The organism is Mycolicibacterium sediminis, from assembly GCF_010731735.1.
Lineage (GTDB): Bacteria > Actinomycetota > Actinomycetes > Mycobacteriales > Mycobacteriaceae > Mycobacterium > Mycobacterium sediminis.
The window spans coordinates 2,044,493-2,505,865 of record NZ_AP022588.1 but is presented as its reverse complement, the minus strand read 5'-3'; the positions used below and the strand labels follow the sequence as shown (position 1 = coordinate 2,505,865).

Below are 461,373 nucleotides of genomic sequence, written 5' to 3'. Positions count from 1 at the left end.
TCGCAGATGGATCGCGGCGCCTATCACAACGCGGACGTCCACGAACTCCTGCGCAGCACCATCATGATGTTCGGCGACCAGATCGGCCATCAGGGCAAGGGCAGGCCCATCACCCTGGTCAAGGACACCGATCGGTCTCTGCCCGAATTGCTCTGCTACCCAGGCGATCTCAATCAGGTGTGGACCAACCTGATCGACAACGCGATCCAGGCGATGAACGGCCACGGCACGCTGACGATCCGCACCGCCCGGGAGAACGAGGACATGATCCGCGTCGAGATCTGCGACGACGGTCCCGGCATCCCCGAGGACGTCATCGACCGCATCTTCACGCCGTTCTTCACCACCAAGCCGTTCGGCGAGGGCACCGGACTCGGCCTGGACCTGGCGTGGCGCATCGTCGTCGAGAAGCACCACGGCAACATGTCGGTGCAGAGCAAGCCGGGCGACACCCGGTTCATCGTGACGCTGCCGCTGCAGGCGCCCGCGCCGATCACGCCGACGCCCGGCGAACTGTCCGCCGCCGGTACGGAATAGCCACCGTCCGGGCACGGGTTGACCCGACCATGAGCACACCCAACCTCGGCAGTTTCGGCGTCTTCGGCCACTACGAGCAGTTCCGGGCGTTCGCGCCCCAGCAGTTCAGGGACATCGAGGCCCTGGGCTACGGCGCCCTCTGGGCCGGCGGATCGCCGCCCGCGGAACTGGACTGGGTCGGCCCGATCCTGGCGGCCACCGAGACGCTCCAGCTGGCCACCGGCATCGTGAACATCTGGACCGCCGCCGCAGGCCCCGTCGCCGAGTCGTTCCACCGCATCGAGAAGGAGTACCCGGGCCGGTTCCTGCTCGGCATCGGCGTCGGTCACCCCGAGGCGCACACGGAGTACAAGAAGCCCTACGACGCACTCACCGAGTACCTCGACGAACTCGACCGGTACGGCGTCCCGAAGGACCGGCGCGTCGTCGCCGCGCTCGGCCCGCAGGTCCTCAAGCTGTCCGCTCGCCGCAGCGCAGGGGCTCACCCCTACCTGACGACGCCCGAGCACACCGCCCAGGCGCGCGAACTCGTCGGCCCGGATGCCTTCATCGCCCCGGAGCACAAGGTGGTGCTGACCACCGACGCGGCGAAGGCCCGCGAGGTCGGCCGCAAGGCACTGGCGGTCTACCTCGGTCTGGCGAACTACGTGAACAACTGGAAGCGACTCGGTTTCACCGATGCCGACGTCGCCACGCCCGGCAGCGACGCACTGGTCGACGCGGTCGTCGCCCACGGCGCAGGCGAGGACGTCGCCGCACGCCTGAAGCAGCACCTCGAGGCGGGCGCGAACCACGTGCCGGTTCAGGTCCTCACCGCACCTGACAAGCTTGTCCCGGCGCTCACCGAACTCGCCGGGCCGTTGGGCCTGCGCTGACCCCGAAGGACAGACACATGACCGAATCGGTATCCCTCAAGCCAGACCTCGGCCGCTACGGCGTGTGGACGTTCGGAGCACCGAAGCCCGAGCACGCAGCCGAGATCGAGAAGCTGGGCTACGGCGCGGTCTGGGTCGGTGGCTCCCCCGCGGGTGACCTGAACTTCGTCGAACCTCTGCTCGAGGCGACCGAGACGCTGCAGGTCGCCACCGGCATCGTCAACGTCTGGACGGCCAAGGCCGAGGAGGTCGCCGAGGCCTACCACCGCGTCGAGGCCGCCTACCCCGGCCGGTTCCTGCTCGGCGTGGGCATCGGCCATCCCGAGCACACCGAGGAGTACCGCAAGCCCTACGACGTGCTGGTCGAGTACCTCGACGCGCTCGACGCCGCGAAGGTGCCGACCAGCCGGCGCGTCATCGCGGCACTCGGGCCGCAGGTGCTGAAACTGTCGGCACGCCGCAGCGCGGGCGCCCACCCGTACCTGACGACCCCCGAGCACACCGGTCAGGCGCGCAACATCCTGGGCAACTCGGTGTACCTGGCGCCGGAGCACAAGGTGGTCCTGACCACCGACGTCGACGAGGCCCGAGAGGTCGGCCGCGGTGCCGTCGATTTCTACCTGAACCTCAGCAACTACCTGAACAACTGGAAGCGGCTCGGCTTCACCGACGAGGACCTGGTGAAACCGGGCAGCGACAAGCTGATCGACGCCGTGGTCGCGCACGGCACGCCGGAGGCCGTGGCGGCCCGCCTGAACGAGCACCTCGGCTCGGGCGCCGATCACGTGACGATCCAGGTGCTCGGCGGTGAGGACCGGCTGATCCCGACGCTCACCGAACTCGCCGGGGCGCTGGGCCTGAACGACTAGGCGACCATGCGGCTGCTGGTCACCGGGGGCGCCGGTTTCATCGGCGCGAACTTCGTCCACGCGGCGGTCCGAGAGCGTCCGGACGCCGACGTGACGGTGCTCGACGCGCTGACCTACGCGGGCAGTAGGGAGTCGCTGGCCACCGTGGCCGCCGACGTCCGGGTGGTCGAGGGTGACGTCGCCGACGCCGCCCTCGTCGATCGTCTCGTCGGCGAGGCGGACGCCGTCGTGCACTTCGCGGCCGAGACGCACGTCGACAACGCACTCGCCGAGCCCGAGCCCTTCCTCCGGTCGAACGTCATCGGCACGTTCACCGTGCTGGAGGCGGTGCGCAGGCACGGGGTCCGGCTGCACCACGTCTCGACCGACGAGGTGTACGGCGACCTCGAGCTGGACGGTCAGGACCGCTTCACCGAGTCGACGCCGTACAACCCGTCGAGTCCGTACTCGGCCACCAAGGCCGCCTCCGACATGCTGGTCCGCGCGTGGGTCCGCTCGTACGGCGTGGCGGCGACGATCTCGAACTGTTCCAACAACTACGGACCGTTCCAGCACGTCGAGAAGTTCATCCCGCGGCAGATCACCAACGTCCTGACCGGACGGCGACCCAAGCTCTACGGTGCGGGCACGAACGTGCGGGACTGGATCCACGTCGAGGACCACAATCGCGCCGTCTGGCTCGTGCTCGAACGCGGCACGATCGGTCGGACCTACCTGATCGGCGCCGACGGTGAACGGGACAACCTCTCGGTGCTGAAGGACGTCCTGCGACTGATGGGACGTGACGAGGACGACTTCGACCACGTCCCCGACCGCGCCGGGCACGACGCGAGATACGCCATCGATTCCACGCCGCTGCGCGAGGAACTGCACTGGGCGCCCAAGCACACCGACTTCGAGACCGGCCTGGCCGAGACCATCGACTGGTACCGGGCCAACGAATCCTGGTGGCGGTCCATGAAGGACGGCGTCGAGGCCACCTACGCGGAGCGTGGCCGGTGACGTTCCGCGAGATGCGGATCCCCGGTGCCTGGGTGATCACGCCGGTCGTCCATCCCGATTCTCGCGGCGTCTTCTACGAGTGGTTCACCGACCGCGAGTTCACCGAGATGACCGGCCACCGCCTGGATCTGCACCAGGCCAACGTGTCGGTGTCCGCGGCCGGTGTGCTTCGCGGCCTGCACTTCTCCCGGCTGCCGCCGGGCCAGGCCAAGTACGTGACGTGTCTGCGCGGCGCGGTGTTCGACGTCGTCGTCGACGTCCGGGTCGGCTCGCCGACCTTCGGACAGTGGGACTCCGTCCTGCTCGACGATCAGGACCGCCGCTCGGTCTACCTGTCCGAGGGGCTCGCGCACGGTTTCCTCGCCATGGAGGACGAGTCGACGGTCGCCTACATGTGCTCCTCGGGGTACCAGCCCGACCGCGAGTTCGCCATTCGTGCCACCGATCCGGCGATCGCCGTCGACTGGCCGATCTCGGACGTCGCGCTCTCCGACCGCGACGCCGCGGCGCCACTGCTGGCCGACGTCCGGGCCGCCGAGCTGCTGCCCACGTGGGACGAGGCTCGGACGTTCACCGACGGCCTGCACTGATCCGGCGGATTGCCAGCACACTCACAGCTGGCGCATCGGTGCTGCTGGGAGGCGTGACGCCGGCTCGGCCGGTGCGTCCGCACGCAGACGCCGGTTGCTTACGGCGGCCGATGGGACTTGCATGACGAGTCGTGCCTGACATCGATCGTCGTCGCCTGCTGTCGCTGACGGGAATGGGCCTGCTCGCGGCCACCGTTCCCCTGCCCACCGCCTCCGCCGCACCTGCCGCACCTGCCGCACGGAAGTACGTGTTCCAAGACGAGTTCGACGGTCCGGCGGGGTCGGCACCCGACCCGTCGAAGTGGCTCGTCGCGAAGGCGCGCGAGTCGATGGAGGACCCCACGTTCTGGGAGCAGCCCGGCAACGTCGGCCAGTACCGCAACGACCGCCGCAACGTGTACGTCGACGGCAACTCGAACCTGGTGTTCCACGCGGCGAAGGACGGACCGACGTACTTCAGCGGCAAGGTGTTCAGCACGTTCTACGGCGGCATCGGCCACACGTGGGAGTCGCGCATCAAGCTCAACTGCCTGACGCCGGGCGCCTGGCCGGCCTGGTACCTCTCCAACGACAACCCCGTCAACGGCGGCGAGGTCGACATCATGGAGTGGTACGGCAACGGCAGCTGGGCACCGGGCACGGCCGTGCACGCCAAGCTCAACGGCGGCGAGCACGTCAGCCAGACGATCTCCGTCGACAATGCCTGGCACACCTGGCGCGTCACGTGGGACGACGCGGGCATGCGCTTCTGGAAGGACTACGTGGACGGCGCGCAGCCGTACTTCACCGTCGCGGCGGACTCGCTGCCCGACTGGCAGTTCAACGATCCGGGCTTCACGCTGTCACCGGTGCTCGACCTCGCGGTGGCCGGCTCCGGCGGTGGCGATCCCCGCGGCGGCACCTACCCGGCGGACATGCTCATCGACTACGTGCGCGTCTGGTAGGGGTTACTTCCCCCGGCGAGCGAGCGTGTCTGCGGGCGACACGCCGCAGAAGAACCGGAGTTCACGCACGCTCGGTGACGTAGAAGCGGTTGCCGTCGGTGTCACGGAAGCTGAACATGAGCGGGGCCGTCTCCCAGTCGAGGAGATCGCCCACCTCGAGCCCCTTCTCGGCCAACGCCGCGTGGGCGGCACGGGCGTCCGGCGTCAACAGTCGAATGCCGGTATCGATCCCGGCCGGTAGGTCGTCGCCGACCCGAACGAGAGCGATCCCGGCGCCGCCTGCAGGTGACGCGAGTTCGACCCAGCGGAAGCCGGGCTGCAGCTCGGCGTCGATCGTGGTGGTGAATCCACAGTCCTCGAACAGGGCCTTGGACCGGTCCTGATCGGTGACGGGCACGGCGACGCACTGGAGCCCCGTAAAGGTCGGATTGGTCATGTGAATGGTGACCGTCTGCGCCCACCGAACTCATCGTGTGGACGGCGACTCGGGCGACCAAGCAACCTTTCACCCGCCGTCGCCGATTCGAACCTAGGGCCCCGGCCGGGCGAACGGTCGCGTCCACGACGATTCCGACGAATGTCTTCGTTGTCGCCTACACCTCGCCGTGCCACGAGTTCGCTCAGCGGACTACCTTGCGGACACCCACGACGAATTACTAGGATTTCCTAGTATCTCCGAGGAGACGTCGCCGTCGAGAGGGTTCCACCATGACCACCACACAGAAGACCACCCACGTCCAGCACTACATCAACGGCCAGCGGACCGACGGTTCGTCCACCCGGACCGCCGACGTGTTCAACCCCAGCACCGGCGAGGTGCAGGCACAGGTGGTGCTCGCCTCGAACGCCGATGTCGATGCGGCCGTCGCGGTCGCCGTCGAGGCGCAGAAGGAGTGGGCGGCGTGGAACCCGCAGCGCCGGGCTCGCGTGTTCATGAAGTTCGTGGACCTGATCGGCCAGCACAAGCAGGAACTGGCCGAGCTGCTGTCCATCGAGCACGGCAAGACCGTCGAGGACGCGCACGGCGACATCCAGCGCGGCGTAGAGGTCATCGAGTTCGCGATCGGCATCCCGCACCTGCTCAAGGGCGAGTACACCGAGGGCGCGGGCACCGGGATCGACGTCTACTCGCTGCGCCAGCCGCTCGGCGTCGTCGCCGGGATCACCCCCTTCAACTTCCCCGCGATGATCCCGCTGTGGAAGGCCGGACCGGCACTCGCATGTGGCAACGCGTTCATCCTCAAGCCCTCCGAGCGTGACCCGTCGGTCCCGGTGCGGCTGGCCGAGTTGTTCGAGGAGGCGGGCCTGCCCAAGGGCGTCTTCCAGGTCGTGCAGGGTGACAAGGAGGCCGTCGACGCCATCCTCAACCACCCCGACATCCAGGCCGTCGGCTTCGTCGGCAGCTCCGACATCGCGCAGTACATCTACACGACCGCCGCCTCGAACGGCAAGCGCGCACAGTGCTTCGGCGGCGCCAAGAACCACATGGTGATCCTCCCGGACGCCGACCTCGACCAGGCCGTCGACGCCCTCATCGGCGCGGGCTACGGCAGCGCCGGCGAGCGCTGCATGGCCATCAGCGTCGCGGTTCCCGTGGGCGAGGAGACCGCAAACCGGTTGCGCGCTAAGCTGACCGACCGCGTGAACGAGTTGCGGGTCGGCCACAGCCTCGACCCGAAGGCCACTTACGGCCCGCTGGTCACCGAGGCGGCGCTCAACCGCGTGCGCAGCTACATCGACGCGGGCGTCGAGGCGGGCGCGGACATCGTGGTCGACGGCCGCGAGCGCGGTAGCGACGATCTGACCTTCGACGACCAGAGCCTCGAGGGTGGCTACTTCATCGGCCCCACCCTCTTCGATCACGTCACCACCGACATGAGCATCTACACCGACGAGATCTTCGGCCCGGTGCTGTGCATCGTGCGCGCCAAGGACTACGACGAAGCGCTGGCTCTGCCGTCCGAGCACGAATACGGCAATGGCGTCGCGATCTTCACCCGTGACGGCGACGCCGCCCGGGACTTCGTCGCCCGCGTCCAGGTCGGCATGGTCGGGGTCAACGTGCCGATCCCGGTTCCCGTGGCGTACCACACCTTCGGTGGCTGGAAGCGGTCAGGCTTCGGTGACCTCAACCAGCACGGACCGCACTCGGTGCTGTTCTACACCAAGACCAAGACCGTCACGCAGCGCTGGCCCTCGGGCATCAAGGATGGGGCCGAGTTCTCCATCCCCACGATGAAATAGGTCCGTGGACAACTACTTCGGGCTCGACGACGACGCGAGGGTCATCTCGGAGACCGCGGCCGAGTTCGCCATCAAGCGCATTGCGCCGCACGCGCTGGACTGGGATGCCACCAAGCACTTCCCCACCGACGTGCTGCGCGCTGCCGCCGAACTCGGCATGGCGGCCATCTACTGCCGGGAGGACGCCGGCGGCAGCGGCCTGACCCGTCTCGACGGCGTGCGGATCTTCGAACAGCTGTCGGTGGCCGATCCCACCGTGGCCGCCTTCCTGTCGATCCACAACATGTGCACGTGGATGGTCGACAGCTTCGGCACCGACGAGCAGCGCAAGACGCTGGTGCCCAAGCTCGCGTCGATGGAGCTGATCGCCAGCTACTGCCTGACCGAGCCGGGTGCGGGTTCCGACGCGAGCGCGTTGCGCACCCGCGCCGTCCGGGACGGCGACTTCTACGTCCTCGACGGGGTCAAGCAGTTCATCTCCGGCGCGGGCGTCTCCGACGTCTACGTCGTGATGGCACGCACCGGCGGCGACGGGCCCCGCGGAATCTCGGCCTTCGTCGTCGAGAAAGACACGCCCGGAGTCGGTTTCGGTGCCGAAGAGTACAAGATGGGCTGGAACGCCCAACCCACCGCGCAGGTGGTCTTCGACGGCGCCCGCATCCCCGCCGACGCGATGCTCGGCGGTCCCGAGGGCGAGGGCACCGGCTTCGGCATCGCGATGAGCGGCCTCAACGGCGGCCGGATCAACATCGCCGCCTGCTCGCTGGGCGGCGCGCAGGCCGCCTACGACAAGGCCGCCGCCTACGTCCGCGACCGCGAGGCGTTCGGCGGGTCACTGCTCGACGAGCCGACCATCCGCTTCACGCTGGCCGACATGGCGACCTTGCTCGAGGCGTCGCGAAACCTGTTGTGGAAGGCGGCATCCGCGCTCGACGCCGACCATCCCGACAAGGTCGAGCTGTGCGCCATGGCCAAACGCTACGTCACCGATTCCTGCTTCGCGGTCGCCGATCAGGCGCTGCAACTGCACGGCGGGTACGGGTACCTGACGGAGTACGGGCTCGAGAAGATCGTCCGCGATCTGCGGGTGCACCGCATCCTCGAGGGAACCAACGAAATCATGCGCGTGGTGATCGGACGGGCCGAGGCGGCCCGCGCCCGCGCGTCCTAACAACGGCTGGAGACATCGATGTCGACGATCGCATTCCTGGGACTGGGCAACATGGGCGGGCCGATGGCCGCCAACCTGGTCGCCGCCGGACACACCGTGCGGGGCTTCGACCCCGTGACGGCGCTCGCGCAGGCGGCAGAGGGCAAGGGCGCCAAGACGTTCGGCAGTGGCGCCGAGGCGGTCGCCGGTGCCGACGTCGTCATCACGTCACTGCCCAACGGCGGCATCGTGACGTCGGCCTACGCCGAGGCCCTGCCCGCCGCGACCCCGGGCGCGCTGTTCATCGACACGTCGACCATCTCGGTCGACGACGCCCGTCGCATCCACGACGACGCGGCCGCCGCCGGCTTCGAGCAGATCGACGCGCCCGTCTCCGGTGGGATCAAGGGCGCGACGGCAGGCACGCTGGCGTTCATGGTCGGCGGCGACGACTCCGCCGTCGAACGGGCCCGGCCGGTGCTGGATCCGATGGCGGGCAAGATCATCCACTGCGGCGCGTCGGGTGCTGGCCAGGCCGCCAAGCTGTGCAACAACATGGTGCTGGCGGTACAGCAGATCGCGATCGGCGAGGCCTTCGTGCTGGCCGAGAAGCTGGGACTGCCCGCGCAGTCGCTGTTCGACGTCATCACCGGCGCCACCGGCAACTGCTGGTCGGTGCACACGAACTGCCCGGTACCCGGCCCGGTTCCGACATCGCCCGCCAACGACGACTTCCGGCCCGGCTTCGCGACCGCACTGATGAACAAGGACCTCGGCTTGGCGATGGCCGCGGTGGAGTCGACCGGCTCCACCGCGCCGCTCGGCACGCACGCCGCCGAGATCTACGCCAGATTCAACGAGGACAACGCCGGCAAGGACTTCAGCGCCGTCATCGAGATGCTGCGCGAGGGCTAGCGGGTGAGCTGCGCGCGCCGGTGCATCAGCTCGCAGCCACCGACGAGCAGCCCGTCGTACCCCGTGCGCACCTCGACCGCTCCCGCATAGTCGGCACCCGCCGAGTAATCCGTGGTCACCACCATGGTGGTCAGCTTCGCCGACCGCGCCGCGCGGAACCCGCGCCCGGTGCCCGCCACCGCCAGCGCGCTCTCCGGCCCGATGCCCAGTTCCCACAGCACCTGCCCGTGCAGGTCCGGTTCGGCGGCGACGGTGCACAGGTCGTCGGGGGTCACCACGGTCTCGGCGATGCCGTCGCCGATCAACTGCCGCACCAGCGGCATCACCCACGACCGGGCGCCACGGCTGACCACCGCGACCGGTATGCCCGCGAAGTAGAGGCTGTTGACCAGGTCGTCGAGGCCGGCGCGGGGTGTGACGTCCCCTCCGAGTACGGCGGCCTCGAACAGGTCGTCCTTGGTGCGGTGGACGTGTGCGGCGATCTCGGCGCTCACCCTGCCGTATCCCCGCCGACGGAGTTCCGAGGCGATGCGCCGCTGCTCGTCGGCGATGCACACGAGGCGGGCGTACTCCGCCTCCGACCACGCGATGTCGAGGCCGTGCTCGGCGAACGCGGCGTTGAACGCGGCCCGCTGGCCCTGCCGTTCGAGGTCGGCCAGTGCACCGTCGAGGTCGAAGACCACGGCGCCCAGCGCCTCGGTCGCGGCGTCGGCGGGGCGGCCGGCATCCCACCAGAACGACCGCATCGCACACTCAACCGACATGGCCATCAGCGTGGCCTACGTCACACCTGCCGTCCTCCCCCATCCGGGGGATTGGGGTAGCGAGGCGCGTCTGCCGACTTGACCGAACGCGGCGTCGGCGAGCCCTATGGTGAGTCCCATGACGCCCGATCCGGTCCGGCTCGTGCTGGTCGACGACCACGAGATGGTCATCGAGGGTCTCAAGGCGATGCTCACCACGTTCGGCGATCGGGTCCGGGTGGTCGGTCAGGCGGTCGGCGCCGAACGGGCGCTGCCGGTCGTGGACGACCTGGACCCCGACATCGTGCTGTGCGACGTCCGCATGCAGGGCGCCAGCGGACTGGACCTCTGCGCGGAGTTGCGGACCAGGAACCCCGGCCGCAAGGTCGTGATGCTGTCGGTCTACGACGACGAGCAGTACCTCTTCCAGGCGCTACGGGTCGGTGCGTCCGGCTACCTGCTCAAGAGCATCAGCAGCGACGAGCTGGTGCGGCAACTCGAGTTCGTGCACCGTGGTGAGACGGCGATCGACCCCGTGATGGCGGCCCGCGCCGTCGATACCGCGGCCCGCCTGCAGCGCGACGAGTTCTGGCCCGGCGCCAGGCAGGGGCTGACGCAGCGCGAGAGCGAGATCTTGGCGTGCGTCGTCAACGGCCTGTCCAACAAGGGCATCGCGGGCAAGCTCGTGATCGGCGACGAGACCGTCAAGACGCACCTGCGGTCGATCTACCGCAAGCTCGGCGTCAGCGACCGTACCAGCGCCGCCGCCACGGCCCTGCGCGAGGGCATTTACCAGTGACCAGCGCCGAGGTCCTCACCGCCGACCGAGAACTGGCGCTGCTGCGCGAGCTGATCCAGGCCGCGTCGAGCGGACCGGGCGTCGAACCCCTCGCCGCGGCCGCAGCCCGGATGATCACCGCCGCCACCGGCACCGACGTCTGCTTCGTGCACGTCCTCGACGACACCGATCGCTCGCTGACCCTGACCGGCGCCACGCCGCCGTTCGACAGCCAGGCCGGCAAGATCCGCCTGCCGCTGGGGCAGGGGGTGTCGGGCTGGGTGGCCAGCCACCGCGAGCCCGTGGTGATCATCCACGACAAGGAATCCGACCCGCGCTACAAGCCCTTCGAGTCGCTGCGCGGCTCCGACTTCACGTCGATGGTGTCGGTGCCGATGGAGACCGATCCGGGCGGCCTGGTCGGCGTCCTCAACGTGCACACCGTCGAGCGACGCGAATTCACCAGGCGCGACGTCGAACTGCTGCTGGTCATCGGCAGGCTGATCGCCGGCGCGATGCATCAGGCCCGCCTGCACCGTCAGCTCGTCGCCCGGGAACGCGCGCACGAGAACTTCGTCGAGCAGGTGATCCAGGCCCAGGAGATCGAGCGGCGGAGGCTCGCCGGGGACATCCACGACGGGATCAGCCAGCGCCTCGTGACGCTGTCCTACCGGCTGGACGCCGCCAGCCGGGCGGTCGGCGACGACGTCGAGACCGCAGCCGAACAGATCGCTCTCGCACGCGAACTCGTCGCACTCACCCTCGGCGAGGCCCGCGCGGCGATCAGCGGCCTGCGGCCACCGGTGCTCGACGACCTCGGCCTCGCGGGCGGGCTGGCGAGCCTCGCGCGGTCCATCCCCCAGGTCATCGTCGACGTGGAGCTGGCCGACACCCGCCTGCCCGATCACGTCGAACTGGCGCTCTACCGCATCGCCCAGGAGTGCCTGCAGAACGTCGTCAAGCACGCCGAGGCGACCAACGCGCGCCTGACGTTCTCCATCAACGACGACGTCGCGCGGCTCGAGATCGAGGACAACGGACGGGGATTCGACCGGTTCGAAAACCCGCTCGGCGGCGACGAGATGGGTGGTTACGGACTGCTCTCGATGTCCGAGCGCGCCGAGATCGTCGGCGGCAGGCTCAACATCCGCTCCCGGCCCGGCTCTGGAACAACCGTGACGGCAACCATCCCCCTGCCGTCACCGTCGGCCGACTGACCGCTCAGGCGCCCAGCTTCGCGGCGCTCTCCGGACAGGAGTAGCGCAGCGCCACCCTGACCAGCACGTCGAGCTGGGAATCCTCGAGCTCACTGCCCATCTGCTGCAGCACGTCCACCACGTCCTGCACCGAATCGTTGAAGCTACCCTCGGCCATGATGCAGGCCAGGTCGATGACCTGACCGATCTGGTCGTCGCTGCCCACGACGCCCTGCGCGCGGATCTCGTCGAACGCCTCCGGCGGGATCGGTTGCGAGGCAACGGTCGTCGACGGCGGCGAGGTCCGCGTCGTCCGGGTGGGACTCGGCCGCTCCGACGTCGAGTAGGCGACGACGCCGGTCGGTGCCGTCGCCTCGCCGGACGTCGTGGTGGTGCAGCCCGCGGCGAACAGAGCCGCCGTCACCACCAGGCAGACGCGCATGTTCATGGGTGGAGCCTACTGTGGGCGCACCGAACGCTCAGAAGTCGCCGACGTGGTGGCGCAGCGACTCGATGGCCGCGGCCAGCATCCGCGACGACTCGTCGGAGATCCCGATGTCGGCGAACACCTCCTGGTTGAGCGTCACCGTCGCGTCCTCCACCGTCGAGCGACCGAGATCCGTCAGCCGCACCAGTGTGGTGCGGCCGTCGGTCGGGTGCGGGGTGCGCTCGACCAGGCCGTCGGCCTCGAGCCGCCGGATGGCGTGCGTGACGCTGGTGACGTGGACCTGGAGGCGGTCGGAGGCCTTCGTGATCGGAAGCGCGCCGGTGTGGGAGAACGCCAGGAGCCGCAGCAGCTCGAACCGCGAGAAGCTCAGATCGTAGGGCCGCAGCGCCGTCTCCACCCGGGCCAGCAGGATTTGGTGGGCCCGCATCACCGACGTCACCGCGACCATGCCGTCCGCGACGTCACCCCAGCCGGCCCGCTCCCAGTTCGCCCGCGCCAGTGCGATCGGATCGGGCTCAGCGTCCGGACGGTGGTGGCGCGCCACGGTCAGGTGGGCAGCGTCAGGATGCGTGGGCCGTCCTCGGTGACGGCGACCGTGTGCTCCCAGTGCGCGGCGCGGGAGCCGTCCGCGGTGACGACGGTCCACTCGTCGTCGAGGACCTCGGTGCGGGTGGTACCCAGGGTCAGCATCGGCTCGATGGCGAGCACCGAGCCCGGCGCCAGGTGCGGCCCGCGGCCGGGAGCACCCTCGTTGGGCAGGAACGGGTCCATGTGCATCTCGCGGCCGATGCCGTGGCCGCCGTAGCCGGAGACGATGCCGTACCTGCGGCCGTGCGCCGCCTCGGCGGCGTGGGTGCCGGCCTCGATGGCGTGTGAGACGTCGGTCAGGCGGTTGCCGGGGATCATCGCGGCGATGCCCGCCTCCATCGACAGACGGGTGGCCTCGGACAGCGCCGCATCGGCCGGGATCAGTTCCCCGACGCCGAACGTGAACGCGGAGTCACCGTGCCAGCCGTCGAGGATGGCGCCGCAGTCGATGGACACCAGGTCGCCGACGGCGAGGACGTCGTCGTCGGAGGGGATGCCGTGGACCACGCGGTCGTTGACCGAGGAGCAGATGCTGGCGGGGAATCCGTGGTAGCCGAGGAACGAGGGGATCCCGCCACCGTCGCGGATGACGGCTTCGGCGACGGCGTCGAGTTCCAGGGTGGACATCCCGGGCGACGCGACGGTCCGTACCGCCTTCAGCGCGGCGGCGACGAGAGCGCCCGCCGCGGCCATCGCGTCGAGTTCACCGTCGGAACGTTGCGCGACGACCTTGCGCCCCCGCAGTCCGGACAGGCCGATCATCGACTACCTTCCGAGCGCCTGCAGGGCGCGGGCGAACACTTCGTCGAGACTGCCGATCGCGTCGACGGTCTTGAGTTCGGCGGAGTAGTGGTCGAGCAGCGGTGCCGTCTCGTCGCGGTAGACCTTCATCCGGTTGAGGATGACCTCGTCGGTGTCGTCGGCGCGGCCACGGCTCTTGAGACGGCTGAGCAGCTCGTCCTCGGAGACCCGGAACTCCAGCACGGCATCGAGCTTGAGGTCGCGCTTGGCGAGGATGTCGCCCAGCGCCTCGGCCTGCTCGACCGACCGCGGGTAGCCGTCGAGGATGAACCCCGAGGCGGCGTCGGCGTCGTCCAGCCGGTCGTCGACCAGCGCGTTCGTGAGCGTCGCGGGCACCAGGTCACCGGCGTCGAGGTACTTCTTGGCCTCGAGTCCCAGCTCGGTCTCGTTCGTGATGTTGTGCCGGAACAGGTCGCCGGTCGAGATGTGCGGCACGCCGAGCTTCTCGGCCAGCTTCTCGGCCTGCGTGCCCTTGCCCGCGCCCGGCGGCCCCAACAGGACGATTCTCACTTCAGGAACCCTTCGTAGTTGCGCTGCATCAGCTGGCTCTCGATCTGCTTCACCGTGTCCAGGCCGACGCCCACCATGATGAGCACCGCGGTGCCACCGAACGGCAGGTTCTGTACGGATCCCGAGTTGCCCATCTCGAGGAAGAGGTTGGGCAGGACGGCGACGACGCCGAGGTAGATCGAGCCGGGCAGCGTGATGCGGCTCAACACGTAGCGCAGGTAGTCCGCGGTGGGCCTGCCGGGACGGATGCCGGGAATGAAGCCACCGAACTTCTTCATCTCGTCGGCACGCTCGTCGGGGTTGAAGGTGATCGACACGTAGAAGTACGTGAAGAACACGATCAGGCCGAAGTAGAGGGCGATGTAGACCGGGCTGGCGGGGTTCGTCAGGTAGTTCGCGACGAACCGGTCCCACCAACTCGTGTCGGGGCTACCGCTGCGGATCAGCTGGGTGACGAGCTGCGGCACGTAGATCAGCGACGACGCGAAGATCACGGGGATGACGCCCGCCTGGTTGACCTTCAGTGGCAGGTACGTCGAGGTGCCGCCGTACATCTTGCGGCCGACCATGCGCTTGGCGTACTGCACCGGGATGCGGCGTTGACCCTGCTCGACGAAGACGACCGCGATGATGATCATGAGCGCCGCGAACGCGACGAGCGCGAAGACCACGCCGCCGCGGCTCTCGAGGATGAGCTGGCCCTCGGCGGGAATGCGGGCGGCGATGCCGGCGAAGATCAGCAGCGACATGCCGTTGCCGATGCCGCGCTCGGTGACGAGTTCACCCATCCACATGACCAGCGAGGCGCCGGCGGTCAGCACCAGCACGATGACGGCCAGCGAGAAGATCGACGAGTCCTGGATGATGTCGAGGCTGCAGCCCTGCAGCAGTCCGCCGTTGGCGGCGAGAGCCACGATGGACGTGCCCTGCAGCAGTGCCAGCGCGACCGCAAGATAACGCGTGTACTGCGTCATCTTGGCCTGACCGGACTGGCCCTCCTTGCGTAGCTGCTCGAAGCGCGGGATCACCACGGTGAGCAGCTGCACGATGATGCTCGCGGTGATGTAGGGCATGACGCCCACCGCGAACACCGACAGCTGCAGCAGTGCGCCGCCGGAGAACAAGTTGATCAGCGAGTAGATCTGCGCCGAGTCGCCACCTTGGACCTGCTCGATGCACTTCTGCACGTTGGGGTAGTTCACGCCTGGGGACGGCAGCGTCGCGCCGGCCCGGTACAGAATGACGATTCCCAGAGTGAAGAGGATCTTGCGTCTGAGGTCGGCCGTCCGCAGCGATGAGATGAAAGCCGAAAGCACTCTTCCTCCTGCGCAGCCGAGTCCGTGCCGCGGCATGCAAATGTGGCTGGTCCGACCAGCGCGTTTGGGTTATGTCCTGCGCGATCTCGCCGCAAGCCGACAGCCTGCGACATCGCGTGTCAAACAGTCTACGAGAGTAACAGTTGCGATCCCCCCGGCCCGAATCCGCTGCGCGCTCGCAACCGCCTCCCAGTTTCGCAGCGTACAGTCGGCCACGTTCGTTACATCGGCTAAGTACATGGAGTGTGCGCGGTGGAGTCAGTCGCCATCACCGAACTCAGCGGCCCGATCCTCGGTGGGCTCCGGTGACCCGTTCCGACGCCGACAGCTGGGACCTCGGGTCCAGCGTCGGCGCCACCGCCACCATGGTGGCCGCCGCACGGGCACTGGCCTCGAAGGAACCCGATCCCCTCATCCAGGACCCCTTCGCGGAGCCCCTGGTGCGTGCGGTCGGCATCGACTTCTTCACCAGGCTGGTCGACGGTGAGATCACCACGGGCGACGCGGACGACGGGGGTGCCGCATCGCTGATGACCGGGATCATGGCCGTCCGGACCCGCTTCTTCGACGACTTCTTCCTCGACGAGTGCCGGGCCGGGACCCGGCAGGCCGTCATCCTGGCCTCCGGTCTCGACTCCCGGGCTTACCGCCTCGACTGGCCGGACGGCACCACGGTCTTCGAGATCGATCAGCCCCGGGTGATCGAGGCCAAGTCCGCCACGATGGCCGACCTCGGCGCGGTTCCGTCCTGCGACCTGCGCACCGTGGCGGTCGACCTGCGCGACGACTGGCCCGCTGCCCTGCGGGACGCCGGCTTCGACCCCGACGTCCCGACGGCATGGAGCGCCGAGGGCCTTTTGGTCTACCTGCCGCCCGAGGCCCAGGACCGGCTCTTCGACGACGTCACGGACCTGTCGGCCCCGGGCAGCGCCCTGGCCACCGAGTACCACCCGGACGGCGGCGCCGGCCTGGCCGACCGGGCGAGCGCCATGAACGACGTGTGGCGCGACCACGGTTTCACCGTCGACCTCGGCAACCTCTTCTACGGGGGCGAACGCACGCCCGTCGTCGACTACCTCACCGGCCACGGCTGGACCACGACCGCACGCACCCGCGCCGAGGTCTTCGCCCACTACGGGCGCACCTTCGTCGGCGGCGACCTGTTCGCCGCCATGGCCAACTCCACGGCGATCATCGCCACCAGGGCCTGACCACGTCACCGCGAACACCGAGGAGCACGACATGACCGCCACGACCGGACGCCACGACGGCGACACCTTGGACCTCGCCTCGAGCGTGGGCGCCACCGCGACGGCCGTCGCGGCCTCCCGCGCCGCCGCCTCCAAGGGTCCCGACGCCCTTCTCGCCGACCCGTGGGCCGAACCGCTGGTGCGCGCCGTCGGCATCGACCACTTCATCCGGGTCGCCGACGGGGAGTCGCTCGACGAGGACGATCCCCTGCTGAACCGCCGCGCGATGCAGGAGCAGATGGCCGTCCGCACGCGCTTCTTCGACGAGTTCTTCGTCAACGCGTCGCGTGACGGTGTCCTGCAGGCGGTCATCCTCGCGTCGGGTCTGGACACCCGCGCCTACCGGCTGCCCTGGCCGGCGGGCGCCGTGGTGTTCGAGGTCGACCAGCCCGAGGTCATCGAGTTCAAGACGCGCACCCTGTCCGGGCTCGGCGCCGAACCCGGCGCCCGGCACCACACCGTCCCGATCGACCTGCGCGAGGACTGGCCCGCCGCCCTGCGCGACGCCGGATTCGACCCGAGCCTGCCGACCGCCTGGATCGCCGAGGGCCTGCTGCCGTACCTGCCGCCCGAGGCGCAGGACCGGCTGTTCGACGAGATCACCGCTCTCTCGGCGCCGGGCAGCCGGCTCGCCACCGAGCACATGGACCTCGCCGGTCTGCCCGACGACTGGGCGGAGAAACTGACCGAACGGACCAAGCGCCTCGGTTCCGACATCGACCTGGCGCAGCTGTTCTATCTCGGTGAGCGCAACAGCGCAGCCGACTACCTCGCCGGGCACGGTTGGGGCGTGTCCGTGCGCACGGTCGACGAGGCGTACGCCTCCAACGGCTTCACCCGCCCCGACGACGAGTTGGCGTCCTTCGGCGCCAACTCCGGCTACCTGACCGCAACCCTGAGCTGAACGGAGTACGACGATGGCACGCACCGATGGAGACTCGTGGGATCTGGCGTCGAGCGTGGGCGCCACCGCGACGATGGTGGCCGCGCAACGCGCGCTGAGCCACCGCGAAGAGCTGATCGACGATCCGCACGCCGAGCCGTTGGTGCGGGCGGTCGGCGTCGACTTCTTCACCCGGATGCTCGACGGCGACCTCCGGTTCGAGGACGTCGACCCCCGATTCACCGCGCGCCTGGCCGCCGAGAGCATGGCGGTGCGGACCCGGTGGTTCGACCAGATGTTTCTCGACGCCGCGGCGAGCGGGGTGCGGCAGGCCGTCATCCTTGCGGCCGGGCTCGACGCGCGCGGCTTCCGGCTCCCCTGGCCCGACGGCACGGTCGTCTACGAAGTGGACCAGCCCGAGGTGATCGAGTTCAAGAAGTCGACGCTGGCCGGTCTCGGTGCCACCCCCACTGCGACGCACCGCACCGTCGCCATCGACCTGCGCGAGGACTGGCCGAAGGCATTGCGCGACAGCGGCTTCGACCCGAGTCAGCCCACGGCGTGGAGCGCCGAGGGGCTGCTGATCTACCTGCCGGGTGACGCTCAGGACCGGTTGTTCGACCTCATCACCGAGCTGTCGGCACCCGGCAGCAGCCTGGCGACCGAACAGGTCGACGACGTCGAGTCGTTCGTCGACACGCGCTCCAAGGAACTCACCGACCGGATGAAGGACCTCGGCTCCGACATCGAGATGAGCAGCCTGGTGTACGGCGGCGAGCGCAACGACGTCGTCCGGTACCTGACCGACAGGGGCTGGGCGGTGACGGCGTCACCGGCGCGCGAGGCCCACGCGGCCAACGGTTTCGAGTTCCCGGAGGATGGTCTGATGGCCGCGTTCGGGGACCTGAGCTACATCCGCGCGACCCTGGGCTCCTAGAACCGGTAGTCGCCCAGCCACAGGGCGGTCGCCCCGGTCAGCGACCGCTCGGTCTGGGCCCACGCCCCCGCGATCGACCGGCCCAGCAGCGCGCCCACCGCATCCGGCAATGACGCCGCCGCCGGTTGCGACGACGCCTTGGGCCGCAGCACGTCCAGGACCGACGATCCGGGCAGCGCGACGACCTTCACCTCGGCGTCCGCGTCGAAGCCGGCGAGCACCTTCGCCCGGTTCACGGCGGTCCGCAGGCCACCGAGTTCGTCGACCAGCCCACGGTCCTTCGCGTCGGCACCCGTCCACACCCGTCCCCGCGCGACGGCGTCGACCTCCTGCACCGACATGCCGCGACCGGCGGCGACCCGCTCGACGAAGTCGGCGTAGAACAGGTCGGCCTCGGCCTGCACCTGCGCGTGCTGATCGTCGGTGAAGGGCGCGTTGGGCGACCAGGCGTCGGCGTTCGCGTTGGTGCGCACCGAGTCCGAGCCGACGCCGAGGCGCTCCTTGAGGTCGCGGGCCACCAGCTTGCCGGTGACCACGCCGATCGAACCGGTGATGGTGCCGGCGTTGGCGACGATGGCGTCGGCGGCCATCGACACGTAGTAGCCGCCCGACGCGGCGACCGCGCCCATCGAGGCGACCACGGGCTTGCCGGCCGTGCGGAGCCGCTCGACCTCGCGCCAGATGGTCTCCGACCCGGTGACCGAACCGCCGGGGCTGTCGACGCGCAGGACGACAGCGGACACCGAGTCGTCGGCGCCCGCCTGCCGCAGTGCGGCGGCGATGGTGTCGCCACCGGCGCTCGACGTGCCGAACGGCGACAGCCCGGGACCACCGCGGCCGCTGACGATGGGACCGTGCAGGGTGACGACGGCGACGGTCGGCTTGGACTTCGACACGAGCCCGGGCAGCGACGGCGTCGACGGGCGCTGCGCACGGGCGTACCGCGACAGGTACAGCCGCGGCGTGGCGTCGGGATCGTCGGCGTCGGCGAGTTCACCGATGCGCGCGTACGCCTCGTCGCGGAATCCGATCCGGTCGACGAGCCTGCCGTCGACTGCTGCCTCCCGCAGCAGCGGTGCCGCGTCGGCCAGCGCGTCGACGTCCGCGACCTCGAGGTGCCGGGACCGGGCGATCGCCTCGAACACCTGGCCGCGCAGGCTCTCGATCAGGCGCGAGTCCGCCTCGCGGTGGGCGTCGGTGTACCCGGTCTGGGTGAAGGTGTTCGCCGCGGACTTGTACTCGCCCTTGGCCACGAACTGCGCCTGCACGCCAGCCTTGTCGAGTGCGTCGCGCAGGAACAGCGCGCTGGTCGCGAACCCGACCAGCCCGACCGTGCCCGACGGCTGCATCCACACCTCGCGGAACGCCGATGCGAGGTAGTACGACATCGTCCCGGGGTAGGTCTCGGCCCACGCCAGCGACGGCTTCTGCGCGCTGAACGCCTCGATGGCGTCACGCAGCTCCTGAACCGGTCCCGCCGCGGCGGCGGCGACCTGCACGCGGGCGATCAACCCGGACACCCGCTCGTCCTTCGCGGCACGGTGGATGGCGGCGACGGCTTCGCGCAGCAGGATCGGCCGGCCGCCCGACAGCAGGGCCAGCGGGTCGAAGCCGCCGGTCTCGTTGGGCACGGACTGCAGGTCGAGTTCCAGGACGCAGCCAGTGGGCACCCCGTGGTGGCGGGCGGTGTCGACCTTGCGGCCGAGTGCGCGGAGGTCGTCGGTTCCCGGGATGCCGGACAGGAGGCTGAACATGACGAAAGCCTACCGACGGCGCCGAGTGGCCAGTCGTCGCGCGTTTGCCGGCCGCCGCCGCCACGCACGTGGCCACTCGGCGGGGGCGCGGCACGAAAAGGGCCCCCGCCGAAGCGGGGGCCCTACACGCGCGATGGATCTACGAAGGAGGCCGGGGTCAGGCCTCGGTCGCCGATCCGCCTGCGGCCGTGATCTTCTCGCGGGCACTGCCACTGAACTTGTGGGCGGTGACGTCGACCTTGGCGGTCAGGTTGCCGTCGCCCAGCACCTTCACGAGCTTGTTCTTGCGAACGGCTCCCGAGGACACCAGATCGTCGATGCCGATGGTGCCGCCCTTGGGGAACAGCCGCTCGATGTCGGCGACGTTCACCACCTCGTACTCGGTACGGAAACGGTTCTTGAAGCCCTTGAGCTTCGGCAGCCGCATGTGGATCGGCATCTGGCCACCTTCGAACGTCACGGGGACGTTCTTGCGGGCCTTCGTGCCCTTGGTGCCGCGACCGGCGGTCTTGCCCTTGGAGCCCTCACCGCGGCCGAGACGCTGCTTCTTCGTCTTGGACCCGGCGGCGGGCTTCAGGTCGTGCAGCTTGATGACATCGCTCACGAGCTACGCCTCCTCAACTTCTACGAGGTGGTTCACCACGGCCAGCAGGCCGCGGGTCTGCGCGTTGTCCTCGCGGACCACGGTCTGGCGGATCTTCCGCAAGCCGAGGCTGCGCAGGCTCTCGCGCTGCTTCCAGCGGGCACCGACGGTGCCACGCGTCTGCGTGATCTTCAGTTCGGCCATGGCTATGCGCTTCCTTCACGTGCGGCCGACGCTGCGAGCGCGTCTGCCTCGCGGCGGGCCTTCAGCATGCTCGCCGGGGCGACGTCCTCGATGGACAGTCCGCGACGGGCTGCGACCTCTTCGGGCCGCTGAATCATCTTGAGCGCGGCGACCGTCGCGTGCACGACGTTGATCGCGTTGTCGCTACCGAGCGACTTGGCCAGGATGTCGTGCACGCCGGCGCATTCCAGCACCGCGCGGGCAGCACCGCCGGCGATGACGCCGGTACCGGGGCTGGCCGGACGGAGCATCACGACGCCTGCAGCGGCCTCGCCCTGCACCGGGTGGACGATGGTCCCGCCGATGAGCGGCACGCGGAAGAAGCCCTTGCGAGCCTCCTCGACGCCCTTGGCGATGGCGGCCGGAACTTCCTTGGCCTTGCCGTAGCCGACTCCGACCATGCCCTTGCCGTCACCGACGATGACGAGCGCGGTGAAGCTGAAGCGCCGACCACCCTTGACGACCTTCGACACGCGGTTGATCGCGACCACGCGCTCGAGGTAGTTGCTCTTGTCGCCGCCGTCACGTCCGCCGCGCCCACCGCGGTCGTCACGACGACCCCGGTTGTCGCCGCGACCGTCGCGGCCGCCGCCGCCGCCGCCACGGTTGTCGGACACACCGCCCCGGTTATCGGACGTAGCCGGACCGGCGCCGGCACCAGTTGCCTGCTCGGCCATCATGCAGTCCTTCCGTTTACTTCACTGAGAGTCTTCATCTAGAACTTGAGCCCGCCTTCTCGCGCGGCGTCAGCCAGCGCGGCGATGCGTCCGCCGTAGGTGTAGCCACCGCGGTCGAAGACCACGGTCTCGATGCCCGCGGCCTTGGCGCGCTCGGCGATGAGCTGTCCGACCCGCACGCTGTGGGCCTTCTTGTCACCGTCGACCGCACGCACGTCGGCCTCGATGGACGACGCTGCGGCCAGGGTCACGCCCTGCAGGTCGTCGACGAGCTGCACGTGGATGTGCCGCGAGGAGCGGTTGACCACCAGGCGCGGCGTCGTGTCGGTGCCGGCGACCTTCTTGCGCAGCCGGGCGTGCCTGCGGATGCGGGCGACCCGACGGGTCTGGGAGATGTTCTGCCCGACCGGCTTCCGCTTCTCGGTATCTGTGTTAGCAGCCATGTCTACTTACCTGTCTTTCCGACCTTGCGGCGGATCTGCTCACCCTCGTAGCGAACGCCCTTGCCCTTGTACGGGTCCGGGCGGCGCAGGCGACGGATGTTCGCCGAGATCTGACCGACCTTCTGCTTGTCGATTCCGGTGATCGAGAACTTCGTGGGCGTCTCCACCGCGAAGGTGATGCCCTCCGGAGCCTCGATCACGACGGGATGGCTGTATCCGAGCGCGAACTCGAGGGTGTTGCCCTTGAGCACGACGCGGTAGCCCACGCCGAAGATCTCCATCTTCGTGGTGTAACCCTCGGTCACACCGGTGATGAGGTTGGCGACCAGCGTGCGCGACAACCCGTGCAGCGAGCGGTTGCGCCGCTCGTCGTCGGGTCGTGCCACCACGATGGCGCCGTCATCGCTGCGCTCGACCGAGATCGGTTCTGCGACGGCGAGATCCAGCGTGCCCTTGGGGCCCTTGACCGAGACGTGCTGTCCCTCGATCGTGACGTCGACCCCGGACGGAACCAGGACCGGCTGCTTTCCAATGCGCGACATGTCTTCTTCCCCTACCAGACGTAGGCGAGGACTTCGCCGCCCACGCCTTGTCGAGCTGCCTGACGGTCGGTGAGTAGACCCGAGGACGTGGAGATGATCGCCACGCCCAGGCCACCCAGCACCCGGGGCAGGTTGGTGGACTTCGCGTACACCCGGAGACCGGGCTTGGAGACGCGGCGCAGGCCGGCGATGCTCCGTTCCCGGCTCGGGCCGTACTTCAACTGCACCACGAGGGCCTTGCCCACGCGGGCGTCCTCGGTGTGAAAGTCGGTGATGTAGCCCTCGGACTTCAGGATCTCGGCCATGTTCGCCTTGATCTTGCTGTGGGGCAACGTCACCTCGTCGTGGAACGCCGAGTTGGCGTTGCGCAGACGTGTCAAGAAGTCTGCAATCGGGTCAGTCATCGTCATGACAACCGGCTCACCTTCCTCGCGGCGGTTCCCTCAGTGTGTCTGTGGGGCCTGCCGCAATGCTGTTCTAAATGGTCTTTTGGCCTTGCCCGCGCAGGTCGCGCCGGCGGTATCGCTGGAGCTGGAGTTACCAGCTGGACTTCTGCACGCCCGGCAGTTCGCCGGCATGTGCCATCTCCCGCAGGCAGATTCGGCACAGGCCGAACTTGCGGAAGACCGCGTGCGGACGACCGCACCGGTTGCACCGGGTGTAACCCCGCACCTTGAACTTGGGCTTCTTGTTGGCCTTGTTGACCAGAGCCTTCTTTGCCATGCTCAGTTCTCCTTGAACGGGAAGCCGAGCGCACGCAGCAGCGCGCGGCCTTCGTCGTCGTTCGTCGCCGAGGTGACGACCGTGATGTCCATGCCACGCGGACGATCGATGCTGTCCACGTCGATCTCGTGGAACACGGACTGCTCGTTGAGCCCGAACGTGTAGTTGCCGTTGCCGTCGAACTGCTTGGGCGACAGGCCGCGGAAGTCGCGGATACGCGGGAGCGCGATCGACACCAGGCGATCCAGGAACTCCCACATGCGGTCGTTGCGCAGCGTGACGCGGGCACCGATCGGCATGCCCTCGCGAAGCTTGAACTGCGCGATCGACTTGCGGGCCTTGCGGATCTCCGGCTTCTGGCCGGTGATGAGCGCGAGGTCGGTGACGGCGCCGTTGATCAGCTTCGCGTCACGGGCGGCGTCGCCGACGCCCATGTTCACGACGACCTTGACCACGCCGGGGATCTGCATGACGTTGGCGTAGTTGAACTGCTCGTTGAGGGAGTTCTTGATCTCGTCGCGGTAGCGCTGCTTGAGCCGCGGCATGGTCTTCTCGGTGGTTTCTGCGGTAGTCATCTTCAGATGTCCTTGCCGTTCTTCTTCGACACCCGGACGTTCTTGCCGGTCTCTTCGTCACGGCGGTAGCCGATCCGGGTGGGGTTGCCGTCGGAGTCGACCACCATCACGTTGCTCACGTGGACGGGGGCTTCCTGCGTCACGATGCCGCCCGAGGACGCGCCACGCTCGTTCTGCGACACGGCGGTGTGCTTCTTGATCCGGTTGACGCCCTCGACGAGGACCTTCTCACGGTCGGGGTAGGCCACCAGGACCTTGCCCTTCGCGCCCTTGTCCTTGCCCGCGACGACCAGAACGGTGTCGCCCTTGTGCACCTTCATTTACAGCACCTCCGGGGCCAGCGAGACGATCTTCATGAACTTCTTCTCGCGCAGCTCGCGACCGACCGGCCCGAAGATGCGAGTGCCGCGCGGGTCGTTGTCGGGCTTGATGATGACGGCCGCGTTCTCGTCGAACTTGATGTAGCTGCCATCGGCACGGCGACGTTCCTTGACGGTGCGGACGATGACCGCCTTGACGACGTCGCCCTTCTTGACGTTGCCACCGGGGATGGCGTCCTTGACGGTCGCCACGATGATGTCGCCGATGCCGGCGTAGCGCCGACCCGACCCACCGAGCACCCGGATGCACAAGATCTCCTTGGCGCCCGTGTTGTCGGCGATCTTCACCCGCGATTCCTGCTGAATCACTCGATCTCCTCGATTACTAACACGCTTGACGCACGGTGAGCAGCACGAAGCAACTCGACGTACGCGATCTTCGTCGTCTCAAGAGCACGCAGGGCTGGCTTCGGATGAGCGATACTGCGAAGTGCTACATCCAGTGGTCAGCCGAGGTCTGCCCAAGGCAACCCCTACATACTAGGTGAGCCCGCGCATCGAACCAAATCGCTGCTCAACCCCTTCGGCGGCCCCACCGGCGAGCGTGCGTGTCTGCGGGCGACACGCCGGTCGCGGACCCGACACTACGCACGCTCGGTGCCGCAGATCAGCCTACGACGCAGCGGAAACCGATGTGCGTGGTGGCGCTGTCCTGCGACTGCGCTGAGCGGGCGGCGGGTCGATAGCGATGGCAGTACTCCGGCGCGCACAGGTGCGAGCCACCCTTCAGCGTCTGGCTCACCGAGGGATCCGGCTCGTGACTCGGAGTGCAACAACCCTCCGCTCCTGCCCGCCGGTGCCCTCCCGAGTACAGAGTCGTCGTCCACTCCCACACGTTCCCGATCATGTCGAGCAGGCCGAACGCGTTCGGCGGAAACGTCCCCACCGGTGACGTTCCCGTCCATCCGAGCGCACCGTCGTTGCGGTACGGGAACCGGCCCTGCCAGGTGTTGGCCATCAGCACGCCCCCCGGCGCCACCTCGTCCCCCCACGCGTAGACGGTGCCGGTGCCGCCGCCGGCCGCGTACTCCCACTCCGCCTCGGTCGGCAGGCGGCGACCAGCCCAGCTCGCGTACGCCGCGGCGTCCGGGTACGCCACCTGCACCACGGGGTGGTCCGCGCGGTCTCGAACGTCGACGCCACCGTCGGGGCCGAACGGGAGCCGCCACTGGGCGCCCGGCGACCAGTCCCACCACTGCCGCCAGTCGGCGAGGTCGACGGGGCCCTCCGACGGCCGGAACACCAGCGAGCCCGGGATCAAATCACGTTCTGGCACACCGGGATACGAGAGAGGGTCGAGCGGCCGCTCCGCCACGGTGACGTACCCGGTGTCGGCGACGAAGGCCGCGAACTGGGCGTTGGTGACCGGATGACGCTCGATGGCGAACCCCCGCACCGTGACCTCGTGGACGGGCGACTCGTCGGGATAGAAGCGCGTCGACCCCATCCGCAGCACGCCGCCGGGCAGGTCGACCAGGTCACTCGGCACGTCGACGCTCAGGGGATCCGGACCTCGAAGTCGCCGGTCAGTACGTCACTGGCGGCGTCCAGTTCGTCGACGCCCGCCGGCGCCTCGACGTGCACGACGACCAGGTAGTCCGCGGTGTTGGTCCACACGTGCGCGAGGCGGTCGTAGAAGGAGACGGCGTTCTGCGGGGAGTTCGACCAGGCGCCCATGAGCTTCTGCCCGCTGTAGTCGCATAGTTCGCCGGGCAGGACGCTGACGCTGCTGATCGACGACTTCGCCATCACCTCGTCGGCGTAGCGGCGGAACGCTGCGTCGGCGCCGAGGTCGGTGGGCGCGATCGTGATGGTGGCGGTCATGCCCTTCGGTCCGGCCAGCGTGCCGGCGACGGCGTCGGTGCCCTCGGTGGAAGTCCACCCCTCGGGGACGGCGAGGACGATCTGCGGCGCGGTCGCGTCGTCGATGGCCGCGACGAACCCGGCGGGCGGCCGGGGATCCGGGGTGCACGTGACCGTGCCGGCCGGCACCGGTGCGCGGCTGGTCTCGAGGATGCCGGGCGCGCCGGGCGTTCCCGTCGCCGACGTCGTCGGATCGGCCTCCGATCGGGTCGGGGCCGCGGTCACCGCCTCCTCCTCCACCGAGGTTCCGGGCGGGGCCGCCACCGAGACGCCGTCGTCGGTGCGCACGCACGCCGATGTCGCGAGCGCCGCCGCGACGGCCATTGCCGCTGCGACGATGCGTACGGCGTTCATCGGGCCTCCATTGGCGCTGGTGAGACGACCACTCTAGCGAGCCCACGGCCACGGGTCGGCGATTCGCGCATCGCGGCGGTGGGTCAGCCCGCGCCGGGGTCCGTCCCCGGCTCGTTGACGCGGTACAGGCGCCAGGTGGGTTGACTGTCGCCGTCGTTGGGGATCTCGAGTTCGAGGGTGGCGACGTCGGCGCCCGTCTCGTACAGCGTGGGGTAGCGCGTGTTGAGCGCATCCGACTGCCCACGCCCCTCGGGTGGGACCGCCAGCAGGTACCGCACGCCCTCCCCCACCGGATCGTTGAGCAGCTCGGTGAAGTCGGGGTCGGACGGCACCACGAAGGTCTTCGGCTTCGTCGAGGCCGCGACCACCGCGAAGCCGTACACGGTGTCGACGATCACCGAGGACTCCGGCAGGTCGAGCCCGTCGAGGTAACGGGCGATCTCGCGCTCGGTGGAGAAGCTCGCCGCGATGCGCCGCTCCACGGCACTGCGGTCGGACAACCCGCCGACGTCCGGCGCCAGCACCGCCGCGAGCGCGTACTCCTGTGGCGCGAACCTGGGCAACGTCATCGCGTAGGCGGCCGCCGGGACCGTCACCGCGAAGACCAGCGCGGCGCAGCCGTATGCCAACCAGGGCCGTCGCGCCGGAACGGGGTCGACCGTCGGCGGCGAGTACTTCCCGCGCCGCTTGGGCCGGGCGAAGCCGCGCTCGGGCACCGCCAGCATCGCCAGGCACGCACCCATCGGGATCGCCGCGATGTAGAAGCGCAGGAATCCGAACGTCGAACCGGATGCGTAGCTGTAGGTCTGGAAGGCCAGCACCGCGCCGAAGAGTGCGAGCGGCACCACAAGCGTCGGCCAGTAGGGCCGGCGGAGGCGGACGACGCCGGCCCACACGGCCAGCGGGATCAGCGTCGGCGCCAGCAGCGTGATGCAGGTCGCGGCGAACACCAGGCCGCCGCCGAAGTCGTCGACCGGTTGACCGGTCTGCGCGAGGATGGCCGAATTGCCGTACTGAGAAGTGAACTGCGCGAACAGCTCTCCGGTGATGAGCCAGCTGGTCACCGCCCACCCGAGGAACGCCGCGAGCCCCGGACCGCTGACGAGCAGCAGGTTGAGGATGGCCCGCTTCCGCCGCGGCTCGGCCGTCGCACGCCGGTAGGTCGTGATGCCGACGACGATGCCCGCGGCGAAGATGCACGCCACCGCGTCGTAGCGGGTCAGGTAGGACAGGCCCATCGCGACGCCGCCGGCGGCGATGAGGTGGTGCACGTCGTCGTCGATCATCCACGAGATCAGGCGGCGCACGGCCCAGGTGACGAAGAACAGGAACGGCGCCTCGCTCATGCCGTTGGACCCGTAGAAGACGATCATCGGGTTCAATGCGAACAGCGCGGTGATGGCCACCACGTAGCCGCGCGGCAGGCCGCGGTCGGTGCCCATCGACATCACCTGCACCACGGCGCCGGACATGAACACCGCCGACATGATCGATCCGGCGAATGCCCTGTCGGCCAGCGCGGGCCACAGCGGGCTGAGGGTGATCGGCGGGATCTGAAGCATCGCGGTGAGCGGGGTGAAGATGAACCCGATGGCGGCGAGATGCGGGTCGCGGCTGAACAACACGCTCTGCGCCGCGGACACCCGGGACAGCGAGTCGCCGAGGATGAAGCCGTGCCGCACCTGCAGCCAGTAGCCGACCGCCAGGTACACCGCGAGCGTCCCGACATAGGCCAGCGTCTTGAGCCGGCGGTCCGACAGGCGCGTCACGTCGGTTCGTCGTCCTCGTCGTCGGGCCGCTCGGACAGACCGTGGAACGTCTTCTCCCAGTACGACGGCTGACGGATCAGCTGGTAGGTCCCCTTCGCGGCGGCGATGCTCATCATCAGCCAGAACAGCGGCACGGTCAGCGCCGCGACCAGCAGGTCGGGCCGGTCGTCCTCGCGGATGGAGATCAGGTTCATGTACAGCGTCGCGAAGTTCCCGAAGATGAGTGCGACGAGCGCGGGAAAGTAGATGTACCAGGGGAAGACGGCGCCGATCACCTCGGGCTGGCCGAGGAACCAGCTCGCGGTGATCAGCCAGAACGCCAGGTTCAGCACCGCGATGATCGGCGTGCCCGCCAGCACCAGGTTGAACCGGATGAAGCTGCGCCACCCGATGGTCCGCACCAGTTCCCGCGGCCGCCGCATGTGCACCAGCCACGTCTGCAGGTAGCCCTTGTACCAGCGCGACCGCTGCCGGATCCAGTTGATCGGATCGCTGTTGGCCTCCTCCAGCGTCACCGATTCGAGGACCGCGGTGCGGTAGCCCGACCCGGCGATCCGCAGCCCGAGGTCGGCGTCCTCGGTGACGTTGTACGGATCCCACGACCCGATCTTGTCCAGGACCGGGTGCTTGAGGTGATTGGAGGTGCCGCCCAACGGGATCGGCGACTCGGTGCTCATGAGCCCGGGTAGCAGGTAGCCGAACCACAGCCCGTATTCCGCGGTGAACCAGCCGGTCAGCAGATTCTGGCCACCGTTGTGGTACGCCAGTTTCGCCTGGATGCACGCGACGTCATCGGGCAGTTCGGCGAACGCGGCGACCACCCGTCGCAGCTGCAGGGGCTCGGGCAGGTCCTCGGCGTCGTAGATCGTGATGATCTCGCCGGTGGCGAAGTGCAGTCCGTAGTTGCACGCCTTCGGTTTGGTGCGCGGTTCGGCGGGCGGCACCAGCAGGATCGTGATCGCGGCGGCTTCCTTGCAGCGTCGCGCGGCCCGGATCGTGACGTCGTCGTCGGCCTCGAGGAGCAGGAGGACCTGCAGCTTCTCCCTGGGATATTCGAGCGCCGCCATGGCGTTGATCAGGTCGTCGACGACCTCGGGCTCGTTGTAGGCGGGCACCAGGATCGTGTACGGCGGCAGGTCCGCGTCGGGGATGGCCCGGGCCTGCTCGTCGGTGACGACGATGGGCCGCGACTCCAGTCCCCGACGGAAGACGTACACGCGGTCGGCCATCGTGCATACGTAGCCGAGGGTGCAGATGCCGATCAGCACGACGACCGTGCCCATGGGCGACCAGATGCCGAACCCGATGACGACGGCGAGGGCGATCCCGACCGCGGCCTTCTGCCACCCCATGATCGGGATGGCCGCCGACCGCAGGGGGTCGTCGTCGCGCAGCGCGTTGATCGACCGGTGCAGCGCGCGGTCCTGCTCGGCCTCGGTGAGCGAGTCGACGGCGTAGGTCACGGCGCGAGCCCGAGGGGTTGCAGCTGCGCGGCGACCAGACCGCGGCCGAACACCGTCAGCAGTTCGGCGTCCTTGAACTCGGGGTTGGTGTCGTCGACCGCGGAATTGCCACGGAACAGCACGGTGACGAGGGTGTTGAGCGTGGACAGCAGCGCACCCGAGGGTTGCGGGAACGGCGCGTCGTCCTCGTGGTTGTCGACGGTGAAGACGAGCACGCGTTGCGCGCGGTCGGCGTTTCGCCACGTCCACTGCAGCATGTTCCACGTGACGAGCAGCTTGTCGTCGACGCCCGAGATCAGCTCACCCGTAACGCCGTAGCCGAGGTCGACGCGCCGCACCTGGCTCAGTCGGGTCGCGGTGACGTCGTAGAGCACCTTGGCGGGGTAGACGAAGAACGAGAACGCCCGGTTGGTGTAGACGTTGTCGACCACCACCGTGCGCGGTCGACTCAGCTTGTCCCACCGGGGGTTTCCGACGTCGGCGACCATGCGCTCCCGGGTCAGCATGGCGGCCTTGCCGTGGAGTCGCTTGACCCACGGGTACTCCTCGGCGCCGGTGGATTCCCACCCGGCGGGTGCGGCCAGCGGCCCGGTGATCTGCAGCGCGTCGAACTGCTGGACCGGCGGGCTGCCCTGGGCGGGGAGCTTCACCAGCGTGAGGACGACGGTGACCACGACGAGAACCGGCAGCACCGACAGCACCTGCTTGGCGGCCAGCGGTTCGACCTTGCGGTCCAGTGGGCGCTTGGATCCGCCGCGGCGGGCCATCAGGAACATCGCCGTCGCGACCAGGACGATGGCGGTCAGCGACGGGACGATCTGATAGAGGAAGACCGGCGCCGAGTCGAAGAAGAAGTTCATCACCAGCAGGATCGCGAGACCGATGGTCCAGGCCGCCGCCGCCCCGATCCACGCCCGTCGGGAGGTCCGACCCACGGCGATGGCCGTCGCCGCCCCCGCGATGATGAGCGTGCCCGCCCCCGCGGCGAATCTGCTCCCGCCGAGCACGATGACCATGACCTGGTACGGCAGGGTGAACACCATCAGCATCAGGACCCAGACGCCGAGGAAGCGGCCCACCGGGCGCAGCCCGAACAGGAGTATCGCCGAGCTGATCACGAACACCCACATGCCGAGCAGGTCGAAGCGCAACAGGTGGAACCACATGCCGTAGCGCCGCATCAGGACACCGCACAGCAGTACGGCGAAGACGAGTCCCATGACGCCGACGATGACGTCGGTCTGGCGGTCGTGGATGGGAAGTTCCGTGCGCGGCCTGCGCGCGACGCCCTGTGCCGCGAGGATCCCGGCGAGCGGCACCATCCACACGTAGCCGTTGAGTCCTGCGCCTCGGGTCGTGTCGTACAGGCTGATCAATGACGGCCAGAACGCGATCAGCGTCAGCACCACGATCACCAGCCACCGCAGCGCGACACGGGTCGACGGACGGAGCAGGAACGCGGCGAAGGGGCCGGGTTCCTTCGCGGGCTCGGTGACCTCCGCGCTGATGGTCGTCGTCATCGCCGTCGCCTAGGCACTGCGCCTGCGGCGCAGGACGAGCCAGGCGAGGAGCGCCACCACGGCGGCCAGGCCGGCGCCCATGGCCACCAGCACCGTCGGGTTGGCGCCCGTCGCGACGAGCTGTCGGTCCGCCTCGGGGGTGGCGGCGTCGAAGCTCACGGGCGCACGGTCGGCGACGGCGATCAGTGCGTCGCCGTCCAGGTTCGCCCAGCGCCGCGGGTCCGCGTCCAGATACGCGAGCAGCGAGTCGAGCTGGTCCGCGGCCCCGTTGGACGTGGCGACCACGACGGTCCTGGACCCGTCGAAGACCGTCTGCAGCGAGCCGAACCGCAGGCCTGGATCGAGGGTCAGGGTGGTCGGGTCGCCGCCGCCGACGGGTTGGACGGCCAGTTCGGCGGAACCCCTGGTCGCGACCGGGAGCGCGAGACGGTCGTCCGACCAACCGTCGGCGGAGATCAGCAGGGCGGGCCCGGGCGCACCCGCGGCCTCGTCGAACGGCACCACCGTGGTGTCGAGCGGCAGGTTCGACAGCCGCTGCAGCCCCTCCATCAGGGTCACCGCGCGGGCGGTGTCGGCGAACGCGTCGGTCCCGATCCCGATGGTGGTCCGCGGCATCAGCGCCTGCGGCAGGCTCTGGAAGCCGCCCGGCACCGGGGTCGTCGCGGCGGCGCTCTGCACGGTGGTGGCGCCGTCGATGGTGAGCTTCACGGGTTGGAACTCCCCGCAGCGTCCGGTGTTTCCGCTGAGGTCGATCGCGACGTCGAGGTTGGTGTACCGGGTCAGCAGGTCGTTGGGGACGGTCACCCAGCGGTCGATCGCGCCGGAGGCCTCGATGGGCCAGCGGTCGACGGCCTGACCGCCGACCGAGGCGACGACCCGTCCCCCGACGCTGGCGGGCAGCGGCGTGTAGGCGCCCTTGAGGTGGACGCGCACGTCCTGGACCGGCCGACCCAACCGAGTCTGGTCCAGGCCGATCGACACCTGCGGTTCGAGCGCGGTGGCGTTCACGCCGGGCTGGCCGAGCTGACGGATGGTCGTCTCGTTACCGGGTAGCTGTGGGCTCGACTTGATGGGACCGGCTATGGCCTTGGACGCCAGCGCAAGCTGCGAGAGGTTGCTGCTCAGCAGACGCGACTGATTGGTCAGGTCGTTCCCGCCGCCGGTGATGAGCAGCGAGGGAACGCCCTCACCCTCCAGCGTCACCCCCGCAGCGGGTCCCTCGCGGATGACGATCTGGCGTTCGAACGGTTGCGACGGGCCGGTCGGCGACGTGGAGTCACCGGGGAGGGCGACGACGTCGACGTCGGTGCTCTGCTGCCCGTACCGGGCGACGACCGCGGTGGTGAGACGCACCGCGGCGTCGGACTCGGCCTGGGACGGCTGCTGCGGGACGAACAGCGTGAGCTTCTGCAGCACCGGCGGGAGGAAGTCGGCGACCACGGCCGGAGGCTGCTCGCGACCGACGAACGCGACCGCCGGCTGCGAAAGCCGCAGCGGCGAGTCGCTGTTCGACAGGCAGTACCCCTCGGGCGGCAGCAGCTGACTGCGCAGCAGGACCGTGACGGCGTTGCCCTCGATCTGGGCGCCGACGAGCGGGATCGAGATGGGCGTGCGGTCGGCGGGCAACTCGACGCGTGAGACGGTGCTGCTGCCCTGAGTCACGGTGAGGACGCCGGCGCGGACGTTCGGCGGCAACTCGACGACGGCGTCGAGTGCGGCGGGGGCCAGGCCGGCGGGCACCGGGAAGGTCAGGGTCTGCGTGCCCTGCAGGCCGTACATCTCGAGATCGCCCTCGACGCCGACGGCGGCGAGCCGCACCGTCGGTGCGTCCGCCGCGAGGCCGACGTCACCCGGCGCCGCGAGGGCCGGCGGAGCGATCGCGGGAAGCATCCCCACCACCGCGCCGGCGCAGACGATCGACATTGCTCGGCAAACGGTCGGAAGCTGTGCCCTCACGCCCCGGATGTTAATTGACGATGCAAGATCATTATTGGCTTCGCGGCATCCGTCTCCCGTGTCGGCGCCGACGACCCCGGAGAACACGAAAGCCCCCGCACGCTCGTGGCGTGCGGGGGCTCCGCGTCTGCGACCTTCTGCAAAGGTCGGTGTGCTACTTGGCCTTTTCGAGGACCTCGACGAGACGCCACCGCTTGGTGGCCGACAGGGGCCGGGTCTCCATCAGGGAGACGCGATCGCCGACGCCGGCGACGCCGTCCTCGTCGTGCGCCTTGACCTTCGTGGTGGTCCGGATGATCTTGCCGTAGAGCGGGTGGCTCTTGCGGTCTTCGAGTTCGACGACGATGGTCTTCTGCATCTTGTCGCTCACCACGTAGCCGATGCGGGTCTTGCGACGACCGCGGACCGTCTCGGTGCGCGGCGTGTGCTTGGGGCCGGCCTCCTTGTTGGTGGCCTCATTCTTGGTGTCAGCCATTACGAATCCTCACCTCCGGGTCCGGCGGCCAGACCCAACTCACGTTCACGCAGCACCGTGTAGACGCGCGCAATTTCCTGTCGCACGACACGCAGTCGACGATTGTTCGACAACTGGCCGGTGGCCATCTGGAACCGAAGGTTGAACAGCTCTTCCTTCGACTCACGCAGCTTTTCGTTCAGCTCGTCGTCGGTCAGCTCGCGCAGGTCACCAGGCGAAGTTCCCACTGCCATCAGAACTGCTCCTCTCTGGTCACGATGCGGGCCTTGATCGGCAACTTGTGGATCGCGCGGGTCAAGGCTTCGCGGGCGATCTTCTCGTCGGGGTAGCTCAGTTCGAAGAGCACGCGGCCCGGCTTGACGTTGGCGACCCACCACTCCGGCGAACCCTTGCCGGAACCCATGCGGGTCTCGGCGGGCTTCTTGGTCAGCGGGCGATCCGGGAAGATGTTGATCCACACCTTGCCGCCACGCTTGATGTGCCGGTTGATGGCGATACGAGCGGACTCGATCTGCCGGTTGGTGATGTAGGCATGGCCGAGGGCCTGGATGCCGTAGTCACCGAAGCTCACCGACGTACCGCCACTGGCGATGCCACGCTGCTGTGGATGGTGCTGCTTGCGGTGCTTGACCTTGCGGGGAATCAGCATGACTAGCTCTCCGTAGTGCTCTCGGCTGCGGGTGCCTCGGCAACCACAGCGTCGGTGGCGGGCGCCTCTTCGGTGGCCGCACGACCGGCCTCGGTGCTCGTCGCCGTGGTGCCCGAGGCGCCACTGCGGCGCGGACGGGTGGCACCGGTGGGACGCTCACGACGCGGACGATCGGCACCTGCCGGCGCGGCGGCGGCCAACTCACGCTTGCCACCGACGATGTCGCCCTTGTAGATCCACACCTTCACGCCGATGCGGCCGAAGGTGGTCTTGGCCTCGTAGAGGCCGTAGTCGATGTCGGCACGCAGGGTGTGCAGCGGCACGCGACCTTCGCGGTAGAACTCCGAGCGGCTCATCTCCGCACCGCCGAGGCGGCCCGAGCACTGCACTCGGATGCCCTTGACGTTCGGCTGACGCATCGCGGACTGGATCGCCTTGCGCATGGCACGGCGGAACGCGACGCGGTTGCTGAGCTGCTCGGCGACGCCCTGGGCGACGAGCTGCGCGACCGACTCCGGGCTCTTCACCTCGAGGATGTTGAGCTGGACCTGCTTCTTGGTCAGCTTCTCCAGGTCGGTGCGGATGCGGTCGGCCTCGGTGCCGCGGCGACCGATCACGATGCCGGGACGCGCGGTGTGGATGTCGACGCGGACCCGGTCACGGGTGCGCTCGATCTCGACGTCGGCGATGCCGGCGCGCTCGAGGCCCGTGGCCAGCAGCTTGCGGATGGCGACGTCTTCCTTGACGTAGTCCGCGTACTGCTTGTCGGCGTACCACCGGGACTTCCAGTCGGTGGTGATGCCGAGGCGGAAGCCGTGGGGGTTGATCTTTTGGCCCACTACTTCGAGCCTCCCTTCGCGTCAGACGCTTCGGTAGTCGTTGAACCGGCCTTGGAATCGGCCTTTGTTTCGGCCTTCTTGGCGGACGCCTTCTTGGACGGAGCAGTGGCGGCTGCCTTGCTGCCCTGAGCGCGGCGTGCGCGAGCGGCGGATGCCGAGGCGCCGCGGCTGCTGCCACCCTCGCGGGGCGGCCGGCTCTCCACGATCACCGTGATGTGGCTGGTGCGCTTGCGGATCCGGTAGGCACGCCCCTGGGCGCGCGGTCGGATGCGCTTGGCGGTCGGGCCCTCGTCGGCGTAGGCCGCGGCGACGACGAGCGTCGACGGGTCGAGGCCGTCGTTGTTCTGGGCGTTGGCCGCGGCACTGGCGATCACCTTGGCCACCGGCTCGCTGGCCCCCTGGGGCGCCCAGCGGAGGATGTCCAGCGCCTCGGCGACGGACTTGCCGCGGACCAGGTCGATGACCCGGCGGGCCTTCGACGCCGAGACGCGCACGAAGCGCGCCTTCGCCGTCGCGGACGGGAATTCGGTAACAGTGCTCATCGCCGCTTGCTCTTCCGGTCGTCCTTGATGTGACCCTTGAAGGTGCGCGTCGGGGCGAACTCGCCCAGCTTGTGCCCGACCATCGACTCGGTGACGAACACCGGCACGTGCTTGCGACCGTCGTGGACGGCGAAGGTGTGACCGATGAAGTCGGGGATGATGGTGGAACGACGCGACCAGGTCTTGATGACCTGCTTCGTGTTCTTGTCGTTCTGTACGTCGACCTTCTTCAGAAGATGGTCGTCGACGAACGGTCCCTTCTTGAGACTCCGTGGCATCGCTGGATACTCCTAGCGCTTGTTCTTGCCGGTGCGACGGCGGCGGACGATGAGCTTGTCGCTCGGCTTGTTCTTGCGGGTACGACCTTCGGGCTTGCCCCACGGGCTGACCGGGTGCCGGCCTCCGGAGGTCTTGCCCTCGCCGCCACCGTGCGGGTGGTCGACCGGGTTCATCACGACACCACGGACGGTCGGGCGCTTGCCCTTCCATCGCATGCGGCCGGCCTTGCCCCAGTTGATGTTCGCCTGTTCGGCGTTGCCGACCTCGCCGACGGTGGCGCGGCAGCGCACGTCGACGCGGCGGATCTCACCACTGGGCATGCGCAGCGTGGCGTAGGCGCCTTCCTTGCCGAGCAGCTGGATGCTGACGCCGGCCGAGCGACCGAGCTTGGCACCGCCGCCGGGACGCAACTCGACGGCGTGGATCACGGTGCCGGCGGGGATGTTGCGCAGCGGAAGGTTGTTGCCGGGCTTGATGTCGGCGTTGGCGCCCGACTCCACGACCGTGCCCTGACGCAGTCCCTCGGGGGCGATGATGTAGCGCTTCTCGCCGTCCAGGTAGTGCAGCAGCGCGATGTTCGCGGTGCGGTTGGGGTCGTACTCGATGTGCGCGACCTTGGCGTCGACGCCGTCCTTGTCGTGGCGACGGAAGTCGATGACGCGGTAGGCGCGCTTGTGGCCGCCACCCTTGTGCCGGGTGGTGATGCGACCGTGCGCATTACGACCGCCGGTGCTGTGCAGCGGGCGGATCAGCGACTTCTCCGGGGTGGTCCTGGTGATCTCGGCGAAGTCGGAGACGCTCGAACCGCGGCGACCGGGGGTCGTCGGCTTGTACTTGCGAATAGCCATTGCTTCTAAATCTCTCTAATCTCTAGCCCCCGGCCGATCAGGCCGGTGCTCCGAACAGATCGATCGGCTTGCTGCCGGCGGCCAAGGTGACGATGGCGCGCTTGGTGCCCTTCCGCTGGCCGTAACCGGTGCGGGTGCGCTTGCGCTTGCCCGGACGGTTGGCCGTGTTCACGGAATCGACCTTGACGGCGAAGATCTTCTCGACGGCGATCTTGATCTGCGTCTTGTTCGAGTCGGGGTGCACGATGAACGTGTACACGTTGTCCTCGATCAGGCCGTAGCTCTTCTCGGAGATGACCGGGGCCAGGATGATGTCGCGGGGATCGGTGACGTTCGCCATCAGGCCGATGCCTCCTCTTCCTTCTTGGCGTTCGCCGAGACGAAGGCGTTGAGCGCCTCGACGCTGAACACCACGTCGTCGGCGTCCAGGACGTCGTACGTGTTGAGCTGGTCCGGCGAGATGACGTGCACGCCAGGCAGATTGCGCACGCTCTTCGCGCCGACCTCGTCGCTGCGGCCGATGACGACGAGCACCTTGCGGCGGTCGCTGAGCGTGCCCAGGAACGTCTTGACGGCCTTGGTCGACGGGGTCTGCCCGCTGATCAGTTCGGTCACGGCGTGGATCCGCTCGTTGCGGGCCCGGTCCGAGAGCGCGCTGCGCAGGGCGGCGGCGATCATCTTCTTCGGGGTCCGCTGGCTGTAGTCACGCGGCTTCGGGCCGTGCACGACGCCACCGCCGGTGAACTGCGGTGCACGGGTCGAACCCTGACGGGCGCGGCCGGTGCCCTTCTGGCGGTACGGCTTCTTGCCACCGCCGGAGACCTCGGCGCGCGTCTTGGTCGAGTGCGTGCCCTGGCGCTTGGCGGCCAGCTGCGCGATGACGACCTGGTGCATGAGCGCCATGTTGGGCTCGACGTCGAACAGTTCGGCGGGCAGCTCGACGCTGCCGTCGGTCTTGCCGTCCGGCGTACGTACGTCGATCTTTGTCGATGCCATTACTTCTCACCTCGTTTGATCGCGGAGCGAACCACGACGAGTCCGCCATTGCGGCCGGGGATGGCGCCCTTGATCAGGATGACGCCGTTCTCCGCGTCGACCTTGTGCACCTTCAGGTTCTGCGTGGTGATGCGGTCGCTGCCCATGCGGCCGGACATGCGCGTGCCCTTGAAGACGCGACCGGGGGTGGAACACCCACCGATCGAGCCCGGGCGACGGTGCACGGCCTGCGCGCCGTGGCTGGCGCCCTGACCCTTGAAGCCGTGACGCTTCATGGTGCCCGCGAAGCCCTTGCCCTTGCTGGTGCCGGTCACGTCGACGAATGCGCCGTCGACGAAGATCTCGGCGGTCAGCTCCTGGCCGACCTCGTACTCGGCGGCCGCAGCCTCGTCCTCGAGCCGGAACTCGGCGAGGTGGCGGCGCGGGTTGACACCCGCGGCGGCGTACTGACCGGTGACCGGCTTGGTCACCTTGCGGGGGCTGATCTCACCGTAGGCGAGTTGGACGGCGCTGTAGCCGTCGCGCTCGGGGGTACGGATGCGGGTCACCACGTTGGGGCCGGCCTTGACGACCGTGACAGGAACGACCTTGTTGTTCTCGTCGAACACCTGCGTCATGCCCAGCTTGGTGCCCAGAATTCCTTTGCGTGCCATGGTTTCTGGATCTCCTACTGAATGTTGACGTCGACGCTCGCCGGCAGATCGATGCGCATGAGTGCGTCAACGGTCTTCGGCGTCGGGTCGAGGATGTCGATGAGGCGCTTGTGCGTACGCATCTCGAAGTGCTCCCGCGAGTCCTTGTACTTGTGCGGGGACCGGATGACGCAGTAGATGTTCTTCTCCGTCGGCAGCGGCACCGGGCCGACCACGCTGGCACCCGTGCGGGTGACCGTCTCGACGATCTTGCGCGCCGAGGCGTCGATCGCCTCGTGGTCGTAGGCCTTCAGCCTGATGCGGATCTTGTTTCCCGCCACGCTTCTCCTACCTCACTACTAACTGGCTTCCACGCCCTGGGCGTGAAAGACCTCTGATATTCGTGCGCATGCCCGCAGGTCTCCCTGCGATGCGCGCGCTGGCTGTGCCGCCGCTGTTTACGTATCTCTGGTTCACCGACCCCCGCGGTCGGGTGTGTCGCCCTCGCGCATACTCGATTGCGACTGATTTCGTCACGCTCGAGGTTGGGACCGGACGTGCCCCTAAGGGCACTGGTCGCATGCCGCCACCGGGCAGGCCCGAAGGGCACCGTCCCGGCTGAAGGCAACCCGAACAGTATGCCTCAGATGCGGGCGGGCACCAAATCCCCGGGCAAGGCCGCTGAGGGGCGCCCGACACGCGGCCGACCACTCAGAACTTACTCGGGAGTAAGGTCTGCGCGATGAGCAGCTCCCCCACCTACCGCGCCTGGCAGAGCCTGTCGACCAAGCCCATCGGCAGCCGACTGTTCTCCCTCGCCGCCATGGCACGCGTCCCGTACTTCGCCGCGGTCCTGCCGCACGTCGTCCGGATGGAGCCGGGACTGGCCGAGGTGACGATTCCGAAGTGGCCGATGATCCACAACCACCTGCACACCGTCCATGCCATCGCGTCCTGCAACGCCGCGGAGATGGCGATGGGGATGCTGATGGAGGCGACGGTGCCCACGACCCACCGCTGGATCCCGAAGGCGATGACCGTTCGGTACCTCGCCAAGGCGACCACGTCGCTGCGGGCGCGCGCCGAACTGGCCCCGCCCGACTTCGACGGCATCACCGAGGGCGTCGACGTCGTCGTGCCCGTCAGCGTCACCGACCGCAACGGCGTGGAGGTCGTGCATGCCGACATCACCACCTGGGTGTCGTCAAGAATCCAGTAGTTCGGGTGCGGATCGGGACCAGAAACCCCTACGACCCATTTCGTCCTGGCTGCCCGTCACTGGCTCCGCCGACACCGCCGGCTCCGCCGCGGCCAGGTGTGTTCTGGACTCCGGTCACATTTCCGCCGGTGCTGCCGCCCATACCTCCGTTACCGCCGATACCGGTCTCGCTCGTACCGCCCGTCCCACCGTTGCCTGCGATCGTGTAGGCGGAGCTGCTCTGGTTGACGGACTGGTTGTAGGTGCCGCCACCCGTGCCACCGACGCCGCCGTTGCCCGACACGCTGTCGCCGCCGGCTCCTCCGTCACCTGCGAACTGATCGAAGCCAGCGCCATCGGTGACCGAGATGCCACCGCCGGTGCCGCCCCTGCCACCGGTCCCGACTGTGCTGGAGCCGCCCTTACCGCCTCTTCCTCCTTGCGGTTGGAAGGAGGAACTGGTTGTCACGCGGCCGCCATCGCCGCCGTTCCCTCCGCCCATGTCGCCGGCGCCGCCCATGCCGCCATTGCCGCCCATCGGCTGGCCGGAAGAGCTGGTGTTGCTTCCGCCGTTGCCGCCGTTCCCGCCGACACCGCTCAAGCCCTGAACGCCGGGCTGTCCGGCAATGGCGCCGCTACCGGCGATTCCGGGACGACCGCCGGGGCCGGCATTGCCGCCGTTGCCACCGTCGTACGCAGGAGAATCTTTGTCGCCGCTGTCCAGGTTGGCGCCGTTGGCACCGTTGCCACCGTCACCACCCTCGCCACCGTCGCCGGCGTCTCCGCCGTTGCCTCGAACTCCGGTCAGCCCGTCGCCGCCGACCTGGCCTCCGATGCCGCCCGTGCCGGCAGCACCACCCTTGCCCGCATCCCCCGCGGCACCGCCGTTGCCACCGTTTCCGCCGTTGCCGCCCGTGCCGCCGATGTCCCCCTTGCCGCCCTGGGCGCCCGTGAAGATGCCGTCGTTGCCCTCCTCGCCCTTGGCGCCCTTGGCGCCGTCTCCACCGGCACCGCCGCTGCCCGCGTCGCCACCCCGACCGCCGTCACCGTTGAGTCCGGCGGCGCCCACCGAGCCGAGGAGTCCCGAGCTGCCGCCTGCGCCTGCGTTGCCACCAACGCCACCAGCACCGCCGCTGCCGCCGTCCTGCCCGGCTAGCCCGTCGCCGCGGGCGTTGGTGGACGACGCATCGCCACCGGAGCCGCCACTGCCTCCCGCGCCACCGATGCCGCCGGCGCCACCACGTCCACCGCTGCCGATGAGCGACCCGCCGGCGCCGCCGCGTCCGCCCGCACCTCCGCCGGTGCCGGGCCCTCCCGCCTGACCCGCGGAGCCGGCCGAGCCCTCGGCGCCCGCGCCACCGGCGCCTCCCGCGCCGCCATTGCCGATGAACAACCCACCGCGGCCGCCGTCGCCGCCGGCCAGGCCGGTGCCTGCGACCGCGTCACCGCCGTCACCGCCGGCTCCCAGCCATCCCGCGTTGCCACCGCTACCGCCGTTGGCACCCCGGCCACCGTTACCCATCAGCAGCCCACCGCTGCCCCCGTCGCATGCCGGTCCCGCACAGTCCGCTGCCGCGTCAGCACCGTTACCGATGAAGTTGCGGATGAACGCCGCGATCGGGTCGGGTTGCGTCGCGGCCGATCCGACGAACGCGGCGAACAGAGGATGGGACGCCGTCAGAGGCCTGGGCGCCACGGCAGAAGCCGAGTTCGCACCCGTCACCACCAGGCACAACGGGTCACACGACACCGGAGCCGAGGGCCCCGTCGACAGCGTCATCCGCTCGGCGCCGGACCCGTCCGCACCCGAATCAGCAAAGGCGATCAGCGGAGCGCCGATCATTCCGCCGACACCCAGCGCGACAGCCAACCCGCCCACACGACCGACATGCCACAAAGCACTCACAGAGATCTCCATCGTTAGCTACGGCAGGCAGCTCCCGACGCGTTGGGGTCAGTATCACTGACGCGAGACCCAGGCGAGCGCCATTGAGCGTCCATTAGGCCAGGTCGACGACACTCGACTCGTTGCCCCAGGGCTCGGCTCAGCGACGCAGATCGGCCCAGAAGTCGCACTGATGTACACGGGCGAAGTCGTCGGTGACCCGGACGGCGTCCGGCGCCAGCGACAGCCGCCGGCCGTCCTTCGCCTCCGGCCACGCGGGCAAGCCGTCCACCTCGGGCGAACCGGTCCGGACAAACGCGCTCCAGTAGTCGATCATATGGTCGCTCAGCACCTGCTGCGGCGGGGTGAGGGCCGGTGCACCGCCGACGTCGAACAGGTACCGCAGCTCCAGTGAATGGCTGGCGCCGACGGGGAACGGCAGGGTGCGGAACGGCGCGGGCATCGGCGGGTCCCGGTCGGTGAACTCGTAGGCGTGCACGGGAGCGTCGCGGCCGAGGTCGCCGACGATCCGCTCGTCGACACAGGTGAACTCGCCGTCGGTCACGGCCGCCGAGTACGCCAGCGGCGCACTGCCGCCGTACCGGTCCAGCGGGTAGCGGTCACCGACCGCCGCGGCGTCGGCGCCGAACGTCTGTGCCAGCACCCTGGGGTAGTCGCTCGCCGGCAGGGGCTGACCCCGTAGGTACTGCAACGCCATGAACAGAGTGAACTCGTCGCGGTTGCTGCCGATCAGGACCGGCACGCGCGCAGCGTCGCCCGCGGCGAAGGCCACCATCGGGTCGACGGGCAGGACGGACGTCCCAGTGACCGGTCCGCTGAGGGCGTCGTCGCCGATCCGGAAGTAGTCGACCGGATCCCGCAGCCGATTCACCGGCAGCGCGCGTAGGCAGGCTGCCGCCGTTGCGGGGTCGGCGCAGCCGACGTCACGGGCGTAGTCGACGCTGATCCGCTCGGCCCGGGCCAGCGGCAGCTGCGCCTGGCACGGGCCGCTCTGGATGATCGCGCCGCGGAACAGGTCTCGCGATCCGGGGGCGACGAGGTGGTCGCACACCGACATGCCACCGGCCGACTCCCCGGCGATGGTGACCCGGTCGGGGTCGCCCCCGAACTCCTCGATGTTGTCCCGCACCCAGCGCAGCGCCGCCTGCTGGTCGGCCAGGCCGTAGTTGCCCACCGCACCGGGCGCACCGAGCGCCGGGTGCGCGAGGAAGCCGAGCGCGCCGAGCCGGTAGTTGATGGTGACGACGACGACGTCGCCGCGGGTGGTCATCCACCGGGAGTCGTAGATCCCACTGCTGCCGTTGATGAAGGCGCCGCCGTGGATCCACACCATGACCGGGCGCTTCTCGTTCGACACGGGCGGCGTCCAGACGTTGAGGCGCAGGCAGTCCTCGTCGGTCTGCCTGCCCATCTCGAGGTCGCCGATGTCCTGGATGCAGCGCGGGCCGAGCCGGGTCGCGTCGCGTACGCCGCCCCACGACGCGGGCGGTGCGGGTGGCTCGAAGCGCAGCGGCCCGGTGGGCGGCGCGGCGTAGGGCAGCCCGCCGAAGAAGCGGTGGTCCGGTGCGACGACGCCGCGGACGGCACCGGTCGCGGTCGACACCACCGCCGGGTCCGCGGGAGCGGCGGGCGGGCTCGGCGCGGTGTCCGCGCCACCTCCGCAGCCGATGATCAGGACCAGGACGGCCAGCAGCGTGATGACGCCCCGGCCGATTCGCCGCGTCGTCGGGTGGGCCACGACCGCCGAGCCTAGTGGGAACCGGTGACGATCCGGGCAATCCGGCCACCGCGACCTCGCTCTCCCCCTAAACTCCGTTGACACCCGTCAATTAGCGAGCCCGCGAGCGAGGAACTGCCATGAGCACGCCCACCATGGACGACGCGGCCAAGGTCTTGGCCGACCCCACCGCCTATGCCGACGACGCCCGGCTGCACACCGCACTCACCCACCTGCGCGCAAACAATCCGGTTGCCTGGGTGGATAATCCGCCGTATCGCCCGTTCTGGGCGATCACCAAGCATGCCGACATCATGGCGATCGAGCGGGACAACGAGCTGTTCATCAGCGAGCCGCGGCCGCTGCTGTCGACCGCGGCGGCCGACGACTACGCCAAGGCGCAGCTCGACGCCGGGATGGGCTTGCGCACGCTGATCCACATGGACGATCCGCACCACCGCAAGGTGCGGGCGATCGGCTCCGACTGGTTCCGGCCGAAGGCGATGCGCGACCTCAAGGTGCGCGTCGACGAACTCGCGAAGCGCTACGTCGACCAGATGCGCGACATGGGCCCGGAATGCGACTTCGTCACCGACGTCGCCGTCCAGTTCCCGCTGTACGTGATCATGTCGCTACTCGGCCTGCCCGAGGAGGACTACGGCCGCATGCACATGCTGACCCAGGAGATGTTCGGCGGGGACGACGACGAGTACAAGCGCGGCACCACGCCCGAGGAGCAAATGGCGGTCCTGCTCGACTTCTTCGGCTACTTCGCCCAACTGACCGCCGCGCGGCGCGAAAAGCCCACCGGCGACCTCGCGTCCGCGATCGCCAACGGGCGCATCGACGGCGAGCCGATGTCGGAGGTCGACACCATGTCGTACTACGTCATCGTGGCCGCCGCCGGCCACGACACCACGAAGGACGCCATCTCCGGCGGACTGCACGCGCTGATCGAGAACCCGGGCGAACTCGACCGATTGCGCGCGGACCCGAGCCTGATGGGCACCGCGGTCGAGGAGATGATCCGGTGGTCGACGCCGGTCAAGGAGTTCATGCGCACCGCGACCGCGGACACGACCGTCCGCGGGGTCGACATCGCCAAGGGCGACTCGGTCTACCTGGCCTACGTGTCGGGCAACCGCGACGAGGAGATCTTCGACGATCCGTTCCGCTTCGACGTCGGGCGCGACCCGAACAAACACGTGGCCTTCGGCTACGGGGTGCACTTCTGCCTGGGAGCCGCCCTGGCGCGGATGGAGATGAACAGCCTCTTCACCGAGCTGGTGTCGCGGTGGGACTCGATCGAGCTGGCCGGCACGCCCGAGCTGAGTGCGACGACGTTCGTCGGCGGGCTCAAGCACCTGCCGATCCGCTACTCGCTCAGGTAGTTTCGTCCCGCCGCGAGTGGGTGGCGAGGTAGCCGTCGACGGCCACCTCGGCGATCTCGCGGTAGTCGAAGTCGGGCAACGTGCTGAGCTTGCCCAGCACGATCGGGCCCAGCAGCAGCGCTGCGGCGCGCGTGCGGTCCACCTCGCCGAGCTGTGCCTGCGCCTCGGCGCTGTCGAAGATCGCGTCGAACGGCGCTGCGTAGAGTTCGGCCACCCGCTCGCGCAGGGTCCGGACCTCCAGGCTCTCCGCCGACCTCTTGGCCGCCCCCCACGGCAGCTGCTCGAGGTCGCCCCCGAGCGCGAGCCACGACATCGCGGCCAGGCTCACGGGCACCTCGGCGATCAACTCCGCCTGCGCACGGACGGCCGAGACGAGTCGATCGCGCAGTGACCCGTCGTCGGCGGGGATCGGCGCGGGCGGGATCAGGGCGTGGAAGGCCGCTGCCAGTAGGTCGTTACCGCTCGGGAAGTGCCGGTAGAGGGTGGCGCGGGCGACGTTGGAGGCGCGCGTGACCGCGTCGACCGTCACGGCGCTGGGACCGCCGGCACTGAGTAGCGCCGTGGCAGCGTCGAGGAGGCGCGCCCGCGAGCGGGCGGGTCGGGGGTCGGTACGCCCTGCGGTCACCGGTGTCGTTCACCTCCACGCGAGAAACAAGACTGTTAGTCTCGTATCGAGACCAGCTGTCTTGAAAATAACGCATCTGTCGGACGGAGACTCTCGTGGCCGACACCCTCCCCCGGCAAGATCAGCCTACCGACGCCGCGATGGCCGCCCTGACGTCGCGCTCGCGACTGTGGCTCCTGATCGTCGCCTGCCTCGACGTCAGCATCGTCGTGTCCTCGATGATCGCCCTCAACACCGCCCTGGGCGACATCGCCGTCGACACGTCGGCCACGCAGACGCAACTGACGTGGGTGGTCGACGGCTACACCCTGGTCCTCGCGTGTCTGCTGCTGCCCGCCGGTGCCATCGGCGACCGCTACGGCCGTCGCGGCGCCCTCCAGATCGGGCTGGCGATCTTCGCCGTCGCGTCGTTCGCCCCCATCGTCTTCGACAGTCCGCTGCAGATCATCGTGGCGCGAGCCGTCGCGGGTGCGGGTGCGGCGTTCGTCATGCCGGCCACGCTCTCGCTGCTGACCGCCGCCTACCCGAAGTCCGAGCGAAACAAGGCCGTCGGCATCTGGGCGGGCGTCGTCGGGTCCGGAGCGGTGCTGGGCTTCCTCGGATCGGGGCTGCTGCTCAAGTACTTCGAGTGGCAGTCCATCTTCTGGTCGTTCGGCGGCGCCGCGGCCGTGCTGTTCGCGTTGACGCTCACGGTGTCCTCGTCGCGTGACGAGAACGCCACCCCGCTCGACTGGCGTGGCGCAGTGCTGATCGGCGGGGCGGTCGCGATCTTCGTATTCGGCGTCGTGGAGGCGCCGGTGCGCGGGTGGGGCGATCCGCTGGTCTACGGCTGCATGCTCGCGGGCGTCGCCATGGCCGGGGCGTTCGCGATGGTCGAACTCCGCCGGCCACACCCCCTGCTGGACGTTCGGCTGTTCGGCAAGCCGGACTTCGCCACCGGGGCCGTCGGCATCACCCTGCTGTTCTTCGCCAACTTCGGCTTCTTCTTCGTCGTCATCCAGTACATCCAGCTGGTGATGGGCTACAGCGCGCTGACCACCGCACTGGCCATCGCACCACTGATCGGGCCGGTGCTGGTGCTCAGTGCGACGAACAACTGGTATCTGCCGCGCCTGGGGCTGCGCCTCGTGCTGACGGTGGGCCTGATCCTGATCGCCGCGGGGCTGATGTCGATGCGTCTGCTCGAGATCGACTCCTCCTACCTGCAGCTGGCGTGGCCGCTGCTGGTGATGAGCACCGGCATCGGATTGTGCACCGCACCAACGACGTCGGCGGTGATGGGTGCGGTGCCCGACGAGAAGCAGGGCGTCGCGTCGGCGGTCAACGACGCGACCCGGGAGATCGGCGCGGCACTGGGCATCGCGGTGGCGGGATCGATCCTGGCCGCGCGGTACGGCACCCTGCTCGGCCCCCGCCTGACCGACCTCCCCGAACAGGTGCGCGCCCCGGCGATGGACTCGCTCGCCCAGGCGCTGGCGGTCGCCGACCGGTTGGGCCCCTCGGGTGCGCGGCTCGCCGAGACCGCCCGGTCCGCGTTCCTCGAGTCCATGAACTCGTCGCTACTGGTGCTCGCCACGGTCATCACCGTGGCCGCCGTGCTGATCGGCCTGTGGGCGCCGGGACGCGATGGCAGGCAGTTGCGCCCTGTTCGCGCGCTGACTCGCGACCGACGGGCGGACCCCTCCGGTCGGCACCGCGCACCGTAGCGGCCCGGTCACTCGCCGACGAACTCCGCGGCCCGGTGCCCGATCATCACGATCGTCGCGTGCGGACCGCGGCTGGTGATGCTCGGCATGATCGACCCGTCGACCACCCACAGCCCGTCGACCCCGCGGACCCGACACCTCTCGTCGAGCGCCGAGGTGCCGTCGGTCCCCATCGGCACCGACCCGCACAGGTGCTGGGACGTCGACCAGAACGACTGTCGCGCTTCGTAACCCGTGCCCGCGAGGTCGTGGGCCAGGTCGGCTCCCGCCTCGAGCGCGGCGACGTCGGCGGGCTCGCCGTCGTAGCGGTGCTCGAGTAGCGGCGCGACGTCGGGGTCCGCCGAGACCAGGCTCAGGACGCCCCTGGCGCGGGGTCGAACCAGCGTCACACCGAGGTGCGGCCGGTCCTCCGGATCGTCGCCCGGCCCACCCGTCATCGCGCCGAACCCACAGGTGTACGGCCTGATCTCCACGTCGTCGGTGACGAGGACCGCCTCGAGTGGTGGCCGGCCGGGTGCGGCGGGCCAATCGACGGGGAGTACGAGTTCGGGGTGGTCGGCGAACCCGGTCCCGACCGGGAGGTCCACCGTCACCGGCACGCCGGCGGCAGCCAGCATGCCCGCCGGCCCCACGCCGGACAGCAGCAGCAGGTGCGCCGATCCGATTGCCCCGGCGGACAGCACGATTCGATCGGCGGTCAGCAGCCGGGCACCCTCGGGACCGACGCACTCGACACCGGTCGCACGGCCACCGTCGAAGCGCACCCGGGTGACCCGGGTGCGGTCGAGGACGGCGAGGTTGCCCCGGCCGGCGGCGCGGCCCAGGAACGCGCCACCCGGGCCCACCCGGGTCCCGTCGTCGATGTTGAGCGGTACCGCCCCGACTCCGGTCCCGACGGCGTCCTCGGCGGTCGAGCCGTTGAGGTCCTCGATCCACGGGAACCCGTGCCGACGGGTCGCCTCGATGAAAGCCCTTGCGCCCTCTTCGAAGTGGGTGACCCGGCGAATGGTCATCGGACCGTCGCCGCCGTGCAGCGGACCGCCGAAGTCACGGTCGGTCTCGACGGCGCGGAAGTGCGGGAGGACGTCCGACCAGCTCCAGCCGGGCACGTCCCACCCGTCGAAGTCCGCGGGCAGCCCGCGACAGAAGTAGCCGCCGTTGACGGCACCCGAGCCGCCCACCACGGCTCCGCGCACCAGCATGGCCGCCCGCGGCGGGTCCTGGGTCAGCGTCGTCCGGTAGTGCCGCACGACGGAACTGGCGGGGCCGATCGGCAGCCGCAGGCCGTCGTCGATCTGCGCCGACACCCGGGGATCGCCGGGTCCGGGACCGGATTCGACGACCACCACCGACCGGTCCGGGTCTGCGGAGAGCCGTTCGGCCAGAACGCATCCAGCGCTTCCCGCACCGACGATCAGGACGTCGGCGTGCGTGGGCCGCCGGCTCACGTCCGGATCTGCGGCTTCAGCGCGCCGAGGTGGCGTTCGCGCACGACACCGGTCCACAGGCCGAGACCGTAGGCGATGTCGTCGAGTCGCTTGAGCAGGAGGTAGCCGAGCAGGCCGACCCGGTGCGAGTCGTCCTCGGCGTTCGCGTGCCGCGTCGCCCAGTCGACGACGCCGTCGACGACGGCTGCCACAAGGACCACCTGGCGGCAGCGTTTGAATAGCACGGCGGCGAGCAGCGCCACCGGCCAGTAGTGCCGGCATATCGCGGACGCCAGCTGCAGCGCGGCGGCCCACAGGCCGTGCGCCGCGACGGCGGCGACCTCTCGGGGCTCGGTGTCCACCGAGCTGAGCGACTTCGCGATCCGGCGTCCGGTCAGCACTGCCACCGCCGTCGACGCGAGGTAGCCGAACCCGGAGCCCATCGCCAACAGGACCCACACCAGCAGCGTCCAGCCCGATATCACCAGCGGCGCGGTCTTGCCCGGGTGCCGCACCGACAGGGGCGCGGCGGACGACCCGTAGAACGCCTTGCGCAGGAACCAGTCCCGCAGATCCGTCCGGTGGTCGTGCCCGACGAGCGCGATGGGCTCATAGCGCAACCGGTCACCGGCCTCGATGAACCTCCAGCAGAGGTCGACGTCCTCCCCGGACTCCAGTGTCTCGTCGAACCCGCCCACCTCGAGCAGCGAACTCCTGCGGCAGATGATGGCAGCACTGGGCACGTAGGACACCTGGCCGAACGGAACGACCGGCGCCTCGCGCTGTCCGAGATCCAGCGACGAGCGGACTGCCTCGTACCTGGCCACCAGGTTGTCCGGTTCGTGCAGTGCGACGATGCGCGGCGCGACCATGGCGATCGCTGGGTCGCAGAAGTGTCCGAGCAGCGCCTCTAGCCAGCCGCGACGTGGCACCACGTCGGAGTCGAGGAAGGCGATCAACTCGGTGGTGCACGCCGCGAGACCGGTGTTGCGGGCGGCGGCGGGACCCCGGCTCTGGGCGTGCCGCAGCACCCTCACCTCGCATGGCGGGCCGTCGAAGTCCTGCATCCGGATCGGGACGGCCGAGCCGTCGTCCACCACGATCACGCACATGCCCCGAAGTGATCGGATGAGCCGCTGCACGCCGGAGACGTTGTCGCGCACGGGGATAACGACGGTGACGTCACGGTGCGAGGGACCCGTCGCGGGTCGCGGATGTGCCACGGTGGCATCGAGCAGGGTGCGCGCGAGCTGCGCACTCTGGGCGTCGCAGACCTCCAGCCGGCCGCCGCGCAGCATGGTCTGAGCCGCGGGCGCCAGGCGTAGCAACCGCGTCGGCGACCCGCCGAGCAGCGCCGCACCCTCCCCGAGCACCCTCACCCGACGGTCGACCTGAACCGCGAACCCGTCGGGCAGCCTCGGCCCCGTCACGCGAGCATCCCGCGGTGGTCCGGCGCCCAGGCGGCGATGCGACGGGTGGCTGCGTCCACCATCTCGGCGAACACGGCCAGGCCCTCCTCGGCCGTCGCCGTGGTGGGGTCACCCAGGACCCCGACCGGGCTGACCGCGGCGACCCCGCCGCGGCGCATCGTGGGGAGCAACTCGGCCAGCGGTGCGGCATTGCCGGCCACGCACTCGTCGAGGCGCACGTCCTCCGGCGAAAGGTGCAGCAGTAGGGACGTTTCGGTGCGTCCGGCGTGGGCGTCACCGCCACGGACGGTGCACGACGTCCACGCCACGTCGCGTCCCTCATGCCGAAGCAGCGACGTGGCGTCGGCCAGCGCCTCGACGTTGCCGCCGTGGCCGTTGACGAAGACCACGCGCGATGCCCACCGGCACGCGGACCGGCCGAACTCGACGAGCAGCAGGTGCAGGGCCGACGTCCCGATGGACACCGTCCCCGCAAACCCCTCGTGCTCACCGCTCGCGCCGTAGCTCACGGCGGGGGCCAGGGTCCAGTCGCCCGGGAGTCGTCCGGCGACCGTCCGGGACACGGCGGTGGCGATGCGGGTGTCGGTGTCCAGGGGAAGGTGTGGCCCGTGCTGCTCGATGGAGCCGACGGGGACGACCACGGCGGGAGCCAGGTCGCGGAGCTGTCTCGACGTCGAGATCCCAAGCTCACTGGGGTATGCCACCCGCCGATGGTAGGCCGAATTCACCTGCCGTGCGCCAGTTGTTGGTGTTTGCCCGGTATTCGACGCCGACGACCACTCCAGCGGCGCCGATTCCTTCACGTCCGTACCGTCAGCCACGTCCGCACCAGGGGGCCCAGGCCGTTCGTGCCCTGGCCGGGATCAGTCGTCGGCGCCCTCGGGACGTTCGGTGGGCACGCCGAGCGTCCTGGTGAAGCCGGCGGGTACCAGCACGTCGTCGGGGCACAGGTCGTGCACCGACGCCTTGCCCAACCCACGCAGCGCCGAGGCGATGCCGCCCTCCATCAGGTCGAGCACGTTCTCGACGCCGGGCTGCCCCTCGGCGGCGAGACCCCACAGGTACGCGCGGCCGATCATGACGGCGCGGGCACCCAGTGCGAGGGCCTTGACCACGTCGCTGCCGCGGCGGATGCCGCCGTCCAGCAACACCTCGACCTGCTCACCGACCGCCTCGGCGATCGCGGGAAGCGCACGGATCGACGCCGGCGTGCCGTCCAGGTTGTTGCCGCCGTGATTGGACACCGAGATCGCCGAAACACCCGCGTCCACGGCACGTTTCGCGTCGTCGACCCGGATCACGCCCTTCAGCATGAACGGACCGCCCCACATCTCGCGCAGCCACGCGACGTCCTCCCAGGTGGGAGGCGGGGTGCCCATCCACTCGCCGTAGGCCTGGAAGAACGGCGGTCCGGGTTCGCCCTTGGCGCCCTGGTTGGGCACCGCGAGGGTGGGCGGACGCATGGTCTTGGCCCACTGCAGGAACCAGCGCGGCTTGGTGACGACCTCGGGGCTCATCTTGACGATGGTCTTGAGGTCCATCTTCTCGGGAATCTTGGGGCTGCCCCAGTCCCGGCCGTGCGAGAAGCTCCAGTCGGTGGTGAGGATGAGGCCCACCGCACCGGCGGCGCGAGCGCGCTCGACGCGGGCGGTGATCGCATCGCGATCCCCGAGCCAGTAGATCTGGAAGAACAGCTTCGGGTTGGCGGCGATGACCTCTTCGATGGGCTTGCTCGCGAAGGACGAGAGCCCCATCGCGGTACCCCTGGCGGCGGCAGCGCGTGCGACGGCGACCTCGCCGTCGGGGTGCACGGCCTGCACGCCGGTCGGCGAGATCAGCACCGGCAGCGAAACGTCCTGTCCCATCACGGTCGTCGAGAGATCCCGCTTGTCGTGCGCACCGATCACGTGCGGCGCGAAGCCGATCTCACCGAAGGCCTCGACGTTGTCGGCGACCGTCAGTCCCTTCTCGCTCGCGGAGATCAGCGACGAGTAGGCGGACTTGGGCAGCCGCTTGCGCGCACGCTCCTGCGCGATGGAGACGGTTTCGAACCAGATGTCACGAGCCATGTCAGACGGGACTTTCGTTGCAGAACTTCTTCGGGGGGACGGTGAGCAGCTTGAGCGGGATCGGACCCTTGCGGCCGCCGGTGCGCGAGTGGTCGCCGCTGGGCTTGGGCTTGTCGCGCTCCAGGGCCAGCGCGGGCTCGCCGAAGCCCTCTACGCACTCGGGATCGGGTCCGTCCAGCGGCAGGCCGGTGAAGAACTTGGCGGCCATGCACCCGCCACGGCACGCGTCGTAGTGGCCGCAGCCCGTGCAGGCGCCCGCGGACTGCGGCTCGCGCAGCTCCGTGAACAGCTGAGAGTTCTGCCAGACGTCCTGAAATCCGTTGCTCGTCAGTATGTTTCCGGCGAGGAACTTGTCGTGGATCGCGAAGGGGCATGCGTAGACGTCGCCGATCGGGTCGATCAGGCACACCACGCGACCGGCACCGCACAGGTTCAGCCCCGCCAACGCACCGGGCTCGCCGAGGCCGGACAGGTGGAAGAACGAGTCGCCGGTGAGCACGCCCTCGCCGCGGGCCACCAGCCAGTCGTACAGCTGGACCTGCTGGGCGGCCGTGGGGTGCAGCTCGTCCCACACGTCGGCACCGCGACCGGAGGGACGCAGCCGGGTGATGCGCAGCGTCGCCCCGTAGGAGTCGGCGAGCGCCTTGAAGTCGTCGAGCTGGTCGACGTTGTGGCGGGTCACGACCACGGAGATCTTCGCGTCCCGGAAGCCGGCCTCGGCCAGGTTCTCCAGCGCCCGGATCGCCATCGCGAAGGAGCCAGGACCGCGCACCTCGTCGTTGACCTCGGCGGTGGCGCCGTCGAGCGAGATCTGGACGTCCACGTAGTCGCTGGCCGCCAGCTTTGCCGCCACCTCGGGGGTGATGCGCACGCCGTTGGTCGAGAACTTCACGCCGACGTGATGCTCGGTCGCGTAGTCCACCAGCTCCCAGAAGTCCGACCGCACAGTCGGTTCCCCGCCGCCGATGTTGACGTAGAACACCTGCATGCGCTCGAGTTCGTCGATGACGGCCTTGCACTGCTCGGTGGTCAGTTCGCGCGGATCGCGCTTCCCCGACGCGGACAGGCAGTGCACGCACGACAGGTTGCAGGCGTAGGTCAGTTCCCACGTCAGGCAGATCGGCGCGTCGAGGCCACGCTCGAACTGGTCGACGAGCCGCGGGACGGGCTGCATCGTGGTCATCGGATCTCCTTGCGTACCAGCATGTTGGACTTCACCAGGACACCGAGGGCGTGGACGTACGGCGCCTGCGCGTCGACGTCGACGCCGGCCGCACGCAGCGCGGATCTGGCGTCGGGGTGATCGCCGAGTGCGTCGACGACGTCGACGATCGTGCGGTTCTTGAGGAACGAGAGCTTGCGGGTGCCGAAGTGGTACAGCAGCGCACCGAACGGTTCCGGCCGGACCGACACCTGATGGTGCAGCCGCCAACCGAGGTCGGGGTCGAACGCCGCCGCACCGTCGGTGGCGGGCGCCGGCACGGTCAGTAGACCCCGCACATGCCGTCGATCGACACCTCTTCGACGAGGCTCTCGGTGACGAGTTCGTCCTGGGTGTCGATTTCCACGGGTGCCTGCTGAGCCTGCTCCATGATGTGTACCTTTCGCGTCGTGGGTCTCGACGATTGTGACCCAGGTCGCAAGAATATGGCATCGAGTGCCGAAACGGAAGGGTGAATCGATGGCGAGTCCGCACCCGCGACGGCACCCCGTCGCCGGTGACGTCGCGCCTCGCGTGGGCAGGCGCCGCTCGACCACCCAGGACCACATCGCCAACGTCGCGCTGGAGTTGTTCGCCGACCGCGGATTCGACGAGGTCAGCGTCGACGACGTCGCGCAGGCCGCCGGCATCGCGCGCCGCACCCTGTTCCGGTACTACCCGTCGAAGAACGCGATCCCGTGGGGTGACTTCGACTCACACCTCGACCACATGCGCGACCTGCTCGACGCCGTCCCCGCCGACGTGCCCGTGGGCACCGCCCTGCGGTCGACGCTGTTGGCGTTCAACGAGTTCGACGCCGCCGAGACCGCACGGCACCGGCAGCGGATGCGCGTCATCCTGGAGACCGACGCGCTGCAGGCGCACTCCATGACGATGTACGGCGGCTGGCGCTCGGTGATCGCCGCGTTCGTGGCGCGCCGGGTCGGGGCCGATCCGGCGGGCCTCGTCCCGCAGACGGTGGCGTGGACGATGCTCGGCGTCGCGCTGTCCGCGTACGGCGTCTGGCTGGGTGACGAGTCGGCGTCGCTGCCCGCCGCGTTGGGCGCCGCCTTCGACACCGTCGACGAGGGTCTCAGCCACCTCGAGGGGTGAATTTCCGATTGGGGCGTCGGAGTTCGGGCCCCGGCGGCGACGATGGGGGTGTGAGCGGCGAATCGGAGTTCTCGCCGGGGCGTTCGGACGCCCCGCGGGACCTGCTGGCGCTGTACGACGAGGCACTGCCGTCGGTGTACGGCTACTTCGTGCGGCGCTGCGGTGATCGCTCCACGGCCGAGGACCTGACCTCGGAGACCTTCCTGGCGGCGATGGACGCCGCGAGGAAGACCAGTCCGCCGACGATCACGGTGCCGTGGCTGATCGGCGTGGCACGGCACAAGCTCGCCGACCACTACCGGCGACGCAGCGATCGGTTCACCGTCCCGGTCGCCGAGGTGCCCGAACCCGTTCCGGGCGACGACTGGGACGCCGAACTCGACCGGATCGTGGCCGAGAGCGTGCTGGCCCGGCTGCCCGAGCACCACCGCACCGTGCTGGCGCTGCGGTACATGGACGACCACTCGGTGCCCGAGTGCGCCGAGCTGATCGGACGCACCGTGCACGCCACCGAGGCGCTGCTGGTGCGGGCGCGTCGCGCATTCAGGAACGAATACCCGGAAGGAGGGGCGTGATGAACGACGGACACGACCCGCTCGCCGTGCTACACGGCGGTGACCTTCCGGTCCATCCCGATCCCGACTTCGCCGCGCGCCTGCGCGCGCGACTGGAATCGGCTCTGTCACTACCGAATCGAACAGGAGACGTCGACATGAGTGGAACCGACACCGCACTCGCCGAACTCACCGGGAGCGCCACGGCGACCGTCCCGCGAGCGGCGATGCTGCCCTACCTGACCGTGGCCGACGCCCGCGCCGCGATCGACTGGTACGTCGACGCGCTGGGGGCGACCCGGATCGGCGACCCCATCACGATGGACGACGGCCGGATCGGTCACGCCGAGCTCGCACTGTCCGGCGGGGTGTTCTACCTCGCCGACGAGTTCCCGGAGAGCGGCCTGACCGCCCCGGCGACCCGGGCGGTATCGGTGAGCCTGATGCTCGCGGTGCCCGATACCGACGCCGCCCTGCGGCGAGCCGACGAGCGCGGCGCCACGGTGGAACGCGAACCGTACGAGGCGCACGGTTCGCGGACCGCGACCATCGTCGATCCCTTCGGGCACCGCTGGATGCTCAGCGGCCCGCAGGCGGGCGCCCCCGTACCGATCCAGCACGGCGACGTGGGGTTCGTGTCCGTGTGGACGCCCGACGCCGATCGTGCCGCCGCCTTCTACGGTCAGGTCCTCGGCTGGACGGTCGACCCCGACACCCGCGAGGTCACCAATGCCACGCAGCGGATCGGTCTGTTCTCCGTGGCGGGTGATCCGACGATGCTGTGCTGCTACGCCGTGTCCGACCTCGACGGTGCACGCCGGGCGATCGTCGATGCCGGCGGCCGGGTCGGGCGGACGACGGAATTCGACGTCGGCACCGTGCTGGACGCGACCGACCCCTCCGGCGCGCCGTTCGCGGTCGTCCGGCCCGCGCCGGGCACGCCCCGCCCTGCGCTCAACGGCAGTGGGCCGGGCGAGGTCTCGTACCTCACCTACCAGGTGCCGGACTCGTCGTCGTTCCGGGAGTTCTACTCCCGCACGCTGAACTGGACCTTCCAGCGGGGCCGCGTGGACGACGGCTGGGAGGTCGAGGGCACCCATCCGATGGCCGGCATCGCGGGCGGCTTCGACCGCAGCGTCGTCGTTCCGATGTGGACCGTGCCCGACGTCGAGGCAGCCGTCGAGCGGGTCCGCGCAGCGGGTGGCACCGTACTCGAGGAGCCGTCGCGGCAGTCCTACGGCATGTCCGCGCTGTGCATCGACGACCAGGGTTCGCGCTTCTACCTCGGTGAGGTCTAGGCGGGCAGGACCTCGGCGATCGGCGCGCCCTTGGCGATCTTGGCGCGGGCCTTCATGACCTTGCCGGGCATGCCGCCACCGACCACGCCCACCACGGCACCGTCCCGCTCGTAGTAGGCCAGGAACTTGCGGCCGTCGTCCTCGACGACGTGCACGACGTCGTCCGCCTCGGGTTCACCCAGGCACTGGATCTTGACGTCGAACTGGTCGCTCCAGAAGTAGGGCACCACGACGACGTCGGGGGCGTCACCACCCAGCATGGCGGGCACGATGACGCGGGCCTGCTCGGCCACATTGCTCCAATGTTCCACGCGCACCTGATGTCCGGAGGCGTCCTGCCAGGAGGCCACGTCGCCGATGGCCCACACGTTGGGGGCCGAGGTGCGGCCGTGCACGTCGCAGACGACGCCGTTGTCGACCTCGACGCCGCTGCCCTCGAGCCAGTCCGTGGACGGCCGCGAGCCGATGCCCACCACCACGGCGTCGGCGTCCAGTTCGGTGCCGTCGTTGAGCCGGACCTTCTCCACGCGGTCGGTGCCGGTGACGCCCTCGACGCCGACCCCGCAGCGCACGTCCACGCCCTCGGCGCGGTGCAGGCGTGCGACCAGGTCACCGATCCGAGTACCCAGCACCGACGCCAGCGGAGCGGGCTGCGGTTCGACGATCGTCACCTCGGCGCCCATCGTGCGCAGGCTCGCCGCCACCTCACAGCCGATGAAGCCCGCGCCGATGATCACCGCGCGCGAGATCGACCCGGCGTGTGCGCGCAGCGCGAGACTCTCGTCGAGGGTGCGCAGGACGAAGATGCCCGAGAGGTCGGGGAGCGACGGAATCCGTTTGGGCGTAAGGCCCGTGGCGATGACGAGTTCCTCGTAGTCGATCACGTCGCCGTTCGCGAGCGTCACGGTCTGCGCGGCGGTGTCCAGCGACGTGGCGCCCGAGCCGAGTCGCAGGGTGATGTCCTTCTCGGCGTAGAACTCGGCGGGCTTGAGCGTGACGTCGTCGGCCTCGGCGCGCAGCACCTCCTTGGAGAGCGGCGGCCGGTCATACGGCAGGTGTTCCTCGTCGCTGACGAGCGTGATGGGGCCGGTGTACTCGGCGCGACGCAGTTGTTCCGCGGTGCGCGCCGCGGCCAGACCGCCGCCCACGATGACGATGCCTCCACTGTTACCCACGTGGGCTTTCTTACACGATCGGCCCTCGGCGTCGGGCGGTACCCCGAGTCGGCCCGCTCAGGATCGGGCGCGCTCGATGATGTTCGACAGCACCACGATGCTCTCGCTGCGCTCGATGTCCGCACTGGCACGGATGCGTTCGAGCGCCTCCTCGAGATGGCGCATGTCGCGGGCCAGCACGTGCAGGATCGCGTCCGAGGTGCCGGTGACCGTTGCCGCGCTGACCACCTCGGGGATGTCGACCCAGGCGCGACGCAACTCGGTCGGGGCGATGGTGCCGTGGCAGTAGACCTGCACGTAGGCCTCGGTCCCCCAGCCGACCGCGTTGCGGTCGACCACCGTGGTGAAGCCGCGGATGACGCCGCTGTCCAGCATCCGGTCGACCCGCCGCTTGACCGCGGGCGCGGACAGGTTCACCCGCTCCCCGATCTCGGCGAAGGTGGCCCGCGCGTGCTCGGTCAGGGCGGCCAGGATCGCCTCGTCGGTCTCGTCCAACCGGTCCATTCGACTCTCCTCGGCGTTCGGCGCAACAGATCGCCGTCATCGTACCGCTGCTGCAACGGATCGATCATGGACGCGCAACGCGTGGTGATTGATTGCGCCGAAGCCACTCCATATCGTTCAGGCATGACGATCTCCGATGTCGCCGCGGCTCCAGTGCGGACCAGGACCGCCCGCCTGCGCCACTACGCGATGACGCCGCCGGTCCACTTCGCGGTCGAGTACGCGATCAACCCGTGGATGGACGTCTCGACGCCGGTGGACGCGGACCTGGCCGTGGCGCAGTGGGACGTCCTGCGCCGGACGTACGAGTCGCTGGGCCACACCGTCGACCTCGTGGAACCGGTCAGCGGACTGCCCGACATGGTGTACGCCGCGAACGGAGGTCTCGTCGTGGGCGGGACGGCGGTCGTCGCCCGGTTCGCCTACCCGCAGCGAGCCGGCGAGGCCGACGCCTACGACGCGTGGATGGTCGGCCGCGGCTACGCGCCCGTCCGCACCCGGCACGTCAACGAGGGCCAGGGCGACCTGCTGGTGGTGGGATCGATGGTGTTGGCGGGCTACGGCTTTCGCACCGAGCTGGCCGCACACGAGGAGATCGCCGACGCCGTCGGCATGCCGGTCGTCAGCCTGGAGCTGATCGATCCGCGCTTCTACCACCTCGACACGGCGCTGGCGGTCCTCGACGACACGACCATCGCCTACTACCCGCCCGCGTTCGGCGACGAGGCCCGCCGCCGAATCAGGACGGCGTTCCCCGACGCCATCGAGGTGGCGAGCGCCGACGCCTACGTACTCGGCCTCAACGTCGTGTCCGACGGCCTGCACGTCGTCCTGCCCGCCGCCGCCACCGGCCTCGCGGGGCAACTCTCCGACGCTGGCTTCGAGCCGATCGGCGTCGACCTGTCCGAACTCTTCAAGGGAGGCGGATCCGTCAAGTGCTGCACGCTGGAGGTGTACCCGTGACCATTCTCGAGACCGTGACCCACGTCCCGGACCACGGGCCGGGCATCGAGCCCGGACCGGTGACCGCAGCAGCGATCGCGCTGGACGACCGCCATGCCGCGCACAACTACTCGCCGCTGCCGGTCGTGGCCGAGTCCGCCGAGGGCGCGTGGATCACCGACGTCGAGGGGCGTCGCTACCTCGACTGCCTCGCCGCGTACTCCGCGGTGAACTTCGGGCACCGCAACCCCGAGGTGACGGCCGCCGCGCACGCCCAACTCGACGCGGTCACGCTCGTCAGCCGGGCCTTCCACTCCGACCGACTCGGACCGTTCTGCGCCGCGCTCGCCAGGCTGTGCGGCAAGGACATGGTGCTGCCCATGAACAGCGGCGCGGAGGCCGTCGAGAGCGCGCTCAAGGTGGCCCGCAAGTGGGGCACCGACGTGAAGGGCGTGCCCGCCGGCGAGGGCAACATCGTCGTGGCCCGGAACAACTTCCACGGCCGGACCACCACCATCATCAGCTTCTCCGACGACGAGACCGCCCGGCGCGGCTTCGGCCCGTACACGCCGGGCTTCCGGTCGGTGCCCTTCGGGGACGCGGACGCGCTCGCCGCGGCCATCGACGACCACACGGTCGCGGTGCTGCTCGAGCCCATCCAGGGCGAGGCGGGCATCGTCGTCCCGCCGCCGGACTTCCTGCCCCGGGTGCGCGCGCTGTGTACCGAACTCGACGTGCTGATGATCGCCGACGAGATCCAGTCTGGTCTCGCGCGGACCGGGCGCACCTTCGCCTGCGACCACTGGGACGTGGTGCCCGACGTCTACCTGCTCGGCAAGGCCCTCGGTGGTGGCGTGGTGCCGCTGTCGGCGGTGGTGGCCGACCGCGACGTGCTCGGTGTGCTGCACCCCGGCGAGCACGGCTCCACGTTCGGCGGCAACCCGCTGGCCGCAGCGGTCGGCACGACGGTGGTCGCGATGCTCGAGCGCGGCGAATATCAGCTGCGCGCAGGGCAACTCGGCGACCACCTGCACGCCCGGCTGCGCGAGCTGGTGGGGCACGGCGTCCTCGAGGTGCGCGGTCTCGGCCTGTGGGCGGGCGTCGACGTCGACCCGGCCATCGGGACCGGCAAGCAGGTCAGCACGCGGCTCGCCGCGCGCGGGGTCCTCGTCAAGGACACCCACGGCTCCACGCTGCGCTTCGCCCCACCCATCGTCATCACCGAGGAAGAGATCGACTGGGCGGTGAATGGTTTCGCTGCCGTATTGGCGGAATCGCGTTAGGTTTCACCTCTACCAACACTGCGCGTGCCGGGAGGCAACATGCCAACGCCGACGATTCCCATCAAGGAGCAGTTCCTCCGACGGAGGCCGATCGTCGGCGCCGCGGTGGCCCACGGTGCGTCCGCGGGCCTGAAGCGGACGATCGGCACGTTCCAGCTCACGATGTTCGGTGTCGGAGCGACCGTCGGCACGGGCATCTTCTTCGTCCTGGCCGACGCGGTTCCCGAGGCGGGCCCGGCGACCGTGCTGTCGTTCCTGATCGCCGGCCTCGCAGCGGGCCTCGCGGCCATCTGCTACGCGGAGATGGCCTCGGCGGTACCGGTTTCGGGCTCCACCTACTCCTACGCGTACACCACACTCGGCGAGTTCGTCGCGATGGGCGTCGCAGCGTGTCTGCTGCTGGAGTACGGCGTGTCCACCGCGGCGGTCGCCGTCGGCTGGAGTTCGTACCTCAACGTGCTGCTGGACAACCTCTTCCACGTGCAACTCCCGCAGGCCATCATCGCCGCGCCGTGGGACGACACACCCGGCATCGTCAACCTTCCCGCCATGGTGCTGGTGGCGCTGTGCGCACTGCTGCTGATCCGGGGCGCCAGCGAGTCCGCCGCCGTCAACACGGTGATGGTCATCATCAAGCTGGGCGTCCTGGCGATGTTCATCGGCGTCGCCGTCACCGCCTTCAACGCCGACAACTTCGCCAACTTCGCGCCGTTCGGCGCTGCCGGCGTGAGCGCCGCGGCGGGCGTCATCTTCTTCTCCTACATCGGCCTCGATGCGGTGTCGACGGCGGGCGACGAGGTGAAGGACCCGCAGAAGACCATGCCACGCGCCCTGATCGCCGCGCTGCTGACCGTGACCGCGTTCTACGTCATGGTGTCGATCGCCGCACTGGGGGCGCAGAAGTGGGAGCTGTTCGAGGGCCAGGACGCCGGTCTCGCACTGATCCTGGACGCGGTGACCGGAGCGAACTACTTCGGCACGGTCCTGGCGGCGGGCGCGGTCATCTCGATCTTCTCGGTCACCCTGGTGACGCTCTACGGTCAGACCCGCATCCTGTTCGCGATGGGTCGCGACGGCCTGCTGCCGTCGATCTTCGCGAAGGTCAACCCGCGCAGCATGACTCCGGTGAACAACACGGTCATCGTGTCGGTGATCGTGGCCCTGCTGGCCGGTTTCGTCCCGCTGGACTACCTCATCGACATGGTCTCGATCGGCACGCTGACCGCGTTCATCGTGGTGTCGATCGGCGTGATCATCCTGCGCGTCCGCGAACCCGATCTGCCGCGCGGCTTCAAGGTTCCGGGCTACCCCGTCACACCCGTCCTCTCGGTGCTCGCGTGCCTGTACATCCTGTACTTCCTGCACTGGTACACGTGGCTCGCGTTCGGTGCGTGGGTCGCAGTGGCGCTCATCTTCTACGTGGTGTGGGGCCGGCACCACAGCGCGCTCAACGACGGCGGTGACGGCGTCATCGAATCGGCGGCGCCGGGCGTCGACGTCGTCACGCCGCCGACGGAGGACAAGCCGTGACAGTCATCGTCGGCTACCTGGCGGGCAAGGGCGGGCGGTCGGCGCTGAACCTGGGCGTGGAGGCCGCACGGACGTTGCACGCGGCACTCGCGGTCGTGACCGTCGTACCCAAGCCGTGGACCACCCCGTCACAGGCCCGCATCGATGCCGAGTACGCGCAGTACGCCGACCGACTGGCGGCGGACTCGGCTGCCCAGGCGCGCGAGTGCATCGAGTCGATGGGCGCACCGCTCGAGGTCAGCTTCCACAAGTACGCGCACCGCTCCGCGTCGGGCGGTCTCGTCGAGGCCGTGCGCGACCTCGAGGCACAGGCCCTGGTGCTCGGGTCGGCGGCCGACGGCAGCCTGGGACAGGTGGTGATCGGCTCGACCGCTGACCGCCTGCTGCACTCGTCGCCGGTACCGCTCGCGATCAGCCCGCGCGGCTACCGGGGCTCGAAGTCGCACGGGCTCAGCAGGATCACGTGCGCCTACCCGGGGACGCCGGAGTCCCGGCACGTCGTGGAACGCGTGGCCGCCTTCGCCGCGGAACTCGCCATCCCGCTGCGGGTGGTCACGTTCGCGGTCCGCGGCCGCACGATGTACCCACCTGCGGCCGGCTTCCACGCCGAGGATCTGCTGCTGGACTCCTGGGCCGCCCAGGCCCGGGATGCGCTGGCGGAGTTGAAGACCAGCGGCCTCGTGAGCGCCGACGTCGACCTCCAGGTCGTCACCGGCAACGGATGGGACCAGGCGCTCGACGCCGCGGAGTGGCTCGACGGCGAACTGCTGGCCCTCGGCACCTCACCGCAGGGTGCGATCGCCCGGGTCTTCCTGGGCTCCAAGGGCACGAAGATCGTCCGGCACAGTCCCGTGCCGGTGCTGGTGCTGCCCAGCTAGTACTTGGCGGTCCCGCGATCGATCGCGATCTGGGATCCCGAGATCGTCATCGAGCCGTCGCCGGCGAGCCAGGAGACGACGTCGGAGACCTCCTCGGGAGTCATGAACTCCTTGAGCCCCCTCTTGCCGTCGTGGTTCTTCGGCTGGTACGGCATCGGCGAGAAGCTGTGCAGGAACTGCGGATACTTCGTGAACACCTCCATCATCGCCTCGGGCTCGACCATCGGCGTGCCGATCGAGTAGGGGTGGATGGAGTTGACCCGGATGCCGTACTCCCCCACCTCGATGGCGAGCGCGTTGGTGATGGCGACGAGCCCGTGCTTGGAGGCCGAGTAGTGGCCGTTGCCCGGTGTGGCCTTGGTGCCGGCCGACGAGCTGACGATGATGATCGAGCCACCGTTGTCGGCCTCGATCATCGCGGGCACGGCAGCGCGGATGGTGCGCCAGGTGCCGTTGAGATTGACGTCGATGACGCTGTCCCACTGCTCCTCGGACATCTCGAACATCCGTCCCCAGCTGAGGATTCCGGCGTTGGCGACGACGATGTCGAGGCGGCCGAACTGCTCGATGCCGTCGGCGACCACCTTCTGCTGAGCGGCGAGGTCGCGGATGTCGACCTCGCGGGCCAGCACCTTGCGCCCGACGGCCTCGACGGCGCTGACCGTCTGGGCGAGATCCTCCGGCGTCGCGTGCGGGTAGGTGACGGTGTCCGAGACCGGGGCGCACACGTCGATCGCGATGATGTCGGCACCCTCCTGCGCCAGACGCACCGCGTGCGCCCGGCCCTGCCCGCGGGCCGCGCCCGTGATGAATGCCACGCGTCCCTCGAGGGGTGCGTTCGATGCCGTCATTGCCGGTCCTTTCACGAGTCCGCGCTCAGGCTAGCAGCCGAACTGGAACGTGTTCTAGTATCGCCGCCCGGCCTGCTTGCTACAGGTCGGAGATGATCTGCTGGCGCTTGGCGGCGTACTCGCTCTCGGAGATCGCGCCGGTCGCCCGCAACGTCTCGAGTTCCTGCAACCGCTGCGAGGTCGACACGGACGGTGCGGCGTAGGGGTTGCCCGGCGGCGGGGCCGTGGCGGCCATCTGCGCCTGAGGTGGGGCCTGCCGGGCCGCCGCGCGGCGCACGACGTTCATGACCTGCTGGCGCACCGCGGGGTTGGAGCGGATGTCGATGGTCCCGTTCAGCGGCACGCCGTTGGCCTTGAGGATCGTCATGATCTCCATCAGCGGCCCGGCCTGGCCGGAGAGGTCGTAGGTCCGGTTGTCCTCCGCGAGGGTGAACTGAGCGGGCATCATGCCGTTCACCAGAGCGCTTCTGTTCCAGTCGATCTGGTAGGAGTTGGTCTGCGGGTCCACCAGGAGGACGAGCTTGCGACCGGTGATCAGCGGCAGGCGGGTCACCGAGGCGAGCACCGAGTCCTGGGTGTCGAACGGCACGAGACCGGGACCCTCGACGTGCAGGGAGAGCTTGACGAGCGGCTGGTCGTTGATTCGCGTACCGGTCTCGGTCATCCCGGTGACCTGCGCCAGCGCGAGCACGCCGCTGGCCTCCAGCATCGTCGTCTTGGCGGCGGCCCTGGCACCGTAGTTCGCCAGTGCCAACGCGATCAGGACGTCGAGCGCGGTGACGAGCAGGCCCACCCAGAACATCCACTTCATCAGCCTGTCCTCGCCCGTCGCGAAGAACACCGCGAGGAAGATCGGGCCGACCAGCCCGCCGCACAGCAGCACCATCAGCTGCGCCTTGACGTATCGCCACACCATCGCCCCACGCTCCTCGATCGAGTCGGTCACGGGCGACGCTATCGCTCCGGGCCCCTTACCGATCCCAAGATCGCAGGACCCGCTAGGACGACTGCTCCGGTGCGACGTCGACGATCACGAAGGTGAAGTTGTCCTCTGCTCCGTTGGCTCGGACGGTGTCGATGATCCGCGTGCACCAGTCGCCGACGTCGTCGGACCCGACCGCCTCCCGCAGTTCGTCGTCGGTCATGAAACCGCTGACACCGTCGGAACACAGCAGATAGCGGGCATCCCGCAGCGGAAGCCGGACCAGGTGCGGTCGCACCGGGGTCTGCTGTCCCAGCGACTGGGTGACGATGTTGGTGGGCCTGCCGTTGGTGTCGAAGACCGAGTCGTCGACCGACAGCTGGACGGCGTGGCCGTCGACGACCGTGTAGATCCGGCTGTCTCCCACGTTGAACGCGACGACCGCGTCGGCCAGGAAGCACAGGCCCGCGACCGTGGTGCCGAGGCCCAGCAGGTCGGTCTCCACCCCCACACCGCGAACCTGGTCGTTGACGTCGAGCAGCGCGTCGGAGACGTCCTCGTCGCTGCGCCACTCACGGTGGTTGGCCGAGATGACGTTCAGCGCAACGCGGCTCGCGATGTCGCCGCCCGCGTGGCCGCCCATCCCGTCGGCGACCGCGCAGACGAAGGGCGGTGCGGGCATGAAGCTCATCGTCACGAGGGAGCCGTCGTGGGTCTGGCACGACCAGCCGCCGACGAGGACGGCGTCCTCGTTGCGTCGGCGCCGCAATCCGACGTCGGTGAACGCGTGCACGGTGAACCGGGCCGCAACGCCGACATCCTCCGAGGTATCGCCCACGCCGTCCTCTCCACTGCGTTTGGTGTGCGCAGCGTATCCCGTACTCGGCGTGGAGAACGCAAAAGCGGCGCCCACCCGAAGGTGAGCGCCGCTCGTGCGGTGCTAGGTCAGATCCGACTTACTTGTGGATCTTGGTGACACGGCCGGCGCCGACGGTACGGCCACCCTCGCGAATCGCGAAACGCAGACCCTCGTCCATGGCGACGGGCTGGATCAGCTTGACGGAGATGTCGGTGTTGTCACCGGGCATCACCATCTCGGTGCCCTCGGGGAGGGTCACGACGCCGGTCACGTCCGTCGTACGGAAGTAGAACTGCGGGCGGTAGTTGTTGAAGAACGGCGTGTGACGACCACCCTCGTCCTTCGACAGGATGTAGACGCTGCCGTCGAACTCGGTGTGCGGCGTGGTGGTGCCGGGCTTCACGACGACCTGGCCGCGCTCGACGTCCTCGCGCTTGATGCCACGAACCAGCAGACCGACGTTGTCGCCGGCCTGACCCTGGTCGAGCAGCTTGCGGAACATCTCGACACCGGTGACGGTGGTCTTCGTGGTCGTCGTCTTGATGCCGACGATCTCCACTTCCTCGTTCACGTTGATCACGCCACGCTCGACGCGACCGGTGACGACGGTGCCACGGCCGGTGATCGTGAAGACGTCCTCGACGGGCATCAGGAACGGCTTGTCGGTCTCGCGAACCGGGTCCGGGATGGACTCGTCGACGGCCTCCATGAGCTTCTCGACGGACTCGACCCACTTCGGGTCACCCTCGAGCGCCTTGAGCGCCGACACCTGGATGACCGGGGCGTCCTCGTCGAACTCCTGAGCGGCCAGCAGTTCGCGGACCTCGAGCTCGACGAGCTCCAGCAGTTCTTCGTCGTCGACCATGTCCGACTTGTTCAGCGCCACCAGGATGTAGGGCACGCCGACCTGACGAGCCAGCAGCACGTGCTCACGCGTCTGCGGCATCGGGCCGTCGGTCGCGGCGACCACCAGGATTGCACCGTCCATCTGGGCGGCACCGGTGATCATGTTCTTGATGTAGTCCGCGTGACCGGGTGCGTCGACGTGCGCGTAGTGACGCTTGTCGGTCTGGTACTCCACGTGGGAGATGTTGATCGTGATGCCACGCGCACGTTCCTCGGGCGCATTGTCGATCTGGTCGAATGCGCGCGACTCGTTCAAATCGGGATACTTGTCGTGCAGCACCTTCGTGATTGCTGCCGTAAGCGTCGTCTTGCCGTGGTCAACGTGACCGATGGTCCCGATGTTGACGTGCGGCTTCGTCCGCTCGAACTTCGCCTTCGCCACTTCTGTGTCCTCCTGGACTAGTTGGTGCCTTGGTTAAGCAGTTGCTCTGGATGATTCCGTGTTCAGTTGTGTGGTCTGCGACGCTACCGGCTTGCGGCCGGCAACCTCCGCGGGGCTTACTGACCCGTTGCCTTCGCGATGATCTCCTTCGACACGTTCGCCGGAACTTCAGCGTACGAGGCGAACACCATGGAGTAGTTCGCCCGGCCCTGGGTCTTCGACCGGAGGTCGCCGACGTAGCCGAACATCTCGGACAGCGGCACCGTCGCCTTGACGACGCGCGCACCGCTGCGCTCCTCCATGGCCTGGATCTGGCCACGGCGGGAGTTCAGGTCGCCGATCACTTCACCCATGTAATCCTCGGGTGTGGTGACCTCGACGGCCATGACCGGCTCCAGGATGACGGGCTGCGCCTGGGCGGCAGCCTTCTTCAGGACCTGCGAACCGGCGATCTTGAAGGCCATCTCCGAGGAGTCGACGTCGTGGTACGCGCCGTCGATCAGGGTCAGCTTCAGGTTGACCAGCGGGTAGCCGGCCAGGACGCCGTACTGCATGGCGTCCTGCGCACCGGCATCCACCGACGGGATGTACTCGCGCGGGATGCGGCCACCGGTGACCTTGTTCTCGAACTCGTAGGTCGCGCCGTCCTCGCCGGAGAACGGTTCGATGCTGACGAGGACCTTCGCGAACTGGCCGGAGCCACCCGTCTGCTTCTTGTGGGTGAACTCGACCTTCTCGACGGCCCGCTTGATGGTCTCCTTGTAGGCGACCTGCGGCTTGCCGACGTTGGCCTCGACCTTGAACTCGCGACGCATGCGGTCGACGAGGATGTCGAGGTGGAGTTCGCCCATGCCGCCGATGACGGTCTGGCCGGTCTCGTCGTCCTGGTGGACCTTGAACGTCGGGTCTTCCTCGGCGAGCTTCTGGATCGCCAGGGACAGCTTCTCCTGGTCGCTCTTCGTCTTGGGCTCGATGGCGACCTCGATGACGGGGTCCGGGAAGGTCATCGACTCCAGCACGACCTGCTGCTGGGGATCGCTGAGGGTGTCACCGGTGGTGGTGTCCTTCAGCCCGATCACGGCGTAGATGTGACCGGCGGACGCGCGCTCGACCGGGTTCTCCTTGTTGGAGTGCATCTGGAACAGCTTGCCCAGACGCTCCTTCTTGCCCTTGGTCGCGTTGATGACCTGGCTGCCGGACTCGACCTGTCCCGAGTAGACGCGGACGTAGGTCAGCTTGCCGAAGAACGGGTGCGTCGCAACCTTGAACGCGAGGCCGGAGAACGGCTCGTCGGTGTTCGGCTTGCGGACGACCTCGACGTCCTCCTTGCCGGGCGCGTGCCCGACGGCGGCCGCGACGTCCAGCGGCGTGGGGAGGTAGTCGATGACGGCGTCGAGCATGGGCTGGACGCCCTTGTTCTTGAACGCGCTGCCACACAGCACCGGGTACGCCTCGGAGCTGACCGTCAACTTGCGGATGGCACCCTTGATCTCGTCGATCGTGAGTTCCTCGCCACCGAAGTACTTCTCCATGAGGGCGTCGTCGGTCTCGGCGACGGCCTCGAGCAGGCTGTTGCGGTACTCGTCGGCCTTCTCCTGGAGATCGGCCGGGATCTCGATGGTCTCGTAGGTCTCACCGAGCTTGGTCTCGCCGCGCCACACCTTGGCGTTCATCTCGACCAGGTCGATGATGCCCTCGAAGTCGCCCTCGGAGCCGATCGGCAGCTGGATCGGGATGACGTTCGCGCCGAGGCGGTCCTTCATCGTCTGGATCGAGAAGTAGAAGTCGGCGCCCAGCTTGTCCATCTTGTTGACGAAGCAGATGCGCGGCACGTCGTACTTGTCGGCCTGACGCCAGACCTGCTCGGACTGGGGCTCGACGCCCTCCTTGCCGTCGAAGACGGCGACGGCGCCGTCGAGGACGCGCAGGGAGCGCTCGACCTCGACGGTGAAGTCGACGTGTCCGGGGGTGTCGATGATGTTGATCTGGTTGCCATTCCAGAAGCAGGTGGTGGCAGCGGAGGTGATGGTGATACCCCGCTCCTGCTCCTGCTCCATCCAGTCCATCGTCGCTGCGCCGTCGTGAACCTCACCGATCTTGTAGCTGATACCGGTGTAGTAGAGGATTCGCTCGGTCGTCGTCGTCTTGCCGGCATCGATGTGCGCCATGATGCCGATGTTGCGGACCTTGGTGAGGTCGGTGAGCACGTCCTGTGCCACGGCTAAGTCCCACTCTTTCGCTTGCTCGTCGGGTGTTGCGGTGCGCCCGCGGTCTGCGACGTCCTACGTCGTAGCCGGGACGGCTTGGTCACCAGCGGTAGTGCGCGAAGGCCCGGTTCGCCTCGGCCATCTTGTGGACGTCCTCGCGACGCTTGACGGCGGCACCCAGGCCATTGCTGGCATCCAGGAGTTCGTTCGCCAGGCGCTCGACCATCGTCTTCTCGCGGCGCTGCTTGGAGAAACCGACCAACCAGCGCAGGGCGAGGGTGGTCGAACGCTCGGGCCGGACCTCGACGGGCACCTGGTAGGTGGCACCACCGACGCGACGGCTGCGGACCTCGAGGGCCGGCTTGACGTTGTCCATGGCGCGCTTCAGCGTGACCACGGGGTCGGTGCCGGTCTTCTCGCGAGCCTGTTCGAGCGCACCATAGACAATGCGTTCGGCGAGCGATTTCTTCCCGTCCAGCAGAACCTTGTTCACCAGCTGGGTGACGAGCTGCGATCCGTAGACCGGGTCGTTGACCAGCGGGCGCTTCGGCGCGGGCCCCTTGCGTGGCATTAGCTCTTCTCCTTCTTGGCGCCGTACTTGCTACGGGCCTGCTTGCGGGACTTGACACCCTGGGTGTCGAGCGAGCCGCGGATGATCTTGTACCGCACGCCGGGCAGGTCCTTCACGCGACCGCCACGAACCAGCACCATCGAGTGCTCCTGCAGGTTGTGTCCCTCGCCCGGGATGTAGGCGGTGACCTCGACCGCGCTGGTGAGCTTCACGCGCGCCACCTTGCGAAGTGCCGAGTTCGGCTTCTTCGGAGTGGTGGTGTATACGCGAGTGCACACACCGCGGCGCTGCGGGCTGCCCTTGAGGGCCGCGGTCTTGACCTTGGCGATCTTGTCGCGGCGGCCCTTGCGGACCAGCTGGTTGATGGTTGGCATGTACCGGCTTTCTGTGTTGCTCTGATCTGTCGCTGTGGTCTAGATAAGTCGTCGAACTGCGGTTTTCTCCCGCTCGCTTACCCCGCGACCGGGCGTGTCGCACGCGCCCGGACATCGGCCTGGCCGATGCATCGTGGACATGCGGATTGGCCCGGCTCGTAGTCCACCTGCGCGCGATCTTGGATCTGCAGGTGCCCACGCCAGGCACGAAGAACCACAATACCTGCCCGCGGCTACACAGGTCAAAGCGCCATCGTCGCAGGTGGTGAGGGCCGTTTCGGGAGCCGGCCCGATAGCGGCTCGGTGGCGGGGGCCAGGCTGGTCCAAGTATGCCGTCAGGCACGGCCTCGGTCCCGTCTGACGCGCCGGTGGGACTCAGCGACGCTCCATGCCGGCGGCCAGGCGCAGCACCATGTCGGTGAAGACGGCATCGGTGTCGATGTCGTCCATCACGCCCGTCATCTCCAGCAGCACGAAACCGTGCAGCGCCGACCAGAACTCCAGGGCGGAATAGAACGCGTTCTCACCGTCGAGGCCGTAGGACCCGAGCACCGCGATGACCGGCCCCGCGGCGGCCCGCGTGGCCGCGGTGTACTCGGGGTCGTCGCCGCCCAGCGGCATGCGGGTGAAGGCCGAGTAGCGGCCTGGGTGGTGGTGGGCGTAGCTGCGGTAGGCACTGGCCATGGAGACGACGGCGTCGTCGCGGGTGCGTCCGTCGCCGACCGTGTTCAACATGCCGATGATGTCGCCGATGACCCGCATCCGGACGGTTCTGCGCAGGTCGTCGAGGCTTTGCACGTGGTTGTAGAGCGACGGGCCCTTGGTCCCCAGCTGGGTGGCGAGCGCGTTGATGGTGAGCGAGTCCCATCCCTCGCGATCCAGGAAGGTGAGTGCCGCGTTGACGATGGCGTCCCGGCTGAGCTTCGTCGTGCGCGCCGGCGCCTTCGGTCGACCGCCCGCGGAGACCGCCTCCGAACGAGCTGCCATGTCCGTCTCGATTCCTCTACTGCGCATGCCGTCCGCGGGGTGCGTTGACGAATGACTCTAACCTCTGGCCGTGGCGGCGGTCAGGCCATCCGGTCGCGGCAGAGGTGGATCGCCGAAGTGTTGCCGCGGCGGCGGTCCGGCGACGTAGGCTGCGGAGACTCACGTGGACGGCAAGGGGTGCACCATGACGATCAGGACGCTGTGCGGTTCGCTGGCGGTGCTGCTGCCAGTCGCACTGCTCGTCGGGACGCCGACCGCCGCGGCGAAGAACGGTGACACCCACATCACCGGCCAGGGCATCAACCAGACTCTCGACTGCAACGAGTCGACGCTGATGGTGATGGGCACCGGCAACTACCTCACCGTCAAGGGATCCTGCTGGGCCATCGCGGTGCAGGGATCGTCCAACGTGATCGTGGCCGACAACGTCGTGAACGACATCACCGTCTACGGATCCGATCAGACCGTGTACTACAAGTCGGGTGATCCGGCGGTGATCGACCGCGGCCGCGAACTCGGCATGACCAATCGCATCGACCGCGTTCCCGCGTAGTCTGGCGGCGCGTCGACCTGGCGCGCAGAAGGTGACGAAGATGAACGACGAAGCGAGGGAACTCATGCCCGCGTACTCCCGGATCTCGATCGCGGCCATCGGCGTTGCCCTTGTCCTCGCCGGATGTGGATCGAACAGCAGCGATTCCAATGACCCCACCGCCACCGCGGGTTCGTCGGGCGCGCAGGTCGAGATCGGGAACACGATCAACTACGGCTCGTTCGGCACCACCGCCGACATCGACTGCGCAGACGGCAAGTCGCTCAACGTCGGCGGCTCCAACAACACGTTGACCATCAAGGGCACGTGCTCGAGCGTCAACATCGGCGGCGCCGACAACAAGGTGACCCTCGAGACGGTGGGCGACAGCCTCAGCGTCGTCGGCCTCAACAACACCGTCACCTACCGCGACGGCGACCCGAAGATCAACGACACCGGATCGGGCAACAAGGTCTCGAAGGGCTAGTCCCCTCGCCCCTTATCCGTCGAGCCTGCTGGGGGATCGCGATCCGGGCGGATTCGGCTATCTCACGGCAGTTTCGGTGACGGCCCTCGCTTCAGGCTCTCGCTTCAGGCCCGCGTGCCGTGCCGGCCCGCACCGTCGGCGAACCGGCGCGCACCGGCCAGTGACTCCGACGAGACCCGCGACAGGCTCGCGAACTCGACGTCGATCGCCTCGGCCTCCGACATGCCCCACTGCCCCATCATCGACAGCCGGTCGGCGCGCATGCAGAGCTGCGGCAGCGCAGCGAGTTCCGCGGCGAGCGCCTCGGCGGCGCTACGGGACTCGCCCGTCGGGACGACGCGGTTCGCGAGGCCGATGTCGAGGGCCTCGCGGGCATCGACCGCACGACCGGTGAGGATGAGGTCCATCGCTCGGCTGTGTCCGATCAGGCGTGGCAGGCGGACGGTGCCGCCATCGATCAGCGGTACGCCCCAGCGGCGGCAGAACACCCCGAACGTCGCGTCCTCCTCCATCACCCGCAGGTCGCACCACAGCGCGAGTTCCAGGCCACCCGCGACGGCGAAGCCGCTGACCGCGGCGATCACCGGCTTGGACAGCACCATCCGCGTCGGCCCCATCGGACCCGGCCCGGTGCGGTGCGCGGGGTTCACGTCCGGTGTGCCGAACGCCTTGAGATCGGCTCCCGCGCAGAACGTTCCGTTGTCGCCCCACAGCACCGCCACCGACGCCGACTCTTCCCGGTCGAACTCCTCGAACGCGGCGAACAACTCGGCGGCCGCGGGTCCATTGACGGCGTTGCGCGCGCCCGGCCGGTTCATCACGATGGTGGTCACCGCGCCGTTGCGCTCGACCCGTACGCCGCCCCTGCCAGGTTCTCCGGTCACTTCGTCTCCATCACTCGGGTGTCGTCGCGTCGCGCCACCAATTCGGCGGCGAAGTCGTGGTAGGCCGCCCGCAGCTCGGCGCCGGGCCAGCCCTCGGGCAGCAGTTCGTCGGGTAGCACTGGGTCGGTGAGGATGTGCCGCACCATGGCGGCGGCGGCAGCGAAGCGCCCGGGAACCGACGTGGCGGAACGCATCTCGTCGAGAAGCGCGGTACCGGTGCGGGACCACGACGGCAGGTCCCACAGCCGGGCGACGAGGTCGGCCGGGTCGGCGTCGCGCGCTGCGAGCACCCGCACCCGCGTTCGCAGCGGACCCGCGAGGTCGACGTCGAGGTTTGCCGGCCGCATCCACACGCCCTCGCGGAGCTCGCCGAAGCGCTTCTCGAACAGCGTCTGCCGCAGCGTCGCGCGCGTCCGCGCGTCGATCCCGACGCTGGTCACCACGAGCGTCGTCCACTCGCCGTCCCAACCGATCGCGCGGGGTTCCAGCGCGTCGTCCTGCCTGCGTTGGCGGGCGAGCAGGCGCTCCGAGAGCCGGTACCCGTCGGCGGACCGGACCAGGTCGCCCGCCCCCACCATCCGGGTCAGCGCCACCCGCAGCGTGGGTTCGCGGATGCCGAAGTCGCTCGTCAGGGCGATGAGATCACCGGCCGACGCCCATGCGGGGTGAGCACCGAGCAGCACGCTGAGGACCACCGACCGTGCGGTCATCCGCTCCGGCCCGGTGCGTTTCATCAGACCCCGGACGTCTGACGGCCCGCGTCACCGTAGGGCTCGTCGCGGTTGCGCACGGCCTGGCGGAAGCCGTGGTCGCGTGCCTGCGCGACGAAGTCGTGGCCCTCGGGAGTGTGTCGGGCCACGCCGTCGAACACGGTGCTCACCATGCGACTGGTCGCGACGCCCTGCTGCATCAGTGCGGTGTTCAACGCCAGCTTCGCCATGATGAGCTGGTTGACGGGCATCGCGGCGATGCGGTCGACCAGCCGTTCCGTGCGCTCGTCGAGGTCGGCGGCGTCGGGCGCCTCCACCGCGAGCCCCCACTCCGCGGCTTGGGCGCCCGAGAGGCAATCACCGGTGAAGAGAAGGCGTTTGGCGCGCTGATCGCCGAGGCGGTGTGCCCACAGGCCTGCGGCCGGGACGCCCCACACGCGCATGGGCGGGTAGCCGATCTTCGCGTCCGCGGCGATGATCACCTGGTCGGCGTGCAGCGCGATGTCGGTGCCGCCCGCCACGCAGTAGCCGTGGATCTTGGCGACCGTCGGCTTGTCGCAGTGCATGAGGCTCGAGAAGCCGCGGACGAACCGGCTCATCATCTGGTAGTCGATCATCGGGTCCCACGGCTGGTCGGGCAGATGGTTGACGCCCTGCGTCCTGCCCGAGAGCACGGTGTCGCGGTACGGGTTGCCGTTCCCCGCCGACGACGATCCCTCCGCGTAGGCCGACAGGTCGAACCCGGCGCAGAACCCCTCGCCGCGGCCCGAGACCAGGATGACGTGCACCCGCGGGTCGAGGTCGGCGCGCTCGACGAGCGCCGACAGCTCCAGCGGCGTGTCCGCGACGATTGCGTTGCCCTTCTCCGGGCGGTTGAACGTGATCCGCGCGACCCGGTCGGTGACCTCGTAGGTCATCGTCTTGAGGTCGTCGAAGTCGACGGGCCTGATCGCGTGCGTCATCGACCGACCCCGACCTCTCCCGCGAGCGTGCGTGTCTGCGGACGACACGCGGGTCCCGAGCGGGAGTTCGCGCACGCTCGCCGAAAGACGGTCATCCCTTCACCAACGCACGCTCGATGATCGGCGACAGGTCGAGCCCAGTCGGCAGCGTGCCGAACGCACCGCCCCACTGCCCGCCGAGCCTGCTGGCGAGGAAGGCCTCCGCGACCGCCGGGTGACCGTGCCGCACCAGCAGCGAGCCCTGCAGCGCCAGCGAGATGTCCTCGGCGATCTTGCGGCCGCGGTACTGAATGGTCTCGAGATCGTCGAGCTGCGGGCGCAGCGCCCCGACGTGAGCGTCCAGCCGCGGGTCGTGCCCGGCGGTCCGGCCCAATTCGTCGAACAGCACCTCGATGCACTCCGGACGGGTTGCCATGGCGCGCAACGTGTCCAGTGCGCTGACGTTGCCCGAGCCCTCCCAGATGCCCATCAGCGGAGCCTCGCGGTAGAGCCGCGGCATGCCGGACTCCTCGACGTAGCCGTTGCCGCCCAGGCACTCCATCGCCTCGGCGGCGTGGGGAGTCGCACGCTTGCAGACCCAGTACTTCGCGGCGGCCAGACCGATGCGCCGCAGCAGCGTCTCGCGCTCGTCGCCGCGCACCGCGTGGTCGGTGGCACCGGCCATCCGCATCGCCAGCATGGTCGCGGCCTCCGCTTCGATCGCGAGGTCGGCGAGCACGTTGCGCATCAGCGGCTGATCGATCAGGTACGCGCCGAACGCCTTTCGATGCTGGGCGTGGTGGATGGCGCGCGCGAGCCCGGTACGCATGCTAGTGGCGCTGCCGAGCGTGCAGTCCAGCCGAGTGAGGTTGACCATCTCGATGATCGTCGCGACGCCGCGGCCCTCCTCGCCGACGAGCCACGCCGTCGCGCCATCGTACTCGACCTCACTGGAGGCGTTCGCGTGGTTGCCGAGCTTGTCCTTGAGGCGCTGCAGGAACATCCGGTTGCGCGTGCCGTCCGGCAGGACGCGCGGCAGGAAGAAGCACGACAGTCCCCCGGGAGCTTGCGCCAGCACCAGGAACACGTCGCACATCGGCGCGGACGTGAACCACTTGTGGCCGCGCAGCGAATAGGTCCCGTCGCCGTTGGGCGTCGCCTCGGTGGTGCCGGCGCGGACGTCGGAACCGCCCTGCTTCTCCGTCATCGACATGCCCGCGGTCAGCCCCGCCTTGGTGGTGGGCACCTTGAGTTCCGGGTCGTACACCCGGCTGGTCAGCAACGGCTCGTACTGAACCGCCAGCTCGGGGTTCGCACGCAGCGCGGGCACCACGGCGTACGTCATCGAGATCGGGCAGACGTGGCCGGGTTCGGGAGTCCACACCGACGTCTTCGCGGCGCGCACCACGTGGGCGCCCGGGCGGTCGTCGGCCCACGGAGCCGCGTGCAGTCCGTGTCCCACCGCCACCGTCATCAGTTCGTGGTACGCCGGGTCGTACTCCACCTCGTCGATGCGGTGGCCGTACCGGTCGTGGGTGTGCAGCACCGGGCGGTTGCGGTCGGCGAGTTCACCCCAGCGCTGCGCCCGACGGCTCCCGGACAGCGCACCGAGTTCGGTGACCTCGTCGAGGCCCCACTCACCGCCCTCGCGGATCAACGCCTCGGTCAGGACGGCGGAGGTCGCCGGGTTGTAATCCTCCAGCAGCGGAACCTGGTTGGTGACGACGTGCGTATCGGCCATGGCCCACTGTTACATTTTTCCGACAGCTGCACAAGATGCGTAACACGGCCGCGTCGGCTCCATACTCGACCCATGAACGCCAACACCGCCGTGCCTGCAGCGTCGATGACTCTCGAGCACGAGGGGGTTCCGCCGGATCAGACCCTGGCAGGCGAGCCGACGACGGCATCGCAGACGCTGACCGAGATCGACGGCGTGGAGGTCGGCGTGTGGGAGATGACGCCGGGCACCATGAGCGACGTCGAGGCGGAGGAGGTCTTCGTCGTCCTGTCCGGGTCAGCCACCGTGGCGTTCGCCGACGACAGCCCGAGCCTGGACCTGCGCGCCGGCGACGTCGTCCGGCTGGCGACGGGCGCGCGGACGGTCTGGACCGTCACCGAGACCCTCCGGAAGGTCTACGTCACGGGCGCGTGAACGACGGCTGCGCCACGCGTCGAACCGGTTGATTCCGACCATCACCACGGCGGCGAACGCCCACCCGAGCAGGATGTCGACGACGTAGTGCTCCGCGGTGTACACCAGCGTGAATGCCATGACGAGGACGTAGGCGACGAGCAGGGGACGCCACATGGCGTTGACCCGGTGCCACAGGAACGCGGCTATTGCGGCGGTCATGCCGGCGTGCAGCGAGGGGATCGCGGCGACCAGGTTGACGCTGGCCTGCCCCTGGTCGATGAGCGCGGCCGCGCTGTGCAGGTTGAGGTTGCCCCAGCCGCGGGTGACGATGCGCTCGATCCACCCGTTGGCGCCGTCCTGCGAACTCTGCATGGCGCCCAGGATCCCGCCGTCCGGCACTCCCCGCGCCGAGCGGAACATGCACTGCGGCCCAGACGGGCCACCGGCCACGTCGTCCGCGGTGCACCGGGCCGCCGCCCACGGTGGCGCGGCCGGAATCAGCGCGTAGACGACGAGCGCCGCGAACGAGAGTCCGACGAACAGCTTCACGAACGCCTTCCACTCTTCCCGGTTGCGCAGCCACAGCACTGCCGCGACGACGTACGGGAGGATGAAGAACGACATGTAGACGGTGCTGATGACGACTTCCCACCACGGCGCGGCCGGCATCTTGAGGTGTTCCTGCAGCCACACCGTCGGCATGGTCCCGAAGAAGAGCAGCCGGTCGAGGTCGGCCTGCCAGTGCCACAGGGTCGGCCTGCCGATCAGGGTGGCCGCACCCCGGCTCAGGTCGTAGGCGACCAGCACGAGCGCGAACGGCAGCCAGTCCCGGATGACGTACAGCATGCGGCGGCCCTGACCGATGCTGCCCGCGAGCAGCCCGGTCGCGATATAGACGAGCAGCAGCTCTCGGTTGAAGGCGAAGCCCTCGGTCACGGTGCGATGGACGATGACGACGGCCCACGCCCCGACGGCGACCCACCGCAGTATCCGCAGCCGCCGGTCGCGCACCGTGGGGCGGTCGTCGGCGCTGATCGGGGTGATCGTCGCGTCGTCGGCAATCGCAGACACATGAGCCTTTCGGGACGGGAACGGCGTCGGCGGGTCCCCGTGTGGGGACCGGGTGCGCGACGCCAACCATCGCCGTTCCCTCGATCAGCCTAGTTAACCGTCCGGCCGCCTGCCCGCCGCACCGCGTTCACCTCTGAGAGCGTCCTCAGCCGACGTGGTCGCGCAGGAAGGCGATGTCGTCCTTGCGGCCCTCGTCGGACGTCTCGCAGATCACCGGCGCATCCGCTGCCCGCACCACGGCCACCAGCAGCTCGGGGTCGATCTGCCCGGTGCCGAAGTTGGCGTGCCGGTCGGCGCCCGACCCCGCGGCGTCGCGCGAGTCGTTGCAGTGCACGAGGTCGATCCGGCCGGTGATGGTCTTGATCCGCTCGACGGCGTCGACGAGCGCCTCGCCCGCCGCCCACGCGTGGCAGGTGTCGAGGCAGAACCCGATGCCCATGTCCCCGATGCGGTCCCACAGGCGCGCGATCGTGTCGAAGTGGCGGGCCATCGCGTGGTCACCGCCGGCGGTGTTCTCGAGGTACACGGGCACGTCGGTCTCGAGGTAGTCGAGCGCCTTCACCCAGCGCTCGAACCCCGCCTCCATGTCCTTGTCGTCGGCGTGCCCGCCGTGCACGATCACGGCGGTGGCGTCGATCGCCGATGCCGCGTCGCAGGTGTCCTGCAGGATCTTGCGCGACGGGATGCGGACCCGATTGTTGGCCGACGCGACGTTGATCAGATACGGGGCGTGCACGTACAGCGGGACCGACGCGGCCTTCAGCACATCGGCGTCCTCGCGCGGCTTGGGCTTCTTCCAGCTCTGCGGATCACCGAGGAAGAACTGGACCGCGTCCGCACCCTCCGCGGAGGCTGCGGACAGGGGGTCGTCACCGCGCACATGCGAACCGATCAACACGGTGCCAGTCTAGGGCGACTGTCCGACGCCGGACAGCACCGCGGCCACCATGTCACCACCTGTTGACATAGCTCTCGGCGTCCCCTAGCGTCCTAAGTCATCACTTGTTGACATGGCGCACCGCAGGAGGAGCCGGCCGTGAATCGAAGCACCGAGAGCAGGCTGCCCCTCCTGCAGCGCATCGGCGAGCACGCGATGGCAGCGCCGCGACGCTTCCTCGTGCTCGCCGCGCTGCTCACCGTCGCCGCCGGCATCGTCGGCCTGCCCGTCGTGACCAAGCTCTGCGCGTGCGGTTTCGAGGACCCCACCTCCGAATCGGCGCAGGCCTCGCAGCTGCTCGTCGACCGATTCGGCCAGGGCAGTGCCCAACTCCTCCTCGTGGTCACCGCCCCCGGCGGCTACCGCAGCGCGACGGGAGTCGCGACCCGCATCGTCGACGAACTCGAGCGCTCCCCTCACGTCGCCACCGTCACCTCCGCGTGGACTGCGCCGCCACCCGCGACGGCGGAATTGGTCAGCACCGACGGCCGGTCCGGTCTGATCGTCGCGGGCATCACGGGCGGCGAAAGCCGTTCACCGACGTACGCGCAGGATCTCGCCGACCAGCTGGCCGGCGACCGCAACGGCGTCAGCGTGCGGGCGGGCGGCTCGGCGATGGTCAACGCACAGATCACCGCGCAGTCCCAGCACGACCTGCTCGTCATGGAGTCACTCGCGATCCCACTGTCGTTCGTCGTCCTCGTCCTCGTCTTCGGGGGTCTGCTGACGGCGGCGGTGCCGGTCGCCGTCGGAGCCGTCTCCGTGATCGGCGCGATGGCCGTGCTCCGCGGCGTCGCGCTCGTCACCGACGTCTCCATCTTCGCGCTCAACCTCAGCGCCGCACTGGGTTTGGCATTGGCCATCGACTACACGCTCCTGATGATCAGCCGCTACCGCGACGAACTCGCCGACGGCGCCACCCGCGACGCGGCGCTGCTGCGCATGATGACGACGGCGGGTCGGACCGTGCTGTTCTCGGCCACCATCGTCGCCCTGTCGATGGCGATGATGGCAGTGTTCCCGATGCACTTCCTCAAGTCGTTCGCCTACGCGGGCGTCGCCACCGTGGCGTTCGCCGCCGCGGCCGCGCTGATCGTCACACCGGCGGCGCTGGCGCTCATCGGAGACCGGTTGGACGCGTACGACGTTCGCCGGTTGCTCGGCAGGAAGAAGGCCGCACGGCAACCGATCGAACGGACCTTCCTCTACCGCTGGACGACGGTGGTCTCCCGTCGCTCCATCCCGATCGGCCTCGCGGTCGTCGCGGCGATGCTGCTCCTCGGCGCGCCGTTCCTCGGGGTCACGTGGGGCTTCCCCGACGATCGCGTCTTGCCCTCCACCGCGTCGGCCCACCAGGTGGGCGATCAACTGCGCGAGAACTTCTCGAGCAACTCGGCCACCGCCGTCACCGTCGTCGTCCCCGACGCTTCCAGCCTGACACCGGCCGAGTTCGACCGCTATGCAGCCGACCTGTCCCGGGTGCCCGCCGTCGCCGACGTCTCACCTCCGACCATCACCGACGGCAGTGCCTTTCTGACCGTCACCAGCACGGCCCCACTGTTCTCCGACGAGTCCCAGGATCAGCTCGACGCGATCCACGAGGTCGCGGGTCCCGGCGGTCGCGCGGCCCTCCTCACCGGCACGGCCCAGGTCAACGCCGACAGCGTCGACGCCATCACGTCGCGGCTACCCGTGGTCCTCGGGCTCATCGCCGTGGTGATGTTCGTGCTGCTGTTCCTGCTCACCGGCAGCGTCGTCATCCCGCTGAAGGCGTTGGTGCTCAACACCTTGTCGCTGACCGCGGCGTTCGGTGCGATGGTGTGGATCTTCCAGGACGGCCACCTCGCCGGCCTCGGCACGACGAGCACCGGGACGCTGGTCGCCAACATCCCGGTCCTGTTGTTCTGCATCGCCTTCGGGCTGTCGATGGACTACGAGGTGTTCCTGGTGTCCCGCATCCGCGAGTACTGGCTCTCGTCGACCTCGACGGGATCGGCGCACGCCAGGAGCGACGAGGCGGTCGCGCTCGGCATCGCCCGCACCGGTCGCGTCGTCACCGCGGCCGCGGTCATCATGTCGATCTCGTTCGCGGCGCTGATCGCCGCGGAGGTGTCGTTCATGCGGATGTTCGGGCTCGGACTGACCCTGGCCGTCCTCGCCGACGCCACCCTCATCCGGATGGCGCTGATGCCGGCGTTCATGCACCTGATGGGCGAGTGGAACTGGTGGGCGCCGCGGCCACTGGTCCGACTCCACGCCCGGTTCGGGCTCGACCACGGCGACGGTCCCGACGGGCCTCGCTTCCACGGAGTTCACGACGACGTGACCTCGGCAACCACGGTGAAGGAGTGATCGATGAGCGTCATCGCAAGTGTCAGAGGCGAACTGCCGCCCAACCGCTACACCCAGGACGAGGTGACCGACACCCTGCTCGCCATGCCGGGCTACGGCGCGCACGCCGACGCCATCCGCAAGCTGCACCGCAGCGCCAAGGTCGACAGCAGGCACATGGTGCTGCCACTCGAGGACTACGCCGGCCTGACCGACTTCGGTAGCGCCAACGACGTGTTCATCGCGCACGCCGTCCGGCTGGGCGCCGCGGCTGTGCTGGGCGCGCTGGAGGACGCCGGGCTGCACCCCGCCGACGTCGACGTCATCTACACCACGACCGTGACAGGGCTGGCCGTGCCGACCCTCGACGCGCGCATCGCCGGCCTCATCGGGCTCCGCCCCGACGTGAAGCGCGTGCCGATGTTCGGCCTCGGCTGCGTCGCCGGCGCCGCCGGCATCGCGCGCCTGCACGACCACCTCCGCGGTGCACCGGACGGCGTCGCCGTCCTGCTCGCCGTCGAATTGTGTTCCCTGGTACCAAAGACGGACCCGTCCATGGCGACCGTCGTGGGTTCCAGCCTGTTCGGCGACGGGGCCGCGGCCGTGGTGGCCGTCGGCGATCGCCGCGCCGAGGCCATCGGCGCATCCGGCCCCGAGGTGCTCGACTCGCGCAGCCACCTCTACCCCGACTCGCAGCGCACCATGGGTTGGGACGTCGACGCGAGCGGCTTCCGCCTCGTGCTCTCACCGGACGTGCCAAGCGTCGTCGAGCGCTATCTCGGCGACGACGTCACCGGGTTCCTCGCGTCACACGACCTGACCATCGACGACGTCGGAGCGTGGGTCAGCCATCCCGGCGGCCCCAAGGTGATCGAAGCGATCACCGCGACACTCGGCCTCCCCGACGATGCCCTGGAGCTGACGTGGCGCTCGCTCGCCGAGGTGGGCAACCTGTCGTCGGCATCGGTGCTGCACGTGCTGCGCGACACGATGGCCAAGCGCCCGCCCGCGGGCAGTCCCGGGCTGATGATGGCGATGGGTCCCGGCTTCTGCTCCGAACTCGTCCTGCTGCGGTGGAGCTGACCGATGGCCTGGTATCTCGCATTCATCGCCGTCATCGCCGTCGAACGCGTCGCCGAACTCGTCGTCTCGAAACGCAATCTGGCGTGGACGACGGCGCGCGGCGGCACCGAGGTCGGCCTCGGGCACTACCCGGCGATGGTGGCCCTGCACGTCGCACTCCTCGTCGGATGCGTGGTCGAACCGCTGCTGCTCGACCGGCCCTTCCTGCCCGCGCTCGGCTGGCCGATGCTGGCCGTCGTCGGCGCCGCGCAGGTGCTGAGGTGGTGGTGCATCACGACTCTCGGCCCGCAGTGGAACACCCGCGTGGTCGTCGTACCCGGCGCGCCGCGGGTGACCGGTGGCCCGTACCGGTGGATCCCGCACCCCAACTACGTCGCCGTCGTCGTCGAGGGCATCGCACTACCGCTGGTGCACTCGGCGTGGCTGACGGCCGTGGCGTTCACGGTGCTGAACGCGCTGCTGCTGCGGACGCGGATCCGGGTGGAGAACCGCGCGCTGGCGAGCCTGTCGTGATCGACCTGCTGGTCGTCGGCGGCGGTCCGGCGGGCCTCGCGACGTCGCTGTACGCGGCGCGGGCGGGTCTCGAGGTGATCGTCGTCGAGAAGCGGCCGGGAACGCTGGATAAGGCGTGCGGCGAGGGCATGATGCCGCACACCCTGGCACACCTGGACCGTCTCGGCGTCGCCGTCGAGGGCAGGCCGCTGCGGGGCATCACCTACGTGTCCGGGGACCGTCGCGTCGACGCCGCGTTCCGCGCGGGCTCGGGCCGCGGGGTCCGGCGCACGACGCTGCACGCGGCGATGTCCGATGCCGCGCGGGAGGCGGGCGTGAAGTTCGAGTCGGGCGACGTCGGTGACGTCACCCAGGACGCCGACGGCGTTGCGGCCGGACGGTTTCGGGCACGGTACCTGGCGGCGGCCGACGGACTGCACTCCCCGATCCGCCGTGGACTCGGACTCGACCGACCGACCGGCGGACCCCGTCGCTGGGGCATCCGTCGGCACGTTCGGGTAGCGCCGTGGACCGACTCGGTGGAGGTGCACTGGGCAGCCGGCGCCGAGGCCTACGTGACCCCCGTCGCCGCGGATTGCGTGGGGGTGGCCGTCCTGTCCTCGAGCCGCGGCGGGTTCGACCGGCACCTGTCGGCGTTCAGCGAACTACGCGAGCGGATCGACGGGTTGGAGCACGGGCCCGACCGCGCCGCGGGCCCGCTGCGGCAGGGCGCCAGGTCGCGGGTGGCGGGCCGGGTGATGCTGGTCGGCGACGCCGCCGGCTACATCGACGCGTTGACCGGGGAGGGCATGGGCCTGGCGTTCGGGGCGGCGGAGGCGTTGGTGGACTGCGTCGTCGGAGGTCGGACCGCCGACTACGACCGCCGCTGGCGAGGGCTCACCCGTCGTTACCGCATGCTGACGGCCGGGCTGGTCGCGGCGACCGCCCACCCGCCGGTGCGATCGCGCCTCGTCCCCGCCGCCGCCGCCCTCCCCCGCGTGTTCTCCGCGGCGGTCAACCAGCTCGCCTATTAGGGTCGGCCCCCTTCTCCCGCGAGCAGACGTGAACTCCCCTCTTTCGCAGCCATCGAGGGGAGTTCACGTCTGCTCACCGAGGTTGAATCCCTTTGCGTTGCCGCAGGAGGTTGTCGATCCGACTAGCTGTACCGGGACATGACGTTGGTGTCAGGCGTGTCGGCTTGATGTAGGGAGAACCTCCGGGTGGGGTGTGGCTTGTCGAAGGCCCATCACCTATCCGGAGGTTCTCGTGTCCCACCGTAATGCCCGCACGACCTACCTAGGCCGACTGTTGATCGTCGAGCGGTTCCATGCGGGCTGGAACAAAGCCCACATCGCGTCGTCGATGGGTATTTCGCGCCAATGCGTGCACAAGTGGATCGACAGGTTCGACGCCGAGGGCGAGGCCGGACTGCACGATCGGTCCTCGCGGCCGCACACGACCCCCACTCGCACGCCCAACGCAGTGGAGGCCCAGATCGTCGCGTTGCGTCGGGCTCAGCGGATGGGCCCCGATGGCATCGGCGCCGAACTGTGCGTGCCGGCACGCACGGTGTCACGGGTCCTGGCCCGTCACGACGTCCCGCACCTGGCGATGTGTGACCCGATGACCGGTGACCTCATCCGCGCCTCGAAGCTGACCGCGGTGCGCTATGAACGCACACGGCCCGGTGAGCTGGTGCACATGGACGTGAAGAAGTTGGGCCGCATACCCGACGGCGGCGGGTGGCGTGCTCATGGTCGAGGGTGCGCACCGGATCGAGAACGCAAGCGAGGCAACGGGTTCGACTTCGTGCACTCACTCGTCGATGATTACTCGCGGCTGGCGTACTCCGAGGTCCTAGCCGACGAGAAGGGATTGACGTCCGCAGCGTTCCTGAGCCGTGCGGCAGCCTACTTCCGCACTAAGGGCATCCCCACGATCGACTGCCTCATGACCGACAACGCCTGGGCCTACCGCTACTCACTTCGCGAGGTGTGCGCCGAGATGGGAACCCGCCAGATCTTCATCAAACCGCACTGCCCATGGCAGAACGGCAAGGTCGAACGGCTCAACCGCACGCTGCAAACCGAATGGGCCTACCGCCAGGTCTTCACCAGCAACACCGACCGTGCCGCAGCCCTTGCACCGTGGCTCGAGTACTACAACACTCGACGACGTCACAGCGCACTCGACGGCCTCCCACCGATCAGCCGGCTGACACCAACCTCATGACTCGGTACAACTAGCCAGTTCCCACGGATGTACGCGGACGTCGTCCACGACGATCGGAACAGTGGTCCACCCGCGTTCCTTCAACCGCTCCACCTTGAGGCGGTCACGCTTCCATGCAAGTGGATTCGCATGCCACTCCATCGAGTCGTATTCGGCAACGAGTTTCGCGTCCTCCCAGGCGAAGTCCACTCGCCATAGGTCGCCGCAGTGGTCGACGATCTCGTATTGCAGTTCGGGGAGCGGCAACCCGTGGTCGATGAACACCAGCCTGGCTTCACTTTCCATCGGCGATTCCGCTCGACCGTCCGCGTATTGCAGAAGTTCTCGTACGGCGACGATCCCACGCCGTCCCCCTTGCTCCTCGAGCGCAGCAGTGAGTTCGTCCCTCGACACGCCCACCCGCAGTGCCGCGTCCAACGTGGCGAGTGCGCGCGGCCGACGTAACGTGCGCGCGACCTCTACGGCCGTCCATGCCGGCGCGGTGACCAGTCGCGTGTTCACCCGTCGAAGCGGTGCGCCGGCCCGCTGGTGAACCATCACCTCGATACTCGGACGCATTCGGATCCCTGGGTCGAGGACGTGAAGGCGTCGATCACGTTCGGTGTCGAAGCCCCAGATGTTGGCGGCGGTACCGAGGCACGGCACCAGGGCGTGGCCCGTCGCCAGGGTCAGCGCCGTAAGCCGGACCTCAACGTCTGGTTCCGTCAGCGAATAGACCCCGCGGCAGACCCGCCGGATCAGTCCTGTGCGGACGTGAGTGTCGATGGTCTTGCGCGACATCAGCGTCAGCAGCTGAGCCGTCGTCGCCGCCCCGCCGGCGTCCGCGATCAGGTCGTGGATGAACATGCCACGAGAGTGCCGCGCCAGGCTGCTCACCGACAGCCCTTGCCGGACCACCTGTGGATAACTCACCACAATGACCGGCGAGCAGACGTCAACTTCCCTGGATGAGGGGTATCGAGGGGAGTTCACGTCTGCTCGCCGGGGGAGGTGGCTCGCCGAGAGAAGGCAACCCGCAACCCCCCACACAACGAGAGGGGCCCCCACCCGAGGGTGGGGGCCCAACTCGTCGTGCTGACTAGCGGTAGTCGCTGAATCCGTAGTCGTCCAGCGGCACGGCCTGACCAGAACTCTGGCCGAAGTCCGGGCTGTAGTACTGATCCTCGTAGGACGGGATCGTGTACGCCGCAGCGCGGGCTTCCTCGGTGGGCTGCACCTGGATGTCGCGGTACCGGTTGATGCCGGTACCGGCCGGGATCAGCTTGCCGATGATCACGTTCTCCTTCAGACCCAGCAGCTTGTCGCTGCGGCAGTTGATCGCCGCATCGGTCAAGACACGCGTGGTCTCCTGGAACGACGCCGCCGACAGCCACGAATCGGTCGCGAGCGACGCCTTCGTGATGCCCATCAGCACCGGACGGCCGGCGGCGGGTTCGCCACCCTCCGCGACGACGCGACGGTTGGCGGACTCGAACTCCGCACGCTCGGTCAGCGAGCCGGGTAGGAACTCCGTCGAACCCGAATCGATGATCGTGACGCGACGCAGCATCTGCCGAACGATGACCTCGATGTGCTTGTCGTGGATCGACACGCCCTGGGCACGGTAGACGTCCTGCACCTCGTTGACGAGGTGCTGCTGGACGCTCCGCTGACCCTGCACGCGCAGAACCTCGTGCGGGTTGGCCGAGCCCTCCATGAGCTGCTGGCCGACCACGACGTGATCGTTGTCGGAGAGCAGACGCTCCTCGCCGTCGTCGTGCTTGAACGACTTCAGGCGCTGGCGACGAGAGATCTTGTCGTAGACCACTTCTTCGCTACCGTCGTCCGGCACGATCGTGATCTTGTAGAACTTCTCGCTCTCCTCCAGGCGGACCCGTCCGGACAGGTCCGCGATCGGCGCAGTGTTGCGCGGCACGCGGGCCTCGAACAGTTCCTGGACGCGGGGCAGACCACCGACGATGTCGGCACCACCCGTGACGCCACCCTGGTGGAAGGTACGCATCGTCAGCTGCGTGCCGGGCTCACCGATGGACTGTGCGGCGACGATGCCGACGGCCTCGCCGATGTCGACCAGCTTGCCGGTCGCCATCGAACGTCCGTAGCACATCGCGCACACGCCACTGGGGCTTGCACACGTCAGCACCGAGCGCACCCGCACCTGCGAGATGCCCGCCGCCAGCAGTTCGTCGATCGCCGGATCGCCGAGGTCGTGTCCACGCTGGACGACGACGTTGCCGTTCGCGTCGACCGCATCGCTGGCCAACGTGCGGGCGAACGCCGCGGTCTCCACGTGCGGATCCCGAATGAGGGCGCCGGTCGTGGTGTCCACCTCGGCGAGCGTGACGGCGATGCCGCGCTCGGTGTCGCAGTCGTCCTCGCGGACGATGACGTCCTGGCTGACGTCCACCAGACGACGGGTCAGGTAACCCGAGTCCGCCGTACGAAGTGCGGTGTCGGCCAGACCCTTACGGGCACCGTGCGTGTTGATGAAGTACTCCAGAACCGTCAGGCCCTCGCGGAACGAGGACTTGATCGGACGCGGGATGAACTCACCCTTGGGGTTGGTGACCAGACCCTTCATGCCCGCGAGCGTGCGGGTCTGGGTCAGGTTGCCCGTGGCGCCGGACTTCACGATCGTGATGATCGGGTTGTCCTCGGGGTAGTACTCCTCCAGGGCCTTGCCGACCTCTTCGGTGGCCCGCTGCCAAATCTTCACCAGTTCGCCGTTGCGCTCGTCCTTGTTCAGACCACCGCGCTGGTACTGCTTCTCGATCCGTTCGGCTTCCTGCTCGTGCCGCTCGAGGATGTTCTCCTTCTCCGGCGGCACCAGAACGTCCGCCATCGACACGGTGACACCCGAACGCGTGGCCCAGTGGAAGCCGGCGTCCTTGAGCTTGTCGACGGTCTGCGCCACGACGATCATCGGGTAGCGCTCGGCCAGGTCGTTGATGATCCGGGCCTGGACCTTCTTGTGCATCTGCTCGTCGACGAACGCGTACCCGCGGGGCAGCAGCTCGTTGAACAGCACGCGACCGAGGGTGGTGTGAGCCATCCACGCATCGCCGAACTTCCAGCCCGCGTCGCCGAACAGCTCGGCTTCGCGTGCGGCCGGCGGACGCAGGTGGGTCAGACGCACCTTGATCTTCGCGCGCACGGACAGCGTGCCGAGATCGACGGCCATCTGTGCCTCGGCGGCCGAGCTGAAGACGCCCTCCTCCGGCTGATCCTTGGCGGCGGGCTTGTATTCGCCCTTGTCGCCGGGGATCTCGGTGGTGAGGAAGTACAGACCGGTCACCATGTCCAGACGCGGCATGGCGAGGGGCTTGCCCGACGCCGGCGACAGGATGTTGTTCGAGGACAGCATCAGGATGCGTGCCTCGGCCTGCGCCTCCGCCGACAGCGGAAGGTGCACGGCCATCTGGTCGCCGTCGAAGTCGGCGTTGAACGCCTCACAGACCAGCGGGTGCAGCTGGATGGCCTTGCCCTCCACCAGCTGCGGCTCGAAGGCCTGGATGCCCAGACGGTGCAGCGTTGGTGCGCGGTTCAGCAGCACCGGGTGCTCGGAAATGACCTCTTCGAGGACATCCCACACCTGGGGACGCTGACGCTCGACCATGCGCTTGGCGCTCTTGATGTTCTGCGCGTGGTTCAGGTCGACGAGACGCTTCATCACGAACGGCTTGAACAGCTCGAGTGCCATCAGCTTCGGCAGACCGCACTGGTGCAGCTTGAGCTGCGGGCCGACGACGATGACCGAGCGGCCCGAGTAGTCGACGCGCTTGCCGAGCAGGTTCTGACGGAACCGGCCCTGCTTGCCCTTCAGCAGATCGGACAGCGACTTGAGCGGGCGGTTGCCCGGTCCGGTGACCGGACGGCCGCGGCGGCCGTTGTCGAACAGTGCGTCGACCGACTCCTGCAGCATCCGCTTCTCGTTGTTGACGATGATCTCGGGGGCACCGAGGTCGATCAGCCTCTTGAGACGGTTGTTCCGGTTGATGACGCGGCGGTACAGGTCGTTGAGATCGGAGGTCGCGAAGCGGCCACCGTCCAGCTGGACCATCGGGCGCAGCTCCGGCGGGATCACCGGGACGGCGTCGAGCACCATGCCCATCGGGGAGTTGGCGTTCATCTGGAACGCGGCGACGACCTTCAGACGCTTGAGGGCGCGAAGCTTCTTCTGGCCCTTGCCGTTCTTGATGGTGTCGCGCAGCGACTCCGCCTCGGCGTCGATGTCGAAGTTCTCGATGAGCTTCTTGATCGACTCCGCACCCATGGCGCCGGTGAAGTACTCGCCGTAGCGATCCTGCAGCTCGCGGTAGAGCACCTCGTCGACGATGAGCTGCTTGACGGCCAGCTTGGTGAACGTCGTCCAGATCTCGTCGAGCCGGTCCAGCTCGCGCTGAGTGCGGTCGCGCAGTTGACGCATCTCGCGCTCGCCACTGTCACGGACCTTGCGGCGGACGTCGGACTTGGCGCCCTCCTTCTCCAGCTCCGCGAGGTCGTTCTCGAGCTTCTGCGAACGCTCGGCGAGGTCCAGATCACGCTGGTCCTCGACGGCCTTCTTCTCGACGACCATCTCGGCCTCGAGGGTCGACAGCTCGTTGTGCCGCATCTCGGTGTCGACGCCGACGATGACGTAGGCCGCGAAGTAGATGATCTTCTCGAGATCCTTCGGGGCCAGGTCGAGCAGGTAGCCCAGACGCGACGGAACGCCCTTGAAGTACCAGATGTGCGTGACGGGTGCGGCCAGCTCGATGTGGCCCATCCGCTCACGACGCACCTTGGCGCGAGTCACCTCGACGCCGCAGCGCTCACAGACGATGCCCTTGAAGCGGACGCGCTTGTACTTGCCGCAGTAGCACTCCCAGTCCCGGGTGGGGCCGAAGATCTTCTCGCAGAAGAGTCCGTCCTTCTCGGGCTTGAGCGTGCGGTAGTTGATGGTCTCCGGCTTCTTGACCTCGCCGAAGGACCAGTTGCGGATGTCGTCCGCGGTCGCGAGACCGATGCGGAGTTCATCGAAGAAGTTGACGTCTAGCACGTAACTCCCTTTCCCCTTGCGGGATTTTGGATCAAATTACTAATGACGGCTGGCCGGAGGCGCTTAAGCAAGGTCCTCGACCGACGGTGACTCGTTGCGAGACAGGTTGATTCCCAGGTTCGCGGCAGCGCGTTCCAGGTCCTCGTCGTCGGTGTCGCGCATCTCGATCGCAGTGCCCTCGCTGGAGAGCACCTCGACGTTGAGGCAGAGCGACTGCAGCTCCTTGAGCAGCACCTTGAACGACTCGGGGATGCCCGGCTCGGGGATGTTCTCGCCCTTGACGATCGCCTCGTAGACCTTGACGCGACCGACGGTGTCGTCGGACTTGATCGTCAAGAGCTCCTGCAGCGTGTACGCCGCGCCGTAGGCCTGCATGGCCCAGCACTCCATCTCACCGAATCGCTGACCACCGAACTGCGCCTTACCACCCAGCGGCTGCTGCGTGATCATCGAGTACGGACCGGTGGAGCGGGCGTGGATCTTGTCGTCGACCAAGTGGTGCAGCTTCAGGATGTACATGTAGCCGACCGTCACCGGGTACGGGAACGGTTCACCACTGCGTCCGTCGAACAGCTCCGACTTGCCCTCGGCGTTGACCATGACGTCGCCGTCGCGGTTGGGCAGCGTCGAGCCCAGCAGGCCCTCCAGCTCACCCTCGCGCGCACCGTCGAACACGGGCGTGGAGACGATGCTGTCCGGCTCCGACGTCAGGAGGTTCTCGGGCAGGTTCTTGGCCCACTCCGGAGTTCCCTGTGCGACGTCGATGTTCCAGCCGGCCTTGGCCACCCAACCGAGGTGCGTCTCGAGGATCTGGCCGATGTTCATCCGTCGCGGCACACCGTGCGTGTTCAGGATGATGTCGACCGGCGTGCCGTCCGGCATGAACGGCATGTCCTCGATCGGCAGGATCTTGCCGATGACGCCCTTGTTGCCGTGGCGTCCGGCGAGCTTGTCGCCGTCGGAGATCTTGCGCTTCTGGGCCACGTAAACGCGGACCAGCTCGTTGACGCCGGCGGGCAGCTCGTCGTCGTCCTCGCGTGAGAACACGCGGACGCCGATGACCTTGCCGGACTCGCCGTGCGGAACCTTCAGCGAGGTGTCGCGCACTTCGCGCGCCTTCTCGCCGAAGATGGCGCGCAGCAGGCGCTCCTCGGGGGTCAGCTCCGTCTCGCCCTTGGGCGTGACCTTGCCGACCAGGATGTCGCCGTCACGGACCTCGGCGCCGATGCGGATGATGCCGCGCTCGTCGAGATCGGCCAGCACCTCGTCGGAGACGTTCGGGATGTCCCGGGTGATCTCCTCGGCGCCCAACTTGGTGTCGCGGGCATCGATCTCGTGCTCCTCGATGTGGATGGACGTGAGCACGTCCTCCTCCACCAGGCGCTGCGAGAGGATGATCGCGTCCTCGTAGTTGTGGCCCTCCCACGGCATGATCGCGACGAGCAGGTTCTTGCCCAGCGCCATCTCGCCGTTCTCGGTGCAGGGACCGTCGGCCAGCACCTGGCCGGACTCGACGCGCTGCCCGGCGTCCACGATCGGGCGCTGGTTGGCGCACGTGCCGTGGTTGGAGCGGGCGAACTTGCGCATCCGGTAGGTGTGCCGGCTGCCATCGTCGGCCATCACGGTGATGTAGTCGGCCGAAACCTCTTCCACCACACCGGACTTGCTGGAGACGACAACGTCACCGGCGTCGATCGCGGCACGCAGTTCCATGCCGGTGCCGACGAGCGGTGCCTCGCTGCGCACCAGCGGAACCGCCTGGCGCTGCATGTTGGCACCCATCAGGGCACGGTTGGCGTCGTCGTGCTCGAGGAACGGGATCATCGCGGTCGCGACCGACACCATCTGGCGCGGTGAGACGTCCATGAAGTCGACCTCGGCCGGCGTGACGTTCTCGACCTCGCCGCCCTTACGACGGACCAGGATGCGCTCCTCGGTGAAGCGACCCGTGTCGTCGATCGGCGAGTTGGCCTGCGCTACGACGTAGCGGTCCTCCTCGTCGGCGGTGAGGTGCAGGATCTCGTCGGTGACGACACCGTCGACGACCTTGCGGTACGGCGTCTCGATGAAGCCGAACGGGTTGACCCGCGCGTAGACCGACAGCGAGCCGATCAGGCCGATGTTCGGGCCTTCCGGCGTCTCGATCGGGCACATGCGGCCGTAGTGGCTCGAGTGCACGTCACGAACCTCGAGGCCGGCGCGCTCACGGGACAGACCACCGGGGCCCAGCGCCGACAGGCGGCGCTTGTGGGTCAGACCCGACAGCGGGTTGTTCTGGTCCATGAACTGGCTCAGCTGCGACGTCCCGAAGAACTCCTTGATCGCCGCCACGACGGGACGGATGTTGATCAGGGTCTGCGGGGTGATCGCCTCGACGTCCTGGGTGGTCATGCGCTCGCGAACCACGCGCTCCATGCGGGACAGGCCCACGCGGATCTGGTTCTGGATGAGCTCGCCCACGGTGCGCAGACGACGGTTGCCGAAGTGGTCGATGTCGTCCACCTCGACCGGGACCTCCACGCCGCCGGGGGCGGTCATGTAGGCGGCCTGCTCGGAGTTGACCTCGTGCAGACGGACCAGGTACTCGATCGTGGCGGCGATGTCCTCGGGCGTCAGCGTGGAGCTGGTGATCGGGACGCCGGGGTTCAGACCGAGCTTCTTGTTGACCTTGTAGCGGCCGACGCGGGCGAGGTCGTAGCGCTTCTCCTTGAAGAACAGGTTCTCCAGCAGGGTCTGCGCGGACTCCTTGGTCGGCGGCTCGCCCGGGCGCAGCTTCCGGTAGATGTCCAGCAGTGCCTCGTCGGGACCGGCGGTGCTGTCCTTCTCGAGGGTGGACATCATGATCTCGGAGAAGCCGAAGCGCTCGGTGATCTGCTCGCTGGTCCAGCCGAGCGCCTTCAGCAGCACGGTGACCGGCTGGCGACGCTTGCGGTCGATGCGGACGCCGACGGTGGCGCGCTTGTCGACGTCGAACTCGAGCCATGCGCCACGGCCGGGGATGACCTTCACGCTGGTGAGGTCGTTCTCGGTGGCCTTGTCCTTCGACTTGTCGAAGTACACGCCCGGCGAACGGACCAGCTGGCTCACCACGACACGCTCGGTGCCGTTGATGATGAAGGTGCCCTTCTCGGTCATCATCGGGAAGTCACCCATGAAGACCGTCTGGCTCTTGATCTCGCCGCTCTCGCTGTTCATGAACTCAGCGGTGACGAACAGGGGTGCCGCGTAGGTCTGGTCCTTCTCCTTGCAGTCGTCGACGGAGGCCTTGACCTCGTCGAAGCGCGGGTCGGAGAAGGTGAGCGACAGGTTCCCGGCGAAGTCCTCGATCGGGGACAGCTCTTCGAGAACCTCTTCGAGTCCGCCCTTGGGGTTGGGCTCGCCACGCTCGATGGCCTTCGCCCGCCAACCCTCGGATCCGATGAGCCACTCGAACGAGTCAGTCTGAACGTCGAGAAGCCCCGGAACCTCGAGAGGCTCGCGGAGCTTCGCGAAGGAGACTCGGTTGGGTGCTCCGGGAACGGAGTTGGTACCTACTGAATTGATCTGGCGAGAAGCCAAGATGCGTCCTTCCAGCACCTCATGCGACTGTTGGTGCCCGGGACCCGGGACCGCGGCCGCTATATCTGCATCGGTTCGGCCGGCTTCACCAGACCTCCCCGAGGCACGGCACGCGCCTAGATCACTGAGTAGAACTCAGACCAGGGGCACGGTGAGTGCGAGTGAGGTGGGCAGGATGCAGCCAGCGCAACGTCCAACAGTAGCGCAGGACGGAGTATTCCTCAACTAGCGCATGCGGCGGCGGACTAGGCGCTGGCTGGCGGCTAGGCACTGCTCTTCATCCTGGTCAATCATTGCTGCCCAACAGATTGGCCCGTTCTCTGCCGTCCGTCAAGGGATAGAGCCGTTATGGCTGTGGAGTGTCGCGAAGAGTTTCCTCCGGCGTAATCGCTCAGCATGGCCTCGGGGCTCACTGCGCTGGGCTTGTTCGACGACAGGCTCTCGAGCACGCCGAAGAAGCCGTTGGCGATCTGGTCGAAGAACGACAGCTGCACCGGCGCGACCGGCAGCACCTCGGCATACGCGACGCCGGCAGCGGTGGCCACGGGGATCGTCGACCCCGGTTCGCCGTAGAACCGGTCGGTGCGGGTGCCCTCGAACCAGTCGGTGATCCACCCCTGGGCCAGCACCTGCACGGCCTCGACGTTCTCGGGGGTCGAAAAACCGGTGGCCAGCGACACGATGACCTGGGCGAGCCCGAACACCGCCGTGCTCCGGAACGCATCCGAGTGCATGCCTCCGACCAGCCGCACACCGTTGAACTGACCCGGTCGCAGCGCCTCGAGCACCACGTTGGCGTCGCCGAACGTATTGAGGGCGGCCGGCTCCCCGGCGATGTGGAGGACCGGGATCCCGACCAGCTTCGGCAACGCCCGCTCGAGCGCGCCACCGGTCGCCGACGTGTCGAACAGCAGCACGCCGAGCAGATCGTCTCGCCGGTCCGCGGAGGCGTAGTCGGCGAAGTACCCGGCCGACCCCGCCGCCAGCTGCCCGCCCTCGGAGTGCCCGGCGATGACGAAGTCGTCGGGCAGCGTGCCCTCGTAACCGGCCGCGGCGGCACTGGCCGCCAGCGCGGTGCGCCGGCCCGTGCCGGGATCGCCGAGGAACAGCTTCGCGACCGCGGCGTGCATCTGGTCACCGTCGAGACTGCAGCCGTCGCAGGCGAAGAAGTTCCCCGTGATCGACGGCGCGACGACGATCGCGTTGTTCCGCTCGGCCAGTTCCGCCGCGGTCAGGTTGTAGAAGCTCGCGCGCGCCCCGAAGCCGTGCTGGAAGTAGATGAGCTTGTCGGGTTGCCCGCTGGTCGGGAAGTACCAGTCCGCGTCGGCGGTGTAGCCGTCGCCGCAGTCGAGTGGGAGCGTCGAGCGGCCTGCGCGCAGGTTGCTGCCCGCGGGGACCGTGGGTGGGCCCTCGATCAGTCGGTTGAAGAAGTCGAACACCGCGAAGAACAGCGTCCCGACGACGTTCGCCGGCGTCGGCAGCCCCGGTTGCGGCGCCGGGGTGGATTGCACCCGACCGACCTGCATCGTGCCCGCGTCCGTCACGGGGGCGGGCCGGTCGACGGCGGCTGACTCGCCGGCGGTGCTGTGAGCGACGGTGCTGTGAGCGACGGTGCTGATGGTCGGGACGGGCGCAGCGACGTCGGCGGCGGCGGACGGGGTGTCGAGAGAGGACCCGTGCACCACGGCGACCGTCGCGTCGACCGGCTGCCTCGCCTGCGTCACCACGGGCGCCGGGCGGACGCCGCGCTGCACGGCGGTCCGCTCCAGGCCGTCGGTCGGTGCGTCCACGGGATCGGCGACGACGCCCGGGGACACGTCCTCCGAGAGCCACGCCTTCGCCGTCGTGTCGGCATCGGTCATCGTGTCGTCGGTCACGGTGTCGTCCAATGCCGTGTTGCCTAAGGGCCGACGATCGTCCGGCTTGGTGAGGGGCGTCGAGGTTTCGCGCTCGCGCGTGATCCCGGAGAGACCCCGGGTCGACTCGGCGCCCTCGCGGCCGTTGCCGACGACGCTCGCTGGCTGGGAATCGGATTGTGACGCTTGGTCTTCGGACTTCCCCGACACCCCGACACTGGTCGGAGCATCGACTCCGGGCGACGACGTCACTCCGTCCGCGGTCGGGTCCGGAGTGGCGATCGCACTGCCCGCCCCGACGACCGCGCCCGTCATCAGCCCCGCAACGAGAACGCCCGCGCCCAACCACCGCGCCACCCGATCAGTCATCCGCGATACCCCCTCGACGACCCGAGGCTAACTTCCGGCAGGGCCTGTCGCGTCGACTTCGACGAAGCGCTCAGGCCTCGGGGGCCGGCGTCGCCCGGCCCCATCCCGATCGCTCGGTCAGCGCCTGCAGGAGCGGGTCGATGCGGTAGGGCAGCGGCGTGGTCAGCGCCAGCGTGGTGCTCGAGTGGGTGACGCCCCGCAGGGAGACGATGTGCTCGACCAGTCGCTGCAGTTCCGCGTGGGTGGAGGTGGCCACCCGCACCAGCAGGTCCTCCCGCCCGGTGGTCGCGTGCACCTCGAGGACCTCCGGGATGTCACCGAGCGTGTGCGCGATCGCCTGGAGTTCGCTCTGGTGGATCTCGAGGGCGACGAACGCCTGCACGGCGATGCCGACGGCGGCCAGGTCGATCTCCGGCCGGTAGCCGCGCAGCACCTTGGTGTCGGTGAGCCTGCGCAGCCGGGCCTGCACGGTGTTGCGCGCGATGCCGAGCGAGGACGCCAGTTCACCGATGCCGATTCGCGCGTCGCGCGACAGTGCGGACAGGAGTCGGGCGTCGAGCCGGTCGATGTTGAGCAATGCGGTCACCTCGTAACGTGATGGACATCACCATCTGACCACATTGCATAGTTGTCGGTCCCGCAGTTGAACACATTCGCCATCAGGCCGACCCTTGAGGCATCGAGATATGCAGCTCCACGCTGCAGGATGCGAGGTCCGGACACGTGAGCACCGTCGACGACACCCGGATGGCGCCGGCCGCGCCCGCCCATCCCGACGACCGGTACCGGGTCGATTCCGGCCCCGTCCTGCTGACCGGCGTCCAGGCGATCGCGCGACTGCTCGTCGAGCAGCACGACCGCGACCGCAGGCAGGGCATCCGGTCGGCGACGTTCGTGTCCGGCTACCAGGGCAGCCCGCTCGCCGGCCTCGACACCCTGCTCGCCGGCGTCCCGTGGCTGCGCTCCGAGCACGACGTGCGGCTGGTCCCCGGCCTCAACGAGGAACTCGCCGCGACGTCGGTCTGGGGCAGCCAGCTCGAACTACCGTCGGGCTCCCGGACGCACGACGGCGTCGTCGGCGTCTGGTACGGCAAGGGCCCCGGGCTGGACCGTGCGGGCGACGTCATGCGGCACATGTCGACCTACGGCACCCACCCGAAGGGCGGTGTCCTGGCGATCGTCGGTGACGACCCCGCCGCGAAGTCCTCCACGGTGCCCGCGGCCAGCGAACGCTCGTTGGCGGCTCTGAACATGCCCATCGTGTCCCCGCGCAACGCCGAGGAGATCGTCGCGTTCGGTCTGCACGCCGTCGCGCTGTCGCGGGCCTCCGGCTGCACCGTCGCGATGAAACTGGTGGCCGACGTCGCGGACGGCCTCTGGACGTTCGACGCCGACGTCCGGGGCCTGTCGATCACCGTGCCCCGGATCGACTGGCAGGGCACGCCCTGGACGTACCGGCAGCGCCTGATGGGCGCGCCGCCCGACAGCCTGCTGGCCGAAGCCGACCTCTACGGTCCGCGATGGGACATGGTGCGGGCGTTCACCGACGCCAACGACCTCGACCGCATCGAGGTGGACACCCCCGACGCCTGGCTCGGGATCGTCGCCGTCGGCCCCGCCTACGACGCGGTGCGCGGCGCGCTCTCCGACCTCGGACTCGACGAGGCGGCACTGCACCGGGCCGGTATCCGCATCCTGCGCGTCGGCATGCCCTTTCCCCTGGGCGAGAACAGGGTTCGCGACCTCGCGCGCGGCGTCGAGACCGTTCTCGTGGTGGAGGACAAGACCGCGTTCGTCGAATCACAGGTCAGGGACGCCCTGTACGGCACGGCGTCGACCCCGGACGTCCTGGGCAAGCGCGACCACGACGGGCGGCCGCTGATCCCGGCAGACGGCGAGCTGACCGCGGCCCGGCTGCTCGCGCCGCTGCGCCGGACCCTGCGCGGCCGGGTCGAGCTGGCCTCCCCCGCCCGCGGGCCGATACCGCTCGAGGTCCTGCCGACAACGCGGACGCCGTACTTCTGCTCCGGCTGCCCGCACAACCGGTCGACGGCCGTGCCCGCCGGATCGCTGGCCGGAGGAGGCATCGGATGCCACACTCTCGTGACGATGTCGGGCCGCACCGACTCCCAGGTCACCGGACTGACCCAGATGGGTGGCGAGGGCGCCCAGTGGATCGGGCAGGCTCCCTTCACCGACGTCTCGCACGTCTTCCAGAACGTCGGCGACGGCACCTACTTCCACTCCGGGCAGCTCGCCCTCCAGGCATGCATCGCGGCGGGGGTGAACATCACCTACAAGCTGCTGTTCAACGGCGCCGTGGCGATGACGGGCGCCCAGGACGCCCAGGGCGGGCTGTCGGTCCCCGCACTCACCCACAAGCTCGCCGCGGAGGGCGTCGCGCGGATCATCGTCTGCGCCGACGAACCGGAACGCCACACCGGTGCCCGGCTCGCCGCGGGAACGGCTGTCTGGCACCGCGACCGGCTCGACGAGGCGCAACGCCTGCTGCGGGACGTCCCGGGCGTCACCGTGCTCATCTACGACCAGCACTGCGCCGCGGACGCCCGACGCAAGCGCAAGCGCGGCGAGCTGCCGGTGCGCCGCACGCGCGTCGTCATCAACGAAGCCGTCTGCGAGGGATGCGGTGACTGCGGCGTGAAGTCGAACTGCCTGTCGGTGCAGCCGGTCGACACGGAGTTCGGCCGCAAGACCCGCATCGACCAGACCGGCTGCAACACCGACTACAGCTGCCTCGACGGAGAGTGCCCGTCGTTCGTCACCGTCGAGATCCCTGAAGATCCCGTCGCCTCGACGACGAAGACGCCGTCACCGCCCGCCGTCGCCGAACCCGAACTGCCGACGGTCGGGGGGTCGTTCAACGTCTTCCTCGCCGGAATCGGCGGCACCGGCATCGTGACGGTGAACCAAGTGCTGGGCACGGCGGCGCTGCGGGCCGGTCTGCACGTGCAGGGTCTGGACCAGACGGGGCTGAGCCAGAAGGCCGGACCGGTCACGTCGCACCTGCGGATCAGCCGGACACAAACGCCGACCTCCAACCGGATCGGCGCCGTCGCCGCCGACTGCGTTCTGGCGTTCGACCTGCTGACCGCCGCCGACGCGAAGAACGCTGCGGTCGCGGGCGCCGACCGCACCACGACCATCGCCTCGACCAGCCGCACCCCGACCGGCGAGATGGTGTACGACCCATCGGTCACCCATCCCGACGCCGGCCGGCTGCTGGACCGGCTCGCGGCGTCGTCGAGGAACGTCGTCACCATGGACGCGCTCGCGGCGGCTCAGACGCTGTTCGGCAACACCATGGTGGCCAACTTCCTGCTCGTCGGCGCGGCGTATCAGGCCGGTGCCCTGCCGATCCCGCGGCAGCACGTCCTGGACGCCATCGCGTTCAACGGTGCCGCGGTCACGGCGAATCAGGCCGCGTTCGAGTGGGGCCGCGTCGCGGTCGCCCATCCGACCGCGTTCGCCGCGGCGGTCACGCCGCCCGTCGCCAGGCCCGCCATGCTCGACCCCGACCATCCGCTTCTGCGCGCCTCAACGCTCACCGGCGAGACCGCCGACCTGGTGCGGCGACGCGCGGCGGAACTCATCGCCTACCAGGGTCCGCGGATCGCCGCGGAGTACGTCGCGACCGTCGAGTCCGCCTGGGCCGCCGAACGGCTCGTCGGCGAGGACACCGCCTACGGCGAGGCCGTGGCACGCGGGCTGTTCAAATTGACCGCCTATAAGGACGAGTACGAGGTCGCCCGACTGCTGACCGACCCCGCCTTCCTCGACACCGTGCGTGCCGAGGTGCCCGGCGGGACCGACCTCACCTACCGGCTGCACCCTCCGACCCTCAAGGCGCTCGGCCGCGACCGCAAGGTGGGCTTCGGCCCGAAGTCGCACGTGGCCCTGCGACTCCTGAAGCACGGCAGGCGGCTGCGCGGCACGGCCCTGGACCCGTTCGGTCACACGCGGATGCGGCGCCTGGAGCGGACGCTGCTGGCGCACTACCGTTCGCTGATCGAGGAGACGACGGGCGGTCTGAGCGCGGCGACCTACGACCGAGCCGTCGCGATCGCCGAGGCCGCCGACCTGGTCCGCGGCTACGAGGACGTGAAGCTGCGCAGCGTCGACCGCTACCGGGCGCGCCTGCTCGAACTCGGGGTGGACACCGGCCGGATCTGACGCGTCAGAAGGAGATCGGCGTCCGTGCGGCCGCGGGCTGGGGCGTGCGGGTGAGCCGTGCGGTGTCGATGCCCTTGACCGACGCCCTGTTCAGCAGTTCCTGGTAGAGCGCATCGCTGATCGTCGGGGTGCGGGTGAGCAGAAAGCCGGTGGAGCGCCCGGGATCGGTCACGATGGCCCAGCTGTAGTCGGGTGCGAGGTCGACGATCGAGTAGTTGCCCGGCGGAGTGGCCGAGGCCGGCCCGAAGAATGCGACGTTCAGCGCGTTGTTGGTGGCGTCGACGGGGAGCGCGGCGCCGACGATCCGCGACTGCGGACCGCCGTCGACGAAGTAGTTCCCGGAGTTCTCGACGCTGATCGACCCGTCCGGGTTGAGGCCGTAGACGGCCGTGGTGTTGACCAGACCCAGGGAGAAGAACTGCTTGATGCTGCCCACCTCATACCAGGTGCCGAGATAACGGTCCACGTCGACGATCGGCGGCGGGGCGAGGACCACGGCGGCGGTCTGACCGAGGACGAGGTACTGATCGGGCGCGCCGTAGATGCCGTACTGCGGATCGGTGGGGCCGTTGCCCGCGTAGAGGTCGTTGATCCAGCCGTTCGCCAGCGTGTAGACGGCCTGCGTGTTCCCCGGGGGCGACGGCTTGATGAAGAGCTGGCTGAAGAAGTCGATGATCGGCACACCGCCGATCAGGGAGTCGACGTGCGAGCCGTTCGCGAGCACGACGCCGACGAACTGATCCGGCCGCAGCGCCACCAGGTCGGTGCTGGTCCGCCCGTTGGCATTCCACGACTGTGGCGGAGCCGCGATCTGGTAGACGGGTGTGCCGCGCGCGTCCAGGTTGGCCAACGCGGTCGCGAACGTGCCGTTCGACGAGACGCCGTCGTACATGATCACGCCCAGCAGATCGTCGTCCGCCGACGAGACCGCAGCGGTGTAGAAGCCGCCCGCAGCGGCCGCCAGCCCGCCGCCCGCGGAGTGCCCGGTCAGGACGAACTTCTCGGGCAGCACGCCCTCGTAGCCTGCGGCCGCGGCGCTCTGGGTCAGCGCCACCCGATTCGGATCCGCGAAGAGCGCGGCGACGCCTCGCTGCATCGGGACGGCGCTCAGCGTGCATCCCTCGCACGTGAAGAACGGGAACGACGGGATGTTCGGCACCACCACGATGCTGTTCGTCTGCTGCGCCAGATCCTGGGCAAGGGCCGAATACCAGGACTTCGACCCCAGGAAGCCGTGCTGCAGAAGCATCACGCCCTGCGCGCGGACGGTGCCGTCGGGCTGGGTCGGGAAGTACCAGTCGGCCGCGGCGGAGTAGGTGGACGCACCGACCGGGACGTCGAGGCTCGAGCTGCCGACCTTGACGCCACTGACGATGCCGACCGACGACGTGCCCGGCATCGCCTGCGCCGGCACGCCGACGACGGGCGTCGGTGCGGGTGGCTCCGGCGCTGCCAGTCCGAAGGCAGACAGCAAGCTGGTCACCACCGTCGCCACCGGTCCGGGGGTTGGGCGCGCGGACTGGCCGGAGGCCGACGAGTCACGGGTGGTCGAGGCAACGGTCTGCACGACCGGAGTTGGCGCCGACGGCCCGTCGTTCTCGGCTGCCGAGGGCTCGGCGCGGCCGATGGGCTCCGACACGAGGCCCGAACCCGCCACGGCGAGCGACGGCTGCCGAGCCGGAACGGTCGTGGAACTCTGGCCGGGCGACGCGAAGCCGGCGGTCGACCCGGCCGTCGACAGTCCGCTCGACGGTCCGTCGGTTGCAGAGGTCGCACCGCGTCGAATCGTGACCCGGGTGGCACTCGTGGTGGTCGCCGGGCTGCCGATGCGCGTGGCGGGATTACTCGGACCCGAGCTGCCCGCGGCGCCTGCCGTCCCCGTCGACGGACCGGTCGACGGACCGGTCGACGCCGGCTGCGAATCCTGGGTCGACGGGGCCGACTGTCCCGACAGACCGGACTGAGCCGACTGGGCGGACGACGGTTGCGCTCCTTCGTCGGTGTCGGCGGCGGCAACGCCGCTGCCGGCGCCGAGTGCGATGCACGAGCCCGCCAGTGCAATCCACAGCCCGCGGACGAGTCTCGTCGAGGTCACCGCCGGACCCTAACCGGCCGAACACCTCGGTCGGCCGGAAATTGTCGCGAACGTAAGGAATCGGACATCAGATCGCTGCACCGGGGCGGCGGCCGCTGACCGTCTGCGACGCGGCGGTCACCCGGCACGTGACGTCCACGAGGCCCGCTGCCCGCATCACGTCACTGACCTCGTCGACGTCGAACAGTCGCAACGGCGCCAGCCTCGACGCCGCGACCTCCAGTCGTCGCACCGGCGCCGGTCCGCGCGCACACGTCGTCAGCACCGCGATCCGTCCGCCTGGCTTGAGCACGCGCAGCATCTCGCGCAGCGACCCGAACGGGTCGTCCATCAGATAGAGCGCGCCGTAGCAGCTGACCGCGTCGAAGCTGTTGTCGGCGAACGGAAGTCGAGCCCCGTCGCCCCGGACGTAGCCCAGCGGCGTCCCGGGCGGCGTGTCCCGGACCGCCTGGGCGAGCATCGTGGCGGAGCTGTCCATGCCGACCACCAGGCCGTCGGCGCCGACGTCGCCGACCAGGCTGCGGGTGGTGTTGCCGGGGCCGCACGCGACGTCGAGCACGGCGTCACCGGGCGACAGCGCGAGCAGGCGGCGCTTGAGCCGGTCCTCGTCGGCCGTGTTGCGCGCGGTGAAGCCGAAGAACAGCACGGGACGCCAGAGGCGCTCGTAGATGAGTGGCAGCAGCGTCGAGTTCATCACCCGCTGCGCCGTCGACGGTGGCACCCGTTCCTCGCCCATCACGTCGAGGTATCCGTCGACGAGCGTGGCGGGAGGCACCAGCAGCGCGCGCACGCGCGTCAGCGCCGCCGATGGATCGGCGTCGGCCATGTGCGGGGCGGTCAGGCCTCGCGCTGGACCGGGATCGCCGCGGTGGGAGCCTCGTCCTCCTGGCGGTGACGGGTGGTGGTGTCGTTCGACCCATTCGACCCGTTGGACCCGTTCGACGGATGCTGGTTGGTCCCGTCGAGGTCGGCGCGGATGGCTTCCTGCGCCGCGGGCGGCAGGGTGTGCAGGATGTCGCGCACGCGAGACTGACGGCGGCCGACGGCCTGACGCTCCGGCATGCCGGGGGTGGCCTGGATCTGCGGCGGCACGCCCTCGATCTCCTCGACGCCACCGTCGTGGTGACCGGCGTCGGCGAGCGCCTGCTCCTCGGCCATCGTGGACTCGTCCTTCTCCTCGGACATGCCGATGGGGCCGAGACGGCGACCGTTGAGGAATTGGCGCACGACGGGCTCGTCGGAGGTCAGGAGCACCTCGCGGGGACCGAACATCACCAGGTGCTTGCGGAACAGCATGCCCATGTTGTCGGGCACGGTGCGGGCGATGTTGATGTTGTGCGTGACGATCAGGATGGTGCAGTCGATCTGGGCATTGATGTCGATCAACAGCTGCGACAGGTACGCCGTACGCACGGGGTCCAGACCGGAGTCCGGCTCGTCGCAGAGGATGATCTGCGGGTCCAGCACCAGCGAGCGGGCCAGCCCGGCGCGCTTGCGCATACCGCCGGAGATCTCGCCCGGGAACTTCGTCTCGTCACCGGTCAGACCGACCAGGTCGAGCTTCTCCATCACGATCTGACGGATCTCGGATTCCTTCTTCTTCGTGTGCTCACGAAGCGGGAACGCGGTGTTGTCGTAGAGGCTCATGGAGCCGAAGAGCGCGCCGTCCTGGAACATGACGCCGAACAGCGTGCGGATCTCGTAGAGCTCCTTGGCGGAGCACTCGATGATGTTGGTGCCGTCGACGATGATCTTGCCGCGCTCGGGGCGCAGCAGGCCGATCAGGGACTTCAGGAACACCGACTTGCCGGTACCGGACGGACCCAGGAGAACGCTCACTTCGCCCGCGGGGATGTCGAAGGTGACGTCCTCCCAGATTCGCTGGGACCCGAAGGACTTGGTGAGACCCTCAACCTGAATACCGATGCCCACGCGTGCGACCCTTCCGCCAAATACCTACACCACACGGCACCTGCCTGTGGCTTGAGTCACTGTAGCCTACGGGCAAAGTCGCGGGAGCCTACGGGCAAAGTCGCGGGCACTTTTCCGCCGCCATCCCCATCCGGCCCCCCGAACGCGACTGTGGGGCCGATCCGTTTGCCAGATCGACCCCACAGTGCTGCGGCTCTCGCCGACGTGCTGCTCGGTCGGCTCGCGCCGACCAAAGCGGAACTACTTGACGGTGACCGATGCGCCGGCGGCCTCGAGCTTGGCCTTGGCGTCCTCGGCGGCGTCCTTGTTGACCTTCTCGAGCAGTGCCTTGGGGGCGCTGTCGACGAGGTCCTTGGCCTCCTTGAGGCCCAGGCCGGACACGATCTCGCGGACGACCTTGATGACGCCGATCTTCTTCTCGCCGGCACCCTCGAGGATGACGTCGAACTCCGACTGCTCCTCGGCGGCCTCGGCGGGCGCACCGGCGGGGCCGGCGGCGGCGACGGCCACGGGGGCGGCCGCGGTGACGTCGAAGGTCTCCTCGAACTGCTTCACGAACTCGGAGAGCTCGAGCAGGGTCATTTCCTTGAAGGCGTCGAGCAGATCATCGGTGCTGAGCTTGGCCATGTGAATGGTCCTTCCTTACTTGTGTGGTGCTTGTGATGGTGTGGGGAACTACTCGGCGGGGGCGGAGGATTCCGACCCGGCCTTCTTCTCTTGCAGAGCTGCGGCCAGACGGGCGATCTGGGACGCGGGCGCGACGAACAGCGCCGCGGCCTGCGACTGCTTGGCCTTCATGGCGCCGGCCAGCTTGGACAGCAGCACCTCGCGCGACTCGAGATCGGCGATGCGCTCGACCTCGGAGACGGTCAGCGCGCGACCGTCCATGTAGCCGCCCTTGATGACCAGGGCCTTGTGATCCTTGGCGAACTTCTTGATCGCCTTGGCGGCGTCGACCGGCTCGCCGGAGATGAACGCGATCGCGGTCGGTCCGGTGAACAGCTCGTCGAGGCCATCGACTCCGGCCTCGGTTGCCGCACGCTTCACCAAGGTGTTCTTGGCGACGGTGTAGGTCGTGGAGTTACCCAGCGACCTACGCAGCTCGGCAAGATTGGACACCGTCAGGCCGCGGTACTCGGTGACGACGGTGGCCGTCGCCTCCTTGAACTTCTCGGCGATGTCGGCGACCGCGGTGGCCTTGTCAGCGTTGGCCATGCTTGCCTCCTCGTGATTGGTGGACGTCCACCAACCGGCGGCCTCGAGGGGCGGAGGAGCCTGGAAACGAAAGAGCGCCCCGACACAGACAGGTCGGGGCGCGCATGAATACGTCTACCTCGTCCTCCTGCGTGGGCCGCCCGGACGAGTCCGGACCCTTCAACCGATTTCTCGGTGACCTACGGTCTTCGGTGGAACCTGGCCAGAGTAGCGGATCGGCGACCGATCAGCCAAAACGCGCCAGGGCAGCGGCCCCGACGAGGCCGGCATCGCCGCCGAGTTCGGCGGTCACCACCCGTAGGTCCCGGATGAAGGACAGCCCGGCGTAGGTGCGCAGCGCCTCGTGCAGCGGGTCGAACAGCAGTGGACCCGACTTCGCGACCCCGCCGCCGATCACGACGAGGTCGAGGTCGCAGACCGCGGCGACCGACGCGATCATGGCCGCCACGGCGGTCCCGCCGCGCCGGAACGCGCGCAGCGCGACGGCGTCACCGGCGTTGGCGGCGTCGGCGAGTTCCTTGGCATCGGCCTCGGGCGGGGCGTCCCACCCGTTGGCCCGGGCCCACCGGGCGAGGTGCGGGCCGGATGCGACGGTCTCGGCGCACCCGCGGCCACCGCACGTGCACGGTCCGCCGTCGGGGTCGACGACGACGTGTCCGACGTGGCCCGCGTTTCCGGTCCGGCCGTCGTAGGGCGCTCCGTCGAGCACCAGTCCCCCGCCGATGCCGGTGGAGACCACCATCCCGAGCAGGAACTCCGCGCCGATGGCCGCACCGCGCCACCGCTCGCCGAGCGCCATGCAGAGTCCGTCGCCGCCCAGCCTGACGAGGACTCCGGTGACGGCGCGCACCCGCTCGACGATCGGAAACCGCTGCCACGCGGTGATGTTGATGGGGCTGACCGTGCCGCCCGGCAGGTCGATCGGCCCGGCCGACGAGATGCCGACGCCATCGACCGTGCCGTCCGCCTCGCGCAGCGCCTCGCGGATCAGTGCCTCGGTGACGGCCCACACCGCCTCGGCGTCGGTGTCGGGTGTCGGCCGTTGCGCCCGGTGCACCAGCGTGCCGTCGGAGTCGACGAGGCCGACGGCGATCTTGGTGCCGCCGACGTCGACGGCGAGGGTGCTCATCAGTGCCGATGGGTGTTGTCGGGCTGGCGGGGATCGCCGGGATGCTCGTAGCCGGGTGCGAGGTCGACGAGGTCGGCTCGCCGGGCGTCGAGCCACAGCCGGAAGGCACGGCGCCGGGCGGACGCCAGCAGGTGCGCCGCGATGACGGTGCGCACGGCGTCGAGACTCGGCGGTGGGGCGGGCCGGTGCCAGCCGCCGGCGACGGTCACGGGCTCGACGAATCTGTGCGGATTGCGAACGTGGTAGGCGGCGACGGCGTCCTCGGACACCTCGACGTGGGCGGTGACGTGCTCGAACAGGTTGCGGGCCAACGGCTCTCGTAACACGTACGCCGCGACGCTGCCGATCTCGAGGCGTGCGGGGGTGTCGGGCAGCAGGTCGTCCTCGGTCGGTGCGCCGACGTCGTCGACGCCGCGCTCGGCCGCCTCCCGCGCGACGACGCGCTCGGTGACAAGCAGTTGGGTGAGCCAGCGTCGCAGCTGGCGCCCCTCGCTGGTGCCCGGCCGGGGCAGCGCCGACGCGAGCACCGAGGCCCGCAACTCGGTCTCGCGACGGTCGACCTCGGCGGTCGAGACGGACGTGCCGGCGACGGTGGCTACGACGTCGCTCATCGCACCGTCACCCTGACCGCGGGCGTGTAGATCAGGTGTCCGGCGCACGCGACGCGGACCAGCGCCCACCACTCGCCGGGTTCCACCCAGGCGGGCGGCGACACGTCGAACACGAGGTCGGCGCTACCGCGGGCGGGGAGTTCCGCGCCGACGGCGGCCGGCCCGATCCAGCCCCACGTGCCCCAGGGACTGATCAGGTGCGCCTCGAGGGACAGGTCGGCGGCGGCATCGGTCGCGACGGTGACGCGCAGCGCCGCGGAGTGGCCCGCGGCGACCTCGACGGGCTCGGGTTCGCCGGTCAGGCGCAGCATCTCATCGGTCGTCTCGCCGACGGTGACGACGCAGACGTCCTCGACCATCTGCCTCCAGGACGCGGGGATGTCCTCGTTGCCCGTGACGCACAGTTCGGCGCGTACCGGGTAGTGGCCGGGCGCGGCGTCGGCGGGCACGCCGATCGTCACCGCGGCCTCCAGGTGGTCGCCCGCGGGCAGGAGGAACGGCAGCTCGTCGGGGGACGCCGACCAGCCGGGCGGGCAGACGACACGGACCCGGCCGTGCAGCGTCGCGTCGGTGCAGTCGCTGGCGGCCGTGAGCCGCAGGTCGACCGGCGCACCGGGCGACACTGCGACGCGGTGCGGGTGCAGGTAGGCGACCGCGGGCAGTCCGCCCATCGGAGCGGGACCCCGGTTGTGCAGCCAGTAGCGGGCGTACAGGGGTTGTGCGACTTCGGCTTCCGGTCCGAGCGCCTCGGTCGACGCGCCCGTGACCGGAGGCAGGTTCAGCGTCGCGCGCACGGTGGCGATCTCATAGCCGTGCAGCCGGTCGCCGTCGGCGCGGTCGGTGGGCTGCTCGAGCAGGTCCAGTCGATCGTCGAGCGGTACCGACCGCAAGCCGGAGTGCACCGTCACCACCGCAGCCCGGCCGTGGGTTTCGACCAGCCGGATGGCGATGCCGTCGGCGGCCTCCACGTGCGCGGCGCTGCCGTGCGCGATCGGGTTCCCCGCCACCTTGCATGCCCCCAGGGCAACGCGTCGCGCGGGTTCGACACCCAGCAGGGAGCCCCACGGCGGCAACCCGCTGCCGCCGTGACTGCCCGCGACGGCCAGGAGCGGATGCGAGTACTCCGCACTGCGGGCGGGCAGGTCGGCGTCCCGCCAGTCGCCGTCCGCGGCGATCACCGCGTAGTCGAAGGCGTGCGTCCAGTGCTGCAGCTGAAAGTTCGAGCCGTCGGGCGCGGTACGGCGCGGCGGGTCGATCCAGGTGCCGGACGGCCAGCCGGTGCAGGACCGCATCAGCGAGGTGTGCAGCGTTCCGTCGGCGTCGACGGCGAAACTCGGGACGCCGCGGTTGAGGACGGCGATCGTGCGCGCATCGAACTCGTCGATGCCGTGCGGCGCGGACTGCTCGACGACGATCTCGGCATCGACGAGGTCCTCGACGACGGGTGCCACCGCGGCGCCGGTGCCCGCAGCGGCTGCGAGGATCAGGACCGGCAGCGCCGCGACGTCGCGCAGGTCGGCGTCGGGCACCCACCGGTCGGCGAGTGGTCTGCCGGACGGAACCCACACGCGGGCAGCGCCGTTCGCGTCGAGCTGGCGTCGGAGCTCCGACGCGTAGGCCGGATCCGCCGCCGCGAGGACGGCCGCGGTGAACGCGTTGGCGTCGGGTCCGCCGACGGCGATGCGGGCGTCGGGCAGGTTGGAGTCGACGGCGAGGTGGCCGTAGCGGGGTCTGTCGGCGCTGGAGCAGGTCGCCGTGACGCCGGCGCGGACCAGCGCGACGGCGAGATCCCGCACGGCGGGCGACGCGTCCTCCCCCGGCGGCGTCACCACCTCGGCCACCGAGATGGCCCTGACCGCATCCTGGACGCATACCCGCACCGCCGACGACGAGCCGAACCAGCCGTAGGCGGGGTTGTCCAGGGTGTGCGGGTGCGCGGCGGTGTCGACGGCGCGGCGGTGGTCCCCCTCGTGCAGCAGCCCGAAGCCGCGGCCGATCACGGCGTCACCGACCTCGCTGACGGGCATGGCGCCCGGGATCGGGCAGGGCCAGCGCAGCCGCAGCAGCCGGTCCTCGCCGGTGAACTCGTCGATCGTCGTCCGGCAGTCGACCCGGTCGACGCCGCGCCACAGCGTCAACGTCTGTGTGTACCTGAGCAGTTCGCCGATGCGACCGCGGACGGTCAGACGCTCGCCCAGCGCGCACCGCGCGGCGGTGACCTCGGCGGGGTGGTCCGACGAGCACACCACCGGTCCCTTGGGCAGCAGGTGCCAGGGTCCTTCACCGGCGTCGGGGTGGGCGGGGTACTCCTCGTACACCGCGAGTTCGTTGCCCACCCGACCCTCGGCGATGAGTTCGCGGCCGGTCGCCACCAGGGACGTGACACCGCCGCCACGCTCGGGGTCGGCTCGCAGCCGGTAGTGCTCGTTGCCGATGTCTGTGCCCGGCAGCGGCTCCCACTGTGCTGCCGCGCCGGTTCGCAGCCGGAAGGCGCGCCAGCCCAGTGACGGGACGTCGCGGGCGAGCCAGCTCACGGTGTGGCCACCGTGCTCGATCAGGGTCGGCAGGTCGGTACCGTCGCCGTCCGTCACCACGCCGGCGAAGGCGTCGTCGAGGTGGACCGTCACGACGTCGGTGCGGTTGTGCGCCAGCGGGTTCCACACCACGACGTCGCCGTCGACAGCGCTGGACAGCAGGCCCAGCGCGCCGTCGCGGCCGGCGCGACCGAGTTCCCACGCGTCCCGCCAGCTGGTCAGCAGGTCGAGGTACACCTGGTCGGACTCGGATCCGGTGATGGCGTCGTGGTGCGCGCCGTACGCCAACTGCACCCACGCCTTGGCGAGTGCGGCGTGCGGGTAGTGCGCGCCCGCAAGCAGACCCGCGAACACCGCGAAGCGCTCCGCCTCGAGCACCGCGTTCTCGGCGGCGCGGTTGGCCTGCTTGGTGTCGACGTAGGAGACGTCCTTGCCGGTATAGATCGGGTTCATGTCCCGGGTCTGCGGGGCGGGCGCGGCACCGCGCCCGTCGAGTTCGGTCCGGACGGCGGCGAAGAACTCGCTCGGCAGCGCGCACGTGAAGCGCGGCCAGGTGTAGCGGCCGTTCCAGTCCCGGTGGATCTCGGTGACCCACTTGTTCGGCGGGGTGTAGTCGGTGCCGACGGGCAGCAGCACGTTGCGCGTCAGCGCGACCTTCTTCAACCCGGTGAACAGGTCGTAGGTGGCGGCCTCCGCCTCGGCCAGCGACGCCGCGGAGTCCATCCACCAGCCCGCCGCGTAGTGCGCGGGCATGTAGTGGGTGAGCAGGCCGCGTCCCGACGGCGCGGTCCACTCGAACTCGCTGGCGAACTGCATCCGCTCGGGGTCGCCGTCGCCCGCCATCGGGCCCCACTGGTGGTGCGGTCCGCGTGCCCACGAACTCGACGTCAGGCCGGCATCGGCCGCCATGCCGGGGAACTGCGGGTCGTGTCCGAAGACGTCGAGCTGCCACGCGGTCTCCGGAGCCGCGCCCATCACGTCGCGCTGAAAACCGATGCCGTGGACGAAGTTACGAATGGCCGTCTCGGGGCTGGTGAGGTTGGTGTTCGGCTCGTTGTAGGTGCCGCCCATCACCTCGACGCGCCCCTCGGCGATCAGCCGACGCAGGTCGGCGCGGTCGGCCGGGACCGCATCCCAGTACGGCTTGAGGTAGTCGACCTCGGCGAGGACGAACTTGTACTCGGGTTCGCGGCGGGCCATCTCGAGGTGCGCGGCCACCAGGTCGAAGCCGTTGGTCTGCCGGCAGCGACCGGGCGGGTCCTCGGTCCAGACGCTGGTGTAGGCGGCCTGGGTGTTCCACCACACGGGGTCGTAGTGGAAGTGGCTGATCATGTGCATCGTCCAGCCGGGTTCGGCGTCGAAGAACGGGAATTCGGCCACGCGCCCGTCGACAGTCACCCGCGCGGGACGCGTGCGGCCCGGCGTCGGATCGGTCACGCGAACCGGCACCTCGAGGACACCGGCGCCGGTGACGACGTCACCCGACACCTCGAGGCCATCGCCCTCGAGCACCATCCCGGAGACGTCGACGCCGCCGGGCACGCGCACGCGCACCACCTGTCGCAGAGCGGTCTCCGGCCCCACGAACAGTTCGGTCGACTCCGCGGAGATGCTCTGTGCCACTTCGTCGACCATGACCGCACTGTACGTTCGCCGCCCCTCTCCCGCTCGCACTCCGGCCCATCCCGCGAGCAGACGTGAACTCCCCTCAATTGGCCGCAAACGGGGGAGTTCACGTCTGCTCGCCAGTACCGGATGGCGGTAATGCCCATGGGTGCAAGAATGACGACGCGGTCGACACGCGTCGGCCGGATCGGAGTCGGGTGATGCAGCGACCGCATCGGGTGGTGGTCCTCGTACTCGACGGGGCACTGCCGCTGGACGTCGGGATCCCGGCGGAGGTGTTCCACCCCGAGACGGGATTCGGCTACGAGGTGTCGGCCTGCGGGGTCACCGCCGGAACCGTGCCGTCCCATGGGAGCTTCGGCTACGCGGTCCCGCGCGGCCTGGAGGCGCTGGCCGACGCGGACACCGTCGTCGTCCCGGGGTACGCGCCGGCTGGTCGGCCGATTCCGGGGGAGGTGGGCGACGCGCTCCGGGGCGCCGAAGCGCGTGGCGCCCGCATCGCGTCGATCTGCTACGGCGCCTTCGCCCTCGCGGACGCCGGCCTCCTCGATGGCTTGCGGGCGACGACGCACTGGGATGCGGCGGAGGCGCTCGCGGAACGGTATCCGCGGATAACGGTCGAGCCGAACGTGCTCTTCGTCGACGAGGGGTCCATCCTCACCTCGGCGGGGGCTGCGGCCGGTCTCGACCTGTGTCTGCACATCGTTCGACGTGACCTCGGCGTGAGCGCGGCGACCGAGATCGCCCGCGGACTCGTCACCGCCCCCTATCGGACCGGCGGCCAGGCGCAGTACCTGCCGAAGGCGAGCTCGGCAGCCCACGGCGAGACCCTCGCCGCGACGCGCGAGTGGGCCATGTCGCGGCTGGACCGACAGCTCACGATCGCCGAACTCGCCGAGCACGCCAAGATGTCGCCCCGAACGTTCCTGCGCCGCTTCGCCGACGAGACCGGCAGTACGCCGCTGCAGTGGATCCTCCGCGCGCGTGTCGACACCGCACGCGAACTCCTGGAGAGCACGAAGCTGTCGGTCGACCGCATCGCGGACCAGGTCGGCCTGGGCACCGGTTCGAACCTGCGGCTGCACTTCCGACGTCTCCTCGACGTGTCCCCCTCCGAGTACCGGGCCACGTTCTCCGGGCGGAGCTGACCGGCTACGAGATGCGAGCGGGGAGCGAGACGGTGTCGCCCAGGACGTCGATCGCGACCTTGCCGCGAAGGGCGTACGACCGCCGGTTCTCCAGCAGCTCGTGCGCTTCGCCCATGCGAGCCAGCGGAAGGGTCGCGCCGATGACCGGCTTCACCAGACCGCGTTCCACCAGCGTGGTGAGCGCGTCCAGCTTCCCTTGGTTCTGCCGCGTGAAGACGAAGTGGTAGGCGGCGTTCCTACCCCACGCCTCGATGAGGTTCTGCGGCTGCGCGATGTCGACGATGCTGACGACGCGTCCGGAGTCGGCCAGCGTCAACGGGCTTCGCGTGAGCGCCTCCCCACCGATCGTGTCGAAGACGACGTCGACCCCCCTGCCCCGCGTCGTCTCGGCCACGGCGTCGACGTAGTCGGTCGACGTGTGGTCGATCGCCTCGTCTGCGCCGAGGGAGCGCACGAACTCGTGGTCGCCGGACCTCGCGGTGGTGATCACCTGTGCGCCGATCGCCCGTGCGATCTGGATCGCGATCGTGCCGACGCCACCCGCGCCGCCATGAATGAGGATCGTCTCCCCCACGGCCAGCCGGGCCCGGGTCACCAGGGACTCCCACACCGTTCCGCCGACGAGCGTCAGGCTCGCCGCCTCCAGGTGACTGACGTTCTCCGGCTTGCGGCCGATGAGGTCGACGTCGACGACGTGCTGCTCGGCGTACGAGCCGGGACCGCCGAAGATCCGGGGCGTGTAGTACACCGCGTCGCCGGCGCGGAACTCGGTCACGTGCGTGCCGACGTCCTCGACGACGCCGGAGACGTCGTGCCCGATGATCGCCGGCAGCGGCACCTGATCCGGATAGTCGCCGCGACGGATCTGAAAGTCGAGCGGGTTGACGGCGGTCGCGTGGACGCGCACCCGGACCTGGCGGGGGCCGACGTCCGGCACGGGGACGTCACGTAGCTCGAAGGCATCCACGCCTCCGAAGCGGGCGAGTACGACGGCCTTCATCAGATCGGTCAAGTCGGATCCCATCGGTGCGTTCGGTGCCCTCGCCGGGCGGTCCCTCCCAGTGTCGGGTGCACACCTGCCCCGTGCCAGTGGCGACAATGCCAACATCCGCGAGGATAGTGACACCTCCAGGTCCCCCCGTGAGCCCGCCCCCGTTGGCCCGTAATTCACGTCACGGACCGATGACGTGCCCCCGCGCCCGCGTGCCGGGTGGTCGGAAATCTGTCACAGTGGAGGAACTGTGAACGACCACGACACGACACCCCGACGGACGCCCCGGCGTCGCGATCCGCTGTCGCTCGGCTTCGAAGCGCACCGCGGATTGCTGTTGCTGCGCCTCCGGCTCCGTACCGCCGCGCACACCCGTCGCCACCGCACCTAGCGCACGGCGCGGGCCAACCGTTCGGCCACCGTCGCGACCGCGGCGGCCACCTCGTCCGGTTCCAAGACCTCGAAGTCCACACCGGGCATGGCAAGCCACGGCACCATCCGCATCGGATCGCTGGCACCGGTGGTGACGATGCAGGCATCCTCCCCGTCGGCCTCGATCTCCACCGATGCCGCCGAGAAGACACCGGCGATCACGTCCATCGGCGCCTGATACCGGATCCGTGCGACGTAGGGGTAGGCCGACGAGCTGATCGACCGCCGCACGTAGGTGGCCGCATCGGGCGCCTCGCGCGGCAGGAACGTGGTGCCGACCGCCCGAACGTCGGTCATCCGGTCCAGTCGCAGGCTCCGCCAGTCCTGCTTGTCGCGGTCGAACGCCATCAGGTACCAGCGCCGGCCGGTCGTGACCAGCTGGTACGGCTCGAGGCGCCTCTCGGTCCGGTTGCCCCGGACGTCCACGTACACCGCCGTCACGTGTTCGTGGTCACGGCTGGCCCGCGCGAGGGTCATCAGCACGTCGGGTTCGACGGGGGTGTCCTGCCCGCCGGACGTCAGTGTCACGGTCGCGTCGTGCACCGCCGACACCTGGGAGCGCAGCCGTGCCGGCATCACCTGGTCGAGCTTGGACAGCGCGCGCAGCGCCGACTCCCCCACGCCGGCGACGCTGCCACCGGCGGCGACCCGCAGGCAGACGGCCATCGCGACGGCTTCCTCCGGGTCGAGCAGCAGCGGCGGCAGCGCAGCCCCCGCGCCCAGTTGGTAGCCGCCGCCGTGCCCCTTGCTGGCGTGCACGGGGTAGCCGAGGTCGCGCAGGCGGTCGACGTCGCGGCGCACGCTGCGGCCCGTGACGCCGAGCCGCTCGGCGAGTTCCTGCCCCGACCACACGCGGCGGGACTGCAGCAGGCCGAGCAGGTGGAGGACGCGACTCGTCGTTTCGGACACGTCCACAGTCTTGCGCACTCTTAGGACCGAATCAGTCCTAAGCGAATGCGAGGGTCGTCCCATGACCAACGACCTCTCGGCGCACCTGGCCGAACAGCTCGACTTCCACTGGCGGGGCGCACTGCGGCCGCGCCTCGACGGTCTCACCGACGACGAGTACTTCTTCGAGCCGGTGCCGGACTGCTGGACCGTTCACCGGAGCGGCGCGATCGACTTCGCGTACCCCGAGCCGACGCCGCCGCCGTTCACCACCATCGCGTGGCGCCTGGCCCACGTCATCGTCGGAGTGCTGGCGGTGCGCGTGCACTCCCACTTCGGCGGTCCGCCCGCCGATTACGAGACGTGGGACTACGCCGTCGACGCCGACACGGCCCTGCGGCAACTCGACGACGCGTACGCGGGCTGGTTAGCCGGCGTGTGCGGCCTCGACGACGCCGATCTCGCCAGGCCTGTCGGACCGGCCGAGGGCCCGTGGGCTCGGGAGTCCATGTCGACGCTCGTCCTGCACATCAACCGCGAGGTGATCCACCATGGAGCCGAGATCTCTCTGCTCCGCGACCTGTACGCCCACACCACGAAGGGACACTGAGATGCCTGCCATGCCCCCACCCATCACCGACGAACGCGAGGGCCTCAAGGAGTACGTCGCCGCGCAGCAGTACGCGTTCCACGCGCTGGCGTTCGGCCTCACCGACGAGCAGGCGCGCAGCGCACCGTCGGTCAGCGCGCTGTCGATCGGCGGACTGATCAAGCACGTCACCAACTGTCAGCACGGCTGGATGGAGCGCGTCGCCGCCGCACCCGAACTCACCGCGGGCGACCAGCGGCCGATGAACGAGCAGAGTTCGGACTACGGCGACGAGTTCGTGATGCGCGACGACGAGACCCTCGCCGACGTGCTGGCGGCGTTCGACGCTCAGAACGCCGAGACCATCAGGCTGATCGAGACGACGGATCTCGCGGCGCCCGTGCCGGTTCCGCCCGGGGTGCCGTGGTTTCCGAAGAACGTCGGCGCCTGGTCGGTGCGCTGGGTGCTCTTCCACGTGATCGAGGAGTTGGCCCGCCACGCCGGCCAGGGCGACATCGTCCGCGAGACCATCGACGGCGCCACCCTCTACGAACTGCTGGCGGGCATCGAGGACTGGGAACCCACGCCGTGGCTGACGCCGTGGGGCAAGCAACCCGTCAGCGGGTAGAAAGGTCTGATGCTCGTCCGGACCGGCACTGCCCGCTGCGGGGACCCGGCCGACCCCGTCGACCTCTACTACGAGGACCTCGGCGACCCCAGCCGGCCCGCGGTGGTGCTCGTCATGGGTGTCGGTGCGCAACTCCCGATGTGGCCGGACGGCTTCTGTGACCTGTTGGTGCGCAGAGGCTTCCGCGTCATCCGGTTCGACCACCGCGATATCGGACTGTCGACCAAGCTGACGGGACGACGCGCCGACGGCTCGGTCTACGCACGCGTCGCCCGGTACGCGGTGGGGCGTGGCAGCCCCGTGCCGTACACGCTCGTCGACATGGCCGAGGACGTCCGCGGTCTGCTCGACCACCTGGGCATCGACGCCGCGCACGTGATCGGCGCGTCGATGGGCGGCATGATCGCGCAGATCCTGGCGGGCAGCCATCCCGAGCGGGTCCGCTCGCTGGGGCTGGTGATGACCAGCCCCAGCACGGCGTTCTCGTCGCTACCGCGTTGGCGCGTCATCAGATTGGCCTTCGACGCGCCGGGCCGCGACGCGCCGCGCGAGGCCAGGGTCGCCACCGAGGTGCGCAACATCGCAATCATCAACGGCCCCAACTTCCTGCCCACCGACGACCAGCTGCGCGAGCGCGTCGAAAGCCTCACCGCGCGCAGCGACTACCCGCAGGGCAGCCTCCGGCAGTTCGACGCGATCCTCGGCACCGGCAGCCTGGTCCGCTACGCCAGGCGGATCACCGCTCCGACGGTGGTCGTGCACGGCTCGAAGGATCCCATGGTGCGAATCCGCAACGGCCGCAACCTCGCCCGGATCATCGACGGCGCACGCTTCGTCGTGGTGGACGGCATGGGCCACGATCTGCCCGAACCGGTGTGGCGGCCGGTGGTCGAGGCGCTCGCGGAGAACTTCGTCGGCACCTAGCCGAGGATGCGCGCCAGCGCGTGGTCGACCACCGCGTCGACGTCGTCGCCGAGCCGGCCCGCGAGCCACTGTTCGACCAGTTGGCTCATCGCGCCGGTGAACAGCGCCGCACCGACGCGCGCCGAAACGGGGTCGACGTCGGGGTGCAGGCGGGCGTCCTCGTCGACGACGAGTTGGAACAGGACGGCCTGGGTGGCCGCCCGGCGCTCGGCCAGCACGGGGTTGGCGGGGGCGTCGGTGAACAGCAGTCGGCCGCGGCGCCGATCGGTGGAGCTGAACGTCAGCACCGCCACCATGCCCGCCCGGGACGTGCCGCGTGGGCTGCCGTCCGACGCGGCGACCGCGGCGTCGACGGCCTCGCCGAGGCCCCTGACGGTCACGTCGTAGGCGGCGCCGAGCAGTTCGTGGACGTCGGCGAAGCTCTCGTAGAAGTAGCGCGTGTTCAGACCGCACTCCCGGCACACGGAGCGCACCGACACCGCGGCCTCTCCACCGTCGCCGAAGAGCGCGAACGCCGCCTCGACGAGTAGCGCTCTGCGCTCGGCGCGACGGTCCACCAGCGGGACGCCCGCCCACCGCGTCGGAGTCGACATGGGAGAAGCGTACGACGATCGACGCCACTTCTGGCTACACACGTAGCCAGATCGTTGCTAAAGTGACAACAACCGTAGCCAGAATTGGGGAACGCCATGTTGTTGCCGCATCAGATGGTCGAGCAGTCGCTGCAGGGTCACTTCGATCGCACCGTCCGCAGGAACTACTTCCGCGGCATGGAGTTCGCGGGGCCGGCGGGCGATCCGGGCTGGTTCGGACCCGACAGCGCGACGTGGCACGTGCACTCGCACATGCCGTCGCTGATCTTCGGGCTCCAGTGCGCGGCGTACCTGGAACGCCTCGACCCGTCGATCTACTGGATGGGCGTGCACCACTCGCGCCTCGTCGAGCAATCCGAGGACCCCGCCGCCCCGCCGCGCATCGATCCGAAGGGCCTGGCCGTCCGTCTCGGCCACTCCATCGCGTTCTTCATCGGCACGGCCTACGGATCCACCGACACCGCCGAGCGGCTCGCACAGACGGTCCGCGCGATGCACCACACCATCAAGGGCGTGCGGCCCGACGGCGCGCGCTACGACGCCGACGATCCGGACTGGCTGCGCTGGAACTACGCGACGGTCGTGTGGGGGTTGGCCACCGCGCACGAGATGTATCACCCGCGGCCACTGCGGGGCCGCAAGCTGGACCGCTACTACGGCGAGTTCGTCCGCGTGGGTCACGCGCTCGGCGGCACCGACCTGCCGACCACCAAGGCCGACACCCACGACTGCCTGAAGTCCTACCTGCCGAAACTTGCGCTCACCCACGGCGCCGCCATGGCGACCGGCCACCACCTGCCGTTGCCGGAGAGCGTTGTCGACTGGGCCATCCGCGACACCATGCCCACCTGGGCCATGCAGTTGATAGGCCACCGCTCGCCGAACGTCGTCGAGCGCACTGCCCGTCGCACCGGGGTGTGGGCCGTCATCAACGGACTGGGCGCCGCGGCGGGGCCCATCCCCGAGTTTCGCGAGGCGCAGGCCCGGGTCGCCGGAGGGATCGACCCGGACCTGGCGCCGCATACGCTGCCGGGCTACGTGCTGGGCAGCGACCCGGCCCGCAGCCGCGCCCAGGTGGAGCACGAGTTCGCCTGACGCCGCCCCCTCGCCCCCGCGACCGCGAGCGCCCGATATTCGCGCCGAAACGGCATTCCCTGTCGTCAACCAGCGCCCTCCGCAACAGGGAATGCCGTTTCGCGCCAACCGAGGCGCCGCAGATGTGACGTGGTGCACACGAATTTTCCGCCTCTTCGACAGTTTTGAGAGACTGCAGTCATGACAACGACGAAGCACCGCGAGGGAGCGAAGCTGGACCGGGTGCCCCTGCCCGTCGAGGCTGCCCGCGTCGGCGCCACCGGGTGGCAGCTCACCCGGACCGGCGCGCGGGTCGTCAGCAACCTGGTCGGCCGCGGTTCCCTACAGCAGAAGATCGTGAAGCAGATCCCCCAGACGTTCTCCGATCTGGGGCCGACGTACGTGAAGCTGGGCCAGATCATCGCCTCGAGCCCCGGCGCGTTCGGCGAGGGGTTGAGCCGCGAGTTCCGCAGTCTGCTCGACCGCGTGCCGCCGGCGGACAAGGATCAGGTCCACGCACTGTTCAAGGAGGAGTTGGGCGACGACCCGGCGAACCTCTTCAAGCACTTCGACGACGAGCCGTTCGCGTCGGCGTCGATCGCGCAGGTGCACTACGCGACGCTGCACTCCGGCGAGGAGGTCGTGGTCAAGATTCAGCGGCCGGGCATCCGCCGCCGGGTCGCCGCCGACCTGCAGATCCTCAAGCGCGGGGCGCGGCTGGTCGAACTCGCGAAGATCGGTCAGCGGCTGTCGGCCCAGGACGTGGTGGCCGACTTCGCCGACAACCTCGCCGAGGAACTCGACTTCCGGCTCGAGGCGCAGTCGATGGACGCGTGGGTGGCGCACATGCACGCCTCGCCGCTGGGCAAGAACATTCGGGTGGCGCAGGTCTACTGGAATCTCACCAGCGAGCGCGTGCTCACGATGGAGCGCATCCAGGGCACCCGCATCGACGACGTCGCGACCATCCGCAAGAAGGGCTTCGACGGCACCGAGTTGGTCAAGGCGCTGCTGTTCAGCGTGTTCGAGGGCGGGCTGAAGCACGGCCTGTTCCACGGCGACCTGCACGCCGGCAACCTGTACGTCGACGACGACGGCAAGATCGTCTTCTTCGACTTCGGCATCATGGGTCGCGTCGATCCCCGAACCCGTTGGCTGCTACGCGAACTCGTCTACGCGCTGCTGGTCACGAAGGACCACGCCGCGGCTGGCAAGATCGTCGTCCTGATGGGCGCGGTCGGCACCATGAAGCCCGAGGCCGAAGCCGCCCGCGACCTCGAGAAGTTCGCCACGCCGCTGACCACCAAGTCGCTCGGCGACCTCGGATACGCCGAGATCGGCAAGCAGCTCTCGGCGCTGGCCGACGCCTACGACGTGAAGCTGCCGCGCGAGCTGGTGTTGATCGGCAAGCAGTTCCTCTACGTGGAGCGCTACATGAAGCTGCTCGCGCCGTCGTGGCAGATGATGAGCGACCCGCAGCTCACCGGCTACTTCGCCAACTTCATGGTCGACGTGAGTCGCGAGCACAAGGAACACGATCCCGACGAGTTGGAGGTCTGAGCGCGTGGACATCCGTGAGGGCGACGCCCCGGCCACCCAGGGCCTGACGATCCACTACGAGGACATGGGCGACGAGAACGATCCCGCCGTCCTGCTGATCATGGGACTCGGTGCGCAGCTGGTCTTCTGGCGCGAGGAGTTCTGTCAGAAGCTGGTCGACGACGGGTTGCGCGTCATCCGCTTCGACAACCGCGACGTCGGCCTCTCCGGCCGGGTCGACGGTCGGCGCACCCGGGGCTCGCAGGTGGGCAACATGGTGCGGTCCTTCCTGGGCGTGCGCAGCCCGTCGGTGTACCGGCTGGAGAACATGGCCGACGACGCCGCCGCGCTGCTCGACCACCTCGGGATCGACTGGGCGCACGTCGTCGGCGCGTCGATGGGCGGCATGATCGCGCAGGTGTTCGCTGCGCGGCACGCCAACCGGACGCGGGGCCTCGGCATCATCTTCTCGTCGAACAATCAGCCGTGCCTGCCGCCGCCCGGGCCGCAGCAGTTGCTGGCGGTCGTCACGGGCCCGTCGCCGGACTCGCCGCGAGACGTCATCATCGAGAACTCGATCAGGGTCACCCGGATCATCGGCAGCCCCGGCTACCCGGCGAGCGACGACCGGCTGCGGGCCGACGCGATCGCGTTCTACGACCGGGCGCACTACCCGCAGGGCATCGCGCGGCAGTTCAACGCGATCACCGGCAGCGGCAGCCTGCTGCACTACGACCGCCAGATCACCGCGCCGACCGTGGTCATCCACGGCAAGGCCGACAAGCTGATGCGTCCGTCGGGCGGCAAGGCCATCGCCAAGGCCATCCCGAATGCGCGGCTGGTGCTGTTCGACGGCATGGGTCACGAGCTGCCGGAACCGCTGTGGGACCCGATCGTTGCCGAACTTCGCAAGACGTTCGCCGAAGCCGGCTGAAATTCAGCAATTAGTGGCGGTCAGGGGCTCGGCGTAGAGTCACCAAGGACCGCAGCAGGGGCTCTGACGGGTCATCGCCGATCCTCCCGGCCCACTGAACTGCCAGAAAGGCACCAGGGACATGACCAAGAGCACCCGTAAGGGCGGCCTGAAGCCGCATTTCGAAGACGTACAGGCACACTACGACCTCTCCGACGAGTTCTTCCGGCTTTTCCTCGATCCGAGCCAGACCTACAGCTGCGCGTACTTCGAGCGCGACGACATGACGCTGGAAGAGGCGCAGCTCGCCAAAGTCGATCTCGCACTGGGCAAGCTGGGCCTCGAGCCCGGCATGACGCTTCTCGACGTCGGCTGCGGCTGGGGTTCGACCATGCTGCGCGCCATCGAGAAGTACGACGTCAACGTCGTCGGACTCACCCTCAGCAAGAACCAGGCCGCACACGTCGAGGAGCAGTTCGCCGCGGTGGACAGCCCGCGATCGAAGCGCGTTCTGCTGCAGGGTTGGGAGCAGTTCGACGAGCCGGTTGATCGCATCGTCTCGATCGGTGCGTTCGAGCACTTCGGCAAGGATCGCTGGGACGACTTCTTCGCCGCGTCCTACAAGGCGCTGCCGAACGACGGAGTCATGCTGCTGCACACCATCACTGCGCTGACGCTGCCGCAGATGACGGCCGCCGGCCTGCCGCTGACGATCTCGATCGCAAAGTTCGTGAAGTTCATCCTCACCGACATCTTCCCGGGCGGCTACCTGCCGACCACCGAGATGGCTGCCGAGTTCGCGACCCGCGGCGGCTTCGAGTTGACCCGCACCCAGTCGCTTCAGAAGCACTACGCCCGGACCCTCGATACCTGGTCCGCTGCCCTCGAGGCACACAGGGACGAGGCGATCGCCGTGCAGTCCGAGGAGATGTACGACAGGTACATGCACTACCTCACCGGTTGCGCGAAGGGCTTCCACGAGGGGTACATCGACGTCTGCCAGTTCACACTCGTCAAGTAGCCGCGATGCGGGTGAGCAACCGCCTCTTGGGTAGCCTGACCCCCAACGCACCGATGATCGATCCGGATCCCCCAGCCTCCTGGGGTGTCGGTGCCAGAACGGAAGGCGGTGTCCACCCATGACCGACTTGACGCCCCACTTTGCCGACGTCCAGACGCATTACGACCTGTCTGACGACTTCTACCGGCTGTTCCTCGACCCGACGCAGACGTACAGCTGCGCGTACTTCGAGCGCGACGACATGACGCTCGAGGAGGCCCAGCTCGCGAAGATCGACCTGTCGCTCGGCAAGCTCGACCTGCAACCCGGGATGACGTTGCTCGACGTCGGCTGCGGGTGGGGCGCGACACTGCTCCGGGCGGCGGAGAAGTACGACGTGAACGTCGTCGGCCTGACGCTGTCGGAGAACCAGTTCGCGCACGTCCAGGCCCGTTTCGACGCCGCGGCGGGGGCCCGCACCAAGCGGGTCCTGCTGCAGGGCTGGGAGCAGTTCGACGAGCCCGTCGACCGCATCGTGTCGATCGGGGCGTTCGAGCACTTCGGCGCCGACCGGTGGGTGCCGTTCTTCGAGATGGCCCACCGCGTGCTGCCCGACGACGGCGTGATGCTGCTGCACACCATCACCCGGCTGATGATGGACGAGGTCAAGGCACGCGGGATCCCGCTGAGCATGGACGTCGCCCGCTTCACGCTGTTCATCGCCCGGGAGATCTTCCCCGGCGGCCAGCTCCCCTCCATCGAGGACGCCGAGCGGCACGCGTCGGACGCCGGCTTCGCCGTGACGCGCGTGCAGTCACTGCAGTTGCACTACGCGCGCACGCTCGACCTGTGGGCCGAGGCGCTGGAGGCGCGCCGGGACGAGGCGATCGCCATCCAGTCCGTCGAGGTGTACGACCGGTACATGAAGTACCTCGTCGGGTGCGCCGACATGTTCCGCAGGGGCTACATCGACGTCAACCAGTTCACGTGCGTGAAGCAGCCGTCACACCAGTAACTGGACGTCACGCGAATTAGGGCTGAACACCGGGCGCGACTATCGTATGGCGCTAGTTGCGCATCACTAGGGGTTCCGACCCGTAGGGTGCGATCACAGCGAGATTCACAAGTGTTCGGTCGCGTTTGCGGCTGCCACCAGGAAGGCCAGTAGGAACTCATGCCCGAAAACTCAACCGGCATCAAGGACATGACGCCTCACTTCGAGGACATCCAGGCGCACTACGACCTGTCTGATGACTTCTTCGGCGTCTTCCAGGATCCGACCCGCAAGTACAGCTGCGCGTACTTCACCCGGCCCGAGGCGACGCTCTCCGAGGCCCAGATCGCGAACGTCGACCAGCACCTCGAGGCGCTCGACCTGAAGCCGGGCATGACCCTGCTCGAGGTCGGCTGCGGCTGGGGTCTGACGTTGCAGCGCGCGATGGAGAAGTACGACGTCAACGTCATCGGCCTCACGCTGTCCAAGAACCAGCAGGCCTACTGCAACGAGCTGCTGGGCAAGATCGACAGCGGCCGCAAGTTCGACGTGCGCCTCGAGGGCTGGGAGCAGTTCGGCAGCTCCGTCGACCGCATCGTGTCGATCGAGGCGTTCGAGCACTTCGGCTTCGACCGTTACGACGACTTCTTCAAGATGTGCTATGACGTGATGCCCGACGACGGCCGCATGACCCTCCAGAGCAGCGTCGGCTACCACCCGGACGACCTGCAGGCTCGCGGTAAGAAGCTGACGTTCGAGATGGCCCGCTTCATCAAGTTCATGATCACCGAGATCTTTCCCGGCGGTCGGCTTCCGTCCACCGACATGATGGTCGAGCGCGGCGAGAAGGCCGGCTTCACGGTCCCGTCGGCGCTGTCGCTGCGCAACCACTACATCAAGACCCTCGGCATCTGGGCCGGCCGCCTCGAGGCGCATAAGGACGAGGCCATCGCCGCGGCGGGCACCGAGAACTACGACCGCTACATGAAGTACCTGACCGGCGCCCAGTTCTACTTCGTCGACGAGTCCATCGACGTCAGCCTGGTCACCTACCTGAAGCCCGGCGCCGTCGCCTGACGGTGACGACGTGAAACGGCCCCGCACTCTCGAGTGCGGGGCCGTTCTCGTACGGGGATCGTCAGGCCGCGGCTTGCCCTGGGGTGCCGTCGTTGGTCGCGGCCTTCAGGGGCTGTGAAGTCGCCGGTTCGGATTGCTTACCCGCTACCGTATTCAGGCCGTTCGGCACGGCCGCGTCCTCGGTGCCGGAGCCACGCAGACCGCCTATCTCCTGGCCCGCATCGCCGGGCACCGAGAGGCCACTGCGCCCAACGGTAGCCTGCATCGACTGCCTGATGACGTTCGTCAACGGCTTCTTGGCCTGCAGCGTCGCCGTTGGGTTCCCGACGTCGGCGAGCGACGTCGTGGTTTCGGCGACGGAATCGGATGACCGGGCCGCACGGGCCGATCCGGTTGTTGCCGTTGGTGATTCACCGGCCGCCTGGTTGCCCTGCACGGGCTGCAGCGGCAGGTTCGGCGCGACTGCACCCTCGGGCGGGTTCAGCGGGGACAGGCTGGTGCCGCCACCGAGTGCGTTGTTGACGCCCTGGCCCACGGCGCCCACGAGGTCCAGGCCGACCTTCACGGGATTGAAGGTGAGCGGGTTGAACGGCAGGATCGACAGGGGCGTGGCGACACTCGGGTCGCCGCTGTAGTCGTAGCCGAGTTCGGCCAGTACGCGGTACGCCGGGGCGACGAGTTCGAGGACCGGCTTGATCAGCGGCCGCAGTCCCGACGGCACGGACCCGTAGATGAAGTCGGCGATCGGCAGCGACGTCGCCTGAATGACGACGTACTGGTTGCCATAGGAGTCCACCCGGCAGTTCACGCCGACGTTGCAGGCGATCGCGGCGGGCAGCGTCTCGGGGGTGTACCCGTAGGGCAGGGTCTCGGTCGGGCCGTTGCCGTTCGGCGTCAGGTAGAAGCCGTGCACCGTCTCGAGCGCGGCGACGGCGTTGAGCAGCGCGAAGGGATTGCCGAAGTAGCGCGGTGCGTCACCCACCGGGTCGAAGTGGAAGGACATCACGGTCTGCTTGACGAGGGGGTCCGGCGTCATGGGCGGCCCGAACGTGATGTCGAAATAGGGGATGAAACCGAGCGGGCTGAGCCGCGACCACAGGCCGCCGTCCGGTGTCTCGATGCCGCCGATGGTGACGATCTGGATGCGCTTCTTCTGCGCGTCGACCGGGATCGCCTTGATGTAGTCGTTGAGGACGTTGGAGACGACTGCCCCGCCCTGCGAGTAGCCGAAGACGACGATGTCGTCGGAGGTCTGCGTGAGGGCGTAGTCCAGTTGCTCCTGTAGGCCCACGGCGCCCTTGCCGACGGAGACGTCCCACTTGTCGCAGCCGTCCGGGCCGGACCGGCACCAGCCGGGGATGAAGGACAGCGGGAAGAAGGACGCCGGGTAGTTGATCCCCTGGAGCGTGGGGTCGGGCACGCCCTCTGCCACCGTCCCGCAGTTGAACGCGTTCGTGCACGCGGTGCCCTGCAGGTACCGGTTGCGGGCGTTCTCGAGGTAGTTGTTGACGATGTTTGCGTTGGGGGTGCCGGTGCCCTGGACGATCAGGCCGATGGCTCCGAAGGCGAGAGCGGCCGAGAAGGCCGATCCGATCAGCAGGACCACGGCACCAAGGAGGGAAAGGGTGGCGAGGTAGCCAGCCCTCAACGCTTTACGCATGCGTAGAACGATCACACAGCCGTGCCTTGATCGGTTGCTGGTTTCGCAAACCCGTTCCTGTGAGTTTCGGCGACGAGGCGGGCAGCACGAACGTTAGGCACGCGGACATTCGCCCAGCGCCGACGACCGCAACATCAGGTCGCCCAAAGCGACCCAAGCCGCTCCGTAGTAGCTGGGATAGCGCGCCTGCAGAGCTGCCGATTCATCGAGCGCCCTTGCGGAACCTGGACCGTCTCCAGCAGCAAGCAAGACGGCGGCCCGTGCGACGAGTGCGATGGGATGCTTCCATTCGACCGCGGCGGAACCGTCGAGATGACGGATCCCCACGGCTGACGGTTGCACGGAGAGCGGGATGCGCATGGCAGCGGCGAGTTCGCGGTCTTCGTGGGCGCATGATTCGGCGAGCCGGATCGGAACCCGCGCAGCGTCCAGGCCGAACTGGACCGGTGCCGATCCGTGCCCGACGGCACTGATCGCGTCTCCGTTCAACTCCGCCCAGTCGGGCGGCAGTGGCGCCTGCTGAATCAATCTCTCGATGACGCCACGGTTCCCCGTCGAGACGGTGCTCCACCGTGCGTCGAAACGGGCAAGCTCCTGCTCGGCCCGCGGGCTGAAGTAACTCGCGTTCACTTGCTGCGGGTGGGCCGTGGCCCAGTTGCCCGCGACCATGACGTACCCGTCCCCACCCGGTCTCGTCTCGCCGTCGAGCACCGCTGCCGCGAGACGTCTGCCGTGGGACGTCAGGTCGGGCGCCCCGAATCTGTCGCCGGCCAGGATGAGTGCGCGGGCCGCATCTAGATCTGCGTCACTTGCGCTGTTGGCGTCCGTCACACCGCCCTCGTACCAACGCCAGGCCAAGAGGCCGTCGGACCGCAAGAGATTGGTCTGTGTCCACGACCAGATCAGGCGAAAGTTGGGTTCGTCGTCGATGGCTGCAGCGATGAGCATCCCGTAGGCCTGTCCCTCACTTACGACGTCGCCGCCCTCGTCGATGCGGACGACGCGGCCGTCGGATGCCAGGTACTCGCGTAGGAAGCTGCGCCCGTGTTCCGTGGCGACCCCGGCGATGCCACTGTCGGGCGGTGACTCTTTCGCACCGTCCGCGTGTAGCCGCCATGCGGTGACCACCGCGACGAACACCACGACCACCAGTCCGGCGACGAGACCACGTCGCGTAGCCACTCGCGAGCCATCACCTCGATGCCTTCCTGTCTCGGCCGGTCTCGCGGGTGATCCCGAAGCGATGCTGCACCCCCCATCGTGCGATGTTGGTGACGGCCTCCCAGATGGTGCCGATGTCCATCTTCGAAGCCCCTAGCCGTCGTTCGACGAAGGTGATCGGCACTTCGACGACGACGCCTCCGAGTCGAATTGCGCGCCAGGCCATCTCGACCTGGAAGCCGTAGCCCCGGGAGTGGACGTCCGCGAAGTCGATGTCGGCCAAGACCTCACTACGGTAGGCGCGGTAACCCGAGGTGATGTCGTTGATCGGGGCACCCAGCGCGAGGCGGGCGTATGCGTTGGCGGTCTTCGAGAGCATCCGACGTCGTCGCGGCCAATTGACCGTTGCCCCTCCTGCCACGTACCGAGAGCCGATCGCGACGTGGGCTCCGCGAGAGATGGCGGTCAAGAGGCCCTCGAGTTGCTCCGGAGCGTGACTTCCGTCCGCATCCATCTCGACCACCACGTCGAAACCCTGGTCCAGCGCCCAGGCGAATCCCGCGAGGTACGCCGCGCCCAACCCCTCCTTGGCTGAACGGTGCAGGACGTGAACCTGCGACAGGCGCAGAGCGATTCGATCCGCGGCGGCACCGGTGCCGTCGGGGCTGTCGTCGTCCACGACGAGTACGTGGACGTCTGGGTTCGTGGACGTCGTGCGATCCACGATGAGAGCCACGTTGTCGATCTCGTTGTACGTCGGGATCACGACCACTGTCCGAGTCACGGGTCGACTCTCATGATGACGACGGCGTCGTTGGCCGACCCGAATTCGGCGACGGGCTCCGCGTGATCCAGTGCTTCGAACACCATGGGCATCGTCGCCTTGGACTCGGACACCAGGGTGACGCGGGACAAAGCCAGGTAGTCGATGGCCTGCCAGCTGCCGAGTCGTTGGGTGACTTCGGGGTCGCTGTCGACCTTGTAGACCCAGATGTTGCCGTGTCCATCGAAACCGGCGTTGTGCAGATCGAGCCACATCTCGCCTTCGGCGACGACGTTGGCGTCGTGGGGGACGTTGTCCCGCAGCCAGGCGGTCACCTGGCGCTGCGATGCGTCGGCGTCCACCGTCCACTGGTACTCGAGGGTGTTACTCCACCCGCTTCCGGCCACGGTGATGGCGACGCACCAGAAGACCACGACGGCCAACGATCCGGCAACGGCCGCTGCGGGTCGCCAGCGCTGACGTCGACGTCCGTCGGATCGCAGGGGAACGGTCGCCGGGCCGTCGGCGGTTCGCGTCCACATCCTGTCGCACAGTCCCGCCACTGCTAGTGCACAGAACGGGAGCATCGCCACGACGTACATCGAAGGCAGGTAACCCTGGCGCAGCAGCATCGCCGACTGGATTGCCAGGGCCAATACGATGGGACGGAGTCGACGATCTCCGACGAGCAACGCTGCCGCGACGAGTCCGCCGACCGGAAGCCAGGCATCCAGCGCTAGCCAGCTGTCGACCAATGTCCTTGCATCGCTTGATGCGTCGAACACGCTGCCGCTGCCCTTGCGCGCACTCAACTGCCAGTCGAGGGCACCGAGCAGGCTGACGTGTCCGGCGCCCGGCGTCAGCTCACTCTTGATGAGGGCGTACAGCGGGTACAGGGCCGCAGACATGGCGAGGACGAGACCGAAGGCAACCCAGACGAACTGACGGTTGTTCGAGCGGCGATAATTGGACCAGATTGCCAGCACGATCGCGGGTGCCAGTAGGAGCAGCGTCTCCTTGGTCAGAACCGCAACGGCAAAGCACAGCGCGGAGCCCACACCGGCACCCCACGCTCGCCTCGGCGACCACGCCAGCACCAGGCTTGCGAGTACCCACGGCATCGCCACGTTGTCGAGCAACGTCAATCGGCCGTAGTACATCGCCAGCGGGCTGAACAGGAACACCAGCACGGCGATGACCGCCCAGGATCGGCGCAGGCCCACCCGGCGGCCGAGCGCGTAGATCAAGAGACTCGTCGCGACTCGCGCCACGATCATGAACTCGCGCCCCGCCATGGTGCTCTGCTCGTTCCAGCGGTCCCACCCATCCGTGACCGTTGCCCACAACGACATCTGTATCCAGCCGAGCGGCGGATGGTCGTACCAGTACGTGTAGTGCGCCAGAGCGCCGAGGTTGGGAATCGCCCAGGCCTGGGCGAGGTACACGCCCTCGTCCTTGAAGCGGACCGGGTTGCCATAGACGTTGAAGGCCGTAGCGATCGAACACGTGACGATGATCGCCGCGCAGATCGCAGGTGTCCGCCACCGTGCCAATCGAGAGGTCCGGCCGGCCGGGCTAGGGGGCAGGGCGGCATCCCCGGGGCCCTCGCGTACTTCCAGAATGGTTGCCATCTAGCGGATCACGTCGTCCGAGCGATCCGGCCGGCAAGGGGTATTGCGACCGGTGCGGCGAGATCCATGTGATCGCCGACGTGTTCGGTCTTGTCCCAGCCGAGACGTCCACGCCAGTACCAGAGGAGCGCCTGCGCGGCCGCAAACGAGAGCACGAGCTGATAGGGCAGGAACGTGATGACGTAGACGACGTAGACGTTCCAGCCGATCCGACGATCGAAGGCTTTGCCGTAGTCGTGCAGGTACAGCATCTGGAGCGCCATGCCGAGCACCACGGGAATGGTGGGCACGCACAGCGCAACCGCCAGCGGCGCTGGCGACTTGATCCAGAACACGGTGAGCAGTGTCAGGGGCAGTATGGCGAGTGAGAACGTCTGGAAGAAGCTCATGCTGAGGATCCACAGCGCCACGAAGCGCTGACGTCTGGTCGGAAGAGCGCGCCAGTTGCCGGCGACGAAGCTCTGAATGAAACCGATGTTCCAGCGCCGCCGCTGCTTGATCAGCGTGCGCAGGCTCGGTGGGGTCTCCTCACGTGTCGTCAGCTTCGGATCGTAGAAGCTCAGTGTCTTCGCACCGTGGATGGCCGTTGCCCGCACGCCGAGTTCACAGTCTTCGGTGAGAGACATCGGCCATGCATCCGTCTTCACCAGCAGTTCCCGACGGAGGAAGACGGTGTTGCCTCCGAGCGGCATGAAACCGCGGTCGGACTGGTAGCGCATCTGAGAACTGAACCAGCGGGTGTACTCCAGCAGGTTGTGCCACGAGTACCACCGCGTGACGCCCATCAGCGTTCGTCTCCACCACGGGCCGTCCGGAAGCGGATCCATCAGTTGGATTCCGCCCTGGATGACCTCCACGTCGGGATGATCATGGAAGGCACGATCCACGGCGCGGAGAAGTCCCTCGGCGGCAAGGCTTTCCGCGTCGAGCACCGTGAACACGGTGAATTGCGACCGCAGGTACCAGAAGGCGAAGTTCAGCTGCTGCGGCTTGTTGGGCGGGCGCTTGCCCAAGGGATAGACCAGGACCTGGACGGGCCCTGGCGGAACCGCCGCAAGGAGGTCTCCCAGATGGGCGGTCAGATCGTCGGCCGCGATCGCCGCGAACATCTCGGACTGCTGCTCGTGCCGACTTCTATCAGCGGACATGCCGCCGTTGATTGCGGTCGCCGCGATGGCTGCCACCCGCATCGTGTCCGGGTCGTCGTCGTTGATCACCGCGAAGATCTGGTGGTTCGCGTGGTCCCTTTGCGTCCACGCCGTATTGAGCAACGTGGACGCCAGCACCGTGGTTTCATGGCGCGCCGGTATGAGAACCGCGATGGATTCCCGGTCTCGGTCATCGGGTTCGGCCAGTTCCAGATCGAACTCCCGCCCACCTTCTCGCTTCGCGTACATGAGGGTGACCAGGAACGACACGCTCATCACGAATGCCATCGTCGAGAACAGACAACACACCACGATCACGGAGATCTGCGCGTCGCCGATGAGCAGCACAGCCGTCAGTGTGGCAACAATCGTTGCTGAAAACGCGCCCGCCGCCTTGTGAGCACGAATTCTGCGGTCTTCGTCGCCATGCACCAGATGCTGGGCTCTCGTCACCGGTACCGGCGCCTCACCCGTGACATAGTTCGGCAAGTCCCACCCCAACCGTCAATTCCCGATCAAACAAAGGATTTCCCCCGCGATCAGGTCGTCCCGACTTCGACGGTGGGCAACCTGTGCTGAATTGATGCTATGGGTTGGGCGTCGATCTGTCCTGCCGAGACGGGAGGTTCTATCGACGTCCCGGAATGTTTGCGAGAATCAACGGACGGCGTCGATTGGCATCAATCGACTGCGGGGACTGCCATCGCGAAAGATTCGGCCCGGCGTCGCGACGATCGCCACACGTATCTGATCTTGTTCAGCCGCTGGCCATTTGGTCGATTAGCGCAACGGACGTGAAACCTAGTCAGGACGTAAGCTCGAAGGAGCAGTGTCCCTTAAGACGTTACGACACAGGGTATTTGATAGCCCTACGCCACCGGCACGTCGAGAATCGGCCGCGGGTCCTTGGCGCCTGGACCGTCGAAGTGCCACCACTCACCGGGGTACACCGCGAAACCGCCGGCCACCATCGCGTCTCGGAGCACCGCGCGGTTCGCCTGCTGTGCGGCGGTTACGCCGTCGGTCGCGTAGGCGAGGCTGCGCGGGGTGAAGTCGTCAAAGCCCGTGCCCATGTCGGCCGGCCAGCCGTAGTGTCCGTCGGCCATCGTCACGTCGACCGAGCGTCCGGCCTCGTGGCTGCGCGCGGACTCCGTCGGGCGGGCGACCCAGTTCGGGTTCGGCACGGCCTCGAACATCCGCACCTGAACGTCGTGCGGCCGGTAGCAGTCCCAGAACACCAGGACCTGACCCTGGGCGCGGAGTTGCCGTGCCGCCACGGCGAGGCCATCCGCGAGCGACTCGTGCACGAGGCACCGGGCGTCACTCGGATACAGCTGGATGCCGACGAAGTTGTCGGCTGTCGCGTAGCGCAGGTCGATGCGGGCGTCGGGCACCACGGACCTGACGTCGATGAGGCCCGCGGCCTGCGCCTGTGGTGACACCGGCGGTGGTTCGGCGGAGGCGGCCGGCACGGAGATCGTCGTGGCGCACAGGACACCGATGGACAGGAGGGCCCACGCGGCTCGCGACGTCACCGGACGATTCTCCCCCACGGCCGCCCAAACGACGATGCCCCCGCCACGCCGAGGCGTGAGCGGGGGCATCAGAGCCGTTGATGACCTACTGGTCAGTCTCGGCGAAGTTGCGCGTGATAGACGGGTCGACCGGGATGCCGGGGCCGGTGGTCGTCGAGACGACGACCTTCTTCAGGTAGCGACCCTTCGACGACGACGGCTTCGCGCGCAGGATCTCTTCGAGCGCGGCGCCGTAGTTCTCGGCCAGCTTGGTCTCGTCGAACGAGGCCTTGCCGATCACGAAGTGCAGGTTGGCCTGCTTGTCGACGCGGAAGTTGATCTTGCCGCCCTTGATGTCGTTGACGGCCTTGGTGACGTCGGGCGTCACGGTGCCGGTCTTCGGGTTGGGCATCAGGCCACGCGGGCCCAGGACGCGGGCGATCTTGCCGACCTTCGCCATCTGGTCCGGCGTCGCGATCGCGGCGTCGAAGTCCAGGAAGCCGCCCTGGATCTTCTCGATCAGGTCGTCGCTGCCCACCTCGTCGGCGCCGGCGGCCAGTGCGGCCTCGGCCTTCTCACCGACGGCGAACACGATGACGCGTGCGGTCTTGCCGGTGCCGTGCGGCAGGTTGACGGTGCCACGCACCATCTGATCTGCCTTGCGGGGGTCGACGCCGAGCCGGATGGCGACCTCGACGGTCGCGTCCTGCTTCTTCGACGACGTCTCCTTGGCCAGCTTGGTGGCCTCCAGCGGCGTGTACAGATTGTCGCGGTCCACCTTCTCGGCGGCTTCGCGGTATGCCTTGCTCGTCTTGCTCATGATCATTCCAATCGTTGTGTTGGAGCCGTGGTCAGCGGGCCGGAGCTGGCCCTCCCACGCCTTCTGTGGGTACTGCTACTCGTCGACCCCATGGGTCAGCGAGCTACTTGACCGTGATGCCCATCGACCGGGCGGTGCCGGCGATGATCTTCGCGGCCTGCTCGATGTCGTTGGCGTTCAGGTCTTCCTTCTTGGTCTCGGCGATCTCGCGCACCTGATCCCAGGTCACCGTGGCGACCTTGGTCTTGTGCGGCTCGCCGGAACCCTTCTGGACGCCTGCGGCCTTGAGCAGCAGGCGAGCGGCGGGCGGGGTCTTCAGGGCGAACGTGAAGCTGCGGTCCTCGTAGACGGTGATCTCCACGGGGATGACGTTGCCGCGCTGCGACTCGGTCGCGGCGTTGTACGCCTTGCAGAACTCCATGATGTTGACGCCGTGCTGACCGAGCGCCGGACCAACGGGCGGGGCGGGGTTGGCCGCACCGGCCTGGATCTGGAGCTTGATCAGCCCGGTGACCTTCTTCTTCGGGGGCATGCTGGGTGTTCCTTTTCTTCTCTGACTAAATCTTGGCGACCTGGGTGAAGGTCAACTCGACGGGCGTCTCGCGACCGAAGATGGAGACGAGCACCTTGAGCTTCTGCTGCTCGGCATTGACCTCGCTGATGGACGCGGGCAGCGTCGCGAACGGTCCGTCCATGACGGTGACCGATTCGCCGACCTCGAAGTCGACGAGGATCTCGGGACGCTCCAGCGTGGCTTCCGACGATGCGGCTCCACCTGCGGACGACCGTGCGGGCTTCTTCGCCGCGGCCGGGGGCAGGAGGAACTTGACGACGTCGTCGAGCGTCAACGGCGACGGCTTCGACGTGGCGCCGACGAAGCCGGTCACGCCGGGCGTGTTGCGCACCGCGCTCCACGACTCGTCGGTGAGATCCATGCGGACCAGGATGTAGCCCGGCAGCACCTTGCGGTTGACCTGCTTGCGGACGCCGTTCTTGATTTCGGTGACCTCTTCGATCGGCACCTCGACCTGGAAGATGTAGTCGCCGACGTCGAGGTTCTGGACGCGGGTCTCGAGGTTGGCCTTCACCTTGTTCTCGTAGCCGGCGTAGGAGTGGATCACGTACCAGTTGCCCGGCCGCCTCCGCAGGTCCTTCTTGAGCGTGACCGCGGGGTCTTCGTCCTCGTCGACGACGTCCTCGGCGGGCGTCTCGTCCGTCACGGGCGCCTCGTCGGCTCCCGCAGGTGCCTCGTCGTCCGTGGCGGTGTCTTCCGCCGGCGCGTCGTCCTCGGAGAGGTCTTCTTCTGCCTGCGCCTCGTCTTCGACGTCCGCGATCTCGGCTACGGCCTCAGCCGTCGACGACTCCAGGGATTCCGCAGTTCGGCTCGCGATCACCGTGGTGGGGTCCGCGGCCGCGATGCGCGCGTCGGACACATCCGAAGCCGAAGGCGTACCGCCCTCGAAGGAAGTCACGTGTCAGTCCTCTCTCAAAATCTCTACTCGTCGGCAGGCAGCGCAGGTCAGCCGAACACCATTCCGATGATCTTGGCGAAGCCGAGGTCGACTCCACCGATCAACGCCACCATGAATGCCAGGAAGATCAGCACCACGGTGGTGTAGCTGACCATCTGCTTGCGGTTGGGCCAGATGACCTTGCGAAGCTCGGCGACGACCTGCTTCAGGTAGTTGATGACGAAGGTGAACGGATTCCTGCTGGGCCCGTCCTTCTTCGTGGTCTTGGCCTTCTTGCCGTCACCGTTCTTGACCGGTCCGGCCTCGGTGGTCGCGACGCCGTTCCCGGTTCCGGCGCCTTCGGCGCGGGTCCGCTTGCCTGTGGGCCGCTGCGGCCGGGTCACCACGGCGCCGTGGCCGTTGGTGTCACCGTTGCCGCCGGACTTGTCGGTGCCGTCGCCTGCGGAGCCGGCACCGTCGCGCTCGTCGCTCACCGCATGCTCCCTCTATGTGTCATCGTGTGCCTCCGTGGTCACCTTCCAGTGTCCACGGTTTGTTCAGTTGAGCAGGGGCGACAGGACTTGAACCTGCAACCTGCGGTTTTGGAGACCGCTGCTCTGCCAGTTGAGCTACGCCCCTTCGAGAACGGCACTGATGGCAGAGCCTTCCCGCGGGCCCCACACAATTCGCGCGCCACCCGATCGGTCGATACGCAACCGGCGGACAGCGCGCTAAATTGGGCAAAACCCCGAGGACCGAGTGTACATCGGCCCAAGACTGAGTTGCTAATCCGCTTCCGGGGAGATCACCGGCGCCGCGGTCCGCATGACCTGGCCGGTCTCCGGATCCCACTTCATCGACACCGAGTTGTCGCCCTCGTGGCCCATCACCGTGGTGAAGGCCTCCATGACGAGCGTGCCCTCCGCGTCGGTGCACACGTTGCGGGTCACCACGATGTCGGCACCGAACCGCTCGTTGACCGACTCGATGTGCATGGTCCCGGTCAGGATGTCACCGACCTTGATCGGCCGGTGGAACAGGAACTTCTGGTCGACCTGGAGGATCTGCATCTGCGCGAGACCGATGTCGACGTTCTGGAAGAAGTGGTTCTGGATCATCATCGCAAATATCGAGGCGAACGTGAGCGGCGCAATGAGGGTGTCGTGACCCAGTTCTGCCGCCGAGGCCTCGTCGAACGAGGCCGGGTCGTCGGTCTTGATCGCCCTGGCGAACTGGCGGACCTGCTCGCGACCCACGACGAACGTGTCCGGATACTTCCAGACCATCCCGCGGATGTCCGTCTTGAGGGCCATGTCTATGCCAACTTCGCGGTGGCGACGGCGCGCCCGAAGATCTTCTTGCCCCCGGTCGTAGCGGAGATTGCGATCACGACCGACTTGGTCTCGGGGTCGACGGACTTCACCCGACCGCCGAAGACGATCTCGGCTCCGACGCCGTCGTTCGGGACGGGGACCACCGCGGTGAAGCGGACGTTGTACTCGGTGACCGCAGCAGGATCGCCGACCCACGAGGTCACGAAGCCGCCGCCGAGACCCATGGTGAGCATGCCGTGCGCAATGGCGGTGTCGAGGCCGACCTGCTTGGCGATCTCGTCGTCCCAGTGGATCGGGTTCAGGTCTCCGGAGACCCCGGCGTAGTTGACCAGGTCACCGCGCGTCAGCGGGATCACCCTCTCGGGAAGCTGGTCCCCTACCTTCACCGAATCGAACTCACGCAGTGCCATCGTCGAAACCCTCTGCTCCTATTTCGCCCGTCCGACCCGCGAGGGTCGTGAAGGACTCTTGAACGACATTCCCAGAAGAATTGCTGATGACGCTCTTCAACACGATCAGGTCGGTGCCGTGCGCCTGTCGGACGGCGTGCACGGAGACGTCGCAGTACAGCTTGTCGCCGGCGTAGATCGGCCGCAGGAACGTGAATTCCTGGTCCACCTGGACGATCTTGGCGTCCTTGATGCGGATGTTGGCGTCGGCGAAGAAAGCGGTCTGAGCCGTGTACCCGAAGATCGAGATGAAGGTCAGCGGCGCGGGCAACGCGTCGTGCCCCTGCCGGGCTGCGACGTCGGCGTCCTGGAAGACGGGATCGTCGTTCTTGACCGCGATCGCGTACTCGCGGATCTTCTCGCGTCCCACCTCGTAGTAGTCGGGGTAGCGGAAGTGCTTCCCGATGATGTCCGACGACAAAGCCACAGTTGATGAACCTAACCGGTCAGCCCCTGGGCCGAGCCCACGGGATGAACCGCTAGCGCGATTCCTTGTGCGGCTGGTGGTGGCCGCAGTTCGGGCAGAACTTCTTGATCTCGAGGCGATCGGGATCGTTCCGGCGGTTCTTCTTGGTGATGTAGTTGCGGTGCTTGCACACCTCGCAGGCCAAGGTGATCTTGGGCCGTACGTCGGTACTCGACGCCACGTCAGTGCCTCTTTCGATGTCTATTCACGGTTCATTGGAACTACTTGTAGCGGTGGGGGGACTCGATCCCCCGACCTCACGATTATGAGTCGTGCGCTCTAACCAGCTGAGCTACACCGCCGTGTCGAGGCGCCTGACCAGCAGCAGCGTCTCGAAGACGCGTCGCTCGCCCGGGTGTCCGCCGAGCCCCCTAACGGAATCGAACCGTTGACCTTTTCCTTACCATGGAAACGCTCTACCGACTGAGCTAAGGGGGCCTGACCCTCGACGTCGACGGCGTCGACTCGGTGGGCCTTGAAAAGGGTACAGTCTCGCCGTTTGCGACGCCAAACCGCTGCTCGCGGACCCACCCCGGGACCACCGTCGCGAGCCACCTGGGCTGCTCGGCGCCGGACGGCGGCCATAGTCTGGGCGCATGGCCGACGACCGTCTGTACTTCCGTCAACTGCTGTCCGGCCGCGACTTCGCGGCCGACGACGCGATCGCCCAGCAGATGCGCAACTTCTCCTATCTGATCGGTGACCGGGAGACCGGGGACTGTCTGGTGGTCGACCCGGCGTACGCCGCGGGCGAGCTGGCCGACATCGTGGAGTCCGACGGCATGCGCCTTTCGGGCGTGCTGGTCACCCACCACCATCCCGACCACGTCGGCGGGTCGATGATGGGCTTCGAGCTGAAGGGCCTCGCCGAACTGCTCGAACGGGTCAGCCTGCCCGTCCACGTCAACACCCACGAGGCGGACTGGGTCTCCCGGGTCACCGGCATCCCGCTCACCGATCTGACCGCCCACGAGCACGGCGACATGGTCGCCGTCGGCGACGTGGAGATCGAACTGCTGCACACACCCGGGCACACGCCCGGCAGCCAGTGCTTCCTGCTCGACGGACGCCTCGTCGCGGGCGACACCCTGTTCCTGGAGGGATGCGGCCGCACCGACTTCCCCGGCGGCAACGTCGACGACATGTACCGCAGCCTGCAGGCGCTCGCGAAGCTCCCCGGCGACCCGACCGTCTTCCCCGGGCACTGGTATTCCGCCGAGCCGAGTGCGGCGCTGTCGGACGTCCGTCGCGACAACTACGTCTACCGGGCCGGCAGCCTCGATCAGTGGCGGACGGTGATGGGCGGCTGACCCATGACCCGAAGTAGCGCGTCACGGGGGCACCTGCGCTATCGTCCCGATGCGCAGCGCTTCCTCGGGCGCGTGACGAGGAGGAACCTGCGATGACGACACCGACGACGCCGGCCGGCTGGTATCCCGACCCCGACGGGTCGGATGAGCAGCGGTACTGGGACGGCGACGCGTGGACCGAACGACGCCCGGCTGCAACCCCTTCCGAGTCCCCCAACGAAGACGAGCCGGCAGCGACGATTCCCCCGATCCCTCCTGGCGAGCCATCCGCGTTCGAACCTCCGACGTTCCAGTCGTTCGAGACGCCGACGTTCGAGGAGATCGCCTCCGGGGCGCTCTCGATGCCCGAGCCGCCACCGGCTGAGCCCGAACCCCCGGTCGCGGAGGCTCCGGCCGACGTTCGGGAGGACGACGCTCTGGAAGCCGAGGCCCTGAGCGCCGACGCCGCCGAACTGCAAGCCTCCGAGGCGGACACGCCCGCCGAGCCGTGGCCCGCGCAGCCGTCGTCGTCGGAGCACTCGCCGTCCGACCACGCACCGTCCGAGGAGACGCCTCGCTTCGCTCCGCAGTCCTTCACCTCGCAGCCCGAGGCGTCCGGAGTCCCGGGGTGGGGAACCACACCCACCGCCGGTCATGGCGCGTCGTTCGGCCGCGCTGACGCTCCCAACAATCGCCGGCTGCTCATCGGATATTTCGGGGCCGTGGGCGCCCTGCTGGTGGTCCTCGTCCTGATCCTGCTGTACGCCTTCGTCATTCGCGACGACGAATCGTCCTCGACGTCGTCGCCGGACCTGTCGACGCCGAGCGCCGAACCTGCACTCAGCGCGCCGTCGGAGACCTCCGCACCCATGGAGACCGAGGAGGCGCCGCCCGTCGAGGCCGGTGTCGCCGACGGTCCTCTCACCTTTGCGGTGACGGCGTCGGAGTTCCGCCCCACGGTCACCTCCACTGTCGACCGGGCGCTGGAGAAGCCGGCGGTCGGTCAGTTCGTCGTGGTCACCGTCGAGGTCGCCAACACCAGTCCGGACGTGCAGGACTTCGTGTCCGCACTTCAGGTCCTGAAGTCCGACGGCGTCCCGTTCCCTGCCGACGACCAGGCGTCCCAGTACGTAAGCGGCGGCGTCACGACGGTCGATCCGGGCGCGACGGTCCAGACCGCGATCGTGTTCGACGTACCGGTCGGGACCGTTCCGACGTCGGTCGAACTGCACGGTGCGCCGGGCACTCCCGGGGTCGACCTCCCGCTCTAACCGGGTGCGTCGACTCGTCGGACCCTCAGCAAACACGACGCACCGTGGCATACGATGCCGTCGGCGAAGTGGCTTCACTGATCGCCGAGAATCGACCACGTGGGGGCATTGTGGACCGGATGACGTCGACGTGGGCAGGACTCACCAGCCTCGGATCGCAGGGGTGGTTGGCGATCGCCGCGTGGGTGGCGCTGGTCGTGATCATCGCGATCGCCGTCTGGGCCAGTCGGGTGGTCGCCAAGAACCGGCAGCTCAAGGCGGACCAGATCCGGCCGCAGGTCGCGATGTTCATGGAGCCGCATGGATCGGACTGGCACGTCATCGAACTGGTGGTCCGCAACTTCGGGCAGACCGCGGCGCACGACGTCCGCTTCGACTTCCCGAACCCGCCGACGGTCGCGGTGTACGAGGACAACCCGTTCGACGGATCCCCGGAGGTCGCCGACCTCGACCTGCCCAGCGAACTGCCACTCCTCGCACCGGGACAGGAATGGCGAACGGTCTGGGATTCGGCGATCAGTCGTGAACAGCTCGGCGGCTCGATCCGCTCACGCTTCGACGGCACGTTGACCTACACCGATCGGGCGCGCCCCACCGACGGGAAGAAGTCCCGCGGCTGGAGCAAGCGCCAGACGTTCGAGTCGAAGGTGTGCCTGGACTGGGCGACGTTGCAGCCGGTGCAGCGGCTGGACCTGCTGACCAGTCACGATCTGGCCAAGCGCGAGAAGCAGAAGCTCGAGCTGCTGCGCACCGTCCTGACGTACTTCCACTACGCGTGCAAGGAGACCCGCCCGGACGTGTTCCGCGCGGAGATCGATCGCATGAAGCGCGCGATCGACGAGACGCAGGACCGCTGGCGCATGAGTCAGGCGGACGAGACCACGGAGCTGGAGCTGCCGTGGATCAAGGACGCCGACGCCGGTCGCCACCGCGTTCCCCTGCGCTGACCGTCGGGCGTCCCGGGACGCTCAGTAGCATCGCCTCGAACACCCGCCTACAGGGAGAGTCGATGAGCAGCCCCGTCACCTATGCACTGAACGAATCCGTTGCGACCATCACGCTGGACGACGGCAAGGTCAACGTGCTGTCGCCCGCGATGCAGCAGCACGTCAACGACGCACTCGACCAGGCCGAGCAGGCCGCGGCCGCCGGCGAGGTCAAGGCGGTCGTGCTGGCCGGGAACGACCGGGTGCTGAGCGCCGGCTTCGACCTGTCGGTGTTCAACTCCGGGGATGCCGCCGCGGCGCTGGGGATGCTGTCGGGTGGGTTTGAGCTGTCGATCCGGCTGCTGACGTTTCCCGTGCCGGTGGTCATCGCCGCGACCGGTCCGGCGATCGCGATGGGTTCGTTCATGCTGCTCAGCGGCGACCACCGGGTGGGGTCGCCGAGTTCGCGCTGCCAGGCCAACGAGGTCGCGATCGGCATGGTGCTGCCCATTTCGGCGATCGAGATCATGCGAATGCGTCTGACTCGAGCCGCTTTTCAGCGTGCCGTCGCCCTGGCCGCGGTGTTCTCCGGGGACGCCGCGGTGTCGGCCGGTTGGCTCGACGAGATCGTCGAGGACGGAAACGTGCTGGCCCGCGCACACGAGGTGGCCGCGGAATTCGCCGCGACGCTGCACGTGAAGGCGCACAGGGCGAGCAAGCTCAAGGCCCGCGACGACGGCCTCAAGGCGATCCGGGCCGGCATCGTGGGCCTGCCGGAGGAGTTCGGTAACAGCTAGTCGCCGACATGCGTGACGTTGTCGGCGGGCCGGATCGACAGCCCGGGGCCGCCGACATCTGCGTGACGGTCGTCCGCCAGGCGGATCGACGACCCTGACGCAGAACTCGCGGCCTGACGCCGGGCAGCCCACCCGCATTGTCGCTAACTGTCGCTCGAAGGCGGGCAGCCCGTCCCACTCCCGTCCACGCCGACGCCGACGCCGACGCGAGAAGCGAACCCTCTACCCCGCTTCGGCGTCGACGCGGGCTTCCAGCTCGTCGAGGACGCGCTTTAATTCACCGACCAGCCAACCGTCTTGGTGCTTCTGATAGACGGCGAGCAGGGACCGGTAGTACCAGAGGTGTTCGCGCGGGTCGTTCTCGCTGAACCGCTGCCAGACCGCCGGCCCGTTGGAACGGTGGTCGCGCAGGATCGCGCGAGCGTTGTCGAGCTTGTCCGCCAGTGAGACCAGCAGGGTCGCCTTGGACGCATATTCGAGGTGGTCGACGTAGGCCTGCTTGCGCTGCTTCCACGGCGGCTTGGGCACCTGGTCGGTGTCGCTGCACTCCTCGACGATGGTCGCCACGTCGTCGCCGAACTTCGAGCGGATCTCGGCCAGCGTGGGCGCCCCGCCCTGATCCTCGACGGCATCGTGCAGGAGGCCGGCGATTGCCTGGTCCTCCGTGCCGCCGCCCTCTATGACGAGACTCGACACCGACAGCAGGTGCCCTATGTACGGGATCCCGCTGCCCTTGCGTTCCTGGGTGCGGTGGAGTCGGGAGGCGTACGCAAGCGCCTCGTCGAAACGGCTGGACAGCTTCGGTGTGGTGGTCTCCGCTGGCATGTGCCCCCCTGTCTACTCGCTTGGCACGCCTTCACTGTGGCACAGCGGTCCGACATCGAAACCCCGCAGCGACGAACCGGCACCCCCTGTCGGACCGACGCCATAGGGTGGGAGCCGATGGGCCTCCACCTCCACCGCGCCGAGCGCACCGACGCACTCGCCTCCGGACTCGCACAACTCCTCGCAGAACCGCTGGACGATCCGTTCGCGATGGAACTGGTGCTTGTCCCCGCCCGCGGCGTGGAACGGTGGTTGTCCCAACGGTTGTCCCACGTCCTCGGCCGCGGTGATGGCGCCGACGGCGTGTGCGCGGGCGTGGAGTTCCGCAACCCGCGGTCACTGATCGCCGAACTCACCGGCACCGCCGACGACGATCCGTGGTCCCCGGACGCCATGGTGTGGCCGCTGCTCGAAGTCGTCGACGGCGCCCTCGACGAACCGTGGTGCCGGCCTCTGGCGCAGCATTTGGGGCACTTCGAGGACGGCGACGCCGAGAGAGAGTTGCGGCTGGGTCGCCGCTACGCGGTGGCACGTCGCATCGCCGGGCTGTTCGCGTCGTACGCCCGGCAGCGTCCGCAGCTGCTGGTCGACTGGCTGGACGGCGCACCCACCGGCCTACCCACCGACCTCGAGTGGCAACCGCCGCTCTGGCGCGAACTCGTCGCCCGCATCCCGGCCGATCCACCACACGTCCGGCACCGCGGCACACTCGCCAGCCTTCGGTCCGCTGCCAATCCGATTCTGCCGCAACGCCTCTCGATGTTCGGCCACACCCGGCTCCCGGCCACCGAGATCGAGTTGATCACCGCACTCGCCGTCCACCACGACCTGCACCTGTGGCTGCCGCACCCCAGCGACGAACTGTGGCGGTCGCTGTCCGGTATGCACGGCGCGGTCGAGCGACGCAAGGACGGCAGCCATCGCGTCGTGGGGCACCCGCTGCTGGCCACGCTCGGGCGCGACCTGCGCGAGTTGCAGCGCAGCCTGCCCGCGGACGTCGCCTCCGACGAGCACCTCCCCGGGACCACGCACGGCGACCACCTCCTCGGCTGGCTGCAGGCCGACATCGCCGCCAACGCCATTGCCACACAGGGCCGTACGCACACGACGGCCGACCGATCCGTGCAGGTGCACGCGTGTCACGGGCCTGCCCGCCAGGTCGACGTCCTGCGCGAGGTCCTGCTCGGACTGCTCGCCGACGACCCGACGTTGGAGCCGCGGGACATCCTGGTCATGTGCCCGGACATCGACACCTACGCCCCACTCATCAACGCCGACTTCGGCCTCGGTGACATGCTGCCGGGCGTGCATCCCGCGCACCGCCTGCGGATGCGGCTGGCCGACCGGGCACTGGTGCAGACCAACCCCCTGCTCGGCGTCGCGACGCAGCTGCTCGGCCTGGCGGGAAGTCGGGTGACGGCCAGCGAGGTGCTCAACTTCGCACAGTCCGCACCGGTGCGGGCGCGCTTCGACTTCACCGACGACGACCTCGAGGACATCACGCGCTGGGTGCGCCAGGCGAACATCCGGTGGGGTTTCGACCAGGAGCACCGCAAGCCCTACGGCGTCGACTTCGTCCACAACACATGGCGTTTCGGCATCGACCGCGTGCTCACTGGGGTGGCGATGTCCGACGACGCGCACGCCTGGATCGACTCGACTCTCCCCCTCGACGACGTCAGCAGCAACCGCGTCGAACTCGCCGGTCGCTTCGCCGAGTTCGTCGACCGCCTCCGGCGCACCGTCGACGCGCTCGACACCGCGCAACCGCTCCGCGCGTGGCTGGCCGCGATGTCGGACAGCATCGGCCTGCTGACCCGCACCGTCGACGCCGACGCGTGGCAGGTCGGCCAGATGGAGCGCGAGTTCGCCGACGTGCTCGCCGCCGCCGGAGCGCGCGCGGACACGGAGCTGCGACTGCCCGACGTCAAGGCGCTGCTCGAGCGCCGGCTGGCCGGCCGACCCACCCGTGCGAACTTCCGGACCGGCACGCTGACGGTGTGCACGATGGTTCCGATGCGCTCGGTGCCGCACCGCGTGGTCTGCCTGGTGGGTCTCGACGACGGGGTGTTCCCTCGCCGCGGCGTGATCGACGGCGACGACGTCCTGGGCCGTGCGCCGATGACCGGCGAGCGTGACTGGCGTTCGGAGGACCGGCAGCTGCTGCTCGACGCGATCGGCGCCGCCACCGAGAAGCTGGTGATCACCTACACCGGTGCCGACGCCAAGTCGGGCCAGGCCCGTCCACCCGCCGTCCCGCTGGCCGAACTCCTCGACGCGCTCGACCGGACCACGCCGCAGTCGGTCCGCGACGACATCGTGGTCCGACATCCCCTGCAGCCGTTCGACGTTCGCAACGTCGAACCCGGCCGGCTGGTTCCCGACGTGCCGTTCACCTTCGATCCGACCGTCCTCCGGGCTGCCCGCGCCGGCGTGGCCGATCGCACGCCGCCCACACCGTTCATCGACGGCCCCCTGCCGATGCCGCCACCGTCGGACGTCGAACTGGCCGACCTGATCGCGTTCTTCCGCGATCCGGTCAAGGGGTTCTTCCGCGAGCTGCAGTACACGCTGCCCTGGGACGTCGACGGCGTCGACGACGAGATGCCGGTCCATATCGATGCCCTGGAGGAGTGGGGCGTCGGCGACCGCATGCTCACCGACATGCTCCGCGGGATGACGCCCGAGGACGCCCGGAACGCCGAGTGGCGACGCGGCACGCTGCCGCCGGGCCGTCTCGGGTGGCGCAAGGCCACCGAACTCTGCGATCAGGCGCACCTGTTGGCCGCGGCGGCCATGCGGTACCGCAACGCGGCGGTGCGCGCGTTCGACGTCGACGTCGACCTCGGTGGGGGTCGACGGCTGACCGGCACGGTGTCCTCGGTGTTCGGCGACCGGATCGTGTCGGTGACCTATTCGAAGTTGGCGGGCAAGCAGAAACTGGCAACGTGGATTCCCCTGCTGGCGCTGTATGCCCGCGATCCGTCGACGGAGTGGTCGTCGGTGTGCATCGGCAGGCCGCGGCGTGGCAGCACACCCGCCGAAGAGGGTTTGGGCCGGCCCGACGACGCCCCCGTAGACCTGCTCAAGGATCTGGTGAAGATGTACGACGCGGGCAGGCGGGAACCCCTGCCGCTGCCCATCAAGACGTCCTACGCGTGGGCCGCCGCCCGCAACACCGGTCATGATCCGGAGGCGAAGGCGATGTTCGCGTGGCGGTCGAATAAGTTCCCCGGCGAGGAGGAGGACCCGGCTCAGGTTCGCGCCTGGGGTAGGGGCACCTGGCTCGAGGACCTGATGCAGCCCCTGCGACCCGGCGAAGAGTACGACGGCGAGACCAACCGCCTCGGCGCCTACTCCAGCCGGCTCTGGTCGCCCATGCTGCGCGCAGGTCAGGATCCCAGCTGATGACGCCCTTCGATCTGTGCGGCACGCTGCCGGCCCCGAACTCCACCACCGTGCTCGAGGCCAGCGCGGGCACCGGGAAGACGTTCGCGCTCGCGGGTCTGGTCACCCGTTACGTCGCCGAGGGCGTGGCGACGCTGGACCAGATGCTGCTGATCACCTTCGGCCGCGCGGCCACGCAGGAGCTGCGCGACCGGGTGCGTCGCCAGATGGCCGACGCAGCAGCCGCGTTCGACGATCCGTCGCGAATTGGCGACAACACGCTGCTGGCCTGCCTCATCGACGCCACCCCCGCCGAGTGCACCGAGCGCAGACAGCGACTGCGTGATGCGCTCGCCTCGTTCGACTCGGCGACGATCGCCACCACCCACCAGTTCTGCCAGCTGGTGTTGAAGTCGCTGGGAGTGGCCGGTGACTCCGACACCGGCGTCACGCTGGTGGAGAGCCTCACTGATCTGGTCACCGAGATCGTCGACGACCTCTACCTCGCGCACTTCGGCCAGGAGCGCGACGACCCGGCGCTGACCTACGGCGACGCGCTGAGCCTCGCGCGCGAGGTGGTGAACAACCCGGCGACGCAACTGCGGCCGCTGCATCCCGAGCCGGGAACACGAGCCGAGACCTGCATCCGCTTCGCCACCGACGTGCTCGCCGAAATCGAGATCCGCAAGCGGCGCATGGGGATCCTCGGCTACGACGACCTGCTGACCCGCCTCGCGAACGCGCTCGATGCGCCGGACTCCCCCGCTCGCACGCGGATGCACCAGCGCTGGCCGATCGTCATGGTCGACGAATTCCAGGACACCGACCTGGTGCAGTGGCAGGTGATCGACCGGGCGTTCAGCGGGCGGTCGACGCTGATCCTGATCGGCGATCCCAAGCAGGCGATCTACGCGTTCCGGGGCGGTGACATCGTCACCTACCTCGGCGCGGCGCAGAGCGCGGGCGCCCAGATGACGCTGGCTACCAACTGGCGCAGCGACGCCGCTCTGGTCGACCGGTTGCAGGCCGTCCTCAGGGGCGCCCAGCTTGGTGACCCCAGGATCGTCGTGCGCGACGTTCGGGCCGCGCACCAGGGCACCCGGCTGGCCGGTGCGCCGCACCCGGATCCGTTCAGGGTGCGGGTGGTGCAACGAGAGACGTTCGGCAAGAGGGGGATTCAGAACGTCCCCATCGACGACATCCGCAGGCACGTCGGGCGCGACCTCGCCAACGACGTCGCCACGCTGCTCGCCAGCGGCGCCACGTTCGACGGTCGCCGGATCGAGGCGCGTGACGTCGCGGTGATCGTCGAGACGCACAAGGACGCCCGCATCTGCCAGCAGGCGCTGGCGGCCGCCGACATCCCGTGCGTCTACACCGGCGACTCCGACATCTTCGAGTCCGCCGCGGCCGAGGACTGGCTCGCCCTGCTGGAGGCGTTCGACCAGCCCCACCGACCGGGTGTGGTCCGAGCCGCCGCCGCCACCATGTTCTTCGGCCACACCGCCGCCTCCCTGGTCGCCGGGGGCGACGAGCTGACCGACACGCTGTCGGACACGTTGCGAGAGTGGGCCGGTCACGCCCGCGAGCGCGGCGTCGCGGCGATCTTCGAGGCGGCGCAGCTGAGCGGGATGGCCGACCGCGTGCTGTCCTGGCCCGACGGCGAGCGGCACATGACCGACCTCGCGCACGTCACGCAGATGCTGCAGGACGTCGCACACCGCGACCGGTACACACTGCCGGCACTGCGCGACTGGCTGCGCGCCGAACGCGACGAGCGCGGTGACGGACGTACCGAGCGCAACCGCAGGCTCGACAGCGACGTGGCGGCGGTGCAGATCATGACCGTGTGGGTCAGCAAGGGCCTGCAGTACCCGATCGTGTACCTGCCGTTCGCCTTCAACCGCTGGGTGCCCGAAGACGAGAACGTCCTCTACCACGACGGCGACGTCCGGTGCCTGTACGTGGGCGGCAAGGACGGCCCCGACTACCACGCCGTCGCGAAGCAGGGTCGCGCCGAGAACGCAGGTGACGACAGCAGATTGACCTACGTCGCCCTGACCCGGGCGCAGGGGCAGGTCGTGGCGTGGTGGGCGCCGTCGGCGAACGAGTCCACCGGCGGCCTGTCCCGCATCCTGCGCGGCCGCGCCCCCGGTGACGCGGCCGTGCCCGACGTCTGTCTGCCCAGCAGGATCGGCGACGACGACGCGTGGGCACGGCTGCAGGCGTGGGCCGACGCGGGCGGGCCGGTGCTCGAGAAGTCGGTGCTCACCCCCGCGCCCAAGGCTCCGGTGCCGAAGCGGCCGACCGACCTCGGCGCACGGCACTTCCACCGTGGCATCGACACGTCGTGGCGGCGTACGTCGTACTCGGGTTTGATCCGCGTCGTCGAAAGCGCCAGCGTCAGCAGCGAACCAGAGACCGCGGAACTCGACGACGAGGCGTCCGCCGAGATCCCGCTGGCCCTGCCGCCCGCGGGCCCGTCCGTGCCGTCTCCGATGGCCGACCTGCCGACCGGCGCGAAGTTCGGCACCCTGGTGCACTCGGTGCTGGAGACCGCGGACCCCACGGCGGCCGATCTCGCCGTCGAACTGGAGGCGCAGATCCGGGAGCACCTGGTGTGGTGGCCGGTCGACGTGCCGCCCGACGACCTGGCCCGCGCACTCGTGCCGATGCACGACACGCCGCTCGGTCCGCTGGCGAACGATCTGACGCTGCGCGAGATCGGGTTGCCGGACCGCCTGCGCGAGTTGGACTTCGAGTTCCCTCTCGCCGGCGGCGACCTGCGGGCCGACGCGCCGGACGTCCGACTGCGCGACGTCGGCCGGCTGCTCACCGAGCACCTAGCGGCCGACGACCCGATGGCGTCGTACGCCGGCCGGCTGACCAGCGAGCCGCTGGGGAGCCAGACGCTGCGCGGGTACCTCAGCGGACAGATCGACGCGGTGCTGCGCGTCCCGGACGGCATGAGCCATCGCTACGTCGTCGTCGACTACAAGACCAACTGGCTCGGCGACGGCGACGAGCCGCTGACGGCCGCGGACTATGACCGGCCGCGGCTGATCGAGGCGATGCTGCACTCCGACTATCCGCTGCAGGCCCTGCTGTACAGCGTCGTGCTGCACCGGTTCCTGCGCTGGCGGCAGCGCGGCTACGACCCGGACCGCCACCTCGGCGGCATCCTCTACCTCTACGTCCGCGGCATGTGCGGTCAGGAGACGCCGGTGGTCAACGGCCATCGCGCCGGGGTGTTCGACTGGCAGCCGCCCGCGGCACTGATCGTCGCCATGTCCGAGCTGCTCGACGTGGGGAGGCTGGTCGCGTGACCGTCGTCGACGAGGCGCACTGGCGGCGTGCGGCCGGCGCGGCCGGTCTGCTGCGCGAGTTCAACGACGCCGGCGTGCTCGACGCCTCCGACGTCCTCGTCGCGCAGCGCGTGACCGCTCTCGCCGGCGAGGCCGATGAGCGGGTGGCGCTGGCAGCGGCACTGACCGTGCGCGCATTGCGCGGCGGGTCGGTGTGCCTGGAATTGGCCGGTGTCGCCGAGCAGGTCGACCTTCCCGAGCTGCCCTGGCCCGACGTCGACGGATGGTTGACCGCCGTGCGTGCGAGCCCTCTCGTCGACACCCCTCCGCACGTGCTGCGGCTGCGCGGTGACGCCATCTACCTCGACCGCTACTGGCGTGAGGAGCAGCAGGTGGCCGAGGACCTGCTGGCCATTGTGTCCGCCGATCCGACGACGGCGTCCGCCACCGACGTCGAGCGGCTGTTCCCGCCCGGCTACGCCGAACAGCGCGCCGCCGCCGAACTGGCTCTGCGGCAACGACTCACGGTCATCACGGGCGGGCCGGGCACCGGCAAGACGACGACGGTGGCGCGGCTGCTGGCCCTGCTGGCCGGCGACGCGCACGCCAAGGGTTCCCCGCCGCTGCGCATTGCGCTGGCCGCACCGACCGGCAAGGCCGCCGCCCGCCTGCAGGAGGCGGTCCGTGCCGAGATCGCCCAGCTCGACCTCGTCGACCAGCGGCGCATCGCGGGACTGCAGGCCACCACGATGCACCGGCTGCTCGGCAGCAGGCCGGACAACTCGTCGCGGTTCCGCCACCACCGCGGCAACCGCCTGCCGCACGACGTGGTGGTGGTCGACGAGACCTCGATGGTGTCGTTGACGATGATGGCGCGGCTGCTCGAGGCGGTGCGGCCGGAGGCGCGGCTGCTGCTGGTGGGCGACCCCGACCAGCTCGCGTCGGTGGATGCGGGTGCGGTGCTCGCCGACCTCGTCGACGGGCTCGGCGCGCGCGTCGACGTGCGCATCGCGGAGTTGAAGACGCCACACCGGTTCGGTGCGGCGATCGGCGCGCTGGCCCTGGCGATCCGGGACGGCGACGCGGACGCGGCGATCGACGTGCTGCGCGAGGGCGGTGAACACGTCGAGTGGATCGACGCGGAGGACCCGGGCCCGGCCCTGCGCGCGGTGTTGCTCCCTTCCGCAATGGATCTGCGCCGCGCGGCGATCCTCCGCGACGGCAAGGCGGCACTCGCCACGCTCGACGAGCACCGCCTGCTGTGCGCGCACCGGCGCGGCCCGCACGGGGTGGCGCACTGGAACCGGCAGGTCGAGCGGTGGCTGACGGATGCGACCGGTGAGCCGATCTGGGCGGCCTGGTACGCCGGCCGGCCGATCCTCGTCACCGCGAACGACTACGGGCTGGGGATCTACAACGGCGACGTCGGGGTGACGCTGATCGACGACGCCGGGCTCCGGGCCGTGGTCGCAGGCAGCGCGGCGCCGGTCGAGTTCGCGATCAGCCGGTTGGCCGACGTCGAGACGATGCACGCGATGACCATCCACAAGAGCCAGGGCAGCCAGGCCCGGGAGGTGACGGTGCTGATGCCGCCGGTCGACTCGCGGCTGCTGACCCGGGAGTTGTTCTACACGGCGGTGACCCGGGCGAAGGAGAAGGTCCGGGTGGTGGGGTCGGCCGACGAGGTGCGCGAGGCCATTTCGCGCCGGGCCGTGCGCGCCACCGGGCTAGCATCGAGGTTGAGATGAAGACCGCCATCGCCCTGCTGATCGCCGTCGCGCTGACCGCGTCCGAGATGCCGTCCGCCCACGGCGACCCGATGCCGACCCCGACCGAGCAGCTGATCGTCGTCACCGCGCCCACCGCGGATTCCGACGTCGGGAGGCTGGCGGCGTACGAGCGCACCGGACGTGAGTGGCGCCTAGTGCGCGGTCCGATCGACGCCGACCTCGGCGAACTCGGCGTGGGTGCTCCCGCCGACGACGTCTTCCGCACCCCGACGGGCACGTTCCCGCTGGGCCTGGCGTTCGGCCGCGAGCCGAATCCCGGTACGTCGCTGCCCTATACGCAGGTGACCGCGCAGGACTGGTGGGACGAGGACGTCGACTCCCCCACCTACAACACCATGGTCCGGTCGGATGAGATGCCCTCCGAGGACGCCGAGAACCTTTACACCTCGGGCCAGATGTACGACTATGCGGTGCTCGTCGAGCACAATCCGGAGCGCATCCCGGGCCGGTCGGCCGGGATCTTCCTGCACGTCACCGACGACGAGCCGACGTGGGGCTGTATCGCCGTCGAGCGCGACGAGATGCGTTCGCTGCTGCAGTGGCTGACGCCGTCGGCCAACCCGCGGATCACGATCGGCGTGGGTCCCGAGCCGGTGCCGCCTGCCGCGTAGGCGCTACAGGCGTCCGACGCCGCGCAGACCCTCGACGGTGTCGGCGAGCGTCTCCGCCGGGTCGCGCTGCACGATGCCGAGGTCCCGTTCGGCCGGTCCGTCGTCGGACGCCGGCATCTGGGTGTAGTACTGCATCGCCGCGGAGTCGATCGGGGTCTCGAACGGCAGCCGGTCTCCGATCACGTCGAACAGCCGGCCCAGCGCGCGCAGCCCGCTGTCGGGCACGGGGACCGCGACGAGGGGCCGGTTCGCGGCCTCGCCGATCAGCTTCGCGAGGCGGGCGACCGGCACGCGCTGGCCGCCGGCCATGTATCGGCGCGGCCCCTTGCCGGGTTCCAGCAGGGCGACGTGCAGGTCGGCGAGATCACGGACGTCGATCACGATCCAGGCGGCGCTGCGGCCGGGCACGCCGTACATCTTGACCGCGGCCTCGACGCCCTCGGCGGCCTCGCCGAACTGGTCTCCCGCGGGCGGGCCGAGCACCATGCCGGGATAGGAGATGCTGACGGGCGCGCCGGCGTCCTGCAGGCCGCGGGCGTAGGCCTCGACGACGGCCTTGGACTTGCCGTAGCCGTCGGAGCCACCGACCACGGGCAGGTCGGCGTGCAGGGTCTCCAGACCGGGCCGGAACAGTGCCGAGAAGCTCGAGACGTGCACGACGGGGTCGATGCCGGCCTTCACCGCGCCGCCGAGGACGTTGCGCGCGCCCTCCAGGTTGGTGAAGAGCATCTCGTCGGCACGTGCCGGATCGGTCGACACCATTGCGGCGCAATGGATCACGCCGTCGCAGCCCTCGAGTGCGGTCGCGGTGGTGGACGCGTCGGCGATGTCGCCGACGACGTGGTCGCCGATGTCCACGCCGATCCGCTCCGCACTGGTGCGCAGGCGGTCGGGGTTGCGGACGAGGAACCGCACCTGGTGGCCGGCGTCCTGCGCGGCCTTCGCGGTCCAGGCGCCGACGAAGCCCGTGCCACCGGTGACGAGTACGCGCAACGGACCCTCCCAGGTTCAGCGCACCGACCGACCGGCACGACGGGTGGAATGTATCGCACGCCCAACCGTCAGCGATTCGTCACGCGCTGCGGGTGTATGAGGCCCCAGCCGTGGGAACCTCGACATCATGATCGGACGCGTGGCATCACTGGTGGGTCAGGTCGGCGAGTCGCTGCTGTCGATCGTCGGCATCCGCAACGGCACCGAGGAACCGCGCCACAATAGCGAGCCTCTGGGCGACGGCGTCGAACTGCGCGAGTACGGCACGCGCATCGCCGCCGAGACCACGGTGACCGCAGTCGAGGCCGACGAGGAGGGCGCGCGCAGCGAGGGCTTCCGCCGGCTGGCGGGCTACATCTTCGGCAAGAACACCACGAGCGGCGACATCGCGATGACCGCGCCGGTGGTGCAGTCCCGCGAGGGCAAGAAGATCGCGATGACGGCGCCGGTCGCGCAGTCCGCGCAGGACGTGGAGGTCGGCACCGGCTGGGTGATCCGCTTCTTCATGCCCTCGAAGTGGACGCTCGAGACGCTGCCCAAGCCCGTCGACGAGCGGGTGCGTCTGGTCGAGGTTCCCGGGGAGACGTTCGCGGTGCTGAGGTTCAGCGGCGACCGCGGTCCGGACGCCGTCGCGAAGAAGACCGCCGAGCTGCTCGACGTGGTCAAGGCCTACGGGTTCGAGCCGTCCGGGGAGCCGGCGGCGTGGTTCTACGACCCGCCGTGGACCCTGCCGCCCCTGCGCCGCAACGAGATCGCCGTCCCGGTGGCGGTGTGACCTCGACCGTGCCTGCAACGTCCCATCCCACCCGTGCGGCCGTCGCCTGGCGCTGGGTGGCGCTGGTGCTGGCGTTGAGCCAGCTGGCGGCGCCCGCGGTGACGAGCGCGCTGGCGGGTGACTTCCTGGCGTCCGGTGCGACCAACCGGGCACTGATCACCCCCGCCGGGTACGCGTTCGGGCTGTGGGGCGTGATCACCGTCTTGAGCGCCGTCACGGCCGTCGTGATCGTGCGGTACGGCCTCGGATCCTGGTGGGAGACCGGGATTCTCATCGACATCTGCATCGTCTTCGTCGGCTTCAGCCTGTGGTTGGTCATTGCCGCGCAGAGCTGGCTGTGGGTCAGCGTCGTGGTGTTCGGCGTAATGGTCGGCGCGCTGGCGCACGTCATGCGCAAGCTGATCCGGCACCGCGACGATCTGACCTGCCCGTCGTGGGCGGCGACGCTGGCGACGGTGACCTTCGGGCTCTATCTCGGCTGGAGCAGCATCGCCTGGTTCGCGAACGTCGCGGCGGCCTTCCTCGACGAGGGCTGGTCCGCCGAGGGTTGGTGGTGGCAGTTCGTGGTGCTCGTCCTGGCGTCGGTGTCGGCGATCGGAGTGACGCTCATGCTCCGCGGCACCCTCGGCTACGTGGCGGGTGTGCTGTGGGCTCTCGTGGCGATCGCGGTCGGCGCAGCGCAGCGCGGCAGCCCGGTACTGGTGTCGACCGCGGCAGTCGCCGCGGTGGTCGTGGCGGTGGTGGCTGCGGTGACGTGGCAGCGGCTGGGCCGACGCGCGCGAATATCCCCTGCGACGGCGTGACGGACCCGGTTTCCGCAGATCACAAACCAAAGGTGACGATGCTAACAAGGTGCTTGCTATAGCTAGCACCAGCTTGCAGACTGATTCCACACGTACTCGGCAGCATCCCAAAGCAGGCGGCCGAGGCACCCAAGGAAGGGAATCGAATGTCTGTTACCAGCGGACCCATCAATCTCGTCAAGAGCGTCCTCGACCTGGGGGTCGGCGTCGTGAAGCAGATCCTCGGCGTCGTCCTGGGCAACGAGAAGCTCGAGGAGCAGGGCAAGGCCCAGCAGGACAAGGCCGAGGCTGAGAAGGACGTCGCCAAGAAGGAGGCGGAGGCGGAAGCCGCCCGCGCCGAGGCGAAGACCCAGGAAGCGCGCCAGAAGGCCGCCGAGAAGTCCTGATCTCCCTGGTCCCTGCGTAGACCGAACGCAGAGACAGCACGCGCAGACCGAGCGCAAAGACCGAAGCACTGAAGAGCAGCCACTCCCCCGGGTGGCTGCTCTTCTGCTTTTCCGCTACGGCTTGACGAGGTGCCTGCTGAGGATCGCCACCCGGTTGAACGCGTTGATGGCGGTGGCCACCCAGATGACGGCGGACAGCTCGTCGTCGCCGAGCACCTTCCTCGCCCGGCCGTACTCGCGCTCGGCGGTGTCGTGATCGGGCAGCGTCGTGGTGATCTCGGCGAGCCGCAGTGCCGCCTGTTCGCGTTCGCTGAACAGTTCGGTGTCCCGCCACACGGCGACGGTGGTCAGCTGCTTCTCGGTGACGCCCGCCGCGGCCGCCTTCCGGTGGTGGACGTCCAGGCAGGTCGGGCAGCCGTTGATCTGCGAGACGCGGACGTTGACCAGTTCGACGAGGCTCCGCTCGAGTCCCGCGTCCGTGGCGGTCTTGCCGACGGCCACCGAGGCGCCGACGAAGGCCTTGTAGGCGTCGGGGCTCTGCTTGTCGACGTGCACGTGCTCGATGTCCACCAGTAGCCTTTGGATCGTTGGAGTCGGACCCGATCGTACGCAGCCGGGAGGAGTGCCATGACGCTGACCGACAAGACCGGATCACCCGTGTCCGTGGTCCGCGAGGACGACGCCTTTGCGGTCATGGTCGACGAGAACGTCGTCGGGCGAACGTACTTCGTCGACCGCGACGGTCAGCGCGTCTTCTTCCACACCGAGGTCGACGCCGCCCACGGTGGCCGCGGCCTGTCGACCATCGTCATCGCAGAGGCGCTCGTGGCAACGCGGTCGGAGGGGCTGCGCATCGTGCCGGTGTGCCCGACGGTGGCGAGATACGTCACCGCCCATCCCGAGTTCGCCGACGTCGTGGACAAGCCGACCCGCGAGATCATGGCCTGGCTGCGGTCGACCGTCGAGACCTAGACCCCGGGCTACTAGGCGCGGGCGCGCGGCACCGGGTGGTCGGCGTCCCACTGGCGCTCGACGCGCTTGACCCGGTGGTGTTCGACCGCGACGAGGATCGCGCCCGCGGTCACCAGCGCGCCGGCGATCAGCCCGAGCGTCAGCTGCAGGTCCGTGCGGCCGTACGCCGTCGCGGCGACGAACCCGGCGATCATCGCCGTGCCGAGCATGATGAGCCCGAGGCCAGGTAGCCACAGCGTGTCGATGAACGACTCACCGGCGTGTGGCTGGCACGTGCGGGAGTGGTCGACGGGATCTCGATGTGCGCCCTTCATGGGTGTCTCCCTTCGAAGATTCCTCCACCGTACGCCGATTGTGAGCTACATCACATCTCCTCCTCCGGCGAGCGTGCGTGTTTGCGGGCGACACGCCGTCGACGGACCTGAGTTTGCGCACGCTCGCGAGTGAACCGGACCCCGAGACCGTCCCGAGCGGTGTCCCTCACCGGCGCGTCAACGACCGATGACGGCGCGCGCCCACCCATGGGCGCCGGCGAGGACGGCCCGCGCGCAACCCATCCGTACCCCCGATCGACACAGAACCGTGTCCACGTCGTGCGGTGCCGATTGGCACGTCGCCGCCATGGGGCGCGGTACCGTGATGCGCGGTTGACAACACAGCCATCCGGACCCGTCACGGCGGCGACGTCATCGTCCCCACCGAGAGCACTGCTCACCGACTCGGCCGACCCTCGTACGGTTGTGCCTGAATGACGGAGTCCCTTGGCTACCTACTCTGTGACGTCCGCGTCGCCAAGCCACGTCCTGTTGCCAGTGGAGGTGTCGCAGTGAGTCGCTTCACCGAAGCGATGTTCGCCAACGCGCTGTCCAGTCCTCGCGGCATGGTGACCGGCGAGCCCGATGCGCCGGTCCGGCACACTTGGGCCGAGGTCCACGAACGTGCCCGCAAGATCGCGGGCGGGCTGGCGAAGGCCGGCGTCGGCCACGGTGACGCCGTTGCCGTGCTTGCGGGCGCACCGGTCGAGATCGCACCGACGGCACAGGGCATCTGGATGCGCGGCGCGTCGCTGACGATGCTCCATCAGCCGACCCCCCGCACCAACCTCGAACGCTGGGCGGAGGAGACCACCGCCGTCATCGGGATGATCCGCGCTGCCGCCGTCGTCGTCTCCGACCCGTTCATGCCCGCCGCGCCGCTGCTCGAGCAGCTGGGCCTCAACGTGGTGACCATCGAAGACCTGCTGGCCGCCGACCCGATCGACCCGATCGACACCGACGAAGGCGACCTCGCGCTGCTACAGCTGACCTCCGGATCGACGGGTTCGCCGAAGGCCGTCCAGATCACGCACCGCAACGTGGTGTCCAACGCCGAGGCGATGTTCATCGGCGCGGACTTCGACCAAGAGACAGACGTCATCGTCAGCTGGCTGCCGTGCTTCCACGACATGGGTCTGACGGGCTACCTGACCGTGCCGATGTACTTCGGCGCCGAGCTGGTCAAGGTCACGCCGATGGACTTCCTGCGCGACACCCTGCTGTGGGCCCGGCTGATCGACAAGTACAAGGGCACCATGACCGCCGCCCCCAACTTTGCGTACACATTGTTCGCGAAGCGACTGCGCCGCCAGGCCACGCCGGGTCAGTTCGACCTGTCGAGCCTGCGGTGGGCGCTGTCGGGTTCCGAGCAGGTCGAACCCGCCGACGTCGAGGACCTGATCGAGGCGGGCGCACCGTTCGGATTGCGCCACGAGGCGATCGTCCCCGCGTACGGCATGGCGGAAACCACTGTGGGCGTGGCGTTTTCGGAGTCGGGCGGCGGCATGGTCATCGACGAGGTCGACGCCGACCTGCTGTCGGCGCTCCGTCGCGCAATCCCAGCCACCCGCGGCAACACCCGTCGCCTGGTGTCGCTCGGCAAGGTGCTCAAGGGCTTGGAGATCCGGGCCGTCGCGGACGACGGACGCATCCTGCCGCAGCGCGCAGTCGGCGTGCTGCAGGTGCGGGGCGAGCCGGTGACCTCCGGGTACATGACGATCGCGGGATTCGTTGCGGCACAGGACGAGCAGGGCTGGTACGACACCGGCGACCTCGGCTACCTCACCGAGACCGACCAGGTCGTGGTCTGCGGCCGGGTCAAGGACGTCATCATCATGGCCGGCCGCAACGTGTACCCCACCGACATCGAGCGCGCTGCCGCACGGGTCGACGGCGTGCGCGCGGGCTGCGCGGTGGCGGTGCGTCTCGACGCCGGTCAGTCGCGCGAGAGCTTCGCGGTCGCGGTCGAGTCCAAGGAGTACGAGAACCCCGACGAGGTGCGGCGCATCGAGAAGCAGGTGGCGCACGAGGTGGTCGCCGAGGTCGACGTCCGGCCGCGCAACGTCGTCGTCCTCGAACCCGGCATGATCCCCAAGACGCCGTCGGGCAAGCTCCGTCGTGCGCACGCCGTGCCGCTGGTCTCCTGATCGTGGGGTTTCCCGCCTCGACGTGCGCCGAGTAAGTTGGGCCGCCTGTGCACGTGTAGGAGGGCCATGGCCGAGTTCGACGGGCAGCCGGGCCGCGAGGCGCCGCCTGCCTGTGACGTCTCCGCCGAGCAGGCGCAGTCCGACGAGGTCGACCTGCACCAGGGCCTGAGCAGCCTGGCTCACGTGGTCGCCGACGCGCGCAGTGTCGAGGACCTGCTGTCCGACGTAGCCTCCTTCGCCGTTCAGGCCATCCCGGGTGTCGACGGCGCCGGGGTGACCCTCGTCGAGTTCGTCAGCGGTAGCCCGCGCGCGCACGCCTGGGCGGCCACCCCGGGGTTCGTGCGCGACATCGAGATCCTGCAGTACAACAAGCTGCAGGAGGGCCCGTGCATCACCTGCATGCAGACACGCCGGCCCGCGGTGAGCGGCTCCATCGGCAGCGACGACCGGTGGCCCCGGCTCCGCGGTTCGGTCGCCCGCATGGGCGTGCACTCGGTGCTGGCGCTGCCGATGTTGATCGGCGACAAGGTGATCGGCGCGATCAACTCCTACGCGTACGAGCGAGACGTCTTCGCCGAGCACGCGGTGCGCGTCGGGGAGCAGTTCGCGGCGCCCGCCGCGGTGTCGATCTACAACGCGCAGCTGCTCGCGACGGCGCGGGAGAGCACCGAACGGATGCGTCGTGCGCTCGAGAGCCGGACGGTGATCGACCAGGCCATCGGGATCGTCCGCAGCCGGTCGGGCATCGCCGCCGAGGACGCCTTCGAGCGGCTGACAAAGATCAGCCAGGCCGAGAACGTCAAGCTGCACGTCGTCGCCGAACGGCTGGTCGACGAGGCGGTGCGGAAGGCGCAGCTGCGTCAGGGTTCGGGGCCGCAGAACGCCGCCGACGTCGATGGACGAGACTGATGCCATGACGGAACCCGGTGCCACCACCCGCGTCGCGGTCTACCTCGACTTCGACAACATCGTCATCTCGCGGTACGACCAGGTGAACGGTCGCAGCTCCTTCATGAAGGACAAGTCGAAGGCGAAGGGCCTGCCGCCCGAGCGCCTGGAGCGCGCGACGGTCGACGTCGGCGCGATCATCGACTTCGCGTCGTCGTTCGGCACGCTGGTGCTCACCCGCGCCTATGCGGACTGGTCGGCCGGCGTCAACGCCGACTACCGGGGACAGCTCGTCGGCCGCGCCGTCGACCTCGTTCAGCTCTTTCCCGCCGCGGCGTACGGCAAGAACGGCGCCGACATCCGGCTCGCGGTCGACGCGGTCGAGGACATGTTCCGACTGCCCGATCTGACCCACGTGGTGATCGTCGCGGGCGACTCGGACTACATCGCCCTGGCGCAGCGCTGCAAGCGGCTCGGCCGGTACGTCGTCGGGATCGGCGTGGCCGGGTCGTCGAGCAAGTCGCTCGCCGCCGCGTGCGACGACTTCGTCATCTACGACGCGCTGCCCGGCGTCCCCGTGTTCGAACCCGATCCGGTGCCGGTCGAAGAACCCGACGAGACCGACGAGTCGGATGACGCCGAGAACCCGGACGAGCCGGCGGAGAAGACGCCGCGCAAGCGGGCCGCCCGGCGCAGCAGCAAGCCCGCCGGTCCGCCCGGGGAACCCGAGCAGCCCGACCCGCAGACCGCCGCGACCGGCCTGCTCAAGCGTGCGCTGCAGATCGGCCTGGAGAAGGACGACGTCGACTGGCTGCACAACTCGGCGGTCAAGGCGCAGATGAAGCGCATGGACCCGTCGTTCAGCGAGAAGTCGCTCGGCTTCCGGTCTTTCAGCGACTTCCTGCGCTCGCGTACCGACGTCGTCGACCTCGACGAGAGTTCGACGACGCGGCTGGTGAAGCTGAAGTAGTACCGCCTGGCGCCGAGACTACGGTTGTTGACGGATTTCTCGAGATATCCGTCAACGAGCGTAGTTTCGGCGTAACACAGCTAGGACTCCGGCACGTCCACGTCGAATGCGTTGAGCAGCACCGACACCAGGCTGTAGCAGCCGATCAGGTAGACGAGTTCCGCCGCCCCGTCCGCGCCGAACGCCTCGACAGCGGCCCGGTAGGTGGCCTCCGGCAGCGCCCCGCCGCGGCTCAGTGCGGCCGCCACGTCGTACGCGGCGCCTTCGTCTGCGGTGAGGTCGCCCGGACGCTGCCCCGCGACGATGGTGGCGATCTTGGCCGCGGTCAGGTCGGTGGCGGCGGCGACGCGTTCGTGGGCGTACAGCTCGTATCGCGCGCCGGCCGCGGCGCCGGTCACCAGAATCGCGACCTCGTGCGGCGCCTTCGGCAGCGTGGTGTGGTCCATCAGTGACTTCGTGAAGCGCCACGCCGGACCACCCCAGTCGGGGAAGTGCAGCATCGGGGCGAACGGGCCGACGAGTGCACCGTCGGCACGCTCCGACACGAACCCGTGCAGGTGCTCGTGGACGGTCTGAGCGATCTCGTCGTGGAGGGCCCGTTGGTCACCGGACATGCTCGCGGGCGGGATGGGCGGCAGACGCAGCATCGGCACTCTCCTCGTTCGATCGGATGACACTGGAAGTCACCCCGATCAGACCACGACCTGGAGTCAGGTGCTCGTCGGCTCGGGGCCTCTCGCCACCAGCTCCGCGGCGACGTCGACGAGCCGCGTGTTCGACTCCTGCGACAGCCGCTTCAACAGTTCGAAGGCGTGCAGCGCGTCGACGTCGAACCGTTCCATGATCATTCCCTTGGCCTGTCCGATGACGTCCCGGCTAGCCAACGCTGAGCGGAACTGCAGGTCCTTGTCGTCGGCGATCAGTGCGACGGCCGCCTGGGTGGCCAGCAACGCGGCCAGTGCCTCGGCGTCGGCGGTGAACACGTCGCGTTCTCCGGCGAACAGATTCAGGGCCCCCGCGCGGGAATTGTGGGTGTAGAGCCGGAAGGACAGCATGGCGTGCACCCCGGCGGCGATGGCGGATTCGGCGAACCGGGGCCACCGCGTCTCCTGGCTGAGGTCGTTGCTCACGGTCGCCACGTCGTCGAGCGCGGCGTCGAGGCAGGGTCCCTCCTGATAGCGGCGCTGCACGTCGTCGAGGTCGATGGCCACCTGGCTGGTGGCTGCGACCGACTCGAACACGTCGGCACCCGAGATGAGCAGCACGTCCGCGTAGTCGACACCCTCGATCAATTCGACGGCCGCAGTCGTCACCCGGGACAGCGTGGTGGCGATGTCGGTGGGCTTGCGGAACTGCGCGGTCAGTTCGGACATGGTGGCGCGCAGGCCGTCGGTGTATTCGTGATCGTTCACGGCGACTTCCTCTCGCTCGACGGGGCGAAGCGAAGGGGGTCGTCAGACAGAATCGCCGGGAGATTCGATGACTGCGTCCGCGAGACGCGACGCACGGCGGAATGCCGTTGCAGACAGTTTTCTACCCGAGCATTACTCGATCAAACCGTTTCGCGGGGTTCGCCGGTCACGTCACATGCCCGTAAGAAAGGCTGGGACGCCGAATTACCGCGCGGTGCGTTCGCGCGCCCACTCCGGGTCGCTGGGCATCAGCTCCGCCGCCGACGGATCGGTGGGCTGGACGCCGGAGTCATCCGAGTAGGGCTGCTCGAGCGCCCGCGCCACCGCGTTGCGGTAGGTGGTCAGCCCCTTGGCCGGTGGCGCGATGACGGTGTCGACGTCGCGATCACCCATCACCGAATCTGACTTGAGGGACGCGACGAGCGGTCGCACCAGGCCCGCGGGCATCGGGGTGAGCAGCGCGATGCCCCAGCTGACGATCGCCGGCGTGAGCCCCGGCACGGGGACGATGCGTCGCGGGGGCAGGCCGGCCACGTCTCCGAATTCGCGCAGCACGTCCGCGTAGCGCAGGACGTTGGGGCCGCCGATGTCCCAGGTACGCGACGTCGGCACGGAGGCGGTCGCCGCCTCGGTGAGGTAGTGCAGGACGTCGTCGACGGCGATGGGTTGCACCAGGTGACGCGACCACCTCGGCACGGGCAGCACCGGTGACACCTCGACGAGATGGCGGATCATCTCGAACGACGCCGAGCCTGCGCCGATGACGACACCTGCTTGTAGCGCAACGGTTTCGATGCCCGACGCGAGCAGTGTGTCCCCGACGCTCGAGCGCGACTCGAGGTGCTTGGAGAGGTGCCCACCCGAGGGGTGCAGGCCGCCCAGGTAGACCACCCGCCGGACGCCCGCCCGGCGCGCGGCCTCGACGGTGTTGGTCGCCGAATCGGCCTCTTCGGACTCGAAGTCCGACGAGGTGCCCATCGAGTGGACCAGGTAGTAGAGCACGTCCACGCCGGCGCAGGCGGCGTCCAGCGATTCGGGGTCGGCGAGATCGGCCCGCACGACGTCGACGTCGTCGCGCCACGGGACCGAGTCGAGATCGCGGGGGTCGCGCGCCATGGCCTTCACCCGGTGGCCCGCCGCCAGCAGACGCGGAATCAGCCGGCCACCCACGTAGCCCGTCGATCCGGTCACCAGGCACGTCAATCGGTTCTCGCTCATCCCTGAGTCTTCCCCTGATACGGAGAACCCGAACGTGACCCTCGTGACGTCGCGGTGACGAGCGGCTACGAGGCCCTGTCCCGAACCACCTCGCGCACCCGCGAGGCGGCCTCCACCGGATCCTCGTGCTCCCACACCCGCACGCTGACCCAACCTGCTTCGGCCAGCCGCTCGTCGGTGTTGCGGTCGCGCGCCCGGTTCCCCTCGACCTTGTCCCGCCAGAACTTCGCGTTCGACGCGGAGACGGTGTGGTGTTCGGGGCAGCCGTGCCAGAAGCAGCCGTCGAGGAAGACGGCGACCCTCGCCCGCGGGAACACGAGGTCGGCGGTGCGACGCAGCCCGGGAAGCGGTTTCGCGGCGACCCGGTAGCGCAATCCGAGCCGGTGGACTGCGGACCGCAACGCCAGTTCCGGCTTGGTGTCCCGGCTCTTGTTCGACTGCATCCGCGCTCGCGCCTCCGGCGACGACGCCCACGACTCGGCCATGCCTCCAGCGTACGAACGGCGCGCCGCCGGACCAGCCGCACGGCGCGAAATAGGATCGCGGGGTGCTCGCCTCCCCTCCCGACGCCAGGCCAGACGTCGGGTTCGAGCGGTTCCGCACCCGGGCCGGCGTCTACGAGCGGATCCTTAACCGCCGTGACGGCCGCACGGTCACCAGCACGCTCGCCCAGGCGCCCGACGAAGGCACCGGCCCCGCTGACGCCGACGACGCCGAACGGGCGTGGCTCCAGAGCACCACCCCGCCCGCCGTGACCGGTACGCGCCGAGCGGTCCGCACGATCGACCTGTTCGCCGGCTGCGGCGGTCTGTCGATCGGCCTCGCCGAAGCCGCCCGCGCCCTCAACCGCCCCTTCCGGCCGCTGCTCGCCGTCGACCTCGACGCCACGGCAGTGAGCACCTATGCGACCAACTTTCCCACTGCCGCCGCGCTGCGCACCGACGTCGAGCAGCTGCTGCCCGGCGACGTCGGCGCCGCGCTCACCCCCGCCGAACGCCTGCTGGCGAGACGGCACCGCGACGTCGACGTGCTCGTCGGCGGCCCACCGTGCCAGGGCCACAGCGACTTCAACAACCGCACCCGCCACGTCGACGACAAGAACGAGCTGTACCGCACCATGGTCCGCGCCGCCGAGGTGTTCACGCCGACGCACGTCCTGATCGAGAACGTCCCGGGTGCGATCAACGACCGCCGCGCGGTCGTGCAGCGCACCGCCGACGCCCTCACCCACCTCGGCTACACCGTCACCGTCGGCGTGGTGAACCTCGCCGAGATCGGCGTCCCACAGACCCGCCGCCGCCTCATCCTGATGGCCAGCCTGGCGCACTCCCTCACTCCCGCAGAGGTGGTCGACCGGCACCGCCGCGACACCCGGACCGTCGCCTGGGCGTTCCGCGACCTCGAGGACACCGATCCCACGACCCTCCTGGACGCGACGGCGAAGTCCGCACCCGACACCCGCCGCCGCATCGACCACCTCTTCGACCACGGCCGCTTCGAACTCCCCGACAGCCAGCGGCCCGCCTGTCACGCCGGCGGCGGGCACAGCTACAAGTCCATCTACGGCCGCCTCACATGGGACCGGCCCGCGCAGACCGTCACCACGGGCTTCTACAGCATGTGCATGGGACGCAACGTCCACCCGAGCAGGCGGCGCACCATCACCGCGCACGAAGCCGCACGGCTGCAATGCATTCCGGACTGGTTTTCCTTCGACGGCGTCCAGCGGCGCACCGCGCTGGCACGAATGATCGGCAACGCCGTGCCCTCGCGGCTCAGCTACGCCGTCGCGCTGGAGTGGCTGCGATGACGCTGACCGTCGCGGGACTGTTCGCCGGGATCGGCGGCCTCGAACTCGGCATGACAGCTGGCGGCCACCGCACCGCACTGCTGGTCGAGAACAATCCCGTCGCCGCGCACGTGCTGCGCCGCCGCTTCCCCGACACGCCGATCGAGAGCGACGTCCGCGACGTCGACGCGCTCCCCCGCGGCACCGACCTGCTCGTCGCCGGATTCCCCTGCCAGGACCTCAGCAGCGTCGGCCGCAAGGCCGGAATCACCGGTGCGCGAAGCAGTCTCGTCGGCGAGGCACTGCGACTCGCCCGGCGCTCCGACGTGCCGTGGCTGGTGCTGGAGAACGTGCCGTTCCTCATGTCGCTCAACGGGGGCGCGGCGCTGCGGCTGGTCACCGAATCGCTGACCGCGCTGGGCTACCGGTGGGCGTACCGCGTCGTCGACACCAACGCCTTCGGCCTGCCGCAGCGGCGCAACCGGTGGTACCTGGTGGCGAGCCGCGACGGCGACCCCCGCGACGTGCTGCTGGCCGACGACGCCGAGAGACCGGAAGCGATCGCCACCTACCCGGACGTCGCCTGCGGCTTCTACTGGACCGAGGGCACGAGGTCGTTCGGCTGGGCGGTCGACGCGGTTCCACCGATCAAGTGCGGGTCGTCGGTGGGGGTGGCGTCACCCCCGGCGATTCGGCTGCCGTCGGGCGAGTACGTGACCCCCGACATCCGGGATGCCGAACGGCTGCAGGGCTTTCCGAGCGACTGGACCGCCCCGGCCGACGAGGTCGCCAAAGGCGGTGAACGCTGGCGCATGGTGGGCAACTCGGTGAGCGTGCCGGTGGCCGCGTGGATCGGCCGACGTCTCGACGAGCCCGGACGCTACGACGCCGCTGACGACGAACCGTGGGCGGGACCCAGGTGGCCGCGGAAGGCGGCATGGGCCGACACCGATGGCGTCGTGTACGGGGCTGACGTGGGGCCGTGGCCGCAGTGGGCGGACAGGGTGCCGCTGGAGCACTTCCTGCAGCACCCCGGGAAGCCGCTCTCCGGCCGCGCGGCAACCGGCTTCATCAGCCGAACGCACAAGGGCAGCTTGCGTTTTCCGCCGGGCTTCGTCGACGAACTGACCGACTACGCCGCCGCGCGGTGACTCAGCGCCAGGCGAGGCGTTTCTTCCAGGTCCGTTCGTCACCCTCGACGCCGACCCAGGACCCGGCCGCGTAGTTGATGTGTTCCTTCACGCCCGTGCGGATGACGTCGAGCGACCCGTCGGGCAGCTCGTGGTAGGTGTCGCCGTAGCGCAGGTACTCGTTCGTCCCGCCGCCGGTCAGCGTCACCATCACCGTCAACGCATCTTCTCGGGTATCGAGTCGAGGGCGTGCAGGACGTGGACGGCGATCTCGCGCGCCTGGTCGTCGTCGAGCTTCGACTTGTCCTGGATGACGGCCTTGACGAGTTCGACTCGTCGTCCGTAGGGGGTCTTGAGGAGAACTGCGGACGCGGCCATCGGGATTCCTTAGATCGAGCATGTCAGCTCGAACCCGAGCTACTCGTACCCCCACCGTACGCTAGTTTTCCGTTGCGCGACCGTCACATTCGCGCGCGCTGCTCCCGGAGCAGAACGTGCGCCAGCAGTAGGTACTTCTCCGCGACAACCGACCACGACATCGTCGGCGCCAGCCGTCGACCCTCCGCCGCCATCTCGCCGGAAAGCCTTGGGTCGGTGAGGATCCGGCGCAGCGCCGTGGTCATCTCCTCAGGATCGTCGTGCGCGACCACGATTCCCGCGCCGCTGCCGAGGAGATCGACGGCATGCGGGAACGCCGTCGCGACGACGGGCCGGCCACTGGCGACGGCCTGCACGAGCACCCCGGAGGTGACCTGTTCGGTGGCGTCGTACGGCAGCACCACCGCGGCGCACGACTGGATCAGGGCGGCCAGCGACCCGCGGCCGAGGTAGTCGGGCTCGAAGGTGACCGCGCCGACGAGGCCGTCGCGCTTGACCTGGTCGAGCCGGGCCTCGCGGTAGGACTCGCCGTCGTCGGCGAGCGCACGGGGGTGGGTCCTGCCGGTGACGAGGTAGCGCGGCTGCCCCCGCAGCTCGCGCAGCGCGCCCATCGCGTGGATGACCCGCTCCACGCCCTTGCCCGGCCGCAGCAGTCCCCAGGTCAGCAGCGTGGGACGGCCGCCGCGCTTCAGTCCGGCGGCCGCGGTCAGCGTCACGCCGTGCGCGATCGTCGCGACCCGGCCGCGCCACAGGTCGTAGTGGGCGTGCAGTCGCTCGCCGACGGAGTCCGAGACCACGACCACCCGGTCGGCCATCGTCAGCACCGACTCGAAGACCGCCCGCTGGTGCGGGGTCGGCAGGCGCGGTACGGCGTGCGCGACGACGATCATGGGGACGGTGACGGCGCGCATCACCTCGACGAGGTCCTCGCCGTCCTCACCGCCGTAGATCCCGACGTCGTGGTGGATGATCACCACGTCGAACCGGTTCAACCGGTCGACGCAGGCCGCAATGGATTCCCTTGAGCCACCAGACAGTTCACCCACGATGCGTGCGTCGCCGCACTCCACGCCGTCGGCCACCCGCACCACGCTGACCTCCGAGCCGGCAGCGCTCAGAGCGTCGCACAGCGACTTGCTGAAGCTCGCGAGCCCGCAGAACGTCGGCGGAAAGGTGCCGAGCACGCCGACGGTGAGCGGGGTGGTTCCGCGCGGCCCGATGGCGGCGCGAGTGGGGACCTGGCTGAGGGAGGGTGCTGACAACGGGAGTCCTGACGCGCGAGCCGCGGAGTGTCCGGCTCGAGCGGTTGCTCACGAAGTACAGCGCTGAACTGCGCATTCATCCCGGACTGGTCAGTTTCCCAACCTCCCGACCATACACCCGCGGCGGCATCCGTCCGGGCCTCCCGCTGACCGTTTGGCCGGTATCGGCACGGGTAGCCGCCCGCTCGGACGGACACCGACACCAACGCGGGAGAGGACGAGATGCGCGCAGCAGTACTCGAGAAGGTGGGCGAGGCGCCCACGGTGATGGACTTCGACGAGCCCGACGGCGACGTCGTCGAGGTTCGGCTCGCAGGCCTCAATCCGGTGGACCTCGCGTTGGCGTCCGGGCAGCTCGGCGAGCCCGATGTGCCCAAGGTCGTCGGCAAGGAGGGCGTCGGCATCACCGCCGACGGCACCCGCGTCTACTTCGACTCGCCGCCCGCGCCGTTCGGCTCGTGGGCCACCCGCACCCGCGTCGACCCGGACAAGACCTACCCGGTGCCCGACGGCATCGACGATGACCTCGCCGTGGCGTGCGGCATCGCCGGCCTGGCCGCGTGGCTGCCGCTGACGCGGCACGCCGAGGTCACGTCGGATTCCCGGGTGCTGGTGCTGGGTGCGACGGGCGTGGTCGGCAAGATCGCCGTGCAGGCCGCGAAGGTCCTCGGCGCCGGTCGCGTCGTGGGCGCCGGCCGCAACTCGGACGAGCTGACCAAGGCCCGCGAGCTGGGTGCCGACGCCGTCGTTCAGCTCGGTGGCGACGACGACGCCGAGGCGCTGCGGTCCGAGGCCGGTGACGGCTACGACATCGTGATCGACCCCATCTACGGCGACCCGTTCCTCGCGGCGCTCGCGGCCTCGGCGGTCGGCGCCACGCTGATCACCATCGGTCAGGGCGCGGGCGGCGGGCCGGAGATCCCGTTCCGGGCGCTGGCCGGCCGCACCCACGTCGGCCACATGAACGACCTGATGCCGCCGGACGTGGTGCGGGCCGCCTATGCGGAACTCACCGGGCTGGCCGCCGAGGGTCGCATTCAGGTGGAGACCACCCGCTACCTGCTGGAGGAGGCGGACAAGGCGTGGCAGGCCCAGAACGACGGGCCGCACGTCAAGATCGGGGTGGCGACGTCGTGAGTGCCTACCCCGACTTCGACACGATGCCGATCGGCAGCCAGTGGCGTGCCGGCGCGGCCGGCTCGACTCGCGAGTCGACCGACCCCTACAGCGGCGACACCCTGGCCGAGATCCCGCAGGCCAACGAGGACGACCTGAACGAGGCCTACGAGACAGCGGTTGCTGCGCAACCGGATTGGGCCGATGCACCGCCGGCTGAGCGCGCCGGCGTGATGCGCGCGGCGGCCGACGTGATGGGCCGGCGCAAGGACGAGATCGTGCACTGGCTGGTGCATGAGACCGGCGGCACGATCGCCAAGGCCGAGCTGGAGTGGGGCCTGGTGCGGTCGGTGATGTGGGAGGCGGCGTCGATGCCGCACCACGTGGAGGGCCGCATCATGCCGAGCGACATCCCCGGCAAGGAGAGTCGCGTCTACCGCGAACCCGTCGGCGTCGTCGCGGTCATCTCGCCGTGGAACTTCCCGATGCAGCTGTCGAACCGGTCGGTGGCGCCGGCGCTGGCCGTCGGAAACGCCGTCGTGCTGAAACCTGCCGGCGACACGCCCATCACCGGAGGCCTGCTGCTCGCGCGCATCTTTGAGGAGGCGGGCCTCCCGCCGGGGTTGCTGTCGGTGACGGTCGGGTCGGGTTCCGACATCGGCGACGCCATCGTCGAGCACCCCGTCCCGCGGGTCGTCTCGTTCACCGGGTCGACACCGGTGGGCAAGGGCATCGCGGAGAAAGCCGGCCTGAAGCGGTTGGCGCTGGAACTGGGCGGCAACGGCCCATTGGCGGTGCTCGACGACGCCGACCTGCAGTTGGCCGTCGACGCCGCGGTGTACGGGTCGTACTTCCACCAGGGCCAGATCTGCATGATCGCCAACCGGACCATCGTGGACGCGAGCGTGCACGACGAGTTCCTCGGCCGCTTCGTCGACCGGGTGAAGGCGCTGACGGTCGGCGACCCGAGCGACCCGAAGACGCAGCTCGGGCCGGTGATCAACTCCTCGCAGCTCGAGGGCATCCAGGACAAGCTGAAGCGGTCCCGGGACGCCGGCGCGGAGCAGTTGCTCGGTGGCGACCCGTTCGGGCCGGCCGGGCTCTGCCTGCCGCCACACGTCGTGAGCGCGGGCAACGACGTCGCGACCGCACGCGAGGAGGTGTTCGGTCCCGTCATGACCGTCATCCGCGCCGACGACGAGGAGGACGCACTGCGGATCGCCAACGACACCGACTACGGGTTGTCCTCGGCGGTGTTCAGCCGCGACGTCAACCGTGCGGTGCGGTTCGGGCGCCGGATCCAGGCCGGGATGACGCACGTCAACGACTCTCCGGTCAACGACGACGCGAACACGGCGTTCGGCGGCGAGAAGGGCTCCGGCATCGGTCGTTTCGGGGGCCAGTGGGCGATCGACGAGTTCACCACCGATCACTGGGTGTCGGTGCAGCACACGCCGCGGGACTACGCGATCTGACGGCTGCGCCGCGCGCGGACACGGTGGGCGAAACCGCTCGCCGCGTACAGTCCGGACCATCGGCACCATTCAGGGCGCCGGAATCAGAGGCCAGTGATGACTGACAAGTCCCCGCGCCAAGGCATGACGAAGAAGTCCGACAAGTCCCTGAAGGAGAAGCGCGCCGACAAGCGCGCGAAGAACGACTCCGCGGCCACCTCCGACGTGGACGGACTCCGCAAGAAGCGCTGATCCGTTCAGAGAAGATGTCACCGACCGGCGGTCGTTGCCGGTCCGCGCGGTGATCACGTCTGACTGCCAATGTTGCGCTGCACCCGATTTGCTCGCAGCGAGGGTGACGGGCCGTAGAACGAAGATTCAGCCCGCCACCTGCGGAGCGCCGTCCGCGACACGCCATCCGCGGTAGTAGGCTCGGATCGCCTGATCAGTGAAGCAACTGCTGGTCGGCGCGACCATGATTCCTCGATGGCCAAGGTGGATGATGACCTCTTCAAACGACACGCAAGACTTCACGCCGAAGGCGGAGTCCGCGTGGCTCGCCAAGTCGGCGTCGCAGACGCGCGGATCGGACAAGAAGGAAGTCCAGTTCCACTACGACATCAGCAATGAGTTCTTCAAGCTGTGGCAGGACCCGAACCAGGTCTACAGCTGTGCATACTTCGAGAAGGACGACTACAACCTCGAGCAAGCGCAGATGGCGAAGATCGATCTGTCGCTCGGCAAGCTCGGCCTCGAGCCCGGCATGACCCTGCTCGACATCGGCTGCGGCTGGGGCGCCACGATCAACCGCGCCGTCGAGAAGTACGACGTCAACGTCATCGGCCTGACGCTCTCGGAGAACCAGAAGCAGCACATCGAGGAGCACTGGCTCGCCAACTACAAGGGCGACCGGACGATGGACGTGCGGCTGCAGCCGTGGGAGGACTTCAGCGGCCAGGTCGACCGCATCGTGTCGATCGGCGCCTTCGAGCACTTCGGCTTCAACAAGTACGACGACTACTTCAAGAACACCTTCGACTGGCTGCCCGACGACGGCGTACAGATGCTGCACACGATCACCATCCCCGAGGATACGGAGATCAAGGCCAAGGGCCTGCCGCTGACCATGTCGAAGGTCCGCTTCATCAAGTTCATCATGGACGAGATCTACCCCGGCGGTCGTCTGCCGCTGGCCTCGATGGTCACCGACCACGCGGTCAAGGCCGGGTACACCGTCACCCAGGAACAGCACCTGCAGCCCCACTACGTGAAGACGCTCGACACGTGGGCCGCGAACCTCGAGGCCAAGCAGGCCGAGGCCATCGAGATCACCAATGAGGAGATCTACGAGCGCTTCCTGAAGTACCTGAAGGGCTGCGCCGACCTGTTCCGCGAGGGCTACACCGACGTCGTCCAGTTCACCCTGCAGAAGGCATGACCCGCGTCTCGACGCGCTAGCACCACCACATCAACTAAATGGTCCGCAACACGGATGGAGGGCGGTCGGGGATGGCCAAGCCCATGCTGAACCCGTCGAAGGGCGGCGACTCGATGGAGCCGCACTTCGAAGAGGTACAGGCGCACTACGACCTGTCGGATGACTTCTTCGGGACCTTCCAGGACCCGTCCCGGACGTACAGCTGTGCGTACTTCGAGCGTGACGACATGACGCTCGAAGAAGCGCAGATGGCGAAGATCGATCTCGCGCTGGGCAAGCTGAACCTGCAGCCGGGCATGACGTTGCTCGACATCGGCTGCGGCTGGGGCTCGGTCATGCAGCGTGCTGTCGAGAAGTTCGACGTCAACGTGATCGGGCTGACGCTGAGTAAGAACCAGTGCAAGTTCGCCCAGGAACTGCTCGACGGGTTGGACACCGACCGGTCGCGGCGGGTGCTGCTGCGCGGGTGGGAGCAGTTCGACGAACGCGTCGACGCCATCATCAGCCTCGAGGCGATCGAGGCCTTCCCGCAGGAGCGCTACGCGCCGTTCTTCAAGGCGTGCAGCAGCTACCTGCCCAGCGGTGGCCACATGGTCATCCAGGCGATCCTCGGGCATCCGCTGAAGCGCTGGCCGGAGATGGGCATCCCGATCGTGATGTCCGACCTCAAGTTCATGCGGTTCATCGCCAAGGAGATCTTTCCCGGCGGTTCGGTGCCCAGCGACGACGACATCATCAACCTGTCGGCCGAGGCCGGGTTCACGCTGGAGCGCAACCACCTGCTCGACGAGCACTACGTGCGCACGCTCGACATGTGGGCCGAGGCGCTCGAGGCCGCTCACGACGCGGCGGTCGCCGCGACGTCGCAGGAGGTCTACGACCGGTACATGAAATACCTGGTCGGCTGCAGCGACTTCTTCAAGCGCGGCATCAGCCAGCTGGGTCAGTTCACGCTCGTCAAGGCGTAGTTCGGGCGCTCAACGGCTGGGGCTACCGGTCGCTGGGGTCCCCGCCGTGCGGCGGCCGTGTTGCTCGTGCCCGCCTCTGAGCGACAAGTCGCGACAACACGTCCATGTCGCGGCGCCCACGTCGTCAACGGGCACGGGCTGCCTTGCGGGTGACTATTTCCAGCCTCCGCCCTTGTCGCGACGTGTCGCTCAGAGGCGGGCACTACGTGTGTCATCTCCCGGCTGTACTCAACCCCCGCTGACGTGGCCTATGCGGCGGAGACGATCAGCGGGGCCATGAGCGGATTGGCCGGACTGGCAGCCGGGTTCGACGCCAGCGCCTCGAGCACGTAGTTCCACGTGATGGGGCTGACGGTCACGCCCAGGTGGCCGCCCAGGAAGCCCGGGTACTGGTCCTGCAGAACGATGTTCGTGACGTTCGGGCCGTCGAGGAACTGCCGCTCGTAGGGCGTCAGCACCTCGTCGTAGGTCGACACCAGCGTGGTGTAAATGGTGCCGGGCCGGGTGTCGCCGTCGCCGAAGACGAGTTCCTGGAACTGCGACGTGATGCTCTGCTGCTCGAGAGCCGGGAAGACCCTCCCCAGCACCCCGGAGAACAGCGGCCCGAACACCGGCAGCGTGAACGCGTACGCCAGGAAGTTGACGTCGGTGCCGTGGTTGCTCGGGGCGATGCCGATGAACTGCGACACCTTCGCGTTGCCACCGAGCACGTTGAGGTAGTAGGCCGGCAGCGTCCCGCCGCCCTGCGAGTGGCCGATCAGGATCACCTGTGGCGCACCGGTTTCGGCGAGCACCGTGTCGATCTCGTCGGACAGCTCCTGCGCCGACACGGCGATGTCGCCCAGTCCCCTGACGAAGAAGTTCGGGATGTAGCCGTTCCTGCCGTAGTCGAAGGTGTAGACCTTGTAGCCGGCGTTCGCGAGCACGGGCGCGCCGACGCTCCAGTTGAAGCCCGAGGGTTCCGCCGTGCCGTTGATCAGGATGATCGGCAACGGATGCTCGGGGGTGACGGTGATGCTCGGGTCGTTCGCACCCGCGGGCACGATGTTGGGGTTGAGCCACGCCAACGGTTCGAACACCCCGTAGTTCACCGGGAACGGCCCGGTCGACGTCAGGTTCAGGGGCGTGTCGGTCAGGACCTTGCTGACGTTCCCGGCGGCGTCGGCGATGGCCGAGACGGCGACGTACGGTCCCCCGCCGAGGAACTTCGGACCGAACCCGCGGGCGACCTCGACGGCGATGTTGTTGACGAAGGAGGCGCCGAACGCGGTGACGTCGACGGTGAGGCCGGTGAGCTGTCGGACCAGATGGCCCGGCTCGGGAATCGACGGGGTGGTCGCCAGGCGGATGGACGGCGCCGGGGACGCCGTGGGCAGCTGCGCGCCGCTCGACCCCGTCGTATCGGGTTGCACCGTAGACAGATTGGCGCGGGTCGATCCGGTGGTGAGGCCCCACGGCGACGTCGCGGTTCGTTGCGTCGTCGGCCGTGCCGTGGACGGGATGCTGATGAGCGTTGAGCGACCGCTGCGAGGCGTGTCGTCGGACCGGGTGGCCGAGATGCCGCCCTCGCGGCCGTTGCCGACGCGGGTGGTCGGCGTCGAGAGGCCCGTGGTGGGTCCACCCGTCCGCTCGGTGGAGCCGGACAGTCCCCCGATGCCCTGCAATGCTGCCGGGCCGGTACCCGCCGTGGGACCCAGGCCCGAGGTGGCCTTCGACTGCTCGCTGCTCGCTCCGGGCGCACCGGCGGTCGCCGCCGACGGGCCTTCGTCAGCCTGGGCGATCCCCGCGCCGAGGAGCAGCGCAGCCGCCGTCGAGCCCAGCAGGAATCCCGCATAGCCGACGGGACGTACTCGCACCGGTACGTCTCGCACGCGACACCAACCCTTCGTCTCGCCGACGCGACGCACCGACCCCCGGGCGGAATGATGGCATGCCTTCCGCCGCACGAGTGCGGTTTTGCCGACAGAGCCATCCTCCGGACGGCGATAGGCTTTCCACGGCGGAGGGGGACGACGTGTCGGACGCGTTTGAGGGGCCGGGCTCGGTGTCGGATCAGCATGGCGGGACCGACGTCATCGGGTCGACCGGTGGCAGTGGCGGCCGGGTCGCGGACACCGTCGTCAGCGTCCTGCTGATGCTCGCTCAGGTGGGGCTGTGGCCGATCGCCTTCATGCTGTTCATCGCGCTGCCGATGAGCATCGACAACTGCGCCTACGTCGACTGCGGTGACGAGGCGTGGATCGGCCGGGCGATGTGGACTGCCGTGGGGTCCATCCCCGTCGGCGTCTTCTTCGTCGGCCTGGCGATCTACTACCTCGCTCGGCGTCGGGTGGCATTCTGGGCGCCCCTGCTGGGTTGTGTCATCCAGCTGACGATGCTGTGGGGGGCGTACGCGATGGCCGACCTGGCGGGCCCGATCTGACGCCCGCGTGATCGACTACGCGGCCTTCTCCGGACTGAGCGGCGTCTACCTCGAGGACAGCTTCGTCCTCTCCATCGCCCAGGACGGCTCGTCGCTGACCTTCGCGCTGGACGCCGTGCTGACTCCCGACCATCCCGCGTACCACCCGCCGCGCGTCGGTGAGCACCACTGCTACGAACCCGGGACGCTGACCTTCCCGGCGGCCTCCCGGATCGACTGGCTGCGGCGGTCGACGACGTCCTCCACCGATGCCGCGGGCGAGACGGACCTGGGCAGCGTCGACGTGCTCCGGCGCGACGGTGAGTCCATTGTCGTCGAGGGCGACTGGGGCGAGGTCCACGTCGTCGGATCGGAGCCTCGCTTCAGCTCCGACGGGTGAGCCCGTTACACCGACCCGTACATCTCGAGGATGCCGCGGCGCGCCGCGTCCCACTGGGTGACGATGCGGTCGCGCACCCACTCCAGCGGGTTTGCATACGAGCGGAATTCGGCTTTCGCCGCACTGATCATGTCCGCGGTCACCTCGCCGGGACGGTCGGTGAACCTGCCGAGGAACTGCCACTTCTCCGCGCGCAGGCCGAACGCGTTCGCAGCGGCCAGCGCGCCGATCATGACGTTGACCTCGCCGTCGCGGATGGACTGATAGACCTGGATCTTGCAGTCCGCCGACCGGTAGTAGACGACGTGACGCTCTCTGCCGCCCTCGTCGGGCAGGTCGTCCACCTCGTCGAGGACGAACCCGCGCTCGGCGAGCACCGGCCCCACGATCACCTGGACGTCGGCGGCGAACGTCGACCTCACGGGACCTAGACCCGCAGGCGCTCGCGCAGCCGCTTGATCGGCCGGAAGTCATCGGGCACTGCGAGGCGGTGGATGGTGCTCAGCGTCGAGAAGTACTGCCGCGGAAGCGAAGCCGTCGCGTAGGGCAGGCCGTACTCCTCGCACAGCGCCCTGACCCGCAGGCTGATCTCGTGGTGCCGGTTGCTCGGCAGTTCGGGGAACAGGTGGTGCTCGATCTGGTAGCAGAGGCCGCCGGTGGAGAAGGCCAGCGCGCGGCCGGCGGTGAAGTTCGCGGCACCGAGCATCTGCCGGAGGTACCACTCGCCGCGGGTCTCGTTCTCGAGGACGGCCTCGTCGAACTTGTGTGCGCCGTCGGGGAAGTGCCCGCAGAGGATGACGACGTTGGTCCAGACGTTGCGCAGCACGTTGGCCGTGACGTTGGCGCCCAGGGTGCGGCGCCACCGTCGCCCGCTGAGCGCGGGCACGAGCACGTAGTCCTTACCCATCTGGCGGGCGATCTTGCGAATGAACACCCAGCGCTCTTCGGACTTGGCCTCCGGGCTCTCGACGCGGTCACGCTCGGAGTAGAAGTCGTGCAGGCCGATGCCCCACTCGAAACCCGCTGCCAGCAGGACGTTCCGCAGCGGCTGGAACAGATGTTGACGTTCCCAGGCCTGGTCACGGGTGACGCGCATGACACCGAAGCCGAGATCGTCGTCGACGCCGACGATGTTGCTGAACACGTGGTGGCGGTAGTTGTGCGAGTAGCGCCACTGTGCCGACGAGCCCACCTGGTCCCACTCCCAGGTCGTCGAGTGGATCTCGGGGTCGTTCATCCAGTCCCACTGGCCGTGGCTGATGTTATGGGCCAGCTCCATGTTCTCGACGGACTTGGCGTAGGCCAGCGCGAGGGTGCCGGCCCACCAGCCGCCGCGCGACCGGCTCCCGGCGATGACCACGCGGGCCGCCACGTCGAGCACGCGCTGGAAGGCGATGGCCCGCTTGATGTAGGCCGCGTCGTCGGCGCCGAGGGACTTCTCGACGTCGCGGCGGATCAGGTCGAGGTCGATTGCGAGGCGTTCGACGTCGTCGGAGCTGAGATGGGCGTATTCGGCGATGTCGGCGATGGCCATGGCGTCCTCGGTCCGTCGAGCGGGCGGTGGTGTCACCCCGGCAGCCGGGGCGTCGCCGATCACGGGGGTCCGGACGGCGACGCGCAACGGCGTTGGGCTCAGCCTACGGACGGCCGGTGTGAGCGGCAACGTGGCACGTCATGCGGTCAGCTCGGCCACCAGGTCGGGCAGGGGGACGGTCGCCAGGCCGATCGCGCCGTCGGCGATGCCGTACGGGATCACCAGGGTGTCGGCGTGGACGAGCGCTCCACAGGAGTAGACGACGTTGGGCACGTAGCCGTTCTGCTCGTCGGGCGCGGGGCTCAGCAGCGGGTGCCGCAGCCGGCCGATGACGGTGGTCGGGTCGTCGAGGTCGAGCAGGAGTGCGCCGATGCTGTAGGTGCGCATGGGGCCCACGCCGTGGGTGAGCACGAGCCAGCCGGCCTCGGTTTCGATTGGTGCGCCGCAGTTTCCGAGCTGCAGTGCCTCCCACGACTCGGTCGGCGTCTGGCACGGGGACGCGCTCGGCCACACCGACAGGTGGTCGGCGAACGCGACGGTGTTGTTCTCGCGGTCCGCGCGCGACATGGCCGCGTATAGGCCGCCGATCTTGCGGGGGAACAGCGCGAGACCCTTGTTGGCCGCGGCGGGTCCGACGAGTGGCCCCGAGGTGAACGACCTGAAGTCGGTGGTGGTCAGCAACTGCTGGCTGATGGTGGAGCCGCTGTAGGCGGTGTAGGTCGCGTAGTAGCTGACCGAGCCGTCGTCCTCGGTGAAGCGGACGAATCGGGCGTCCTCCATGCCCGCCCCCTCGGCAGCGATTGCCGGCCAGAGCACGCGCTCGGAAAGCTCTGTCTCGGAGTCGAACTCGACGGCGTAGAACCGTTCGGCGATGTCCCGGACCAGGGCGATGGTCTGCTCGGCGCGGTTACGGGTGGCCAGGCCCCTGCGGAGTTTGGCGAGCCGCTCCTCGAGTTGACCGTGCGTGAACCGGTCGCCGAGCGCGCGGAGGACGAAGTCGGCCACCTCACCGGCGCCCCGCACCCCGGCGAGCTCGGCACGGAAGACGGCCTTGTCCAGCGGCGCGGGCGTGGCGGCTGCGGTTCCGGCGAACGGACCGGCGACGTCGATGACGGCCCGGCCGGAGGCGTCCACGACGCCGCTGCGGAACCCGATGGTGGAGCGGTGCCCCTCCCCTATTCCACGGACGCTCATCGCGAAGCGCAGGCTGCCTGCGGGCACTCCCGCCTGGTCGGGGTGGGCGACGATGCTCGGGTTGCACAGTGCCGCACCCTCGATCGAGTACTCGCTGGTGAACGTGGCACCGAGCAGCAGCGTCCTTGCCGCGGAGAGGTCGCGATCGGGGTCGAGCCGGTCGGCGAGTTCACGGGCGTGCCGGGCGAATGTGCCGTTCAGGTCGCGGTGGCGTCCGTCGAAGCGGACCGCGAGGTCGCTCAGGGCGGCGTCCACGTCGTCGTCGCTGAGCGCGAGAATGCGCTTGAGCACGGCGCTGGCACGCGATTCCTGTTGCTCGAAGCCCTCCTGCCCGGGGACGAAGAGTTGGGTGATGACACGCGACGGGTCGGCTGCGACGCGCTGCGGGAGCCGCGTGGCGAGCGGGGACGTCCCCGAAGTCACAGTGGGACAGGGGTGTAACGGCGAGCCAGCTGCATGGTGGCCATCGCGGCGAGCGTCGACTCGGCGCCCTGATTCTGGTTGACACCGTCGGCGTGCAGCCCGTCGAAGCCGCCGCCGGTCGCCGGATCCCACATGGTCAGGCCGGCGTCGTTGGCGCCGTTGAACCAGGCCTGGGCGAGCAGGACGGTCTCGGGCCAGATGGACCGGGGATCTGCGTCGGCGGCACGGCCGCAGGCGGCGGCGATCGCGGCGATCTCAATGGGCTGCTGATCGAATCCGGGCTGGGCGTCGTCCGGTCCGCGTCCCCCCACCGGGGTGGGTGAGAGGTGTCCGTCGGAGGTCTCGTAGCCGACGAGCCACTCCAGCAGGTCCAGACCCCGGTCGCGCAGGTCGGCGCGTTCGAGTGCGACGCCGGCGGCGATCATCGCTTCGGCGAGAACGGCATTGGCGTAGGTGAGTCGGGGCTCGGGCCACGGCCAGGCCGCGTCTCCGGTGGGCGGGTCGAGGGTCGACACGTAGTCGGTGAGCAGTGCGACGGCAGCGCGGTGGCCGGGTTCGACGGTCAGCAGTTCGGCGGCGCCCACGGCGGCGAACGCCATCGCCCGCGGCCAGCGCGACCGCATCGCGGCGGCCCGGTCGAACTGGATGACCGCCAGCTTGCGGACCAGGCTGACGTCGCTGTGGGCGGCGGCGGTGCCCAGCGCCCAGAGGCAGCGACCCCAGTGGTCCTCGGTGGTGGGGAGGTCGGTCCAGTGCCCGCCGACGTCCATCCGGTTGCGGCAGGCGCCATTGAAGGACTGCGCGTCGTTGAGGAACCGCAGCGCCTTGCCGGCGAGCCCGTTCATCAGCCCGGTGGTGTCGGGCTCGATGGTCGCGACGACGAGGACGCGGGCCATGTCGTCGACGCAGTACCCGTGTTCGCGGCGCGGCACCGTCAGCAGCGCGTGCTCGAAGGTGCCCTTGTGGTCGGTGAGTGACAACAGGTGATCGAACGGGATCGCAGTCACGCCACTGCCGCCCGCGCCGAGAGGAGCCGTTGCGCCACGTCGACGTACGCCGCGGCGACCACCGGCCAGGCCATCGTCGGGGCGAGCTGTCGGGCCTCGTTGGCCATGGTCCCGGCGACCCGCGGGTCGGTGAGCAACTTGTTGAGGACGTTCACCAGTCCGGCCGCGTCGTCGTGGCCGACGACGGATCCTGCTCCGCCGCTGAGCAGTTCCGTCGCGTGCGGGAAGGCGGTCGCGACCACGGGCCGTCCGCTGGCCAGCGAGTCGACCAGTACGCCGGAGGTGACCTGGTCCTTGGAGTCGTAGGGAAGCACGACGGCCGCGGCGGTCTGGATCAGCGCGGTGACGGACTTGGGGCTCCGGTAGCGGGCGTCGAACGACACGCAGTCGGATACGCCGAGCCGCTCGGCCTGCTCGACCAGGCCCTCGCGGTAGGCCTCGCCTTGGCTGGCGAGGACCTTGGGGTGGGTCTGGCCGGCGATCAGGTACTGCGGACGTCCGGGCAGCTGCTTGAGCGACACCATCGCCTCGATGACCCGCTCGATGCCCTTGCCCGGGCCGATGAGACCCCAGGTCAGCAGGGTGGGCCGGCCGGAGCGCTTGAGCGCGGGGGTGGTGGGCAGGGCCGCACCGTGAGGAATGGTGACGACCTTGGCCGGGTCGACGGCGAAGCCGGAACGCAGCCTTTCCCGTGCCGTGTCGGACATGACGACCACCTGGTCGGCGAGGCGGACGACGTCCTCTAGGACCGAACGTTGATGCGGCGTCGGGTCTTTCAGGACTGTGTGGGCGACGACGATGGCCGGGACGGTCAGTCCGCGCATGATCTCGACGACCTCGTCGCCGTCGGTTCCGCCGTAGAGGCCGTACTCGTGCTGGATGATCGCGACGTCGTTGCGGTTCAGCAGGGCCGAGCAGGCCGCGATCGATGCCGGGGACCCGTTGACGAGGTGACCGACGACGCGGTCGTTCTGCGAGGGGGGTCCGTCCTCGATCTGCACCACGCCGACCTCGGCGCCCAGGTCGCCGAGGTTCACGGCGAGCGCGACGCTGAACGTCGCGAGTCCGCACAGCGTCGGAGGATGGGTGCTCAGGATGCCGAAGGTGGGCGTGCGCAGGAAGCGCTTCGCGGAGGCCGAATACTGCATGGGTCGAACGACGAATGGTGCGTTCATGGGTCATTCCCGACTGGGTGATTGCCACCGGCGAGTCCGGCGTGAGCAGTGGCTCGGCAGGTCGGCGTCGATGGCCACCTGGTCCGGACTGACTAGTTCCCAGACCCGAACGTTACACCATTTGCGCTGGTAGTGGGGCCGTCGTGGCGTTCAGGTAGCTAGAGACCGCCCGCGACGAGGTTGACCACCGAGGCCACGATCACCGATCCGAACACGTAGGACAGCAGGCCGTGCTTGAGCGCGGTGGCGCGCATCCGCGACGAAGTGAGGTTGGTGTCGGAGATCGCGAAGCTCATGCCGACGGTGTACGCGACATAGGCGAAGTCGCTGTAGCGCGGCGGGTCGTCGGTGTTGAAGTCGATGCCGCCGACGGGCTTCTCCTGGAAGTACACCTTGGCGTAGGTGAGCGCGAACAGCGTGTGCACGGCCAGCCAGGAGATGACGACGCTGCCGACGGCGACGGCGGCCACCCCGAGGTTGCCGTCCTTGGCCTTCGCGAGCAGCAGGCCGACGCCGACGAGGCTGACGAGCGCGCCGACGAGGATGAGCACGAAAACCGTGTCACGGCCGGGCTCCTCGTCCTCGGCGTGGGTGGCCGTCTCGTCGGGGCCGAAGGGCCACAGCACCACCCAGGTCCACACCAGGTAGGTCACGGCGAGCACGTCCCACCCGACCAGCAGCGAGAACCAGCCGTAGCCCCGGGCGACCCCGGCTGCGGCGGCGAGTAGACCGACCACGGTCGCGCCCGCGATGCGCACCGCGGGCGTGTGCATCCGCCGACGTGAGTCCATCGGTGAAGTCAATCAGGCGAGCCTGAGTCCTGCCTCGAGGCCGGTCTCGGCGGGTCTTCCGCACAACTCTCCGGCGACCAGCAGCGGGGCGTGGTTCGGGGGCGTACCCGCGAGTCACACGAGCCTCGTGCGCCCCTGGAAATCTTGGCGTGAACGAATCCGGAATGTTCCGCCTGACGAGCGAGTCGACGGAGCGCTGCTCCCGGTGGCGCACTGTCGGCGTCGACGGTTACCTTCGGATGGCAGGAGGGGCAGCACCATGACAGAGGCTTCGCGGGCGGAACCGGGGCGTTCGGTGAGTCCGAAGGACGTCTTCCAGAGGTCGAACATGCCGTCGCGTTGGGAGCGTTTCGCCGGCGTGGCGCCCAAGATCGACACTGACCGCGAGTTCCTGGCATTCGTGGCCGCGCGGCATAGGGGCGAGCCGCGACTGCCGCATCCCGATGATCTGGATATGCCTGCTGAACTCCGCATCAGGACGGGCGCCACTGCCCTCGCCTGGGTGTCTGCCGCGATCGTGGCGGTGGGCCTCACCGGCCAGCCCGCCCTCGCCATCCTGGGGGGAGCGCTCTTGGCGTGCGCGTTGGTGTTGCTACTGACGGTCACGTTGTCCGCGGGCGAGTCGATCAGTCGGTACCGGGACCTCCGCACCAGAGCGGTGGCCTATGAATCTCAGCTTCGGTCAGGGCAATTGAGTACCGCGGACTCGGACACGTTGAATCGGATGATCCTCTGCGACGAGGGGACGTTGTCGTATTGCGCGGCCAAGATCGCCTCCGAGATTGCCCGCGACCCCGGCTGGGCTACGGACTCGGCGGCGTTCCTTCCCATCGACCTCTGGGACGAACTCGCCGAGATCGGTGCGAGCGCCCGCCAGATCGCACTGGACCGGGAGGCGGCGGAGAAGCCCGAGGGTGGCCGGCTCCGCTCCGATCCCGACATTCGAGCGCTGATCACCGAGGCCAAGTCCGACCGCCGGACGGCGTTGTCCGCCCTCGCCGCTCGCGTCCACGGCTTCGCCGACTATCGCGATCGCATTCAGCGACTCTCCGCCCGGGACGTGCGCGACCGCGGCGCACTCGAGCGGGCGACGCGGCTTGCATCCGACGAGCAGGCGAGGGACCGCCTGACGTGACTGCTCGACCTGAGTTCGTGATTCTAGGGCGACCACCGTCGTCCGGCGTCGACATCCGCGACGATGTCCTCCGAGGCAATGCCCGTGTCGGGCAGGGTGGCCATGAGCGCCGCGTTGTCCACTCGAATCGCCATCGCGTTCAGGGACATTCCTTCCGCGCGCGACATTCGCTCCAGCCGGTCCATGACCGCGTCCGGAACGTTACGCAGGTACAGGTTTCGCATGCTTGACCGTACTTCCTCGTTCGCATGGTGTTGGCAGATGCGACAGACAACCACTCACGACGCCTGGTCCGGGTAGCTGCGCCAGGGCCGGGGGTCCGCGTCTCCTTCGTCGTAGTAGACCATCGCGTCGTCGAGGAGTCGCCGTCTGTAGCCGCGGCTCATGTCATCGATGGTCTTGAGTGCGTCGCCGGTGATATCTTGCCCGATTCCGCTGCGGGAGTGAGCGAATGGTACGAAGGCTCGCAGCAGGGCCGGCGCATCCAACGCAATTTCGAGCGGGACGTGCTCGTCGTGATACGGAAGACGCAAGATGTCGGAGATGCGGAACGTGCTCCACCGCAGCGGGTCACCGAACCCGGATTCGCATAGTTCCAGGAGGACGTCTCGGTAGTCGTCGTCCGCGAACGGAGCGCCCGCGGGCGTGGCGAAGAAGTCGTCGAGCAGCTCTGTCACGGCGTCCTCGTCCCAGTGGGGCTTCTCGTAAGCGACTCCTCCCTCCGGTAGCCGACTGATCATCCACCTGACGATGGGTGCGAAGTCGCGCCACTCCTTCGGCCGCCGGGCATATCTTTCGAATCGCAGGCCGTTCTCGATCCACGCTCGGGCATCGGCCGGGTCCATGTCCACGAAGGCAGTGTCCGATGGAGAAGGGACGACGACCGACTCCGACGGACCGGTGAGGAGCTGGAAGTCGATCACTGACGACAGACGGTTGTGGTCGAGCAGGACGGAAAGGATTAGTTCAGTCGCATCGGCGAGCGTGAGGCTGACGACGAGTTCGTCGCCATCACCGAGTACGTCCGTCCTGCGCATGACCCGACTCACCCTTGCGTGAGGCAGGCCGGCGATCCACCTGGGCAGACGGTCGTTCCGCGTCGATACCTCTCGGCGGCATCGTTCGCGCAGCGCGTCGTCGTCGACGAGCAGTTCTCCGAAAAGAGCGAGCAGTGCGGTGAGCTCACGGTACTTGCGCGCTATGAGGTTGCCGATGAACACCTCCAGTGAGCGCGTCTTCTCTGGCTCCTCCTTCGGATGGGGACCGGGTGAAGCCCAACTGATGCAATGACCGATCCCTCCCAAGAGGAGTTCTTTGGGCCCGGCCATGACCTCTCGAATCGTCGAGATCAGCAGGGCGTCGTCGGCGACCGGTCGGCGCCTGCGTGCTCGTTTCGCGTCTCGCCGGTCCTGCTTGGCGCTACGGCGCCTGCGTGCATCGCTCATGCCGCGGACGCTACCGAGGGGCGGTGACATCTCGGATCGAGTGCGCTACGGCGCGTAATCTGAGCGCCGTGACGGACCTAGCCGAAACGGCGGACCTGGTTTCTCGACTCCTCATCACCCACGGCCCCCTCGCCACCGACGAGATCGTGTCGAGACTGCGGGCCGACGGCGTGGCCGTCCCGGCTCCCGTCGTTCAGGTCGAAATGTTCGCTCCAGTAGGCGAGTTGGTCGACGGGCGGTGGGCATGGTTGCCGGCTGTCCTGGCCGGCCGTGTGTTCACCCACCGGCTGACTGCCGAGGAGCTGACCCACGACCTGCTAACTGTCAGCCCCGACTTGGATGCCATCACCCGCCTGTGCGAATACCCGCAGTACGAAGCGCTGGCAGACGGCACGCCTCTCAGGGTGGTGATGGACGACTACGACGACGACGACGTCCTGGACGAGCGAGGCATCCCGCCGACGATTTTCGGGGAGGGCGGGGCGCTTCTCTTGCCGTCGGGAGCCCTCAGCGAGATGGCGGTGAGCGTCGGCGACATCGTCGGCGTGCGGCTGTCGGATGCGGGCCTGGTCGTCGAGCGCGTGCCGGCGGTCGATACGTCGACTGACGTCGCAGCGACGTTGACCGCGGCACTCAATCCTGATAGCCCTACGTCCCCTGACAGTGCGGTGTGGACCATGTGCCTCGAGTCCCCGACGCTCTTCACGTCACCGCTGCCGCCGCTGGCCGACATCATCGCCGATGCTGGACTCCAACACGACGTCTCGTGCATCGCACCCCCCGGTTTCGACATTCCATCCTGGCGTTCAGGAGTTCAGAGCGAGTTCCTGGCCCAGCACTACGGCCTTGCCGTGTCAGACGCCGTCGCGCTACAAACCCTCGTCGGCGCCTGCGAGCAACTGGACGGCGCATTCGCGGCCGCGGACCTCCCCGACGGCGACTCCTTGCCGGATCTGGCCCATCAGGAGGACCTGGTGGATGTTGGGTCGGCACTCAGCAACCCCCTGCTTGCCGTGCTCGTCCTGGACGAGACCGTCGGCCACGGGGTTGACCCCGCAGCGTTGGCGCGTTTGGCAGAGATGCTCGAACCGCGGGTGAGCCGGGGTGCGAAGACCGCCTGTCGCTGGCTACGCGCCGCTGCGTTGGAACACATGGGTGACGTCGAGGACGCCGAGCGTGAGTACCTTGCTGCCGAGTCGATGGACACCGAGTTCTGGCCGACGCTGCTCGACCTGGCGCGGTTCGCCTCCGACCGGGGTGATGCGGAACGTGGCCTCGCTCTGCTTCGCCGAGCCGGCGCCGAGGAGGACGATCCGCTGTTTCAGCTGCTGCTCAAGCATCGAGCGACCCCACGTGCCGACGTCGGTCGCAACGACGCGTGCTGGTGCGGGTCCGGTCGGAAGTACAAGAAGTGTCACCTCGGCAACGATCAACTGCCGCTTCGTGATCGGGCTGCGTGGCTGTACTCCAAGGCCTGTCAGCATGTCTTCCACTCGCCGTGGACTGAGTTGCTGGACGAGGTGACCGACGTGCGCGGCGAGTACGACGATCCCGAGGCTTTGGAGCCGCCGAGCTTCGACGATCCCCTACCCATCGACGTCGTCCTCTTCGAGGGCGGCGCGTTCGGGGACTTCTTGGCCAAAAGGGGCGCTCTGCTCCCCGACGACGAACGTCTGTTGGCCGAGCAGTGGCTGCTCGTGGATCGTTCGGTGTTCGAGGTGGAGCAGGTGCATCGAGGCCGATCCGTCACCGTGCGCGACGTCCGGACCGGCGACGTCGACGAGGTGGCCGAGCGCGTGGCCAGTGGCCAGTTGAAGGCGGGTCAATTGATCTGCGCCCGCGTGCTTCCGATCGGTGACGGCGTTCAGTTCTTCGGCGGCATCGAACCCCTTGCCCTGCATGACCGCAACCCGTTGGTCGAGCTACTGGACTCCGAGCCCGACCCCGTGGAACTGGTGGAATTCCTGACCCGCAGGTTCGCTCCACCGACGCTGGTCAACACCGAGGGCGACCTGTTGATGATGTGTGAGGCGACGTTTCGGATCAAGGATGCGGCACGTCTCGTCACCGCGCTCGACGACGCCTTCGACCGCATCACCGCGGATGGCTCTCCGGTGTGGTGCGACCAGGTGACCAATCAGGGCATGGAACGCGTCCGCGCCACCATGACCGTCGACGCGGACACTCTCACCGTCACCACCAACAGCGAGGCACAGATGGACCGCGTGCTCGAGTCGCTGTCGCGACTGGACGCATCGCTGTCGCTCACGAGTGACACCCGCACGCCGCTCGACGATTTCCGGAAGCTGTCACCCACGACGCCCTCTACCGCGACCGAGCCCGACGATCCCGAGGTCGCCGCCGCACTCGACGTCGTCGTCCGCGGATACGAAGCCGCCTGGCTCGATCAACGCATTCCCGCGCTCGATGGCTACACGCCAAGGCAGGCCGCCGCCGATCCGACGCGACGCGGTGATGTCGTCAAACTGCTCGACGGCTTTCCCGGCCTCCCCGGCGGCATGAACGCCGACCGGCTGCGGACGGCGCTCGGGTTGTAGGCGCAATTCAAGGCAGGCCTCGGGGGTGTCCCGCGCATTCGTGGGCACGTGAAATCCGCCAGGATGATGTCCGAGCACATGACGGCGGGCATTCGACTCGAAGTATGGAGACCACCGTCGATGATGGGATCGGGGGAACGGCGAATGATCGAGAGCTACGAACGCTTGCTCAGACGTTTCATTGACGGGGAGATCACGCCCGACCAATTCGAGAACGACTACCTGACCGCGTTCAAGTCCGACCAAAACCAAGCCGTAGGTGCGTCGTTCGACATCCTGGACGAACTGTTCGCCGATGTCGACGCATACGTTGCCGACCCGCGCCTCAGGGGACTCACGGGTGGTCTGAGCGGTGAAGAATTGAGAGTCCGGGCTCGGTCCGCCTACATCCGCCTCTTCGGTTGAGCAACGCATCCCGTTCACAGGCGACGACTCTGGTCGAAGCGAGGCTGGAAACCGCGAGACGATGTCCGCACGGACGTGGCAGCGCGAGGGTCAATGGACGATGCCCCGAAGTCTCTGTCCGACAGACAGTGAATCGGTTGGTAGCGGAAGAGTTTCCCCGCCGCGACAGTGCACGCGCCGTGAGGTCACACCGGCGAGACGCGCAATCCCTCCATCGCGGCGCGCACGACGGCTTGGCGTTCGACGTCGCCGAAGGGCGTCGTGGCCAGGAAGTAGGTGCTGGGGCGGGTGCCGACAATGACCAGGACGAGATCGTCACCGGTGATGGCCGGGTCGGGGATGACGACGGAGATCGGTACCTCGATCGTGACGGTGGGGACGCCGTCGAGTCGACCAGGCTTCGGAGTCACCTCCCCCACGAACGGCGAAGCGCGCTCGTAGAGTTCGCTTTCGACGACGCACTTCAGCATCAGCCGTGCCTGATCGGTCAGGCTCATATCCTGGTCGACGTTGGTCACGCCGACGGTGAGTTGGCCGATCCAGGTCATGTCGGTCATGTCGCTGATCTCCGCCTCCAGCGATATCGCGTCGACCGAGTTCGGCACCCGGTGTTCGGCCTTCGGTTGCCACTCCGGCGCGACACTCCGGGGGAAGGACAACCCGCCCGCTGACACCGCGCCACTCTCCGGTACCTCACCGTCCGACACGCCCTGCGTGCATTCCCTGACGGGCTCGGCGCTAGGCGTCTGCGAGGCCACTGCGGGGTCCTCGGACGTCGGGTCCGCGTCGAGGACTCGCACCACCAGCACGATCGCGACCACGATCGCGGCGACCAGCGCCACGCCGACGGTGCCCAGGATGGCCAGTGTCCGACGCTGGTGGTCGGGCGCGGGATCGGTGGGCGGCACCGAGGATGGGTAGGGCTCACTGCCCGCGTCGGACGGCGGTGGTGCGGGACTCCAGTAGGCCGACGCTCCTGCCGCGTCGTATGCGGGCGGTTCCCCTAAGTACGGTTCGGAACCGTCGTCGCGTGACATCCCCATGCCCTCATTGTCACCCGCCTCCGCCATGTTTCCGAGCAGGCGTTCTGCGCCGCCACCTCGTCGCCGTGATGCACACTGCTCCAGACGAAGGGAGCCGGTCATGGCAGCGAGGTCGTTGATTGTCGGTGTGGCTGCGCTGCTCCTGACCGCGTGCGGCGACACCAATGGTGCGGCCGAGTCGTCGGAAGCCACGACGGCGCCCAGTGCGTCATCATCCGCGACGACGACGTCGGCGGCTCCGTCCACGGCGGCCAGCGGCCCGTCGGCGTGCGCGGACCTCGGCGGACGGGTCGGTCCCGACAAGGTGTGCACGGTGCACACCGAGACCGCCGGCTACACGATCGACATGAGCTTCCCGAGCGACTACCCGGACCAGCGGGCTGTGGCCGACGTCCTCACCCGTCAGCGTGACCAGTTCGTCGCGACCGTCACCGAGCCGCCCGTCAGTCCGATGCCGAAGGCGCTCGACATCACGTCCACCACGTATAGGTCGGGGAGTCCAGAGTCGGGCACTGCGAGCCTGGTGTTCCAGGAGTACGTCAACGTCGGTGGCGCGCATCCCGAGACGTACTACGACGCCATGAACTACGACCTCGCCGCGAAGGCGCCGATTACCTTCGACACCCTCTTCAAGGCCGGCTCGGATCCCGTGGCCGTCCTCGACCCGATCGTCGAGAACGACTTGAAGACCCGGCTGGAGGGCGCGCCCGTGGACGCCAACCCGCTCGGCGCGAAGATGTACGAGAACTTCGCATTGACCGACGACGCCGTGATCTTCTTCATCGGCCAGGGCATGTGGACCATCGAAGCCGCTGGTGCGCAGGACGTTTCGGTGCCGCGCAGTCAGCTCGCCGCGATCCTTGCCTAGCGTTGGGCGGCGGTCGCTCGTCGGACGGGACGCGTCGCCCGAATCCGTCAATGAACGTTGACGGGCGCGCGGCGGACACACCGTTACCGCCGCGTTCGGGGCTAAGCCCCTTAGCGGCGGCAAGGCACAGTCCCCCTTCCGCAAAGAGATCGAACGGTCAAGGCGGTCGCACCCACGATGGAAGGCTCCGATGACCAGGAACCCAGCTGACCTGCCAAATGTCTCCGCGTACGTCGACATCCTCGACCGGTTCATCGAGGGCTCGATGACCGCTACGGAATTCGAGGTCGCGTTCCTCGTACTGATGAAGTCCGAACGTCGCATTTTCGGACAGCCCGTCTACCCCATCCTCCAGGTGATGTTCGAGGACGCCGACGCCTACGTTGCTCAGCCGGAACTTAGAACCGGCCCGGATGATCTGGATGACGAGCAACTCCTCGGAAGTGCGCGACGCGCACGTGACGCACTCCGGAGTGTCGGCTTCGCCTGACGTGTGCGCGTGCTCACTTCTCTAGCCCCGAGATTCCCAACCGTCGCGCGAGGTCCGGCCCACCGACCTCGCGGATGAACTCGGGATCGCCGCACACGACGAGTTGGTCACGCGCACGGGACAATCCGACGTAGAGCCGTTCGCGGGAGCGTTCGAATTTGCTCTCCTCGTTGACGACGACGACCACCGCGCGACGCTCGAGGCCCTTGAACCCAAGGACGTGTCCGAAGAACACTTGGTCGTTGTCCCAGAACGTGTCCCAGTAGGCCTTATGCCCGCCCTTCTGGCGTTCGGTCTGCTCAGGATGCCGGCTGCCGGTGGTGAGGAGCGCGACGTCCTGGGGGCGCCAGCCCTCGTCGAGCAGGGCATCGATCTGGTCGTCGCCCGCGTCCATCGCCTCGTCGCGCCGGCACGGGATGAACGTGACCGCCGGCCCCTCGCCACCGAGGAAGCGCATCGGGTGGTCGACGAGCGGCTGAAAGGCGTTCGCGATCTGGCGGGTGTTGCGCAGGTTGTGGTCGAGGATCAGCGGGACCAACGGCACCGGCGGTGAGCCGTGCCGGTTGAAGACCCGCTGCCCCTCGTCGGAGAAGACGTAGATGCCGCCGTCGACGGGATCCTTGAGCGCGGCGAGCAGCGGGTCCCACCACGCGTCGGCGAAATCCTGCGCCTCGTCGACGACGATCGAGTCAAACCGCTGGCCGGTCGGCAGCTGGGCTGCAAGGTCGGCCATCTGCAGCGGCAGGTCCTGTTCCCAGAACTGCACGGTCTCGTCGTTGCGGAGCGCTTCATCGGGCCCGGCGGGCGCGCCCCACTTCTTGCCGAGGTCGTGAAACTCACCGACGTAGCCGGGTTGCTGGTTGCGCGGCCAGGTCGCGGCGATGCGTTCCAGGTAGGACGCCAACCCGTGGGAGTAGCAGACCAGCGCCACGCGTTGACCCCGCTGCGCGAGGCGACGGGCCTGCTCCATCGCGAGGAAGGTCTTGCCACTGCCGGCGCCGCCGCGGACCTCGACGCGGTTGAGCAGCCGGATTGCATCGAGGATGACCGCCTGGTGCTCGGTCAGGGCGTCGGCGGCGTCGTTGTTGATGAGGGCACGGGCGACGACGTCGCGCTGCGGCAAACCTCTGCCGCTCAACGCAGTTCGCAACTGGTCGATGCCGGCGTGGTCCAGGAGGGGCCGTTCGAGTTCCTGCCGGACCAGAATCTCTCGCAGCCGGTCGACGAGGTGCGGCAGGTCGGTGCGGTCGATGATCTTCCAGCGCGGGCAGTCGGGCAGGTCGAAGTCGGCCGGCAGTTCGGTGTGGGGCAAGACGACGACGTGGTCCCAGCGCTGCCGGCGCTGCGTCCAGCGTGGGTCCTTCTCGATGAAGTCGCGCAGCGCGTAGCAGGCCTCACGGGCCTGTCGGACCGGTTCGATCTGCTTGTCGCGACCGCCGCGCTTCTGCCACCACCCGTCGCCGTCGTGCCAGACGTCGCCGCCCTTGACCTCGAGGCACACGATCCCCGCCCCTTCGATGCCGACGACGAAGTCGACCTCGTGGTCCTTGAGGTGATCGGTGACGCGCTGACCGGGAACGAGCAGGTCGTTGGGCTCGAGCTGAGCGACCAACGCTTGCCAGGTGCTGCGCTCGGAGCTGTTGAGCCGCGGCGTCTCGGTGACGGTGATCGTCATCGGCGGCCGTCGGACGTCGACGTCATGTGTTCCCCCCAGAAGTTGACTTCGAAAGGAGGTTAACGCGTGGCACCGACGAATCGACTCCCCCGGCTCGACTCGTTAAGAGACCGAACCGTCGAGTGCGGTCGCGACTCGGCTGATCGATTCCGCACTCTTGTCGTCGGTGCGGTCGATCCCCTGCGCGGCCGCGACTATCTTTCGACCGGTTTCCTGTAGACGATCTACTGCGTTGAGCATCTCGGCGCGCATTGCATCGCAGTAAGCGACGACCGCTGGGCCCGTGGCGAATCCGCGGTTGCCGTCGCGGGCGGAGGCGCCCGAGTCGTACAGGTTGACGATCCGGGTTCGAGCTTCCTCGGCCTTGTCGTCGATGAGGCCACCCGAGGTCTTCACTTCTTCGGGGCGGATGTGGATGTCCGTCATGTCAGTCCTTCGGTGTAATCGAGACTGGACCCAGTGCACGCGTCCGCGCGCATCGGTCCCGGCGTCGAGGCATTCGAGTACTGGACGACGGCGGCCAACGCCACCGTGCCGAGAATGGCCACTCCCGCAATCGCCGCGCGCCTGAAGCGTCGCCTTCTATCGCTGCGCGCCATCAACGTTGCGACGCCAAGCGCTGCGCTCAGAACCAACGCTGAAAGTCCTGTTTGAAGATATCCGGTGGGTATCGGTAATTCACGGAGACAACGGTGGGCGGCGATCTGCTCATCGCGGTATACCAAGATGGCGAGGCACCCCGCGAGCGCCCACAGCGCGACGAACGCTGCCACCCAGCCGCCGACCGCCATGGCAGAAACAGCTCGCTCGCGCGACCGGTTCATGGCCCCTCATTGAGTAGAGCCATCGTCACGCAGTTGGGCAGCATCTCGGCGTCGAACCCGAGCGGATCCCCGGCGACGAGATTGGTCACGGGGAGTAAGAGCAGGATGGCTACTGCGAGTCCACCCCATGCGTGACGTCTAAGTGCGTCGCCCCCACGTTGCCGATTGGTTGAGAGGAGCAAGGCAACGAAGGCAATCGCCGCGATGCTCAGAAGGACCGCCGCAGAGACTGTCAGCCACCGTTCCAGTTCCGACGTGTCGAGTGCATTCTTGATACACGGATTGTCGACGATTGTCTGCATACGGTACTGGCCGATGCCGCTCACACCGGCGTAAGCCGCTGCACCTAGTGAAAGCGCAGCGAGGCCGACCCAACCGCCAACCGATTGCGGCGGCGTTCCACGTTGGCCCGAGTTAGTTGTCACCACGTCTGCTTTGGCCTCACTACGGTGATCTGCTGCCTTCCCTCATTCTGTTCGAGACTGGGCACACGGCCCTGCAGGCTCGAGCTTTGCGCGCCTGGAGTGTGTTGGGTGTAGAGGACTTCGCCGTCGGGCAGCACGCCCGTGACCAATGCGGCGTGATGAGCCTCCCCATCGGTCTCACCGACGCCAGGACCATCGGCGTAATCGAAGTACACGACGTCACCCGGCCGCGCGCCCGCGACGCCGACCTGCTCACCGCCGTTGCGGAGGAAGAACTCCTCTTGCGCTTCGGAGTTGAACCAGGACCTCGTGTGGCTGAGCCCCTCCACCTCGGGCACTTTCGGCAAATCGGGCGTATTCCACCCCCACTCTCCCGCCTTGCTTCGGCCCCACCCATTGTCGTCAAGGGTGGACTTGCCCTTGTAGTCGAGCCCGCCAGCTCGCAACGCCTGAGACACGAAATGGGCGCAGTTATTCGGGAAGATGTCATCACTCGTGTCGTCCCAGTGATCCTGGGCGTACTGGAGGGTTTCCAACGCGTTGTAGCCGCGATCCGACGAACTCAGTTGCTCCTTCACCGATTGGGGGATGCCTTCCAGACGGCTGAGTTCGAGCGGGACGGCCCTCATGAAATCCTGTTGCTGCTTGGCGGACAGAGCGTTCCACCACTCGGCCTGCTGCTGCGGCGTCAGCCCATCCGGAAGCTGGTTGCGCATCATCGAGAGCGCATCCTGCACTGCGCCCGCCTGCAATTCGAGCGCCCTACCCGTTGATGTGGTGTCGGGGTCCACTTTGAGATTATTTATGGCGGAGCGTCCAGCTTCGTCGGCCTGCGTGGCCGCTTCCACGGCATCGTCGATCATCCGCTGAGCGTCGTCTCGATAGAATTCGAGCAGCTCGACGTCGAGGCCCGCGGTGTCCGCCGGGAGATCAACCCGTCCGTCAGCAGACACGGTCAGACCCCTGTTGAGGGCAGATTCCACCGCTTGGTCACACTCGCGTTTCGCGACGTCGACAGCGTCTTGCAGGGTGTCGAGTGCGGACGCTGCGCCGCCATCGAGCAGCCCGGCGCTTCGGAACTTGTCCGCCAACGCCACCAGTTCACCACGTGCCAGCTCGCCGAGAGCATCGAACCAGTTGTCCTTGAGTTTCTGGACGCCGTTGGCGTGGATCTCGTCCGAGCTGTCGTCGTGCAGCACGGACGCTGACCGAAGGTCGACCGCAGCTTCATGCCAGAGGCCTGGCTGCGCTGCCCGCAGGTCCGCGAACACCACCACCGTGCCCCCTCGATCGACAGTCCGATCAAACTAGTTTAGGTGCCACTTTCCCTGCGACCTGCACCAGTTTGGAATGGTCGACGAATAGGGGCGCACCCGCTGGCGACCGGCGCTACCGCACCACGCGGTACCTCAGATGCGCGACCCCCGGCGCCTCGAGGACCCGCTCCAGCTCGAGGCGAGGGACGCCCGCCGCGAAGCCATCGAACAACCGCTCTCCCGCTCCCAGGATGACGGGGTTCACCTGGAGGTCGATCTCGTCGACGATCCCAGCATTGATCGCCTGCCGTGCGCAGGAGGCGCCGCCCGCGATGCTGATGGGCCGGTCCCCCGCTGCGTCGACGGCCTGGGCGTAGGCGACCTCGACGCCGTCGGTGACGAAGTGGAACGTCGTCCCCTTGAGCGCGATGGGGTCGCGGGCATGGTGGGTCAGCACGAACACCGGGCAGTGGTAGGGCGGCTCGTCACCCCACCAGCCGGTCCAGTCGGAGTCGCCCCAGTCGCCGCGGACGGGTCCGAACATGTTGCGGCCCATGATGGTCGCGCCCATGCCGTCGAGCATCTCCGAGACCACCTGGCGGTTGACGGGGTGGTCCGCGTCGGGGCCCATGTGCCAGGCGTGCAGCAGCTGTCCGCCGACGCCGAGCGGGTGCTCCTCGCTCTGGTCTGGGCCCGCGACGTAGCCGTCGGCCGAGATCGACATCGAGAGGTTGGTGCGCGGCATGTGTGCTCCGTTCAAAGTGATGACCTCGGGCAGACCCGGTCGAGGGGCAGAACTCATCGCCGCGCGAGCCTCCGGCAACCTTTACGCCTCGGCAATCTGTCAGAAATGCATTCCGGGAACCCCGGTGGCGGATGTACGTCCCGTCCCTTACGCGAACTGGGAGCACCACATGACACAACCTCTGGCAGAACACGCTGCCGCGACACTTGCCCGCGGCATCGGACGCAGGGGGTTCGCTCAGGCGGTGGCCGGAGTGGTCGCCGGCCTCGGTGTCGCCGGGACTGCGGCCTGCTCCTCCCGGGGAGATGGCGACAGCGGTACCCCGTCGCCGGGCGCTGCGGCACCAGGCGCGGGTCCGATTTTGCAGCCGGGTACCGGCACCAGATCCGGGGACCACTACCTGAGTTCCGAACCCGACCAGGTGCTGTGGGGCTACGTCCCGACAGTCGAGTCGCAGTCGGTGCTCCGCATGCAATCGGGGCGAACCGTCACGATCGACACGGTGTCCCATGAGGGAATTCTTGAGGATCAGGGCCGAAATCCCGTCGAGTACTTCGGCTCTCACGGCGTCGCCGAATCCGACGTGCTGCAAGATGCGGTGAACATCGCGTCCGGGTACAACCGCACGCCCCGCAACTTCGACGTCGACGGGCCGCACGTCGTCACCGGACCGATCTTCGTCGAAGGCGCCCAACCCGGCGACGTCCTCAAGATCGAGACCCTCGAGGCCACGCCTCGCGTGCCCTACGGCGTGGTGTCCAGCCGTCACGGCAAGGGTGCGCTCGGCGTGACCGCCCAGGGCGAGGCGCCGGCAGGGATCGGGCTCGACGAGGTCATGCCGCCCCGGTCGACCGATGGCCGGGACACGAAGGACCCGACCCGGTACGGCAACGTGTCCACCTTCACCGCCGTCGAGGACGGACACGGAGTCATGCCGTTCGGCACTGCAGCCGTTCGCTTTCCGCTGCGACCGTTCATGGGGATGATGGGCGTGGCGTATGCGAGCGCTCCCGGCCTGACGTCACCGAACGCCAATTCGATCCCGCCCACCCTGGGCGGCGGCAACATCGACATCGGATTGCTGGGACCGGGGTCGACGTTCTACCTGCCCGTGTTCGCCGACGGCGCGCTGTTCTACGTCGGAGACCCACACATGGCGATGGGTGACGGCGAAGTCGCGCTCACCGCCATGGAGGGGGCGTTGCGGGGCACGTTCCGGTTGACGGTCTGCAAGAAGGGCAGCGGCGACGCACCGTCGGTCGCCTTCATGTATCCGTTCGCCGAGAACCAGGACGTGTGGATCCCCATCGGACTGTCCGATCCCGACGGTGCGGTCAACGGCCAGGGCAGTGACCTGAACGCCGCGATGCGACGCGCAGTCGTCAACGCCTTGAACTTCCTCGAAGACGACCGCGGCATGGACCGCGCCACCGCCTACGCCTACCTCTCCGCCGCCGCAAACTTCTCCGTCAGCCAGGTGGTGGACAAGACCGTCGGCGTCCACGCACAGATCCCGAAGAGCCACTTCGCCTAACACCGGCGCAGAACCGACCCACTCGGGCCCACGCCTACCATCGAGACATGGACTATCGCAGCCTCGGCCGAACCGGCATCCAGGTCAGCCCCCTCTGCCTGGGAGCCATGATGTTCGGCGCCTGGGGTGAACCCGACCACGACGCGTCCATCGAGGTCATCCACCGCGCCCTGGACGCGGGCATCAACTTCATCGACACCGCCGACGTGTACTCCCAGGGCGAGTCGGAGGTCATCGTCGGCAAGGCCCTGGCCAACGGCAAGCGCGACGACGTGGTGCTGGCCACCAAGTTCCACGGGCAGATGGGCGTGCCGATGGGCGAGGTGGGCGACCCCAACCAGCGCGGCAACTCGCGGCGCTGGATCATCCGCGAGGTCGAGGAGAGCCTGCGCCGGCTGGACACCGACTGGATCGACCTCTACCAGGTGCACCGCCCCGACCTGGACACCGACGTCGAGGAGACGCTGTCCGCGCTGACCGACCTGCAACGCCAGGGCAAGATCCGCGCGTTCGGCTCGTCGACGTTCCCCGCCCACCAGATGGTGCAGGCGCAGTGGGTCAGTGAGCGACGAGGACTGGGACGCTTCGTCACCGAGCAGCCGCCGTACTCGCTGCTGGCCCGCGGCATCGAGGCCGACGTGCTGCCGGTGGCGCAGGAATACGGGATGGGCGTGCTGCCCTGGAGTCCGTTGGCCGGCGGCTGGCTCACCGGCGGGTACCGGAAGGGCAAGGAGCTGCCGGAGTCCAAGCGGCGGCAGCGGATGCCCGCACGCTACGACCTCGACAGCCCGGACGGCCAGCGCAAGCTCGACGCTGCGGACGCGCTCGGCGGGCTGGCCGACGACGCGGGACTGTCACTCGTCCACATGGCGCTGGCGTTCGTGATGCAGCATCCCGCGGTGACCGCGCCGATCATCGGTCCGCGGACGATGGAGCATCTGGAGTCGCAGCTCGGCGCCGCCGACGTCACGCTGTCGACCGACGTGCTCGACAGGATCGACGAGATCGTGCCGCCCGGCGTGACCATCTCGAGCGCCGACGCGGGCTACCAGCCGCCGTCGCTGACCGACCCGTTTCTGCGGCGCCGCCGCACCTCGTAGGGTCAGGCGGTCGGCGTCAACTCGAAGACGGGGATGACGCGGTCGGTCCGCTTCTCGTACTCGCCGAAGCCGGGTGCGAGTTCGATGATGCGCTCGTATACATCGGTCTTTCTTGATGCGTCGAGAACTATTGGAGACGCGCCGATTCTGGACGTCTCGCTCGCCGAGATACGTGCTTGCGTCAGTCCTACTTGTCGGTGCACGGTCGTACCATAAAAACAGCTCTAGAGCGGACGGCTGTACGGGTATCTGGCCCGCCGTCCCGGCAACCGCGCAGCCACTGCACGGTGCCCCAGAGGAAGAGCGGGGACGCCGCGAGCGTTCAAGCAGTGGACGCCGACGTGCGGCGCCGCAGGACGGTGAGAACGATGCCCAGTAACAGCCCCACCGATGCAGCCTTGCGTCGACGCTTGACCGAGTTGTGCGTCCACATCCCGTGCGGCGGGATTCGTGGGCCTATTCAGAGGCCCAGCCTTATGTTTCCCAAATTTCCCGTGCGATGGCAGTCTTGCCGCGACGAGGACTTCCCGGAGAAGTGGGAGGGACACGACGTCTCCCGGCATTACGACCTGTGCGTCATCTGCTTCCGGGCGACCGCAGGAGGTTGCTCCCGCTGGGCTTGGCTGGCGTGCAACGAATGTCGCGTCATCAACGAATCAATCGGCTGTCGTTGGGGTTTCCGCCCGTTTGCGCTCGGTCGTCACAGCCTCATGAACGGTATCGGCGTGCGCAATGGTTCTTCTGAAGAGCGACAGGCTGCGGCGCTGCAGCGGTTGGCCGAGTTCAGGAGGGGTGATCGGGACATCCGGAATTGGCGCCGGGTCGAGTACAGACGCATGGCGGCCAGCTTCGACCCACTGGCCGACGTGCCATTGGCAGCGTGGCAGCAGGAGTGGCCGCCGAGCGCCAGCGCATCGGCGGATGCGTTCGCACGACTTCTGGGCAACTGATGAGCCGTCGCAGCGCCCGTCCACGCAGCGTGCTCCCCCGGGGCCGGTGTCGACCGCGCTCAAACCAGAACACGCGCGCCCAGAGCGATGCAGGTATAAGGCAGGGAGGGTTTGACGGTGGAGGCGAACGAGACGTGGGGAGGGGTATCAAGGGAGGCCAAGACGTTCTCGCATTACTGGCCGAGGTGGTGGGAAGGCATCGACCGTCCCGATTTTCGCTTCCCGTCGTTCTCCATGCTCTTGGGGGAAGAACGACGGACCAGTGGAAATCCTGAACCGCGCGAACGCCGCGCTCCCCGAGAATGAACGGCGCCGTCCACTTGATGAGTCCGATAGATCGAAACTTGCGTTCGACACCACACAGTGGGATTGATGACGGCCCGGTACCGCACAGTGGGAGTCGCGAAGCGTCGAAGCGCCTGACCGCTACTGCTTTTCGACGCGCCGCCTGGCAATGACCTCGTCGAGATCGTCGCTGTATTCCACGACAGCGCCCGATTCGCCCTCGATCAACGTTGCCAATACCTCCACCTGATCGTAGATGCCGACGAGGCAGGCTTCGACTATGTACTCATGCGCGTTCCACACGCCGTCGCGCCATTGCTCTGCAGGAAGAGCGGAGCCCTCGGCATCGACCTCGGCGTACAACTCGTCGTAGGTCAACACAAGACCGTCGTGTCGGTACATCCGCACGATGGCGCCATCCTCCGCGACGGCTGCCGCGCGATCGATGGTCCCTTCTTTGTCTGTCATGCCAGTCCCCCTGTCGTAGTTCCGTGGCAACCCCTATGTGCCGTGGTCGATTATCGCGGTGGACACCGACACCAGTTGCCGCGTGCGTAGTGGGGACCGGCAGACTCGCGTGGGGCGTTCGGTACGCGGTCCTGAACTGAGAGCACTACGATCGCGCACCCAGGTGTTGGCCGGGCGTTTGCAACCTGCCGACGGTCGACCCGACCAGCACGCCCTGGCGCAAATCACGTTCACTCTCTGCGGCAGTGGGCGATCCTGCGATGGGGCCTTGGCCTAACACCTGCCTGCCTGCGTGCATTATCCCTTTGGCCGCGCAATCCGGGCACGGATCCTCGATCGATTATTGGTGCTTGCGTTCCCCTACCCGGTACTGATGCGTCCGCGTCCGCAATGGCGCGAAACTCACTTCCGGGTTGATCGACTTGAGTCTGCGCAGCTGTGCATCGACGTAGCGGTCAAGTTCATCTGAACGGGCATGGTTGAGCAACTCTCGGTAGACATAGGAGTTGGTCAGCGCCGCCGACGTACTCGTCGGGAGGGTTCCGCTCAGCAACGCGTCGAGACTGCGAAGAAAATTGCGGGTTGCGCCGAGGCTTACGCCGCGCCGGTCCGCGATCTCGTCGACGCGTAAACCCTGTTCGTGGAGCCGAAAGGTCGCCCCATGCGAGAGGCCGTCACCGCTCGCGCGGAGGATGCTCTCGATCTCGGCCCGCAACTCGGGGATCAATGCGCCAGCGGTCTCAATTTCATGCCCGTCGTGATCGAGCGCCGGAGTTCCACTCAGTTTTTGTTGCGAGTTGCCCAGCGGCTCCGACTGTGGCAAAGGGTTGCCGAGGAGCGGGACGGGGCCTGTCGGCTGGCGCGGACAACCGACGGAAACCAGACGGCAGGCGACCCCGGCGTGGTCGCTGAGCCGACCTAGATGATCGGAAGCGGACCAGTCACTCACCGCTTGCAGACCGATGTGTTGATTGGTGGCGATGTGGTCGATGTGCGGTCCATTGGGCAGCTCGCCACAGGTATGAATAGTCCAGTCCGCCAGAACTTCGCGCAGCCGATCTGCGACTGTTTGAGGTTGGCCTTTGCGCGGGATGCGCTGGTTGAAATCCCCGGCTATGACCGTCGGGATGTCGTTGCCCAAGGCGGGCAGAATTCGCTCGAGGTGATCGAGATAGTCGAGGTGCTCCGACCACGAGTGTGCGTTGCCACGTCCGGTATGGACGTGGGCGTCTCGCCAAGGGATGCAGACCCCAATGATGCGGATCGGTCCATCCTCGCCGATAGCGGTCGCCACTGCGAGCCGGCCGAGGGTCGCACCCTCCACACCGACGAAGTCCTCAGTCAGTGGATAGCGCGACCACACAATCACTTTTCGCCGGGATGGCTTTAAGGGGTAACCCCAGTCGGCGCCGGCATCCACGGTATAACCCTGTTCGGGTAGCAGTTCGCGAACTCCCTCCGTGACCACGATGAAGTCGAAGCCGGGTGCGGCGAGAGTCGCCGCGATTCGCGGGCCAGCGCCGCTGGCGGGGGTTCTCCACTCGGTGTTCCAAGTCGCAACCGTGATGTCCACGAAGACCGCCTCCCCGACGTACTGTCATTCTGACAGAAAGCCCGAGCGCCGGCGGTTCCCTCGATGGATAGGGCCGACAACGACTGCAGGAAACGTCGCGGCAAACTCATCCCGAGGTAGGCAATAGGTCGCGCTCCGCGAAGACCTCCGCTTAGCAGTTGTGTTCATCTGAGTGATACTGAAATAGGAGCGATGTTGCAGTTGTGTCGACACCTGCTTGCCACTCGTTGGCCCTGAATCGCGACCGCATATTGACCAGCAGCGCGGCACAAAACAGCCGAGTCGGACTCGACATGCCTACGGGCGCTCAGTGGCATTGCTCGACAGGCGGGCGGCATGAGCTGCTCGATTCACTTTGATCGACGAGATCGTGCCGCCGGGCGTCACGATCTCGAGCGCCGACGCGGGCTACCAGCCGCCCTCGCTGACCGACCAGTTCCTACGGCGCCCCCGCACCTCGGACGTCAGGCGTTCGGCGTCAACTCGAAGACGGGGATGACGCGGTCGGTCCGCTTCTCGTACTCGCCGAAGCCGGGTGCGAGTTCGACGATGCGTTCGTAGACGTTGTCTCGCTCCGCCTTCGGCAGTTCGTGTGCGACCATCTGCGTCGGCGAATCCGGTCCGATCTCAATGGTGACGGTGGGGTCGGCGCGCAGGTTGAACACCCAGGCGGGGCTGGCGTCGCGCCCGGCGGCCGAGCCGACGACGTAGACCTTGTCGTCGATGCCGAAGTAGCCGATCAGGTTCTCGCGTCGCACGCCACTCTTGGCGCCGGTCGAGGTCATGATCAGCAGCGGGAAGCCCTCGAACTGCCCACCCACCTTTCCGTCGTTGGCGCGGAACTCCGCGATGTTGCGTTCGTTGAACTCACGCTCTGAGGTCATCGGGTCGTCGTCGGACATGGAATCCATCGTGGCACGGACGGCGTCGCTCGAGGCGGGGTTCGGCGCGGCACTTGCCGGCGGCGTCGGGCGCTCGGACGCTGCCGGTCACTACAGTGACCGCAGGCCACACGGCAGGAGCGGCGGATGACATCGGTGGGCGCGTCGGCACGGCCGATCTCGACGTGGGCGCCGCTGCGGTCACCGGTCTACCGGGCGCTGTGGATCGCGCAGCTGGTGTCCAACCTCGGCACCTGGATGCAGACCGTCGGGGCGCAATGGATGCTCGTCGGCGATCCGCGCGCAGCGGTCCTGGTCCCCCTGGTGCAGACCGCGACGACCCTGCCGGTGGTGCTGCTCGCGCTGCCGTCGGGGGTGCTGGCCGACCTGGTCGACCGGCGCCGGCTGCTCATCGCCACGCAGGGAGCGATGGCCGCCGGCGTGGGCCTGCTCGCGACGCTGACGGGCTTCGGACTGACGACGCCGGCGGTGCTGCTGATGCTGCTGTTCGTCATCGGCTGCGGGCAGGCGTTGACGGCGCCGGCGTGGCAGGCGATCCAACCCGATCTCGTTCCCGCCGAACAGATTCCGGCTGCGGCCGCGCTGGGCAGCATGAGCCTCAACGGGGCGCGGGCGATCGGGCCGGCGATCGCGGGCGTGCTGGTGTCACTGTCGGGTCCGACGCTGGTGTTCGGCCTCAACGCGGTGTCGTTCATCGGGATCGTGTTCGTGCTCGTCTGGTGGCGCCGCCCGCCCGTCGTGAACGACTACCCGCCCGAGCGGGCGCTCGCGGCGCTCAGTGCGGGCGGACGGTTCATCCGCAGCTCGCCAATCGTGCGGCGGATCCTGCTGCGGGCGGCGCTGTTCATCGCGCCGGCGAGCGCGCTGTGGGGGCTGCTGCCGGTAATCGCGGCCAACCAGCTCGGTTTGTCGTCGTCGGGGTACGGGCTGCTGCTGGGTGCGCTCGGCCTGGGGGCGGTGATGGGGGCGTTCCTGCTGTCCCGGCTGCGGGCCCGGTTCGGGCAGAACGTCCTGCTGACGGTGGGGGCGGCGGGCTTCGCGGTGGCGACGCTGGTGTTGGCGCTGGTGCCGATCTTCGCTTCCGTGTTCGTGGGGCTGGTGGTCGGCGGAGCGTCGTGGCTGCTGTCACTGTCGACGCTGAACGCCTCGATGCAGCTGAGCCTGCCCGCGTGGGTGCGCGCTCGCGGGCTGTCGGTGTATCAGCTGATCTTCATGGGCGGGCAGGCATTCGGGTCGGTGGCGTGGGGCGTGGTCGCCGGGTCTTTCACGAGTTCGATCAGCCTCTTGGTGGCCGCGGGCCTGCTGGTGGTGTGCGGGCTTTCATCACTGTGGTGGCCGCTGCACGCGAAGACCAGCGACCTGGATCTGACGCACTCCGCGCACTGGCCGGAGCCGGCGCTGATCTTCGAACCCGAACCGCTGGACGGGCCGGTGCTGGTCATCACCGCGTACCGCGTCTTGCCGGAGAACGAGGAGGGATTCCTCGCGGCGATGGCGGTGCTCGGACGGTCCCGCCAGCGCACGGGTGCGTCGGAGTGGCGGCTGTTCCGCAGCATTGAGCACGAGTCGACGTTCGTGGAGACGTTCGTCGTGCGGTCCTGGGGCGAGCACATGCACCAGCACTACACGCGGTTGACGGGGCAGGACCGGTTGATCGAGGAGGCGGTGGAGCGACTCATCGACGGGGAGGCTGTGTCGGAGCACTATTTGGCGGTGCGGTGAAAAGATGCAAGTTCGGATCCATGCTTCCAGCTGCTTTATGACGGCAGGTCAGGCACCAACCGGTGACACAAGTGAGCCCGGGGCGTATGTCGGGCGGATCCTCGCAACGTCCAACGTTCTCCGCGAACCACGAATACCCACCGGTCCAGCCGACCCGCTGCGCGATCACCGAGGCCGCCATCGTCGGACACTCCCGCAAACAACGCCCGCACCGTCAGGCTCCTCGTCCAACCACGCTGAGGACGCCACCGGCGCCCGTTCGTACCGTGGCGGGAACTCCGGCTGCACCGCTGCGTTGTCCTCGGTATCGCGCAAGAGCCCCAGCCGCCGAGTGATCTCAATCTGCAACATCTTCGCCGACCGATACAACCCGCGGAATTCGGCCCAGCCCTTCACACTGATCCCCTTCGAATCGCAACGGTACTTACTTTCCGACCGGAATCACCTGCTCGCTCTTCGACCGCAACTGAAGGTCGCGCAGTCGGGACGCATCTGGTCGTCGAACCTGAACGAGTCGCCGGCGTGAACGTCAGCAAGGGGCGCCGAGAGCACAACCGACACGACCCGTCCCGCCCGGCCGCGACGTGACGCCGAGTCGCAGGTCTCAACGCGTACCGCAGAGATTATGGCGGTGACGAACGCGCCGACACTGCAACAGAAAGGCCGCAGCAGACCACAAGAGCGGAGTTCTGAGCGCCGAACCCACAGCGTCCTTAAGGCACAGATTGTCGACAACGAACTGCAGCCGCTAATGGCCGCGAACGCGGCCGCAACCACCGAGAGAGCGGAAGGTCGCCCCAGCCGCAGGAGGACCGAAACCACCCTTCCCCGCGGAACAGCCCGGCGGTTGTGGCGGTGGCGGAGGGATTTGAACCCTCGGCGTTTGCAAGTCCCAAGGCCCGATATCGCCTTAAGCAGGGGATTTACATTCTGTGACATACCGTCAGATAGCAGAGTTTTATGCTCCAGTGTGCCCAGAACGTGCCCACCGCTGACCTCACCCGGTTGCCGCGCATCCGCTGCTACCGCCCGACAGCGGCGGCCAAGCTGGCGCGGGCGGGGTCAGGCCGCCCTGACCTGGAAGCTAGTACTCGAACACAATTGGCATCAACGCACCTATGGTCAGGTCTGACGGTCATCTGTCGGCGCAACAGTCCCCTTACCGGCGAACTTATGGGCTCAAGACTCGATCGTCTCGTAGCGTGGACCCGTGCGAACCTTGGTGGGCGAAGGTCATCGTCAGATCGTGAAGGCGTTAGCGGCGCGAGTCGCCGCCGTGGCGGGTGGCGACACCGAGCTTCCGAGGATCGTTCTCTTGGAGGGCGCGTCGGGGTTGGGCAAGTCCCGGATCGTGCGCGAGTTGTACCGGGAGATGTGCACCAGCCTCGATCATCAAAAGTATTGGCCGGCGATTGACGAGTGGGGAGGCGTCGACGCGCAGTCGAGTGACCCTTTGCCGGGTCGCAAGCGCATCGGCCCCGACGTCGAACACTTCGTGTGGCCGGCAGGAGTCTTGCCGGGGTTCGCCTGGTGGCAACTGCAGTGCGAGCGGATGCAGGGTGGTGAGCTGGTCGACGTCGCAGCACAGGCCCGCGCCCAGATTGCGGCGCATTTGGTACCTATCGCTTTGGCGTCGCGGGAGGCAGCGTCGCTGAAGGAGAAGGCTGCTGCCAAGCGAGGCGATCTAGCAACCGCGACCAGGGAGGCCCTGAGCGAGGGCGGCATCGAGGCAGCCACTCGCGTTTTGGCCAGCTTCGACGTAGTGATTCCAGGTCTGGGTCTGGCCGCAAAGTGGGCCGTGCGCGGGGTCGCGCGGATCAAGGATCACTTCGACGAACGCGGTAACTTAAGCGCCGACGTCGACGTCGGCCACCGCGCAGACGAACAGCGCCGTTCGGTTAGCGCCGAACTGTCGGGGCTGCTTCGCGGGGTGGCTCACCGTGAGGTCCCTGCAGTCGTTGTGATCGAGGACCTGCACCTGATGGGCGGGGCGTTGGCTGAATTGCTCGACCTGCTATCGGTGGCCGATGCTGCACATCCCGTCGTGGTGATCGGGTCTGCGTGGCCACAGTCCAACGTATCGACGCCCTACACGCAGTGGCGATCGAGCGCAGCGACGAGCGGACGCGTGCAAGTCGTGGCGGTGCAGTACCTTGAACAGACAGACCTCGTCGAGTTGGTGCGTGCCTATGCGCCGAATACCAGCGACGAGGCGGCCGCCGAAGTCGCCGATCAATTCCCTAATCCCCTCTCACTCGAGGTGACGCTGAGCGATCGAAAGCTCCAAAACAGGATCGCAGAGAACGGCGGCGCGCTGCCGCAGGGCGCTCTGTCAGCGCGATCGACAAAACTCAAACATGTCTACCGGCATCAGTTCTGGCAGCTATCAGCGCAAGTCCAAGTCGCCTTGGCCGCCGCGGCAGGTGCGGCACCGGCACCTGGTTCGAGAGTGTGGCCGTTCGTGCGGGGTGTTGTCGCCGAGGCAGCTCAGCAATGCCCGGAACTAGAGGCCGGAGCGACCGACGTGATAGCCGGCATCGAACACGCTGCCGAGGACAACGTGTGGCTGGTGCCAAGCGGAGTCGCGGACAGCTTCCGCGAGGCCCTTCAGGCCCAAGTGGCTTACGAGCACTTTCAGGAGGTGCTAGCCGACGGCGAATCGACTACATTCCGCGACACGGTGGCAGAAGTCCTCGTCGCACGCGTGGACGCTGCCCGCGGTGAAGGTTACTCCCTCGACCCCTCCGAGGAATCCAGAATCCTAAGCCGCTGGCTCCTTGCAATCGAATCACCAAGGGACTCACGCGGCGCCCATCTCGCGGCCGCATTCCATGAGGCGCAGGATCTCGCAAGGACGTATCAGTTACGCGCGGCAATCAACATGCTGGCTCCTCGATTGCAGTCTGATCCGTCCAGTACCTCCAGGCACATCGCGGTAATGCGCACCGAACTCGCCGACTGGTACGAGCAGTTGGGTCTCAACGCTGAGGCACTCGCGACGCTGGACGCAATTGAGGTCGACGAGCGCCGCATCATGGGCGCAAATCACGTCGTAACCCTCGAGATCCAGCATCGACGGGCGCTCGCGCTCCGAGCCGCGGGACGGATTGAAGACGCCATTTCGGCCTACGAAGTACTCATCCCGCATTTGGTTGAAGTACTTGGCGACAGTCATGCGCTGACCGGCATCAGCCGCAACGGCCTAGCGGTCGTGTTGAGCGATGCCGGACGCTTTCACGAGGCCATTCCCGTCTATCAACGACTTCTCGAAACCCTGATTGCGGACCGCGGCTCGGAATGGCGCGGCGCGCTAGCGGTTCGCCAGAACCTTGCAAGTGCCTACGGGGAAGTTGGACAAGCGGAGAAGGCAGTGTCCGAGCTTGAGAAAGTCTTGTGCGGCTACCTCGCTACTCTCGGCCCCCGTCACATCGACACATTAGCTATACGCCACAATCTCGCTGGCGCCATCGCCAAAGCCGGCCGTATTGATGACGCTATTGCCGCATATCAACAACTCCTAGCCGACAAACTAGAAACTGTCGGCGAAGATCACGTCAGTACATTCTGGACCCGTCACATGCTCGCGCAGGTACTCCCAGAAGCGGGACGGATCGATGAAGCCATCATCGCCTTCGACGAACTTCTCGAAGACCGGACCCTATCGATGGGGGTCGACCACCCCACAAAGATGAGAGTTCGGAGCAACCTTGCCCGAGCGCTGAGGGCCAGCGGGCGCACTTCCCAGGCCATCGCCACCCTTGAGGGCTTGCTCCGCGATCAACGCCGAGTCCTGGGCCCCGACCATCCGGACACCCTTAAGACTCAAAGCCATCTCGACTCACTTAGGCAATCAGAGCCCAATCCCGAAATACCTCAGTAGTGTTGCGGCTCATGAACTCCGAGTCGTGCGCTGGGGGCCTACTAGAGAAGCAGCAAATCTGATCTTGCCCTTCCAGGCAGAGCCCGAGGCCTAGCGGGAAACCACTTGGGTCTTCACTGACGCGCAAGGATTCCGACAACTACATTACGATCATTGGTGACCGCTACCTACCTCAGCCGGGGCCGAGCCTGGGGTTGGCGTGCCGTCCAGTTCGAGCTTGGCGCGACATCGAATGAAGCGCACCCAGGTACCGCCACAAGCTAACAGATTCGGTGTAGACGTCACTGTCAGGCGCGATGATGGCAAGGTGGCGGAAATGCGAGGCCCCATCTTGCTCGGCGGGTATGCGGCGAAGCAGTGCCCGGTGCGGGTACAGAACGACTTCCTTCCGCGGTCGCCCACGATAACGTGGGAGCCCTCGCTAAAGGATCGGGCCCGGCTGGAGGCGGGGAGCGCGTTCGAAGTCAGCGTGTTCAAGAGACTTGTGGCGGTAACACCCGCAACCGTTGTGGTCGATTCTGGGCTGGGCAAGGACGAGGCGATCTCAAAGACCGTACAGGCGATGAAATCCGGTGCGCCCCTGATCCTGGGTGGGTGGCTGCCCGCTGACGTTGAAGGCGGCCGCACCGGCAAGCCCGACATCTTGGTCAACGTCGACAGCGGATATCTGCCTGCGGATGTGAAGAATCACCTAACCGTGAAAAGGGCGAGGGTGAAGGGCAGCGTTGTGTCGTCCCTGTCATCACCGGGGCGGTGGTTGACGTTGGCGGGCTGGACCCCGGGCACTACTACGAGGACGCCCTACAGTTGGCTCCTTACACACGCCTGCTCCAAGCGTGTGGTTATCACCCCGGACCCGGACACTTATGGGCCGCGGTGCTCGGCACCAACCGGCTCGAGGTGACACCGGACCAGACCGCCGACTTGGTGCTGGTCTGGCACGACCTCAACAATCCAGCGCGCGCGACTTTCTCCCGCAGCCGCGGCAACGCACGCCGGTCACTCCTGGAGCGCTACGACCACGAACATGGTTTCCGCTTGAAAGTCGCCCGCACCGCTCAGCGGATCGTTGGAGCCGCTGATGACCCGCAGCCGCTGGTCGATCCGGTTGGCAGGACGAATGCCGGAGATGCCCCTACGAGCATCGGTGCACCGAGCGGATGGGGCCGGATGACCCGTCGACTGCGATCAACTTCGGCGGACTCAACACGCGCGAGTGGCCATTTGGGCCCCTTCCCCAGGGATGGCAGGGGTGAGGGTTGGGGGCTGCATCCGACGTCCACGGGGGCCTACACGCGGCAGCTTGCCTCGGGAAATCACGCCTTCATTACCCATCCCCCAGCGTCGCACCCTCGGTCGGGTCCCGCGGCGACAGCTACGACAACGCCCTCGCCGAAACCGTCAATACCGTCTACAAACCGGACTCATCTACCGCGGCAAACCCTGACGCAGCGTCGACCATCTCGAACTAGCCACCGCGTCCTAGGCGTCCTAGTACAACCAGGAACGCCGGCACCAAGCCCTCGGCTACCAAAACCCAGCCGAGTACGAGACGGCCCTGACCGGCGCCCCACAACCCGCGAGCCAGCCAACCCCGGCCCTCGTACCCATTTAGGAACGAAACCCGGGGTACTTCATTACTTCATTGCTATGGATATTAGACAATGGACCATCAACAGGAAGGTCACACACATCATGGGAGAAGCTCACATCGTCGCCCCCGCCTCCGACAGAGAGGACCGTCGCCTTCTGCTGGTCGATGGCGATCAGACCCTCGGGCAACTCATCTACTACGTTTCCACAGGCCAGGTCGCCGAAGTGGTTCCTCATAAGGGGCCAGTTCACGACCGGCTCGTTCAGGAAGCTAAGGATCGTGGGCTGCTGCACGGCAAGGACATCCCCGACCACCTGCAGCACGACCAAGAACATCGCAGCCTGGGCTAGCACGGTCTTCGACCGCTGGGACGGCAGGGCCGCCGCTCACCGCCCGCACACTCTTTCGCACCGAATCTGCCACCTTCGAGGGCTTCACCCGCCCACAGGTGGGCCCCCTACCAACACAATGCTTTCCGGTCTTCGCGCTCTTATGGCGCCCCAAGTGACCGTCAGCCTTCGCCGTAAGCACCTTGTCGCACCACGTACACATGCCTTCCCGAAGCTCGGCGTCATCTTTCCTGCGGCGTGCATCCTTGGCACGGTCCCTCTCCCGGGCACGGTCAGCGACGAACCTCTTTGGTTGCATGCCATGCACGGCACGGATCATGGGGCAGGCCATAATCGAACCGGTACAGCGCAGTGGCCTCGGGGGAGTGCAAATGTTGGCGAGGATTTGCGTGCAGTGCCGTATGGGCACTGCGGTCACCGGTTCGGCCCGTGTGCTGCATGCGCTGTTTCGATGCCATCTTCAGCCTGTGCCTTGCGCCTCCTGGGGCGCCGCCTGCGTGGCTAGTTGGCCGATCCCCATCGGAGGCGACGGCGACACAGTCCGGCCCGAGGCTTTGAGCGCGCAGTCGCTGCGCGTTGCATGAGCCTCCGGCCCCCATCATCCCAAGTCGACCGAGCGGTCCGAACGCCGCTATCGCGATCGGGACGGCGGCACACTCGCACCGAACCTGAACTCGTATCAAAGACACGTGCCGCCAGTTGACCGCAGAAGCAAGCACACTCCCACCGTCGGACAAGAACCATAAGACAGTAGCCGCTGCGGCACGAATTGTTTGCTGTAGCAACATGACTTACGACGTTGCTCTCCATGAGCCGCAGTTGAGCTGCATGTTTGCGGAAGTCCAGGCAACCAATTACGGTTTCGCCGTGGCCAGGAGGTGGCCGCACTCACACTCGGGGGACAGAAACATGATCCAGAAGCTCATCGTGGCCTCGCTGCTCATAGGTGCGGCCGCTGTCGGGATTGCTCCCGTCGCGTCCGCAGAGCGTCCGTACAAGAACTGCACGGAGGCCCACGACGACGGGGCGTACGACATCCCGGAGAGCAGCGACGCCTACTGGGACGGCGGCGACCGCGACGGCGATGGCATTGCGTGTGAGTCCTGACTTAGTCGGTCCGGTCACGCCGAAATGGCGCGTCCGTCGGTCCTGCTTAGTCGGGGCCACCTTCGTGGCGGCGGTGGTAGCGGTTGCAATGGCAGCGCCGTCCCACGCGGATGACGACTACGAGTCGGACCAAAGCTTCAGTCGTGGGTTGGATTACGCAGGCGTGTTGTTCAACTTCAACCTGGAGAAGCGTCAGGGTCAGCGGTATTGCAGAGCCGTGGTGGACGGATCAGACACGCTCGATGCGACGTATGACCTTATGCGCGACGGCGCATACTCCTTCGACGTTGCGAATGGGATCAGCTCAGCTGCGATGGTGGCCTACTGCACGTGTTCGGTAATGGCGAGGCAGGGATTGGATGCCGATCCAATCCTCTGCAGGCCGTACGAACTCGCCTACCTACGCGAGAACGCTAACTAGGGGCTCAAGCTGAGGCCGTATAAGCGAGTTGCATTAATAACGTCATGGGCCCGCCAAGCTGTGGCGGGGTTCCTTGCAGTTGTTATTGGTCTTAGCATATCCCCTGTCTCACAAGCGGAACCGGCAGCCGTGACTGCAACGGTCCTCAAGGTCGTCGACGGCGACACCATTGACATCCGCGACGACATCAGGGGTCGACTGCGCGTACGAATCCTCGGGATCGACACCCCGGAGACCAAGAAGCCCGGTTATACGATCGGCTGTTGGGGGCCCGAAGCGACGCAGTTCGCCGAAGACACCATGGCCGGCAAGAGAGTGGCTCTGGTTCGCGATCCCTCGCAGGACGTGACCGATCGCTACGGGCGCACCTTGGGCTACCTGGTTCGCGCCGACGGGTGGGATTACTCCGTGAAAGCTGCACGTGCGGGGACGGCGAAGTCCTACGTTTACGACGGGAATCCGATCGCACAGTACGAGGCCATTCGTGCCGCCGAGACGGAGGCGCGATCGGCGCTTCGTGGCCTGTGGGGCCCGCCGTGCTTGGGAGACACCGGATCGAAGCGCCGATAGTGAGGTTGGATGAGGACTGTGCCACTCGGTCGGGGTCAGGACAATTAGACGGGTTTTAAAAAGCACATGGCGACAAGGTATTTCGCGAGCGGTGAGACGAAGCTGATCAGCTTTGAGGGTGATCCGATGAAGGACGCGAACGCACCGGCGAGGGTGTACACCCCGGACACCGGGTGGAAGGCCACGACGGACAACTACGCGATGTCCGTTGCCATCACTGGGGAATGGGACGAGATCGACTCCGTCGACGTGAAGGCTCAGATCGAGCGCATGGAAGCAAAACGGATGAAGCGCGGCGGCTGATGCGACCTCGAGCAGTCCAATTCGAGCCCACCCGGCACGACGATCTGACTGCGGAGAGGCCGATGCGGGCGATGAGCAAGCTGCTGATCGCGGCAGTGACAGTGGTCGTTGCCCTGGGCACTGCCGCGACAGCGTCGGCTGACGAAGCGGGCTTCGTCTCGTCGGTGGACTCGCTGAACTACTACGCGCTCGATTGCCCTGGGTGCGCCCAAGACGCCGTCGACGTGGGCTACCGGGCGTGCGCGGCGTTCAGCCGGGCCACCAGGCTGCCGTCCAGACCGTGATGGACTCCTACAACGGTCCGGGCCAGGACTTCGCCGAGTTCAACGCGCACCTGTTCGCGAGCTACGCGGCCTACGAGCTGTGCCCGGAGCATGCCGGGACGCTCGGGTCGATCTGAGACCGATCAGGAGCTTCTGACCAAGTGGCGCGCCTGCCACCAGGCGGGACGGTCCATGAGAAGCCGCCTACGGGCCAACTGCGATTGCGTACCGCGCGGCGAAGGGCGGTCGTCGAGGCGCAGCTACTAATTGCTCAAGCGGAAAATCGGTGGCTCGACCCCAAGGGCATTGGGATTACCATTTACGCATGGGTGGGCAGTTGCGCGTTGATCCGAACAAACTCCGAGGTGCAGCGACCACACAGGCTGACGTGGGAGCAAGCGTGAGCGGACTGCAATCCGGGTTTGCCATGGCCGCGGCCAGCGGCGGATTGCCCGGGCTTCAGACCGAGGAGGCCTGCCAGTTCGCCGGCTCGATACTCGACTCGGCCGCAGGTGCCGTTCACCAGGAGCTGACGACGCACGCGGACAAGCTGTCGTCGGCCGCCGATCGCTACCAGGAGATGGACGAGCAGCTGGGTCAGCGGCTCCGCAAGTTCAGTCAATGAGCCGTGATGAGACGGCAGGCCGTCAATGCCTGTGACCGTCCCCCAAGTGGAGGCATCTCGCCCCGAGGGTCTGACGCAATCGGCGACGGACGTCGGCCGGAAGGCGTCGGACCTTTCTGTGCAGATCGACAAGCAACGGTCGAACCTCGACGGCTTGCGGAACGGCTGGCACGGCGCGGCATCGGATGCCGCCATGCAGAAAGCGCAGCCGACCCTGCAGCGGATGCAGCAGATCCACGATGCGTTGAACCGCGCTCAAGCCGTTCTCCACGGTGGTGGTTCCGAGCTTGGCCAAACAAAGTCATCTCTGGTGCAGTCCGTGGCTCAGCTGAAGGGTCAGGGTTGGCAGGTCGGCGCGGACGGGACGGTGTCAGTTCGGCCGGGAAGCGCCCTCGACCAGTACGCCAAGGTCAGCCCCGCCAACGCGATGAGGCTGCAGCAGCTGGCCGCCTCGAACTCGCTGGGCGTCAAGGCATTGCTCGGGAACTTCGACACTGCAGACCGCCGGCTAAGTACAGGTCTGCGCAACGCCGTGAAAGGCCTCGACTTCGCGCCGGCCAACTTCGGATCCGGCGGGTTACCTGAAGCGCCCCCCAAGTGGGACGATGGCTCCCAAATCCCGGTGGGGAAGGACCCCAAAGAGGTCAACAAATGGTGGACATCCCTGACACCGGAGGAGCGCCAGGACCTGCTCCGCAAGTGGCCCGACAAATTGGGAAACTTGAATGGCATTCCGGTCGTGGACCGCAGCACTGCCAACGTCGCGATCATGAATCAGGACATCAACCGCCTCAGCGACGTCGCCGACGCTCGCGGAGTGACAGTGGACGAGGTCAAGGCTCACCCCGAGTTGTACGGCATGGCGGGGCCAATGATGGCCAGGTACAACAACGCCATCGAGGTGCGAAAGGGGCTGCAGCACGGCTTCGACGAGACGGGCGCGCCGACGTTCCTACAGGTGTACGAGCCAGCTGAGTTCGACGGGGACGGCAGGGCCGCCATTGCCATCGGCAATCCCGATGAAGCCGCTAACACAGCCGTCGTCGTTCCCGGGACCGGCAATAGCGTGGAATCAGGTTGGCTCAGCCAGGCCGACGCCACCGAACTATTCAAGGAGACTGTGGCTGCCGACCCCTCAAAGCCGACCTCGGTGGTTGCCTGGATGGGATACGACGCACCAGACGCGCTCTACGACCCGCGGGTCGGGACAACTGCACTCGCGCACCAGGGCGGAGAACTTCTCGCCGCAGACGTCAACGCCCTCAACGTAACCCACAGCGAGAAGATCGACGGACACACGACCGTGCTCGGCCACTCCTACGGGTCCACGACGGTGGCTGACGCTTCAGCCGGCTACGGGATGAACACCGACGACGTCGTCCTCGTTGGAAGCCCCGGCACAGACCTTGCGCACAGCGCCGCCGACTTCCACCTCAATCCGGGCGGGCATCTCTACGTCGGGGCGGCATCCAGCGATCCGGTTACCCAGCTCGGAAACATTCCGCAGATCCACGTCCCAGGAACCGATTTCACCGCCTCACTCGGCGACGACCCCGCGCAGGACGGGTACGGGTCCACTCGGTTCAAAGCCGAAGTTCCCGGGCTCACGACCCCGTGGGGCGATCACAGTGAGTACTACACACCCGGCGGCGAATCACTGTTCAGCATGTCCGACATCGTGTCCGGACACGGGGACGCGCTCGAGCACGACGGCATGACCGCACCCCACCGCGGTAGCAGCATCATCGGCGACCTCGGCGACGTCCTCGGAATTCCCTTTACCGACGACCCCGAGTTATATCGAGAAGGCACCACCGGTAACAAACATAAGTAAGACGGCCCCAGCTGACGTGAGAAAGTGACGATGAGCAAGCAGACCGCCCGCGTGACGACAGTTGCCGTGCTCGCGGCAGCACTACTTTCAGGATGTGGCGTTGTGAGCACAATGAAGAACGAAGGCGTCAAGAACCCGATAACCCCCGAGCAGTCGAAGGCACAAGTCATCGACGCCGCAAAGGAAGTCGTCAGCACCCTCGGCATCGAGGCCATCCGCCCAGCGTTCTGGCACGCCTCCTGCAACGACCAAGGCGAAGCACCATTCCGCGGCCAGATGAGAATCGGATACCCCCAAGCGGGAAGCTTCGAAGCATCCGACGCCGAGATCGCATCGATGGTCCAGCGCCTAGAGAGCAACGGATGGTCCAAGGCGCCTGACTTCCTCACGCATGGCACAGCCCTGCAGAAGAACGGGATAGTGGCGGTATTCAGCCCCCAGAACGTCAGCGTCCCAACCCGCAGCCTGGAATTCTTCGGCGAATGCAGTGACGTTACGACCTCCAAGGAAGCCGGCGGCGAGACCGAGATCGTAAGCCTGACACCCTGACACGTTCCCCTAGCCCGACGAACTGGTCATGACTGAACCGCTGCGTATTTTCGACGACGTCGAACGAACTGACTCGGCCCCCGCTTACGACACCGAGGACTCCTTCACCTTCCTCAACCGCGTCGCACGACCTTCATGGGCCAGAGTCCGCGAACTCACCGAACGATGGTTCGCCGACTACCCCGCTTCGGACCAATCCGACCTGCGCAGCCGGTTCTGGAAACCCGACGCCGCGCAGCACTACGGCGCCGGGTGGGAGTTGTACGTCTACACCCTCTACCGGAGCCTGGGCTACGAGGTGACCGTCCACCCAACGCTCCCCGACACCAAGAGGAAGCCAGACTTTCTGGTCACCCGCGACGGAATTAGTTCGTATGTCGAGTGCGTCGTCTTCCTCGCCGCCGGCGGATCGGGCAGCGGGCAGCGATCGTGGATCTTCGAATGCACCAATAAAGCGCGAGACCCCAACTTCGTGGTCAACATCGAGGTCCGCCGGGACGGAAGCGAACGCCCGAAAGCGGCCGAGATCATCAGACCGCTCGAGAAGTGGCTGTCATCTTTAGATCCCGACGAATTACAGCGACGAATCGACACGGGCCAGGCACCCCCCTACCTCAAACTCGATGTCCGAGGATGGTCAATCGAGTACGACGCCTGGCCAGTGAGACCCGAATGCCGGGGGGCAGGCGGACGGTTGATCGGCGCCTATCCAATGGTTCTCGGTGTTGGCGACGACGAGGTCCGACTCCGCGAGATCGTCAAGTACAAGGGAGCGCGGTATGGCTCGCCAGACAAGCCGTTAGTGATAGCCGTCCTCAATACCTCCGGATTCACCGACGAACGAGACATGACGGAGGCACTATTCGGCACGGAGGCGGTCGAATACATCCCAGGTCAGCGGGATTCAATCCGAACGGTCCGACAACGAGATGGTTACTGGCGGCAGGGCCCGAACAATCGTGGAACACGTGTCGCGGCAGTGCTCCTCGGACAGAACATCTCCCCCTGGCACATTACGCATGCGCTGCCAGAACTATGGCTGAACCCGTGGGCCGACAGACCGCTGATCGACACTCCCCCATTCGCCACACGCACCGCGCACGACACCGGACAGGTCTACTTACTGCGCGAGGCTACCGCCCCACCCAGCGCAGTCTTCGGACTAGACCCCGAATGGCCTCACTTCGACCGGTGACGGAACAGCACACCCGACATCAGGAAGCAAGGTCCCCACCGTCGACAGCCGCCACCATCAATCATGGCGCGCTCCTAGAGCGGGAGCAGGCCCGGTGCGGGTGTGGTGTCGTACCACTGGACATCCCCGACCACTGGATTGATGGCGTCAATGGGCGTTGCGCAGAGTCCCGACCGGCCGTTAACGCATTCAGCAGGAACCGGGGGGCGGCGATACGAATCAACCAGCCGTCACGAACGAACTGAACTTGCCGCCACTACACCGCGCAGGTATGACCCACCCACATTGGCGGCCTCAAGCGCCTTCCGCGCCGGCGGCGTGTGGCATTAGGCATTTCCCGTCGGTAGGCATCTGTGTTAGTTCACAGCGGTGACAGTCATCGACGACATCAAGACCGTGCTCGCCTCGACCGCGTACTACCTTCCGACGTCCTCGCCAGAGATGGCGGAGAGAGCAGCGGCCGTGAGATCGATGGCCACCAAGGTGCGGGCCTGGTTGCCACCCGAGCTTCAGATCGGCGACGAACTGGCCACTCTGAAGGTGGACGCCGGTGGCCAGAAGGGTGGCATCAGCCCCACGCCGTGGGTTCGAGTGTTCGCAGAGAGATACTCACCAAGCGCCACTCAGGGGTTCTATCGTGTGTACCTGTTCGCAGGCGACGGCTCACGGGTGTATCTGAGCTTGAACCAGGGCACAAGCGAGTTTCGATCGGGACACTTACGACTGATGTCCAGCACCGCGACGCTGCTGCAGCGATCCGAGGCGGCGCGCCAGTTCTTCGCTGGATGGTCGGGCGATCTTGTTCACGGCCTGCGCACCGACATAGATCTGGCGGTGTCGAGCCTCGACGTCGGCGTCCAACCCAAGAAGCGCGCCAGTAATTACGAGGCCGCCAAACGTCTTCGCGCTCGCCTACGACGTGGACATACCCACCACCGACGATCAGTTGAGGTCTGACCTCGGCCGGATGCTGGAGCTTCTCCGGCACCTTTACTACGCGGATTCGCAGCCCGACGGAGCGACCGGTACGGGCACCGCCATCGTGGCTCTGGCGCAACCTGGTGGCGGTAGCGGCGGTCAGGTGCCGGTGGCGGACAGCCGGTTCCGGAAGGCGATCGAGGACTACTCGATGAGGGTCATCATGGACCTGTACTGCGATACCAAGATGTGGGTTGTCAAGGACGTCAGTCGGTACAGCTCATGGGACATCGAACTCATTTCGAAGATCGAACCCATTTCGAAAGACGACGTGGCCGAAGTCGTCCATGTTGAGGTTAAGGGCACCGCATCCGCCGGTGCTTCTGTCTTCCTCACCAGGAACGAGGTGGTGGCGGCCCGCGAGTTTAGCCGCACCATTCTCGCCATCGTCCACGGCATCAAGGTCGTGAGTGACGCTGAGAAAAACCTGACGTGCAGCGGGGGCATGATCAAGATCCACGACCCGTGGGTGCCTGCCGACGAGCACCTTACGGTCAAGCAGTACAGCTATGACGTACCTCCAGGTGGAACGACCCAGCCCACGACGTGACGGCGCACCAATCCATGTCGCAGTCCCGGGCTATCATGACGCGTCTCGGCGATTATCCCGGCCCGGTCGAGCGCGTCGCGTAGGGCTTCGCGTTCGTCGTCGGCCGTGTCTGGTCAGACGCCGCGATGGTGTTGCGGTTTCCTAGGATGGCGCGGTGCCCAGCTTTCGCAACGTCTTGCCCGAACATGTTCTGCAGGCGGTCGAGATTCTCGATAGACCTGAGGGCGCTCAGTTGGCGCAATCGCTCGGATACCGGGCTGCGAGAGAGTTCCGGCTCGTTCACAAGGGGAAGTTCTACGACTCCAAGCCTGTCGTTGGAGTCGCGTACGGAGTGGCGAATAATGGCGAGTACCTCAGAAACACGCAGATCTCAGGTGGCGACACGGGTGGCGCAGCAACGATCCTGCACAATCTTGGCTTTTGGGTCGATAACGGTTTTCTTCACGGCCTAAAGGACTTGCGCGTTGATTCCACACATGGGAAGCCCGCGCCGTACCAGTACGTCGTTCTCCTCTGGGCGTTGGCGCGTGCGCGACGACGGGAGGAACGGCTCGTGCCGTTCAGCTCGGTGCGTGACGAACTAGCCGATCTGCTTGCCCCCTTCGCCATCGCGAGAACAAGGCCAGATCCCTCCATGCCATGGGCTGCTCTCAGTCGCAACGACTGGTGGGAACTGGTCGGTCCGGACGGGGCGACACCGATCAATGACGTAGCGGTCAAGCATTTCGATATTGCTGGCGGATTGGATGTGGGCATCTACAACACGGCTCAACTTGACTCATTCACTAAAGCCGCGATGGAAGTGATCGGCGGGCTGGTCGGCGTCGATGAGCGGTTCGCGGATTTGGTTGACCGTATCGGCCTGTCAGATCTGAGCGGCGATCCTCTGATCGCGGACGCCAACGGTGATCTGGTGGAGGACTTCCAGACCTCTGGCGGAAGCGCGCCGTCAGGGCGGGGCACCGTCATGCAAGACCCGGTGCGACGGGCTGCCATCGAGCGCCGCTCACTAGACGTGGCTCTGAAGTACTACGACAAAATCGGCGGGATCGACGCCGTCGAACTGGGCAAGCCATATGACATCAAAGTCACGGTCAACGGGATCGAACGCCACTGCGAAGTGAAAGGCAGTTTCTATGACCATCGACACCGTCATTTTGACGGTCAACGAAGTCATTCACGGTAACGACTACGCATTTGTTGATCTTGTCGTGGTGGATGGCATCGACCTCGTCACCGATGCTGAGACAGGCGCAGTGCACGGCGAAGGTGGCCGATGTCGCGTATGGACCGACTGGTCACCCGATCCGGCCGGGTTGCGGGCGACCAAGTTTGACTACTCGTTGCCCCCGACGAGGCAGCAGCCTTAAGAGAAGGCCGAGACCTTCGGGCCAGTCTCGTATGCTAATCGTTTCGAGGCATCCGGGTGTTAAGGCGGCGGACCGCCGCCTCTCGCGGGGTGCGCTCGACGTCGTTCACAGGTTGGAGATCGTCGTGTAGGCGCTGGTGTACCGGACTCCGTGCGCTTGGAACCAATCGGAGATGCACACGCGCTCAATCGACGTCGCTGTCTTGACTTGTATGTCCCCGTCTTGAATCCGCTGTCTCAGGAGTACGACGGGATCGTCGCCGCTGGTTCCTCCGAGGGCAGACAGCAGATCCTCGACATGCTCGGGTTCCACCCACAGGGCTGAGTGATATTCGTCGACGGGGTAATGGCCACCGTCGTGGCTGGTCAGCTCGAAACCATCCTCGCCGTACTGTGCATAGACAGAAAGTTTGTGGTCCTCTCCGCTGACCGGGTCGCCCTCCAAGACACCCCGATACAGGCAGGTCCCACGGCCAAAGGTAGGCACCGGCCGGTGATTCCCGGTACCTGTCTCTGTGTCCGCACTCTTCTCGTCCGCACTGTTTTTCTCCAGACTTCTTTGTGTCGCACTACCTTTCTCTGCGTCCGCGGGCAGATCTCTCTGCGGGAGTCGGATGGGACGGCGGACCTCCGGCTCCTCGGGAAGCTGCTCAACGGTGCCTAATGCGCCCTCGCAGAACCTGTCACAGCCGCAGGTAATTGACCCGAGGCTCACCCAACCTAGCGGGGCGGACGCGTCCTCACGGGCCGCGACCATGTGGGTCTTGTCCTTCCGCCGGATCGTCGCGAGTGCGTCATCCACCAGCGATTCCAGTGCGTAGCGCTTTAACAACGGCGCCGCGCCGGAAGAAAAATCCGCCTCCGTACGCCATACGCCAAACCTCATGTGTTCTCCCCTAACCTTGCCCATCCCTGCGGATCCCAGCAGAGCGAAGGACCTTTCCCTGCTAAATCTCCCCGATTCTTCGGCTCATGGATTCGGATGCTAGCTCGTACACAGGTTTGCTGCGAGCAGTTCGGGAGTCAGCCAGTCGCCCGGACTGTCCGGGGCACCTTCGGGTGGCGTAGCGGTCGCCGGCGCCCATTGGGCGACTGTTGCGGCATCAGCAGCTGCCGTTCGTCACTCCTCGATCTGCCGCCGGAGCCGGGATCACGATCGAGGAACTGCCTTGTCACTGCCATATCGAGCGCTGATGTATCGCTAGCGGTGACCGGGTAACCGAGAATGGTCTATTGACGATAGTGAGGCTATCCGTCCTGGGGTGTTCCACCGCGCAATCAAGCTAGCTTCGGCGCGCAAGGACTCCAGAGACCCGCGAGCATTGGGGTCCATCACGACTGAGGTGACGGAGCTACGACCCGTCGAGGCCGACGCTGACGGCGGGCAGTGCGCGACCAGATCAACCGATCACTCGACAAGAGCGACTCACGACAATCGTCTCCGGTCGTTGAGTTCTCAACCGGTAGAGCTAGGCCTTGCCATCGGGCGTGCGGGCTTGGCAATGTGGCGGATGGCACAGATCGGCTCTCCGTGGGTACCTTGAGGGGCTGCTGGCCTTCGGGTTCGAAGACATCGACAATGGATCTCCAGTCTCACTACTCGTTTGAAGAGAGAGGTAGTTTTTCCTTTGGTTGACGAGGCGCCGAGCAGGTACGAACTCATGTGGCCTGTGCTCCGGGCAATGAAGTTGGTAGACGATGCGGCGAGCCCGCGAGAAATAGAAAAGGCAGTACTCGCCCGCGAGAACTACAGCCCTGAGGCGGTGTCGGAGGCCCATAGTGGCGGCACGTCGAAGCTGTTCTACGAACTCAAATGGGCCATCACCGAACTGAAGAACAGAGGTCTGGTAGAGCGGATCGCTCACAGCAGGTGGCGTGTTACAGAACACGGTAGGCAGGCGACCCAACAGGAACACCTTGTTTTTGGAACCGGCCACGGCGCTGGTCCTGATGCCGCCTCGACGGATGAGGCAGCCGTCTGGAAGGCAAACTCGGATTCTGCTGACTTCGCCCGCGTCGACGGTTTCCTCACGCTTGCGCGTCCGGATGCCCCCATCATCGAAGGTGTCTCCCGCTCGATCCTGGAGGATTGCCTAGTCGGTGACGGCGCGGTGCTCACAAGCGATTCGATCTGGACGACCGGGAACCTCGCGGAACTGCACACGGCCTACGTTGACGGCGCCAACACGCCTGGGGCGTCTTTCAACGACGTCGTTGCGACCCTGCTCATCGACGTTTCGGACGCAGCGAGGCAACTCTTCGCCGAGGTGTTCCTTCTGAACGTCCTCCCGGTCAGCAACTTCAAGCAGGCCACCAAGATTAGCTACATAGAGGGAGTGCTTGCACCACTCGACACTCCCGTAGCGATACCGCCGAAGATCATAGAGGCGCTCGCGTACGCGATGTTCAACGGCGGACCCGCATTTAGCCTGCGCCGGTGGGCACAAATCTCGTTCCTCATTGAATTTGCCGAGTACTTCAAGCAGCAGGATCTGCAGACCCGGCAGAAGGCTGCGATCAAACCACTGGAGATGCGGCGGATCGTCCAGGATGCACCAGGGCATCCTGAACCCGCCCAGAGATATGCCCTTCTCTACCTGTTCCACCCACAATTCTTCCTCCCGATGGTCAACCCCAATCAGCGACGACTTCTGCGCGACAGTCTGTCAGGGAAGTACCTCGCCGGCGGCCCCACCGACGACGTGGATGTCGATCTGCGCCGTATCGACAACTCCGTCATCCATGAGGTCGGCGGCCCCGTCGACTACTACAGCGAACCTTGGCGCTCACGCTGGTTGGAAGTGAAGATCGAGGATGACAAGGTCGACGTCGAAGACTCTGGCCTAGCCGGGCACAGCGAGCGGGTTGCGATCTTCTACGGGGTTGCCGACATCATCAGCGACGGATCCTTCCACGATCCCGCGCGACTGCAGCAGGCGCTCAACCGTTGGAAGGCGAAGAAGAACCTCATCCTGCAGGGCGCGCCCGGCACCGGGAAGACCTGGCTTGCAAAGCGTCTCGCCTATGCGTTGATCGAATTCCAGTCCCACGGTGAGATCAGGTCAGTTCAGTTCCATCCGAACACCTCGTACGAGGACTTCGTCCGCGGGTGGCGCCCGACGATCGACGGCGAAGGGTCTGGAAAACTCAAGCTCACTGACGGCCCGCTAATTCAACACGCAGAACGCGCACGCCAAGAGCCCGACATTCCCCACGTGTTAATCATCGAGGAGATCAACCGCGGAAATCCAGCGCAGGCATTCGGCGAGATGCTCACCCTCATCGAGGCAACAAAGCGACACGAACGCGATGCCCTGACACTGTCTTACCCGCGCAGCAGGACCGAGCAGTACTGGTTGCCGGACAACCTCTACATCCTCGGCACGATGAACATCGCCGACCGATCCCTGGCACTCGTGGACTTCGCCCTACGTCGGCGGTTCGCGTTCGAAACCCTGGCGCCGGCCTTCACTTCAGCGTGGGAGACATATCTGAAGACGAAACTGCCACAGGATCAGGATCTAATCGCGGAGGTCCGGCAAAAGATCAATGCGCTCAACGACACAATCGCGACCGACCCATCCCTAGGCCCCGACTTTGTGATCGGCCATAGCTTCTTCACCCCGTTCGAGACCCAATCCTCGGGACGGGACTGGTTCGACGGCGTCATCGACTCCGAGATCGCACCACTGCTGCGTGAATACTGGTTCGACAACCGCGAACACGCCGACCAAACCGTCGCCGAATTGAAGGCCTGACACCGCACATGGTACTATCGGTCGGCCAGGGAAAGACCGAGATCCCTATCCGCAGCCTCTGGCTGCTGCTGATCTACGCCTCCGATCTGCTGTCGGGACTCCGCTCCACAGAACGCGAATCACTCATGGCTGACAGCCACGACGCTGACCTGATCGGCGCCATCGCGGACGTACTCGTCACCGAGGTCGAGCACCGCCTGCGTCAACAACTAAGCTTCCACTACCGAAGTACTTCAGCAGATCTGACCCGCGTGCGCGGACGGATCGACCACCTGCGTACCGGCACCGCACACCTGCTGGACCAGGGTCGCATAGCGTGCGTCTTCGACGAACTCACCGTGAACTCGCCGAGAAACCGCTTCGTTGCAGCGACATTGAGGCGAGCGGCGCGACTCGTCGAGTCCAAAGAGATCAGTCGACGCTGCGCGGCAGCGTCGTTCACCATGCAGCGCCTCGGAGTCAGCCCTCAAACGCCGTCACGGCCCGAGCTATCGAAAGACAGGCTCGGCCATCATGATTCACACGACCGCCGCATGCTCGACGCAGCACACCTAGTCAATGACATGGCCGTCCCGTTCCACGAACACGGCTCGCGCTCGATCACCAAGCTACTACGCGACGAAGGCAAATACCGCAAACTCTTCGAGAAAGCCGTCAAGGGATACTTCACCTACACGCTGCGACCTCACGGATGGACCGTCCACAATCCCGAACTGCACTGGCAGCACGGCGGAACCGGCAACGACCACGGCCTCCTCCCCGCCATGAAGACCGACGTGGTCCTGCTGGATCCAACGAAGCAACGCCGCATCGTGATTGAGGTCAAGTTCAAGGACGCCTTGGTCAACAATTACGCCGACAACACAACGATCCACTCCGGCTTCCTCTATCAGCTCTACGCCTACCTGAAGTCACAAGCCGGCCCTGCTGACGACGTAGCCGACCATGCTGAGGGGGTTCTGCTGTTCGTAGTTGCCAACGGGAGAGACCCCGTCAACGCGGTCTCGACCATTCAGGGACACCCCATTCGCTTCCTCTCGGTGGACATGACGGGCACGCCAAGCGACATACGTAACCGTTGGGACCTCTGCCTCGCGGAGGCAGGTACGACGACGTAGTCGCGCTCGAGCTGTGGGAACATTGCGAGCAGCCCCAGTCTTGCCATCGGCGAAAAGCCAGCCTGCTGCAGTCGAATCCGGCTCTGTTGCGGGTGTAGCTCCGCTCGGAGAATCGTCGATCCGCTCGCTTACAGGCGCTTGCCCTGAAAGGCGCTTGCCCGTCTACCGCCGGCGGCTTCAAGGGCGGGCTCAGGCTCAAGAGCCTTCGGTCAGACGGTTTACTGCGCGGTGTCAATCTCCGATGTGGTATCGATACGCTATGGGCCGCAGGCATTCTCGCTCTACGTTCCAAGGCATAACAAGCACCAACTCACCGCCTCTCGCGGTGGTAACTTCCTCATCAAGACCGATGTGTTTACGACTGCGAGCGCGTTGCCTGTGTCTCGGGTTCGTGCAGCTCGACTTCGTTGTAGGTCAGGATGATCTCGGATCCGTCGGAGGTGGTCCCTTTGACCTCGATCTTGATTACTTGACCGGCTCTTACAGCGCGGACGTCGTAGGACTCCGTGGCTCCGACATCGGTGGTCACGTAGTGCTGGGCTGCAAAGTACCGGCATACCAGGTGTACAGCTTGTTTCTCGATGGCTTTGTTCTCGGCAGCGGTCCGGCGTCTTGAAGGATGAACCCTGCGTGGGCGGCTGATCTCCCCGACGGCATCGAGTCTGTCCTGCACCTCAGAGCTGTCTGATGAGCGGCGCACCTGAGTTCTCCCGGTTGGAGCGGCGGCCTCATTCGCACCACACAGGTCCGCACCAAGTCCTGCCGCTCGCCCTACCGCTTGGGGACGCTGCACTCCGGCGATGAGCGCTTTAAGTTGTGCGCTTGGGCGGAACACCGGGGTAGTGGACTTGACCTTGACGGTTTCCCCGGTTCGCGGATCGCGCCCTGTACGGACCGTCTGACGGCGCTGCTCGAACACGCCGAACCCTGTGATGCCGACTCTGTCACCGCCGTGCACGACTCGGACGATCGTGTCGACAAAGTTTCCCAAAGCCGCGGCCGCTTCTAAACGATCCGTGCCCATGTTCCGCGCTAGCAGTTCCAAAAGGTCCGCCTGGTTCATTGTCTTTTCGAATCGGATCGGCCCGGAGATTTGCTGCCGCAGACAGTCAAAGCCATTCCCTATTGATCACTTTCGATGTCGGATCGTCGCCAGGCGACAGGTGACAGGTAGGTGACAGGTGACAGGTGACAGGTGACAGGTGACAGGTGGCGATACACAGTGGCGCGAGAGACGTCCAGCATCTTCGCAATGTCGACGGCCGCGATCCCCTTGTCGCGCAGGCTACGGGCCTTCGCGGCGTCCGCATCGCCGACCTTGCGCGGGCGTCCGCCCTTGCGCCCATTAGCAGCGGCTGCCGCGAGTCCAGCACGGGTCCGCTCGATCATGGTTTCGCGCTCCAACGAGGCGAACGCGGCCATGATCGTGATCATGGCCTTGCCCATTGGCCCATTGGTATGAAGTCCCTCGATCAGGCTGCGGAACCCGACGCCGCGTGAGGTTAACTCCTCAATGACGGCCAGCACGTGCTGAGTGTTGCGCCCCAGGGCGGTCAAGCTTCCAAACCGCCAGGATGTCGCCTTCGCAGGTGGTTGAGGCAGGCATCGAGCTGTGGGCGACTAGCGGGCGACCCGCTCACGCCGTGGTCGGTGAAAATCCGGGCGGCAGCGACGTTCTTGAGTGCGTCGAGTTGAAGCCGTGGGTCCTAGTCAGTGGTGCTCACCCGTGCGTAACCGATGACTGCCACGGCCGCCCCTGTCTCAAAATCTCATGCTGTCCGGCAGATGAATAGTAGTTATGAGACGGGTTTTCAAGACAGCCAGGTGATCGGTCCAGCATTGATTCGGGCCAGACCGTGCAAGCGCCGTCACGGTCTCATCAACCCATCGTTTTTGACACAGACCGTGATTTGGCCAGGGTTAGCTAAATATCAGAGAAATTGGCAAGCGTGGCTCGGAGCCAGATGTAGGCTGTTGGGGAAGGAACGTTCGGTCGACTACCCTCACCCCCTCAACAGAGTGTCAACTACAGGGTAAAGTCCCGTCTCGGGCGGGTTCCACGGCTTAAGTAAGTAATGGTCCAGCTTGACGCGCTTGATGGCGTCCGCCGCAATCTGTTCATCGGCGTACGCGGTCAGCATTATCCGGCGTGCGGCGGGAAATAACTCGATCGCCTGCTCAAGGAACTCGACGCCATCCATATGGGGCATCCGGTAGTCAACGATCAAAAGTGCGACGGTATCGCCGCGTAGTTCCAACTCTCGCAGCGCCTTGATAGCATCGTGTCCCGATTCGGCGCGGAGGACGCGGAATCTGTCGCCGTAGCGGCGCCGTAGGTCCCTGGCGAGGGCCATAGACACCGGGGAATCGTCATCTACGGTGAGGATAATAGGAAGAAGGCGCTCGGGGGCAGGTTCGCTCATGAACTCAAAGTATGCCCCGTTTTTCCTCCGAGGACGATCAGCCGTCGCGGGTTCGCAGCAGAGGGAATCATGGGTGGCATGTCTTGTCATGAGCAATCTCTTGCAGCACACAGGGGACCTACGAGCAAGTCGCGGAGATGTTTAAGGGTCAGCAGATCACTTTCGATGACCTGCTAGCCATCTGCCAAGAGCGTGTGGTCGACGCTCACGAACCAGTTCGCCATGAATACCTGCAATTACGGGATCAGTTCCAAACCTTGCGCCGGGCCAGCCGAGCGCGCATCTGGCCGGGTGAATGCGAGCCAGGCCAGCGCTCCGCTGTCGGCGTCGTTGAGCTTCCAGAACACCCGGCCTTGTGCGCTAAGACATTCGGCTGGGTGGCGGCGATCTTCAGTCCGATTTCGCGGGCCAGCTTTCTGAAGTCGGGAAGAGTGTCGAGGTAATTGGGAACACTGTCGAAGTAGTCGTGTGGCCGCCGCTCGCCACAAGCGTCGTCCATCAATCGCGTCCCTCCACTCCGGCGAAACCATTGCGCCGGTCTCCATACTCAGCCTGTGCGATCCACAGCCTCGAGACGATGAGCCGAAGACTCACACATTGCATCCAGAGCCCGGAGCTAATCACACCGAGTCGTCGTCGAGGTTTCGGTACAACGTCGTATGGCGAACCCCTACCTAGCAGTCCCTGAACCCCATTAGGGGATGCGAGGCGATGATGTGCGGCGGCTCTAGCTGCTAATCCGAGACTCACGGATTCAAGCGAATTTCCGGAGCTGGTTGCCCCCATCGATGTTTGGCAGCACGCCACTTACCGCAGTCGCCAGGGGCAGGTGTCACGGCTCCTGCGCCCAGGCACTAGTTTCCGCCAGTAGGGGTAGAGAGTCAGCAGTCCCGATCTCGTCGCTAGGCCGAAGTCGTCAGCCATATCCAGCGCTTGGTACAGCAGACGCCAACCCTCGCTCCCAAACAAGATCATCGCCTTTGCGGCATTGAATGCGAATCTGAACCCCATATCAGTGGAATATCCTGCGTCAGGAGGTCGACGCGAAAGTAGCCGCCGCGAATACGCCCCAGTTTCATGTTCTGCCAAAGCGCTCGAGTACGCTAATTTTGCTCCGACCGCTCGGTGTGCCGCATTGGACAGTATCGTGTAGAACCGTTCCAAATCCTCATGACCATCGTAGCGTTTGACAAACTTCTGGATGTAGGTCAACACGTTGATTGCCGGCTTTGGGCCATCAACTGTGAAACCCTTTGATGCGTAGGTGAAGTCGACTACTTTGGTATAAAGCAAATTTTGGGTCAGCCGTTCCCTACCCTCAGCGGGGCTTGATTCAATTCCGACCACCGTTTCGAGATTTGGTCCGCCTCATATAACACGCAGCCAACCTTCTCGATAAGTGCACGCGAGGTTATCGCTGCGGTCGTGACATTCCAGGAATTTAGGCTACGAATAGCGGTGTACGCGAGGTCTATGAAACGCCATGCGTGGGCGAGCCACCAAGCTAGGAGCTGCATGTGTACTACGGGGTAAACTATCGCGCTTAGGCGACCGACTTGCGGTAACCAAAGATCAACATGTCTGCAGCCCCGCCCGTTTGAGCATAATTTCGGCATCGGGCATGTCCGGAAGGTCTGCGGTGGGAACGGTCATACCGGCGGGTAGATGGTGCTCGCCGCGTTGCGGCGCCAAGCACGCCTCCGTGGTCGATGGCGGATGGAGTGCGCATTCGGAGTCGCTGGCCGAAACCGCGACGTCCTGACTGGGTGCCGATCCGCCGATACTCGATATGAGGCACCGCCTGAAGTATTTCTGCAACGAAGATTGATGGCGCCCACAGCTCCCGCTTGCAACTCGACATACGCGCCCCGGGTCTCCACCGCGAAGGTAAATCGGCCGCCCGCGATGAGTCAGATGGTTTTAACGCGCAGCCCGCCCTACCAGGCACACGCGCGGGCGTGTGGCGCGGCTGGCCGTCTTGGTCGCCGCGTCCTGAGTCAACAGCCACAACTCCGTCATCAGCCTGTTCGCCGAATCGGGGCCGAGAAATTCTCCTTTTCATTTCGTAGCCGACGGTTTCGTACTCACCTGGCGTGTCTTCGGCTGCGGGCAGCGCTAACAATGCTCAATTATGCGTTGTCTGTGAAGGGGGTCGAGTTGTCTGGGTTCCCATGCGATCGGCGATACTCGGCGCGCGATCCTGCTTCAATGCTCTCTAAGATCGCTCCGTAGGGCTTGGGTGGGCCGACTTCCACGGCCACCGCTGTCCTCGCCGCTAGCCCCGCCCGGTCCAGTGCGTCTCGGATCGCAGCAAGCTTGACCGAATCGGCCACGTTGTCGTCGCAGGCCATCCTCAACAACTCGCATGCCATCCGGTCGGCCGCTTCCTCAAGTCGTTGTCTCGCCTTGGCTTTCACCTGCGGGGCCTTGGCGCTGTGGAAGTCGCACACGGTGGTGCCGCGGACCCTCGGCACCGCTACAGCCAAGGTCCGAAGTTGACACCAGCTGGGGATCGCCTAGGCGACGAGCGAGCGGGAACGCGTTGTTGTCTAGGTCCCTTTCGTGCCAGAGGCTCCGCTTGTCAACTGGAAGAACGACATCGAGTCGAAGCGCCCAAGGGCTTCCGACTCTTGAGGACACCAGCAGTGCCTCAGCGTTCTCGAGTCACGGACGCAGTCTGAGCTGGCTTGGATGGTCATTCCTGTCCATCGACCACAACTGAGGTGCTTACTCCAGTTGGTGCTTTGGGCCTTCGGGTCGGGAGTACCAGCGCACCGTCATCAGATAAGGAAGCCGGTGCGGATGTATGACAGAACCTTCCGCCAATTGTCCCGTTGATTGGGCGCTCACCCATCCGCTCACTGATGCACGCCTTTCGAATAGCCCCTCGGGCGGTGTAGTCAATTGTTAGGAGGGCACCGTCCCAGTCGAATTGGTCGCGGGATTCGTCGCGGAACACCAGCGGTAAGCCTCGTTCGTCACATGCCTGTCGATGACGTCGCGCGTCCGCATTGGGGTCACGGGCATGGCGTGATTAGTCCTAACTGCGCGATGGTTGCGGCTTGTCGAACCGATTCAACAAATGCGCGTCGTGGGTATGTTGTCATTGGCAATGGATTCGAACGACGTAAACGACTTCGGGTAGGCGGACTTGCGAGCGCCACTGCGCAGTCGGTCGTACCTGTCCGGACGCGAAGTGTCATTGATCTCGACTTGCCCACTGGGCCAGACCATGCCAACCGTTTCCCAGTCACCGTGGTGCCATCGAGCGATGAACGGGTGGCCCTTGTGCGGGGGCGAGCCGTGGCACAAGGCCACCAGATTGGCGGTGTCTCTCGCGGTTGTAACGAGGTCTCTGGCCTAGCCGTCAACTTGGCAGGTCACGCTGTCGTTCGTGACGGTCGCGACCACAGCCGCTGTAGTGTTGACAGCTCAGTCAGAGGCCGTAGTCCCGTTCCCCGAGATTCACTTCCGCTTGCCTGAACCCGGCAGACCACCGTGCACCATCGAAGTAATGCGCGTGGGCAGTCGCTTTCCAGAGTCGGCCGCGGAGGGCTTGTACTCGTAGCGGTCGATTGGTTGCTGCCGACCGAGAATGGGCACCAAAGGTTCTTCCGGCGTGACACTCTCTCGTCGCCGTTTGCCTGTACCAGGCAATTTTCTCGAGCCCTTCCTGGCAGGTTGGTCGCGCTTACCTGCAGCTCTAACCCGAGCAAGGGTTGCATCGTCCACTTCCGCCAGCGTGCCTGCCTGCCTCGCCTGTTCGACAAGGCGCATGTTCTTTGCAGCCCCCTCCTCGGCAGCACGCCTGCGCTTGCTCTTGGTCCTCTTGCGCTCTTGATGCGTTTCCGGCACGGATGTTCTCCCCCCGATGTGTGCAATGACGGTTCAAATCCGGCACTACATTTGTCACACATTAGTTCTGCCGCTACTGACTGGAGTGGTGATCGTTATTTTCAGTGGCGCAATCGTTTCATGATCCCCGGAAATAGGTACTTAGTGCAATCCCCTAGTTGCGCCAAGAGGGCGTCACTGCTGAACCTTGCCAGCGTCGTGTACCGCTGGCGGGAGGGCCCCAGGTCAATCGCTTCAAAGGTGTTCTCGCTGCTCCTGCGTTTGATGCGGCGGCGCAATGGCGAGCCGAATGTCACCACCAAGTTGGTGTAAGGAATGCAGCAAGTGGGCAGTCAACTGGTCCATGACCACCGAGGAGGAGCAGGCCGCCAGACGCGCTCGCATTGCGCGAGGATACCCACTTCGCACAGCTCAGGATGCTAGAGGCGACTACTCCGGATCCCTTGTGTAGGGACCTCATACCGACCCCCGTACCCGGCAGCGAAGAAGTTGGCGGAGAACGGGGCGGGCCAAGCGCCACCAGGTACAGCAACTAGCCAGAGCCGAGGGGAGCGAAGAAGGCCGTCGGCGAGCGACAGTCTCCTATTGTTAACAGCGATGGAAACCACCGACGACTCCTTCACCTCGGCTTGGTCGAAGGCCCAGTTCCCGCCTGAGAACCGCGCCTTCGCTGAACGCTTCACCGCCGAGGTGGGCATTTCCAGATACCGCTACGTGCCCGCGTCAAAGCGGTACATCGCGGCGACCAGGCGCGACGGAACTGGCGAGCTGCGTATCTGGTGGGGTTACACCACCGGCTTCACCGAGGGAGAAGCCCGACGCATCGGCGCCGGTGCGGACGAGGTCCGAAAGAGCGCCACCCAGGGCTGGCTCGTCTCGCATCCAGAACACCGCGACCTAAGCCTGCGGCGCGGAAACGCCAGCACGAAGCAGCAGGACGCGCGACTGTGCCCCAATTGCTCTAGCTATCAGCTTTCGGTCACCGGGAAGTGCCCATCATGCGACGAGGACTAGCGGTCCTAGGCCTGCGCCGGCTGGAATGGGCCGTTGACCCAGCCCGCGACGACCGCGAGGCGACTGGGTCGATGCACCGCAAGGAAGCCGAACGGGTGGTCGAAGGCGACGGCTACAGCCGTGACCAGGTAGCGCTCCTCAGGTGGCGGGCCGGTGCAGGACACATCGAACGCAGTGACAGCGGCCGCCACGAAGCCCGCGGCGACCAACCGGGTCAACACGTCTTGTGCACCCTCCGAGACGCACAGCGGGACCGGGCCCACCGCCGTCCAGGTCGGCGGCCAGACGGACATGGGCCTCGCGGAGAGCTCACGGAGTCCGGTAGCGAGCACCTCGCCGGGTCGTTGGTCGCCCAGGAGCAAGTGGACGTCGACGTCGCCGTCGCCCTCAACCACAACGCGGGTCACCGCGGAGTCGAGAACTGCCGCGGTTGCAAGGTCGAAGGTGGTACGGCGGAGCCATTGCTGGGCTGGATCACCATCTTCGGAGCCATGGGCTCGCAGGTAGCTGTCAAACGGTGTCCGCCAGCGCACGCGGGCAGCCAGTGCGGAGGCGATCATCAGAAGAGTGTCGGCCGTGATGTCGAGCGGAGACTTCTCGATCAGCCCGCCGGTCTCGTCTGCTGCCCACCGATCAAGCGCTGCCTGATCAGGCAATGTCCCCATCACGCCCTCAGGTAACTCAGATGTCCAATCATCATGCAGCGGTGTGCCTTTACGCCGCCAGATGCCCAACGCGGCGGTGGTCGAAACACCCGCGCGCAGGACGTCGAGCAGTTCGAGCGCGTCCTGTCGAGCGGAGTCGGCCGGCCGCCCGAGTGCTGCGGTGAGGTCGGCTCGGGCTGGCTCGTCGGCCGCGGAAGCGAGTAGGGCAAGCAGCGGCCACAGACCCGCGGCCGAAAGGGCAAAGTCCTCGCCACCAAGGCGGGTGCATCACCGCGCGGAAAGCGCGTTCGCGGCCCGCACCACTGGGCTGAGTCCTGCTATTTCTGACTTCACGAAGGACATGGCGACATCATCGCATCGGTGGAGAGGCGCTCTTGCCGGGCACCGACTAATGCTGGCCGCTTCGTCATCCGAGCCACCCGCAATCGTGGGGTTGGCGTGCCGTCCAGTCGGAGCTTGGCGACGGCATCTTGTGAAGCTAGACAGTTTCACAATTGGGCACCGACACGGGGCGGCGTCGGGCGCTGGGCGTATTCCACGAACGCGTTCAGGGTGGCGACCAGTCGCATGTCATCAACGGTGCGGGCGCGGGCGTTGAGTAGATCTTCGGTGCAGGTGAGGTAGGCCAGGCAGCGGGCCCGGCTGACTGCGACGTTGAGGCGGTTCCGGGAGAACAGGAAGTCCGCGCTGCGGACCATGTCCGCCCCGGTCGAGGTGGCCATGCTGAAGAAAACGACAGCCGCTTCGCCGCCTTGGAACCGGTCGACGGTCCCGACGTGGATACCGGCGGTGCGCGGATCTGCGTCGAGTCGGTTTCTGATCGTGCGTACCTGGTCGTTATAGGGCGCGACGATCATGAAATCCTCGATCAACAAGGGGTTTTCGCGTCCTTCGAAGTTCACCCAGGGGGTCCCGATGAGGCGGGCGATCTCAGCGAAGATGAGTTCGGCCTCCTCGGTTGAGGAGGTGGCGTTTCCGTAGTGTCGGGCCGGCAGCCACCGCAATCCAGTGCCGGCGACGGTGTTCTGGCGCCCACAGTTCGGGTGGGAATCAAGTTTCCCTTCGTAGATTTCCGCGGAGATGAAGGCGCAGATGTCAGGGTGCATGCGGCGGGTCTGGGCGAGGAAGGATCCGCGGTCCCGGGGCAGGGTCACAGCGTCACCGAGCACGTGTTCCAGCACGCTGCGACCGCCACCACCGGGGTGGACCGCTTGCATCACCTGAGGCAGTTGAAGGGGGTCCCCGAGCAGGATGACATTTAGGGCTGACGTGGACGCGGCCAAGGCGTCGGCCAGTGCGAGTTGGCCGGCCTCGTCGATGAGCAGGACGTCTACCGGGGCGTCGCGCATCTTCTCGTTGGAGAACAGCCACGGCGTCCCGGCGAGCAGATTGAACCTCGGCTTGGCGGCGTCGGCGGCGTCGCCCCTGCGCATGCCGGGGACCTTCCGCGCGGACGGGGGGTGGCTGCGTAGTCCGCGGAGCTGGTCGAAATCGCCCTTCTCCTGGAACACGTTCACGACTTCGAACAGGAGGTTCTCGATGGCGCGGTGACTGAACGCGGTGACCCCGACACGTCGACCCGAGGTCACCAGGGCGTGGATCATGCGGGCGGCCCGGTAAGTCTTGCCGGTACCGGGCGGTCCCTGCACCGCGACGTAACCGCGGGCGAGTTGACCCGCCCACCCGACCATGTTGTCGACATCGTCGGAAAAGACCCCGGCGGGTGGTCCCCCGCCGGGGAGGAATCGGGGTAGGCGGCGTGCGAGAAGCGCCTCGGTGACGGGGTTGACGCCGCGGCCCTCCGACAGCCGAGTGGCGAAGTCGGACAACGCGAGTCGTTTGGTTTCGGTGGGTATCCAGCTGTGCAAGACCACCGAAGTGGGCCGGTGCCCCAGGGTCTGATTCTTAAGACCCCACTGCAGGTCCAGTTCGCCGGCGTCGCCTTCGAGGCGGTCGATCTTCGCGCGGTGCCACGAACCGTTGGGCAGCAGGTACAGGACGGTCTCGTCGCCGTGGCGGAAGCCGTCGACCCGTTGGGGCGGGAAGGTGAAACACAGCGCGGGATCGGAAAGCTCGTTGCCCTTGGCGCCGATACGTGGGCGCAATCCGACCTCGCGGAGACCGGTGATCGCCTCGCGGTCCTCAAGCAGGTCGGCGGTGTCCTGTTGGGCCTGAACCAGTTTCGGCATGAGGTAGGCCCACCACTCCGCAGTCCAGTAACCGAGCAGGTCACCGAGCAGATGTTCGGGGGTGCCCTCGGGGTGGGCGTGCCAGTGCGCGATCTGCTGACTGATCTCTGTGATGATCGGGCTGGGTTCCTCGCGCGGTGTCGGCCACGGCATCTCCGGGGGCCGCTGGGTGATCAGCCAATCGCGAAATGCCCTAGTAGCGCGGACGTCGTCCTCGTTGTATGCGGCGATCGCGTCTAGGTCGGACTGGTCGTGGTCGGTCATGAACGTCTCGTACCGGACGACCGCGCCGGCGCCCTCGTCGATGTCGTGGCTGCGCTCGTAGCCGGTCAGTTTCTCGAGATACTTCAAACCGTAGGATTCAGTGCCGACTTGAATGGCGTTGCGGGCCACCTGAAGCAGGTCCACGAACAGGTCGGCTTCCACCAGTCGCCCCAGGTCAGCTTCGGCGACGCCGCGGACTCGGGTCAGGCTCTGCAGGGCGGATCGCTCGGTGTGGTTGTAGTGATAGACGTGCATGTCAGGATGGCGGGTAAGGCGGTGCGTGAAGTAGTCGACGAGTGCGGTGACCGCAGCGGCTTCCCCGGCCAAGTCGTGCGCCCACCAGGCCCGGTACGCCCACTGGCCATCCTGATCTGACTCGATGAGTCCGAAGAGGAAGAAAAGGCCCGTGTCAGCCCGCCAGAACGGGTGCCCTTCAAAGTCGAGGAACACGTCGCCGACGTCGGGCCTCGGAAGCAGTCCGTAACCGCGCTCGTGATCCGGGTCGTGGGTGGATTCGATCATCGTGAACGGCGGCGGCGCGTCGGGGTCTAACTGGGCCGCGACCTGCAGACCCGCCTGCCGGACCAACCAATGCAGACGCTCGGGCCGAATTCCGCTGAGGTCGGCGCGGAGGCGGCCCAACAGCGCCAGCGTGTTGACGCCGCTGTCTGCCAGCGCGACGCGTTCGGGTTCGCGGATGCCGGGGACGTAGACCAATGAATCCTCCTCCCTCCACTGCGAGTCGCACCGCGCAGAGAATTCGCAGAAGTCGCAGTGCGCACACGGTTTCGGTGTCGTAGAGGCATCCGGCCCGGCGCCCACGGCCGCGGCGAGTTGAGTCCTCAGCCGCCGCCAGTAGGGTCGGAACTCGTTGACCCGCAAACTCTCCCGCTGACCCGATCCCAGCAGGACGTGCATGTCGGGGGGATCGACCCCGGTGAGGGCGGTGATGGCGTCGGCGTAGAAGCACAGTTGCAGGACGTGCCCCGGCTTCGCATCGGCGCGGGTCAACTTCGCATCGACCGGTTCCCAGGACACGGTCCCGTCGTCGTCCTGAACGCGCTCTAGGAAGTCCGCAATCCCGCGCACCCCGTCGTTGATGAACGGCATCTGATAGACCACGTCCCAACCATCGGCCATCGGGTTCCCCACGCGGTACACCCACGCTAAGAAGGTCTCACCGAGTCGCCGCTCCGGCACCGAGAACACTTTCTTGCCGAGGCGCTTGTATTCAAGGAGGCAGTCCTGCTCGTGGGCTTCGCCCTTCTTGCGCAGCAGCTCTGCAAACGACCCGAACGTCGGATCCGGTTCAGCTAGGTTACCGTCATCTACGCGGTTACGAAGCGTCAGGTAATGGGGGCAGTCGAGCCACGCGGTGATCTTCGACGGCGTGATCAGGCGTTCCCGCATCGGTACCCCTTTACCGTCGAAGACGTGCAGTGGTACCCGCTGTGACTGATGTCCAGTTTCCACGTCCTGGGCCCTGTGCGCGGCGACTCGGGGCCGCGTGTAGCCTTCAGCACGGGCGCCGCCCCCACCTTTGCAACCGACCGATTCAGCCTCAACAGCCGGTGGACGTCAAGGGCCAGCTGTCCGAACACTCCTGCGACCCGGCCCGGGTCGCAGCCAGCAACGTTGCAATCCGCCCCGACCATCACGTCAACCCCCATGTCAAGAGGTTAGCTGGCGGCCCTGACGGGTCGACGGGTCCGAGGGTGGCAGGACGATGGGTGAGCACACCGGACGCGGAGATTCGAGTATCCGTCCGCGTCGGTTTCTGACGCCAAGTCACCGATCCGTTGCCCGACAGCGGCGTGACGCCCAAGGTGGCATGCGGGTGCCTGGCGGGCGGGACGGGTCAGTTCAAAGCATCGCGGTTTTCGTCCAGTCGGTGCCGTCTCGACGACGCGCTGATCAGTCATCGTCTGGGTGCTCTGCCTCCAGTTCCCGGGAGACCCACAGGTCGCTGACGCAGACCTTCGCGGTGAGCGACCGCACCGGGATGCGCGGTTGCCGTTCGCTCATGTTCCGACGCATGCGAGTGATGCTCGGCCTTGGTCAAGAACACCGCGTGCGAGAGACACACCACGTGCAATGACTACCCGCGAGCGGTGGCAGCAGCGGGTCTACCGGGAGCCGCCAGTTTGCTCGTGGACAGTAGTGCTATCACGTCTCATGCCAAAGGTCGTCGGGCTGGCCTGGACGACCAGCCCGATTGACCGGACCCTAGTAATCCGCAGTTTAAGGCAGTGCGCACGCGGTGAAGCTCAGCGAGAGCGGTCGCAGGACATGGCCACGAGGTCCAACTTTTGTGCGAGGGCAGCACTAGCACGCCAGAAGCCAGGAGAACGTGACGCCACCACCAGCTCGGGGTACTCGATCAGAAGGGCGCTGTCGTGTCCATCGTGAGCTGCTGTCGCACCACCCAGTTATCGTTACTTACGTGCCGGCACCGGAGAACCGCAAGAAGAACAGCTACGGTGTGCGCCTCGTCCGAGGTCCCTTTCTCAAGCTGCCTCCCCACAAGGAGCACCTCGACGATGCCGACGCCTTCTTGGACTATGCAAGATCAGTGCGGGCGACCACCAACGCTCCTCTCGCCGCGGATTTCTTCAGCGGTGCGGGAGGGCTCAGCCACGGGCTGGAGCAGGCTGGTTTCAAGGTCGTCTTGGGAGCCGACCACGAACCGTTCGCCAACCGGACCCACGCGCATCATTTCGGCGGTATGTCCTTGGACTGGGACCTCTCCGATCCTGCAGTGGTCGCACAGGTCGGCGGACTTGTCCGCGACGCGCAAATCGATCTGATCGCAGGCGGGCCCCCCTGCCAGCCGTTCTCCAAGGCGGGTCGTTCGATGATCAGGTACCGCGTTCAGTCAGGCCTACGCGACCCGCACGACCAGCGCCGCGACCTGTGGCGGTCGTTCCTCGAGATCATTGACATTGCACGTCCCCGTGCCGTTTTGATGGAGAACGTGCCGGACATGGCGCTCGACCGTGAGATGTTCATCCTGCGCAGCATTGTGGAAGAACTTGAGCAAATGGGCTACTCCGTCGAGGAAGGTGTCGTCGATACTTGGCGCTACGGCGTACCCCAGTTTCGTCAGCGCCTCATTCTCGTTGCCCTGCAAGACAACACTCGATTTAAATGGCCTGAAGAAACCAAGAACAAGGTCACCGTCTGGAACGCAATTGGAGACCTTCCAGAAGTGGTAGGTGGATGGCGGCCTGAAGGCGGCGAAAACGGCTGGACCGAATATTCAGGACCGGACACCAACTTTCAGCGGGAGATGCGTAAAGGAGTTCCGACGGCTGACGCAAATAAAGTCTTCGACCACATCACGCGACCAGTCCGCGAAGATGACCGAGAAGCGTTCGAATCAATGACACATGCGACGAAGTATACCGATCTCAGCCAGGAACATCAGCGGTACCGCGGTGACATATTCGACGACAAGTACAACCGGCTGAACGAGAACGACTTCTCCCGAACGATCACGGCGCACATCGCGAAAGATGGCTACTGGTACATCCATCCGCGGCAGGCACGCACGATTACGGTCCGTGAGGCAGCGCGCCTACAGACCTTCCCAGACTATTTTCGATTCGATGGTCCGCCGTCAGCTGCGTTCCGGCAGATCGGCAACGCAGTGCCACCGAAAATTGGTCACGTCATGGGCAGGGCAATCATGGAGTCACTGGACGCCGCCGAAGACGCGGGGCCGTCCACCCGCGACATCGGGCAGCTACTCAATGATTGGATGCAACACAGTGAGCACGTGCGTGCGCTCCCGTGGCTTCGCTGGGTGGAGGATGAGCCGCCGACGCGGTGGTCGGTGATCGCGTCAGAAGAACTGCTTGACAGAGCTCCGACGTCCTTGATTAAACGCGTGTGGAAATTGCTGCTCGAGAATGGCGAACCCTGGAAGCTGTCGGCCGCGCAGCGAAGGGTGTTCGAGGAGGGTCTCCAGCTCTTCATTGAGAACACCGGACGCGAACAGCGGGCTGAGCGCGTTCTCGCGTTGGCGCTCCAAGCGGGCGGTGCACAGCAGGCGCTTGACGGATCGGCAGACGAGCTGCGACATACGTTCGGATTGGCAGACTCCGTAACCGATCTCGCGGTCCTCACGACTCCGACCGTCTCGTCGGAGGCGCCCGATGCCGGGGCTGAAGAGCCCGTTCTGGTCACCAAGGGAGTTCTGCGGGTGGCGAGTCGATTCCAAGGGAACGAAGTGGATCGTAAGAATCGGCTCACCGACGGGCGCCTAGCCGTTGCCCGGATGATCGGGTTCGGCGACTACTCGAGACGAGCCCACCTCGGTCTCATCGAGTTGGCGAACCGATGGTGTCGGCCGCAGAATCCTGAGTGCCCAGAGTGCCCTTTGCGGTTTCACTGCGAGGAGGGCAAGAAGAATCTGGAATTGCTGCCCACACTCTTTCAGACGAATTAGAGACCTAAGACCTTCGCGATTTTGGGGTCACTCTTGCGAAGTTCTGCAGCGATCTTTTTGAACGCGCCTATCTCGCCCGCATCCATGGCGGCGGCTTTCAGAGCGAGTCCGACGTCCAGTCCGGCTGAGAAGTTGTCGCTCACCGGACGATCCCGGTCACCCTTAGAGTTCGACGATTTACGATAGAGATCATCTGCGAGACTGCAGATTTCATTGATTGGTCGCTCAATCATTTGCCGAAGCTCACTGGGCACGGTGACCCTCATCTTCGCGACATTGATGTTGAATGCCTCGTCGAGGTCGGTATCGAACTCGAGGCTGGCTCGCGCCAATTTAGTATGCTCGTCAATGCTGCGGACTGCCGCCCATCCGCCCCACTGCACCAATCGTCCCGCGCGGTAGATGTAAAGACCCTGCTGCCGGTTCCATTTAAGCGGACCAGACATGCGGTCGAACTCTGCTTGAGAGCTGAACTGATCGCGGCCAGGCAAGACGTAACGGCGAAGGGTTACCACCCCGGACGCGTCCCCGTGCTCAATCTCGAATACTTGCTCCACCAGTTCCTGGGTGGCCTTCTCCGCCCGGGCAAATGGATCCCAGGGAATAAGCTTCTGCCCGTTGACTGTGATCACCAGAGGCCCTTGTCCGACCTCGCCGCTAAGAAACTTGTGAAACACCATTGCCAAGTGCTCCGCGGCCTTCTGTTGCAGAGTCTCGAAACGACGCCTCGCCCAGCCACCCGCTGAATTCTTCATCGGGACCACCCGATCGAGGTTTTCCCAGATGACTACGGTGCCTGGCCCATCTTCGAGTAAGTTTCGCGCCCGCTCCACGATTTCGTTACGAGCCGGCTCGATGATAAGCCAGTCGTCGAACTCAGCAATCAGATCGAGATCGAGTTGCCTCGTTTGAATGACTCGCCGACCGGCAGATGTTCGTGTTACCACCGTTAGGCAACGACCCTGCGACAACGACGCTGTCTTAAGGCCGAGACCGTACCGCCCAAGGTCACCAGACCCGTACCTCCGTCTACTGCCGAATCGCATGGCCTCCGTCAAACCGTTAAGGGTCATGCCTCGACCGTTGTCGGAAATGAAGACCCGCGAAGCTTCTCCATCGAATTCGATGACCACATTGACCTCAGTCGCCTCGGCAGTGATGCTGTTGTCGACGAGGTCGGCGATAGCCGAACTGAAGTCATAGCCGATGTCTCTCAGCGAATCCGTCAGGCGAGCGGCCGACGGAGTCACGCATGAAATGCGTCTTGTCACTTCATACCCCCTCATTGTTAACGACCAGGGTCTCACGAACCTCTGACACTATGGGTTTGACCCGCCGAAGGACTGGTTCGTTCCATCCAAAGTTTGCGAATCGCCTCGGCAGCAGTCGCCGGATCCTCATGCTCCCAGACATGCAGTGAGATCCACCCGAGATCCGCTAGCTGCCGGTCCTTGCGCCGGTCACGCTCAACATTTGCGTCGAGCTTCGACGCCCACCAAGCTGAATTATTCTTTGGCGACGTGCCGTGGTGCGGGCAGCGATGCCAGAAGCAACCGTCGACGAACACGGCTACCTTGGCTCTAGTCAACGCGATGTCGGGGGTGCCGGGGAGCGGCCGCAAGTTCACTCGAAATCGTAGCCCCAGTCTGTGCAGTTCACGGCGGAGTGCCAGCTCGATCGCCGTGTCGCGGCGGGGCATGGACTGCATTTGTTTGCGTACCACCTGATTGAGTGGAGGCGGCCGCCGAGCGGCTTGACGCTTACTTATCGGCATGCAACTCCCAGCCAGGTGAGTACCGAATTCATGTCCGGCTCGCGCTAGCCTAAACCGGAGCCCCTCGACACGGCTTTGGGACTTCACCCCATCACCCAGCGTTGGACCGGGCTCAACCGACACAAAGCCCCCTATCACCCCATCGCTCCATTCCAGACCGGATCTACTTCGATTTGATGAAAAGCGTGGTGGGATTGCAATGTTCTATCGCCGCTCTCGTTGCCCGACGACGCGCCCCCAGAGGCTTGGGCATGCGGGAACGGGATGTGTAACTAGGCAACTGCCGAACGGCTCAGCGGGCTAACGCTGCAGGGCGTCAACGGCGAGGACGCCGACACGGCCTCGCTCGGCGGGCTCGGAGCTGGTCCGAATTGCTGCACGTCGCACCCCCTTGTTTCCTCCCAACGCAGCATCACCGATCACCGCGGGAAGACCAATTTTGGTGGCGGCCTCACTCCGTGAGCTAAGCTTGAACTGCCTAAATCATGATGGCGTCGCGAACGCCTGCGCGGGGTGAGTGGCAAACGGGGGTGAGTGGCGATTTGTCAAAGTGTCTACTTTGGGGATAAGGCAACATATGGTGGTAAGTCGCCCCAAAACGGACGTCAGCACCGTCGCTGGATACGGCATCTCACCCGCCACAGTGCGCCGAGCGCGGATCCTTTCGATCAGTTATCACGGAGTAGTTTTGCGAGAGATGCAGGTTGCTGCCGGGCAGCAGCTCTTGGAATCTAAGCCTGCCTCGCGCTACACGCCGGCAACCGCGGTCGCCGACATCATGGAAAACTCCATCTCGGCGAACGCCGACCAGGTCGGCACTTACTACAACAGCAATACTGGGGATCGCCTGACGATCTTCGATCGAGGGCGGGCCGAAGAAATGAGCGGCGACCACAAGTTGGAGTTCGGTGACTGAGGACTGTAACCCTGCCTCCCAACGCATTACGGTAAAGTTCGTTGCGCGCAACCGCCGCTGGGATTGGACTACGCTTTGACCGACCTCAATTCGCTCGCCGCCGAAGACCCGTACATCCGCAACTTGGCCCGAATCATGCGAGACGGCAAGGGCGCCACCCTTGAGGACGCCGTCGCCGAGGTGTGCGAGATCGTCACTGATCCAGCCCGTGTACACGCCGCCGCCGACCGGATCCGACAACTCAACGAGCAAATCCAGGCTGCGCAGACGCCGACCTCCGTTGTCGCCGGCAACATCGAATCCTGGTACTCCGGCCCCCGCCATGAGGACCGCAACTGGTCGGCGCTGGTGGAACTGCTCACCGCTGACGGCTGGGACCACGACGCGCTGCGTGACCTTGACGAGTCCTCGACCAAGGTGGTCGCCAATCTGCCCAACCCCCTAGGCAGCGGTAGCTACCAGTGCCGAGGACTGGTCCTCGGTTACGTCCAGAGCGGCAAGACCACCAATTTTACTGCCGTGATCGCCAAGGCCGCCGACGCCGGCTACCGGCTCTTCATCGTGCTCTCCGGAATCCACGACGCGTTACGGCAACAAACTCAGGACCGGCTAAACGAGCAGATCTGGGAGCCGCAGAGCGGCAAGTGGCATCGTCTAACTAACGAGGACGACTTTAAACCGACCGACAACGTCGACGCGCTTTTGGCCACCCAGGATCAACGCGTTCTGGCGATCGTTAAGAAAAACGGGCCACGCCTACGGGCGTTAAGGAAGTGGCTGTTCGAAGCTCGGCCGGAACTGCTGGCCGCCTGCCCCGTCCTCATCATTGATGACGAGGCCGACCAAGCCACTGTCAACACTGCGAAACCTGACCGCCAACCCTCGACGATCAACAAACTAATTCGCGACATCGTCAATAAGGTGCCGAAGTCGGCCTACGTTGGCTATACAGCGACACCATTCGCCAATGTGCTTATTGACCCGCAGGACTACCAGGATCTCTACCCGCGGGACTTCATCGTCGATTTACCCCGACCCGGGGTTTACATCGGAACGGAGGCCATCTTTGGGCGCGAACCGCTGGACTTCGACGAAGACGAGGATCAGGACAACGGCCACGATTTCGTCCGAAGCGTAGAGGACAGTGAGATTGACGACCTCCGACCCAAGGGTGCCGCCAAGCGTCACCTGTTTGAACCCAAGATCACCGATAGCCTCGACTCCGCCCTGCGGTACTTCGTGATGAGCACCGCCGCTCGGCGGATCCGGGGCAAAGGCAACCGCCATTCCACGGCGCTTGTGCACACCTCTCAGCACATCGACGTGCACGAGCGGACCGCGGAGGTCATCAAGAACCATCTGGCGTGGCTCGCCACAAAGCTGGGCCAGCGAGACTCCGTGCTTATGGCTGCGCTTGAGGAACAGTGGACCGACGAGTGCGGCAAGGTCGCCGCATCCGCATTCGGCCTTAAAACCGTGCCCTGGGCCGATGTCTTGGTCGAACTACCCACAGTCGCTGCGGCCGCCGAGGTCATCACCGACAACTCGCGCAGCACAGAACGGCTCAGCTTCGACGACGCCAACCCCCGCGTCATAGTCGCCGTCGGCGGAAACACCCTGTCCCGAGGACTCACTCTCGAGGGTCTGTCCGTCTCGTTCTTCGTCCGCACAGCCTCGGCCTACGACACCCTCCTGCAGATGGGCAGGTGGTTCGGATACCGCAACGGCTACGCCGACCTAACCCGGATCTGGATGACAGACGAGATGCGTGCCTGGTTCCACCACCTCGCCACTGTCGAACAAGAGATCCGCTACGACATCGAACGCCTCGAGACCGAGCACCTGACACCCGAAGAGTTCGGCGTCCGCATCCGCACCCACCCCAAACTGGCGATCACCTCGGCGGCCAAAATGCAGAACGCCCGTCGCGCACAAGCGTCCTACTCCGGGCGCCGAATCCAGACGATCCTGTTCAATCACACCGATCACGACTGGCTCACCGAGAACATTGAGGCCGGGCGCGCCCTCATTGCGGCAACCGACGGGTGTCCACGGCGGCCCGAGACCGCCCGGCTCACCGTCATCCGGCACGTCAGCGTCCACCACGTCATTAGCTTCCTCAACGCATATCACTTCCATGAGAACAGCCGCGACCTCGACGGCGAACTCATCAGCCGGTACATCCTGGCCCGGCACGACGACGGGGAGCTGCCCCACTTCAACATCGCCGTCGTGGGCCGCACATCGGATTCGGACTACCTCGGCGAACTCGACCTCGGGCTGGCCGGCAAGACCCGGTGCATCAACCGGTCGCGGCTCGACGTGGTCGGCGGCAAAACCTATGCCGACATCAAATCGCTGATGAGCCGCAACGATCGCGTCATTGATCTCGAGGGCCTGCCGCCTGAAGAGACCGCGATCACCACCACCCCTGCCCGCTTGGCCCAACTGCGGAGCCTGCCGGACTACGGTGGCGACGGCGCGGGACTTATAGTGCTGTACCCGATCTCACGGGACAGCCGGCCAGTGCGCGACTCAGGGACCCGAGTCCCGCTTGCGGCGGTCGAACATGTCCTCGGGGTGGGCCTGGCTTTCCCTGAGAGCCGGTCGCGCACGGCCGCCGTCGATTACCTGACCGCCGACGTCGCCGCAATGCCCGGCGTGGAGGTCCAAGCACCGGATGACACCGACCAGCTCGACGAGCCGGATGTAGAGGCCGAGTGATAAACCATGTCAGAAGCGCTTACACCTCGCTTCGCACAAAACCCCCACCGGCGGGGACCGACCTCGCGGTGCTGGCTCTGAAACATGTGGCAGGTGCATATGCCGCCATCGATGAACTCTCCCGACCGCACCTCCTGCTGGCCGTGCACCCTGGCTCACCAGAACTGGCCGAGATTCCCACCCTGGCCATGGGGACCCGGTTGCTTGTCATAGGCGGGAAGGAGACCGCTTTCCTTGACGTCACATGCCTGTTCGCTTCGTTGGCCGAGGTTTTCGAGCATTTCGTCGCCGCCGTGTTGGAACATCAGCTAACCACCGGTGATAACTCAGAGGCCGCGGTGTCGAGCGTGTTGAAGAAGTGGCGGGAGTTCCTCGTTCCCGGAACGGACCCGCCAGGAAGCGCCAAATTGGCAGCCGTGTTCGGCGAGCTGCTTGTCGTCTTGGACGCAGTGCGCAGTAGTGGCCCCGCCGCCGTCGGTGTCTGGGCTGGACCGTTCGGCGCGCGCCATGACCTGCGGGGAGGGAGCACGGCCTTGGAGGTGAAGACCACCCGCGCCCACACTTCCCGCCAAGTCACCATCCACGGCGAGGACCAGCTTCTGCCGCCGGATGGCGGAGAACTCTACCTGCACTTCGTCCGGCTCGAAAATGTACCCGGCGGGGGCCGTTCGGTATCCAGCCTGGTCGACGAATTACTCACCGCCGGTGCACCCGCGGAACAGCTGTTCAAGGCGGTCGCCGCCGCCGGCATCCCGATTGCCCAGTTAGCCGCCACCACCGGGATCACGTTCGACGTCCGTGAGCGCTTAACGCTACCGGTGGACGAACAGATTCCTGTGATTGTGCCAGCATCGTTCGTCGGTGGCAGCCGCCCCGGTGGCGTCATCGATATCAGCTACGTGATCGACTTAGACCGGTGCCTGGGATCGGCCCTTCCGGAACCGGTCTACACCGACCTCATCAGGGCGATCGCTGAGATGCCGGCAATCTCATGATCAAGCTGGATCGGTTCTCCGAGCCCTATAACGCGACCGGCGGGCTGGCCGCTGTCGGTGTTCTGAACCAGTTGGGCCGTCCCGACATCGAGCCGCTTGAGGTTCTAGTGCGCGAGGCGGTCCAGAACTGCTGGGACGCCAAGAGGGACGACGTAAACCGCATCCAGGTCGAGATCGGGCGTTCGGTGCTCGGCGAGGAGCAGGTACGCACTCTGCGCGACACCATCCTCGTCGACCCCCCACCTGGCCTCGGTCTAGATGAAGCGCTCGAAGAGGGTACGCAGTTGCTCTACGTTGCGGACTTCGGCACCCAGGGCCTCGGTGGCCCTACTCGCGCGGACCGCCCAGGGGCGCCAAGGGACTTCGTCGACTTCATCCGCAACATCGGTCAACCCCCCGACAAGGACTTCGGCGGCGGTTCCTTCGGCTACGGCAAGGCCGCCTTCTACATCGCCAGCAGTGCCCACACCATCGTGGTGGACACCCTGTGTGTGCTAGACGACGGCCGGTATGAGCGTCGGTTGCTGGGCTGCGCGCTCGGTGACAATTTCAACATCGACGGGTCACCCTATACCGGCCGGCACTGGTGGGGCCGCGTCCTGGACGGCGTCCCCGAACCGTTGACCGGAGCCGAAGCCGACGCGGTGGCCGCCGAACTGGGTCTCCCACATCGCAGCGGGAAGGATGGCATGGGGACCACGGTGCTCGTAGTGTCCCCCGGAATCGGTCTCCAGACCACTGAGGGCGCAGACTGCTCCATGCAATTCATCGCCGACGCAGTGGTCTGGAACTTTTGGCCACGGATGATCGACACAGCGGGTGGCGCGAAACGATCCATCGAATTCCGGTTGTTCGACAACGGCGCAGTCGTGCGCGTGCCGGATGCACGGACCCACCCGCGGCTTCGGGGCTTCGTTGAGGCGATGGATCGGATGCACCAGGACTCCGGACCAGACGACGACTTCATGATCGACCGCCCAATCAAGTGCCTGAGCCCGGTCCGCAAATTGGGGCGGCTCACCATCCAAAAGGGCGCCCTTGCGCCTGCGGACCTGCCCGACCGGCCGGTCCCCAGGGGAGCCTGGGACACCCGGGAGTCGCTGCACCACGTCGCGCTCATGCGCACCCCTGAGATAGTGGTGAAGTACCTGCCCGGCGCCGCGCCGCTTGCAGGCAAGATGGGCTACTCCGGCGTATTTAAGTGCGACCTCGACGTCGATGACGCCTTCAAGGCCGCCGAACCACCCACGCATGACGACTGGGTGCACCGCTTCGTGCAGGACCCGCACCACCGCACCTTCGTCAACGTGGCCTACAAACGCATCCTAGGCATCTGTCGCAACGCTGCCGGATTCGAGTCGTCCGTGCCTAGCCCTGACCCATCCGAGGGCGTTCCGCTGGGCGAATTCGCCGACGCGCTGGCAGTCCTGATGCCGGGCTCGGACGGACCCGGGGCCAGGCGCTCGGTCCGAACGCCTAACCAGCCCAAGCGAAAGCGGCGCCGCCGGGCACCCGGCCGCACCGACATCGAAGTGGCCACATCCGACGTCTGGGTGGACGGACCCGACCCCGCTCAGAATGGGGTTGGTACAACGGGCGGGGACGCTGCCGTTTCGTCGGTCGGCAGGACGCGGGCCTCAGCACCACCTCAGGCCAGACCCGGCGGGGAGCCGGGCCCCGCGATGGGTGCCGACGGTGCACCGGTCATGCGTTATCCGTTCGACCTGAGGACTCGGGGGCACCGTGTTCGGCTCTTGGCCGAGGTCGAGATCATGATCAATGACGGTCAGAAGCCCGAGAAGGACCCACCGGCGGGGTACGTACCGCCCCGCGTCGTCCGCTGGATCGACCCCGCAGGACTAGCTCATAAGACGGTCGAGGTACTCACCGGTCCTGAGGGCGGCGACGGTCGTTGGGCGGTCGAGATCGAACTGCATGACGAGATGATGCGCGTCGACGTCACTCCGCAGGTCACGTGAAGACACCCGCCGCAGCTCCCTACCTCCTCCCCCCAGAGTCCGCGTGCGTCGCCGGGCCATGGACCATCGAGGACGGCACCGAACTTAACGACCGCTTGGACCACTGGGATCCGTTCACCAACCTGAACCTGGTGCGCGAGATTCAGGTCGACGTCGAAGCGGTCCGCACAGCTTGCCTGCTCGGCGACGATGCTGCCCTCGCTCTCATCGCGACGTGGACCGCCACCACCACCCGGATCGCCGGTTACGGACCGCCCGTCGAACTGGGCTCCGGCGGAGGCCTGCTACGCACCGCACTAACGCTTTTGGTGCCCGGAGCCAGCGTTGGAGGCCGCCTCGACCTCAATACCCGCCTAGTGCTGCGCTATCCCGGAGCCGCGCCTTCACCGATCGCCCCTCGCCGGGCAGGCGCCGTCCTCTGGACCGACGAGGACCGGATCGCTCTGGAGGGCGGAGCGTCCCGGTTCCCGGTCACCGCTGCGGATTTCACGACCAACCCGCGCTACCCAGATGCCGCCGCATGGGTGCTGGAATGGGACCCCGACGACCTCGACGGACCTGTGCTCGGCGGGATGCGGCTGTTGGTCAACAGCAGCCATGCCACGCTCCTGCAGACCCTGCGCTCCGGGAGCGCCGACGCTAGAGCAACCGCGGTCCGTTCCTTCGTCACCTTCGATGCCGCTCGCTCGCTGGTCAAAGGGGCGCTGGGTAGCGATAGGTTTGTGGAAGACCCCGAGGCGTTCCCGGACGGCTCCATGGGCCGGATGCTGTTCGAGCTTCTAACGCTTTGCTGGCCGGGCGTCCCGGTCAGCGTCCTGCGCGGCCGCAGCATTGAGGATCCGGCCCGCCTAGACGCCGAACTGCAGGCCTACCTGGGGGTCCTGGCTGGATGATAATCGTCCCCCGACTCGACCGGCAGGCAGCCGACGCCGTACTCGAACGCCTTCTGAAAGACGGACCGGTGGCGTTGAGGGCCGCGATGCCCGACGAGTCCCCAGCCGTCACCTACCCGCCGACCAGCGGTACCCGGATAAGTGACGAGCAGCTGCGGGATCTGAGGACCGCTATGGTGAAACTGGCCAGCGAATACGGCATGCCCGGCCCCTTGGTCAGATCCCAGGAATTCGAGGGCCGCGCGGCACGGCTGCTGCACCAACAGTTGCCGATGACCCCGCACGAAGCCGCCCATGAGGGGGTGTGGAGTTACCTCACCTGCTGCTGGCTGCTGGACGTCGCGGTGTGGCGGTTCGGTCCGGACGCCGACAAGCGCCGCTTCATCGGGGACATCAACCGCAACACATTCCGTCGGATGTGGTGGCGAGCGGAGGTTCTCGGCGAGCAGATCGACCTCACCCAGCTAGGCGAGGACGAACTGGTCAACATCATGGAACGGCCCACCATCGCCGCCGACCGCCGGCTCGCCCGCGCGGTGGCACGGGAGTTCCTAGCCCGCGTCGACCGTGGTGCCACCGAATCTCGCATGCTGCTCATGCGCGAGGCCATGAAACGGCTGCTCCGCCTGACGCCGTTCCTTGCCTTCCCCGCCCTGACCGACGACGCCCTTCAACAAATCGTCGAGAATAGTTTCAATGCAGCAGCCGCGGGGCTCGCCGGCGATGCGATACCTGAAGGCGGACGTCACCGCCTTCCCCCCCAACCCGCGGCGTCAGGCACCGCCGTCGCGCCGCCGGCCAGCCCCAACGTCGTCACCATCCAGCAGATGACGATCTCCGAGTCGACCGAACAGGCCTCATCGGCGGTGGACCCAAACACCTCCGATGACTTCGACACCGTGGCTCAGGTGGCCCTCGACATCGCACGTCGCACCGGGCGCGTCACCAACGAGGGTCTACGCGCTGTCGCGCCGATCACCGCGGATGAGGCGCGCGCGGTGTTCCGCGCCTTGATGGACGACGGTCGGCTCGTGAGGCGCGGCGTGAAATTGGGCACCCACTACGTGATCCCCGATTTGAAAGAAGTCGCGGGCGCCATGGCTCCGCCAAGGCCCGCGTCCGCCCCTGAACACGCTCCCGCTCCTACTGTGCCCGACCGCTCGGGTGCAGCAGCGCTGCGGCGCCTGCTCCGAAGGGATAGGTGACGTGCCCGCGAGCGGTCCTCTGCACCCACAATCCGACTACGGTGCTGCGATCGATGCGACCTTCGAACTGAATACAGTGCCGGTCTTCGACATCGTTTTCCACCACAAGGCCGGTGGCCGCGGGAGCGAGAGATCCGTCAACGCCGACTACCATCAAGGTCTTGAGGTGTTGCTCGGGCGGCTGGCTCAGCTGCAGGTAAGCATTCTTGGCATCGCAGTGGACTCCGGCGTGGCTCGCGAACTCGATCCCGCTGATCGCGAACTAGTTCTTGATTTTCCAATAGAACTCCGTCCCGGAATGAGCGTTCATGGATTGCGCCTCATGATCACCCGCGCCCAGAAGCCGATTGCCAGACGCGCGAACGCGAAACCTGGTGGTGGCAACGATCAAAAACGCATAAAAATCACTTTTACCGTAGACAACCTGGCGTTGAGCTACGATCGGCTGCTAGAGCTTCTCGTTAAAGGCAGCGGAACACGTGGACATTCAAACGTTCAATAGATCTTTCTTCCCACCGCAATCCGGACCCAGATCGATCCCCGGCACCAGAGTCGCGTCAGTAAAGCGGCAGCACCTCTCAGCTACGTCCAACCCCGCCGTTGTTCCCGAGATTCTGCGAGTTAGCGAGTTACGGGGATACGAACTACTCACTGATCCGATTCCGAGTCTGCGTTTCGAGCCTCAATAAGCCACTCCGGATTTGATGGCGATTCAGAAAGAGTCGCACTGCGGTCCGCATTGAAAGCGCTGCAGCTCACGCCGCCAAGTGCCATCGTGCTGCAATCGAAGGGCACCACGACGGCAATGCACGCCGGCCCGACTCCGCTCATGATCAAAAAACGGACCGGGCTACTTGCCGCTGCCCAGAGGCGGCTGCAGCACTTTTCAGGTTACTTATGTCAGACACTCCGACCACTAAGTCCGCAGTCATTGACGACTTGGTAGCGATCTCGTCAAGGCGCGATAACTCAGGGAAAACCACCCTCACACAAGTTCACCGTTTCAGGTGGGTTCATGCAATGTCCTTCGTAAATCGGCCATTGTTTCGCTGACAGCTCGGTAATGCAGCGCTTCCACTTGCGCAGAAAATGATCAATCAGGACATCGATGCGCAGGACCATTCGAACCATTGGCTTCGTTGTGCGGGCACCAAGGCCCCCTAGAACCGGCGCCCTCTTTGCGGAGCAGAAACGGCGTTACTCCGGCACCAGCAACGCTTTTTTTCCAGTTGCGCCGGAATGGCGGCCGGCGGACCACGCCCGGATACCCGAGTAGGTCTTCGCACCCGCTAAATCGTCGAACATGGCGAGGCCGAGCCGCCGCTCTCGGCCATCATCGGGCTGAAGCGTCTGGTTGATTTTCAGCACTTCAGACGACACCGTCGGCCCATGCCTCCAAGTCCACGGGCATCAGCAGCGGACCGAAACCCCGTTCACCCAGCAGGCCAGCCAGTTTTTCCTTTACCTTTTTTTCAATTTGCCGCACACGTTCGCGGGTAACCCCTATTTGTGCACCGATCGCATCAAGCGTCTGTTGTTCGGTGTCATGAAACCCGAATCGGAGCTTGACGATCATTGCTTCTCGGTCGGGAAGTGAATCCACGACTTCTCGGATTTCATCGCGAATCGCGATCTCGACGAGTACCTCACCAGGGTCAGCCGTCGCCCGCCGGTCATCATTCACAAAGTCTGCCAACGAAGATGATCCATCGTCAGAAATTGGCTTGTCCAAACTGACGACTCCGGCCCCCAACCTGAGCGCTTCCCGCACCTGCTCTACGTTGACGCCTGCTTGCACAGCAATATCAGCTATACGGACCTGAGGGTTCTCGTCCATCATGCGGGCTCGGACGGCCAGTATTTTGTGGACCTGTTCGTGGACGTGAACGGGCAGTCGTATCGCACTTCCGAAGTTGGCAACAGCCCGCTGCATGGCCTGATTGATCCAGTGGGTCGCGTACGTTGAAAACTTCCACCCAGCGCTTCCGTCGTATTTCTCAACGGCTCTATGCAGGCCCTCATAGCCAGATTGTTCGAGGTCATCGGCCTCGAGCCCCCGTCCCAAGTACTTTTTCGTGAGCGAGGACACCAAGCCGCGATTATGCAATATGAAGGCGTCGAACGCGCGCGCCCTGTCATCTGTGTCGGCGCAGCCGGCACGAAACTTTCTCGGCAACGGCTCTGACAACGGAACACCTTCCCCGCGCATCATGATCGCCAGCCCCACCTCTTCCCGCGCTGTGAGCACACGCTTACGCACACTCACACTCCTTCGGTCAGCGGCAAGTAGCTCACGCGCCTCGTCTAGTTCGCTAACCGCTCCGGCCTGAGGGTGGGGGGTCATTACAGCTAGATAGACCGCCGCGGACGCGTTCGACTGACTCGGCTGGAGAGACTGTGTACCGCTTGCAACGTGGGGAGCCGCGGGGGTTGGCTTGGAACGTTCTTTCGCGGTCTGCATAGTTGGTGCCGGCCGAGTGACGCTAATACCTATTTCCGCGAGGGCCCGTGCGACGGCAGATCGATGGGCATCGTCCGCATTGAACATCTCTAGGATCTGGTCGAGCGACTCCCCGCTGACGCTGCCCGCCTCAAGATACGCGCCCACACGCCGAACGATCCGTTGCATCAGTTCTGAGTCCAAGTCGTTCCCGTCCATGCGCATCAGTTTGCCCTGAACCACCGACACTGTCCGGAGGTACCGGACAAACGCCGAATCGCAAGGCATGATGATCTCAATGCGGATGTTTCCTGAAGTAGTCGATCCCGCAACCTCAAGCGAAGCCGAGAAGGCCCTATTTCGAAGGCTCGCGATCCTCGACTCACCTGAGTGGGCCTATGCGATCCATAGCCTCAACCTCGCAGAGCACAGTTGGAAGCGCGTAGGCGAGATCGACTTCCTGCTGGTGGGCCCCAAAGGAATCTTCGTTCTAGAAGTCAAGGGCGGCCAGGTGACGACCGAGCGCGGCACTTGGAAATACACGAATCGGTACGGCAGGTCGACGGTGAAGAAAGCCAGCCCGTTCGCCCAAGCAAGTTCGGCAATGTTCGCGCTGCAAAATCGACTCGAAGAGCTAATCGACCCAGGTTTGGTCGACCACACGACATTCGGGTACGCAGTTGTCTTTCCGGACCAACACTTCGAATCGCGGAGCGTGGAGTGGGCTGACGAAATGGTCCTCGACAAGACCCAGCTCGATCGACCCGATGGCGTCCTCCGATCGCTCAACCGACTTGCCTCGTATTGGCGCGCCAAACCCGGGAAACGCGATCGAGTGCTCAGTGTCGAGAATATCGAGCTGTATCGGGACGCGATGCGCCCCGACTATGACGTTGTACCGACTCTGCAGCGACTGGCCCTTGCCGCCGAGCAAGAGCTTGCGGAACTGACGACACGGCAGTACGCGGCCCTCGACGCACATGATCGTAATGACCGCATCCTCTACGAAGGAGGGGCGGGTACCGGCAAAACCATGCTCGCGGCTGAGGTATGCAGGCGTCGCGCGCGCGCCGGGGACCGTGTTCTGTTCACCTGCCACAGCCCGGTCGTAGCCGACCTCGTCTCACGCCAACCCGGCTTGGAGCAAGTAACGGCGGTTCCAATTGGGGCCGTCGACGAGGCCGCACCGACGTTCGACGTGCTTGTCGTTGACGAAGCCCAGGACGTCATGAATGTTGACCAACTGCTGATGTTGGACTCTCGCCTCAGAGGGGGCTTTCAGGACGGCCGGTGGTACCTCTTCTTGGACAGCAACAACCAACGCGGGTTGATCGGCGCCTACGAAACGGACGGAATCGAGTATGTACGTGCCGCGCGACCGGCAGTCTTCGAACTATCCGACAACTGTCGGAACACCGCCACAATTGTTGCGGAGGTCACGGCTCTAACGGGCGCTGATGTCGGCGTATCGACCGCTGGCATCGGACCCAAGGTCGAGCTGATTCCGACCAGCGGACGCCGGACGGCCGGCAAAGAAGCCGGCAAGATTCTGGACCGCCTCGCCGACGGCGGGGTGACTGCCGACCAAATCATGCTGTTGTCACCGCTGCCCCTCGCCGAATCATGCTTCAGCACAATGCCTGCCAAATGGAGCCAGCGGATCGAAGGTCTAGACGCGCGAAGTTGGTTCGACCGTCCTCAAACTCGGCTTGGGTTCGCTACCGTCGCCAATTTCAAAGGACTCGAAAGCCCATTCGTCATCCTCGGCGATGTGGGTCTACCCGAGGACTCCAATCAGCCCCAGCCGGAACTGTACGTCGGTATGACACGTGCCCGCGTTGGCCTCTACGTCGTAACCAACGGCCCAAACGAACCAAAATCTACGGAGGAGCGCCCGTGATGATTGCCGAAACCGACACGGACGACCGGCAGAGGATTCTCGATTACCTGCGCGAGCAATTGATTGGTCCTCTCGAAGGTGACACAGAGACCCTCGACGAGCCACCTCACCGCCGTTATCTCACGGGGATCCTTTTTCCTGAGGAAGCCAGTACCGAAGGCCAGCTCAGTGAAGACATCATCGACGAGGGAGCGGGCGAGTCCGGTGAGGACTCCACCGAAGACCCCATCGCCTTATCGACGCAGCAGCTACCCAGCGCTGTGGGCTTAAGTTTCGTGCTACCCCATTGGCAGGCATTTGATGTGGAACTACGCGCTGGCCGCTACGAGAAGAACGGTAAAACTTGGCAGCGGGTGCCGATCGACCTAAGTGGTAAGCGAGCGATCACAATCCAGCCGCCCGCAGAGCCCGGCCGTGCCGCATCCGTCAGGATTCTAAGCGGACGGGCCACACTCGAATCCCGATGGCGTCGGCTCGGCGACGGAGCGCTCGTTACGGTCGCTCTCGTCAATAGGAATCGCATACCGTCGGACGGCCGGATGGACCCCGCCGACTGTTTCCTGCAGATTGACATGCGGTGCCTTTCAGCAGACGGCTTCACCTCCTACCCGACCCCGGTACGCATTCAGAGCGGCGATGAAGAGGCTGAACTCGCCCTCCAGTACAAGGACGTCCCGACCTTCGCCGTCGGGCACGGTTGCGCCGCCGATTGGGAACAGGGTGTCGCCCGACCGATCTGGATCGAGACCAGTTACCTTCCGGCGCACACCGTGCCCGGTGTGGCGTTCACCATTGAAGGTGACGACGACCAGCAGAGACGACTGAATGCGGTCCTCGACCTCGAATACTTAGAGAGGGCCAACAGTTCGACGACGGAGGTGATTGCTTCACTCGACGCTTTTGTAGATGGCTATGACGAATGGGCGGTCGCCCAAGAACAGCTGGCAACGACATTGCCCACCCGTCATGCCGGAGCCGCCGAACGACTCGTCAGCCGCGTAGATCTAGCCCGCCGCCGTATGCGCCGCGGCATCCGACGGCTCGAACAGGACGAAGTTGCACGTGAGGCGTTCGCGCTTGCGAACCGAGCAATGCTGATTCAGATGGTGCGGAGCGGCGACCAATTCGCCGGGCAACGACGCACCTGGAACGAAGCTGGCATCCCCAAGCCTGTCTACAAACGCACGGGCCGGGCATGGCGACCCTTCCAGCTGGCCTTTTTACTCCTCACGCTCGAGTCAGCAGTGGATGAGTCAGCCGACGACCGAGACCTGATAGACCTGATCTGGTTTCCAACTGGCGGCGGAAAAACAGAGGCGTACCTCGGATTGATGGCGGTGACGGTTTTGCACCGCAGGCTCACACTCCGCGACGCCGGTGCGGGCACCACTGTAATCACGCGATACACGCTGAGACTACTGACCAGCCAGCAATTCCAACGCGCCGCAACTCTGATCTGCGCACTTGAATCCATACGTCGAGAACAGCCGGAAACGCTTGGCACATCACGTATTTCAATTGGCGTCTGGCTAGGCGGCAATAACAGTCCCAACAGTTACACCGACGCCGTCGAACTAATTGAGAAGATCAAGAATGACGAGTTCACGAGCACCAGCTTCCAGGTTGAGACATGCCCTTGGTGTGGCACGGAGATAATTCCAAGCGGACCAGCACCGGAGGAAGCGTGGGGCGTTAGCGCCGCCAACGACTCTTTCCGAATGAACTGCCCCCAAGTCATGTGCGATTTTTACAACGAGCTACCAGTATCTGCAGTCGATGCTGACCTCTATGACCGTCCACCGACCTGTCTGATAGGGACAGTGGACAAGTTCGCGCGGCTGGCGTGGGAGCCTAAGGCCGGCGTATTCCTCGGCTCAGGGTCGACGCCGGGTCCCTCGTTGATCATTCAAGATGAGTTTCATTTGATCTCGGGACCGCTGGGCACAATTGTCGGCCTCTACGAAGCAGCATTTGACGTCGTAATGTCCAGCCATAATGCGCGCCCCAAGGTTGTCGCCTCAACGGCAACCATCCGTCGAGCAGAATCGCAGGGGGCAGGGGTGTTCGGTCGACCCACAGCTTTATTTCCACCTGCCGGGGTCTCCGCGGACAACTCCTACTTCGTCCGCTACGACAGCAACAGCCCAGGTCGCCGCTACGTCGGGTTGATGCCGCAGGGGCACACGCCGTTGACAGCGATGGTTCAGCTGTCTGCGGCACTGCTGCAGTCCTCAGAAGAGCTCGACTTCGCACCGCCCAGCGACGACGCATATTGGACTTTGGTGGCCTACCACAACAGTCTGCGTGAGCTTGGTAAAAGCGTCACTCTGGCGCACGACGACATTCCCGCCCGTATTCAAGTCATTGCCAGCACCGAGGACGGCGCTCGTCAACTTGGCGACGACGACATCTTGGAACTCACCGGAAACGTGTCGCCGGTCGAAATTCCTCGCAGTATCGAAAAGCTCAAGAAAAAGAAAGGCGAAAAGGACGCGGTCTCATTCGTCGCCTCTACCAATATGCTATCCGTCGGTGTCGACGTCCCCCGCCTCGGCGTGATGCTTGTCGTTGGCCAGCCCAAGACCACTTCGGAATATATTCAGGCCAGCAGCCGAGTCGGCCGAAGCACTCCTGGGCTTGTGGTGACCTTATACTCGCCGTCCAAGCCGCGTGACCGGTCCCATTACGAATCGTTTATCGCCTACCATTCGGCGCTGTACCGTTACGTCGAACCGACTTCAGTCACACCGTTCAGCGTGCCAGCGCGGGCGCGAGCTCTACACGCCGGTTTGGTCGTCCTTGCACGTCACGCCTTTGGGCTCGCGGAGAATCCCCAAGCCGCAGATTTTGATGGTTCCGACCAGACCATGAGCGCCCTCATCGACGAATTCCTGCGGCGCGTGGCCGTAGCGGACCCGACCGAACGCGACAACGTCGAACGTCACCTCAACGAACTCGCGGCAGACTGGCAACACCTGGCCCAAGAGGCGCTTGCTACCGGCGGCCTTCGTTATGCGGGCGGAGGAAAGCAGCACGTCGCGCTACTGCGGAGATTTAGTCAGTCAGGCCCCGGTTGGCCAACCCTAGATTCCATGAGAAGTGTCGATACCGAGGTCAGAATGCGAGTGAGGGGCGAAGACGGATGAGCGAACGGAAGGTGAGACGCTCCCAGACGATTACACCCTTCGGTGTCGGAGCAATAATCGACATCCTCGGGGAATCCTTTGTCGCTGAAGACATCACAAGATGGCGGGGCCGTAAGGTCGTCCTCCGCGGCCCACGGATAGCCGCACATTTCGGAGTCGACGAGTTGCGAACAGCGCCTCCCGTCGAGGACCAAGGCTCGAGCCTGCCGTACTTCCGCTTCCCACAGTGGCTGTTCTGCGGCTTTTGCCGAAAGATGACGCGCTGGAGCACTAAGTCGGAGCAGCCCGGCAAAGCCCCACGCTGCGCCTCATGCAAGCGCAACTCCCAACTCGTGCCAATGCGCTTCGTAACTGTGTGCGGTAACGGGCACCTCGACGACGTCCCCTGGGTTCGGTGGGCTCACTCAGACCCTAAGAAGCGCGACCAACGACAATGTGGTCGTGAGGAACTCACATTCACTCACGTCAAGAACGTCGGTGGCGGTCTGGAGTCGGTTGAGGTGCGGTGCGCCTGTGGCGCAGCACGTAGCCTGAAGGACCTCCCAGGCCCTGACGCCATGAAACGTATAGGTATCAAGTGTCGCGGTCGGCAGCCGTGGCAGTTCGAGAACGAATCTGAGAACTGCCTGCTTGCTCCGGTGGTTCTGCAACGGGGCGCATCCAGCGTCTACTTCTCTCGAACCGGATCCGCTTTGGACATCCCACCCGACAGCAACTGGCTTGAATTCGGCGGGCCCGCAAGCAAAATAAGGCATAACCCAAACTTCGGGCTGCTCGAGTCGAATCCCGAGCACCCGCTCGCAGAGGGGCTCATCGACATGATCGTCCAAGAAGAGAAGGTCAACGCCGCGCAGGTACGTCAAGTGCTCAGTGAACGGTTGGGCCGCAAGCAAATTCCACCGAAAGACGAAGACCCTACTGGTGACATTCAGGCTGGAGAATGGGTGGCTTTGACCTCGCCGCTGAACAAGCACGACCCACGGGACAACTTCATATCGCGCGAGGCGCCGTTCCCCGACCCCGCGGGACACGCAGAACTGCAGCAGGTTGCCGATGAGTTACACCGACTCATCGACCAAGTGGTCCTAGTCAACCGATTGCGCGAAGTTCGCGTACTGAGAGGATTTCAGCGGCATACGATGGAACGGGAAGTCACTCCCAGCCTTGGTAAGCGCGAGACGTTTCTGCCGGCTATCGAAGTCTTCGGCGAAGGTGTCTTCATCCGCTTCAATGAGAATGCACTGTCCGCGTGGGAGAAAGGCACAGATGTCCTCAGCCGAGCAGACATCTTGAAGTCGCGCCTCGCAGGCAGCACAACAGCGCGCTGGCTCGACACCGAGATAACCCCAAGGCTGATTCTGCTCCATTCATTCGGCCACGTGCTTATGCGCGCCATGGCGTTCGAGGCCGGCTATTCCTCGTCCTCCCTGCGCGAGCGCATTTACAGCGCGACCGGCGAGAACGCTCAGGCCGGGGTTCTGGTCTACACCGCCGCCGGCGATTCGGAAGGCACGATGGGCGGATTGGCCCGTCTCGGCGAAGCCGACCGCCTGGTCCCCATCTTGGCGTCCGCGTTGGCAGCTACACAATGGTGCTCGCTCGATCCGGTCTGCGGGGAATCCCGCGCTCAAGGTGTGGACGGCCTATCGCTAGCTGCCTGTCACGCATGCGCCCTGGTCAGCGAAACCAGCTGCGTCCTCGGTAACGTGATGCTTGATCGAATGATGCTTATTGAGCCCGGGTACGGCCACCTAGCGCCTGTCATCGGTGCACTTCTGGACGCTCAAGCGGAAGGCCTCACCTAATGCTGGAGCTGCCCGACTTCAACGATCTCTCCGCCGAACAGGACGACGTTCTCGACCTACCGCTCGACGCGTCAGTGATTGTGACCGGCCCTCCGGGGACAGGAAAGACCATCATTGCCATCTGGCGCGCGAACATGCTGCATAAGGCCAGGCGCCCCACATTGCTCTTGATGTACGGGAAACTGCTTTCGACCTACACGGGTGCCGCGGTCAAGGAACTTGATGTCGACAGTTTGGTCAGCACTTACCACAGCTGGTTCCCCACGTTCTACAAACAGGCTTACGGGCAAGCCCCACCCAAGGTAGATCGTTGGACATACGACTGGAACGCGTGCAAAGAGAAAATGATGAAATCTCCAGTGCCCAAAATGCTTCAGCGCCACATCATCGTGGACGAGGGGCAGGACATGCCGAAAGACTTCTACCTCATGCTCCGTATGGTCAGCCGCAGCATGACTATTCTGGCCGACGAAAACCAGCGGATCACTGACGATCAATCCACCATTGCCGAAATCACGGCGGCCAGTGGCGTCAAAGAAGTTCGTACCTTGACCAGGAACTTCCGGAACACACGGCCCATCGCCGAGTTCGCCGCCCAGTTCTACGTAGGGCTCTCGTCGGGAATACCCGAACTCCCCGCTGAGTCTCGAGCTGGCGAACGACCGGTACTCCAGGGTCACAAGGATCTCGCCGAGACCGTGCGGCAGATCATCAGCTACGAAAGCACCTTCCGGGATCACACAATTGGGGTGCTGGTACCACAGGTTCGGCTGTTGAAGAGCCTCTACAATCGCCTCAGCATCAAGGCCAAGAAACCCGTTCAGGCCTACGTCAGCGAAAAGCAGAACGGCGGGCTACCCAATCTCGACTTCGCAAAGCCCGGCATCAAACTTGTAACTTGGGCGAGCGCGAAGGGCCTTGAGTTCGACACAGTCTTCCTTCCGGAATTGCAAACGGTGAAAGGCGACCCTAAAAGCGAGGAACTCCGGATGAAAATGTACGTGTTGTCGTCACGGGCCAAGCAACGTCTGTTCCTGTCGTACTCAGGAGAAGGAACCCCTCTGTTCGTTGACTCTCTTCCCCTGAACTTGCTAGAGGACCGCCGATGACCGGTCACCGGTACTTGGCAGTGGACCGACGCAACCTCTTCTCCTGGCTGTCCCGCGGCTTGATTGTGCCGCGCGCGCTGACGGACAAGTACCGGTCCGACGCCTTGGACACACCAGTCAACGCGTTGCCTATGGCGGCTGAGGCGGCGATTGGTTTCCTCAGCAGGTCGGCGGAGTATCCGGTGTGTATCGAGCTTGATCCGCGAGTGGATTTGGCACCATTGACCGCGGAGGCCGGTTCAGCGGTGGTTTGGGCCCGAGGCGCAGTGTCGACGCGGCGGATCAAACGAGTCCATGTCCGTACTGAGAGCGATCTCGACGAGATGCGGGCACGCGCGTACCGCGGGTTCGATGCCAACGAACTCGACATCCTGGTCAGCCCGAACCTGTTCGTCGGCGACGACCTGACGGCCGAGTGGGTTCGCTCAGGAGAGCGCAACGACACACAATTGGACGGACGCAACCTCAGACTGCGGGAATGCGTTGCCGGTGCTGTGATGTCAATGTTCAGCGGTGTTACTCAGTCTGTGCCGTTCCATGACCAGTGGCCAATTCACGACGAAGCAGAAGACGTCGTCCGCGCTCTTGTGACGTCTGCGCAGTCCAGCGGTCTCATAAAAGGGCAGGATGACGCTGTCCTGTTGCACGGGACACTGCAGGCTATCTTCGACTTGGCCGGCGAGGGTGACATCGTTCCTTCAGAACTCCTTACCGCCATTTCCGCGACCTCACTCGATGCGCCGATCGCCGGACTTGAAAAACATCTCGACCGTATCCTTCAACTAACCCAAGGCGAAGACGAACTCAAGCCGTTCAAGGGCCGCGGCGGGTTGCTCACAACAAAGGCGCTACTGCTGTACCTCCTTAGACCGGACCCCGAGGCCGTCCGCGGATGGGCCGATGAGGACCTGAATACGGAGGTTGAGGTGCTGCAGTTGAGTCGCCTCCTCGCAGGTTTCGCTAGCCGGTACGGCGGACTACCGTCGTCACTCCGAAAAGGAGCACAAGGCGACGAGCTACTCGATTGGACCGCGCGTGGATTGCAGCCTTCTGACTTTTTGATGCCGACCGTAGCGAGGTCGATTCCAGCAACTAGTGCGGACGCCAACCCAGCGGTTGACGCTCTAATTAGGAACGTCGAGGCTGGCGAGCATACACAAGCGTTGGCCGTCGCCCACGCGCTCGGATGGAGCGATTGCCTGCAACTCCAAGTGACCGCTCACAGCTTCCAGACGGGCACGACAGACGGAAAGATCGACGTGAAGTTCACCCCTGGTGCAACACTGACGTGGTCGCTTGTGCCAGAACGTATTGCAGAACGGATGTCAGGTTTGACTGATGCCGAACTTCAAACCGTACTCAAGCCGAGGCGCGCTGCGGTTCGACGACCCTCCGCTAAGTCCACCCGCGGCGTCACCGCACCAGCCGATGACAAGAGGGCTCAGGACCAGTCCGAAGTGCCGTCGCTACCTACAGCCGGGGAAGAGGAAGCTATCGGGCGGCCCAGCTGCCGCTAGGGCTATGTCGACTCCGCCAACTGACACCCAAAAGGGGTACCTGAAGGGTAGGTCTGTCTGGTTCTTGGGCCCGTCGTCAAGCCTGCATCAGTCAAGAGTCGAACGGTGGCGTGCAGTCCTGATTCCACATCGGCGGCGCTTGCACGCCGCTGATGACGGCAGCACCGACGAAAAGTCGATCACCACGCACTTCTTGCAGCGGTGAATGCCTAGATAGATGAATGAACCCGCATCGACAGATGCATATGCCGATCACTGCTCCTTCATATTTTTAGCCGTTCGAGAGCTAACTCGTCTTAAGCTCACGGGGAAGCGGTTTCGAATGCACGACGACAAGCTCGCGATTCGCCCTAGTCAACGCGGTATACAAAGGACCCTGTCGGCCGTAGTTTGACGGAAAGTCAGCGGGTTCGACCACGACGACTGCATCAAATTCCAAGCCGCGGGCCGAATCAGGCTGGAGCACGGCGACCTCCGTCCCGTTGTAGATCCAAAGCCTCATGTCAAAACTTTTTGCGGTCCATCCTGCCTTCCTCAGCGTCTTCCGAATCGGGTCCGGTTGGACCGTGATGACGGCAACGGTTCCGAGCGGATAAGCATCAATTAGTCGCGTGGCGTCGAGTCGAACGGCCGAGCCGAGGTCCTTCGCATTGACCTTATGTAGCCATGGAGGAGGACCGTCGTATTGAAAAGCTTCGGCACGGCGGTGCTTCCGCGGCAACAGCTGGTTGGCGAACTCCAGAATCGGCTTGGTTGACCGATATGCGCGCGCGAGATGCCGAATCTTCGTGTCCGGATCCAGATCGAGCTCGTCGAAAACGCTGTCCCAACTTGAGAGAGTGTGGTCAGACCGTCGTTGATTCAGGTCGCCAAGAATCGTCCAGCTGTTGCCCTTGGCGACCGCATGGCCTTCGTTGATCGAGCGCAACAACGACCACTCCAGGGCGGTGACGTCTTGTGCCTCGTCGACAATGACGTGACCAATTCGCCCAAAATCAGACGGCCTGTCCACCTCCCATTCAATCAGGGAAAGGAGGGGCCTATGCACCCGTAAGCTGAGCGCCTTCTTGTAGACCGGAAGGCTACGCAGGTAGCTTGACCACTCTACGTTTTGAGTAAGAGCGCGACCGCCGGCGCGATTCATCTGCAAGCACTCGTAGACCATTTTGCGGGACAGACCAGCAACACCGGCTTTCCGACACAGATCGATTGCAAGGCGCGCCAGTCGCCCCAGCATTGAATCTGCATCGAACCAGACACTTGATGCTGGGCCGGTCGGATCGTCGACAAGTTTCAGTATTTCGCCCATCAACTCCGGCATCGAGAGGACCACTATTTGGTCGCTACCGTCACCGAGTCGTTGGACAATGTCACGGATGTGCCGAGAGTAGCCCGACGTAGGGCCAACCACCAAGACAGTTCCCGCGACACGGTGCGAGCGGGGAGTCTCGTCGTTCACCAGATAGGCAGCACGGTGGGACGCGACTATTGTCTTGCCTGTTCCCGGTTGTCCCTCGATGACGGCGCTCTCCTGCGGCGAGAGTGTCACAAGTTCATACTGATCGGCCTGCAATGTTGAGAGAACGGGGCCAAGGCCCTTACCGCGGGGGGCGCTCAGTTGTGAGCGAAGTAGCTCTTCTGCCCGGATGCCGCTTCCTTCGTTGATTCCTTTTGAGTGGCTTGTCATTCCCATTCTGCTCGATAGACCCGCGGTGTCGGATTCGACGGCTGCGCCGAGCGTTGGGACCACGGGCTCGGAAACACGTTTGCCGGGCAAGGGAGACCGTTTCGCCGGCGCGGCAGGTACAGACAGGCCTCGGCGGGGAAAGGGCTGCGACGGCGCATCGTCGCGCAGCACATCGTCCTCAAACTCGGTAATACGTCCGTTGACGTGGGCATAGGAACGAATGACGGCTACATCGCCGCACAATTCTCCTAGCTGATTCCTTGACGTGTGTTGGTGATTCTTCCTGAAGTAACTGCATGCAATCGGAGCGGTCCAGCTGTACACCTCGACGCCATCCACGGTCGCGTGCCTCTCGCCGATGTAGAAGTCGTTGCGCTTGCCCGTCATCACTTCATCAGGCTTCGTCAGTGCAACGCGACCAAAAAACTGTCCCGGCAACGCTCTTGGCCCCTCGGGCACTTTGGTCCCTGTAAAAGATTGCGGCCGTGGACGGTTACGGGCATCCTTTCGTAACTGCTCCCCATATCGTTTTTCGGCCGTCCGTTCGTCCTGAAGTTCGAACTCTGCGGGCTCCTTCATGCCGCACCCCTTGCCGCATCAATCTGAACGATGCACACCGCCAGCGGCACAAGGCCGATCTTGGGATCCACCGTGGTCGCAATCTCAGCGGTCAGCCGCGCGAAGCGCTCTTCAGCCCTGCGCATTTGACTATTGAATAGCGCCATCGTGCGGCTCCCGCGGTCTCTGCTGGCAGCGGTCTCGATCCGCCGTCTGATGGTCTCCACTCTGCGTCGATGTTGTTCCTCGACGGTCACCCGACGGCCTTCCTGCCGCGCACCAAACTCGCTATCTCGCTTGACCTGTTCCCGCGAGTGACGGAGATTCAACTGTTCGAGCGCTCGTTCCGTTAGGACAACTAAGTTCTCGATACGCGGCTGCGCCGCGTCCTCGAGGCGTCCTTCCGCTAACGCCGCCAGCAACGCGTTTGCCGGACCGTCGCCAGCGTTCCGACCATTCTGTGTCATCGCCGCCCCCCAAATCTCATCGCCGCCTCGCCCCCCAGACTCGGCTTTCGCTAGAACAACAACGTAAATGCCTGGTGTGACATCTTCCTGCTTTGTATCGAGGCGAAGCGACGCGAAGCGGGCTTCTCTGTGGCCTGGGACGTCCGCAGCGGCCATCGCCAAGGGACTTGTAGCGGTTAACAGCGCGCCGCCACCCGTCCGAGCCAGTTCCTGATCAAGTACTAGCGACACGGGCATCTCGTTCCGCAGCAGAGTCGAAAGATGACTCGTTTCAGTACGCGAACGCTTTGCCGACAACGCCAACGCGTCCACTCGCGCAGCCATCGCACCGTTACCTAGAAGCTCACCCGAATGACCATCCGCGCCAAACGTCATTCCGGACGCACCCTCAACCTTCGCCCAATCGTCGATCAGCAAAGCCAGTTCATGTTGACCTATATATCTACCGGTGCGGACTAGCTCCTCCTCCAGACCGGCCACTTCTACATCATTGCTGACCATGAGTGCGCTCGACGCATCCGCGATATCTTCTAGCCCGGCCTTTTGCTCTTCGAAAGCCATCAGTACTTCGCGCACTTTTTGCTCGCGCTGCTCTTTAGTTAGCGTGAAGTCGAAGCCAGCCTCGAGTGCCTTGGGTGCAATCGCGGCGACGATTGGCTCCAGCGCCCCGATTGACGACTCGAAGATCTCGATCCGGTCCAGCAGACGTGCCAGAATTTTCTCGTCAATCGTGTACTCGTTAACAAAATTGACGACGAGGATCGTTTCCTCTTGTTGGCCGATCCGGTCTATACGACCGATCCGTTGCTCGATCTCCATCGGATTCCACGGGAGGTCGTAATTGACTACCGCCGAACAAAATTCGAAGTCGAGCCCCTCGCTGGCCACTCGGTTTGCGATCAGAAAGTCATACAGTCCGGCCCGGAACTCCGCCATGATTCTGCGACGGTCCTCGCGGGCGACCCCGCCATGCATAACTGCGATTCTGAACTTGTCCGCCAGTCGCTCCTGCAGATATGAGATCGTAGGGCGAGAGAATGTAAAGACTAGGGCCCGCCTGCGCTGACTGTGCAATTGGTCGAGAACCAGTTGCAGCTTATCAAACTTTGTGTCCAAACCTTCAGGTAGTCGACGTGCTGCCGCAACCAGGTCGGGGTGCGGCTCGAGTCGCATCGACGATGTCTCACCGTCTGCGTCGGAGATACTTCCAAAGGCAACGGGATCCAGCACAGAACGCCGCGCCATTGGCAAACACGCACTCGCCAAGCGAAGTGGCATCTGCATTGCGAAATGGACCGGTGCGTTCATTTCGGCCGCCCTCCTTTGGCACCAATCCACGTACTCGTCGTAGAAGTCTGCCTCTTCCTGAGCCCACGCGATCTCCTGCCGCCGCTCGCTGCGCTTAGCCTTTCGTTCGTCGACCTCAACCTTTTTAGTCCGCGTAATAACCGTTGACAAGGTATTGAGTTCAGCCAGCATTCGCTTGGCCTCTACGAGGTCACGCGGTTCGAGGCGAGACTTGCCGAGCAGCTCGAGTAGCAACGGAAAGTCGGGCCTCTGCATCAGGGCGCCGCCGAAAGTCGTAGTCCTGAGTCTTTCAAGTTCGAATGTGAGTCGTCTGCCATCGACTTCGCCCTGTGCGATCTTGGCAGCGACGGCATTGAGAATCCGGTTTGGTTCTAACCGCATCTCAAGGTCGCGAATGTCGCCGTAGTCCTCGGGTGCAAGCAGCTCGAGCAGGTGGAGAAGATCGGACTGGTGCAGATTTATTGGTGTCGCAGTGAGAAACACAAGGTTGTCCGCCCACTCGGACAACTCAGTTCCCAGGGCGTAACTCTTAGTGTCTTGGTTTCGCATCGAGTGCGCCTCATCGACGATCACAAGGTCGAACTCCGGCGGCAAATCTCTCATCTCGTCGAGACCATCCCAGCCGCGGAGGCGTTCGAGGCTGCAAACGTATGCCATCCGACGAGGGAGCCGATTTTGACGATGCCTCTGCATGAACGTGCTCAAGCCTTTGCCATCGAGCTCCACCAACTCGAAATCGAACCGATCAGACATTTCCTCCTTCCACTTGCTAACGAGGCCCGAGGGACATACGACCAAAACCCGATCCGCTTCCTGACGGGCCTCCAACTCGGTCCAGATCAATCCCGCCTCGATAGTCTTCCCAAGGCCGACCTCGTCAGCAATGAGGATGCGAGCCTTGCCCGTCTGCAAGAGCTTGAGCACGGGCTTGAATTGATATGGACGGAAGGTCGTTCGCGTCGCGCGGAACGAGAAGAGTGTGTCCGCGAACTTACCCTTGAGCTTGGCGCGCGTAAGGGTTGCGCCGAAACGACTGGCCGGTGTGAGCTGACCTTCTACCCAGGCGACCGGATCGTTCAATTGCGGCTGAGGCTTGAGTCCCGACTCAAAGATCTCCTGCCGGCGGCCCCCTGATGCCACTGTGTATGACCAGTGCGCGCTTAGGTACTTTCGATCTAGAACAAGTGCGTCTGCATCCCCCGTGGTGGTGACAACTATGTCGTTCGTGTTGAAACGCGGCACAGGCACAACCTCAGCAACAGACCAGAATTCCTCCACCCAATCGCTGGCGGCCTTGAGCGCAGTTTCTCGATCAAGATCGTCGGTCGAAGTAATGACTGCACCCCCTGGAGGGGCACCACCACCAATGAGGACGATAATGGAGCCCTCGTCCACATCCTCGAACCAGTAGATTCCTGGCGGCAGTTCGACCTCTGGCTGCCACAGAACGCGACACTTGTCGATGCTGCCAAGGGTCGATCTGATCGGCGCATCTACAGCTAGGGCCCGGACGAACCGTCCACGTTCGAGAGTTGACTGCAAAGCCGACGCATCGGGGAGGTAGCCGCACGTCGGCCCACCGTCCGCGAACTCGCTAGTGGTCATTTGGCGTTGGGCCCCCGTAGCGGAGCAGTCTGTTCCTGCGCTTTGTCGATCATCGCTAGCAACCATACAAACTTCGGAAGGCGACAGAGATGAAACGGTGAGTCGCGATTTAGGCGCCACGGAGATTTGAGCGCCAGAAACATTCCGGCGGTGCAGCTGAGCCGCTCCAGATAGGCCAACTACCCGCCCAGCGCCATCAAACAATCCCGGAGACAGTCTGCCCAGCCCTACATAGTTGCCTCCAAGGCTCTCAACCACCTTGACGCCTGAAGCGCTGCACAATGTAAGCAGGAGGCGCGCGACCGACGACTTCGGGTGCCAGGCGTTGCAGAACCGAGCAACGAGGGCAATTCTCCGGTCGCACCGTGGTGCGCGGTTCCCGTCGCAACATGGCCGAAGTAGCAGATGCGCTGCACCACCCTCCCGGTTTCCCCACCCCACCCCCGGGTAACCCCCGCCCATGAAGTCAGCCCACTTCACCGACGTATCTCTGCGCGTCGACGGCACGGACCACACCGTGCACGTCGACAACCGCATCACCCTCCTTGACCTGCTCCGCGAGCACCTCGGCGTCACCGTGCCGAAGAAGGGGTGCGACCACGGCCAGTGCGGGTCGTGCACCGTCCTGCTCGACGGTCGGCGCGCCACCACCTGTCTGACCTTCGCGGTGGCGAATGACGGCGCCGAAGTTCAAACCGCCGCCGGCCTCGGCGACCAGGACCAGCTGCACCCCGTCGCCCAGGCCTTCCTCGAGCACGACGGCTTCCAGTGCGGCTACTGCACCCCCGGCCAGATCTGCTCGGCGGTCGGCATGCTCGACGAGGTCAAGGCCGGCTCCCCCAGCCACGTCAGCGACGACCTCAAGGACACCGCCGAACTCACCGACGCCGAGATCCGGGAACGCATGAGCGGCAACCTCTGTCGCTGCGCCGCCTACCCGAACATCGTCGACGCGATCCAGAAGGCCGCCCGATGATCCCGTTCGAGTACCACCGCGCCAGTAGCGTCCAGGATGCCGTCACCGCCGTCGCCGACCGCCCCGACGCCGTCTTCCTCGCCGGCGGCACCAACCTCGTCGACCACATGAAGCTCGGCATCGCCGAACCTGGCCTCGTCGTCGACGTCGGCCACCTCCCGCTGGCCGACGTCGAACGCCTCCGCGACGGCACCCTGCGCATCGGCGCCGACGTCCGCAACAGCGACCTCGCCGCCCACGCAGTAGTCCGCAGCCACTACCCCGTCCTCGCCCGCGCCCTGCTCGCCGGCGCATCCGGCCAGCTGCGCAACCTCGCCACCACCGCCGGCAACCTCCTGCAACGCACCCGCTGCGTCTACTTCCAGGACCTCACCACCCCCTGCAACAAGCGCACCCCCGGCACCGGCTGCTCCGCCATCGGCGGCTACACCCGCTACCACGCCATCTTCGGCGCCTCCGAACACTGCATCGCCACCCACCCCTCCGACATGGCCGTCGCCATGGCCGCGCTCGACGCGACCGTCGTCTACCTCGACGCCGACGGCGAACACCGCCTACCGCTCAGCGACTTCCACCGCCTGCCCGGTGACCGCCCCGACCTCGACACCACCCTCCCCCGCGGCGCGCTCATCACCGCCGTCGAGATCCCGCCCGCACCCGACGGCGCCCGCTCCACCTACCGCAAGGTCCGCGACCGCGCCTCCTACGCCTTCGCCGTCACCTCCGTCGCCGCCGAACTCGTCATCGACGACGGCACCGTCACCTCGGCCCGCATCGCCCTCGGCGGCGTCGCGCACAAGCCCTGGCGTGCGACCCACGCAGAACAGGCCCTCGTCGGCCAGCCCGCCACCGAGGAGACGTTCCGGCAGGCCGCCGACGCCGAACTGGTCCACGCGGAACCCCGGCTGGGCAACGAGTTCAAGGTCGCACTCACCGCACGCACCATCGTTGCGACGCTGAACACCCTCGCGGAAGGACGGCAGCGATGACCCTCGTCGAACCCCACGCCATCGGCAGCCGACTCACCCGCCTCGACGGGCCCGCGAAGGTCACCGGCACCGCCACCTACGCGTTCGAGTATCCGGTCGACGCCCCGCTGTACCTGCACCCGGTGCAGGCCACCATCGCCAAGGGCACCATCACCGCGATGGACACCACCGCCGCCGAAGCCCTCGACGGCGTTCATGCCGCCCTCACCGTCTTCAACGCGCCCATACTGGCCGACACCTCCGACGGCGACCTGGTAGTCCTGCAGGACGACCAGGTGCACTACCGCGGCCAGCTCATCGGCGGCGTCATCGCCGACAGTGCCGAAACCGCCAGGCAGGCAGCCGCTCTCGTCACCGTCACCTACGACGAGGCCGAGCACGACACCGAGATCCGCGCCGACCACCCCGGGCTGTACGCGCCCGAGGAGGTCAACTCCGGCCACGAGACCGACACCTCCGACGGCGACGTCGAGGCCGCGCTGCAGCAGGCTGCGATCACCGTCGACCAGACCTACACCACCCCGCACGAGCACAACAACCCGATGGAGCCACACGCCACCATCGCCACCTGGGACCCCGACGGCCCCCAGCTGACGCTGTACGACTCGACCCAGGGCGTGCACGTCGTCCGCAAGACGCTCGCGCAGACGTTCGGCCTCGAACCCGAGCAGATCCGCGTCGTGGCCAAGAACGTCGGCGGCGGCTTCGGCTCGAAGGGCGCGCCGCACTCGCACAACGTGCTCGCCGTCATGGCAGCGATGCAGGTCCCCGGCCGCCCGGTCAAGCTGGCGCTGACCCGTCAGCAGATGTTCGCCGTCGTCGGCTACCGCACCCCGACCATCCAGCACATGCGGCTCGGCGCCGATCGCGACGGCAAGCTCGCGGCGATCAGCCACCAGGTCGTCGAGCAGACCGCCACCGTCAAGGAGTACGCCGAGCAGACCGCGACGCCGTCGCGCATGATGTACGCCGCCGACGCCCGCAAGACCAGCCACCGGATCGCGAAACTCGACGTCCCCGTGCCGTTCTGGATGCGCGCCCCCGGCGAGTGCCCCGGCATGTTCGCCCTCGAGGTCGCGATGGACGAGCTGGCCGTCGCCTGCGACCTGGACCCAATCGAGCTGCGCGTCCGCAACGAGCCCGACGTCGACCCCGAGACCGGCAACCCGTGGTCCAACCGCCGCCTGCTCGAGTGCCTGCGCACCGGTGCCACCCGGTTCGGCTGGGACCAGCGCAACCCCGAGCCGCGCAGCACGCGCGACGGCGAGTGGCTGATCGGCACGGGCGTCGCCTCGGCGGTGTACCCCGCGATGGTCATGCCCGGCAACGCCTGCCGCATCGAGTACGTCGCCGCCGGCCGCTACTCGGTGCAGATCGGCGCGACCGACATCGGCACCGGCACCTGGACGACGCTCACGCAGATCGCCGCGGACATGCTCGGTGTCGAGACGTCGGCGGTCGACGTGCAGATCGGCGACACCGACCTGCCGCCGGCGTCGGTGTCGGGCGGCTCGTCGGGCATCAGCTCCTGGGGTGCCACCATTCACGCTGCGGTGCAGGCGTTCCGGAAGGAACACGGCGACGACCCCGCGGTCGGCGCCGCCACCACCACGGAGCCGCCGGAAAACGAGGACGCCGAGAACTACGGCATGTACTCGTTCGGCGCGCACTTCGTCGAGGTTCGGGTCAGCCGCTATACCGGCGAGGTCCACGTCGACCGCATGCTGGGCGTGTTCTCCATCGGCCAGGCGATCAACCCGACGACGCTGCATTCGCAGCTGATCGGCGGCATGGCCATGGGCCTGTCGATGGCGCTGCACGAGGAGAGCGTGCGCGACCACCGCTTCGGGCACGTCGTCACGCAGGACCTCGCGAGCTACCACTTCGCGAGCCACGCCGACGTCCCCGCGCTCGACGCCATCTGGCTCGATGATGACGCCGACGATCACGCCAGCCCGATGGGGTCGCGCGGCGCGGGGGAGATCGGCATCGTCGGCTCGGCCGCCGCGGTGGTCAACGCGATCCACCACGCCACCGGCATCCGGGTGCGCGACCTGCCCGTGCACTGCGACGCGCTGCTGGGCGGGTTCTAGCGACCTCCGCGGTTTCGCGTCAATGAACGATGACGGCCCGGCGCGCAGTGGGTCTCCAGCTGCCTACCGTGCGAGCGGGCGCATGCGGCGAGCGGGGCGTCCCTGAACGGCGGCGTCCGTCGCGTCTTGGAATCACCCATGCTCCAACCATGGACAGTCGTACACACCGGTGCCACGCTCGAGGTGGACCGAACTTCCGACGAACGGAGCACCATGACAGACGCAGCGACCGCGGCGGCAGCCGGCACCATCGCCATCGGCGACCTGACCGTGAACCGACTCGGCTTCGGGTCGATGCGACTCACCGGCAAGGGCGTCTGGGGTCCGCCGGACGATCACAAGGAGTCCATTCGCGTCCTTCGCCGCGCCGTCGAACTGGGCGTGAACTTCATCGACACCGCCGACTCCTACGGCCCCTACGTCGCCGAGGAGTTGATCAGGGAGGCGCTGCACCCCTACGCCGACGACGTCGTCATCGCCACCAAGGCCGGGCTGTTGCGCACCGGGCCGGACGTCTGGGTGCCGCTCGGCAACCCCAGCTACCTACGGCAGGAGGTCGAAACGAGCCTTCGGCGGCTGGGCGTCGACCGCATCGACTTGCATCAGCTGCACCGCATCGACCCGAATTTCCCGCTCGAGGACCAGGTCGGCGAACTCGCGAAGTTGCAGCAGGAGGGGAAGATTCGGCACATCGGTCTCTCCGAGGTCGACGTCGACCAACTCACGGCTGCCCAGAAGGTCGCCCCCATCGTCTCGGTGCAGAACCTCTACAACCTGTCGACCCGCACCGCCGAGCCGCTGCTCGAGGAGGCCGAGAAGCAGGGCATCGCATTCATTCCGTGGTTCCCGTTGGCCGCCGGCCCGCTCGCCGAAGCCGATGGTCCGCTCGGCTCGCTCGCATCCGACCACGGGGCCAGCCCATCTCAACTCGCGCTTGCCTGGCTGCTGAAGCGCTCGCCGGTGATCGTGCCGATTCCCGGGACATCGCGCGTCGACCACCTCGAACCGAACGTCGCGGCCGCCGGCATCGAACTCACCGAGGAGGAGTTCAACGCCATCGACGCCGCGACCGCAGGTACGTAAGCGGGTCGACCTTCGCCCTCGGTCTCTGCATCAACGGCGAGCATTGGGCCACTCGCCACGCCCGTGATCCAGATCGGCCAAGACGTCGGCGGTGGCAATCTGCGATGGCGTGCGCTCAGTCCGTCGAAGCCAGTCCGCGACGATCGCCCCATACTGCACGACCTCGCCGGCAACCTCGAGCAGCGCACTCTCCGTCATCGCCATGCCGACAGGTTGCCCAATGAACCGGCCGGTGGACCTAAAGTGGGCGAAATGGCGGATCGGCCGAACCTACGTCGGGTGCCGGAACCGGTGTCGCGCCCCGATCTGCGTCACGCGCGGCGGCGCGACGTCGTCGTCTACCGCGTCCGGGTGGGCATCGACGACGCGAGCCCACCGATCTGGCGGCGCCTCGACCTGCGTTCGGACATGACGCTCGATCTCGTGCACCAGGTGCTGCAGGTCGCGTTCGACTGGACCGACTCGCATCTGCACCGCTTCTCGCTCGGCGGCGGAGCCTTCGACCACGACAGCCAGCTGTTCCTCTGCCCCTACGACGTGGACCACAACGAATGGGAGGATGACGACGACGGCGTGCCAGCCGCCTCGACACGGCTCGATCAAACGCTCAGTCAGCCCGGTGACGCCCTCCACTACCTCTACGACTACGGCGACAACTGGCAGCTGACGCTCCGCCTGGAAGAAGTTCGTCCTGCCGAGAACGACTGTCCGACAGCCGTCGTCGTCGACGGCGAGCGAGCCGCTCCACCAGACGACTGCGGACACCTGGTCACCGCCGAGGAACTCGCCGAAGTGATCCCGGACCCCGCGCTGTTCGAGCCGGAGCGACTGAACCAACGGTTCGGCGAACCCTACTTCGTTCTGCGCGACGCCGGCGTCGACGTCCGTCTGGTCGAGCTGGTTCATCGACTCGCCGAAAGGCCGCTTGGCGACGATCTGACCAGAGCCGCGCTCACCCTGGTTGGCCCGACACCGGTGCACGGCATTAGCTGGCCGGCACACCTGCGGGCGTATCAGTGGTTCCTCGACCGCGCCAAGGACGGTGGCATTCCACTGACGGCCGCAGGCTATCTCAGACCGCTCGACGTCCACGAAGCCTGCGAAGTCGTTCCGGCGATGCATGATTGGATCGGTCAGAACAACCGTGAAACCCACTGCTACCCCCTGCTGCGGTTCCGCGAGGGACTGCAGTCGGCGGGGTTGCTGCGCAAGAGCAACGGGACGTTGCACCTGACCAAGGCCGGCGGGTCGGCGCAGGGCGACACCGAGAAGCTGGTCGGCCACCTGGCCGGCCGGCTGATTCCGAAGTCCGGTGAGACGTTCGACGTCCAGGCGACACTTCTGATGCTGACCTTTACGGCGGCGTCGGCCGGTGCGGAGATGCCGTACCCCACGATCACGGCACTGCTGGCCGAACTCGGCTGGCGATATCCGGGCGGTGGCGTTCCGACCGTCTCAGCGCTGTATCACCTACCCGTGTACGACTTTCTGCTCAACGTCTCCGACGAACCGGTCACTCGAGCGCGACGCGACGCCGTGAGCGCGGCGGCGGCCGCTCTGGCGCGGCGAGCGCTGACGCCCGCGGGGTAGGAATGGTCGAGGGCAACCTCGGCTGCTCGCGCAGTACTTCCCACCACTTCGACGTCCAACCTCGCATCGTCGCGGTTCAGCGCATGGCGTGACGACGGCGGGGGTCCTGCCGCATCCCGAGATCGAACATCGCCTCCGGCGTTCTGTTTCCCGATCACCGCGACGCGCTCGAGGGCAGGCCCGAACGGCAACCCAACGGCGCAGGACACTGGAAACGACGCAGCCGCCTCGCATTACGCGAGGCGGCTGCTTTGTGTCAGGCCGATTTACAGCGGAATCCAGATCCCAAAGAAGTAGAAGCCCCAGGCGTTGAATCCTGGGTCCCAGATCGGTGTCTGGTTGTAGCCGTAGTAGTTGATGGGCCCGTAGTTCCAGTACCCGCCGGGAGGCGGTAGCGGCCGGTCCCAGCCGGCGCGCGGCGGCGGTCCCCAGCCCCAGGGCGCCGGTCCGCCACCCCAGGGGGCGTCGCGCCAGCCGCTGAACGCATCGGGAGGCCGTGGTCCCCAGTCGTGACCGTCCGGGCCGCGGTTGTCGCCGGGTCCACGGTCACCGCCAGGGCCGCCAGGTCCACCCGGACCGCGGAAGTCGCCCGGGCCTCCGGGCCCGGCAGGTCCACCCGGTCCACCCGGTCCACGATCGGGGCCGCCGGGCCCACGGAAGTCACCCGGACCGCCAGGTCCACCGGGGCCGCCTGGGCCACCGGGTCCTCGAGGTCCCTGCGGGCCGCCCGGCCCACCGGGACCGCCCGGGCCGGGTCCACCGGCACAGAACGGCGGCTGGCACCCGCCACCACCGCCGGGCGCCGCGAGCGCGACCCCGGCATTGCCGGCGATCAGCGCCAGCCCAATCCCGCCCGCGAAGGTAGCCCCCGCGACGGCTTTCTTGAGGTTCATCGTCATTGCTCCTTTGTCCGGAGTGGTTGCTCCGAGTCACCCCGACCTTGTGACACTACGTAGCGCCTCTATGGTTTATTCCCCAGGTTGCTGTGCGTGTTCTGTGAGGCCGAGGAACGAGTGTCTCCGTGAAAACTATCTGTGGCAGAACGTAATTCGTTACATCGCAGGGGTGCGGGGGCGAGTCACGATGGCCTTGAGCGCAATCGGTCCAGCACTGCAATCACTTTGCTACGTCGCAGATCGTCGACGCCACGCGCACTTAATGTCTGGTGCGTAAAAACGGGCGCAGGGCAGCGATTTCAGCGAGCATCAGGTTACGTCGTCGCCGCGAGCGACCTCGACGAGGTGTCAGTTCGCGGAGCGGTCGCGATCCAGGTCGTCGATCGACATGATTCACAAGGTCGCCGTCGTCGGAATGTGGCCTACGAAGGGCCGCCGGCGCACGGAGTGATCATGGACACGCGCGGGGGTCGTGCCGCCTGCGCTGACGCCGGCCCACCGCGTACCCCCCGAGGTACAGCACCGTGAAGACGCCCAGCGTGACGATCGCGACCAGGACGAACTGCAGCGTCTCCCGGCGAGCGATGGCGTCACCCGCCCGCCCCTCGATGAAGCCGAAGCCTCCCCCCAGGACGACGATCACCGCGGCCGCCACCACCGCCAATCGGGGGTTCTCCCCGCCGACCACGTACTGGGCGACGTTGAACGAGCACAGCGTCATGCCCGGAACGGTGACCCACCACAGCTTGCGCGCCGACGTCAGCACCCCGTCCGGCACCGGGCGCTCTCGGCCGTCCATGGCATTCACCTCGGCGTCGCCGGTGAAGAGGGCCTTAACCCTGCCGCGCAACTGCAGGTGCGGGCTGTAGAAGTAGGCCGTCACCAGCATCATGGCGCCGACCCACCCGGCGATCGCTGCACCCGCCCTCCAGTCCGGCGGGTAGGCGATGAAGAAACCCGACCCGACGGCGAGCGCCAGGCCCGACCAGAACACTCGACGACCCACCGTCGGCTTCCGAGATGGGGCGAACAGGGGCAGAAGCAGGCCGACGAAAGTCGCGACCACGAACGGCACGTTGATGTTCGCTCCCCCGTCCTCCCCGGCCGCCATCAAACCTCCGGTGAACTATCTCACCGCCCCGCGGCGTCGCGCACCCGTCACCGCAGGTAACGGCCGGAACGCGGCATGACTGCCAGCAGACTCACAGGAATACATAGGTTATCTATCTTAGTTTCGATCAGTAGGGCACATCGTGGTGCTTGCAACCGAACTGAATACCGATCCCAGAGGAGACGCACATGTCAACTCCCGCCACTGCCCGCGATGCACGGCTCCGCCAGCGCTTCGAGCAGTTGACCTCTGGCGACGCGCAACTCACCGCCGCCCAGCCCAACCCCGCGATCACCGCCGAACTGCACGCCCCCGGCGTCGTGCTCGCCGACGCGATCCGCACCGTCATGACCGGCTATGCCGACCGCCCCGCCCTCGGGCAGCGTGCCCTCGAGTTCGTCGTCAAGGACGGGCGCACCGTCGCCGAGTATCAGCCCCGCTTCGACACCATCACCTACGGCGAGACGTGGACCCGCGTGAAGGCCCTCGCCGACTCTCTCGCCGGCAACCCCGTGCACCCCGGCGATCGCGTCGCGACCCTCGGCTTCACCAGCGCCGACTACGCCGTTGTCGACATGGCCCTCTCCCTCGCCGGTGCCGTCGCCGTCCCGCTGCAGACCAGCGCGCCGCTGACCCAGCTGCACCCGATCCTCGTCGAGACCGAGCCCGTCGCGATCCTCTCCAGCGTCGACCACCTCGCCGACGCCGTCGAACTCTCGCTCACCGCCCACGCGCCGCAACGGCTCGTCGTCTTCGACTATCACGCCGAGATCGACGATCACCGCGAGGCGTTCGAAAAGGCCGCTGCCGCACTGCCAAATGTCACCGTCGAGGCGCTCGACGACGTCATCGCCTCCGGCGCCCGGCACGCCGCCGGACCCGACGTCCCCCGCGGGCGCGACGACGACCTCCGCCTGCTGATCTACACCTCCGGCAGCACCGGCACCCCCAAGGGCGCCATGTACACCGACCGCCTCATGGCCAACTGCTGGCGCGGCTGGTTCGCCCCCGAGTGGGACACCGAGGGCAAGCTGCCGGCGATCAGCCTCAACTTCATGCCGATCAGCCACGTCATGGGCCGCGTCATCCTCTACTCGACGCTCGGCACCGGCGGCACCGCGTACTTCGCCGCCAAGAGCGACCTGTCCACCCTCCTCGACGACCTCGCGCTCGTCCGGCCCACCAAGCTCGACCTGGTGCCTCGCATCTGGGAGATGCTGTTCCAGGAGATCCAGAGCGAGGTCGACAAGCGCGTCACCGACGGCGCCGACCGCGCCGAGGTCGAACGCCAGGTGCTCGACGAGCGTCGCGACACCATGCTCGGCGGACGCCAGTTCTCCGCGATGACGGGCTCCGCGCCCATCTCCCCCGAGCTGCGCGCCTGGGCCGAGGACTTCCTCGACATCCACCTCATCAACGGTTACGGCTCCACCGAGGACGGCGTCGTCCTGGTCGACGACACGCTGCGCCGCCCGCCGGTGCTCGACTACAAGCTGGTCGACGTCCCCGAACTCGGCTACCACTCCACCGATCGCCCGTTCCCCCGCGGCGAATTGTTCATCAAGTCAACCGATCTCATCCCCGGCTACTACAAGCGACCCGAGATCACCGCCGAACTCTTCGACGCCGACGGCTGGTACCACACCGGCGACGTCATGGCCGAGATCGGTCCCGACCAGCTGACCTACGTCGACCGCCGCAACAACGTCCTCAAGCTGTCGCAGGGTGAGTTCGTCACCGTCTCCAAGCTCGAGGCGGCCTACGGCGGCCACCCGTCGATTCGGCAGGTCTTCGTGTACGGCAACAGCGCCCGCTCCTACGTGCTCGCCGTCATCGTCCCGACCGACGACGCGCTGGCGTCCGTGGGTGGAGACGTCTCAGCGGTCAAGCGGGTGCTCGCCGACGCGCTGCAGACCGTCGCCCGCGACAGTGGTCTGCAGTCCTTCGAGATCCCGCGCGACTTCCTCGTCGAGACGACGCCGTTCACGCTGGAGAACGGGTTGCTCACCGGCATCCGCAAGCTCGCCCGCCCGCAGCTCAAGGAGTGCTACGGCCCCGAACTCGAGCAGCTGTACGTCGACCTGGTCGACGGGCAGGCCGACGTATTGCGCGAACTGCGGGCCGACGGCGCCAACCGGCCCGTGCTGGAGACGGTCGGTCGTGCGGCCACCGCACTGCTCGGCGCCGCGTCGTCCGACGTCGCCCCCGACGCGCAGTTCACCGAACTCGGCGGAGACTCGTTGTCGGCGTTGACGTTCGCGAACCTGCTGCACGACATCTTCGACGTCGACGTGCCCGTCGGCATCATCGTCAGCCCGGCCAGCGACCTCGCGGCCATCGCCGCCTACGTCGAGGCGCAGCTCGGCGGCGGCTCGAAGCGGCCCACCTACGACGCCGTCCACGGCCGCGATGCCACCGAGGTGCATGCCCGCGACCTGACGCTGGACAAGTTCCTCGACGAGGCCACGCTGGCCGCGGCGCCGTCGCTGCCGGGTCCGGCCCGCGAGGTCCGCACGGTGCTGCTGACCGGTGCCACCGGCTTCCTCGGCCGCTACCTGGCCCTGGAGTGGCTGGAGCGGATGAGCCTGGTCGACGGCAAGGTCATCGCGCTGGTCCGCGCCAAGGACGACGACGCAGCACGTGCCCGTCTCGACGCGACGTTCGATAGCGGCGACCCCAAGCTGCTGGCGCACTACCGCGGGCTGGCGGCCGACCACCTCGAAGTGCTCGCCGGCGATAAGGGTGAGGCGAATCTCGGCCTCTCCGAAGAGGTTTGGCAGCGGCTGGCCGACACCGTCGACCTCATTGTCGACCCGGCCGCGCTGGTGAACCACGTGCTGCCCTACAGCCAGCTGTTCGGGCCCAACGCCGTCGGCACCGCCGAGCTGATCCGCATCGCGCTGACCACCCGCATCAAGCCGTTCGTGTACGTCTCGACGATCGGCGTGGGCGACGGCATCACGCCGGGGACGTTCGTCGAGGAGCCCGACATCCGGCAGATGAGCGCCACTCGCAAGGTCGACGACAGCTACGCCAACGGCTACGGCAACAGCAAGTGGGCCGGTGAGGTGCTGCTCCGCGAGGCGCACGACCTGGCGGGTCTGCCGGTGTCGGTGTTCCGCTGCGACATGATCATGGCGGACACCACCTATGCGGGACAGCTGAACGTGCCGGACATGTTCACCCGCATGATGCTGTCGCTCGTCGCAACGGGCATCGCCCCCAACTCGTTCTACGAGCTGGACGAGGGCGGCAGCCGGCAGCGGTCGCACTTCGACGGTCTACCAGTCGAATTCATCGCCGACGCGATCTCGACCCTCGGTGTCAACGTCACCGACGGCTACGAGACCTACCACGTGATGAACCCCTACGACGATGCGATCAGCATGGACACGTTCGTCGATTGGCTCGTCGAGGCGGGCTACCCGATCTCACGGGTGGCCGGCTACGAGGGCTGGCTGGAGCGGTTCGAGACGACGCTGCGCGGGCTGCCCGAGAAGCAGCGGCAGGCGTCGCTCATCCCGCTGCTGCACAACTACCAGCGGCCGATGCCGCCGATCAACGGCTCACTCGCACCCGCCGACCACTTCCGGGCGGCCGTGCAGGAGGCGAAGATCGGACCCGACAAGGACATCCCGCACCTGTCGGCGCCGGTGATCGTCAAGTACGTGACGGATCTGGAGCTGCTCGGCCTGCTGTAGCCGCTCGAGACTGCGGGGAGGTCGCGATTCCTTCGGGGATCGCGACCTCCTTGCAGTTTCGGCGCGTTTTCGGCGTCGGAGGGATGTGCGCTCCTGGGCGCGTCATCAGACGTTGACGCGTCGCAGCGGGACACCACTTCCGGCTCAGCGCGGGGTGCTTTGCGTCGAGATAGTAATGACGGTGGCGAAGTGCGAGTGGCACCCGTCGTGAGCGCTATCTCGACGAGCAGGCTCAGCGGGCGCCGTACTCCAGCGCCGGATCGCTCTCACTGCCCCGGCTACTCGAGATCGTCAGCTGGTCGGGCCGCACTTGGTAGCGCGAACCGTCGGCGGGGTTGATCGCGTCGAAGCCACCGCCGGCCGGCGTCGCGTTCTGCAGCACCAGTTGCGCGCCGTCACTCAGCCGCTGACCGCGGTAGTAATAGCTGTCCGGCCCGGTCTGGCAGACGATCGCCAGCGAGTTCGCGGTGCGGATCATCGCCGCGGGGGAGCTGCCCTCCTGGCAGCGCGCCGACTGCCCGACGAAGCCCTGGGCGTCAGCACCAGAGATTCCGGCGATGGGGCTCGCGCTCGTCGAGGTGGTCGTCGACGTCGTGGTGGTGCTGGAGGTCGTCGTCTCGTCGTCCGTCGAGGATGGCTCCTCGGTGGTGGACGACGACGGCGGGACGGCGAGCGTGGTGCGGGGCTGGGTGCTCCCGCTGTCACTGCCGCTCATCACCACCACCGCGGCGAGCACGGCCGCCAGGGCGAACATTGCGAACGTGCCAAGCAGCAGCGCCTTCTGCGTCCGGCTCAGTCCTGCCTTCGCGACCGGGGGCACCGGCAATGACGGGTGCGAGACGTGAGCGGGCCGCGGATCGGGGGCCGGCATCGCCCGCGTGGCGTTGCGCGGCGGCGGCTGAGGAGACGGGGCAGGTGGCGGGACGGGGCGCCCGCGTGAGGCAGCCGACGCCGCGGACGCAGCTCGGGCCAGGTCGCCCGCAGTTGCGTAGCGGTCACCGGGGTTCTTGGCCATGCCCTTGGCGATGACGTCGTCGAACGCGGGGTTCACGCCACGACGCGTCACGCTCGGCCGGGGCGGCGGGGTGAACAGGTGCCCGCTCATGACCTGACGGAGGTCGCCGGCCTCGAACGGCGCCCGCCCGGTCAGGCACTCGTAGAGCATGCAGGTCAGCGAGTAGACGTCCGACGGCGGACCGCCGGGCTTGCCACTCAGCCGCTCCGGTGACATGTACGCACACGACCCGATGACCAGGCCGGTCTTGGTGACGGTGGCCTCGCCGCCGCCGTAGGCGATGCCGAAGTCGACGAGGTAGGCGAAGTCGTCGTTGGTGAGCAGCACGTTCTCGGGCTTGATGTCGCGGTGCACGAGCCCGTTGGCGTGCGCGTCGTCCAGCGCGGAGGCGACCTGGCCGATGATCCACGCCGCGCGGCCCGGGGGCAGCGTGCCGTGGCGGCGCAACTCCTCCTTGAGACTGGCACCCTCGACCAGGCGCATGTCGATGAAGAGGACGCCGTCGATCTCGCCGAAGTCGTGCACGGGGATGACGTGCGGCTCCTGCAGGCGGGCCGCAATGCGCGACTCCCGCTTGAACCGGTCCTGGAAGACGGGGTCGCCGGCCATGTCGGGCCGCAGCAGCTTGAGCGCGACGACGCGCTCCTTGACGGTGTCGTAGGCGCGGTACACCTCGCCCATACCGCCGATGCCGATGACGGCCTGCAGTTCGTAGGGTCCGAAGCGCGAGCCCAAACGGGAGTCGACACCCGGGGAGCCCATATGCGTTTCCTCCACCATTTCGTCTCGTGAATTCGGCCCGTCGCCGTCGACGGAGTTCCCGCCCGTGCGCGCGCTCAACCCGTCCCCCGACGTGGGTGGCGCGCCCTGACACCGAAGTCACGGCAGCACAAGCCAATTGCTTTGTGGAGAGATTACACGGATGTGAGCGTCCGGTTTTGTGACGCAGATCGCCCGGACCGCGGTCCTAGGGGCTCAACCTGGCTCTTTCATGACGAGATGCGGTCGAGCCCGCTACCCGAACCCCTGCGCGTAGACGCCGTCCGAACCCTGGGTGAGGACGACGGTGGCGCCATTGACCGCGGTGACCTGCAGGACGAACGCGTCCGGCGGTCCGATCTTGCGGGTTTCGGTGACGCGGCAGCCAGCGGGGTCGACGACGACCAGACCAGCCCCGCTAGCGCCCACCTCCTCGAACACGAGCGCTCGACCGAGGGTGGCATAGCCCGTCTTGCGGTCCGGTTCCCGTACCTGCGCCTCGACCGGCAGCGCGCAGTCCGCCGTCCCGTCCAGACCGATCAATTCGACCGCGCTGTCGGAGTTGGCGACGAACAGGTCTCCGTCTGAGATCGCGGTCCCGTCGTAGCGAAGCGGTAGGTCCACCGTGGCGCCACTGACGACGTTGACGTACCGCATCATCTCGCCGCTTTGGAAGTTCAGGACGGCGCCGCCCCTACCGGCCCGCTCCACGTCCTTGGTGTGCAGCAACTTGGAGTCGTAGGGCTTCATGACGTCCTGGCGCCGGATCACCTCGCCGGTGTCCGGGTTCACGACGGCCAACGCGATCGACGGGGGCTGGTCACCCTCGGCGTCGCAGCGGCCGAGCGATGCGAACTGCCCCGCCGTGCTGATTTGGGGGCCGATCGGATCGCACGCACCCAGCGGGTCGGGGATCTGCCACGCCTGACGGCCGGTGCGGGAGTCGATGCGCGTCCACGCGTCGTCACCGCGGGCGATCAGGTAGCCGGCGTTCTCGTCCATGTCGTCGCGGGAACCACCAGCACGTCCGAAGCCCATCGCGTCGGCCAGCACGTCCCCGGTTGCCGTCCACAGTTCCTCGCCGGTCACCGCGTCGAGCGCCACGAACACCGGCGTCCTCTTGTTGAACGGCTGACGCGCTCCCAGGATCAGCGTGCGCCCGTCGTCGAATGGACGAACCGATACGACCTCGACGGCTCCCGGGCCGCTCCGGTCGTAGTGCCACCGCTGGGTGCCCTCGGCGTCGTAGGCCGTCACCGGGCCGCGACCCCACACGACGAAGCCGGCACCTGCGCGCAGCACCCGGTAGTCCGGCGCATCACCCATCGCGTCGCCGATGCTGATGGTGAACCGCTCCGCGCCGAGCGTCTCGGGTACCGGCGGGATCGACGCGTCCGCAGCCGTGGTGTGGTCGACGTACCGACCGTCGGCGGTGACGAACCCGGTCGCCGCGACCAGGACGACGCAGACCACCGCGCCCACGGCTGCCCCGATACGGAACCCGCCGCGGCGCCGGTCCCACTCGAGCAGCATGGCCCGACGGCCGGCGCACAGACCGACCGTCGCCAGCACCGCGGTGAGCACCGCGACGACGACGAGCGCCTCCCGGACATTCAGCACGCCGTCCGCCCACGACGGCACCACCGCGTTCCACCAGTTCAGGGCGAACAGCCCGAGCAGGCCGGCAATCGCCGCCGGGACCGCGAACCACGCGAAGTTGCCGGCGGCGGTCGCCCGGTCCTCGGGAGTCGACCTGCGCCAGGCCAACGCCACCCACCCGAGCGCGATCGCCGCAGCCGCCAGGGTGACACCCGCCCACCAGGCGGCGACCCGTTGCCGGTGACACTCACCGATGCAGTCCACGCCCCCGAAGACCAGGCCGTAGGCACACATCAGCACGACGCCGACCAGCAGCGCCACACCGAACCCCCAGAACGCGGACCTCGCCCGTGGGGCCCGTACGGTCTCGTCGTCAGTACTCATCGATCGCCCCCATGCCGGGGAATGCTAGCGACGGCGCGGGCTCTTACTTCTCGATTCCGCTCCGCACGAAGGCCTGGCACGTCTCACGCATGGTCGCCAACGACATGTTCGACGATGCGAGCAGCACCTGGACCGCCAACCCGTCGAGCATGCCGATCAGCATGTTGGCCATCGGGATCGGATCACCGGCGCGGGCCGTGCCCTCCGTCTGTGCTGCCGTGATGACGCCGGCCACCACGTCGCGCCACTGGCCGTAGAGCCGGTCGTTGATCTCCTGCAGGACGGGGTCGCGACTGCCCTCCGCCCACAGCGCAAGCCACACCTTCCACGCCCGGACCGACAGCTCGTTGCTCGGTAGGTAGGACTCGACGAGGTCGTTCAGGATCGCCAGGCTGTCCTTGCCCGAGGCGAGCAGTTCGTGCCGCCGGGCGAGCGAGTCGGTGAGGTTGAACTCGAACGCCGCCGTGATGACGTCCTTCTTCGTCTCGAAGTAGTAGTGGATCGTCCCCGAGCTGACGCCGGCCTGCTTCGCGACGTCGGACAACCGCAGGGCCGGCACGCCCACCGAGGCGATCGCCGCACACGCCGCCGCGAGGATCTGCGGTCGACGCTCGGCTTCCACGCTGGGACGCGGCATCGGGCCCTCCGGTCGGCTGACGCTGTTGGGCCCCGATCGTACGGTTGACTGACGGGCCGATCAACGTCAACCCAGGTTGCGGGAGATCACCAGCTTCATGATGTCGGAGGTGCCCTCTTCGATCTCCTCGAGCTTGGCGTCGCGCATCCACTGCTCGACCGGGTACTCGCGCGAGTAGCCCCAGCCGCCGAGCGTCTGCACCGCGGCGTGGGTGACGAACATGGCCGTCTCCGACGCCGTGAGCTTCGCCATCGCCGCAATGCCGCGCGCCGGTGCGCCGCTGTCGATGATGCGTGCGGCGTGCAGGACGAGCAGCCGGGCCGCTTCGATGCGCGTGGCCATGTCGGCCAGCCGGAACGCGACGGCCTGGTGCTCGATGATCGGGACGCCGAACTGCTTGCGCGTCTTCGCGTATTCGAGCGCGTACTCATAGGCGGCGCGCGCCGCCCCGACCGCGGCGGCCCCGAGTACCACCCGCGAGATGTCGAAGGTGCCCATCAGGCCGTAGAAGCCCTGCCCCTCCTCGCCGAGCCGGTCCTCTTCGGGCACGAACACGTCGTCGAGGAAGATCTCGCGGCACACGATGGCGCGTTGGCCCATCTTCTTCATCGGCGGGCCGAACGTCAGCCCCTCGGTGTCCTTCTCGAGCAGGAACGCCGAGATGCCGCCCGAGCGCTTGGTGCTGTCGGTCTTGGCGAAGACCACGTAGAACTCGGCGGTGCCGGCGTTGGAGATCCACGCCTTCTGCCCGCTGATGCGGTAGCCGCCCTCGACGCGGGTGGCGGTGGTGACAATCGACGCGGCGTCCGAACCGGACTCGGGCTCGGTGGTGGCCAGCGAGGTCATCACGGCCTTCGGTCCGGTCAGCGGCGTCAGCCACCGCTTCTTCTGCTCCTCGGTACCCAGGACCATGATGGGATCGGAGAAGAAGCCGTTGGAGCACACCAGGTTCCCGATGCCCGGGTCACCCCAGCACAGCTCCTCCTGCACCAGGCACTGTGTGAAGACGTCGGTGAACCCACCGCCGCCGAACTCCTCGGGGATCATGAAGTCGGTGATGCCCACGGCCGCGGCCTTGTCGAAGATGTCGACCGGGGTGACGACGTCGGCCTCGTCGACCTCGCGGCCGCGCGGACGGATCTCCTTGGCCGCGAAGTCGTGGCACAGGTCGACGATCTGGCGCTGCTCGTCGGTGAGCGGCCAGGACGGGATGTTGGTGGTGGACATGTCGTCTCCTCGAAGTTGGGTTTAGGTGCGGTTGGGCTGGTCGTTCCCGACGACGAGTCCGTCGACGGCGAGGGCGCCGGTCGGGGTGACTCGCACCGGGTTCAGTTCGACCTCGGCGATGTCGGGGCGTTGGGCGACGAGGTGGGACACCGACACGATCAGTTTTGCGAGCGCGTCCACGTCGACGGGCGGGCGGCCGCGAAAGCCGTGCAGCAGCGGTGCGCATCGCAAACCATCGAGCATGGACGTCGCCATGGCATGCGATACCGGCGCGCGCTCCATCCGGACGTCCTGGTGGATCTCGGTCTCGGTGCCACCGGCCCCGACGACGATCATGGGACCAAGCTGTGGGTCCCGTCGCCCGGCGACGAGGATCTCCACGGCGTCGCCGCGGGTGTCCTGTTTCTCGACGACGTAGTCGCCCGCACCGAGCCGGTGGCACATGTCCTCGAAGGCGGCCGACAACTGCTCAGCGCTAGCGAGATTCGTTCGAACACCGCCGACTTCGCTCTTGTGCTCGAGCCATCCGGCCTTGAGGACGAACGGCGCGTTCAGGCGCGTCGCCTCGGCGAGGTCGGCGGCGGACCGGACCAGGACACCTGGCGGGAAGGCGACGCCCGCGTCGGCCAGGACCGCGCGGGCGGCCCAGTAGCCGGGCGCGACAGGCGCGGTAGACGTGTTGACCCGCTTGGGATCCCGGCGTGGCGTCTCGACGGAACCGATCGCCGCGAGCGCACGCATCGCCGATTCGATGCGGTCGAACGACGGGACGCCATGCTGCTCGAGCACCCGGGCGGTCGCGGACTCCGGTGCCATGGTGTGGACGAGCACGGGCACGCCGGTGTCGCGTGCCACCGCGCCGAGGCGCTCGGCGACCGACAGCTCGGTGTCGGCCAGGGACGGGGTGTCCTCGCCGTAGCAGCCGAAGTAGCCCGTCATCACCACCGCGTCCACTACGCCGTCGACGATCACGCGTTCGACGAACGTCGCGTAGTTCTGCAGATCGCGCTCGCCCGCGCCGGCCAGATCGACGGGGTTGCCGCACGCGGCGCCGGCGGGCAGCGCGGCCTCGAGGTCCGCGGTGAGCGCTACGGGGAACGGCGGCACCGTCAGTCCGGCGGCGGCGGCCACGTCGGCGGCGATGGCGCTCTGCCCGCCGCTGTCCCCGACGATCCCGACGCGGCGGCCGCGAAGGGTCGGCACCGCGAGCAGCGTGCGGGCGACGTCCACGACGTCGCTGGGAGTGTCGACCCGGATCACTCCTGCGGCGCGGCAGGCGGCGTCGACGACGTCGAGCGACGACGTCAGCGAGCCGGTGTGCGTCCGGGCCAGTCGCGAACTCGCGGCGCTGGCTCCGACGGTCAGCAGCACCGTCGGCTTGCCCGCCCGGCGCAGGCCGTCGAGCGTGTCGAAGAGCGCCTCGCCGTCGGTGAAGCTCTCCAGGTACAGGGCGATCACGCGGGTGGCGTCGTGTGCAGCGAGGTCGGCGAGCAGTTCCTTTGCGGCGACGTCGGATTGGTTGCCGATCGAGACGAATCGGGACACCCCGACGCCGTGCCTGCGCCCGAGGGCCATCAGTTCCGAGCCGAGTTGCCCGCTCTGCGAGACGATGGCCAGCGGGCCAGGCGTCGGGCTGCCCCACATGAGTTGGAGGTCGGTGGTGGCGTCGTAGATGCCGAGGCTGTTGGTGCCGACGAGTCGGGCTCCGCCGGCCGTGATCCGGCGCGCGAGGGCGGCATCGTCGGCAACGCCCGCGGTGATCCCGAGGAAGCCGCGCACGCCGCGGTCGAGGGACTCGTCGACCACGGCGTCGACGTGACCGGCCGGAACGCAGAGCGCGACGAGGTCCGGGGTTTCGTCCAGCGCGGAGACACTGGGGACGCAGGGCTGGCCGAGCACCGTGGCGGTTCGGCTGTTGACCAACGAGATTCGGCGCCGGTGCGCACCGGTCAGCGCGCCGGATGCCAGCCAGTAGCCCCACTTGGTGGGATCCTCGGAGGCTCCGACGACGGCCACCGAGGCGGGATCGTGGAAGACGGCGAGGTCCGTCGACGGCCGGGTGAGGTTCATCGTCATGACCGCAGCGCCGTCGTGATCTCGGCCGCGGCGCGCTGGCCGGAGGCGATGGCGCCGTCGACGTAGCCGTTCCACACGCTCGAGGTCTCGGTGCCGGCCCAGTGCACGGGGCCGCAGGCGGCGCGCCAGCCGGTGGCGCCGTGTTCGGTCCATACGCCCGGCGCGGGATTGGCGGCGTACCCGCCGTGCGCCCAGGCGTCGTCGGGCCAGATCTTCTCGAGGTACTGCAACGGGTTTCCCGCGCGGGCCCCGAAGATGGCGGTGAGCGTGGCCAGGACGTCGGCCCTGCGCTCCTGCTCGGACAGCGTTGCCCACCGGTGTTGGCGGTCGGCATAGACGAACGACACGAGGACGCCCGCACTTCCGTCGTCGGGTGAGTTGTCGAAGACCACGCCCACCGCGTTGTCGCCGTAGGCGGTGGCCTCGCCGGAGTGGCCGTCGGCCCGCCAGAACGGGGTGTCATACACGGTGTGGATCTTCGCGACGTCGCCCATGGGCGTGCGCTCCATCCACCGGTTGCGCGACTGCGGCAGCGGCGGGGTGAACCGGATGCGCACGGCCGCACCGGGAGACGCGGCGATCACGACGTGGTCCGCAAGGATCTCCCCGCGCTCGGTGTCGACGCGCACGCCGCCGCCGTCGAGGGTCTCGACGTGCCGCACGGGGGCGCCGAGGACGACCCGGTCGCCGAGGTGCCCGGCGATGGCGAGTGCCACCGACTGGGCGCCCGCGGTGAAGCGTCGCTCCTGCGCGCAGCCCTCGGTCTCCATCAGCTGGTCGAAGCCGCCGGCGGAGGCGACGTAGAACAGCAGGTGGAACACCGAGATGTCCCGTGGCTCGACCGTCCACACGCCCTGCACGGCGAGGGCGAGGCGCAGGCGTGCGTCCTCGTCGGCGACCGTGCGGTCGACGTAGGACTGCACCGTCTCGGAGTCCCATTCCGCCAGCCGAGGATGGGCGGTCGGATCGTCCAGGTCGATCGTCGCGGCCATCTCGTCGATGACGTCGGCGGCGGCCACGTAGGCGTCGACGCCGGGGGCATCGTCCGGACCGGCGCCGCGGAAGGGCCGGCAGACGCCGTCGGCCCACAGCTCGAGGTGGTCGCCGGAGTTGTAGGTCGGGAACGTGGCGCAGCCGAATCGCTCTGCGGCCGCGAGGAATCGGGTCTGCGTGGGACCCACCCACTGGCCGCCGTGATCGACGACGAGATCACCGTCGACCTGCTCGGACAGCACCCGTCCACCGACGCGGTCCGAACCCTCGAGCACCAGCACGTCGACGTCTTCGTCGAGCAGCGCGAGGGCTGCGGAGAGGCCGGCGTACCCGGCTCCGACGACCACGACGGTGGCCTTCGGCGGGAGCGTGACGCGGGTCATGCCAACGACGTTATTCATAACTGACTCGCCAGTCAAGTATTTTGGTGACCTGATTCGGTCGCTTGACAGAACGTGACGGCGGCCACAAGCTAAAGTAAACTGATCCGCCAATCAAGAATGGGGTTTGCGATGGACGACGCCACCTTCGACCGGGAACTCCGGGAACGGCTCGCGCTGATCGACAACCCCGACGGGTCGACGATCGCCGTGCCCGACCTGCCGCTGCGCGACTTCCTGATCGCCGTGATCTCGCTGGCCGTCGCGATCGTCGCGCTGACCTGGTGGGCGTACTGATGACCCATCTCCTGCGCCGCGGCAAGGGCGCGCCGGTCGAGGAGGCCTTCGACGCCACGCTCACCGAACTGCCACTGCTCCCCCGCGAGCGGATCTGGGGATTCTGGCAGCACTCCTGGGTCAACATGGGCCTCGCCGTCGCCACCTGGGCGTTCCTGCAGGGCGCGGCCGTCGCCTACTACGTCGGCGTCGTCCAGGCCATCGCGTCGATCGTCATCGGCTACGGGATCAGCGTGCTGCTGGTCGCGCTCGCGCCGTGCCTGCCGTCGGTGAAATACGGCATCGAGCAGTTCGTCGGGCTGCGCAGCGTCTTCGGCGAGAACGGCGCCCGGCTGGTCATGGTCACCGTCTCCACCGTGCTGGCCGCGGCGTGGTCGGCGGTGCTGGCGATCATGTTCGGCCACGGCCTGGTGACCGTCGCGAACCAGCTCCTCGGCGTCGAACTGTCCGAAACCGGCACCGCCGCCAGCCTTCTCGCCCTAGTGGCGATCATCGTGTCGTGCCTCATCCTGGCCCGCGGGCCCGTCTCGGTCGAGGCGGTCTGCCGGGTCATCGCGCCGATGCTGATGGTGATCCTCGTCGGCATCGTCGTCATCGTCTTCACCAACAACACCTGGTCCGAACTCGCCGCGCTGGAACCGCTGGGCGGCGTCAGCGACGACGGCCATCTCAGCTTCCTCATCGCGATCGAACTGAACATCGCCGGCGGGTTCGCCTGGTGGCCCAACATCGGCAACCTCGCCCGCCTGAGCCGCACCTCGCGGGCGGGCTACTGGCCCAACTGGATGGGCATCTTCGGGGCGTCGGTCATCGCCGCGATCGTCGGTGCGCTGGCGGCGCTGTCGCTGCAGGTCGAGGAACCCACCCAGTGGTTCATCCCGCTCGCCGGCGCCGGCATCGGCGTGGTGGCGCTCGTCATCGTCTGCCTGGCCAACGTCACGGCCATCCTGTCCCAGGGCTACGCGTCGATGGTGGCACTCAAGGGCGGTGGCGGCCGGGTGTTCCGCATGGCCGCGTGGCCGTGGCTGATCGCCGTCATCCTCGGCCCGGCCGCGATCCTCGTCTTCTTCCCCGCCGCCGTCTACGATAACTACGGCCGCTTCCTGTCCTGGGGCGCCATCGTTCTCGCGCCGCTGTGCGCGGTCCAACTGGTCGACTACTTCATCCTGCGGGGGCGCCGACTACACGTGCGCGACCTGTTCCTGCCGTACGGCGAGTCCCGCTACGGCTACTGGAGGGGCGTCAACGTCGCCGCCTTCGTCGCGATCGCGGCCGGCGCGGCGACGTACTCGCTGCTTCTGAACCCGGTGTCGTACGAACCCAGTGCGCTGTTCCGCTACACCACCGCCTCGATCCCCGCCTTCCTCGTCGCCGGGCTGGCGCACTACCTGTTGACGCGACTGGTCGTGCAACCGCTCGGGATGGGCGGGTACGACAGGCAGCCCGACCTGGTTACGCCGAAACTGCGGTGACGTCGACTCTTTCGCTGAAAAGTCGATCTCACCGCAGTCTCGGCGGAGGGGTCAGCGCGGCCGGTTCTCGCGGGCGTAGCGGTAGAAGTCCGCGTTCGTCAGCCGGGCCGCCGCCGCCTCGTCGACGACGACCGTGACGTGCGGGTGCAGCTGCAGGACCGACGCCGGGCAGCTCGCGGTGAGCGGGCCCTCGACCGCCGCGGCGACCGCCTCCGCCTTGTGCCCACCCGTGGCGATCAGCACCAGGTGCCGGGCCGAGCTGATCGTGCCGAGGCCCTGGGTGATGACGTGGCGTGGCACCTCGTCGATGCCGTCGAAGAAGCGGGCGTTGTCCCGGCGGGTCTGCTCGGTCAGCGTCGTCACGCGGGTCCGCGAACCGAGCGACGAGCCCGGTTCGTTGAACCCGATGTGCCCGTTGACGCCGATGCCGAGCAGCTGCACGTCGACCGGCCCCTCGTCGCGGAGCATCGCGTCGTAGCGGTCCGCGGCCGCGAACACGTCGTCGGCCCAACCGTCCGGGCCCTGCACCCGCGCGGGATCGACGTCGACGTGGTCGGTGAACTCCGTACGGATCACGTGCGCGTAGGACTGGGGATGCCCCTTCGGCAGGCCGACGTATTCGTCGAGCAGGAACGCCTGCGCCGCAGCGAAACTCAGCCCCTCCTCGCGATGGCGGCGGATCAGCTCGCGATACACCGACAGCGGTGACGAGCCGGTCGCCAATCCGAGGACGCGGGCGCCGGACCGGACCGCGCGATCGAAGACGTCGGCGACGGTGACGCCGCATGCGGCGTCGTCGGACTCGATGATGACTTCCACTGTTCGCTTCCCCTGAGTGCTACGAGTCGGACCCGGACCGGCCGAGGACGCGGCGATCGAACACCAGGTCCCAGGCCGTGCCCTTGGCGGTGGCGATCGCGCCGACGAGGACGGCGTCGTCCCCCAGGCTTCCTCCGACGATGTCGGGCACCACCGGGATGGTCTGTGCGAGTTCGCGGCGCATCGGCTCGGCGAGCAGGTCGACGTTGCGGCCGATCCCGCCGGCCAGGACGATCAGTCCCGGGTCGAGGACGGCGGTGACCACGGCGACGACGCGCGCCAACGTCGACGCCTCGTCTGCGACGATCGACGCGGCGCGCTCGTCGCCTGCGCGGGCCGCGTCGAACACGGCCTTGGCGGACGGCAAATCGAGGCCGGCGTCGCGTGCCGCCGTCACCACCGCGTCACCGGCGGCCACCACCTCGACCGGACCGGGACGGTGCGCCGCCACCCCCGCCGGCACGCGGCCGTAGGGCAGGTCGGCGATCTCACCGGCGGCACCGTGGGCGCCGCGAAAGAGCCTGCCGTCGAGCAGAATTCCCATGCCGATGCCCGTACCAACGGTCAGGCACGCCACCACGTCGACGCCCTGGGCGGCCCCACGCGCGTGCTCGCCGACCGCGCAGAGATTGGCGTCGTTCTCCACGACGACGGTCGAGCCACCCCGTTCGAGCAGCTCGGTCAGCTCGCCCAGCAGGCCGCGCCGCTCCCAGCCGGGCAGGTTCGGCGAGCGGTGCACGCTGCCGGTCGCGGGGTCAGGGATGCCGGGGGTCCCGAGGACGGTCACCACGATGTCGGCGGCGACGAGTCCCGCCTCGGCGATCGCCCGGTCGACGGCGTCGCCGACGGTGCGGACCAGCGTGGCGCCCGACCTGCTGCGGTTGGGCTGCTCGATGCGCGCGACGACGGCGCCGTCGAGATCGGCGACCGCGACGTGCAGCACGCGACGGCCGATGTCGACGCCGACGATGTGCCCGGCGTCCGGCGCGGAGCGGTAGACGACTGCCGCGCGGCCGGGCCGGTCCGCCCGTCGGCCGATCGCCCGGACCAGACCGTGCTGCTCGAGGTCCAGGAGTGCCTGTCCCACGGTCGGTTTGGAGAGTCCCGTGCGGGTGGCGATCTCCGGGCGCGTGGCCTCGCCGTGGTCGCGCAGGCGGTCGAGCACCAGGCGTTGGTTGAGCGCACGCATTCCGGCCGGAGTTCCCGCCTGCGGTGTCGTACGACCGTCCACGTGGCACCTCCCGTCACTCGTCTCCCGATTTACCCGTGAACTCTCGCACACCCGGTCGACATATGTTAAGAAACTTTCCTAACAAACTATTGAGGAGGTGCGTCGTGGCCACACCACCGACGAACGCCAGCACGTCGACGCAGCCGTCGCTCGAACGCCAGATCGGCCCGCTGCAGGCCACCGCGATCAACATGACGCAGATGTGCGGCATCGGACCGTTCGTCACCATCCCCGCGATGGTGGCCACGATCGGTGGACCGGAGGCGATGTTCGGCTGGGTCATCGGCGCCATCCTCGCGCTGGCCGACGGGCTCATCTGGGCCGAACTCGGCGCAGCCATGCCCGGCGCCGGCGGTACCTACATCTACCTCCGCGAGGCATTCCAGTACCGGACCGGCCGGCTCATGCCGTTCCTGTTCGTCTGGAGCGCAGTGTTGTTCATCCCGCTGATCATGTCGACCGGCATCATCGGACTGGTCCAGTACCTCGGCTACCTGATCCCCGGCGTCTCCGGCGACGGCGGGAACACCGCGCTGGGCAAGGTGATCGGCATCGGCATCACGCTGCTCATCATGGTCGCGCTGTTCCGCAAGATCGGCCAGATCGGCAAGCTCACCACGGTGCTGTTCGCCGTCATGCTGGTCGCGGCACTCAGCACCATCGTCGCGGCGTTCAGCCACTTCAGCGCCGCACAGGCATTCGCCTTCACGCCAGGCGCTTTCGGCAGCCACGGCACGTTCTGGGCTGGTCTCGGCGCCGGGCTCATCATCTCCGTCTACGACTACCTCGGGTACAACACCACGGCCTACCTCGGTGCCGAGATGCGCGACCCCGGCCGCACCATCCCCCGGTCGATCGTGCTGTCGATCGTCGGCATCATGAGCCTGTACTTCCTGCTGCAGGTCGGCGTGCTCGGCTCGCTGCCGCTCGACGAGGTGAAGTCCGCGACGTCGGTGGCGTCGTCGGTGCTCGAGCAGGCCTGGGGCTCGACGGCCGCCCAGGTGATCACCGGCCTGATCGTCGTCGCCGCCATCGGCTCGGTGTTCGCCGGACTGCTCGGCGGGTCCCGCGTGCCCTACGAGGCCGCGCGCGACAAGGTGTTCCTGCCGGTGTTCGCCAAGCTGCACCCGCGGCTGAACCTGCCCACCGCCGGCGTGCTCGCGATGGGCGCGATCACGATGATCGGCTCACTGTTCACGTTGACCACCATGATCAACGCGGCCGTCGCAACGCTCGTCATCATCCAGTCGCTGGCGCAGGTCGCCGCGATCGTCGTGCTACGCCGGCGTCAGCCCGATCTCGTCCGGCCGTACCGGCAGCTCCTCTACCCGGTGCCGACGATCATCGCGCTGATCGGCTGGGTGTACATCTACGTCTCCGCGGAGTGGCTGTCGATCGGCCTGTCACTGGGATGGATCGCCATCGGCTGCGTCGCGTTCCTGATCTACGCGAAGGCGGAGCGCACCTGGCCGTTCGGCCCGAAGGAGATCACCGAGACGTTCGTCGAGACGGCGCGGCCGCTGTCCTGAGGTCCGCGCCTGCGGTGAGGTCTCGGCGCCGACCCGATCTCACCGCAGGTTCGGTGTGCGCCGGAGGAGGCCGTCGATCGTCGCGAAGACGCTCCACCCGATCAGGGTGCCGAGCGCGATCGAGAAGATCGCAGCCACCGCGGTGCCGAGCGTGAGGACGTCGCCCTCGCCGGCCACGGCTTCACCGAGAGTCTCGAAGCTCAGCGCGCCGGGCACCAGCGCCCAGAACGCCGCCAGCATCATCACGTCGGCCGGTGGGGACGTCTTGATCCGCGACGCGAGCGCGGCGAACGGCACGACGAGGAACGCCCCGATCGCGCCGGAGTGCGTGGGCGACAAGAACAGTCCGCCCAGTTTCTGCCCGATCAGTGCGACCCCGACGGCGAGGATCAACCACACGAACGACCCCTTGGGCGCCGAGAGGTAGACGTACAACCCGACGGCGATCACCAGGATGGCGACGTAGAGCGACCAGCTGCCCATCTGCGCCGACGGCTGCTGCGGCGCCAGATCGTCGCCGAGGTGGATGCCCAAGCCCACGCCGAAGACCAGCAGACCGAGCTGCGTGACGCCGTAGATCAACCGGGTGGCGCCGCTCATCATCTGGCCGCTCGCCAGTTCCATCGCGCCGATGGTCAACGCCAGGCCCGGCAGGATCGCGACCAGCGGCGGACTGATCACCCGCAGCAGGCCGTCGTTGGCGGCGTCGGCCACGAACCCGGTCGCGAGCAGGGTCACGACGGCCGCAGCAAACGTGGGGAGGACGGGGTTGAGCGTCGGGAACGGCCGGCCGAGCATCACGATGGCGCCGACCACGGCGCCAAGGAACACGTAACCCCAGAGCGACGCCCACGTGGGGTTGATGACCATCCCGAAGCCGACGGTGGTGACCGTGTACCCGACGACCGTGGTCACCGGCCCGAAACGGGGTGGCATGGCACGGGCGGCGGCGGCCTCCCGTGCGGCGTCGACGGCGGTGATGGCGCCGACCTCGGCGAGTTCGGCGATCGCGTCGACGCGGCCCGCGAGGTTGAGCTGCGTGGTCGGGCGGACCACCGTCTCCACCTCGTAGGCCACCGTGCCGACCTGCACCACCAGCGCCGTCGGGAACGCGACGATGCGGACCTTCTCGCTGGTGTAGTTCCTGGCGATGTTCTGCAGCCGGGCTTCCACCTGGTGGGTCGGCTGTTCGCACTCGATGAGGGCGATGCCGAGTTCGCGCAGCATGGCGGCCACGGCGGCCTCGTCGTCGACCTGCCCGTGGGTCAGCGCCGACGGGACTTCCTTGCGAATGGATCGCAGGAGCCGCCGCGGGCGACCGGGCCGCTCGTCGTCGCTCATGCCTGCGATTGTGTCGTGTGCGCGGCCGCGTCGGGCGTTCGGGAGGGGTCATCGCCGTCGCGGGAGGCATGTGAGGCCGGCGGCCGTCAACGATCGATGACGCTTCCCAGCCTCGTGCCGCCGTCCTCGCGCCAATGATGTCCGGGATGTGACGGAGTTCGGTTCAGCGAGGACGCCCGTTTGGTTCTTCGTCGATATGGCTAACTCAGCGTCCGGACCGACCGACCTGGGTCGCGAACGTGGAATGGAGTCAAACGGTGAAGGTGTCTCAGTTCTTGGCCGGCGCTGCCGTCGTCGGCGGCATGACCGCCGGCGCCCTCGGGTTGGGAGGGGTCGCCTCCGCGGAGCCGACACCCCCGCCGCCCCCGCCGCCCGGCGAGATGGCGCCGCCTCCGGGTGAGATGCCGCCGCCCCCGCCCGGTGGGATGAAGCCGCCCCCGCCGCCCCCGGGTGACGAGATGAAGCCGCCACCGCCCCCCGGTGAGCGGATGGCTCCTCCCCCGCCGCCGCCCGGCGGCATGAAGCCTCCGCCGCCGCCCCCGGGTGGACCCATGGCCCCGCCGCCACCCCCGCCGGGCGCGCCGGCCGAGTACGGCGCTCCGCCCGCCGGGCCGAACGTCGGACCGCCGCCCCCGTACGCGCCGCCGAAGCCGGTCGACCCGTCGTGGGCCGCGGGCAACCCGCAGGTGTGGGACAAGGGCTGGAACCACTGGGGCGTTTGGATCAACGACGTCTTCGTTCCGACCTACTGAGTCAACTCGACGCGAACGGCCGCCGCAGGTGCACTCCTGCGGCGGCCGTTTCGCCGTTGTTGCGCTTACACATTCACAGGAGGAACAGCAGCGGTAGGCAGACGATCAGCGTCGCGGGAACAGTCAGACAGCCAATCAACATCCCGCGTCCCACCTGCTGCTGCCGACGACCGCCGGCCAGCAGGAACGCCGCGGCGATCACGACGACCAACACCGGCGGAATCAGCACGATCGACAGGTAGATCCACGGCACCAGTGCCCACGACAGCACTCCCAGGACCAGACTGGTGACGAGGACGGCGACGACGCTGGCCGGTCCATAACGCGTCGGCGGGCTGCCCTCGTCAGGAGCTACCACCCGAGGATCCAGACGCCGTAGACACTCGCGCCGATCGCGACGACGACGCACGAGCCCGCGAGAGACACTGCGAGACCGTGCAATCGAGAACTCCGAGACCGGACGAGGAGGACCGCGAGAACCGCCGACACCAGCAGGGCGGTGACGGCGGCGATCGCGATCTGCACGGCTCCGATGACGAGGAACGGCGGCCGGCCCAGCACCCACGACACGGTCAGCCCGACTCCCAACACCACCTGAACGACGAACGGCGTCGCCCACGTCGCCCAGCGCCACGCGTCGTCGTCGAGGTCACGTAGCCATGACTTGGCCCTACTCGCAGAGGGATTGGGTACGGTCACTCACCCACCTCGACCTCGAAGCGCCCATGCCGCAGGCGATCCAGCGCACGCGCGTCAACGAGTTCCGCGCGATCCTGGGGGTGACGCCAGTAGTGCCGGATCATCCAGTAGAGGCCGCCGCCGGGGACGTAGCTCGTCAGACCGTTGAGCACCAGGCGTCGGTCGTCCCGCAATTCGAGAGTCGCCACCGCGTGTGCGCGCTTGTCGGCCGTGTCCGTCAGATCCTCGACGTCCGCCCAGGCCGCGAAGGTGGTCGTCAGGATGTCGGCGTACTCCACCCCCGACGGACCGACTCGCAGGTAGCCGATGCCCCGGCGACGTACCCCGCTGACGATCCCCCCGATGAGGGTGACCACCGCGAACGCCATCACGATCGGCGAGAACAGTTGGAAGCCGCGCGACATCGGCAGGTCGAGGCGTCCGCTCGGCACCAGGATCACGTACAGGAGTCCGGCCGGGACGAACAGCACACAGCCGATGGCGAGGAGGACGACCGTCCGAATGTCGCTGCGGAACATGGTGCCGTCGGCGTGGACCGTCACGCGCAGCGACGTCGGCACGGCTGCCCGCCACGCGGCTGCCACGACGGCGAGAAGGAGCGGCGCGACCCACCCGACGATCACGAAAGCGGTCAGGTAGCTGCCGCGTGAGGCCGCCTGAACGCCGGCGTACCCGATGAATCCGAAGACGGGCACGGCGACGACGAACGCCCAGAGCAGACGCCGATTCGCCTTCCATCCGGGTGGCTTCGCAAGGGGCTGCACGGTCACGCGGCGGCCTGCCTCGCGAGCAGCATCTCCGGATCCACCAGCACACGCGCCCCCTCAGACGGTCGTCCCCGCCCATTCTGGTGCACGGCGCGCACGCCGGGGCGCGCCAATCCCTACCGCTCGGCCGGCGACTTCCCCAGCCGGCGGGACACCACGACGAGCACCGTGGTCGTCACGATGAGCCAGCCACTGAGCACGAGGTACGGCAGCAGCCGCTGGTGGTCGGGAAAGTACGTCGCCGAGTGCAGCGCCGACACCGTCGCGCCGCTGGGCAGCGCATGGTTGAGGAACGCGAACGGCTGCGGCAGCAGCGACGCCGACACCGCACCGCCGGACGACGTGTTGCCGAGCAGGATGAACGTCAACCAGGTCGGGATGATCGCCCAGCGGTGCATCAGCACCAGCATCGTCGAGTTGAACATCGCCGCCACCGCCACCTGCAGCGACAGCAGCGCCCACAGTTGGACGAACGGCGTCTGCAGCGAGTGCAGCACCGACCCGGCGATCAGGGCGAGGGCCAGGCCGCCCAGCACCGTCAGGACGCCGACGCACACCAGCCACTTGCCCAGCGTCAGCGTCTTGACGTTGGCGCGCAGCTGGAACATCGTGACGAACCCGAGGATGGTCGCGGCGATCACGACGTAGAACGTCGCGAGCCCGGCCGGGTCCTCGGGCGGGAGCGGGTGCAGGTCGACCACCTGCAACCGGTAGGACTGCGGGACCTTCTGATCGAGCTGCGTCAGTGCCCGTGATGCGGACGGGTCGCTCGCGCTGGACACCAGCAGCTGCGGCGGCGAGGCATCCGCGTCGATGATCGCCGTGACCCGCTGGCTGTCGATCGCCTCGATGGCGTCCGCACGCGACGGATACGTGCGCATGTCGAATTCGTGTTCGCGGACCTCTAATTCGGCCAGCAGTTCTGCCGAGGGCTGCCCGACCACGCCGACCGGCAGGTGGTGTGGGAACGGCCGGCCCAGCGCGATCGTGTACGCCGCGGCGAACGCCGACGTCATGAGGATCGCGATCGTCAGCACCGTCGCGACCTTGCGCCACTCCAACGGCACGGCCCGCAGCCGGCTCAGCACCGAGCCCGACGTCGCCATGAGCGCCAAAGCTACCCGTACCCGACTGGCCGAAACGACGGGCGGTTCGACATCGCCAGCCCGGGTAGCCCCCGCCCATGACCGATCCCGATGACACCCAGGACTACCAGGAGCGGCTCGCGGGCGAGCAAGCCAGCGAGATGCCCCTCGACGAGATGACCGACGACGTCGGCGCTCCCAACTCCGACCTGCCCGGCCGCGGCGAGATCTCCGGCGAGAACGAACCCGGCCCGACGCAGACCGTCGGGCAGAGCGACGCCCCGGTCACCGGCACCGACACCCAGTCGGGCTGAGAGGAGCGGACATGCCACAGCTCGTCGCCGACGCCATCGTCGAACGCCTACGGGACTGGGGTGCCACCCGCGTCTTCGGCTACGCCGGAGACGGCATCAACTCCCTCCTCGGTGCGATGCAACGCGCGGACGGCCCCGAGTACGTCTCCACCCGGCACGAGGAGCACGCCGCGTTCTCCGCCTGCGGCCACGCCAAGTACACCGGCGAGGTCGGCGTCTGCCTGGCCACCCAGGGGCCCGGCGCGATCCACCTGCTCGCCGGCCTCTACGACGCCAAGCTCGACCGACGGCCGGTGGTCGCGATCGTCGGCCAGGTCGTGAGCACGGCGCTGGGCAGCGGCTACCTCCAGGAGGTCGACCTCCACACCCTCTTCAAGGACGTGTGCGGGCAGTACGTTCAAACCGTCTTCGCGCCCGAGCAGGCACTCACCGCGCTCGACAACGCCATGCGGACGGCCATCGCGACGCAGACCCCGACCTGCCTGATCATCCCCCACGACGTCCAGCAGGCCGAGATGCCCGAGCAGACGCCGCACACCCACGGCGTCGTGCCGTCGACGGCCATCTCCGCGCGGCCGCGAATCACCGCGCCCGAGTCGCAGATCCGCGCGGCGGCCGACGTCCTGAACGCGGGCAGCAAGGTGGCCCTGCTGGTCGGCCGCGGCGCCGCCGGGTGCGGCGAGCAGATCGCCGACGTCGTCGACGCTCTCGGCGCGGGGGTGACCGTATCGCTGCTGGGCAAGCCGGTGCTCGACGAGACCCAGCCGTGGCACACCGGGGTGATGGGGCACCTCGGCACCACGGCCAGCGCACACCTGATGGCAGAGTGCGACACGCTGCTCATCGTCGGATCGAACGACCCGTGGACGGAGTTCTACCCCGCTCCCGGCCAGGCCCGGGCGGTCCAGATCGACGTCGAGCCGAAGGTGCTGGGCGCGAAGTACCCGGTCGACGTCGCCGTCAGTGGTGATGCGCAACAGGCACTCTCGGACCTTCTTCCCATGCTGTCGCGGTCGACCGACCGGACCTGGGAGCAGCAGGTGCACGACTGGACCTCGCAGTGGCACCGGATCGCCGACGATCGGTGCGGCGCCGAGTCCGTCAACGCCAACCCCGAGTTCGTCGTGCGTGAACTGTCGCAACACCTTCCGGGCAATGCACGCGTCGCGATCGACGTCGGCTCGTCGGTCTACTGGTACGCGCGCCACCTGCGTCTGCCGCCGGAGGTGCCCGCACACGTCTCTGCCTACCTGGCCTCGATGGGATGTGCGCTGCCCTACGGCATCGCCGCCAAACTGGATGCGCCCGACCGGCCGGTCGTCGCGCTCGTCGGGGACGGCGCCATGCAGATGGCCGGTCTCCCCGAACTGATCACGATCGCCGACCGGTGGCAGCAGTGGGCCGACCCGCGTTTCGTCGTGCTGGTGCTGCACAACGGTGACCTCGCCGAAGTGTCTTGGGAGCAGAGGGAAATGGAGAACAACCCGCGCTTCGACAGGTCGCAGGACGTGCCGGCGTTCCCATACGCCGCCTACGCGGAGATGCTCGGCCTCGGCTCCGTCCGAATCACCTCGTCCGATCAGGCGACCGAGGCCTGGAAGCAGGCGTTCGCCGCCGACCGGCCGTTCGTGATCGAGGCGGTCACCGATCCGGCCACGCCGTTGCTGCCGCCGTTGATGCCCGAGTCGAAGGTCGAGGCGATGAACGAGGCCATCGCGCAAGAGGACGGCGGCGACGCGATCCGCCAACGTGTCGACGCGCAGCAGGCCGCGGAGTAGCTGCGCTCGTGGCACCGCTGTGACTCTTCTGTCAGACGCCGCAGGTTCCCTCCCACGGCGCCAGGTGCCAGGTATCAAGGTGTTCAGGCATCAGGGCAACACGGTGGCGTGGAACGCGCGGGGCCGGGTATGTGGACGCCGAAACCCGAGACAGAGCAGGAGACGACGGTGTTGGAACAGTGGACCCGGGTGGGTGCGACGGGGGACGACGCGGTGGCACGACGCACGCTGGATCGCGCCGAGGGCGTGCTGATGGGTGTTCTCGGATATGACTCCGCCGCAGCCTTCATGGAGTTGGTCGTCACCGCCCGAGACGCGGGTCTGCGCCTGACGGCGATCTCCGGCGCACTGCTGGACGTCGCGTCGGGGCACGACGGCACCACCGGCGCCCACGACGTGGTACGCGAACGGTGGGGGCGACTGCTACCCGGACGCTCCGGATCGCTGACGGAGGCCGGCGCGCCGGGCTGATCGCGAACAGACGTGAACTCCCCTCATGACCCGTCAGTCAGGGGAGTTCATGTCTGCTCGCGGGGAGAAAGCGAGGCGAGGTCTGGGTAGGGGCGGGCGTCGCGGTCGGGGACCCACGGGCTCACCGCCAGACCGATCGCGAACGCCGACAGGTGGCCCACCTCGGTGGCCGTAGGCCGCGCCGCCGCGTTGACGGCCAGCGCCCCGCCCACGACCAGCTGCGTCCGTGTCCGCCAGGCCCGCGGAACGTATCCGGACAGCGCGCCGGCCAGGCCCAGCACCACGTAGCTGACACCGACGTCGCGCGCATTGACCAGCCGTCGCGGTGCGCTACCCCGTCGGATCCGCGCGAGCAGGTGGCCCTGCCCGACGTAGGTCGCCCCGACGTGCGCCAGGGCGCCGACGAGAAGCCAACGCAGCGAACCCAACCGGCGCTCGGCCGGCGCGACGACGCCCGCGAACACCGGGACGTACGGCCACCAGCTCCGGCCGTCGAGGTAGAACGCGCTCGTCACGAGGACGCGCGAGGGCTCGGTGCTCAACTTCTGGAGGTTGGTCGAGTGCTCGCGCTGGATCCGCTTCGACCCGCGGCGCCCGGCCGCCTGCTGCCTGCGCGTGGTGGCGACGAGGATCGCCAGCCAGGCGACGGTAAGTGGAGCGCTTCCGACGGCCCGGACCACGCGATGTGTGGAGTCTTTCCGGCGCTCACCGCCGGAAACACTCCACAAATCGCCAGAGAAGCGATGCACTAGCGGGCCGGGTAGGTCGCGGAGGCAAGGTCGAGGATCTCGTCGCGGTCGGCGGCCAGCAGGAAGCCCGCCGCGATGGCCGAGTCGAGGGCGTCGGTGAAGCGGCCGAGGTACTGCTGGACGCCGCCGGGGTAGAGCCGTTCCAACAGGTCCGCGGAGAAGACCTCGCCGGTGCCGAACAGCAGCGCCATCACGCTGTCGCCGTCGGCGAGCCCCGAGGTGCGGGCGACCGGCACGTCGACCCACGGTGTCCGGACGCCGCCGACGGCCAGGCCGTTCTCGTCGAGCACCAGTGCCGCGGCGTCGGTCAGGTCGATCGGCTGCGCGATCGGTGGCGTCGAACCGTCGCGCGCCCACCCGACCAGACCGGCGAGCGCCGCCTGCAGGACGTAGTGGTGCTGCGGCGCGAAGTTGATGACGTGCGGCAGCTCCTGGCCCATCAGCGTCCGCGTCGGCGCGTACGCCGCGACGAGGTCGGCCAGCGGCGCCGAGCCGGAGTCTATGAACCCCACGGCGATCGTGTAATTGTCGGCGTGTGCGGTGCCGGGGATCTCCCACGTGCGCAGACAGGCGGAATCGGGTTGTCGCGCAGCGTGATAACCCGCGCGGACCCCGCCGACGAGGTCGGTCTCGGTGATGACGGTCAGCACCGGCACCCGCAGGTCCTCGACGAACGGGACGGGCTCCGGCTCGGCGTCCGAGTCGGCGAAGATCGAGGAGCCGTCGAGCGGCGCCGCCGGACCGAAGCGGGAGTGGACGAGGAACCCGTCGTACACCTCGGCGACCGGGTCGACGACGTTCACATAGGTGGTGAGGAACAGCGCCGACTGCGACTCGCCCACGGCGATCACGGTGTGCGGCGACAGCCCGCCGAGCAGGTCGCCCACCAACCGGCCCGCCTGCGAGAACACGTCGTAGGAGAACTCGTCGCCGGGATGGGTGAGCGCCGAATACCGCTCGCCATCAAGGGTCTTGAGCGACATGTCCATGCCCATGCTCGCGCCGCCCTCGATGCCGACCCGCTGCGCGGACACCGCGACGTACGCGTGGCCGGCACGCACGATCTCCCGGTGCGCCATGAACCAGACTGCGGGAGCGTCGATGCCGCCGCTGACGTTCAGCCACTCGACGACGACGGTTCCGCTGAAGCCGTCCTCCGGCACGAGGGCGACGACGCGGGTCGTGTAGTCGGCCGTGGTGGATGGCTCGAGGTAGCTCGTCGCGGTTCCGGAGACGAAGAACTCCTCGGCGCGGTAGCCGACGGTGCCGATGTCGTAGGAACCGAGCAGCAGGTTCGGGGTGCCCGGCACGGGCGTGATGGTCGGGTTGGTCACCCGGTCATCCTGCCGCACCGTTCACGGTCGGCTGATCGATCATGCCCTTCTCGACACCCCACATGGTGGCGATGGTGCGGTACTCGCCGGTGGCGATCAGATGCTCGAGCGCCTGGTGCAGCGATTGCCCCAGCGCCGAGCCCTTCGCGACGGGCCATCCGTACGGCGCGACGTCGAAGATGTCGCCCGCGGTCTCCAGCGCCCCGGCCGACAGCTTCACGGTGAAACCGGTGACGGGTGAGTCGGCGGACATCGCCTCGACGTCACCGGCGATCAGCGCCGCGGTCAGGTCGTCCTGGCGGGTGTAGACGACCGTTTCGATCGGCGGCAGGCCCGCGGCCGTGCAGGTGGCGCTCTTGGCGGGCAGCTCGGAGGTCTCCTGAAGCGTCGCGAACTGCACACCGACCCGCAGCCCGCAGGCCGCGTCCGGGTCGACGAACCCGCCGGCCCGCTTCGCCCACTGGGTGCCGGCCTGGAAGTAGGTCACGAAGTCGACGGTCTTCTCGCGGTCGGGAGTATCGGTGATCGACGACATCCCGACGTTGAAGCTGCCGCCGCCCACCGACGGAAGGATGCTCTCGAACGCGGTCTCGCGGTAGTCCGGCGCCAGTCCCAGGACCCGCGCGACGGCGTTCATCAGGTCGACGTCGAAACCGACGATCTCGCCCGACGAGTCCTCGAACTCGTTGGGCGCGTAGGGCGTATTGACACCGATGACGAGCCGGCCGGTCGCCCGGACGTCCGGTGGCACCGTGGCCGCGATCTGCGGCACCGTCCCGTCCGGGGCGGCCGCGGGCACCGTCGACTCGGCGACGCTCGCGGGCTGCGTCTCGCGGTCGGAGGCGCCCCACACCTGCCACGCGCCGAAGGACAACCCACCGGCGAGGATCACCGCCGCACCGGACGCCGCGAGCGCCCGCCACGGCGTCCGCCTGGACGCCACCCGTACCGAGTGCTTGCCGCTGGTGCGGCCGGACCGCGTCCGCGGCACCGGCGCGGTCAGCGCGCGGCGCGCGGCGGCCGCCAGTTCCGCAGCCGTCTGGTAGCGCTTGAGCGGCTTCTTGGCCATGCCCTTGTCGACGACGGCGTCGAAGGCGCCGAGCCTGGCGTCGGTGGCCGACGGGTGCGGCGGCGGCGACATCATGTGGCCGGCGATCTGCTGCTCGAGGCTGTCGGCCTGATACGGCCGGACGCCGGTCAGCAGTTCGTAGAGCACGCACGTCAGCGCGTAGGTGTCGGCGCGCCCGTCGATCGGCCCGCCCTCGAACCGCTCCGGCGCCATGTAGCCGAGCGTGCCCAGGGTGTTGCCCGCGGTCGTCATGCCGGCCTCCCCCGCGGTGCGTGCGAGGCCGAAGTCGATCAGGTAGGCGAACTCCCCCGCGGTGAGCAGGATGTTGGACGGCTTGACGTCGCGGTGGATCAGGCCCGCGGCGTGAGCGGCGTCCAGGGCGCCGGCCACCTGCTCGACGACCGAGACTGCGGTGGCCGGGTCGAGCGGCTTCTTGTCCTCGGCGAGGATGGCCCCGAGGGTGCGCCCCTCGATGAGCCGCATGTCGAGGTAGAGCCGGCCGTCGATCTCGCCGTAACCGTGGATGGGCACGACGTGCGGATCGTTGACGCCCGCCGCGGCCTGCGATTCCCGGCGGAACCGCTGCTGGAACGTCGCGTCGGCAGCCAGGTGCGGTGGCAGGACCTTGAGCGCCACGACGCGGTCGGTCTTGGTGTCGTAGGCCTGGTAGACCTCGCCCATCCCGCCACGGCCCAGCAGCTTCTGCAGCTGGTAATGCCCGAAGGGTGTCGCATCCACCGGTGTACTCCTCGGCTGCGGCCAGTCGGTGTGTCGCTTGAAACTACCGCACGAGGAGCGACCACGACGAAAATATCGGCAGCCGGTGTCAATTTGCTGAGCGTCAGCGTGACGGGTGGGGGTACTGCTCCTCGCGGTTCTGGAACTCGAGGATGTCCGGGTTCTGGATGACGCCGTCGGTGATCTCCAGCGCGCGGCGGATGGTCGGGTCGTCCTCCCACTCGCCGGGTCCACCGAGGACCGTGCCGAGGTAGGGGATGAGTGCCTCGCTGATCTCCCACGTCGCCGCATTCCACAGGTACGACGGGCTGTGGTCGACCGCGTAGTAGGTGACGTTGTTGCCGACGACGAAGCTCGGCGACCCGAACGACGTCGGCGTGGCCCAGCTGAACCCCATCCCCTCGTCGCACGACACGTCGACGATGAGGCTGCCCGGCCGAAACGCGCCGAGGTCGTCCTCGGTCAGGAAGATCAACGGGGAGTTGGGATCCTGCAACACGCAGTTCACGACGATGTCGTGCTCGGCGAGGAACTCGGCGAGCGGCTGCTTGCCGTCGTCGGTCTGCACGACGCTCGCACCGTCGTCGCCGCTCTCGAATTGAAGGATATTGGCGCCGTGGATCGGCGAGGCGACCTCGGCCACGCTGCGGTTGGTGAGCACGTCGACGTCGAGGACGCCGATCGCGTGCAGGCCCGTCACCGCGCCGCGCGAGGTCGCGCCGAAGCCGATGACCGCCGCGCGCATCCGCCGGCCGTAGGTGCCCGTCGAGCCGATCAGTTCGAGCGCGTGCAGCACCGAGCAGTAGCCGGCCATCTCGTTGTTCTTGTGGAAGACGTGCAGCTTGAACGCGCCGTCGGAACTCCACAGGTTCATCGCCTCGAACGCGACGAGGGTCAACTTGCGGTCGATCGCCTCCTGGGTCAGCTCCCGGTCCTGCACGCAGTGCGGCCAGCCCCAGAGGATCTGCCCGTCCCGCAGCTCGGCGAGGTCGGCGGCCTCCGGCTTGGCCAGCAGGATGACGTCGCAGTCGGCGATCAGCTCGGCGCGCGAGCGGACGCCGGCGACGTGGCGCTCCAGCTGCTCGTCGGAGACGCCGAAGTCGCTGCCGTAGCCGCGCTCGAGGTAGATCCGCGCGGCGACGTCGGGGTCGATGCGGTCGAGGTGTTCCGGATGGATCGGCAGACGGCGCTCATTCTCCTTCCGGGTGGCTGCGATGACGCCAAGGGTCAGCTGGTCCACGGATCCTCCAGAAAGGGTTTCGGGCCGTCGGCGCGACGGGATGACCGGGCGCACGGGCAGTAGTCAGCCTATGCCCGGGAGAACGCCTCGCCGAAACGTGCGGCCGCACGCGGACGACCGTGAGAACATGATTCTCGGAAACGGATCATGGGTTCTCATCGGCGAGGACCCGACGGCGACGGGAGCGTGCCATCGAGACCCTCGACCTCGGCACCCCCGCCGACGGCGTCGCGGTCCTGCGCCTGAACCGGCCTGGCCGTCTCAACGCCGTCAACGAGGTGATGCGCGACGAGTTGATCGCCACCTTCGCCGCGCTGAGTGCCGACCGGTCGGTGCGGGCGATCGTGCTCACCGGGTCGGGACGCGGGTTCTGCTCGGGCATCGACGTCCGCGACTTCGGCCCCGGCATGCTCGACGCCACCGCCCCCGCGATCGACCGGATGCGCTTCCAGGAGGCCATGGCCGCGCTCCCCCGCGCGATCCGCGACGTGCCGCAGCCCGTGATCGCCGCTGTCAACGGACCCTGCGTCGGCGCCGGCCTCGCCCTGTGTCTCGCGTCGGACCTCCGAATCTGTTCCGACGCGGCGACGTTCGGGAACGCCGCGATCCTGCTCGGCCTGTCGGGTGCCGAGATGGGCCTCAGTTATCACCTGCCCCGCATCGTCGGCACCAGCGTCGCCGCCGACTGGATGCTCACCGGCCGCACCGTATCGGCCGAGGAGGCCGACCGCCGCGGTCTGGTGAGCGAGGTCGTCGGCCACGAGCGCCTCCTCGACCGCGCGCTCGAACTGGCCACCCAGATCGCGGGACTCGCACCGCTCGGGGTCGAACTGACCAAGCGGGCGCTGCAGGTCAACACCGACGCCGCGCACCTCGACGCCGCCATCGAACTCGAGAACCGCAACCAGGTCCTCACCCACGCCACCGACGACGCCGCCGCCCGGCGCGCCGCGTGGTCGTGACCGTCACCGACTGAAGGGACCCGCACATGGCGTGGGACTTCTCCACCGACCCCGAGTGGGCCGAACAACTCGCGTGGGTCGACCAGTTCGTTCGCGAGGAGTGCGAACCCGTCGACATGATCGTCAAGGAGTCACACGACCTCCACGACCCGGTGCGGCAGGCGCTGATCCCGCCGCTGCAGCAGATCGTCAAGGACCGCGGGCTGTGGGCCACCCACCTGGGGCCGCACCTCGGCGGGCCCGGCTACGGGCAGATGAAGCTCGCGCTGCTCAACGAGATCCTCGGCCGCTCCGAGTGCGCGCCGATCGTGTTCGGCTCGCAGGCACCGGACTCGGGCAACAGCGAGATCCTCGCCCACTACGGCACGCCCGAACTCAAGGAGCGCTACCTCGAGCCGCTGCTCGACAACCGCATCGTGTCCTGCTTCTCGATGACCGAACCGCAGGGCGGCGCCGATCCGAAGGTGTTCACCACCACTGCCATCCAGGACGGCGACGACTGGATCATCAACGGCGAGAAGTGGTACTCGTCGTTTGCATCGATGGCGTCGGTGATCATCGTGATGGCCATGACCGACCCCGATGCGCCGCCCTACCAACGCTATTCGATGTTCGTGCTGCCGGGTGACACGCCGGGGATCAACCTGCTTCGCGACGTCGGCCTCGGCTACCAGCCGCTCGGTGCCGGCGGCCGCGAGGGCTATGTCCGCTACGAGAACGTGCGAGTGCCAAACGATCACATGCTCGGCCCGCGCGGAGGGGCGTTCGTCGTCGCGCAGACCCGGCTCGGCGGCGGCCGCATCCATCACGCGATGCGCACCGTCGGACTGGTCCGCCGCATCTACGACATGATCGCCGAGCGTGCGGTGTCTCGGCACACGCAGGGCGAGGTGCTCGCGAACAAGCAGATGGTGCAGGAGATGATCGCCGACTCGTGGATGGAGATCGAGGCCTTCCGGCTGTTGACACTCCAAACCGCCTGGAAGATCGACAAGTTCAACGACTACAAGGCCGTCCGTGCCGACATCTCGGCGGTCAAGGCGATGATGCAGAAGGTGCTGCACGACGTGTCGGCGCGCGCCCTGCAGATCCACGGCTCGCTCGGCACGTCGCACGAGATGCCGTTCGTGCAGTACCTGACGGAGTCGTTCGTGCTGGGCCTGGCCGACGGGCCGACCGAGGTGCACAAGGTGACGCTGGCCCGATTGCTGCTCAAGGACGTCCTGCCCGCACCCGACATGTTCCCGTCCGAGCACCTGCTGCGCCTGCGGGAGGCGGCGGAGGCGAAGTTCGCCGACCGGCTCGCGGGGATCCCGCGCTAACTCAGCCTTTTTGTGGAGTATTTCCGGCGCCGGCCGCCGGAAATACTCCACGGATCGCTATGCGACCAGCTGGGTAGCCCGTCGCAGCAGCCGCGGCAGCGTCGACGCCATGGCCTCGAGATCGGCTGCGGGCGCGGTCCTTCGACGGTTGTGCTTGACGATCAGCGACCACGTCGCCGCCGACTTGAAGCACGCCAGCGCCATGAACCACTCGACGTCGGGCGCCTCGCCGTAGGCGTCGACGAGGGCGCTGCGAGTCGGTACGGCGGCGACGTAGGGTGACGGCCGCGCGTACGTGGATGGGTCGGCGTTGATCAGGAACCAGCCGAGGTCGACGCGCGGATCCCCGAGCGACCAGATCTCCCAGTCGATCACCGCCGCAACGGCCTCGCCGGTCGACACCAGGTTGCCCAGCCGGAAGTCGCCGTGCACCACCGACGGTCCCAGCGGCGTCGGCACCCGGGATAGCAGTGCCGAGCCCACTTCTTCCCACCCCGGAACCAGCGCGGGGTCGACGGTACGCAGCGTCGCACTCCACCGCTCGACCTCGGCGGCCGCGTCGACCACCGGTTCGTCGGCCAGCCCGAGCCGGGCGGGCGACAGCACGTGCAGTGCCGCCAGCACCCGCGCGGCGGCCAGGAACCGTTGCGCCACGGGCTGACCCATAACCGTCGCGTCGAACAGCGGCTCGAACGTCTCCCCGTCGATGCGGGTCATCACGAATGCCGGTGGGTCGCCGTCGTCCTCGATCAGCACCTCGGGCACCGGTACGTCCCTCCCGGCCAGCGCCCGCATGATCCGCGCCTGCCGCAGGACGTCGCGGTGCCCGACCGGCGGAAGCCCCGGTGGTGCCACCTTCACCACCACGGCGAGGTCGTCGAGCGTCCCCTGCAGCGTGAGGCTCGACGCGCCACCGGTCAGCGGCGCCAGCCCCGTGACGCCGAGCCGGCGCTCGAGGGCGTCGAGGTTCAGCGAAGCCACCCGGTCTCCCGCAGGAACGGCTGCGTGTGGGCGATGCGGCCCGTCAGCACGGCCGGGTCACCGCTGCACAGCACCATCGCGGTCTCGGTGATCAGCGAGACGTCCTCGGTGTCGGTCTTCGCCAGGTCCAGCGTGCCCGCACCCGGCGTGGCCACCGGATCGGACGGCGCGGCCGCGTTGACGGCGATGCCGTCGTCGTACAGTTCGGCGGCGAGGCTGAGAGTCAGCCGGTTCAGCGCGGCCTTGGCCGTGCCGTAGATCCCGAAGCCCGCGGAGGCGTCGAACTCCGAGAACGGCGGTCCCGCAGGCAGATCGCCGCCCACCGACGTGACGTTCAGAATCCAGCCCCGCCCGCGCGAGCGCATCGCCGGGATCGCCAACTGGCTCAGCTGCAGGGGGCCGAGCAGGTGCATCTCGAGCATCAGCCGGACCCGCTTCTCGGGGAACCCGTCCAGTGGCCGCAGGAACGTGACCGCCGCGTTGTTCACCAGGATGTCCGGCGCACCGACCTCCGCGACGACCTCGGCGAAGAGTCGCTCGCGCTCGGCACTGTTCGACAGGTCGGCCTGGACCGCGACGGCCCGGCCGCCGGCGGCCACGATCTCGTCGCGCGTCTGCCCCAGCGAGCCGTCGTAGCGGGGATCGGGATCCATCGTGCGGGCGGTGATCGCGACGGTGGCGCCCTCGCGCGCCAACTGCTGCGCGATCGCCTTGCCCAAACCGCGACTGCTCCCGGTCACCAGGGCCACCTTGCCGTCGCACCTGTCTGTCACGCGGACACCCCTCTCGGTGCGGAAACGCACTCTCCTCAGCAGAGAACGTCGTTATCATCGGCTGGCGCGAGTATAGGCAGCGCGCCCGTCCCGCCACGGCGAAACCCGAGGAGCGCAATGGTCGAGTGGTTCCTCTACGTGCCGCAGAGCAGACAGGGCATCGACGACCTCGTCGCCAAGGCGCGTGCCGCCGAGTCGGCGGGCTTCGACGGCGTCGCGCTGCTCGACCACCTGGAGACGCCGATGGCGCCCGCCAGTCCCATCTGGGAGGCGATGACTGCGGCGACCTGGCTGGCCGCCAAGACCGAACGCATCACGCTCGGGCACCTCGTTCTCTGCGACGCGTTCCGGCAGCCCGCAGTACTGGCCAAACAGGCGGTCACGCTCGCGGAGGCGTCCGGCGGCCGCTTCGAGCTGGGCCTGGGTTCGGGGTCGATGCCCGACGAACTCGCCAAGTTCGGCGTCAGCACCGCGTCCCCCCGGGAGCGCGTCGACGCGCTGGGCCGCACGCTGAGTGCGCTGAAGCGGTACTGGGACGCCGACGACGAGGCGGCGCAGATCCCGACCCCGAGTGCGCCGATCCCGATCGTGCTGGGCGGGGTCGGCCCGCGCATGCTGAACCTCGTCCGTGAACACGCCGACTGGTGGAACCTGCCCGCCACCTACGTCGACCGGCTCGCAGAGTTCATCCCCCAGATCGGGTCGGCGAAGGCGTCGGTGCAGCAGATGACGGGCTTCGTGCGCCGCGGCGACGATGCGGCCGCCACCACCGAGAAGGCGCAGCGCCGCTTCGGCCACTTCGGCGCGGGTCTGGTATGCGGCGACGCCCACGCGCTCGCCGACCACTTCCGGGGGCTCGAAGCGCAGGGCGCCCAGCGTTTCTACGTCTGGTTCGCCGACTTCGCACCGGTGGACACGATCGTCGAGTTCGGCGAGACGGTGATCCGCGTCTGAGCGGTCCCGCGTAACGTCCCATCTTGATGACAACCCTCGAGACCGACTACCTCGTCGTGGGTGCGGGGGCCATGGGGATGGCCTTCGTCGACACGCTGCTCACCGAGACCTCCGCGTCCGTCGTCCTCGTCGACACCGGCCTCCAACCCGGCGGGCATTGGCTCGCCAGCTACCCGTTCGTGCGGCTGCACCAGCCCTCGGCGTACTACGGCGTGAACTCCCGACCGTTCGGCGACGACGTCGTCGACGCAAGCGGCTGGAACGAGGGCTTCTACGAGCTGGCGACCGGCAGCGAGATTTGCGCGTACTTCGAACAGGTGATGCGGCACCAGATGCTGCCCACCGGCAGGCTCACCTACCTGCCGATGACGCGCTACCTCGGTGACGACCGGATACGCACCCTCGACGGTGCCGAGCAGACCGTCACCGTGCGCAAGCGCGTCGTCGACGCCACCTATCTGCTCACCACCGTCCCGTCCATGCGACCCCCGCCCTTCCCGTTCGCGGCGGACGTCGACGTCGTCGCCCCGAACGACCTGCCCCGCAATGCGGCGGGGCGGGACCGGTTCACCATCGTCGGCGCAGGCAAGACCGGCATGGACGCGTGTATCTGGCTGCTGCGCAACGGGATCCCGCCGGACCGCATCCGGTGGGTCATGCCGCGCGACTCCTGGCTGATGAACCGCGCCACCGTCCAGCCCGGCCCGCGGTTCATGGACCAGACCCGCGGCTCGCTGGGAACGCGGATGCAGGCCTCGGTCGAGGCGACGTCCCTCGACGACCTGTTCGCCCGCCTCGAGGCCGACGGCAACCTGCTCCGCATCGATCCCACGGTCACGCCCACGATGTACCACTGCGCGATCGTGTCCCTCGGGGAGCTGGAGCAGCTACGCCGCATCGACGACGTGGTGCGGCTCGGGCACGTCGAGAAGATCGAACCCGATCAGGTGATCCTTCAGGCCGGCACCGTGCCCGCCGAGCCGGGCACCCTGTACGTAGACTGCACGGCGTCGGGGCTGTCGCGGCCGCCCGCGGTGCCCGTGTTCGACGACGGCCGGCTGGTGCTGCAGAGCGTGCGCGGCTGCCAACAGGTGTTCAGTTCCGCGTTCATCGCCCACGTCGAACACGCCTACGGCACCGACGAGGAACGCAACGCGCTGTGCGAGCCGGTTCCCCACCCCGACGCACCGCTCGACTGGCTGCGCGTCGCGATCGCCGACTTCACCGGGCAGGCACGCTGGCTGCGCGACCCCGAGCTGACGGCGTGGCTCGAGTCGGCGCGGCTGAACATCCTGCGGGGGATGTTCGCCGACCTGCCCACCGAGCCGGAGACCCGACGGCAGACGGTCGACGCGGTCGCCGGCGCGCTGGAGTCGTGCACCGCGAGCCTCGGCGCGCTCCTGCAGCGGGTGGACTGACCCCTCAAACGACGATGAGACCGGCCGATGTGGCCGGTCTCACCGAGGGAAGCGACTGTCAGAAACTCTTGCAGCTCGCCGCCACGTTGTTGATCAGGCTGGTGTACTGCACGATCTGCGGCACGCCCTGGGCCTGACGGATGTAGGTCCGCCGCTGCTCGGGACCCGACGCGACGAAGTTCTGCAGGTAGCCGACCGCCATCGGGTTGCTCTCGATCTGCTGGGCGACGCCGGGATCCTGCGCGTTCACCGCGGCGATGAGCTGCGGGTACGTGCAGGTCGTGTTGACGATCGCGTCGGTGTTGGGGGCCGCTGCGGCCATCCCCGCGGAGCCCAGCAGCGCTGCCGCCACGCCGCCCGATGCAATCAGTGCCTTGGTTGCGATACGCATTCTCATCTGCCTTCCGACCCTTTTTCCTACGTCTGTCGAATCGCTGCTCACGCGTCAATTCGGTGCGAACAGTGCATCACACTGACGGGGAAATCGTCCATTGCCCCATGAGCGTTACACAAGCTAACGACCACGTGCGACGTGCAATTCCCCGGCGCCGTCGTGTGAATGACCCGTCCGCCTGGTACCCCACCAACGTCTCCGGTGAACATTCGGTTCCGCGCTCTGCATGGATCCGCCAGGGCGGGTTACATGGGTTCGGAACCGTTTCAGTGACCAGGCGAGGAGTCGGCAGGCGATGACCACCACGGAGAACACCACCTGGCGCAGCGCCGAGGTGTCGACTCTCGACGACGACACCCTCGCCCAAGTCCACGGCTGGTGGCGCGCCGCGAACTACCTGTCCGTCGGGCAGATCTACCTGCTGGACAACCCACTGCTGCGGACGCCGCTGTCGCGCGACGACGTCAAGCCGCGCCTGCTCGGCCACTGGGGTACGACGCCCGGCCTCAACTTCCTCTACGCGCACCTCAATCGCGCGATCCGGCAGCGCGAACAATCCACGCTGTACGTCACCGGTCCCGGACACGGCGGACCCGGACTGGTCGCGAACGCCTACCTGGACGGCACGTACTCCGAGGTCTACTCCGACATCACCCCCGACGCCGAGGGCATGCGACGGCTGTTCAAGCAGTTCTCCTTCCCTGGCGGCATCCCGTCGCACGTCGCCCCCGAGACCCCCGGGTCCATCCACGAGGGCGGCGAACTCGGTTACGCGCTGTCGCACGCCTACGGCGCCGCGTTCGACAACCCGGACCTGCTCGTCGCGGCCGTCGTCGGGGACGGCGAGGCCGAGACCGGACCGCTCGCCACCAGCTGGCACTCGAACAAGTTCACCAACCGGGCCAACGACGGTGTGGTCCTGCCGATCCTGCATCTCAACGGCTACAAGATCGCCAATCCGACCGTCCTGGCGCGCATTCCGCAGGACGAGCTGCGCAGCCTGATGATCGGCTACGGGCACGATCCGTACTTCTTCGAAGCGACCGAAGAGACCGACCTCGCCACCGCCCACCGCGAGTTCGCGGAACTGCTCGACACCGTCCTCAACGTCATCGCCGAGATCAAGGCACGGCCCGACGACGACGAGACCCCCACCCGCTGGCCGATGATCGTCTTCCGCACGCCGAAGGGCTGGACCGGCCCGGCGACCATCGACGGCAAGAAGAGCACCGGCTCGTGGCGGGCCCACCAGGTGCCGCTCGCCAGCGCCCGCGACACCCCGGAGCACCTTCGGGTGCTCGCCGACTGGCTGGGTTCCTACCGCGCCGACGAGCTGTTCGACGACGAGGGCCGGCTCGACCCGTTCATCGCCGAGCTGGCACCGCCGGGTTCGCTGCGGATGAGCGCGACACCGCACGCCAACGGCGGGCTGCTGCTGAAGGACCTCCGGATGCCCAGCTTCCGAGACTTCGCCGTCGACGTCCCCGCACCGGGCGCCACCATCGCCGAGTCGACGAAGGTGCTCGGCACCTGGCTGACCGAGATCGTCCGCCAGAACCCGGACAACTTCCGGATCTTCGGACCCGACGAGACCGCGTCCAACCGTCTGCAGGCGGTGTACGACGCGACCGACAAGCAGTGGAACGCCGAGTTCGTCGGACCCGAGGTAGACGAGCACCTCGCCCGCGCCGGCCGCGTCATGGAGATGCTGTCCGAGCACCAGTGCCAGGGCTGGCTCGAGGGATACCTGCTGACCGGCAGGCACGGGCTGTTCAACTGCTACGAGGCGTTCATCCACATCGTCGACTCGATGATGAACCAGCACGCCAAGTGGCTGAAGGTGACCAACGACATCTCGTGGCGCCGGCCCATCGCCAGCCTGAATTACCTGTTGTCGAGCCATGTCTGGCGTCAGGACCACAACGGCTTCAGCCACCAGGACCCCGGCTTCATCGACCACGTCATCAACAAGAAGGCCGAAGTGGTGCGGGTCTACCTGCCGCCGGACGCCAACACGCTGCTCTCCACCTACGACCACTGCCTGCGCTCGCGGCAGTACGTCAACGTCGTGGTCGCGGGCAAGCAACCGAGCCCGAACTTCCTCACCATGGACGAGGCCGTCGCGCACTGCACCCGCGGACTCGGCATCTGGGAGTGGGCGGGCACCGAGCAGGTCGGCGAGAACCCCGACGTCGTCGTCGCCACCGCGGGTGACGTGCCCACGCTGGAGGGTCTTGCCGCCGTCGACATCCTGCGAAGGAACCTGCCGGAGTTGAGGATTCGCTTCGTCAACGTCGTCGACCTGATGCGCCTGCAGGACGAGAAGGAACACCCGCACGGGCTCAACAACCACCAGTTCGACATGATCTTCACCCGCGACAAGCCGGTGATCTTCGCCTACCACGGCTACCCGTGGCTGATCCACCGCCTGACCTACCGCCGCGCCAACAACGAGAACATCCACGTCCGCGGCTACAAGGAGGAGGGCACCACCACGACTCCGTTCGACATGGTGATGCTCAACGACCTCGACCGCTACCACCTGGTGATGGACGTGATCGACCGGGTGCCGTCGCTGGGGTCGCGGTACGCCACCCTGCGGCAGCGGATGGTGGACAAGCGGATCACCGCGCGGCAGTACACCCGCGAGCACGGTGACGACATCCCCGAGGTGCGCGACTGGGCGTGGCCGAGCGAGTATGCGCAGACCTTCGCCTCCGACGTCTCCTCCACCGGCGGGGACAACGACTGAGTTCGCTGGTTTTCACCGAACTGGAGAGTCACGTCGCCGACGCCACCGCTTGGCGACGTGACTCTCCGGTTCGGCGGTGACCGCGGGCAGCGCGACCTGACAGATTGAGCCCAATTCGTATCGCTACACTCGGGCGCACTCGAAGGGTGGTGGGTCACGTGACCTCTATGACGACGACGTCGGTCGGCACTCCGCAGGCGAATCGTGCGGTCGGCGTCCTCTGGTACGGCGTCGCGATTCTCGCCGTCGCCGCCCTCGCCGGGTTCATCGTGTTGGTGACGCTGATGGTCAAGGGGGCCGGGATCGACCGGATCCCGCTGGTCGACGCGCCGCCGGCGGCCGTCGTACCCGCTCCGGGTGGCGCGCTGCCGGGTCAGGCGCCCGCCGGTCCCGGCGCCCCCGCAGGTCCTGGCGCGCCTGGTGCCCCCGCTCCCGGCGCACCGTCCGCGGTTCGTCCGCCGGCACCTGCCGCGCCGTCTGCACCAGGTGCGCGTCCTTCGGCGCCCGCGCCGACCGGCGCACCCCGCTGACCTCGGACTCTCCGAGACGTGAGGGCACAGGTGCGCGCGGGCGTCGGCGCTGCTCACGCTGCCCGAAGGACGCTCGTCGACGCCGCCCGCTCCGCCCCGGGGTGACGTGGATCGGTGGACCCGAATGAGACGCCCCGGTCCTTGCAGTTTCAGCAATCCACCACCCGCGGAATGCGCCCGTCCGCGCACTGTGCGATTATTCGACATCGAGCCCGTCACGACGGCGGTGCCAGGGGGTTGGACGATGAGCAATGACGCCGGTGGCGCCTTCGAGCAAATTTCGGCGCAGTCCGGCAGACTGCCGGTCGCTGGACTCGACACCGTCTTCTACCGCATGTCCGCCAACGACCTCTTCCTGATCAAGGCCGCCCTCACCGCCACCCGCGACGCGGCGACCGTGCAGGAGATGGCCGACCGGATCGAACCGGTGTCGCCGCCGCTCGCCCTGTGGGTCGCGCGCCAGGCGGACGTGCGAGCGACGGGCGACGTGCTGTCGACGATCGTCGGCGTACTGCTGAACCTGTACGTGGTGTCCGAAGAACCGGCTCCGCCGGAGGAACTCCACCAGGTCATCGAGAACGCCGGCAGTGGTCAGCTACACCGGATGCCGCTCTCGCGACGCGCCGACTGCTTCTGCGGCAGCGGGAAGAAGTACAAGAGCTGTCACGGCCGCACGCCCTAGAGCCGGTTGAGGGGCGCCGTGCGGGTCAGCACTCGACGACGTTGACGGCGACGGCCAGACCGCCGGTGGAGGTCTCCTTGTACTTCGAACTCATGTCCCGGCCCGTCGCGCGCATCGTGGCGATCACCTCGTCGAGGCTCACCCGGTGCGTCCCGTCCCCGCGCATCGCCATGCGGGCGGCGTTGATGGCCTTGCCCGCGGAGATCGCGTTGCGTTCGATGCACGGGATCTGCACGAGGCCGGCGATCGGATCGCAGGTGAGGCCGAGGCTGTGCTCCATGGCGATCTCGGCGGCGTTCTCGACCTGAGCCGGTGTGCCGCCGAGGATCTCGGTGAGCCCGGCGGCCGCCATCGACGCCGCGGACCCGACCTCGCCCTGGCAGCCGACCTCCGCGCCGGAGATCGACGCCATCTCCTTGTACAGCGATCCGATCGCGCCGGCGGTCAGGAGGAAACGCACCGCGGTGCCGTCCGGATCGGCCCTGCCCGCAGGACAATAACGCTCGGCGTAGCTGAGTACGGCGGGGATGATGCCCGCCGCACCGTTGGTCGGCGCCGTCACCACCCGTCCGCCCGCGGCGTTCTCCTCGTTGACGGCGAGCGCGACCAGGTTGACCCAGTCCTCGGCGTAGATCGGATTGCGGTCGGGGTCCTCGGCCACCAGTCGCTCGTACCAACCCCGCGCGCGGCGCCGCACCATGAGGCCACCGGGGAGGTAGCCGTCCTGGGTGATCCCCCGCTCGACGCACTGCGACATGACGTCGCGGATGTGGAGCAGACCGGCGCGCACCTCGTCCTCCGGGCGGAGCGCGCGCTCGTGTTCGGCCATCACGTCGCTGATGGAGGCGCCTCGAGCCGTGGCCAGGGCGAGCAGTTCACGCGCGGATCCGAACCGCACGCCCGCCGACGTCCCGCCGGTGTCGACGGGATCGCCCTGCGCGACCACGAAGCCGCCACCGATCGAGAAGTACGTCTCCTCGGCGAGTGGCGCGCCGTCGTCACTGAACACGCTGAGCGTCAACGCATTCGGATGGTGGTCGAGGACCGTTCCCGGGCTGAGCACGATGTCCGCTTCGCCGAACCGGAGCACCGTCGTCCCGCCGAGACGGATCGTCCCGTCGGCGCGCATCCGATCGAGTCGCACCACCATGTCGTCGGGGTCCAGACGTTCCGGGTGCTGCCCCTCCAGCCCGACGAGGATCGCGGACATCGTGCCGTGGCCCTTGCCCGTCGCGGCCAGCGATCCGAACAGCTCGACCTGGAGGTCCCGAACCTCGGCGAGCACGCCGGTCTCGGCCAGGCCCTCGACGAAGCGGGCCGCCGCACGCATCGGACCGACCGTGTGGGAACTCGACGGTCCGATGCCGACGCTGAAGAGGTCGAACACGCTGATGGTCATCGAGGTGGCTCCGGTTCCGTCGTCTCCGGGCACGCCCGGACATCGAGTGAGGCACCTCCCCGCTCTGTCCTGCGACCTGAGAGCTTGGGCGAGCGTTCGCCTTTCACCTTCGGTAAGCGCCCGCAGCATCGCCGGCACTGTTCTCCAGAGTTGCCTCGGCGTGACGGTGCTTGTGCCTGAGAGATTCCCGGGGAGGACATTGCTCCTACGGCGCCTCCTTCGATCGGAGGTTCTCCCGCCACACGTCGACGGCTTGTTCGATTGTGTGGGCGAGCCTATACCCGGACGGGGCTGCGCGTCGGGCGTCTGAGCAGCGGAGGCCGAAACGCCGAATCGCGCACCCACGCCGTCGACGCGTGCCACGCTGCGAGGGAGTCCCACGTCGAAGGAGACGTCATGACCGCGAGATCGACGTCCGCGCTGCTGGTCGGCGCCTGCGCCCTGTCCCTCGTCGTGGGAACCCCCGTCGCACGTGCCGACACCACGCTGGACGGCCTCTCCACGGCGATCGACAACGTCCGTGCACGCTCGGGCTGCGCTCCGCTGGCCGCCTCCCCCGTACTCGACTCGGTGACACGGGACTACGTGGGTGCCGGCCTCCTCAGGCCGCAGGGCTATCCGGGCTACACGACGCCGTTCATCGCCACCGGACGGCCGGCGGCCTCGGCGATCGGCCTGGTGACGGCGACGGCGAAGTACGCCATCTTGGATTGCCGGTTCGTCGACGTGGGCGTGGGCATGGTCCCGAACGGGGAGTACACCGTGCTGGGCATCGTCCTGGGATCCATCACCGGACCGCAGGCGGCGGGCGGATTGCCGGCTTGAGTGGTCTCGCCGACTCCCGAGGGGGGGTGGGAGTCAGGCGAGACCAAAGGGGCGCTGCAGGGGGGGTCAGGGCAGCGCCCGCCTGCCGTCGAGCTTAAGCCTTGCGAGGATGTCAATCCAGTAAACGCTGCTGTGAGAATCCGGTGAGCGAATGGGCCCGCACGACGTGGCCGACGGCCAGCCGCTCCCCTCGGATCCCCACGGCCGACCGCCGACCACGGGTATCGGTTTCCACCCGACGTCCTTACTCACACGTCGAGTTCGTCACTCCGACCGGTTCTCGGGGGCGGAGTGGCGGCGGGCCCCAGGAGGTCGGCGCCGGTGTTCGACGAGGTGCGTCGCCACCTGCCGTACAGCGGCAGGTCCCGCATGGAGCCCGCCTTCGACCACCGGCGGGCGACGAATCGAATCGTGGTCCGCACGTACCGGGTCGTCTCGGAGTACCACCGCCACTCGTACAGGCGACCATCCGGCAGCCACCGCCCGAGCGCCTCGGACTCGACACCCTGGAGGTACGGCCGGACCCAGGTGACCAGGACCCAGACCCGCTCGACCGCACCGTCGGGTAGTTGGAGCGTCCACTCGATTGGAGCGTCACCCGCGGCCATGGTGTGCCGCACCGCGGGAGGCTCCGTGGCCGTCGATGCGCCGATCAGCCGGACCGCGACGTTGTGCAGGACCGCGGGCCCACCCGCCTCGAACCGCACGTGATGAACGCCGACGCCACGCGACTCCACGGAGAAGGCCACGAGACCGCCGACGGCGACGTAGCGGGTGAACGCCAATTGACTGCCAGCGACGAGGATGCGGCGTGCCGCGAGCAGCGCGGTGAAGGTCGCCAGCGTCAGCGCGACGACGCCCCACACCAGATCCATCCGCTCAGCGTGGCAGCAGAGGGGCGAGCAGCGGTGGCATCGGCCAGATCGGGGCTGCGTCGCTCGGGATTCGAACGGGTGTGGGGACGACACTGGGGTGAGACTCGATGAGTCTCACACCAGTGCCATGAACCCTTGGCGGGTGGCAGGTACAGGATTCGAACCTGTGTAGGCGTTAGCCGACGGATTTACAGTCCGCTCCCATTGGCCGCTCGGGCAACCTGCCGGGATGCAGCCAACCCGACCCGGGTTGGTGCGACTAGCAGGGTACAACGAAGATGGTTCCAAGACGAAAACGCATGAACCTCGTGAGGAGGATCCAGTGGCTGATTCAAGCTTCGACGTCGTCAGCAAGGCCGATCGTCAAGAAGTCGACAACGCGCTCAACCAGGCGGCCAAGGAGTTGTCCACCCGCTTCGACTTCCGCGGCACCGACACCACCATCGAGTGGCAGGGCGAGGAGGGCATCATCCTCGTCTCCTCGACCGAAGAGCGCGTCAAGGCCGCCGTCGACGTCTTCAAGGAGAAGTTGATCCGGCGCGACATCTCGATGAAGGCCTTCGACGCGGGCGACCCGCAGCCGTCGGGCAAGACCTACAAGGTCATCGGCAGCATCAAGCAGGGCATCGACAGCGAGAACGCGAAGAAGATCACCAAGCTCATCCGCGACGAGGGCCCCAAGGGCGTCAAGGCGCAGATCCAGGGCGAGGAGATCCGCGTCAGCTCCAAGAAGCGCGACGACCTGCAGGCCGTCCAGTCGCTGCTCCGCGGCGCCGACCTCGAGGTGGCGCTGCAGTTCGTGAACTACCGCTAGCCGCATCGCCGAGACAGCGCTCGTGGTCGCGACGGGCGTGTGTTGACGACAGGGAACGCCGTTTCGGCGGAAAGGTGGCGACGGCGCGCTGCCCGGGCGGGTGAAACCGCCCTCCCCGGGCGGCGCGCGGCCATACGCTGATCGCCATGTCATCTGATCTTCGCGAACCCAAGGTCGTCGTCCTCGGCGGCGGCTCCTGGGGCACCACCGTCGCCTCCATCTGCGCTCGGCGCGGTCCGACGCTGCAGTGGGTGCGCTCGGAGGAGACCGCGAAGGACATCAACGACAACCACCGCAACAGCCAGTACCTCGGCGACGACACCGAACTACCGGAATCCCTCAAGGCCACCAACGACTTCACCGAGGCCGCCAACTGCGCCGACGTCATCGTCATGGGCGTGCCGTCGCACGGGTTCCGGGCGGTCCTCACCGAGCTGGCCAAGGAGCTGCGCCCGTGGGTGCCGGTGGTGTCGCTGGTGAAGGGCCTCGAGCAGGGCACGAACATGCGGATGAGCCAGATCGTCGACGAGGTGCTACCCGGTCACCCGGCCGGCATCCTCGCCGGACCGAACATCGCCCGCGAGGTCGCCGACGGGTACGCCGCGGCCGCCGTGCTTGCGATGCCCGACCAGCGGCTCGCCGCGAACCTCGGAAAGCTGTTCCGTACCAAGCGGTTCCGCACCTACACCACCGACGACGTCATCGGCGTCGAGATCGCGGGCGCGCTGAAGAACGTCTACGCGATCGCGGTCGGCATGGGCTACTCGCTGGGCATCGGCGAGAACACGCGCGCCATGGTGATGGCCCGGGCGGTACGCGAGATGTCCAAGCTCGGCGAGGCCGTCGGCGGACACCGCGACACCTTCGCCGGTCTGGCCGGCATGGGCGACCTGATCGTCACCTGCACCAGCCAGCGCAGCCGCAATCGCTACGTCGGCGAGCAACTCGGCGCGGGCAAGCCGATCGCCGAGATCATCGAGTCGATGAACCAGGTCGCCGAGGGCGTGAAGGCCGCCAGCGTGATCATGGAGTTCGCCGAGGAGTACGGGCTGAACATGCCGATCGCCCGCGAGGTCGACGGCGTCATAAACCACGGATCGACCGTCGAGGACGCCTACCGCGGGCTGGTCGCCGAGAAGCCGGGCCACGAGGTTCACGGCTCCGGATTCTGATCCGGGGCGCCTAGTTGAAGTACGGGTTGCCGCTCTTAGGACGGTCGAGGAGCGGGTTGTTCGGCTCGATGACGAAGCTTCCCGCCGGGCTGATCACGAAGCCGCCGCCGTCGTAGCTGTTGTTGCAGATCGTGTTCGTGCCGTCGGTGCCGCACGTGACGTTGCGAAAGCTGATTCGCGTGCCGGGCTCCAGCCGTTTCGGAAGCGTCTCGAACACGTAGAGCGGCCGGTCGGCGTTGGCGAACCCGGCCGGGCCCTGCTGCGTGCCCGTGACGACGTTGGCGGCGTTCGGGGCCGCCGGGATCGCGCCGCTGCAGCCATAGCTGCCGGTACCGCGGCTCAGCACACAAGCCAGGTCACCAGGTACGGCGAACGCGTAGATCTCGCCGTTCTGCTGCGCGAAGTCAGAGGGCGCCACCGGATTGAACGCCATGACGTTCGGAGCCGGGGGCGGCGGCGCGGGCTCCGGTTCGGCGGCCGCCACGGCGGATCCGCCCAACGCCATCGCTCCTGCAGCAACCAGCCCGATCACGAGTCTGCTCAACACGCGCTCAGAGTAGAGCAGGCCTTGGGTGGGCGCTCGGTTACCTCGGGGAGGGGTCGTCACACAGGTGTCATCGGCCGTCGGCTTGGGAACGTTAGCCCCGCGAGCGCGCGCGAACTCGGGTTCAGCGGCGGCGTGTCGCCCGCAGACACGCACGCTCGCCGAAGATCAGTAGTGGCCTGGGGGGCGGCCGGCCATCTGTTCGAGGCGGGCGATGCGGTCGGCCATCGGCGGATGGGTCGAGAAGAGCTTGCCGATCTTCTCCCCCGCGCGGAACGGGTTGGCGATCATCAGGTGCGCCTGGTCGGCCAGCTGCGGCTCCGGCGGCAGCGGCGCCACCTCGACGCCGCGGCTGATCTTGCGCAGGGCATTCGCCAGCGCCAGCGGATCACCGGTCAGTTCGGCGCCCGACTGGTCGGCCTGGTACTCCCGCGACCGCGACACGGCCAGCCGGATCACCGTGGCGGCGATCGGTCCGAGCAGCGAAACGAGCAGGATCGCAAAGGGATTGGTGCCGCCGTCACGATTGCCGCCGAACATGCTCGCGAAGAACGCGAGGTTCGCGAGAGCGGTGATGATCGACGCCATGGCGCCCGCGACGCAGGAGATGAGGATGTCGCGGTTGTAGACGTGCGACAGCTCGTGGCCGAGCACGGCGCGCAGCTCCCGCTCGTCGAGGATGCGCAGGATGCCGGTGGTGCAGCACACCGCGGCGTTGCGCGGGTTGCGACCGGTGGCGAACGCATTCGGCGCGTCGGTGTCGCTGATGTAGAGCCGCGGCATCGGCTGGTGCGCGGCGTTGGCCAGCTCCCGGACGATGCGGTACATAGCGGGCGCCTGCAGCTCGGTGACGGGCTGCGCGTGCATCGCCTTCAGCGCCATCTTGTCGCTGTTGAAGTAGACGTAGGCATTCATCCCGACGGCGAACAGCACCGCCAGGAACATCACGTTGCGACCGAACAGTGCGCCGATGAAGACGATCAGCGCGGAGAACCCGACCAGCAGCAGAAACGTCTTCAGACGGTTCGCGTGCGGATGCCAGGTCATCGGCGTTCTCCAATCAACTCGACGGGTGTTCTCGTTGAATCAAACGCCTGAGATGCCCTCGCGGGTTCCGAATGGTCAGCCGTGTCGGTTGATCGTGTACTCGACCAGGCCCGCGAGGGCGTCACGCCCGGGGCCCGCCGGCAGGTGCTCGAGTTCGGCGCGGGCGTCGGCGGCGTAGCGCGCCACCGTCTCCTTGGCCTGCACGATTCCCTGCGACGAGCGCAGCAGACCGAGCGCCTCGGCCACCTCGTCGTCCTTCTCGAGTGGCTTGGCGAGCAGGTCCCGCAGCCGCTCGGCGCCGGGCCCGGTCTCGCGCAGGGCGAACAGCACGGGCAGCGTGTGCACGCCCTCGCGCAGGTCGGTGCCGGGCACCTTGCCGGACTCGTCGGGGTCGCTGTCGATGTCGATGATGTCGTCGGAGATCTGGAACGCCGTGCCGACGATGCCGCCGAGCCGGGCTAGCCGCTCGATCTGCGCGTCGTCGGACCCGGAGAACGTCGCACCGAACCGGCCGGACGCCGCGATCAGGCAGGCCGTCTTCTCGTAGACCACCTTGAGGTAGTGCTCGACGGCGTCGACGTCCTCGGCCGCGCCGCGCGTCTCCCGCATCTGGCCGGTGACCAGCTGGGCGAACGTGTCGGCGATGATCCGCACCGCTTCGGGACCGAGCCGCGACACCAACCGCGACGCCGTCGCGAAGAGGTAGTCGCCGGCCAGGATCGCGATGTTGTTGCCCCACCGGGCGTTGGCGCTGTCCGCGCCGCGTCGCACCTGGGCCTCGTCCATGACGTCGTCGTGGTAGAGCGTCGCGAGGTGCACCAGCTCGATGACGGCGCCCGCGACGGTCACCTGCCACGCGTCGGGCTCGGGACCCAGTTGCGCGGACAGCACGGTGAACAGCGGGCGGAAGCGCTTGCCGCCGGCCTTGAACAGGTGCTGTACCGCCTCCGCCATCAGTTCGTCGGACTTGCCCAGCTCGGTGGCCATCAGATCCTCGACGCGGGCCACCCCGTCGCGCACTTGCGCGGCAAAGGCGGCATCGCCGAAGTCCACGCCCGCGACCACGGTCGCCGGTGTCTTCATTGCTCCAACATACTGGGGGGTGTGCAGCGGAAACATGACGTGGTGGTGATCGGCGCCGGCCCAGCTGGTTCGTCGGCGGCCGCGTGGGCGGTTCGCAACGGCCGCGACGTGCTGGTGGTCGACTCGGCGCAGTTCCCGCGCGACAAGGCCTGCGGCGACGGGCTCACCCCGCGCGCCATCGCCGAACTCGAGCGCCTGGGCCTCGGGCCGTGGCTGGACGGCCGCATCCGGCACCACGGGCTGCGCATGGCCGGCTTCGGCTCCGACGTCGAGATCGAGTGGCCGGGTCCGTCCTTCCCGCCCACCAGCAGCGCGGTCCCGCGCACCGAACTCGACGACCGCATCCGTTCGGTCGCGGCCGACGACGGCGCCAAGATGCACCTCGGCGCGAAGGCGGTCGACGTCCGCCACCACTCCGACGGCAGGGTGTCGACGGTGGTGCTGGACTCCGGCGAGGAGATCGGCTGCACCGAGCTGATCGTCGCCGACGGCGCGCGCTCGACGCTGGGCCGCACGCTGGGCCGCGCCTGGCACCAGGAGACGGTCTACGGCGTGGCCATCCGCGGCTACGTCGCGAGCCCGCGCGCCAATGAGCCGTGGATCACCTCGCACCTCGAATTGCGTTCTCCCGCAGGCGACGTGCTGCCGGGCTACGGCTGGATCTTCCCGCTCGGCAACGGCGAGGTGAACATCGGCGTCGGCGCGCTGGCCACCACCAAGCGGCCGGCCGACGCGGCGCTGCGCCCGTTGATGGCGTACTACGCCGACCTGCGCCGCGAGGAGTGGGGCTTCACCGGCCAGCCCCGCGCCGGGCTGTCGGCACTGCTGCCGATGGGCGGCGCCGTGTCCGGGGTCGCCGGCCCCAACTGGATGCTGATCGGCGACGCCGCCGCGTGCGTGAACCCGCTCAACGGCGAGGGCATCGACTACGGCCTGGAGACCGGCCGCCTCGCCGCGGAGATGCTCGGCACCGGCGACCTCACCGACGCCTGGCCCTCGGAGTTGCGGCGGCACTACGCCCACGGGTTCTCGGTGGCGCGCCGGCTCGCGCTGCTGTTGACGATCCCCAGGTTCCTGCCCGCCACGGGCCCGTTGGCGATGCGCTCGCACTTCCTCATGAACGTCGCCGTCCGCGTGATGGGAAACCTCGTCACCGAGGAGGACTCCGACTGGGTCGCGCGGGTGTGGCGGCGGGCGGGCGCGGGGTCCACGCGACTGGACGGCCGGTCGCCGTTCAGCTGAGCCGGCCGATTGTGTGACGAATCCGTCAGGGTTGGCGGACTGCGTAACGGGAAGCCGCTCCGCGGCGACGAACCTGGGTGAGGCGCCAAGCAAGTTGCGTCTTCGCCCGCCTGCGAGCGACCGCTGGCGTCGGCAATTCATGGAACACGACTCGACCCGGCGAACCGGCCGGTCGTAAAGGATGTGCGAACGAACATGAGCGAATTCCGAAATTGGCTCCGCCGGGTGACGACCGTCGCCGTGGCGGCGCTCTTCCTGCCCGGCCTCATCGCCGTGGCCGGCGGCGCGGCCACCGCGTCCGCCTACTCGCGCCCGGGCCTGCCCGTCGAGACCCTGATGGTGCCGTCGGCGGCCATGGGACGCGACATCCCCGTCCGCTTCCAGGGCGGCGGCTCCAAGGCCGTCTACCTGCTCGACGGCCTGCGCGCCCGTGACGACAACAGCGGCTGGGACATCGAGACCGCCGCGTTCGAGAACTACTTCGAGTCCGGCCTGTCCGTCGTCATGCCCGTCGGTGGCATGTCGAGCTTCTACACCAACTGGCAGAACCCGGCCGTCGGCAACGGGACCACCCAGACCTACCAGTGGGAGACGTTCCTGACGTCCGAGCTGCCGGCCTACCTGTCCGCCAACAAGGGCATCTCACCGAGCGGCAACGCCGTCGTCGGGCTGTCGATGTCGGGCAGCGCCGCGCTGATCCTGGCCGCCTACCACCCCGGCCAGTTCAGCTACGCCGGATCGCTGTCGGGCTTCCTGAACCTGTCGCAGGGGATCTGGCCCACGCTGGTCGGCTTCGCGATGCGTGACGCCGGCGGCTTCGACGCCACCGCGATGTGGGGACCGGGTGGCGGCCCCACGTGGCAGCGCAACGACCCGACGCTGCAGGCGCAGCGGCTCGTCTCCAACGGCACCCGCATCTGGGTGTACACCGGCAACGGCCGACCAGGTGACCTCGGCGGCGGCGGCGACATCGCCGGCCAGCTCCTGGAGAACATCACCCAGGACAGCAACAAGGCGTTCCAGAACGCCTACACCGCCGACGGTGGACGCAACGCGACCTTCAACTTCCCGCCGAACGGCACGCACGGCTGGGGTTACTGGGGTTCGCAGCTCAACGCGATGAAGCCGGACATCCAGCGCACGCTGGGCGTCTAACGCTCGATCCTCTGATGCCGGGTACCCCGACGGGTGCCCGGCATCAGTCGTCTCAGCGGTTTGCGGTCAGCCCGGCTTGACGGCGGCGTGCAGTGCGACGATGCCCCCGGTCAGGTTGCGCCAGCGAACCGCCGACCATCCTGCGTCCGAGATCTGTTGCGCCAGTTGAGATTGCGTCGGCCACGCCCGGATGGACTCCGCGAGGTAGACGTAGGCGTCGGGATTGGACGACACCATGGTCGCCATCCGAGGCAGCGCCTGCATCAGGTACTCCTTATAGACCGTGGCGAACGGACGGTTCGTCGGGGTGGAGAACTCGCAGACCACCAGGCGACCACCGGGCCGGGTCACGCGCGCCATCTCGCGCAGACCGTCGAGGTAGGGGTTGACGTTGCGGATGCCGAAGCTGATCGTGACCGCGTCGAAGGTGTCGTCGTCGAAGGGCAGTCGGGTCGCGTCACCGGCCACCTTGGGCACGTCGCGCGCTGCGCCGGCGGCCAGCATGCCGACGGAGAAGTCGGCGGCGACGCACCACGCCCCGGACTCGGCCAGCTCGACGGTCGACACCGCCGTGCCTGCGGCGAGGTCGAGGACGCGGTCGCCGGGCCCGATGCCGAGCGCCGAACGCGTCGCGCGCCGCCAGGACCGGTCCTGCCCCAGCGACAGAACCGTGTTGGTGATGTCGTATCGGCGGGCGACGCCGTCGAACATCGACGCGACCTCGTGCGGGTTCTTCTCCAGCGACGCCCTGCTCATCAGATCAAAGCTACCTGCGAATCCTGCTCATTCGGGAATGGGTACGCGAAGGTGACGTTGATGACACGAAGACACGCAACCGGAGGAGACGACATGGCAGAGAAGGTCTGGTTCATCACCGGCGCATCGCGCGGGTTCGGACGCGAGTGGTCGATCGCGGCACTCGAGCGCGGTGACAAGGTGGCCGCCACCGCGCGCGATACGGCCACGCTGGACGACCTGGTGGCAAAGTATGGCGACGCGCTCCTGCCGATCCGGCTGGACGTGACCGACCGCGACGCCGACTTCGCCGCCGTCGAGCAGGCCCACTCGCACTTCGGCCGACTGGACGTCGTGGTCAACAACGCCGGCTACGGGCAATTCGGCTTCATCGAGGAGCTGAGCGAAGTCGAGGCACGCGACCAGATCGAGACGAACGTCTTCGGCGCGCTGTGGGTGACGCAGGCGGCCTTGCCGTTCCTGCGGGCGCAGCGCAGCGGGCACATCGTTCAGGTGTCGTCGATCGGCGGCATCACCGCGTTCCAGAACGTCGGGATCTACCACGCGTCCAAGTGGGCGCTCGAGGGCTTCTCGCAGGCGCTGGCGCAGGAGGTGGAGAGCTTCGGCATCCACGTCACGCTGGTCGAGCCGGGCGGGTTCTCCACCGACTGGGCGGGGCCGTCGGCCAAGCGCGCCGCCGAGCTGCCCGACTACGCCGAGGTGCACGAAGACGCCAACCGCAAGCGGGCGGAGCGCATGCCCGCGCCGGGTGATCCGACGGCGTCGGCGAAGGCGATCCTCAAGGTCGTCGACGCGTCGCCGCCGCCGCTGCGGGTGTTCTTCGGCGAGCGGCCGCTGTCGCTGGCCAAGGCCGACTACGAGAGCCGGCTGGCGCTGTGGGAGGAGTGGCAGGACGTGGCGGTGCTCGCGCAGGGCTGAGATTTTCTGGCGATTTGTGGAGTCTTTCCGGCGGTGAGCGCCGGAAAGACTCCACAAATCGCAGGGGGTTAGGCGGCTTTCGCGCCGCGCAGGCCCAGCACCTCCTCGTAGTGGCCGACCAGCTGCGCGCACACGGCGGGCCAGGTGCGGCCCAGCACGCTGCGCCGGGCGGCGACCGAGTAGCGCTGCCGCTCGGTCAGCAGGTGGTCGACGGCACCGGAGAGCCGTGCCTCGAACTCGTCGACCTCCAGCAGCAGGCCGGTGTGCATCGGGGCGACGAGGTCGCGCGGACCGCCCGCGTTGGGCGCGACCACCGGCAGCCCGGACGCCATGGCCTCCTGAACGGCCTGGCAGAACGTCTCGTGCTCACCGGGGTGCACGAACACGTCCATGCTCGCGTACGCCGTCGCCAGCTCCGGGCCGTACAGCGCACCCGTGAACACCGCCGACGGCATCAGCGCGCGGAGCTTCGCCGCGTCGACGCCGTCACCGACGACGACCACCTGGACGTCGTCGCGGCGCGCCAGCACCGCCAGCCGTTCGACGTGCTTCTCCGGCGCGAGCCGTCCGACGAACCCGACGACCGGCTTGCCGGCGGGTGACCACGCGGCGCGCAATGCGGCGTCGCGGGCAGATGGGACGTAACCGGTGACGTCGACGCCGCGACCCCAGTGGTGCACGCGCGGCACCCGGTGCGCCGCGAGGTTCTCCATCGCCGACGTCGACGGCGCGAGGGTGCGATCGGCATGGGAGTGCACATGCCGCGTCCACGCCCACGCCGCGCGGGACATGACCCCGGCGCCGTAACTCTCGGCGAACCCGGCGACGTCGGTCTGGAACACCGCGACCGAGGGAACCCCGAGGTGGCGCGCGGCCAGCAGGCCGCCGTACCCGAGTAGCGCCGGCGAGGCGAGGTGCACGATGTCGGGCTCGAAGCCGCGCAGTACCCCCACCATGCGGGGCCGCGGGACGCCCAACGGGAGCGAGGTGACCTTCGGGAACATCCGCGACGGCACCCGGTGGACGCGGACCCCGTCGTGGACGCGGTCGGCCGGTTCCTCACCCCTGGGGGTGTCGGGGGCGACGACGAGGACCTCGTGACCCGTCCGTCGGAGATGCTCGATGACCCGGAGCACCGAGTTGGTGACACCGTTGACATTCGGGAGGAAGCTCTCCGCGACGATCGCAACGCGCACTCGAGTACGGTCTCAGCGCCGCCTGTCCGGGAGGTTGCGTGACGGGATACGGCACGCGAAGTCTTCCGCTCCCCGCATACTGTGGTCCGACCCGAAGGAGGGCCCATGCGTCGGATGGGTGTCCTCGTCGCGCTCGCCACGAGCGCGTTCCTGGTGGTGGGGTGCGCCAAGGAGGTCACCGGCGTCGCTCAACCGGATCCCGCCAAGCCGCCGGTGTCCATCACCGAGGACGGCAACGGCATCCGCGCCGGTTTCGAGGACGTGCCGGTCGAGGTCGAGATCTACACCGAACCGCAGTGCAGCCACTGCGCCGATCTGCAGCGCGACTTCGGGGACGACCTGGCGACGTTCATCGCGACGGGGCAGATCGCCGTCACCTACCGGCCGCTGACGTTCTTCGACTCGCAACCCGACGGCTACTCGGCGCGCGTGGTCAACGCGATGTTCGAGGCCGCGAGTCCCGCCGACGGCGACGGTCCCGCCACGACCGGGCCGGAGTTCCAGCGGTTCGTCGAGGAGCTGTGGGCGAACCAGGAGCCAGGCGGCGAGGGGCCGACCGCCGAAGAAATGGCCGAGATGGCCCGGTCGGCGGGGATCCCCGAGGGGCAGGCAGGCCGGATCGCCAAGGGCGAGATGGGATTCGACGCGGCGGGCGCGTCGGAGATCAACTACGAGTACCTCTACGAGATCGACCCCATCGACACCGGCACGCCCACGATCTACGACCTGCTCGCCGACGAGAAGCTCGACGTCTACGACAACGACTGGCTGTCCAAGCTGACGTCGTCCTGATCCGATCGCCGGCGCGCCAATCTGCGCTGCAGCAGCGCGAGGGCGGCGAGCACGATCCCCGCGACGATCCAGCCCAGCACCGCGATGGACCCCGCCGGGATCACGGCCAACAGCGCGTTGCGGTCCTGCACCCGGACGAGATCGGGGTCGTTGCGGTCGTATTCGACGTAGATCCGCATGCCGGTGTCGAGTTCGGACGGGTACAGCACGCCCAGTTCGGGCCGGTAGGTGATCCGGTCGGGGGTGACGAACTCGATGGTGGAGCGCCGCGGTCCGGCGTCGAGCACCTCGGCGGCGGCCACGCCCATGTTGCGTTCGATCTGGCGGTCGTTGCGCCACGCGCCGGCCACCAGCAGCACGGACTGCAGAGTCACCAGGCAGGCGAAGATCACCACCAGGATGCGGGCCCACCGGATGACGGTCTGCGCCCGCGTCTCGTTCGGTTCGCCGTAGAGGTGCGGGAGGAGCACGCGCCGGACGGTGCCGAACGCGTTCACGAGCCGCGGGATCACGGCGCGTCCTGCAGGGCCGCTCGGATCGATGCGTGCAGCGCCCGCAGCGACGAACGGTCGGCCTTCACCTCCAGGACGCGCATGCCCTCGAACGGTTCGCCGAGCACGTCGGTGAGGTCCTCGACCTCCACCTGACGGGACTCGACGTGATAGGCGCGGCACAGCGCGGCGACGTCGACGTCGTGCGGGGTGCCGAAGATGCGGGCCGATACGTCGGAGAACCGCGGGTCGCCCTGCTCGAGCAGTTCGAAGATGCCGCCGCCGTTGTCGTTGGACACCACGATGGTGAGGCTCTTGGGCGACGGTTCGGTGGGACCGATCAGCAGACCCGAGCTGTCGTGCACGAAGGTGAGGTCGCCGAGCAGTGCGACGGTGCGCGGCGCCCGGTCGCCCGGTGAACCGGTGCGCTCGTGGGCCAGCGCCGCACCGATGGCCGTCGACACCGTCCCGTCGATGCCGGCGACGCCGCGGTTGGACCGCACCGACACGCCGCGGCGGTTCAGGCCGACCAGTGCCGCGTCGCGGACCGGGTTGGAGGCGCCGAGCACCAGCTGGTCGCCCTCGCGCAGGGCGTCGACCACGTGGGCGGCGACGTGCAGACCCGTCGTCACCCGATGGGTCTCCAGGTGGTCGCGGACGGCGTCGACGGCGATGGCGTTGACCTCGGCGCAGCGCGCGAGCCAGGCCGGGTCGGGGGTGCCGCTGACGACCGCGCGGGTGCCGGTCGCCTGCGAGTTGCCCGACACGTCGGGCCAGCGCGGGCCGGTGGTGAGCGCGAAGACGGGCACCGACGGGTCGGCGAGCAGCGTCGACACCGGCCGGTGCAGCGTCGGGCGGCCGAGCATGATCACCTGCTTCGGCGCGAGCAGCGGCAGCGCCATCGGGTGCAGCGGGTTGGCCGGCGGCGGTGCGGTGGGCTCGGCGACGGTGGGCAGTCCGGCGAGGTTGGGGTGCACGCCCGCGCCGTGGCCGGCGATGACGACGGTGTCGGGGGTCAGGTCGACGTCGAGGGGCTGGTCGAACGCGACCGTCGGGGTGAAGGTCCAGGGCTTGCCGTCGGGCCGGCCGGCGGGCGCCTCGTCGTCGTCGGCCTGACCGACGCTGGGCACCAGCGGTTCCCGCAGCGGGATGTCGAACTGCACCGGACCCGCGTTGGCGCTACGAGATCCCTTGGCGGCCACCAGGACTCGACACGTCGCGGATCGCCACTGGGCGTTCAGCGCCGCCAGCTTGTCCGGCGCGTCCTCGGCCAGACCGAGGCTGAGGGTCTCCCGCACCTGGGTGCCGAAGTAGCCGAGCTGCTCCATGGTCTGGTTGGAGCCGGTGCCGAGCAGCTCGTACGGACGGTTGGCGCTCAGCACGATCAGTGGCACGCGGGCGTAGTTCGCCTCGACGACGGCCGGACCGAGGTTCGCGACGGCGGTACCGGACGTCATCGCCACGCACACCGGGGAGCCCGCCGCCACCGCGAGGCCGATCGCCAGGAAGCCCGCGGTGCGCTCGTCGATGCGGACGTGCAGCCGCAGTCGGCCGTGCCGGTCGGCGTGCTCGAGCGCGAAGGCCAGCGGGGCGTTGCGCGACCCCGGGCACAGCACCACGTCGCGGACGCCGCCGCGGATCAGTTCGTCGACGACGACGCGGGCCTGCGTCGTCGACGGGTTCATCGGTCCTCCACTACTACAGCGTGTCACGAGGTGCTGTGTGGGAGGCGGCGGCTTTGCTCACACCCCGGAGCCGAAGAACTCCAGGATCGCTGCGTTGACGGCGTCGGGGCGCTCGATGAAGCCGAGGTGGCCGGTGTCGGGTATCCGCAGGTAACGCCCGTTGGGCAGGGCGTCGGCGACTTCGCGGCCAAGGTGGGGCGGCAGCATGATGTCGTCGGCGAATCCGACCACCAGCACCGGCGCCGCGATGCTGCGGTAGGCGGACAGTCGGTTGCCATCCGGCGCGACGTCGATCTGCGCCTTGAGGCCCGGCGTCATCTTGGTCGGCCACATCGTGAACATGTCGATCCAGTCCCGGATCACAGCGTCGTCGTTCAGCGTCTTGGGCGAGAAGCTCTCGAGCAGCCGCAGCTTCGCGTCGAACGCGGGCGGCAGCTCGATGCCGGCGTCGTGCAGGTCGCGTTCGGCGGCCCGGCTGAACTCGCGGGTGCGGTCCTCGCGGCCGCGGGTGGCCAGCAGCACCGCCGACCTGACCAGTTCGGGGCGGGTAAGCATCAGCTCTTGGGCGATGAACGAGCCCATCGACACGCCCACGATGCGCACCGGCGCAAGGTCCAGCTTCTCGATCAGTGCCGCGGTGTCGTTGACCATCGTGGCCGTGGTGAAGCCGGTGGCGTTCTCGGTGGCGCCGATGCCGCGGTTGTCGAACGTGACGACGCGGTACCCGGCCCTCTGGAACGCCGGGACCTGATGCAGGTGCCAGGTCCGGCCCGCGCCACCCCGGCCGGCGATGAAGAGGACGGGGTCGCCGGTTCCGCGGTCGGAGTAGGCCAAATTCACCCGGCCGACCCTACCGACTGCGATTTGTGGAGTCCTACCGGCGGTGAGCGCCGGAAAGTCTCCACAAATCACCGGGTGCGGGCGCGGGCCTTGCTGATCGCGCGGTCCCAGAGCAGCCGCACGGGTGCGGTGATCTGGCCGGTCGCGACCATGTCCCTGGTCAACTCCGCGGCGGCGGCGGCCTTGGTGCTTGCCGACGCCTTCGACATGTGACCGGAGTTGAACGGGGGCTGCGGGTCGTACTCGATGACGAGCTGGATGACCTTCGCCTTCGCCTCGCCACCGATCTCGCCGGCCAGCCACATCGCCATGTCCAGCCCGGCCGACACCCCCGCGGCCGTGACGAGCTTGCCCTCGTGGACGACGCGCTGGTCTCCGACGGGCGTCACGCCGAACGCCTTGAGCATGGGCAGCGCGCTCCAGTGCGACGTGGCGCGACGCCCCTCGAGCAGGCCGGCCGCGGCCAGCAGCAGCGAGCCCGTGCACACCGACGTGGTCCACGTCGTCGTCTGGTGCGCCCGGCGCAGCCAGTCGAGCACCACCTCGTCGCGACAGTGCTCCATCGTGGCGGGACCGCCGGGCACCACGATCACGTCGGGTGAGGGCGTCTCGTCGAAGGTGTGGGTGGCGCCGACGAGCAGGGCGCCCGAGTCGGCGGCGATGGGGCCGGTCTCGTGCCAGACGAAACGCATCTCGGCGTCGGGAAGGCTGCGCAGCACCTCGTAGGGTCCGATGAAGTCCAGGGCGGTGAACCCCGGGTAGAGCACGACGGCGATCTGCATGATGTCCAGTGTCGACGCCGGCCGCCGTGGCGTCTACGCCGTGGACCCCACGGATCAGGACACGGCGGCCGGCATCGGTGGCGAACTAGTTGTCGCCGCCCACGGGCGGGGTGCTGCCCGCGGGTCCGTACGGGCCGTTCTGAGCGCCGTTGCTGATCACCGGCGGGGTGGCCAGGTTCGGACCCGTGGATCCCTGCACACCGTCCGCCCCGCCACCGGTCGATGACGTGTCTCCCGTGGACGACCCGCCGCTGCTCGAGCCGGGCACCGTCTCGGCGGGGTCGACGGGTTGCGTGCCGACCCAGCCGAGCATGTCCTGGAAATCGTCATTGAAGATGACGCTGTCCGGGTTCGCGCCGACGACGTCGAAGTAGAGCTTGCCGGAGTTGCTGCCGCCCTGGCCCAGGGGCGCGCCGCTCAGGGTGGAGACGTTGAGTGCTCGGTAGTCGGCGCCGTCCGCGGTGCGGGCGAGGAAGTTGCCGACCTTCGGGGTGACGGTGCCGACGACGGCGTCGGTGGTCACGTTCGCCTCGTAGAGCCGTCCGCCGACCGGGTAGGGCACCGCGTCCCGGCTGGGCCGCAGATTCTTGACGGTGTAACCGATTTCGCTGCTGAAGTTGGACAGGCTGTAATAGTCCTTCAGGGTCTCCTGGACGCCGAATCCCTTGATGTTGTTGATCGCCGACGCGGGTGCGACGGCTCCGACGGCGAACATCGCCGTCGTACAGATGGCGACGCCCGCGATGCGCTTGAGCTTCATGTGTGTGTGCCTCTCGAAGTAGTTCGTTCGGCTAACGAGTTGCCCCGCCCGGCGATCGAGCCAACTTGAGTGAACACTCGTTCAGCATTACGTCATAAGTGCGGCCGGCAGGTGCGGATGCGGTCGATCCACCACTGCCGGCGGTCGGCCGGAGCGGCCAGCGCGTGCAGGCGCGCCGGATCGGGCACCACCCGCGTGACCGGAAGGTGGCCGTCGACCGGCAGGACGGCGTCGACGACGTCCTCGACGAAGAGGCCTCCGGTGCCGAGGCCGCAGGCGAACGGCAGGCTGGGCAGGCACGCCGCTGCGAGCAGTCCCCGCGACATCCCCACGGCCGTGTCGAGCGCGCTGGACACCACGATCGGGACGTCGATCTGACCGGCCACCTCGAGCAGACGAGCGATGCCACCCAGCGGCGCGACCTTCACCACCGCGACGTCGGCGGCCTTCGCGCGCACGACCAGCAGCGGGTCCTCGGCCTTGCGGATGCTCTCGTCGGCCGCGACCGGCACGTCGATCAGACTCCGCAGTTCGGCGAGTTCGGGGACCGTCGCGCACGGCTGCTCGAGGTACTCGAGGGCGCCCCCGGCGGTGAGCGCCGCCGCGGCCGCCACCGCCTCCGGCACCGACCATCCGCCGTTGGCGTCGACCCGCACCCGCGGCACCGCGGCGCGGACGGCGTCGACCCGGGCGACGTCGTCTGAGAGGGTCTGCCCACGTTCTGCGACCTTCACCTTGGCGGTCGTCGCGCCGGGGAATCGGGCCAGCACCTCGGGCACGCGGGCGGGGTCGACGGCGGGCACGGTCGCGTTGATCGGGATGCGATAGCGCAGCGGTGCCGGCGAGTCGCCGTGGGCCGCCTCGACCGCCGACGCCAGCCAGTGCGCCGCCTCCGCGGGGCCGTATTCGAGGAAGGCGCCGAACTCTCCCCAGCCGGACGGACCCTCGATCAGCGCCACCTCGCGGACGTCGATGCCGCGGAATCGAACTCGCATGGGCAGCGCGACGACGTGCAGCCCGTCGAGCAGGTCGTCGAGGGTCGGAGACACCCTCCCATCCTCCCCCAGCGCACCTGTCGGATGGCCAAATATGTCCGGCTCGTGACGTCGCTGTCTGGAACGGTTCAAAGCGCCAAAAGAGCGCATCCTCGGAGGTAACCGCGTACGTGGGCTAGGAGCCGATGCACATGAGTACCAAGACGTCCTCGAGAGTCGCTGCGCAGGGCGACGCGATCGACTCGCGCTACCACCCGTCGGCGGCGGTACGGCGTCAGCTGAACAAGGTGTTCCCGACGCACTGGTCGTTCCTGCTCGGCGAGATCGCGCTGTACAGCTTCATCGTGCTGCTGCTCACGGGCGTGTGGCTGACCCTGTTCTTCGACCCGTCCATGGCCGAGGTCACCTACGAAGGCGTCTACCAGCCGCTCAACGGCGTGCAGATGTCCAAGGCCTATGAATCCGCGCTCGACATCAGCTTCGAGGTCCGCGGCGGATTGTTCGTGCGGCAGGTCCACCACTGGGCGGCGCTGCTGTTCGCGGCGTCGATCATGGTCCACCTCGCACGCATCTTCTTCACCGGCGCGTTCCGACGGCCACGCGAGGCCAACTGGGTGATCGGTTCACTGCTGCTGATCCTCGCGATGTTCGAGGGTTATTTCGGCTACTCGCTGCCCGACGACCTGCTGTCGGGCACTGGTCTGCGGGCGGCGTTCTCGTCGATCAGCCTGGGCATGCCGGTCATCGGCACATGGCTGCACTGGGGTCTCTTCGGTGGCGACTTCCCCGGCACGATCATCATTCCGCGGTTGTACGCCCTGCACATCCTGCTGATCCCGGGAATCATGTTGGCGCTCATCGGCGCTCACCTGGCACTGGTGTGGTTCCAGAAGCACACCCAGTTCCCCGGCCCCGGCCGGACCGAGACAAACGTCGTCGGCGTGCGGGTCATGCCGGTATTCGCGGTGAAGTCCGGCGCGTTCTTCGCGATGGTCGTGGGCGTGATGGGTCTGATGGGCGGTCTGTTGCAGATCAACCCGATCTGGCTGCTCGGTCCGTACAAGCCGTCCCAGATCTCGGCGGGCAGCCAGCCCGACTTCTACATGATGTGGACCGACGGGTTGGCGCGCGTCTTCCCGCCCTGGGAGTTGTACTTCTTCGGACACACCGTGCCGCAATCGGTATGGGTGGCACTGCTCATGGGCGGAATCCTCGGACTCCTCACCGTGTATCCCTTCGTCGAAGCACGGCTGTCCGGCGACCGCGGGCACCACAACCTCCTGCAGCGCCCGCGGGACGCCCCGGTGCGCACCTCGATCGGCGCCATGGCGATCGCTTTCTGGGTGGTTCTGACGCTGGCGTCCGTCAACGACATCATCGCGTTGAAGTTCCACATCTCGCTGAACGCGACGACGTGGATCGGCCGCATCGGCATGGTGGTGCTGCCCGCCCTGGTCTACTACCTCACCTACCGGTGGTGTGTGGCGTTGCAGCGCAGCGACAGAGCGGTGCTCGAGCACGGCATCGAGACCGGCATCATCAAGCGCATGCCGCACGGCGCCTACATCGAGCTGCACCAGCCGCTCGGCCCCGTCGACGATCATGGGCACCCGCTGCCGCTCGAATACCAGGGTGCTGCCCTGCCCAAGCGGATGAACAAGCTGGGCGCCGGCGGATCGACCGGCACCGGCGGGTTCCTCTTCGCCGACCCGGTGTCGGAGAGCAGGGCGATCACCGATGCGTCGCACGCCTCGGAGAGTCGCGCGCTGACCGCGCTCAAGGAGTACCAGGACGACGAGCACGGCCATGCGAATGGCAACGGCCATGCACATGGCAACGGGTCGAACGGGCACTCGAACGGCAACGGGTCCAACGGCAACGGCTCCAACGGGAACGGGCACCACTAGCCACCCACCCGCCGAGATCTGCGTCTGCGTCGCGACTTTCGACCGTCGACGACGCTGCCGCAGATCTCGCGGCCAGCTAGACCGTCGCGCGGTCGCGACCCTCCCAGTGCGGCTTGCGCAGGTCCTTCTTGAGAATCTTGCCCGTGGGGTTGCGCGGGAGTTCGTCGACGATGTCGACGGTCTTCGGGCACTTGTACTTGGCCAACCGCTCGGCGGCGTACGCGATGAGGTCGGCCTCGGACGCGTCGCCATCCAGCGCGACGACGGCCTTCACGGCCTCGCCCCACTTCTCGTCGGGCACGCCGATCACGGCCACCTCGGCGACGGCGGGGTGCTCGGCCAACACGCGCTCGACCTCGATCGAGTACACGTTCTCGCCGCCGGTGATGATCATGTCCTTGAGACGGTCCTCGACGAAGATGTAGCCATCCCCGTCGACGCGGCCGATGTCGCCGGTGCGGAACCATCCGTCGTCGGTGATGGCCTCGGCCGTCGCGTCGGGCTTGTTGTGGTAGCCCTTCATCAATTGCTTGGTCCGGAACCACAATTCGCCCTGGCTACCCGGCTCGACGTCCTCCAGCGAGTCGGGGTCGACGACGCGGACCTCGGCGCCCGGGACCACGCGTCCCGCACTGCCCATGCGCTCCTCGTCGTCACTGCGATGGTCCTCCGGCGCGAGGAGGCTGATGACGCCACCGACCTCGGTCAGCCCGTAGGCCTGGATGAAGTCCGTCTCCGGCCATGCCTCGAGGGCCTTGCGCAGCAGCGGCAGCGGCATCGGCGACGCGCCGTAGCCGTAGGTCTTCAGCGCGCTGAACAGCTTCACCGCGTCCTCGCCGGACTCCAGCACCTTCGCCAGCACGGCGGGGACGAGGAACGTCCGGTTGGCGCCGGCCAGGATGCCGCCGGCCAGCTGGGCGCCGTCGACGTCGCGCGTCATGTAGCTCGCCACCCCGGTGTGCAGACCGAGCTGCATGTAGGACGAGCCGCCGACGTGGAAGAGCGGCATCGCGACGAGGTTCTTGTCGCCCTCGTCGAGTTCCCAACCCGCGAAGGCACTCTCGGTGTGGGCGATCAGGTTGGCCTGGGTGAGCGATACGCCCTTGGGCCGGCCGGTGGTGCCGGAGGAGTACATGATGATCGCGACGTCGTCGGGCTCCACGTCGTCCGACCGGTCGACGGGCGTCGCGGCCGACAGCATCGCCTCGTACTCGTCGCCGTCGGCGCCATCGGGGGTGACCTCGACGACGTGCTCGATCGCGCCGAGCTTCTCGCGGATCTTGTCGACGCCGGCCTTCAGCTCGGCGCCGACGATCAGCACCTTCGCGCCGGAATCGTTCAGGACGTAGTCCATCTCGTCGGCGGCGAGCCGGAAGTTGATGATGGCGGTCGCCGCGCCGATCGAGGCTGCCGCCAGCGTCGTCTCGACGCAGGCTGGGTGGTTCTTGTCGAGGAACGCGACCACGTCCCCGCGCCCGACGCCGCGCTGGGTCAGCGCGCCGGCCAGGTGCCGGATCCGGTCGTGCCACTGCGACCAGGTCCAGGTGCGGTCCTTGAACGTGATGGCCTCGTCGTCCGGCTTGGTCTGCGCCCAGTGGGCGACGCGCTCGTCGAGGAACTGGGGAATGGGGAGGTCGGGCATGCAGACAGGCTGCCACGAGCGGACACCGTCGGGTGCCGTTCTCCCTACTTGACCGCCACGTCGGCGTCGGGCTCCGCGTCATGGATCCGGCGAAGGCCGCGACGATCGTAGAGACGGGTGATCACGGCCCCGATCGACAAGCCGATGACCAGCCCGATCGCCGTCATCACCAGGGCGTGGCTCAGGCCTGCGTCGGCCCGGCCGTCGAAGTAGAGCAACGCCCGAGCTCCCAGGAAGACCTGATGCATCGGCTCGAACTTGGCCAGCCAGCCGAACAGCGTCGGCGCCGCCTCGAGTGGGATGGTCGCGCCGTTGGACGGCAGCCCCAGCATCACGAAGATGAACAGGTTCACCAGCAGCCCGGCCGACCCCAGCACCGCGACGAGGGACGTCGACGTGATGCCGACCGCCGCGATGGTGAACACTCCGTACAACCAAAGCGTCCACCCGTTGGGGATCGGCATGCCCAGCGCCGTGGCGATGCCGATGTACGCCGCCGAAGTGAGCAGCGCGACGACGACCATCAGCGCCCACTTCAGCAGCAGCGTGCGGAAGCGGGAGATGTTGATCTGTTCGGCGAACCGGTAGACCGGCCCCATCTCCGACGGCACGAAGCCGAGCATCGAGTCGACCAGTGAACTCACGATGATGCTGCCGGTGAAGCCGGCCAACAGGAGCAGCAGCGCGTAGTAGAACGCCGACAGCCCGTTGCCGGTGCCGTTCGGCAGCGGTTCGTAGTCGTCGACCTGCAGGTCGATGGGTGCCGACAGCGCCAGCGCCTCACCGCCGGACAGCGGCCCTCCCTTCGCCTGCGTGACCTGTGCCGAGAGTCGTTGTCCGATGGACGTATTGACCTCGTTGACGGCCTTGGCCAACGCGAGACCCGCAATGCTCGCACCCAGTTCGCCGGCCCGGGGATTGGTGGACACCGTGATCACCGGGCGGGTGGCACGGCCCGGGGCCGCCGCCGCGGGACCGAGTTCCTGCAGTGCCGAGGAGAAGTCGGCGGGGATGCGCACGACGCCGTAGACCTGCGCCCGGCCGAGTTGGTCGGACGCCTCGTCCTCGGTCAGGACCCGCACGTCGAACTGTGCGGGGTCGAGTCCCTTGGTCAGCGCGTCGACCACCTGCGTGCCCGTCGGCCCGGAATCGGCGTTCACCACCGCGACGGGGAAGTGCCGCAGGTTCGGCGTCGGGTTGAGGATGCCGGCGAGGTAGAGCGCGGCCAACGCCGAGAACACCACCAGCGGAACGAGAATGGGCACCAGCCAGAACCGCGGCGTGCGGATCGTGGCCAGTGGGTCGGGCACCCGGTGCCGCGGATGAGGGTGGTGCGTGGTCACGCCGAGTGCACCCGTCGACCAGCCAGGTACGTCGCCCGCACGTCGAGGTCCGCGATGGTCTCCGGCGGGACCTCGCGCGGATCCGCCGACAGCACGACCAGATCGGCGTACTTGCCGACCTCCAGCGAGCCGATGACGTCGTCGGAGAACAACTGCCACGCCGCATCCAGGGTCTGTGCGCGAATCGCCTGGTCGACGGTGATCCGCTGCTCCGGGCCGAGCACCCGACCGCTCGGCGCCGTGCGGGTCACCGCGACGGCGATGTTGCGCAGCGGCTCCTCCGGGGTCACCGGCGGGTCGTTGTGCAACGAGATCCGCATGCCGGTCGCGACCGCGGAACCGCAAGGCATCCAACGGTTTGCGTGCTCGGGTCCGAAGAGTCCGTCGACGAGCACGTCACCCCAGTAGTGGATCTGGTCGACGAAGATGCTGCACGTGACGCCCATGTCGTGGGCCCGTCGCAACTGCTCGTCGGTGATGGCGCCGACGTGTTCGAGCCGCAGCCGGTGGTCGTCGCGCGGATGCTCCCGAAGCGCCTGCTCGTAGACGTCGAGGATCGTGTCGACGCCGTTGTCGCCCTGCACGTGGCACGCCATCTGCCAGCCGAGGGGGAAGTACGCGGCCACGATCTCGGTCAGCTGCTCGCGCGTGTAGTTCGCGCAGCCGCACGAGCCGGGCGTCACGCCGATCGCGCGGGTGGCGTCGGTGTCGAGGTACGGGAAGCTGAGGTCGATGTTGCCGATCCACGGCGACCCGTCCACCCAGATCTTGATGCCCACCTGCCGGACGACGTCGTCGCCGTTGTCGAGCGTCTCCGTCGTCGTCATCGCGGCCGTCGACATCTCATAGGTGCGCAACCTGACCGTCAGGTCGCCGCGCAGCGCATCGAGCGCAGGCCGGAACATCGGATCGAAGGCCATCTCCGAACACGTCGTCAGCCCGGCGCGGTTGAGCCGGGCGGTCTCGGCGAGCAGCATCGCCGGGTAGCCCGCGACGTCCGTGACGCCGCCGATGAGGGAGAACACCGCCGCCGACTCGACCGCCGTGCCGTCGAGTTCGCCGTCGGCGTCGCGCCCGTACGACGCACCCTTCGGGTCGGGGGTGTCGCGGTCGAGGCCCAGCGACCGCGCGGCCGTGGAGTTGAAGTACGCCTTGTGCCCGGAGTTGTGAATGATGACCAGCGTCGTGTCGGGCGCCTGCGCGTCGAGCCACGCCAGCGTCGGCTCGGGCAGGCCCTCCTGCAGGAGCGGGTCCCAGCCGTTGAGGTAGGCGCCGTCGGATCCCCGCTTGGCTACCTCGCCGGCGATTGCGGCCAGCACCTCGTCGACGCCGCGCATGGTGACCGGCCGGATGTCGACGATCCGATCGGCCAGCACGATGGCCTCCATCAGCGGGTGGCCGTGCGCCTCGACGAAGCCAGGCAGGACGCACCCGTCGCCGAGTTCCACGACCTCGGTGTCGGGCCCGACGTGCGGCGCGACGTCGGACCGGCTGCCGACCGCGGCGATGCGTCCGCCGGTAACCGCCAGCGCTTCGGCCGTCGGCCTGCTGTCGTCGACGGTGAGCACGGTTCCGTAGACGACCAGGTCAGCGGGCGCGGGGTTCGGCATGACGGAGATTGTTCAAGAAATGTCGCGAGCCGTGTCGGTTTCGGGGTTTGCCGGTCGCGTGTCGCGGGTTCCGCCGAAGTGGAGAGTCACGTCGTTGCCGCGGCTCGATCACGACGTGACTCTCCGATTCGGCGCGGCGGGTGGCGTGGCGGGTGGCGTCCGGTGGCTAAGTCGCGCGGATGCGGATGGGCCCGCGCCACGGCCCGTCCGGGTCGAGGACGGTGCCCTTCTGCGAGATCTCGACGTCGCCGTTGCGGGCCAGGTCGCGGGCGATGTCGCGGGCGTCGTCCATGAGGTCGCGCCACCGTTCGCCGCCGACCGCCCGCGCGGCCTCGGACGGGCAGATCGTCTTGTCCGGACCACGCCGACGGGCCAGCTCGAGAATCGTCGTCCGCAGCTCGTCGCTCACCCGATCAGTGAAGCCCGCTTCGGCGGACCTTGAAACAATTTCTGTAACACGTTCTAATCTGATGCCATGACCGACTCGCTGCTGCGTCATCCCATCCACTCCGGCCACATCACCGTCCGCGCGCTCCAGTGGAACAAGGACAAGCCGGTGCTGTTCCTCGGCGACACCACGCTCACCGGCGGGCAGCTCGCCAACTGCATCAGCCAGTACGTTCAGGCGTTCGAGGCCCTCGGCGCGGGCGCCGGCACCACGACCGGGCTGTTGGCGCTCAACCGGCCGGAGGTGCTGATGATCGTCGGCGCCGGGCAGACGCAGGGATACCGCCGCGTGGCACTACACCCTCTAGGTTCTCTGGAGGATCACGCCTACGTGCTGACCGACGCCGGGGTCACGACGCTGATCGTCGACCCGAACCCGATGTTCGTCGAGCGGGCCGTCGGACTGCTCGACAAGGTGCCGTCGCTGAAGCAGGTGCTGACCATCGGGCCGGTGCCGGCCGAGCTGGCCGACGGAGACGTCCAAGCGGTGGACCTCACCGCCGAGGCCGCCAAGTACCCGCCTCGGCCGCTGGCCGCCGCCGAACTGGAACCCGACACCGTTACCGGGCTGGCCTTCACCGGCGGCACCACCGGCAAGCCCAAGGGCGTCATGATGACGGCGCAGGCCACCACCACGATGACGACGATCCAGCTCGCCGAGTGGGAGTGGCCCAGTTATCCGAAGTTCCTGATGTGCACCCCGCTGTCGCACGCGGGCGCCGCATTCTTCGTGCCCACGATCGTCAAGGGTGGCGAGATGGTGGTGCTGGCCAAGTTCGATCCCGCCGAGGTGCTGCGGACGATCGAGGAGCAGAAGATCACGGCGACGATGCTGGTGCCGTCGATGATCTACGCGCTGATGGATCACCCCGATTCGCACACCAGGGACCTCTCGTCGCTGCAGATCGTGTACTACGGCGCGTCAGCGATGAACCCGGTGCGGCTGCGGGAGGCGATCGACCGGTTCGGACCGATCTTCGCGCAGTACTACGGCCAGTCCGAGGCCCCGATGGTGATCACCTACCTCGCCAAGGCCGAACACGACGAGAAGCGGCTGACGTCGTGCGGGAAGCCGACGCTCTTCGCGCGCACGGCGCTGCTCGGCGAGGACGGCAAGCCGGTGCCTCAGGGCGAGGTCGGCGAGATCTGCGTGTCGGGTCCGCTGCTGGCGGGCGGGTACCTGAACAAGCCGGAGGCGACGGCCGAGACGTTCCGCGACGGCTGGATGCACACCGGCGATCTGGCCCGCGAGGACGAGGACGGCTTCTGGTTCATCGTCGACCGGACGAAGGACATGATCGTCACCGGCGGATTCAACGTGTTTCCCCGCGAGGTGGAGGACGTCATCGCCGAGCATGCCGCGGTGGCGCAGGTGTGCGTGATCGGCACGCCCGACGAGAAGTGGGGTGAGGCCGTCACCGCCGTCGTCGTGCTGCGCCCGGACGCCGCGACCGACGACGCGGCCGTGGCCAAGATGACCGAGGAGATCCAGGCCGCGGTCAAGGAGCGCAAGGGCTCGGTGCAGTCGCCGAAGCAGGTGGTGGTCGTCGACTCGGTGCCGGTCACCGCGCTGGGCAAGCCCGACAAGAAGGCCGTGCGCGCGCAGTTCTGGGAGGGCGCCGACCGCCGCGTGGGGTAGTGGTCCTCCTCGCGAGCAGTCGTGAACTCCCCTGTTCGGGACCAGTTCGGGGGAGGTCACGTCTGCTCGCCGGGAAACTACTTCCGGCGAGCGTGCGCAAACTCGGGTTGTCACCCGGCGTGTCGCCTGCAGACACGCACGCTCGCCGAGAGTGGTGACTGCCCTACGGGTCGAGGCCCGCGAGGATGCGGTCGAGGAGGTCGCCGGCGGTGCGCGCGGCGGCGTCGACGTCACCGGCCGCGATGTGGTCGAGCAGCACGCCGTGGTCGACGATCTCGACCGGCGTCTCGTGGGTGGCCGCGACGCTCGCGGTGATGGCCTCAATGAGCCCGCGGTAGAGCTCCGTCAGCGTCGCGTTGTGCGAGCTGCGGACGACGGCGAGGTGGAAGTCGGTGTCGGCGCGGGCGAACTCGTCGGTGTCGCCGGTCGCCAGGCACTCGTCGCGGCGGGCGAGCAGCGCGCGCAATTCGGTGACGTCGGCGTCGGTGCGATGGGCGGCGGCCAGCCGTGCGCCCTCGACCTCGAGCCCCCGCCGCACCTGCAGCACGTCGCGCAGCTCGACGCCGCAGAGCCGGCGTAGCGCCCCCGACACCTCGCTGGTGGCGCGCACGTAGGTGCCGTCGCCCTGCCGGACCTCGAGGATGCCGGCGTGGGCCAGCGCGCGGACGGCCTCGCGGACGGTGTTGCGGCCGACGCCCAGCGACTCGACCAGGACGGTCTCGTTGGGGATGCGCTGGCCGACCGGCCACTCGCCACCCGCCACCGACGCGCGGAGCTGCTCGATGACCTGCTCGACGAGGCCGGAGCGGCGGGCAGTGCTCAACGGCACAGGAGACGTCCTTTCAACCAATCATGGGATGTATGGCAATGTAGCAGCGTGCCGGGTGACAAGCAGGAGTTAGACGCGTTCGCGCCCGACGTGCGTACGGACGGGGTTCCCGCCGTCGCGGGCGGCGCGCTGCTCGGCCTCGCCGTCGTCCTCACCGCGCTGAACCTGCGTCCCGCGGTGACGAGCGTGGCCCCCCTGCTCGGCGAGATGCGCACCGACCTCGGCGTCTCGGCGACCTGGGCCGGCCTGCTCACCACCCTGCCCGCACTGTGCTTCGCGGCCGCGGGCCTGACCGCGCCGTGGCTGTCGTCGCGAATCGGTCTCGGCCGCACCATCTCCAGCGCGCTGGTGGCGCTCACCGTCGGGCTCGCGCTGCGCGTGCTCGACGGCCCGCACGTCGTACTCGGCGCGACGTTCATCGCGTGTGCGGGCATCGCCCTGGTCAACGTCCTGATCCCGGTCGTCATCAAGGGGTCGTTCCCCGCCCGGGTCGGCCTGATGACCGGCATCTACACCGCCGCGCTGCAGGGCGGCGGCGCGCTCGGGTCGGCCGTGACACCGGGCCTGGAGGAACCGCTCGGCGGCTGGCGGGTCGCGCTGGCCGCGTGGGCCGTCGTCGCGTTCGTCGCGCTGCTGGCGTGGATGCCCGCGTCACGTCGGCACGGCGACACCTGGGCGGCCAGCACCGCACGGACCGGGCCCCGACGCTCGCTGCTGCGCAACCCGCTGGCCTGGACGGTCACGCTGTTCTTCGGCTGCCAGGCGTTCATGGCCTACATCGTCATGGGTTGGCTGCCGCAGATCTTCATCGACAACGGCATCGACAAGACGACCGCAGGTCTCCTCGTCGGGCTGACGTCGCTGATCGGCGTGCCGGTCGCGTTGATCATCTCGCCGCTGGCCGCGCGCAAGCCGAGCCAGAGCGGCTGGGTCGTGGCGCTCGGCGTGCTCGGGTTCACCGGCGCCGTCGGGCTGATGGTCGCGCCGGCCGCGCAGCCCGTCCTGTGGAGCGTACTGATCGGCGTCGGGATGAGCGCCTTCTCGATGGCGCTGGCCATCATCGCGCTGCGCGCCCGCAACGCCGAGGACACAGCACAATTGTCGGGCATGGCGCAGGGACTCGGTTACCTCATCGCCGGCACCGGCCCGTTCCTGTTCGGCCTGCTGCACGACGTGACGCACGGCTGGACCGTGCCGTGGGTGATGTTCCTCGCGGTGTACGTGGTGCAGATCGTCGCCGGCGCCTTCGCCGGCCGCGCGCGCTACGTGTAGCCGATCACCAGGGCACGACCGCGCTGGGCAGAATGGTCACGTGCCCGCCGACGACGCCAAGCCCACCCGCGCAGTCCTGTTCGACTTCTCCGGGACCCTGTTCCGTCTCGAGGAGGACGACAGTTGGTTCGACGACATCCTGGTCGACGAGAAGGCGGTCGACGAGCACGTGCGCGCCGAGTTGATGCACCGGCTCACCGTGCCGACGGGCCGCCCCGTCGAGATGAGTGACGACCAGTTCCACAGCTGGGTGAACCGGGACCTGCAGACGCACCTGCACCGTGAGGCCTACCTGCACGTGATGCGCGAGTCCGGCCTGACCGACGACCACGCCCGGCAGCTCTACGCCCGCACCGTCGACCCGTCGTACTGGGTGCCCTACCCCGACACCGCCGACGTCCTCCGCCGCCTACGCGACCGGGGCATCGCGGTCGCCGTCGTCTCCAACATCGCGTGGGACATTCGGCCGACGTTCCGCGCTCTGGGCGTCGAGGACCTCGTCACCGAGTTCGTGCTGTCGTTCGAAGTCGGTGCGGTGAAACCGAATCCGGAGATCTTCGAGGCGGTGCTGTCCCGGCTGGGCGTGGCCGCCGCCGATGCGCTGATGGTCGGGGACAGCGAGGAGGCCGACGGCGGTGCACTCGCCGTGGGATGCGGGTTCGCCCTCGTCGACCCGCTGCCCGTCGGTGACCGCCCGGACGGCCTGATCCGTGCGCTGACGGCCGCGGGCGTCGAGGTCTAGCCTCGGGACATGCCCGACCCGACGCCGCCCCGGTGGCTGAAGCCGATGAACAAGGTCTTCATGGGCCTGATGAAGCTGGGGCTGTTCGGCGGTGACGGCCCCGTCGTGCTGACCGTGCCCGGGCGTACGTCGGGCAAGCCGCGGTCGACGCCCATCACGCCGATGGTCGTCGACGGCGTGCGCTACGTGGTCTCGGGCTTTCCGGGCGCGGACTGGGAGCGCAACGCCCGCGCGGCGGACACGGCGACGCTGACGACCGGCAAGCGCTCGGAGACGGTGCGCATGGTGGAACTGTCCGCCGACGACGCCCGCCCACTGCTGCGTCAGTTCCCGACGCTGGTCTCCACCGGGGTGAGCTTCATGAAGCGCTCCGGGCTCGTGACAGACGGAACGCCCGGCGAGTTCGAAGCTCTCGCCGGGCGTTGCGCGGTGTTTCGGTTCGATCCCGCCTAGAGGTGCGGCGCGTTCTTGATCGGGGTGTCCTGCGTGCCCGCGGTCTGGCAGTAGGTCTGCACCGCGAGGCGCGTTCCGGTGACCTCGAGCGACGCGGGGTCGGCGCCCTTCTCGTCCTTGAGCATCTTGTTGATCGCTTCGTTCTGCGTCTTCTCGTCGGCCCCGACGAAGTCCTTGCACGGGGTGTCACCACCCTGCACGGACGGGGCGGAGCATCCGACGAGCATCAGTCCGGCGAACACGCCCGAGACCAACACACCTGCTGACCGCTTCATCGTGGTCCTCCTGATCCATGGCGCGATGGGCCGCGCCGCTGCGGGCGATCTGTACCCGTGGGTACGGAATGCGAAACCCGGCGGTCCCCGTTCTACAGTCGTTCCCGTGAGCAGTCAGACGAGCACGGACAACCCGTTCGACCCGACCGCGTGGCAACCCGTCAAGGGCTTCGAGCTGACCGACGTCACCTACCACCGCCACGTGCTCGACGGCGTCGCGCAGCCGACCGTCCGCATCGCGTTCGACCGGCCCGAGGTACGCAACGCATTCCGCCCGCACACCGTCGACGAGCTGTATCGCGTGCTCGACCACGCCCGGATGTCGTCGGACATCGGCGTGGTCCTGCTCACCGGGAACGGCCCGTCGGCCAAGGACGGCGGCTGGGCGTTCTGCTCCGGCGGCGACCAGCGGATCCGCGGCCGCACCGGCTACCAGTACGCCTCCGGCGACACGGCGGACAGCATCGACCCCGCGCAGGCGGGCCGGCTGCACATCCTCGAGGTGCAGCGGCTCATCCGGTTCATGCCCAAGCCCGTCATCTGCCTGGTGAACGGCTGGGCCGCCGGCGGCGGACACTCGCTGCACGTCGTCTGCGACCTGACGCTGGCCTCGCGCGAGCACGCCCGCTTCAAGCAGACCGACGCCGACGTCGGCAGCTTCGACGGCGGCTACGGCAGCGCCTACCTCGCCCGCCAGACCGGGCAGAAGTTCGCCCGCGAGATCTTCTTCCTGGGCCGCACCTACGACGCCGAGCAGATGCACGCGATGGGCGCCGTCAACGAGGTGGTCGGCCACGCCGAACTGGAAACCGTTGCGCTGCAATGGGCTCGGGAGATCAACGGCAAGTCGCCGCAGGCGACCCGCATGCTGAAGTTCGCGTTCAACCTGCTCGACGACGGCTTGGTCGGCCAGCAGGTGTTCGCCGGCGAGGCGACGCGGCTGGCCTACATGACCGACGAGGCCGTCGAGGGCCGCGACGCGTTCCTCGAGAAGCGCGACCCGGACTGGTCGAAGTTCCCGCGGTACTTCTAGCGATCTGTGCACGTTCAGCCGCGGTGAGCGCGGTCGCGGGTGCACGAATCGCGCCACGAGACGAGAGGGGGGCGGGTCATCGAAGCCAGGGTCACCGGATGGGTCCTCGCGGCGCTCGGCGTCGCGGTCATCGTCGTGGCTGCGGTACAGCCGTGGTTCGTCGCGCACGGCGTCGACGGGTACGCCGAGATGGCGGGCTGGGGCGCGTGGCGCAGGACCGGCGACGTGGACGCCAGCCTCCGGCCACTGCCGCTGGGCGTCCTCGTCTGCTTGACGGCGGGGGCGATGATCGCCGGGGCGCTGCGCGGGGCGTTCGGCGTGGCGGTGATCGGCGCGATGGCCACCTTCGCCGTCGCCGTGCTGCCCTACATGCTGATGCCCGCGGTCGACCGCAACGCTCCGGGCACGGCGGCGGTGGGCGTCGACGTCGGGTCCGGACCCGTCCTCCTGCTCGGGCTCGGGCTGGCGGTGACCATCGTGTCGTGGATTGGCTACGCGCGCTGCGTGTTACGCCCTGCACCTCGCGCCGGGGCATGACCCGGCACACCTGGCACACTCGAGCGGTGCCCGGACGGACGCTGGTGACCCAGCGCATCGAGGCGGCCGACGTCGTGCTGCGCAAGGCCCGCGACGGCGACCGCGACGCGATCGTCGCGCACGAGACCGACGTCCGCGTGCGGGCACACCTCGGTGGAGCGCAGGAGCGCGCGACCGTCGAGCAGGACCTCGACGACGTCGGCGTGGCCGCGGCGACCGGTTCGCCCGGCGCGTTCGTGATCGCCGCCCGCAGCGACGACGCGTTCCTCGGCACGATGTCGCTGACGCGGCGCGGGGCCCACCGGCCCGGCCACATCAGCGAGTCCGGCGAGGAACTCGAGCTGTCGTACACCCTGATCCCGGCGCTGTGGGGCCGCGGGCTCGCGTTCCAGGCGGCGACCGCGGTGCTGCGCGCCGCGGCCCGGGAGCTGCTCGACGAGCCGGTCATCGTCGTGACGCAGTCCGCGAACGTCCGGTCCATGAACCTCGCGCGGAGGCTGGGCTTCACGCCCGTGCTGACGTTCGACGAGTTCGGCGTCGAGCAGACGCTGTGGGTGGTCGATCTGCGCGAGTTCGGTGCCGACGTCGCGGGGACCTAGGCTCGGACCCCGTGAGTAGGAACCCCTTGCGTCGCCTCGCCGACGGAATGCTGCTGGCCAGCATGCGCCCACCGCTGACCGCCCAGCTGCGCACGCCGCGGCGCGACGTCGACCCGGCGGGCAAGCGGATCCTGGTGACCGGCGCGTCCTCGGGCATCGGCGATGCAGGCGCGCGCAAGCTGGCGGCGGCGGGCGCCCGGGTGATCGTCGTCGCGCGTCGCGGGGACCTGCTGGACGCGCTGGTCGCGGACATCGCGCGGGACGGCGGCGATGCGACCGCGCTGGAGTGCGACCTGTCCGACCTCGACGCGGTCGACGCCCTCGTGGACACCGTCGTCGAGCGGTTCGGTGGCGTCGACGTGCTGATCAACAACGCGGGCCGGTCGATCCGCAGGCCGCTGGCCGAGTCGCTGGACCGCTGGCACGACGTCGAGCGCACGATGACGCTGAACTACTACTCCCCGCTGCGGCTGATCCGCGGCCTCGGCCCCGGCATGCGCGAGCGCCGCGACGGCCACGTGATCAACGTGTCGACGTGGGGCGTGCTCAGCGAGTCGTCGCCGCTGTTCGCCGTCTACAACGCGTCGAAGGCCGCGCTGACCGCCGTGAGCCGCGTCATCGAGACGGAGTGGGCCGCCGACGGCGTTCACTCCACGACGCTGTTCTACCCGCTGGTGAAGACGCCGATGATCGCGCCGACACGGGCCTACGACGGGCTGCCGGGCCTGTCCGCCGACGAGGCGGCCGACTGGATGGTGACGGCCGTGCGGTCGCGGCCGCTGCGGATCGCGCCGCGGATGGCGGTGGCCGCCGACATCGTCAACGCGTTCACGCCGAGTGCGGTCGACGCCGTGATGAAGCGTCAGCGGGTCCAGCCCGCCGGGTAGTTAGTTAGGTTAGGCATGCCATACTCGGGTGCGTGTCCGATCTCGCGATCCAGCTCGACGACGTCACCAAGCGCTTCGGCGACCACCAGGCGCTGAGCGGCATCACCTTCTCCGCGCCGGTCGGGTCCGTCCTGGGCGTGCTCGGCCCCAACGGCGCAGGCAAGACCACCACGATCAACATCCTGTCCACGCTCCTGCGCCCGACCAGCGGCACCGCGACCATCGCCGGCTTCAACGTCGTGCGGCAGGCCAAGCAGGTGCGCGAGTCGATCGGGTTGACGGGCCAGTACGCCGCCGTCGACGAACTGCTGACCGGACGCGAGAACCTGGTCCTGTTCGCGCGGTTGCGCGGCATGGACAAGGCCGCCGCCCGCGAGCGCGCCGACGAGATGCTCGCGACGTTCAGCCTCACCGACGCCGGCGACAAGCGCGTCGGCACGTACTCCGGCGGCATGCGGCGGCGCGTCGACATCGCCTGCGGTCTCGTCGTCCCGCCCAAGGTGGTGTTCCTCGACGAGCCCACGACCGGCCTGGACCCGCGCAGCCGCCGCGAGGTGTGGGACCTGATCGGCGGCCTCAAGCACCAGGGCATCACCACGCTGCTCACGACGCAGTACCTCGAGGAGGCCGACGCGCTGTCGGACGCGATCGTCGTCATCGACCGCGGCACGGTCATCGCCGACGGCACGCCGGACGACCTCAAGCGCACGATCGGCGGCAGCTACTGCGAGATCACGCCCGTCAGCGTCGCGGACCTGAGCCGAATCGCCGACGCGCTGGGCGGTTTCGGTGGCGTCGAGGTCGACCGCGAGGCCGGCACCGTGTCCGTCCCCGCGCCCGACGGCTTCGCCACGATGTCCGAGGTCTTCGGCCGCGTGTCGGAACTCGGGGTCGACCTGCACGACATCTCGCTGCGCAAGCCGTCCCTCGACGAGGTGTTCTTCACCCTCACCGGGGCGCCGGCGGTCACGTCGTGAGCGCTCTGCGCGCACTCACCGAGCGATCGGTGCGCGGCACCGTCCGCGACGGCGACCTGATCTTCGCCATCGGCGGACCGATCGCGTTCTTCCTGTGCTTCAACCTCACCCTGCGCCACGTCATCGACACCGGCGACGTCAGCTACCCGCAGTACATCCTGCCCGTCATCGTCGTGCAGGCGATGATCTTCACCGCGATGACGACGGCGGACCGGGCGGCGCGAGACCAGTTGAGCGGCATGGGCATTCGACTTCGCTCGATGCCCATGACGTCGCTGGTGCCGGTGACCGCCCGCATGCTCTCGGCGCTGATCCGCGCGACGGCGTCACTGGCGGCGTCGGTCGCCGTCGGCTACGCGTTCGGCTTCCGCTTCGAGGGCAACGCCGCGCACGTAATCGGATTCTGCGCGATCGCGCTGCTGCTGTCGCTGGCCCTGTCGCTGGGCGCCGACGCGCTCGGATCGGTCGCCACCAACGCCGAGGCCGCCGGCCAGACGCTGCTGATCCCGCAGCTGCTCCTGGTCATGCTGTCGACGGGAATCGCACCGGCGGAGGCGTTTCCGGGCTGGCTGGGGTGGTTTGTCACCCGCCAACCGGTGAGCCAGATCGCCGGGACGCTACGCGAACTCGCCCAGGGTGCGGTGCCCGCGGTCGACCTGCTGACCAGCCTCGCCTGGTGCATCGGGCTGCTGGTCGCGTTCGGCGGCATCACGCTGCGGATGCAACGGAGGTCGGCATGACGTTCACCTCGCAGACCCGACTGCAGGCCGGCCGACTGCTGCGGCGCTGGACCCGCGAACCCGTCGTGCTGATCCAGGCGCTCATCTTCCCGACGTTCCTGCTGGTGGTCTACAAGCTGGTGATCGGCGAGTCGGTACGGGGCCTCACGGGCACCGACAGTCTCTACGGCCTGGTGCCGATGTGCGCGATCGTCGGCGCGATGTTCGGCGCGATCGGTGCGGGCGCCGCCCTCCCCGACGAACGCGAGTCCGGGCTGCTGAGCCGGCTGTGGGCGCTGCCGGTGCACCGCGCGAGCGCGCTGTCGGGCCGCCTCCTCGCCGAGGCGGGCCGGGCACTCGTCGGCGCCGTCGCCATCGCCGCGGTGGGCGTCGCGATGGGCCTGCGGTTCACCCAGGGACCGGTCGCCGCAATCGGTTTCCTCCTCGTGCCGGTGCTGATGGTGATCGGCTTCGCGACGGTCATCATCGCGGTGGGCGTGCGGGCGAACGGCAAGAACATCATCACCGGGATCTCGACGGTGTGCTTCCTGCTGCTGTTCTTCAACTCCGGCATGGTGCCCATCGACGTGTTCCCCGGCTGGCTGCAGCCGGTGGTCCGCGCTCAGCCGATGTCACCCGCGATCGAGGCGATGCGAGGGCTGGCCGACGGCGGGCCGATCCTGTGGCCGGTGCTGCAGTCGGTCGCGTGGGTCGCGGGGCTGCTCGCGGTGTTCGGTCCGATCGCCGTGCGCGGCTATCGCGTCGCCGCCGAGTCCGGTACCTAGCACCCGCCGCGTCACCCGCGCGCCCGCGTGACCAACCCCGCCGAAACGGCATTCCCTGTCGCCACGCGGCCGCCTCCGCGACAGGGAATGCCGTTTCGGCGCAAGTGGCGGCGGGTGTGTTAGACAGACGGGCATGGAGATTCTCGCCAGTCGGGTGCTGTTCCGGCCGGCGGACTACCGCCGCTCGGTCGAGTTCTATCGCGACGAGGTGGGTCTGGCGATCGCTCGGGAGTACGGCGCGGGCACGGTGTTCTACGCCGGGCAGTCGCTGATCGAGCTGGCGGGCCACGGCGCACCCACCGAGGGAACGCCGCCGTTCCCTGGCGCGCTGTGGCTGCAGGTCCGCGACGTCTACGCGACACAGACCGAACTCGAGGGCCGCGGCGTGCCGATCGCGCGCGAGGCCCGCCAGGAGCCGTGGGGTCTGCACGAACTGCACGTCACCGACCCCGACGGCGTCACCCTGATCTTCGTGCAGATCCCGGAGATGCATCCGCTGCGCAGGGACACCAGGAACGACTGACGGCCCCCGACCGAAGCCGAGGGCCGTTCAGCACGTAGGTGTCTAGCGGGCGGACGCCGCCAGCGGCCACCCGACGGACGCCAGTCGCGACGCGACCTGGTGCACCTCTTCGGGATTCGGCTCCTTGGCGATCACGGCCTCGACGGCGGTGCGGATCTCACCCTCGGTGACGGTGTCGGAGTTCACCGACTTGAGGACGGTCTGGGCGGCCTTGATGACGTCCTCCTCGCTGAGCGACCGCTTGAGCAGCGCCAGCAGCGGGAAGTAGTCCTTCGGCGGGACGCCCTGCGGGTACCCGGCGCGCAGCCACTGCACGACGTTGTCGAACGAGCCGGTGCTCTCGGTCATGGCGGTCAGCTCACTTTCCGGGGAGGAAGGGGACGGGGTTGAACCCGAAGTGGTGTTGGATCGTGCCCTTGGTGATGTAGAGGATCGCGATGACGATGACGGCCGCCACGAACGTGAACAGGGCCAGGCCGGCGGCCTTCAGCGCGGGGTTGGGGGCGACGGCCGTGCCGTCGTTCCCAGCCCCACCCGCGCCCTTGGAGTAGGCGACCAGCCCGACCGCGAACACGGCGGGGAGGCCGGCACCCAGGACGAGTCCGACGGCGAGCACCTTGAGGATGGATTCGAGGTAGGTCACGATAGTTCCTTGCTCCTATTAGCCGTGGGTCAGACCGAGGCCGTGGGCTTGCTCGGGTCGGCCGTGATGTCGCGGGCGTCGGCGGGGACGACGGAGTTCGTCGAGTCGTCCCAGTCGGCGTTGACGTTGTTGTGGTCGACCTTCTGCTGCTGTGCGCGCCAGTACATGTAGCCCGACAGCGCCACCAGGATGACGAAGATGAGGCCGTCGCCGGCGAGCGCGTTGCCCGTGGCGTTCTCGACGACCTGCGACAGCCAGAACGACAGCGCGCCGACGAGTCCGGCGGCGGGCAGCGTGATCAGCCACGCCGCGGCCATCCGGCCCGCGACGGCCCAGCGGACCTGCGCGCCGGGCTTGCCGACGCCGCTGCCGAGGATGGAGCCGGTGGCGACGTGGGTCGTCGACAGCGCCATGCCGGCGGCACTCGAGGACAGGATGATCGCGGCCGAGGAGGCCTCCGCGGCCAGGCCCTGCGGCGACTCGATCTCCACCAGACCCTTGCCGAGCGTGCGGATGACGCGCCAGCCGCCGATGTAGGTGCCCAGCCCGATGGCCAGCGCGCAGGACGCGATGACCCAGAACGGCAGGCCGTCCTCCTTGACGTTGCCGGTCAGGTGGCCGGTGGTGATCAGCGCGAGCGCGATGACGCCCATGGTCTTCTGCGCGTCGTTGGTGCCGTGGGCCAGCGCGACGAGCGAGGCAGTGGCGATCTGGCCCCAGCGGAAACCGTCCTCGCGACGCTTCTTCGCGACGTTGCGGGTGAGGCGGTAGACGATCCAGGTGCCGCACGCCGCGACGAGGCCGGCGATGAACGGTGCGGCCAGGGCGGGCACGACGACCTTGCCGATGACGCCGCTCCAGTTGACGCCCGCCGTACCGAGTGCGGCGAGGCCTGCGCCGATGAGGCCGCCGAACAGGGCATGCGAGGAGCTGGACGGGATGCCGAACAGCCACGTCACCAGGTTCCAGAGGATGCCGCCGATCAGGCCGGCGAAGATGATCGTCAACCCCGTCGAGGCGTCGATCCCGGTGACCAGCGACCCGGTCTTGGAGTCCTGGATCTTCAGCACCGACGTGGTGACGGTGATGGCGACCTCGACCGACAGGAACGCGCCGACGAGGTTGAGCAGGCCGGCCAGGATCACCGCCGTCTTGGGCTTCAGGGCACCGGTGGCAATGGACGTCGCCATGGCATTGCCGGTGTCGTGGAACCCGTTGGTGAAGTCAAATGCCAACGCTGTGGCAATCAACAGCACCAGGATGATCAGCTCTCCGCTCATGAGGATGATTCTGAGGGATTCTCAGCGAAATCACCTAGCCGGTGTGACCATGTCGATGCGGCCTGAACAGGCAGTTTGCCGTCGACCGGGATGTGTTCATCGACTGTTCATGTTGGCTTCGTCGCCGCGACGCCCGGCGACGCCTCGGGTTGCCCATGGCTCGCACCGGGTAGGTGGTCGCCGATAGCATTCGACCGTCCGGCATCGAGGCCGCACCGCCGCGCACTGAGGGGAGGAACAGTCGTGAACGCTTTCCTGTCGAAGATCGTCGCGTGGCTGCACGCCGGCTACCCCGAGGGCGTGCCGGGCGCCGACCGCGTGCCGCTGCTGGCGCTGCTCAACCGGCAGCTGACCCAGGACGAGGTCACGGCCGTCTCGCAGGAGTTGATCAAGCGGCGCGAGTTCGACCACGTCGACATCGGCGTGCTGATCACCGGCGTCACCGACGAACTCCCCCGCGAGGAGGACGTCGAGCGCGTGCGGTCGCACCTCGCCGAGCGCGGTTGGCCACTGGACGATCCTCGCGACGAGAATCCGGAGCCCACGACATAGCCAGGTTGCGCGCGGTCGTCATCCCGCCCGTCCCGGCCGCCGCGGTCCTGGTGTCGGTGCTCGAAGGCGTCCTCGACGGCCGCGAGCCCGGCATCCTGCCGTTGCCCGCCGACGAGCGCGAGGCCGAGCTGTTGAGCACCTCCCTGCGGGTGGGTGAGGACGTCGACGACGACGTGGCCGTCGTGGTCTCCACGTCGGGGACGACGGGCACCCCGAAGGGCGCACTGCTCACCGTGCCCGCGCTGATCGCCAGTGCCGACGCCGCCAACGACCGGCTCGGCGGGCCGGGGACTTGGCTGCTGGCGCTGCCCGCGCACCACGTCGCGGGTCTGCAGGTGGTGGTGCGCAGCGTCATCTCCGGCACCGTGCCCGCGGTGGTCGACCCGAGCTTCACCAACGACGAGCTGTGCGCCGCGATCGAGACCATGGGGTCCGGGCCCCGCTATGCGTCGCTGGTGGCCGTGCAGCTCGACAAGGCCCTGGCCGATCCCGCGGCCACCGCCGCGCTGGCGTCGCTGGACCGCGTGCTGATCGGCGGCGGCCCGATGCCCGCGAACGTTGCCGAAAGAGCTACTGCGGCAGACATTCCCGTCGTCCGGACCTACGGCATGAGCGAGACTGCGGGCGGCTGCGTGTACGACGGGGTGCCGCTCGAGGGCGTCGACGTGCGACTCGACGGCGGCCGCATCCTGCTCGGTGGCGCCACCCTGGCCAAGGGATACCGGAATCCGGTCGACCCGGATCCGTTCTCGGAAGCGGGCTGGTTCCGCACCGACGACGTTGGCGGCGTTGACGATTCAGGTGTCCTGCGGGTGCTCGGACGGGTCGACGACGCGATCGGCACCGGCGGGTTGACGGTGATGCCCGCACTGGTCGAGACCGCGCTCGCCGATCACCCCGCCATCAGCGACTGCGCGGTGTTCGGCGTCACCGACGGCCGGCTCGGCCAGCGGGTGGCCGCGGCGGTGGTGCTGGCCGCGGGCGCGGCGGTCCCTACGGCCGAGGAGCTGCGCGCGCACGTCGCACGGACCCTCGACGCGACGGCCGGGCCGCGCGAGGTCCACGTCGTCGACGAGCTGCCGCGCCGCGGCATCGGCAAGGTCGACCGAAGGGAACTCGCCGCGCGGTTCGACGCCGGAGGATGATGTCGGCATGGATCACCACGCCACCCTCGTCACCAGCGTCGAGCAGCTCCGCGACATCGTGGGCCATCCGGCCGCCCCGGCCGCGAAGAAGGTGACGGGCAGTCTGTCGGCCGCACAGCAGGACTGGCTGTCGCACTCTCCGCTGGGCTTCGTCGCGACCACCGACGAGGCGGGGCGGGTCGACGTCTCCCCCAAGGGCGATCCGCCAGGGTTCGTCCGCATCCTCGACGACGTCACCATCGCGATCCCGGAGCGGCCCGGCAACAGACGTGTCGACGGCTTCCTGAACGTGCTGCAGCGCCCCCACGTGGGGACGGTGTTCGTCATCCCCGGTCGCGGGGACACGCTGCGCATCAACGGCACGGGCCGGGTGGTCTCCGACGCCGACTACTTCGACGCCATGGTGGTCGACGGCAAGCGGCCGATCCTGGCGCTCGAGATCGCGATCGAGGAGGTGTTCTTCCACTGCGCCAAGGCCTTCCTGCGCTCGGACGCATGGAAGCCCGAGACGTGGGATCCGACGGCCGTACCGTCGGTCGCGCAGCTGGCCAAGGCCATCAAGCCGGACGCCAGCGACGAGGAATTGCAGAGGTACTACGACGAGGACAACATGCGCCGGATCCTGTACTGATCACGACCCGGATTTGCTGTGAGGTTTGAATTTAACGGTTCGGGCAATACTCGCTCCGGAACAAGACGGTTCCCCTCGACAGATCGGAAGAACAATGATCGTCCTCGGTGTGATCTTGCTGCTCATCGGCTATTTCACCAGCTTGTCGATTCTGTACACGATCGGCGCCATCCTGGTCGTCGTCGGAGTGGTGCTGTGGATCCTCGGTGCGGTCGGACGCCCGGTCGGCGGCCGAAAAGTGTGGTTCTAGGTTCTAGATCCCTAGTCCCCGAGCCGACGCCGTCATGACCTCAGCCGCGGGGCGCAGCGTTCATACCGAACGCAGTGACCATCCGGTAACCCCGGTGGTCCGCGCCGCCGCGGCGTGGTCGTGGCGGCTTCTCGTCATTGCGGCGGCCGCCTACGTCGCCATCGAAATACTGGTCCGACTCGGCGTCGTCGTCGTCGCCATCGCCATCGCGCTCGTCTTCACCGCGCTCCTGCTGCCCGCCGTCGACTTCCTCGACCGCTACGGCGCCGTCCGCGGTGGCGCGGTGGCCTTCGTCCTCCTCCTCGGCATGGCCGTCCTCGCCGGCGTGATGGCCTTCGTCGTCAACCAATTCATCGCCGGCGCACCACAACTCGCCGACGAAGTCACTCGCAGCATCGAGAGCACCCGCGACTGGCTCATCAACGGACCCGCCAACCTGAGCGGCGACCAGCTCAACCGCGCCGGCGACACCGTCATCGAGTCGATCCGCGACCACCAGGCCCAGCTCACCACCGGTGCACTCTCCACCGCCGGCACGATCGCCGAAATCCTCACGGGCGCACTGCTGTGTCTGTTCACCGTCATCTTCTTCCTGCTCGGCGGCCGCAACATCTGGTCGTTCGTCACCCGCGTCGTCCCGGCCGCACAACGCGCACGCGTCCGCGAGGCGGGTGCAGCGGGATTCCACTCGCTCGCCGGATACGCGCGGGCCACCTCCCTCGTCGCGCTCGTCGACGCGGTGGCCATCGGCAGCGGCCTGGCGATCATGGGCATTCCCCTTGCGCTGCCCCTGGCATCGCTGATCTTCCTGGGCGCATTCGTCCCCGTCGTCGGCGCACTCGTCACCGGACTCCTCGCCGTCCTCGTCGCGCTGCTGGCCAAGGGCTTCGTCTTCGCCGCGATCACGCTCGGCCTCATCGTCGCCGTCATGCAGCTCGAGGCGCACGTGCTACAGCCGCTGGTGATGGGTCGGGCGGTGTCGCTGCACCCGCTGGCCGTGGTCCTGGGCATCACGGCGGGCAGCGTGCTCGCGGGCATCGTCGGCGCACTGCTCGCCGTGCCCGCCATCGCCTTCTTCAACAGCTTCGTCCGCGTGCTGGCCGCCGACGACCCCGACGCCCGCGGCGAAGCCCTCGAGAACGACGACGGCCCCCTCGTGGACGCCGACGCCGACACACCCGACTGACCGTCCTCCTGTGGCCGGTATCACGGCCGTCCGGCATGCGCTTCGACGCCGTGCCACCGACTACCAATACATGCACATCGACAGCGGTATCCGGCGGTGACGTCGATGACGGCCGTACACCCCTCCGTCGCGTCGAGCCTCAAGATTTCGATGCAGATCGCCGACGGCACCGTGATCCTGTCGATCGTGGGCACCGTCGACACCACCACCACGCCGATGCTGTCGGCGCACGTCGCCAACGCACTCCTGCCGCGCCCGCGGACCGTGCTTCTCGACATGCGGCGCGTGACGTCGTGCACGCCGGCCGGCTGCCAGGCTCTGGTCCGCGCCCACCACACCGCCCTGCCCATCCGGGTCGCGATCGTGGCCGACACGCGCCGATGCGGCCACCTCGCCGAGGAGTGCCCGGTGCCCCTCTACGCCAGCATCGACGAGGCACTCACCGCGCACCGCGCCCGCACCACCGGCTGAGTTTCGCACCGGTCACCCGGGGTACCGGGCCATCGTGGTTGGTGCTCGCGTTGATGCTCAGGACTTCGTGCCGCAGACGCGGGACCACGCCGCGCTGGCCGAGGCCGCAGGTCGGTGCCGTGGCTGCGATCTATATCAGGACGCCGACCAGGTCGTGTTCGGCGACGGTGCCTCCGCCGCGCGGATGATGCTGGTGGGCGAACAACCCGGTGATCACGAGGACAGGGCCGGCGCCCCGTTCGTCGGACCTGCGGGACGGGTGCTGAACAAGGCACTCGACGCTGCGGGCATCGCCCGGGAGCCGCTGTACGTCACCAACGCCGTCAAGCACTTCAAGTTCACCCGCTCGGAGGGCAGCAGCAGACGGCTGCACGAGACGCCGAGCAGGCTCGAGGTGGTGGCCTGCCGGCCGTGGCTGTTCGCCGAACTCGAGTCCGTCGCGCCGGAGGTCGTGGTCCTGATGGGCGACCGCGGCGAAGTCACTGTTGGGCAACGACTTCCGCGTCACCGCGCACCGTCAGGAGGTCATCGAGATGCCGACGTCGCCCGAATCGAACGACCCGAGGCCCGACCTGGTGGTGACGGTGCATCCGTCGTCGATCCTGCGCGGCCCGCCCGAGGCCAGGGACGAGTCGTTCGCAGGCCTGGTGGCCGACCTGCGATTCGCCGCGAGCCTGCTGGACGCGACCGTTTAGACGCCCGCCGACGAGGTAGCCGCAACACCGAAACGGAAGGGGCCCCACGTGTCAGACGACGTCACGGTCACGTTCATCGGAAATGCCACCACGCTCATCTCCACCGGTGACCTCACCCTGCTGACCGATCCGAACTTCCTGCACCGCGGTCAGCACGCCTACCTCGGCCACGGACTGGTGTCGAAGCGGCTGCACTCCCCTGCACTGACGATCGACCAGCTACCCGCCATCGACGCCATCGTGCTGTCGCACATGCACGGCGACCACTGGGATCGCGTCGCCCAGCGCGACCTGGACCACGACCTGCCGGTCGTGACGACCCGGCACGCTGCTCCCCGCCTGCAGCGCAGGGGCTTCCACAACGCGCTGGGTCTGGACACCTGGGCGTCGCACACGCTGGAGGGGAGCCGGAACCGCATCGTGCTGACGTCGCTACCGGGACGGCACGCCCCGCTGTGGACGCGCCGGCTCCTGCCGCCCGTGATGGGCACCATGGTGGAGATCGGACCGCTCGACGGGGCACCAGCAGGCGGCTGTACGTCTCCGGCGACACCCTCTACATCGACGAACTCGCCGAGATCCCCGTGCGATTCGACGCGATCGACGCCGGGGTGCTCCACCTCGGCGGCACCCGCATCCCGGCGGGCCGCAAGCTCCCGTTCGGGCTCACCGTCACCATGGACGGCGAGCAGGGCGCCGCCACCGCGGAACTGCTCGACCTGCCGTCGGCCATCCCGGTGCACTTCGACGACTACGGCGTCTTCGCCTCGCCGCTGTCGGACTTCCGCGCGGCGATGGAGCGACGCGGTCGCGCCGACCGCCTCGTGGAACTCGAGCGCGGCGGGTCGGTCACCCTCTGAACTCCGCGCCGCACCGCGAACAGTCGACCGGTCGCCGGGGTGACGTCCGGGGAAGTAGGGTCGCTGACGTGGACGGATCCTGATGAGCGAGCAGCTGGACGAATCCTTCGAGACGCTCCTGCGGTACATGCGGGACGCCAGGGGGTTCGACTTCACCGGGTACAAGCGCACGTCGCTCACCCGGCGGGTGCGGCACCGCATCGAGCAGCTGGGCGTGACCTCGTTCGAGGACTACCTCGACGTCCTGCAGGCGAGCCCAGAGGAGTTCGCCGCGCTGTTCAACACCATCCTCATCAACGTCACGGCGTTCTTCCGCGACCCCGCCGCCTGGGAGTTCCTCCGCGCCGAGGTGATCCCCAACCTGGTCTCCGCCCGCGGTGGCGACCAGACGATCCGGGTCTGGAGTGCGGGCTGCGCGTCCGGCCAGGAGGCCTACACGCTGGCCATGCTGCTGGCCGACGCCATGGACCCCGACGCGTTCCGGCAGCGCGTCAAGATCTACGCCACCGACATCGACGAGGATGCACTCACCGAGGCGCGCGGCGCGTCGTACGACGAAAGGGCCGTGGAGTCGGTGCCGCCCGACTTCCTCGAGCGCTACTTCGAGCACGTCGGCAACCGGTACGTGTTCAACAAGGACCTGCGCCGTGCGGTGATCTTCGGGCGCAACGACCTGGTCAAGGACGCCCCCATCTCGCGGGTCGATCTGCTGGTGTGCCGCAACACCCTGATGTACCTGAACGCGGAGACCCAGCGAAACGTGTTGCGCCGCCTACACTTCGCGCTCGCGCCGGCGGGGGTGCTGTTCCTCGGCCACGCCGAGATGCTGCTGAGCCACTCCGACAAGTTCGCCCCGGTGGACCTCGCGAACCGGATCTTCGTCCGCGCCGCGGGATCTCGCAGTGAACTCACCCGGGTGGAGGCACCGGATCCGCGCACCGAGCGCCAGGGCAGCCTGACCGGCCTTGCACCGATCCGCGATCTGGCCTTCGCCGCCAGCCCCGTGCCGCAGATCGTCGTGACCGGCCAGGACACCGTCGCGATGATCAACCACCAGGCCGAGGTGACGTTCGGGCTGTCCGCACGCGACATCGGGCGGCTGCTGCGGGATCTGGAGATCTCCTACCGTCCGGTCGAGCTGCGCGCCTACGTGGAGCAGGCCAAGGTGGAGCGCCGGGCGGCGAAGATCGCCGACGTCAGCTGGGAGCGCCCGGGTGCGGAGACCACCTGGTTCGAGATCCACGTCAACCCGCTCGTCGACTCGGAGAACGGTCTGGTCGGGGTGTCGGTCGTGTTCTTCGACGTGACGGCCAACCGGATTCTCGTCGAGAAGGTGGTGCAGACCAACGGCCAACTCGAGTCGGCCTACGAGGAACTGCAGTCGACCAACGAGGAACTCGAGACCACCAACGAGGAACTCCAGTCCACCGTCGAGGAACTCGAGACCACCAACGAGGAACTCCAGTCGACCAACGAGGAACTCGAGACGATGAACGAGGAGTTGCAGTCGACCAACGACGAACTCCACACCATCAACGAGACGCTGCGCGAACGCACGGGTGAACTCGACGACGCCAAGACCTTCCTTGGCTCGCTGGTCAACTCGATCAACGTCGGGATGATCGTCCTGGACCGCGAGATGCGGGTGGTGTCGTGGAACGGCGGCAGCGAGGAACTGTGGGGCATGCGCGCGGAGGAGACCACCGGTGTCCCGTTCACCAACCTGGACATCGGGCTCCCGATCGAGGTGCTCAAGCCGCTGATCGGCAACGCGTTCGTGGATCCCCAGGCGACCGGGCAGGCACTTGTGCAAGCGGTGAACCGCCGGGGACGACGCATCGAGGTGCGCGTGACGTGCAGTTCGTTCCGCTCGGTGGACGGCGTGGTCAGTGGCGCGTTGCTGATGGTCGAATCAGAGGAACCACCCGACCGCTGAGCGACGCGATGATCGCCGCGTGCTGGGCCGCGGCGTCGCGATGCCGTTCCGCGGCCTCCTGATGGCGGTCGCTGTCGAGGCAGTGCGACACGATCGCCGCCTGCTCGTGGGCGGCGGCCGCGCGCAGGTGCACCCGCCGCGTCTCGTCGTGGCGGGACAGCGCCGACTGGTGGGCGACCGCGGCACGCCCCACCGCCTGCTGGGCGCACTGCTGAGCGAATACCGCCGCGGCCGGGGTCGGTGCGCAGCCCCCCGCCAGTTCAATCAGACGTCGGCGGAGTTGGGACGCGCGGGTCGCGGCGAGGGCACCTCGTCGGGTGGGCGCCGAGGCCTCCTCGTCACCGGGGACACACCGGGAATCCGCGCCGATCGTCAGTGGACACCCCCTCTGCACGCCAGGGGCTCATTGTCGGCCGACGAGGGGCTGGACGCAATGGCTCCGGCCCCGGCAGCGCGGACGGGGTGCTTGAGGCGCTGCGTTCTCAACGCCTCAAGCACCGCGCGTCCGCAAACGCTGGGTGTGCGGGCGCTGGCAGCCTGCCCGGTTCCGCCGACGCTCAAACCCGCCCCGACGGCCGGGTCGGCGATGGTCCGGCGTCGACTCGGCCGTGTCCCGACGCCGGGATCGACTCAGCGCTGCACGGCGCCGAGACGGCGCTCACCATCCATCCGCTGCGCCAGGGGCTGGGAGTCCACGATCTCGACGACGTTGTCCCGCAGTCTGATCCAGCCGTGCTCGCAGAAGTCGGCCAGTGCACGATTGACGCATTCCCTCGACGTCCCCGCGAGCTGCGCGAACTGCTCCTGGTTGAGGTCGAGGGTGAGTCGGATCACGCCGCCGTCCTGGCGGCCGAACTGCTGTGCGAGCCGGAGCAGGTGCTTGGCGACGCGGGCCGACACCGTTGCCGACATCAGGTCGGTGATGTCGTCGGAGCTACGCCGGATCCGGCGCGCCAGCACGCGCATCAGGTGGTCGGCGGCCGAGGGATGGGCCGCGGCGAGATCGGTCAGCTGCGACCGGTCCCACGCCACCGCCCGGACGTCGGTCATCGCGACGGCGGTCGCGGGCTGCCCGGTGCCGTCGAGGACCGCCACCTCGCCGAGCACGTCCGACGGTCCGAGCACCGTGTAGAGGCACTTCTTGCCGGCGGGGGAGACACGGCCGAGGCGGACCTTGCCCTCGGTGATCAGGTAGACGCACTCGGGCGGGTCACCCTCGGCGAAGATGACGTCACCCTCGTCGAAGGCCACCTTGACGGCCTTGCGCCTGGTGGCCGTGGGCCGGTCGATCGTCTGGGTCATGGCACCTCCTTCGAATCCGCGACGTCGCTGACCCCTACCCCGGCCTGCGGCGGCGATTCTCCGGGCGCCACGCGCTTCGCGATCTGGCCCGCGGTGATCGTTCCCCGTCCACCGCGGTCCGGGCGTCAGCGGCGACGTCGCCGCCACCACGCCAGGAGGCCGACGACCACCAGCACGCCGACCGCGATGCCTGCGGCGCTGCCCCGGTTGGCGTCGATGCCGGAGCCGACGTCGTGCGCCTTCTGCGCCACTGCGGCCTTGGCCTCCTCGGCCTTGTCGTGGGCCCGCGCCTTCACGTCGACCTTGTCGGCGAGCGCCGACACGGTGTCCGCCAGTTCCTCGCGGGTCGCCTCGATGTCGGCCTGCAGTTCGTCGACGCCGGCGTCCTCGTCGGGTTCGGGTCGTGGGTCGTCAGGCATGGCGGGCATCGTTCACCTCTCGTACGTCGTCCTTGACGGTCTCGGCCGTCCTGGGGGCCACGGGTGCGACCTCGTCCACCTGCTTCTTGGCCAGCGCGCCTGCGATGCCGGCCACCACGAAGAGCACCGCGGCGACGATGAGCGCGGCCGCCCAGACGGGCAGCACCAGTGCCAGCGCGGCGATGCCCGCGGCGATCACCGCCCCGAACCCGAACAGTGCCAGCACTCCGGCGGCCCCACCGAGGCCCGCTCCGAATGCCGCATGCTTCGCGGAGTCCTGGAACTCCCGTTGCGCCAACCGGATCTCGTCACGCACCAGCCTCGAGGTCTGCGCGGACAGTCGCCCGAGCAGCTCGCCCATCGATGCGTCCGTATCGCCGGGTCTGGTGTTCGCGGTTGCGTCCATGACCGTCTCGCCTCCCAAGGTCGGTTCCTGGGGACGCGGTACCCGACGACGTCGGCGACAAACGCGGCCTCGTCAGAGCCGGTTCTGGGGTCCCATCACGGCCCACACCGTCTTGCCGCCGTCGATCGGGGTGTTGCCCCAGGCCAGCGTGAGTACGCCGACGATGGTCAGCTCGCTCAACCGGCCTGCCGCTTCGGCGTCCTCCCGGACCGCTGCCGCCGCGCTGTTCCCGTCGGAGACCGCGACGGTCACGTTGGCGCGGTTCAGCTCGAGCCGGAGATCCGGGCGACTGTCGGTGTGCCGCAGGACGTTGTCGACGAGCACCGTCGCCACGACGGTCGCCGTGGCGACCATGTCGGCCGAACCCCATGCCGTCAGCCAGTGCGCGACGAATTCGCGTGCGGCGGGCACCGACGACGACGTCGCCGGCCACTCGTGACGCATGCGTCGGCGCACGCCGGGGTGCTCCCGGGTCAGCGCCGCGACCGCCGCGTCGACGTCCCGGAACACCGGGACGTACCGGGCGATGCCGTTGCGCGCCAACGTCCGCCGACCCGACGCGTGCGCACAGGAGATGCCCATCGGCACGTCCGGCCACTGGTTGGTCAGCCACCGGGCACTGGTGAACACCGCCCATGCCGACGGCCTTGGCGCGACGACGTCGGTCACGTCCATGACGAGGTTGGCGGGTCCGTCGACCGCCGCCTTGAGGATCGCGTCGCGCGCAGTCCGGTAGGTGACGCCGTCCAGGACGCCGCTCATCAGCAGGGCGGTATGCCCCGGGGCGACGTGCTGATCGATCCTCAGCAGATCGGCGTCGTCAGGACGGGTCACGGGGCTTCCCCCATACCCGCGACGAGCTGCCCAGCAGCTTCCTCAACTCGCTCGCCGCACTGTCCGCCTCCTCGGCGATCTCGAGATACCGGCTGCTGAGCACGCCGTCGTTGATCACCTTGGCATGCGAACGAGCCAACTGCGCCTTTTCGAGGAGGCTGCGCAGTGCGACACCCAGCGCGTTCTCGGTGTCCTGGGTCCACGCCTCGAGCAGCGCCTCGGGCGTCCACGCGTGTCCGATCCGGCAGCGCAGGTTCCCGTCGCCGATGGAGACCAGGGAGCCGCTGCAGTCGGGACACGTGTGTCCCGATGGCACGCCCAGCTCCATGACGTCGAATTCCCCGAATGGCGGTCCCATGGCGATCTCGTTCTCCAACGCGAGCACCGGATCCGGCGTACCCGTCGATCCGTTGTCGTGGCTCGGTTCGAGGGACTTCAATAGCGCGCCTGCCCCGGCAGCAGAGACCGTGTGCTGCACGTCCACCATCGCCAGGGCGTTGCGTGGCATGTCCGGGTACAGGGCATCGTCGGGGTCCTGCACCATCGTCACCCCTCCCCGCGAGCGGATTGCCTGCAACCCCAGGACGCCGTCGTCGAGCACCCCGGACATCACGATGCCGGTCGCCTTCGGGCCGTAGGACAGTGCGAGCGAGCGCATCAGTGGGTTGATCGCCGGCCGGTGCCGGTCCTCGGTCGGCCCGCCCGAGAGCACGATCCTGCCGTCCTCGACGAGCATGTGCCGGTCCGGTACGGCGACGTACAGCCGTCCGGCCCGCAACGGTTCGCCGTCGCGCGCCGCGGCGGCCGGCAGCGGACCGCTGCGGTCCAGGATCTGGCCGAGGACGCTCGGCGCGCTGGGCGCGACGTGCAGGACCACCAACACTGCCTGGCGCAGGTCCGGCGGAAGACCGGCGGCGAATTGCTTGAGCGCCTCGACCCCTCCGGCCGACGCACCCACCCCCACCACACCGAGTGGGGCGTCGTCCGCAGAAGGCGTCACCATGTGATTCGACTACCCGATGTGAGTGCCGTCAACCGAACCTGCGCGCAGAAGTCAGCCCACGCGGGACATCGGCGCCACCCCGTCGTCGCTCATGCGCTCGCGCAGGGTGTCGAGTGCGCGTGCGAGCAGGCGCGAGACGTGCATCTGGGACAGTCCGACCCGGGCCGCGATCTCGCTCTGCGTCAGCGACTCGAAGAACCGCATCTGGAGAATCTGCTGTTCCCGCCGCGGCAGCGTCGCGAGATGGGCGCGCAGGTCCTCGCGGTCCTCGATGTGCCGGATGGCCGGGTCGGGCCCTCCGAGCCGGTCCACGATCGCGACGCCGTCGTCGTCGTCACCGAAGACCGCATCGATCGACCGCGCGGTATACGACGCGCCCGCCACCAGACCTTCGACGAGATCCTCACGGGGAACGCGCAATTCAGCGGCCAGCTCCGACGGTGTCGGTGCCCGCCCCAGCTTCTGCGACAGGTCGCTGATCGTCGGTGCGATGTGCGGGTAGATGTCCTTCAGCCGCCGCGGCACCTTCACCGCCCAGCTGAAGTCGCGGTAGTACCGCTTGACCTCCCCCATGACGGTCGGGACCGCGAACGCGAGGAAGTCGCCCGCGTCGGGGTCGTACCGGTTGACCGCGTTCAGCAGTCCGACACGCGCCACCTGAACGAGGTCGTCCAGCGACTCGCTACCGCGGTGGTAGCGCCGGGCGATGTGGTCGGCCAACGGCAGGCACTGCTCGATGATTCGCTCCCGCAGCCGGCGAAACGCCGCGCAGTTCGGGTCGAGGGCGCGGAGTTCGTGAAACATCTCGTGTACGCCGTCGTACTGCTCGTCGGCGTGGGAGGCCGTGGCCCGTGCGATCCGGTCTCCCGACCGAGTGTGCGTCACGGTCTCGGTCCGGTCTTCCTGAATCTCCGCGGTCATGCGACCTCCTGAGCCTCGGTGTCATACACCCCACGTGGCTAAAGGGCCCTGCCGAAGAGTCTGCACCCCGATGCACCGCCGTGGGAACCCGATCACGAGTCCGGGCGGGCGGTCTCCGATCGGCCGAAGATGCGTTCCCAGCAGTCGTTTCAGCGTCTGAACCTCTCAAATCCATCAAGTTTCCTTTCGTTGACGGGATAGTCAACGGCGGGTGTTTCGCTTCGTTTGACGGATGTCCCGGCTTCGACCGCCGACGACGAATTAGTTAGAGCCGGTACCGATCTCGGAATCGTCGCCGTCCGGTCGGCCCGACGGTTCCGGGTGGCGGTCACTCGTCGGCGTGCTGTCGTCCAGTGACGACTGTGTCGTGGTGAAGCTGGGCGCGTCGCCGCCGCCGTCGGTGCATCCAGCGAGCAACGGGATGGGGCCCAGCAACATCACAGCCGATCCCACGACCGCCATGAACCTGGCCTTGGTGCAACGCATTACGGACATGGTGAACTCCTCGCCGGTGAAAGGGACTACCAGCGGCGCTACCCCGTGCGACGTGCGACGAAACCGGTCAGCGTTCGTGCTGCGCGGTGCCCTTCTCCACGATCTGCTCGGCGATTCGGGTCACCGGCGTGTTCGTGTCCTGCGACAGCTTCTTCAACAGATCGAAGGCGCGTACCGCGTCGACGGCGAAACGCTCCATGAGCATGCCCTTGGCCTGGCCGATGATGTCCCGCGACGCGAGCGCGCTGCGAAACTGTTCGTCCCGCCGCATCATCCCCCACGCCAGCGCGGCATGGGTGGCGAAGACGAAGCCCAATTCGACGGCGTCGTCGTCGAACGCGCCGGGCTCCTCGGCATAGAAGTTCAATGCGCCGAGGGTGCTCTGGTCGACGAACAGTCGGAACGAGACGATCGACCGGACGGGGCTCTCCCGCAGGGCACTGCGGGAGTAGCGCGGCCACCGGCTCTCCGTGGTCAGATCGTCGACCCTGACCACGTGGTCCTCCCACGCGGCCTCCAGGCACGGCCCCTGCCGCTCCCGCTCCTGGATCTCGTCGAGCGCTGCCGCGATGGGGTTGGTGGCCGCAATCGACCGCACCTCACCGCCGCGGCTCGCCACCGTCACACCCGCGTACTGCGCGCCCGGAAGCGCACGCGTGGCGCTGTCGATGATCTCGGACAGCATCGCGCCGACGTCGTTGGGAACGTTGCGCTGCACGTCCGCCAACAGCGCCGCCATCTCGGCAATCCTCGACGTTGCCTCGTCGTGCGACACGCAACCTCCCGATCTGATCAATTCGAACGAAGAATAGCGCGGTGTTCGTGGTCCGCGGCCTCGTCGGACAATCGACCATCGCCGTCGCGAAGGAAGTCGTTCGTTTTCCGGCACCCGGCGTTTTCGCGCCGATCACCCGGGTACGTGGGCGGCATGCCGAATCCCATCGATGTACAGAAGGCCCTCGCGGGCGCCAGCTACCCCTCCAGCAAGGCCGATCTCGTCGACCTCGCGAAGAGCAACGGTGCCGAGCAGGGCGTCGTCGACGACATCGCCGGCCTCCCCGACGGCGACTTCGGCGGACCCGATCAGGTCGAGAAGGCACTCTTCTAGGTCACCCGATGACCGACGACGACGACGCGACGTGGAAGGACTTCCACGACGCCGTGAACATGACCGCCAGTCAGCTCGAGAAGTGGCTCGACTCAGACGAATCCAAGGAGGTCGGGCAGAAGTCCGGCGACTCGGAGTCCACGGGGCACGCGAGTGGGCGACACATCGTCGAGATCTTGAAGTCCAAGAAGGGCGACCTCGGCGACGACGACTACGCGCACATGCGGAAGGTCGTCGGATACGTGAAGCGCCATCTGGCGCAACGACCCTCGGGTGACGTCGAGGACAGTCGGTGGCGGTACTCGCTGATGAACTGGGGCCACGACCCCACCTGAGTACTACTGCCGCAGGGTGACGTGCGGGCTCTGCCCGAACGTCTCGCGGTACAGCACGGCGAACCGCCCGGTGTGGGCGAATCCCCACCGGGCGGCGATCGCCGTCACGGTGTCGGCGTCCCTGGTGCCCTCCCGTAGGGCGCGGTGGACATGGTCGAGTCGCACCCGCCGTAGATACGCCATCGGCGTGGTGTCGAGGTGGCGGCGGAACATGTACTGCAGCGCGCGCGGCGTCACGTAGACGGCTGCGGCGATGTCCACGACGCCGATGTCGTCGGAGGCGTGTTCTTCGATGTAGCCCACGGCCCGCCGCACCAGTGCGGGATGGTGCGACAGGTCCGCGCCCGATTCCGCGTCGTCCGCCTCCGACGCGGTGTTCGGGAACACCGCGAGTGTGGTGGCTGCGAGAAGCCGTGCCGCCGAGGCGATCACGAGCGGCGTGGCGACCTCCTCGTCGGCGAGGACCGTCTCCTCGACGAAGCGCCGGACCTTGATCCATGCCGCGGCCGACTCCGGGCCGCGCGGGGTGATCGACGTGAAGCGCACCGGCTTGAGCCGCATCGCAGTCGAGTCCGCGGCCACGCGGTCGAGGAGGTCCTGATCGAGCACCGCAGTCTTGAGGAGGGGATCCCGTGTCCTCAGGACGACATCGGCATTGCCTGCCGAGCCCAGCACGACGTCACCCGGACCCGCGGCACCCACCGCATCGTTCACGGAGTTGTCCACCTGGCCGCCGACCGTCCACAGCACGACGACGCCGGGCACGTCGTCCGCTCGGGTCTCCGCCTGACCGCCGTGCCGCACGTCCTCCAGCGAGAAGGCGCCTGCGTCGATGCGGCGATGCAGGAGCCCAGGGCGCGTCGTGCCGGCTCGGGCGCGCATGGGATCGAGGATCCTCACGTCGATGTCGGCGCGGTACAACCGGCCCAGGTGCTTCCGGACCTCGTTGACGTCACCGGTGCGCACCTCGTGTCGATGGACGAGGGTGGATTCAGAAGCTAAGGATTCGGGGTTCACATCGACTCCACGCAGTGGCCGCCGAGCTACATCTCAACCCGCTTGGCGGCCCACTATACCTTCGACGAAACGTTTCGCATACCGGATAGCCCACGGCACCGGAAAGTCACACCAGCGCTGCGCCATGCGCGCCCGTCGTCTGGAACCTCACCCGGCGGGCGATCTCCCCGGCATGGTCGGCGAAGCGGCCGTAGAACCGGCCCAGCAGGACCGCGTCGATGGCCGCCGTCGCACCGTGCGACCAGTCCTTCTGCATGACGGCGCGGTGTACCCCACGGTGCAGCGACTCCATCGCGTCGTCGTCGTCCAGGATCTGCTCGGTCTGAACTCCCGTGCCGTCCAGTACCGCGGCGCGGCACCGGTCTGCGAGATCGACTGCGAGGGATCCCATCTCGACGAAACTCGGTCGCAGATGATCGGGAACGACCCGGGCCGGGTGGCGGAGCGCGGGCACGCGGGCGATGTGGGCGGCGAGGCCACCCATCCGGTCGGCGTCGCCGGCGATCTGAATGGCGGTGACCACCTCACGGAGGTCGCGGGCGACGGGCGCCTGACGGGCCAGGATGCCGACCACCTGACGTTCGACCGCAGCCTCCAGTGCGCGGAGGCGTTCCACGTCGCCCGACACGCGGTTGGCTGCGTCGAGGTCGGCGGCCAGCAGTGCGTCCGTGGCCGAGCCGGCAGCGCTGCCCGCCAGTGCGCACATCCGGCCGAGGTCGGCGCGCAGGGCGTCCAGTTGCCGGTGGTAGTCCGCGCGCATCGCTCACTCCAGTTCGTCACGTCCGTAGCGGCATCCGGTACCCCGCTTCGGAGACGCTCAAACCCCTCAGCCGGGATACGCCGGATACTGGTGGTCCTTCAGCAGGGCCGCGAGGTGCGCGGCGTTGCGGGCCGCATTCGCCGTCGTCGACGCCACGGCGGACGGCACCTCGTCGAGGTCCTTGAAGTCGGTGCCGTGCATCGCCTCACCGTTCCAGTAGGTGCAGCCCTGCGCGGCGATGGAGAACCCGACGTCGTTGAGCGCCTGGAACAGGTCGGCGACGATCTTGTGCGCGCCGTCCTCGTTGCCGACCACCGCCGCGACGGCCACCTTGCCCACCATGCTCGGCCGGTTCTGATCGTCGGTCTCGGACAGCTCGGCGTCGAGTCGCTCCAGGACGCGTTGCGCCACGCTCGACATGTGGCCCATCCAGGTCGGCGTGGTGAGCACCAGGATGTCCGCTGCCCGGACCCGCTCGCGCAGTCTCGGCCACTGGTCGCCCTCGCCCATGTCGGTCTCGACGCCCGGTTTCAGGTCGTAGTCGACGCAGCGCACCACCTCGCCCGTCACGACCGACTTCCTCAGCTCCGCGAGGATCTGCGTCGCGATCAGCTCGGCGCTGGACTCGGCCGGACTCGGCTTGAGGCTGCAGGTCAGGGCGATCGCGGTGAGCGGTGTCGATGACGTCATGGGGCGCGGCTACCCGAGCGACGTGCGGCGAAACGGGGACTGCGGTCGCCCTCAGGCCGACGGTGCGAAGGTCATCGACAACCGCGTGCCGCCGGTGCTGGTGCTCAGGTCGACGCGTGCGCTGAGGGCTCTCATCAGCGGAAGGCCGCGCCCACGGGCCACGTCCGCATCCGTGGCGCCGCCTCGCCACCGGCCGAAGTCCTCGATGGTGAAGCAGATGGCGTCCGGTGCGCGCTCGGCGGTGATGCGGACCGTGCCCTCGGACTTTCCGAGGTAGGCGTGTTCGATGCTGTTCGAGCAGGCCTCGTTCACGACGAGCAGGATGTCGGCGGCGAGGTCGGCGGAAATGCCGACGAGGGTCATCCACTCCGACACCCGTCGGCGAATCGCGGCCAGTTCCTGCGCGCGAGCAGGAACCTCCACCTCGAGCGGCGGCGGCGAGGACGCCGTCATGACCGCCCTGCGCGGTGCGGACGGGACCAGCGCACGGTCGAACGCGCGGGGTCGCGCGCGGCCGACGGGCGTGCCGTCGCGCGCGAGAACCGTACGAGCGACATGCGAACTCCCGTGATCTGATTCCGTGGCACTTCGTCTGTATGTGGTTCGTATGTGCACATTGCGGTGACTTTCCAAACCTTGCGATAGGGTCGGATCGGTTTCAGCCCGAGGCCGGACCCTGCGCTGCGTCCTGCGCGCAGTCCCTCGCCCCTCCCCCGGAGGAAGGTCTGAAGTGCCTCGAGACCTGCTGACGACCCGCGTTCGACGCCTCGCCGGTGACATCACGGTGCTGTCGGTCGACGGCGAGATCGATCTGGCGACCGCGGGCATCCTCGACGCCGCCGTCGCCGATGCCACCGCCACCGCCAGTCACGCCGTGGTCGTCGACCTGACGGGCGTCGACTTCATGGGATCCGCGGGACTGCGGATACTGGCACAGACCCACGAGCGGCTCGTACCCACGACGTTCGTCGTCGTCACCGACCGTGCTGCCACCCGGCGTCCGATCGAGGTGACCGGGTTGACCGAACTGTTCAGCACGTTCGCCACGCTCGATGCCGCGCTGGCCGCCGTCCGGCGCGATCCGGACGACTCCTAGAGTCGACGTGGAGCGCCGAGACTTTCTGCAGGACAAAGGATCTCGGCGAGATGCGGTCGCAGCTCTCGCCGGTGTCGGCGTGGTGCTGGCGGCCTTCGTCCTGCCACGGCTGAACCTCGGCGTCGCACCGCTGATCGGCGCAACACCCGAGAAGTACGCGGAACTCGCGGGATCCGCCCCCATCCACGGCTGGTGGGAGTGGCACGTCGGGGCGGGCACCCTCCCCGCGATCGTCATCGGACTGGCCGCGGCGCTGTGGGGTCCGGCCATCGCCGCCCGCGTCCCGTGGCGCGCGTTGGTCCCGTTGACGTGGGCGACGTCCTGCGCATGGGCGTTCTCGTTGGCGATGATCGACGGCTGGGAGCGCGGCTTCGCCGGCCGGTTGACCACCAAGCACGAGTACCTGCGGCAGGTACCCACCGTCGGCGACGTCTCCGAGGCCGTCCGGGGCTTTGCCGGCCGGATCCTCGACTACCAGCCCGACTCGTGGATCACCCACGTGTCCGGCCATCCCCCCGGCGCATTGCTGACGTTCGTCTGGCTGGACCGGATCGGCCTCGGCGGCGGCGCGTGGGCCGGCCTGCTGTGCCTGCTGGTCGGGTCGAGCGCCGCAGCGGCCATCGTCGTCGCGGTGCGGGCGCTGGCCGACGAGACGACCGCCCGGTCGGCCGCGCCGTTCGTGGCGGTCGCCCCCACGGCGATCTGGGTCGCCGTGTCGGCGGACGGCTACTTCGCGGGCGTTACGGCATGGGCGCTCGCGCTGCTCGCGGTGGCCGTCCGGCGCGAGGTAGGCAGCCCGGTCGCCTACGCCGCCGCGGCGGGCCTGCTGCTGGGCTGGGCGGTGTACCTCAACTACGGACTGGTGCTGATGGGACTACCCGCCGTCGCCGTGCTGCTCGCCGCCACCAAGCGGGCGGTGGCGCTGCGGGCGCTGGCCGCGGCGGTGCTCGCCGCACTGGCGGTGGTGGCGGTGTTCGTCCTGGCCGGCTTCTGGTGGTTCGACGGCTACCACCTCGTGCAGCAGCGCTACTGGCAGGGCACCGCCAGTAGCAGACCGTTCCAGTACTGGGGTTGGGCGAACTTCGCGTCGGTCGCGTGCGCCGTCGGTCTCGCCGGGGTGGTGGGCGTCGCCCGCGCCGTCGACCCGGCTGCGCTGCGCAGGCGGTCCGGCCTGCCCCTGGTCGTCGTGGGCATGCTCGCGGCGATCCTGTGCGCCACCGCCAGCATGCTGAGCAAGGCCGAGGTGGAGCGGATCTGGCTGCCGTTCACGATGTGGTTCCCCGCCGCGGCGGCGCTGCTGCCACCCCGCTCGCACCGGTGGTGGCTGCTGTGCGGCGTCGTGGGTGCGGTGCTGCTCAACAGCGCACTGGTGACGACCTGGTGAGCGGGCGGCCCGATTCCTAGGGCTTGAGCATCACCTTGATCGCACCGTCCCGCTTCTTCTGGAAGATGTCATACGCGTGCGGCGCCTCGGCGAGTGGGAGCACGTGGCTGGCGAACCCGTCCACGCCGAGCGGATCGGTGTCGGTGAGCAGCGGCATGATGTCGTCCACCCACCGCTTCACGTTGGCCTGCCCCATGTGGAGCCGGACCTGCTTGTCGAACATCGTCAGCATGGGCAGCGGGTCGGCTGCGCCACCGTAGACGCCGCTCAGCGATATCGTGCCGCCACGCCGTACGACGTCGATCGCCGAGTACAGCGCACCGAGCCGGTCTACTCCCGCGTTCTCCATGATGGGCTTGGCGATGGCGTCGGGTAGCAGTCCCGCGGCCTGCTGCACGACCTTGGTGACGGGTGACCCGTGCGCCTCCATGCCGACCGCGTCGATCACCGAGTCGGTGCCGCGTCCGTCGGTGAGGTCGCGGACGGCGTCGCCGACCGGACCGTCGAGCGCCTCGAGGTCGAGCACCTCGATGCCGAACGCGGCCGTCCTGCCCAGTCTTTCGGGTACCCGGTCGACCCCGATGACGCGGTACCCCCGGTGGTGGGCGATGCGTGCGGCCATGTCGCCGATCGGACCCAGACCGAGAATCGTCACCGACCCACCGTCGGGGACGTCGGCGTACTCGACCGCCTGCCACGCGGTGGGCAGCACGTCGGACAGGTAGACGAACCGCGAATCCGGCGGACCGTCGGGGACCTTGACGTGGGTGAACTGTGCCTGCGGGATCCGGAGGTACTCGGCCTGCCCACCCGGCACGGAGCCGTACAGCTCCGAGTAGCCGAACAGGGCCGCCCCCATGCCCTTCTCGCGCACCTGAGTGGTCTCGCACTGCGTGTAGAGCAGCCGGTCGCACATGAAGCAGCTGCCGCAGGAGATCTGGAACGGCACGACGATGCGATCGCCGACCGAGAGGTTGGAGACACCGGAGCCGACCTCGCGCACGATCCCCATCGCCTCGTGGCCGAGGACGTCCCCGGCGTTCATGAACGCCCCCAGCACCTCGTACAGGTGCAGGTCGGACCCGCAGATGTTCGTCGAGGTGACCTCGATGATCGCGTCGGTGTCCTGTTCGATCTTCGGGTCGGGGACCTCGTCCACGCGGACGTCGCGCTTGCCGTGCCAGGTCACTGCCTTCATGCGTGCCACCTTCCAGTCGGTCCGTGGCGATTACCCGGGACCCGTGACCGGAAACTCCGCTCGTGCCGGTCTAACGGGCGCCGACCGTCGACCTCGTGGCCGGACGGGCGGCGTGAGCGTCGACGGCCCGCTGGAGCGCGTTCTCGGTCTCCGAGGCGACGCGGTCCCAGCCGTAGCACGATCGGGCGCGGGCGCGTCCCGCCAGGCCCATCCCCTCACGCAGGAGCCCACCGTGCAGCATCGCCGTGAGCGCCGCGAAGAGTTTGGGCGAATTGCGCGGGGGGACCATGAGACCCGTCACGTCGTGGATGACCACGTCGCCGGCGGCCCCCGCCTCGGTGGCCACCACGGGCACACCGCATGCCATCGCCTCGAGCAGCGCCGGGTTCGTCGGCTCGTACCACGACGCGCACGCGAACACGTCTGCGGACCGCAGCAGTGCCGCACGCTCGTCGACCGGGAGCGCGCCGGTCAACCGCACCCGGCCGGACACTCCTTCGTCCACCGCCAGCCGCTGCAGCCGTGCGGCCTCCGGATCGTGCTCGAGTCCGTCGAACACGGGCCCGCCCACGATGACGAGTTCGGCGGCGGGCAACTTCGCGATCACGCGGATCAGGTCGTCGAGACCATGGTGCGGCAGGAAGTGGTCGACCGCGGCGACGATCCGGAATCCGTTCTCCTGATCGACTTTTCGGTCGGCCACCGGTCCCGTGGGCGCGAACGCGTCGACGTCCACACCCTGCGGCAGCACCGCGATGCGCGACCGCGCGCATCCCATCCGGATCAGGTCCTCGACGTCCTCAGAACACGCCGCCGCCACGCGGGTCGCGGTGCGGGCGAGGAGGCGTTCGAGCCTGGTGCGGGCGGGCGGCCCGACCACGCGAGACTGCCGCCTGGTGAGCGTCGCACCCAGTTCGGGCAGCGCCTGCACAGTCGGGATCGAGTGGCGATCGGCCGAGAGTTGCGCTGCCACACCGTGAATCCACGACCCAGCATGGACGACGTCGGGCCGCTCGGTCGACCACCTGTCGACGAGGAAGCGGGCGAAGTCGTTGAGCACACCCGCGAGGTCGGACGCCCCGGCGCCCACCGTCTGCGGCATCTGCACGACGCGGAAGCCGTCGACCTCCAGCGTCTCGGGCGCCTCGGCGTCGTGGCGCGGTGCGTAGACCGTGACGTCGGCTCCACGCGCGGCCATCGCGGCGGCCATCGCCGCCGTCGACCCGTCGCGCTGCGCCGGTTCGACTACCGGGTTCGCGCCGACCAGACCAACCCTCATCCCGTCTCCCTTCGTGCCAGAAACGAGGAGAGCCCCGCCCCGGCGACGCGCAAACCGCTTCCCGGCGTCTGCTTCGCGGCGCGGATCGCGCGTTTCGCCGAGTGGATGGACGAGGGCAGGCCCGGTCGGTGGCCTACTCCTGCGCCTTCTGGCGCGCCTCGCTGGCCTTCGCGGCACCGCGGGCGCTCTCCGCCTCGGCCTCCTTTTGCGCCGCCTCACGCTGGGCGTCCGCCTTGTCCTGCTGCGCCTCGCCCTCGCGCTGCAGGTCGTCGCTGCCGGTCACGGCGCCGGCGACCTCCTTGGCCTTGCCCTTGACGCCCTCGACCGTGCCCTTGATGCCTTCTTCCGGTCCGCTGTCGCCTGCCACGTCGCTGTTCCTCCCGTCGAGTGCGGCCCTCGGAGGGCCCATACGCCGACGTGGGTTCCCAGCCGATCCCCGGCAAAACGGCGGACCGTCACGAACCCGTCAGGGCGGCCGCACGAGTTCGACCCCTAGGGTGGAAAGGCGTGAAGACCGCCCGTCGCGACGTGATCGCCGTGACCCTCGCGATCCTGTTGGTGGTGGCGGCTTTCGTCGTACCGCGTCTGCACCTCGGCATCGTCACCCCCCTGATCAATGCCACTCCCGAACGGTTCCGCGACTTCGCGGGGACCGCGCCGATCTTCGGCTGGTGGAACGCCCACGTCGGCTGGGGCACCGTCCCGGCCATCGTCATCGGCATCGCCATGGTGGTGGCCGGGCAGTCCGTGGCGGCCCGGTTGCCGTGGCGCGCGCTGCCGTGGGCGACGTGGGCCGTGTCGTGCGCCTGGGCGTTCTCGCTGGCGATGATCGACGGCTGGCAGCTCGGCTTCGCAGGCCGCCTCGAGGCCCGGCACGAGTACCTGCGCCAGGTGCCGACGATCACCGACATCCCCGAGGCCGTCCGCACCTTCTCCGACCGGATCCTCGACTTCCAACCCGATTCCTGGATCACGCACGTCTCCGGCCACCCGCCCGGTGCGCTGCTCACCTTCGTCTGGCTGGACCGCATCGGGCTCAGCGGCGGCGGCTGGGCCGGGCTGCTCTGCCTGCTCGTCGGCTCCAGCGCCGCGGCCGCCATCGTGGTCGCGGTGCGGGCCCTGGCCGACGAGTCCACCGCGCGGCTGGTCGCACCGTTCGTGGCGGTCGCGCCGACGGCGATCTGGATCGCGGTCTCGGCCGACGGCTACTTCGCGGGCGTGGCGGCGTGGGGCCTCACCCTGCTGGCGCTCGCCGCGCGGGGCTCCGTCCGGCTGCCGATCGTCGCCGCGGCGGGTGCGGGCCTGCTCCTCGGCTGGGTCGTCTTCCTCAACTACGGCGCGGGTCTGATCGCCGTACCCGCGGTCGCGATCCTCGTGTCGGCGCGGGACGTGCGGTCGGCGCTACGCGCGCTGGTACCCGCGGTGGTGGCGGCGCTCGCCGTCGTCGGCGTGTTCGCGGCGGCCGGCTTCTGGTGGTTCGACGGCTACCACCTGGTGCAGGAGCGCTACTGGCAGGGCATCGCGCTGGATCGGCCGTTCCAGTATTGGGTGTGGGGCAATCTCGCCGCGGTGGTGTGCGCGGTGGGCCTCGGCACGGTCGCCGGCATCGGTCGGGTGTTCGACGTGGCGGCGATCAAACGACGATCGGGTCTGCACCTGGTGGTGCTGGGGGCGCTGCTCTCGATCGCGTGCGCCGACCTCAGCATGCTGAGCAAGGCCGAGGTGGAACGGATCTGGCTGCCGTTCACGGTGTGGCTGATGGCCGCGGCCGCGTTGCTGCCGGCCCGGTCGCACCGATGGTGGCTGGCGGCCAACGTGATCGGTGCGCTCGCGCTGAACAGCTTCATCCTGACGAACTGGTAGCCGTCAGGCCGCGGCCAGCGTCGTCAACAGACGGCTTCCCATCGGTTGGACGTCCTCGATGGTGAGGCCGACCTCGTCGGCCAGTTGATGGGCGCCGGTCAACCCGACCGTCGCCCACCGGAACCACGGCCCGATCGTGCGCGAGGACTCCAGGCGGACCCAGCGGACCACGACGCCCTCGGTCTCGGCGTCGAACTCGGTGACGCACCGGCCCCCGGACCGCAGCAGCTCCGCCGCACGGCTCAACACCCGGCGCGGATCTCCGCCGAGCCCGACGTTCCCGTCCGCCAGCAGCACCGTCGACCAGCGACCGGTGCCCGGCAGGGGCTCGAAGACGTCCCGCCGCAGCGCCGGCGCGCCACGGCGCCGGGTCATCTCGACGGCGGTCGCGGACTGGTCGACGCCCAGGGCCGGCAGACCGCGCTGGATCAGGTCGACCGTCAGCCGTCCCGGCCCACAGCCGAGGTCGATGGTCGGGCCCACGCACTCGCCGACGACGGCCCGGTCGAACGCGTGGTCGCTACGCCGCTGGCCCAGCCAGCTGTGCACCGGCAGCCCGTGCACGCTGCCGTCCTCGTACCGGATCCAACATCGTTCGCCCGTCAGGGCGCGGTCGTAGAGATTTCCGAACATCAGGCTCCTCCGGCCATCGCGAGTCTGCTGAACCGGGTTCCGGACGTGCACTCGCGTCGCACTTCATCCAGATCGTCGATGGTGTCGAGGTCGGTCAACGTCGCGACGATGCCGACGTCGAGACCGGTGGCCGTCAGTGCCGCCAGTGTGAGGGCTCCGGTGTCCGCGCGCGACATGGGGACGTCGCGCAGCGCCTCGGCGGCGACGGGATCATGCACGCCGAGCACCCACCAGCCGCCGTCGGAGGCCATGCCCAGCACGGCGTCGGACGCCAGCAGCGTCGTCGCGCACTCGTCGAGGAGCGCCGCGGTCACCTGCGGGGTGTCCATGCCGATCTGCAGGACCGGCAGGCCGGTCGCGGCGGCCGCGTCGGCGTGGGCGAATGCGAGGCGGTCACCGAAGGCGTCACCCCGCTGCTCGACGACGGTGAAGTCCGCCAGCCGGGCACGGATCTCGGCGGATCGGCTGGCGCGGTCGAGGTCGCCCGTCATGGCCACCACGCGTCCCGACCCGGAGCAGGCCGCCACGGCGTCGAGGGTGTCCAGCAGTGCCGCGGCCGCGAGGTCGGCGGCCGCGGCGTCGCCGAGCGTCGCCGCCAGCCGGGTCTTCGCGAACCCCGGCACCGGGGCCTTGGCGACCACCAGAACCGAACACGGGACGTCACCGCTCACGAGATCACCCGCCAGAAATCCAGGGCCGCGTGGACACTGCCACGAACCGAGCCGCTGACCTTGGACTTCCCGCCCGCGCGGGGACCGTACGCGACGTCGCGTTCGACCACTTTCCAGTCCGCAGCGGCAGCCCGGACCAGTAGTTCGAGCGGATACCCGGAACGGCGGTCGACGACACCAAGGCCGAGCACGGCGTCGCGGCGGGCCACGCGCATCGGGGCGATGTCGTGCACCGGCATCCCGTGCCGGGTGCGCAGCCGCCAGCACACTGCGGCGGTCCCGAGCCGTGCGTGCCACGGCCACCGCACGTCGGCGGTGGCGCGACGCCGCCCGACCGCCATGTCCGCGCCTGCTTCGAGGTCGGCGACGAGGCCGGGGAGGTCGGCGGGGTTCAGCGAACCGTCGGCGTCGATGACGGCGACGATCTCGGTGTCGGCGGCCTCGATGCCGGCGTGCACCGCCGATCCGTAGCCGGGTCGGCTCTCGGCGACCACCCGCGCGCCGGCCCGACGCGCGACGTCGGCGGTGCCGTCGGTGCTGTTGTTGTCGACGACGAGGGGGGCGAAGCCGGAGGGCATCGCGGCGAGCACGACGGGAAGGGCATCGGCCTCGTTCATGCACGGCAGAACCACCGTCACCCGACCGTCGGTCACGGGCCAATGATTTGCCATCTGGGCTCCGATCAAACGATGAATGGGCTGACGAAAGAGTGACGCGACCGTAAGGAAGGTCGTTCGCCGTTAACCTTGACACCGTGACCCGGGTCCTGATCGCCGATGACGACAACGTCGTGCGTGACGTCCTGCGTCGATACCTCGAACGCGACGGGCTCGACGTGACCGTCGCCCGCGACGGCCACGAGGCTCTACACGTGCTCGACACCGAGCAGATCGACCTCGCCGTGCTCGACGTGATGATGCCCGGTCCCGACGGGCTCGCCCTGTGCCAGACGCTGCGCGACCGCAGCGGTTACGACGTCCCGGTGATCCTGCTGACGGCGCTGGCCGAGGAGGAGGACCGGATCGCCGGCCTCGAGGCGGGCGCCGACGACTACGTCACCAAGCCGTTCAGCCCGCGGGAGCTGGCGCTGCGCGTCCGCTCGGTGCTGCGGCGCAACCCGTCGCCGCAGGCGTCTCAGCCGGCCACCCTGACGACGGGCGCACTGACCATCTCGGCCTCGGCGCGCTCCGTCACCGTTCACGACCAGCCGGTCTCGCTGACCAACCGCGAGTTCGACCTGCTGCTGTTCTTCCTCACCCACGACAACACGGTCTACAGCCGCGAGGAGCTGCTGAAGAACGTCTGGCAGTGGGACTTCGGCGACCTGTCCACGGTGACCGTGCACGTCAAGCGCCTCCGGTCGAAACTCGGCGACCAGCACCGCGTGCAGACGGTGTGGGGTCGGGGCTACATGTGGAGCGAGGCGCGCGAATGACCCGGAGCGCCACCGTTCGATGACCGCACCCCACATCTGGGAGATGATCGGCCTCGCCCTGGCCTTCTCGGTCCCCGTCGTCCTGATCGGCGCCCTGGTCATCAAGCTGGCGCAGTCGTGGTCGCTGGCCGTCAGCATGGTGGCGCTGGTGCTCATCCCGACCGTCGCCACGTTCACCGGAGTCCTCGGCGCCAGCGGCTTCATGGTCAACGACAGCTTCGAGAGCTTCGGCGTCGTGCTGGTGATCGTCTCGGTGGTGACCATCCCCGCCGCCGTCATGCTCGCCCGCCACCAGGCCCGGAAGATGGTGTGGGAGGACCAGATCCGCGAGTCCGAACACGCCGCCGAGGTCTCCCGCCGGCGACTGGTGGCCTTCGTCAGCCACGACCTGCGCACCCCGCTGGCCGGCATCCGCGCGGTGTCGGAGGCGATCGCGGACGGCGTCCTCGCCGACCACGAGATCCGCGACCACGCCCGGCACATCGAGCAGGAAACCATCCGGCTGTCCGAGATGGTCGACGACCTCTTCGAGATGTCGAAGATCAACGCGGGCGCCATCCAGCCGGTGTTCGACCGCGTGGCCCTCGACGAGGTCGTGGACGACGTGCTGTCGGCCCACCGCATCACCGCCGAACGCGCGGGCGTCACGCTGCGCGCCGACCTCCCCGACGAGCCGGTCAGGGTGATCGGCAGCGACCGCGCGCTCGTCCGGGTGCTGTCCAACCTCGTCGCCAACGCGATCGCGCACACCCCCGACGGCGGCCGGGTGGCCCTGTCGGTGGGCCGTGACGAACGCGGAGCGTGGGCCCGCGTCGACGACACCGGCGTCGGCATCGACGAGGCCGACCTGGCGCGGGTGTTCGACATCGCCTACCGCGGCTCCAACGGCCGGGTGCCCCGCTCGGACGCGTCGCTGCCCAGCGGTTCCGGACTGGGCCTCGCGATCGCCGCGGGCCTGGTGCAGGCCCACCACGGCACCGTCACCGCCTACAACCTGGAGTCCGGCGCGCGCCTCGAGGTGCGGCTCCCCCTCGCCGGCGAGGCCTGAGTTTCTTTTCTCCGCGAGCGTGCTCCCCGCAAGCGGGGTGCCCCAGTCTGCGGGCGACACGCCGGTCGCGAACCTGAGTTTGCGCACGCTCGGCGAGGGCTCCCGGTCAGTCGGGGATGGTGCGCCCCAGGCTCTCGGCGGCGGCGAGGTAGTCCTCGATGAACTCCAGCACCACCTCGCGGGCGGGCTTCACCTTGTTCATCATCCCGACGCCCTGACCGACGAAGTAGGTCGCCAGCGCCTGCGCGCCCTCGTGGCCCTGCTCGGCGAGCGCGTCGACGCGGCGCAGCACCGGCTCGACGAGCATCGACTGCAGCGGGAGCGGCAGCGGCCTGCGACCGCCGTCGTTGGGCGCCCACGCGTTGGTCCAGTCGGAGACGAGCTGCCGCGACGGCTTGCCGGTACGACCGGCCGAGCGCACCGTGTCCCGCGACGACGCCGCGAGCATCTTCTGCACGGTGTGCGGCGCGGTCTCGGCCTCCTCGGTGGTCAGCCACACCGACCCCGTCCACGCGCCCGCCGCGCCCATTGCGACGGCGGCGGCCATCTGTCTGCCGGTCACGATGCCGCCCGCGGCCAGCACCGGGATGTCGCTGCCGGCGGCCTCGAGCGCGTCGAGCACCTCGGGGACCAGCACCAGCGTGCTGACCTCGCCGCAGTGCCCGCCCGCCTCGGTGCCCTGCGCGACGATCAGGTCGACGCCGGCGGCGGCCTGCTTCAGCGCGTGCTCCTTGGCGCCGACGAGCGCCGCGACGGGAACTCCCGCGGCGCGGCCCGCCTCGATCATGTAGTCCGGCGGCACCCCGAGCGCGTTCGCGATCAACTTGATCGGGTGGCTCATCGCCACGTCGAGCAGTTCGCGGCCGGTGTTCCCGGACAGCATGGGGCTGCCGATGCGCGGCGTGGGGTCGGGCTCGATGCCGTGACCGCTGAGCAGTTCTGCGACGAACGCCTTGGTGTCGTCGGGGATGCGACTCGCGAGGTCGCCCTTGGACAGGCCCTCGCCCTTGCCCTCGAACTTCGCGGGCACGATGATGTCGGCCCCGTAGGGCTTGCCGTTCACGTGATCGTCGATCCACGACAGTTCGCGGTCCAGTTGCTCGGGCGAGTACGCCGTCGCGCCGAGCACCCCGAAGCCGCCGGCGTTGGTGACCGCCGCGACGACGTCGCGGCAGTGACTGAACGCGAACAGCGGGAAGTCGATGCCAAACTGTTGACAGATGTCGAGTTTCACGTTCGCCAGTATGGCTTTTCCGCCGCCCCATTCGGCGAGCAGTCGCAAACTCCCCTGTTTCGCAGGAAAGAAGGGGAGTTGGCTGGAGCCACGAAGTGGACTGCTCGCGGGAAGACCGGACCCGCGCGGGAGGACGGGACCTCGCGGGAAGAAGGGCAGGGGCTAGCCGCGCAGCGGGGCGAACGCGAAGTCCGCCAACCCCTGCTGCGGGTCGATGGCCGCGCGGAAGCCGAGCACGTCGGCCGCCAAAGCCGGGCTGGCGACGATGTGCCGCACGTCGCCGCTGCGATATTGCCCGGTGACCACGGGTGCCAGCCCGTCGCGGACCTCGCAGATGCGCGCGGCGACGTCGCGGATCGCGATCGGCCGTCCCGAGCAGACGTTGAACGCCGCGAACCCCTCGGTGTCGGAGGTGATGGCCGCGACGTTCGCGGCGGCGACGTCGTCGACGTGGACGAAGTCCCGCATCTGCCCGCCGTCCTCGAACACCCGCGGCGGCTCTCCCCGTTCGATCGCGGACCGGAAGATGGCCGCCACCCCCGAGTACGGGGTGTCGCGCGGCATGTGCGGGCCGTAGACGTTGTGGTATCGCAGCGCGACGACCGAGCCACCGGTCGCCTCGGCCCACGCCAGCGCGTAGTGCTCCTGCGCGACCTTGCTTGCGGCATACAGACTTCGGGGCCGCAGCGGGGCGTCTTCGTCGACAAGTCGCCACTGCAGCGGCTCGGCGCCGACGGGGCAGCGATGCTCGAACTCGCCGGCGTCGAGATCCGCCTTGGTGCGGGGCAGCGGGTCGACGTCGCCGTGCTCGGTGCACGCGAAACCGCCCTGGCCGTAGACCACCATCGACGACGCGAGCACCAGCTGTCGGCATCCCGCCGCGTACATCTCGGCGAGCAGCACCGTGGTGCCGTAGTCGTTGTGGCTGCCGTAGGACGGGGCGTCCGACGCGTCGACACCGGCGCCCACCACGGCCGCCTGGTGGCACACGACGTCGACGCCGGGCAGCACCTCGGCGAGCGCCGCCGCGTCGCGAACGTCCACCTGCCGGATGCCGTCGGGCACCGTGGTGGCGTCGCCGTGGGCGGCGGGCAGCATCGCGTCGACGGCCACGACCTCGTGACCGCCGTCGGTCAGCTGGGCGCGGATCCGCGAACCGATGAAACCCGCTGCGCCGGTGAGCAATACCTTCATGGCAGCTCGATCGGCAACGTGACGCCGGCGTGCGGCGAGCAGTGGGTACAGGCGTTCTCGACGTCGACCTGGTCGATCGCCTCGTGCACCAGCTGCTTGAACGGCACCAGGTTCTTCTCGAACTCAGCGAAGACGTCGACCGCGGTCACGCCGGCGCCCGTCTCGATGCCCGCGTCCAGATCGGTAACCAGTGCGATTGCGGCGTAACACATCTCGAGTTCACGGGCGAGGACGGACTCCGGGTAGCCGGTCATGTTCACCAGCGAGAAGCCCTCGCTCGCGAACCAGCGGCTCTCGGCGCGCGTCGAGAATCGCGGACCCTGGATGACGACCATCGTGCCCCCGTCGACGACCCCGCGCAGGCCGGTGACGGCGCTCCGCAGCGTCGGGCAGTAGGGGTCGGCGAACCCGACGTGGATGCCGCCCGAGTCGAAGTACGTGTCGGCCCTCGCGCTGGTCCGGTCGACCAGCTGGTCGGGCACCACCATCGAGCCCGGCCCGAGTTCGGGCTTGAGGCTGCCGACCGCACAGGGACCGAAGATGCGCCGCACCCCCAGCGCCCGCAGCGCCCACATGTTGGCGCGGTACGGGACGGTGTGCGGCGAGAACTCGTGGTTGGCGCCGTGCCGCGGCAGGAAGGCCACCTCGTGTTCGCCGACGGTGCCGACGGTGATCGCGCCGCTGGGCGCGCCGTAGGGGGTGTCGAGGTTGACGCTGCGCGCGTCCGCTCCGAAGAAGGAGTAGAAACCGCTGCCACCGATCACACCCAGCATGCACTGCTCCTCACGTCGATTCGCCTCCATCATCGCCCATGGCGCCACCGGAGATTCTGACGCCGGGGTGAACGGGACGCCGTCCGGGCGCGGTGCGCGACCTCGGGGTGACAGTCTCTTGGCGACGTGACGAGCACACAGCGGGTATCCGGGCGGGCCCGCGGTCCGTGGCCGACGGTGATCGTCGGCATGCTCGGACTGCTCGCCGCCCTTGCACTGCCGTTCGCGCCGGTGTGGGTGGCGAGCAGCACGCTGACCTGGCCCGCACCCGACCGTGCCACCACCGCCACCACCGCGTCGAGCACCGCGATGATCGTGCCGTACCGACCCGCCAGCCTGACGGCCGTGGTGCCGTGTGCCGCGCTGCGCGCTGCCGTCGACCAGAACGCTCCGACGGTGCTCGACACCGGCGACGGCGGCCTGCTCGTCACCGCCGACGCCGGCGGCGCGTCCGTGCGGATCGGCGGCCACGAGGTCGCGATCCCGGTCCCGCCGGGCGACTGCCGCACCGTCATCCGGTCGACGCCCGGCGGCATGGCGGTCGACACCGCCGACGGCCGCACCGTGACGCTGGACGGCACCCCCGTGCCGAAGGTGTTCGGCTTCCGGACCGCCCTCGGCGGGGCCGATGCGGCGGGTCTGACGGTGACGCTGTCGACGATCGACCGGTTCACCACGACGCCCTCGCCGCTGAAGTGGGCTCTGATCGGCGTGGCCCTGCTGGCCGCCGCGGGCAGCCTGATCCTGCTGCCCGGCTCGCCGTGGCCACGCCCCAGGTGGCGACCGCGGCGCGCGTGGTGGGTCGACGCCGGGATGGTCGCCGTCCTCGCCGGGTGGGCGGTCGTCGGGCCGCTCGCCGTCGACGACGGCTGGGCGACGATGATCGCGCGCAACGTCGCCGGCACCGGCAACCCGGGCAACTACTACCGATGGTGGAACGCCGCCGAGGTGCCGTTCGCGTTCAGCCAGGAGCTGCTGTCCGGACTGACGACGATCAGCGTCGCGCCGCTGTGGCTGCGGGTGCCCAGCACCCTGCTCGCGATCGCCACGTGGTTCGTGCTGAGCCGCGGCGTCCTGGGCGCCGCACTGCCGGTGCGGTCGGCCACGGTCCGCGTGCGACTGCTCGCCGCGCTGTGCCTGCTCGCCACCTGGCTGCCGTTCGACCTCGGCACCCGGCCGGAGTCCTTCGTCGCGCTGGGTGTGACCGTCGTGCTCGCGCTGGCGATGCGGGCGCGGTCGCCCCGCGACGTCGGCCTGCTGATCCTGGCCGCCGCGCTGGTCGTGCCGATCAGCCCCAACGGCGCGCTGGTGCTGGCACCGGTGGTCGTCTTCGCGCCGACGCTGCGGGCGGCGCTGCGATCTGGGTCGCCAGTGGCGGCGTACGTCCCCGCGCTTGCCTCGATCGCCGCGGTGGCACTGGTGGTGATCTTCGGTGACCAGACCTGGGACGCCCTGATCACCGCCACCGACTGGCACACCTTCTTCGGCCCGGCGCTCCCCTGGTACGACGAGCCGGACCGCTACGCCTATCTGCTGGGATCCGATCAGCAGGGCAGCTATGCGAAGCGAGCGGCCGTACTGCTGGCGATCGCAACGGTTCCCGTCGTCCTGCTGCTGCGGTGGCGGCGCCCGGGGTTCGTGGCGCGGGCGGCCACGCGGCTCGCCGCGGTGACGGTGCTGACGCTGGCGCTGTTCGCGGTGGCCCCGTCGAAGTGGTCGTACCACCTGGGCGCCGCAGCAGGTCCGTTCGCCGCGCTGCTGGTGGCAGCGGTGGTGCTGATCGCGAGAAGGACGCCGGACCGCCGCGCCGTCGTCGCCGCGGTGCTCGGCTCGGCACTGCTGGGGTGGGCCGCCGCCGTGTCGTTCGCCGGGCCCAACGCATGGTGGATACCGGCGGTGTACGACGTGCCGTGGGCCGCGGAAGGGCCAGCGCCGCTGGGCATTTCGCTCATCTGGCCGGTGATCGTCGCTGCGATGCTCATCGTGCTGGCCACGAGGCGCCCGACGGCCGCCCCCGCCGCGCTCGTCGTCGTCGCACTGGGCACGTCGGTCGCCGTCATGCTCGGTTCCTTCGTCGCCGCACCGCTGCGACGGCCGGAGGGTTCACTCGCGGTCGCGAACCTCGGCCGGGTGACCGGGGAGCGGGTGTGCGGCCTGGCCGACGACGTCGACGTGCTGCCCGACGGTCCGGTTCTGCCGGCCGCCACGGACGCCGACCGGCTCGACGGCTTCGTCCGCGGCGCCGGCTACCCACCCGACGCCGCGCCGCCCGACCCGCCCGGGGTCGGCACGTCGGAGTTCCTCTGGGGCAGCTGGTCGGACCCCGACACCGGTCGCGCGTCGATGACGAGCCGATGGTTCGCGGTGCCCGCCCTCGCCGTCGACGGTGGGCTCGCGGTGTCCGTGGCGGGCCGCACCGACGACGGCAACCGGCTGCTGTTCGAGTTCGGCCGCGCCGACGGCGCCGGCGTGACGCCGCTGGGCGAGCGCTCCCCCGCCGACCGACCCGCATCCGACGAGGACCCGACCGAACCGCTGTGGCGGTCCATCGGCGTCGACGCGGCGGAGGTCCCCGCGGGCGCCGACCGCGTGCGGATCCGCGCCGAGGACGGCCGCACCGACGACTTCGGCTGGCTCGCGGTGACGGGTCCCCGCCTGCGGTCGGTGGTGCCGCTGACGCGATTCCTCGAGACCCGCGGCCCCGTGCTGGTCAGCTGGCCGCAGGCGTTCCTCTTCCCCTGCGTGCGCGACGTCCCCACCATCACCGCGGGCGTCGTCCGGACGCCGCGCGCGGTGATCGAGTCGCCCCGGCCGTACTCGATCGACGACCGCACGACGGACGCCGGTGGGAGCTTCGCCGGCCTGCTCGCCTTCGACGAACTGCACGAGATGCCGACCCGGCTGCGCGGGCGGCCCGACGTCGACTGGGGTGCGCTGCGACTGCCACCCGACACCGCGACCGTGGACGACTACTCGCAGGTCGTGACGCGGACGCTCGTGCCCGGGATCCACGGCGTCCCCGTGGTGCGGCCCGAGCGGTAGCGACCTCTGGCACGATTCACCCATGGCAACCGTCGGGCAGTGGATCGAGGGTGCCCGTCCCCGGACGCTGCCGAACGCGGTGGCGCCGGTGATCGCGGGCACCGGCGCGGCGGCGTGGCTCGGCGAGGCGGTCTGGTGGAAGGCGCCGCTGGCGCTCGTCGTGTCGCTCGCGCTGATCGTCGGCGTGAACTACGCCAACGACTATTCCGACGGCATCCGCGGCACCGACGACGTCCGGTCCGGCCCGCTGCGGCTGGTGGGGTCGAAGGTGGCGTCGCCGCGCGCGGTGCTGACCGCGGCGCTGGTGAGCCTCGGCCTCGGCGCGGCGGCGGGGTTGGCGCTGGCGATCGTCAGCGCGCCGTGGCTGATCGCGGTCGGTGCGGCGTGCATCGCGGGGGCGTGGCTCTACACCGGCGGCGCGAAGCCCTACGGCTACAGCGGCCTCGGCGAGGTGGCGGTGTTCGTGTTCTTCGGGCTGGTGGCCGTGCTGGGCACCCAGTTCACCCAGGCCCTGCGGGTCGACTGGGTGGGTGCCGCGGCGGCCGTGGCGGTCGGCGCGCTGTCGTCGGCGGTGCTGGTCGCCAACAACCTCCGGGACATCCCCACCGACCGCGAGACGGGCAAGATCACCCTCGCCGTCCGGCTCGGGGACGCGCGCACCCGCGTGCTCTACCAGGTGCTGGTGGCGGCGGCGTTCGTGCTGACGCTGGTGCTGATGCTCGCGACGCCGTGGTGCGCCGTCGGCCTGCTGGCGCTGCCGCTCGCGGTCCGCGCCGCCACCCCGGTGCGTCGGGGCCTCGGCGGCCGCGAACTGATCCCCGTGCTGCGCGACACCGGGCTGACGATGCTCATGTGGTCGGTGACCGTCGCACTCGCACTCGCGCTGGCCTGAATCCTCGCGACTCGTGCACGCGCAGCCGCGGTGAGCGCGGCTACGGGTGCACGAATCGCGGCTCGGCCCTCGAGATCGCGGCCTACTCTGGCCTCATGTCCCACGACGACGCCGACCAGGCCGCCCGACTCGCCGGTGGCAACACCGCGGCACTGCTCCCGCAGGAGCGCACCCTCGACGAGGAGCGCCTGCACCGCAAGCAGCAACTCGCCGCGGCGTTCCGACTGTTCAGCAAGTTCGGCTTCGACGAGGGCGTCGCGGGCCACATCACCGCCCGCGACCCGGAGCTGACCGACCACTTCTGGGTCAACCCGTTCGGCATGCACTTCGGCCACATCCGGGTCAGCGACCTGCTGCTGGTGCGCCACGACGGCACGATCGTCGAGGGTGACCGCCCGCTGAACCAGGCCGCGTTCGCCATCCACTCGCAGGTGCACGCCGCCCGTCCGGACGTGATCGGCGCCGCCCACTCGCACTCGGTGTACGGCAAGTCGTGGTCGACGCTGGGCCGGCTGCTGGACCCGATCACCCAGGACGCGTGCGCCTTCTACGACGACCACGCGCTGTTCGACCAGTACTCCGGCGTCGTGCTCGACCTCGAGGAGGGCAAGCGCATCGCGCACACGCTCGGCGGGCGCAAGGCCGCGATCCTGCGCAACCACGGTCTGCTCACCGTCGGCCAGTCGGTCGAGGAGGCGGCGTGGTGGTTCATCACGATGGAGCGGTCCTGCCAGGCGCAGCTGATGGCCGAGGCCGTCGGCACACCCGTCCTGATCGACCCGGACATGGCGGCCCTGACGGCCACCCAGGTCGGTAGCCACTTCGCCGGTTGGTTCAGCTTCCAGCCGCTGTTCGACCGCATCACCCGCGAGCAGCCCGACCTCTTCGACTGAGCAGGACCCGCCGAACGTTGGTTACCGCCACGCCGTTCGCGATTCGGCGTGACACGAGTCGACACTCGGCGGGCAGGTGGAGCGGCCGCTCAGGACAGCGCGTCCACCAGGCGGTCGAGGTCGTCGTCGGTGTTGTACAGGTGGAAGCCCACCCGTACGGCCCCGGCGCGCACCGCGGCGCGGATGCCCGCCCGGTGAAGCCGCTCGGCGGCGCCGGCGACCGGGATCGACACGATCGCCGAGCCGGACGGGGGCAGTCGAAGTTCCGTGCGCAACCGGTCGGCGAGGCCGACGCAGTGCGCCTCGACCGCGGCGGCGTCCAGCGACGCCAGCCAGCTCATCGTGGCACCCGAGCCGAGCGCCCCGAACCACGCAGGCGAGGTGTCGAACCGCCGGGCGTCGTCGGCCAGCCGTAGCGGGAGGCCGTAGATCGTCGACCACGGTTCGGCGCCGGCGTACCAGTTCGCGGCGTGCGGCGTCATCACGCGAGCCACTCTGTCGCTCAACGACATCCACGCGGTACCGCGGGGCGCCAGCAGCCACTTGTAGACGGACGCGACGGTGACGTCGGCCCACCCGAGGCCGAGCGCCTTCCAGCCCACGGCCTGCGTCACGTCGATCACCGCCCACGTCGCCGCAGGTGCGAGCGTCGCACGCAGAGCGTCGGTGTCGAGCACCGCCCCGGTCGCGGACTGCACCAGGCTGACCGTCACCACGTCGTAGTCCGCGGCGGTGGCGAGCAGCTCCGCCGGTGGCAGTTCGGTGACGGTGACGCCGCGCGAGACCTGCGCGGCGAACGGGAACGTGGTGCTGGTGAACTCCCCCGTCAGCGTCGCGATCCGGCTGCCGTCGGGGACCGCAGCCGCCACCAAAGCAAGTAGCGCCGAGACACTTCCGCCCATCGCGACCGATTCTGTCGGTACGCCGACCAGTGCCGCGTAGGCCGCCCGGCCCCGGTCGACGGACGCGTCGAACGCCGGCGGATGCATCGTGCCGGCCTGCCACGCGCCGAGATGGGCGTGCAGTTCGTCGACGAGGAAGGTGGGCGGCAGCCCGTAGGTGGGTGAGTTCAGAAAGCCTTCGGCCCCGGTGAACTCGGCGCCGAAGGCCTCGCGCGTGGACGTCACGCTTTCGTCACCCGGACGGGGAGTCGTCGCCCCGCAGACGGGCCCGCAGTTGGTCGCGGTCTGTGCGTCTGCGCTCGTCGAACACCGCCATGCTCGCGGTCGCCCGACGGCGCAGCGGCGCGAAAACCCAGATGCCGAGCGGCAATGCGACGACGAGGGCGAACAGCATGGCGACGACGAGCGGGAATTCACCCGCCACCAGCGTGCCCACCGCGTAGACCACCCCGGTCAACACGGCCACCAGGAGCAGGCGGGCGACGGCGTAGGCCGCCACGTCGAGCAGCATGCGGGTTCCGGGCCGTCCATCAGTCACGGGGTCGAGCCTACCGACGACGCGTATGCTGGCAGCAAGGAGGTTTTCGTGCAGTTTTTGCTCCTCGTTCTCATTCTGGCAGGTTTGGCCTACGTGGCCTGGCGGATGATCCGCGCCTCGGCCAACTCACCGAGGACGCGCGTGGTTGGCCCGGACGACGATCCGGATTTCCTGCGCAGGATCAACAACCACCCGGATCCCGACGCCCACTGACCGTCACCGCGTCGCGGGGAAACCCGACGCGACAGTCGCCGCCAGGTGAAGTAGCGCAGTGCGGGTGGCGGACCCGAGCCTGTCGAGGCTGATCTCCGCGCCCTCCTCCAGATGAGCGTCGAACGGGACCATCTGCACCGCCCGGCAACGGCGCGCGAAATGATCGACGACCTTGTCCATGTCGACGCGCGTGCCGCGCCGACCGGACCGGACTCCGTTGACCACCACCACCGAGCCTTGAACCAGCTGCTGGTAGCCGTGGGCGTCGAGCCAGTCGAGCGTCGCCGCGGCACTGCGGGCACCGTCGACGGCCCCCGAGCTGATCACGACGAGCACGTCGGCCTTGTCGAGCACCGCCGACATCGCGGAGTGCAGCATGCCCGTTCCGCAGTCCGTCAGCACCAGGCTGTAGAACCGCTCCAGCACCTCGAGCGTGCGCTGGTAGTCCTCGGAACTGAACGCCTCCGACACCGCCGGGTCGCTCTCCGAGGCGAGCACCTCGAGCCTGCTCGGACCCTGCGAGGTGTAGTGCCGCACGTCGCTGTAGCTGTCGATGCCCTCCGCGTCGCGCAGCAGGTGACGCACGGTCGACGGCGTCTCGAGCGGCACCTTCTGACTGAGCGTGCCACGGTCGGGATTGGCGTCGACGGCGATGACGCGGTCGCCCCGGACGGAGGCGAACGTCGCGCCCAGCGTTGCGGTGATCGTGGTCTTGCCGACGCCGCCCTTCAGCGACAGCAGCGCGATCCGGTAGCACCCGCGGAGCGGACGACTGATCTGCGCCTCGAGGCCCTTGCGGTGGACCTCCTCGGGCGCCTCACCGGCGTTGATCAGGCCGCCCGTACCCGTGTACAGTGCGCGGCGCCATCCGCGCGACGGCTTGCGCTTGGGCTGGCCGAGGAGCGCCACCGTCGAGAGGTCGAAGTGCGGCGCCGGATCGGTGACCGGCACGGGCGGCGGCGGCGCGGGCACCGGTGGCGGCGGCTGCCGGACCGCGGCCCGCAGCGGTGCCAGCGGGATGCCGTGCGGGGGTGTCGGTGCCGTCCACTCCGGCGGGATGGTCTCCGACGGGTCGCGAAACCGGTGCTGCTCCCGGAAGCCGGACGGCTGCGCCGGCACCGACGGATCCCCGGAGAACGGCAAGGTCAGCCCACCCCTGCGTAGGAGTGCAAGCCCACGGTGACGAGGTTGATGAAGAACAGGTTGAACACCATCGCCACGAAGCCCACCACGTTGATCCAGGCGGCCTTCTTGTCGCGCCAACCGGCCGTGGACCTGGCGTGCAGGTAGGCCGCGTACACGACCCACGCGATGAACGACACGGTCTCCTTGGGGTCCCAGCCCCAGTAGCGTCCCCACGCCTCCTCGGCCCAGATGGCGCCGAAGATCACGCCGAAGCCGAAGATCGGGAACGCGAAGATGGTGGTGCGGTAGGCGATCCGGTCCAGGGTCTGCGCATCGGGCAGCCGGGAGACGACGCCAGCCAGGTACCCCTGCCGACCGGGATCGCCCAGCGTCGACATCTTGACCAGGAACAGAATGCTGGCGACGCCACCGACGAGGAACACACCGGAGCCCAGGCTCACCACCGACACGTGGATGGGCAGCCAGTAGGACTGCAGCGCAGGCATGACGGGCGCGGCGTGGGTGTAGAGCCACTTGCCCGACACCGCGAGCAGGATCAGCACCGGCGTGAGGACGAACACCCACAGTGCGCGGAACTGCGGGCGCCGCAACACGATTCCGGCTGCGACCAGGCCGCAGAAGCACGTCAGGTTGATGAACTCGTACATGTTGCCCCACGGCACGCGTGAGGTGGCGAAGCCGCGCAGCACGATGCAGACGAACAGCACCCCGATGCCGACGTAGGTGAGCGCCAGACCGGCCCGGCCGATGCGTTCGTCGAGGGGACGTCGCGGGGCGTCGACCACCACGCCGGGGCGGGCGCTGTCGGCGGCGACGGATCCGCCGCCGGCTGTCACGAGTTCGCGCGCCTCGACCTTGCGGCCGCGGCTGGAGGCGAGTTCGACGGCGAGCAGCAGCAGTGCGGCCACCAGCACGATGACGGACGTGGTGAAGGCCCAGTCCGAGTACTGCGCCAGCTCGACGTCGATGTCGAAGGTGTTCACGCGATCCCGCTTCTCTCGCTACCCGTGGTCATGCGCTCACCCAGTTTCTCCGCCGGCAGCAAACGCCCGGTCAGCTTCTCGAACTCGTCGCCCCACCCGGAGTTGTCGGTGCGCGCGAGACCACCCAATTCCACCTCAACCGTACCCGCCGGACCGGGGGCGACACGAACCCAGACGCGCCTGCGACGGATCACCAGCGACACCAGCAGACCGGCCATCATGGACATCGACCAGACCAGCACCCACACCTGTGCCGGATCATGCGAGACCTGCACGTTGATGAACGGGACCGCCCCGTCGAACCGGATCACGGTGCCGTCCTTCAGCCGCGTCGACTCCCCCTCGCCGAGGTTGACCCGCACCTCCTTGGTGAGCCGGTTCTGACCGATGAGCCGAGTGTCGAGCGAGAACAGCGACTGCGGGCGCCCGGAGTCCAGACCGCTGTCGCCGCGGTACACGTCGATGGCCACCGCGGGGTCGTTCAGCGACGGGAAGCTCGACGACAGCAGCGTCCCGTCGAGCTGCTTGGTCGGCGCGAACAGTCCCTGGATGGCTATCTGGTTCTTGCGCCGCTCGAAGTCGTTGGGGAAGGTGCCGCCGGGCGGATCGAACCGCATCACCCCCGACGACAGCAGCGTGAGCTGATCGTCCGGTCGCCACTGCACCGTCTGGGTGCGGGTCTGGCCGTCCGGGAACGTGACGGTGAACGTCGGGGCGTACCCGTGGCCCTGCAGGTAGAGCCGGTCACCGCCGAGGCGCAGCGGGTGGTTGACCTCGAGGCGGTACTGCCGCCACGTGTCACCGGCGAGGTCGTCGCCCGCCTGGTACTCGACGTTCGCGGCGAACGTCAGCGCCTGACCCGACGGGAGATACTGCGCGTCGAAGTCGTTGACGCGCAGACAGATCGGGTTGAGCGACGTGCCGTCGACGGTGTTGCCCGCGCGGAACGAGTCGAACGCGGCGGGCGACGCCGAGCAGAACCCCGGGCCGCCGTTCGCGACGACGATGACGTTGCCCTCGTAGCCGAACAGCTTCCCCACGGCGATCGCGACCAGCAGACCGAGCAGCGAGAAGTGGAAGACGATGTTGCCGAACTCGCGCAGGTACCCCTTCTCCGCGGAGATCTCGGTGACGTCGCCGTCGGTGCGGGTCGTGCGCCGCCAGCCCTTCAGCGCGCGGTCCACGTCGGCGGCCACCGTCGCGGCGTCGCCGGGCACCGTCGCCTCGTGGTGCTTGGGCAACCTGGCCAGGTTGCGCGGCGCGGCGACGGGCCGGGCGCGCAGGCTGCGGACGTGCTCGGCCAGACGCGGGGTGAGGCACCCGACCAGGGAGATGAACAGCAGCACGTAGATGGCCGTGAACCAGAAGCTCGCGAAGACGTCGAACGCCTGCACCCGGTCGAGCAGCGGACCGATCGTCGGATGGTCGGCGATGTACTGGTCGACCTTGCTCGCGTTCAGCGTGCGCTGCGGGAGCAGCGCGCCGGGGATCGCTGCCAGCGCGAGCAGGAACAGCAGCACCAGCGCGGTGCCCATCGACGTCAGGTTGCGCCACGTATTGCGGATCAGCGCGCCGACCCTGCGCACGGGGTTCACAGCGGCAACCGCACGTCGCTGACGAAGGCGTCGCGCACCCACGACACGAAGTCCGCCCACAGCCCGGTCACCAGGGCGATGCCGACGCCGATCAGCAGGATCCCGCCGAAGATCTGGATGGCGCGGGTGTGCCTGCGCAGCCAGCCCAGCCCGCGCATCGCTCGGGCCGAACCGAATGCCAGCGCCACGAACGGGATCCCCAGTCCGAGGCAGTACGCCACCACGAGCGCGACGCCACGGATGACGTTGCTGCCCTCGGTCGCCGACGCCATGGCGATCACCGCCGTCAGCGTCGGCCCGAGGCAGGGCGTCCAACCCAGCCCGAACACGGCGCCGAGCAACGGCGCGCCGGCGAGGGTCGACATCCGTCGCGGGGTGAACCGGGTGTCGCGCTGCAGCGCGGGGACGAAGCCGACGAACACCAGTCCCATGAGGATGGTGACCACGCCGCCGATGCGTTGCAGCAGCACCTGATTGACGATCAGTGTCGTCGTCATTCCGAGCACGGCCACCGTGCCGAGCACGAACACGACGGTGAAGCCCAGGACGAAGAGCGCGGTGGCGCCCGCCACCCGCAGCCGGGCGGTGCGCAGCGCGACCCCACCCCGGTCACCGTCCCCGGCGTCGGGGTCGACGCCGACGATCGCGGCGAGGTAGGACAGGTAGCCGGGCACCAGCGGCACCACGCACGGCGACGCGAACGAGACCAGACCCGCCAGTGCGGCGACGAGCAGCGCCAGCACGACGGGCCCGGTGGCCATCAGCTGATCGACCTGGTCGAGACTCACTTCTGCGCAGCCAGCCGCTCGACGACGGGCTGAAGGTCCTCGGCGAGCAGTTCCCGCAGGTACACCGCGGCCACCCGGTGCTGACGGTCCAGCACGATGGTCGACGGGATCACGGTGGTCGGGTACTTGCCGCCGAACGCGATCATCGTGCGCATCGACGGGTCGTAGATCGACGGGAAGGTGATCTTGCGGTCGACGACGAAGTCGACCGCGGCGTCGCGGTTGTTGTCCCGGACGTCGATGCCGAGGAACGCCACGCCCCGCGCCTTCGTCGCGTCGTACACCTTCTGCAGCTGCGGCATCTCCGAGCGGCACGGTCCGCACCACTGGCCCCACACGTTGATGACGACGACCTGGCCGTCGAAGTCGTCGAGCGACACCGTCTTCGCGGGGTCGCGCAGCTGCGGACCCGTGATCTTCCCCGGCTGGCCGCGCGCCTCCGGCGGATCGTAGAAGATGTCGGTCTTGCCCCCGGGCGCGACGAACTCGAACGTGCCGCCCTGGGCGACGGCGTCGTCACCGGTCGAGCAGCCGGCCAGCAGCACGGTCAGCGCTGCCGTACACGACACCGCCACCGACACCAGAAGGGCCCGGGCTCTCACTACAGCCTCCAGGGCTCCGAGTAGCCCCAGCGCACCAGTTGCTCACCGACGAACGTGAACGACGTGATCGACCCGACGTTGCACAACCTGCTGTGCGGCAACGGAAGATGCGCGAGCTTGCGGTCGGTCATCGCCCGGCGCAGCGTCTCCACCGGGAGCTGATGGCTGACGCAGACCGCCTCGTGGCCGATCGCCTTGCGGCGGGCCCGGTGCAGCGCGTCGATCATCCTGGTCGCGACCTCTTCGTACGGCTCACCCCAGGACGGCGTGCGCGGGTTGCGGAGCTTGGGCCAGTTCCGCGGGTTGCGCAGGGCGCCGTCGCCGGGCGCCACCTTCTCGCCCTCGAACTGGTTCCACGACTCGATGAGGTCGGCGTCGGTGTGGACGGCGAGGCCGTGCGTCGCCGCGACCGGCGCCGCGGTCTGCTGCGCTCGCTCCAGCGGGGAGGCCACCACGTAGACGACGTCGTTGTGCGCCAACCACTCCGCGGCCGATTGCGCTTGAGTGCGACCCCGGTCGGACAGGTTGAACCCCGGCAGCCGGCCGTAGAGCACCTGTTCGGGGTTGTGCACCTCGCCGTGGCGCATCACGTGCACCGTCGTCTTCTCGGGAACGGCCATCAGGCGGGCCGCTCCGCGGAGGCGGCGGCACGTGCCGCGGCGGGCAGCGCGGCGGCGATCCGCTCGAACGCGTCGTCGTCCAGTGCGGTGGAGACGAACCACGCCTCGAAGGCGCTGCACGGCGGGTACACCCCGGCGTCGAGGAGCGCGTGGAAGAACGGCGGGAAGCGCCAGGTGTCGGTGGCCTTTGCCGAGGCGAAGTCGGTGACGGTGTCGTCGGCGAAGAACACGCTGAGCATGTTGCCCGCCCGCGAGATGCGGTGCGCCACCGAGGCATCGGTCAACGCACCGGTCAGCAGGCCGGCCAGCCGGTCGGCGTTGGCGTCGAGCGTGGCGTACGCGGCGGCGTCGGCGGCCCGCAGCGTGGCGAGCCCGGCCGCCATCGCGACGGGATTGCCCGACAGGGTGCCCGCCTGGTAGACCGGCCCGATCGGCGCCAGCTTGTCCATCACGTCGGCCCGGCCGCCGAAGGCCGCGGCGGGCAGGCCGCCGCTCATCACCTTGCCGAACGTCACGATGTCGGCGGCGACGCCGTCGATCCCGAACCAGCCTGCGGCCGTCACGCGGAAGCCCGTCATCACCTCGTCGAGGATGAGGAGGGCGCCGTGCTGGTCGGTGATGCGCCGCAGTTCGGCGTTGTAGCCGGGCAGCGGCGGGACGGCGCCCATGTTGCCCGCCGCGGCCTCACTGATGACGCAGGCGACCGTGTCGCCGTACTCGGCGAAGGCCGCCTCGACCGCGGCGACGTCGTTGTAGGGCAGGACGATGGTGTCGACCGTGGCCGCGCCGGTCACCCCCGGGGAGGACGGCAGCCCCAGCGTCGCGACGCCGGATCCGGCGTCGGCGAGCAGCGCGTCGCTGTGTCCGTGATAACACCCCGAGAACTTGATGATCTTGGGTCGACCGGTAAATCCGCGGGCCAACCGGATCGCGCTCATGGTGGCCTCGGTGCCCGAGTTGACGAACCGGATGCGCTCCACCGGCGCCACCCGCTCGATGATCTCCGTCGCCAGGTGGGTCTCGGCCTCGGTCGGCGCGCCGAACGTCAGCCCGTCCAAGGCCACCCGTCGCACCGCCTCGACGACCGCGGGGTTCGCGTGTCCCAGCAGCGCGGGACCCCACGAACACACCAGGTCGACGTAGTCGTTGCCATCCGCATCGGTCAGGTGACAGCCGTTGGCTTTCGCGATGAAGCGGGGTGTGCCGCCCACGGAGGTGAACGCCCGTACCGGCGAATTCACGCCCCCGGGGATGACGGCGGACGCCTCGGCGAAGAGGCGCGCCGATACTTCGGTCGAGAGGGAGTCGGCACGCATGACACCAGTGTTCCAGCCGGTGAGCGGGCGTCAACTACAGGGTGTAGTGGGAGGCCGGTCAGCTGACGAGCGGTTCTCCGTTACCCGGCGTCGCGTGACCGGCGAATCGGAAGGGGATTCCGGCGGCGGTCGAGGCGCGGCGACGGTCCATCAGCTGGAAGTGCAGGTGCGGCTCGGTGGTGTTGCCCGAGTTGCCGCACTCGGCCACGCGGTCACCGGCGTCGACCGTCTGACCCACCTCGACGGACACCGAACCGCGCCGAAGATGTGCCAGCACGGCGAAGGTGCCGTCGCCGGCGTCGACCACCACGTGGTTGCCCAGCAGCATGCTCGGCCCGATCAGTTCGCGAACCGGGCCCTCGACGATGAAGAAGTAGGCCAGAGCCGGCCAGGACTTCCGACTCCAGTGGTCCCGCCGCCGGTCGGCGGCGTGGACCACGGTGCCGGTGACGGGCGCGAAGACCGGTTGGCCGAACCCCGGGAACGCGGTGGGCTGCTGGACCATGGGCCAGGGCCGGACGGCCTTCCACTCCACGTCTTCGTCCGGCCAGTAGACGAAGTCGATGGCGTAGGTCTGGCCGTTGGAGTGGACGCCGTGACTCGGGACCTTGTCGGCCGGGCTGTTGACGCCCAGCCAGCGGCCCCGCACCGGCGGCAGAACGGTCACCGGCTCGCGGTCGACCCGCCGGATGGGCAGCCACGCGGATGCGACGCCGAGCATGATGAGCGCCGCTCCCCCGGCCGATAGCCACACCTCGTGGTGCAGCGGCGAGGTCAGAGTGAGGGCGATCCCGATCAGGATCAGCGGCAGTCGCGTCGCCATCACCACGGAGCGCATGGTCGGGCTACAGGTCTACGTCCGACGACCACGTCAGTGGCGCGCCCTCGCCCCTGGTCATCACCGCGCCGGGCATCACCCGCAGCCGGTACGGCTGGAGCCGGATCACGGCGAACTGGTCGGACGTCGGACCGTCCTTCCAGGGATCGATGATGAACGGGTCGTAGCCGACCGGTTCGGGGCCGCCCGCGAACCGGTCCCACACCCGACGGCAGGTGTCGTCGTCGACGTACCACTGTGCGTGGCACTCGGCGCTGCAGGTGTCCTGCGTGGGCGCCCAGTAGCTGACCGACACCTGGGGATGGGCCGCGAGGTGCGCCCGCTTCACCGGCGTGGGCACCGTCGCGATCCACCCCTCGAGGTCGGTGCCGTCCCACTCCCAGATCGGGTGCAGGATCCGCGTCCGGGGGCGACCGTCGGAGGACACCGTCGCGACCGTCGCCCACACGATCGAGTGGGCCATGTCGCGGAAGGGTGGGGCGATCTGCTCGAGGCCGGTCACGCCGTCAGCCTATTTCTCCTCGGAGGACTTCTCCGCCGAATCCTCGCGCGCCGAATCGCTGCGCACCGACTCGTTCTGCGACGAATCGTTCTCCGACGACTCCTTCTCGCCCACGGGCCGCTCGACCTCCTTCTCCACCTCGCCGAACTTCGGCGAACCATCGTCGTCGACCCAGTCGTTGACCGCGGTTCCGGTGACGCTGTTGCCCGACCCGGGGAGGGCGATCGTCGGCCGCTCCTCCTCGTAGGACTTGCGCATCTCCTTCGCCTGTTCCTTGTGCTCGTCGGTGATCTCGGGCTTCTCCGTCAACTTCTGCTCCTCAGCCATGCGCAGAGGCTGCCCAAATGTGTGATCTGCGAAACAGCACCCCGTCTCGGGTGCAGGTCAGACGGGTACGGCGCGCAGGGCGGCGGGGAGGCTGGGCAGGAAGTGCCGGGTGGCGAAATCGCGGATCTGGTCGGCGGTCTCGAGCGGCTCGACGCTGGGCAGCAGCAGCACCATCGCCGCGTACCGCAGGATGGTGTCGGCCAGGTCGGTGACGGCGCGTTCGCCGATCCGGTCGGCGAATCCCGGCGGGAAGATGACGTGCAGGGCGTCGGCCATCCGTTCGACGGCTCTCGGGTAGTGCCGATGCGCCTGCGCCAGAACCAGCGCCGGCTCGTCGGTCATCATCTGATTCAGCACGCGGTGCCTGCGGAACCGCAGGATCGACGACGTGAACGCCTCGACGTAGTAGTTCGACCGGGGACCCGCGTCCTTCAGTTCGTCGGCGATGTCGGCGAACAGCGCGACGTTCTCCCGCTCGATGACGGCCGCCACCAACTCGTCGCGGTTGGCGTATCGCCGGTAGATGGTGGTGCGACTGACGCGCGCTCGGCGTGCCACGTCCTCCAGGGCGACGCGGTGCACGCCGTGCTTCTCGAACTCCAGGAGGGCGGCGTCCAGGATGGCCTGCTCAGCGGCCATACCCCACCTGCGCGAACTCGTTGTAGCGCAACCGCATCGGCAACCGGTCCCACACCCAGTTCACGGGCTTCGATCGCCAGAACGCCGCGAACGCCCGATACGCCCGCTCCCGACGCGGACTCCACGGCAGCGCGAGCAGGTCGCGCGCCCTTGGCGGCAGGCCGCCGGTGGTGAGGAACGCGGCCACCGGGTTGAAGACGGGGGCGAGCAGCGACCAGGCCAGCGGCGACACCCCCTTGGGCCGCGGGAAGCCCTTGGTCACGTAGCCGACGCCGTACTGGGCCGTCGGATGGGCGACCACGATCTGGTCCAGCATGCGCTCCCAATAGCGTTGGAAGGCAGCGTAATCGGCGGGCATCGGCCGCTCGCTGACGCCGTAGCGGCGGTACCACGTCTTGGACTCGAGGTAGATCCGCTCCTTGTCCGCGTCGGTCAGCCGCGTCACGAACGTGTCGGCGAAGTACAGCACCTGCTCGACGAACGTCGCGTGCGCCCAGAAGTAGGTGTCGGGGTCGAGCGCGTGGTACCGGCTGCCGTCCGGCATGTCGCCCTTGATGTCGCGGTGAAAGTCGCGGACGCGGGTGCCCTCGTCGTCGTCGTCCGTGCCGTACACCGTCATCATGATCGGCGGGATGGACCGCTTGACGCGAGCGGCGGTGTCGGAGAAGAAAACCGAGTGGTCGAGCACGCCCTGGCCGAGTTCGGCGAGCATGTTCTGCAGCACGGCGGGACGTGGGCCGATCAGGTACATCCGGTTGTCCCCGAAGTAGCGCCACACCAGCGATTCCGGACCCAGCGGAAGGGCGTCGTCGGACGCGGACGCGGAGCGGTCGTTCTCGGCGAGTTCCGTCATGGGAACAGTGTTACAGATTTCGCACTTTGTACCAAGGGGGCGTGACCAGCGTCACCGATCGTTGCGCAGGCGGCCGATCCCGAGGACGGCGAGCACGCCGGCGACCGTCGCGAGCACCAGCGCGAGCGCGATCAGCGGCGGGTCGTACACCAGGGACACCTGAGATGGTTCGTTGGCCGCGACCGGCGGCGCCATCTCCGTCGAGCGTGCCGCGACCCAGCACGCCACGCAGCCGATCACCGCGACGACCGCGAGCACGAGTTCCACGACCGCCCTGCCACGCGTCCTCACGACTCTCCGTTCAACGACTCGAGCGCCGCGCGCAGCCGGCGGTGCCGCCTGGCCCAGGCCTGCGCGGTACGGCCGCTCGTCAACTTCAGACCGATGCCGGTGCGGCCCCTCGGCACGCCGGTGAGTTCACCCAGCGCGCGCGCCGACTGCCACTTCGGCGCCTCCGAACCCTCGGCCTCCGGGTACACGGTGATGATCTCCGACGTGCGGATCGTCTCGGTCCCCTGCCGCAGGTACTCCGGGGTCAGCTCGACCGAGGTGTGGGTGCGGGCGGCCTTCACCTGGATCGACAGGAAACCGGTCACCAGGACGAAGAACACGATCGGCACCAGGAAGTCGACGCCGTATCCCGTCCACCACTGCAGCAGGATCATCGCGCCCGCGGCGCCGGGCCCGGCCATCGCCCACCACCAGGTCGCCCCGGGCTCGGAGTACAGCACCTCCGCCGGTGGCGCCGCGGGGGTCGGCTCGGGCGCGGTCACCGGGCGGCCTCGTACCACTGCCGGGCCTCGTCCCTGCGGATCATCAGCGAGCCGACGATCAGCAGCGCCATCGTCACCGCCACGATCGCGATCACCGCGATGCCGGCGCCGAACAGCAGGAGCAGCGCGAGGAAGACCACCGAGGCCATCGCGAGCCCCACGCCCGCGGCCGCGAACCGGCCCTCGCGCTTGCGCGCCCGACCGGCGAAATAGGCCTGCCCCAGGCCCGCGGCGAACAGCAGTCCGCCCGCGAGGTAGATGAACGGGTGGCCGCCCTGGCTCAGGGTCAGCATGCCCAGCGCGGCGGTGAGCACGGCACCCGACACCCAGCACCAGAACGCGGTGTCGACGATGCGTGGCCGATCCGGGGACGGTGGGGTCGAGGGCATGGTCGGGCCAGCCTATCGGTCACCGTCTAGACGACGTCGTCGGAGGAAGCGGAGGGGACGTCAGCGGACGAAGTAGGCGTGGGCGTCCTTGCGGTGCAGCAGATACGCCCCGCCCGCGATCAGCACCGATCCGATGATCGTGCACCCCGCGTACACCGGCGCCGCGGCCTCCGGACGATCCACGCTGAAGAGGTTGCCGACGACGTAGACCACCGACGCCGCCCCGCCGCCGGTGAGCAGCGTGCGGGCCCACCGGTAGCCCTGCCGCAGCAGGGACAGCAGGGCCAGCGAGATCGCGGCGATCACCACCGCGGAGAAGCCGGCGAACGCGGTGACGATCCACGGCCGGTCGGGGGCCGTCACCAGGTCCACCACGTACCCGGCGACCATCAGCGGCAGCGCGACCAGCCACAGCCAGAACCCCGTGACGACGTCCTCCGGGATACCGGTCGGCGCCTCGTCGGGCTCGCGCTCCGTCGTCATCTGCTCGCTCCGCAGGTCACGCCAACCAGCCGGCGACGTCGGCCGCCCAGTAGCTCAGCACGATGTCGGCGCCCGCGCGGCGGATGCCGACCAGGGTCTCCAGCGCGACTGTCTCCAGGTCGATCCACCCCTTGGCCGCAGCCGCGCTGATCATCGAGTACTCCCCCGACACCTGATAGGCGGCGACGGGCACCGGTGACACGTCGGCGGCGGCGCGGACCAGGTCCAGATACGACATCGCGGGCTTGACCATGATGATGTCGGCGCCCTCGTCGAGGTCGAGTTCGATCTCGTGCATCGCCTCCCGCGCGTTGCCCGGATTCTGCTGGTAGGTACGGCGATCGCCGGACAGGCTGGAGGCCACCGCCTCGCGGAACGGGCCGTAGAAGCCGGAGGCGAACTTCGCGGCGTACGCCAGGATCGCCGCGTCGGTGTGACCGGCGGCGTCCAGACCGTCGCGGATGGCGGCCACCTGACCGTCCATCATCCCGCTCGGACTGATCACGTGGGCGCCCGACTCCGCCTGTGCGACGGCGAGTTCCACGTATCGGGCGTTGGTGATGTCGTTGTCGACCCGACCGGAGGCGTCGACCACGCCGCAGTGTCCATGGTCGGTGAACTCGTCGAGGCAGGTGTCGGCCATCAGCACCGTGGCGTCGCCGACCTCCGCCGCCAACTCGCGCAGCCCGACGTTGAGGATGCCGTCCCGGTCGGTGCCCGCCGAACCGATCGCATCCTTGTCCTCGTCGCGGGGGACGCCGAACAGCATGAGACCGCCGACGCCCGCGGCCACGGCGTCGACCGCGGCGCGGCGCAGCGAGTCGCGGGTGTGCTGCACGACGCCCGGCATCGACGCGATGGGCCGCGGTTCGTCGATGCCGTCGGCGATGAACATGGGCAGCACCAGGTGCCGCGGTTCCAGCGACGTCTGCGAGACCAGCCGGCGCATCGCCGGGGTGCTGCGCAGCCGACGTGGACGGTGTCGGGGAAAGGCCATGGAAGGGGTCGTCGAACGGCTAGCGGCGACGGCTCTTCTTGCGCGGCGGCGGCAGCGCACCCTCGGCACGCAGCCGGGCGGCGTGCTCGGCGAGCGCCTCCACGAGCGGGCCGACGGCCGCCGTCTCCGGCTGGACGTCGACGCGCAGCCCGAATTCGGCTGCGGTCTCGGCGGTCTTGGGCCCGATGCACGCGACGATGGTGCGCGCGTGCGGCTTGCCCGCGATCCCGACGAGGTTGCGGACCGTCGAGCTCGAGGTGAAGCAGACCGCGTCGAAGCCGCCGGTCTTGATCATCTCGCGGGTCTGCGCCGGGGGCGGGGCCGCGCGCACCGTGCGGTACGCGGTGACGTCCTCGATCTCCCAGCCGCGCTCGCGCAGGCCCTCGGCCAGCGTCTCGGTGGCGATGTCCGCGCGCGGCAGCAGCACGCGGTTCACCGGGTCGAAGATGTCGTCGTAGGGCGGGAACTCGTCGAGCAGCCCCAGCGAGGACTGCTCACCGGACGGCACGAGTTCGGGGTTGATCCCGAACGCGCGTACGCGATCCGCGGTGGCCTGTCCGACGCAGGCGATCTTGACGCCGGAGAACGCCCGGGCGTCCAGACCGAACTCGTTGAACTTCTCCCACACCGCGCGAACGGCGTTGGTGGAGGTGAACACGACCCACTGGAAGCGGCCGTCGACCAGACCCTTCACCGCACGCTCCATCTGCGCGGGGCTGCGCGGCGGCTCGACGGCGATGGTCGGCACCTCGATCGGCAGGGCGCCGTGGCCGACGAGGCGATCGCTCATCTCGCCCGCCTGATCCTTGGTCCGGGGCACCAGCACGGTCCAGCCGTACAGTGCGCGGCTCTCCCACCAGTTCAGCTTCGCCCGGTTGGCGACGGTCTTGCCGATGGTCGCGACCAGCGGGCCTGCGAGCGGACCCGCGGGCTCGCTGCCGGCGAGGGTGGCCTTGTCGAGCAGGCCGGCCAGCGTGGTCTCGACCGACCGCTGCTGGCAGGTGGTGCCGTTGGCGGTGACGACGCACGGCGTGGTGTCGGTCAGTCCGTACTCGATCAGCGTCCGCGCGGCGTCGGAGAGGTGCGACGACGTCGCGTGCAGGATCAGCGGACCGGGCGCGGCGGCCAGGGCGGCCCAATCGACGTCACCGCGGACGTCGGCCACCGTGTGCGCCGAGCCCAGCGGGAGGCCCGCGTAGGTGGGGACGGCGGTGGTCGCCGGCAGCCCCGGGACGATCTCGAAGTGGGCCTGCGCCCGTGCCACCGCGGTCACCTCGGCGAGCACCGCGTCCACCGACAGCGGATCACCGGAGACCAGGCGGACGACGTCGACGCCGGAACGCGCCTCGTTGACCAGGATCTTGGCAACCTCGGCGGGGTCGCCGAGGGCAGGCCGCACGTCCACGCCGTTCGGTACGGCCACGGTCGCGTCGGTGGTCGTGCCACCGGCGTCCGGGCCTGCGTCCGAATCGGACTTGGCCGGCGCCTCGGGACCCGAGGCCGGCGGCAGCTCGGTCCCGATGAGGGCGAGCACCGCCTCGGGGACGTCGGGGTCGGTGAACGCCAGCGCGGCGTTGGTCAGCACGATGCGGGCCCGGGTCGTCAGGAGACCTGGGTCCCCCGGCCCGGAACCCACGAACGTGATGCGGCCGGGCTTGTGCTTACGTCGGGTCGTCATCTTTCGCTCCCGCTCCATCGGTCAACTCCACCAACAGATCTCGCGCTCCCAGCTCGAACAACTCCCCGGCCACCGAGAGCCCCAGCTCTCGTGCCCGATCGGGAGTCCCGATGCCGGACGCACGGATCACGTCGGATCCGTCCAGCGTCGCCACGCAGCCGCGCAGCGACATTTCCACGAAGACATTGCCCTCCTCGTCGATGGACTCGACCACTTCCGCGATCGCGCCAACCGGCGCGGAACATCCCGCCTCCAGTTCGGCGAGCAGGGCCCGTTCTGCGGTGACCGCGGCCCGGGAGTCCGAATCGTCCAACTCCGCGAGCAGTGCGGCCAGCTCGGTGTCGCCCGCCCGACATTCCACGGCGAGCGCACCCTGAGCCGGTGCTGGCAACATCTGCACCGGCTCCAGCGTCTCGGTGATGGCGTCGAGACGTCCGATGCGGGCGAGGCCCGCTCGGGCGACGACGACGCCGTCGAGATCACCGCTGGTAACCCTGTTCAACCTGGTGTCTAGGTTGCCTCGTAGGGGGCGGATTTCCAAACCCAGACCCAGTGCTCTAAGCTGCGCCGTCCGTCGCGGGCTCGACGTGCCGAGCACCGACCCGTTCGGCAACTCTCCCAACACCATCCCGTCGCGTGCTACGAGCGCGTCCCTGGCGTCCTCGCGTCGCGGGATTGCCGCGATCACGAAGCGCGGGTCCGTCGCGGTCGGCAAATCCTTATACGAGTGCACGGCCACGTCGACCCGGCCGTCGGCGATGGCGTCGCGCAGGGCTGCGGTGAACACACCGATCCCGATGTCGGCGATCGGGGCGTGTGACCGGTCCCCGGCCGTCGAGATGATCACCAGCTCGGCGGCGTGGCCACGCGCGATCAGCTCGTCCCGGATCAGACCTGCCTGAGTGGTGGCCAGCAAGCTGCCGCGGGTGCCGATGCGGATCGCGGTCGCCGTGGGTGGTGTGGTGGGCAAGCGCTACTCGGTCTTTTCCGGATCGAAGATGGATTCGCCTGCCATCAGGGGCAATTCGCCGCCGGCGACGGCGTCGACCGCCTGTGGGTCGAGTTCGAAGAGTTCGCGCAGCGCCTCGGCGTAGCTGTCGCCACCCGGCGCCCCGGCCAACTGCTTGACCCGCACGGTGGGGGCGTGCAGCAGCTTGTCGACGACGCGTCGCACGGTGCGTGCGACCTCGTCGCGGTGCGAGGCGTCGAGGCCGGGCAGCCGGTTGTCGAGGCGCAGCAGTTCGGCTTCGACGACGTCGGCGGCCCGCTGCCGCAGTGCGGTGACGGTGGGGGTGACCTCGGCCATCCGTTGGCCCGCGAGGTAGTTCGCGACCTCCGCGGCAACGATCGCCCTGGCCGCCTCGGCATCGCCGGCGGCGGCGCGCGACGCCGGTTCCCGCTGGATGCGGTCCATGTCGATCACGTGCACGCCGGGCAGCCCGGCCACCGCGGGGTCGACGTCACGGGGCATGCCGAGGTCGCAGATCACGAGCTGCTTGGGTTCCTGGCCGTGGGCGAGACCGCGATGCACGTCGGCCAGTGAGACGACGGGGAGCACCGCGCCCGTACACGACACCACCACGTCGGCGTCGGTGAGCACCGGCGGCAGGTGGTCGAACGGGAACGCGTCCGCCTCGACACCCTGGGCGCGGAGGTTCGCCACGATCCGCTCGGCCCGGGGAAGCGTGCGGTTGACGACGTGCACCCGGCCGATGCCGGCCCGGGCCAGGTGCGCGGCGGCCAGCGCGCCCATCGACCCGGCGCCGACCACGACGGCGGTGCGGCCCGCGAGGCCGCTCCCGCCGAGGCGTCGGGAGGCCATGTGGAGGGCAACCGACACCACCGAGGCGCCCGCCGCGTCGATGCCGGTCTCGGAGTGCACGCGCTTGCCGACCGACAGCGCGCGCTGCGCCAGTTCGTGCAGGGTGCGGCCGACGGCGTGGTTGGTCTCGGCGGCTGCGTAGGAACGGCGGACCTGGCCCAGCACCTGCTGCTCGCCGATCACCGCGGAGTCCAGACCGCTCGTCACCGCGAACAGGTGCTCGACGGCGGCTTCGGCGTACCGGACGTAGGCGTACTTGGTGAGGTCCTGCAGCGACATTCCGGAGTGGTCGGAGAGCACCTGGCCGACCACCGACAGACCGCCGTGGAAGGCTTCGACGACCGCGTAGATCTCGACCCGGTTGCACGTGGAGAGGATCATGGCCTCGGTGACCAGCGTCGATCGGAGGAGTTCCTCGACGATCTTCGCCTGCTCCGACTCGTCGGTGCTCAGCTGCTCGAGCACGGTCACGGGCGCGCTGCGATGCGAAACGCCGAACAGGAGAACGCTCATGGCCTCGTCACCACACGTCCGAAGGTAGTCGCAGCTCCGCCGGTCCTCCAAATTTGCTGAGCAGTATCACAGCCGTTGAGGGCGATGTCACAACCCGGCGAGGTCGCTGCGGAGACGCTCCTCGTCCACCTCCCAGTAACTGTGCTCGCGTCCGTGCAGGAGCACGACGGGCAGGCGGTCGCCGTACTCGGCCCGCAGCGAGGCGCCACCCGCCTCGGCCGCGGCGTCGACGTCGGTGGTCGTCCACGCGAACCCCAGCTCGGCGGCCAACTCGGTCAGCCGGCCCGCCGCGCGGTCGCAGAGGCTGCAGCCGGCGCGGCGCAGCAGCACCACCTCGGGGGGCATGTCTGCGTCCTGGTGCGTCACGTCGACGAGTATCCCCGGTTCCGTCGCGCCCGCGGACCGCTCGGCACCGATGCGTGACCTAGGGTTGATGCGTGTCCGAGTCCGGTGACCGCGAAGCCGAGGCCGAATCCGAGGTGCTGGTCGGCGAGCACGGCGTGCTCGCGGAGGCCTCTCCCCCGCCGCCGCCCCCACCCGATCTGACCGCTGCCGCCTTCTTCGACGTCGACAACACCCTCGTGCAGGGGTCGTCGCTGGTGCACTTCGCCCGGGGGCTGGCCGCCCGCAAGTACTTCACCTATGGGGACCTGGCCAGGTTCGGCTACGCGCAGGCCAAGTTCCAGCTCACCGGCAGGGAGAACAGCGACGACGTGGCCGCCGGCCGCACCAAGGCGCTGGCGTTCATCGAGGGCAGGCCGACCTCCGAGCTGGCGACCGTGGGCGAGGAGATCTACGACGAGATCATCGCCGACAAGATCTGGTCGGGCACCCGGGCGCTGGCGCAGATGCACCTCGACGCCGGGCAGCAGGTGTGGCTGGTGACGGCGACGCCCTACGAGCTGGCGGCGACCATCGCAGACAAGCTCGGTCTGACCGGCGCCCTCGGGACGGTCGCCGAGTCCGTCGACGGCGTCTTCACCGGGCGGCTCGTCGGTGACATCCTGCACGGCGCGGGCAAGGCGCACGCGGTCCGGTCGCTGGCCATCCGCGAAGGCCTCAACCTGCGCCGGTGCACCGCGTACTCGGACAGCTTCAACGACGTGCCGATGCTGTCGCTGGTGGGCACCGCCGTCGCGATCAATCCCGACTCGGCACTGCGTGACCTGGCCCGCGAGCGCGGCTGGGAGATCCGCGACTTCCGCACCGCGCGCAAGGCCGCCCGCATCGGGGTGCCGTCGGCGCTGGCGCTCGGCGCCGTCGGTGGTGCCCTCGCCGCGGTGGTGTCCCGCCGCGACGGCGGCCACTAGCAGCACTGCCGTCGGACACGCGTCCGCTGATAGGCTCGCGCCGCTTCGACCACGAGGGGAAACACCACCGACCATGAGCATCGCCGCCGACATCATCGGAACCCACTACCGGTATCCCGACTACTTCGAGGTGAACCGCGAGAAGGTCCGGGAGTTCGCGCGCGCGGTCAAGGACGACCATCCCGCCCACCACTCCGAGGACGCCGCGCGGGAGTGCGGGTTCGACGGGCTGATCGCGTCGCTGACGTTCGTCGCCGTAGCGGGCCGCCGGGTGCAGCAGGAGATCTTCGAGCAGTTCGACGTCCCGGTGAACATGGAGCGGGTGCTGCACCGCGATCAGAAGCTCACGTTCCACCGCCCGATCGTGGTCGGCGACCGGCTGTGGTTCGACTCCTACCTGGACTCGGTCATCGAGTCGCACGGCACGGTCATCACCGAGATCCGCGGCGAGGTCACCGACGACGACGGCAAGCCCGTGCTGACGTCGGTGGTCACGATGTTCGGCGAGGCGAGCCGAGATGAGTCCGACGAGGTCAGCGCGCAGATCGCGGCAGCGCGCGACGCGGCCATCGCGAAGATGATCGCCGGGCAGCGCGGCGGCTCCGCCGAGTAGGCGGAGCGCTCAGCCGAGGAACGTGTTCCGGCGGTTGGTGAGCAGCTGGTACAGCGTCTGCTGAATGGTCTCGCGCACCTGGTCGGTGAGTTCGAAGGTGACCATCGGGTCGTCGGCGGCCGACTCGTCGTAGTCGGCGGTGCTGATCGGCTCACCGAACTGGATGTGCCACTTCGACGGCAGCGGGACCAGTCCGAGCGGACCCGCGAGCGGGAAGAGCGGCGTCACCGGGAAGTACGGCAGCCCGAGCAGCCGGGCCAAGAGCTTGACGTCGGCGATCATCGGATAGATCTCCTCGGACCCGACGATCGAACACGGCACGATGGGCGCGCGGGCGTGCAGCGCAGCCGAGACGAAGCCGCCACGGCCGAACCGCTGCAGCTTGTATCGGTCGCGGAAGTGCTTGCCCAGCCCCTTGTATCCCTCGGGGAACACGGCGGTCAGCTCGCCGGCCGCCAGCAGACGGTGTGCGTCGGCCGTGCAGGCCATGGTGTGGCCGGCCTTGCGCGCCGCCTGACCCATGACGGGCATGTCGAACACCATGTCGGCGGCGAGCAGGCGGAGGTCGCGGTGCGACGGGTGGTTGTCGTGCACGGCCACCGAGGCCATCAGTCCGTCGAGGGGCAGCACGCCGGCGTGGTTGGCCACGATCAGCGCGGCCCCGGTCTCGGGGAGATTCTCGATGCCGCTGACCTCGACCCTGAACCACGACGTGAAGAGCCCGCGCAGCAAAGGAAGGAAGACGGCACTGTTGAGGTGCGGGTCGAAGCCGAACTCGTCGACCTCGTAGTCGCCGGTCATCCGCTTGCGGATGAACTCGCCGACCGCGGAGATGCGCTGGGCCAGTTCGTTCGGGGTGTCGTCGACGGCGGGACCGCCTACCGCGCCGCGCCGTTCGTCGATCTCGTGGACTACCGCGGCGATCTGCTCGGCCGACGCCCTGGTGGTCCCGGGGTCGGTGAGTAGCGACGGGTGCCGCCGGGAACTCTCCGCGCGTGCCGCAGCACGGCGCGCCGCCGACGATCGACTCGAACCAGAATGCAGCGGAATCACATTCGCCTTCGATTCACCTGCCATGTCGCTACCTCCTCCCGGGGAATCCACGTGTCGCCTACCGGCCCAGTCGTTGCGCGACGGCCACGGCGCGCTGCTCCACAGAGCGTACCCAGCGGGGATCGATGATCGGTGTCAACGAGCGCCCGCGGACGTAATCGTCAAAAGCCTCCGCCGTCGACCACTTCGGTGTATAGCCCAACTCGTTGCGCATCCTCGTGGTGTCCATGACCCGGCCGTAGCTCAGGTATCTGAGCTGCTCGCGATCGACCTCAGTGTAGCGGGTTGCGCGCCGCAGCGAATCAACGGCAGACAATGCCGATTTCGGGACGGGCAGGCGAACGCGGCCCGATCGGCGGATGGCCTGCGACATCATGATGATGCCGGTGCCACCCACGTTGAACGTCCCAGGACGGCCGGCAATGGTGGCGCGCTCGAGAGCGCCCAGGGCGTCCTGCTCGTGCAGCAGCTGCAGACGCGCATCCCGGCCCAGGACGGACGGGACCACGGGCCCGGCCAGGTACCTCGACAGCGCCGTGTCCATCGCGGGACCGATCATGTTGGCCAGACGCAGGATCGTCACGGCGATGTCCGGGCGACGCCGGGCCAGGCCGCGGGCGTAGCCCTCAATGTCGATGCTGTCGCGCGCGAACCCCTCGCCGGGAGGCCTGCGTGCGCTGCCGTCCTCGGTGAACAGCACCGGGTCGTAGGCGCTCGAGCCGTAGACCTCCGAGGTCGACTTCAGCACCACGCGGCGGACGGACGGCGCCTTCTGGCATGCGGCGAAGAGTTGCATCGCGCCCATGACGTTCTGTTCCTTCAGCGCGACCCTGCCGCCGGAGCCCGGGGCGTAGGACGCCGCCGACGCGTGCACGACGGTGTCGACGTCTCCGTTGCGAATCACCTTGGCGATGAACGGGTTACGGATGTCGGCGCGGACGAACTCGGCGCGGCCCATGCGACGGAGCAGATCCTTGCTCGGCATGACGGCGTCCACCGCGATGACGTGGTCGATCCGCGGGTTCTGCGCCAGACGAGCGGTCAGGTAGCCGCCGAGAAACCGGCAGGCACCCGTCACCAGGACCACCTTCGGGTGGTTCGACGGGTCGACCGAGTCCGATCCCCCGCTGGGCGACGAGCCGGACTCGGACCGCCCACCCGAGCGTCCGTCAGCATCCATGGGCGTCAGCCTATCGGCTGAGCCCGAGAACTACTTGCCAAGTTTTCTGCGCTGCACCCGGGTACGACGAAGCAGCTTGCGGTGCTTCTTCTTCGACATGCGCTTACGCCGCTTCTTGATGACTGAACCCATGAACTCCGCTACCTAAGACAAACCGAGGACAACTGAGGCTGACGATCTCGAGTACGCCTCGTTAACTGACCTGGTTACCTTACCCGGCCATGACTGGCGGACGAAAACGCCTGCTGTCGCGCTGCTCGGCCGCTATCCCGCGTCGAAGTACGAGGTCTCCAGGAGATCGTGCACCGCCTTGGCGTGCACGCGGAAGGACCGGCCGACCCGCACGGCCGGCAGCTCGCCGTTGTGCACCAGTCGGTAGACCGTCATCTTGCTGACCCGCATCAGGCTGGCCACCTCGGCGACGGTGAGGAATTGAGCACGGGGCTGTTGACCATCCCCGGACCCACCGGCGGCGTCGCGCGCCTTGCCACCAGAGGAATCGCGTGCCGATGGCCCGTTCATAGACGTCATCGCAACCCAATCAATCAGGCACGTCCCTGCCAGCGGCTTCCCCACCGCTGGCACAGGTACGTGCATACACGAGGAGAATAGCGTGGCAGTTGTGGTTATTGCGACGGGTGTGGGACAACTCGTCGGAAATTGGTGAACTACTCTGATGTAATTCCTAGCTGCTCAGAGCGTGTTTTTGCGGCCTCGACCGCCTCGCCGACGGCGGCCCGCAGACCCCCTCGCTCGAGTTCGCGCAGACCAGCGGCGGTGGTGCCACCCGGCGACGTCACCATGGCGCGCAGCTGCGCCGGGCTGGTGTCCAGCGCGGGCCCCGTTGCGGGCTCCCCACCCGCACCGCGCCGCTCGAGGCGGTCCAGGAGCATCGCGGCCGAGCCCGCCATGGTCTGCGCCACCAGTTCGGTCGCCACGTGGCGCGGCAGGCCCGCCGCGACGGCCGCGTCGACGAGCGCCTCGGCCATCAGGAAGAAGTACGCCGGGCCCGATCCCGACACCGCGGTGACGGCGTCGATCTGGGACTCCGGCACCACCTGGACCTCCCCGACCACGCCGAAGATCGAGGCGACGTCCTTCATCTGCTCGGGCGTCGCGAAGTTCCCGCGGGAGATCGCGCTCATCCCGACGCCCACCAGCATCGGGGTGTTCGGCATGACCCGGATCACCGGCGAGCCCGCGGGCAGCCTCGACTCGTAGTAGGCGGTGCTCACCCCGGCCGCCACCGACACGATGACCTGCTCGGTGCTCCCGTCGTGGGCCTTGGCGAAGGCGTCGGCGATCTCGAGGACGATCGGTTCGACGTCCGCCGGCTTCACGGCGACGATCACGTAGGAGGCGTTCTCCGCCGCGTCGGCGACCGTCGTCAGGAGTACCGAGTACTGCTCGGAGAGGTGCTTGGCCCGCGCCGGATCCTTCTCCGCGACGGCCAGGTCCTTCGCCTGACGTCCACCCTTCAACAGTCCCGAGAGCAGCGCCTCGCCGATGCTTCCGCCGCCAATGATCGCGATTCTCGCCACGCGGGAAAGCATTGCACGTCCCCCCGGCACCAGCCGAACGTCGGTCGGCGTCAGGCGAGTCGACGCTCGCCGCCGGTCAGGTCAGGACTCGGCGGGCACCATCGCCAGCTGACGGGACTGCACCACGACGTGTCCGGCCGAGTCGACCACCACGTGGTCCTCGTCGAACCACTCGTGGCCGATCTGCATCGTCGTGCACAGCACCCGCAGCCACCCGTCGGCAGGCACGGCACGCAGATAGGCCGTCAGCTGGACCGTAGGGGCCCAACCGAACCGGTTGACGCCGAACGTCACCGGCGCGGACACGTCGCCGCACACGAGCGCGAACAGGACGTCGGGGGCACAGTCCCGCGGCCGCACCCAGTACTCGATCACCGGTGCGCCGCCGTCGGAGCGGGGCGCCATGGTCGTCAGGGACGGCCGGATGTCGCAGCCCCGCGCGAGGTGCACCACGTCGGCCATCGGATGCCCCGGCCCGATCGGCTCCAGACCGGGTGGCGGCTCGGGCGTCATGAGCGGCACGACCGGGTTGGCCACCAGCAGCGGTGTCGCATCGTGTTCGGGGACGGCCAGGGTGATGGTGGCCCGCACCGCCGTTCGCTCGCCCTGGTCGAGTTCGACGTCGACGAGGCTCACCCGCCTGCCGAGCTTGCGGGTGGTCGCCGTCAGCCGCATCGGTCCGGGATCGGGTGCCCACAGGAAGTTGCCCGACACCGCGATCGGCTCGACGCCGGACTGCCCGCCGGAACGAACCGCCGTCCGCGCCGCGTTCGCGCACAGCGCCAGCATCACGCCGCCGTGCACCTTGGGCCCGATGGTCCAGTTCTCGTTGACGAACCCGTCGTAGCGGGCCACCGGCCCGTCGACGGACACCGGTGTCAGGTTCATCGCCTCGGTGAATGACGTCGATGACGACACTGGACTCCAATCTCTCAGCGCAGCAGGTGTTCTCGCGCGAACTCGAGTGACTCGACCAGGAGCTGTTCACGCTCGGCGGCGTTGCGCGCGCGCGACGTGGTGACCTCGAGGATGACGTGCCCCGCGAAGTCGCTGGCGGCCAGCATCTGGCAGATCTCCGCCGCCGGCTGCGAGCCGTGCCCCGGCACCAGGTGCTCGTCGGTGGCGGCCCCGCTGCCGTCGCACAGGTGCAGGTGCACCAGACCGCCGTCCGGGCCACCGATGCCCATCCGCCGGGCCATCTCGATCGCGTCGGTGCCCGCCGTCGCGGCGTGCGACAGGTCGAGCGTGTAGTGCGCGTGCTCCCCGTCGAGCGGATCGAACGACGGCGCGAACGCCGAGATGCCCGTCCCTGGGCTGCCCCCGCGGCGGCGCATCCGCTCGATCGAGGACTGTCCCGCACCGAAGAAGCGGTCGGCGCGGAAGGGGAACATGTTCTCCACCGCCACCATCACCTGGCTCGAGGCCTCGAGTTCGGCGACCTGGTCGGTGAACCCCTCGGCGTACCGGCGCTGCCACCGGAACGGCGGGTGCACCACCACCGTCTGCGCGCCGAGCGCCTCGGCCGCCCGGACGCTGCGCTCGAGCTTCGGGATGGGGTTGGCGCCCCAGATCCGCTGTGAGATCAGGAGGCAGGGCGCGTGCACCGACAGGACCGGGACGTCGTAGGTCGCCGACAGCTTGGCGATGGCGTCGACGTCCTGGCTGACCGTCTCCGCCCAGACCATCAGTTCGACGCCGTCGTACCCGAGTCTCGCGGCGTATTCGAAGGCCGCCTCGGTCCGCAACGGGTAGACCGAGGCAGTCGAGAGACCGACCTTGATGGCAGGGCGCACAGGGGTTCTGTCTCGACCCTCAGTGCGATTGCAGGAGCGCCAGCGGCCCCAGCGTGATCAGTGCGCCCACGGCGACGGCGATGAGCGTGCTGCCGATGTCCTCGGTCTTGCGCACGACGCGCACGCCGACCACCAGTCCGAGGATCACGAGCACCGAGAGCACCAGCGCGACGATGTTGTTCCACTTCCACAGCTGGTCGAAGGCGATGAACAGACCGGCACCGAAGGCCACTGCCAGGATGCACTGCGCCACCACCCACGCACCGCGCAGGAACGCCGACCCGCGCTTCTCCCCGGCGGCGTCGGGGACGGTGTCCACCAGGGCGTCGTCGTCGGCGTCGTCGTCGTGCTCGTCGTCACCGAGGTCGATGTCCTCGGGGGTGGGCCGGCTACCGCGGCGGGCGAGGTCGTCGGCCACCGATTGACCGCCACCGAACAGCGTGTCGCCCGTCGACCGGAGGTACGACGGCGACGGGTCCTTCGTCGTCGACTCCTTCGACGTTCCGGCGATCTCGGCGAAGTCGAGGTCGATGTCGTCGTCGGCGTCGATCTCGTCGTCGTCGAAGGAGGGGTCGGGGCTCATCTCCTCGGCGCCACCGGCGGCGGTGAAGCCGGTGCTCGTCGCGGCCCCGGGACGTCGCGGCGGCGGGGTGAACGCGATCGGCGCATCATCGGCGTCGCGCTGCTCGAGGTGGGCGGCGTAGTCCTCCTCGGCGTCGACGGCGGGGTCGAGTTCGACCAGCTCGTCGGCCTCGTAGTCCTCGATGGGATCGACGACGGCTTCGTCGTCGGCGGTGACCTCCGGCGCGGGCGCCTCGGACACCGACGCGTAATCGGCTTCGCCGGGACGCGGGGTCTCGTCGGCAGGCTCCTCGGCGACGGGTTCGTCGACGGTTTCGTCGACTGGAGGCTCTTCGGCGGGCTCCTCGACGGGGGGCTTCTCGACGGGCTTCGGCTCGGCGCGACGCGGCTGCACCAGTTCCTCTGGCGCCGCGCTGATGATCGGGATCTCGCCCGTCAGTTCGGCGACGGTGACGGAGTCGGTGTTGCCGCGCCTGCGCCTGCGGCGGCCACCGGCCGGTGGTGCGCCGATCGTGCCATTCTTCGCGAGGAGTTCGGCCACCGAGATGGGCCGGGTGGCGTTGTCGTCGTCTGTCATCGTCTGCTGCCCCTAGCCTTGGCTAAGTCCACGGATGACTCCACCAGGGCGGTTCCGTCGGCTTCACTGTCGAGTTTCCGCAAAATCAGGCCCTCCCGCAACGCCCATGGGCAAATGTCCACCGTGTCGATCGACAATGCCCGCATGCTCGCTTCGGCGACCAGGGCGCCTGCCACGATCTGTGGCGCACGCTCGGTGCTCACCCCTTCCAGTTCTGCTCGGTCCGCGGCGGTCATCCTAGAGATGAAGGCGATGAGCTGCCGCAGGCCCGCTGCTGTCAGTGTCCTCTTCGCACGCGGTCCTGCACCGGAAGGCGCGGCACCGGTGAGTCGTGCCAACGATCGGAAGGTCTTGGACGTCGCCACCGTGAGGTCGGGAGCGCCCGCGTCGAGGACCTTGGCGCCCGCCTCTGCCATCTCGGTGTCCAGCCAGTCGCGCAGCATCGCGACCCGGCGGCGGCCCGGCGGGTCGTCGGGCAGCCACTCCCGGGTCAGCCGGCCGGCGCCCAGCGGCAGCGACAGCGCCACGTCGGGCTCCTCGTCGACGCCGCTGGACAGTTCGAGCGATCCGCCGCCGATGTCGATGTTGGTGATGCGGCCCGCACTCCACCCGTACCACCGACGGACGGCCAGGAACGTGAGTCGCGATTCGTCGACGCCGCTGAGCACCTTGAGCGCCACGCCCGCCTCGGTGCGCACCCGCGCCAGCACGTCCTCGGAGTTGGTCGCATCGCGCACGGCGGAGGTCGCGAACGCCATCAGCTCCGCGCACCCCGAACTCGCAGCGATCTTGGCGAATTCGTCGATGGTGTCGACCAACTTGTCGGCGCCCTTGCGGGTCAGCTTTCCGGAGCCGTCAATCGCCTCGGCCAGCCGCAGCGACGCCTTGGTCGAACTCATGGGCGTGGGGTGTCCACCCCGCCTGGCATCGACTACCAGCAGGTGAACTGTGTTGCTGCCCACGTCGAGCACGCCCAATCGCACGCGACCCACGTTATCGGGTCTACCGTTGGTTTCCGTGACGGGGACTCGCGATGAGCGCTCGAGCGACGAGCAGAGGAATCGGCACCCGGGCGAAGTCGACATGGACTTCGCCCGCGAATGGGTCGAGTTCTTCGATCCGGAGAACCCGGAGCACCTCATCGCGGCGGACATGACGTGGCTGCTGTCGCGGTGGACCTGCGTCTTCGGTACCCCCGCGTGCCAGGGCACGGTGGCGAACCGACCCGACGACGGCTGCTGCTCGCACGGCGCGTTCCTGTCCGACGACGACGACCGCGCGATGCTCGACGATGCGGCGTCGATGCTGACCGACGAGGACTGGCAGTACCGGTCCAAGGGGTTGGGCCGCAAGGGGTATCTGGAGATGGACGAGTACGACGGCAAGCCGAATTGGCGGACCCGCAAGTACAAGGGCGCCTGCATCTTCCTGAACCGGCCCGGCTTCCCCGGTGGCATCGGGTGCGCGCTGCACTCGAAGGCGCTCAAGCTCGGCGTCGAGCCGCTGACGATGAAACCCGAGGTGTGCTGGCAGCTTCCGATCCGCCGCACCCAGGAGTGGGTGGAGCGGCCGGACGGCAGCGAGATCCTGCGCACCACCATCACCGAGTACGACCGGCGCGGCTGGGGCGAGGGCGGCGAGGACCTGCACTGGTACTGCAGCGGCGATCCCGCCGCACACGTGGGCACGCGGCCCGTGTGGCAGTCCTACGCACCCGAACTCACCGAACTGCTGGGCGAGAAGGCCTACGTCGAACTCGCGGCGATGTGCAAGCGGCGCGGCGGGCTAGGCCTGATCGCGATACACCCGGCAACCCGCGCCGCTCGGTGACTCAGTCGATGACGGTGAGTTCCGGGATCGGCACGACGAATCGGCCACCCCATTCCCTGATGTAGGCCATGTCCTCGATCACCTCGTCGCGGAGGTTCCACGGCAGGATCAGCAGGTAGTCCGGGCGGGTCTCGCGCACGTGGTCGGGGGCGTGAATCGGCAGGTGGGTGCCCGGCAGGTACTGCCCCTGCTTGTGCGGACTCCGGTCGACGGTGAAGTCGACGAGATCGTCCCGGACGCCGCAGTAGTTGAGCAGGGTGTTGCCCTTGGCCGGGGCGCCGTACGCGGCGACGGTCCGCCCCTCCTCCCGCGCGTTGACGAGGAACGTCAGCAGCGCCCGTTTCGTCCGCTTCACCTGTTCGGTGTACGCGCGGTAGCCGGCCAGATCGTCGAGGCCCGCGTCGCGTTCCACCTGACGCAGCACGTCGATGCGCGACGACTCGGCGTGCCCGGCGTCGTCCGCATGGCAGGCGTAGATCCGCAGGGATCCGCCGTGCGTCGGCAGTCGGTCGACGTCGAACAACCGCAGACCGTGGCTCGCGAAGACCTGGGTGACGGTCAGCAGCGAGAAGTAGGAGAAGTGTTCGTGGTAGATCGTGTCGAACTGGTTGTTCTCGATCAGTTCGAGTAGGTGCGGGAACTCCATGGTGATGACGCCGCCGGGCGCCAACAACCGCGACAGGCCGGTCACGAAGTCGTTGAGGTCGGGGACGTGGGCGAGGACGTTGTTGCCGATGAGGAGGTCGGCGCGCACACCGTCGTCGACCAGCTCGTCGGCGAGGGCTTCGCCGAAGAACCCGACACGGGTGTCGATGCCACGTTCCACGGCGACGAGCGCCACGTTCTTCGCCGGTTCGATTCCCAGGCAGGGGATTCCGGCGTCGACGAAGTTCTGCAGCAGGTAGCCGTCGTTGCTCGCCACCTCGACGACCTTGCTGGACGCGTCGAGCCCGAAGCGACCGATCGCTGTCTCGACGTATCTGCGCGCATGATCCAGCCAGCTCTGCGAGTACGACGAGAAGTAGGCGTAGTCGCTGAAGATGGCGTCCGCCGAGGTGAACTCGGCCAACTGCACGAGGAGGCACTCCGTGCACACGTAGGCGTGCAGTGGGTAGAAGACCTCCGGGTGATTCAGCCGATCCGGGGCGACGTAGGAATTGGCGAGCGGTGACATGCCGAGATCGCAGAACGAGTGGGTCAGGGGGGCGCCGCAGAACCTGCAGTCGCAGCCCGCGGGAGTGCTCTCAGACATCGTAGGTCCGCCAGGGGGCCTTGTCGTTGTTCCACAGCTCGTCGAGGTAGATCTTGTCCCAGAGGGTGTCCATGCCGCGCCAGAATCCATTGTGCCGGTAGGCGGTCAGTTCACCGTCGGAACTCAGCCGTTCGAGCGGAGCCTGCTCGAACACGCTGTCGTCGCCGTCGATGTAGTCCAGGATCGACGGCTTCGCCACGAAGAAACCGCCGTTGACCCAGCCGCTACCACCCTGAGGCTTCTCCTCGAAGTGGACGCGGTCGCCCTCGAATCCCAGCGTGCCGTAACGCGCGGGCGGCTGAACGGCCGTCACCGTGGCGATCGATCCGGACTTCTCGTGGAAGGCGGCCACCTCGCGGATGTCGACGTCGGACACTCCGTCCCCGTAGGTGAAGGAGAACACGTCGTCGCCGATGTGGTCCCTGGCGCGCAACAGGCGCCCGCCGGTCATCGTCGACTCACCGGTGTCGAGGAGCGTCACCGTCCACGGCTCGCTCTTCGACTCCAGCGTCGAGATCGTGTCGTTCTTCATGTCGATCCGGACGTCCGACATGTGCAGGAAGTAGTTCGCGAAGTACTCCTTGATCATGTAGCCCTTGTAGCCGCACAGGATGACGAAGTCCGTCACGCCGGCCGCGCCGTAGGTCTTCATGATGTGCCAGAGGACCGGCTTGCCACCGATTTCGACCATCGGCTTCGGTCTGCTCTGGGATTCCTCGCTGATGCGAGTCCCTCGCCCTCCGGCGAGAATGACGGCCTTCATAGTTCTTCCTTCCCCGAGAGGAACAGCTGTAGGAGGTCGCAGACCCTGTCGACCTGCGATTCGGTGAGTGCGAGCGCGGAGGGCACGTTGATGGCCCGTCCGGCGATGTCGTATGCGACCGGATTGCGGCGCGCACCGTCGGCGGCGGTGTCGTATCCGGCGAACGCCGGCAGCGAACTGAGGGGCGGCAGGAACGGCCGGGTGTCCACCGAGTGCGCATCGAAGAGTTCCATCAACCTGCGGGTCGACAGATCGTGGGTCGGGTCGACGACGACGGTCACCATCCACAGCGCGTTCTCGACGTCCGGTTCGCGGTGGTTGAGTTCGACGCCGGGCACCATGGCCAGCCGCTCCTCGTACCATTCGAAGATCTGTTTCTTCTTCCCGACCAACTCGTCGATCCGAGAGAGTTGAGCGCGTCCGAATGCAGCCTGCAGTGAACTCATCCGATACTTGAAGGCCAGCTCGCTGGTCTGAAACAGCTTGAAGTCCGCGGGGGTTCGGCCGTGATCGCGCAGCCGCGAGATCCGCTCGAACACGTCGTCGCGACTGGTGACGACCATCCCGCCCTCGCCGGTCGTCATCGTCTTGGTTCCGTGGAAGCTGAACGCCGCGACGTCTCCGAGGGTCCCGGCGGGCCGGCCGTGCCACTTCCCGCCGATGGCCTGCGCCGCGTCCTCGATGATCGGGATCCCCGCCGCGGCCGACTCGATCGCGGCCATGTCGGGCATGCCGCCGTAGAGGTCGACCGTGACGATGGCCTTGGTGCGGGCGGTCAGACGCTTGGCCAGGGAGTCGGCCGACATGCACCAGGTGCGCGGGTCGACGTCGGCGAATACCGGTGTCGCACCGAGGTAGTGGATCGGAGCGGCCGTCGCCACCCAGGTCGACTCCGGGACGACCACTTCGTCACCGGGCCCGATGCCGAGCGCCGCCATCGCCAGGTGCAGCGCGGAGGTTCCGTGCGGAACCGCCGCTGCGTGACCCGCACCGACGTACTCGGCGAACTCGGCCTCGAAGGAGGCGACGGAACGCCCGGCGCCGGTGTACCAGTCGTCCGCGGCCGCCTCTGCGACGTAGGCGACTTCGAGGTCGGTGACCCACGGCCCGGCGATGGGGATTCGTTCGGTCACGACGGCTGCAATTCCAGCGACGAGGTGTCCGCGCGGTCGCGGCTCCACCGCAGTTGCGGATCGAGGTCGCCGCGGTCCAGGAGTCCGGTGATGGTGCGGAGACGGAAGTAGTTCGGACCGGTGAAACCGTCGGCGGTCATGCCACCGTCGCGGTAGGCGGCCAGCAGCTGTTCGATCCCCGACCGCACGGTCCACTGGGGCTCGTACCCGGGCAGTTCCCGTTCGATCCTGGTGAAGTCGACGCGGTAGTCCCGGATGTCGGGCATGGCGCCCTCGGCGTAGGTGACGACGCACTCGGGGGCGAGTTCGGCGATGAGGTGCGCGACGTCGCGAATCTGATAGTTCTCGCCGACCCTGCCCACGTTGAATGCCCTGTCGTGGATGGCATCCCGGGGCGCACTCAGGGCGGCGGCGAACGCAGCCGCGATGTCGAGGACGTGAACCAGCGGCCGCCACGGCGTGCCGTCACTCTGCAGCATCACCTTGCCGGTCGTCACCGCGTGGGCCACCAGGTTGTTGACCACGACGTCGGCCCGGAGGCGACGCGACAGTCCGTAGGCGGTGGCGTTGCGGAGGTAGACGGGCGAGAAGTCGTCGTCGGCGAGTTCGGACAGCGCCTGCTCGACCCGGACCTTCGACTCCCCGTACGGCGTCACCGGGTTGAAGGCCGCACCCTCGTCGAGTTCGTCGTCGCCCGCCTTGCCGTACAGGCTGCACGAGGACGAGAACACGAATCGACTCACACCGGCGGCCTTGGCCGCCTCCGCGAGCCGGACGGACGCCGCGTGGTTGATGTCATACGTGAGGCTCGCGTTGAGGTCGGACAGCGGGTCGTTCGACAGCGCCGCAAGGTGAACGACGGCGTCGAAGCCGGCCAGGTGCTCGGGCGTCACGTCCCTCATGTCCATGGCGAGGTTGGGCACGTCGTCCGGCGGGGCCAGGAAGTCCCCCGACGCGAAGTAGTCCGTGTCGAGCCCGACGACGTCGTGGCCGAGCCTCCGCAGGACCGGGGTGAGTTCGACGCCGATGTAGCCGAGATGTCCGGTGACCAGGATTCTCATCAGCCGACACCCAGAACCGACGGGTCGAAGACGAGCACGCCGTCCGACTTGCCGCCGTGGTCGTACTGCGAGACGACCTCCTCGGGTAGCGCGTCGAGCGTGTCGGCGCGCCGGTAGTCGCGCAGCGAGGTGCCGGTCGAGTGCGAGTCGACGTTCGGGGGTCCGGCGTTCGACACCAGATCGTCGAGGTGCACCGTCCGGAAGTCGATGCTGAAGCGCGCCTCGCGCGTCGTGTTCGGAACGGTCGCATGCAGTTGCGCACCCGAGAAGGACAGAATCGATCCGGCGTCGCCGATGAGCCGCACCCCCGCACCGGGTCCCGTACCGCTCAGCCTCGGATGCGGCCGCGGATCACTCTTGATGTAGAGCGCGGCGTCACGACGCGAGGACTGGTTCCACTCGTACGCATCGAACTCGGCGCTGGTGTTGTTGGCCGGCGTCTGCCAGTACTCGGGATGGAAGACCATGCACGAGTCGGCGGTCACGCCCCGGATCGGTGCCCACCAGTTGTTCTGGCTTTGCGGCGACGAGTACCAGGTGTCCCGGTGCGGCGTGTAGTTGTAGCCGAGCCCCGCATTGAGGTACGACGCCGGCGGCACGACTCGGAGCTTCGGCACGTCGAAGTACGTGAGGCCGAGGTCGGCGCCGAAGTCGGCCATGACGGCTCGGAGCAGTTCCTTGGACTGGGGGCTGTGGGTGAACCCGGTCTTCAAGGGGCCGAGGATCTTCACGTACTCCTCGACGGCGAGGGACTCGTGCGCGGTGACCGGGTCGACGTCGCCGAACGCCTCCACGATCATCGTCCAGGCGAATTCGGCGAATGCCGCGACGGTCGCCCGGGGTGGGATGCAGAAGACCTCACCGGAATAGATCCGCGACCGCCTGTCCTCGTCGGTGACGGTCGATTCGGTGGATACTACGAATGCCATTGCATCTTCCCTTCGAGGAACGGGTCTTCGGTCGGTCGTACGTCGTTCCGTGGTCCTGTGTGCGTCGCCGGTGACGCGTCGGGATGCCCTGCGGAACCGTCGATCCGACGGCGCCGGGCAGCGCGGACCGAACTCATCAGGAAGAGAACGTCCCGCCTCAACTGCTTGTCGAAGATGGCCGCCACGCCGATTGCGCGGTCGGCCGTCGAGATGCGCCAGCACGGATTGCGCACGACGCGGCGAACGAACTCGAATTGCTGACCGAGCTGCGAGCGCGCAGACGTCAGAGCTGTCATCGATCCCGACCCGATCCGGAAGGACGCCAGTGTCTTCGGCACGCCGTAGAAGTCTCCGTGCTGAATCATGCGGACCCACAGGTCGAGTTCCATCGGGAACAGCAGATCGCCCCGGAAGCCCCCGCAGCGATCGAATTCGGCGCGCCGGAACAACGCGGCGACCGGTGGGCCGATCGGATTGGTTCCGCTTCGGATCACGCGCCTCACCGTCTGCTGCGCAGACTGCAACCCGACGATGCCGCGCAGCCCCTTGGCGGGCCGCAGGACGTCGCCGGCGTCGTCGATGAAGTCGGTGCGCACCGACACCAGAACCACATCGGGGTTGGCGTCCATGACCCTCACCTGTTCCGCGACGCAGTCCGGCTCGATGGTGTCGTCGGCGCAGATCAACTTCACGTACCGACCGCGGCTCTGCCGTACCGCTCGGTTGAAGTTCTCGGCGATCGGCAACGTCTCTCGGTTGCGGACGACGCGAACGCGTTCGTCACGCACCCCGGCGACGATCTGCGCGGTCCGGTCCGAGCTGTTGTTGTCGACGACCACGACCTCGAAGTCGTCATAGCTCTGCGCCAGAACGCTGTCGAGCGTGGCCTGGAGGTGGCGTTCCGCTTGGTAGGCGGGGATGCACAGGGACACACGTGGGGAGTGACCTCGCGTCGCAGGAGAGCCTTCGGACGTCCCCCACGTCCCTGGCTCGTGCTCGACCGGTGTCACGTTGAAAAGCCCCCTGAGTCGTGAATCGTCGCGATGAGACGGTCGACCAACCCGGTCTCTCGAAGACCGGCCTGCTCGGTAGCAACCTGCGAACGTGGTGACCGCTGCGTCAAAACATACCAATGCAATGTAAATATCGCAACCCGTGGAGACGGCTAAACGCACGCACTCACGTAGTTACAGCGAATGTCGACTACTTGGCATGCCGCTCCCTTCGATCGCCCCTCCGTCCACCATCGAGCCGTTCCACACAGGGGGCAAGCGGCATGGCTATCTCCGCATCACCCGGAGGTGAAGTGCGTCGATGCAGGTCACGGCCAGGCCAGGAGGTCCACCCTTCCACATTCCGAACCCGACGCGGTGCCGCGCGGGCATGGGCGTGCCGATGACAGATGGCAAATTCACACAGCGACCTCTGCTGGTTTCGACAGCAACTAATTGACGGAGCATGCAGACGAGTCCGCGACACCTGCGCCCCAGGGGCGTCGGCTAGTCGACGCGCGGGCGTCACGGCCGACGACACGACCCGTTCGACCCGTACGCGGGTCAACCGAGGCTCGGACCACGAGGCCGCACTACACTCGGGACAAATGTCGAACCAGGACGTCGCCTGCCGGTGCGGGCACCTACGTGCCGCGCATCAGCACTACCGTCGCGGGTCCGATTGCGCCCATTGCGATTGCCCGCAATTCCACCTCGGACGGAGCGGCCGTCCGGTCAGCCGGCTCCACCCACGGAATTTCCTACGCCGCATGCTTCGCCACTGAACCAACCCAGGTTGGCGCACCGCGGTGGCGCCTCGACCCCACCGCCGTCGCGGTTGAACTCGAAGATGGTGGTGACGTCGTCCGTATCGCGGATGCGCCACTGCGGGCTGGCCCGGAGTTGAGCTTCGAACGTCGAGATGGCTCCCGGCGGAAGGTAGCGGTAGTAGTCGAGCGCGAGGGACGCCTGCTGATCGAAGACGATGAACGTGTTCCCCTCGAAACCCGCAGCACCCGCGGTGATCTCGTCGAGTTGCCCCTTGTTCGGGAAGTCGCGGAGAAAGTCGGCAGGCAGCGCGGGAATGGACTGATCGAAGTCCTTGTCCCTCTCGGTGAACCGTAGGTAGTCCGCCGTCGAACGGGTGGACAGCCCGCCGCCGGGATACAGCGACATCACCTTGATCGGTGTCTTCTCCTGCGCCAACAGTTCAGCGCCGACGTCGATCTGGCTTCGGTGCTCGACGACGATGGACCACAGCCCGTAGTAGCCCTGGAGGCCGGCCAGGGCGGCCGCGCTCAATGCCGAGACCACGGCCACCTGGACGGCACGTCGCAGCAGTGCCCGCGTCGAGCGAAAGTCGATCGCGTACACCACGAGTGGGGCGATCAACAGCGCACACCCCGGAATGGCGTACAGGTAGACGCGGAAGATCGCCTCGCCGCCATAGCTCTGCCCGGCCAGTAGCGCGAAGGAACCGAAGGCCAGCACCGCCGCGATGAGGAACGGCTGGCGCCTGCGCCACCAGATCACCATGCACACCACCGCCAGGAGGACCACCGCAGCGGACAGTGACCGGCAGACAGTCGAGGTGAAGAACTTGCCGAACGATCCCTCGAGCTCGATGTTGCTCTGCGCGTTCGCAACCGGATTGAACGAGAAGATCCCGTACGGCGCGACGATCGCCAGTCGCGGGATCAGGTAGGCGACGAGCAGAACGACGTAGGGAAGCGGCAGCCACCTGGGTCGCACACGGCCGGCGATGGTGAGGACGACGGCCACACCGCACAGCCAGTACGGCGTGAGCTGATGAAGGGGAACGAGGGCGGCGAACAACGGGATCGAGAGGTATCCGGCGACCCGATGAGTTGCCGAGGCGATCAGCAGCGCCACTATGCCGAGCGCGATGACGAACGCCAGCGATTGGGGTGCGAAGTAGTCCTGGCCGACCCAGTTGACCAGTTCCGCGATCATGGCCGCAGCCAGCGCGACCTTGGAGGTGAATCCGAGGAGCTTGGCGATGGCCACGATCTCCACGGCGATGAGGACGTGGATCAACGGTGCGAAGACGTGTGCCACCACGGTCGGGTCGAGAGCCGATACGTCCCCGAACCAGGCGAACGCGGTGAAGAAGCTCGGCCACTGGCCGTAGATGTCGCTGCCGCCGGGCAAGTCGTGGAAGCGTCGGATGTAGTCGACGACGCCGAGGTGCTTGTAGGCCCAGTTGTAGATCGGCACGTCGGTCACGAGGGTGACGGTCAGACGTTGGATCGCGACGACGACCCCGATGGCGACCGCGGCGGTCACGAGACGGCCCTGCCGCAGGGCCGACACGAACCCGCCGACCGCCACCAGCGTGCAGAGTGCGATCGCGGGCCCGGTGCCCACGAACAGCAGCCCGAACTGGGAGTACGGGGCGTTGCGAAGGCCGGGCAGGGCCACCAGCCAGCCCGCCACGGCCACTGCCAGCAGTGCCGCCGGCCAACTCCGCATCGGCGCCAGTCCACCGAGGGTCGGCCGGGACACCCGTAGTGCACCGACGGGCCGCCGCGGCAGCGCTGCGGCCACGGCCACCAGCGCGACGACGTGCAGCAGCACCCCGACCGGGTGATGGAACCACGTGAGCACCATGGTCGACGCGCTCATCGCGGCCAGTCCGACCGCCGGCACCGCGGCGATGGCCGCCGCACGGGGAAGCTTCAGCCGCGCCACCGCGGCGATGCCCGGCCCGGTGAGGACGAAGATGCCGAGGAGCACGGCCTTGATGACCGGCGGAAGCGGTGACAGAGCCGCGACCCCGCAGATCACCGATCCCCATCCGACGAACCCGAAGAGGTGCGCCACGGGGACGGCGCCGGGCGGCGTGGGCTCCTCCCGCGGTGCGGACGTCACGGGCGGGCTCAGCAGTGCCGCGGTCACGCGGGCGTCACTCTCACGTAGTCCACGAGCATCGTCGACGTGTCGGGCGTCCGTGCGTCCGTCGGCCCCGGGTACTTGCCGCCCACCGCGACGTTCAGCAGCAGGAAGAAGGGCTTGTCGAAGACCCACGCGTTCTGGGCGCCGACACTCGCGGGTGTGAGGGAGCAGGTGGTGGTGCCGTCGATGCCCATGGTGATGCTGCCCGGCGCCCGCTGCACCCAGTAGGTGTGGAAGTCCGAGGACAGTGCGGGCCAGGGGCCGCTACCACCCTGCTGCCAATGGTCGCCGTCTGCCGTCGGGCCGTGGAGGGTGCAGCTGTAGTCCGCCGCGTCGTTGACCGTCTCGATGACGTCGATCTCACCGGACCTCGGCCAGCCGACCTCGTCGACGTCCGAACCGAGGAGCCAGAAGGCCGGGTGGAGTCCCTGCCCGGCGGGCAGCTTGATTCGTGCCTCCGCGCGACCCTCCGTGAAGTCGAACTTCCCCTTGGTGGTGAGACGCGCGGACGTGAAGCCTCCGTCGGCGCCCCGCACGGCATTGATCTCGAGGTGGCCGTCACCGTCCAGTCGAACGTTCCGGGGATCGTCGGTGTAGTCCTGCACCTCCTCGTTCCCCCATCCACCGCCGCCCAGGTCGTAGGACCACACGACCGAACTCGGTGCCGAGCCCGACGGGCCGTCGAAGTCGTCGGACATGGAGCCGTTGCCCACGACGGCTTCGGCATGACCGATGGAACACCCCGTCGTCATGGCCACCAGCGCGAGCGCCGCGCCGACGGACGTTCCGACGCTCCGGCGGTGGTTGCCCCCACCCGACCGACGCAGGCGATCCACGCCGAGACCGGTCGTCCGGTTCCTCGGCACACGCCGGAGATCCTTCTCCAGCAACATGATCGAAACGAAACCGGCGATGACCGAGTACGCGGTGGCCCGCTCCATGCCTCCGGGCCCGAGACCCAGGTGCCAGCCGTTCTCGAACGCGAAGTACCCGGCGATGGCGATGCAACCGGACACGGTGGCGATCCACGAGGCGGCGGTGCGGCGCAGGTTGGTGGCCGGCATGCCCCACACGCCGGCCGAGCTGGTCGCGAGTCCGACGGTGACGGCGAAGCAACCGCCGAACAGGAAGAACAGGCTGGCTCCCAGTGCGTGGGCCGACCAACCGGTGTTCGAGGGAACGAGACCGACGATGATCACTCCGATCCCCGACACGGTCAGGAACAGGGTGGCGGCCCTCGGCCGCGCGGGCCGGCGGAGCCACGCGGCCGCAGTCAGGAAGGCGAGTCCGACGACGACGACGGATCCGTTCATCAGCATCCAGCTGGTGCTGCACGGCTCGGTTCCCTGCATTCCGCAGTAGGGGACGCCGAGATCGCTGATGAGGTTCTGGCCGTAGCCGTAGTTTCCGCGCCAGCTCCCGACGACCAGGTATTCGCAGACGAAGAACTGCAGTACCGCGATGACGAGGATCTGCGGCAGACGGTCCGTCCAACTCCTCTTGACGTGAAACACAACTAGATCCTGATCTGTCGGGTAAGGGCGAGTTCCGGCTCCTCCGCCACGGCGTTCAGCGCCGACTGGATGAGTTCCGGAAAGAAGACGTTCGAGTGGAACGACGCGCTCACGTCGAAATCGGATCCGTGGTGGCTGATCGTGAACACGATGGCCTCGGGATCCATGGGTTCGTTGAGGCAGTTGCCGAACCGCCGCGCCTCGTCGCCCACGGTGCCCATGAAGATGCTGCCCACGTGCGAGAACACCAGCTTCGCCACGGGGGCCGACGCAACCCGCGTCGCCGGGTCGAATGCGTGCCCACTTCTGTAGTGGCTCTCGAACTTCCGGGCGTTCAGCAGCAGTGCCGCCAATGGCCGGCCACTGGACGCGGCGTCGCCGATGCCGCGGTGCAACCGGCCGGGGTCACCGGGGTCCCCCACGGCGATGTCGACCCCGGAGACGAAGTTGCCGAAGATCCGAGCGCCCCCGGGCAGATACCGCCGGCAGTCGAAGACCACGTTCACCGAGTCGTTCGATTCGATTCCGTGCGAACGGAGTGCGACCACGATCGCGGCGGACACGATGGACGCGATCGAGACACCGGAGGCCGAGCGCGCGCGGGCCTGCCGGACGCGCTCGAGCACGTCACCCGTGGACTGAGCCGCCACCATGGTGGGGGCCCGGTGCCAGGCCACCGACGCCCCCGCGGCGGTGGGCACCGCCGGTGCGCGATTGCGGTTGCGCAGCAGTGCCGCCATCCGCCGAGGCCGCGCGCCGTAGAAGTGGGCGAGCGCCTTCCCGAGCGGATGACGCGTCGGCGTGCCGAGCGACCAGTCCGGAAGGCTGTCGTAGGACCGGCGTTCTCCGATCACCGAATTGAGCATGTCGACGAGGTGTACGTCCCCGAGTCCATGGCACATGTCGACAATGAGATAGTCACCGGCGATGGCGACGTTCACGGCGCTGGAGCCCGTGCTCGAGCGAGCCCGGCGGGTGAGCAGCGCGGGCAGATCTCCCGCGGTGCAGGCGGGCAATTCGGTGACGTCGCCGAGGAAGTCGTCGGGTGCATGCCGCCAGGTGCGGGTGTCGGTGCTCGGAATGAGGCCGAACCGGGTTCCCGGCCCACCCCGGGCCGCGAGTTTCCGCACGACTGAAGCGATCTGCTCGGGACGCCCGGCGTCCACGGGCCCGACCGCGCTGATGATCCGGTTCTTCGCCCACATCATGTCGAGCGGGCTGACTTTCACGGCACTCATCGCACGCCCCCCACGGCATCGTGCTCGGGCAGGTCCGCCGGGTGCGAATCCGCCTCCGATCGTTGAGTTCTGAGTTCTCGTAGCCATCGGACCAGGGGTCCGACGAGGATCACCGCCGCGAGGACCTCGGCGGCGAGGTAGGACACGCCGATGCCGAGCACGCCGAGCGACGGTGTGAACGCCACCGAGCCGCCGATGACCACTGCGGTCACCGCGCACTGCGTCACGACCGCCAGGGTCAGTCGTCGGTGCACTCGCGCGAGGCCGTCGTAGAGGGAGCCGATCACCGTGAACGGGATGAAGACGGCGGCCAGGTACAGCAGCGGCGTGCCGTGCTCGCGGTACTGGTCTCCGATGAAGCCGAGGGCGACCGGACCGACGACGGCCAGACCCGCGCTGCCGGCCAACGCGACGGCACCGATCGTCTTCACGAACTGGGCTGACAGACCGCCGATCCGGTCGGGATGAGCCGCGCATTCGGCGACGAAGGGACCGATCAGAAGACTGAGCACGACGTACACGGCGGTCACCATCGACCACGTCACCGCGAAGTAGGCGCTGGCGTCCGCTCCGAGCTGTGCGATGACGACCAGCGGAACGATCAGTGGCGCGATGGACGCGAGAGCCGTGATGCCGTAGGACGCACCGAAGTACCGCCACATCTCGCTGCGGGCCGGAAGGTCGGGTGCCCAGGTGTACCGGTCGTCGGACCTGATCCGCCGACGCATCGCCACCATCAGGCAGCCCATCGCCACCGCTGCGGTCAGCCCCCAGGAGGCGATGATCGCCAGCGCGGCGCCCGATGCGGACATCACGACGAGGGCGGCCAGCTTGGCGACGGCGTGGACGCCGTTCTTCGCAGCCCCCCAGCGCGCGACACCCAGGCCCGCAACGGTGTTGTCCTGCAACGCGAAGAGGGCAAGCACCACCACCAGCACGGGGTAGACGAGCTTCTCCAACCGGGTCGGGAACAGTGCCTCGGGGCCGAAGGCGAGCACGCCCACCGCGAGCAGCATGGCCACACCGGCCACCAGTAGGTATCCGCGCACCAGCAGGCCGCCGGCACGGTGACCAGAAACCGGGAGGAACCGCTCGTACATGGCCCCGATGCTGAGGTTCGAGAGCGTGGACAGCATGATCGCCGAGGCGATCGACGCGGAGGCGACACCAACCTGTGCGGGTGTGAACAACTTGGCGGCGATCGCCCAGAAGGCCAGTCCGAGAACGCCGGTGCCGAGGTTCGACGCGACCACCGCGTACGAGTTCAGCCGAAGATTCCTATCCGTCGACGACGGCCGGCGCATGGCGACCTCCCCTCAGCGGAGCGACTCGGCGGCCTTCCCGTCGAGAGGCGACGTAGGCTCGGGGACCCCCGAAGATCGATCTCAGCTCCAGCTTGCCGACGCCACTGGGCACCAGCGCCTCCAAGTCGGGAGGTGGTGACGCAACCTTCGACATCCGGTACCCCAGCCGACCTGCGGTACGCGCCTGGGCCGCCACCGTGCGGACGGCGAGCCACGCGGTTCGCGGGTTGAGGGCGATCTTCGTCAACCAGGCGCCCAGACCCAGTCCGTAGCCGCGCGCCTGGACCGCGAGCGCGCCGTTGTCGGCCCGGTGCCGGTGCCACACGATCGCGGACGGCTCGTACGCCAGTCGCCAGCCGGCGAGCAGGATCCTGAAGAACATGTCCAGATCCTCACCGCCCTCGGTCGGCGATCCGACTCCCAGCGCCTCGTCGAAGCCGCCCAGGTCGAACACCACGCTTCTGCGTACGGCGAAGTTGGCACCCGTTCCGTAGATGCCCACTTGAAACGGGAACAGTGGCACGTCCGGAGGAGGCGAATCGAGTTGGTACGACGCGGGATTGCAGGAACTCGCCCACCCGACGCGCTGGTCGAAGTACGCCTGGGCCGGTGTTCTGATCTCGCCGCTCGGGACGATGCCACTCACGCACCCCACCGCCGGATCCCGGTCGAACCGGTTCGCGAGGCCGTGCAGCCAATCCCCGTCCACCAGTACGTCGTCGTCGGTGAAGGCGATGATCTCCGTCGTGGCAGCGGCCAGCCCCGCGTTGCGTGCGCGGGACAGGCCGGGCAGTGGCTCGACGACGAGTCGTACGCGCGGATCGGCGAGACTCTGGACGTAGTCACGGGTCTCGGCGGTGCGCGCGGCGTTGTCGACGACGATGACGGCCAGGTCCGGATACTCGAGCGCGAGGATCGACGCCAGCGCCACCTTCAGCATCTCGACCCGGTCTCGGGTGCACACGACGACCGTGATCGGCGGTGTCGCCCCGGATGCGACGGGTGTGGCCGGCGATTCACCGCGGATGCGACCGACGGCGTCGTGCAGCTCACCCGGGTCGATTTGGCTTGCCCGCACGGCGAGTTCGACGAATCCGACCACGTCGCGGCCACGGCGAACCAGGAGTCGTGCGCGGTCGTAACCGTCCGCGTCGCGGAGCCGGTAGGTGCCGGACCGATCGACCGACGCCACGTCGATGGACCCGATCCAGATGGCGCCCGCCCACGTCGGAGGATGCGGGACTGGCAGCGCCGGCTGCAAGTCCGTCGCCTCAGTGGACGTCGTCGGTGTCATCGGACGACCCCGCGCGAACGTGACCCCACGCGTCCCCTCAGGTAGCCCAGCGAGGTGACCGCGACACCCACGGCCACCACGGCGGCGCGGACCAGTCCGGCACGGGTGCAGCTGGCGAGGCCTCGAGCGGCGGCCCGGGGCAACACCCTGGAGACGTAGGCGCGCTCACTGCTGAGTCCGTCCGATGCGCCCACCAGACGCGACACCATCGCCTTCGACCTGCCCTCGTGATAGCACCGGGAGACGAAGTAGCGGAAGGTCGTGCGGTCGCGCGACACGGTGTGCCACACGCGCATGTCCGGATCGAACAGGAGACGTGCAGCGGGCTTGCGCTGGCTGATCCGGATGCACAGTTCGGTCTCCTCGCACCCGGTCGGCTTCGAGCCGATTCGCCCGACCGACGAATCGAAGCCGTCGACCATCACCAACGCGTCACGACGCAGGGACATGTTGGCCCCGATGAAGTTTCGGACCGGCGCCACGGTCGTGGGTTGTCCGACGTAGCTGCAGCCGACGACCCAGTCGAACTCGGCAGGCAGCCACGAGGGTCGAGCGTCCGGCCAGTCCGGCATGGCGTAACCACCGACGCCCTCGACGTCCTCGGCCGTGTAGTGCGCGACCATCGCCTCGGACCAACCGGGTTCCGCCCGCGCGTCGTCGTCGAGGAAGGCCACCACGTCCGAACCGGCTGCGCGCAGTCCCGTGTTCCGCGCACCGGACAGCCCGCGGGGACCGGTGCTGCGCAGCACCTTCGGCATCACGGATCCCCGGTAGCGCTCGAGGGCGGCGGCGAACAGATCCTCGTCGTGATCGATCACCAGTAGGAGTTCGTCGACCGGGAGCCGTTGAGTCAGAACGGAGTCGACCGCATCGCACATCGCCTGCCACCGGCTGGGCGTGTAGGCGCAGATGACCACCGACGTGGAGACCGTTCCGGCCAGGCGGCCGTCGACAGTCGCGTTCGCGTGGGTCAGGTCACCGACCGACATGCTGACCAACTCGCGCGGCTTCACGTCGCGCCGGGGTGGCACCGCGGCGAGTCGAGCGCTCACCGTGGATCGTCCGCAGCACGCGCCACCCGTCGCTGAACGCGTGCAGGTTGCTCGTGCCGTGGATGCGGCTGCGCTCGAAACTGGGCACCTCGACGACGCGCAGACCCGACGTCAGGATCCGGACGTTGATCAGCGTCTCGATCTCGAAACCGTCACCCCACTGCGCTTCGGTCGCCGCAGAGTCGGGCAGCGCCATCGCGGGGAGGTGGCACCGCCAGAAGGCCATGTATCCGTAGCAGAGGTCGGTGAACGACGCCCGGAACTTGAGGTTGACCATCGAGTTGAACACCTTGTTGCCGAATCGGCGAGTGAAGGTGAAGTCGGAACTACCCCCGCCGTCCGCGAACCGGCTGCCCTTGACGACGTCGGCGCCGCCGTTCAGGGCTTCGACGAAGCGCACGATCTCACCGGGGTCGGTCGAGCCGTCGGCATCGATCATCACCACGATGTCCGAGGTGGCGGCTTCGAAACCGCACACCAGCGCATTGCCCTTGCCACGCCGGGTCTGCGAGATGATCTTCGCCGTGGGCCACAGGGTCCGCGCCACCTCGATCGAGTCATCCTCGGAGTGCCCGTCGACGAAGACGATCTCGTCTATCCCCTCGGGCATGCGCCGAGCGACGTCGGGAAGGTTCCTGGCCTCGTTCATGGCCGGAATGACGACGGTGACGGTGTTGCGTCGCAGCGTCGGGGTCGACGCATGAACGTTGCCCACGTCGAATGCGTCCTTCTCGTCGGTACCCGGTGCTTCGACGCTCATGGCTTGACCCCTCTTCGATGAAACCAGCCAGCGCCCTCCGGGGGCTGCTGGTGGTCGCGGTGGTGACCTAGATGCTCGTGTAATCCATGACGCCTACTGGCGTAGTCGCCACTTCGGTTGCTGAAACTCAACGGTGCGTTTCGTTCTGCCGACTCCGTCGACGGGACCGCTACCGGACCCGAGACGATCAGATGGCGCTGCGCCGCACCCGAGGCGGGACTCGCGCCACCGGGGCGACGTTCGCTCACCTCGGGAAAGCTACCCGTCTCATCGAGGCTATGCAACCTGGAGGCGCGATTTTGGCAAACATTTGATCATTAAACTTGCACGCCGGTCAGCGGGATATTTCCCCCTTAGCACAGCAGCGTCTCTAATATTTGGCTAACTTTTGCCGCCCATGCTGCCGCATCAAGCGGAGATCGGGGCCAGCGGTTCCGGCGACCGGGGGCCACATGGCACGGCGTGCAACCGCACGGGAATGGACCGGCAAAACATTCGTTTAGTACGGAAACCCCAGCTCACGGGGCTGAGAGTTTGCTGAGTGTGACACAGGTAACTCGGGGTTCGGCACCGAGCATCGACCGCCGACCGTGGGTGCACGACGACATCCGTGGACACGTGTTCGGATGGGCACAGCGTCGTACCGCCGGCCACCACGAGGCGACCGGCGGTACGACGGGAACTCCTGCGGGTCAGCCCTCGAGCTTGTAGCCGAGCCCCCGCACCGTGACGAGATGGACCGGGTTGGCGGGGTCGGCCTCGATCTTGGAGCGCAGTCGCTTCACGTGGACGTCGAGCGTCTTGGTGTCGCCCACGTAGTCCGCACCCCACACCCGGTCGATCAACTGTCCCCGGGTCAGCACTCGCCCGCTGTTGCGCATCAGGTACTCGAGCAGGTCGAACTCCTTGAGTGGCAGCGTGATCGGATCGCTGTTCACCGAGACGACGTGCCGCTCGACGTCCATCCGGACCGGGCCCGCCTCCAGGACGCCGTCGCCGATGCCCGTTTCGTCGGGATCGACGCCGCGGCGCAGCACGGCGCGGATGCGCGCGATCAGTTCGCGCGCCGAGTAAGGCTTCGTCACGTAGTCGTCCGCGCCGAGTTCTAGCCCGACGACCTTGTCGATCTCACTGTCCCGTGCAGTGACCATGATCACGGGCACGCTGGAACGCAGCCGCAGCTGTTTGCACACGTCGGTACCGCTCATGCCGGGCAGCATCAGGTCCAGCAGCACGATGTCGGCACCCGAGCGCTCGAACTCCGCGAGTGCCGACGGACCGTCCGACACCACCGTCGCCTCGAAGCCCTCCTTGCGCAGGAGGAAGGCCAGCGGATCGGCCAAAGATTCTTCGTCCTCCACGATCAACACACTGGTCATCAGAGAGCCGTGCCTTCCGGGTAGGTGTCCTCCACGATCAACACACTGGTCATCAGAGAGCCGTGCCTTCCGGGTAGGTGTCCTCCACGATCAACACACTGGTCATCAGAGAGCCGTGCCTTCCGGGTAGATGTCCTCCACGATCAACACACTGGTCATGGTCAGTCCTCCGATTGGTCTAGATGATCTGAGTCGTCATCGTGAAAGGGGTAGGCCGGGATCGACAGCGTGAAGGTCGACCCGGTGCCCGGCTGACTCCACAGCCGGATGGATCCGTTGTGATTGGCGGCCACGTGCTTGACGATGGCGAGCCCGAGCCCGGTGCCGCCGGTGGCCCGCGAGCGCGCCTTGTCGGCGCGGAAGAAGCGTTCGAAGACCCGCTCCTGGTCGGCCCGCGCGATGCCGATGCCGCGGTCGGTGACGGCGATCTCGACGTCGTCACCGCGACGCCGCCGGGAGATGGAGACGCCCGACCCCTCCGGCGAGTAGGCGATCGCGTTCGACACCAGGTTGGCCAGCGCCGTGACGAGCAGCGTCTGATCGCCGTACACGCGGTAGCCGGTCGGGGCGTCGGTCGTGATCTCGATGTCGGCGTTGTCGGCGGCCACCTTGTAGCGCGACAGGGCCTCCGCCACGACCGTGTCGACGTCGACGGCCTCGAGGTCGGGCAGCGGGTCGGCACCCTGGAGTCGCGACAGTTCGATCAGCTCGCCGACCATGTTCGCCAGCCGATGCGACTCGATCAGCATCTTGTTCGCGAACCGCGCCACGTTCTCCGGATCGTCGGTCGAGGCCAGCAGCGCCTCGGCGAGCACCCCCATCGCGCCGACGGGGGTCTTGAGTTCGTGGCTGACGTTGGCCACGAAGTCGCGGCGGGTCGCCTCCATCCGGGCGTGCTCGGACTGGTCGTCGACGAAGATCACCGCGAAGCGGCGGTCCTCCTCCGTCAGCAGCCGGACGTGGCCGCGGACGTGCAGGCCGGAGCGGCCGGGGTGCCGGCGCGACGGCGCGAGGTCGACCTCGACGTCGGTGCCGGTCACGAGCGTGCGCTGCGCCGCGGCCCACGCGCGGTCGTCGAGCAGCCGGTCCCGGACGATGCCGAGTTCACTGGCCTGGGGGTTGATGTAGACGACGTCGCGGTGAATGTCGACCACCACGATGCCCACCGGGGACAGGGCGACGACGTGCTGCAGCATCTCGGAGATGGTGATGCCGGCCTGTTCGGCGGTGCGGCGGTCCCGGCGTTCACGAAGTCGCGGGACGAGCACCGCTCCAACCGCGACGCCCAGCGCCAGCGCGAGCAATGCCACGACCGTCGCCAGGGACAGCGCGGAACCAACGCTCACGGGCAAAGCGTACGCATTGGGTGAACGTCATCCCAGCAGCGTGCGGCCAATTCGGGACAAGTCACACACTCAAATACAGGAGTTCGGCGCCCGTTCACCGGAGTTAACCGACTGTTCTCTCGGATGGGCACTGCGCCGGCGTCCGGTGCGCTACTTGGCGCCCTGTGCGGCGACCGCGGCGGCGCCGGCGGCCGCGGCCTCCGGATCGAGGTAGTTCCCACCCGGGACGGTCGGCTTCAGCTCGTCGTCCAGCTCGTAGACCAGCGGGATGCCGGTCGGGATGTTGAGACCGACGACGTCCGCGTCGGACATCCCGTCGAGGTACTTCACCAGCGCGCGCAGCGAGTTGCCGTGCGCGGCGAGCAGCACGGTGCGCCCGGCCCGCAGGTCCGGCACGATCGTCTGCTCGAAGTACGGCACGAACCGGGCGACGACGTCGGCGAGGCACTCGGTCAGCGGTCCACCGTCGATGTCGGCGTAGCGCGGATCGGCGTCCTGGCTGTACTCGCTGCCCTTCTCGATCGGCGGCGGCGGCGTGTCGTAGCTGCGGCGCCACGCCATGAACTGCTCCTCGCCGTACTTCTCCTTCGTCGCGGCCTTGTCCAGGCCCTGCAGCGCGCCGTAGTGCCGCTCGTTGAGCCGCCAGTTGCGGTGCACCGGGATCCAGTGCCGGTCGGCGGCGTCGAGCGCCAGGTTGGCGGTGGTGATCGCGCGTCGCATCAGAGACGTGTAGAGCACGTCGGGCAACACACCGGCCTCGGCCATCAGCTTCCCACCGCGAATGGCCTGCGCCCTGCCCTTCTCCGTGAGGTCGACGTCCACCCATCCGGTGAACAGGTTCAGCGCATTCCATTCACTCTCGCCGTGGCGGAGCAGCACCAGCGTGGCCATGCGGACATCCTGTCACGACCGGGCGGGAACGGGTCAGTCGTCGTCGCCGTCGTCGTCGATGAGGTGCTCGAAGGCCTTGAGGTTCTTGAGCGACTCGCCGCGCGACACCCGCCACTCCCATTCCTTCTGGATGGACGTGCGGAACCCGAGTTCCAGCAGCGTGTTGAAATCGGCGTCGACGGCCTGCAGCACCTGGCCGAGGACGAGGTCGACTTCCTCGGTTGTCACGGCGTGCGGCGCCATCCGGCCCACCAGGTAGATGTCGCCGACCTTGTCGAGCGTGTAGGCCACGCCGTAGAGCTTCCGGTTGCGCCGCAGCATGAAGCGGTAGACGCCCTCGTGGTTCTCGTCGGGCCGCCTGCAGACGAACGCCTCGACGCGCACCGCGTGGTCGCCGATGCGGAGCAGCGTGTTGGTCTTGAGCTTGCGCTCCCCCGGCAGCGCCACGATCACCGCGGGATGGTTGCCGTGGTCGTCCTCGCGGACGGCGTACTCGAGGTCGCCCTCGGTCAGCGTGTCCTCGATCGTCTTGCGCATGTCGGCGATGGAGGTCATGCGCGCACGCCCCGCCGGATCGACAGGCGTCTGCGTTCGCGCCGCGGCAGGTCCCTGCGCTGGTGGCGGGACCGGTAGTCGGTGATCGCGTGGCCGTAGCTCCTGAGCAGCCCTTCGACGGTGTGCGCCCAGGAGAAGCCCGACGCATGCTCGTGGGCCGCGGCCGACATCTCGGCCGGGTCGCGCCTCAGTACGCCGTCGATGGCCGCCGCCCAGTCGTCGGCGTCGTGAGTGGCGACCAGCGTGCCGGTCACCCCGTCGCGCACGGCGACCGGCAGTCCGCCGACGGCGGCGGCGACGACGGGCGTCCCGCAGGCCTGCGCCTCGACGGCCACCAATCCGAACGACTCGGCGTAACTGGGAACGGCCACCACGTCGGCGGCCCGGTAGACCTCGACGAGACGGTCGCGGCTCTGGGGCGGTAGGAAGGTCACGCGGTCGGTGATACCCAGGTCCGCGGCAAGCCGAACCAGGCCGTCCGGATTGGCCAGTCCGTTCCCGGACGGACCACCCGCGATGACGACCCGCACGCCGGGCAGCTTCGCCGCCGCGCGCAGCAGGACGTCGGGCGCCTTGAGCGGTTGGATGCGGCCCACGAACGCCACCACCGGCTCGCCGCTCGGGATGCCCAGCACCGCCCGCGCCGCGGCGCGGTCGCCGGGGGTGAACGTCGCCAGGTCGACGCCGGGGTGCACGACGTCGATGCGGTCGCGCTGCGCGTGGTGCAGCGAGACGAGTTCGCGCGCTTCGTATTCGGTGTTGACGATCAACCGGTCGGCCTCGTCGACCACCTGCTGCTCCCCGACGGACCGCAGCGGCGGCTCGGGGCGGTCGCCCTCGGCGAGTGAGGCGTTCTTCACTGCGGCCAGGGTGTGCGCGGTGTGGACGAGCGGCACGGCCCACCGGTCGCGGGCCAACCAGCCGACCTGACCGGAGAGCCAGTAGTGCGAATGGACCACGTCGTAGTAACCGGGTTCGTGGGTGGCCTCGGCACGCAGGACACCCGCGGTGAACGCGCACAGCTGGGTCGGCAGATCGTTCTTGTCGAGCCCCTCGAACGGCCCGGCGACGACGTTGCGGACCAGCACGCCGGGGGCGACCCGGACCACCGGCGCGTCACTCGACGTGGTTGCGCGGGTGAAGATCTCCACCTCGACGCCGCGGCGCGCCAGCTCCAACGCGCTCTGCAGGACGTACACGTTCATCCCGCCGGCGTCGCCGGTACCCGGCTGGGCAAGCGGCGAGGTATGGACCGACAGGACGGCGACGCGCACACCCCATCCTTACACCGCGGGCCATCGGCCCTCGTCGGCGGTCGTCTCAGGCGGATTCGGGACGCCGGCTGTTGGCGCGGCGCATCGCTCCGATCGGGTCGGCGTAGAGACCGCCGAGCGACACCACGCCGGCCCCCGCCTCCTGGATCCGATTGCCGAACGACGTGACCCGGATGTCGCGGGTGCCCAGCGCCGACCGTCGGGCGAACGCATCCTCCACGAGCCCGAAGCCCTCGGGGTACTCGGTGAACGCCTGGCCCCCGACCACGAGGTCGTCGGGGTTGAGCATGTCGCGGAGCAGTGCCAGGGCCTCGCCGAGGACGCGTGCCCGCTCGGCCAGCAGTCCGGAGGCCTCCTCGTTGCCGCCGCGTGCGGCGCGCAGCACCCCACCGATGGTGGACGAGGGACCCTCTGCGGGTACGACGTGCAGCCTGCGCGCCGCCGACAAGACTGCCTCGTCGCTGACGGTCGACTCCAATTGCCCAGTGTCGCCGAGGATGTCGGACTGTACGGGGAGGCCGGCGATCGTGCCGGGCCCACTGGACGGCGAGTGCACGCGACCCGCGATCGACAGCGCGTAGCCGACCGTCTCGCGGGCGTAGACGTAGAGGCTCGTGCCACCCTCGCGGCCGGCGTCACCCGCACCGCGGCGCGCTCCGAGCAGCAGTTCGGCACCGGCCATCGCGTCGACGTGCGAGGCGAGCGACACCGGAAGTCCCAGCGTCTCCGCGAGCACCGGACCGACCGGCGCCTCCGTCCAGCCGAGCCGCGGATGGTCGACCAGGCCGGTCGCGCTGTCGACCACGCCACCGGCGGTCACGCCGATCCAGAGCGGACGGCGGCGGTGCCAGCGGCTGAGGTAGCGGCGGGCGCTGCCTGCGAGCGATGCGAGGGCGGCGTTCTGGGTGCCGCGCGGGGTGGGCATCTCGACGACGTCGAGCGTGCGGCCGATCAGGTCGGTGGCCGCGATGCTCGTCGTCCGCGCACCGATGTGGACGGCCAGGGTCAGGAACGGTTCGTGGTTGACCTCGACCGGCACCCTCGGCCTGCCGATGGCGCCGGAGACGGCGAGGTCGGCGCGCTCACGAAGCAGTCCGGCGTCGAGCAAGGCCGTGACCTGCCGGTTCACGGTCGCGATGCTCAGGCCGGTGACCTTCGCGACGACGTCGCGGGCAATGGGGCCGCGCGTCCGGGCGGCGCCGAACACGGCTGCCGCGGCGGCGTCGGCGACACGCAGTGACGGCGCGACGATGTTGAGCCGACGAGCCTGGGGATACCTGCCGTTCGCCGGGGACAGTGTGCGCGCGGCGTGCGACGCAGGGGTCTGTCGGGCGGTGACGATGGAGGGGGATGCGGTGACGGTCACGATGTTGTCCTCGGATGAAGTCGGCTGGTGGTTTTCTAGGCCACACCTGGCGACTCAGCGGGACGAACGTCGTCCGGGTTCAGTCAGGCGCAGCGTGGAGTGCGACAACAGCGACAACACGAACGCCGAGTGGCGATGCGGGAAGTCAGACCTTCGGACACATGCACAAGCTAGCACGCTGACTAAAGTCGGGGGAATGACCGCATCCGTTTCAGATCAGCGCGTCGCAGTGGTCACCGGTGCCAGCTCCGGCATCGGTGAGGCCACTGCGAGAACCCTTGCAGCCCTTGGCTTCCACGTCGTCTGCGTGGCACGTCGAGCGGACCGGATCACCGCCGTCGCGGACGCGATCGGGGGCTCGGCCATTGTGGCGGACGTCACTGACCAGGCGGCCGTGGACGCCCTCGCAGCCGGCCTGTCCCGCGTCGACCTCCTCGTCAACAACGCCGGCGGGGCCAAGGGATTGGAGCCGGTGCTCGACGCCGACGTCGACAACTGGCGGTGGATGTGGGAGACCAACGTCCTCGGCACGCTTCGCGTGACCCGCGCACTGCTACCCGCCCTGATCGCCTCGGGCGACGGACTGGTGGTCACCATCACCTCGATCGCGGCGTTCGAGACCTACGACGGCGGATCGGGTTACACCGCCGCCAAGCACGCGCAGGGTGCGCTGCACCGGACGCTGCGCGGCGAGCTGCTCGGCAAGCCCGTCCGGCTCACCGAACTCGCGCCCGGCGCCGTCGAGACGGAGTTCTCGCTGGTGCGCTTCGAAGGCGACCAGGAGCGGGCGGACAACGTGTACCGCGGCATCACGCCGCTGGTCGCCGACGACGTCGCCGAGGTCATCGGGTTCGTGGCGTCACGCCCGTCGCACGTCAACCTGGACCAGATCGTCATCCGGCCACGCGATCAGGCGCCGAACGGCCGGTTCAACCGCCAACCCTGACGAGGGGGCTAGCCGCCGGGCGTCGACGTCGACTGGCTCGGCGCGGTGGTGGTGGGCGTGCCCGAGAGGGTCGGCGCGTCGCTGGGGGTGGCCGGCGCGTTGGCGGGGATGTTCGCGGGCGTGCCGGGCTTGGACAGCGCCGACATCGAGGTCCACTCGTCCCACGGCACGGCCCAGTCCCAGATGTCGCCGTCGGCGTAGGACAGATCGATCCGCGTGCCGGTGACCTCCACCGGATCGCCGTACACCGCGCTGTTGAAGTATTGCTGCGAGTCCTCGAGGTTGAGGTTGATGCAGCCGTTGGTGACGTTCGTATTGCCCTGCGCGCCAATGCTGTTGGGGTTGCAGTGGATGAACTCGCCATTGTTCGAGATCCGCACGGCGAACCGTTCCCGCACGTTCGCGTAGCCCGCCGCGGGGTTGGTCATGTAGAAGTCCTCGTACTTCTCGGTCACGACGTGGATGCCGCTGCGCGTGACGTTGCGGTCCAGGTCGCCCTCGCCGTAGCTGCACGCGAAGTCCATGATCACCGCGCCGCCCTCGTCGAGCACCTGGATCCGATGACTGGACGCCTCGGCCTTGACGACCTGGCGGCGGCCGATCGCGAAGTCCAGCGTCGAGTCCTGTGCGCCGAACGCGCCGTCGCCGAACGGGACGCCGTAGAGGTTGGCCTTGACGTGGACCTGCGTGCCCGGGGGGTAGTACTCCCGCGTCCGCCAGTGCATCCGGGAGCCGCCCGCCTCGTCGGGCAGCCAGGCCCAACTGCCCTCGACCGGGGGTTCGGTGGTGACGATCATGTTCTTCTCGACGCCCGCGCGGTCCGCGTCCTCGATGGCCGAGTCGAACTGCATGATGATCGGCGCTGCGACGCCGACGGTCTGCCCGTCGGCGAGCTGGAAGGTCCCGGACACCTGCCGGGACGGGTTCACCGTGGTGAAGCTGCCCTTCAGCGGCAGAGCCTTGCCGTCGTGCCCCACCACGGACCCGCCCCAGGTGTACTGGACGCCGTAGCCGAGCGGCTCGGTGACGGAGAACGAGTTGCGGTCGCGGTTCACGACCCCGTTGACCACCCGACCCTCGGCATTGGTGAGAGTGACCCGTTGGAACCAGCCGTCGACGACCTCGACGCCGACCGGCGCGGTCGGCGGGACGTCGGAGGCGGAGTTCGCCGGGCTGAACGTGACGTCGGGAGCCTTGGGGGCCTCGGACTCGGCCGCTTCGCCCGAACCGGTGACGGACGTGCCCGCACATGCGGCGAGGAAGCCCGTCGTTCCCACCGCAATCGCGGTCAGGGCCTGGCGGCGATTGAGTGTCACGTGTACCAAGGGTACCTAGAGGGAGCAGCCGAACAGGCATGGCTCGGGTGTGAGATCGATCCCGAAGTGGGATCGCACCCCGTCGCGCACGCGTCTGGCCAGCTCAAGCACGTCCGCCGTCGTCGCGAATCCTCGGTTCGTGAGGGCCAGCGCATGCTTGGTCGAGAGCCGTGCGGGGGCTTCCGGGCCGGGAAACCCCTTGTCGAAGCCGGAGTGCTCCACCAGCCAGCCCGCCGCCAGCTTCACCCCGTCGGGTGCCGGGTAGTTCGGCACCGGCCCCGCGGCCCGAGCCCGGAGGCGCTCGAAGTCGGCTACCGAGACCACCGGGTTGGTGAAGAACGAGCCGACGCTCCAGGTGTCGTGGTCGGGCTCGTCGAGCACCATGCCCTTCGCTCCCCGCAACGCCAGCACCGCGTCGCGCACCCGCTGGGGCTCGGTGCGGGTTCCCGGCTCGACGCCCAGCGTCCGGGCCAGCTCGCCGTAGCGCACCGGAGCACTGCGGCCGTCGGCGTCGAGGGTGAACTCCACCTCGAGCACCACGGCGTGGTCGGAGTTCTTCAGCACGCTGTGCCGGTAGCCGAAGCCCATGGCGCTCGGGGACACCCACTCGTCGTCGCCGGTCCGGCGGTCGAGCAGCCGGACCCGGCTGATGGTGTCCGCGACCTCGGCGCCGTAGGCGCCGACGTTCTGCACCGGGGTCGCGCCCGTCGACCCCGGGATGCCCGACAGGCACTCGAGCCCTCCGAGGCCGTGCCGCAGCGACGTCACCACCACCTCGTCCCACCCGGCGCCGGCCTCCGCGCGCAGCACGGGCCCCTCGACGGTGACGCCCGCGTTCGCGAGCCGGACCACGGTCAGATCGACGAGGTCGTCGGCGAGCAGCAGGTTCGAGCCGCCGGCCAGGATCAGGGTCTTCTCGTCGACGGCCGGGTCGCGCAGCACCGCGACGACCTGCTCGGTGGTGACGCACGGAACGACGCGGCGTGCGACGGGTCCGACGCGCAGGGTGGTCAGCGGCGCGAGCGGGACGTCCTCGTCGACCGACGCGCCCGCGATGTACGAACTGACCACGGGCCGTAACGGTAGCGTGGTCGGCTATGCCGCGTTCCTTCGACATGGCTGCCGACTACGAGGGCGGGGTCGAGCAGGTCCACGAGGCGTTCGGCGATCGGCAGTACTGGCTCGACCGACTCGCGGGTTCCGGTGCCGACGAGGCCACCCTGGATTCCATGACCGTCGGGCCGGACGGGATCGACGTCGTCACCACCCAGACCCTGTGGGCACGCAGGCTGCCCGGCCTGGTCTCCCAGTTCCACCACGGTGACCTGAGCTTCGTCCGCTCGGAGCTGTGGACGCCGATCGAGGACGGCCGGACGACGGCACGGATCACGGGCACGATTCCCGGAGCGCCGGCCTCGCTCACCGGCACCGCCGTCCTCGCCCCGTCGGGCACCGGCTCCCGGCTCGAGTTCACGGCCACCGTCGAGGTGCGCATCCCGCTCGTCGGCGGCAAGGTCGAGGGCTTCGTCGGCAACCAGCTGGTGGAGCTGATGATCGCCGAGCAGCGCTTCACCACCGAGTGGATCCGCGCCAACGCCTGACGCGAGAGGGTGGTGTGGCCATGTCGGGCCCCATCGGACGGCTCACGCGCGGCACGACGGGCTACAACCGGCTGCGCCGCAGCGATCGGTGGCTGGTGCACTCACCCCGGGTGCGCGCCGCGCTGCTCGCAGCGGCCGACCCACTCGTCGTCGACCTCGGCTACGGCGCCCTGCCCGTGACCACACTCGAACTGGCCGCCCGGTTGCGGACGGTGCGCCCCGACGCGCGCGTCGTCGGCCTCGAGATCCATCCCGAGCGGGTGCGTGACGCGCGGGCGCTCGCCGGGTCGGCGCCCGGCGTGGCGTTCGGGCTGGGAGGCTTCGAATTGGCCGGTCTCGCACCGGTTCTGGTGCGCGCGTTCAACGTGCTGCGGCAGTACGACGTCGACGCGGTGCCGGACGCGTGGGCTCGGATGACCGGCCGGCTCGCCCCCGGCGGCCTCCTCGTCGACGGCACGTGCGACGAGCTGGGCAGGCTCTGCTGCTGGGTGGTGCTGGACGCGCTCGGTCCGATAGGCCTGGTGCTCGCCTGCGATCCGTTCGCCATCGAGAAGCCGTCCGATCTGGCCGAGCGACTCCCGAAGGTGCTGATCCACCACAACGTCGACGGGCAGCCCGTGCACGCGCTGTTCACCGCCGCCGATCGCGCCTGGGCGGCCGCCGCCCCGCACGGCGTCTTCGGCCCGCGGGTGCGCTGGCGGGCGATGCTCGCGCTGCTGCGGGACCAGGGGTGGCCGGTAGAGCCCCCGCGTCGCCGCATGCGCGACGGTGTGCTGGCGGTGCCGTGGGACCTGGTCGCGCCACGCTGACGCCGGTTACCCTCGGTTCATGCGGATTGCCCTCGCGCAGATCCAGTCCGGCACCGACCCGTCGGCCAACCTCGATCTGGTCGACGACGGTGTCCGTCGCGCCGCCGAGTCGGGTGCGCGCCTGGTCCTCTTCCCCGAGGCCACGATGTGTCGCTTCGGGGTTCCGCTCGCCCCGGTCGCCGAACCCGTCGACGGGCGCTGGGGCACCGGGGTCCGTGAGATCGCCGACCGGCACGGCGTCGTCGTCGTCGCAGGCATGTTCACCCCCGGAGACGACGGCCGCGTGACCAACACGCTGATCGCGACCGGCCCCGGCGTCGACGCGCACTACGACAAGATCCACCTCTACGACGCGTTCGGGTTCGCCGAATCCCGCACGGTCGCACCGGGTTCGACACCGGCGGTCATCACCGTCGACGGTGTCCCGGTCGGACTCACCACCTGTTACGACGTCCGCTTCCCCGAGCTGTACGTCGAACTCGCCCGCCTCGGTGCTCGGCTCACCACGGTGCACGCATCGTGGGGGGCCGGTCCCGGCAAGCTCGAGCAGTGGACGCTGCTCACCCGTGCCCGTGCCCTGGACACCGGCACCTTCGTCGCCGCGGTCGGCCAGGCCTACCCGGGAGACGAGGTCGCTGCCTCCGGACCCACCGGAGTCGGCGGCAGCCTGGTCGCCTCACCACTGGGTGAGGTGCTCGCCGCGGCAGGTGACGGCCCCGACCTGGTGGTCACCGACGTCGACCTCGACACCGTCGACACGGTGCGCGAGACCCTCGGGGTCCTCCGCAACCGCACGGACTTCACCACGAGCAGTAGGGCACAATCGCGGGGGTGACCGATCCGTGGAGCCGTCCGGCCAACCAGCCACCGCAGGGGCCGAACCCTCAGGGCGGTGAGCCACCCACCGAGCGGGCCCCGCAGTATGGCGGGTCTCCGGAGCCGCCGACGCAGCAGTTCCGGCAGGAGAACTACCCGCCGCCACCGCAGGGCCAGCCGGGCGACGCACCCCCTCCCCCGGTGTCGCCGAAGAAGTCCCGCGGCAAGGGCATGTTCCGCGATCCGCTGTCCATCACCCTGATCTTCGTCATCGTCGTCGCACTCGCGCTGGCCGGCGTGGTCGGCGCCGAACTCTATGCCCGGCACGTCGCCGACCAGCGGGTCGCCGCGGCCACCTCCTGCGTCGTCCAGGACGGGGTGAAGGTGTCGTTCGGCCCCCGCCCGTTCCTGCTGCAGCACCTCACCGGCCACTACAGCGGGATCCACATCACCACCGACGGCAACCAGCTCCGCGAGGCCAAGGGCATGAAGGCCGACATCGTCATCGACGACGTCCGCGTCGCGGACAACCCGAACTCGGCGGGCACGATCGGCTCGCTGAACGCGACCATCGACTGGTCGGCCGACGGCATCAAGCGGACCATCCAGGATTCGATCCCCCTGATCGGCAGCTTCGTCAGCGGCGTCACCACCAACCCGAGCGACGGCACGATCGAACTCGAGGGCATGCTCGGCACCATCGTCACCGAACCGCAGGTCGTCGACGGCGGCATCGCGCTCAAGGTCGTGCAGCTGACGGGCCTCGGGTTCACGCTTCCCCGCGAGGCCGTGCAGCCGGCGCTGGACGCCTTCAGCGCGCAGCTGACCAAGGACTACCCGCTCGACGTCCGCGCCGACAGCATCGAGGTCACCGACTCGGGCGTCATCAGCAAGTTCTCGTCCCAGAACGCCCCGATGCCCGCAGGCGGCCAGGGCGACGACGCGTGCTTCGCCGGACTCTGACCGTCCGCTAGCCGAACGACGCGCGCGGCGCTCCCGCGCCGGGGTCGATGCGCGTCGGTCCGTCGACCGACGGGCTGATCGGGAAGTCGAAGATGGCGGTCGGGATGTACACCGTCGCACAGGCATTCGGGATGTCGACGACGCCCGAGAGCCGACCCTCGATCGGTGCCGCGCCGAGCAGGAGGTACGCCTGCTCCGGGCTGTAGCCGAACTTGGTCAGGTAGTCGATGGCGTGCAGGCACGCCCGCTGGTACGACAGGTGCGAGTCCAGGTAGCGCTGCTCGCCGTCCAGCGTGACGGAGGTCCCCGAGAACGCCAGCCACTCCGAGTACTGCGGGTCGGTGTTGCCCGGCATGAAGATCGCGTTCTCGCTGACGCCGTAGGTCTCCATGCCACCCGGGATCACGTCGACCCGCAGATCGATGAAGCCACCCATCTCGATGGCACCGCAGAACGTGATCTCGCCGTCGCCCTGTGAGAAGTGCAGGTCGCCCACCGACAGGTTGGCGCCGTCGACGAACACGGGATAGAAGATCCGGCTGCCCCTGGTCAGGTTCTTGATGTCCTGGTTGCCGCCGTTCTCGCGCGGCGGCGCAGTGCGCGCGGCCTCCGCGGCGGCCCTGGTGAACGCGTCACCGGTGAGACCGCCGAGGATCGCGTCCTGGGGTTCGGGAGGCAGCGCCAGCGGCGGCACCCGATCGGGGTCCGTGGCGATCAGCGCGGCCTCGCGGGTGTTCCACGTCGACAGCAGACCGGCCGACGGCGCGGTGCCCATCAGACCGGGATGCACGATGCCGGTGAACTCGACGTGCGGGACGTGCCGCGACGTCGCCTTCTGCCCCGAGAAATCCCAAATGGCCTTGTACGCATCGGGGAACTGCTCGGTGAGGAAGCCGCCACCGTTCTGCGTCGGGAAGATCCCGGTGTACCCCCACCCCTGGCCTGCCAGCGGTCCGGAGTCCTCCTGCGGAATGGGCCCGACGTCGAGGATGTCGACGATCAGCAGATCGCCGGGCTTGGCACCCTCGACGGCGATGGGGCCGGACAGCACGTGCACGGTGGTCAGCGGCGCGTTGAGGATGTCCTCGGCCGAGTCGTCGTTCACGATGGCGCCGTCGAACCACTCCCGGCAGTGCACTCGGAACGAGTCACCCTTCTTGACCGTGACCGCCGCGGGGATGTCGGGATGCCACCGGTTGTGCCCGAGCTTCTCCTGGTCGGTGAACTTCTTCGTCGAATCGAGGGGGAAGACGAGATCGGGCACGGTGACTCCTTCTACGGTCGCGGAAGAGTTCGATGCAGCGGATTGGTGGTGACGCGCTGCCTCCGTCCGGCGGACGCCGGACGTGACACCACGGCCGGACGGTCCGACGTCGCCCGGGTCGCGTCCTGCAGCGCCATGGCGGCACCGTCGGCGCGTCCCACGTGCGGCGAGGCGATGGTCCTACGGGCCGAACCCCGGCATGCCGGGCACTCGACGGAATCGGGACGATCCGCCATCGGATGGAACTGCGTCGTCGTGCCGCATCCCGACTCGCACCGAAAGGTGTACAGGATCAACGTTTTTGCCTCCCGGTCCGATCGACGCGCCGTTCCGAGACCCACCCTACCGAGGGTTGGCATCCTCGGCGCGGCAGTTGACCGATCCGAGGACGGAGCTAGTTCGGCAGGCCGTCGAGGACGACGCGGGTACCCGACAGACCGAGGCGGGTGGCTCCGGCGTCGAGCATCGCGATCGCGTCGGCGGCGGTACGGATTCCGCCGCTGGCCTTCACGTCGACCTCGGGTCCGACGGTCTCCGCCATGAGCGTCACCGCACGGACCGAGGCGCCACCCGCGGGGTGGAAGCCCGTCGACGTCTTCACGAAGTCGGCGTCGGCCGCCTTGGCGGCGCGGCACACCTCGATCAACGTTCGCTCGTCGGCGAATTCGAGCAGCGCAGCCGATTCGACGATCACCTTCAGCACGGCGTTGGGGACGGCGGTCCGGACGGCGGCGACGTCGGCGCGCACCGCGTCGAAGTCACCCGAGACCGCCGCACCGACGTCGATCACCATGTCGATCTCGTCAGCGCCCATCATCACGGCCACCGACGCCTCGTGCGCCTTGACCTCGGATACGTGCTTGCCCGAGGGGAATCCGACGACGGCCGCGATCTTGCGACCCGACGCGCCGGCCCGGTTGACGGCCGCGAGCATGGACGGCGACACGCACACCGCGTAGGCGTCCAGGTCTGCGGCCTCGGTGATCAGCGCCGCGACGTCGGCCTCGGTGGCCTCCGGCTTGAGCAGCGTGTGGTCGACGAGTTCGGCGACCTGACTGCGCGTCCACGTCGCCACTTAGAACGGCTCCTGGGTGCCGCCCGGATTGCACCCCGTGGCGATCATCGTCTCGTCGTCCACCTCGGGCCGCCAGGGCTCGAGGTTCCAGCTCGTCTTGCCGGGCTGCACCCGCTCGGCGAACTGCCAGTGACAGATGAACTGCGCTCGCATGCCCGGCATGTCGCCGTCGGGAGCGAGAGCGAGGACCTCCGCCCAGGCCTCGTCGGCCTGCGCGACCGTGTCGGGCTGAACGGACACCGCTCGTCCCGCCGCGGTCGGGTAGACGCGCAGGGTGGAGAGGTCACCCCACTTCGCCCACTCGGTGTGGTCGACGTAGGGCGGACCGGCCAGCGGGCCACCGGACGCGGGAGCCGCGCCTGCGACGGGCGCCGCGATCAGCAGTGCGGCCGCCACCAACAGGGCGGCGAGGAGACGGGCCACCCGCTATCGCGACTTTCCCTGGACGTCGAGAACCTTGGGCCTGACGTCGACGATGTAGATGCCCGCGGCGCACGCGACGATCGCCGATCCCACCGGGGGACCGAGGACGAGGGCCAGCAGGGCGGTTCCGCCGATGATCGCGAGCCAGATCGGCTTGCTCATCTTCTCGGCGGCGGTGAACGCGTCGGGCCGCTGGATGGCGGCGTGGACGAAGGCGTAGGCGCCCGTCGCGAGGGCTGCCACCTGAATGACGAGGAGGACGTAACCCACCAGGCTAGAAGGCTGCACGCCTTGAGCCTATGCGGGTTACGTCCCCCTGTGCCAAACAGGACTACGTACGAATCCTTACTTCTGGGTGACCTTCTTGGCCGGAGCCTTCTTGGCCGGAGCCTTCTTGGCCGGAGCCTTCTTCGCGGGAGCCTTGGCCGCGGCGGGCGCCGGAGCCTTCTTGGCCGGAGCCTTGGCGGGTGCCTTCTTGGCGGCTTCCTTGACCGGCTCGGCGGCCTTCTCGGCGCGCTTGGGCAGCTCGACGCCGACCAGCTTGGCGGCGCGCTCGCCGACCGCGCGGGTCTGGGTCGCGACGTTGCCGAGCGCGTCCTGAGTCAGCTCGACGGCCTGGTCGGTGACGCTCTCGACGCGGTTGGCGGCCTCCTCCAGCGCCGGCTGGCTACGCAGGCGCGCCAGCGCCTCCTCGCCACGCTCGACGAGCTTGTTGTAGGTCGCGGTCGCGCTCTCGGCGTAGGTCTCGGCGGCCTTGCGCAGCTCCTCGCGCAGCTCGTCGGCGTTCAGGCGCTCGCGGAACTCGCCGACCTGGCTGGGCAGGTCCTCCTGCAGCTTGGTCAGGTTGGCGCGGGCCTCCTCGACGCGGGCCTCGGCGTCGGTACGGGCGTCGCCCGCACGCTCACGCAGCGTCGCGAGGATCTCGTTGACCGTGGCAAGCGCCAGGTCGGCGGCACCGACCGCCGCGAGGAGCGGGGCCTTCAGGTCTTCGATGTTGGTCTGGTTCTTCTCGGCCATGTCAGCCATTCCCTTCGTGGATGTCTTCGGTCTTCGTGGTGGTGGGGCTCGTGGTGGTGGGGTGGAGTCGCGCGTCAGTCAGTGGGTGACTCCTCATCTACTCCGGCGGCGTCCGCGTCCGCCAAGGCGTCGTTCTGCTGGCAGAAGGACGTGTAGATGTCGAGCAGCACCTGCTTCTGCCGCTCGGTGATCGAGGCATCGGCGACGATCGCGTCCCGCACCTCGCTGTGTTCGCTCGGCTCGAGCATCCCGGCCTGCACGTAGAGCACCTCTGCGGACACTCGAAGCGCCTTCGCGATCTGGCTGAGCACGTCGGCGGACGGCTTGCGGAGACCTCGCTCGATCTGGCTGAGGTAGGGGTTGCTGACCCCCGCCTGCTCGGCGAGTTGCCGCACGGACACCTGCGCCGCTTCGCGCTTGGCGCGGATGAAGCTGCCGATGTCCGACGCCGCGTTCGACGCGACGGTGGTGACGACGGCGGCGATGTTCTCGTCTTGCGACATCTCGTTGCCCCCTTCGTCCGTTCGTTGCCTGACGAGATCAACGGTAGGACGGAGTGCTAACTTTTGCAAGCACCTGCTAGCGCAGGTCAGAACAACAGCTGGGCTATCGAGTAGATGAACAGACCCGCAAGCGACCCCACCACGGTGCCGTTGATGCGGATGAACTGCAGGTCACGGCCCACGTGCAATTCGATGCGACGGCTGGCCTCGTCGGCGTCCCACCGCTCGATCGTCTCCGTGATGACCGCTGTGATCTCCGTCCCATACTGCTCGACCAGGTGTTTCGCGGCCCGGACGATCCAGTTGTCGACCTTGGTCCGCAGGTCGGGGTCGTCGCGCAACGACTCGCCGATGTGCACCACGGAGTCGGCGACCCGGACGCGCAGCGCCGAGGACGGGTCCTCGACGGACTCGAGGATGATGCGCTTCGCGGTCCCCCACGCGGTCTCCGCCGCACGCGCCACCTCCTCGCGCGCCATGACCTCGTCCTTGACCTTCTCGGCCCGGGCGATCGTCGCCTCGTCGTGTTGCAGGTCGTCGGCGAACTCGACCAGGAACTTGTTCGCCGACTGACGGATCTCGTGCTCCGGGTTGCGCCGCACCTTGTCGGTGAAGTCCATCAGTTCACGATGGATGCGCTCGCCGACCAGGCCGTCGACCCACTTGGGGGTCCACGTCGGCGAATCCCGCTCGATGACCCGCTCGATCGTGTCGCCGGCGTTCAGCGACCACTCGAAGGCACGGTCGGCGAGCAGCTGTATGACCGCTTCGTGACGGCCCGCCTCCAGCATCGATGCGAGCACCCGTCCGGCCGGCGGACCCCACTGCGGTTCCGCGACGCGCTTGACGATCATCCGGTCGAGCAACTGCTGCACGTCGTCGTCGCGAAGCATCTCGACCAGCACCCGCAGCACCGTGGACGCCTCGGCGGCGACGCGCTCGGCGTTCGTGGGGTGCGCCAGCCACCGGCCCATCCGGCCGGCGACCTCCGCCTCGCGGACCTTGCCCTCGATCACCTCGGACGACATGAAGTTCTCGCGGACGAAGTCGCCGAGCCCCTCGCCGAGCTGATCCTTCTTGCGCTTGATGATCGCCGTGTGCGGGATCGGCACGCCCAGCGGGTGCTTGAACAGGGCCGTTACGGCGAACCAGTCCGCGAGGGCGCCCACCATGCCCGCCTCCGCGGCGGCCCGGACGTAGCCGACCCAGGGAGCGGCGCCGTGCGACTGGGCCCAGGTGCAGAGCAGGAAGACGATCGTCGCGCCGAGCAGGAAGCCGGTCGCGACGACCTTCATCCGCTGTAGTCCGCGGCGGCGCTCGGCATCGGCCGGAGATTCGACGCCGGCCATGGATTCGGCAAAGCCGCGACGCTCGGCGCTCGTGGGAGGTGCTGACACGTCTCCATTCTCCGTCATCGCCGCGCGTGCCCCGTCGTCCGACCACCCGCCACCCGTCACAGCGCCGTATCATCGTTCCGGACGACGGAACGGAAAACTGCGACAGTGGCACACCAATCACCTGCCGGGGCGGTGAAGACCGACGGGCGCAAACGACGCTGGCATCAGCACAAAGTCGATCGCCGCAACGAGCTGGTCGACGGGACGCTCGATGCCATCCGGTTGCGCGGCAGCAACGTCAGCATGGACGAGATCGCCGCCGAGATCGGTGTGTCCAAGACCGTGCTGTACCGCTACTTCGTCGACAAGAACGACCTGACCACGGCGGTCATGATGCGGTTCGCGCAGACCACGCTGATCCCGAACATGGCCGCGGCGCTGACCGCCCACCTCGACGGCTACGACCTGACCCGCGAGATCATCCGCGTCTACGTCGCCACGGTCGCCGCCGAACCCGAGATCTACCCGTTCGTCATGGCCAACAGCTCGGCGAGCAAGAGCAAGGCCGTCGCGGACTCCGAACAGATCATCGCCCGCATGCTCGGCGTCATGCTGCGCCGCCGCATGGCCGAGGCAGGCATGGACACCAGCGGTGCGCAGCCGTGGGCGTTCATGATCGTCGGCGGCGTCCAGCTGGCCACCCACTCCTGGATGTCGCACCCCCGGATGACGGCCGACGAGCTGATCGACTACCTCACGATGCTGTCGTGGAACGCGCTGCGGGGCATCGTCGAGGTCGGCGGATCGCTCGAGGAGTTCCGCTCGATGCCCCACCCGTCCCCTGTGTTGCCGCCGCAAATGCTTGACTGATCGGGTCACCGACGCCGTCGGAGGCAGTCGCCGCGCGAGGACCGGAGCGAGCATGAGCCAAGAGACGACGGACGATCTGCCCGCCCTGTGGACCCACGAGCCGCACATCCATCTCGCATTCAAACCGGGCGACTCGGTGGCCGCCATCGACACCAACGCGACGCCCGGCTTCAAGGGCAGCAAGCGCGATGCGCCCGACCTGCTGCTCGAGCGCGCCGAGCGGTTCGCCGAGCTGCAGGAGATGCTCTACGCCAACAGCCTCGCCGGCGACAACCGCAAGGTGCTGCTGGTGCTGCAGGGCATGGACACCTCCGGTAAGGGCGGCATCGTGAAACACGTTGTCGGCGCCGGCAATCCGCAGGGCATCCAGTACGCGAACTTCGGCAAGCCGACCGAGGAGGAGCTGGCACACGACTTCCTGTGGCGGGTCGAGGCGCGGCTGCCCACCTCCGGCCACGTCGGCGTGTTCGACCGCTCGCACTACGAGGACGTGCTGATCGTGCGCGTGCACGACCTCGTCGCGCCGGAGATCTGGAGCACGCGGTACGACACGATCAACGACTTCGAGAAGCGAATCGCCCTCGACGGCACCACGATCGTCAAGGTCGCGATGTTCGTGTCGCTCGACGAGCAGAAGAAGCGGCTCTCCGAACGCCTCGACCGGCCCGACAAGTACTGGAAGTACAACCCCGCCGACGTCGACGAGCGCCTGCTCTGGCCCCGCTACCAGGAGGCCTACCAGGCGATGCTCGAGCGCACCTCGACCGACGTCGCGCCCTGGCACGTCATCCCCTGCGACCGCAAGTGGTACGCGCGGTTGGCGGTCACCGAGCTGCTGATCGAGGCGCTCGAAGGCCTCGACTTGTCCTGGCCCCCCGCTGATTTCGACATCGAGGCGGAGAAGACGCGGCTCGCTTCGGCCTGATGCGCCGAGCGCACGCTTGTTGTACGCATCGGCCGAGTAGCGGCGGCAACAAGCGTGCACTCGACGATTGGTGTCGGGAGTACCTCGCCGCAGCGGTGACGATGTATCCATGCGCGACCCCTTCATCGTCGGCACGGAGGCCCTCGCCACCGGCGACGTCACCCGTCGCGATCTGCGACGCAGGTACACGAAGGTGCACCGCAACGTCTACGCCCCGAACGGTGTCGAACTCACCGCGATAGACCGGGCTCGGGCGGCATGGCTGTGGTCCGACCGGCGAGCGATACTCGTCGGCCACAGCGCAGCGGCGCTGTTGGGTAGCAAGTGGATCCCCGCTGACCTGCCCGCAGAGGTCGTGCACGCCCGACGGGGCGCACCCAACGGGATCGCCGTGCGCAGCAATTGCATTCGCGACGACGAGCTGAGACGTGTCGGCGAGATCAGGTGCACCACCGCCGCCCGCACCGGCTACGACCTGGGTCGGCGACTCAGCCTCGAACTGGGCGTGATCCGGATCGACGCGCTGCTCAACGCGACACGAGTCCCGGCATCGGAGATCGAGGCGGTGGCCGCCAGGTACCCGGGAGCACGCGGAATCCGTCGACTGCGCATGGCGCTCGACCTCGTCGACGGTGGCGCCGAGTCGCCGCAGGAGACGCGACTGCGACTGCTGCTGGTGGACGCAGGGCTTCCGCGGCCCGAGACGCAGATCCCCGTCACGGAGAACGGCCGCGTCAAGCGCCGCATCGACATGGGTTGGTCACGATGGTCGGTCGGTGTCGAGTACGACGGCGAGCAGCACTTCACCGGTCCGGAGGACTATGCGAACGACATCGATCGGCTGGAGTACCTGGCCAATCGCGGCTGGACCATCGTCCGGGTCAGCGCGCGGCAGCTCCGCTACCAGCGTCCGGCCGTCGCGCAACGGGTGACTGCAGCGCTGCGTGCGGCGGGCATGCCGTCCTGATCCCGCCGAGTGCACGCTTGTTGACGGTGCTACTCGAGGTTCCCGTACAACAACCGTGGTGTCGGCGCCGAGATCAATACGTGTAGAAACCCTTACCCGACTTCTTGCCGAGCTGACCCGCCTCGACCATCCGCTGCAGCAGCGGCGGCGGACCGTAGAGCGGCTCCTTGAACTCCTCGAACATCGAGTCCGCGATCAGCTTCAGCGTGTCCAGCCCGACCAGATCCGACAGCTTCAGCGGACCCATCGGATGCGAGAGCCCGGCAACCACGGCCGTGTCGATGTCCTCGACCGTCGCCACGCCAGCCTCGGCCATCCGGATCGCCGACAGGAGGTACGGCACGAGCAGAGCGTTGACGACGAAGCCCGAGCGATCGGTGCAGCGCACCACCTTCTTGCCCAGCGTCTCGCCCGCGAACTGAGCAACGCGGGCGAGCGCCTCGTCGTTCGTGACCAACGTCGGCACCAGCTCGACGAGCGGCAGCACGGGCACCGGATTGAAGAAGTGCAGACCCAGCACGCGGCTCGGATTCTTGGTCGCGGCGGCGATCTTCATGATCGGGATGCTCGACGTGTTCGACGCCAGCACCGCGTCGGGATCGGTGATGGCCTCGTCGAGTTGGGCGAACACCTTCGCCTTGACGGCGGCATCCTCGACGATGGCCTCGACGACCAACTGCCGGTCGGCCAGGTCCGCGATGTCGGTGGCGACGCTGAGCCGCCCGAGCGCCTCGTCGCGTTCGGCCTCGGTGAGCTTGCCCCTGCTGACGCCGCGCTCGAGGGACGTCGTGATGCGGTCGCGGCCGGCCTGCGCCAGCGCCTCGGTGGGCTCGTAGATGCGGACGTCCACGCCCGCGCGCAGCGACACCTCCGCGATGCCCGCGCCCATCTGTCCGGCGCCGACGACGCCTACCCGCTCGATAGTCATACCGTCACCCTTACATACGCCGAGTGCACGGTTGCTGACACGTCTTCTCGACGTTTGCGTTCAACAACCGTGCACTCGGCGGTAGTGAATTAGTGGCTAGTGGAACTGGCCCTCTTCGGTCGAGCCCGCGAGCGCGGTGGTCGACGAGGTGGGATCCACGGTGGTGGCGATGCGGTCGAAGTAGCCGGCGCCGACCTCGCGCTGGTGCTTCGTCGCGGTGTAGCCACGCTCCTCGGCGGCGAACTCACGCTCCTGCAGCTCGACGTAGGCGCTCATCTGGTTGCGGGCGTAGCCGTGGGCCAGATCGAACATCGAGTAGTTGAGGGCGTGGAAGCCGGCCAGGGTGATGAACTGGAACTTGAAGCCCATCGCACCGAGTTCGTTCTGGAACTTAGCGATGGTCGCGTCGTCCAGGTGCTGCTTCCAGTTGAACGACGGCGAGCAGTTGTAGGCCAGCATCTGGTCGGGGAAGTCCGCCTTGACGGCCTCGGAGAACTTCTTGGCCAGCTCGAGGTCCGGCGTACCGGTCTCCATCCAGATCAGATCGGAGTAGGGAGCGTAGGCCTTGGCGCGGGCGATGCAGGGCTCGACACCGTTCTTGACGTGGTAGAAGCCCTCCTTGGTCCGCTCGCCGGTGATGAACGGCTGATCGCGCTCGTCGACGTCGGAGGTGATCAGGGTGGCGGCCTCGGCGTCGGTGCGGGCGATGACCAGGGTCGGCACGTCGGCGACGTCGGCCGCGAGACGGGCCGAGGTCAGGGTGCGGATGTGCTGCTGGGTCGGGATGAGCACCTTGCCACCGAGGTGGCCGCACTTCTTCTCCGACGCCAGCTGGTCCTCCCAGTGCGAACCGGCGACGCCGGCGGCAATCATGGCCTTCTGCAGCTCGTAGACGTTGAGCGCGCCACCGAAGCCGGCTTCACCGTCGGCGACGATCGGGGCGAGCCAGTTCTCCACCGAGGTGTCGCCCTCGACCTTGGAGATCTGGTCGGCGCGCAGCAGCGCATTGTTGATGCGGCGCACGATCTGCGGCACCGAGTTGGCCGGGTAGAGGCTCTGGTCGGGGTAGGTGTGACCGGAGAGGTTCGCGTCACCGGCGACCTGCCACCCGGACAGGTAGATGGCCTTGAGGCCCGCGCGCACCTGCTGGACGGCCTGGTTGCCGGTCAGCGCACCGAGGGAGTTGACGTAGTCCATGGTGTGCAGCTGCTCCCACAGGACCTCCGCGCCGCGGCGGGCCAGGGTGGCCTCCTCGACGACGCTGCCCTGGAGGGCGACGACGTCCTCGGCGCTGTACGTGCGCTCGATGCCCTTCCAGCGGGGGTTGGTCTTCCAGTCGTGCTGGATCTGCTCGGGGCTCTTGGGCGTGCCGACGGTGGACATGGGTGCTCCTTCGATTGCTTCACTATCCGTGTCGCCGCGGTGCAAGTCTGTTAACACCGCAGCGCCTTAACTTCTGTGCTAATACGACGATGGCACACAGCATCGGTGCTGGTCCACCCATTCCGGTTGCCAATTTAGGCCAAACCGTACGAGCGTATTGCGAACTTTGCGAAGACCACTGCTAGCTGAAACGGTTCAGAAGTTACCGCCGGGTAACGAATCGTCGCAGGTCAGTACGCCCGTACTGTTAGAACCCGGGCGTCAGAGCGGGAAGATCGCGGCGACCGCTTTGGTCTCGTCGCCAACCGCATACGTGAGCGTCGTCACAGTCCGGTCCGAGAGGTCCGCACCGAACTGTTCGGTGGATCCGGCGGGATGCACGTGACGGATGATCTCCAACCGGTCCCCGAGCGCAACCGGGAGGTCGTGCTCGATGGTGACCCGCAGCGGCGCAGCCATCAGCTCCGGATGCGCGTACAGGAAGTCCTCGATCACGCTCCAGTACACCGAGTTGTTCATGTGGTCGAAGATGTCGATGTCGCTCGTACGGACCGGGTACTCGCGCACGTGCTCGGCGTCCTCGCGGCTGCCGGCCTTGAGGTAGGCCTTCCATCGCAGCCGGTTCACGTCGGTGGTGCGGTGCAGTCCCGACAGGAAGTCGTCGGATATCCGGGCCGGTCCCTGCGTCTCGCGATTGATGTTGATCCAGAACGCCTCGGACTCCATCAGCCCACCCTTGCGGCCGTCGATGCGCACGCGCATGTCGCACCACCGGTTGGACGTGCCGGAGCACCAGCGCCGCATGCGCAGCATGTCCTTGAAGAGGATGGGCTCGATCAGGTCGATCATCGTGCGCCGGACGATCCAGAGCGGGTGCGTCTCCTCGAATCCCATCTCGCGCAACTGATCGGAGCCGACGTCCTGGATGTGACGGGTGGCGGCATCGAACTTGAGCCTGCCCTCGCGGTCGACGTCGGCGACCCGCAGCGGCCACTCGACGTCGAAGACGTCGGGGTGCGGGTCGGGAACGGGCATCATCGCCTTGGACAGGCCCACCGTCGCACGTACCGCCGACGCTCCATCCTTGGTGCTCACGGCTCTAGATCCTGCCACAGCGGTGTGCCTGCCAAGACTGCGAAGGCGATCCTTGGCAACGGTGTTTAGGCTGTTGGGGTGGCCAAGACCTTCGTCGGCGTGCGGTTGCGCCAGCTGCGCAGCGAACGCGGATTCAGCCAGTCTGCCCTCGCGCAGATGCTCGAGATCTCGCCCAGCTATCTCAATCAGATCGAGCACGACGTCCGGCCACTCACGGTCCCCGTCCTGCTGCGCATCACCGAGGTGTTCGGCGTCGACGCGACCTTCTTCGCCTCCCAGGACGACACCCGGCTGGTCGCAGAGCTGCGGGAGGTCACCCTCGACCGCGACCTGGGCGTCGACGTGGACCAGGCCGAACTGGCCGACGTCGTCGCCGCCCACCCCACGCTGGCCCGCGCAATGGTGAACCTGCACCAGCGCTACCGGCTCACGGCCACCCAACTGGCAGCAGCCACCGAGGACAGGTTCTCCGACGGCAGCGGCGCGAGTTCGGGCACGGGTTCCATCACCATGCCGCACGAGGAGGTCCGTGACTTCTTCTATCAGCGGCAGAACTACCTGCACGAACTCGATTCCGCTGCAGAGGATCTCACGATCGAGATGCGGATGCACCGCGGCGATCTGGCGCGCGACCTGTCCGATCGGCTCACCTCCGTGCACGACGTCCGCATCGTCCGCCGCACCGATCTCGGTGACACCGTCCTGCACCGGTTCGACCCCCTGACGCGGACGTTGCAGATCGGTGCCCACCTGCCGTCCGGCCAGTACGTCTTCCGCCTCGCCGCCGAACTCGCCTTCCTCGAGTTCGGTGGACTCATCGACGCACTGGTCGACGAGGGCGTGTTCACCAGCGACGAGTCCCGGACCCTGGCGCGCCTCGGTCTGGCGAACTACTTCGCCGCCGCGACGGTGCTGCCGTACCGCCAGTTCCACGAGGTCGCCGAGAACTTCCGCTACGACGTCGAGCGACTGTCGGCCTTCTACTCGGTGAGCTTCGAGACCATCGCGCATCGCCTGTCGACGCTGCAGCGCCCGTCGATGCGGGGCGTGCCGCTGTCGTTCGTCCGCGTCGACCGCGCCGGCAACATGTCGAAGCGTCAGTCCGCCACCGGTTTTCACTTCTCGTCGAGTGGCGGCACGTGCCCGCTGTGGAACGTCTACGAGACGTTCGCGAACCCGGGCAAGATCCTGGTCCAGGTCGCGCAGATGCCCGACGGCCGGCACTACATGTGGGTGGCCCGCACCGTCGAGCGACGCGCGGCGCGGTACGGCCAGCCCGGCAAGACGTTCGCGATCGGTCTCGGATGCGAGCTGCGGCACGCGGGCCGCCTCGTCTACTCCGAGGGGCTGGACCTGTCGAGCGAGGTCGGCACACCCATCGGTGCGGGCTGCCGGGTGTGCGAGCGGGACAATTGTCCGCAGCGCGCGTTTCCCGCCCTCGGCCGCGCGCTGGACCTCGACGAGCATCGCAGCACGGTCTCCCCGTATCTGGTGAAGCATCCCTAGACTCGACCCCGTGAGCGCACCCGAGACTGCCCCCGCCCGCATCAAGCCCGGAGGGTTCCGCGAACTCGGACCCCTGAACTGGCTCATCGCCAAGCTCGGAGCCAAGGCCATCCGTGCGCCTCGCTTCGCCCTGTTCAACGTGCTGGGTCAGCACCACCTGCTGTTCCTGGCGTGGCTGCCGTACTCCGGCATGCTGCTCGGACTCGGCAAGCTGCCGAAGATCGAGTCCGAGCTGGTCATCCTCCGCGTGGGGCACCTGCGCAACTGCGAGTACGAACTCCAGCAGCACCGCCGTCTGGCCCGCAGCCGCGGCCTCGATCCCGCGACAC

Annotated in this window: 442 protein-coding genes, 4 tRNA genes, 5 pseudogenes and 3 riboswitches (2 of these 454 only partly in view); of the genes and pseudogenes, 181 read left to right on the top strand and 270 right to left on the bottom strand. The window is 68.0% G+C overall.

Annotation, left to right across the window (positions count from 1 at the left end):
• From G6N64_RS12020 to G6N64_RS11995, 6 genes are all read left to right on the top strand, one after another.
• A protein-coding gene (locus G6N64_RS12020; RefSeq protein WP_163797186.1) for an ATP-binding protein crosses the window boundary here: on the top strand, positions 1-537 show its final stretch. It extends 969 nt beyond the left edge of the window; the window shows 537 of its 1,506 coding nt (coding positions 970-1,506); the start codon falls outside the window, past its left edge; its stop codon occupies positions 535-537.
• A gap of 29 nt (positions 538-566) precedes the next feature.
• Positions 567-1,412, top strand: coding sequence for an LLM class F420-dependent oxidoreductase (locus tag G6N64_RS12015; RefSeq protein ID WP_163797185.1), 846 nt, complete (start codon positions 567-569; stop codon positions 1,410-1,412).
• Between the two features lie 17 nt (positions 1,413-1,429).
• Complete coding sequence (locus tag G6N64_RS12010) at positions 1,430-2,281, top strand: LLM class F420-dependent oxidoreductase (protein WP_163797184.1); 852 nt, start codon at positions 1,430-1,432, stop codon at positions 2,279-2,281.
• A gap of 6 nt (positions 2,282-2,287) precedes the next feature.
• Positions 2,288-3,283, top strand: coding sequence for a dTDP-glucose 4,6-dehydratase (gene rfbB / locus G6N64_RS12005; protein WP_163797183.1), 996 nt, complete (start codon positions 2,288-2,290; stop codon positions 3,281-3,283).
• Entirely contained in the window at positions 3,280-3,873 is a 594-nt protein-coding gene (rfbC, locus tag G6N64_RS12000; RefSeq protein WP_163797182.1) for a dTDP-4-dehydrorhamnose 3,5-epimerase, read from the top strand. The genes rfbB and rfbC overlap by 4 nt, the downstream gene beginning before the upstream one ends.
• Positions 3,874-4,004: 131 nt before the next feature.
• The gene (locus tag G6N64_RS11995; protein ID WP_163797181.1) at positions 4,005-4,817 is read left to right on the top strand and encodes a glycoside hydrolase family 16 protein; all 813 of its coding nucleotides are present in this window, start codon (positions 4,005-4,007) and stop codon (positions 4,815-4,817) included.
• Between the two features lie 61 nt (positions 4,818-4,878).
• On the opposite strand, the gene G6N64_RS11990 is transcribed toward G6N64_RS11995, so the two are convergent.
• The gene (locus G6N64_RS11990; protein WP_163797179.1) at positions 4,879-5,253 is read right to left on the bottom strand and encodes a VOC family protein; all 375 of its coding nucleotides are present in this window, start codon (positions 5,251-5,253) and stop codon (positions 4,879-4,881) included.
• A gap of 272 nt (positions 5,254-5,525) precedes the next feature.
• On the opposite strand from G6N64_RS11990, the gene G6N64_RS11985 reads away from it, so the two are divergent.
• Genes G6N64_RS11985 through mmsB form a run of 3 tightly spaced genes read left to right on the top strand, consistent with a single transcriptional unit; the run spans position 5,526 to position 9,126 of the window.
• Positions 5,526-7,061, top strand: coding sequence for a CoA-acylating methylmalonate-semialdehyde dehydrogenase (locus tag G6N64_RS11985; RefSeq protein ID WP_163797178.1), 1,536 nt, complete (start codon positions 5,526-5,528; stop codon positions 7,059-7,061).
• Between the two features lie 4 nt (positions 7,062-7,065).
• Positions 7,066-8,232 carry an acyl-CoA dehydrogenase family protein gene (locus tag G6N64_RS11980; protein ID WP_163797176.1) on the top strand — a complete coding sequence of 389 codons (1,167 nt, stop codon included), beginning with the start codon at positions 7,066-7,068 and terminating at the stop codon, positions 8,230-8,232.
• A gap of 18 nt (positions 8,233-8,250) precedes the next feature.
• Positions 8,251-9,126 (top strand): 3-hydroxyisobutyrate dehydrogenase, encoded by an 876-nt coding sequence (mmsB, locus tag G6N64_RS11975; protein ID WP_163797174.1) that lies wholly within the window; start codon positions 8,251-8,253, stop codon positions 9,124-9,126.
• Here the strand turns inward: mmsB and G6N64_RS11970 are convergent.
• Positions 9,123-9,890 (bottom strand): HAD hydrolase-like protein, encoded by a 768-nt coding sequence (locus G6N64_RS11970; RefSeq protein ID WP_246231121.1) that lies wholly within the window; start codon positions 9,888-9,890, stop codon positions 9,123-9,125. The two genes, mmsB and G6N64_RS11970, sit on opposite strands and share 4 nt — an antisense overlap.
• Before the next feature lie 118 nt (positions 9,891-10,008).
• Here G6N64_RS11970 and G6N64_RS11965 point away from each other — a divergent pair, with 118 nt between their 5' ends.
• A complete protein-coding gene (locus G6N64_RS11965; RefSeq protein ID WP_163797172.1) occupies positions 10,009-10,668 on the top strand; it encodes a response regulator in 660 nt (219 codons plus the stop codon).
• On the top strand, positions 10,665-11,864 hold the full coding sequence (locus tag G6N64_RS11960; protein WP_163797170.1) for a GAF domain-containing sensor histidine kinase: 1,200 nt from the start codon (positions 10,665-10,667) through the stop codon (positions 11,862-11,864). The genes G6N64_RS11965 and G6N64_RS11960 overlap by 4 nt, the downstream gene beginning before the upstream one ends.
• 4 nt (positions 11,865-11,868) lie before the next feature.
• On the opposite strand, the gene G6N64_RS11955 is transcribed toward G6N64_RS11960, so the two are convergent.
• The 5 genes from G6N64_RS11955 to secY are packed head-to-tail and all read right to left on the bottom strand — an operon-like array spanning position 11,869 to position 15,506.
• Positions 11,869-12,291 carry a hypothetical protein gene (locus G6N64_RS11955; protein WP_163797168.1) on the bottom strand — a complete coding sequence of 141 codons (423 nt, stop codon included), beginning with the start codon at positions 12,289-12,291 and terminating at the stop codon, positions 11,869-11,871.
• A 31-nt stretch (positions 12,292-12,322) separates the two neighbouring features.
• Positions 12,323-12,835: a MarR family transcriptional regulator gene (locus G6N64_RS11950; protein WP_174266797.1), complete on the bottom strand. Its 513-nt coding sequence runs from the start codon at positions 12,833-12,835 to the stop codon at positions 12,323-12,325.
• A gap of 2 nt (positions 12,836-12,837) precedes the next feature.
• Positions 12,838-13,641, bottom strand: a complete 804-nt coding sequence (gene map, locus G6N64_RS11945; protein ID WP_163797166.1) for a type I methionyl aminopeptidase — start codon at positions 13,639-13,641, stop codon at positions 12,838-12,840.
• 3 nt (positions 13,642-13,644) lie between these two features.
• Positions 13,645-14,190 (bottom strand): adenylate kinase, encoded by a 546-nt coding sequence (locus G6N64_RS11940; RefSeq protein ID WP_163797164.1) that lies wholly within the window; start codon positions 14,188-14,190, stop codon positions 13,645-13,647.
• On the bottom strand, positions 14,187-15,506 hold the full coding sequence (gene secY, locus G6N64_RS11935; RefSeq protein ID WP_163797162.1) for a preprotein translocase subunit SecY: 1,320 nt from the start codon (positions 15,504-15,506) through the stop codon (positions 14,187-14,189). Before secY ends, G6N64_RS11940 begins: the two co-directional genes overlap by 4 nt.
• A gap of 305 nt (positions 15,507-15,811) precedes the next feature.
• Here secY and G6N64_RS11930 point away from each other — a divergent pair, with 305 nt between their 5' ends.
• The 3 genes from G6N64_RS11930 to G6N64_RS11920 are packed head-to-tail and all read left to right on the top strand — an operon-like array spanning position 15,812 to position 18,576.
• Positions 15,812-16,717, top strand: a complete 906-nt coding sequence (locus G6N64_RS11930) for a class I SAM-dependent methyltransferase (protein ID WP_163797161.1) — start codon at positions 15,812-15,814, stop codon at positions 16,715-16,717.
• 31 nt (positions 16,718-16,748) lie between these two features.
• Complete coding sequence (locus G6N64_RS11925; protein WP_163797159.1) at positions 16,749-17,660, top strand: SAM-dependent methyltransferase; 912 nt, start codon at positions 16,749-16,751, stop codon at positions 17,658-17,660.
• 13 nt (positions 17,661-17,673) lie between these two features.
• The gene (locus tag G6N64_RS11920) at positions 17,674-18,576 is read left to right on the top strand and encodes a class I SAM-dependent methyltransferase (protein ID WP_163797157.1); all 903 of its coding nucleotides are present in this window, start codon (positions 17,674-17,676) and stop codon (positions 18,574-18,576) included.
• Here G6N64_RS11920 and sppA read toward each other — a convergent pair.
• The 28 genes from sppA to rpsJ form a co-directional block, all read right to left on the bottom strand.
• Positions 18,573-20,330, bottom strand: coding sequence for a signal peptide peptidase SppA (sppA, locus tag G6N64_RS11915; protein ID WP_163797155.1), 1,758 nt, complete (start codon positions 20,328-20,330; stop codon positions 18,573-18,575). The genes G6N64_RS11920 and sppA overlap by 4 nt on opposite strands.
• Before the next feature lie 157 nt (positions 20,331-20,487).
• Entirely contained in the window at positions 20,488-20,922 is a 435-nt protein-coding gene (rplO, locus tag G6N64_RS11910) for a 50S ribosomal protein L15 (protein WP_174266946.1), read from the bottom strand.
• Positions 20,923-20,937: 15 nt separating this feature from the next.
• Positions 20,938-21,117, bottom strand: a complete 180-nt coding sequence (gene rpmD / locus G6N64_RS11905) for a 50S ribosomal protein L30 (RefSeq protein ID WP_163797152.1) — start codon at positions 21,115-21,117, stop codon at positions 20,938-20,940.
• A gap of 2 nt (positions 21,118-21,119) precedes the next feature.
• On the bottom strand, positions 21,120-21,833 hold the full coding sequence (rpsE, locus tag G6N64_RS11900; RefSeq protein ID WP_174266796.1) for a 30S ribosomal protein S5: 714 nt from the start codon (positions 21,831-21,833) through the stop codon (positions 21,120-21,122).
• Positions 21,834-21,871: 38 nt separating this feature from the next.
• A complete protein-coding gene (rplR, locus tag G6N64_RS11895) occupies positions 21,872-22,276 on the bottom strand; it encodes a 50S ribosomal protein L18 (RefSeq protein ID WP_163797148.1) in 405 nt (134 codons plus the stop codon).
• A 2-nt stretch (positions 22,277-22,278) separates the two neighbouring features.
• The gene (gene rplF / locus G6N64_RS11890) at positions 22,279-22,818 is read right to left on the bottom strand and encodes a 50S ribosomal protein L6 (RefSeq protein ID WP_163797146.1); all 540 of its coding nucleotides are present in this window, start codon (positions 22,816-22,818) and stop codon (positions 22,279-22,281) included.
• 11 nt (positions 22,819-22,829) lie between these two features.
• Positions 22,830-23,228 carry a 30S ribosomal protein S8 gene (rpsH, locus tag G6N64_RS11885; protein ID WP_163797144.1) on the bottom strand — a complete coding sequence of 133 codons (399 nt, stop codon included), beginning with the start codon at positions 23,226-23,228 and terminating at the stop codon, positions 22,830-22,832.
• A 127-nt stretch (positions 23,229-23,355) separates the two neighbouring features.
• Positions 23,356-23,541: a type Z 30S ribosomal protein S14 gene (locus tag G6N64_RS11880; RefSeq protein ID WP_011778599.1), complete on the bottom strand. Its 186-nt coding sequence runs from the start codon at positions 23,539-23,541 to the stop codon at positions 23,356-23,358.
• 2 nt (positions 23,542-23,543) lie between these two features.
• Positions 23,544-24,116: a 50S ribosomal protein L5 gene (rplE, locus tag G6N64_RS11875; RefSeq protein ID WP_163797142.1), complete on the bottom strand. Its 573-nt coding sequence runs from the start codon at positions 24,114-24,116 to the stop codon at positions 23,544-23,546.
• A gap of 2 nt (positions 24,117-24,118) precedes the next feature.
• The gene (rplX, locus tag G6N64_RS11870; RefSeq protein ID WP_163797140.1) at positions 24,119-24,436 is read right to left on the bottom strand and encodes a 50S ribosomal protein L24; all 318 of its coding nucleotides are present in this window, start codon (positions 24,434-24,436) and stop codon (positions 24,119-24,121) included.
• The gene (gene rplN / locus G6N64_RS11865; protein ID WP_163797138.1) at positions 24,437-24,805 is read right to left on the bottom strand and encodes a 50S ribosomal protein L14; all 369 of its coding nucleotides are present in this window, start codon (positions 24,803-24,805) and stop codon (positions 24,437-24,439) included.
• A 298-nt stretch (positions 24,806-25,103) separates the two neighbouring features.
• Positions 25,104-25,985 carry a formylglycine-generating enzyme family protein gene (locus tag G6N64_RS11860; RefSeq protein WP_163797136.1) on the bottom strand — a complete coding sequence of 294 codons (882 nt, stop codon included), beginning with the start codon at positions 25,983-25,985 and terminating at the stop codon, positions 25,104-25,106.
• 8 nt (positions 25,986-25,993) lie between these two features.
• A complete protein-coding gene (locus G6N64_RS11855) occupies positions 25,994-26,713 on the bottom strand; it encodes a hypothetical protein (RefSeq protein WP_246231120.1) in 720 nt (239 codons plus the stop codon).
• 83 nt (positions 26,714-26,796) lie between these two features.
• Positions 26,797-28,482, bottom strand: a complete 1,686-nt coding sequence (locus G6N64_RS11850) for an ArnT family glycosyltransferase (RefSeq protein ID WP_163797134.1) — start codon at positions 28,480-28,482, stop codon at positions 26,797-26,799.
• A complete protein-coding gene (locus G6N64_RS11845; RefSeq protein WP_246231119.1) occupies positions 28,479-29,945 on the bottom strand; it encodes a glycosyltransferase in 1,467 nt (488 codons plus the stop codon). The genes G6N64_RS11850 and G6N64_RS11845 overlap by 4 nt, the downstream gene beginning before the upstream one ends.
• Positions 29,942-31,465, bottom strand: a complete 1,524-nt coding sequence (locus G6N64_RS11840) for a hypothetical protein (RefSeq protein ID WP_163797132.1) — start codon at positions 31,463-31,465, stop codon at positions 29,942-29,944. Before G6N64_RS11840 ends, G6N64_RS11845 begins: the two co-directional genes overlap by 4 nt.
• 9 nt (positions 31,466-31,474) lie before the next feature.
• The gene (locus tag G6N64_RS11835; protein WP_246231118.1) at positions 31,475-33,388 is read right to left on the bottom strand and encodes a hypothetical protein; all 1,914 of its coding nucleotides are present in this window, start codon (positions 33,386-33,388) and stop codon (positions 31,475-31,477) included.
• Positions 33,389-33,575: 187 nt separating this feature from the next.
• Positions 33,576-33,896 (bottom strand): 30S ribosomal protein S17, encoded by a 321-nt coding sequence (gene rpsQ / locus G6N64_RS11830; protein WP_163797130.1) that lies wholly within the window; start codon positions 33,894-33,896, stop codon positions 33,576-33,578.
• A complete protein-coding gene (gene rpmC / locus G6N64_RS11825; RefSeq protein ID WP_163797128.1) occupies positions 33,896-34,129 on the bottom strand; it encodes a 50S ribosomal protein L29 in 234 nt (77 codons plus the stop codon). The genes rpsQ and rpmC overlap by 1 nt, the downstream gene beginning before the upstream one ends.
• Positions 34,129-34,545, bottom strand: a complete 417-nt coding sequence (gene rplP, locus G6N64_RS11820) for a 50S ribosomal protein L16 (protein WP_163797127.1) — start codon at positions 34,543-34,545, stop codon at positions 34,129-34,131. The genes rpmC and rplP overlap by 1 nt, the downstream gene beginning before the upstream one ends.
• Positions 34,546-34,547: 2 nt before the next feature.
• Positions 34,548-35,384 (bottom strand): 30S ribosomal protein S3, encoded by an 837-nt coding sequence (gene rpsC / locus G6N64_RS11815; protein WP_163797125.1) that lies wholly within the window; start codon positions 35,382-35,384, stop codon positions 34,548-34,550.
• Positions 35,384-35,926: a 50S ribosomal protein L22 gene (gene rplV / locus G6N64_RS11810; RefSeq protein WP_163797123.1), complete on the bottom strand. Its 543-nt coding sequence runs from the start codon at positions 35,924-35,926 to the stop codon at positions 35,384-35,386. Before rplV ends, rpsC begins: the two co-directional genes overlap by 1 nt.
• Positions 35,923-36,204 carry a 30S ribosomal protein S19 gene (gene rpsS / locus G6N64_RS11805; protein ID WP_163797122.1) on the bottom strand — a complete coding sequence of 94 codons (282 nt, stop codon included), beginning with the start codon at positions 36,202-36,204 and terminating at the stop codon, positions 35,923-35,925. The genes rplV and rpsS overlap by 4 nt, the downstream gene beginning before the upstream one ends.
• Positions 36,205-36,216: 12 nt before the next feature.
• Entirely contained in the window at positions 36,217-37,053 is an 837-nt protein-coding gene (gene rplB / locus G6N64_RS11800) for a 50S ribosomal protein L2 (protein WP_163797119.1), read from the bottom strand.
• Positions 37,054-37,090: 37 nt separating this feature from the next.
• Positions 37,091-37,393: a 50S ribosomal protein L23 gene (gene rplW, locus G6N64_RS11795; protein ID WP_163797117.1), complete on the bottom strand. Its 303-nt coding sequence runs from the start codon at positions 37,391-37,393 to the stop codon at positions 37,091-37,093.
• On the bottom strand, positions 37,393-38,049 hold the full coding sequence (gene rplD / locus G6N64_RS11790; protein WP_163797115.1) for a 50S ribosomal protein L4: 657 nt from the start codon (positions 38,047-38,049) through the stop codon (positions 37,393-37,395). The genes rplW and rplD overlap by 1 nt, the downstream gene beginning before the upstream one ends.
• The gene (rplC, locus tag G6N64_RS11785; protein ID WP_163797113.1) at positions 38,049-38,702 is read right to left on the bottom strand and encodes a 50S ribosomal protein L3; all 654 of its coding nucleotides are present in this window, start codon (positions 38,700-38,702) and stop codon (positions 38,049-38,051) included. Before rplC ends, rplD begins: the two co-directional genes overlap by 1 nt.
• A 14-nt stretch (positions 38,703-38,716) precedes the next feature.
• Positions 38,717-39,022, bottom strand: coding sequence for a 30S ribosomal protein S10 (gene rpsJ, locus G6N64_RS11780; protein WP_163797111.1), 306 nt, complete (start codon positions 39,020-39,022; stop codon positions 38,717-38,719).
• 401 nt (positions 39,023-39,423) lie between these two features.
• On the opposite strand from rpsJ, the gene G6N64_RS11775 reads away from it, so the two are divergent.
• Positions 39,424-39,900, top strand: coding sequence for a hotdog fold domain-containing protein (locus tag G6N64_RS11775; protein ID WP_163797109.1), 477 nt, complete (start codon positions 39,424-39,426; stop codon positions 39,898-39,900).
• 28 nt (positions 39,901-39,928) lie between these two features.
• Here G6N64_RS11775 and G6N64_RS11770 read toward each other — a convergent pair whose 3' ends face one another.
• Both G6N64_RS11770 and G6N64_RS11765 read right to left on the bottom strand, forming a co-directional pair.
• On the bottom strand, positions 39,929-41,785 hold the full coding sequence (locus G6N64_RS11770; protein ID WP_163797107.1) for a hypothetical protein: 1,857 nt from the start codon (positions 41,783-41,785) through the stop codon (positions 39,929-39,931).
• 139 nt (positions 41,786-41,924) lie between these two features.
• Positions 41,925-43,523 carry a carboxylesterase/lipase family protein gene (locus G6N64_RS11765; protein WP_409370800.1) on the bottom strand — a complete coding sequence of 533 codons (1,599 nt, stop codon included), beginning with the start codon at positions 43,521-43,523 and terminating at the stop codon, positions 41,925-41,927.
• A 119-nt stretch (positions 43,524-43,642) separates the two neighbouring features.
• Here G6N64_RS11765 and G6N64_RS11760 point away from each other — a divergent pair, with 119 nt between their 5' ends.
• A complete protein-coding gene (locus G6N64_RS11760) occupies positions 43,643-44,893 on the top strand; it encodes a cytochrome P450 (RefSeq protein ID WP_163797105.1) in 1,251 nt (416 codons plus the stop codon).
• Here the strand turns inward: G6N64_RS11760 and G6N64_RS11755 are convergent.
• Positions 44,886-45,518, bottom strand: coding sequence for a TetR/AcrR family transcriptional regulator (locus G6N64_RS11755; protein WP_163797103.1), 633 nt, complete (start codon positions 45,516-45,518; stop codon positions 44,886-44,888). The two genes, G6N64_RS11760 and G6N64_RS11755, sit on opposite strands and share 8 nt — an antisense overlap.
• 95 nt (positions 45,519-45,613) lie before the next feature.
• Between G6N64_RS11755 and G6N64_RS11750 the strand changes: the two genes are divergently transcribed.
• Complete coding sequence (locus G6N64_RS11750; RefSeq protein WP_163797101.1) at positions 45,614-47,224, top strand: MFS transporter; 1,611 nt, start codon at positions 45,614-45,616, stop codon at positions 47,222-47,224.
• An 8-nt stretch (positions 47,225-47,232) separates the two neighbouring features.
• Here G6N64_RS11750 and mftG read toward each other — a convergent pair whose 3' ends face one another.
• The 7 genes from mftG to mftA all read right to left on the bottom strand — a co-directional run bounded on the left by mftG (position 47,233) and on the right by mftA (position 53,742).
• On the bottom strand, positions 47,233-48,672 hold the full coding sequence (mftG, locus tag G6N64_RS11745) for a mycofactocin dehydrogenase MftG (RefSeq protein WP_174266795.1): 1,440 nt from the start codon (positions 48,670-48,672) through the stop codon (positions 47,233-47,235).
• Complete coding sequence (gene mftF / locus G6N64_RS11740; RefSeq protein WP_163797096.1) at positions 48,669-50,081, bottom strand: mycofactocin biosynthesis glycosyltransferase MftF; 1,413 nt, start codon at positions 50,079-50,081, stop codon at positions 48,669-48,671. Before mftF ends, mftG begins: the two co-directional genes overlap by 4 nt.
• Positions 50,078-50,809 (bottom strand): mycofactocin biosynthesis peptidyl-dipeptidase MftE, encoded by a 732-nt coding sequence (gene mftE / locus G6N64_RS11735; RefSeq protein ID WP_163797094.1) that lies wholly within the window; start codon positions 50,807-50,809, stop codon positions 50,078-50,080. The genes mftF and mftE overlap by 4 nt, the downstream gene beginning before the upstream one ends.
• A gap of 135 nt (positions 50,810-50,944) precedes the next feature.
• A complete protein-coding gene (gene mftD / locus G6N64_RS11730) occupies positions 50,945-52,150 on the bottom strand; it encodes a pre-mycofactocin synthase MftD (RefSeq protein ID WP_163797092.1) in 1,206 nt (401 codons plus the stop codon).
• Position 52,151: 1 nt separating this feature from the next.
• Complete coding sequence (gene mftC, locus G6N64_RS11725) at positions 52,152-53,333, bottom strand: mycofactocin radical SAM maturase (protein WP_163797090.1); 1,182 nt, start codon at positions 53,331-53,333, stop codon at positions 52,152-52,154.
• The gene (gene mftB / locus G6N64_RS11720) at positions 53,330-53,638 is read right to left on the bottom strand and encodes a mycofactocin biosynthesis chaperone MftB (protein ID WP_163801650.1); all 309 of its coding nucleotides are present in this window, start codon (positions 53,636-53,638) and stop codon (positions 53,330-53,332) included. The genes mftC and mftB overlap by 4 nt, the downstream gene beginning before the upstream one ends.
• A complete protein-coding gene (mftA, locus tag G6N64_RS11715; RefSeq protein WP_163797088.1) occupies positions 53,635-53,742 on the bottom strand; it encodes a mycofactocin precursor MftA in 108 nt (35 codons plus the stop codon). Before mftA ends, mftB begins: the two co-directional genes overlap by 4 nt.
• A gap of 89 nt (positions 53,743-53,831) precedes the next feature.
• Here mftA and mftR point away from each other — a divergent pair, with 89 nt between their 5' ends.
• From mftR to G6N64_RS11700, 3 genes are read left to right on the top strand one after another with little or no spacing between them, the layout of a single operon-like run.
• Positions 53,832-54,464, top strand: coding sequence for a mycofactocin system transcriptional regulator MftR (gene mftR, locus G6N64_RS11710; RefSeq protein ID WP_163797086.1), 633 nt, complete (start codon positions 53,832-53,834; stop codon positions 54,462-54,464).
• Positions 54,465-54,514: 50 nt separating this feature from the next.
• Positions 54,515-55,039: an RNA polymerase sigma factor gene (locus tag G6N64_RS11705; RefSeq protein ID WP_163797085.1), complete on the top strand. Its 525-nt coding sequence runs from the start codon at positions 54,515-54,517 to the stop codon at positions 55,037-55,039.
• A complete protein-coding gene (locus G6N64_RS11700; RefSeq protein WP_163797082.1) occupies positions 55,039-56,316 on the top strand; it encodes a VOC family protein in 1,278 nt (425 codons plus the stop codon). Before G6N64_RS11705 ends, G6N64_RS11700 begins: the two co-directional genes overlap by 1 nt.
• On the opposite strand, the gene G6N64_RS11695 is transcribed toward G6N64_RS11700, so the two are convergent.
• Complete coding sequence (locus tag G6N64_RS11695) at positions 56,313-57,491, bottom strand: NAD(P)/FAD-dependent oxidoreductase (protein ID WP_163797080.1); 1,179 nt, start codon at positions 57,489-57,491, stop codon at positions 56,313-56,315. The genes G6N64_RS11700 and G6N64_RS11695 overlap by 4 nt on opposite strands.
• Before the next feature lie 57 nt (positions 57,492-57,548).
• A complete protein-coding gene (locus G6N64_RS11690; RefSeq protein WP_163797078.1) occupies positions 57,549-57,995 on the bottom strand; it encodes an Rv2324 family transcriptional regulator in 447 nt (148 codons plus the stop codon).
• A gap of 123 nt (positions 57,996-58,118) precedes the next feature.
• On the opposite strand from G6N64_RS11690, the gene ddaH reads away from it, so the two are divergent.
• From ddaH to G6N64_RS11670, 4 genes are read left to right on the top strand one after another with little or no spacing between them, the layout of a single operon-like run.
• Positions 58,119-58,958, top strand: a complete 840-nt coding sequence (gene ddaH / locus G6N64_RS11685) for a dimethylargininase (RefSeq protein WP_163797077.1) — start codon at positions 58,119-58,121, stop codon at positions 58,956-58,958.
• A 2-nt stretch (positions 58,959-58,960) separates the two neighbouring features.
• Entirely contained in the window at positions 58,961-60,220 is a 1,260-nt protein-coding gene (rocD, locus tag G6N64_RS11680; RefSeq protein WP_409370802.1) for an ornithine--oxo-acid transaminase, read from the top strand.
• A gap of 39 nt (positions 60,221-60,259) precedes the next feature.
• Positions 60,260-61,750 carry an amino acid permease gene (locus G6N64_RS11675; protein WP_163797076.1) on the top strand — a complete coding sequence of 497 codons (1,491 nt, stop codon included), beginning with the start codon at positions 60,260-60,262 and terminating at the stop codon, positions 61,748-61,750.
• Entirely contained in the window at positions 61,747-62,628 is an 882-nt protein-coding gene (locus G6N64_RS11670) for a universal stress protein (protein WP_163797075.1), read from the top strand. The genes G6N64_RS11675 and G6N64_RS11670 overlap by 4 nt, the downstream gene beginning before the upstream one ends.
• On the opposite strand, the gene G6N64_RS11665 is transcribed toward G6N64_RS11670, so the two are convergent.
• The 8 genes from G6N64_RS11665 to G6N64_RS11630 all read right to left on the bottom strand — a co-directional run bounded on the left by G6N64_RS11665 (position 62,625) and on the right by G6N64_RS11630 (position 70,687).
• Complete coding sequence (locus tag G6N64_RS11665; protein ID WP_163797074.1) at positions 62,625-63,479, bottom strand: mycofactocin-coupled SDR family oxidoreductase; 855 nt, start codon at positions 63,477-63,479, stop codon at positions 62,625-62,627. The two genes, G6N64_RS11670 and G6N64_RS11665, sit on opposite strands and share 4 nt — an antisense overlap.
• Positions 63,480-63,558: 79 nt before the next feature.
• On the bottom strand, positions 63,559-64,395 hold the full coding sequence (locus tag G6N64_RS11660) for an SHOCT domain-containing protein (RefSeq protein WP_163801646.1): 837 nt from the start codon (positions 64,393-64,395) through the stop codon (positions 63,559-63,561).
• An 82-nt stretch (positions 64,396-64,477) separates the two neighbouring features.
• Complete coding sequence (locus G6N64_RS11655; RefSeq protein WP_163797073.1) at positions 64,478-65,239, bottom strand: PP2C family protein-serine/threonine phosphatase; 762 nt, start codon at positions 65,237-65,239, stop codon at positions 64,478-64,480.
• Positions 65,240-65,357: 118 nt separating this feature from the next.
• Positions 65,358-66,548, bottom strand: coding sequence for an elongation factor Tu (gene tuf / locus G6N64_RS11650; RefSeq protein WP_163797072.1), 1,191 nt, complete (start codon positions 66,546-66,548; stop codon positions 65,358-65,360).
• A gap of 116 nt (positions 66,549-66,664) precedes the next feature.
• On the bottom strand, positions 66,665-68,767 hold the full coding sequence (fusA, locus tag G6N64_RS11645) for an elongation factor G (protein ID WP_163797070.1): 2,103 nt from the start codon (positions 68,765-68,767) through the stop codon (positions 66,665-66,667).
• An 88-nt stretch (positions 68,768-68,855) separates the two neighbouring features.
• Positions 68,856-69,326 carry a 30S ribosomal protein S7 gene (gene rpsG, locus G6N64_RS11640; RefSeq protein ID WP_048630016.1) on the bottom strand — a complete coding sequence of 157 codons (471 nt, stop codon included), beginning with the start codon at positions 69,324-69,326 and terminating at the stop codon, positions 68,856-68,858.
• Positions 69,326-69,700 (bottom strand): 30S ribosomal protein S12, encoded by a 375-nt coding sequence (gene rpsL, locus G6N64_RS11635; protein WP_149374913.1) that lies wholly within the window; start codon positions 69,698-69,700, stop codon positions 69,326-69,328. Before rpsL ends, rpsG begins: the two co-directional genes overlap by 1 nt.
• A gap of 375 nt (positions 69,701-70,075) precedes the next feature.
• Positions 70,076-70,687: a TetR/AcrR family transcriptional regulator gene (locus G6N64_RS11630; RefSeq protein ID WP_163797068.1), complete on the bottom strand. Its 612-nt coding sequence runs from the start codon at positions 70,685-70,687 to the stop codon at positions 70,076-70,078.
• A gap of 184 nt (positions 70,688-70,871) precedes the next feature.
• Between G6N64_RS11630 and G6N64_RS11625 the strand changes: the two genes are divergently transcribed.
• Positions 70,872-71,240: a DUF3060 domain-containing protein gene (locus G6N64_RS11625; protein ID WP_163797066.1), complete on the top strand. Its 369-nt coding sequence runs from the start codon at positions 70,872-70,874 to the stop codon at positions 71,238-71,240.
• 64 nt (positions 71,241-71,304) lie between these two features.
• On the top strand, positions 71,305-71,706 hold the full coding sequence (locus tag G6N64_RS11620) for a DUF3060 domain-containing protein (protein ID WP_163801644.1): 402 nt from the start codon (positions 71,305-71,307) through the stop codon (positions 71,704-71,706).
• Positions 71,707-71,810: 104 nt separating this feature from the next.
• On the opposite strand, the gene G6N64_RS11615 is transcribed toward G6N64_RS11620, so the two are convergent.
• The 4 genes from G6N64_RS11615 to G6N64_RS11600 form a co-directional block, all read right to left on the bottom strand.
• Positions 71,811-72,590 (bottom strand): crotonase/enoyl-CoA hydratase family protein, encoded by a 780-nt coding sequence (locus G6N64_RS11615; protein ID WP_163797064.1) that lies wholly within the window; start codon positions 72,588-72,590, stop codon positions 71,811-71,813.
• Entirely contained in the window at positions 72,587-73,300 is a 714-nt protein-coding gene (locus G6N64_RS11610; protein WP_163801642.1) for a PaaX family transcriptional regulator C-terminal domain-containing protein, read from the bottom strand. Before G6N64_RS11610 ends, G6N64_RS11615 begins: the two co-directional genes overlap by 4 nt.
• Before the next feature lie 23 nt (positions 73,301-73,323).
• Positions 73,324-74,262: a crotonase/enoyl-CoA hydratase family protein gene (locus tag G6N64_RS11605; RefSeq protein ID WP_163797062.1), complete on the bottom strand. Its 939-nt coding sequence runs from the start codon at positions 74,260-74,262 to the stop codon at positions 73,324-73,326.
• 91 nt (positions 74,263-74,353) lie between these two features.
• Positions 74,354-75,982: an acyl-CoA dehydrogenase family protein gene (locus G6N64_RS11600; protein ID WP_163797060.1), complete on the bottom strand. Its 1,629-nt coding sequence runs from the start codon at positions 75,980-75,982 to the stop codon at positions 74,354-74,356.
• Positions 75,983-76,054: 72 nt separating this feature from the next.
• Here G6N64_RS11600 and G6N64_RS30255 point away from each other — a divergent pair.
• A pseudogene (locus G6N64_RS30255) lies at positions 76,055-76,321 on the top strand (cupin domain-containing protein); the annotation flags it as partial.
• Here G6N64_RS30255 and G6N64_RS11590 read toward each other — a convergent pair.
• Together G6N64_RS11590 and G6N64_RS11585 are read right to left on the bottom strand one after the other, a co-directional pair.
• Positions 76,259-77,440, bottom strand: coding sequence for a phosphatase PAP2 family protein (locus G6N64_RS11590; RefSeq protein ID WP_409370801.1), 1,182 nt, complete (start codon positions 77,438-77,440; stop codon positions 76,259-76,261). The pseudogene G6N64_RS30255 and the gene G6N64_RS11590 sit on opposite strands and share 63 nt — an antisense overlap.
• Before the next feature lie 154 nt (positions 77,441-77,594).
• Positions 77,595-78,347 (bottom strand): deoxyribonuclease IV, encoded by a 753-nt coding sequence (locus G6N64_RS11585; RefSeq protein ID WP_163797056.1) that lies wholly within the window; start codon positions 78,345-78,347, stop codon positions 77,595-77,597.
• Positions 78,348-78,542: 195 nt separating this feature from the next.
• Between G6N64_RS11585 and G6N64_RS11580 the strand changes: the two genes are divergently transcribed.
• The 5 genes from G6N64_RS11580 (at position 78,543) to G6N64_RS11560 (ending at position 84,524) form a co-directional block, all read left to right on the top strand.
• Positions 78,543-80,738 carry an MMPL family transporter gene (locus tag G6N64_RS11580; RefSeq protein WP_163801637.1) on the top strand — a complete coding sequence of 732 codons (2,196 nt, stop codon included), beginning with the start codon at positions 78,543-78,545 and terminating at the stop codon, positions 80,736-80,738.
• 3 nt (positions 80,739-80,741) lie between these two features.
• Positions 80,742-81,800, top strand: a complete 1,059-nt coding sequence (locus tag G6N64_RS11575; protein ID WP_163797054.1) for a type III polyketide synthase — start codon at positions 80,742-80,744, stop codon at positions 81,798-81,800.
• A gap of 3 nt (positions 81,801-81,803) precedes the next feature.
• On the top strand, positions 81,804-82,313 hold the full coding sequence (locus G6N64_RS11570; protein WP_163797052.1) for an isoprenylcysteine carboxyl methyltransferase family protein: 510 nt from the start codon (positions 81,804-81,806) through the stop codon (positions 82,311-82,313).
• Positions 82,310-83,326 carry an NAD(P)/FAD-dependent oxidoreductase gene (locus tag G6N64_RS11565; RefSeq protein WP_163797050.1) on the top strand — a complete coding sequence of 339 codons (1,017 nt, stop codon included), beginning with the start codon at positions 82,310-82,312 and terminating at the stop codon, positions 83,324-83,326. Before G6N64_RS11570 ends, G6N64_RS11565 begins: the two co-directional genes overlap by 4 nt.
• 232 nt (positions 83,327-83,558) lie before the next feature.
• Positions 83,559-84,524, top strand: a complete 966-nt coding sequence (locus G6N64_RS11560; protein WP_163797048.1) for an IS481 family transposase — start codon at positions 83,559-83,561, stop codon at positions 84,522-84,524.
• On the opposite strand, the gene G6N64_RS11555 is transcribed toward G6N64_RS11560, so the two are convergent.
• From G6N64_RS11555 to G6N64_RS11535, 5 genes are all read right to left on the bottom strand, one after another.
• Positions 84,519-85,370, bottom strand: a complete 852-nt coding sequence (locus G6N64_RS11555; protein ID WP_163801635.1) for a type IV toxin-antitoxin system AbiEi family antitoxin — start codon at positions 85,368-85,370, stop codon at positions 84,519-84,521. The genes G6N64_RS11560 and G6N64_RS11555 overlap by 6 nt on opposite strands.
• Before the next feature lie 232 nt (positions 85,371-85,602).
• Entirely contained in the window at positions 85,603-89,562 is a 3,960-nt protein-coding gene (locus G6N64_RS11550) for a DNA-directed RNA polymerase subunit beta' (RefSeq protein WP_163797045.1), read from the bottom strand.
• 63 nt (positions 89,563-89,625) lie between these two features.
• On the bottom strand, positions 89,626-93,138 hold the full coding sequence (gene rpoB, locus G6N64_RS11545) for a DNA-directed RNA polymerase subunit beta (RefSeq protein WP_163797043.1): 3,513 nt from the start codon (positions 93,136-93,138) through the stop codon (positions 89,626-89,628).
• Between the two features lie 272 nt (positions 93,139-93,410).
• Positions 93,411-94,997, bottom strand: coding sequence for a hypothetical protein (locus tag G6N64_RS11540; protein ID WP_163797041.1), 1,587 nt, complete (start codon positions 94,995-94,997; stop codon positions 93,411-93,413).
• Between the two features lie 418 nt (positions 94,998-95,415).
• On the bottom strand, positions 95,416-95,922 hold the full coding sequence (locus G6N64_RS11535) for an Lrp/AsnC family transcriptional regulator (RefSeq protein WP_163801632.1): 507 nt from the start codon (positions 95,920-95,922) through the stop codon (positions 95,416-95,418).
• 170 nt (positions 95,923-96,092) lie between these two features.
• Here G6N64_RS11535 and G6N64_RS11530 point away from each other — a divergent pair, with 170 nt between their 5' ends.
• Positions 96,093-99,536, top strand: a complete 3,444-nt coding sequence (locus tag G6N64_RS11530; protein ID WP_163801630.1) for an indolepyruvate ferredoxin oxidoreductase family protein — start codon at positions 96,093-96,095, stop codon at positions 99,534-99,536.
• A 4-nt stretch (positions 99,537-99,540) separates the two neighbouring features.
• Here G6N64_RS11530 and G6N64_RS11525 read toward each other — a convergent pair whose 3' ends face one another.
• From G6N64_RS11525 to G6N64_RS11490, 8 genes are all read right to left on the bottom strand, one after another.
• Positions 99,541-101,631, bottom strand: coding sequence for a lipocalin family protein (locus G6N64_RS11525; protein WP_246231116.1), 2,091 nt, complete (start codon positions 101,629-101,631; stop codon positions 99,541-99,543).
• Positions 101,632-101,698: 67 nt separating this feature from the next.
• On the bottom strand, positions 101,699-102,457 hold the full coding sequence (locus G6N64_RS11520; RefSeq protein ID WP_163797039.1) for a methyltransferase domain-containing protein: 759 nt from the start codon (positions 102,455-102,457) through the stop codon (positions 101,699-101,701).
• Between the two features lie 11 nt (positions 102,458-102,468).
• Positions 102,469-103,563, bottom strand: coding sequence for an ABC transporter ATP-binding protein (locus G6N64_RS11515; RefSeq protein WP_163797037.1), 1,095 nt, complete (start codon positions 103,561-103,563; stop codon positions 102,469-102,471).
• Between the two features lie 240 nt (positions 103,564-103,803).
• Positions 103,804-104,190, bottom strand: coding sequence for a 50S ribosomal protein L7/L12 (gene rplL, locus G6N64_RS11510; RefSeq protein WP_163797035.1), 387 nt, complete (start codon positions 104,188-104,190; stop codon positions 103,804-103,806).
• A gap of 48 nt (positions 104,191-104,238) precedes the next feature.
• A complete protein-coding gene (gene rplJ / locus G6N64_RS11505) occupies positions 104,239-104,778 on the bottom strand; it encodes a 50S ribosomal protein L10 (RefSeq protein ID WP_163797034.1) in 540 nt (179 codons plus the stop codon).
• A gap of 226 nt (positions 104,779-105,004) precedes the next feature.
• The gene (locus tag G6N64_RS11500; RefSeq protein ID WP_163797032.1) at positions 105,005-105,907 is read right to left on the bottom strand and encodes an ROK family protein; all 903 of its coding nucleotides are present in this window, start codon (positions 105,905-105,907) and stop codon (positions 105,005-105,007) included.
• Positions 105,907-106,518, bottom strand: coding sequence for a DUF7158 domain-containing protein (locus tag G6N64_RS11495; RefSeq protein WP_163797030.1), 612 nt, complete (start codon positions 106,516-106,518; stop codon positions 105,907-105,909). Before G6N64_RS11495 ends, G6N64_RS11500 begins: the two co-directional genes overlap by 1 nt.
• A complete protein-coding gene (locus G6N64_RS11490; RefSeq protein ID WP_163797028.1) occupies positions 106,515-110,687 on the bottom strand; it encodes a glycoside hydrolase family 38 N-terminal domain-containing protein in 4,173 nt (1,390 codons plus the stop codon). Before G6N64_RS11490 ends, G6N64_RS11495 begins: the two co-directional genes overlap by 4 nt.
• 191 nt (positions 110,688-110,878) lie before the next feature.
• Here G6N64_RS11490 and G6N64_RS11485 point away from each other — a divergent pair, with 191 nt between their 5' ends.
• Entirely contained in the window at positions 110,879-111,826 is a 948-nt protein-coding gene (locus G6N64_RS11485) for a GlxA family transcriptional regulator (protein ID WP_163797027.1), read from the top strand.
• A 4-nt stretch (positions 111,827-111,830) separates the two neighbouring features.
• On the opposite strand, the gene G6N64_RS11480 is transcribed toward G6N64_RS11485, so the two are convergent.
• Positions 111,831-112,838 carry a zinc-dependent alcohol dehydrogenase family protein gene (locus tag G6N64_RS11480; RefSeq protein ID WP_163797025.1) on the bottom strand — a complete coding sequence of 336 codons (1,008 nt, stop codon included), beginning with the start codon at positions 112,836-112,838 and terminating at the stop codon, positions 111,831-111,833.
• Positions 112,839-113,067: 229 nt separating this feature from the next.
• On the opposite strand from G6N64_RS11480, the gene G6N64_RS11475 reads away from it, so the two are divergent.
• Entirely contained in the window at positions 113,068-113,208 is a 141-nt protein-coding gene (locus tag G6N64_RS11475) for a hypothetical protein (RefSeq protein WP_163797024.1), read from the top strand.
• Here G6N64_RS11475 and G6N64_RS11470 read toward each other — a convergent pair.
• Positions 113,205-114,158: a helix-turn-helix transcriptional regulator gene (locus G6N64_RS11470; protein WP_163797023.1), complete on the bottom strand. Its 954-nt coding sequence runs from the start codon at positions 114,156-114,158 to the stop codon at positions 113,205-113,207. The two genes, G6N64_RS11475 and G6N64_RS11470, sit on opposite strands and share 4 nt — an antisense overlap.
• Before the next feature lie 61 nt (positions 114,159-114,219).
• Here G6N64_RS11470 and G6N64_RS11465 point away from each other — a divergent pair, with 61 nt between their 5' ends.
• The 3 genes from G6N64_RS11465 to G6N64_RS11455 are packed head-to-tail and all read left to right on the top strand — an operon-like array spanning position 114,220 to position 116,278.
• Positions 114,220-114,747 carry a DinB family protein gene (locus G6N64_RS11465; RefSeq protein WP_163797022.1) on the top strand — a complete coding sequence of 176 codons (528 nt, stop codon included), beginning with the start codon at positions 114,220-114,222 and terminating at the stop codon, positions 114,745-114,747.
• 1 nt (position 114,748) lies between these two features.
• The gene (locus G6N64_RS11460; protein WP_163797021.1) at positions 114,749-115,354 is read left to right on the top strand and encodes a DinB family protein; all 606 of its coding nucleotides are present in this window, start codon (positions 114,749-114,751) and stop codon (positions 115,352-115,354) included.
• 9 nt (positions 115,355-115,363) lie between these two features.
• Positions 115,364-116,278, top strand: a complete 915-nt coding sequence (locus tag G6N64_RS11455) for an alpha/beta fold hydrolase (protein ID WP_163797020.1) — start codon at positions 115,364-115,366, stop codon at positions 116,276-116,278.
• On the opposite strand, the gene G6N64_RS11450 is transcribed toward G6N64_RS11455, so the two are convergent.
• Positions 116,275-116,871 carry a TetR/AcrR family transcriptional regulator gene (locus G6N64_RS11450; protein WP_163797019.1) on the bottom strand — a complete coding sequence of 199 codons (597 nt, stop codon included), beginning with the start codon at positions 116,869-116,871 and terminating at the stop codon, positions 116,275-116,277. The genes G6N64_RS11455 and G6N64_RS11450 overlap by 4 nt on opposite strands.
• Positions 116,872-116,967: 96 nt before the next feature.
• Between G6N64_RS11450 and G6N64_RS11445 the strand changes: the two genes are divergently transcribed.
• The 6 genes from G6N64_RS11445 (at position 116,968) to G6N64_RS11420 (ending at position 123,468) form a co-directional block, all read left to right on the top strand.
• A complete protein-coding gene (locus tag G6N64_RS11445; RefSeq protein ID WP_163797017.1) occupies positions 116,968-117,966 on the top strand; it encodes an oxygenase MpaB family protein in 999 nt (332 codons plus the stop codon).
• A gap of 180 nt (positions 117,967-118,146) precedes the next feature.
• The gene (locus tag G6N64_RS11440; protein WP_163797015.1) at positions 118,147-119,505 is read left to right on the top strand and encodes an ABC1 kinase family protein; all 1,359 of its coding nucleotides are present in this window, start codon (positions 118,147-118,149) and stop codon (positions 119,503-119,505) included.
• Positions 119,506-119,509: 4 nt separating this feature from the next.
• Positions 119,510-120,418, top strand: a complete 909-nt coding sequence (locus G6N64_RS11435; protein ID WP_163797013.1) for an alpha/beta fold hydrolase — start codon at positions 119,510-119,512, stop codon at positions 120,416-120,418.
• A gap of 121 nt (positions 120,419-120,539) precedes the next feature.
• Positions 120,540-121,418 carry a cyclopropane mycolic acid synthase family methyltransferase gene (locus G6N64_RS11430; RefSeq protein WP_163797011.1) on the top strand — a complete coding sequence of 293 codons (879 nt, stop codon included), beginning with the start codon at positions 120,540-120,542 and terminating at the stop codon, positions 121,416-121,418.
• A gap of 118 nt (positions 121,419-121,536) precedes the next feature.
• A complete protein-coding gene (locus G6N64_RS11425) occupies positions 121,537-122,412 on the top strand; it encodes a cyclopropane mycolic acid synthase family methyltransferase (protein ID WP_163797009.1) in 876 nt (291 codons plus the stop codon).
• Between the two features lie 159 nt (positions 122,413-122,571).
• Positions 122,572-123,468: a cyclopropane mycolic acid synthase family methyltransferase gene (locus G6N64_RS11420; RefSeq protein WP_163797000.1), complete on the top strand. Its 897-nt coding sequence runs from the start codon at positions 122,572-122,574 to the stop codon at positions 123,466-123,468.
• 61 nt (positions 123,469-123,529) lie between these two features.
• Here the strand turns inward: G6N64_RS11420 and G6N64_RS11415 are convergent, their stop codons facing one another.
• The 17 genes from G6N64_RS11415 to G6N64_RS11335 all read right to left on the bottom strand — a co-directional run bounded on the left by G6N64_RS11415 (position 123,530) and on the right by G6N64_RS11335 (position 136,303).
• Entirely contained in the window at positions 123,530-125,128 is a 1,599-nt protein-coding gene (locus G6N64_RS11415) for a PE-PPE domain-containing protein (RefSeq protein WP_163796997.1), read from the bottom strand.
• 93 nt (positions 125,129-125,221) lie between these two features.
• Positions 125,222-126,310: a glycosyl hydrolase family 8 gene (locus G6N64_RS11410; RefSeq protein WP_163796995.1), complete on the bottom strand. Its 1,089-nt coding sequence runs from the start codon at positions 126,308-126,310 to the stop codon at positions 125,222-125,224.
• 10 nt (positions 126,311-126,320) lie between these two features.
• Entirely contained in the window at positions 126,321-127,073 is a 753-nt protein-coding gene (locus G6N64_RS11405) for a polyprenol monophosphomannose synthase (protein ID WP_246231114.1), read from the bottom strand.
• Positions 127,070-128,683: a glycosyltransferase family 39 protein gene (locus G6N64_RS11400; protein WP_163796993.1), complete on the bottom strand. Its 1,614-nt coding sequence runs from the start codon at positions 128,681-128,683 to the stop codon at positions 127,070-127,072. Before G6N64_RS11400 ends, G6N64_RS11405 begins: the two co-directional genes overlap by 4 nt.
• A gap of 8 nt (positions 128,684-128,691) precedes the next feature.
• The gene (locus G6N64_RS11395; RefSeq protein WP_163796991.1) at positions 128,692-130,320 is read right to left on the bottom strand and encodes a glycosyltransferase family 2 protein; all 1,629 of its coding nucleotides are present in this window, start codon (positions 130,318-130,320) and stop codon (positions 128,692-128,694) included.
• A 380-nt stretch (positions 130,321-130,700) separates the two neighbouring features.
• Positions 130,701-131,366: a M15 family metallopeptidase gene (locus tag G6N64_RS11390; protein ID WP_409370736.1), complete on the bottom strand. Its 666-nt coding sequence runs from the start codon at positions 131,364-131,366 to the stop codon at positions 130,701-130,703.
• 85 nt (positions 131,367-131,451) lie between these two features.
• Positions 131,452-132,165: a 50S ribosomal protein L1 gene (gene rplA / locus G6N64_RS11385; protein WP_163796987.1), complete on the bottom strand. Its 714-nt coding sequence runs from the start codon at positions 132,163-132,165 to the stop codon at positions 131,452-131,454.
• A gap of 103 nt (positions 132,166-132,268) precedes the next feature.
• The gene (gene rplK, locus G6N64_RS11380; RefSeq protein ID WP_163796985.1) at positions 132,269-132,697 is read right to left on the bottom strand and encodes a 50S ribosomal protein L11; all 429 of its coding nucleotides are present in this window, start codon (positions 132,695-132,697) and stop codon (positions 132,269-132,271) included.
• 25 nt (positions 132,698-132,722) lie between these two features.
• The gene (nusG, locus tag G6N64_RS11375) at positions 132,723-133,637 is read right to left on the bottom strand and encodes a transcription termination/antitermination protein NusG (protein ID WP_163796983.1); all 915 of its coding nucleotides are present in this window, start codon (positions 133,635-133,637) and stop codon (positions 132,723-132,725) included.
• A 47-nt stretch (positions 133,638-133,684) separates the two neighbouring features.
• On the bottom strand, positions 133,685-134,110 hold the full coding sequence (gene secE / locus G6N64_RS11370) for a preprotein translocase subunit SecE (RefSeq protein WP_163796982.1): 426 nt from the start codon (positions 134,108-134,110) through the stop codon (positions 133,685-133,687).
• 72 nt (positions 134,111-134,182) lie between these two features.
• Positions 134,183-134,255: transfer RNA gene (locus G6N64_RS11365), tRNA-Trp, on the bottom strand.
• A 146-nt stretch (positions 134,256-134,401) separates the two neighbouring features.
• Entirely contained in the window at positions 134,402-134,929 is a 528-nt protein-coding gene (hadC, locus tag G6N64_RS11360; protein WP_163796980.1) for a (3R)-hydroxyacyl-ACP dehydratase subunit HadC, read from the bottom strand.
• Between the two features lie 2 nt (positions 134,930-134,931).
• Entirely contained in the window at positions 134,932-135,360 is a 429-nt protein-coding gene (gene hadB, locus G6N64_RS11355) for a (3R)-hydroxyacyl-ACP dehydratase subunit HadB (RefSeq protein ID WP_163796978.1), read from the bottom strand.
• A complete protein-coding gene (gene hadA / locus G6N64_RS11350; protein ID WP_163796976.1) occupies positions 135,347-135,826 on the bottom strand; it encodes a (3R)-hydroxyacyl-ACP dehydratase subunit HadA in 480 nt (159 codons plus the stop codon). The genes hadB and hadA overlap by 14 nt, the downstream gene beginning before the upstream one ends.
• 52 nt (positions 135,827-135,878) lie before the next feature.
• Positions 135,879-136,046 carry a 50S ribosomal protein L33 gene (gene rpmG / locus G6N64_RS11345; protein WP_023985310.1) on the bottom strand — a complete coding sequence of 56 codons (168 nt, stop codon included), beginning with the start codon at positions 136,044-136,046 and terminating at the stop codon, positions 135,879-135,881.
• A 47-nt stretch (positions 136,047-136,093) separates the two neighbouring features.
• A tRNA-Met gene (locus G6N64_RS11340) sits at positions 136,094-136,167 on the bottom strand.
• 63 nt (positions 136,168-136,230) lie between these two features.
• Positions 136,231-136,303, bottom strand: a tRNA-Thr gene (locus tag G6N64_RS11335).
• Between the two features lie 158 nt (positions 136,304-136,461).
• On the opposite strand from G6N64_RS11335, the gene G6N64_RS11330 reads away from it, so the two are divergent.
• From G6N64_RS11330 to G6N64_RS11315, 4 genes are all read left to right on the top strand, one after another.
• Positions 136,462-137,175 carry an MBL fold metallo-hydrolase gene (locus G6N64_RS11330; protein WP_163796974.1) on the top strand — a complete coding sequence of 238 codons (714 nt, stop codon included), beginning with the start codon at positions 136,462-136,464 and terminating at the stop codon, positions 137,173-137,175.
• 92 nt (positions 137,176-137,267) lie between these two features.
• Complete coding sequence (locus G6N64_RS30620) at positions 137,268-138,425, top strand: DUF4352 domain-containing protein (RefSeq protein WP_163796972.1); 1,158 nt, start codon at positions 137,268-137,270, stop codon at positions 138,423-138,425.
• A gap of 110 nt (positions 138,426-138,535) precedes the next feature.
• The gene (locus G6N64_RS11320; RefSeq protein WP_409370737.1) at positions 138,536-139,372 is read left to right on the top strand and encodes a DUF8453 domain-containing protein; all 837 of its coding nucleotides are present in this window, start codon (positions 138,536-138,538) and stop codon (positions 139,370-139,372) included.
• Positions 139,373-139,434: 62 nt separating this feature from the next.
• Positions 139,435-140,148, top strand: coding sequence for a crotonase/enoyl-CoA hydratase family protein (locus G6N64_RS11315; protein ID WP_163796969.1), 714 nt, complete (start codon positions 139,435-139,437; stop codon positions 140,146-140,148).
• Positions 140,149-140,370: 222 nt separating this feature from the next.
• On the opposite strand, the gene G6N64_RS11310 is transcribed toward G6N64_RS11315, so the two are convergent.
• The gene (locus G6N64_RS11310) at positions 140,371-140,973 is read right to left on the bottom strand and encodes an HD domain-containing protein (RefSeq protein WP_163796968.1); all 603 of its coding nucleotides are present in this window, start codon (positions 140,971-140,973) and stop codon (positions 140,371-140,373) included.
• 117 nt (positions 140,974-141,090) lie between these two features.
• On the opposite strand from G6N64_RS11310, the gene recC reads away from it, so the two are divergent.
• From recC to G6N64_RS11290, 4 genes are read left to right on the top strand one after another with little or no spacing between them, the layout of a single operon-like run.
• Positions 141,091-144,381: an exodeoxyribonuclease V subunit gamma gene (gene recC, locus G6N64_RS11305; protein ID WP_163796967.1), complete on the top strand. Its 3,291-nt coding sequence runs from the start codon at positions 141,091-141,093 to the stop codon at positions 144,379-144,381.
• On the top strand, positions 144,381-147,686 hold the full coding sequence (gene recB, locus G6N64_RS11300; protein ID WP_163796966.1) for an exodeoxyribonuclease V subunit beta: 3,306 nt from the start codon (positions 144,381-144,383) through the stop codon (positions 147,684-147,686). Before recC ends, recB begins: the two co-directional genes overlap by 1 nt.
• Before the next feature lie 47 nt (positions 147,687-147,733).
• Positions 147,734-149,413 carry an exodeoxyribonuclease V subunit alpha gene (recD, locus tag G6N64_RS11295; protein ID WP_246231235.1) on the top strand — a complete coding sequence of 560 codons (1,680 nt, stop codon included), beginning with the start codon at positions 147,734-147,736 and terminating at the stop codon, positions 149,411-149,413.
• Positions 149,410-150,066: a L,D-transpeptidase family protein gene (locus G6N64_RS11290; RefSeq protein ID WP_163796965.1), complete on the top strand. Its 657-nt coding sequence runs from the start codon at positions 149,410-149,412 to the stop codon at positions 150,064-150,066. Before recD ends, G6N64_RS11290 begins: the two co-directional genes overlap by 4 nt.
• A gap of 3 nt (positions 150,067-150,069) precedes the next feature.
• Here G6N64_RS11290 and G6N64_RS11285 read toward each other — a convergent pair whose 3' ends face one another.
• Positions 150,070-151,059 carry an NAD-dependent epimerase/dehydratase family protein gene (locus G6N64_RS11285; RefSeq protein ID WP_163796964.1) on the bottom strand — a complete coding sequence of 330 codons (990 nt, stop codon included), beginning with the start codon at positions 151,057-151,059 and terminating at the stop codon, positions 150,070-150,072.
• Between the two features lie 127 nt (positions 151,060-151,186).
• On the opposite strand from G6N64_RS11285, the gene G6N64_RS11280 reads away from it, so the two are divergent.
• From G6N64_RS11280 to mbp1 (G6N64_RS11270), 3 genes are all read left to right on the top strand, one after another.
• On the top strand, positions 151,187-151,834 hold the full coding sequence (locus tag G6N64_RS11280; protein WP_163796963.1) for an SOUL family heme-binding protein: 648 nt from the start codon (positions 151,187-151,189) through the stop codon (positions 151,832-151,834).
• Between the two features lie 8 nt (positions 151,835-151,842).
• Positions 151,843-152,637 (top strand): TspO-related membrane protein, encoded by a 795-nt coding sequence (locus tag G6N64_RS11275; protein WP_174266791.1) that lies wholly within the window; start codon positions 151,843-151,845, stop codon positions 152,635-152,637.
• 146 nt (positions 152,638-152,783) lie between these two features.
• Positions 152,784-153,023 (top strand): microaggregate-binding protein 1, encoded by a 240-nt coding sequence (gene mbp1, locus G6N64_RS11270; protein WP_163796961.1) that lies wholly within the window; start codon positions 152,784-152,786, stop codon positions 153,021-153,023.
• 114 nt (positions 153,024-153,137) lie between these two features.
• Here mbp1 (G6N64_RS11270) and G6N64_RS11265 read toward each other — a convergent pair whose 3' ends face one another.
• Positions 153,138-153,593 carry a carboxymuconolactone decarboxylase family protein gene (locus G6N64_RS11265; RefSeq protein ID WP_163796960.1) on the bottom strand — a complete coding sequence of 152 codons (456 nt, stop codon included), beginning with the start codon at positions 153,591-153,593 and terminating at the stop codon, positions 153,138-153,140.
• Between the two features lie 57 nt (positions 153,594-153,650).
• Between G6N64_RS11265 and G6N64_RS11260 the strand changes: the two genes are divergently transcribed.
• Positions 153,651-153,995 (top strand): GNAT family N-acetyltransferase, encoded by a 345-nt coding sequence (locus tag G6N64_RS11260; RefSeq protein WP_163796959.1) that lies wholly within the window; start codon positions 153,651-153,653, stop codon positions 153,993-153,995.
• Between the two features lie 11 nt (positions 153,996-154,006).
• Here the strand turns inward: G6N64_RS11260 and usfY are convergent, their stop codons facing one another.
• Positions 154,007-154,309, bottom strand: coding sequence for a protein UsfY (gene usfY / locus G6N64_RS11255; protein WP_163796958.1), 303 nt, complete (start codon positions 154,307-154,309; stop codon positions 154,007-154,009).
• Between the two features lie 512 nt (positions 154,310-154,821).
• Here usfY and G6N64_RS11250 point away from each other — a divergent pair.
• From G6N64_RS11250 to G6N64_RS11240, 3 genes are all read left to right on the top strand, one after another.
• Positions 154,822-156,456, top strand: a complete 1,635-nt coding sequence (locus G6N64_RS11250; protein ID WP_163796957.1) for a fatty acyl-AMP ligase — start codon at positions 154,822-154,824, stop codon at positions 156,454-156,456.
• A 66-nt stretch (positions 156,457-156,522) separates the two neighbouring features.
• Positions 156,523-157,365 carry a GAF and ANTAR domain-containing protein gene (locus G6N64_RS11245; protein ID WP_163796956.1) on the top strand — a complete coding sequence of 281 codons (843 nt, stop codon included), beginning with the start codon at positions 156,523-156,525 and terminating at the stop codon, positions 157,363-157,365.
• A gap of 4 nt (positions 157,366-157,369) precedes the next feature.
• Positions 157,370-158,314, top strand: a complete 945-nt coding sequence (locus tag G6N64_RS11240) for an NYN domain-containing protein (RefSeq protein WP_163796955.1) — start codon at positions 157,370-157,372, stop codon at positions 158,312-158,314.
• 80 nt (positions 158,315-158,394) lie between these two features.
• Here the strand turns inward: G6N64_RS11240 and G6N64_RS11235 are convergent, their stop codons facing one another.
• The 4 genes from G6N64_RS11235 to G6N64_RS11220 form a co-directional block, all read right to left on the bottom strand.
• A complete protein-coding gene (locus G6N64_RS11235; RefSeq protein WP_246231112.1) occupies positions 158,395-158,961 on the bottom strand; it encodes a carboxymuconolactone decarboxylase family protein in 567 nt (188 codons plus the stop codon).
• Positions 158,962-159,024: 63 nt separating this feature from the next.
• Entirely contained in the window at positions 159,025-159,726 is a 702-nt protein-coding gene (locus G6N64_RS11230) for an ANTAR domain-containing protein (protein WP_246231110.1), read from the bottom strand.
• Between the two features lie 204 nt (positions 159,727-159,930).
• A complete protein-coding gene (locus G6N64_RS11225; RefSeq protein ID WP_163796954.1) occupies positions 159,931-160,944 on the bottom strand; it encodes an NAD(P)H-binding protein in 1,014 nt (337 codons plus the stop codon).
• A 65-nt stretch (positions 160,945-161,009) separates the two neighbouring features.
• Complete coding sequence (locus tag G6N64_RS11220) at positions 161,010-161,429, bottom strand: very short patch repair endonuclease (RefSeq protein ID WP_163796953.1); 420 nt, start codon at positions 161,427-161,429, stop codon at positions 161,010-161,012.
• A gap of 62 nt (positions 161,430-161,491) precedes the next feature.
• Here G6N64_RS11220 and G6N64_RS11215 point away from each other — a divergent pair, with 62 nt between their 5' ends.
• Positions 161,492-162,754, top strand: coding sequence for a DNA cytosine methyltransferase (locus tag G6N64_RS11215; RefSeq protein ID WP_163796952.1), 1,263 nt, complete (start codon positions 161,492-161,494; stop codon positions 162,752-162,754).
• On the top strand, positions 162,751-163,884 hold the full coding sequence (locus tag G6N64_RS11210) for a DNA cytosine methyltransferase (RefSeq protein ID WP_163796951.1): 1,134 nt from the start codon (positions 162,751-162,753) through the stop codon (positions 163,882-163,884). The genes G6N64_RS11215 and G6N64_RS11210 overlap by 4 nt, the downstream gene beginning before the upstream one ends.
• A gap of 1 nt (position 163,885) precedes the next feature.
• Here G6N64_RS11210 and G6N64_RS11205 read toward each other — a convergent pair whose 3' ends face one another.
• The 3 genes from G6N64_RS11205 to G6N64_RS11200 form a co-directional block, all read right to left on the bottom strand.
• Positions 163,886-164,074, bottom strand: a complete 189-nt coding sequence (locus tag G6N64_RS11205; RefSeq protein ID WP_308206606.1) for a hypothetical protein — start codon at positions 164,072-164,074, stop codon at positions 163,886-163,888.
• Between the two features lie 5 nt (positions 164,075-164,079).
• On the bottom strand, positions 164,080-164,241 hold the full coding sequence (locus G6N64_RS29920; RefSeq protein ID WP_174266790.1) for a DUF6307 family protein: 162 nt from the start codon (positions 164,239-164,241) through the stop codon (positions 164,080-164,082).
• 83 nt (positions 164,242-164,324) lie between these two features.
• Positions 164,325-165,503, bottom strand: a complete 1,179-nt coding sequence (locus G6N64_RS11200) for a glycosyltransferase (protein WP_246231108.1) — start codon at positions 165,501-165,503, stop codon at positions 164,325-164,327.
• Between the two features lie 222 nt (positions 165,504-165,725).
• On the opposite strand from G6N64_RS11200, the gene G6N64_RS11195 reads away from it, so the two are divergent.
• The 5 genes from G6N64_RS11195 (at position 165,726) to G6N64_RS11180 (ending at position 170,479) form a co-directional block, all read left to right on the top strand.
• Positions 165,726-166,640: a quinone oxidoreductase family protein gene (locus tag G6N64_RS11195; RefSeq protein WP_163796949.1), complete on the top strand. Its 915-nt coding sequence runs from the start codon at positions 165,726-165,728 to the stop codon at positions 166,638-166,640.
• Positions 166,641-166,663: 23 nt separating this feature from the next.
• The gene (locus tag G6N64_RS11190; RefSeq protein WP_163801616.1) at positions 166,664-168,094 is read left to right on the top strand and encodes an aldehyde dehydrogenase family protein; all 1,431 of its coding nucleotides are present in this window, start codon (positions 166,664-166,666) and stop codon (positions 168,092-168,094) included.
• 96 nt (positions 168,095-168,190) lie between these two features.
• On the top strand, positions 168,191-168,325 hold the full coding sequence (locus tag G6N64_RS30500; protein ID WP_264002243.1) for a hypothetical protein: 135 nt from the start codon (positions 168,191-168,193) through the stop codon (positions 168,323-168,325).
• Between the two features lie 250 nt (positions 168,326-168,575).
• Complete coding sequence (locus tag G6N64_RS11185) at positions 168,576-169,511, top strand: cyclopropane mycolic acid synthase family methyltransferase (RefSeq protein WP_409370738.1); 936 nt, start codon at positions 168,576-168,578, stop codon at positions 169,509-169,511.
• Positions 169,512-169,582: 71 nt separating this feature from the next.
• On the top strand, positions 169,583-170,479 hold the full coding sequence (locus tag G6N64_RS11180; protein WP_163796947.1) for a cyclopropane mycolic acid synthase family methyltransferase: 897 nt from the start codon (positions 169,583-169,585) through the stop codon (positions 170,477-170,479).
• Between the two features lie 248 nt (positions 170,480-170,727).
• Here the strand turns inward: G6N64_RS11180 and G6N64_RS11175 are convergent, their stop codons facing one another.
• Positions 170,728-172,335, bottom strand: coding sequence for an esterase/lipase family protein (locus tag G6N64_RS11175; protein ID WP_163796946.1), 1,608 nt, complete (start codon positions 172,333-172,335; stop codon positions 170,728-170,730).
• A gap of 158 nt (positions 172,336-172,493) precedes the next feature.
• Between G6N64_RS11175 and G6N64_RS11170 the strand changes: the two genes are divergently transcribed.
• Together G6N64_RS11170 and G6N64_RS11165 are read left to right on the top strand one after the other, a co-directional pair.
• On the top strand, positions 172,494-172,901 hold the full coding sequence (locus G6N64_RS11170; protein WP_163796945.1) for a hypothetical protein: 408 nt from the start codon (positions 172,494-172,496) through the stop codon (positions 172,899-172,901).
• 7 nt (positions 172,902-172,908) lie between these two features.
• The gene (locus G6N64_RS11165) at positions 172,909-173,280 is read left to right on the top strand and encodes a hypothetical protein (protein WP_163796944.1); all 372 of its coding nucleotides are present in this window, start codon (positions 172,909-172,911) and stop codon (positions 173,278-173,280) included.
• Positions 173,281-173,285: 5 nt separating this feature from the next.
• On the opposite strand, the gene G6N64_RS11160 is transcribed toward G6N64_RS11165, so the two are convergent.
• The 6 genes from G6N64_RS11160 to G6N64_RS11135 form a co-directional block, all read right to left on the bottom strand.
• Positions 173,286-173,702, bottom strand: coding sequence for a hypothetical protein (locus G6N64_RS11160; protein ID WP_163796943.1), 417 nt, complete (start codon positions 173,700-173,702; stop codon positions 173,286-173,288).
• A gap of 5 nt (positions 173,703-173,707) precedes the next feature.
• Positions 173,708-174,814: a fatty acid desaturase family protein gene (locus G6N64_RS11155; protein ID WP_163801614.1), complete on the bottom strand. Its 1,107-nt coding sequence runs from the start codon at positions 174,812-174,814 to the stop codon at positions 173,708-173,710.
• 138 nt (positions 174,815-174,952) lie between these two features.
• On the bottom strand, positions 174,953-176,431 hold the full coding sequence (locus tag G6N64_RS11150) for a glycoside hydrolase family 130 protein (protein ID WP_163796942.1): 1,479 nt from the start codon (positions 176,429-176,431) through the stop codon (positions 174,953-174,955).
• A complete protein-coding gene (locus G6N64_RS11145) occupies positions 176,428-177,411 on the bottom strand; it encodes a glycosyltransferase (protein WP_246231106.1) in 984 nt (327 codons plus the stop codon). Before G6N64_RS11145 ends, G6N64_RS11150 begins: the two co-directional genes overlap by 4 nt.
• Before the next feature lie 23 nt (positions 177,412-177,434).
• On the bottom strand, positions 177,435-178,613 hold the full coding sequence (locus tag G6N64_RS11140) for a glycosyltransferase (protein WP_163796940.1): 1,179 nt from the start codon (positions 178,611-178,613) through the stop codon (positions 177,435-177,437).
• A 158-nt stretch (positions 178,614-178,771) separates the two neighbouring features.
• Positions 178,772-179,404, bottom strand: a complete 633-nt coding sequence (locus G6N64_RS11135) for a DUF1345 domain-containing protein (RefSeq protein WP_246231105.1) — start codon at positions 179,402-179,404, stop codon at positions 178,772-178,774.
• Between the two features lie 454 nt (positions 179,405-179,858).
• Between G6N64_RS11135 and G6N64_RS11130 the strand changes: the two genes are divergently transcribed.
• Positions 179,859-180,539 carry a hypothetical protein gene (locus G6N64_RS11130; protein ID WP_163796939.1) on the top strand — a complete coding sequence of 227 codons (681 nt, stop codon included), beginning with the start codon at positions 179,859-179,861 and terminating at the stop codon, positions 180,537-180,539.
• Positions 180,540-180,562: 23 nt separating this feature from the next.
• Here the strand turns inward: G6N64_RS11130 and G6N64_RS11125 are convergent, their stop codons facing one another.
• Positions 180,563-180,763: an antitoxin gene (locus G6N64_RS11125; protein WP_163796938.1), complete on the bottom strand. Its 201-nt coding sequence runs from the start codon at positions 180,761-180,763 to the stop codon at positions 180,563-180,565.
• A gap of 54 nt (positions 180,764-180,817) precedes the next feature.
• The gene (locus tag G6N64_RS11120; RefSeq protein WP_163796937.1) at positions 180,818-181,576 is read right to left on the bottom strand and encodes a hypothetical protein; all 759 of its coding nucleotides are present in this window, start codon (positions 181,574-181,576) and stop codon (positions 180,818-180,820) included.
• 18 nt (positions 181,577-181,594) lie between these two features.
• On the opposite strand from G6N64_RS11120, the gene G6N64_RS11115 reads away from it, so the two are divergent.
• From G6N64_RS11115 to G6N64_RS11105, 3 genes are all read left to right on the top strand, one after another.
• Complete coding sequence (locus G6N64_RS11115) at positions 181,595-181,768, top strand: hypothetical protein (protein ID WP_163796936.1); 174 nt, start codon at positions 181,595-181,597, stop codon at positions 181,766-181,768.
• Positions 181,769-182,052: 284 nt separating this feature from the next.
• The gene (locus G6N64_RS11110) at positions 182,053-184,542 is read left to right on the top strand and encodes an SEC-C metal-binding domain-containing protein (RefSeq protein ID WP_163796935.1); all 2,490 of its coding nucleotides are present in this window, start codon (positions 182,053-182,055) and stop codon (positions 184,540-184,542) included.
• A gap of 144 nt (positions 184,543-184,686) precedes the next feature.
• On the top strand, positions 184,687-184,947 hold the full coding sequence (locus G6N64_RS11105; protein WP_163796934.1) for a colicin immunity domain-containing protein: 261 nt from the start codon (positions 184,687-184,689) through the stop codon (positions 184,945-184,947).
• 185 nt (positions 184,948-185,132) lie between these two features.
• Here the strand turns inward: G6N64_RS11105 and G6N64_RS11100 are convergent, their stop codons facing one another.
• Positions 185,133-185,990 carry a hypothetical protein gene (locus G6N64_RS11100; protein WP_163796933.1) on the bottom strand — a complete coding sequence of 286 codons (858 nt, stop codon included), beginning with the start codon at positions 185,988-185,990 and terminating at the stop codon, positions 185,133-185,135.
• 100 nt (positions 185,991-186,090) lie between these two features.
• Between G6N64_RS11100 and G6N64_RS11095 the strand changes: the two genes are divergently transcribed.
• Both G6N64_RS11095 and G6N64_RS11090 read left to right on the top strand, forming a co-directional pair.
• Entirely contained in the window at positions 186,091-186,858 is a 768-nt protein-coding gene (locus G6N64_RS11095; RefSeq protein WP_163796932.1) for an esterase, read from the top strand.
• Positions 186,859-187,048: 190 nt separating this feature from the next.
• Entirely contained in the window at positions 187,049-187,348 is a 300-nt protein-coding gene (locus tag G6N64_RS11090) for a colicin immunity domain-containing protein (protein WP_163796931.1), read from the top strand.
• A 13-nt stretch (positions 187,349-187,361) separates the two neighbouring features.
• Here G6N64_RS11090 and G6N64_RS11085 read toward each other — a convergent pair whose 3' ends face one another.
• The 6 genes from G6N64_RS11085 to G6N64_RS11060 all read right to left on the bottom strand — a co-directional run bounded on the left by G6N64_RS11085 (position 187,362) and on the right by G6N64_RS11060 (position 192,273).
• A complete protein-coding gene (locus G6N64_RS11085; RefSeq protein ID WP_163796930.1) occupies positions 187,362-189,023 on the bottom strand; it encodes an ATP-binding domain-containing protein in 1,662 nt (553 codons plus the stop codon).
• A gap of 102 nt (positions 189,024-189,125) precedes the next feature.
• A complete protein-coding gene (locus G6N64_RS11080) occupies positions 189,126-189,449 on the bottom strand; it encodes a hypothetical protein (RefSeq protein ID WP_163796929.1) in 324 nt (107 codons plus the stop codon).
• Complete coding sequence (locus G6N64_RS11075; protein WP_163796928.1) at positions 189,446-189,847, bottom strand: hypothetical protein; 402 nt, start codon at positions 189,845-189,847, stop codon at positions 189,446-189,448. The genes G6N64_RS11080 and G6N64_RS11075 overlap by 4 nt, the downstream gene beginning before the upstream one ends.
• On the bottom strand, positions 189,844-190,272 hold the full coding sequence (locus G6N64_RS11070) for a hypothetical protein (protein WP_163796927.1): 429 nt from the start codon (positions 190,270-190,272) through the stop codon (positions 189,844-189,846). The genes G6N64_RS11075 and G6N64_RS11070 overlap by 4 nt, the downstream gene beginning before the upstream one ends.
• Positions 190,269-191,549: an amidase domain-containing protein gene (locus G6N64_RS11065; protein WP_163796926.1), complete on the bottom strand. Its 1,281-nt coding sequence runs from the start codon at positions 191,547-191,549 to the stop codon at positions 190,269-190,271. Before G6N64_RS11065 ends, G6N64_RS11070 begins: the two co-directional genes overlap by 4 nt.
• A 112-nt stretch (positions 191,550-191,661) precedes the next feature.
• Positions 191,662-192,273 carry a dihydrofolate reductase family protein gene (locus tag G6N64_RS11060; protein ID WP_163796925.1) on the bottom strand — a complete coding sequence of 204 codons (612 nt, stop codon included), beginning with the start codon at positions 192,271-192,273 and terminating at the stop codon, positions 191,662-191,664.
• Between the two features lie 169 nt (positions 192,274-192,442).
• Here G6N64_RS11060 and G6N64_RS11055 point away from each other — a divergent pair, with 169 nt between their 5' ends.
• The gene (locus G6N64_RS11055) at positions 192,443-193,807 is read left to right on the top strand and encodes an acetamidase/formamidase family protein (RefSeq protein WP_163796924.1); all 1,365 of its coding nucleotides are present in this window, start codon (positions 192,443-192,445) and stop codon (positions 193,805-193,807) included.
• Positions 193,808-193,854: 47 nt separating this feature from the next.
• Positions 193,855-194,907, top strand: coding sequence for an aldo/keto reductase (locus tag G6N64_RS11050; RefSeq protein ID WP_163796923.1), 1,053 nt, complete (start codon positions 193,855-193,857; stop codon positions 194,905-194,907).
• A 2-nt stretch (positions 194,908-194,909) separates the two neighbouring features.
• Here G6N64_RS11050 and G6N64_RS11045 read toward each other — a convergent pair.
• Positions 194,910-195,008 (bottom strand): annotated as a pseudogene (locus G6N64_RS11045) (nitroreductase family deazaflavin-dependent oxidoreductase); the annotation flags it as partial.
• Between the two features lie 120 nt (positions 195,009-195,128).
• Positions 195,129-195,242: riboswitch (SAM riboswitch) on the top strand.
• Between G6N64_RS11045 and G6N64_RS11040 the strand changes: the two are divergent.
• A complete protein-coding gene (locus G6N64_RS11040) occupies positions 195,237-195,857 on the top strand; it encodes a hypothetical protein (RefSeq protein ID WP_246231104.1) in 621 nt (206 codons plus the stop codon). (Overlaps the previous riboswitch by 6 nt.)
• Before the next feature lie 426 nt (positions 195,858-196,283).
• On the opposite strand, the gene G6N64_RS11035 is transcribed toward G6N64_RS11040, so the two are convergent.
• From G6N64_RS11035 to G6N64_RS11025, 3 genes are all read right to left on the bottom strand, one after another.
• A complete protein-coding gene (locus G6N64_RS11035; RefSeq protein WP_163796922.1) occupies positions 196,284-196,610 on the bottom strand; it encodes a hypothetical protein in 327 nt (108 codons plus the stop codon).
• Positions 196,611-196,950: 340 nt separating this feature from the next.
• A complete protein-coding gene (locus tag G6N64_RS11030) occupies positions 196,951-198,183 on the bottom strand; it encodes an endonuclease/exonuclease/phosphatase family protein (protein ID WP_163796921.1) in 1,233 nt (410 codons plus the stop codon).
• Between the two features lie 464 nt (positions 198,184-198,647).
• Positions 198,648-199,085, bottom strand: coding sequence for a nitroreductase/quinone reductase family protein (locus G6N64_RS11025; RefSeq protein ID WP_174266789.1), 438 nt, complete (start codon positions 199,083-199,085; stop codon positions 198,648-198,650).
• 126 nt (positions 199,086-199,211) lie between these two features.
• On the opposite strand from G6N64_RS11025, the gene G6N64_RS11020 reads away from it, so the two are divergent.
• From G6N64_RS11020 to G6N64_RS10945, 15 genes are all read left to right on the top strand, one after another.
• Positions 199,212-200,807 (top strand): MFS transporter, encoded by a 1,596-nt coding sequence (locus G6N64_RS11020; RefSeq protein ID WP_163796920.1) that lies wholly within the window; start codon positions 199,212-199,214, stop codon positions 200,805-200,807.
• 1,210 nt (positions 200,808-202,017) lie between these two features.
• Positions 202,018-204,687, top strand: a complete 2,670-nt coding sequence (locus tag G6N64_RS11015) for a tetratricopeptide repeat protein (protein ID WP_163796919.1) — start codon at positions 202,018-202,020, stop codon at positions 204,685-204,687.
• A 1,695-nt stretch (positions 204,688-206,382) separates the two neighbouring features.
• Positions 206,383-206,631, top strand: coding sequence for a hypothetical protein (locus G6N64_RS11010; RefSeq protein ID WP_163796918.1), 249 nt, complete (start codon positions 206,383-206,385; stop codon positions 206,629-206,631).
• Between the two features lie 909 nt (positions 206,632-207,540).
• On the top strand, positions 207,541-207,738 hold the full coding sequence (locus tag G6N64_RS11005) for an excalibur calcium-binding domain-containing protein (RefSeq protein WP_163796917.1): 198 nt from the start codon (positions 207,541-207,543) through the stop codon (positions 207,736-207,738).
• A 550-nt stretch (positions 207,739-208,288) separates the two neighbouring features.
• Positions 208,289-208,729, top strand: a complete 441-nt coding sequence (locus G6N64_RS10995; protein WP_246231103.1) for a thermonuclease family protein — start codon at positions 208,289-208,291, stop codon at positions 208,727-208,729.
• A 126-nt stretch (positions 208,730-208,855) separates the two neighbouring features.
• Complete coding sequence (locus G6N64_RS10990; RefSeq protein ID WP_163796914.1) at positions 208,856-209,032, top strand: hypothetical protein; 177 nt, start codon at positions 208,856-208,858, stop codon at positions 209,030-209,032.
• 71 nt (positions 209,033-209,103) lie between these two features.
• A complete protein-coding gene (locus tag G6N64_RS10985; protein ID WP_163796913.1) occupies positions 209,104-209,316 on the top strand; it encodes a hypothetical protein in 213 nt (70 codons plus the stop codon).
• A 304-nt stretch (positions 209,317-209,620) separates the two neighbouring features.
• Entirely contained in the window at positions 209,621-209,920 is a 300-nt protein-coding gene (locus G6N64_RS10980; RefSeq protein WP_163796912.1) for a DUF6317 family protein, read from the top strand.
• A 25-nt stretch (positions 209,921-209,945) separates the two neighbouring features.
• A complete protein-coding gene (locus tag G6N64_RS10975) occupies positions 209,946-211,754 on the top strand; it encodes an alpha/beta hydrolase (RefSeq protein WP_264002246.1) in 1,809 nt (602 codons plus the stop codon).
• 30 nt (positions 211,755-211,784) lie between these two features.
• Positions 211,785-212,303 (top strand): lipoprotein LppJ family protein, encoded by a 519-nt coding sequence (locus G6N64_RS10970; RefSeq protein WP_246231099.1) that lies wholly within the window; start codon positions 211,785-211,787, stop codon positions 212,301-212,303.
• Between the two features lie 28 nt (positions 212,304-212,331).
• Positions 212,332-213,498 (top strand): hypothetical protein, encoded by a 1,167-nt coding sequence (locus G6N64_RS10965; protein ID WP_163796910.1) that lies wholly within the window; start codon positions 212,332-212,334, stop codon positions 213,496-213,498.
• Between the two features lie 369 nt (positions 213,499-213,867).
• A complete protein-coding gene (locus G6N64_RS10960) occupies positions 213,868-214,455 on the top strand; it encodes an MrcB family domain-containing protein (protein ID WP_246231097.1) in 588 nt (195 codons plus the stop codon).
• 10 nt (positions 214,456-214,465) lie between these two features.
• The gene (locus G6N64_RS10955) at positions 214,466-215,026 is read left to right on the top strand and encodes a protein NO VEIN domain-containing protein (protein WP_163796909.1); all 561 of its coding nucleotides are present in this window, start codon (positions 214,466-214,468) and stop codon (positions 215,024-215,026) included.
• A 154-nt stretch (positions 215,027-215,180) separates the two neighbouring features.
• Positions 215,181-216,212, top strand: coding sequence for a phosphorothioated DNA-binding restriction endonuclease family protein (locus G6N64_RS10950; protein ID WP_163796908.1), 1,032 nt, complete (start codon positions 215,181-215,183; stop codon positions 216,210-216,212).
• Positions 216,163-216,396: a hypothetical protein gene (locus G6N64_RS10945; protein ID WP_163796907.1), complete on the top strand. Its 234-nt coding sequence runs from the start codon at positions 216,163-216,165 to the stop codon at positions 216,394-216,396. Before G6N64_RS10950 ends, G6N64_RS10945 begins: the two co-directional genes overlap by 50 nt.
• Before the next feature lie 105 nt (positions 216,397-216,501).
• Here the strand turns inward: G6N64_RS10945 and G6N64_RS10940 are convergent, their stop codons facing one another.
• Positions 216,502-217,305: a hypothetical protein gene (locus tag G6N64_RS10940; RefSeq protein ID WP_163796906.1), complete on the bottom strand. Its 804-nt coding sequence runs from the start codon at positions 217,303-217,305 to the stop codon at positions 216,502-216,504.
• A 751-nt stretch (positions 217,306-218,056) separates the two neighbouring features.
• Between G6N64_RS10940 and G6N64_RS10935 the strand changes: the two genes are divergently transcribed.
• Both G6N64_RS10935 and G6N64_RS10930 read left to right on the top strand, forming a co-directional pair.
• A complete protein-coding gene (locus G6N64_RS10935; protein WP_264002284.1) occupies positions 218,057-220,153 on the top strand; it encodes an AAA family ATPase in 2,097 nt (698 codons plus the stop codon).
• Positions 220,154-220,161: 8 nt separating this feature from the next.
• Entirely contained in the window at positions 220,162-221,271 is a 1,110-nt protein-coding gene (locus G6N64_RS10930; protein WP_163796905.1) for a 5-methylcytosine restriction system specificity protein McrC, read from the top strand.
• Positions 221,272-221,626: 355 nt separating this feature from the next.
• Here the strand turns inward: G6N64_RS10930 and G6N64_RS30690 are convergent, their stop codons facing one another.
• From G6N64_RS30690 to G6N64_RS10910, 5 genes and pseudogenes are all read right to left on the bottom strand, one after another.
• A complete protein-coding gene (locus G6N64_RS30690; RefSeq protein WP_163796904.1) occupies positions 221,627-222,334 on the bottom strand; it encodes an HU family DNA-binding protein in 708 nt (235 codons plus the stop codon).
• Between the two features lie 59 nt (positions 222,335-222,393).
• Positions 222,394-222,798 carry a recombinase family protein gene (locus tag G6N64_RS30230; RefSeq protein WP_264002247.1) on the bottom strand — a complete coding sequence of 135 codons (405 nt, stop codon included), beginning with the start codon at positions 222,796-222,798 and terminating at the stop codon, positions 222,394-222,396.
• A 26-nt stretch (positions 222,799-222,824) separates the two neighbouring features.
• Positions 222,825-222,929, bottom strand: coding sequence for a recombinase family protein (locus G6N64_RS30490; protein WP_264002286.1), 105 nt, complete (start codon positions 222,927-222,929; stop codon positions 222,825-222,827).
• A 354-nt stretch (positions 222,930-223,283) separates the two neighbouring features.
• A pseudogene (locus tag G6N64_RS10915) lies at positions 223,284-223,694 on the bottom strand (response regulator); the annotation flags it as partial.
• Between the two features lie 244 nt (positions 223,695-223,938).
• Positions 223,939-224,196 (bottom strand): hypothetical protein, encoded by a 258-nt coding sequence (locus tag G6N64_RS10910; RefSeq protein ID WP_163796902.1) that lies wholly within the window; start codon positions 224,194-224,196, stop codon positions 223,939-223,941.
• Between the two features lie 3,950 nt (positions 224,197-228,146).
• Here G6N64_RS10910 and G6N64_RS10905 point away from each other — a divergent pair.
• Positions 228,147-228,563, top strand: a complete 417-nt coding sequence (locus G6N64_RS10905) for a hypothetical protein (protein WP_163796901.1) — start codon at positions 228,147-228,149, stop codon at positions 228,561-228,563.
• A 5-nt stretch (positions 228,564-228,568) separates the two neighbouring features.
• Here the strand turns inward: G6N64_RS10905 and G6N64_RS10900 are convergent, their stop codons facing one another.
• Entirely contained in the window at positions 228,569-229,297 is a 729-nt protein-coding gene (locus G6N64_RS10900) for a hypothetical protein (protein WP_308206587.1), read from the bottom strand.
• Positions 229,298-229,593: 296 nt separating this feature from the next.
• Positions 229,594-229,706, bottom strand: a riboswitch (SAM riboswitch).
• Positions 229,707-229,716: 10 nt separating this feature from the next.
• Complete coding sequence (locus tag G6N64_RS10895; protein ID WP_163796900.1) at positions 229,717-233,091, bottom strand: TM0106 family RecB-like putative nuclease; 3,375 nt, start codon at positions 233,089-233,091, stop codon at positions 229,717-229,719.
• A 1,033-nt stretch (positions 233,092-234,124) separates the two neighbouring features.
• On the opposite strand from G6N64_RS10895, the gene G6N64_RS10890 reads away from it, so the two are divergent.
• Entirely contained in the window at positions 234,125-236,131 is a 2,007-nt protein-coding gene (locus tag G6N64_RS10890; RefSeq protein WP_163796899.1) for a DNA cytosine methyltransferase, read from the top strand.
• Here G6N64_RS10890 and G6N64_RS10885 read toward each other — a convergent pair.
• Both G6N64_RS10885 and G6N64_RS10880 read right to left on the bottom strand, forming a co-directional pair.
• Positions 236,128-237,381 (bottom strand): ATP-binding protein, encoded by a 1,254-nt coding sequence (locus G6N64_RS10885; protein WP_246231093.1) that lies wholly within the window; start codon positions 237,379-237,381, stop codon positions 236,128-236,130. The genes G6N64_RS10890 and G6N64_RS10885 overlap by 4 nt on opposite strands.
• Positions 237,382-237,434: 53 nt before the next feature.
• Entirely contained in the window at positions 237,435-237,839 is a 405-nt protein-coding gene (locus G6N64_RS10880) for a very short patch repair endonuclease (protein ID WP_163801594.1), read from the bottom strand.
• 763 nt (positions 237,840-238,602) lie between these two features.
• Between G6N64_RS10880 and G6N64_RS10875 the strand changes: the two genes are divergently transcribed.
• From G6N64_RS10875 to G6N64_RS10845, 7 genes are all read left to right on the top strand, one after another.
• Complete coding sequence (locus G6N64_RS10875) at positions 238,603-238,821, top strand: hypothetical protein (protein WP_163796898.1); 219 nt, start codon at positions 238,603-238,605, stop codon at positions 238,819-238,821.
• A 75-nt stretch (positions 238,822-238,896) separates the two neighbouring features.
• Positions 238,897-241,545 (top strand): Z1 domain-containing protein, encoded by a 2,649-nt coding sequence (locus tag G6N64_RS10870; protein ID WP_246231092.1) that lies wholly within the window; start codon positions 238,897-238,899, stop codon positions 241,543-241,545.
• On the top strand, positions 241,542-242,540 hold the full coding sequence (locus tag G6N64_RS10865) for a PD-(D/E)XK motif protein (protein ID WP_163796897.1): 999 nt from the start codon (positions 241,542-241,544) through the stop codon (positions 242,538-242,540). Before G6N64_RS10870 ends, G6N64_RS10865 begins: the two co-directional genes overlap by 4 nt.
• Entirely contained in the window at positions 242,537-244,519 is a 1,983-nt protein-coding gene (locus tag G6N64_RS10860) for a hypothetical protein (protein ID WP_163796896.1), read from the top strand. The genes G6N64_RS10865 and G6N64_RS10860 overlap by 4 nt, the downstream gene beginning before the upstream one ends.
• Complete coding sequence (locus tag G6N64_RS30220; RefSeq protein WP_246231089.1) at positions 244,516-245,412, top strand: hypothetical protein; 897 nt, start codon at positions 244,516-244,518, stop codon at positions 245,410-245,412. The genes G6N64_RS10860 and G6N64_RS30220 overlap by 4 nt, the downstream gene beginning before the upstream one ends.
• A complete protein-coding gene (locus G6N64_RS10850; RefSeq protein ID WP_484549457.1) occupies positions 245,409-246,617 on the top strand; it encodes a DUF6339 family protein in 1,209 nt (402 codons plus the stop codon). Before G6N64_RS30220 ends, G6N64_RS10850 begins: the two co-directional genes overlap by 4 nt.
• 1 nt (position 246,618) lies before the next feature.
• A complete protein-coding gene (locus G6N64_RS10845) occupies positions 246,619-247,119 on the top strand; it encodes a hypothetical protein (RefSeq protein ID WP_163796894.1) in 501 nt (166 codons plus the stop codon).
• A 695-nt stretch (positions 247,120-247,814) separates the two neighbouring features.
• Here G6N64_RS10845 and G6N64_RS10840 read toward each other — a convergent pair.
• Positions 247,815-247,997: a hypothetical protein gene (locus G6N64_RS10840; RefSeq protein WP_163796893.1), complete on the bottom strand. Its 183-nt coding sequence runs from the start codon at positions 247,995-247,997 to the stop codon at positions 247,815-247,817.
• Positions 247,987-248,877: a sigma-70 family RNA polymerase sigma factor gene (locus G6N64_RS10835; RefSeq protein WP_163796892.1), complete on the bottom strand. Its 891-nt coding sequence runs from the start codon at positions 248,875-248,877 to the stop codon at positions 247,987-247,989. Before G6N64_RS10835 ends, G6N64_RS10840 begins: the two co-directional genes overlap by 11 nt.
• A 466-nt stretch (positions 248,878-249,343) precedes the next feature.
• Here G6N64_RS10835 and G6N64_RS10830 point away from each other — a divergent pair, with 466 nt between their 5' ends.
• From G6N64_RS10830 to G6N64_RS10810, 5 genes are read left to right on the top strand one after another with little or no spacing between them, the layout of a single operon-like run.
• Positions 249,344-250,957 (top strand): nuclease-related domain-containing DEAD/DEAH box helicase, encoded by a 1,614-nt coding sequence (locus G6N64_RS10830; RefSeq protein ID WP_163796891.1) that lies wholly within the window; start codon positions 249,344-249,346, stop codon positions 250,955-250,957.
• Positions 250,957-254,103 (top strand): helicase-related protein, encoded by a 3,147-nt coding sequence (locus G6N64_RS10825; RefSeq protein ID WP_163801591.1) that lies wholly within the window; start codon positions 250,957-250,959, stop codon positions 254,101-254,103. Before G6N64_RS10830 ends, G6N64_RS10825 begins: the two co-directional genes overlap by 1 nt.
• A complete protein-coding gene (drmB, locus tag G6N64_RS30075; protein ID WP_163796890.1) occupies positions 254,100-255,908 on the top strand; it encodes an MrfA Zn-binding domain-containing protein in 1,809 nt (602 codons plus the stop codon). Before G6N64_RS10825 ends, drmB begins: the two co-directional genes overlap by 4 nt.
• Positions 255,908-257,017 carry an AAA family ATPase gene (locus G6N64_RS10815; RefSeq protein WP_163796889.1) on the top strand — a complete coding sequence of 370 codons (1,110 nt, stop codon included), beginning with the start codon at positions 255,908-255,910 and terminating at the stop codon, positions 257,015-257,017. The genes drmB and G6N64_RS10815 overlap by 1 nt, the downstream gene beginning before the upstream one ends.
• Entirely contained in the window at positions 257,014-258,534 is a 1,521-nt protein-coding gene (locus tag G6N64_RS10810) for a hypothetical protein (protein ID WP_163796888.1), read from the top strand. Before G6N64_RS10815 ends, G6N64_RS10810 begins: the two co-directional genes overlap by 4 nt.
• Before the next feature lie 286 nt (positions 258,535-258,820).
• Here the strand turns inward: G6N64_RS10810 and G6N64_RS10805 are convergent, their stop codons facing one another.
• A complete protein-coding gene (locus G6N64_RS10805) occupies positions 258,821-260,800 on the bottom strand; it encodes an AAA family ATPase (protein WP_163796887.1) in 1,980 nt (659 codons plus the stop codon).
• Positions 260,797-264,159, bottom strand: a complete 3,363-nt coding sequence (locus G6N64_RS10800) for a DEAD/DEAH box helicase (RefSeq protein WP_163796886.1) — start codon at positions 264,157-264,159, stop codon at positions 260,797-260,799. The genes G6N64_RS10805 and G6N64_RS10800 overlap by 4 nt, the downstream gene beginning before the upstream one ends.
• A gap of 460 nt (positions 264,160-264,619) precedes the next feature.
• On the opposite strand from G6N64_RS10800, the gene G6N64_RS10795 reads away from it, so the two are divergent.
• From G6N64_RS10795 to G6N64_RS10780, 4 genes are all read left to right on the top strand, one after another.
• A complete protein-coding gene (locus G6N64_RS10795; protein WP_163796885.1) occupies positions 264,620-265,135 on the top strand; it encodes a 2Fe-2S iron-sulfur cluster-binding protein in 516 nt (171 codons plus the stop codon).
• A complete protein-coding gene (locus G6N64_RS10790) occupies positions 265,132-266,124 on the top strand; it encodes an FAD binding domain-containing protein (RefSeq protein ID WP_163796884.1) in 993 nt (330 codons plus the stop codon). Before G6N64_RS10795 ends, G6N64_RS10790 begins: the two co-directional genes overlap by 4 nt.
• The gene (locus G6N64_RS10785) at positions 266,121-268,217 is read left to right on the top strand and encodes a xanthine dehydrogenase family protein molybdopterin-binding subunit (protein WP_163796883.1); all 2,097 of its coding nucleotides are present in this window, start codon (positions 266,121-266,123) and stop codon (positions 268,215-268,217) included. The genes G6N64_RS10790 and G6N64_RS10785 overlap by 4 nt, the downstream gene beginning before the upstream one ends.
• A 213-nt stretch (positions 268,218-268,430) precedes the next feature.
• Positions 268,431-269,300: an aldo/keto reductase gene (locus tag G6N64_RS10780; RefSeq protein WP_163796882.1), complete on the top strand. Its 870-nt coding sequence runs from the start codon at positions 268,431-268,433 to the stop codon at positions 269,298-269,300.
• Positions 269,301-269,330: 30 nt separating this feature from the next.
• On the opposite strand, the gene G6N64_RS10775 is transcribed toward G6N64_RS10780, so the two are convergent.
• Positions 269,331-269,504: a hypothetical protein gene (locus tag G6N64_RS10775; RefSeq protein WP_163796881.1), complete on the bottom strand. Its 174-nt coding sequence runs from the start codon at positions 269,502-269,504 to the stop codon at positions 269,331-269,333.
• A gap of 48 nt (positions 269,505-269,552) precedes the next feature.
• On the opposite strand from G6N64_RS10775, the gene G6N64_RS10770 reads away from it, so the two are divergent.
• Positions 269,553-270,890: a plasmid pRiA4b ORF-3 family protein gene (locus tag G6N64_RS10770; RefSeq protein ID WP_163796880.1), complete on the top strand. Its 1,338-nt coding sequence runs from the start codon at positions 269,553-269,555 to the stop codon at positions 270,888-270,890.
• A 266-nt stretch (positions 270,891-271,156) separates the two neighbouring features.
• Here G6N64_RS10770 and G6N64_RS10765 read toward each other — a convergent pair whose 3' ends face one another.
• Together G6N64_RS10765 and G6N64_RS10760 are read right to left on the bottom strand one after the other, a co-directional pair.
• Positions 271,157-271,783, bottom strand: a complete 627-nt coding sequence (locus G6N64_RS10765) for a chitin-binding protein (RefSeq protein WP_163796879.1) — start codon at positions 271,781-271,783, stop codon at positions 271,157-271,159.
• Positions 271,784-272,237: 454 nt separating this feature from the next.
• The gene (locus G6N64_RS10760; RefSeq protein ID WP_163796878.1) at positions 272,238-272,897 is read right to left on the bottom strand and encodes a hypothetical protein; all 660 of its coding nucleotides are present in this window, start codon (positions 272,895-272,897) and stop codon (positions 272,238-272,240) included.
• A gap of 188 nt (positions 272,898-273,085) precedes the next feature.
• Between G6N64_RS10760 and car the strand changes: the two genes are divergently transcribed.
• A complete protein-coding gene (gene car, locus G6N64_RS10755; RefSeq protein ID WP_163796877.1) occupies positions 273,086-276,598 on the top strand; it encodes a carboxylic acid reductase in 3,513 nt (1,170 codons plus the stop codon).
• A 232-nt stretch (positions 276,599-276,830) separates the two neighbouring features.
• On the opposite strand, the gene G6N64_RS10750 is transcribed toward car, so the two are convergent.
• The 6 genes from G6N64_RS10750 to G6N64_RS10725 form a co-directional block, all read right to left on the bottom strand.
• The gene (locus G6N64_RS10750; protein WP_163796876.1) at positions 276,831-278,375 is read right to left on the bottom strand and encodes a serine/threonine-protein kinase; all 1,545 of its coding nucleotides are present in this window, start codon (positions 278,373-278,375) and stop codon (positions 276,831-276,833) included.
• A 252-nt stretch (positions 278,376-278,627) separates the two neighbouring features.
• A complete protein-coding gene (locus G6N64_RS10745; RefSeq protein ID WP_163796875.1) occupies positions 278,628-280,355 on the bottom strand; it encodes a BamB-related PQQ repeat family beta-propellar protein in 1,728 nt (575 codons plus the stop codon).
• A 43-nt stretch (positions 280,356-280,398) separates the two neighbouring features.
• Complete coding sequence (locus G6N64_RS10740; RefSeq protein WP_163796874.1) at positions 280,399-280,992, bottom strand: TetR/AcrR family transcriptional regulator; 594 nt, start codon at positions 280,990-280,992, stop codon at positions 280,399-280,401.
• A gap of 66 nt (positions 280,993-281,058) precedes the next feature.
• Positions 281,059-282,219 (bottom strand): acyl-CoA dehydrogenase family protein, encoded by a 1,161-nt coding sequence (locus G6N64_RS10735; protein WP_163796873.1) that lies wholly within the window; start codon positions 282,217-282,219, stop codon positions 281,059-281,061.
• Between the two features lie 21 nt (positions 282,220-282,240).
• A complete protein-coding gene (locus G6N64_RS10730; protein ID WP_163796872.1) occupies positions 282,241-284,295 on the bottom strand; it encodes an acetate--CoA ligase family protein in 2,055 nt (684 codons plus the stop codon).
• Positions 284,292-285,671 (bottom strand): flavin monoamine oxidase family protein, encoded by a 1,380-nt coding sequence (locus G6N64_RS10725; RefSeq protein ID WP_246231088.1) that lies wholly within the window; start codon positions 285,669-285,671, stop codon positions 284,292-284,294. Before G6N64_RS10725 ends, G6N64_RS10730 begins: the two co-directional genes overlap by 4 nt.
• A gap of 129 nt (positions 285,672-285,800) precedes the next feature.
• Between G6N64_RS10725 and G6N64_RS10720 the strand changes: the two genes are divergently transcribed.
• Positions 285,801-285,965 carry a hypothetical protein gene (locus tag G6N64_RS10720; protein ID WP_163796870.1) on the top strand — a complete coding sequence of 55 codons (165 nt, stop codon included), beginning with the start codon at positions 285,801-285,803 and terminating at the stop codon, positions 285,963-285,965.
• On the top strand, positions 285,965-287,437 hold the full coding sequence (locus tag G6N64_RS10715) for a cytosine permease (RefSeq protein WP_163796869.1): 1,473 nt from the start codon (positions 285,965-285,967) through the stop codon (positions 287,435-287,437). The genes G6N64_RS10720 and G6N64_RS10715 overlap by 1 nt, the downstream gene beginning before the upstream one ends.
• 51 nt (positions 287,438-287,488) lie before the next feature.
• Here the strand turns inward: G6N64_RS10715 and nagB are convergent, their stop codons facing one another.
• Complete coding sequence (nagB, locus tag G6N64_RS10710; protein ID WP_163796868.1) at positions 287,489-288,256, bottom strand: glucosamine-6-phosphate deaminase; 768 nt, start codon at positions 288,254-288,256, stop codon at positions 287,489-287,491.
• 19 nt (positions 288,257-288,275) lie between these two features.
• On the bottom strand, positions 288,276-289,487 hold the full coding sequence (locus tag G6N64_RS10705) for an ROK family transcriptional regulator (protein ID WP_197748344.1): 1,212 nt from the start codon (positions 289,485-289,487) through the stop codon (positions 288,276-288,278).
• Positions 289,488-289,591: 104 nt separating this feature from the next.
• On the opposite strand from G6N64_RS10705, the gene G6N64_RS10700 reads away from it, so the two are divergent.
• Positions 289,592-291,016, top strand: coding sequence for an APC family permease (locus G6N64_RS10700; RefSeq protein WP_220100565.1), 1,425 nt, complete (start codon positions 289,592-289,594; stop codon positions 291,014-291,016).
• A 39-nt stretch (positions 291,017-291,055) separates the two neighbouring features.
• On the opposite strand, the gene G6N64_RS10695 is transcribed toward G6N64_RS10700, so the two are convergent.
• On the bottom strand, positions 291,056-292,357 hold the full coding sequence (locus tag G6N64_RS10695) for a threonine/serine exporter family protein (RefSeq protein WP_163796866.1): 1,302 nt from the start codon (positions 292,355-292,357) through the stop codon (positions 291,056-291,058).
• A gap of 257 nt (positions 292,358-292,614) precedes the next feature.
• On the opposite strand from G6N64_RS10695, the gene G6N64_RS30045 reads away from it, so the two are divergent.
• Positions 292,615-293,109 (top strand): hypothetical protein, encoded by a 495-nt coding sequence (locus G6N64_RS30045; RefSeq protein ID WP_197748402.1) that lies wholly within the window; start codon positions 292,615-292,617, stop codon positions 293,107-293,109.
• Between the two features lie 73 nt (positions 293,110-293,182).
• On the opposite strand, the gene G6N64_RS10685 is transcribed toward G6N64_RS30045, so the two are convergent.
• From G6N64_RS10685 to G6N64_RS10670, 4 genes are all read right to left on the bottom strand, one after another.
• Positions 293,183-293,467: a hypothetical protein gene (locus G6N64_RS10685; protein WP_163796865.1), complete on the bottom strand. Its 285-nt coding sequence runs from the start codon at positions 293,465-293,467 to the stop codon at positions 293,183-293,185.
• On the bottom strand, positions 293,461-293,808 hold the full coding sequence (locus G6N64_RS10680; RefSeq protein WP_163796864.1) for a hypothetical protein: 348 nt from the start codon (positions 293,806-293,808) through the stop codon (positions 293,461-293,463). Before G6N64_RS10680 ends, G6N64_RS10685 begins: the two co-directional genes overlap by 7 nt.
• Positions 293,805-294,578: a PH domain-containing protein gene (locus G6N64_RS10675; RefSeq protein WP_163796863.1), complete on the bottom strand. Its 774-nt coding sequence runs from the start codon at positions 294,576-294,578 to the stop codon at positions 293,805-293,807. Before G6N64_RS10675 ends, G6N64_RS10680 begins: the two co-directional genes overlap by 4 nt.
• 113 nt (positions 294,579-294,691) lie before the next feature.
• Entirely contained in the window at positions 294,692-295,681 is a 990-nt protein-coding gene (locus G6N64_RS10670; RefSeq protein WP_163796862.1) for a DUF3533 domain-containing protein, read from the bottom strand.
• Positions 295,682-295,758: 77 nt separating this feature from the next.
• On the opposite strand from G6N64_RS10670, the gene G6N64_RS10665 reads away from it, so the two are divergent.
• The 3 genes from G6N64_RS10665 (at position 295,759) to G6N64_RS10655 (ending at position 298,223) form a co-directional block, all read left to right on the top strand.
• The gene (locus G6N64_RS10665) at positions 295,759-295,974 is read left to right on the top strand and encodes a hypothetical protein (RefSeq protein ID WP_163796861.1); all 216 of its coding nucleotides are present in this window, start codon (positions 295,759-295,761) and stop codon (positions 295,972-295,974) included.
• An 11-nt stretch (positions 295,975-295,985) separates the two neighbouring features.
• The gene (locus tag G6N64_RS10660; protein WP_163796860.1) at positions 295,986-297,752 is read left to right on the top strand and encodes a thiamine pyrophosphate-requiring protein; all 1,767 of its coding nucleotides are present in this window, start codon (positions 295,986-295,988) and stop codon (positions 297,750-297,752) included.
• Between the two features lie 168 nt (positions 297,753-297,920).
• Positions 297,921-298,223 carry an ANTAR domain-containing protein gene (locus G6N64_RS10655; protein WP_163796859.1) on the top strand — a complete coding sequence of 101 codons (303 nt, stop codon included), beginning with the start codon at positions 297,921-297,923 and terminating at the stop codon, positions 298,221-298,223.
• 47 nt (positions 298,224-298,270) lie between these two features.
• Here G6N64_RS10655 and G6N64_RS10650 read toward each other — a convergent pair whose 3' ends face one another.
• The 4 genes from G6N64_RS10650 to G6N64_RS10635 all read right to left on the bottom strand — a co-directional run bounded on the left by G6N64_RS10650 (position 298,271) and on the right by G6N64_RS10635 (position 303,353).
• Positions 298,271-298,903 (bottom strand): rhomboid-like protein, encoded by a 633-nt coding sequence (locus G6N64_RS10650; RefSeq protein WP_163796858.1) that lies wholly within the window; start codon positions 298,901-298,903, stop codon positions 298,271-298,273.
• 68 nt (positions 298,904-298,971) lie between these two features.
• Positions 298,972-300,306 carry an alpha/beta hydrolase domain-containing protein gene (locus tag G6N64_RS10645; protein WP_163796857.1) on the bottom strand — a complete coding sequence of 445 codons (1,335 nt, stop codon included), beginning with the start codon at positions 300,304-300,306 and terminating at the stop codon, positions 298,972-298,974.
• A gap of 4 nt (positions 300,307-300,310) precedes the next feature.
• On the bottom strand, positions 300,311-302,113 hold the full coding sequence (gene stpK7, locus G6N64_RS10640) for a serine/threonine protein kinase StpK7 (RefSeq protein WP_163796856.1): 1,803 nt from the start codon (positions 302,111-302,113) through the stop codon (positions 300,311-300,313).
• A gap of 103 nt (positions 302,114-302,216) precedes the next feature.
• On the bottom strand, positions 302,217-303,353 hold the full coding sequence (locus G6N64_RS10635) for a N(5)-(carboxyethyl)ornithine synthase (RefSeq protein WP_163796855.1): 1,137 nt from the start codon (positions 303,351-303,353) through the stop codon (positions 302,217-302,219).
• Between the two features lie 191 nt (positions 303,354-303,544).
• Between G6N64_RS10635 and G6N64_RS10630 the strand changes: the two genes are divergently transcribed.
• The gene (locus tag G6N64_RS10630) at positions 303,545-304,315 is read left to right on the top strand and encodes an enoyl-CoA hydratase/isomerase family protein (protein ID WP_163801588.1); all 771 of its coding nucleotides are present in this window, start codon (positions 303,545-303,547) and stop codon (positions 304,313-304,315) included.
• Between the two features lie 26 nt (positions 304,316-304,341).
• The gene (locus G6N64_RS10625) at positions 304,342-305,637 is read left to right on the top strand and encodes an acyl-CoA dehydrogenase family protein (RefSeq protein WP_163796854.1); all 1,296 of its coding nucleotides are present in this window, start codon (positions 304,342-304,344) and stop codon (positions 305,635-305,637) included.
• Positions 305,638-305,694: 57 nt separating this feature from the next.
• Here G6N64_RS10625 and G6N64_RS10620 read toward each other — a convergent pair whose 3' ends face one another.
• Together G6N64_RS10620 and G6N64_RS10615 are read right to left on the bottom strand one after the other, a co-directional pair.
• On the bottom strand, positions 305,695-306,618 hold the full coding sequence (locus tag G6N64_RS10620; RefSeq protein ID WP_163796853.1) for a phosphotransferase family protein: 924 nt from the start codon (positions 306,616-306,618) through the stop codon (positions 305,695-305,697).
• Complete coding sequence (locus G6N64_RS10615) at positions 306,606-307,391, bottom strand: SDR family NAD(P)-dependent oxidoreductase (protein ID WP_163796852.1); 786 nt, start codon at positions 307,389-307,391, stop codon at positions 306,606-306,608. The genes G6N64_RS10620 and G6N64_RS10615 overlap by 13 nt, the downstream gene beginning before the upstream one ends.
• Before the next feature lie 117 nt (positions 307,392-307,508).
• Here G6N64_RS10615 and G6N64_RS10610 point away from each other — a divergent pair, with 117 nt between their 5' ends.
• Entirely contained in the window at positions 307,509-308,345 is an 837-nt protein-coding gene (locus tag G6N64_RS10610) for an LLM class flavin-dependent oxidoreductase (protein WP_163796851.1), read from the top strand.
• A gap of 26 nt (positions 308,346-308,371) precedes the next feature.
• Positions 308,372-309,763 (top strand): NAD(P)/FAD-dependent oxidoreductase, encoded by a 1,392-nt coding sequence (locus G6N64_RS10605; protein WP_163796850.1) that lies wholly within the window; start codon positions 308,372-308,374, stop codon positions 309,761-309,763.
• Positions 309,764-309,821: 58 nt separating this feature from the next.
• Here G6N64_RS10605 and G6N64_RS10600 read toward each other — a convergent pair whose 3' ends face one another.
• Positions 309,822-310,154 (bottom strand): hemophore-related protein, encoded by a 333-nt coding sequence (locus G6N64_RS10600; RefSeq protein WP_163796849.1) that lies wholly within the window; start codon positions 310,152-310,154, stop codon positions 309,822-309,824.
• Positions 310,155-310,452: 298 nt separating this feature from the next.
• Between G6N64_RS10600 and G6N64_RS10595 the strand changes: the two genes are divergently transcribed.
• The 3 genes from G6N64_RS10595 (at position 310,453) to G6N64_RS10585 (ending at position 314,121) form a co-directional block, all read left to right on the top strand.
• Entirely contained in the window at positions 310,453-312,909 is a 2,457-nt protein-coding gene (locus G6N64_RS10595; protein ID WP_163796848.1) for a phosphoketolase family protein, read from the top strand.
• Between the two features lie 158 nt (positions 312,910-313,067).
• Complete coding sequence (locus G6N64_RS10590) at positions 313,068-313,439, top strand: hypothetical protein (RefSeq protein WP_163796847.1); 372 nt, start codon at positions 313,068-313,070, stop codon at positions 313,437-313,439.
• Between the two features lie 244 nt (positions 313,440-313,683).
• Complete coding sequence (locus G6N64_RS10585) at positions 313,684-314,121, top strand: SEC-C metal-binding domain-containing protein (RefSeq protein ID WP_163796846.1); 438 nt, start codon at positions 313,684-313,686, stop codon at positions 314,119-314,121.
• A gap of 25 nt (positions 314,122-314,146) precedes the next feature.
• On the opposite strand, the gene G6N64_RS10580 is transcribed toward G6N64_RS10585, so the two are convergent.
• Complete coding sequence (locus G6N64_RS10580; RefSeq protein WP_163801587.1) at positions 314,147-315,520, bottom strand: L-serine ammonia-lyase; 1,374 nt, start codon at positions 315,518-315,520, stop codon at positions 314,147-314,149.
• A gap of 154 nt (positions 315,521-315,674) precedes the next feature.
• Positions 315,675-315,768, bottom strand: a riboswitch (glycine riboswitch).
• 148 nt (positions 315,769-315,916) lie between these two features.
• On the opposite strand from G6N64_RS10580, the gene G6N64_RS10575 reads away from it, so the two are divergent.
• On the top strand, positions 315,917-316,345 hold the full coding sequence (locus tag G6N64_RS10575) for a spore germination YkwD domain-containing protein (RefSeq protein ID WP_163796845.1): 429 nt from the start codon (positions 315,917-315,919) through the stop codon (positions 316,343-316,345).
• 248 nt (positions 316,346-316,593) lie between these two features.
• On the opposite strand, the gene G6N64_RS10570 is transcribed toward G6N64_RS10575, so the two are convergent.
• Positions 316,594-317,220 (bottom strand): hypothetical protein, encoded by a 627-nt coding sequence (locus tag G6N64_RS10570; RefSeq protein WP_163796844.1) that lies wholly within the window; start codon positions 317,218-317,220, stop codon positions 316,594-316,596.
• Between the two features lie 143 nt (positions 317,221-317,363).
• Positions 317,364-317,446: transfer RNA gene (locus G6N64_RS10565), tRNA-Tyr, on the bottom strand.
• A 96-nt stretch (positions 317,447-317,542) separates the two neighbouring features.
• Here G6N64_RS10565 and G6N64_RS10560 point away from each other — a divergent pair.
• On the top strand, positions 317,543-318,034 hold the full coding sequence (locus G6N64_RS10560) for a YajQ family cyclic di-GMP-binding protein (protein ID WP_163796843.1): 492 nt from the start codon (positions 317,543-317,545) through the stop codon (positions 318,032-318,034).
• Positions 318,035-318,180: 146 nt separating this feature from the next.
• On the top strand, positions 318,181-319,206 hold the full coding sequence (locus G6N64_RS10555) for an NAD(P)H-dependent glycerol-3-phosphate dehydrogenase (protein WP_163796842.1): 1,026 nt from the start codon (positions 318,181-318,183) through the stop codon (positions 319,204-319,206).
• 10 nt (positions 319,207-319,216) lie between these two features.
• On the opposite strand, the gene G6N64_RS10550 is transcribed toward G6N64_RS10555, so the two are convergent.
• The 3 genes from G6N64_RS10550 to grcC1 all read right to left on the bottom strand — a co-directional run bounded on the left by G6N64_RS10550 (position 319,217) and on the right by grcC1 (position 321,880).
• On the bottom strand, positions 319,217-319,753 hold the full coding sequence (locus G6N64_RS10550) for a hypothetical protein (protein WP_174266788.1): 537 nt from the start codon (positions 319,751-319,753) through the stop codon (positions 319,217-319,219).
• A gap of 165 nt (positions 319,754-319,918) precedes the next feature.
• Positions 319,919-320,797, bottom strand: a complete 879-nt coding sequence (gene htpX, locus G6N64_RS10545; protein ID WP_163796841.1) for a zinc metalloprotease HtpX — start codon at positions 320,795-320,797, stop codon at positions 319,919-319,921.
• 75 nt (positions 320,798-320,872) lie between these two features.
• On the bottom strand, positions 320,873-321,880 hold the full coding sequence (gene grcC1 / locus G6N64_RS10540; RefSeq protein ID WP_174266787.1) for a nonaprenyl/(2E,6E)-farnesyl/geranylgeranyl diphosphat synthase: 1,008 nt from the start codon (positions 321,878-321,880) through the stop codon (positions 320,873-320,875).
• Positions 321,881-321,901: 21 nt separating this feature from the next.
• On the opposite strand from grcC1, the gene menJ reads away from it, so the two are divergent.
• Both menJ and G6N64_RS10530 read left to right on the top strand, forming a co-directional pair.
• A complete protein-coding gene (gene menJ / locus G6N64_RS10535) occupies positions 321,902-323,122 on the top strand; it encodes a menaquinone reductase MenJ (RefSeq protein ID WP_163796840.1) in 1,221 nt (406 codons plus the stop codon).
• A 195-nt stretch (positions 323,123-323,317) separates the two neighbouring features.
• Positions 323,318-324,277 (top strand): alpha/beta hydrolase, encoded by a 960-nt coding sequence (locus G6N64_RS10530; RefSeq protein ID WP_163796839.1) that lies wholly within the window; start codon positions 323,318-323,320, stop codon positions 324,275-324,277.
• A 66-nt stretch (positions 324,278-324,343) separates the two neighbouring features.
• Here G6N64_RS10530 and G6N64_RS10525 read toward each other — a convergent pair whose 3' ends face one another.
• Positions 324,344-325,033 carry a demethylmenaquinone methyltransferase gene (locus G6N64_RS10525; protein ID WP_163796838.1) on the bottom strand — a complete coding sequence of 230 codons (690 nt, stop codon included), beginning with the start codon at positions 325,031-325,033 and terminating at the stop codon, positions 324,344-324,346.
• 93 nt (positions 325,034-325,126) lie between these two features.
• Here G6N64_RS10525 and G6N64_RS10520 point away from each other — a divergent pair, with 93 nt between their 5' ends.
• Complete coding sequence (locus tag G6N64_RS10520; RefSeq protein WP_163796837.1) at positions 325,127-325,951, top strand: SDR family oxidoreductase; 825 nt, start codon at positions 325,127-325,129, stop codon at positions 325,949-325,951.
• Between the two features lie 68 nt (positions 325,952-326,019).
• Here the strand turns inward: G6N64_RS10520 and G6N64_RS10515 are convergent, their stop codons facing one another.
• Positions 326,020-327,147: a glycosyltransferase family 4 protein gene (locus G6N64_RS10515; RefSeq protein ID WP_163796836.1), complete on the bottom strand. Its 1,128-nt coding sequence runs from the start codon at positions 327,145-327,147 to the stop codon at positions 326,020-326,022.
• 105 nt (positions 327,148-327,252) lie between these two features.
• On the opposite strand from G6N64_RS10515, the gene G6N64_RS10510 reads away from it, so the two are divergent.
• The gene (locus tag G6N64_RS10510) at positions 327,253-327,939 is read left to right on the top strand and encodes a DsbA family protein (protein WP_163796835.1); all 687 of its coding nucleotides are present in this window, start codon (positions 327,253-327,255) and stop codon (positions 327,937-327,939) included.
• Here G6N64_RS10510 and G6N64_RS10505 read toward each other — a convergent pair.
• The 6 genes from G6N64_RS10505 to G6N64_RS10480 all read right to left on the bottom strand — a co-directional run bounded on the left by G6N64_RS10505 (position 327,900) and on the right by G6N64_RS10480 (position 333,546).
• Positions 327,900-328,451, bottom strand: coding sequence for a DUF3592 domain-containing protein (locus G6N64_RS10505; protein ID WP_246231086.1), 552 nt, complete (start codon positions 328,449-328,451; stop codon positions 327,900-327,902). The genes G6N64_RS10510 and G6N64_RS10505 overlap by 40 nt on opposite strands.
• On the bottom strand, positions 328,448-330,115 hold the full coding sequence (gene menD, locus G6N64_RS10500; protein WP_163796834.1) for a 2-succinyl-5-enolpyruvyl-6-hydroxy-3-cyclohexene-1-carboxylic-acid synthase: 1,668 nt from the start codon (positions 330,113-330,115) through the stop codon (positions 328,448-328,450). The genes G6N64_RS10505 and menD overlap by 4 nt, the downstream gene beginning before the upstream one ends.
• A 57-nt stretch (positions 330,116-330,172) precedes the next feature.
• Positions 330,173-330,955, bottom strand: a complete 783-nt coding sequence (locus tag G6N64_RS10495; RefSeq protein ID WP_163796833.1) for an alpha/beta fold hydrolase — start codon at positions 330,953-330,955, stop codon at positions 330,173-330,175.
• A gap of 68 nt (positions 330,956-331,023) precedes the next feature.
• Positions 331,024-331,737, bottom strand: a complete 714-nt coding sequence (locus G6N64_RS10490) for a DJ-1/PfpI family protein (RefSeq protein WP_174266786.1) — start codon at positions 331,735-331,737, stop codon at positions 331,024-331,026.
• An 85-nt stretch (positions 331,738-331,822) separates the two neighbouring features.
• Positions 331,823-332,497, bottom strand: coding sequence for a DUF1942 domain-containing protein (locus G6N64_RS10485; protein WP_163796832.1), 675 nt, complete (start codon positions 332,495-332,497; stop codon positions 331,823-331,825).
• Positions 332,498-332,589: 92 nt separating this feature from the next.
• Positions 332,590-333,546: an o-succinylbenzoate synthase gene (locus G6N64_RS10480; protein ID WP_163796831.1), complete on the bottom strand. Its 957-nt coding sequence runs from the start codon at positions 333,544-333,546 to the stop codon at positions 332,590-332,592.
• Positions 333,547-333,683: 137 nt separating this feature from the next.
• On the opposite strand from G6N64_RS10480, the gene qcrB reads away from it, so the two are divergent.
• A complete protein-coding gene (gene qcrB, locus G6N64_RS10475; RefSeq protein WP_163796830.1) occupies positions 333,684-335,399 on the top strand; it encodes a cytochrome bc1 complex cytochrome b subunit in 1,716 nt (571 codons plus the stop codon).
• A 76-nt stretch (positions 335,400-335,475) separates the two neighbouring features.
• On the opposite strand, the gene G6N64_RS10470 is transcribed toward qcrB, so the two are convergent.
• From G6N64_RS10470 to G6N64_RS10455, 4 genes are all read right to left on the bottom strand, one after another.
• Positions 335,476-337,041: a long-chain-fatty-acid--CoA ligase gene (locus tag G6N64_RS10470; protein WP_163796829.1), complete on the bottom strand. Its 1,566-nt coding sequence runs from the start codon at positions 337,039-337,041 to the stop codon at positions 335,476-335,478.
• A 44-nt stretch (positions 337,042-337,085) separates the two neighbouring features.
• Positions 337,086-338,384: a YhgE/Pip domain-containing protein gene (locus tag G6N64_RS10465; RefSeq protein ID WP_174266784.1), complete on the bottom strand. Its 1,299-nt coding sequence runs from the start codon at positions 338,382-338,384 to the stop codon at positions 337,086-337,088.
• The gene (locus G6N64_RS10460) at positions 338,381-339,994 is read right to left on the bottom strand and encodes an amidohydrolase (RefSeq protein WP_163796828.1); all 1,614 of its coding nucleotides are present in this window, start codon (positions 339,992-339,994) and stop codon (positions 338,381-338,383) included. The genes G6N64_RS10465 and G6N64_RS10460 overlap by 4 nt, the downstream gene beginning before the upstream one ends.
• Before the next feature lie 166 nt (positions 339,995-340,160).
• Entirely contained in the window at positions 340,161-340,403 is a 243-nt protein-coding gene (locus G6N64_RS10455; protein ID WP_163796827.1) for a DUF3253 domain-containing protein, read from the bottom strand.
• A 66-nt stretch (positions 340,404-340,469) separates the two neighbouring features.
• Here G6N64_RS10455 and fadD8 point away from each other — a divergent pair, with 66 nt between their 5' ends.
• Positions 340,470-342,080 carry a fatty-acid--CoA ligase FadD8 gene (gene fadD8 / locus G6N64_RS10450; protein ID WP_163796826.1) on the top strand — a complete coding sequence of 537 codons (1,611 nt, stop codon included), beginning with the start codon at positions 340,470-340,472 and terminating at the stop codon, positions 342,078-342,080.
• Positions 342,081-342,243: 163 nt separating this feature from the next.
• On the opposite strand, the gene G6N64_RS10445 is transcribed toward fadD8, so the two are convergent.
• A complete protein-coding gene (locus tag G6N64_RS10445; protein ID WP_163796825.1) occupies positions 342,244-342,909 on the bottom strand; it encodes a FadR/GntR family transcriptional regulator in 666 nt (221 codons plus the stop codon).
• 48 nt (positions 342,910-342,957) lie between these two features.
• Between G6N64_RS10445 and G6N64_RS10440 the strand changes: the two genes are divergently transcribed.
• From G6N64_RS10440 to G6N64_RS10430, 3 genes are read left to right on the top strand one after another with little or no spacing between them, the layout of a single operon-like run.
• Complete coding sequence (locus tag G6N64_RS10440; protein WP_163796824.1) at positions 342,958-344,181, top strand: CynX/NimT family MFS transporter; 1,224 nt, start codon at positions 342,958-342,960, stop codon at positions 344,179-344,181.
• A 40-nt stretch (positions 344,182-344,221) separates the two neighbouring features.
• Positions 344,222-344,923: an HAD family hydrolase gene (locus G6N64_RS10435; protein WP_163796823.1), complete on the top strand. Its 702-nt coding sequence runs from the start codon at positions 344,222-344,224 to the stop codon at positions 344,921-344,923.
• Between the two features lie 9 nt (positions 344,924-344,932).
• Entirely contained in the window at positions 344,933-345,376 is a 444-nt protein-coding gene (locus G6N64_RS10430) for a nitroreductase/quinone reductase family protein (RefSeq protein WP_163796822.1), read from the top strand.
• Here the strand turns inward: G6N64_RS10430 and G6N64_RS10425 are convergent.
• Positions 345,373-345,651, bottom strand: coding sequence for a hypothetical protein (locus G6N64_RS10425; protein WP_163796821.1), 279 nt, complete (start codon positions 345,649-345,651; stop codon positions 345,373-345,375). The genes G6N64_RS10430 and G6N64_RS10425 overlap by 4 nt on opposite strands.
• Positions 345,652-345,757: 106 nt before the next feature.
• Here G6N64_RS10425 and G6N64_RS10420 point away from each other — a divergent pair, with 106 nt between their 5' ends.
• The 8 genes from G6N64_RS10420 (at position 345,758) to G6N64_RS10385 (ending at position 351,711) form a co-directional block, all read left to right on the top strand.
• Entirely contained in the window at positions 345,758-346,684 is a 927-nt protein-coding gene (locus G6N64_RS10420) for a 1,4-dihydroxy-2-naphthoyl-CoA synthase (RefSeq protein WP_163796820.1), read from the top strand.
• Between the two features lie 39 nt (positions 346,685-346,723).
• Complete coding sequence (locus G6N64_RS10415) at positions 346,724-347,221, top strand: hypothetical protein (RefSeq protein WP_163796819.1); 498 nt, start codon at positions 346,724-346,726, stop codon at positions 347,219-347,221.
• Between the two features lie 26 nt (positions 347,222-347,247).
• Positions 347,248-347,820, top strand: coding sequence for a GNAT family N-acetyltransferase (locus G6N64_RS10410; RefSeq protein ID WP_246231085.1), 573 nt, complete (start codon positions 347,248-347,250; stop codon positions 347,818-347,820).
• An 11-nt stretch (positions 347,821-347,831) separates the two neighbouring features.
• Complete coding sequence (locus G6N64_RS10405) at positions 347,832-348,707, top strand: SDR family oxidoreductase (protein WP_163796817.1); 876 nt, start codon at positions 347,832-347,834, stop codon at positions 348,705-348,707.
• A gap of 32 nt (positions 348,708-348,739) precedes the next feature.
• Positions 348,740-349,684: an efflux ABC transporter ATPase subunit, DrrA-related gene (locus G6N64_RS10400; protein WP_163796816.1), complete on the top strand. Its 945-nt coding sequence runs from the start codon at positions 348,740-348,742 to the stop codon at positions 349,682-349,684.
• Positions 349,681-350,424: an ABC transporter permease gene (locus tag G6N64_RS10395; protein ID WP_163796815.1), complete on the top strand. Its 744-nt coding sequence runs from the start codon at positions 349,681-349,683 to the stop codon at positions 350,422-350,424. The genes G6N64_RS10400 and G6N64_RS10395 overlap by 4 nt, the downstream gene beginning before the upstream one ends.
• Complete coding sequence (locus G6N64_RS10390; RefSeq protein WP_163796814.1) at positions 350,421-351,188, top strand: ABC transporter permease; 768 nt, start codon at positions 350,421-350,423, stop codon at positions 351,186-351,188. The genes G6N64_RS10395 and G6N64_RS10390 overlap by 4 nt, the downstream gene beginning before the upstream one ends.
• 133 nt (positions 351,189-351,321) lie before the next feature.
• Positions 351,322-351,711, top strand: a complete 390-nt coding sequence (locus G6N64_RS10385) for a VOC family protein (RefSeq protein WP_163796813.1) — start codon at positions 351,322-351,324, stop codon at positions 351,709-351,711.
• Positions 351,712-351,753: 42 nt separating this feature from the next.
• Here G6N64_RS10385 and G6N64_RS10380 read toward each other — a convergent pair whose 3' ends face one another.
• From G6N64_RS10380 to G6N64_RS10370, 3 genes are read right to left on the bottom strand one after another with little or no spacing between them, the layout of a single operon-like run.
• On the bottom strand, positions 351,754-352,059 hold the full coding sequence (locus G6N64_RS10380) for a DUF3349 domain-containing protein (protein WP_163796812.1): 306 nt from the start codon (positions 352,057-352,059) through the stop codon (positions 351,754-351,756).
• Positions 352,060-352,069: 10 nt separating this feature from the next.
• Positions 352,070-352,354 (bottom strand): hypothetical protein, encoded by a 285-nt coding sequence (locus G6N64_RS10375; RefSeq protein WP_163796811.1) that lies wholly within the window; start codon positions 352,352-352,354, stop codon positions 352,070-352,072.
• A 29-nt stretch (positions 352,355-352,383) separates the two neighbouring features.
• Positions 352,384-353,634 (bottom strand): inorganic phosphate transporter, encoded by a 1,251-nt coding sequence (locus tag G6N64_RS10370; protein WP_163796810.1) that lies wholly within the window; start codon positions 353,632-353,634, stop codon positions 352,384-352,386.
• Positions 353,635-353,877: 243 nt separating this feature from the next.
• On the opposite strand from G6N64_RS10370, the gene G6N64_RS10365 reads away from it, so the two are divergent.
• From G6N64_RS10365 to G6N64_RS10325, 9 genes and pseudogenes are all read left to right on the top strand, one after another.
• Complete coding sequence (locus G6N64_RS10365) at positions 353,878-354,186, top strand: DUF3349 domain-containing protein (RefSeq protein WP_163796809.1); 309 nt, start codon at positions 353,878-353,880, stop codon at positions 354,184-354,186.
• On the top strand, positions 354,183-355,331 hold the full coding sequence (gene menE, locus G6N64_RS10360) for an o-succinylbenzoate--CoA ligase (protein WP_409370751.1): 1,149 nt from the start codon (positions 354,183-354,185) through the stop codon (positions 355,329-355,331). The genes G6N64_RS10365 and menE overlap by 4 nt, the downstream gene beginning before the upstream one ends.
• Before the next feature lie 7 nt (positions 355,332-355,338).
• A complete protein-coding gene (locus tag G6N64_RS10355; RefSeq protein WP_163796808.1) occupies positions 355,339-355,962 on the top strand; it encodes an MSMEG_1061 family FMN-dependent PPOX-type flavoprotein in 624 nt (207 codons plus the stop codon).
• Positions 355,963-356,071: 109 nt separating this feature from the next.
• Entirely contained in the window at positions 356,072-356,212 is a 141-nt protein-coding gene (locus tag G6N64_RS10350) for a DUF6131 family protein (RefSeq protein ID WP_163794990.1), read from the top strand.
• 34 nt (positions 356,213-356,246) lie between these two features.
• Complete coding sequence (locus G6N64_RS10345; protein WP_163796807.1) at positions 356,247-357,398, top strand: AI-2E family transporter; 1,152 nt, start codon at positions 356,247-356,249, stop codon at positions 357,396-357,398.
• Between the two features lie 105 nt (positions 357,399-357,503).
• Entirely contained in the window at positions 357,504-357,869 is a 366-nt protein-coding gene (locus tag G6N64_RS10340; RefSeq protein ID WP_163796806.1) for an STAS domain-containing protein, read from the top strand.
• Positions 357,870-357,900: 31 nt separating this feature from the next.
• Positions 357,901-358,564: pseudogene (locus G6N64_RS10335) on the top strand (UdgX family uracil-DNA binding protein).
• A 48-nt stretch (positions 358,565-358,612) separates the two neighbouring features.
• A pseudogene (locus G6N64_RS10330) lies at positions 358,613-359,424 on the top strand (MBL fold metallo-hydrolase).
• A gap of 82 nt (positions 359,425-359,506) precedes the next feature.
• Complete coding sequence (locus tag G6N64_RS10325; protein WP_163796805.1) at positions 359,507-361,360, top strand: CheR family methyltransferase; 1,854 nt, start codon at positions 359,507-359,509, stop codon at positions 361,358-361,360.
• On the opposite strand, the gene G6N64_RS10320 is transcribed toward G6N64_RS10325, so the two are convergent.
• The 9 genes from G6N64_RS10320 to G6N64_RS10280 form a co-directional block, all read right to left on the bottom strand.
• A complete protein-coding gene (locus G6N64_RS10320) occupies positions 361,311-361,754 on the bottom strand; it encodes a hypothetical protein (protein WP_163794988.1) in 444 nt (147 codons plus the stop codon). The genes G6N64_RS10325 and G6N64_RS10320 overlap by 50 nt on opposite strands.
• A gap of 236 nt (positions 361,755-361,990) precedes the next feature.
• Entirely contained in the window at positions 361,991-362,662 is a 672-nt protein-coding gene (locus G6N64_RS10315) for a Crp/Fnr family transcriptional regulator (RefSeq protein WP_163796804.1), read from the bottom strand.
• A 125-nt stretch (positions 362,663-362,787) separates the two neighbouring features.
• A complete protein-coding gene (locus tag G6N64_RS10310; RefSeq protein ID WP_409370740.1) occupies positions 362,788-363,081 on the bottom strand; it encodes a DUF3618 domain-containing protein in 294 nt (97 codons plus the stop codon).
• Positions 363,074-363,487 carry a phage holin family protein gene (locus tag G6N64_RS10305; protein WP_163796802.1) on the bottom strand — a complete coding sequence of 138 codons (414 nt, stop codon included), beginning with the start codon at positions 363,485-363,487 and terminating at the stop codon, positions 363,074-363,076. Before G6N64_RS10305 ends, G6N64_RS10310 begins: the two co-directional genes overlap by 8 nt.
• Positions 363,488-363,559: 72 nt before the next feature.
• The gene (locus tag G6N64_RS10300; RefSeq protein ID WP_163796801.1) at positions 363,560-364,321 is read right to left on the bottom strand and encodes an STAS domain-containing protein; all 762 of its coding nucleotides are present in this window, start codon (positions 364,319-364,321) and stop codon (positions 363,560-363,562) included.
• Positions 364,308-365,324, bottom strand: a complete 1,017-nt coding sequence (locus G6N64_RS10295) for a chemotaxis protein CheB (protein WP_163796800.1) — start codon at positions 365,322-365,324, stop codon at positions 364,308-364,310. The genes G6N64_RS10300 and G6N64_RS10295 overlap by 14 nt, the downstream gene beginning before the upstream one ends.
• A gap of 51 nt (positions 365,325-365,375) precedes the next feature.
• A complete protein-coding gene (locus tag G6N64_RS10290) occupies positions 365,376-366,245 on the bottom strand; it encodes a SigB/SigF/SigG family RNA polymerase sigma factor (RefSeq protein ID WP_163796799.1) in 870 nt (289 codons plus the stop codon).
• 261 nt (positions 366,246-366,506) lie between these two features.
• The gene (locus tag G6N64_RS10285; RefSeq protein WP_163796798.1) at positions 366,507-366,740 is read right to left on the bottom strand and encodes a hypothetical protein; all 234 of its coding nucleotides are present in this window, start codon (positions 366,738-366,740) and stop codon (positions 366,507-366,509) included.
• A 67-nt stretch (positions 366,741-366,807) separates the two neighbouring features.
• On the bottom strand, positions 366,808-367,479 hold the full coding sequence (locus G6N64_RS10280) for a GAF and ANTAR domain-containing protein (RefSeq protein WP_163796797.1): 672 nt from the start codon (positions 367,477-367,479) through the stop codon (positions 366,808-366,810).
• Positions 367,480-367,668: 189 nt separating this feature from the next.
• Here G6N64_RS10280 and G6N64_RS10275 point away from each other — a divergent pair, with 189 nt between their 5' ends.
• Entirely contained in the window at positions 367,669-367,848 is a 180-nt protein-coding gene (locus tag G6N64_RS10275) for a DUF2795 domain-containing protein (RefSeq protein ID WP_163796796.1), read from the top strand.
• Positions 367,849-367,856: 8 nt separating this feature from the next.
• Positions 367,857-368,183: a DUF3140 domain-containing protein gene (locus G6N64_RS10270; RefSeq protein ID WP_163796795.1), complete on the top strand. Its 327-nt coding sequence runs from the start codon at positions 367,857-367,859 to the stop codon at positions 368,181-368,183.
• Positions 368,184-368,186: 3 nt separating this feature from the next.
• On the opposite strand, the gene G6N64_RS30040 is transcribed toward G6N64_RS10270, so the two are convergent.
• The 4 genes from G6N64_RS30040 to G6N64_RS10250 all read right to left on the bottom strand — a co-directional run bounded on the left by G6N64_RS30040 (position 368,187) and on the right by G6N64_RS10250 (position 371,103).
• Positions 368,187-369,149 carry an AraC family transcriptional regulator gene (locus G6N64_RS30040; protein WP_246231084.1) on the bottom strand — a complete coding sequence of 321 codons (963 nt, stop codon included), beginning with the start codon at positions 369,147-369,149 and terminating at the stop codon, positions 368,187-368,189.
• Positions 369,150-369,306: 157 nt separating this feature from the next.
• Positions 369,307-369,960: a phosphate signaling complex protein PhoU gene (gene phoU, locus G6N64_RS10260; protein ID WP_163796794.1), complete on the bottom strand. Its 654-nt coding sequence runs from the start codon at positions 369,958-369,960 to the stop codon at positions 369,307-369,309.
• A 66-nt stretch (positions 369,961-370,026) separates the two neighbouring features.
• Positions 370,027-370,650 (bottom strand): flavodoxin family protein, encoded by a 624-nt coding sequence (locus tag G6N64_RS10255; RefSeq protein ID WP_163796793.1) that lies wholly within the window; start codon positions 370,648-370,650, stop codon positions 370,027-370,029.
• 51 nt (positions 370,651-370,701) lie between these two features.
• The gene (locus tag G6N64_RS10250) at positions 370,702-371,103 is read right to left on the bottom strand and encodes an ATP-binding protein (protein ID WP_163796792.1); all 402 of its coding nucleotides are present in this window, start codon (positions 371,101-371,103) and stop codon (positions 370,702-370,704) included.
• Positions 371,104-371,380: 277 nt separating this feature from the next.
• Here G6N64_RS10250 and G6N64_RS10245 point away from each other — a divergent pair, with 277 nt between their 5' ends.
• Together G6N64_RS10245 and G6N64_RS10240 are read left to right on the top strand one after the other, a co-directional pair.
• Entirely contained in the window at positions 371,381-371,746 is a 366-nt protein-coding gene (locus tag G6N64_RS10245; protein WP_246231083.1) for an STAS domain-containing protein, read from the top strand.
• A gap of 7 nt (positions 371,747-371,753) precedes the next feature.
• The gene (locus tag G6N64_RS10240; protein ID WP_246231082.1) at positions 371,754-373,130 is read left to right on the top strand and encodes a hypothetical protein; all 1,377 of its coding nucleotides are present in this window, start codon (positions 371,754-371,756) and stop codon (positions 373,128-373,130) included.
• A 16-nt stretch (positions 373,131-373,146) separates the two neighbouring features.
• On the opposite strand, the gene G6N64_RS10235 is transcribed toward G6N64_RS10240, so the two are convergent.
• The 3 genes from G6N64_RS10235 to mbp1 (G6N64_RS10225) form a co-directional block, all read right to left on the bottom strand.
• Positions 373,147-374,328, bottom strand: a complete 1,182-nt coding sequence (locus G6N64_RS10235; protein ID WP_163796791.1) for a zinc-dependent alcohol dehydrogenase — start codon at positions 374,326-374,328, stop codon at positions 373,147-373,149.
• Between the two features lie 70 nt (positions 374,329-374,398).
• The gene (locus G6N64_RS10230; protein WP_163796790.1) at positions 374,399-375,607 is read right to left on the bottom strand and encodes a glycosyltransferase; all 1,209 of its coding nucleotides are present in this window, start codon (positions 375,605-375,607) and stop codon (positions 374,399-374,401) included.
• A gap of 133 nt (positions 375,608-375,740) precedes the next feature.
• A complete protein-coding gene (mbp1, locus tag G6N64_RS10225) occupies positions 375,741-375,974 on the bottom strand; it encodes a microaggregate-binding protein 1 (protein ID WP_163801577.1) in 234 nt (77 codons plus the stop codon).
• Positions 375,975-376,114: 140 nt separating this feature from the next.
• On the opposite strand from mbp1 (G6N64_RS10225), the gene G6N64_RS10220 reads away from it, so the two are divergent.
• The gene (locus tag G6N64_RS10220) at positions 376,115-377,470 is read left to right on the top strand and encodes a hypothetical protein (protein WP_163796789.1); all 1,356 of its coding nucleotides are present in this window, start codon (positions 376,115-376,117) and stop codon (positions 377,468-377,470) included.
• 3 nt (positions 377,471-377,473) lie between these two features.
• On the opposite strand, the gene G6N64_RS10215 is transcribed toward G6N64_RS10220, so the two are convergent.
• The 3 genes from G6N64_RS10215 to G6N64_RS10205 are packed head-to-tail and all read right to left on the bottom strand — an operon-like array spanning position 377,474 to position 379,445.
• Positions 377,474-378,103: a methyltransferase domain-containing protein gene (locus tag G6N64_RS10215; RefSeq protein ID WP_163796788.1), complete on the bottom strand. Its 630-nt coding sequence runs from the start codon at positions 378,101-378,103 to the stop codon at positions 377,474-377,476.
• A complete protein-coding gene (locus tag G6N64_RS10210; protein ID WP_163796787.1) occupies positions 378,103-378,774 on the bottom strand; it encodes a DUF2064 domain-containing protein in 672 nt (223 codons plus the stop codon). Before G6N64_RS10210 ends, G6N64_RS10215 begins: the two co-directional genes overlap by 1 nt.
• The gene (locus tag G6N64_RS10205) at positions 378,771-379,445 is read right to left on the bottom strand and encodes a glycosyltransferase family 2 protein (RefSeq protein WP_163796786.1); all 675 of its coding nucleotides are present in this window, start codon (positions 379,443-379,445) and stop codon (positions 378,771-378,773) included. The genes G6N64_RS10210 and G6N64_RS10205 overlap by 4 nt, the downstream gene beginning before the upstream one ends.
• An 83-nt stretch (positions 379,446-379,528) precedes the next feature.
• On the opposite strand from G6N64_RS10205, the gene G6N64_RS10200 reads away from it, so the two are divergent.
• On the top strand, positions 379,529-380,209 hold the full coding sequence (locus tag G6N64_RS10200) for a response regulator transcription factor (RefSeq protein WP_163796785.1): 681 nt from the start codon (positions 379,529-379,531) through the stop codon (positions 380,207-380,209).
• Between the two features lie 19 nt (positions 380,210-380,228).
• Positions 380,229-381,257: a sensor histidine kinase gene (locus G6N64_RS10195; protein WP_163796784.1), complete on the top strand. Its 1,029-nt coding sequence runs from the start codon at positions 380,229-380,231 to the stop codon at positions 381,255-381,257.
• Positions 381,258-381,363: 106 nt separating this feature from the next.
• On the opposite strand, the gene G6N64_RS10190 is transcribed toward G6N64_RS10195, so the two are convergent.
• From G6N64_RS10190 to G6N64_RS10180, 3 genes are all read right to left on the bottom strand, one after another.
• On the bottom strand, positions 381,364-382,491 hold the full coding sequence (locus G6N64_RS10190; protein WP_163796783.1) for a nitronate monooxygenase: 1,128 nt from the start codon (positions 382,489-382,491) through the stop codon (positions 381,364-381,366).
• Between the two features lie 162 nt (positions 382,492-382,653).
• Positions 382,654-383,685, bottom strand: a complete 1,032-nt coding sequence (locus G6N64_RS10185) for an NAD-dependent epimerase/dehydratase family protein (RefSeq protein ID WP_163796782.1) — start codon at positions 383,683-383,685, stop codon at positions 382,654-382,656.
• A complete protein-coding gene (locus G6N64_RS10180) occupies positions 383,682-384,458 on the bottom strand; it encodes an S-methyl-5'-thioadenosine phosphorylase (protein ID WP_163796781.1) in 777 nt (258 codons plus the stop codon). The genes G6N64_RS10185 and G6N64_RS10180 overlap by 4 nt, the downstream gene beginning before the upstream one ends.
• 126 nt (positions 384,459-384,584) lie before the next feature.
• Here G6N64_RS10180 and G6N64_RS10175 point away from each other — a divergent pair, with 126 nt between their 5' ends.
• The 3 genes from G6N64_RS10175 to G6N64_RS10165 all read left to right on the top strand — a co-directional run bounded on the left by G6N64_RS10175 (position 384,585) and on the right by G6N64_RS10165 (position 389,285).
• Positions 384,585-387,500, top strand: a complete 2,916-nt coding sequence (locus tag G6N64_RS10175) for an arabinosyltransferase domain-containing protein (RefSeq protein WP_163796780.1) — start codon at positions 384,585-384,587, stop codon at positions 387,498-387,500.
• A gap of 22 nt (positions 387,501-387,522) precedes the next feature.
• The gene (locus tag G6N64_RS10170) at positions 387,523-388,392 is read left to right on the top strand and encodes a 1,4-dihydroxy-2-naphthoate polyprenyltransferase (RefSeq protein WP_163796779.1); all 870 of its coding nucleotides are present in this window, start codon (positions 387,523-387,525) and stop codon (positions 388,390-388,392) included.
• Positions 388,393-388,487: 95 nt separating this feature from the next.
• A complete protein-coding gene (locus G6N64_RS10165) occupies positions 388,488-389,285 on the top strand; it encodes a class II aldolase/adducin family protein (RefSeq protein WP_163796778.1) in 798 nt (265 codons plus the stop codon).
• An 89-nt stretch (positions 389,286-389,374) separates the two neighbouring features.
• On the opposite strand, the gene G6N64_RS10160 is transcribed toward G6N64_RS10165, so the two are convergent.
• Positions 389,375-390,412, bottom strand: a complete 1,038-nt coding sequence (locus tag G6N64_RS10160) for an aminotransferase class V-fold PLP-dependent enzyme (protein WP_163796777.1) — start codon at positions 390,410-390,412, stop codon at positions 389,375-389,377.
• Positions 390,413-390,419: 7 nt separating this feature from the next.
• Entirely contained in the window at positions 390,420-390,698 is a 279-nt protein-coding gene (locus G6N64_RS10155) for a DUF4229 domain-containing protein (protein WP_163801576.1), read from the bottom strand.
• Between the two features lie 75 nt (positions 390,699-390,773).
• Here G6N64_RS10155 and G6N64_RS29910 point away from each other — a divergent pair, with 75 nt between their 5' ends.
• Positions 390,774-390,938 carry a hypothetical protein gene (locus G6N64_RS29910; RefSeq protein WP_174266782.1) on the top strand — a complete coding sequence of 55 codons (165 nt, stop codon included), beginning with the start codon at positions 390,774-390,776 and terminating at the stop codon, positions 390,936-390,938.
• Between the two features lie 3 nt (positions 390,939-390,941).
• On the opposite strand, the gene G6N64_RS10150 is transcribed toward G6N64_RS29910, so the two are convergent.
• From G6N64_RS10150 to G6N64_RS10050, 21 genes are all read right to left on the bottom strand, one after another.
• Positions 390,942-392,087: a MinD/ParA family ATP-binding protein gene (locus G6N64_RS10150; RefSeq protein WP_276017937.1), complete on the bottom strand. Its 1,146-nt coding sequence runs from the start codon at positions 392,085-392,087 to the stop codon at positions 390,942-390,944.
• Positions 392,084-393,067, bottom strand: a complete 984-nt coding sequence (gene ccsB / locus G6N64_RS10145; protein ID WP_163796775.1) for a c-type cytochrome biogenesis protein CcsB — start codon at positions 393,065-393,067, stop codon at positions 392,084-392,086. The genes G6N64_RS10150 and ccsB overlap by 4 nt, the downstream gene beginning before the upstream one ends.
• Positions 393,064-394,602: a cytochrome c biogenesis protein ResB gene (gene resB, locus G6N64_RS10140; protein ID WP_163801575.1), complete on the bottom strand. Its 1,539-nt coding sequence runs from the start codon at positions 394,600-394,602 to the stop codon at positions 393,064-393,066. The genes ccsB and resB overlap by 4 nt, the downstream gene beginning before the upstream one ends.
• Before the next feature lie 56 nt (positions 394,603-394,658).
• Positions 394,659-395,450: a cytochrome c biogenesis CcdA family protein gene (locus G6N64_RS10135; RefSeq protein ID WP_246231080.1), complete on the bottom strand. Its 792-nt coding sequence runs from the start codon at positions 395,448-395,450 to the stop codon at positions 394,659-394,661.
• Positions 395,447-396,052: a TlpA disulfide reductase family protein gene (locus G6N64_RS10130; protein ID WP_409370741.1), complete on the bottom strand. Its 606-nt coding sequence runs from the start codon at positions 396,050-396,052 to the stop codon at positions 395,447-395,449. Before G6N64_RS10130 ends, G6N64_RS10135 begins: the two co-directional genes overlap by 4 nt.
• A complete protein-coding gene (locus G6N64_RS10125) occupies positions 396,052-396,672 on the bottom strand; it encodes a histidine phosphatase family protein (protein WP_174266781.1) in 621 nt (206 codons plus the stop codon). Before G6N64_RS10125 ends, G6N64_RS10130 begins: the two co-directional genes overlap by 1 nt.
• Positions 396,672-397,988 carry a glutamate-1-semialdehyde 2,1-aminomutase gene (gene hemL, locus G6N64_RS10120; protein WP_163796774.1) on the bottom strand — a complete coding sequence of 439 codons (1,317 nt, stop codon included), beginning with the start codon at positions 397,986-397,988 and terminating at the stop codon, positions 396,672-396,674. The genes G6N64_RS10125 and hemL overlap by 1 nt, the downstream gene beginning before the upstream one ends.
• A 58-nt stretch (positions 397,989-398,046) precedes the next feature.
• Positions 398,047-398,811 (bottom strand): M23 family metallopeptidase, encoded by a 765-nt coding sequence (locus G6N64_RS10115; protein WP_246231224.1) that lies wholly within the window; start codon positions 398,809-398,811, stop codon positions 398,047-398,049.
• A gap of 22 nt (positions 398,812-398,833) precedes the next feature.
• Positions 398,834-399,328, bottom strand: coding sequence for a pyridoxamine 5'-phosphate oxidase family protein (locus tag G6N64_RS10110; RefSeq protein ID WP_163796772.1), 495 nt, complete (start codon positions 399,326-399,328; stop codon positions 398,834-398,836).
• Positions 399,329-399,337: 9 nt separating this feature from the next.
• Positions 399,338-399,655, bottom strand: a complete 318-nt coding sequence (locus tag G6N64_RS10105) for a hypothetical protein (protein WP_197748342.1) — start codon at positions 399,653-399,655, stop codon at positions 399,338-399,340.
• 57 nt (positions 399,656-399,712) lie between these two features.
• A complete protein-coding gene (locus tag G6N64_RS10100) occupies positions 399,713-400,294 on the bottom strand; it encodes a TetR/AcrR family transcriptional regulator (protein ID WP_163796771.1) in 582 nt (193 codons plus the stop codon).
• Positions 400,284-401,147, bottom strand: coding sequence for an oxygenase MpaB family protein (locus G6N64_RS10095; protein ID WP_163796770.1), 864 nt, complete (start codon positions 401,145-401,147; stop codon positions 400,284-400,286). The genes G6N64_RS10100 and G6N64_RS10095 overlap by 11 nt, the downstream gene beginning before the upstream one ends.
• A 51-nt stretch (positions 401,148-401,198) precedes the next feature.
• Positions 401,199-401,414 (bottom strand): hypothetical protein, encoded by a 216-nt coding sequence (locus G6N64_RS10090; RefSeq protein WP_246231079.1) that lies wholly within the window; start codon positions 401,412-401,414, stop codon positions 401,199-401,201.
• Between the two features lie 20 nt (positions 401,415-401,434).
• Positions 401,435-401,920, bottom strand: coding sequence for a transport-regulating membrane protein Mce1N (locus G6N64_RS10085; RefSeq protein WP_163796768.1), 486 nt, complete (start codon positions 401,918-401,920; stop codon positions 401,435-401,437).
• Entirely contained in the window at positions 401,917-402,309 is a 393-nt protein-coding gene (locus tag G6N64_RS10080; RefSeq protein WP_163796767.1) for a hypothetical protein, read from the bottom strand. Before G6N64_RS10080 ends, G6N64_RS10085 begins: the two co-directional genes overlap by 4 nt.
• A gap of 60 nt (positions 402,310-402,369) precedes the next feature.
• Positions 402,370-402,792, bottom strand: coding sequence for a hypothetical protein (locus G6N64_RS10075; protein ID WP_163796766.1), 423 nt, complete (start codon positions 402,790-402,792; stop codon positions 402,370-402,372).
• Positions 402,793-402,808: 16 nt separating this feature from the next.
• Entirely contained in the window at positions 402,809-403,789 is a 981-nt protein-coding gene (gene hemB / locus G6N64_RS10070; RefSeq protein WP_163796765.1) for a porphobilinogen synthase, read from the bottom strand.
• A gap of 19 nt (positions 403,790-403,808) precedes the next feature.
• Positions 403,809-405,467 carry a bifunctional uroporphyrinogen-III C-methyltransferase/uroporphyrinogen-III synthase gene (locus G6N64_RS10065; protein WP_163796764.1) on the bottom strand — a complete coding sequence of 553 codons (1,659 nt, stop codon included), beginning with the start codon at positions 405,465-405,467 and terminating at the stop codon, positions 403,809-403,811.
• Positions 405,451-406,407, bottom strand: coding sequence for a hydroxymethylbilane synthase (gene hemC / locus G6N64_RS10060; protein ID WP_174266941.1), 957 nt, complete (start codon positions 406,405-406,407; stop codon positions 405,451-405,453). The genes G6N64_RS10065 and hemC overlap by 17 nt, the downstream gene beginning before the upstream one ends.
• Positions 406,408-406,440: 33 nt before the next feature.
• Entirely contained in the window at positions 406,441-407,802 is a 1,362-nt protein-coding gene (locus G6N64_RS10055; protein ID WP_163796762.1) for a glutamyl-tRNA reductase, read from the bottom strand.
• 87 nt (positions 407,803-407,889) lie between these two features.
• On the bottom strand, positions 407,890-408,147 hold the full coding sequence (locus G6N64_RS10050; RefSeq protein WP_163801571.1) for a glutaredoxin family protein: 258 nt from the start codon (positions 408,145-408,147) through the stop codon (positions 407,890-407,892).
• A gap of 134 nt (positions 408,148-408,281) precedes the next feature.
• Here G6N64_RS10050 and G6N64_RS10045 point away from each other — a divergent pair, with 134 nt between their 5' ends.
• Entirely contained in the window at positions 408,282-409,112 is an 831-nt protein-coding gene (locus tag G6N64_RS10045; protein WP_246231223.1) for an HAD family hydrolase, read from the top strand.
• Between the two features lie 73 nt (positions 409,113-409,185).
• The gene (locus G6N64_RS10040; RefSeq protein ID WP_163796760.1) at positions 409,186-409,725 is read left to right on the top strand and encodes an FAS1-like dehydratase domain-containing protein; all 540 of its coding nucleotides are present in this window, start codon (positions 409,186-409,188) and stop codon (positions 409,723-409,725) included.
• Between the two features lie 9 nt (positions 409,726-409,734).
• On the opposite strand, the gene G6N64_RS10035 is transcribed toward G6N64_RS10040, so the two are convergent.
• The 9 genes from G6N64_RS10035 to G6N64_RS09995 form a co-directional block, all read right to left on the bottom strand.
• Positions 409,735-410,802, bottom strand: a complete 1,068-nt coding sequence (locus G6N64_RS10035) for a lysophospholipid acyltransferase family protein (RefSeq protein ID WP_163796759.1) — start codon at positions 410,800-410,802, stop codon at positions 409,735-409,737.
• Between the two features lie 34 nt (positions 410,803-410,836).
• On the bottom strand, positions 410,837-411,958 hold the full coding sequence (locus tag G6N64_RS10030) for an SDR family oxidoreductase (protein WP_163796758.1): 1,122 nt from the start codon (positions 411,956-411,958) through the stop codon (positions 410,837-410,839).
• A 30-nt stretch (positions 411,959-411,988) separates the two neighbouring features.
• Positions 411,989-412,090 carry a 30S ribosomal protein bS22 gene (locus G6N64_RS10025; protein ID WP_003402602.1) on the bottom strand — a complete coding sequence of 34 codons (102 nt, stop codon included), beginning with the start codon at positions 412,088-412,090 and terminating at the stop codon, positions 411,989-411,991.
• Between the two features lie 132 nt (positions 412,091-412,222).
• Positions 412,223-412,489, bottom strand: coding sequence for a helix-turn-helix domain-containing protein (locus G6N64_RS10020; RefSeq protein WP_163796757.1), 267 nt, complete (start codon positions 412,487-412,489; stop codon positions 412,223-412,225).
• 137 nt (positions 412,490-412,626) lie between these two features.
• Positions 412,627-413,499 carry a pyrroline-5-carboxylate reductase gene (proC, locus tag G6N64_RS10015; RefSeq protein ID WP_174266780.1) on the bottom strand — a complete coding sequence of 291 codons (873 nt, stop codon included), beginning with the start codon at positions 413,497-413,499 and terminating at the stop codon, positions 412,627-412,629.
• 81 nt (positions 413,500-413,580) lie between these two features.
• Positions 413,581-414,417: a thioesterase family protein gene (locus G6N64_RS10010; protein WP_163796755.1), complete on the bottom strand. Its 837-nt coding sequence runs from the start codon at positions 414,415-414,417 to the stop codon at positions 413,581-413,583.
• Between the two features lie 14 nt (positions 414,418-414,431).
• Complete coding sequence (locus G6N64_RS10005) at positions 414,432-415,292, bottom strand: sugar phosphate isomerase/epimerase family protein (RefSeq protein WP_163796754.1); 861 nt, start codon at positions 415,290-415,292, stop codon at positions 414,432-414,434.
• A 19-nt stretch (positions 415,293-415,311) separates the two neighbouring features.
• Positions 415,312-416,451, bottom strand: a complete 1,140-nt coding sequence (locus G6N64_RS10000) for an Rv0497 family membrane protein (RefSeq protein WP_163796753.1) — start codon at positions 416,449-416,451, stop codon at positions 415,312-415,314.
• A complete protein-coding gene (locus G6N64_RS09995) occupies positions 416,448-417,434 on the bottom strand; it encodes a Ppx/GppA family phosphatase (protein ID WP_163796752.1) in 987 nt (328 codons plus the stop codon). The genes G6N64_RS10000 and G6N64_RS09995 overlap by 4 nt, the downstream gene beginning before the upstream one ends.
• 100 nt (positions 417,435-417,534) lie before the next feature.
• Here G6N64_RS09995 and G6N64_RS09990 point away from each other — a divergent pair, with 100 nt between their 5' ends.
• Positions 417,535-418,281: a DUF3109 family protein gene (locus G6N64_RS09990; protein WP_163801570.1), complete on the top strand. Its 747-nt coding sequence runs from the start codon at positions 417,535-417,537 to the stop codon at positions 418,279-418,281.
• A 1-nt stretch (position 418,282) separates the two neighbouring features.
• Here G6N64_RS09990 and G6N64_RS09985 read toward each other — a convergent pair whose 3' ends face one another.
• The 19 genes from G6N64_RS09985 to G6N64_RS09895 form a co-directional block, all read right to left on the bottom strand.
• The gene (locus G6N64_RS09985) at positions 418,283-419,533 is read right to left on the bottom strand and encodes a class I SAM-dependent methyltransferase (protein WP_163796751.1); all 1,251 of its coding nucleotides are present in this window, start codon (positions 419,531-419,533) and stop codon (positions 418,283-418,285) included.
• Positions 419,526-420,296 (bottom strand): glucose-1-phosphate cytidylyltransferase, encoded by a 771-nt coding sequence (rfbF, locus tag G6N64_RS09980; RefSeq protein WP_163796750.1) that lies wholly within the window; start codon positions 420,294-420,296, stop codon positions 419,526-419,528. The genes G6N64_RS09985 and rfbF overlap by 8 nt, the downstream gene beginning before the upstream one ends.
• A complete protein-coding gene (locus tag G6N64_RS09975) occupies positions 420,293-421,429 on the bottom strand; it encodes a DegT/DnrJ/EryC1/StrS family aminotransferase (RefSeq protein ID WP_163796749.1) in 1,137 nt (378 codons plus the stop codon). Before G6N64_RS09975 ends, rfbF begins: the two co-directional genes overlap by 4 nt.
• Positions 421,426-422,490, bottom strand: a complete 1,065-nt coding sequence (locus tag G6N64_RS09970) for an NAD-dependent epimerase/dehydratase family protein (protein WP_163796748.1) — start codon at positions 422,488-422,490, stop codon at positions 421,426-421,428. Before G6N64_RS09970 ends, G6N64_RS09975 begins: the two co-directional genes overlap by 4 nt.
• A complete protein-coding gene (locus G6N64_RS09965) occupies positions 422,490-423,419 on the bottom strand; it encodes a hypothetical protein (protein ID WP_163796747.1) in 930 nt (309 codons plus the stop codon). The genes G6N64_RS09970 and G6N64_RS09965 overlap by 1 nt, the downstream gene beginning before the upstream one ends.
• Positions 423,407-424,594: a glycosyltransferase gene (locus tag G6N64_RS09960; RefSeq protein WP_246231077.1), complete on the bottom strand. Its 1,188-nt coding sequence runs from the start codon at positions 424,592-424,594 to the stop codon at positions 423,407-423,409. Before G6N64_RS09960 ends, G6N64_RS09965 begins: the two co-directional genes overlap by 13 nt.
• 552 nt (positions 424,595-425,146) lie before the next feature.
• Positions 425,147-427,330 carry a hypothetical protein gene (locus G6N64_RS09955; protein ID WP_163796746.1) on the bottom strand — a complete coding sequence of 728 codons (2,184 nt, stop codon included), beginning with the start codon at positions 427,328-427,330 and terminating at the stop codon, positions 425,147-425,149.
• On the bottom strand, positions 427,327-428,841 hold the full coding sequence (locus G6N64_RS09950) for a family 16 glycosylhydrolase (RefSeq protein ID WP_163796745.1): 1,515 nt from the start codon (positions 428,839-428,841) through the stop codon (positions 427,327-427,329). Before G6N64_RS09950 ends, G6N64_RS09955 begins: the two co-directional genes overlap by 4 nt.
• Positions 428,842-428,843: 2 nt before the next feature.
• On the bottom strand, positions 428,844-430,079 hold the full coding sequence (locus tag G6N64_RS09945) for a hypothetical protein (RefSeq protein WP_163796744.1): 1,236 nt from the start codon (positions 430,077-430,079) through the stop codon (positions 428,844-428,846).
• Entirely contained in the window at positions 430,076-431,383 is a 1,308-nt protein-coding gene (locus G6N64_RS09940) for a lipopolysaccharide biosynthesis protein (protein ID WP_163796743.1), read from the bottom strand. Before G6N64_RS09940 ends, G6N64_RS09945 begins: the two co-directional genes overlap by 4 nt.
• Entirely contained in the window at positions 431,358-432,677 is a 1,320-nt protein-coding gene (locus G6N64_RS09935; RefSeq protein WP_163796742.1) for a glycosyltransferase, read from the bottom strand. Before G6N64_RS09935 ends, G6N64_RS09940 begins: the two co-directional genes overlap by 26 nt.
• Positions 432,674-433,729 carry a glycosyltransferase family 2 protein gene (locus tag G6N64_RS09930; RefSeq protein ID WP_246231075.1) on the bottom strand — a complete coding sequence of 352 codons (1,056 nt, stop codon included), beginning with the start codon at positions 433,727-433,729 and terminating at the stop codon, positions 432,674-432,676. The genes G6N64_RS09935 and G6N64_RS09930 overlap by 4 nt, the downstream gene beginning before the upstream one ends.
• Positions 433,653-434,489 carry a glycosyltransferase family 2 protein gene (locus G6N64_RS09925; RefSeq protein ID WP_163796741.1) on the bottom strand — a complete coding sequence of 279 codons (837 nt, stop codon included), beginning with the start codon at positions 434,487-434,489 and terminating at the stop codon, positions 433,653-433,655. Before G6N64_RS09925 ends, G6N64_RS09930 begins: the two co-directional genes overlap by 77 nt.
• 692 nt (positions 434,490-435,181) lie before the next feature.
• Positions 435,182-435,868: a two-component sensory transduction protein RegX gene (gene regX / locus G6N64_RS09920; protein WP_163796740.1), complete on the bottom strand. Its 687-nt coding sequence runs from the start codon at positions 435,866-435,868 to the stop codon at positions 435,182-435,184.
• A 161-nt stretch (positions 435,869-436,029) separates the two neighbouring features.
• Entirely contained in the window at positions 436,030-437,214 is a 1,185-nt protein-coding gene (locus G6N64_RS09915) for a sensor histidine kinase (RefSeq protein WP_163796739.1), read from the bottom strand.
• A gap of 150 nt (positions 437,215-437,364) precedes the next feature.
• A complete protein-coding gene (locus G6N64_RS09910; protein ID WP_163796738.1) occupies positions 437,365-438,105 on the bottom strand; it encodes a phosphoglyceromutase in 741 nt (246 codons plus the stop codon).
• A gap of 33 nt (positions 438,106-438,138) precedes the next feature.
• Complete coding sequence (locus G6N64_RS09905; RefSeq protein ID WP_163796737.1) at positions 438,139-438,660, bottom strand: type III secretion system chaperone family protein; 522 nt, start codon at positions 438,658-438,660, stop codon at positions 438,139-438,141.
• Positions 438,657-439,934, bottom strand: coding sequence for a D-inositol-3-phosphate glycosyltransferase (mshA, locus tag G6N64_RS09900; protein ID WP_163796736.1), 1,278 nt, complete (start codon positions 439,932-439,934; stop codon positions 438,657-438,659). The genes G6N64_RS09905 and mshA overlap by 4 nt, the downstream gene beginning before the upstream one ends.
• A gap of 46 nt (positions 439,935-439,980) precedes the next feature.
• Positions 439,981-441,276: an ROK family transcriptional regulator gene (locus G6N64_RS09895; protein ID WP_163801567.1), complete on the bottom strand. Its 1,296-nt coding sequence runs from the start codon at positions 441,274-441,276 to the stop codon at positions 439,981-439,983.
• Between the two features lie 220 nt (positions 441,277-441,496).
• Between G6N64_RS09895 and G6N64_RS09890 the strand changes: the two genes are divergently transcribed.
• On the top strand, positions 441,497-442,246 hold the full coding sequence (locus G6N64_RS09890) for an SDR family NAD(P)-dependent oxidoreductase (protein WP_163796735.1): 750 nt from the start codon (positions 441,497-441,499) through the stop codon (positions 442,244-442,246).
• A gap of 8 nt (positions 442,247-442,254) precedes the next feature.
• On the opposite strand, the gene G6N64_RS09885 is transcribed toward G6N64_RS09890, so the two are convergent.
• Positions 442,255-443,562: a L,D-transpeptidase gene (locus G6N64_RS09885; protein ID WP_246231073.1), complete on the bottom strand. Its 1,308-nt coding sequence runs from the start codon at positions 443,560-443,562 to the stop codon at positions 442,255-442,257.
• A gap of 15 nt (positions 443,563-443,577) precedes the next feature.
• Positions 443,578-444,633: a UDP-N-acetylmuramate dehydrogenase gene (locus tag G6N64_RS09880; protein WP_163796734.1), complete on the bottom strand. Its 1,056-nt coding sequence runs from the start codon at positions 444,631-444,633 to the stop codon at positions 443,578-443,580.
• A 26-nt stretch (positions 444,634-444,659) separates the two neighbouring features.
• Here G6N64_RS09880 and G6N64_RS09875 point away from each other — a divergent pair, with 26 nt between their 5' ends.
• Genes G6N64_RS09875 through G6N64_RS09860 form a run of 4 tightly spaced genes read left to right on the top strand, consistent with a single transcriptional unit; the run spans position 444,660 to position 447,751 of the window.
• Complete coding sequence (locus G6N64_RS09875; protein WP_163796733.1) at positions 444,660-445,163, top strand: DUF2505 domain-containing protein; 504 nt, start codon at positions 444,660-444,662, stop codon at positions 445,161-445,163.
• A gap of 20 nt (positions 445,164-445,183) precedes the next feature.
• Entirely contained in the window at positions 445,184-445,972 is a 789-nt protein-coding gene (locus tag G6N64_RS09870; protein ID WP_163796732.1) for a class I SAM-dependent methyltransferase, read from the top strand.
• A 19-nt stretch (positions 445,973-445,991) separates the two neighbouring features.
• Positions 445,992-446,807: a carbon-nitrogen hydrolase family protein gene (locus tag G6N64_RS09865; RefSeq protein ID WP_163796731.1), complete on the top strand. Its 816-nt coding sequence runs from the start codon at positions 445,992-445,994 to the stop codon at positions 446,805-446,807.
• Complete coding sequence (locus G6N64_RS09860) at positions 446,804-447,751, top strand: LmeA family phospholipid-binding protein (RefSeq protein WP_246231071.1); 948 nt, start codon at positions 446,804-446,806, stop codon at positions 447,749-447,751. The genes G6N64_RS09865 and G6N64_RS09860 overlap by 4 nt, the downstream gene beginning before the upstream one ends.
• A gap of 7 nt (positions 447,752-447,758) precedes the next feature.
• On the opposite strand, the gene fmdA is transcribed toward G6N64_RS09860, so the two are convergent.
• From fmdA to G6N64_RS09825, 7 genes are all read right to left on the bottom strand, one after another.
• Positions 447,759-449,015 (bottom strand): formamidase, encoded by a 1,257-nt coding sequence (gene fmdA / locus G6N64_RS09855; protein ID WP_163796730.1) that lies wholly within the window; start codon positions 449,013-449,015, stop codon positions 447,759-447,761.
• 394 nt (positions 449,016-449,409) lie between these two features.
• Complete coding sequence (gene deoC, locus G6N64_RS09850) at positions 449,410-450,090, bottom strand: deoxyribose-phosphate aldolase (RefSeq protein WP_163796729.1); 681 nt, start codon at positions 450,088-450,090, stop codon at positions 449,410-449,412.
• On the bottom strand, positions 450,091-450,513 hold the full coding sequence (locus G6N64_RS09845) for a DUF2599 domain-containing protein (protein ID WP_174266778.1): 423 nt from the start codon (positions 450,511-450,513) through the stop codon (positions 450,091-450,093).
• A gap of 3 nt (positions 450,514-450,516) precedes the next feature.
• Positions 450,517-450,801, bottom strand: coding sequence for a DUF2516 family protein (locus tag G6N64_RS09840; protein WP_163796728.1), 285 nt, complete (start codon positions 450,799-450,801; stop codon positions 450,517-450,519).
• Positions 450,802-450,858: 57 nt separating this feature from the next.
• Positions 450,859-451,530 (bottom strand): heparin-binding hemagglutinin, encoded by a 672-nt coding sequence (locus G6N64_RS09835; RefSeq protein WP_163796727.1) that lies wholly within the window; start codon positions 451,528-451,530, stop codon positions 450,859-450,861.
• A 74-nt stretch (positions 451,531-451,604) separates the two neighbouring features.
• The gene (locus G6N64_RS09830) at positions 451,605-452,033 is read right to left on the bottom strand and encodes a helix-turn-helix domain-containing protein (RefSeq protein WP_163796726.1); all 429 of its coding nucleotides are present in this window, start codon (positions 452,031-452,033) and stop codon (positions 451,605-451,607) included.
• An 86-nt stretch (positions 452,034-452,119) separates the two neighbouring features.
• The gene (locus tag G6N64_RS09825; RefSeq protein ID WP_163796725.1) at positions 452,120-453,448 is read right to left on the bottom strand and encodes a DUF445 domain-containing protein; all 1,329 of its coding nucleotides are present in this window, start codon (positions 453,446-453,448) and stop codon (positions 452,120-452,122) included.
• 87 nt (positions 453,449-453,535) lie between these two features.
• Here G6N64_RS09825 and G6N64_RS09820 point away from each other — a divergent pair, with 87 nt between their 5' ends.
• From G6N64_RS09820 to G6N64_RS09810, 3 genes are all read left to right on the top strand, one after another.
• Positions 453,536-454,240, top strand: a complete 705-nt coding sequence (locus G6N64_RS09820; RefSeq protein ID WP_163796724.1) for a TetR/AcrR family transcriptional regulator — start codon at positions 453,536-453,538, stop codon at positions 454,238-454,240.
• A 52-nt stretch (positions 454,241-454,292) separates the two neighbouring features.
• The gene (locus G6N64_RS09815) at positions 454,293-455,165 is read left to right on the top strand and encodes a polyphosphate kinase 2 family protein (protein ID WP_163796723.1); all 873 of its coding nucleotides are present in this window, start codon (positions 454,293-454,295) and stop codon (positions 455,163-455,165) included.
• A 109-nt stretch (positions 455,166-455,274) separates the two neighbouring features.
• Entirely contained in the window at positions 455,275-456,132 is an 858-nt protein-coding gene (locus G6N64_RS09810) for an endonuclease domain-containing protein (protein ID WP_163796722.1), read from the top strand.
• Between the two features lie 73 nt (positions 456,133-456,205).
• Here the strand turns inward: G6N64_RS09810 and G6N64_RS09805 are convergent, their stop codons facing one another.
• From G6N64_RS09805 to G6N64_RS09795, 3 genes are all read right to left on the bottom strand, one after another.
• Positions 456,206-457,060 carry a 3-hydroxybutyryl-CoA dehydrogenase gene (locus tag G6N64_RS09805; protein WP_163796721.1) on the bottom strand — a complete coding sequence of 285 codons (855 nt, stop codon included), beginning with the start codon at positions 457,058-457,060 and terminating at the stop codon, positions 456,206-456,208.
• A 96-nt stretch (positions 457,061-457,156) separates the two neighbouring features.
• Entirely contained in the window at positions 457,157-458,443 is a 1,287-nt protein-coding gene (gene aceA, locus G6N64_RS09800; protein ID WP_163796720.1) for an isocitrate lyase, read from the bottom strand.
• A 261-nt stretch (positions 458,444-458,704) separates the two neighbouring features.
• A complete protein-coding gene (locus G6N64_RS09795) occupies positions 458,705-459,481 on the bottom strand; it encodes an acyl-[acyl-carrier-protein] thioesterase (RefSeq protein WP_163801563.1) in 777 nt (258 codons plus the stop codon).
• 135 nt (positions 459,482-459,616) lie between these two features.
• On the opposite strand from G6N64_RS09795, the gene ramB reads away from it, so the two are divergent.
• Both ramB and G6N64_RS09785 read left to right on the top strand, forming a co-directional pair.
• On the top strand, positions 459,617-461,044 hold the full coding sequence (gene ramB / locus G6N64_RS09790) for an acetate metabolism transcriptional regulator RamB (protein WP_163796719.1): 1,428 nt from the start codon (positions 459,617-459,619) through the stop codon (positions 461,042-461,044).
• 10 nt (positions 461,045-461,054) lie between these two features.
• A protein-coding gene (locus G6N64_RS09785) for a carboxymuconolactone decarboxylase family protein (RefSeq protein ID WP_163796718.1) crosses the window boundary here: on the top strand, positions 461,055-461,373 show its 5' portion. 236 nt of this gene lie beyond the right edge of the window; only the first 319 of its 555 coding nucleotides appear in the window; it begins with the start codon at positions 461,055-461,057; its stop codon lies off the right edge, out of view.

Bases quoted from the DNA above. Each gene is read 5' to 3' on its own strand.
- rplX (WP_163797140.1), bottom strand. From the start codon at position 24,436: ATGAAGGTGCACAAGGGCGACACCGTTCTGGTCGTCGCGGGCAAGGAC.
- G6N64_RS10670 (WP_163796862.1), bottom strand. From the start codon at position 295,681: ATGGCGACGTCGGGCTCGGTGCTGAGCCGGCTGCGGGCCGTGCCGTTG.
- G6N64_RS10485 (WP_163796832.1), bottom strand. From the start codon at position 332,497: ATGAAGCTCAAGCGCATCGCGGGCGTCGCCATCTGTACGACGGCGATG.
- G6N64_RS10510 (WP_163796835.1), top strand. From the start codon at position 327,253: ATGCGTCGGATGGGTGTCCTCGTCGCGCTCGCCACGAGCGCGTTCCTG.
- G6N64_RS11245 (WP_163796956.1), top strand. From the start codon at position 156,523: ATGGCCGAGTTCGACGGGCAGCCGGGCCGCGAGGCGCCGCCTGCCTGT.
- G6N64_RS11835 (WP_246231118.1), bottom strand. From the start codon at position 33,388: ATGTCGATCGTCTGCGCCGGCGCGGTGGTGGGGATGCTTCCCGCGATC.
- G6N64_RS12010 (WP_163797184.1), top strand. From the start codon at position 1,430: ATGACCGAATCGGTATCCCTCAAGCCAGACCTCGGCCGCTACGGCGTG.
- G6N64_RS11690 (WP_163797078.1), bottom strand. From the start codon at position 57,995: ATGGACCGGTTGGACGAGACCGACGAGGCGATCCTGGCCGCCCTGACC.
- G6N64_RS10100 (WP_163796771.1), bottom strand. From the start codon at position 400,294: ATGGCCGCTGAGCAGGCCATCCTGGACGCCGCCCTCCTGGAGTTCGAG.
- G6N64_RS09905 (WP_163796737.1), bottom strand. From the start codon at position 438,660: ATGACCTCCATCGCCGACATGCGCAAGACGATCGAGGACACGCTGACC.
- G6N64_RS10975 (WP_264002246.1), top strand. From the start codon at position 209,946: ATGCCTGTGACCGTCCCCCAAGTGGAGGCATCTCGCCCCGAGGGTCTG.
- G6N64_RS11625 (WP_163797066.1), top strand. From the start codon at position 70,872: ATGACGATCAGGACGCTGTGCGGTTCGCTGGCGGTGCTGCTGCCAGTC.
- rplP (WP_163797127.1), bottom strand. From the start codon at position 34,545: ATGCTGATTCCCCGCAAGGTCAAGCACCGCAAGCAGCACCATCCACAG.
- G6N64_RS09910 (WP_163796738.1), bottom strand. From the start codon at position 438,105: ATGGCCACGCTGGTGCTGCTCCGCCACGGCGAGAGTGAATGGAATGCG.
- G6N64_RS10575 (WP_163796845.1), top strand. From the start codon at position 315,917: ATGACCGCGAGATCGACGTCCGCGCTGCTGGTCGGCGCCTGCGCCCTG.
- G6N64_RS11495 (WP_163797030.1), bottom strand. From the start codon at position 106,518: ATGAGCGACGTCGTAGCCACCGTCGCCGGCACGTCCGTCTCGACCGCC.
- G6N64_RS09945 (WP_163796744.1), bottom strand. From the start codon at position 430,079: ATGAGTGCCGTGAAAGTCAGCCCGCTCGACATGATGTGGGCGAAGAAC.
- G6N64_RS11420 (WP_163797000.1), top strand. From the start codon at position 122,572: ATGCCCGAAAACTCAACCGGCATCAAGGACATGACGCCTCACTTCGAG.
- G6N64_RS11840 (WP_163797132.1), bottom strand. From the start codon at position 31,465: ATGACGACGACCATCAGCGCGGAGGTCACCGAGCCCGCGAAGGAACCC.
- G6N64_RS10390 (WP_163796814.1), top strand. From the start codon at position 350,421: ATGACGTTCACCTCGCAGACCCGACTGCAGGCCGGCCGACTGCTGCGG.
- rplC (WP_163797113.1), bottom strand. From the start codon at position 38,702: ATGGCACGCAAAGGAATTCTGGGCACCAAGCTGGGCATGACGCAGGTG.
- rfbB (WP_163797183.1), top strand. From the start codon at position 2,288: ATGCGGCTGCTGGTCACCGGGGGCGCCGGTTTCATCGGCGCGAACTTC.
- usfY (WP_163796958.1), bottom strand. From the start codon at position 154,309: ATGAAGGGCGCACATCGAGATCCCGTCGACCACTCCCGCACGTGCCAG.
- G6N64_RS10610 (WP_163796851.1), top strand. From the start codon at position 307,509: ATGGTCGAGTGGTTCCTCTACGTGCCGCAGAGCAGACAGGGCATCGAC.
- G6N64_RS11260 (WP_163796959.1), top strand. From the start codon at position 153,651: ATGACGCTGACCGACAAGACCGGATCACCCGTGTCCGTGGTCCGCGAG.
- G6N64_RS11520 (WP_163797039.1), bottom strand. From the start codon at position 102,457: ATGGCCGACGCCGATCCATCGGCGGCGCTGACGCGCGTGCGCGCGCTG.
- aceA (WP_163796720.1), bottom strand. From the start codon at position 458,443: ATGTCCACCGTCGGCACGCCCAAGAGCCCCGAGCAGATCCAGCACGAC.
- G6N64_RS10760 (WP_163796878.1), bottom strand. From the start codon at position 272,897: ATGGCGGCCGGGGAGGACGGGGGAGCGAACATCAACGTGCCGTTCGTG.
- qcrB (WP_163796830.1), top strand. From the start codon at position 333,684: ATGAGTACCAAGACGTCCTCGAGAGTCGCTGCGCAGGGCGACGCGATC.
- G6N64_RS10795 (WP_163796885.1), top strand. From the start codon at position 264,620: ATGAAGTCAGCCCACTTCACCGACGTATCTCTGCGCGTCGACGGCACG.
- regX (WP_163796740.1), bottom strand. From the start codon at position 435,868: ATGACCAGTGTGTTGATCGTGGAGGACGAAGAATCTTTGGCCGATCCG.
- car (WP_163796877.1), top strand. From the start codon at position 273,086: ATGTCAACTCCCGCCACTGCCCGCGATGCACGGCTCCGCCAGCGCTTC.
- G6N64_RS11575 (WP_163797054.1), top strand. From the start codon at position 80,742: ATGAGCGTCATCGCAAGTGTCAGAGGCGAACTGCCGCCCAACCGCTAC.
- G6N64_RS10695 (WP_163796866.1), bottom strand. From the start codon at position 292,357: ATGAGCGACGACGAGCGGCCCGGTCGCCCGCGGCGGCTCCTGCGATCC.
- rplW (WP_163797117.1), bottom strand. From the start codon at position 37,393: ATGGCGAACGTCACCGATCCCCGCGACATCATCCTGGCCCCGGTCATC.
- G6N64_RS11290 (WP_163796965.1), top strand. From the start codon at position 149,410: ATGAAGACCGCCATCGCCCTGCTGATCGCCGTCGCGCTGACCGCGTCC.
- G6N64_RS11100 (WP_163796933.1), bottom strand. From the start codon at position 185,990: ATGGGGATGTCACGCGACGACGGTTCCGAACCGTACTTAGGGGAACCG.
- G6N64_RS09925 (WP_163796741.1), bottom strand. From the start codon at position 434,489: ATGAGCGTCGAAGCACCGGGTACCGACGAGAAGGACGCATTCGACGTG.
- G6N64_RS10905 (WP_163796901.1), top strand. From the start codon at position 228,147: ATGGAAACCACCGACGACTCCTTCACCTCGGCTTGGTCGAAGGCCCAG.
- G6N64_RS10250 (WP_163796792.1), bottom strand. From the start codon at position 371,103: ATGACGGCGTCCTCGCCGCCGCCGCTCGAGGTGGAGGTTCCTGCTCGC.
- G6N64_RS11060 (WP_163796925.1), bottom strand. From the start codon at position 192,273: ATGCCGCGCACCAACCTCTCGATGTCGATCTCGGCCGACGGCTACGTC.
- rpsG (WP_048630016.1), bottom strand. From the start codon at position 69,326: ATGCCACGCAAGGGGCCCGCGCCGAAGCGCCCGCTGGTCAACGACCCG.
- menD (WP_163796834.1), bottom strand. From the start codon at position 330,115: ATGAACCCGTCGACGACGCAGGCCCGCGTCGTCGTCGACGAACTGATC.
- mmsB (WP_163797174.1), top strand. From the start codon at position 8,251: ATGTCGACGATCGCATTCCTGGGACTGGGCAACATGGGCGGGCCGATG.
- G6N64_RS10460 (WP_163796828.1), bottom strand. From the start codon at position 339,994: ATGCCGAACCCCGCGCCCGCTGACCTGGTCGTCTACGGAACCGTGCTC.
- G6N64_RS10600 (WP_163796849.1), bottom strand. From the start codon at position 310,154: ATGCGTATCGCAACCAAGGCACTGATTGCATCGGGCGGCGTGGCGGCA.
- G6N64_RS11185 (WP_409370738.1), top strand. From the start codon at position 168,576: ATGACCTCTTCAAACGACACGCAAGACTTCACGCCGAAGGCGGAGTCC.
- G6N64_RS11990 (WP_163797179.1), bottom strand. From the start codon at position 5,253: ATGACCAATCCGACCTTTACGGGGCTCCAGTGCGTCGCCGTGCCCGTC.
- rplA (WP_163796987.1), bottom strand. From the start codon at position 132,165: ATGAGCAAGACGAGCAAGGCATACCGCGAAGCCGCCGAGAAGGTGGAC.
- G6N64_RS11080 (WP_163796929.1), bottom strand. From the start codon at position 189,449: ATGACGGACATCCACATCCGCCCCGAAGAAGTGAAGACCTCGGGTGGC.
- G6N64_RS11330 (WP_163796974.1), top strand. From the start codon at position 136,462: ATGGCCGACGACCGTCTGTACTTCCGTCAACTGCTGTCCGGCCGCGAC.
- hemB (WP_163796765.1), bottom strand. From the start codon at position 403,789: ATGGCCTTTCCCCGACACCGTCCACGTCGGCTGCGCAGCACCCCGGCG.
- G6N64_RS10000 (WP_163796753.1), bottom strand. From the start codon at position 416,451: ATGACAGACGACGACAACGCCACCCGGCCCATCTCGGTGGCCGAACTC.
- G6N64_RS10490 (WP_174266786.1), bottom strand. From the start codon at position 331,737: ATGCAGATCGCCGTCGTGCTCTACCCGGGGTTCACCGCCCTGGACTTC.
- G6N64_RS10030 (WP_163796758.1), bottom strand. From the start codon at position 411,958: ATGGATGCTGACGGACGCTCGGGTGGGCGGTCCGAGTCCGGCTCGTCG.
- rpsS (WP_163797122.1), bottom strand. From the start codon at position 36,204: ATGCCACGGAGTCTCAAGAAGGGACCGTTCGTCGACGACCATCTTCTG.
- G6N64_RS10325 (WP_163796805.1), top strand. From the start codon at position 359,507: ATGAGCGAGCAGCTGGACGAATCCTTCGAGACGCTCCTGCGGTACATG.
- G6N64_RS10215 (WP_163796788.1), bottom strand. From the start codon at position 378,103: ATGTTCGGAAATCTCTACGACCGCGCCCTGACGGGCGAACGATGTTGG.
- G6N64_RS11700 (WP_163797082.1), top strand. From the start codon at position 55,039: ATGAACGACGGACACGACCCGCTCGCCGTGCTACACGGCGGTGACCTT.
- G6N64_RS10075 (WP_163796766.1), bottom strand. From the start codon at position 402,792: ATGACGACGGAGCGCGAGCCCGACGAGGCGCCGACCGGTATCCCGGAG.
- G6N64_RS11220 (WP_163796953.1), bottom strand. From the start codon at position 161,429: ATGGCCGAGTCGTGGGCGTCGTCGCCGGAGGCGCGAGCGCGGATGCAG.
- G6N64_RS10750 (WP_163796876.1), bottom strand. From the start codon at position 278,375: ATGGGCTCCCCGGGTGTCGACTCCCGTTTGGGCTCGCGCTTCGGACCC.
- G6N64_RS10850 (WP_484549457.1), top strand. From the start codon at position 245,409: ATGATAATCGTCCCCCGACTCGACCGGCAGGCAGCCGACGCCGTACTC.
- G6N64_RS10470 (WP_163796829.1), bottom strand. From the start codon at position 337,041: ATGCCCGACCTCCCCATTCCCCAGTTCCTCGACGAGCGCGTCGCCCAC.
- G6N64_RS10295 (WP_163796800.1), bottom strand. From the start codon at position 365,324: ATGGTGACGCCTTCTGCGGACGACGCCCCACTCGGTGTGGTGGGGGTG.
- G6N64_RS10270 (WP_163796795.1), top strand. From the start codon at position 367,857: ATGACCGACGACGACGACGCGACGTGGAAGGACTTCCACGACGCCGTG.
- G6N64_RS10990 (WP_163796914.1), top strand. From the start codon at position 208,856: ATGAAGGACGCGAACGCACCGGCGAGGGTGTACACCCCGGACACCGGG.
- map (WP_163797166.1), bottom strand. From the start codon at position 13,641: ATGATCGGCCTGTCCGGACTGCGGGGGCGCAAGGTCGTCGCGCAACGT.
- G6N64_RS10105 (WP_197748342.1), bottom strand. From the start codon at position 399,655: ATGGCTGAGGAGCAGAAGTTGACGGAGAAGCCCGAGATCACCGACGAG.
- G6N64_RS10775 (WP_163796881.1), bottom strand. From the start codon at position 269,504: ATGGCGATGACGGAGAGTGCGCTGCTCGAGGTTGCCGGCGAGGTCGTG.
- G6N64_RS12015 (WP_163797185.1), top strand. From the start codon at position 567: ATGAGCACACCCAACCTCGGCAGTTTCGGCGTCTTCGGCCACTACGAG.
- G6N64_RS09815 (WP_163796723.1), top strand. From the start codon at position 454,293: ATGAGCCAAGAGACGACGGACGATCTGCCCGCCCTGTGGACCCACGAG.
- G6N64_RS11010 (WP_163796918.1), top strand. From the start codon at position 206,383: ATGGGAGAAGCTCACATCGTCGCCCCCGCCTCCGACAGAGAGGACCGT.
- G6N64_RS10185 (WP_163796782.1), bottom strand. From the start codon at position 383,685: ATGAAGGTATTGCTCACCGGCGCAGCGGGTTTCATCGGTTCGCGGATC.
- G6N64_RS10275 (WP_163796796.1), top strand. From the start codon at position 367,669: ATGCCGAATCCCATCGATGTACAGAAGGCCCTCGCGGGCGCCAGCTAC.
- G6N64_RS11005 (WP_163796917.1), top strand. From the start codon at position 207,541: ATGATCCAGAAGCTCATCGTGGCCTCGCTGCTCATAGGTGCGGCCGCT.
- G6N64_RS10580 (WP_163801587.1), bottom strand. From the start codon at position 315,520: ATGACCATCAGCGTGTTCGACCTCTTCAGCGTCGGCATCGGACCGTCG.
- G6N64_RS10235 (WP_163796791.1), bottom strand. From the start codon at position 374,328: ATGAAGGCAGTGACCTGGCACGGCAAGCGCGACGTCCGCGTGGACGAG.
- G6N64_RS11570 (WP_163797052.1), top strand. From the start codon at position 81,804: ATGGCCTGGTATCTCGCATTCATCGCCGTCATCGCCGTCGAACGCGTC.
- G6N64_RS11775 (WP_163797109.1), top strand. From the start codon at position 39,424: ATGAGCAGCTCCCCCACCTACCGCGCCTGGCAGAGCCTGTCGACCAAG.
- G6N64_RS10430 (WP_163796822.1), top strand. From the start codon at position 344,933: ATGCCCGACCCGACGCCGCCCCGGTGGCTGAAGCCGATGAACAAGGTC.
- G6N64_RS10935 (WP_264002284.1), top strand. From the start codon at position 218,057: ATGTGGCCTGTGCTCCGGGCAATGAAGTTGGTAGACGATGCGGCGAGC.
- G6N64_RS11155 (WP_163801614.1), bottom strand. From the start codon at position 174,814: ATGGCCATCGCCGACATCGCCGAATACGCCCATCTCAGCTCCGACGAC.
- hadC (WP_163796980.1), bottom strand. From the start codon at position 134,929: ATGGCCCTCAAGACGGACATCCGCGGGATGGTCTGGAAGTATCCGGAC.
- G6N64_RS10285 (WP_163796798.1), bottom strand. From the start codon at position 366,740: ATGTCCGTAATGCGTTGCACCAAGGCCAGGTTCATGGCGGTCGTGGGA.
- G6N64_RS10425 (WP_163796821.1), bottom strand. From the start codon at position 345,651: ATGAAGCGGTCAGCAGGTGTGTTGGTCTCGGGCGTGTTCGCCGGACTG.
- G6N64_RS10520 (WP_163796837.1), top strand. From the start codon at position 325,127: ATGGCAGAGAAGGTCTGGTTCATCACCGGCGCATCGCGCGGGTTCGGA.
- G6N64_RS10860 (WP_163796896.1), top strand. From the start codon at position 242,537: ATGATCAAGCTGGATCGGTTCTCCGAGCCCTATAACGCGACCGGCGGG.
- rplV (WP_163797123.1), bottom strand. From the start codon at position 35,926: ATGAGCACTGTTACCGAATTCCCGTCCGCGACGGCGAAGGCGCGCTTC.
- G6N64_RS10555 (WP_163796842.1), top strand. From the start codon at position 318,181: ATGTCATCTGATCTTCGCGAACCCAAGGTCGTCGTCCTCGGCGGCGGC.
- G6N64_RS10340 (WP_163796806.1), top strand. From the start codon at position 357,504: ATGACGGCCGTACACCCCTCCGTCGCGTCGAGCCTCAAGATTTCGATG.
- G6N64_RS30500 (WP_264002243.1), top strand. From the start codon at position 168,191: ATGACTGACAAGTCCCCGCGCCAAGGCATGACGAAGAAGTCCGACAAG.
- rplD (WP_163797115.1), bottom strand. From the start codon at position 38,049: ATGGCATCGACAAAGATCGACGTACGTACGCCGGACGGCAAGACCGAC.
- G6N64_RS10380 (WP_163796812.1), bottom strand. From the start codon at position 352,059: ATGACCGAGAGCACCGGCTCGTTCGACAACGTCGTGCAGTGGCTGCGC.
- rpsH (WP_163797144.1), bottom strand. From the start codon at position 23,228: ATGACGATGACTGACCCGATTGCAGACTTCTTGACACGTCTGCGCAAC.
- G6N64_RS11400 (WP_163796993.1), bottom strand. From the start codon at position 128,683: ATGGCAACCATTCTGGAAGTACGCGAGGGCCCCGGGGATGCCGCCCTG.
- G6N64_RS09795 (WP_163801563.1), bottom strand. From the start codon at position 459,481: ATGATGCCCGTTCCCGACCCGCACCCCGACGTCTTCGACGTCGAGTGG.
- G6N64_RS11760 (WP_163797105.1), top strand. From the start codon at position 43,643: ATGAGCACGCCCACCATGGACGACGCGGCCAAGGTCTTGGCCGACCCC.
- fadD8 (WP_163796826.1), top strand. From the start codon at position 340,470: ATGACCGACTCGCTGCTGCGTCATCCCATCCACTCCGGCCACATCACC.
- rpsE (WP_174266796.1), bottom strand. From the start codon at position 21,833: ATGGCCGAGCAGGCAACTGGTGCCGGCGCCGGTCCGGCTACGTCCGAT.
- G6N64_RS10880 (WP_163801594.1), bottom strand. From the start codon at position 237,839: ATGCAGTCCATGCCCCGCCGCGACACGGCGATCGAGCTGGCACTCCGC.
- grcC1 (WP_174266787.1), bottom strand. From the start codon at position 321,880: ATGAAGACACCGGCGACCGTGGTCGCGGGCGTGGACTTCGGCGATGCC.
- G6N64_RS11180 (WP_163796947.1), top strand. From the start codon at position 169,583: ATGGCCAAGCCCATGCTGAACCCGTCGAAGGGCGGCGACTCGATGGAG.
- mftR (WP_163797086.1), top strand. From the start codon at position 53,832: ATGGCGAGTCCGCACCCGCGACGGCACCCCGTCGCCGGTGACGTCGCG.
- G6N64_RS10230 (WP_163796790.1), bottom strand. From the start codon at position 375,607: ATGAGGGTTGGTCTGGTCGGCGCGAACCCGGTAGTCGAACCGGCGCAG.
- G6N64_RS10355 (WP_163796808.1), top strand. From the start codon at position 355,339: ATGGATCACCACGCCACCCTCGTCACCAGCGTCGAGCAGCTCCGCGAC.
- G6N64_RS09865 (WP_163796731.1), top strand. From the start codon at position 445,992: ATGCGGATTGCCCTCGCGCAGATCCAGTCCGGCACCGACCCGTCGGCC.
- G6N64_RS11600 (WP_163797060.1), bottom strand. From the start codon at position 75,982: ATGGCCGATACGCACGTCGTCACCAACCAGGTTCCGCTGCTGGAGGAT.
- G6N64_RS10025 (WP_003402602.1), bottom strand. From the start codon at position 412,090: ATGGGTTCAGTCATCAAGAAGCGGCGTAAGCGCATGTCGAAGAAGAAG.
- G6N64_RS10525 (WP_163796838.1), bottom strand. From the start codon at position 325,033: ATGAGCAGGGCGTCGCTGGAGAAGAACCCGCACGAGGTCGCGTCGATG.
- G6N64_RS11235 (WP_246231112.1), bottom strand. From the start codon at position 158,961: ATGCTGCGTCTGCCGCCCATCCCGCCCGCGAGCATGTCCGGTGACCAA.
- mftC (WP_163797090.1), bottom strand. From the start codon at position 53,333: ATGACCACGATGCAGCCCGTCCCGCGGCTCGTCGACCAGTTCGAGCGT.
- G6N64_RS11125 (WP_163796938.1), bottom strand. From the start codon at position 180,763: ATGCGAAACCTGTACCTGCGTAACGTTCCGGACGCGGTCATGGACCGG.
- G6N64_RS10385 (WP_163796813.1), top strand. From the start codon at position 351,322: ATGGAGATTCTCGCCAGTCGGGTGCTGTTCCGGCCGGCGGACTACCGC.
- G6N64_RS10595 (WP_163796848.1), top strand. From the start codon at position 310,453: ATGACCACCACGGAGAACACCACCTGGCGCAGCGCCGAGGTGTCGACT.
- G6N64_RS11050 (WP_163796923.1), top strand. From the start codon at position 193,855: ATGGACTATCGCAGCCTCGGCCGAACCGGCATCCAGGTCAGCCCCCTC.
- G6N64_RS10790 (WP_163796884.1), top strand. From the start codon at position 265,132: ATGATCCCGTTCGAGTACCACCGCGCCAGTAGCGTCCAGGATGCCGTC.
- G6N64_RS11195 (WP_163796949.1), top strand. From the start codon at position 165,726: ATGCGCGCAGCAGTACTCGAGAAGGTGGGCGAGGCGCCCACGGTGATG.
- rplF (WP_163797146.1), bottom strand. From the start codon at position 22,818: ATGTCGCGCATTGGAAAGCAGCCGGTCCTGGTTCCGTCCGGGGTCGAC.
- G6N64_RS10980 (WP_163796912.1), top strand. From the start codon at position 209,621: ATGGGTGGGCAGTTGCGCGTTGATCCGAACAAACTCCGAGGTGCAGCG.
- G6N64_RS10970 (WP_246231099.1), top strand. From the start codon at position 211,785: ATGAGCAAGCAGACCGCCCGCGTGACGACAGTTGCCGTGCTCGCGGCA.
- G6N64_RS11620 (WP_163801644.1), top strand. From the start codon at position 71,305: ATGCCCGCGTACTCCCGGATCTCGATCGCGGCCATCGGCGTTGCCCTT.
- G6N64_RS10530 (WP_163796839.1), top strand. From the start codon at position 323,318: ATGAGCGAATTCCGAAATTGGCTCCGCCGGGTGACGACCGTCGCCGTG.
- G6N64_RS11880 (WP_011778599.1), bottom strand. From the start codon at position 23,541: ATGGCAAAGAAGGCTCTGGTCAACAAGGCCAACAAGAAGCCCAAGTTC.
- G6N64_RS10180 (WP_163796781.1), bottom strand. From the start codon at position 384,458: ATGCTGGGTGTGATCGGTGGCAGCGGTTTCTACTCCTTCTTCGGAGCG.
- G6N64_RS10055 (WP_163796762.1), bottom strand. From the start codon at position 407,802: ATGAGCGTTCTCCTGTTCGGCGTTTCGCATCGCAGCGCGCCCGTGACC.
- G6N64_RS10720 (WP_163796870.1), top strand. From the start codon at position 285,801: ATGGACGACGCCACCTTCGACCGGGAACTCCGGGAACGGCTCGCGCTG.
- G6N64_RS11610 (WP_163801642.1), bottom strand. From the start codon at position 73,300: ATGACCGCACGGTCGGTGGTCCTCAGCGTGCTGCTCGGTGCTCACCCC.
- G6N64_RS11920 (WP_163797157.1), top strand. From the start codon at position 17,674: ATGGCACGCACCGATGGAGACTCGTGGGATCTGGCGTCGAGCGTGGGC.
- mftD (WP_163797092.1), bottom strand. From the start codon at position 52,150: ATGGCTCGTGACATCTGGTTCGAAACCGTCTCCATCGCGCAGGAGCGT.
- G6N64_RS11580 (WP_163801637.1), top strand. From the start codon at position 78,543: ATGGCAGCGCCGCGACGCTTCCTCGTGCTCGCCGCGCTGCTCACCGTC.
- G6N64_RS10800 (WP_163796886.1), bottom strand. From the start codon at position 264,159: ATGACCACTAGCGAGTTCGCGGACGGTGGGCCGACGTGCGGCTACCTC.
- G6N64_RS11455 (WP_163797020.1), top strand. From the start codon at position 115,364: ATGCTCGTCCGGACCGGCACTGCCCGCTGCGGGGACCCGGCCGACCCC.
- G6N64_RS10065 (WP_163796764.1), bottom strand. From the start codon at position 405,467: ATGACGACCCGACGTAAGCACAAGCCCGGCCGCATCACGTTCGTGGGT.
- recB (WP_163796966.1), top strand. From the start codon at position 144,381: ATGACGCCCTTCGATCTGTGCGGCACGCTGCCGGCCCCGAACTCCACC.
- G6N64_RS09875 (WP_163796733.1), top strand. From the start codon at position 444,660: ATGCCGCGTTCCTTCGACATGGCTGCCGACTACGAGGGCGGGGTCGAG.
- G6N64_RS10895 (WP_163796900.1), bottom strand. From the start codon at position 233,091: ATGCGGGAACGCCTGATCACGCCGTCGAAGATCACCGCGTGGCTCGAC.
- G6N64_RS11675 (WP_163797076.1), top strand. From the start codon at position 60,260: ATGCCAACGCCGACGATTCCCATCAAGGAGCAGTTCCTCCGACGGAGG.
- G6N64_RS10255 (WP_163796793.1), bottom strand. From the start codon at position 370,650: ATGACGTCATCGACACCGCTCACCGCGATCGCCCTGACCTGCAGCCTC.
- G6N64_RS10875 (WP_163796898.1), top strand. From the start codon at position 238,603: ATGCAGGTTGCTGCCGGGCAGCAGCTCTTGGAATCTAAGCCTGCCTCG.
- G6N64_RS11465 (WP_163797022.1), top strand. From the start codon at position 114,220: ATGACCAACGACCTCTCGGCGCACCTGGCCGAACAGCTCGACTTCCAC.
- G6N64_RS11225 (WP_163796954.1), bottom strand. From the start codon at position 160,944: ATGAGCGAGAACCGATTGACGTGCCTGGTGACCGGATCGACGGGCTAC.
- G6N64_RS09805 (WP_163796721.1), bottom strand. From the start codon at position 457,060: ATGACTATCGAGCGGGTAGGCGTCGTCGGCGCCGGACAGATGGGCGCG.
- G6N64_RS10315 (WP_163796804.1), bottom strand. From the start codon at position 362,662: ATGACCCAGACGATCGACCGGCCCACGGCCACCAGGCGCAAGGCCGTC.
- G6N64_RS10715 (WP_163796869.1), top strand. From the start codon at position 285,965: ATGACCCATCTCCTGCGCCGCGGCAAGGGCGCGCCGGTCGAGGAGGCC.
- G6N64_RS10930 (WP_163796905.1), top strand. From the start codon at position 220,162: ATGGTACTATCGGTCGGCCAGGGAAAGACCGAGATCCCTATCCGCAGC.
- G6N64_RS09985 (WP_163796751.1), bottom strand. From the start codon at position 419,533: ATGTCTGAGAGCACTCCCGCGGGCTGCGACTGCAGGTTCTGCGGCGCC.
- sppA (WP_163797155.1), bottom strand. From the start codon at position 20,330: ATGTTCAGCCTCCTGTCCGGCATCCCGGGAACCGACGACCTCCGCGCA.
- G6N64_RS10370 (WP_163796810.1), bottom strand. From the start codon at position 353,634: ATGAGCGGAGAGCTGATCATCCTGGTGCTGTTGATTGCCACAGCGTTG.
- G6N64_RS10770 (WP_163796880.1), top strand. From the start codon at position 269,553: ATGGCGGATCGGCCGAACCTACGTCGGGTGCCGGAACCGGTGTCGCGC.
- G6N64_RS29920 (WP_174266790.1), bottom strand. From the start codon at position 164,241: ATGGCCGCGTCCGCAGTTCTCCTCAAGACCCCCTACGGACGACGAGTC.
- G6N64_RS10785 (WP_163796883.1), top strand. From the start codon at position 266,121: ATGACCCTCGTCGAACCCCACGCCATCGGCAGCCGACTCACCCGCCTC.
- rplK (WP_163796985.1), bottom strand. From the start codon at position 132,697: ATGCCCCCGAAGAAGAAGGTCACCGGGCTGATCAAGCTCCAGATCCAG.
- G6N64_RS10020 (WP_163796757.1), bottom strand. From the start codon at position 412,489: ATGACGTCTATGAACGGGCCATCGGCACGCGATTCCTCTGGTGGCAAG.
- G6N64_RS11310 (WP_163796968.1), bottom strand. From the start codon at position 140,973: ATGCCAGCGGAGACCACCACACCGAAGCTGTCCAGCCGTTTCGACGAG.
- G6N64_RS11315 (WP_163796969.1), top strand. From the start codon at position 139,435: ATGAGCAGCCCCGTCACCTATGCACTGAACGAATCCGTTGCGACCATC.
- G6N64_RS10740 (WP_163796874.1), bottom strand. From the start codon at position 280,992: ATGCCGCGTCCCAGCGTGGAAGCCGAGCGTCGACCGCAGATCCTCGCG.
- G6N64_RS11970 (WP_246231121.1), bottom strand. From the start codon at position 9,890: ATGTCGGTTGAGTGTGCGATGCGGTCGTTCTGGTGGGATGCCGGCCGC.
- G6N64_RS10165 (WP_163796778.1), top strand. From the start codon at position 388,488: ATGTCCCACGACGACGCCGACCAGGCCGCCCGACTCGCCGGTGGCAAC.
- G6N64_RS30620 (WP_163796972.1), top strand. From the start codon at position 137,268: ATGACGACACCGACGACGCCGGCCGGCTGGTATCCCGACCCCGACGGG.
- drmB (WP_163796890.1), top strand. From the start codon at position 254,100: ATGAGCGAACGGAAGGTGAGACGCTCCCAGACGATTACACCCTTCGGT.
- G6N64_RS10155 (WP_163801576.1), bottom strand. From the start codon at position 390,698: ATGCTGCTCGACGTGGCGGCCTACGCCGTCGCCCGCCTGCTCCTGGTG.
- G6N64_RS09965 (WP_163796747.1), bottom strand. From the start codon at position 423,419: ATGGCATTCGTAGTATCCACCGAATCGACCGTCACCGACGAGGACAGG.
- G6N64_RS11130 (WP_163796939.1), top strand. From the start codon at position 179,859: ATGCCTGCTGAACTCCGCATCAGGACGGGCGCCACTGCCCTCGCCTGG.
- rplJ (WP_163797034.1), bottom strand. From the start codon at position 104,778: ATGGCCAACGCTGACAAGGCCACCGCGGTCGCCGACATCGCCGAGAAG.
- G6N64_RS10050 (WP_163801571.1), bottom strand. From the start codon at position 408,147: ATGCCCCCCGAGGTGGTGCTGCTGCGCCGCGCCGGCTGCAGCCTCTGC.
- G6N64_RS11855 (WP_246231120.1), bottom strand. From the start codon at position 26,713: ATGAACGCCGTACGCATCGTCGCAGCGGCAATGGCCGTCGCGGCGGCG.
- recC (WP_163796967.1), top strand. From the start codon at position 141,091: ATGGGCCTCCACCTCCACCGCGCCGAGCGCACCGACGCACTCGCCTCC.
- G6N64_RS11500 (WP_163797032.1), bottom strand. From the start codon at position 105,907: ATGAGCACCCTCGCCGTCGACGTCGGCGGCACCAAGATCGCCGTCGGC.
- G6N64_RS10585 (WP_163796846.1), top strand. From the start codon at position 313,684: ATGAGCAATGACGCCGGTGGCGCCTTCGAGCAAATTTCGGCGCAGTCC.
- G6N64_RS11135 (WP_246231105.1), bottom strand. From the start codon at position 179,404: ATGGACTCACGTCGGCGGATGCACACGCCCGCGGTGCGCATCGCGGGC.
- G6N64_RS11985 (WP_163797178.1), top strand. From the start codon at position 5,526: ATGACCACCACACAGAAGACCACCCACGTCCAGCACTACATCAACGGC.
- G6N64_RS11055 (WP_163796924.1), top strand. From the start codon at position 192,443: ATGACACAACCTCTGGCAGAACACGCTGCCGCGACACTTGCCCGCGGC.
- rpsL (WP_149374913.1), bottom strand. From the start codon at position 69,700: ATGCCAACCATCAACCAGCTGGTCCGCAAGGGCCGCCGCGACAAGATC.
- hadB (WP_163796978.1), bottom strand. From the start codon at position 135,360: ATGGCACTGCGTGAGTTCGATTCGGTGAAGGTAGGGGACCAGCTTCCC.
- rplR (WP_163797148.1), bottom strand. From the start codon at position 22,276: ATGGCTGCTAACACAGATACCGAGAAGCGGAAGCCGGTCGGGCAGAAC.
- G6N64_RS10735 (WP_163796873.1), bottom strand. From the start codon at position 282,219: ATGTCCACCACCAACATCCCGTCCTGGCCGCTCACCGACGAGCAGCGC.
- G6N64_RS11630 (WP_163797068.1), bottom strand. From the start codon at position 70,687: ATGGCAGCTCGTTCGGAGGCGGTCTCCGCGGGCGGTCGACCGAAGGCG.
- G6N64_RS11415 (WP_163796997.1), bottom strand. From the start codon at position 125,128: ATGCGTAAAGCGTTGAGGGCTGGCTACCTCGCCACCCTTTCCCTCCTT.
- G6N64_RS11075 (WP_163796928.1), bottom strand. From the start codon at position 189,847: ATGAACCGGTCGCGCGAGCGAGCTGTTTCTGCCATGGCGGTCGGCGGC.
- G6N64_RS10765 (WP_163796879.1), bottom strand. From the start codon at position 271,783: ATGAACCTCAAGAAAGCCGTCGCGGGGGCTACCTTCGCGGGCGGGATT.
- G6N64_RS10290 (WP_163796799.1), bottom strand. From the start codon at position 366,245: ATGACCGCGGAGATTCAGGAAGACCGGACCGAGACCGTGACGCACACT.
- G6N64_RS11445 (WP_163797017.1), top strand. From the start codon at position 116,968: ATGTTGTTGCCGCATCAGATGGTCGAGCAGTCGCTGCAGGGTCACTTC.
- G6N64_RS10745 (WP_163796875.1), bottom strand. From the start codon at position 280,355: ATGAGTACTGACGACGAGACCGTACGGGCCCCACGGGCGAGGTCCGCG.
- G6N64_RS11425 (WP_163797009.1), top strand. From the start codon at position 121,537: ATGACCGACTTGACGCCCCACTTTGCCGACGTCCAGACGCATTACGAC.
- G6N64_RS11530 (WP_163801630.1), top strand. From the start codon at position 96,093: ATGGCGCCGGCCGCGCCCGCCCATCCCGACGACCGGTACCGGGTCGAT.
- G6N64_RS10125 (WP_174266781.1), bottom strand. From the start codon at position 396,672: ATGGCCGTTCCCGAGAAGACGACGGTGCACGTGATGCGCCACGGCGAG.
- G6N64_RS11025 (WP_174266789.1), bottom strand. From the start codon at position 199,085: ATGTCCGACGACGACCCGATGACCTCAGAGCGTGAGTTCAACGAACGC.
- G6N64_RS10725 (WP_246231088.1), bottom strand. From the start codon at position 285,671: ATGACCCGCGTCACGCTCCCGCCGAAGGCCACCGTCGTGGTCGTCGGA.
- hemL (WP_163796774.1), bottom strand. From the start codon at position 397,988: ATGCGTGCCGACTCCCTCTCGACCGAAGTATCGGCGCGCCTCTTCGCC.
- G6N64_RS10305 (WP_163796802.1), bottom strand. From the start codon at position 363,487: ATGGACGCAACCGCGAACACCAGACCCGGCGATACGGACGCATCGATG.
- G6N64_RS10625 (WP_163796854.1), top strand. From the start codon at position 304,342: ATGGCGTGGGACTTCTCCACCGACCCCGAGTGGGCCGAACAACTCGCG.
- G6N64_RS10955 (WP_163796909.1), top strand. From the start codon at position 214,466: ATGCTGGAGCTTCTCCGGCACCTTTACTACGCGGATTCGCAGCCCGAC.
- G6N64_RS09890 (WP_163796735.1), top strand. From the start codon at position 441,497: ATGACCGCATCCGTTTCAGATCAGCGCGTCGCAGTGGTCACCGGTGCC.
- rpmC (WP_163797128.1), bottom strand. From the start codon at position 34,129: ATGGCAGTGGGAACTTCGCCTGGTGACCTGCGCGAGCTGACCGACGAC.
- G6N64_RS11280 (WP_163796963.1), top strand. From the start codon at position 151,187: ATGATCGGACGCGTGGCATCACTGGTGGGTCAGGTCGGCGAGTCGCTG.
- G6N64_RS30690 (WP_163796904.1), bottom strand. From the start codon at position 222,334: ATGAACCAGGCGGACCTTTTGGAACTGCTAGCGCGGAACATGGGCACG.
- G6N64_RS10985 (WP_163796913.1), top strand. From the start codon at position 209,104: ATGAGCAAGCTGCTGATCGCGGCAGTGACAGTGGTCGTTGCCCTGGGC.
- G6N64_RS10940 (WP_163796906.1), bottom strand. From the start codon at position 217,305: ATGGGCAAGGTTAGGGGAGAACACATGAGGTTTGGCGTATGGCGTACG.
- G6N64_RS10205 (WP_163796786.1), bottom strand. From the start codon at position 379,445: ATGGCAAATCATTGGCCCGTGACCGACGGTCGGGTGACGGTGGTTCTG.
- G6N64_RS11085 (WP_163796930.1), bottom strand. From the start codon at position 189,023: ATGACGATCACCGTCACCGAGACGCCGCGGCTCAACAGCTCCGAGCGC.
- G6N64_RS09870 (WP_163796732.1), top strand. From the start codon at position 445,184: ATGTCGGGCCCCATCGGACGGCTCACGCGCGGCACGACGGGCTACAAC.
- G6N64_RS10345 (WP_163796807.1), top strand. From the start codon at position 356,247: ATGACCTCAGCCGCGGGGCGCAGCGTTCATACCGAACGCAGTGACCAT.
- rpsQ (WP_163797130.1), bottom strand. From the start codon at position 33,896: ATGGCTGACACCAAGAATGAGGCCACCAACAAGGAGGCCGGCCCCAAG.
- G6N64_RS10830 (WP_163796891.1), top strand. From the start codon at position 249,344: ATGATGATCTCAATGCGGATGTTTCCTGAAGTAGTCGATCCCGCAACC.
- G6N64_RS11020 (WP_163796920.1), top strand. From the start codon at position 199,212: ATGACATCGGTGGGCGCGTCGGCACGGCCGATCTCGACGTGGGCGCCG.
- G6N64_RS11490 (WP_163797028.1), bottom strand. From the start codon at position 110,687: ATGGTCGACGAAGTGGCACAGAGCATCTCCGCGGAGTCGACCGAACTG.
- resB (WP_163801575.1), bottom strand. From the start codon at position 394,602: ATGGGCACCGCGCTGGTGCTGCTGTTCCTGCTCGCGCTGGCAGCGATC.
- G6N64_RS11605 (WP_163797062.1), bottom strand. From the start codon at position 74,262: ATGACGCACGCGATCAGGCCCGTCGACTTCGACGACCTCAAGACGATG.
- G6N64_RS10780 (WP_163796882.1), top strand. From the start codon at position 268,431: ATGACAGACGCAGCGACCGCGGCGGCAGCCGGCACCATCGCCATCGGC.
- G6N64_RS10310 (WP_409370740.1), bottom strand. From the start codon at position 363,081: ATGCCTGACGACCCACGACCCGAACCCGACGAGGACGCCGGCGTCGAC.
- G6N64_RS09940 (WP_163796743.1), bottom strand. From the start codon at position 431,383: ATGCGCCGGCCGTCGTCGACGGATAGGAATCTTCGGCTGAACTCGTAC.
- G6N64_RS11660 (WP_163801646.1), bottom strand. From the start codon at position 64,395: ATGGTGTGGCGATACGTCAAGGCGCAGCTGATGGTGCTGCTGTGCGGC.
- phoU (WP_163796794.1), bottom strand. From the start codon at position 369,960: ATGCGCGCGGACTACCACCGGCAACTGGACGCCCTGCGCGCCGACCTC.
- G6N64_RS11090 (WP_163796931.1), top strand. From the start codon at position 187,049: ATGACCAGGAACCCAGCTGACCTGCCAAATGTCTCCGCGTACGTCGAC.
- ddaH (WP_163797077.1), top strand. From the start codon at position 58,119: ATGACGATCTCCGATGTCGCCGCGGCTCCAGTGCGGACCAGGACCGCC.
- G6N64_RS11925 (WP_163797159.1), top strand. From the start codon at position 16,749: ATGACCGCCACGACCGGACGCCACGACGGCGACACCTTGGACCTCGCC.
- G6N64_RS10280 (WP_163796797.1), bottom strand. From the start codon at position 367,479: ATGGCGGCGCTGTTGGCGGACGTGCAGCGCAACGTTCCCAACGACGTC.
- G6N64_RS10570 (WP_163796844.1), bottom strand. From the start codon at position 317,220: ATGGATCTGGTGTGGGGCGTCGTCGCGCTGACGCTGGCGACCTTCACC.
- G6N64_RS10660 (WP_163796860.1), top strand. From the start codon at position 295,986: ATGCCACAGCTCGTCGCCGACGCCATCGTCGAACGCCTACGGGACTGG.
- G6N64_RS11240 (WP_163796955.1), top strand. From the start codon at position 157,370: ATGACGGAACCCGGTGCCACCACCCGCGTCGCGGTCTACCTCGACTTC.
- rplB (WP_163797119.1), bottom strand. From the start codon at position 37,053: ATGGCTATTCGCAAGTACAAGCCGACGACCCCCGGTCGCCGCGGTTCG.
- rpmD (WP_163797152.1), bottom strand. From the start codon at position 21,117: ATGGCCGAACTGAAGATCACGCAGACGCGTGGCACCGTCGGTGCCCGC.
- G6N64_RS10810 (WP_163796888.1), top strand. From the start codon at position 257,014: ATGACCGGTCACCGGTACTTGGCAGTGGACCGACGCAACCTCTTCTCC.
- G6N64_RS11450 (WP_163797019.1), bottom strand. From the start codon at position 116,871: ATGTCGACTCCGACGCGGTGGGCGGGCGTCCCGCTGGTGGACCGTCGC.
- G6N64_RS11140 (WP_163796940.1), bottom strand. From the start codon at position 178,613: ATGAACGCACCATTCGTCGTTCGACCCATGCAGTATTCGGCCTCCGCG.
- G6N64_RS11665 (WP_163797074.1), bottom strand. From the start codon at position 63,479: ATGACGGCATCGAACGCACCCCTCGAGGGACGCGTGGCATTCATCACG.
- mftA (WP_163797088.1), bottom strand. From the start codon at position 53,742: ATGGAGCAGGCTCAGCAGGCACCCGTGGAAATCGACACCCAGGACGAA.
- G6N64_RS09935 (WP_163796742.1), bottom strand. From the start codon at position 432,677: ATGACACCGACGACGTCCACTGAGGCGACGGACTTGCAGCCGGCGCTG.
- G6N64_RS09835 (WP_163796727.1), bottom strand. From the start codon at position 451,530: ATGGCCGAGAAGAACCAGACCAACATCGAAGACCTGAAGGCCCCGCTC.
- G6N64_RS11955 (WP_163797168.1), bottom strand. From the start codon at position 12,291: ATGAACATGCGCGTCTGCCTGGTGGTGACGGCGGCTCTGTTCGCCGCG.
- G6N64_RS09825 (WP_163796725.1), bottom strand. From the start codon at position 453,448: ATGACGGAGAATGGAGACGTGTCAGCACCTCCCACGAGCGCCGAGCGT.
- G6N64_RS10730 (WP_163796872.1), bottom strand. From the start codon at position 284,295: ATGACGATGAACCTCACCCGGCCGTCGACGGACCTCGCCGTCTTCCAC.
- G6N64_RS11190 (WP_163801616.1), top strand. From the start codon at position 166,664: ATGCCGATCGGCAGCCAGTGGCGTGCCGGCGCGGCCGGCTCGACTCGC.
- G6N64_RS11120 (WP_163796937.1), bottom strand. From the start codon at position 181,576: ATGCGCAGGACGGACGTACTCGGTGATGGCGACGAACTCGTCGTCAGC.
- mbp1 (WP_163796961.1), top strand. From the start codon at position 152,784: ATGTCTGTTACCAGCGGACCCATCAATCTCGTCAAGAGCGTCCTCGAC.
- G6N64_RS10815 (WP_163796889.1), top strand. From the start codon at position 255,908: ATGCTGGAGCTGCCCGACTTCAACGATCTCTCCGCCGAACAGGACGAC.
- G6N64_RS11555 (WP_163801635.1), bottom strand. From the start codon at position 85,370: ATGTTCATCCACGACCTGATCGCGGACGCCGGCGGGGCGGCGACGACG.
- G6N64_RS10665 (WP_163796861.1), top strand. From the start codon at position 295,759: ATGACCGATCCCGATGACACCCAGGACTACCAGGAGCGGCTCGCGGGC.
- G6N64_RS09830 (WP_163796726.1), bottom strand. From the start codon at position 452,033: ATGTCGCAAGACGAGAACATCGCCGCCGTCGTCACCACCGTCGCGTCG.
- G6N64_RS09810 (WP_163796722.1), top strand. From the start codon at position 455,275: ATGCGCGACCCCTTCATCGTCGGCACGGAGGCCCTCGCCACCGGCGAC.
- G6N64_RS10965 (WP_163796910.1), top strand. From the start codon at position 212,332: ATGACTGAACCGCTGCGTATTTTCGACGACGTCGAACGAACTGACTCG.
- G6N64_RS11460 (WP_163797021.1), top strand. From the start codon at position 114,749: ATGCCTGCCATGCCCCCACCCATCACCGACGAACGCGAGGGCCTCAAG.
- G6N64_RS10095 (WP_163796770.1), bottom strand. From the start codon at position 401,147: ATGACGGAACTCGCCGAGAACGACCGCTCCGCGTCCGCGTCCGACGAC.
- G6N64_RS09970 (WP_163796748.1), bottom strand. From the start codon at position 422,490: ATGAGAATCCTGGTCACCGGACATCTCGGCTACATCGGCGTCGAACTC.
- G6N64_RS10805 (WP_163796887.1), bottom strand. From the start codon at position 260,800: ATGAAGGAGCCCGCAGAGTTCGAACTTCAGGACGAACGGACGGCCGAA.
- G6N64_RS11440 (WP_163797015.1), top strand. From the start codon at position 118,147: ATGACAACGACGAAGCACCGCGAGGGAGCGAAGCTGGACCGGGTGCCC.
- rfbF (WP_163796750.1), bottom strand. From the start codon at position 420,296: ATGAAGGCCGTCATTCTCGCCGGAGGGCGAGGGACTCGCATCAGCGAG.
- G6N64_RS10945 (WP_163796907.1), top strand. From the start codon at position 216,163: ATGACCATCGACACCGTCATTTTGACGGTCAACGAAGTCATTCACGGT.
- G6N64_RS11965 (WP_163797172.1), top strand. From the start codon at position 10,009: ATGACGCCCGATCCGGTCCGGCTCGTGCTGGTCGACGACCACGAGATG.
- G6N64_RS11205 (WP_308206606.1), bottom strand. From the start codon at position 164,074: ATGGTGACGCTGACCGGCGGCGGGACGAACGAGTACCTGCGCTACGGC.
- G6N64_RS10170 (WP_163796779.1), top strand. From the start codon at position 387,523: ATGGCAACCGTCGGGCAGTGGATCGAGGGTGCCCGTCCCCGGACGCTG.
- G6N64_RS11105 (WP_163796934.1), top strand. From the start codon at position 184,687: ATGATCGAGAGCTACGAACGCTTGCTCAGACGTTTCATTGACGGGGAG.
- G6N64_RS10080 (WP_163796767.1), bottom strand. From the start codon at position 402,309: ATGCCCTCGACCCCACCGTCCCCGGATCGGCCACGCATCGTCGACACC.
- G6N64_RS10195 (WP_163796784.1), top strand. From the start codon at position 380,229: ATGACCGCACCCCACATCTGGGAGATGATCGGCCTCGCCCTGGCCTTC.
- G6N64_RS10825 (WP_163801591.1), top strand. From the start codon at position 250,957: ATGATTGCCGAAACCGACACGGACGACCGGCAGAGGATTCTCGATTAC.
- rplL (WP_163797035.1), bottom strand. From the start codon at position 104,190: ATGGCCAAGCTCAGCACCGATGATCTGCTCGACGCCTTCAAGGAAATG.
- G6N64_RS09990 (WP_163801570.1), top strand. From the start codon at position 417,535: ATGGACTTCGCCCGCGAATGGGTCGAGTTCTTCGATCCGGAGAACCCG.
- htpX (WP_163796841.1), bottom strand. From the start codon at position 320,797: ATGACCTGGCATCCGCACGCGAACCGTCTGAAGACGTTTCTGCTGCTG.
- rplE (WP_163797142.1), bottom strand. From the start codon at position 24,116: ATGACTACCGCAGAAACCACCGAGAAGACCATGCCGCGGCTCAAGCAG.
- G6N64_RS11035 (WP_163796922.1), bottom strand. From the start codon at position 196,610: ATGACAGACAAAGAAGGGACCATCGATCGCGCGGCAGCCGTCGCGGAG.
- G6N64_RS10605 (WP_163796850.1), top strand. From the start codon at position 308,372: ATGACAACCCTCGAGACCGACTACCTCGTCGTGGGTGCGGGGGCCATG.
- G6N64_RS10035 (WP_163796759.1), bottom strand. From the start codon at position 410,802: ATGGCAGGTGAATCGAAGGCGAATGTGATTCCGCTGCATTCTGGTTCG.
- G6N64_RS11430 (WP_163797011.1), top strand. From the start codon at position 120,540: ATGACCAAGAGCACCCGTAAGGGCGGCCTGAAGCCGCATTTCGAAGAC.
- G6N64_RS11485 (WP_163797027.1), top strand. From the start codon at position 110,879: ATGCAGCGACCGCATCGGGTGGTGGTCCTCGTACTCGACGGGGCACTG.
- G6N64_RS10040 (WP_163796760.1), top strand. From the start codon at position 409,186: ATGAGCATCGCCGCCGACATCATCGGAACCCACTACCGGTATCCCGAC.
- G6N64_RS11210 (WP_163796951.1), top strand. From the start codon at position 162,751: ATGACGCTGACCGTCGCGGGACTGTTCGCCGGGATCGGCGGCCTCGAA.
- G6N64_RS11095 (WP_163796932.1), top strand. From the start codon at position 186,091: ATGGCAGCGAGGTCGTTGATTGTCGGTGTGGCTGCGCTGCTCCTGACC.
- G6N64_RS10115 (WP_246231224.1), bottom strand. From the start codon at position 398,811: ATGGCGACGCGACTGCCGCTGATCCTGATCGGGATCGCCCTCACTCTG.